We start from the raw sequence: 461,373 nt of genomic DNA, 5'->3' as shown, positions 1-461,373 counted from the left end.
AAGACAGTAATAACCAAAATAGTAACCGCAACGCAAACGCGCGTAACACTGCTGATGACAAAGAAAGCGAAGCATCAGAGGAGCAAGTTCGCACTAAACGTAAATCGCACACCCAGCGCGGCTCACGTGGCAAGCTAGAGCGCGGTGAAACGCTAACAGCTGAAAATGTTAAACAACACAATCAGCAAGCGACGGCAAGCAATAACGGCGGTAGAAACCAAGCCAATACGCGCCGCAATCAGAACCCTAACGAAGTCGTGCTACAAGTCAACGAAGCACCTGCTGCACTTAAGCCATCAGAAGTTGTGCATCTGTCGTTAGATGACAGTAAGTCAACACAGGCAAAACCTCAACCTACTGAAAAGCAAAGTTCAACAAATGACGTTGCGAAAGATGAAGTAGCCAAAGCGCCTAATGCTCAACCGCAGACTAATAGCAGAAGCGCTGATAAAAAAGAGGCTGATATTAAGGTAACGGCTGAAAAAACGACGGACAATAATGCTGTAGAAGTTAGCGAAGCTAAAGTTGATAGCACTGCTAAAGACAATAGCTATGATGTCCAAAATCACGTCGTGAAAGCTGATGCTAACACTGATGTTAAAAAACCTGTTGTAGATGAGCAGGCAGTATCCAAAAGTGATACAGACAGCGCATCTGACACTGTGAAGCCAGTAGTTGCTGAAGCAAGTAGTACGACAGTAGTAGATAAGTCTCAGGAAGCGAATACGCCTGATAAAGCTGCTACTGATGAAGTTGCTATTGATGAAACTACTAAGCGCAGTAATGAGGGTGACAATGCTGAGAAAGCTGCAAGCACTCAGGCTACTAGCCCTAGCGTAGAGGTTAGTAATAGTAGTAGCAATGATAGTGACAGTGCCAAGAGCAGCTCAGCACTTGAACTGACACATGAAGCATTGTTTGCGTCGCGCTACGTGACTGCTGAGAAGTTTGGTCAAGCCAGCAACGATCCACGTGTTGTGCTTAGTCAGCAGGCGCAATCACAGGTTACTTCAGAGCCTCAAGTCAACGAGCAAGCAGTCGTAAGCGTGCCAGCGATTCGCGGTACGGTTGGTGAGTTTATTCGTGCGACATTGCCAGAAGCGCAGACTCGCTTAATAGCAGATGGCGTGATTAACTGCTTTATCGAGACGGTTGCTTTGCACATGGCCCAAGCACAGAGCTCTGATAATAGTGCAACTGTAAGTGCTATTGATAGTAACGAGCTTGCAAATCAGAGCTTTAACTTTAGCAACTATGGCTATCAGCCATTAGCAGCGGACTATCTAGCACGTTTCGAGACGATGACCCAAGCGGTCAGTCAGTTTGCAGCCACGCAAGGTAAAACCGACGTTGAACCTCGTGCTATCGGCAAACGTGCTAGCAATGATCCACGCGGTCAGCACCCTGATTATCAGGAGCCAGCAGTATTAAGTTTACCGACTGAACAAGCGGCTGATACTAGTACCGAACAAGTGGTCTCTGAAAAAGCGGAGAACGAAGTAGATGCTCATAATGTAGAGGCCAATGCGCTAGCCAGTCAGGCTCAAACGGACGACGTCAGTGCTGATAGCGAACAGCTGCTAGAGGCAGATCAAGCCTTATCAGAACCTACCAACCAGCCAGCTGAAGAAAACACGGCTGCTGAAAACGTAGATTCCGAAGAGACTAGCGTCACAAGTGATGAAGCGACGGCTGACACTGCTATCGAACTAGCACCTGAAGCTAAAGTAGAAGAGCCTACTAAAGAAGAAATTCAGGCGGCAAAGTCAAAAACCACGATAGCCAGTTATAAAAACATGATCGAAAATGTGGCTGAGCAACTATTACCTCAGACAGGTATGTTTAACTTAACCACACCTAAAGTCCCAAAAGCTCGCACTCGTAAGCCTAAGACGGATCATAAGAAGCCAACGCAAGCAGAACAGTTGGATAGTGATAACTCAGACAGTTAATAGTCATTGGTTACTCTAAACGTAAAAAGCCCCACATATAATATGCGGGGCTTTTTATTGACTGTTAGCTAGAATCTATAAACTTTAATGAGCAGTAGACTCTTTACCACCGCGCACGTTATTGATGGCAGTGATGATAAATAAAACAATGGCACCAACTACGAATCCAAGAATGCCATGCAACAACATAGTGACCAAACCTTCTAGTACCCCTATCTGATGCACAATACCTTCTAAAAAGTGTTCTAGAGGTGCAATACCATGGGCGATAATACCGCCACCCACTAAGAACATAGCTATCGTGCCAGCAATCGATAAAAACTTCATCAGCTTTGGCGCAGCAGACAGCATAAACTGACCAAGCTTGCGAGTACCATCGCTAGCATCTGGCTTTTCAATCAGATGTAGACCGGCATCATCAATTTTTACAATACCAGCAACCAGACCATAAATGCCAATGGTCACAACAATAGCAACGATAGAAAGTACAATCCCTTTTTCTAAGATACCTGCTCCTGCTGCAGTTATTGCGCCTAAAGAGATAACTAAGATTTCGGCTGACAAAATAAAGTCAGTACGAATAGCCCCTTTAATTTTCTCTTTTTCAAACGCGACCATATCGACATTATCATCCGCATTTGCTACACGTCGTGCTTCATGTACTTCATCATGCGGCAATAGCTTTGGCCAAAACTTATGAATAACTTTTTCAGCCCCTTCATAACTCAAGTATAGACCACCCACCATAAGTAAAGGGGTGATTAACCACGGTATAAAATAACTGATGAGTAGTGCAGCTGGTACTAAGATAAGCTTATTGACGAACGAGCCTTTGGCCACTGCCCAGATGACAGGCAATTCACGACTTGGTCTAACGCCAGTTACTTGCTCAGCGTTGAGTGCTAAATCATCTCCAACCAAACCAGCTGTTTTTTTAGCAGCTACCTTGGTCATGACAGCTACGTCATCCATCAATAGGCTCATGTCATCAAGTAAGAGTAATAAACTGGCGCCTGCCATGTGTGTTCCTTATTATGAATTTTGTGAAGTAAACAACTATAAGCATATTATTATATAGAGTCTGATAAAAACAATGTTAAATACTGCTATGGTTCATCTTATATAAGCCAGATACGGTATCAGGGTCGCTCAACCTACTATTTATGATGCTTGTACTCGCCTTCCTTGTATCTGAGCTAGGGCGTGTCATCAATTAGATTGTGAGGCTTAAAATGAGAAAAATTGTAGATAAACAAGGAAGAAATTGCCGTTAATACGAACATATTGGCAAAATTACTGACGATGTTTAGCAAAATTTAGCCATTTTAAGGCCACTAAATATATTTATGTGCTAATTGATGACACGCCCTAACTTAAACCACCTATATTAATAGCCTAGCGATACAAGCATAGATATTAAATAGTACAAATGTATCTTAGTTTTTGAGTCTATCTTTATCAGTAGCACTATAATCATAGTCTATATATAGTCAAGTCCATATAAATCCGCTACATCGTCATCCTCGCTAAGCATACTAATGTATAACTTGCACTCGGTTTCCTTGTATCGAAATTATATTGAACCGACTATAGACCAATAGCTCGTGGCTGTTATTTACCATAAATATGTTAATATAGACGACATTACCGCTTACCTTACATGACCGATACTTTCCTAAATCTCCTTAATATTCAAAATCTTAAGGGGATTTTCATGCACTATCATATATGTAATTTCATCTTCTTCTTTCTCAAAAAATTTTATGACTAGGCTCGATGCCGATAGGACACCCATATGCCACTTCCCTTTGTAAAAAACACCTTGGCTCGTAAGCGCTTTCCTCAAAGTAACTTATCTCGTTTTATGATGAGCGCATTACTTGTTGTTGTGGCCGCAGGTTGTTCAAACAATGCAGCGGATGCAACCAGCAATACCAGTGTTGTCAACAATACAAAGACCAACGTCAGCACCACTAAAACGTCAACGGGTAACGATGCTACCGTGGTAGATGCGTTGCAAGCGAACTTGAAAGCGTCTGGCATTGAAGAGAAAATTATTTCAGCAGTACCAACTGATATGGACGGGATTTATTGGGTAACCGCAGAAGGGTTACCTCCTTTCTTTGCTGACAAGGCTGGTAAACACATCATTCAAGGGCAAATCATCGCGGTAGGTCAAGGTGCTCCTGTCGATATTAGTGCTACCTTGGTTGCTACTACAGCCCAAGAAGCATTAAAAGCAGTCGATAAAAAAGACATGGTTATCTATCCAGCAAAAGGCGAAACGAAGGCTATCATTTATGCCTTTACCGATGCAGACTGTGGTTATTGCCGTAAATTGCATTCAGAAATAGATGACATCAATGCACGCGGTGTCGAAGTGCGTTATTTAGCATGGCCACGCAGCCAAGAGTCCGTGCCAAAGATGGAAGCGATTTGGTGTAGTGAAGATCGTCACGCCGCCATGAATCAGGCAAAAATAGGTGCCAATATTCAAGCGCCTAGCTGTGTCAATCCTGTGCAAGAGCATATGGCGCTTGGTACCAAACTTGGTGTACGTGGTACTCCAGCTATCTTTACTGAAGCAGGACAACAAATTGGCGGCTATTTACCTGCAGCACAATTGGCAGAAGCTGCTGGCGCTAACTAAAATTTATCAGATGATTTAATGATTTGTGACACTTATCGTTGGTTCGAGATAATTCAGATATAGGCAAGGCGAGTGAAAGTACGACACATAGTGGATGGAACAAACCTAACCACATGTCTGACTTATCTAGAATAGACTGTATAACGATTGCGACATTGTATAGACGTCACAACTGCTTGTCGGTATGATACGATAAAGCGCTATGAAAAATCTGCAGCATACTTTTATTTGAGCATTTTTTATTCAACTATAATGGCGCCGCGATAATACGACTACTGTCAAAATGCGCTGAATACTATTCGCAAATTTGACTCGTAATGGCTTTATACTCGGTTCATTATATTTAACCTCTTGAGGATACTGTGAGCAATTCCATCAAACTAGCGATACTTGGTCTGGGCACCGTCGGAACGGGCGTGATCAATCTAATTAATGACAACTTAGATGAGCTAAAACGCCGTAGCGGACGCAATATTATTATTACCGAAGTCGGTACGCGCCGTCAGCGTGATGATATTGATCCCGATATTATTCAAAATAGTGACTTGATGGCAATTGCTGCGAGCGAAAATGTCGACATCGTGATCGAAGTGATCGGTGGTACGACCTTAGCCAAAGACGTCATCATGCACGCTATTAAAAATGGCAAGCATGTGGTCACTGCAAACAAAGCGCTGTTGGCTGAACATGGTAATGAGATTTTTGCTTTTGCTGAAGCAAATAACGTGCACGTTGCCTATGAAGCAGCCGTGGCAGGTGGTATTCCAATCATCAAAGTGATGCGTGAAGCACTCGCTGCCAATAAAGTCGACTGGCTTGCAGGTATCATCAACGGTACTGGCAACTTTATCATGACTGAAATGCGTGACAAAGGCCGCCCGTTTGCAGACGTACTGAACGAAGCGCAAGAGCTGGGTTATGCTGAAGCAGATCCAACTTTTGATGTTGAAGGGATTGATGCGGCGCACAAATTAGCCCTACTCGCCTCTATCGCTTTTGGTATTCCATTACAGTTTGATAAAGTCTACTGTGAGGGTATCACTGGCATTACTTTACAAGATGTGAACTATGCGGAAGAGCTTGGCTACCGTATCAAGCATTTAGGATTTGCCGTACGCCGTGATGGTCAAGGCGACAATAATGCCGCTGGTATTGAGCTACGTGTACATCCAACGCTTATCCCGCAAGATGCGTTACTCGCCAATGTTAATGGCGTAAAAAATGCCGTATTGGTCAACTCTCACCCACTTGGGCAGACGCTCTATTGTGGTGATGGTGCTGGTGCTGGCGCGACGGCTTCTGCTGTCATGGCCGATGTCATGGATTTGGTTCGCGTATTGGGTAGTACAGACAATGACGACCAAGGTAGCAATAATCAAAACAACCATGGCCATCATGTACCACATTTGGCCTTTATCCCTGAGCAACTATCAGATACACCGATATTACGTGCCGAGCAGATGATCACTGGTTATTATTTGCGTGTGCATGCTAATGACAATCCAGGTGTACTCGCGGATATTACCCGTATCCTAAGCGATGCTGGTATCAATATTGATGCGATTTTGCAAAAGCCTGCGCATAAAGTGGGTCAAGTACCCGTGATTATCTTGACGCTACCTGTGGTCGAGAGCCAGATGAATCTAGCCATTGAAAAAATTGAAAAGCTAGAGACTATTACTGATAAAGTAGTACGCATTCGCTTAGATGAGCTAGCGTAAGAAAATCCAAAACCTGCTAGATTATCAGCGTTTGATCATTAGTAAATGTTTGATTTTACTCAACGTAAGATACTCTCATTTAAAATACGTAAAAAGGAATAATAAAAATGTCAAATGATGCAATTGTAATTCTAAACGGCGCACGTACACCAATGGGCGGCTTCCAAGGCGCGTTGCAAGACATGAGCGCAACTGATCTTGGCGCTGCTGCTATCAAAGCTGCGGTTGAGCGCTCAGGTGTGAGTGTTGATAGTATTGATGAAGTTATCATGGGCTGTATCTTGACCGCAGGTTTAGGACAAGGTCCTGCACGTCAAGCCATGCGTAAAGCTGGTCTGTCTGATGCTACTGGTGCTGTCACTATCAACAAGCTATGCGGCTCAGGTCTAAAAGCAGTGATGCAAGCACATGACGGTATCAAAGCAGGCAGCTTCAATGTTGCCGTTGCTGGTGGCATGGAGTCTATGACCAATGCCCCTTACCTTATGCCAGGATCACGTGGCGGCTATCGTATGGGACACAAAGAAGTCAAAGATCATATGTTCTTAGATGGTCTAGAAGATGCTGAGACTGGTAAGCTCATGGGCAACTTTGCTCAAGAAATGGCAAATGAAAAAGGCTATACACGCGAGCAAATGGATGCGTTTGCTATTGAATCGCTGAATCGTGCGCTAACAGCTATCAAAGATGGTCACTTCGTAGACGAGATCGAAGCCGTTACCTTTAAAACCCGTAAAGGTGAGCAAACCGTTGATACTGATGAGCAACCAGCACTTGCCAATGCTGATCGTATCCCGACTTTACGTCCTGCCTTTGCAAAAGACGGTACTATCACTGCTGCAAACGCCAGCTCAATATCTGATGGTGCTGCTGCCGTTGTCGTCATGAAAGAGTCTCAAGCAAAAGCTGAAGGTTTAGATTACCAAGCGCGTATCATCGCGACTGCTTCTAACTCTCGTCATCCAAGCGAATTCACCATTGCCCCAATTGGTGCGATTGAAAAAGTATTGGCTAGCGCTGGTTGGTCAGTGGCAGATGTCGATCTATGGGAAATCAACGAAGCCTTTGCTATGGTGACCATGGCTACTATGGACGAGCTAAAAATTGAACATGCTAAGGTCAATATCGAAGGTGGTGCTTGTGCGCTGGGTCATCCAGTAGGCTGCTCTGGCGCTCGTATCTTAGTTACGCTTATTAACTCTCTAAAGCGTACAGGCGGCAAAAAAGGCGTTGCTACGCTATGTATTGGTGGCGGTGAAGCCGTTGCTATTGCGATAGAACTTGCCTAGCATTTCAAACTACCTGAAATTTAAGCATGTTAATGACTTAGCAGGTTCAAACTAGGTTGATAACTTTAAATTTTTACTAATTTTCTTAATATTCAAAAACCGCAGCGCTTATTACTCTGCGGTTTTTTTGTGTCTATCAATTCTCAACACGCATAGAACATTACTCTCTGTAAAGTCGCGTTAACTTATACCCCTAGCTATGTTATGCCACTTACAGCCTATTACACGCAATTACTTCAAGTGCACACTTTGCTACCTTGCTCATATATCTCATCAAAAATCATGATGTTAGGATTGTTTCAAGTCAACGTAGAAGCATTTCTTAATGACTTGATACCTGTTTTATTATAAAAATAACTTTTCAAAAATATGATATTTCTACAATAACTGTCAATAATTAACTCATAAAAAAGGAATACAACAATGAGCCAACTAATTCGTTTAAAAGACATCCAAGCAACTCACCATGACCTTATCGGTGACGACTATTACGACCCAACAGGCAAAACTGCCTATGGTGTCAATGAAGAAAAAATCGGTAAAATTGAAGGTGCACTAGTAGAAGATACGACAGGCCGTATCCGTTACTTAATCGTTGATGCGGGCGGTTGGTTCAGCTCAAAAGAAGTGTTAGTACCAGCAGGTTTAGCACGTATCGTTGGAGATGATGTATTTTTCGATAGCTTAACACAAGCACAAGTTGAAGCGATGGAAGTATATGACCATGACTATCAATACAGCTATAAAGATCAGTATCAAAAAGACCGTCAGGCATTTGTCGCTGATACCGTCCCTGTTGCTGAACGTATGGAAATCGAAGACCATGCTTATGACGCACCAAACACGCTAGAGCTACTAGAAGAGCGTTTAACTGTCAATAAAGACCGCATCGTTGCAGGCTTAGTGAAAGTTGGTAAGCATATCGTGACTGAAGAGCGTAATGTTGATGTTGAGCTAGAAGAAGAACACGCCAATATCCAACGTACTAATGTGGATCGTCCAACAGACCGTCGTATCGGTGAAGTAAATGGCAACGAAACTGTGGAAGTTGAGCTACAGGCTGAACGTGCTCGTGTCGGTAAAGAAACTTATGTCACTGAAGAAGTAAATGTTGGCAAGACGACTGAACGCCATACCGAAACTATCGTTGAAACCATTCAGCGTGAAGAGTTGGATGTTGACCGCGACGGTAACGTAGTCGACCGTGAAGGTAACATCATAGACCGTGATGGCATCACTGCAGAAGACGTACGCCGTGCTCGTGGTATGTAATATGCCAAGCCATCGTATCTTTGCTCGGCTCCAGCCAAAAGTGTCTTTAAAGCAAAATACGATAGTAATAAGCAACTAAAGATATTTACTTAATAACTTAAGATCAGAGCATGTCTCTGGTCTTTTTTTGCTAATGAGTCTGACAAAATTAATGATAACGTTAAATCAACCAAACTTCTTAATATTGACGCTCCATTAGCTGTATAACTATAAATACTGCCCACTTATAAGGAAATTATGATGACGATTGATAACAATAATAAATTTCACAAAGACAGCACCCATGATGAGCAAGTCATATTATCTAATCAAGAACGTGATATCAAAAATATCGGTAATGGCGATACGGATGGCTACTTAGAACTATTAGAAGAACGTCCTGTCATCAACAAGGAACGCCTAGATGTAGGCAAAGTAACCGTCACCAAACATGCACGCACCAAAACCATTGATGTACCTATTGAGCTCGTAGAAGAGTATATTACTATTCGTACTGAATACCATGATGCAGACAGTCAGGATCTGTTATCTGGTGATTACGATAAGCAGGACATACTGCGTCATGTTGAGCCATCACTTGATAGTAAAGCCGTCGTCACTGTCAACGGTAAGCAAATTGAAATTGGTGATGAACCTATCGAAATAGTCTTATCTCGCCAAGTAGCCACTATTACCAAAGATACTTATGTTATCCAAGAAGTCGATATCAGCAAGACCACCCATAAGCATACCGACACTATCCAAGTAGCGCTTAAGCATGAAGAGTTAGATGTGACGGAAGAAGGGTTTTTAGAACATGAGTCTGAATCTGGTACTACAAATAAATAATGTCTGACCAATTTCCCAAAAATTAGAGATAAAAAAAGCAACGATAACGTTGCTTTTTTTGACGGCTATCATTGATTCACTTTATACAAGATGATGTATTTCTGGGATACATTTATTAAAACCTTTAGCGATCTTTATATGCAGCAATTGAAGAAAACTTATACTGAAAGTGCATCGTGACAGTCATGATTGTCTTATTTTGCACTACTATGTCTAGTTAACATCACTATCGCTATCTTCATCTACCGAAATAACACTACCCTCTTCGACTTCATCTACAGACGTATCTGATGTATCGATGATTATATTATTAGGTTCAGCAGGTTCGGCAGACATCGGCACCGTTTCTTCAGTATCGGCACCATGCGCCATGTCTACGTCTGTCTCTGATTTTTGCTGACAGGCACTGATAGATAGAACACCTGCAAGCAGTGCGCTCAACACGACTGAGCCACGTAACCGTTTTAATAACTCTACACTCATAACACACTCCCAAATAAACATGTTAAACACTATAGCCTTTCAATAAATTCACGCCTATGCCGAATTTGTAAGCAATCAATACAGCATAACTGAGAATTTTAATAGAGTCAGCTTTACTATCGAAAAATTATAGAATGATACTAGTGGCTACGAAAAAGCCCCTATCCGCTTCAGATAAGGGCATTTCATAATACGCGACTAATACATCACTACTAATGCTCAAATACCCATGTTTGATATGTATTTATGGATAATCGAAACTATATTTTCCCATGACATTGTTTGTACTTGAGGCCTGAACCACAAGGACAAAGTGCATTACGACTGATATTTGAGCCAGCATATGGATTTGGTTCATCATCACCTGCTATAGCACCACTCACACCAGCTGCTGCAACACCGCCACCTAGAGTACTACTTTGGGCTTGAGCCTGACCAGCGGCTCTATTTTCGTTGCTATCTAGGTTATCCACACCATCATGCTCGAACTGCATTTGCATATGAGCGGCATTTTCACGCTGCTGAATCTCTAACGCTTCTAACTCTTCTTTGGTTGGAATATGTACACGTGATAAGTCTTGTACAGTTTCAGACTTAATAGCACCAAGCATCATTTGGAATAACTCAAACGATTCACGCTTATATTCTTGCTCAGGGTTTTTCTGTGCATAGCCACGTAGATGAATACCTTTACGGAGCTGATCCATCTGTGTCAAATGCTCTTTCCAGTGTTTATCTAAACTCTGGAGCATAAAGTGGCGCTCAAGCTGAGCTGCGTCTTGTTCACCCATCTGATCACGACGACCATGATAACGCTCTAACGCTGTTTGGACGATTTTTTCACGCAAACCTTCTTCATCTAAGCGGCGATCTTCATCAAGCCAATCATTAATCGGCATTGAGATTTTGAACTCGTCTTCTAGCTCATCCTCTAACCCGTCGACATTCCATTGGTCATCAATAGATCCCGGCGGAATAAACTGATTGATCATCGCGTTGTAGACTTCACGATGCATCACTTCAAGAGCATCAAGCAAATCCATCTCTGCCAATAAATCATCACGTTGACCATAGATAACTTTACGCTGCTCATTGGCAACATCATCATATTTCAGCAAGTTTTTACGAGCATCAAAATCGCGGCTTTCTACTTTACCCTGCGCGTTCTCAATTGATTTGGACACCATTTTGTGTTCAATGGCTTCATCTTCTTTGAGACCCATCGCACGCATCATATTGACCACGCGATCGCCTGCGAAGATGCGCATGAGATCATCTTCTAATGACAAGAAAAAGCGCGACATACCAGGGTCACCCTGACGACCAGCACGGCCACGTAGCTGATTATCAATACGGCGTGATTCATGACGTTCAGAACCAATGATATGCAAACCACCCGCTGCTACCACTTGGTCATGCTTAACTTGCCACTGGGCTTTTAGGCGCTGCATTTCTTCAGGGCTGACAGAATCAATATCTTCAATAAACGACTGCCAGTTACCACCAAGGATAATATCGGTACCACGACCTGCCATGTTGGTCGCGATAGTGACAGATTTTGGGCTACCTGCCTGTGCGATAATCTCAGCTTCACGCTCATGCTGCTTGGCATTCAAGACGTTATGTTTGACGTTTTCTTGATCCAATAAATAAGACAACTCTTCACTGGCTTCAATCGTCGCCGTACCAACCAATACTGGTGCGCCTTTGGCTTGAATCTCTTTGATTTCGCGGATGATGCCTTTGTATTTCCCTAACTTGGTTAAGAAAATCTGGTCATCCATATCAATACGAGCAATCGGCTCATGCGTTGGAATGACGATGACATCTAGATCATATGTAGACTTAAATTCTGCCGCTTCAGTATCAGCAGTACCCGTCATACCTGATAGCTTTTCATACAGACGGAAGTAGTTCTGGAATGTGGTGGTCGCAAGCGTTTGGTTTTCTGCTTGAATTTCAGCGTTTTCTTTGGCTTCTACCGCTTGATGCAGACCTTCTGACCAGCGACGACCAGGCATCGTACGACCAGTATTTTCATCAACGATGACCACTTCGCCTTCATCGACGATGTAATGAACGTTTTTAACAAACACATGATGGGCACGAATAGCTGCCTGTACGTGAGCCAATAACGGCAGACGGCTTGGGCTATATAAACTTTCATTTTCGCCAAGTTCACCGACTTCGATTAAGAAACGCTCGATTTTTTCATAGCCTTTTTCACTAATCTCAATCTGACGGTTCTTTTCATCAATCCAGAAATCTTCTTCTTCGTTATTCTTATTGGCTTCTTCATCTTTTGAACGAATAAGTACCGGAATAATCGTATTAATTAGCGCATACATACGTGACGAATCTTCGGCTTGGCCTGAAATAATCAACGGCGTACGTGCTTCATCAATTAAGATAGAGTCAATTTCATCAATAATACAGAAGTTTAGCGCGCGCTGTTTTTTCTCTTCTAACTTAAATACCATGTTATCGCGTAGGTAATCAAAACCGTATTCGTTATTGGTACCATAAGTAATATCGGCTTGGTAAGCGGCGATTTTTTCTTGTGGTGGCTGCTGCGAATAAATAACGCCAACCGTCATACCCAAAAATCCAAACAACGGACGGTTTAATTCAGCATCACGCGCAGCCAAGTAATCATTGACCGTGACCAGATGTACACCTTTACCGCTGATGGCGTTTAGGTACATAGCCAAGGTACCCATCAAGGTTTTACCTTCACCAGTCTTCATCTCAGCGATTTTGCCTTCGTGCAAGGTGATACCACCGATCAGCTGCACATCGTAGTGACGCATACCATTGACACGTAGTGATGCTTCGCGGCAGACGGCAAAAGCTTCTGGCAATAATGCATCTAAGCTCTCACCGTTTTGATGACGTGCTTTAAACTCTGCGGTTTTTTGCTGTAATTGCTCATCAGACAGGGCTTGTATTTCGGCCTCTCGTGCGTTGATTTTGCTGACCACTTTACGCATGCGTTTCAATTCACGCTCGTTTTTAGTGCCAACGACACTGCCTATAATCTTTGATAACATAATTTTTTGACCTATGGAAATATTCGATAATTAGTGCGCATTAGCCAACGCTTAGCTCGCTGCCTTGTCATTATCCGGCTAACTATAGTCAAAGAAGTCTAAAACAGCTACAAGACAGCCAACTGCAGATAGTACAAGTCGTACATCTAAGGAGGGTAACGCCGTAGCTATTTAGTGGTTCTCTGACTATACCACTCAATGAAGTATCGCCTAATGAAGTATTGCCCAATTAAGTGTGACGCCATTATATATGGTTATGGTGCTGATGGATACAAGGGCAACGAGTAGATATTTGCCAACATAAAAGCTCAGTAGGACGTGTTAAAATGATGCTTGCACACTCAAATCTATTGAATTTATTAGGGTGTAATTCACCCGTTATGACCCATTATAAACGAAGGCTTTTAGTACGATTCAACCAAAATCATAAGAACTCATTATCTAATACTTTTTTCATTTATTCTTTGATGTAATACCTAGATCTAATATTTAATCCTGCTTATCTAATGCTCATTTACTGAAAATCATCAATAAAAATTCATTTAATGTTTAAGCACCATTTATATTTAAAACTATAAGAGACTCTGCATGACCGTTAAACCATCCGTTCAAAACTCTAATACCTCAAAACTTAATTTATCAACAGATACTGCTTCAAAGAAAGGTGGCTCTAAAGATAATTCTGAGCCATTAACTACTGACCATTTAATGATAGGCGATAGTGTTTATAACTTGGCCGATCATACGCCGATGATGGTGCAATATCTAACCATGAAAGCCAACTATCCACAAGCGCTGCTGCTGTACCGGATGGGTGATTTTTATGAGCTGTTTTTTGATGATGCCAAGCGCGCAGCACATATATTAGATATCACGCTCACTCGCCGTGGTACGGATAAAGCTGGCAACACAATTGCCATGGCAGGTGTGCCGTTCCATGCTGCCGATAGCTATATGGCACGATTAATCGCTGCTGGGCAGACAGTTGTCGTCTGTGAGCAAATTGACGAATCAACCACTGACAGTACGAGTAACAAACCCAATGCCCCTACGATAGGCGATAAGCAAAAGAAAGACAAAAGCAAATCTACTGCTGGCGGTATCATGCGCCGCGAAGTGGTTAAGACTTTGACAGCAGGAACCATTACTGATGATGCATTAATTGCGCCAAATCATACGCCTACTGTCGTCGCCATTGATATTGCCATACCTAGAGCGAATAGCAAACAGCCTCTGCAAGCTGCCATTAGCCAAATGGACTTGGCTGCTGGAACGTTGACCACGCAAACCCTCAGTGCGGATCACGATGATATCGAAGGTTTGCAAACTCAAATGCTGACGGTACTCGCACGCTTTGCTCCTAGTGAATGCATCATTAGTGAAGCACTCAGCGATAGTATTGGCGATACTGATGCAGCGTGGATATTATGGTTACGTCAAAATCTTGACTGCCCTATTATAGAAGTCGCTGCCAATGACTTTCATCCTGAGCATGCCAGCTCGACCTTATGCCAGCAATTTGAGGTACAACGTCTCGATGGATTGGGTATTAGTGATGCAGCACTGGCTCAATCTAGCTGTGCAGCGCTCATTCATTATGCACGGCAAACGCAGCAACGCCATGTACCACAACTCAATCAGTTAATCGTAGAATACAACGACGACTATCTGATTATTGATGCCAATAGCCAACAGAATCTTGAGCTGTTTACGCCTGTTAGCAGCAACGGAACTTCATTGATATCCATATTAAATCATTGCCAGACTCCAATGGGTAGACGATTGCTAGTACAACAAATGAAGCGCCCACTCCGTCAACATGCGCGTATCAATATGCGTTTGGACGCGATAGCATCTCTATTGAATACAGAGGGTCATTCAACCCAACCTGCTCAAAGCTCAAAAGATAGCTCACTGGTGACAAACTTACGCGAGACGCTACATGCCATCGGCGATGTTGAGCGAATCAGTAGTCGCATCGGTCTGATGAGCGCTAAGCCCCGCGATTTACGTAAACTTGCTGATGGCATTGCCAGTAGCAACCAACTGACGACCTTACTCAATGAATCAGGTATTAGCCATGAGCATGCTGGTCTATTACCGATGCTTATGCAACAACTGCCAGCTCAGTTACCTGCCATACAATCCGTAGCAGAGCTGATAGAGCGAGCCATCGTCATAGAACCACCTGCCCATATTCGAGATGGTGGCATGCTCGCCGCTGGCTATGATGAAGAGTTTGATCGCCTGACCCATTTACATGACAATATCCAAGTGACTTTGGATGAAATGGTCGAGCGCGCCCGTCAAGATAGCCAACTGCCCAGTCTAAAAGTTGGCTTTAATAAAGTCAGCGGCTTTTATTTCGAGTTGCCCAAAATGCAGGCGAAAAATGCACCAGCGCACTTTATTCGTCGGCAAACGCTTAAAAGCAGCGAACGCTTTATCACGGATGAATTAAAAGAAGTCGAAACCGAATACCTAAGCGCACAGACGCTAGCATTAACTCGGGAAAAACAGTTGTATCAAGAGCTATTAACCGTCTTGAGCAGTCATTTAGCCGAACTGCAACAGCTTAGCGCCGCCATCGCGCAGATAGATGTGCTGAGTAATTGGGCGCAGCTCGCTTTGGATTATAACTGGCAGCGTCCAGTGATGAGTAACGACTCAGAACACACTATAGCTACTCGCAATCAGACCAGTATCGATATCAAACAAGGTCGTCATGTCGTCGTTGAAGCAGCCTTACAGCCAATGAATAGCGTTACTCAAAGTAAGGCAAAACACGCTACCCAGTTCGTTGCCAATGATTGTATTCTTGGTCAAACAGTAGGCAGCAATGAAAACGCTGAGCGATTACTAATGATTACTGGTCCTAATATGGGTGGCAAGTCTACTTATATGCGCCAAACAGCACTGATTGTTCTACTCGCTCATTGTGGTAGCTTCGTCCCAGCGGCGAGTGCTCATATCGGCGATATCGACCGTATTTTTACCCGTATTGGTTCAGCTGATGACTTGGCGGGCGGTAAGTCGACCTTTATGGTGGAGATGATCGAAACCGCTAATATTCTCAATCAGGCGACAGATAAGTCGTTGGTATTAATGGACGAAGTCGGACGCGGTACGGCCACCACTGACGGTCTGGCCATCGCCCACGCCTGTGTCAATCGCCTAGTCAAGATTGGCTGCCTGACATTATTTGCCACTCATTATTTTGAACTGACGCAATTGGCGCAAAATGCTGAAAAACGTCAAGCTAGCATACGCAATGTCCATGTTGCGGCCAGTGAGATCGATGGTCAGTTACTACTACTCCATCAAATCCGTGAAGGTGCAGCAAGCTCTAGCTTTGGACTGCATGTGGCAAAGATGGCTGGCATCCCCACTCAAGTGCTGAATGATGCTAAACGCTACTTATTAGATAACTTAACGGCAGATAATGTAAAGTTAGATGATCTAAAAGCAGAAAACGAACAACCTATTGATGATAAAAATGACTTAGCTAAGTCAGTAAAGGATAAACGTGAACAACATTACAATAGTATTGATAGTGCTGAAATCGACAAGGTAGACATGCAAACTAAAAACCTAGAAGTTATTTCACAACAAAATCAGTTGTTTAGCTTGCAGGATGAACTGCGCACAATTGATCCTGACAGCCTAACACCCAAGCAAGCACACGATTTACTTTATCATCTAAAGAAAATCATTAGTCATTAAAGGGAATTGTCAATTAGGCGTAAAGGCGTTAAAATACGCTTTATTTTAATCTATTCTATTTAGCCCTAAGCCAATAACAGGTAGACATCACTATGACCTTTGTCGTTACAGATAACTGCATCCTTTGCAAATACACCGACTGTGTAGAAGTCTGTCCTGTGGACTGCTTTTATGAAGGTCCAAACTTCCTCGTCATCGATCCCGATGAGTGCATCGACTGCGCGCTATGCGAGCCTGAATGTCCTGCCAATGCCATCTTTTCAGAGGATGAAGTACCGAAAAGCCAAGAGATGTTTACCCAACTTAATGAAGAGTTGGCACAAAAATGGCCGAATATCACTGAGATGAAAGATCAGTTGCCAGAAGCTGCAAAGTGGGATGGTGTGGAAGGTAAGATTCAGTATTTAGAGAAGTAACTGATTCTTCAAGACAGCTTCATCTGTCTTGAAGAAATAAAAAACCACCTAATGACCCTCAAATAAGAGAGCTGTTAGGTGGTTTTTTATTGGCTTGCTATTTACTTCTTACTAAGGGCGTAAATCTACAATATCTACAATACTATTATCATCTATTAATACGACCATATCCTGCCCATAAGCTTTTAGCGGTAGCCATGCTTTCGCAGATGGATATTTACTAGTTATAGTATCAACACTTACTTTAGAATTAGTTTTATATAAGCTACTAAAGTCGCTTCTCTGACGGTTGATAGTTTCCCATTGATCAGCCATGGGTTCATATAGATTTGGCTGCATACTTGGTGCAACACCTGTTTCGAGCTCTACGAATAATCTATCATTTTTTTGTTCAATATTTTCTATAGGTTTAACCGCTACAAATTTTGGCTTTCCCCATCCTAATGTATTATAAGGAGCTGATGCTTGCTCTATGCTCTCTACAGGGATATGGTTAGCTTGTACCACTTCAAAACGGATAGTATCAAAGGCGATATATACAGGTCTACTAATCGCGATATTATATATGCCATAGATAAATGCAGCGAGCTGCAAGACAATAATGACGGCTAAATCAAACTTTAAGGATTTCTTATCTTTTTTGGCAATAATAAAGGTTAATAGAGGCCCTAAAATGACATCAATACCTAGCATCATAATAAATATATGAGTCACACCTACCGCTTTGGCTAGCGGTGCAGGATGCCATACTATAAATACTAGATATAGACTTACCAAAGCAATCAAGACAGAGGTAACTAAGTGAAGACCAAATACTTTAAAACGAAATTTTAGAGAGGAATTTAACATGATTTATATCGATATTTTGAGCACAAATAATTTAGAAATAGAATCATCATAAATAATTTATGAAGGTTCCAAGCAGATAGGAAATAGTATTAACTGTTTTAATCTTGGCAGCTAACTGGCAGTTTATCTACACCCACTGTACCACTACAAACCCATTTCATAGCTTGTTGATCGTTAGCAGTATTTATTTCAGGCGTCATTACCAATGTTTTACCTGCTACGTTTCCCGCATCAAAGTTGACAGTGATAACACCTGTATCTGCTGTAATACTTACCCCATTTGTCGCGACATACTTTCCATCAAGAGTGTTAGCCTGTTGACCCATATCACCTGTAACGGCAACATCAGCTGCATTGGGGAAACGTTTATGTTCCCACAGATGTAGGCCAATCTCACTACGCAGACTGTCTGATATCATAAAACCCTCGACTACCTGTGCACGTCCTACATGAATCAAATAATTAGGTATCGCAATAGCAGCTAAGATCCCAATGATAGCAATGACAATCATTAGCTCAATTAGAGTATAACCTGTTACATGTGTCATGATGGCCCCTTTATTGAAGAAAGTCTGTTAAAAAAAAGCCCTAGCAATAATGGCTAGGGCTTTTTTTCATTTAGAGTACTAGCAAATTATACTAACTATTACTGACAGCTAGTTGGAAGATACTTAACATCTAAACCACTACAGGTCCAACCAGCAATTTGAGTGTTACCAGCATTTTCATCGGGAGTCAAAATCATAGTATCACCACTATGAACTCCACTATCAAAAGTAACGTTAATAACACCAGTGTCTGGAGTCAAAACTACACCACCTGCAGGAAAGTATTTACCTTCCAGTAATAAGGCTGAAGTTACAGCTGTAGACCCTGCAGCAGGGAATGCTGCATCTTCTGAGTATACCACACCAACTTCTGACCGAGTTCCGGCGGTTGCTGATAACCCTTCTGATGCCTGCGCACGTCCTGTATAATCTTGATATGCAGGGATAGCGATCGCTGCTAGGATACCGATAATAGCGATAACGATCATTAATTCGATTAAGGTAAAACCTTTTTGGATATTAGCGTTCATAGTACGTCCTTTAGAGTAAGGTGATAACAAATCGATTGATACGCTATGCGGTATCACTATCTGCTATCTATTATAGATAATGTGGGTGTCAGTCTAAGTTAGTAACTTATCCTACTGACTGTCTTATTATTATTGTTGCAGGTAATGTGCCAACTTTTTAGTTTGTATTTATCTTTTACTATAGAAATATTGCTACTGATATTAAAATCCATTTACAAATATCGATTACCTATAGCTTGTGATCGCTTAACTTCCAGTGTGCGAAGGTATAATAAACAAAGTGTTAAATGCAATTTACTCTGAGCTTAATATTGTAGGTAGCAGCCATAAAGTGGTATATTAAGCTAGTGACAATTTTTGTCTACTCATTATTGTTACAGTTAAATTGCTGAAATTTGTCAGTTTAATTGATATTTAGTTGTATGAGGTAAGTAAGCATGACGTTTTTTGTCAAAGAGTAAGAGCAAACTTTATATCATTGATGACATAATACAAAAAAGGCTGCCCTAGAAAAAATTTCTAGGGCAGCCCGTAAAGTATCGTAAGTAAAACTTATTTGCATTAGGTAAAATTATTGAAGCTTTGAAGCCAACCATGTGTACGTTACTAACTTATTCGTTCCAACTGTTGTCTGTACCACATTTTGCATCTACACCAATCACACGACATCTGATACCCTGGTTATTTAAATCAAGGCTACCATCGTTAGCCATCTGAGTATTGACTTTTGGAGTAGCAGTGATTAACCATTGGGCTGTTAAAGGATCCGGGTTGATAGTAACATCGTATAGTGCGGTGCCTTGTCTAGGATATTCGATAGCAAAGTCTGTACGGATATCAGCACTAATGGTATTGTAACTGCCTTGAGCCAGTTTACGACTCTCAATCTCTGAGGCGATATTTTGCATCTCACTCATCATATCAGTGCGTTTTGTTTTGATAACATATTGCTGATAACTTGGATAAGCAATGGCAGCTAGCACACCAATGATAGCAACAACTATCATCAGCTCGATCAAAGTAAAGCCTCGCTGCTGTATCAAAGAGTACTTAGATGTTTTATTGACCATAAACATTACCATTTTTCCTCACCAACACCACAGTCAGTCGATGCGCTAGTAACCGTTCTATCTGTGCTTTTGCACTGTACGCCTGTACTCGTAGTCATAATAATTTGAGCATTTGAGTTTTCAAATGCTGCATTTGGCTCTGCCAACATACGCCATGAGTTACCTGCGGTAGAGTAGGCCGTACTCGTAGGTGCCAAACTATTTCCTGTACTACCATCTACGAGGGTAATCCGATAATCAAAGTCTAGATTATCACTGCCTTCTGGGACATATACTATTGTATTAGTAACTGTATCATCATAGCCATGACTGATCGACCCGTCACTTGCCAATTTCCTTGGTTGAAAGCCTTTGTAGGTCAGTGCAGTAGCACGCCAACGGTTTAGTTCTATTTCTAACTGCTGCATACTCGCTTGCGCTTGCGACTCAGCATTTCTCACCACATACTGTCGATAAGACGGAATGGCAATAGCGGCTAAAATAGCCACTATCATAATGACTACCATCAGCTCAATAAGGGTAAATCCAGACTGACTTTTTAATATTTTCATATTCATGCGATGCCCCCTATTAATCTACTTCATACCATGTTTTTGGCTGTAGAGTGAAGCGATCATTGAATATGTACTCACCAGCTGTTCCATCACCGAGGATTTGATCAGAAGCGTTCAGGCTTTGACTTTCATCAATAGGGCTATCACCACCTTTACTCGAATCAGTGCCAAAATCAACTCTATCTTGGGTACGTTCAGTTAATGTCCGCGTACCAATAAGTAAACGCTGATTAGACAATGTTGAACTACGAGGGCCTAGTGTTAACTCTTGGATACCTTGACCTGCTCTAGCGAATCCGCCTGTACCGTTTTCAGACGTGTCATCTATACAGATACCATAAGGCAAGCAGTAAAGTTGTCGCTCTGAGCCACCAACGATTTGTGCTGTACAAGAATCTGTGGTTCCATAACTCATATCTGGATTATATACGGTGGTATATAGGAAGTTACTGATCACTTCTGATTTACCAATACCCTTGGTATATCTAACATTGTTATAACCATCAAAACGGTTAAGTGGATAATACCAACCTTGGCTTGCACCCGCTCTCATCGTATCGATCACTGCATTTTTCTGAGCAGATGTATAACCATCTACTGGCTGAGCACCTATAGCAGATGGCAAAGCAGTTAATGCTGCATCATTTAAATCAACGACATCCTGATTGCCACTTGTCGTCGCAAAATCACCTGCATAGAAGATAGCGTCCGCTTTGGTCACATCATTATCGATGATGCCATATAGTCGATCAGATTTTGTAGTATCACGTATTTTAGATAAAGGTGAGCTGCGATCGCCTGAAATAGCATTCACTAAAGCAAATAATGTATTGTTCACCGAGTTACGATAAAAGCTCACAACAGGACGCTCATAAAAACGATAATTGTATTTTGTATCATTGCCTGTGTATGCACTGGCTAGCACACGGGTAACTCTTGTATTAGTAAACGAGCTCTCAGGTGATGCTGTTCCTGATGTAACAGGCCTAACAAAACCTGCATTGGTAAAGTCTGCACGAAATATTTGACCACCTAAATCTGCAAAATAGAGATGATCCATAAAACCATCATTATCACGGTCTAGGGTAGTAACACCAGCGACGATACTGTTTGTCATACTACTAACTGTTCTTGATGCAGTACTGTCACTAGAAGCAGACCATATCAAATCTCCTGTATTGGCATTGATGATATAAACAGCATTGCCTTTGGCCGAAGATTTATTCGAACAAGTACCTAGTGCTGTATCGATGACGCCAACCTGAAAACTTTCATTTTCGTAACACGTATCATAGCCACCACCAAACACCAATACATCTGTACCAGTATCAGTCTCGCTGGTTTTTATTTTTGCTTCAGTAGGCTTTGACCAAATTTGCCCCATTCGACTAAAGTTAGATGTCGCTGGAGTGATAGAAAACAGCATACTAGGGTTGTCTGGATCATGAAGATCTATGCCATAAAAAGCTTCACCACCTAGACGTAGGCCACCATAAGCAAAAAGGCCTTTATCATTAGTAGTATCAATATCAACTCTTAAGTTGGGGAAATCATATTTATAATCAGCAGTCACTAGCCATGGCGCATCGATACCGAAATTTGGTGACCCTATATCAGTCTTCGTTGCATCTTTAACGAGACCAGCTGATTTGCTTGAGTCTTTTAGTATCTCTCTTGGGATAATAACGAATCTCTCTCTGCCACCATCACCTGTCGCACTATAATCGTCTGCATCTACTAAATGTAGACCACCTTCAGTAGAACCAAATAGTACATAATCATCACGTTGGTCGGTGACTTTGCCATCTGCATCTAAAGTGGCAGAATAGGAGACTGATGCTGGTGTTGAATGTACTGTTGCACCAACAACTTTGATTGGTACTGAAGCATTAGCAGTTGTCAATGTCATGTTTTTGACAAGCGTCGCTGTGCTAGGAAGGGTATCAAATCCTAAAAAGTTAAGTAACTTTCTTAAAGTATCTTCAGAGTAAGTCGCTGAGTCATTAAACGTAGTACTCGACAAAGGCGTATTATCTAAAGTCACTTTCCCTGCATTATTCACACCGAATTTTCTCAATACCGTAGCATCAGCATCGGTAGTATTAACAGTCGTACTTCTCAAATCTTCTACATATAGAGCTCTGACTGTAGAGACGCCCGTCGTTGGTGTATTAAGTCGTGCATAAAACCCACCAGATTCCACACTGTTATTAGCATTAGGGTAATCCCTATCTGACCATAGATCTTGAGTTGCTGGATCTAACTCCCCTGCTACATTTTCGAACAACTTTCTGTTATTTTGACCATACAGCGTACCTTCATTTAAGCTATATTTTTTCATGTTGCCATTCCAGATTACTGAATTTTCAGCGACCTTGGACTGCAAGGTTGGATAATAAGCAACCGCGAGCTGGCTATCAGCACGATATGGATCATCAGGAATGATAATAGTACCTGAAGGAGTAGATGGTAATTCTTGATTCAAGTCACTGACAAAAGCGATAATACTATTGACAATATCATCTGTAGACTGTGCTGAGTAAAACCCACCTTCACCGAAGCCGCCAACACCAGGCAATTCATTATGAGACTTTTCACCCCAGTTACACGCATTTTTTGCATCTATGTTTGTGATATTTTCACAATTATAAAAATCACGATTGGCTGTAACACCAGTTGTTGGGTTAGCATAAGATAGATTGCGAATAACTCGACTTCCTATCGGCTTAGCTGCATCTGTGGTTTTATTAACATCAAACACTGAACCAAAGCCAACGACTGCAGTATAAATCTCTCTATCCGTGCCTAAAGGGTTAATCGTCGGATCACGTAAAGCTTTAGCAAATGCGCCAACTTCAGGCATACCATTACTACTTTGACTGCCACTTGGTAGCGTAGTTGCTGGTATAGTAAATGTAGTAGAACCTAAAGCAGATTTCATCAAAGGTAAAGGATTGGGAGAGCTATTTGGCTCACCATCTGTTAAGAAATATATTCCTCGTCCATCACAACTAGAAGGCGAAGAAAGTGGACTAATATAGTCAGTGATCAATTTTGAATCTGTGGCAGATTTAGCAAAACCGCTATAACCTAACTGTTCTGTAGTTTGTGTATATTCTCTAGATAGGCAGGTAAGAGAGCTATTATTTTGACATGGTGCAACAGTAGAACCAAAAGTAGTTGTTATATAAGAGTTGTTATTGTAATTTGAACAACTTAGACCACTGTTACTCCAACTTGTACACTGGTAGTATCTATTTTGATTGCCGTTAATCTTTACATACTCTTCTCTAAAGGAAACAACCAAAGCAGAAGTATTCTTACCTAGCATATAAGCACCGACCTCTGCATAGGCATTGGCTGTTGGTGTACCATTACTACCGATCAAAGGTGCAACAGCTGCTTTGATCGCATTACGTTGGGTTTGATCGAGCAGTCTTGCTGGTACCAATATCTTTCCACTAGTACCATCAGCACTTGTATAAGTGTTGTTGCTACCACTTTGGCTAGAGAACTGACCAATCCCAATAGATACCTTACTATTATCTATTTGAGTATTATTCATCAATGTAAATAGCGCATCTTTTAGGCGAGTTAATCGGTCATAGAACTTATCTTTATAGTAATACTTGTTACCACTACTAGAAGTTACAAAGCTGTACTCGTCGCCAATATTAGGATTGGCAATTGTTGTACTACAGATAGCGAAATTGTAACCATTATCACCAGAACCATCACTATCTCCGCAACGATACCATTGATTTTCAGGAGCAGGAGATAAGCGATAAAAATACCTATTACTAGTTGAGCAATATCTTCTAGTATAGCTTGGTGAAGTAGAAGAGTTTTCAGTTTGAACACTATTAGAAGAGATTCCTGAAGGCATATCACAAGCACCTGTCGAAACATTGGCAGCCATACTACCTGATGTATCTAGCATCATAGTAATAGTAGTCTTACCACCTTCAGCCGCTTTATATATCTCTAAATCACCGATTTTTTTGCCGGCTACATCTGCCTGTGATACAGGTATCACCATCATAGATGCCATGACGACGACTAAGTACTTTAGTGGTAACTCAAGCTTGTTGGATAATGGCAGTACGTTGTCAAGTCGTTTCATGACTTTTGTCCTTATATATAAGATAGAGCTAATGATTTATCGTACTAAGGTGTGGTTGAGAGCACACATTGAGTATCCAATGATCCTGATCCTGTACCAAATGGAATACATAAAGTAGAAGAAGAAACGTTTTCAACGTCCGCTTGCTCGTATAGCATTTTGCTTGGTGTAGTAGCCGCTAGCATGCAGTCATTTAGTGAGTTTTTTCCTGACGCTACATTAGCGCTAATGCTTGTTTTTGCAAAACAAGAACCCTCTGTATCTACAGGCTCACTATAAGATGGCAAAGCAGAAGTAGCTCGAATATCAAACTGATACTTTTTGCTTGTTCTATCCTCAACTTCTTTACCAAGAACCATATGTCCAAAAGCTTCTGCATCAGCAGCAGTAGGAGTTGTTGTTACACTTATTTGCGTAACAACAGTTTGTCTTGCGCTAGTATATCCATCTGCACTTGTGTAATCACATATACCATTATTTAGGCTACTCCAGTAACCACCCGTAGCTTGTCTCACTGTCGCATTTGCCGTCAGATATTTTTTCGTACGAGGATTAAAGCAATAGATAAACTCATTTTCTGAGTTTTCTTCATTTAATAAGAAGTGACCAAAAACTCCTGCCACACTAGTGACATCTAGGTACTCAGTAGATGTTGAACTACCATTAATCATCGCTTCTAACTTTTGGTTAGCACTATCAGACGACTGTAATAAGACAGTATTAATCTGATCACTGGTAGCAATCTTCAGATCTGTATTACTCTGTCTAACCGCTATAGCCCCTGCCAACATTATAAGAACCAGAAATAGTAGAACCACTACTAGCGTTGCACCTTGCTCAGTACTTCGATATGTCAAGCTAATATCGACATTTTTTGCTTTCAAATTTGATGGATAGTGGTAATGAGTCATTTTTGGTCTCTCTACTCAGGGTGATAAGCTAGTGCTGACATTTACTACACGTGCATTACGTAGTAAGGTCGTAGCCTCATAAGTCGAACGCACTTGTCTCGTACGATTAGCATCTGTCTTTAGATTGTTGTCTTGACCTAATAAAATAAATTCATCTTGGTCAGCACTACCTAATACAGCCGTGCTTCCATGTACAATAATGCCTACCTTAAGAGCTGTTATTGCTGGCCTATCTGTCGTGATAGCTAGATATGCGCTGCTGGGTAGATACATCACCTGTCCGGCATTAGCGCCACTAACTTCTTGTATACCTAATAAAACTTTAAACTGATCAGCATTAACGATGAACTCCTGACCTGCTTGGCCGAAACGACGTGAGTCCGTTGGTGTCGTGTCTATGCCACCAGCTTGATTAACACGTCCTGCATCACAGGCTAAGACTAAGTCTCTAATAATTCCAGTACTGCTCGCACCTGTCGCTTGACGTAAAAAATAACGTTCCACTACAATGTCATTCACCGCAACATCTGATCCTTCACAGTCACTCAAGGTATTGCCTGTAATATTAGTATATTGAATGGTTAGTTGATCACTGCCCACAGTAGTGTTTGAAACGCCTGTCCAACCATTAGTACCACTAGTACTATCACCAGCTCGTCTCGTCAAATAACCAGTATCGTTATAAGTCGCTGCTGTAATACCAAGATTAGCACCTGTTAATACAATGCCACCGTTTACAGTAGTACTATCAATCTGAGTAGAGGGATTGCCAAGATTCGCTAGTCGCATGTGTTTTTCTAGTTGCTGTAGTCCAAATACACTTGCATCCTGTAACTCGCTGCCACTCGCTTGGATACTACTGGTTTTTACATTAATTATATAAACTTGAATAACAGCAGCAGATACTATTAGACCAAGGACTAAGGAGATCATTAGCTCTATTAAAGTAAAACCTGCCTGATTGTAATGGCTATATTCACGGTTATGAGAAAATATCATCAGTAAGCCTCCATAATAAAGCACTCTGCACCATTCTTATAAGTACCATTTGCGTTGGCGCATGCATCTTCTGCAGTATTATCTAACGCAACGGTTGTGTCCCCCCAACTAGCTACAAAACACTGACGTTCTTGGTTACCCGATGTATCGGGGCAACCGCCTGGAACCATACCAACATTAATATCATTTTGGGCTGCATAAGATTTCATCAACAATCCATCACGCGTTGCAAGCTGGTCGATAGTACAACTGTCTGCTGCTACGGGAACAGTATCTGTATTTTTTATGCAGCTGTCCTTAGTTATACTAACACCGTCAATACTTATCGAATCCGAAGAACTATTTATAGCAGTTTTAAAAGCACTAATACCACTTGGATTAAGGCGCATCGTTTCAGCACCACCTCTCATGATGGTCAAAGATCGTGTGCGCATTAGACTCTCGTCTGTTGCTTTTATCGCTGACATTTGCATGGCACTAAATCCTAAAACAGCCACAGCTAGTAACAGTAATGACACCATCACTTCTATTAGTCCTACGCCTGCTTGCGTGCTTTTAGTATTCATCAACAGATCCCAGCATTCATAGTATTAACATTAGCAATTGTAGTGAGTTCTACTTGTTTAGGTGTCTCATCATCAGACCCGCTATCACAGATTGTATATAGGACTGTCGCGCTATTATCTATTGTCTTATTTGGTTTAAAAACAATGTTACTTACAGTAGACGGTGTAATCGTCTGAGTAACCGTACTCCTGTCACTGATATCGTAGCTAGATATATCGACATTATTAGCTTGCAGTGTAATCGTCTGAGGGCTAACAGTGTCATCATATATAACCGTTATATCTTGACGGCGGATAATACTTTCGACCTTAGCTTCTTTTAATGCAGTAAGTAGTGTCGAAGTAGTAGATTTCACACGCTGATTGGCAAACTGAGTATTCATACTAGGCGCCGCAATACTAACAATAATGGCAAGCACGGCAATGGTTACCATCAGCTCAATTAGAGTAAATCCGGAGCTGTTCATTCGTAAACTGATTGGTAGACTATTTGTAGATGCGTTCACATCAAATCCCTATTTATAACGGCCGTTGTCTGTCTGATAGCGATGCTAAACTCCGCTGAAAGCATTAATCATAGACTCATATTTTTATAGTGTTTTCGCTAAACTTTTTATGTTTATAGAACATAAAACCTGCAATTTTTATTCCACAATTTTTAGTTGCTTTCTAATAACGAAGTAATAGCAGATGCGTAAATAGTACAAGCTATCTAGAACTTATCATTTTTATCGTATTATTCAATTCAGCGGTGAGAGAAACGTTTCGTTGATAGCAAACAAATTACTATATACAGTTTTCACAATATAGCGCTAAGGTAACAAATTAGCAACATATTAGTATATTTTGAGTGGATGAAAATCGCTACTAAGGCTGACTTCCATGTGCCAGAGCGTAGGCGGACAGCAGGTAATTGCTATGACTTTGGTTATCTAACGTGGTTGCTTTTGGTACAGACAGTACACGTCCTAATGCCTGTAAGCTGGCACCTGTGGTCGCAACATCGTCGAATAGTAATAAACGTTTGACGGGTGGGTTTTCTATCAATACAAAGGCATTGTCTAAATTACTTAAGCGCTCAGCACGCGTGAGTCCTTGCTGACTGATCGTATTATCAACTCTCATGACGCCGTGCCACAATGGTATCCGCCAATGCTTGGACAGTTGTGCCGATAAGATACTCACTGGATCGAATCCACGTTTGACCAGTCGTTGATTAGTCGTTGGCATTGCAACAATCACGCTATTACCCTGATGACAACCATGCGGTCGCGGTAACTGGCGTATGGCATGCAGCAGTATTGGCAGTTTGGTTATATCTTCGTGATTTTTAAAGGCTCTAATGGCTTGACGAATCGGATAGTCATAATAGGTGGCAGCCTGAATAGACAATGAAGTACCAGCAGAAATATCAACTTCGAAAGGCTTGGGTAACCACGCTATACTATGATGACAGTGAGCACACAGTAGCCCTCTATTTAAGAGGTGATAAGCCTGTTGGATCAACTTAGCAGAGAGGGAGTTATCATTTGATGCTCTAAATACTGTATTGGTATTTAGAGCATCATTACTATGTAGCGTTGATTGGCTTTGCAATAGCTGAGACTGTGGTGAGCTACGATAAACACGGCATAACTGGCAACGTATATCTAGATACTCTGCCAGCCATAATCCAGCTTGGTAAGGCGTTAATCGCCGCATAAATTAACGTAAGTAGACAAGCTATTAAAAACCGCGCCAATCATTCAGCACAATACCGAAACCGATAGAGGTGTTTTCATGATTGTAGTCGATGATAGACTCACCATAACCTTGGAAAAGCTGCACATAACCATTGATATTTTCTGACAATGGATAAATATAATCTAGTTGCGCCGCGCCTTTATTGGTGCCTGGATTATAGCGAAGGGTTCCGCTCAAGCTTTGTTGATCAGGCAAATCATATAAGAACTTGATATCGCCATAGCCCATATAGTCTTCAATATCTGGGTTATCATCTGTACTACTACTCTCGTTATTTACTCGAGCCCATAAGCGCGGTACGATCGATAGCTTGCCCCACTCTGCACCTGCCATCAGATAAGCACGGTTCCATGAACGCGATAAAGGATCGTCTTGTCCATTAGAATGGTGAATGGCACCAGCACCCAACATACGCAGACGCCCGCCAAATGGTAGATTGGCGGCGACAGGTTGAGTTAGGAATATTTCGGGCTGGTAATCAGTCGCACGGAATGGACGTGAGTTATCTTCGTTATAGACCTGCCAATGCGACTCTTGCGTATAACCAAACCACAAGTCAGCATTACTATCGAATAAATCTTCTGCAACTTTAGATTTCAAAGATATCTGGAATTTTAACTCAGACTCTCTGACATCATTAGAAGTGAAAGACTCTGTATCCCGTGTTGGTGTGCTTGGGTTTAAGTTAGGATCAAAAGTATAGAATAGTGGTAATAGATAAGTCGGTCGATACGGTCTTACGGTCCAAGTCCCGCGCTCACTGTTCTTATCCAAATCATAAGATAAACTCAGTGGTGTATATTTTTCGATATCAGTCTGAGTGACACCTATATTTGATAAAATCTGTGCCTCGCTCTTAGTATCATCATCTGTCTCTAAGCTGCTGCTTTTTTCTAAGTTGCTTTTTGCAATTCGCTGATTACTCACTAAAATAGTATCTGCATCTTCAACCGATGTACCACTCATAGCCGTTTCAGCCTCAGCCAATATTACTTGAGGATTGCCTGAAATGGTACTTTGAAAGGTTTTTGCCAAATCTAATGGCTGTTTAGTCGTGGTGTAGCTCGGTGTCTTACCTTGCTCCGCCACTTTATCAAAACAGGCCAAACGTGCCGCACTGGTATGTACTTGGGTACAATCAAAAAACAACTTCGCCTGCTCAGCAATAAACTCTTTGCTCACTACTTTGCGATTTGTTTCAGCTGTATCTGATTTTATTGACGACTCATCCGTACCTTGTGGCATTTCGTAATCTTCATATTCGAATGCTGTCTCTGGTATTGGCAACTCATTGTAAGTTTGCGTATTGTCGGCAGCATTCACTTGCACTGTAAAGCAAGTTAACGCTATTCCGATAGCAATGTTCAGATGATGTTTCTCTGTTTGAAGTAAGATATTTTTTCTCGCTTTGGTAATAGGCATAGATGGGCGCTGTGCAGTGATATGGGGAAACATAAGTATCCTTTGTCTCACTGGCACCATCGCCAGCAAGTATATGAAGTAATGAAGTTGACCATTAGCGTCATCGCTAAAACAGAACAAGACCAATGATATTCGGATATAAATATCCAAAATTGTCATTGGAAATGCGTCTTTAGCATTGTTGCTTTATTGTAATGAAAATATGGATATTATACTAGCGTTATCGCCTCATAATACAAATGTAGATAGGAATAAAAGATGTTAAACCAAGTGCTTAGTCTCATTATGATAGATAATCTTTAAGCACATTAAAAAAGCCAACATACTATTACTATAGTATGTTGGCTCTTTCAGATTAGTAAGCCTTCGCAAAAGACTTGCTCATGTTGTTAAGTAGGATTTATTAATGATAAGTCGCTAAGTATGAGTCGTTAGGTATGAGTCATTAAGTATGAACTATTAGTTATCAGTTACTAAGCATCGTCAGTGTCTGTTCAAACTCTGAACGACCAATTTCACCCACTTGTTGGTTGACCAGTTGACCCTCTTGATAATACAGTAAAGCAGGTGGGCCAAATAATTTATAGCGTGCCAAAATAGCTTTAGAGTCATCAGTCGTCTCAGTGATATCAAGTTTAACCAATTGCCAGTCTTGCATCTGTACAGGACGATTATGGAATAAATTCTTGTCCATAATGCGGCATTCTATGCACCACTCTGCAGTGACATCTACAATGACTTTTGGATTGGCAGCGATAATGACATCTAACTCAGCCAACGTAGTGATGGTCTGATCGGTTACATTATTAGCAGCTGATGGGTTCGTCATCGACTGTGTCATTGGCGCCGCACTCAATGATGCAAGCGGATGTAAACTATCATCGTTACCTAATGCGGCACCTACCATCAAACAAGCCGCCCAAATACCTGCGAGTAAACCGAATGCTTGTGTGAGCATGCGACCTTTACCCAACCAGCTCCACGCCCATGTCGCTACTACCATGAACCATAATGCCCACACCAGTAGCATCACTGGTGATATAAAGACTCGTTCAATTAATAATAACGCTACAGCAAAGAGTAATAAGGCAAAGCCTTGCTTGACCCAATTCATCCACTCGCCAGCTTTTGGCATGATTTTGCCTTGGGTTGCACCGATTAAAATAAGCGGGGCAGACAAACCAAACCCAAGCATAAATAAAGCAGCGAAACCAAGCAAAGGGCTACCAATCGTAGACACGGCAAGTAGCGCACCAAATAATGGTGCAGACACACAAGGCGATACCACTAAAGCGGACAAGAAACCAGCGACCAAACTACCACCTGTACTACCAAGCTTACTATCACCTGCTTGGCTCAACCCCTGCATTTTACTACTGATGCCTCGTGGCAATCGGATACTAAACACGCCTAGCATATAGAGTGCCAGTAAAACGAAGACGATCGCAAAACTGATTAGAATAATAGGGTTTTGTAGCCAACCAATAATACCCAATGACTCACCGAACACCGCAATGACAGCACCCAAAATCCCATATGCTGTCGCCACACCAATAGCGTAACTGGTGGTTAAGATCACACCACGTTTGACCGTTGGTTTTTCCTCACGAGCAACGATATTGGCGACAATAGGCAGCATCGGTAATACACATGGCGTTAAGGCCAAACCCAGACCTGCTAAAAACAGTAAAATAAGTGCTAAGCCAGGATGCGTTCCTAAACCAAAAGGATCGCTATCGACGACACTATTGGCAGACGCTACTGTATCACTTTGCGCAATGTTAGTCGGTGTCTCTCCATCTGCACCAGAAATCGTATTAGTCGCTGTCAGCTCACCGTCTAGCGAGTCTTCATCTAGCAAGGCATAATCGATAACGTCGTCATCTACCTGTGCTTGTCCTGCTTCAACATTATCTGTACTAATGTCATTCTCAGACACCTGAGCATCATCTGCTAGACTAGCGTTAGCTGCTACATCAGTATTAGAAGTATTAGTGCTATTTTCTGCTGCCTGCTGCGGTGTTGCTGCGATATTGATAGTAGTATTAACCTTTTCAGGTGGATAGCACAGTCCTGCTTTAGCACAACCTTGCCAACCAATGACCACTGCGGCGTTATCCACACTTTTACCACTATTACTGGTCAAAGTAGTGGTTGCGACCATATTGATTTGATCGAATACTGGCACTTTTCCAAAGGTAGGGTCATCAATCAAGACAGGCTTCTGACTAAAGGTAAACGGCGCCGCGGACACCCCATCAGGTAGCGTTAGCTTGATTTTATCTTTATAAACATAATGCTGAGGCGTGATATCGAAATTAATGGCTAAGCGTGTACCATTGCCCGTAGCGCTAGTGTCAGTAATGACCTGAAATGCTTGATCGACTGGTAGGAATTTTGGCTTTGCATCACTCTTACTATTGCCAAATAAGTCACCCAATCCGGCCGCTTGCGTGGTCATAGACGTTGCTGTCAATCCAGTAGCTACTAGACCAGTGGGCAACAGTCCTGCAAATAACGAGCTACCGCTTATCGCAAATGCCAGTAGGTAGGACTTCTTAGCAGCGCGGCTTCGCGTTAGCGATGAGGGTTTTTCTTTTGCCTTAATCGACATGAATGGCTACCTATTTATTACCAATATTCTATTTATGACCAAGAGTTAAATCGACTTACTAACTTACCAAGTTACTACCTACCTAACAGCAATGTCGACCGTGGTTTTTACCTTTTCTGGCGGATAGCACAACCCTGCGGTGGCACAGCCTTGCCAGCCAATCACAACTGGCACATTTTTGGCACTTTTGCCATTATTCGTGGTCAGTATCGTAGTGGCCACCATATTTCTTTGCGTAAACACAGGTACCTTACCAAAGGTTGGATCATCAATGGAGACAGGAGACTGATTGAAAGTAAATGGTGTGGCGCTCACCCCTTTAGGGAAATTTAAGGTTAATTTGTTCTTATAAACATAGTGGCCTGGTGTGATATCAAAATTGATCGATAATCGCGTGCCTTTAGAGGTCGCCTTAGTGTTACTAACCACTTGAAAGGCTTCATCAACAGGCAAAAACTTTGATTTAGTACTCTTATTACCAAACAGCTCACCCAAACCAGCTGCCTGCGCACTCATGGATGTCAGTGACAAACTAGCCATTAACGAAGCACTTATCACAGTAAGTGCAAGCACGTAAGATTTTTTAGCCGCACACTTCTCTATTGCAGCTGATGTTGACGTTTGGATTGACATGAATGGCTACCTTTGATTGCTACTCTTAAGGACTATTGGGGAAAGCTAAACCAATAATTGTCTTACTGATCGATTTTGAGTGATAACTCATTTAAATAACCAAGCACACCGTCTATACGTTACTTTTTTCAGAGACTATATACGTTACTCTTAATAAGAGTGAATAGCATGGTGGTTAGTTTTATAAGAACCGCTTTTGGATAATGCTGACTTCTCACACAAAGCTCACTATAGCTTGATGACTGGTTTTACCATAGTAAAAATGTGACTCAGTCAATAATATACAACAGTAAGCAAATATTAAGAAAGCTAAGGTAAGGTTTAGAAAAGCAGCTATAGTAGATATGGGACAATGAAAGAACAGCTCAGGTAATCGATGATAACTCTCGCTCCAACCATTCAAAATCTTTGGCGATATTAGGCAAGATAGAGCCCTGAAGGGCAATACAGCCATACTCAATAATAATATCTAACAATAATAGTATCTAACCAACAATTTGAGAGCATTCAAAAGCTAAAGAAGTGGTGTAGAGTCGCTACTATCTGGCATTAAGCCTTGCAATAGCAAAACATCTAAATGCTGCTGTTGCAGCTTTTTATCGAAATCATTTACCTCTGCAATCAACATCCTCTCGATGCGCTTATCACTGGCAAATACGCTCAATCGCGCACAAATCACTGCCAGTTGATAAATACGTTTTTTACAATAGCCATCTAACCCTTGCAATAGTCTGACCATATGCGGGGTCTCAAGACTGGCATAGTCATAGTCTGCAACGACCGGCTGACTAAGAGCCGTGACACCGTAGCTGATAGACAAATGAGCACAGAAATAACAGCTAAATAAGTAACCAACGACATGCCCAATATAATAGCCGCGGTCATAGGTAAAGCTACTCACACCAAAGTGGCCAAGCACATAACTGTTGAGACTGCCTTGGTCACGGATGGGTTTACCGTACTTTAGCTTACCCACAGTCGCAAAACATAACGGGTTGCGACCATCTTGGGTAGTCAGCTGCCACCCTGCTGGTTGTTGGGCTGGCATGTGACGGATAATATCGGCAATGATATCATCCACCACATGTAACTGCTGCCAAAGGCGCTCTAACCCATCCGTATCCATCAGACCGCGCTTATCGAGCTGCTGAGCGAGTAGATACTGCTGATGTTCTGCAAACTGTAGCTTAAGCGTTTGTACCAGATAAGTCGGACGTGTACTAGCAGAAGCCATATATAACAGTCGAGTACGCTCGTGCTGAGCCTGATAAAGCGCCACTCGCTGTTCAGCAATATTATTCTGGTTATCAGCAGGTTTTTGCGTAGTCGAATGGCTGTGAGAAAGCCCGGTAGACGAAGTTTTAGAGGTTACTTCTGTCTCTGAGCCTTCAGCCATCATTTTTTCTGAATTTGGTAAGGTAAACAGCGCTAGCAATGTCGCCTTATCAAGTGGCTCGGCGATGCTATCTGGTTCCGTACTTTCTACAAGGCATGGGTTACTCTCAACCTTGTCTGTAGCGTTGTTTGTATCCATATTGCTTTGTTTTTCGGCAGACGTAGCAGAGCCTTTTTGGTTATTGGCTTGTGCGTTCAGCTTTGCGGTCGGTTCAGTCATAACATACCATCAGCAGCAAAAATAAATATCATCTAGACCATATGATATTTCTGCCATACAGTGAAATATCATACGCTAAAAATAAGCACGCATGCCTAGATAACTCATTATCCCATAGTACCTTAACACGAGCACATTGTCAGCCATACATCATCAAAATACTGGGAGTTGCGCATATTCAAACGTGGTGCTGGCAGTCAGATAAAAAGTCTCTATCGACATCTCATATAGTCGATCCACTATAAAATAAATACAATGATACTGGGTGCATTTTGCGTAGCCTCTGTCTGCGCAGGCACAGCAAGCAAGGAAAATGTATGCCAGTATCGCATGGTTACATCTGTATCTGTTTTATTTAGGACTGACTATATATCACTGCTAAAAATAAAAAAAGCGCTAAAGGCACAGTAGCACCCTTAACGCTTTTTTTATAGATAAGTGTGTTGAACGCAAGCTAAGCCATTATTCTTTTTTGATACTGTTGACGATATGCTTTAGGGGACACGCCATAAACACGCTTGAATGCCTGGCTAAATGTTGAGTCTGACGCATAGCCAACCAGCTCACTAATACGGCTGATACTGTTTTGCTGTAAGCGCAAATAACGTGCCGCCAAGCGTAGACGATAATCGATTAGATAGGTCAATGGTGGCATTCCAACTGTATCTTTGAAACGTTGTGCAAAGCTTGAGCGTGACATACCCGCTACCTCGGCGAGATTATGAATCGTCCAACTTTGGCTTGGATCTTCATGCATCGCGGCCAATGCTTTGGTCAGAAATGGATCTTTCATCGCCTTTAGCCAATTTTCTGTGGCCTCAGGCAGACTTTCAATATACACACGTAAGCACTCAATCATCATAATACTTGCCCAATGATTGATGACAGCAGTCTTACCCATGCGTTCACGCTCAGCTTCTAGTGTTAAGAGCTTAATCTCGACATCGATAACTTCGAACCTACCTTCAGAGGCATCATTAATTTCAGGCAAAATCGGAGGCAGTACAGATAGCAAAGGACGTATCATTTCTTTGTCATATTTGCATTCAATCAATATCAAAGATGAATTGGGATCACCGTTACCATTGATTTCAAGCGTATTACTTTTACAATTAGGTAGTAAATCATCCAATGACTCTGCACCATCACCATGATGGTTCAACGCGTAGCTGACATGCCTATGCGCGTTAGGAATCATAATCATATCACCAGCATGTGCCTGCCGCAGACCATTACCAACGTCAATGCAAAAACTACCAGACATAACCAAGTAAAACAAAATTGTATCTTGCCGAGTGATGGAATAAGACCAGTTGCCAGTACCATTCAGGCGATAATATTTGGTTTCGAACAAATGCACATTTTGTAGCAGTACACTCAATGCATCCATCAGTTGCCCCTTCGATAATATAAGATTAGTCGCATCATATGGTCCAATATCTATGATATCGCCACGATAGTAGCGTCGCTTGATATACGATATGTACGTAGTATTCTAGACTAATATAGATTTAACCATACTATAAGCAAGCAAAATCTATGTACGGCAGCACTAAGCTTGCTATGACTACGACATGGCTCTAGCTATTTTTATTTGATATAGTCGGTTCAGTATAATTTGGATATAAAGAATGCTAGTGAAAGTACTACAAATAGTAGACTAAGCGAGCCTGACACCGTATCCAATTTATAGAAGATGGACTATAACTGATGTTGTATTGAATAAATCGTCTATACCAACCGTCTTTAAAACTTTATCATGATGCACAACTTAAAAGCTTATCTTTATTGGCTCATATAATAGCTATTAAGGAATAATGAAGAAGGTACAGAGACAGGTCGCTTATACAGAAGACTTGTCATCAAAACAAATCGTATAGACGCAAAAAATCGCCAAAAGTGGCAGAGTCTGATTATTTATAAAGGAGTTTATAATGAGGTAACGCTAGAGATACTAAAAAGAGGTAATGCAGAAAAAATTGGGGCGACTGATGGGACTCGAACCCACGACAACCGAGATCACAACCCGGGGCTCTACCAACTGAGCTACAACCGCCATAACTATTGCCTGATAAGACAAAATTTGCAGGCTAAATGGTGCGCCTGGCAGGATTCGAACCTGCGGCCACCTCCTTAGAAGGGAGATGCTCTATCCAGCTGAGCTACAGGCGCTCTTAGAGGACTTTTATACATTAAAGTCAGTTCTAAATATACCAGAAACTAAACCATTATACATAAAAAAAAGCCTGTAAGGCTCTTAAAAAATAGATGGTCGGAGTGATAGGATTCGAACCTACGACCCTCTGGTCCCAAACCAGATGCGCTACCAAACTGCGCCACACTCCGAAAATTTCTATTATCACGATAGTTTGTTGCTTAACTTGTTATCAGAAATACTGCTAACTCGTTAATGTTCCTCGCTATCGAGGTGCACATATTAAGCGGAAACGGTGGTAGTGTCAACACTTATTTTTGATTAATTTAAAAAATTTCTAAATTATTTCAAAAACACCTACTTTTCATCAAAACAGCTTAAACAAAAAGTCTTTCCTACGACGGCGCTAACCATCGATAGCGCCATTATACTCGATTCAAGGCCGAACACAAGCGCTCGTTTATCGTTCCAGTAAAGACATTAAATGGTATGAGCCATAACTGAGCAGAATTCATATTATTATCAATATCTTGACCATTCAGAGACCGTTGACTAAGTGCTATCGGTTGTCTCTCATCACCTTGTACAGGGTAGACCAACCAGACCTGATCTGCTTGGTAAGCCTGCGCATAACTGGTCAATTGATAAGCGTCACTGGCACTAATGCTCGCTGCATGAGATAAATGCTTCCATTTAATATCGATGACATGACTATAGTTACCTGACACGTTAATGTGAGAAGCTGCTTCTGTATTGTCCTGACCTTGGTGGGTATGGGTATGGGTATGGGTATCGGCATGAGTATCAGTATCAATCGCTGTCTTATATATAAGTAAATCAGGTCGTATAGACAAGCAGGCCTGCCCTTCTGTATCACTCAGCCAGACACTCTGCGATTGATATAGGGGTCTATAATTCGGACTTACTTGGCTAAACATTGAGGCGATACGCTGACTAACCCATTGCTCAAAGGCTTGATTCATATCAATCAATAGGCACAATCGTGGTGATGCTTGTTTATGTTTGGATGCTTTATTGGGATCAATCATGTGACCCGTTTCGGTATTTGACTGTTGCAATAACCAATAAGCCAAGTCCACCAGCTGCTGCATCGTCTGTAATTTTTGCATGTGAAGTGGCAGCACTGCTAGTTGTTGCTTTGCCTGATGATATATCGAGTCGAGCCTCTGCATCTCATGTTGGCTGAGCACAGGTATTGGTTGCCACGCTTGCAAAGATTTAGGGGCCGTTGATTGGCTTAATAGTGGGCTTAATAACATCAGAGCACTTTTAATTAGTCGATTACCCTGCATGTCTTGGCTCAGCACACTGCTCTCACAGACGAACTTATGCGGCTGCATACTGTTATGGCGCAGCTGCTCTTTGATGAGTAGTCGACCTTGTAGCGATGCTTGGTTGTGAGTTTGCGACTGGTAATGCTTGGTCGGTTGCTGCTGTGCCAATCGCTGCAAAAACTGCGTGACCAGCCAATCTGATAAAGGCAATACAGCTATCGGTAATGACGTAAGCTGAGTACTAATCTGGCCTAAATTTTTTGTATGAGGCAGTTTATTGCGGGTTCGATCACTATTACCAATCAAATCAGACATCATGCCTTGCACCCATTGACGGGTTTGTGCGAGATCGCTGTCTTGAATAGATGGATTAAGCTTTGGCAATATCTCTAGTACGATACCACTAGGCAGGAGAATGATACCGATATAGTGCCCGACTTTCAGCTGCCACTGTCCTTGCTGACGTTTGATGCTGAACACCGAGAATTCTTGTGCCATCAACCAATGAAAATCAGCTATCTGTAAAAAACTGTCAACCGTTAGGCGTTGATGCTCAAATACAGTGATAACGTTAGTATCAGGCGCACCCATACCACTACGATTGATATTATTGCTTGTGATACTCTGATTTCTTCCATCGCTATTTATCAATTTTCAATAACCCAATTAATATAAACGCTGGAAAACGGCAGGTTTTATAAACTCGCCTATCTTGGCAATAAGGTCGCTATTGATTCTATAGCTATCTGTATTGACTGACTGATCGAGAAATAAGTGATGCCCTGAAAACATCTGATTTTGTGCAGCTAAATTATTTTTATTATCTATCTGAACATTTGACTCGTTTGTCATCAGTGCTTGGCTATCTTGAATAAACTGTGTGCTCATTGGCTGCTGCTCATCTTTAAAAATATACTGCAGCATAGTAATTTGTCCGCCAGTCGCTTGCGCCAATTGCGGAATAATTTGTTCGATTAATACGTCTTGTAGCTGTTCAAGAGTCGTTACTGAAAATAAGAATGCATGACCCAATTGCGCATCCACCCCTAACGTCTGAATAATGCGATGGTTCAAACCTGTTAATAGTCTGGCCAAATCTATGGTTTCTGCTTCATTATGTTCTGCTGTACTAGACGTTTCTGAGCCTTTACTAAGATTGATAATTGGTAGTAGTTCCGGCTGTGGTGGACAGTCAATAAACCGAAAACGTCGGCGTAGTGCCATGTCTAGCGGTGCTAAAGAGTGATCTTGAGTATTCATAGTCGCATAAATATCGACATTGTCAGGAACACTAAAGGTCCGTCCAGAATATGCCAGATTCACTGTCATGGCATTTGCCATACCCGTACGTTTATCGGGTTCGATCAGACTGAGTAGTTCGCCAAATACTCGTGACACGTTCGCGCGGTTGATTTCATCAATCAGCATGGCATAACGCTGTTTGGGATTGTTTGCCGCGCGCTGACATAGTTTTAAAAATGCCCCATCTTGAATGGCATAACTCATTTGAGACGGACTATTATTAGCATTATTTGACTGACCAGAAGCCACCATCACAGGGCGAATGCCTTCAACGAACTCTTCATAACCATAAGCCTGATGGAAGCTCACCATACTAAAACGCTGCTGACTGAAAGCTTGATTTTGGCTAGTGTCATTGTCTCGCTTTGCCTGCTGAAACTCTTCTAGTTGCTGCGATAAATCCGTTAACAATGCCATGCTTTCTGGTAATAAATACCATGCGCCACTGTTGTCTTTATCAAAGTAAGCTTGGCCAGCACGATTTTTATAACTTACGGTGTCTGAGCTGGTAGGAGTATGCATTTGCAGCACAGACCATGCCGTATTACTTAAGTGTTTCTCTCGCTCATTCTGCGATGCCTTGGCAACAAAAAACTCATGATTGACAATTTCAGGCACCTTGACCAAGTCTTGATTTTTGGATTGTAAATCTAAAAATGCTAGACAGACGACATCTCGCCAGCTGAGCGCTTGCAACAGCTGTGCTAGTAAATCATTAGGATTGGCTCTAGGTAAGTAGTCGGTATATTGCTTAGCAATTTGTAGCAATCGATAAGTCTTACCCGTACCAGCCACACCTGTATAAATAATATTGGTAGGCTTATGAGTTGATGTGTCGGGCATAGCGTCATCCAGCAGATAAGGAGTTCGTGAGAAAAATAAATAAAATGTGCTAAAACGCCGTCATTATAGCGTGACGCTTCACATGGCATCTAACGGCATTATTTTGAACAACACGGCTACGAGCTAAACTATTTCTAGTGTCCAAGACATCACCATATCAGTGTTGTTTTATAAGCGCATCAGTTCATTCTAATAATGGTCGGACAGCGGTAGTTAATGTAACATAGTGAGTATAGCGGCTTGCATAATACTCCGTATTTTTCCGCTATGATGATACACGCTACTACTCAAAATCTCATTCAACGCATCTAAGTTAAGGAATTTTGTATGTCAGGATTATTAAAAAAACTCCCTACCAAGCTGACCAATAAGTTACCAGCCAAAGTATCTGACAACACAAGATTGCCAGTCGAAAAGCCAACCAGCACACTCAAGCCCATCAGCAACCAATTCACCAAACTGTTATCAGTGACTAAATACTTGCCTGCCGGTGCACGATCGAGCATCTTGTCCAAAGCCTTTGGCAAGGTCGTGCCATATGTCGGCACGACAGGCGTCTATTATGAAACGGTCAATCCCAATCAAGTGGTTGTCAGTTTAAATAACACCAAGGCTGTACAGAATCACATTGGTTCCATCCATGCAGTGGCCATTACCTTATTGGCTGAAACGGCCACAGGGTTTATCTTGGGTTTAAACCTACCCTCTGACCGCGTGCTATTAATTAAGTCTTATTCGGTTAACTTTTATCGCCCCATCAAAAAAGGTCAAATTGCTGCGGTGGCCAGTTTATCTGATGAGCAGCGCTTAGATATCTTGAACACTCCAAAAGGTGAAATGGTTATTCCTTGCGTGATTCATGACCGTGAGTCTGACAGCGACCGTGACCCAATCGTCGTTGAGATGACATGGGCTTGGATACCTAAATCTGAGCTAGAGGCCCGTCGTCAAGGCAAAGCGAATGAAAAATCTGCAGCAGTTGCTACAGAGTCTCCGGCAGAAACAGAGCAAGATACTCAACAAGAGGTAAATGACGAAGCCGCTAAATAGCCAGTCCTTCATCTAGAGTTAATGCGACATAATGCGCTGTACGCTTTTTTATATCCGTACAGCGCATCATTTTAGTAGTTGATTAGGGCTAACACTTATATAACCAGCAACAATATTCTCTACTTAGATCCTCTAACGTCTTATCCGCTTCTAGAACATTCTGTAGCCCATATCGAACAACCACTGAAACCTTCTGACATGTACACCCTTCTAACGCCTACTCAACAGTATTACGGCACATAGCCCGTCGCAACGTATGATTCATAAATACCGTTGCTATATGTATCACTGCTATAGATGCCACTACTATAGCTACCTCTGCATATCTTGTCGTATGCCTCGATAAAGTTGATGACAAAAGAGACTGGTTGCTTAAATCGTTAAACTGGGTAAAGATTGTCTGTAAGCGCGCATGAGTTTGTTATAATAACATTTCGTTTTTCGTGAGTAGCAAGGCTCCGATTTTGGATGCTCCCTATCTGGTCTTTACCATCATGATGAGAAGCTGTCGCCTGCCATAGACTACGGCCTACGATGAATAACTTTTACTATTGAACCAAATCTTCGTTTGTCACCTTCGTTCGCCCGCTATTAGGATTATCCTTATGTCACAACAAGCCGCTATTTCTACTACCAGCCCTACACCACTTTCACAAGATACGTTTACTGTAGGCAGTCGTACATTTTCTTCTCGATTGTTGGTTGGCACTGGTAAGTATAAAGACATGACCGAAACTGGCGCTGCTATTGCTGCTTCAGAAGCAGAGATTGTCACGGTTGCTATTCGCCGAGTCAATATCGGTCAGAACAGTAATGAGCCGAACTTGCTGGATGTAATCTCACCTGATAAGTACACCATATTGCCCAACACTGCTGGGTGCTTCGATGCCGAAACTGCCGTTCGTACTTGCAAGCTGGCTCGTGAGCTATTGGGTGGGCATAACTTGGTTAAGCTTGAAGTATTGGGCGACGAAAAAACGCTTTATCCAAACGTAATGGAAACGTTAAAAGCCGCCAAAGTATTGATCGATGATGGCTTTGAGGTGATGGTCTATACGTCAGATGATCCTATCGTTGCACAAGAATTAGAAAGCATGGGCTGTGTCGCTATTATGCCGCTAGGTAGCTTGATTGGTTCGGGTCTTGGTCTGCTCAATCGTCATACGCTTAGCTTGATTATTGAAAACGCTGAAGTACCCGTATTGGTAGATGCAGGCGTCGGCACTGCCTCTGATGCAGCACTTGCGATGGAGCTCGGCTGTGATGGTGTACTGATGAACTCTGCGATTGCTAACGCCCAGAACCCAGTCATGATGGCACATGCCATGAAGCATGCAATGTGGGCTGGTCGCGCAGCATTCCTAGCAGGGCGTATGCCGGTACGCAAAATGGCGACTGCTAGCTCGCCACAGACCGGATACTTTTTTCAGTAAAATGTCTAACAACACACCATTATAAAAGTCAGTGATAAAATAATAAGAAACATGACGTCAGGCGTAAATAAGCATTTAGGATTTGTTGAACATTCTCCTATTGGCAGCGACCCGTGGTAGATGTTCGACATAACCTAATCACTGTTTCATTGAATACCGAGCTTCATTAAATACTTGGCTTAATTGAATACCTACCAATGATAGTTTCTCATTCAACGTATATCAATTCACAATAAAAGTATGACAGCGTTAACCTTACTTGAAGTATTACCTATACACTTATACTTGATCGCCTTGTCCTACTTTTAAATTGAATCAACCACATCGTCATAAAAGGATTTATTATGCGACTTCTCACAGCAGTCGACCAATTATTTTTGCTTCTTGAGTCGCGTAAACAACCTATGCATGTCGGTGGTTTATTTTTATTTGAAGTGCCAGATACAGCTGACAGCGACTTTGTCTATCAGCTGGTCAAGCAGATGCAAGACTCTGATGTACCGCCAAGCTTCCCTTTTAATCAAGTATTGGAGCATATGGCGTTTTGGCAAAAAGACAAAAACTTTGATGTCGAGCATCACCTTCATCATGTCGCACTACCAAAACCTGCACGGGTACGCGAACTGCTCATGTATGTTTCGAGAGAGCATGGACGTCTTTTGGATCGCGCGATGCCTTTGTGGGAATGTCACGTGATTGAAGGCATTCAGCCAGAAAACGAAGGCGATCCTGAGCGTTTTGCTTTGTATTTCAAAATTCATCATTCTTTGGTAGATGGTATTGCTGCCATGCGCCTCGTTCAAAAATCTTTATCGCAGTCACCCACTGAGCCCGTAACTCTGCCAATCTGGTCTTTAATGGCACGTCATCGCAACCACGTCAACGCCATACTCCCTTCGAAAAGATCTATCAGACGCATCATTAAAGAGCAAATATCTACCATCAAGCCTGTGTTTACAGAATTGCTAGACAACCTCAAAAACTCTGGGGATGATGGCTATGTCGGTACTTTTGATGCACCCATGAGTATTTTGAATAAACGTATCTCTGCGTCACGGCGTATCGCAGCGCAGTCTTATGATATTCAGCGCTTTAATGATATTGCCGATAGACTAAAAATTAGTAGAAATGATGTGGTACTGGCAGTTTGCGCTGGTGCCATCCGTCGCTATTTAATATCGATGGATGCGCTGCCTAGTAAGCCATTAATTGCCTTTGTACCGATGTCACTGCGTACAGATAATAGCGTATCGGGTAATCAGCTGTCATTTGTATTGGCCAACCTAGGCACACATTTGGATGATCCATTACGTCGGATACAGCTCATCCATCGTAGTATGAACAGTGGCAAGCGCCGCTTCCGCCGTATGAACCAAGCGCAAGTGATCAACTACAGCGTTATCGCCTATGCTTGGGAAGGTATCAATCTAGCGACAGGTTTATTCCCGAAGAAACAAGCCTTTAACCTCATTATTTCCCACGTACCTGGCTCTGAGAAACCTCTATATTGGAATGGTGCGCGCTTGCAATCTTTATATCCGGCTTCTATCGTATTCAACGGTCAAGCGATGAATATTACCTTAGCCAGTTATTTGGATAAGATTGAATTCGGTATTGCGGCTTGCAGTAAGGCATTGCCTCACGTACAAGACATGCTCGCGCTGATAGAAGAAGAATTGACGCTGTTAGAAACGACCAGTAAGACGCTTGAATTTCAGGGTATAACCGTTGGCAGTGACAGTGATAAAGCAACAAAAAAGCTGGCTCCTTAACGGAACCAGCTTTTTATTATCAATGCTTTTAAGTATTGCTACTTATACAGCCTCGCCCCAACTAGGAACGACTACTTGCATCAATGGCTTTAACAGCTTGATGTTACAAGCAAAGATAGAACCGGAAGTCATTGAGTTGTGCGCGCCTGTATGATCGACAACCACACCACGTGCCTCAGTGACGATAAGCTCACCAGCAGCGATATCCCACGGCTTAATAGACATTTCGAAATAACCATCGAAACGACCAGCAGCTACATAGCATAAATCCAATGCTGCAGACCCTAAACGACGAATTTGACCACCCGCTTCAGAGACTTTCTGTAGGCTTTCAAAATGCTCTTTCGCATAAGAAATCACTTCACCATTGCGCTTACGCTCAAGCGGATGACCCGTAGTAAATAGGCCACCATCAAGCGTTTTTCGTTCGCTCACTTGCATACGGCGATTGTTCAAGCGCGCGCCTTTACCGCGGCTAGCAGAGAACATCTCATCACGGACTGGATCATAGACCACGCCATGTTGCGTAACGCCTTTATGCTGTACAGCAATCGATACGCAGAACTGCGGCACACCATGAACGAAGTTTTTGGTGCCATCGAGCGGATCGATAATCCAGCACCAGTCAGCGTCTTCGCCGCGACCTTCTTGCATACCAAACTCTTCACCCAAAAATGAATGATTCGGATAGCTGGCTTTTAGCGTCTCAATCGTCAGCTCTTCACTGAAACGATCAATACGTGTGACCAATCCATCAAGTCCTTTCGACTCGATATCCAATTCGATTTTGTGGCGGTTTTGATGCGCATATAAAATCTCTTTACCAACTTTTTCAGCAGTACGCGCTGCGATGACGACCATGGGTTCCATAAATAACCTATTTGCTTGATGAATGAATATAAAAAATAAGACTAACTTTGTGCCCACAACATGCCAATTAGACTAGCCGCATCACACCACATCTATGCGATTTAAAAAACGTGTCTTTTATAGATGAAAACTTATAAATGACAATCGCATTATACTAAAATTGTTCGATAAAAACGAAAAAACCATTACGTTCGCCAAACCAGCCCATATTTTGGTGGTCATCACAAACTGCGCAAGTTGTAAAAAAGTCAGCACCTACGGCTAAGTAAGCGTTAGCTCTATCTATCGAGCTTTTATCTGTTCAAACTAACATTATTGATTCTAAATCAATTTCGACCATACTATTTATGACAACGTTGCTTATAACAACATGGCTTATAGCAATACGATTTATAACAACACGACTTATAACAATAACTGCTGAAGCTGCTTACTCACACCGTCGACACTCAAACCGCAATCAGCCAGTTGCTGAGCTTGGGAACCGTGCGCAATGAAGCGATCAGGAATACCCATATTAGCAATAACTGGACGAGTACGCTTAAAAGCAGCTGACTCATTGAGCAAATACTCATTGACCGCACTACCTGCGCCGCCAGTAATTACATGCTCTTCTAGGGTCGCAATATGAGTAATGCCTTTTGCCAATAGCATCTCTAATAGGCTAGTATCTAAAGGTTTTACCCAGCGCATATTCACCACATGCACTTGATACTCTGATTCTGTATTACCATTGACGATAGCTTCTGCTGCGTGCTGAGCCGTGGTCATCATCGTACCAAATACCAATAATGCGAGCTTTTTCGGCGCATTATTAGGGCCTAATACTGACTCCACTACAGCTTCGCCGATTTTATAAATTTGTGCTGGCTGTTCGATAACGGCGCCCGTACCCACACCACGTGGATAGCGTACAGCCGTACATCCTTGATAGTCATAACAAGTATTAAGCAAATGGTAACATTCGTTTTCATCTTTTGGCGCTGCAATCAACATGTTAGGCACGCAACGTAAAAATGCAAAATCAAATACGCCAGCATGGGTTGCGCCATCTTCACCGACTAAACCAGCTCGGTCGATAGCGAACGTTACGTCTAGATTCTGCAACGCAACGTCATGAATCAGCTGATCATAGCCACGTTGCAAAAACGTTGAATAAATCGCGACAATCGGTTTGACACCTTGAGTTGCCATGCCCGCTGCTAACGTGACTGCATGTTGCTCAGCAATCGCTACATCAAAGAAACGCTCTGGAAAATGACGAGCAAAGTCGATCATTCCAGAGCCTTCTTCCATAGCAGGCGTAATGGCAAGCAGTTTGTCGTCTTCAGCGGCTTTATCACACAAAAACTGGCCAAACACTTGAGAATATTTTAACGCTGGCTTATCTACTGATGCCTTTGCTACTGAAGTATCAGCTGCTTTGATCTTCGCTTCGTCATCTTCGACAGGCAATTTGCTAATCGCATGATAACCGACTGGATCTAGTTCAGCTGGCGCAAATCCTTTGCCTTTGGTGGTATAAATATGAACCAATACTGGACCTGATACTTGTTTTGCCAATGACAATACCCGCAACAGCTCAGGGATATTGTGGCCATCAAATGGACCAAAATAGGTAAAACCAATCGCTTTAAATAAGTTGTCTTCTAATTGCGGGACATCACGCATTTCCTTGTGACGCTTACGGCGATCAAATCCTTGCATATCTGGACGATGACATAGAACAGGCTCGCCTGCCTCAGAGATATCGACCTGATATCCTGATTCCCAAAGCATCGCTAAATGCCGCGAAAATCCACCGATAGAGCAAGATATCGACATATCATTGTCGTTCAAGATAACTAGCAAATCAGCGTCTTGCTGTACTGCATCATTCATGGCTTCAAATGCCATGCCGCCTGTCATCGCACCATCGCCAATGATACAGGCCACTGTTTGTGCACGACCTTGATAGCGCAGCGCTAAGCTCATGCCTAGACCCGCTGAGATTGAAGTCGATGAATGCCCAACGCCAAAGGTATCGTATACAGACTCCGCACGCTCAGGAAAGGCCGTCAATCCTTCTTTAGATCTAATAGTACCTAACTGCTCACGACGACCAGTCAACACTTTATGAGCATAGGCTTGATGACCTACGTCCCAAACAATCTGATCTTGCGGTGTATCTAACAAATAATGTAGCGCAATGGTCAATTCAACCACGCCCAAATTGGCACCGAAATGCCCGCCACTCTGACCGGCTGAATACAACAGAAACAGTCGTAATTCATCTGCCAAGGTAATAAGGTGATTGGTGGTAAACGCGTTTAGATCAGACGGCGTATCAATACTATCAAGCAGTGGCGTATTTGGACGCACACGCGGAATGACAGCGTAAGTCTGCTGCAAATTTGACAGCTGGGCAGCGGATTCAATGGCTGACGCAGATACGGACTGAGACTGTGGGGAATGAGGTGACTGCTGCATAAACCGTACGATACCTACCAATCTGCTGACAAGACGTGCTTTAGAGTATAAAGATAACTATAGCTAAGCGACGTCAATAATATCTACATCATTATTGATGTAACTGACCATATAATTATTCATGCAATGCCTACGTATCTATACCTACGCGGCGCCTAACAACAAACACGCCGTCATAATAGACAGCGCTTCCATACTAGGGGTTGATATTATGCCTTATTATTTTGCATCAATATCGAATGTTCGTGACGACATAGTAATGTAAGGGTAAAGACTTGTCACTGTATCCGTCAAAATAGTATGGCATAATAGCATTTTTTTTTAATGGTCGCTTTAATCATCGTGCATCGTCTGTGAACTTTGTGTGTTTTTATAATAAAGACAATCAGCACGCATGTTTTACGAACAGATTATACTGCTATCATCCTAACTATCATAATACAGCTAGGATGACATCGCTGCGTTATTACTGCTAATACAGACCTTACTGCCACAATTACCGGCTTATGCAGGACATTAATGTCATATCAATTTATTACTAGTGCCAAACTACCGACTCGTTATGGCGAGTTTGATATTCATATCTTTGAAAACGAAGACGGTCAAGAGCATGTGATGCTGACCGTCGGACTGCCTGTGGTCGACCCAGATACAGCGACGCCATCAGAGCGACCGGCTCCCTTAATTCGTATTCATTCTGAGTGCTTAACTGGCGATGCTTTTAGCTCATTGAAGTGCGACTGTGGTCCGCAGCTTAATTCGGCGATGCAAGCCATACAAGAGGCTGGCTGTGGTGCGATTTTGTATCTTCGCCAAGAAGGTCGCGGCATTGGTCTCACCAATAAGATTCGCGCTTACGCCCTTCAAGATCAAGGTCATGATACGTTAGATGCCAATCTGATGTTGGGCTTGCCTGCGGATGCACGTATTTATGACATGTGTGGGCCGATGCTCGCTCATATCGGTATTGATGCGGTCAGACTCATTACGAATAACCCTAACAAGATTGCTTATCTCACTGAGCATGGCATCAATGTCGTGGAACGCGTGCCATTATTGGTAGGGGTCAATGATATGAATGCTGAATACCTCGCGACCAAGCGTGACCGTATGGGACATCTATTAGATAAAGATTTCAATACTGCAATACACCTGAATAAATAGATATTTTATGAGTATTCCAAATATAGATAATAAGTCAGACCTGTCAGAGTCAGTGGTAACACCGACCAATAATGACATCACACGAGTGCGTGAGTTTTTAGTCGATTTGCAGGCGCGTATCTGCCAAGCACTAGAAGCGCAAGAGCGCGATGGTGGCGGCAATGCAACCTTCGTCCCTGATGACTGGGAGCGCCCAGAAGGTGGCGGTGGTCGCTCGTGCGTACTAGCAGATGGCGAGGTGATTGAAAAAGCAGGCGTGATGTTTAGCCATATTCATGTACACAACCTGCCAGCGTCAGCAACAGCGCGCCATCCCGATATCGCTGGCCGCAAAGCTCAAGCCATGGGCGTGTCACTGGTTGTGCATCCCAAAAACCCGAACGTCCCTACTAGCCATGCCAATGTTCGTTTGTTCGTTGCTGAAGCTGAGGGCGAAGCGCCGATTTGGTGGTTTGGGGGTGGGTTTGATTTGACACCATTTTACCCAGTACTGGCTGACTGCATCCACTGGCATCAAGTCTGCCACGATCTGTGCGCACCGTTTGGTGATACCGTCTATCCTGACTTTAAGCAATGGTGTGATGAGTACTTTCACCTACGTCATCGCAACGAGCAGCGCGGTATCGGCGGCTTATTCTATGATGATGTCAATACTGAGAGTCGTGGTTGGGACTTTGAGACCTGTTTTAACTTTATGAAGGCAGTGGGTAACGGCTATCTTGACGGTATCACACCTATCTTTGAGCAGCGTAAAGACACGCCTTTTACTGAACAGCAGCGTGAATTTCAGCTGTATCGTCGTGGCCGCTATGTTGAGTACAACTTGGTCTACGATCGCGGCACGCTATTTGGACTACAGAGCAATGGTCGTATCGAGTCTATCTTAGTAAGTATGCCACCACTGGCGAGTTGGCATTATCGTTTTGAGCCTACTGAAGGCTCACCGGAGTTTGAGTTGACTGACGTTTACCTAAAGCCACGTGAGTGGTTGACTCTATAGCTTATGTGAATATAATAAAGGTGAGCAATGTCTACTAGATTATTGTCTAGTGGATTTAAATAAAGGTCAGCTGCTATAGCTGACCTTTATCATATGGGGCTTATCACCTTCACAGCGATATAAACTGCCATTTATTTGAACTCAATATGGTTGATTGAAACCACGATGTATCGCATGTCAGTCAACTCAATGATATGGTTTAGATAATCATCATCACTTTGAATATTACGATGATATAACAACTATTTTAACCATAGCTACGCAAATAATGGTTACAATACAGATTAAATTTCTAAAAAATCACTGATAAGCGGACATACTTTCAGGTAATTATGAGTTGATTTTGACCACAGTATCAAAGCCACCGTCTGCAAATACGCATACTATTAGCCAAATTTAAAGGAGTAATCTATATGGCACAGGTTCATTCTAACAAATCATTGAAATCTATCTTCGGTATCACCTTAATGGCAGCAGCCTTGGGTCTAACCGCCTGTAGCACTTCAACTGAGTCTAGCTCTAGCCCTGATATACAAGCCCGTCAAGACAGCATGAAAAACTGGGGCGACGCAATGGGCGTCATGGGTGATATGGCCAAAGCACCAGATACCTTTGATGCTGATGTTGTTAAAGAACAAGCGGCATTCTTAGCAGAAGATTCTAGTATGCCGTGGAGCCATTTCGAAAACCAAGAAGATATGGGTAATGCGACTGAAGCTGTTTGGTCTAATGCTGATGGTTTCCGTGCAGAAGCTGATAACTTCCAAAAAGTTACTGCTGAACTAAGTGCTGCCGCTCAAACAGCTACTAGCATGGATGACATCAAGCCTGCATTCAGTCAAGTTGGTGCGAGCTGTAAGTCATGCCATACAGACTTTAGAGCAAAAGATGAATAAATCTTTATACTGATAGTCAGTAGATCAGCATGAAAAAACCGCCACATCATTTGATATGGCGGTTTTTTTATTGTGGGAACTAGCGTTTATGTATATTAATGATAGCTTGATTACTCTACTGCTGCTTTTTCCACATTGATGTTTTTTTGCTCATTGAGATTATCGACAATCGTCATCACTGATGAGTCACTCAAGTCTATCGTTCTAATTGGGAATGGAATATTTACGCCTGCTGCATCTAGCGCGAGTTTAATCTCTACAAATACTTGATGAATCGAGGTAACTTTATTGGCTTGCGTGCCATCTTCAATAAACCAACGTACCATCAAATCTATCGTTGAATCTCCAAAACCTGTCGCAATCACGCTCGGCTCAGCTTTCTTTGATACGCTATCTGCCCTATCTAACGCTTTTAAAATCTCAGCTTTTGCCGCTTCGATATCATCTTCATAACCAATACCCACTGCCAGTTGTAACCGGCGCTGCTTATAGGCAGTATTGACCGTCAACGCTGAGGTATATAAGTCAGAGTTTGGAATAACGACTTGCCGACCATCGTAGGTTTTTATGGTGGTTGCACGAATTTTAATGTCTTCAACCGTACCTTCATACTCTCCTGAGACAATCTGATCGCCGATACGAAATGGCTCTGAGATGAGTAGCAAAATACCAGACAGCAAATTTTGAAAAATATCTTTGAACGCAAAACCAATAGCGACAGAACCGATACCGAGTGCACCGATTAGCTTGGCAGGGGTGAACTCCGGCACAGCTATCACCATGGCTATCATAAAGCCTACGAAGATAATTAAAGCACCACCTACTCGCTGAAAGACTTTGACCAAGTTCTGATGCCGTCTGCGACTGCCTAATATTTTATAGACGATTTTTTTGAAGAGTATCGACAGAAACCAAAAAATCAGGACAACGATAATCGAAGCGACAAAATACGGAATACGATCGACAAAACCAATAAATATGCCATTCGCAGAATCAATAATACTTTGATACGTTAGTGCAGCGGTCGTTGGCTCTGTACCTGTTATCGTTTCTGCCTCAGAGGTTGGCATCTAGGTGTCACTCCTTTGGTTGGTCATATTGATCATTAGTTTTACTGATAAGTATTCGCAACGAATACTTATCAAATATTTAAAGCTTTCAAACGCTTAAAACTTAGCCCATCAAGTCAGCTTGTACAATCTCAATCCAGTAGCCATCTACATCTTTGATAAAGGCGATATTTTTCATGCTGCCATCTTCTGGACGCTTCTTGAATTCGACGTTATTTTTATCAAACCAAGCCACCGCTTCATCCAGACTCGGCACGCTAAAGCAAATATGACCAAAACCCTGTGGATCTTGATTACCATCATGATAGCTAAAATCAGCTTTGGTTTCGGTACCGTAGTTATGAGTCAACTCTAAGATACCGCGCTGACGAAATGCAAAGATTTCTAAATCATCACCAGCAGGCAGGTTGTCTCGCTCGCTCTCCGTTAGCTTGGCCAAAAAGTATAAATCAAAACCCATGTCAGGGAATTTTTTTACTGCTAGCAACGTCATTCCAAGGACGCCCGTATAGAACGCTAAGGACTTGGCAGGATCTTTTACCCGTAGCATCGTATGGTTAAACGTAAAGCCAGTCGTCTGACCTGAAATAGGCTGAACACCATCGGTATTTACGCTGCTAGTAGGCTGGGCTATAAGTGATTCGTTATTATTATCGGTGGCTGAGCCATTATTTGATATAGACATGATTATCCTAATATTGACAAAATATAGAGTTAAAAAAACAAGCGCGTAAAGGCTTTTTACCCGCTTGACTCTCTTATCATAATAAAAAATCACGAAAGGATTGAGAGGATTTTGTAATAGTGCTTATTTGATGTGGCCGATTTAGATGATTTATTAGCTGTCTAAGAACCGTACCTTGCCTGTCTCTAAATCATACTCTGCACCAACGACTAGCAACTGACCACTATTGGTCAAGTCTTCTAGTGCACGTGAGCCATGCTTCAGTTGGCTAACCGACATACGTACGTTGGCACGGATAGAGCGATCAACTAGCTCGTCGGCATCGACGTCTTGACCATTAGCAGTCGCCAATTCATGCAGGTTATAAACACTTGGACGGATGCGGTCTACGATGGACTGCAAATTGGGCGAGTAGTTTGTTTCAGGGTTAATGAGGGTTTCTACGCAGGCCGTAACCGCACCGCAATGTGAATGTCCAAGCACGACCACCAGCTTGGTACCGAATTTTTCGGCCGCAAATTCAATCGAACCAATCTGTGATGGTGCTACTACATTACCAGCGACTCGAATCACAAACAAATCACCTAAGCCTTGATCAAATACAATCTCAACCGGTACACGTGCGTCCGAACAACCCAAAATAATAGCCAAAGGGTCTTGGTCTTTGACCAACTCCGGACGCCTTTGCATCATCGGATCAGTATTGCTCAAGCTATCAACGTAGCGTGCATTTCCTTCTTTCAAAAGCTCGAGGGCTTCTTGACCTGTTTTTGGGCGCGTATTGTTCGGCATAAGATATCCTTTATCATCAATAATATTAGAGTTATAAGCTGTTTAAATTGGATCTAGAATTAGGCTCACTCAGTCTACTATCTGTAGTAATTTTGCTCACATCTCTAGTATCCAAGTCATGTTTCACTGGCTATATTCAAACACAAATCGACTAAATAACTGACTAGTCACTATTAGGTACTGACAGGCCAGTTATATTGGTCTATCACAGAGTAATTGTATAGGAATACCACCTAAAAAATGATAAAAAACTTTGTATTAATGTCGCTATATGACGTAATTATTGCTAGCTGCCCCAAATCATAGAAATGAACCCCCTTGCCAAATGTCCTAAATAGGTTTGCCAAAAACTAGAACTGAAAAGCTCATAATAAAAACTCCTTCCTATCCTATAGTTTATTCCATCTGAAAGAGAGTCAAGGCGACCGAGTGCAGATGTATATGTATATGTAATACTTTAAGCGAGATTAACGCTATCACTCTTTTATAGTGGATTGACTATACCTTTGTCTCTCAAGTACTGTCTCTCACGTAACTTATGATTAACTTGCACTAATTTATATCAAGGGTTTGTTATAATACGTGGCAACCAGACTAAGTCTATCCCCATAGCTTACACCCACACCAAATGACTTTGACCACAGTATCCTAAATGAATGGCCATACTGCGATGTTAGATGCTTAGGAAAAATATTATGACCATCCCGCTGCCCGATACGCACAAAACCTCTGCATCACCTAATGATGATAAGGTGCTGCTGCAACTGACTGGTCTAAAAAAAACCTACGATCAAACTGAAGTATTAAAAGACATCAACCTCGATATCCAGCATGGTGAGTTTTTGACACTGCTTGGCCCTTCAGGCTGCGGTAAGACAACCTTGCTACGCTTGATTGCAGGCTTTGAGCAGCCAAACGCTGGTGCCATTCATTTAGATGGTGTACAGATGGCAGGGTTGCCTGCGGATAAGCGTCCGGTCAATACAGTGTTTCAACAGTATGCGTTGTTTCCTCATATGACCGTCGCGCAAAACGTAGCTTACGGTCTTAAGCTCAAAAAAATACCGAAAGATGAGATTAAGACACGGGTACGCGAGATGCTCGCGATGGTACAGCTAGAACATTTGGCCAATCGTAAACCGCAAGATTTATCGGGTGGTCAACAGCAGCGTGTTGCCATTGCACGCGCCGTGATTAATCGTCCTAAACTGCTGTTACTCGATGAGCCATTGTCTGCGCTCGATCATAAACTACGTTTGCAAATGCAGTCTGAGCTTAAGCGCCTACAACGTGAGTTAGGCATCACTTTTGTCTTTGTCACCCACGATCAAGAAGAAGCACTCTCGATGTCGGACCGTATCGCAGTGATGAAAGACGGTACCTTTCAGCAAATCGGCACGCCTATCGAGATTTATGAAACGCCTGCTAATTTGTTCACAGCCAAATTCATCGGTGAGACCAATCTATTTAAAGCAGAAGTAAAAGGGGTCTATCCCAATCAGCCAGATCGTGATGGTAAAGTCACCAATGGGCGTATCGAAGTAGAAGTTTGCGAGGCACAAGCTCAAGATGGTCCAACCAGCTTACGTAATTTACGTCGGCCTAATTTTGCCAATGACGTGCAAGTCGGCGACATCGTAAACTTACTCCTGCGCCCAGAAGACTTAAGAGTTTACGATCCACAAGATAACGAGCATGTTGGACTGTTTGGCCGAGTGATCGAAAGTAACTACAAAGGCAGCACGCTCGACTCGATTATTGAGCTAGCAAACGGCCATATTATTAAAGCCTCTGAATTCTTTGACGAAGATGACCCAAGTTTTGATTATAAGCTAAATGAAGCTGTCAAAGTCTCATGGGTAGACGGCTGGGAATGGGTATTGCCAGAAGACTCTACTGAGCCAAATAAAGGTGGAGACCATACAAGCGTACAAAAGGATGTCAGTTAATGACAGGTCACAGCTTAGGCAGCAAAAGTCCTTTTCGTACCGCAACGCTATGGCTCATTTGGGGTTGGTTACTGATATTCGCGCTACTGCCAAATATTTTGGTCATCGCTGTTAGTTTTTTGACCCGCGATAGCAGTGCGTTTATCAGCTTACCCGTCAGCATCGACAGCTATGCACGCATGATTGATCCGCTCTATTTCGGCGTATTTATCCATTCGTTATGGATGGCAGGCATCACGACCATCATCTGCTTATTACTTGGCTACCCTTTTGCATGGCTCATATCTAGAGCCAAACCCCGTTGGCAACCACTGCTGATGATGCTATTAATACTGCCGTTTTGGACCAACTCTCTGGTGCGTACGTATGCACTCAAGTTGCTGTTTGCGAATAATGGTTTGATTAATAAATCACTGCTTGCGATAGGTGTTATCGATACCCCTATCGATATCCTATATACGCAAGGTGCGGTGATAGCTGGTCTGACGTATTTACTATTTCCATTTATGGTATTGCCGTTATATGCCGTGTTTACTGACTTGCGTCAGGACATGCTACTGGCATCACAAGATTTGGGTGCATCCAAGACACAGACTTTTTGGCATATCGTACTACCATTGACGACACCAGGCATTATCTCAGGGGTGCTCTTAGTCTTGCTGCCAGCAATGGGGATGTTTTACGTTGCTGATATCTTAGGTGGTTCACGCAATTTACTGGTGGGAAATATCATCAAAAACCAGTTTTTGGATGCGCGCGATTGGCCATTTGGGGCTGCAGCCAGCGTATTATTGACCCTCGCTATGGCCGTGCTGTTACTGGCCTATCGTGCCAGTAGTCGCCGCATTGGCAAAACTGATTTCAGTGAGGTGGCCTAATGTCTCATTCGCGTACAACGAAAATTGGCAGTATCGCAGCCAAAGGCTATCTCAGCCTAATTTATACCTTGCTATATCTGCCTATTATTGTTTTGGTAGTAATGTCATTTAACAAATCAAAAATTGGCTACAACTGGGGCGGCTTTAGCTTAAAGTGGTACGAGTCACTGTTTAATAACCAAGCGATGCTAGATGCATTTTGGCATTCTATCGTATTAGGGTTGGTTGCTGCGACCGTCTCAACATTGATAGGTACGCTCACTGCTCTAGCGCTACACCGTTATAATTTCCGTGGTAAAGGCTTGCTAAACGGGCTGCTATTCGTACTGATGATGTCGCCTGAAATTGTATTGGCCATCTCATTATTGGCGTTATTCTTATTAATTGGTCTGCAGTTAGGCTTTGTCTCGCTATTATTAGCACACATTACCTTCTGTCTACCGTTTGTGGTCATCACTGTCTTTGCACGATTAAGCAGTCTAGATGAGAAATTGATGGAGGCGGCACGCGACTTGGGTGCAAATGAGTCAACGATGGTACGTACCGTGCTCATTCCTGTTATCTTACCAGCGGTGATGGCAGGTTGGTTACTCGCCTTTACGTTGTCATTGGATGATGTGGTGGTTTCAACCTTTGTCACAGGTCCAAGCTATGAGATTTTACCGTTACGTATTTACTCTATGGTACGGGTAGGACTCAAACCAGAAGTCAACGCTATCGGTACATTGCTACTGGCTGCTTCTTTAATATTGGTTATCATCTCGCAGCTGCTATTACGTCGGCGCTAGTTTACCGCTGCCAATCTGACATCGCTAGTTTGGCACTGCTTATTATTGGCACTGTTTATTAATAGCAAGCTTTGAATGAAAGTCAGCGCTATATCTATTATAATGAATTTTTCTCACCTTCGCGGTTAGGTTACCTTATGCTAGAGCTCCGTCACCTCAATACTCTAACCGCGCTACGGGCGCATGGTTCACTCGCTGCTGCTGCCGATGAGCTGCATGTTACGGCTTCAGCGGTATCACATCAGTTGAAAGAGCTAGAGAATTACTACGATATCAGCTTGGTCAATCGTCGTACGCGCCCGCTCACTTTTACTCCCGCTGGCAAGACAGTACTGGCGTTGGCAGATAGTATAATGCCACAAGTCACCCGCACTAAATCCAACCTTAAGCGTCTAGCGCATGGTCAAGCGGGCAGATTACGCCTAGCATCAGAGTGTCACAGTTGTTTTGATTGGCTGATGCCGATACTCAATCATTATCGCCGTGAGTGGTCAGATGTCGAGCTAGACTTTGCCACAGGGTTTGAGCCTGAGCCGCATCATCTGCTCATGGAAGGTGATATTGATTTATTGATTACGACCAGTGATTTACCCATAGACGGTATAAGCTATCAGCCGCTGTTTGAGTATGAGAGTCGCTTGGTACTGTCACCCACGCATGATTTGGCAGCGCAAGAATTTATTGAGCCCAATGATCTGACTGAAGAAACCTTAATTGCTTATCCAGTAGAGGCCAAGCGTCTCGATATTATCGCCAACTTTATGACGCCTGCACAGGTGAGCTTTGAGAATGTGCGTACTACAGAGCTGACAGCGATGCTTATTCAGCTGGTCGCTAGTGAGCGCGGAGTTGCTGCATTGCCTGATTGGGTTGTGGCGGAATATGAGAAAAAAGGCTGGGTCGTCTCGCGGAAGTTGGGTGCAGGTGTGCATTGTCAGCTGTATGCAGCGACGCGCACATCAAGTCAAGACACAGCATATATGCAAGGGTTTGCGAATTTATTGGAAGGGATAGTGAAGCCGTTGTAGGTTCATTACTGATTACTTTCTTATAGTTATAAAATATTAGTCACTTTTTCATATCGTAACGAATGTTATGGTAAATGAGTTTAATATGGCTCAAAGCCATTACTCGAAAACTATTCTATTGTGTGATCAGCATCGTTGATCTTATTAAATTCGGTTTTAGTAACAATCTGTCTATGAGCTTTAAAAAACTCTATGACTCGCTCATTATTATCGACAAAACCTTGAATAATCTCGGGGTGATCTAGCACTCGACCATTAACCGCTATGATATTTTGGAAATCTTGTGCAAACTGCGTATTGTAGCCGCTTAGATTAAATCTTTGGTTGTAGTCATCATTCATGATTCTAATTTTATACTGTAGTTTGAAATCATCATCTAATAGGGTTGATAACCGGTAATAGTTATGAAAATTACCTAACCCTCCTTCTCCGTAAGTTGTAAACATTAGCTTCAGTGGACTAGTCTGGTTTGGCATACCATCTATTACTAACATTTCTTGAGTAGAGTCGGCATAAAATCGCTCAATGTTTAACGTTTTTTCTATTAGCGACTCTGGGGGGAAAGTATTATAAAAATAGTCTTTACCCCTAACTACTTTTTCAACGATTTCACCATCAGTTTTATTTGAATCAATCAATCTGTAAAGTGGTCTCAAGTCTGTATAAAAAACCATACCTAGTTTTTCTGAAGGGCAGTGATAACTATTCGAGGGGTTACCTGAGAATGTTTTCGCTTGAAATTTTAGTCTCAAATGTTTTGTCGAAAACTCATTAAAGTCACCAGCATCATTATTATTATTACAACGTGGAAAAGTGGCGACAAATACCTTATCTGATATTTCTGCTGGTATATAAGCGGTAACTAGCTCATTTGGGTTTTTTGGCTCTGTACATCCGGTTACTAAGATTCCTATAGCACTTAGAATGAAAGTACCTATGAATTTCAATGTCGTCATAATCATCTTATTTCGTACAGTTAAGTCTCGTTAAATCCTGATTTGAGTATACCCCAAGGGAACCAGTTATTTTGCCCTTTAAACCTATTAATAAACCACTTAAACTAGACTGCTATCATGGAACCACCTATAACAGACCATTGAACGATTAATATTTATCAACGGCTACAAAACCAACTTAAAGAAATAAAACCCCAGCGCGGTTGCCAGTAATGTTAACCCAACATGTAAACCGATGAGCGCCAATCCTGCCAGCAAACGGCCATCATTGACGAAGGTAAAGACCTCCGCGCTAAAAGTGCTAAATGTCGTCAGTCCGCCCAAAAATCCAGTGATGACGAATAGTCTCACGTTATCAGATAAGCCAGTACCCATCCTTCCGAACCATACTAAAGCTAGCCCTATTAATAGTCCACCCAAGACATTCGCGCCCAATGTACCAAGCGGTATCCAATGATGCAGCGGATTAAAGCGCGCCAGCCACCCTCGCAAACATGCGCCAAATGCGGCGCCCAAACCAATCGCAATCCACTGCATAGCTCATCCTTACTTTAGATAATTGTCATGAGCATCAACATGGACATGAGGCCCCATCAATAGCACCTTTATACCGCAGGCAATTCTGTCATCGGCCAACGTGGCACACAGCTAACAGCCAAATCATCAGACTGCCCAGCTTGCAAGCGTTCAAAACCTGCATAAGCAATCATCGCGCCATTATCGGTACATAGCGCAGGCGGTGCATAGTGAACCGTTGCGTTTATCTTAGCCAGTTCAGCTTCTAACGTCTCGCGCAGATGGGTATTGGCACTGACGCCGCCTGCAATCACTAGGCGACTCATATCTGCTTGCTTGAGTGCTTTGACGCATTTCTTAACTAATGTATCGACCACTGCATGCTGAAAACTGGCGGCGATATCAGCGCGAACTTGCGGATTACTATCAGAGTTATTGCCTGAACCACCCGACAGTGGCGTGTCTTTGATAAGGTTATGCACGGCTGTTTTCATACCGCTAAAGGAGAAGTCCAAACCACGATGTAGCATCGGTCTCGGTAAACTATAAGCGTTTTGATTGCCTGTCTCAGCCAGTTTGGCGATATTAGGGCCACCAGGATAAGGCAGATCTAGCATTTTAGCCGCTTTATCAAAGCACTCACCCGCCGCATCGTCTATCGACTCACCCAATATCTCATATTGCCCAACCCCACGTGCAGCAATGAGCAAAGTATGTCCACCAGAAACGAGCAATGACACAAAAGGAAATGCGGGAGGGTTTGCACCCATCAGCGGTGCCAACAGATGTCCTTCCATATGATGAATGCCAATCGCTGGGATCTCTAAACCATACGCCAAGCTGCGCCCAAATAATGCGCCTGTCATCAACGCACCAATGAGTCCAGGCCCTTTGGTATAAGCAATCGCGTCAATCTCGCTTTTTTTCATATCACACTGATCTAACAGCTCGTTGAGCAAAGGCACCAGTTTGCGAATATGGTCGCGACTGGCAAGCTCAGGCACGACGCCGCCATAAAGGGCGTGCAGCTCAATTTGTGAGTACAGTACTTGCCCGACCAAACCTTGGTTGTCGCTATTTATTTGCTCACTATCAAAAATCGCTAGACCAGTCTCATCACAAGAGGTCTCTAAGCCCAATACTTTCATACGTTTACCTTTATACTTTTGTCTGCGTGTCATCTTTTGCAGCGTTTTTCGCCTTAGCTTATGTGCGAAAAAACGTGCACAAAAAAACCGCCATTGTCAGTCACAATGACGGTCAGTTTAGCAAATTTCAATGGTCAATATCAGCTAACCGCTGCAATCATATAATCTACAGCCGCATAAACCTGTGCTTCACTTACTTTATCAGTGACTTGCGCTGGCATTTTATTAAAGCCTTTCGCAGAGTGCATGTGTAGCGTATCTCTGCCTTTGGTAAGGCGCGCTGTCCATGCGGCTTTATCACCATATTTTGGTGCATCGAGCAAACCTGCAGCATGACAAACATGACAGTTTGATTCATATAGTTTAGCGCCTGCATCCGCAGCCAATACTTCAGGCTCAGCAGCAACTTCTGCTACTGACTCTTCCGTAGTAACAGGCGCCTCAACAGGTTCTAATTCAACCTCTGGTTCAGGCGTAGCAATTTCAGACTCAGTCACTTCAGACTCAGACACTGGTGTGTCAGCGACCGCTACAGTGGTATCAGCAGGTTCATTGGCAGTAGATACCTCTTCTGTACTCGTATCATCACCACTACAAGCACTCAGTGCTAATAATGCGCTAATACCGATAACAGAAAGGGTAAACTTGTTTATGCGCTGTCGTTTATTCATCATGATCACACCTCTATACTATATTTTATATTGGTAGCTGCCTATAAAGCTTATTTACCACTCTTGGCAGCCCAAATGACCATTGAATCAATACTTATTCAGCGGCAGCAGCAGCTTCAGGTTCGGCGCTGTCAGTGGCAGCTGCGTCAGCATCGGTGCTATCCGCTGCAGTCGCTGTTTCTGCCATAGCAGTATCAGCCGTTCCTGCTTCAGCAGTGGCTGTACCATCAGCTTCCGTAGCAGTTGCATCAGTCGCAGGCATCGGTGCTGTTTCTGGAAACTTCATGTCTTCAGCTTCCGGTGCATTTTCAATCGCAAGTGCAGCCGCTTCTTCAACGCGATCTACTGCCATTACTTCTTCATGCTCTTCGCCGCCACTACAAGCGCTAACACCAAAGCTAAAAGCGACGATAAATGCGCTGCTTAACGCTGTATTTAATACTGTCTTTTTCATTCAAACATCCTCAATAAAATACACACAAAACGGTTCATAGGCTTACTATAATATGGGAATTATCATAGCATAAACTCCACCTAAACCGTTATAGACAGTAGGGTTTTTTATTTATAATGATGCTCTCTAGCACACTTATATAGTCACTCTTATTTAACTAAAACCATTAATGCTGTCTAATAAACTGACTCTATATCAACAAAAACTGTGCAACTTAATGATAAATATGGATTAATATAACAAATTCATTGACTTACTTGCTATTTTTTATTAAAATACCTGCCCTTGTGCTCATGTACAAGATTATCCTAGTTTGAGCTGATGTCTGTAATCTTGAGATATTACGACTAAATACTAATACACAGCCAAACTAATGCCTTTATATCTCATCCTAATCGAGGAGTCTTCATGCCTGCAGTTAAGGTTAAAGAAAACGAACCAGTAGATATCGCTATCCGTCGTTTCAAACGTTCATGTGAAAAAGCTGGTGTATTGTCAGACGTACGTAAGCGTGAGTTTTATGAAAAACCAACGCAAGTACGCAAGCGTAAAAAAGCTGCTGCCGTAAAGCGTTATAAAAAGAAGTTACAACGCGAAACTATTCGTACTACTCGTATGTACTAATCCATAATAAGATTAGTTAAGTACAAGTGCTACATTAACGCCACTGTTATCCATTGATATCAGTGGCGTTTTTTATGCTACAATTTTTATTATTGCTCAAAATCTGAATAAATAACTCTTAACGAATAAGGATAATAACAATGAGTCAACTCAAACAAACTTTATCAGACAGCATCAAAGTATCTATGAAAGCGCGTGAGCTTGAGCGCGTTAAAGTATTGCGTAACGTACAAGCAGTCATCAAGCAAATTGAGATTGACCGCCGGATAGAGCTAGATGACGCACAAGTATTAGAGGTATTACAAAAGCAGTTGAAACAGCGTCAAGAATCACTCACTATTTTTACAGAAAACAATCGTGATGACTTAGCAACCAAAGAGCAGTTCGAAATTGATATTATCAATGGGTTTATGCCTAAGCAAATGAACGATGATGAAGTTGCTGCTCTAGTCAATGCTGAAATCGCTGAGCAAGGTGCAACGTCTATGCGTGATATGGGTAGCGTGATGGGTGTACTAAAGAACAAAACGGCAGGCCGTGCAGATCCAGCCCTTATCTCTAAGATGGTAAAAGACGCCCTACAAGGCTAGCACTTACTATTGATTGGTAGGTCTGTCTCTCTGTCTGTAAAAACAACCGCCTAAGGCTTAAAGTCTTTGGCGGTTTTTACTGCTTTGAGTTCTGCATTAATATTGGCTAAAAGCGGCCGAGCACTATTGGCTTGCGGTGTATTCTGCAATTGTTCCGTCAGTTGCTTGGCTTGTGTAAGCGATATGAGTGCACTTTCGTAGCGATTGCTCCATAGCTGATCTTGGCTGCGGTAACGCAATGCATTGATAGTGGCAATATTGGCCAGCTGTGGTGAAGTCGTGGTTTTGGCCAACTTTTCATTGGCCAGTTGTAGACTTTGCCAAGCATAACGATCGCTTGGCTGCTGCTCGGTTAGTGGTTTGAGCAATGCTTGTGCTTGTGTCGGCTGGTTGCTATTGGTGAGTGCTTCCGCTAAGTAAAGTCGTAGATCACGACGCTCAGGATAGATGCGCTGCTGGCTTTCTAAAATTTGTGCAGCTTCTGACCACTTACCTTGTTCTGTTAGCATATAGCTGTGAGTAATTGACAATAAAGGCTCTAATATTTGACGCTGTGTCGCTGATAATGCATCGATTTCAGCCAGTAGCTTGTTAGCATCTGTAAAACGTTGCTGTTCACTATACCAGTGCATCAAAGCCAATTTGGCACCGACGCTATTCTTTGCAGCAGTCGTCAATACGTTCTCAGAAGCATGCTTACCAGTAATCTGTACACGCCAATAGAGCAAATCAAACAATGCCTGATGACGTTGCTGCTGGTTTAATGATAATGAAGGATAACTCTGCGCGCGACTTTGTGAATCACTCAAACGCTCATTACTCAGTGGATGGGACATAATAAAACTTGGCAAAAACTGGTTTTCAACTTTATTGAGCTGACTTCGTTGATTCATGGTGGCAAAAAACCGCGGCATGGCTCTTGGGTCATAACCCGCTTGAGTCATGATTTGCATCCCTATTCGATCAGCCTCTCGCTCATTACTGCGGCTAAATGCCATGCTACTGTTCATCGTAGCGGTTTGACTACCCATCAAAACGGCTGTCGCCGCATCACCATCGATTGCTGATGCAGCAATTGCTGCTAGCATGCCACCTACTTGCATGAGCAATGCTTTTTTTCGATCATCCACACCACTTTCATAATGATGCTGGCTAATGTGTGCCACTTCATGCGCTACCACACTAGCAAGCTCGTCCATACTACTGGCGGCCAATATAGTGCCTGTATTTAGACCGATGACACCGCCTGGTGCTGCAAAAGCATTGATACTCGGATTATCAATAAGCACCAAGCCCATTAACGCTTGCTGCCGTGCTTGAGCATTCAAACGCCACGTCATGTCTTTGAGCGTTTCTTGAATCCAAGGATCATGCTCCATCTTAACGCCACCATTGATATTTCGTAGTGACCATTCGCCTAGCAGCTTATTTTGATACTGCTCAGCGAAGCTCAAGCCCTGACCCCGCAAGTTGGGTAAGTCTAAATCTTCGGAGTCCGTGGATTGCCATGAGTTATAATTGTATTGTGACGTTTGGCTGCTGCTATTACTACTGTTCCACTCACTGCTATTGGCAACCGTTGTGGCCATCAATAATGCTGTTGAAACCCCTAATATAAACATGCTCGATACCGCTATAGACAGAGCGCTCTTTTTTCGCTCGCACAACAGCGACACCCGCCCAAACGAAGGTGTGGCGACCACATATTTATTTGAGTGATTCATGGCTGCGCTATCAAGAATCGACTGTCTATTGGAGTGATACAAATGCTTATCCTATGCAGGTGAGTAATGACAACATCCTCTCGACTATACGAGCTTGTGCATATAAGGTCAATTTTAGTATAGGTTTGACTACCAATAACTAAGCGGCGTGTCACTATTGCGCAACATGACTGTGTAATTCTAATGAACCGAATGTTGAGTTGATTATATTCAACTCAATTGGACCCTAGCTATTTGCTATAATGGCAGTTACAACAATAGGTTTACGTCGCTATCGAGCACAAGGTATTCAATAAAAATTCTTAAAATTAACGATGCTTGAAAGCGAACTATTGACAATACAAATAGTAGTACAAACCACAGTATTGGTATTTATAAGGGTTGTTTTATGTCTGTTGATAGCCAGTCCACCATCATCCATGCACCTGACTTCATAAACTTATCAGAAAAATTTTCTGGTACTGAGCAACAAAATATTAATAACCTATTGGCATTGCTGTCGGTGAACGATGTTGATTCAAATAACGAAGCAGATGCAAAGCAATCCCCTATCAATATTATACGTTTCGTGGATGGACGTGGGCTTGCTTGTCCAATGCCGCTTTTGAAAACCAAAGTGGCATTACGCAATGTTGCAGCTGGTGAATCATTGTATGTGGTCGCAACTGATGCCAATTCACAAGCGGATATCGCTGCTTTCTGTCGACAAAGTAAGCAAACAGACACGACCAATCGACTGCTATTGACCATCAATAGTGTTACCAGTCAACAGACAACAGATAGCACACCATCACAGCGTTTCGATACAATATATCACTTCATCATTACCAAAACTGATAGCAACTAAGCGTCGCTATCCTTTACAATTACAACTATAAATATTTTTATCTTACTATTTGCGTCACTATTTAATCAAGGTCAAGAATATGGCTAACACTGCTAATGATGCTGCAAAAACGAGTAAAAAAGACGATGCAGCACCTGTAAAAAACGAAGCACGTGATGCAGCTTTGAAAGCTGCGGCACAGCGACCACCTTATGATGCGGATGCGCTAGGTGATACCAGTACTCGTGATTTGGTACCAGCAATGCCAACGCATCTATCAGCGCCTGGGGTCAATCTGGGTGCTTATATCAATACCGTCCATCAAATTCCGATCTTGACGCCAGTACAAGAGCAAGAGCTGGCGCATCGCTATTATGATGAAGGTGATGTCGAGGCGGCACGTCTGCTCGTTATGTCACATCTGCGTTTTGTGATTCACATTGCACGCAGCTACTCAGGCTACGGTCTGCCACAAGCCGATTTAATTCAAGAAGGTAATTTGGGGCTAATGAAAGCAGTAAAACGCTTCGATCCCAACAAAGGCGTGCGCTTGGTATCCTTTGCGGTGCATTGGATTAAAGCTGAGATTCACGAGTTTGTGATTCGCAACTGGCGTATCGTGAAGGTTGCAACTACCAAAGCACATCGTAAATTATTCTTTAATTTGCGTAGTCTTAAAAAGACCAACAATCAACTGACGCTAGAAGAAGCAGATGCGATTGCAAATGACTTGAATGTCACGCGCAAGCAAGTGTTAGAGATGGAGTCACGACTTACATCCTATGATGCCTCGTTTGAAGCGCAATCGAGTGATGACGACGATGGACGCTATGCACCGCAATTGTTCTTAGAAGATGGTATTGATCCTGCTGAACAGTTAGAAGAAGCCGACTGGGAAGAAAACAATTCTTCAGCATTAATAGCGGCAATGGGCACACTAGATGATCGCTCACGTGATATCGTTGAGCAACGCTGGCTCTCTGAGCAAAAATCCACCTTGCATGAGTTAGCAGCCGTCTACTCTATCTCAGCAGAACGTGTGCGCCAAATCGAAAAAAATGCCATGGACAAAATCCGTGATGCAATGACTATCGATAGTGTGATTTTGCCAGATGATATTCAATAGCCGTTATTTTATAGTAGCGACCGCTTTTAAATAATACGAGTGTGCCATGTTAAATTGGGTAGGTATTGCGGCGATTAATATGGCTATCGCCGTTGCGCTAGGCGCATTCGGTGCGCATGGCTTGAAAAATATAGCCAGTCCTCAGCAACTCGAATGGTGGCATACGGCAACACTGTACTTGCTAGTACATGCGCTCGGCTTACTGCTAGTAGGACTATTGATACGCCTCAGATATATCACTCAAACGACCGCTTGGCTTTTACAGATTGGCATTATAATATTTGCCGGTAGTCTGTATTCGATGACACTTGGCGCACCACTTTGGTTTGGAGCGATTACGCCTATCGGTGGTGTGCTAATGATCGTAGGCTGGTTGTGTCTGGCGCTATCAGCATTTAAGATAAACAATCAAAAATAGAATAAGCAGCAGGTGTAGTGTGATTGATACTTGTGCTGTCCAAAAGAATTTTACATCATTCAGGAGCATACAATGAGCAACATCAGTGTCAATGGCAAACATCTACAGACCACTCATCAGACGGTACAATTGGTTATTAATGAGCTTGGACTTAGCCAAGGCCGTTATGCCGTAGAAGTCGAAGGTGAGCTTATTCCAAAGAGTGAGTTGAGTCAGCTACGTATCGTTGAGGGCATGAACATCGAAGTAGTACAAGCCGTTGGTGGCGGCTAGTCACTGCACTTTACTTATCGTAGGTTAAATAGACTGAGTGTAATATGCTTAGTTTGTTGAATAGAATCCTGGTTTCATTTGGCTTATAACCAAGCTTTCAAAAAGATTATCAGTAGTTTTGATTAATGAATAGACTTACTGATACTCTCCTTTCTTGATACTAGTACTAGAAAAGGCCTCAACGTATGATACGTTTGAGGCCTTTTTCCTTTTTGTGTATTATGATTTCAGTTCAGTAGAATCAAATATAAATCATATGGCTGTCTATACTATTTATTATTATTTGGTCAGCCAGTACTCATTACCTATCATATCTACAAATATTTATCTACCAAACCTCATCAAATTAAACGGCTGGTGCTACATCATCGACTGTAAAGTCTTCGTAACGTTCATCACGTCCAGCACCCTGAGTCTTTTTGCGCTCTTGACGGGTTTTGTATTTACGCACTTGTCTATCAAGTTTGTCTGCCATTTCGTTGATGGCTTTATACATATCATCTTCACACGCTTGAACAAACATTTCTTGACCTGAGACTCGCATAATCGCTTCAGCTTTATGGCTTTTTTTACCGCCATCACTAGCACCGCTGTTATCTAACGATAATATCACTTTAATACTTTGTATCTGATCGAAGTGACGCTCTACTTTTTCAAGCTTTTCACGAACTGCCTTGTCCATAGCTTCAGTAACGCTGATATGGTGACCACTGATAGAAACATTCATATTATTGTCCTTTTGTTTGTACTTACAGTCAACAGATGAAGTAGCATTCCTGCTTTTATCACCCTGCTTTACCAACAATCGCTCTACTATCTTTTATAGCCAGTACATCCAGTAAAATACCGATATATCCTTTTATCATCTCCTGATTGCTATTGTAAATATGCTAAATCGATACTTAGATTGCGTTGTTGGTATGACTCTAATTTGTCATGAAATTAAGATAGTAGCAAGCCATTAAATTGTAATTAAGTGTAACAATACCTGTTGTTTCTATCATGTTTCTATATAATCAAAAAATTTTATTTTTTATATTCTGTCTGAAATATATTGGTCAACATATAAGCGTGCTTATAACTTATTGAATTACATCATTTAATATTTTTGTTTACGTTGGGTAGACGATCCGATATTCATTGCTTCTCGGTATTTGGCGACAGTCCTTCTGGCAATATCGATGCCTTCAACCAACAAACTGTCTTTGATACGACTGTCTGATAATGGCTTTTTCGGATTTTCATCGGCGATGAGTTGCTTAATCATGGCACTGATAGCGGTCGATGAAACATCACCATCTGTACTGCTAACATGTGATGAAAAGAAATGCTTTAGCGAAAACAGTCCTTGTGGTGTCAGGATAGTTTTGCTGGTGGTCAGACGTGACACCGTGGATTCATGCAAATCAACTTCTTCTGCAATGACCTTTAAGATAAGTGGTTGCATGGCAGTCGCACCATGTTGTAAGAACTCTTGCTGATAACGCACAATACTGGTGGCGACTTTTAGTAGGTTCTGATTGCGCTCTTCGATACTACGAATAAACAAGCGAGCATCAGTGAGGTTTTCACGCAGATATTGATTGTCAGGGCTATCATCACCGCGTTTGACTAAGTTGGCATACTCTTGATTGACTCTTAGCTTCGGCAGCGTGTCAGGATTGAGCCGTACCTGCCAGCCATCCTCTTGCGCATCTTTCCCTGCAGTGGTATTACTACTGTGGCGACGAACAGGCGTGACCAGCACATCAGGAATATCATAACTGTCTGGCTCCCGTGCATAGTCCGGTTGACTACTATGGAATAATAAGCCTGGTGAAGGGTTTAAGCTGCGTAGTAAATTTAATGCAGGTGTGATTTTCTCAGCTGCGAGCCCTGTCTGCTCGGTCAGTGCTTTGATATTATTGCTGACTAAGTATTCACTGGCAGATAGAAGCGCTTGTGCTTCTTTTAGAGACTCGGTATTACTATCAAGTTTGGACAGCTGAATCGCTAGGCATTCACTGAGATTTCGTGCCCCAACACCTAGTGGATCGCAAGATTGAATAATACGCAAGACAGCCATTACCTCATCTTGCTCAACAGACTCATCCCATTGATAGAAGCTCGCCATGGTCTCAAAGCTCTGCAACAACTCATCGATATCAAGCCGAACAAAACCCATATCATCCATAGAGTCCATCAGATAGGTGGCAATCAACATATCTGCTTCTGATAGATGTTTAAAGTTCAGCTGCCAACGCACATGATCTTGGATAGTGGCAGAGGTGCCGCCTTGATAGCTATCAAAGTCATCGTCACCTTTGCTCCCTGAACTGCTAGCCGCCGATGCATAATTGCTACTATCAGCACTATTATCAAAACTACTATAGTCGTCACTATCCATTGCATGATTGTCTATGGCACCATCATCGATATTGGCTTGCTGCAATTTATCAAAGCTATCACCAAGTTCGTTATCATAGTCAGAGGTAGTCGTGTTGCTGTCGGATTTGGCAGTAAATGACTCAGTGCCAGTACTTTGATTCCAGCTATCCAATGTGAGTGAGTCGCTCAGCTCGTCTATAATATCGTCGCCGCCATGCTCGTATTCATCGTCATCATCTTCGATACGTTCAAGCAGTGGATTACTATCCAGCTTGATCTGAACCTCTTGCGCGAGCTCAAGACTAGAGAGCTGCAGCAATTTAATGGCTTGCTGCATCTGCGGGGTCAGTTTCTGTGAGGTGCTTAGCGTGGTCGCCAATCCGAACGACATACTCATGGGCGGCTTATTACACTCCGGTAGTGATAATATTCTACAAATATTTTTGGTCAAACCAGTGGTTTAACGTTATTAGGACATGACGATAGCATTTTTTGGCGCAATTTTGCTATGATAATTTACACTCTAGCCAGATACAATTGTTACGCTTTTCTCATTAAAGCCTATAAATATTAGCATTTCAGCATTAACTGCTAAATAATTAATATCAAAAATCGGTTTATCATCATATAAAATTTATAAGAAAAATCATGAAATACACGACTGCAAAATAACCAAATCGAATTAACCTAAAAATAACTGAGACCGCAACCATGAATAGTACACAGAACAATCAATTGACCACTGCTGCCATCCAAATGAATAGCCAACAGAATATTGAAAAAAACTTAGCCGATATAAAAGCGGCGATTATTGATGCAAGGGCGCAAGGAGCTCAGCTTGTCGTATTACCAGAGAACTGCTGTAGCATGGGCGAGCAGTTTGCTACTGCAGAGCGCTTTGACGATCTATCGATGACGATAGCAGACTATGCCAGCACTTATGGTGTCTACGTACTAGCAGGCTCGCTACCCTGCCCTTATCGACCTGACGGCATTGTGGTCCCTGATGGTAGACTACGCCAAGTCAGTCAGTTGTTTGCACCTGATGGCTCGCGAGTGGCACGTTATGACAAGATTCATCTGTTCACAGCCACTGTGGCGGATAAACACGGTAGCTATAATGAAGCAGCCACTTTTGAGCCAGGAACACAAACTGTAGTTGCACCACTCGAAGCAAATAATACGGTCTATCAATTAGGCATGATGGTTTGCTTTGATTTGCGCTTCCCTGCATTGGCACAGCGTCTACGTCAAGCAGGTGCCGACATATTAAGTGCCCCGTCAGCATTTACCTATCTAACAGGGCAAGCCCATTGGTCGCTGTTGCTACAGGCACGTGCGTTGGACAGCCAGTGTATGGTCATTGGTGCAGCACAAGGTGGCGATCATACTTACAAGAATGGTGATATACGTCAGACGTGGGGACACACGGCGATTACCGCTTATGATGGTACAGTTATCAACCATTACGATGATAGTGGATTGAATGAAGCTACTAATCAGGAAGACAGCAAGCACTACGCCATGGTATTGGCATCATTAGATCAGCACGCCCAACAGCAAGGACGCCAAAAAATGCCTATCTTTGACTGTCATCGTTTAGCGTAAGTTATGATTAAGGTGTGTTGAATATTCGACACACCTTATTTTTGATTTGAGTCATCGTCGCGTTGAGCATGAGTTGCTCTCGGGTGGGCGCGATCATAGACTTGAGTCAATTTGGCAAAATCGACATGGGTATAGATTTGCGTGGTACTGATATCACTATGACCCAACATTTCTTGTACGGCGCGCAAGTCACCACTACCTGACAGCATGTGTGATGCAAAGCAATGGCGCAATAAATGGGGATACATATTTTGCGAGATGCCAGCACGAGTAGCAGCAACTTTTAGACGTTGCTGCACTGCCCGTGTTGATAAGCGCGTACCTAATTTCTCACTGATAAACAATGCCGTGTCCATTTGCTCTACCCACAAATTACGATGCGGTAGATAGCGCGTAATTGCCTCTGCTGCTTTTATCCCTAAGGGTACTAAGCGTGTCTTATTGCCTTTACCTGTTACACGTACACGTAGGTCTGATAGATCTACATCCGCCATATCTAGTGCTACCAATTCACCCACACGCAAGCCGCTACTGTAGAGCAACTCAAACATGGCCTTATCCCGTAACCATAAGCGCGCTTGCTCAGGCGTATCAGGAATCTCTTGGTCAAGCAATTGAGTAAGCAAATCTACGTCTGCGATAGACGGTAAGGGTCTAGGGCTACGCTTAAGCTGGTAGCCAGTGGTAGGATTGATACGTGCTAGCCCTTCTTCAATCAACCATCCATAAAAATGACGAATCGCTGACAGCTCTTGCTGGACGCTGGCAAGTGCAAGCTTGTCTTCATCGATACGCTGACCGATATGCTGAGCTAATTGGCGCTTGTCACAGCGCGTCCATGTCAGCCGTTTGCCACGTAAAAATAGCGCCAGTTGGTTCAAGCCAGCAAAATAAGCCGTTAGTGTATGCGGCGAGTGGTTACGTACCGATAAAGTATTTAACCAACGATGCACTGGTGCTAACAGCTCACGTAACGCTTTGTCCGACTCTATCGTGGCTGCCAGTGTGTCTGACAGCCAAGCTGCTGATTGTACTTCTGAACCCGATGCTGGCTCTATCTGACCTTTTTTATTGGACATAGCCCTATTAAAGATGACCATAGCATTTATCCATTCGCCATCCGAGTTTAGCCTTCAGAATTAGGCTTGATACCCGCTTGCGCCATTAGACCGTCTGGACTAAACACGCCTTCATAAACAAAGGCCGTTGGACCTGTCATCATGACTGAATAACCCGGCTGCCATTTGATAATCATACTGCCGCCATACAGCTGCGCGCGCACTTCTTCGCCTTCATCCAACCAGCCTTCACGTATGCCAACCGCCACTGCAGCACATGCACCCGTACCACAGGCTTGAGTCTCACCAACGCCGCGCTCGAATACCCGTAGACGAATATGACGTTGATTCATCACCTGCATAAAGCCGACATTGACGCGATCTGGAAACGCAGGATGTGATTCGATGGCTTTACCCAAGGTCTCAACCTCAGCATCGAGCACATTATCGACTTTGATAACTGCATGTGGATTGCCCATATTCGCGACATAGAGCTGCACGGGTGTTCCATTAACATCCAAATGGTAGGCGTTTTGGATTTTGGTAGTGGCTCTTGGGCTAAATGGAATCTCATCTGGCTCGAACTTGGGTTTGCCCATATCGACTTCTACCCAGCCATAACGGTCTGTGGTCAGCGTGATAATTCCACTCGCTGTCTCAACACGTAGACGCTGTTTAAATGACAGTTTGCGTGCCTGTACAAAACGAGCGAAACAGCGTGCACCGTTACCGCACTGCTCGACCTCTGTGCCATCGGTATTAAAAATACGATAGCTAAAGTCGACATCCGGACGCATAGGTGGCTCAACTACGAGCAATTGGTCAAAACCAATACCCAAATGACGATCACCCAATAACTGTACCAAATCCTTGGTTAATTCTAAGCGCTGAGTCACCAAATCGATGACCATAAAATCATTGCCCAGACCATGCATCTTAGTAAATTCTATTAGCATACCCTTGATATCCTATCCTATTTTTATGTATGTCTTATCTTAGCACGCTGTCAGATACAATCATAATAATACCAATCCCAAAAAATACGATTAGCGGTGTCAAATTTGTTTAGTCTACAGTGAGTAGTGCTTGTACTGAGTAGTACTTGCACTCGTTTTCCTTGCTACTCTAATTTTTATGAATGGTATTGCTTTCCACTAAAGACATGCCTGCAATTAAGAGACAGCTTTAATTAAAAAACAACTTCCTCAAAATCCAGTCATAAAAAAACCCATTGTCATTATCACAATGGGTTCTCTTCAATCATCAAATCCTGCGACCGTTTTGGCTCGTCTTTAATCGCCTTACTGCGCCTGCCACAATGTTTCATTTTCATATAATGATTCAATCGTTTCACGCGGACGAATCAACTGATGATGGTTATCAGACACCATGACTTCGCTAGCACGTGGACGCGAATTATAGTTGCTACTCATGGTAAAGCCATATGCACCGGCACCAGTGATGGCCAATGTATCTCCTGCTTCCAATGCTAACAAGCGACCTTTTGCCAAGAAATCTCCGGTTTCACAAATTGCACCAACGATATCCCATGGTTGCGTACCATCCGTATCGATACCTTTGCTCGGTAACACACTTGGAATCACTGCCATTTCTGCTTGATACAGTGCAGGACGAATCAAGTCGTTCATGGCTGCATCGACGATAGCGAAATTCTTATGCTCGGTAGGCTTTAACACGTCGACACGCGTTAATAGCACGCCCGCATTGGCAACGATACTGCGGCCCGGCTCAAAGAATACCGTTAATCCAAGCTCGCTTAGTTTTGGTAATAATGCAGCAGCAAACTCGTCCATAGACACTGGCGTCTCATCGATATAGCGCACCCCTAAGCCACCACCTAAATCTATATGGCGCAGCTCAATACCTTTTTCACGAAGGGTATGTATCAACTCAATTACTTTGTCTAGTGCAGCAACGAATGGCTCTACTTCCGTCAACTGTGAGCCAATATGACAATCAATACCGACGATATCGATATGCGACAACGCGGCAGCTTGCTCATAGACAGCGACGGCGTCTTCGTGGGTTATACCGAACTTATTGTCTTTTAAACCGGTTGAGATGTAGGGATGAGTCTTGGCATCGACATTAGGGTTAACTCGTAGAGATATCGGTGCTGATTTATCGAGTTGCTGTGCCACTTCATTAATTAAAGCCAGCTCGCTAATAGACTCAACGTTAAAGCAGCCGATACCTTGGGTAAGTGCATACTCGATATCGCCATAAGTTTTGCCAACACCTGAGAATACAACGCGTGCAGCATCGCCACCTGCAGCTAATACTCGCATCAACTCACCACGTGAGACAATATCAAATCCTGCACCTGCCTGAGCCAAAACACCGAGCACCGCAAGATTAGAGTTAGCTTTAACGGCATAACATACCTGATGTTTTAGACTGGCAAAGCTATCGGTATAAGCCTGATAAACATCCAATATCGCCTGCTTTGAGTAGACATAGCATGGCGTATCATAGCAATCGACCAATTCAGTTATACTGACCTGCTCCATATGTAAGGCATCGTTGCGATAATTCAGCGCAGGCAAATGAGCAGTTAAGGCTTCAGGGTTGATATATAGCCCTTGTTCTGTTTGGGTCGTTACTGTAGTCATTGTGGTTATATCTCTCGTTAAATCAGGTAAATTTATTCGGAATTATTGATGCTCTTATACGATTAATAATCGTTAGAATCTTCGTTCACATCTGATAGTACTTGCTCTAAATAGCGAGCGTTCTGTTTATCATTACTTGCCGATGCTGCATTGTTTGACTCTCCAGCATTAGACAGCATCTCTGACCCTGCCGCCTTTGAGCTATTGGAATCGGCTAGATAGAGGTCGCCCTTTTGCCCACAGCCCGTTAACCCGAACATGACCGCACTACCGATAATCAATGCAGAAATGGCTCGGCAACTGGCGTTAATAGATAAATGAGAATTGCACTCAGTGTTTGAAACACGGCGTATAGTAAGCATAGGGCAAATAACCTTGCAGCAGTGTGAATATGATTGAAAACATGACGTTTACGACTGAAATATTCAAAATATTATAATCTATGTAAGCATAGCATTGTATCAGTAAAGCAGTAAGCCTCTTGAGGGTGATTGACCAATAATTTTGCTAACTTTATGATTTATAAATACGGCTTATGACGATAATAATTGATACGTATTATTTGGTAAATTGTGAAAAACCGACACAATTTATATGGCAATTGTTGTGTGTGAAACACGGTTTTATGGTGCAAAACACGGTTAAACACATTTTGAAAAACTTTCTTACAATTTTTATTGCGGGCAATCTTGCCTTTATAGCACTTACTATTTGATGGCTATATTCGGTGCACAGGTGTAACAATGCTTGACGATGTTCAATCTTAAACCTTATAGTTACTGTGGTATAAGATACTAATTGTGTTACATTATACTCCGAAAATATCGCTTTGATGGATTGCTAGAAGCAACCAAACAAAGTGACGAGTAGGGATTTATTGGTAGACCTGTAAGCGTGATATCGCTTATTTCATTTTTATGAAAGGTCTGCTGATTTTTGTTTGTTCGGCGGAAATTAATCCGCTATGATTCACCCCTTGTCAAAAAACATAATCTAAGGATAGAGCATGAGCGATAGCACCCCCATCTTTAATGATCGTAATACTGGCAGATCAAAACTTATCAACCCTACTTTGGTTCTCAACTGTGGTTCATCTTCTATCAAATATGCGCTAATCAGCGAAGACGAATCCACTCGTATTACCGGTCTTGCCGAAAACTTGGGGCTTGATACCGCTCGTATTAAACATACTACTTTAAACGGCGAAAAACTTGAGATTACCATCCCTGGTGGTCGTCATGAGTTAGCGCTTCAAAAAATCCTAGCACTACTTGAGCAATATCATTTCGTCGCTGTAGGACATCGTGTGGTTCACGGCGGTCGTGAGTACTCAAAAGCCGTCCGTGTTGACCAACATGTACTTGATGAAGTAAAACGCTTAAAAATCCTAGCACCTCTACACAACCCTGCAAACGCTTTGGGTATTGAAGCGGTTGAAGCCATTTATCCTGACATCCCACAAGTGGTCGTTTTTGATACTGCATTTCACCAAACGATGCCGCCAGTTGCCTATCGCTATCCAATTCCAAAAGCACTATACGAAGAAGAAAAAATCCGTCGTTACGGATTCCATGGTACCTCACATGCTTATGTCTCAGAGCGTGCCAGCGAAATTACAGATGCTAAAGGTCCACATGGTTGGCTGACCGCTCATCTAGGCAATGGTTGCTCAGCGACTGCCGTCTATAACGGTGAAAGCTTGGATACCAGTATGGGTCTGACGCCGCTTGAAGGCTTGATGATGGGTACGCGTAGTGGTGACGTCGATCCTAGCTTGCACATTCATCTCAAGCGTAAACTGGGTATGAGCCTAGAAGAAATCGATACCATGCTTAATAGTGAAAGTGGCTTATTGGGTATCTCAGGTCTGTCGAATGATTTGCGTACGATCGAGCAAGCAGCGAATGAAGGCCATAAAGACGCTCAACTCGCCATCGAAATGTTCTGCTATCGTGTTGGTAAATACCTAGCCAGCCTAAGCTGTGCGCTACCTGACTTTACTGGTATCGTCTTTACTGGTGGTATTGGTGAAAACTCAGCAACCACACGTGCTCGCATCTTAGACGTTATGCGCCACTTCGGTATCAAGTTTGATGCTGAAAAGAATAATGATTTAGTCGGCGGTGCAGAAGGCAGCTTCCAAGATGAAGGTAGTAGCATCGAGCTATGGGTTGTCCCAACTGATGAAGAATGCCAAATCGCTAAAGAAACCCGCCAAGCATTAGGTCTAAAATAGAAAATAGCTCGGCTATTACAGTGATGCTTATTTAGGGGCTTATGTCGTATAAATATTTTTATATGACATAAGCCTTTAAGTAACGGCTCTACTGACCAATCACTGCAAGCGAAAGCAGCAGCCATCATTTTAGCCAGTCAGCAACACCTCTCTCACGGATATAATAAAATAAATAGTAGGATATGCTATGCAAACCATTTTACTTGTACCTATTAGTCGCGGTATCGGCCTGACATCAGCAGCGCTAGGTCTCATTCGTGCGCTCGATTATAACGGCGTCAAAGCCGGTTTTATGAAGCCATTTTTGCAAGATGATACGCTCGATAAGCAAAACAGCCTAGACAGCTCAAGCGCATTAACCATGCATGCATTCGGTCTGACACCGCCTAAATCTATCAACCGTCAGCGCGTTGAGCGTATGATTGGTGATGGCAATCTTGATGAATTGATGGAAGAAGTGATCGAAAACTTCCATAGCATCGGTGATGACCAAGACGTCGTGATTTGTGAAGGTTTAGTACCCACTACTGAAGCCTCTTATGCATCACAAATCAACCGTGCTATTGCCCACGCTTTAGATGCCAAAATCATCTTTGTTAGTACGGTCGATACCAAAAACCCAGCCCATTTAGCCGATAAGCTCGATGTGCATGCTCGTGAATTTGGCGGTATCGCGCATGAGCGTACTTTAGGCTGCATCTTGATGCGTGTGCACGATGTGCCAAATACCTTTGACACTCAGCCAGTAGCACCGGGCGAAGCTATGGTCAGCTTGGATGCTGGCTTTATGCAAGAAGTGCAGCGTCTGTCACCGCATTTTGATACCGATCGATTCCGCCTAATCGGCGTGGTACCTTTTAGTGATTCATTGTCAGTACCCCGTACGTGGGATATCGCCGCAGAGCTGGATGCCACTTGGTTAAATGTCGGTGAAGCAAAGACACGCCGTATCAATCATATTAGTTTGACAGCTCGCTCAGTCGCACGCGTTGATGAAGTGTTCAAACGTGGTACGCTCATCGTCGTACCTGGCGATCGTGATGACTTATTACTCGCCGCCGCATTGGCCTGTATTAACGGTATCCCGTTAGCAGGTCTAGTACTGACTGGTGGCGTCTCACCAAATGCAACTGTCGCTGAGCTATGGCAATCTGCACTCAAAACAGGTATTCCTGTCATGAGTGTTGAAACAGATAGCTTTGAGACCGTACAGAGCTTGATGCACATGAGTGCTGAGATTCCAAACGATGATATTGAGCGTGCACAAGAAGTCACACGCTATGTGGCCGCGCACTTAAATCTAAGCTGGATTAAAGAATACTTTAGCCATGACCATCAGCCGCGCCTATCGCCTGCCGCCTTCCGTCATCAAGTGGTCAAAAAAGCACAAGCCGCTAAAAAACGCATCGTATTACCAGAAGGTGCTGAGCCACGTACGGTAGAAGCTGCCTGTATCTGTCAAAGCCGCGGTATCGCTGATTGCGTACTGCTCGCAAAACGCAGCGAAGTGGAACAAGTTGCCAAAAATCGCGATTTAATCTTGCCAGAAGGCATTGAGATTATGGATCCTGACACGCTTGATATGAGCAAATATATCGCTGCTGTCGTTGAACGTCGTAAAGGCAAAACAACCGAATTGGTCGCTGCTGAACAGCTTGAAGATACCGTGTTCTTAGGTACTATCATGCTACAGATGGGTGAAGTGGATGGATTGGTCTCAGGTGCGGTGCACACGACTGCCAACACCGTACGCCCAGCATTCCAGTTGATTAAGACTGCACCACAGTATTCATTGGTATCTTCTATCTTCTTTATGCTGCTACCTGAGCAAGTCGTGGTGTATGGTGATTGCGCCATCAACCCTGATCCAACAGCTGAAGAACTGGCTGAAATTGCTATTCAGTCTGCCCAGTCTGCGGCGGCGTTTGGTATCGAACCGAAAGTAGCAATGATCAGCTACTCTACTGGCTCATCAGGTACAGGCGCAGATGTTGAAAAAGTCATTCGAGCGACCCAAATCGTTCGTGAACGTGAGCCAACGCTTGCCGTTGATGGCCCACTACAGTATGACGCCGCATCGGTCATGAGTGTGGGCAAACAAAAAGCACCTGATTCACCCGTTGCCGGACAAGCCAACGTCTTTATCTTCCCGGATTTAAACACGGGTAACACCACGTATAAAGCGGTACAACGTAGTGCCAACGTCATCAGTGTTGGGCCGATGCTACAAGGTTTGAATAAGCCAGTAAACGATTTGTCACGTGGTGCATTGGTTGACGATATTGTCTACACCATCGCACTGACCGCTATTCAGGCACATAGCGATTTGATTTAATCGTCACACTGTTTATTGATAAGAAATTTGCTGATTAAAATTTTGGTGATTAGCAATATACAACTAAGCCGACTGTCACTATGATAGTCGGCTTTTTATTACCGTTTTAATGACAGAAGCTGACCCGCCCACTACAATAGCGCTATCGTTTCTTTTGAATCCACTATCACGTTTTTCTTACCAGCCATTTGACCTATTTATATCTAATATGACCAACAATTTATGCTTAATATGACTAACCATAAACAGACTCAACACCCTACACCTGCCATCCGTGCTTATCTTGGTGGCTCATTTGATCCTGTGCATAAAGGTCATTTGCAAATAGCCATGTACGTCTATCAGCATTTATTACCGCTAGCGAAGCAGCTAAATCATGAGTTGCATGTGTCACTATTGCCCAATGCTCGCTCGCCTTTTAAACAACAAAGCACCGATCCCAAGCATCGTTTGGCTATGTTAAAACTAGCGACAATCAATACACCCATACAGATAGATGAGCTTGAACTGTGGCAAGCGCCACCTGTCTATACCATCGATAGCGTACGCGCGTTACGGCAGCGCTATCCGCATGACAGTCTGATATTCATCATCGGCATGGACAGTGCGCTGAGTTTAAGCAAATGGAAAGAAGGGCTTGGACTGACTGACTATGTCAATCTGTGGATTTTTAATCGTGATAGCCTGTCTGATGTTGATGTTAAAAATAACAGTTTTGCCGAAAATACGAAAAAATTAGTAGACGAAAACCACATAGCGCAAGACGTGACCAAATTGCAGTCACAACTACCCGCGGAGCTGCAATGTCTAGTAATCGACTCACCGAATGAATTGATAATGCCCAACGCTCAAGCACTGGTAAATAACAGCGCTCTAAAAAATAACTATCAAGGTTACATTTATATAGACCCGCGCCCTGTGACAGCCGTATCCAGCACGCAAGTACGTCAAAAACTTCAGAAAATCCCTCACATATTAAATATAAAGCATACTGCCGAAATGCAAATCGCATCTTTGCAACCAATAAATGATATCATGTGCAATACTGAACTTAATCCATTAGCTAAATGGCTAAATCCTGCTGTTTATCAATATATTATCGCCCATCAGCTATATTCTGCTGCTCAATTCCGTTAAAATCGCCTTATCTTTGTCACTTTGCCTATCCTGTCTGTATATGTGACGGGCGACATCTAGTTCATTCGACAATGCCAACGCATGCAAATTGACGATTTACCTTTTTATTTTTAATATTTACGATTCAAGAGATCAAAATTTATGACCAACACCATGACCGAAGAACGCTTAAAAGAATGCTTAGCCGTTGTTGAAACTGCTCTAGACGACATGAAAGCAAAAAACATCACTGTGATGAATGTAGAAGATTTGACTGACGTAACAGAACGCATCATCATCGCTGATGGTACGTCTAAGCGCCACGTACGCGCGATGGCTGACAGTGTCGGCGCTGAAGCCAAGCAAGCTGGCTTTATGCCACTTGGCCGTGAAGGCGGTATCGACTCTGATTGGACGTTGATCGATTTGGGCGCTGTTGTCGTCCATATGATGACGCCACAAGCTCGTGAGTTCTATGACTTAGAAGGCCTATGGTCATCACCAGAGCAGTTGGCTGAGCTGGTCGCTGTGCCACGTGAAAAGAAAACTGCGGGTCGTCGTAACAAAAACAAATAAGACTGTTGATTACGATATCTGTTCAACATTGAAAAACGTACCACCAAAAAGACCAGATGATTATTCTGGTCTTTTTTTTATGTAAAAATAAGCGGTTCTGTGTCTAGTACACGCACTGATAAATATTCTGAAAATGGTTCAAGATTACGCTAAGATATCAGCAACCAGACAGCATTACTGCCTCAAAAAACAACCAACCATCAGAGCGGCTTATGAGCACAGAACCGATGATATCTACGCTACCAGCAACGGCACAAAGCAAGCCAGATTTTAACCAAGACCTGCCACTACATATCGCCAACTTAACCTGCGTCCGCGCTGGCAAATCTATGCCATTCACCCGTGAGCAACTGAGTGCCATTGACAAAGCGCCAATCAAAGCGCCTGTCGCGGTCAATTTCATGGGTTTGATCACTGATGAGCAAGCCGATCGTAAACATCATGGCGGCCCGCTAAAAGCCGTGCATCAACTGGCGCCTGCGACTTATGAGAGAATCAATACAGAGTTTGGCCTAAAGGTACGCGTCGGTACATTGGGCGAAAACCTTACGACCGAATCTGTCAATGGCCTACCGGAAATGACTGAGTCTACGGTTTGCATTGGTGATGTTTTTCAATATGGTGGACATTTTGAGAACGGTCAAGACAATAGTAATGATGGCGATTGCGTTCAGCTACGTATCGTTCAACCGCGACGCCCCTGCTACAAGATTAACGATCAAATCGGACAGTTTACCAAAGTGCCAAATATCGCAGCATGGGTAAGCAAACAAGGTATCTCTGGCTGGTATTTCCAAGTCGTACGTGACGGTCTGATTGATGCAGGTTTACCAGTTTACTTGATAGAACGCCCCTATCCGTTTGCAACACTTGAGACACTGTGGCAACTGGCCAACTCTAAAGAGAAATACAATGCTGATGTGATCGAGCCATGGCTCGCGATTGAGTGTTTGGAAGAGAGTTGGAAAAAGGTCTTGGCTAAGAAGATTCAAAAAACTTAAAACCTGACCCTGATAAATACGGCCAAGCTTTCATTTTATGAATGATGACAAAATATTATTGATATACAACTGCTAGGGGTTTCATTATTATTTGTATAGAACGTCAACATTATTATGGAGCCATCAGTGTTTAATAGAAAACTATTACTGACCATCCCCATCTTAGCATTAAGCGCCTGTAGCCAAACCGCGATGTCAGACACTGCTAAGGTTAAGGCGAACTCAAATCTACAGGCCTTATCAGCTACCAATAGCTTTCAAGGTACATGGGAAGGTCAAGGTTATCAATATGACATTGAGGAAAGTTGGACTATCAAGATTGCAATAGTCGGCGGTCAATATAAAATTGACTATCCATCATTGCAATGTGGCGGAGTATTGACGCTGTTAAATACAACTGCCAATAAGATGGAGTTCAGGGAAAAGATAACCTATGGCCCATGTGTAGACAATGGCGATACAGTCATTACTAAGACTGGTACCAACACGGTAAGCTTTGCTTGGTATGATAGAGATGGATCGAAAGGTGCAGATGGTACTCTTAGAAGAAGATAAGCCTACGTGTATCGAGCACTTTTTTCATTTAGTGCATCGCTCAAACTACTTAAAATGATTTATCATGGTTTCCGCTCGGATTATAGTCCTAGCGGATTTTTTGTAGCAGATATTGTCAATTCAAAAATCTACTATGATTTAATACCACGCCTTAGTCATCATAATGGCTGATACTAAAATGTATGAAATCATTTATTCTAAGCAAAACATAATATGATAAAAAATACCGTCTTTCTTACTACTGTTCTTGGCATGATATTTTTATCAGGCTGCGTGACCACGACCTTTCCAATAGCGACCACCAAGAGCTACATCGTGGACAGTAAAACCTACCAAGCCACTGGCAAAAGTGAGCGCATCAAAACCATTGTGCTGCACTATACGGTCTCAGACAATGACCGATCTATCAACACACTGACCACAGGCAAGGTCAGCGCCCACTATTTGGTGTTAGATAATGACGATGATAAAATTTATAACCTCGTACCAGAAAATGAACGCGCTTGGCATGCAGGTGATGGCAGTTTTGCAGGACGGACGATATTAAATGATACTTCTATCGGTATAGAAATCGTCAATACAGGAATTGCACCTGAGTATCAAAATGCCCTAAAAGACGGCAAGCTGGCGTATCATCCTTATGACCATTATGTCGCTTTTGACGAGTTGCAGATTAAAAAGGTCGCGGAGCTGGTACAAGATATCACCGCCAGATATGACATCTCACCAAAGAATATCATCGGTCATTCTGATATGGCACCCTCACGTAAGATAGACCCCGGTGCTAAGTTCCCTTGGCAACAGCTGTATAAGCAATATGGTATCGGCGCTTGGTATGATGACGCTGATAAGGTTGCTTTTATGGATACAGACGCATTTGTAGCGGCCACGATACCTGAGCTGAAGCAAGAATTCAGAAATTATGGCTATCAGATCAATAATAGTGACGAGTGGGACAAAGCCAGTCGTGATGTCGTCTATGCGTTTCAGCTACATTTTCGACCTCTGAACCCAACGGGCGAAATAGATTTAGAGACTTATGCTATTTTAAAGGCATTGAATAAGAAGTATGCTGATACCAACGATTTTTATTAGCCATTAACAACCAAGAATCTATCCATAACAACAATGAGAAAGGAAATACTATGAGCACATTGTTTAGCGTAAATTTGAATAAATTGGCTTTAATCCGTAATTCTCGCGGTACTGACTACCCTAACCTGTTGACCTTTGTGAAGAAGCTGATTGACCTAGGGATCAAAGGCTTTACCGTACACCCAAGACCCGATGAGCGTCATATCAGATACCAAGATGTCTATGATATCAGTGCATTCTTAAAAGACTATCCAGAGATTGAGTTCAATATCGAAGGCAACCCAAATGAGCAGTTTTTGAAGATTATCCGTGAAGTAAAGCCGCATCAATGTACGCTCGTGCCAGACAGTGACGATCAGCTGACCTCAGATCATGGCTTTGATATCATCACACATCATGAATTTTTATCAACATTGAGCAAAGAGCTGGAAGCGTTCGGTACACGCTGTGCGGTATTCATCGACCCTGATATCGAACAAATCAAAGCAGTCATCGAGAGCGATGTACAGACGATCGAGATGTATACCGAAGAATGGGCGCGCGCTTACAGTAATGGTAAGAGCGATGACAATATTGATTTCGATGAGGTCAAGCAACGCTTTAGCGATTGTATCAACCTAGCCAATCAAAACGGTATCCGCGTCAATGCGGGTCATGATTTGAATTTAGATAACTTGGCTGATCTGCTTGCGCTGAGTGATATCGCTGAGGTGTCAATTGGTCATGCCTTTACGATTGAATCATTGGAACAAGGCATGGATAATGTCGTGCGTCAGTATTTGGCGATTTGTGGGTAGTCCATACTAATAAGCAAATAGTCTATTCACTTTACACTCGATGCGGTGATGCTGGGATATATTTTATGCAGCCTCTGTCAGCGTAAACACAGCAAGCAAGTAAAATTTATACCAGTAGCACGGCAATATGGGCGTATCAATTTTATTTTAAAATGACTACAGTTTGGTTTTATCAGCAGTCCTAATATCTGCATTATCAATACAAAAGCTAATAATATTAAAAAAGGAATCTTTATGTATCAAGACTTTCAGAAACACCTACAACAAGAAATCAGCGATATCCGTGCGGCAGGCCTGTATAAAAACGAGCGCGTTATCACTTCTCCGCAAGATGCACTCATCAAGATCGCCGATGGTCGTGAGATGCTTAACTTCTGTGCCAATAATTACCTTGGATTGTCTGATCACCCTGAGATTAAAAAGGCGGCTATCGAGGCTATTGAGAACTCAGGTTATGGCATGTCATCGGTGCGGTTTATCTGTGGGACGCAGGATTTGCATAAGCAATTAGAGGCGTCGATTTCTAAGTTTTTTAATACCGAAGATACCATTCTTTATGCGGCCTGTTTCGATGCCAATGGTGGTGCCTTTGAGCCACTACTAACCAGCGAAGATGCCATTATTTCTGATTCGTTAAATCATGCCTCAATCATCGATGGTGTGCGCCTGTGTAAAGCCGCGCGTTATCGCTACGCCAATGCGGATATGCAAGATTTAGAGACGCAATTGCAAGCGGCGCAAGCACAGCGTTTTCGCTTAATTGTCACCGATGGTGTGTTTTCAATGGATGGTAATGTGGCGCCAATGGATGAGATTTATGCGTTGGCACAAAAATATGATGCCATGGTGATGATTGACGAGTCGCATTCAGCAGGCGTGGTCGGTCACACTGGTGGCGGCGTGACGGAATTGTTTGATCTACGTGGTGACATTGAGCTGATCACGGGTACTTTAGGCAAGGCATTTGGCGGTGCTATTGGCGGCTTTACCACGGGTAAAAAAGAAATCGTTGAGATGTTGCGTCAACGCTCACGCCCGTATCTGTTTTCAAACTCCATTCCTCCTATGGTAGCGGCCGCTGGGGTAAAAGCGTTTGAGATGCTGTCGCAAGACAATACCCTACAAGATAAATTGCATGAAAATACCGCCTATTTTGTGAAGAAAATGCAAGACGCGGGCTTCGATATCAAGCCCACCGAATCGGCAATTTGTGCGGTTATGCTTTATGATGCCAATGTCTCGCAACAGATGGCAGACGCACTGCTTGAAGAAGGCATTTATGTGATCGGCTTCTTCTATCCTGTCGTACCCAAAAATGAAGCTCGCATTCGTGTCCAGCTCTCTGCCGCCCATACTCGCGAGCAGCTCGACCAGTGTATCGCCGCTTTCATCAAAGTCGCCAAGCAAATGAAAGTGATTGATTAAGCGTCGTTCGGTATTTGTTCGGTATTCACTCGCTAGATTCAACCATTAAGCACAACACCGTTAAATAAGAGAAAAGTATGAAAGCACTGGTTAAAGCCCATGCCAAAAAAGGCATCTGGATGCAAGACATGCCAGAACCTACGGTTGGCATCAATGACGTCAAAATTAAAATTAAAAAGACCGCCATTTGTGGTACAGATTTGCACATTTATAAGTGGGATGAGTGGTCAGAAAGAACCATCAAGACGCCGATGATCATCGGACATGAATACGTCGGTATCATTAGTGAAATGGGCGATGGTGTGAAGCATTTTGAAGTGGGTGATCGAGTCACTGGCGAAGGACACATCGCTTGCGGGCATTGCCGTAACTGCCGCCGTGGTAAGCTCCATGTGTGCGAGAACACCATCGGTGTGGGCGTCGACCGCGATGGCGCGTTTGCCGAATATTTGGTGATACCTGCCGATAATGTCATCAAACTCGATGAGCGTATCAGCGATGAGATGGCAGCCATTATGGACCCCTTTGGTAATGCCACTCATACTGCCCTTTCATTTCCTGTCCTTGGTGAGGATGTGCTGATTACGGGTGCAGGGCTGATTGGTTCCATGGCAACAGCGATTTGCCGCTTCGCAGGAGCGCGTAATATTGTGGTCAGTGATATCAGTGATTATCGTCTAGAGCTTGCCAAAAAAATGGGCGCGACGATGACGATAAACCCAGCCAAGGGTGAAACCATCGAAGGCGCCATTGCTGAGTTAAAAATGCACGGCTTTGATATTGGGCTTGAGATGTCAGGCTCGCCTCAGGCTTTTGATTCGATGATTAGTAATATGTATAACGGCTCTAAAATCTCTCTCTTGGGTATTTTGCCTAACACTACCACGGTGGATTGGAGCAAGATTATTTTTAAGGCGTTAACCCTAAAAGGTATTTATGGCCGTGAGATGTGGGAGACGTGGTATCAGATGGAGCAAATGCTGATTAGCGGTATTGATTTGTCGCCCATCATTACCCATCGCATGCACATTGATGACTTTCAAGAAGGCTTTGATATCATGGAAAGTGGGCAATGTGGTAAGGTGATTTTAAGCTGGGATTGATAACATGGTGCGTCAGCATTTGAGAAGTCGTGGTTAACTTTTAAATTATCACGACTGATAAAACGGCACTGATTTCAGTGCCGTTTTTTATAGGGTGAAAATCATATGAGGGATAAGCTATGGGTGATTCTGAAGCCGATAAACTTGAAAAGTATTTAGAAGAAAAAGCCAAACAAGATCAGGAAAAAGAGCATGTGTCTGAGCCACTCTCCGCCTATGATGCTTGTGTGCTAAAGGAAAGTGCTAAGATTCATGAGTTGATTGCTGAGGCTAAAAAGCGTTCAAAGGATGAATAGTTGGATGGAAATATTTTTATCCGTTAATCGTGCGTTTACGGTAGAATCAACCTATGTTGATAGGTTATATAAAATCAAACGATTAAGTTTAAAAATAAAAAGGCATCTACCATGAGCGCAGGATTAATCAAACATCTAAGAAAGAAGACTGATGAAGACAGCAATACTAAAATATTGATGTCTCAATGGGAATTTGATGAAAAGCTCGTCGGTAAGTCGCTTGAGAATGTGGGTAGTTATTACCCACATTTTAGTAGTCACAACGAATCACACTCTCAGCAAATACTCGTCAATATCGAACGTCTGTTAGGAAGTAATATCGAAAAGCTGACAGCGACAGACACATGGTTAATTCTAGAAGCGGCTTACTGGCATGATATCGGTATGTTATTTAATGCCGATGAAGTTCAAGATGTAATTGAAAATGATCATTTCAAAGACTACGTTGAAGAGCTTGCTAATAACAATGTTCAAGACTTACATGAGTTTGCCAAGGTTTGGCATAACGACGGTTGGGAAGCTGCCCTTGTTCATTATGATAACCCATATAAAGGCGTTGAAAAATATCGTCAAATGGTTGCCGAATGGTATCGTCGTGACCATCCCACCAACTCCGAAAGAGTTGTTTTAAAACCATTTGAAAAACTGAATATTAGCTCTCCACGTACTGAACTACTTCCAAATCGTATTTATCGCTATCTCGCTCAAATTTGTTTATCTCATGGCAAAAGTTTCAACTACGTCATGAAAGACTTACCTTTTCGCCAAACAGGTATGGGTACGGAAGACTGTCACCCTCGTTTTGTTGCATGCCTATTACGTCTAGGCGACTTATTCGATATAGATGACAACCGCTTTTGTCCAGTCATGGCAAGGCAAGTTGGTAATATGCCGTCGTTTAGTGAAACGCATAAACATAAGCATCAAGCGATTCGTGAGTTTCAGCTAGATAATGAGACAGTTAGTGTTACCGCTGTATGTAGTACTGAGATGGCATATATTGAATGTCGTAACTGGTTTGACTGGATTAAAGAAGAAATTCAAAATCAGATGTCACAATGGAAAAATATCGTCCCTAGTCGTGACTTCGGGTTACTTCCAACCATTAATAAGCTTAATGTTGAGATGACTGACAAAAAAATTCTACTCAATGACAAGCCAATGAAGTTCTCACTTGACGAGCGCAGTGCTATTGAGTTACTGCAAGGTAATAACTTATATAAAGATGATATGAGTATCTACCGTGAGCTGATTCAAAATGCTATTGATGCTACGATGATTCGAGTGTGGTTAGAGCATGGACAAGAACACAGTATTAGGAAATTGCCTGAAAATGCTAATCCTTATGACGCAGAAACTTGTAAATTATTCGCAGATTACCCTATTACCTTAGATTGTAAAAAGATCGCTGATAATAAAGATTCAACTTTATGGGAGTTTAGTATTGAAGATAATGGTGTTGGTATCTCGCGCATAGACCTTGAGTATATGCAGAAAATAGCAGGTTCAAAGAATAACAGGGAAAAGCAAAAAATTATTCGGCAGATGCCGCCGTGGATGCGTCCATCGGGAGAATTCGGAATAGGTATGCATAGTGCCTTTCTTCTTATGAAAGACTTACCCATAGAACAACAGAGAATTACTATTTTTACTAAAAGTCGACTTACTCATGAGAGTTTGAGATTAGAATTACATTCACCTCTATCAGATAAAGCAGGTTACTGCTTCATCACGAAAGTAAACGACTTAAAAACATATGGGACTAAATTAATAATCAATGAAATTTTTGAGAAAGATATTAAAAAATTTTTGAAAGATGAAAATCTTTCATACTCTGGGTATATACAACCAAGTGCACTTTATAGTTATCAGCTTGGAAGCTATAATGCCTTAGAGAAAGTCTCCTCAATATTCGAAAAAATATCAAACCCAGTAGTTAACTTCAATTTGTCAAAGAAAATAGAAACTATTATAGAAAAATCAAATTCTTATTTAAATAAATTCAAACATAACAATAAAATTATAGATTCACCGGTTTTTTGGAATTTGGAAAGTAAATCGGGGCTAAAAATAAAAATATTAAATGAAACAGACTATGAAAATAGTTTCTTTTCTTTCTCTAAACTCCCTTCTAGAAATTTAAAAATATTTTATAAAGGACAATATATAGATTCACTATATACATCAGATAGGGAATCTTCAGATAACTCAAGCCTCTTAAAATATCCATTTATAGAGTATTCTTTAGATATGTATGATATTAATGCCTCTCAAATCCTAACCCTCAGTAGGGATAGTATACATAATAAAGAAACTCTATTAGATAGGTTTGAAAATATGTTGAAGTATTTAGAAGTAGCTATTACTGAAAATAAATTCGATATATCAACTATGATTTCTAATCCTATCCACCTATCTCTATTACTAAATTTATTCAATGAAAATTACTATACTAATTTTCCTGCTACAGATGAATGGAAAAAACTAAATATTTCTGATGATTACACTATAGAGGATATACTACATCTCAGTTCATTTACTATTACCTGGAGCCCAACTACAATAAAACAGTTACCAGATAATATTAACATAAGTAACCATATAGACTCTGAAACAATGAAATTTTTAGTAGATAATTCAGAGTTCTTACAAAAATCCATTAAAGAAAGTGGCTTTCATAGCTATATCTTTAAAGATGCTAGTTATTCGGGAGCATATTCGATAAGAAATACCTTATATTCAAAAAATAAAATAGATAGTAACCTTTTCGAAAATATTATAACTCTATGGGAAGATAGCGAAGAGGACGAGGATGAGAATGAATATATTTTAGATTATATTTTTGACTTAGATGTACATCCGCCATTTTTTCCACATAAAATAGAACCTCTTGTTTCAGCTAGAGAATTCATAGATGCTCTTTTTAATGAACAAAAAAATTCAACTTACGATGGCTTATTCTTTACTAAACATGATGAAGAGATATTTTTATTTCCATATATAGAGAATAATGAAAAGGTTATTGAAATAACGAATACAATGTCATTTAATTTAATAAATTCATTTTTAGAAATAAGTTTTGAAGAATTTGACAAGCAATATAACGAAATCAAAAAACAAATTCTCAATAAAGCTAAAAACAGTTACCCTGAATGGTATAAAGCATATGAGCGTGGACAGAGTTTTAGATCAATAGATTTAAGCTCTTTAGATGAATTACATAAACCCTCTACTTAGATATAATAGTTGTCTTGAGGCGCTGTTTAGCCCCGACTGTAGCGGTATCCTGCTGGTTTGGGCAAATTGCGATGGCTAGGTTTTGGGGTGGCGACGCGAAGTAAGCGACAACCCAAACCGTAGCCATCGCCGCGCCCAGACTGGCAGATACAAGTGGAAGGCGGGAAATAGCTCCCCTAAAATCGTTGGGTGTCGAAAGCTCCACACCAACCTACCCTAAATACTCAAAATTCAATCTTCAAATCCCAAACGCAAAAAAGGTGAGCCGAAGCCCACCTTTTCATTTCAAAAACAACTATCTAAAACTATAAGCAATTGCTAGAGGTTTGAGTAGCGAGGAAAACATGCGCAAGCACTACATGTCGTAGGCTCAGCAAGTTTGACGAAGCTAATCAAGCATCTAGGTTTGCGACTAGCGCAACCAAGCACGGGCGTTACGGAACATACGCATCCACGCGCCGTCCTCATCCCACTCTTCTGGTTTCCAGCTGTGGTTGTAGGCTTTTAGGTTACGCTCAGGATGTGGCATCATAATCGTCACACGACCATCAGTGCTACACAGACCCGTGACACCGCCGACAGAACCGTTTGGATTGAGCGGATACGTCTCAGTTGGATGACCTTGGCTATCGACATAACGCATCGCAAGCTGACCGTGTTTTGCCATACCTTCGATTTCGTTGTTGTCTAGTGTGGCATAGCCTTCACCATGCGCCACAGCGATAGGCAAGATGCTGTCTTGCATGCCTTTGAACAGGATAGACTTGGTACGCTCGATTTTCACATTGACCGTACGCGCTTCAAAACGTGCCGATTGGTTGGCGATGAAGCGTGGGAAGTTATCTGCACCTGGGATGAGGTCTTTTAACTGAGCCATCATCTGACAACCGTTACAGACACCTAATGAGAAGGTATCAGGACGGGCAAAGAAGCGGACAAACTGCATGCGTAGCTCATCATGGAACAAGATAGAGTTCGCCCAACCTGAGCCAGCGCCCAGTACGTCACCATAACTAAAGCCACCACAAGCGACCAGACCGTCGAAGTCACGTAGATTGATGCGGCCATTCAATAGATCGCTCATGTGAACGTCAACTGCTTCAAAGCCAGCTTGGGTAAAGCCTGCTGCCATCTCTGTCTGACCATTGACGCCTTGCTCACGCAAGATAGCGACTCTTGGTTTATTCTCACGACTGGCTAAATATGGTTCTTCAACTTTTTGATTCAAATCAAAGTTTGGCGCAGCGATTAGGCCTTTATGGCTCGTATCAGCAATCAAGTCATACTCTTGCTGTACGCACGCTGGATTATCACGGCGACGCGCGATTTGATAACTGACCTGCGTCCATGCTTGCTGCAATTCAGTACGGCTGAAGCGTAAGGTGTCATCACCCATAAGCGTTGGCGTTTGGATAAGCAGGCTATCTTCTTCAGAGCTTTGACCAACGAGGCTCAGCATATCAACAACGTTAAACTCTTCTGCCAATTGCATTAGAGCAGCGACGTTTTCTGGCAATACTTGGATGACTGCACCCAACTCTTCACTGAACAGTTGACCGAGTAAGTTATCGTCCGTCAATGACAGTTTGATGCCTTGACGGCTAGTGAACTGCATCTCTGCGATAGTTGCCAGCAGACCACCATCACCGATATCGTGATAGGCGCTGATGACGCCTTGCGCGTTACCCGCTTGGACAAAGTTAAAGAAGTCGACCAAGTCGCTTGGCTGTGCTAAATCTGGGCAATCGTTACCCAATTGACTCAGCGTTTGCGCAAGGATTGAACCGCCTAGACGTAGCTTGCCTTTAGACAAATCAATACGGTAAAACGCGCTATCGCCATTGATTAGCTCAGGGGTTAGCGTTTTTGCCACATCAACCACAGGAGCAAAGGCGGTAATCACTAGGCTCATTGGTGATACGACTGATTTATCCGTCTCACCTGCTTCACTGCTGTCAGTCCAGTTGGCACGCATCGATAGCGAATCTTTACCGACTGGAATCGCGATACCTAGTGCTGGGCACAGCTCTTCGCCGACTGTATATACCGCGTCAAACAATGCTGCATCTTCCGCATCATCACCACAGGCAGCCATCCAGTTCGCTGACATCGTAATATCAGACAACTGAGCAATACGCGCACCAGCGATGTTGGTAATCGCTTCACCAATTGCAAGGCGTGCTGAGGCTTGTGGACTGATTAAGGCAACTGGTGTACGCTCACCGATACTCATGGCTTCGCCGCTCATCACCTGACCATCTAGCGCAATCAAGCCTGATGCTGTCACAGCACAATCCGATACAGGCACTTGATAGCGACCCACATACTGATCACGCACGACCATACCAGTGATAGAACGGTCACCAATGCTGATCAAGAATGATTTGCTAGCGACGGTTGGGTGACGCAAGACGTCTTTGATAGACTCAGCTAAATTGACTTCATTTAAATCTAATGCAGGTAAGCTGGTGTCATGACGCTCAAAGCTACGCTTCATCTTCGGCGTGCCACCTAGCAATACTTGCATCGGCATATCGACAGGTTGGTCTTCTAGCAACTCGTCATTAACAACCAATTGACGCACATCCGTGGCTGATCCTAAAATGGCATACGGGCAACGCTCACGCGCACAGATCGCATCGAATTGGGCTTCGCTGTCTGGACGAATCGCGAGGACATAACGCTCTTGCGCTTCGTTTGACCAGATGGCCATTGGTGACATGCCAGCTTCTAACGATGGAATTTTACGCAGATTTAGTACGGCGCCCATCTCGTGGTCATTGACCAGTTCAGGCATTGCATTAGAGATACCGCCCGCGCCCACATCATGCAATGACACGATAGGGTTGCCGTCTTTGCCATTATTGCTGGCATCGACATCATTACCGGCTAGTGCCCAGCAGCGATCCATCACTTCTTGGCAACGACGCTCCATCTCAGCATTGTCACGCTGAACTGAGGCAAAGTCTAAGCCTTCATCAAGTGAACCACTATCAACAGAAGATGCTGCACCACCGCCCAGACCAATCTGCATGGCAGGGCCACCAAGGACGATCAATAAATCACCTTGCTGAATGGCATTTTTTTCAATGAGGTTGCGTTTGATATTGCCGTAACCACCTGCCAGCATGATTGGCTTATGATAGCCGCGCATTTCGCTACCGTCTTTTGCCGCTGAGGTGTCCAGCTGAAAACTACGGAAATAACCACATAGATTAGGACGACCAAACTCGTTTGAGAAGTTGGCTGAACCGAGTGGTGCTTCAGTCATAATCTCAAGACTGGTTGCCATACGATCTGGCGTGCCATAAGCCTGAGTACTCAACTGACCTGACTGCTCCCATTTTTCAGCGAGCTCTGGAATATGTAGGTGTGATACGTGAAAACCCGTCAGACCTGCTTTTGGCTTACCGCCACGACCTGTTGCGCCTTCATCACGAATCTCACCACCAGCACCCGTCGCTGCACCCGCATACGGGGCGATAGCCGTTGGATGGTTATGCGTCTCGACTTTCATCAGAATGTCGATCTCTTCTTGATGGAAGTCATAAGGATGGGCAGAATTTGCATCCATCGCGTCAGTCGGAATCGGGTAAAAACGCATGCCGTCAGACCCTGCCATCACAGCAGCGTTGTCTTTATAGGCAGATAAAATACCTTGTGGATTCGACTGGTAGGTATTCTTAATCATTTGGAACAGTGACTTTGGTGCCACAATGCCATCAACTGTCCACTCAGCATTGAAAATCTTATGACGGCAATGCTCTGAGTTTGCCTGTGCAAACATCATCAGCTCAACGTCAGTTGGATTACGCTTAAGCTCATTAACATAAGCATTCATCAAATAATCAATGTCTTCATTTGATAATGCAAAACCAAACTGGGTATTGGCAGACTCTAGCGCTGACTGACCTTGTCCGATGACATCAATATGATTCAATGATGCTGGCTGCTCGGCATCAAACAATTTGTTCAAATCATTTAAATCATAGACCAAGCTCTGGGTCATACGGTCAAACAATAATTGCTCAGCGTCTACTGGTAGTCTTTCGCCTGCTTCACCATCGATTGTTAGGGTATAAACAACGACGCGCTCAACACGGTTGATCTCAATTTCACAGTTATTAAAAATATCAGTCGCTTTACTTGCCCATGGCGAAATCGTGCCAAAACGTGGACCAACGATAACTTGTAATTGATTGGCCTGTGGGTCGGCAAGGACATTGCTACTATCGACAGCAAGTAAGTCTAGCGCTTTTTTATACTCATCACCTTCGAGCTTGCGTGATAACACATACACTTGCTGGGTATTGATTTGGCTGACATTGAGCTCGGTTTTTTGCTGAAACTGACTGATGAGTTGCTGCGTCTGAAAATCGGTAAGAAACGGTTGTCCGGCGATGGTCATCATAAAGGCATAATCCGTAAGATCAAGGCATCTCTGCCATGCTAAGTAAATGGTCTGCGTATTATAACAAGAAGCCCTGTAATAAGCAGGTCTAAACCAAGATAAATTGCCGAAAAACGCATTTATTGAACTCGCAAACGGTTAGCAAATAATTGCCTTGTTCTTCCCTTTGACCTTCCCCCTGATCTACTCTTTAGGCTTCTATCTGTGACATCGTATTGCATAGCGTTTTTTCAGAGCAGAAAGCTTGAGCGCCTATAGTCGATTCAATTTAAAAGCAGTACAAGGCAACTGAGTGTAGCTGTACATTAAATACCTCAAGCGAAGTTAACGCAGTAACACTTTTATAGTGAAATGAGTATAACGTCACAATTTTTACTTAACCCTTATACTCCTTACAAACTCTCACATCGTATTACTGGCAACCTATATAAATAGACCTCTGGTTATCGGTATTCTAAATACGAATTGTCAAAAAGCTAAAAAGTAATAAATAAAAACCTGACTAACAAAAGCTTCATAATTATTAATCAAATACTATAAAGAAAAGGAAATTTACTATGAGTAGACAAGACCATATCGATAAGGTGCAAGAACTGGTAAAAGACATCAAGTTTGCCATGATGACCACTCGCACTCACGAAGACCATCTACATGCTTGCCCAATGACCACCAGTGAAACCAGCATTGGCGCAAAAGAAATTTGGTTCATCGGTGATAAGACCACTGAAACGGTCAAAGATATCGAAAGAAATCCGCAAGTCAACTTGGCCTACGTCAGTCAAGATGCTAAGAATTATGTCTCTATCAACGGTAAGGCAGAACTGGTCGAAGACCAAGAAAAGCTAGATGAGCTATGGTCGCCGATCTACAATGCGTTTTATGAGCAAGGTAAAGAAGATAAGAATATCCAGTTGATTAAAGTCGTACCACACGGTGCAGAATACTGGCTCAGCGGTAGCTCAGTCGTCAACATGTTCAAAATGACCACCGCTGCCGTAATGGATGGTAAGAAAGCGACTAACTTGGGTGAAAATAACTCAGTGACTTTATAAAAATTAGTAATGTTATAAGAAACCGTTATTTAAAAGCAAGATAGTAGAATACGAAAACGCCAGTGGCTAATGCGACTGGCGTTTTTTATGTTTGGTATTTTGTCTCTTATTTCACAGTAGAATAAAAGTTATAATTACTGTGGTGGTTTCGCATAACCATTATCAGCTGGATAAGCCTGTGGCTGCGCTGGCTTTGGCTTAGTAGGATCATACAGCCCATAAACTGCCGTACCGATTACACCCGTATTATTGATAGAGCCCGAACTGGTATTGGCAGCATAGGCACTCTCCGGCTTGCTAAAAATAAAGGATGCCACTGAGCTCTGGCTCTTACGGAAGCCCTCAATCACCAAATCGTCATTTGGTTCCAATACATATCCGCTGTCATAACGACTGGCAGCACTGCCATTGAGGACATTTATGCCATCGACACTAGCGACGATCTCATAAGTATTGGCGCTGTTATTATGATACACCAAGCGGTATGCCTGACCTGCTTGACCTTGGACATAGTAGTTGCCCGAGTCCCGATAAAGTAATAGTGCACCCGTATCTGTTTCCATCGAAAAATCAACCTTGCCAGCCAATAATGACATGCTATTGACGGCTCGGCCAGTATAGGATTTGTCTGCATAACGAACCTGCATCTGCTCAATAGGCTCAGGATTGGTACGGCGCAAATCAACAGTAGTGACCTCTGAGTTAACATCATCTCCCCATTTGGTCCCCAAGCGTTCCGATTCAGCAGCATCCTGAGTAGAACGATCTGCACTAGAGTCTGTTTGGATAGACTTTTCTTGCTGAATAGCTGAAGTGGATTGCTCTTGCATATTTGAGCCTGAAGAGCACCCTGTCAGCAATGCAACTAACATAACGGCAGCGACTGACTGTTTCTTATGTAATGCCATACCTATTTCCTTATTTGAATGACCTCTTATCATAATTCGGCCAATTCTCTTGTATTTTGTTTACTAATTTTGAGTATATATCAACAATACATACAATCAAAGAGTAAAATAAATCTACCGCCCAGTAGGGGAATACTAGACAATAAAAAACGCCAGTGGCTAATGCGACTGACGTTTTATCTAAATTTTATGATACTACAATCAATAATATGGCTTAACCACTCTGCTTGAGATATGGCCAAGCGGCTCTTAGATAAATCATCATCGACCATAATGTCAGAACAACAGCTGCAACCATCAACACATAGCCAATGGTTTCAAGCGACTCCCAGTTTAGAAGAAGCACCGTAATTGCCACCATCTGAAACGTCGTTTTTAACTTGCCGACATAAGATACTGCCACGCTGGTACTCTTGCCTAGCTCTGCCATCCACTCACGCAACGCAGATACCGCGATTTCACGCGAGATAATCACGATGGCTGCTATCGCCATTATGATATTAGGGTGCCACTGCACTAAGATAATTAGGGCTACAGCGACCATCAGTTTATCAGCGACGGGATCCAAAAATCGTCCAAAGGCTGACATCACATTAAGCTTACGCGCAAAGTAGCCATCTAACCAATCGGTAATCGCAGCGATAATAAAAACGCCCGTCAATAATAAATGACGTACCAAGCTATCGCTAAACTCACTCATGCCTACCCGCGCAATCACATTGTCTGAGATGGCTGGCATGCCGATGCCCATAGAAGGTGGCCAATAAGCAATGGCGACAAATAGCGGAATCATTAATATTCGCGCAATAGTCAGATTATTGGGCAAGTTAAAAATACTCTTAGTATTTTGCGTACTTGGTGGCTCCTGCGTATGCAAATGCGTATTCTCAGTCATGGCAAACCCAGTTTCATATAGACATAATAATGGCAGATAGCTTAGCATTTTTCGGGCAAGTCGTCATGCCATCTCTTTAGCTACTAAGTTACCAATTATATTAAAATCCATCCGTAATCATCATATAACTATGAAGTATTAACATTATTTATTAGTAATGCGCATAAAATCACAAAATCATTCATGTTTATTCGACATTATACTAACGTATATGTTCTATCAAATACCTCCTCTAAATGTCTTTTTAAACGTAATATCATGTAACCAAAACAGCCAAACTGTGACTGTTTACGCTATGATAGCCATTCCAATAAAACACTTGTACACTTAAATAGGTAAGTAACTACATCTGCCTATTGAATTAACCGCTACTACTCTAATCTTAGAGAGCAATAGTAGAAATTTTATAATAACAACAACGCCTAATCACTGCCCTTGTAGTCATCATAGTTATTACTACACGCTCAGTTTCCTCAGCCCACAGTTCCTCCTTTGTGGGCTCTTTTTTGTCTACATTTATTCATCAATAAATATTTCATCATTTATGCTACTACAATGCCCTTTTATACTCACCTGAGCGTTTTAATTGTTAAAACCTTATGAAAGCATTTTTGCTTTAAATTAAAAAACCCACTCAGCGGTGGGTTTTTGATACAGATTGTAAACCTGTTGAGCTAATACAATATAAATTACGACATTTCGAATTTCACATCACTCAAAGTCATTGGCAACACTTTGATTGGCACAGCACATAACCATGCTATACCTGCGGTACAGTAGAATTTTTCATCATCATAAGATACGATTCTCGCTGTAAAATCATTCTCGATTTGATCTCTCATAGCATCTTCATCGCTATTATCATCTACCGCACACCATATCTCCTGACAACCATTTTCGAGCATCACGCGAGTTAAATCACTTCCTATCAGCACTTTATCCACCTCTAGCTTCATACTATTTAATATATTACGAAAAGCAAATATATCGGTTTATTAGAGATTTTAATAGTGTTATTTGTAACTTAAAGTCGATATTTAATACACAAATATTGATTATTTATATGCAAATCAATCTCTCTCGACTTTACACATCATTGATTACTCTTCTACTTTTGTAGAATCGGTTTGAATTAGTTTGTTAACATTTCAGATACATTTTATCATTGATCAGACCCTACGAGATAATGAACGACTCATCTCCCATCAGACAACTTTATGAATATAATAGATAGCCTCGACCGTCTGTTGTGCCATTTGATAGCAGCTTTCGATATTGCCCTGGCCACACCAGTCACCACTGACAATCCACTGATGCGTCTCATCGACTAAAATACCTGACGCACTTTTATCATTGTTGTCATTAACCACCGTTGCAGCATAACGCCAGCGATGACTGTCTATTTGGCTAGGTGCGCTTTCCTCATTCCAGTTCAGTGCTTGCTGTGCGGCTTGTAGCAATTGTGCTTGGACGGTCTCGATATCATCATCGACATGCTGCTCTGACCAATGATTGCTGGCATGAATGGTAACACTGGGTAGCAGGTCATCATGAGCAGGCTTTTGATGCTCAATAAATATTCTATCGAGAATAGAATCACTCAGATAAGCGACATCCCATTCTGGTTGAACATCTTTACTTAGGGCTTTCGGTAATGTGGCAATATCGCTCCACCCCAACATCAATGTATAGCAAGCCTGCATCTGTGGCTCAGCAATTTTTGATTGGGCATCAAAACCACTATCTGCCATCAACTCAACTGCCTGACCATTGGGAGCGGTACAAATTACCCAGTCAAAGTGACCTAGGCTTGCGCAAGTATCGTCAAACAGCTCCGTTTTTTTATCAACCTTTTCTGATATAGCGCTATCATATTGATCTAACGGTGCAACGCGGGTTTTAAATTTTATAGTGGTATGCTGCAATTTATCCGCCAATTCACGTCCCCAGCTGGTCATTTTGGGGGTACTGATATAGCGTGCTTGCGTGGTATTCCATTGCTCTTTGCTTTGGATGTCGGATGACTCAATACTATCGTTTTCTGGCATTAGGTTGACCACTTGTGCACACCATGGTTGCAGTAAACCTGTCTCTAGCCAAGGCGCAATGAACTGCCGAAAACTGGCTGTTTTAGCCGTAAAAAACTGTGCCCCAAATGCCCATTGCCAGTTTTTACCCGTTTGACTGTCGGTACGATAACGAGTAGCTAAACGTCCAACACTGCGCGACTTTTCAAAAATCGTAATATTAAGGACTGGTGTTTTATCATTATCTTGGCTAAAAGCACGCTCTAATAATGTGGCAGTAAATAGTCCTGTCAGACCACCACCGATGATAGCGATTTTAGGTGAAGTAGTATCAGTACGGTTTAAAGGATGATGAGTCATAATGACAATAAGCCTTATAGGGTATGTGGTCAGAAAATAGTATTTATAAAAATAACGGTTTGTTTTAGTCGATACAATTTTAAATAGTATTCAACTTTTAAATAGCATTGAACCTTTAAAACTTACTCATATCAATATCGTCTACGTAAAAAAGCCATGCTATTTCTATAACATGGCTTCTTTTAATTGCCTAACAAGGATAGTGTAGATCTATATGTGATACTTCAAGTGAGGCTAACGCAGTAACACTTTTATAGTGGAGTGACTATTCTCCACGCTCAGCTTTGACTACCTCAACCAATTGATTAATCACAGAACTGTCTGCAAGGGTGGATAAGTCGCCCAAACCGACATATTGCCCTGCCGCTAGATTACGCAAGATACGGCGCATGATTTTACCTGAGCGCGTTTTTGGTAGCACATTGACGATATGGATAGTATCCAAATTGGCAATGGGGCCAATCTCAAAGCGGACGTGTCGATTCAGCTCAGCCTTCAGTGACTCTGTCTCTTTTTCACCTGACTTTAGAATGATAAAGGCACAAATACCCGTCCCTCTAATCTCATGTGGCATACCGACGATAGCAGCCTCAGCCGTCGCAGGATGTGCGACCACGGCACTTTCAATCTCGGCTGTACCCAGACGATGACCCGCGACATTGAGCACATCATCGACACGCCCTGTAATCCAGTAATGTCCGTCCTCGTCGCGCTGTACCCCATCACCAGTGAAATAATAGCCTGGATAATCGCTAAAATAAGTCTCTAAAAAGCGCTCATGGTCATTATAAATGGTCCGCATTTGTCCCGGCCAGCTACTGTTAATTAACAAATTACCTTCAGCAGAGCCTTCTAATATAGTGTCATCTCTATCGACGATTTCTGGTTTTATACCGTATAGAGGATTCATCGCCGCACCGGGTTTAAGTGCAACTGCGCCGGGTATCGGAGCCATTAGAATGCCACCAGTCTCCGTCTGCCACCACGTATCTACGATTGGACACTTACCGTCACCGACCACATGATAGTACCAATCCCATGCTTCGGGATTGATTGGCTCCCCCACGGTTCCGAGCAAGCGCAGGCTAGAACGATTAGACTCACGGACAAAAGCATCTCCCTCCTTCATCATCGCTCGAATAGCGGTCGGCGCGGTATATAAGACCGTCACATTGTGCTTATCAATGATATGGCCAATGCGTGCCCATGTCGGATATTCTGGTACACCCTCGAACATCACTGTCGTCGTCCCATTGGCGAGCGGTGCATAAGTTGAGTAAGTATGACCCGTAATCCAGCCCACATCAGCTGTACACCAGTAGACATCGTCATCTTTGATATCGAAAACATCTCGAAACGTAGAAAGCGCATAAGTGATATAGCCGCCAGTCGTATGCAACACGCCTTTAGGCTTGCCAGTCGAGCCAGATGTATAGAGTAAAAACAGCGGGTCTTCGGCATTCATCACTTCAGGCTCACAATACTGCGATTCACCGTCTATTAAACTATGATACCAAAGGTCGCGGCGACCACTCATCGGGACAGAGTTACCAGTACGATGGACGACGATGACGTTGGTCACGCTGTCAGTGCCATCCATATCGAGCGCGCGATCGACATTCGCCTTGAGCGGCGTACGTTTATTACCACGTAAACCTTCATCAGCAGTGATAACCAGTTTTGAGCGACTGTCTATCAAACGATTGCCCAAGCTCTCAGCAGAAAACCCGCCGAAGACCACTGAATGCACGGCACCGATACGCGTACATGCCAGCATCGCTACCATCGCTTCCGGTATCATCGGCATATATAAGGTGACGCGATCACCTTTTTTGACCCCCAGCTTACGCATGGCGTTACCCAAGCGGCAGACCGATTCGTGCAGTTCTTTAAAGGAGATAATTTTATGTAAGGAAGGATGATCGCCTTCCCAAATAATCGCTGGTTTGTAAGGATTATTTTGCAGGTGTCGGTCTAGGCAATTGACAGAAATATTCAGCTCACCATCTTCGAACCACTTGATTCGAAAATCCTTTAAATCATAATTAACGTCGCTGATTTTGGTTGGTTTTTTTATCCAATCAATCAGCTCGGCACGCTTCGCCCAAAAGGCATCATGAGACTCAGGGGATTCGATAGACTGCTGGTAGTCGGTGCGGTATTGTTCGGCTGTCGTATTGGCAGCAGCGATGAACTCGGCTGCAAGGGGAAATGATTTCTGAGTCATAATAGTCATCCTTTTTAATTATTATGACCTGTACCAATCGTCAATAACGACCGTCTGTACAGGTAATAAGAGCCATCTTCCATAATGCGTGACACGTAAGGTTAGTTTGACAAATAAGCCGGATGGTTGCAAGGCATCAACTGCCATTCATAACAATATCACTGTACAGCTGTATAATTGGTCATACATGATAAAATTTATGGACAAGGCAATAAGCTATTTAATCCTTGTAACCTTAAATAAAATATGGACAATAGCTACTCTAAAGCGAACGCTAAGAGCGACTGACTCTTTTCAAGCACGACTTTATTAAATATAAGCAATCGGCTTTATTTTTACTATTTTATATCTATAGTCAATTCACCCTATTATCGATACAACAAACTGAGTGCCCACGATACGGTTGGATAGTGAGCGAGGTTGATACCTGTAGCGATTTTATAGTGGACAGGCTCTATCATTTTATGAGACCACAATGAGCAATCAACGCAATACATCACAATACGCCCACTACGATGTCATTATTATCGGTGCTGGCGCGTCAGGGTTATACTGTGCGCTCACTGCGGGTCGCCGTGGTCGCCGCGTACTGGTATTGGATCATGCCAATAAAGCGGGCAAAAAAATCCTCATGTCAGGTGGTGGCCGCTGTAACTTTACCAATTACTTCGTCGAGCCTGAGCATTTCCTTGGTGCCAATCAACATTTCTGTAAATCAGCCCTCAGCCGTTATCCCAGTTGGGAGTTTATCGGTATGGTTGAATCGCATAAAATTCCTTACCATGAGCGTGAGCACGGTCAGCTGTTCTGTGATGACTCTGCACAAGATATCTTGAGCATGCTCCTTGATGAGTGTGCAGCAGCAGGCGTACAAGTAAAATTGAATGCTCAAATTGAAAGTGTTCAAAATGTCGAAAATGATAAAAATGCTCGTTTTCAATTATTGACTACCAAGCAACTCAGTAAAAAAGAAAAGCAAGAGAGAAAAGAGGCGGCAAATCTATCCAAGCTGCCACAAACAGGCTATCGCTGTGAGTCGTTAGTCGTCGCCACTGGCGGATTATCTATACCAACGATGGGTGCTAGCGGCTTGGGCTACGAGGTGGCACAGCAGTTTGGGCATACACTCATACCGACTGATGCCAGTCTCGTGCCTTTTACCTTCACTGATAAAACAGGTGAACTGATTCGAGCATTGTCAGGCATTAGCTTGCCAGTCATTGCCAGTAATGAGCGCATTTCCTTTAAGTTACCGCTGCTGTTCACCCATCGTGGACTGTCCGGCCCTTCTATGCTGCAACTATCCAACTATTGGCATACGGGTGAAACCATCAGCATTAACCTGCTACCAGAGACAGATACGACAGCGCTATTATTGGCTCATAAAAAATCACACCCCAAGCAGCTGATTCGTACAGTATTGGCTGACTATACAGACAATGCATTACCCAAAAAGCTGCTGACTGCGCTGCAGACTCACCTGTGGGAAGACATAAAAGATACCGAGCTTGCTAATATTAAAGATGAGCGTTTGGCAGAGCTTGGTGCGAGTCTAAATGGTTGGCAACTGAAGCCCTCTGGTACCGAGGGCTATCGTACCGCTGAAGTCACGCGCGGCGGCGTCAAAACAGATGAAGTATCCTCAAAAACCATGCAGAGTAATTTGCAAGAGGGTCTGTACTTTATCGGTGAGGTGCTCGATGTCACAGGCTGGCTGGGTGGTTATAATTTCCAGTGGGCGTGGGCAAGCGGTTTCGTCAGTGGCGAGATTGTCTAACGATTCATTTTTTAATAACTCATCTGTTTAGCCATTAGTCTATTTAAAAATCAGTCGTGTTCAATGATTTTGATGATGCATTAGGGCGTGTTTTTAGAGCACTCTGAACACGCTATAACCATCTATGTTTAATTTTTTATTCTACTTAAGTTGATTTTTAACTCAATAAAGGTTTGATAACTGCTAGAATAAGAAGCATGACAAAAGTGAAGCTGTTTAGTGTTCACGCTTGAAAAGCAACAATAAAAATTAGAATAATATAGTTGGTTCAATATAATTTGAGTACAAGGAAGCCGAGCGAAAGGGCTACAAGTAGTAGACTCAGCGAGACTGACACCGCATCCAATTTATAGAGGATTGACTATACATCTCATTTTATGGGGGAATACATGCGTCCGATTGAGAACGTTCATAGTAAAAAAGCACCGCATTGGGTCGGTGATGGCTTTTATGTAAAAACCTTCATCAACCATCTCGAAGAAAATGCTGACTTTAACTATGAGCACACTGATCCATTTCTGTTATTCGATTATGGCGAACCGACCACCTTTGAGCCGAACCCTAATTACCAGACGGAACCGCACGGCATCGGTAAGCATCCACACAAAGGTTTTGAGACGGTCACCATCGCCTATTCGGGCGAAATCAGCCATGCAGACTCGACCGGTGGATGCGGTGATATCCTAGAAGGTGATGTGCAGTGGATGACCGCAGGACGCGGCATTATGCATGAGGAGTTCCATTCAGCAGCGTTTGGGCAGCGTGGCGGCGTCTTTAGTATGGTGCAAATGTGGGTCAATCTACCGAGCGCAGACAAACTAACCCATCCAAAATACCAAAGCATCAAACGTGCAGAGATACCTCTCGTTGACTTGATAGATAACAGCGACGACAGTGACGGTAGCAATCAAGCCACTATTGGCAAAGCTGCTATCATCGCTGGCGAATGGCAAGGAGTAACAGGTTCAGCCAGTACCTTTACATCCATTAATATCTGGAATATCGAGCTGTATGCCTCTGGTTCAACGACACTGCAAATACCCAACACGCACAATACACTGCTGCTAGTGCAAGAAGGCGAACTACGGGTAAATGATATGCCTGTGAGTGCAGGAAATCTGATCCAGTTTGAAGCACCCACGCAACATCGTGCTGACATTCAAGATGATCAAGCACTGACTACTGACACCATTGAGCTACACTGCTCTATTATCACCACTGAAGAATCAACACTAAATCCTATCAAACTTTTGTTATTCAGCGGTGAGCCTATTGGTGAGCCAATAGCAGGTTATGGACCGTTTGTCATGAACACACAAGAAGAACTGCGCCAAACGTTTCGAGATTATCAGACAGGTAATTTTATTAAGTAACTCAATTAGCTGAAGTAGTTCAAGTAGCCGAAACCTATGTATCATCATGCATAAAAAAGCCACCAGACGATTATCGTCTGGTGGCTTTCGATTGTCAGTTATATAGAGATAACTATAGTCAAAGAACTCTAAAATGGGTACAAGGCAGCCGACTGTAGATTGTACTAGTACATCTAAGGAGGGTAACGCCGTAGCCGTTTAGTAGTTCACCGACTATATATTACGCTTGGTTTAAAAACGGATAGTCGGTGTAACCTTCAGCACCGCCACCATAAAAGCTGTCAGGATGCTGCTCATTTAGTGCAGCGCCTTCACGGATACGCTCGGCCAAATCAGGATTGGCAATATAATCACGACCAAAAGCAACCGCATCGATGTATCCGGCTTTAACATTTTTCTCTGCTTTTTCGGCAGTATAACCACCAGCAGCTATAATCAAGTTATCAAAAGCAGCGCGGACACGTTGACGGAATCCATCGCTATAAGGAGTGCCACCAGCCCAATCAGGCTCTGACAGATGTAGATACATCAAGCCACGCTTGTTAATCTGCTCGATTAGCCAGATATTCTCATCTTCATTATAGCCAGCTTCTACATTGTTAAATGTTCCAAGCGGTGAGATACGAATACTAACGTGATCAGCATCCCAAGCATCCACACAAGCATCGATAACATCTAATGTTAGACGCGCACGGTTCTCACGGCTACCACCATATTCATCTTCACGCTGGTTGGTTTGCTCAACCCAGAATTGATGCAATAGATAACCATGGGCACCATGAATCTCAACCCCATCAAAGCCCGCTTCTTTGGCGTTTTTGGTCGCTTGTGCAAAGTCAGCGATGACTTGCTTGATTTCATCAAGTGTGGCTGGGCGTGGTGTCGTTGCTTCAACGCGGATGGCTTGGTTATTGCTATCACGCAACGAGGTACGTATACCGACATGGACATCAGAGGCAGAAATTGGTGCTTTGCCATCCGGCTGTACGCTCTCATGCGAGACCAGACCAGTATGCCATAGCTGTACCACAATCTTGCCACCTTTGGCATGGACATTATCAACGATGGCTTTCCATGCGGTGATTTGGTCTTGGGTATGAACGCCAGGTGCACCTGCATAGCCTTTCGCTTGAAAAGAAACCTGCGTCGCTTCGGTTATCACAAGCCCTGAGCTAGCACGCTGTGAATAATACTCGCTAGCAAGTACAGTCGGTACATCACCAGGTTCTACTGAACGCAGACGCGTCAACGGTGCCATAATGATGCGGTTTTTTAGCGTTTGCGTGCCCATTTTTACAGGTTCAAATAAATTATCGTGTGCCATGTTATGCCTTATTATGTTTGTCGTTATAAGTTGGTGTTCTTTATTATGAGGTTCATTACTATTAATTAAAGTGCTCGACTATTCATTAGAGTTCTCAACTATTCATTAAAGCCCTCACAAATAACTGGCTTAGAACTGTGAAAAATTGCGAGCCATTGAATCAATAGTACTGGGTCAATAGAATATATCGTTGCCTATTTGCTAAGCAAAGACGCATATTGAACGACCGTTATCTTTATAGGGAGTGTCCGTTATTATTCAAGTAAACTTTACAAACAGAAACACTGCTTTATATTTATTTAATAAAGGACGATACCTACTATCTCGACACCGAATCTACCGAGCAAGCGTCAAGCTGCAAACCTTCAAATCTAAAAGAGTATTCGCAGTTTGAATGTAACCTCAGCCTTGATTGACACCAGAACGCAAATATTGATATTTATAGCGACAGAGAGGTATACAAAAACGTGTATGAGAATTTAGAAGATTGTGAGCTTGCCCTAGAATAAAATACAAGATGGCTGTTTTATTAGGGTCTGTTAGACTGTTGGAGCTGTCCTACTCACTCTTTCCTGCTACGGGTATAGAAATAAAAAATGAAGTCGTTATCACTTATCCAAAATAAAAAGCTACCGCTCATCATAGGTGCAAGCTTAGTGTTTGCCCTTACCGCTTGCCAGCCTCCCTCAGATAAAGCGACCTCATCAGAAGCACAATCAACAACCTCTCAAAGCACAACGCCTGTCGCAGAAGCAAAGACACCGAAAGAACTCACTAAGGCATTGGTGGAGCTATCGGAAGAAACATTAAAAGAGCGGCTGATTTGTAGTAAGCTTAATGACACGATAAATGCTATCAATAATAAAAATGAAATCGAAGACATTCACGCGGTTCAGCACCAGTTAACCGCTTGCTTACCAGTGGCCAATAACGCTGAAATATTGCAATGGCTAGCAGAGTATCAGGAGATGTATGCACGTTTTCTGAATGTTGATAGCGCTATAGATGACAGCGCATTTTATGACCTGATGAGTAGTATTGAACAAGGTAAAAAGGTTTCGGTGACACAGTTAAAAGCAGTGAACCCTCATGTTCGATATTTGGTTAGTTTAATCATGAGTAGGTCTGACGTCAGTGTGCGCTATTTGGGGGAAGGTGATTATGAGTTTCATCACGACCTAACGGCTATGGCAGATATATTCAGCCCCTATCTACCAGAGGATCAAGCGGCCTTTATCCAGCGAATGGCTCAGGATAACCAAGGAATATTTTGGTTTGATGCAGCGGTAGATTTTTCTTTTGAGGAGTTGGTAGAGCGTACCATCTTCTGGGAAGATTTCATGCACCATTATCCACAGAGTATCTTTTATAACGATGCTAACGTGTTATTCAATATGTATCGTTATCTACTGTTTTTTGGGTCAGAGAATACCCAATGGACAGATGAGGAAATGCGCGAATTCTATGACTCAGATAACGAACAACTGATGGTGCAGCTGACTCAACGCTCTGATAGTAAACTGGCTAAAAATGTGCAAAATTTTTTAATATTTATGGATCAATCCGATACCGAACGTCTTAAGCGATACCCTATACCTGACAAAGATGAAAACGGTCGTGAAATAGATGAGCGAAACATCACACCCTATCAATTGCATAAAGCATTAGACCTATCGTCGCCATGGACCGTCACTCAAAATAGAAATTGTTTGAATGGCATTATTTGTGTGGATAAGAACGCTCAGTAAAGCCAAAATACACACATTATTCCGTACATAATTTACGACTTTATCATTCTAGTAACAGACAATTCTAAAGACAAATACGTCCCAAACAATATCACTACCGAACCGATAATGGCAGGTGTATCCAACGCTTCACCCAGTAATAAATAACCCAAAATAATCGCAAAAATTGGGATCACTAGCGTAATGCTCGTCGCTCTCATAGGGCCGATACTTTTGATTAATTGATTCATAAAAATCAGCGCAATGGCGGTAGAAAACACACCAATACAGATAACAGAAACCCAAGCCTGGGCACTAATACTCTTGCCATAAGGGAACTCATATATTGCAACCGGCAGCATAATCACACTGGCAATAATGAGTGACCCTGCGGTAATCGCCACTGGAGAGACATCATTCAAGTAATTCCTAGTAATGTTCGCCCCTAGCGCATAACCAACACAGGCCAATAACCCATAACCCATCGGCAACAGACTCGAATCCGACGTCGAATCCTGCCCACCAAACAAACTCTCACTCATCAAAATTACCACACCGATAACACCAATGATTAGGCCAAGAATTTGCTTTTTTGACAGCCTGTCTTTAAAGAACGTACTGGCGATAAATCCACTCAGCATCGGTACAGAAGCATTGAGCACTGCCAACACACCAGCGTTTACAGATTGGGCTGAAAAAGAAAACAGCATAAATGGCACGGCAGCGGAGAATAATCCAACAAGCGCCAACACTTTCCAATTTTCGCGGATGCCTTCTCTGTTTTTCTTGCTAATTAATACAAAGATCAGCATGACCAATCCAGCAAATATGACCCGTAAACTGGCGAAGGTCAACGAGCCAAACTCCGGCACGCCCACACGATAAAATATAAAAGACAGCGACCACATAAAGGACAGCGTGATGAAAATAATGAGGTCGCGGTTAGTCATGAAAAAATCCTATCAAGCATGGGACGGCTGTTTCCTATTTATAAAAAATGGTCATTTATGATAAATGTACCGTTATAAAAGGTCCCAGTCGTGAAAAAGGTTAAATCGTAAAAAAAGACCACGATGATAACTTTTTAATCGCTCAAAAGGGATTATTTTTCTATACTCATCACTCACTTTTGTTTACAAATTTACTTTATCTAAAATGAAATCGATATCTTTATCACCGCGCCCTGATAAATTAACCAAAATGGTCTCATCCGCTGACATAGTCTTAGCAACTTTCATCGCATAGGCAATGGCATGTGCAGACTCCAAAGCTGGAATAATACCTTCAAGCCGAGACAATGCCATAAACGCCTCTAGACACTCTGCATCTGTGGCTGACTCATAAGTTGCCAATTTTAAATCTCGTAAATGTGAATGCTGCGGACCAACGCCAGGATAGTCCAAACCAGACGCAATCGAATGCACGGGGGCTGGCTCACCTTTTTCATCGAGCAGTACATAGCATTTAAAACCATGAATCTCACCTTTGACCCCTAACGACATGGTCGCTGCATGATTGGGCGTATCTAAGCCTTCCCCTGCTGGCTCTACGCCTATTTTTTCTACACCTGCATCATCAAAAAACCCGCTAAACATACCGATAGCATTGGAACCACCACCAATACAAGCAACCATTTTATTAGGTAATTTACCTGTCGTAGTCAAGAATTGCGCACGTGCCTCATGCCCGACAACGGATTGGAAATAGCTCACCATTTCTGGATAGGGTGCAGGCCCTAATGCTGAGCCAATGGCAAACATACTGGTATCAAGCTCATTGAGATACGTCTCAAAAGCGCTATCCACTGCTTCCTTTAATGTCCCTGCCCCGCGTGATACAGAAACGATATTGGCTCCTAAAATTCTCATGCGGCTGACATTGGGATGCTCCTTTTCAATATCGACGACACCCATATGAATCTCGCACGCCAGACCCATCAGCGCAGCCGCTGTTGCTAGTGCCACACCGTGTTGCCCCGCACCAGTTTCAGCAATAACTTTGGTTTTGCCTAATTTCTTGGCTAATAATACCTCACCCAAACAGTGATTAATTTTATGCGCGCCCGTATGGTTTAAATCTTCACGCTTAAAATAAATCTGTGCCCCGCCGCAATGTTCGCTTAAGCGCTGCGCATGATAAATAGGACTTGGACGACCCACATATGTCTCACGCAGTCGCTTCATCTCAGCGATAAAGTCATCATCCTTGATAATCTCACGAAAGCCTGTTTCGATTTCCGCCATGGCTTTGGCCAGCTCAGGATGACCAATTTTGCCACCGAACTCTCCATATAGACCATCGTCGTTAGGCAGGATTGATTGATGTAATCCGTAACCAGCTGCTGTATTTTCTGTTTTCATATTTGAACCTTGTTATGTTTAATCACTTATTGATGAGTTTTTAGTTATAAATTTATTGTATTTACGTTCTAGTACATTGAAACAAATTCTAAGGCAACTTCTCTATAAGATCAAGTATTACTATGGAGTTAATTGAGCACAGACTGACCACTTGTGCCGTTTATAAGATATTTAGCATTAGCATTGGACTTGAGAAATACAGTATATCGACTATACGAAAAGGATATTTTGTGCGGTTCCTTATAGTTTGTAAATATGGATTAGATAAAAAAATTTTGATAAGAGTTTCATATCTTATTTTACTTGAGATAAAAAACTCTTAACAAATCCATTAATATATATTCACCTATTCATTCAGAAATTCTAAATGAAGTAATTTCCTTTTAAAGTTATCATCACCCAATTCTATAGACCATCGTTCCTCCATAAACCTCAACATATTCATACCTCTATCCAATATTTCGTTAGAAGTCCACTCATTATATTTAGATACATTTATTTCCGAAAATGATCCATTTGAATATTCTACTGAGTTATTAAAACTGCTATTTCTTTTGCTTTTCTCATCAAAACCTATATTTTGTAGAGAAGAGTTTTTTTGACGCGATAAAGCTAGTAGATTACCTAAAGAATGAGTTAGACACTTTCTCTGGTGAAAGTTGAAAAAACTAAACCGTTCTTGCCAGTAAGGTTCAGTATCAGTCTGAGGATAAATATGTTCTACACTTATGTAATCTGCCTTACGCGTATTAAGATCATCCCAAGATAACTTTTTATCATTAGTTTTACTTTTATCTTTGAGATATTGTTCATATTCATACAAAAAATATCTGATATCGTCCCAGCGATAGAATCCCTCTTTATGGTGAAGGTCGTATTTATCTTGAATATAAGATAGAAATTTTTCTTTACTAAAGTAATCATTAGACCAATTTCTGACATTACTAATAACCGAGTCAATGCTTTTATTTTCTGAAAGAAGCTCACTAGCATTTCTGTAAAACTCTGTATCACCCGTATTAGCACGACGTCTACTCAGAGAAAATGCACAAAAATTGTAGCGCTCTATTTCAGTAAGAAGGTTAGCAATCTTATTAGCTTCTTGATTAGATGTATAAGCTGATAGTATTAAAGGCTTAAAAGCTTTAAATCCTATATTATTGAGTCTTTCTAGAATTTTAGATTGCTCGCTCGTTACCTTAACAGTTTTTGATGGCATTGTTGGGTTATGAATATAGAACCAATATTTTATTGACTCTTGAAGATTATAGATATATTTAACTATCTCTTCTCTTTTTAAAGGATTTTCTTTATCTTTCAAAATTCTCCTTGAAGTAAATGCATCATCTAATAAAAAATCTATATATGCATTCTTTTTGTTACGCGAGTAATTGTAATACATTATCCAATGGTTACGTAAAAACTGATCTTCATTTAAAGGACGATCTTGATTTTTTCCTAAGTACTCATAAACAGTCTTCCATACATTATTTATATCTTCACGCAAACTGCCATTATCATTCTGATTAGAGAATAAAGTTGTTAAGTAGATAAGTCTATTTTTTAGTTTCTCTAAAGTAGTTAATGGCTTCCCTCTATTATTCATTGTTTCGAATGCAACATTGATATCTATATCATCTTCAATTTCATAAATACTGTACTTCATTTTCTGAGTTAACTTAGTGAAAATATTCTCAATATCACTATGCTCTAGCTTAGCTAGCTCACCTAAAAAAAACTTTTTAGCTTTATACAAATTTTTAGTATAAAGAGTTAATTCATGATTGTTAGAAGTGGAATATCTATTAAATATTTTAGTTCTTAAATACTCATCACTTGGGTTATCTTTTTCATATCCAAATATATAACTTTGAAATAACTCATTTTCAGTCTTATGTTGAGTAATAATAAATTTTTCTTCAATATTTGAAATTGAAGAAAAATTTAAGCTAGACTCTTTAGGTACTGATTGTAGAATCGTCTGTATCAATATCAACGCTGTAGTCAATCTTTGTTGGCCATCTACGACATAATACGGTTTAAAACCTCTATTCTTAACTAACCAAATATCTTCTACCCACTTTTCACATTCTTTTTTCTCTAAAGGTTCTAGAGTAATAACTCCTGTATAGTGCATACGCTCTTTATGAAGCTGTAGGATATCTTCCCAAAAATCTTTTATTTGATGCTCACTCCAAGCATATCCTCTTTGATAGTCAGGTATACGAAATATTTTATTTTGAAATAAGCTATCTAGAGTTTGAGTTTGCATTTTATTCCTCTTTATTAATTGAAAATACATCAAAATAGTTTAATGGCTCTAGATATTTTCGCTTGAACTCAAGTAATACTATTGATGAAGGTTTAAATTATTCTCTACATTGATATCAATCTGTAAGTTACACTACTGCCAACTTTATACCAAATTAAACTTCTGTTACAAGTTCAATTGAAAATATAAATACGTAACTTAAGAAGCTACTTCAGCCTGATATAAGAGCAATGAATAAACGGGGTTACAAATTTACCTTCATAAGTATTAGGTCTCGCATATGACCACGTTTCAAGAAGCATTCAAACTACTTACTTGAACTAGAATAAAAATATACCGTCCCTTCTCAGCATTCAAATCTTTAAACATTATGTAACACCACCACACCACATTGAATTTCAACGCTGCATCGGTAAGAATAGCTGTCTCTATTGATAAAACCCTACTTATAAAAGCCACTCGAGAAAAAGGATAAATAATGAAACTGCGCATCCTAAAATCTGCTGTGACCAACCCTTGGTTTAACCTCGCGACCGAGGACTGGATATTTCAAGCACTCGACCCAGACTCGCACACGCTGTTTCTATGGCGTAATTCTGAGACTGTAGTCATCGGACGCTCACAGAATCCATGGGTGGAATGCAAAATCGATAAGATGGAAGCCGACGATGTGTTTTTGGCACGGCGTCAAAGTGGCGGCGGTGCAGTGTTTCATGATTTGGGCAATACCAACTTTACTTTTTTATCACCCAAAGATGACTACGATCAAGCAGCGAACTTTACCATCATCATCAATGCGCTGAAAAAACTAGGCATAGATGCTGATTTATCTGGTCGTAATGACATGCAAGTGGGTGATAAAAAAATCTCAGGTAGCGCCTTTAAACATGCAGCGGATCGCAGCTTTCATCACGGGACATTATTAGTGAATGCCAATATGCAAAAGCTGGGTGACTACCTCAATCCGCACCCACTCAAGCTAAAAGCCAAAGGCATCAAATCCGTGCGTGCGCGCGTCGCTAACTTGGTTGAGTTTAATGAAAAAATCAATCATGACACGCTGTCTGATGCGATTATCGGGGCGTTTTGTGAGTATCATGGAGAGACTGCGCCAGTAGAAGCGTTAGATGAAGCCAGCCTTGCTAAGCAGCCTACTCTAAACACTTATTATCAAAAAATGGCGGATTGGGATTGGCGCTTTGGCAAGACCCCTGAGTTTACTCACCATATTGAGACACGCTTTGATTGGGGCATTATCGATTTGCACCTTGATGTAAAGCAAGCAGTGATTCGTGAAGTCGTTATCTTCTCTGATGCACTAAATGTTGAATTGATTGATCTGTTAAAAGAGACTCTGACTGATAGCAAATACAATCACAGTGACGTAAAAACTAAGCTCGATGAACTAGGCACAGCCCATTCTGATGTAGCAGCGCAAGTGAATGACGTATCTGAGTGGTTGACTAGCGAGATGGAAGGTTAGATTTTGCGACGTCAAATTTAATCTAGCAAGTATTGCAGGGTATGCCGCTTGCACTGCTTGATAAAAAGTTACTGACACAAATGTGCTTTATATAGTTAATGGTATTGATATCATACATACGCCATTTGATATTTTGTATATTAATGATGCATAACAAGCAGCCTACCATTACTCCATTTTTATGAATAATAAATATTAAGGCATTTTTATGAAGTACTTACATGCAATGATTAGAACCAACAAACTAGAAGAAACGTTATCTTTCTATTGTGACCTTATGGGCTTACAACTGCTAAGAAAGAGAGACTCTGAATCAGGCAGATTCAGCTTATATTTTTTAGCAACGCATGAGGGTGTGCCAGAGATCGAGGTGACACACAACTGGGATGAAAAAGAGTATACCAATGGCGATAATTTTGGGCACTTTGCCTTTAGAGTCGACAACATATACACGCTGTGCGACACCTTTATACAGGCAGGGGTCGAGATATTAAGACCACCTAGAGATGGCCATATGGCTTTTGTTAAAGACCCTAATAATATCTCAATTGAGCTGCTACAAAATGGCGAAGACTTAGAACCTATTGAGCCTTGGATTTCGATGGAAAATATTGGCAGTTGGTAGGTGAGTGAGGCTGACTAGGCTGATTTGTTTTTTGCAGAAAGTGATGATGACACGTATATCACAGTTATAGCTTTCTTAAAATACAATCAAGCTCTAAAAAATGAGGGTAATATGAAAAAGTTATGCATCACTACGATCGGTATTTTAGGCACTTGCCTACTTTCCACTTATGCAAATTCAGCAAGTTTTGATTGCAACAAAGCTGCTAGCTGGGTAGAAAAAACCGTTTGTGACAGTCCTGAGCTTTCTAAGCTTGATGACACAATGGCAAAAAAATATAAAAGCAATTTTAGTGCTGCTCCTGACTATGAAGACAGCAAAGCTTTTAAAGATAGGTTCATTGCTAATCAACGCACATGGCTTACGTTTCAGCGTAATACCTGTAAAAGTGAAGAATGTCTGATACGTGAGTATAAAGAGTATATCGAAGAGCAAAGCAGTTACGGTGTGGCTTGGAATTTTTCAGATGAGTTAAGTCCTTCTGATTTACCGAGAAAAAGTGCCTTTGGTAAGTTTTCTCAAACCTCTCAAATCTCAATATATAATTCAGGTACTCAGCGCTGGGAGGATACCGGAGAGGCAAAAAACACGGTATCGATTCATAGTGTCGCTAATAAATCTTATCTTTCCATTATCGATGGCGTTTTGATTTTTACCAATGCTCATACCTGTGACTTGGGAGAGAGTAAAGCCATATGGTCAGAAAATCATTGGGTCATCAATGATGATCAACCAGATAAAAACGTTGAGCTGCGTTTATATCCAGCGACTTATAAAGGCCAGACTCAATTATTATTAAGAGACATGGATGATCAATATAGAAGGCTGCATTGTGGTATGCGAGGGTATTTTGACGGTATTATATTAGAGCGTGATGTGAGTTAGGTTTTCTCATTAAAAAACAGGCTTTGCTGAATACTCCCAAATAGGCAGATTTTTTATACAAAAAAGGCGGCAAGGTAAACAACCTCGCCGCCTTTTTATTTTGATCTAATCTTTAAATCCCAACTGCAACCTCAGCCCCATCACGAATCGCGCGTTTAGCATCCAGCTCAGCTGCGAGCTTAGCGCCGCCGATTAGATGATATTGCGCGTCTGGCGCATCACCAACATTTGGCATCAGCTCTACCACAGACTCTTGACCGGCACAGACGACGACACTATCGACACGTAGTAACTGGCTTTGACCTTGACCATTGGTCACCCAAATACCTTCATTGGTGATTTTGTCATACTGCACGCCAGCGACTTGGATGACGCCATGTGATTTGATATGAGCGCGATGCACCCAACCAGAGGTTTTATTGAGTCCGCTGCCTAAGCGACCTTTACTACGCTGCATGAGATAAACTTGGCGAACAGGCTTAATGGCTTCAGGCTTCACCAGACCGCCATCCGTTTGATAATTGACATCATTGGTCACGCCCCACTCTTCGCGCCACTCACTAATCGACTGGGCTTTTGGACGATAGCTCGGATCTTTCAATGTCTCAGGATCTAGCTCATCAAGTGGCTGACCATGTTTGGCAGTGAGATATTCACTGACATCAAAACCAATACCACCAGCACCGATGACAGCAACTGTATTGCCAACTGATTTCTCACCAGATAGCAGTTCAGCGTAGCTCATCACTTGTGGCAAATCTGCACCTTCAAGCTTACCTGCTAGACTTCTAGGTACGACACCCGTTGCGACGATGACATGGTGGAATTTGGCTTTTTCAAGCATGTCTTTATCGACTTTGGTATTCAGTTGTACGTCGACACCCAAGTGCTCAAGCTCATTGATATAGTAGCGAATGGTTTCAAAGAATTCTTCTTTACCAGGGATGACTTTGGCATAGTTAAACTGACCGCCCAACACGTCTTTGGCTTCAAATAAGGTCACTTCATGACCACGTAGGGCAGCCACATGAGCGGCTGACATACCAGCGACACCGCCACCGATGACGGCGACTTTTTTAGGCTTTTTCGCTTTCTTATAGACCAGTTCAGTCTCGTAGCATGCTTGTGGATTGACCAAACAAGTCGAGCGTTTGTTTTCAAAAGTATGGTCGAGACACGCTTGGTTACAGGCGATACAAGTATTGATACGGTCTGCTTGACCATTTTTGGCTTTATTGACCCAGTGCGCATCAGCCAAGAATGGACGTGCCATCTGAATCATATCTGCTTGACCAGTCGCGACGATTTCTTCTGCTGTTTCTGGCATGTTGATACGGTTGGCTGCCATCATTGGGATACTAATGTGCTTTTTGATTTCAGCGGTGAAATCCACAAAGGCTGCACGTGGCACACTGGTCACGATCGTCGGGACACGCGCTTCATGCCAGCCAATGCCCGTATTCATGATGGTTACGCCCGCTTCTTCTAGCGCTTTTGCCACGGTAATGACTTCATCCATGACGTTACCGTCTTTGACCAAATCGATAACAGATAAGCGGAATAGAATAATGAAGTCTTCACCAGTCGCCTCGCGAACGGCTCTAACCACATCAACGGCGAATTTCATACGAGCGTGAATATCACCACCATAAATGTCTTTACGCTTATTCACATGGCTCGATAAAAACTGGTTGAGTAGATAACCTTCAGAGCCCATGATTTCGACACCATCATAGCCTGCTTGCTTGGCAAGTTTGGCTGAACGAGCATAGTCTTTTACCGTTTGCTCGATGTTTTTAATACTCATCTTGCGCGGTTTAAATGGTGAGATTGGCGATTTAATCGGGCTTGATGACAGTACGAATGGATGATAACCGTAACGACCACTATGCAAGATTTGCATGATGAGTTTACTGTCATGTTTATGCACAGCACGGGTCACGCGTTGGTGATTGATGACGTCGGCCTTTGTATTCATGGTACCGCCCGCAGGGAGCAACCACCCTTCGCGATTGGGCGAGATACCGCCAGTGATCATCATCGCCACGCCGCCTTTGGCACGCTCTTCGAAATATGCCGCCAACTTGCCATAATTATAGAAACGATCTTCAAGACCAGTATGCATAGAGCCCATCACTAGACGGTTTTTGAGCGTAGTAAAACCCAAATCAAGTGGCTCAAATAAATGCGGGTAATGTTCATTGGTAGTGGCAGTTTCAATCGGCGCGGCAGTGCGGCTGGCGGTCATATCATTTTCCTTATGAATGGCTTGCGGGGTTTAACGTTACTGGTATCGTACCACACCGCTATTATCATCAGCTACGCAGACAAACGACTGATGAGTGGACATTTATTAATGACCATACCAAATGGCTTTGCTTAATAGCTGACTTCCTAGTATACGGTTAAACAAACACGACAAAACCAGTCCAATTATCAATGACGACTGTCTATAATAATTAGGTATTAAGACGTAGCATCGACTGGATTAATCGATTAGATTATAAGGGTAAAAATACAAATACTTTCAATTGATGACATGCCCTGATAAAGTCGATCGACTAAAGTATTACCTCAAAGAATCTCAAATATATGATAAAGGATTATCACAATGACAGACTTCCATACTGGTCTTGGCAAGAATGCAGCCAACCACCAGCCGCTTACCCCTATTGATTTTATTATTCGCAGTGCGCAGGTGTACCCTGACAAGACCGCCATCATTTATGACGACCTAAAATATAATAACTTCACCCAAACATGGCAACAGACCTATAATCGTTGCAGGCAGTTAGCTGATGGGCTGCGCAAACTGGGTATTGATAAAAACGATACCGTGGCAGTGATGATGCCGAACACGCCAGCGATGATTGAATGCGCCTTTGGTGTACCGATGTCAGGTGGCGTACTCTGTACATTGAATACCCGACTAGATATCAACGCCCTCACCTTTTGTCTACAACATTCCGAAGCTAAAGTTCTGGTTTTGGACAGTGAATTTGCAGAGTATGCCGAGATTATTGATGAAACCTTTCCTAACCTAATTGTTATTCACTCAACAGATGCGGCACTCAAAGTCGATCGATTTGGGCAAATGAGTTATGAGGAATTGGTTGCCAGTTCAGACAGTTTGGATAACTGGGAAAAACCATCAGACGAATGGGATGCGATTGCACTGAATTATACCTCTGGCACCACAGGCAAACCCAAAGGTGTGGTCTACCACCATCGCGGTGCCACGCTCAATGCTGTGTCCAATATCCTAGATTGGGATCTACCGAAGCACCCTATGTATCTCTGGACGCTGCCGTTATTTCACTGTAACGGTTGGTGCTTTCCATGGACCATCGCTGAGCGTGCCGGTATCAACGTCTGCTTACGTAATATTGATGCAGATTTGATTTTACAGCTGATTGCTAAGTACAAAGTCAGCCATTATTGCTCAGCGCCTGTGGTACACAATATGATTGCAGGCGGTAAGTCTGAATACAAAGAAGCGATTACTCACGAAGTCAATGGTTGGGTCGCTGGTGCGCCGCCATCTGAGACTATGCTAGCCGCCATGGAAGCCATGGGGTTTCACATCTCTCATGTCTATGGTCTCACTGAAGTGTATGGGCCAGTGACTGTCTGTGCCGAGCAAGCAGAATGGGATGAGCTAGATGTCACCGTACGTGCGCAAAAGAAATCACGACAAGGTGTGACTTCACACTTGATGACTGGGTTTGAGGTGTTTAAGCAAGGTACAACTGAACCTGTTGCCGCCGACGGTGAAGAGATGGGCGAGCTGGCATTACGCGGTAATATGGTGATGAAAGGCTATCTCAAAAGTCGTAAGGCCACCGAAGCGGCCTTTGCTGATGGCTGGTTTCGCACGGGTGATTTGGGCGTCAAATACCCTGATGGTTATATTAAAATCATGGACAGGCTTAAAGACATCATCATCTCAGGTGGTGAAAACATCTCTAGTATCGAGGTAGAAAACATCCTATATAAAATGCCTGAGATTCAAAGCTGCGCCGTGGTCGCTGCACCACATGAAAAATGGGGCGAAGTTCCTGTTGCCTTTATCGAGATTCATGCTAGTAGCACCTTGCAGCGCGATACCGTGATGGCGCATTGCAAGCAGCATTTAGCGGGCTTTAAAGTACCCAAATATATTATCTTTGCTGAAATACCAAAGACCAGTACGGGCAAAGTTCAGAAGTTTGAGCTACGACAAGCGGCCAAATCATTGGCACACGAAACCCCAAAAGTCATGGTCAGTGCGAAATAGGCTTTTAAAAGCGTAAAACATTCCTGATAAGTAAAATGTCTTTTATAAAAAGGGTCAGCTTAATTAAATTAGGCTGACCCTTTTTTGAGCGCTAGCCTATTTATACTGTAGTTGATTCAATGTAATTTGGAGACAAGGAAGCCGAGTAAAAGTACTACAAATATAGTCGGTGAACTACTAAACCGCTACGGTGTTACCCTCCTTAGATGTACTACTTGTACAATCTGCAGTCGGCTGCCTTGTACCCATTTTAGAGTTCTGTGACTATAGTAGGCTAAGCGAGACTGATACCGTATCCAATTTATAGAGAGCTAACTATATCAGCCAAGCTTCGGCTCAAGCCATTGATAGACCAACATGCCAACTATCATGGCAGGGATGAATACATATGCTTGCCATTGCCCCGTTCCGAGCAGTACGATTCCTGGTCCTGGGCAAATACCAACCAATCCCCAACCAATACCAAACAGCATCGCGCCGATAAGGAGTTTTTTATTAATAACGGTTTTGCTTGGCATCTCTATTAATGTGCCAATCCAGCTCTTCTGCTGACGCTTGGCCAATTGCACACCTAGGATTGCCACGATTAATCCACCACCCATGACCAATGCCAGGGATATATCCCATGCACCAAAGACATCCAAAAACCCTTGGACTTTTACAGGATCGGTCATACCAGATATCAGCAGTCCAAAGCCAAATAGTAGCCCTGCTAACAAACCAATTATATTTTTTAGCATTTTTTTCTCACACCTAATATGTTAATTCAAGCTGCTATAAATAGTACTCAACGCTGTCTTAGCAACGAGCTGTTTAAATAAAGCCTAAGACATGCCGACCGATATAAACTGTCACAATACCAAAGAACATAAAAGTCGCCGTCGCTGCCATTGAACGCGGAGACAAGCGTGCATTGCCACAGATACCGTGCCCACTGGTACAGCCAGATCCCAAACGCGTCCCAAAACCAACCAATAATCCCGCGCCGACTAATAGCGGCAAAGAAGTGCTGATATCTATATCGGGTAACGGTTTTCCCAGACTGTATAGTACTGGTGAGATGACCAGCCCAACAATGAACAGTATCTGCCACATCTCAACACGCTTTGGCTTCAGCAGGCTTGAAAAGATGCCGCTAATACCCGCAATACGCCCAATACCCAGTAGCAGTATAACGGTCGCCATACCTAGCATTAGGCCGCCCGCTAAGGAGATTGGTGTAAAGGCCTGCCAGTCTATTTGTATACTCATAACGGACTACCCAATTAAGTTTATTAAATACGTGCTTAAGTATTAATTTATAAAAATACATTATATTATAAAATATAATAAAAGGGTAAAAAAATACTGAACCCATATCAAACAGGCTCAGTATTCTTTTAGCTAAGGCGTGTGCTAAATATTATTTAGCCAATACTTTATCAAGTGCTGACTCAAAACGCGTCACTGCGCCATCAACGTCAGTCAATTTATCTAGACCAAATAGACCCAAACGGAAGGTCTTAAAGTTATCAGGTTCACCTACTTTAAGCGGCACACCAGAGGCAATTTGCATACCGGCTTCCGCAAAAGCACTGCCTTTATGCATATCATCACGATCGGTATAAGCTACGACAACGCCTGGGGCTTCAAAACCCTTAGCGGCAACGCTCTCGATACCTTTGTCTGCACATACCTGACGGATACGGTTCCCCAACTCCCACTGCGCATCACACAATGTATCGAAGCCGATTTTTTTAGCCTCTAAAATGGTATCGCGGAACTGACGTAAGCTATCGGTTGGCATGGTCGCATGATAAGCGTGACCGCCATTCTCATAAGCACGCATAATATTTAACCACTGCTTCAAATCTAAGCTAAAGCTGTCAGACTCTGTACTGTCTACTTTTTGGATAGCAGCATCGCTTAGCATGACCAGACCCGCACACGGCGTACTACTCCAACCCTTTTGCGGAGCACTGATAAGAACATCAATTCCCAAATCTTTCATGTCTAACCAAACACAGCCTGAGGCAATACAGTCAATAACCAATAAACCACCAACGCTATGCACGGCAGCGCTCAAAGCTTTAATGTAGTCCGCTGATAGAATGATTCCTGATGAGGTTTCGACATGCGGAGCAAATACCACTGCTGGTTTTTCTGCTTTAATTTTTGCAACTGCCTCATCGATATCGACAGGTGAAAACGGCTTTGGAGAATTACCCTCTTCGCGATGAGCAGTCAAGACCGTAGTCGATTGGGCAATTTTGCCTTTTTCTAGGATTTGCGACCAACGATAGCTAAACCAACCATTACGAATAATGAGGCAATCTTCATCGTTTGCCAATTGACGCGCAACCGCTTCCATACCATAGGTACCAGCACCCGGCACAATCACGACTGCGTCAGCGTTATAGACTGATTTTAGGTCGCTAGATAGGTCATTCATCACTTGTTGAAAGACTTTCGACATGTGATTGAGGGCGCGGTCAGTATAGACCACTGAGTATTCTAATAAGCCGTTTGGATCAATATCTTGACGTAATGCAGTCATAGGGCGCTCCTAGTTTATTGTTAGATGATTTAATAATTCTTAAGCAGTGGCTACAGCAAGCTCCAGACACTAAAATTCCGATACTAGAATCCCGATACTAGAATTTAAGTGCAAAAATCTAAATGCCAACCTAGCCAAATACTATTTATAGTGAAATAGCACTATTGCTAGAGACTATAGTTGATTCAATTTAAAAGTAGTATAAGGCAACCGAGTTTAGATGTATGTTTAATACTTCAAGTGAGGTTAAAGCAGTAATACTTTTATAGTGGAATAACTATACTATAGCTAATATTTATTTGGATATAATATCGAGTAATAATCGAAAGTACGACGCAGGGTTGACGATATAGCGCTTTATCCTAGTGCTATTGCCGTTGATGATTGTGTCTTGCATGCATTGATTTTATTAACTTGAGACGAAATCATACAAAGCATATGCACCGATATAAATGTTACGCAGTGGTAGACTCATTACAGTGGTAGACTCATTACAGTGGTCGCGAATGATGCGTGACATGAATAGATACTGAGCCAGCATAAGTGCGCTAAGGCTTTTATAGAATAATGGCCAGCGTATACCGACAGATTACCATCGCTTAATATGCTTATGACAGCTCGATATTAGCACTGATAATGCAGGTTGACAACGATATGTTCGCGCAATGCGTGCACTGGCGAATCTATGATTTTTTGATAAAGGAATGGCGACTATCGACGGCCGCGATGTGACTCGTTCAAGCCTGTTACCACAAAGTCTAACAGTTCGCTGTCACCTTCACGGGCAGCCTTACGCATTAGCTTCGATGGTGCATGTGTGAGTTTCTGGGTCAGACGGCGTGACAACTCGGTGAGGATATCTTCAGGACTGGCATCACCCTGCTGTAGCTGAGCGATAGATTCATGCAGGAGTTTGTCTACTTGATCCTGAGTACGCGCACGATACTGCTCAATGTCTTTACCGACTTGGCGCACTTGAAAACGACGATCCATCTCAACGACAAGTTGGCTGACCAGTAGCTCCGCATCTACGGCTGCTTGTCTGCGCTGCTCGATGTTACCAGCAATCACGTGCTGCAGATCGTCGACAGAATACAGATAGATATCATCTATACGGCTAATGGTGGAGTCAATATCGCGCGGCACTGCTAAGTCAATCATCAACATTGGCTGATAGCGGCGACGCTTGAGCGCCTGCAACGTCATGGTTTTATCAATCAACAAATCCATACTGCCGCTACAGCTACTGACAATATCAGCCTCTGCCAACACTTGCGGTAGCTCTGGCAGTGTTCTAACTTCCACACGGCGATTAGGGTTGCGCAGCTCAGCCGCCAGTGCTTCTGCCCGTTCAGGATTACGATTGCAAATGATAACCCGCCCGACCCCAAGCCCCGCAATGTGCGTCGCGACCAATCTATTCATCTCGCCTGCTGCCACAACCAATAGAGTTCGGCTAGGCAAATCATCAAATATTTGCGTGACGAGTTTGGCCGCCGCAAAGCTGAGCGATACCGCTTGTGCACCTACTTTGGTCTCATTACGCACACGCTTAGCAGCCGCAAACACTTGATCGACGACCCAACCGAGCTGATTACTCAATACTTTTTGCTCTTGTGCGAGGTGTACAGAGCGCTTAATTTGACCGAGTATCTGCGGCTCACCCAATATCATAGAGTCTAGCCCTGCGGCGACCCTGAGCCAATGAGTTAAAGCATGCGTATCACGATGCACATAGAGATACGAGTCAATCTCAGAGAGTGATAGTTGCTTAAAAGTAGCGAGCCAGCTTTTAATTTTGATAATATGAGCACTGATGGTAGCAGATGAGAGCTTGCTACTACTGGTAAAAGCATTACTAGCCACTTCCTGCCCAGTAGACTCGGCCTTTTGGGATTCTGATAATTGTGAATCTAACGACGATGTTAAATTTGACGACGGTAAGGTTGAATTTTGCGATGCTAAGGTTTGTGGTACAAGGGCGTAAATCTCAGTCCGGTTACAGGTAGAGACAATCACACTACCATCTGTGAATGCTTCTAACTGTTTGAGCGCGACATTCACATCGTCACCTACTAGCGCCAAGCGCTCTCGTAGAGCGACTGGTGCAGTTTTGTGATTGACCCCAATGACCACTAATCTCATTATTGATAGACCATAAAAATGATGCTTATCTGCCAACCGCTCTATCTTATTATTTTTAAAAGACAGTTTTGGACGACAGCGTTAAAAGAAATAATCTGAAAACCGCTTATTATATCATTATTGCCAGCTTTAATTAACACTCGCCTACCGATGATAACTATTTGCTTGTATCTGGGCGCGTATGTCACAAATCAACTACTCATACGATTGGTAAAGCCAATGTTCGAATTTGAGCAAATGTTTAAAAAATGCTTACAAACTATTCGCTTACTTTGCATTAACTTGTTATATTTTCATAATATTCTGACCAATATTGATAGCGAATTATCGGCATAAATAGTCAGAGAATCACGCCTTCCCGCAACAGCTATTGTTAGAATAGTTAATGCCACTGTCCGAGTAACACGGTCACTATTGTTTATACCAGCTATCTACTCTTATAATGTTCGTTATAGGTACTCGTTACCAACATTCAGTTTAAAATAATTAAAACATAGCTTACTTATCTATATAGATAAATAATGGGCAAATACGGTTATCTATGATTTTTTTCGGGTCATTACTTCGATCAAAACTTGCGCATGACGCCCAATCGAATCTTCATGCTTTATGGCATGACATTATTGAACGTCTATGGCAACACTATAAGCTAACATTATCGTTGGCCGTCTGTCTGTGCCTAGGATCTTCTTCTGTATACGCAAACCCTTCCAATATTTTATTACAGACAAACGAACCTAGCGTGTCAGCAGCTATCGCAGATGACAATTCATACAGCAACGACGCATCAAATAACCGCGCGACGAGTCATACTACAACAACTATTCACACAAGCATACAGCCCACAGGAAAGGTTGCCAATATTAATGGCCTAGCCCCAGCAAGCCTATGGCAACCTGAGCTCGAAGAGCCAAGTTTATATGCGCTGCTAGATGCGGAATTTTCAGCAGATCGTGATGACAAAAAGCGCGCGATTACTATCTACAAGCAGCAATCTTTTAAAGAGGATGCAACGGCAGTCTTTGAGCGAGCACTGAGCTTGTCCTTACGTAATGAGCGAGTTGAGGATTCATTACAGTTTGCCAAAACATGGCAAGACCAAAACCCCGATCACGTGCCTGCTTGGTTTTATGTGGCGCATTTGGCGCTACGAGCACACGACTATTTGCTAGCTGGCGAGACATTGAATCGTATCTTGCGTTACGATCCTCGAGCAGACCTAAGCGAAATCCTTATCGGTATTTATCCAAACGATGATGAAGATAAGCGCGAATTACTTGCCGCGCTACAGCCGCTAGATAGCGAGCAAAATGCTTCATTGTCCGTATTAAAAGCAGGCTTGCTTTACCAATTTAATGAGCCTGAAAATGCCATTATCCATATCAACCGTGCTTTAGAACGCCAACCAGACTATGTGCCTTTTATTACGTTAAAGGCCGACATATTGCGCAAAATCGTTACTGCTGAGACAGTAATCAATTATGTCAGCCAAGCACGACTGCGTAATCCAGACAGTAAGAACCTTTACTTGTATGAAATCCGCTATTTGCTGGACTTAAAGCAAAGCCAAAAAGCATGGGAGTTATTGATTGAAGCGCATAAGCATTTCAATGATGATGCTGAGATTACTTTATTAGCAGCATTAGTAAGCTTGGATATCGAAAAATACGATAATGCCGATCAGTTACTCAATATGCTGGCAAAGACACCCGCTTATCTTAATCAGGCTTATTACTACCTCGGTATCAGTGCCGAGCGCCAGCAGAAATTTGAACAAGCCAAATACTATCTCAATGGCGTCATGCAAGAAGACTTAGTGCTAGAAGCTCGTAGAAAAGTCGTCGCATTTGAATTACTCAATAACAATACTAAAGCGGCAATGTCAGTTTTAGAAAAGCTGCGTAAAGACTTTGAAGTATTTGCACCTGACACGTTTGTGATGCAAGCCGATATCTTATGGCAGCAAAACAAACCTGACGAAGCGCTGAGCCTATTAACGAAAGCTGCGCGTAATTATCCTGATAATGAAATGCTCTTGTTTGCACGTGCCCAGCTCCTCGATGACAAAGAAGACTATATCGTAAAACGGCCCCTACTCAACCACTTACAGGCTTTAGATCCTAGCAATCTGTCTTATAAGCTCAGTTATGCACAGCTACTATTGGCCAACGAACGCAGCTCTGAGCAAGGTCTTGCGCTTGCGACAGCGATCATTAAAATTCACTATGATGACCCACGTTACGATAATGAGCTACATCTACAAGCACTCAATATCCTAGCAAGCAATGCGCTGGCTAACAAAAACTACCAGCAAGTTATCGACTACCTACAGACACCTTATGACGTGTTGCCTACGCTACGTTCAGGTGCTTTACTGTTACGTGCGTATCAAGGCCTAGGTAATAATGAAAGAGTCGAGACACTACTTACAGACTTGCAGAAACGCTTTTCATTCGGACAGCATAATATTAATGATCGCATACAGCTGTATTAAATACATGGTCAATAATCCATTTTGATAGTAGGTAAAGCAGTTCAACGATTGCTGAGCACTTAATTACAAGGCACTTATAAGAAGCTAACAGCCACGCATAACTGAGTAACAAATAACACTTAAGCTAATATCTTTGTAAATTTGTTCATTATTGGGGAAACATCATGTCAGTAGTTACTACTTCTTATAAGCTTAATAGAGTCACTCTATTCACGGCCATGGCAGCAGCGCTCGTGATAACATCTGGTTGTCAGTCATTAAAAACAGCGAGTGCGACTACCAACCAACCAACCACAACTATACAAGAGCAACCACAAAAGCTTGAGACCTTTAATATTACTGGCAAAATTGGTGTAACGATGCCTGCTAACGACACCACAGGCGCTCAAGGTGGCAGTGCCTTTTATGCGTGGGGACAACAAGAAGACCGCTTTGCTATCGAGCTGATTGGCGCGCTAGGTATCGGTAAAACCAATATCGAATATGATGGTCAAACCGCCACGCTAGTCAGTGAAAAAACAGGGTCATTGACAGCCAATGATCCTGAGACTCTATTGAAAAAAGCAACCGGCTGGCAGGCTCCTATCTCACAAATGCCTTATTGGATATCTGGTCGTCCAGCACCTTCAGACAGTGCGCCAGAAATGGATGCCCAAAAGCGCTTAATCAGCTCAGTTAACGGTGAGTGGACTGCTAGCTTCACCTATAAGGGCACTGATAAGCTACCGAGTAAAATCAGCGCTGTGCAGCCTCAAGGTAACAAGGTCGTGATGACGATTAATCACTAACCTATCGCTCATTACATCACTCACTAGTTAGAGCAATGACCCATCAAGCCACCGTTGCTTACTAAGCTAGCCGTTTATGGCTGAAAACTTTATGACTGTACATTATGATTGAAAATATAGCCGCATCGTCTGCCTCTACTATCACACGCTTATCCCCTGCAAAGATTAATCTGTTTTTGCATATCACTGGTAAGCGCGCTGACGGCTATCATGATTTACAAACGGTCTTTCGCTTGCTCGATTGGGGTGATTATTTACATTTTTCAATAGACAGTGATGTCGACGCTGATACTAGTGATAACACGTTAGAAGCTACGAATCTTTGCCATCAATTACTATCACTAAATGGCGCAGAAGCGATAACGACCAGCATAGAAGACAATCTCATTTTTAAAGCAGCATACGCATTATTAGCTGCTTCAGTACTATCTGACAAGCTACCTAAGCAGTTAGCATCAGTGAATGTCACTTTAGATAAACATTTACCAATGGGTGCAGGATTGGGTGGTGGCTCCTCTAATGCTGCCACCACCGTATTGGTATTAAATGAGATTTGGCAGCTTGGCTTTACTTGTGATGAGCTTATAAAAATCGGTGCAAAAGTGGGCGCTGATGTGCCCATATTTATCTTTGGGCAAGATGCGATTGCGATGGGTATTGGTGAGGAACTGACCGCCATTGATTTACCAGAACAGCAATATTTGATTCTGACACCTGATGCACACGTCAACACTGCCACACTTTTCGCTCATCCAAAACTAGAGCGAGGCATCACGCCCCTATCGATTGAAACCATTCAAAACCAATACGCTGATTATGTACAAACGCTCACTGCGCCCTATCACAATGTTTTTACGCCAGTGGTGACGAGCCTCGCACCTGCTGTTAAAGAGGCTTTACGTTACTTACAAAGGTTAGAGCAGCACGCGATGGGTACAGCACGAATGACTGGCTCTGGTAGCGCAGTGTTTTTACCTTTGGATGCAAGCGTGACTACTGACAAAGCACTTTTAGCCAAGTGGATTGCGGAAGCACCTTGTAAGGGATACGTGGTTGGGAGTTTATAATTTTTTATTATTACTCCCATACCCTTATAGTTTTAACTGTAATCTAAGAGATTAGAAACATTACCTGTTGTATTCAACTTTAAAAAGTATTTTATTATCCAATAAAAAATCTCAATACTTCAAAATACCATAGGCAATTAGCTTTAATTCAGTGATCAGCTTTAACTTTAGTCTCTCAAACCTACCTCATTACGAATAAAAGCCATAAAAAGGCGCAAATGACTTGCAAAATCTGAAAAATTACTTATAATAGGTCGCCTAAATAGGGGTATAGCCAAGTTGGTAAGGCATCAGGTTTTGATCCTGACATCCGTTGGTTCGAGTCCAGCTACCCCTGCCATTTTTAAGTTCGAAGCGTTTGATATGTATACATTATAAGTGAATTATAAATCGTCACTTATGGTATTACCATTGACAACGCCATCCCAGTTTCGGTATAGTTCGCAATGAACGCCGCTAGGGGAAGTTAGATATTAAACGGTTTATCCGTTTTGTAGTTAACTGAAAGGTCGTAACGCCATTCTAGAAGTAACAATTATTAAAAGTTACTGCTAGAAATCGGACGTACACAGCCTAGACATTACAGGGGTATAGCCAAGTTGGTAAGGCATCAGGTTTTGATCCTGACATCCGTTGGTTCGAGTCCAGCTACCCCTGCCATTTTTTACTGTAATAGTAGTCATCAAAACTTTTCACCACTCTTTTCTGAATTTGAGCAGTTTGACACTGCTTAGCGGTCTCTGCTTGAGTCAATCAATAGGACTTCTGTCATGCCTTATTTGGCGATTTTTACGGGCAATGCCCACCCAGAATTAGCAAAAACCGTAGCCGATCATCTTCACATACCTCTTGGTAAAGCTGACATCACGCGTTTTTCTGATGGCGAAATTGCCGTGGAAATCAAAGAGCACGTGCGCGGTAAAGACGTGTTTATCATGCAGCCTACTTGTGCACCGACCAATGACAACTTGATGGAAATCATGATGATGGCTGACGCCTTGCGTCGCTCTAGTGCTGGTCGCATCACAGCTGTCATGCCTTATTTCGGTTATGCGCGTCAAGATCGTCGTCCACGCTCAGCTCGTGTACCTATCTCTGCTAAAGTCGTCGCTGATATGCTAAACATCGTCAGTATTGACCGCGTAATGACTGTTGATTTGCACTCAGATCAAATTCAAGGCTTCTTCGATATTCCTGTAGACAACATCTACGGCACGCCTGTGCTATTGAATGACCTACAAAAACAAGATTATGACAACATTATGGTTGTTTCACCTGATGTTGGTGGTGTTGTGCGTGCACGCGCCATGGCCAAGCAGTTGGGTGATACCGACATGGCAATTATTGATAAGCGCCGTGCTCGTGCCAACGAATCACAAGTAATGCACATCATCGGCGACGTTCGCGACCGTGATTGCGTGATTGTTGATGATATGGTTGATACTGCAGGTACACTATGTAAAGCCGCTGAAGCATTGAAAGCAAACGGTGCACGTCGCGTGTTAGCTTACATTACTCACCCTGTTCTATCTGGTAATGCATTGAAAAACATCAGCGAATCTGCGTTAGATGAGCTGGTTGTGACTGATACGATTCCATTGTCTGATGCGGCAAAAGCATGTAGCAAAATTCGCCAAGTAAGCATCGCGCCAATGCTGGCTGAAAGTCTACGCCGTATCAATAACGAAGAATCTATTAGTGCAATGTTTGATGGCTAACACTTAACAGTGGTGCTCGTCATAAAAATAGCGTCAAGTTTCATTACTTGGCGCTATTTTTTGCTTAATAATTTTACACAGCCCTTTTTCGTAGGTCTTTATTATTACTACAAAATCACGTATAATGCGCGCCTGTGCCGCCCGTTTGTTTTATTCAATCAGGTTGGTATTATCGAAAGTGCTGATCATGCTGTGAAGTAACGACAACCGTGATAATAATTATCATAAAAATCGTTATGACAAGCAAATGGCTAAGCGTAGAGTTTTTGGTAGTAACTATCACTGACAATGCTTAGCTATCATCACGTATTAGTGGATTGGTCGCAAATCCACTTTTTTATGACCAGACACTTCATCATTCTTTTTATAGGATTATATCCATGAGCATTAACCATTTTGAGCTAAACGCAGTTGATCGTTCTGCTGAACAACAAGGTAAAGGTGCGAGCCGCCGCCTACGTAAGCAGAATCTAGTTCCTGCTATTATCTATGGTGGCAACGAAGAGCCTACCTCTATCTCTATCAAAATCAACGAGTTGGTAAAATCGCTTGAATTTGAAGCGTTCTTCTCACACATCTTGACTATCAATGTTGACGGCGTAGAGCATCAAGCAGTTATCAAAGACTTGCAACGTCATCCAGCTAAAGGCTTTCCAATGCATGCTGATTTCCAGCGCGTTGTGAAAGGTCAAAAAATCACTATGAACGTTCCTGTTCATTTTGCTGGTAAAGAAGAAGCGCCAGGCACAGCAAAAGCTGGTGTTTTGTCAACGCTAGTATCTGATATCGAAATCTCTTGCATTCCATCACTACTACCTGAGTATCTAGAAATAGACGTATCTGGTATGGAAATCGGTGATTTGCTTCGTTTATCAGACATCAAACTTCCTGAAGGCGTTGTTATCAACGAGCTTGAGCTAGAAGACGGCCATGACCGTACTATCGCTAACATGCTACCACCGACAGTTGAAGAAGTTGATGCAGATGCTGAAGAAGTTGACGCAGCTGAAGTACCTGCTACTGAACAGTCTGAAGACAAGAAAGACGGCGAGTAATAACCAAACTCTATATAGCGACCTATCGTTTGTTATATAGTTACTGGTGCGCTTAGTCAAAAAAACAGCAGGTGATGAATATCTCCTGCTGTTTTTGTAAGTACGGTTTGGGTATAAAAGTAATATTCTTTATTCGATACGTCTATAATTCGATACTTTGATACGCAAGCCTTACCACTCATTTATTAAACTCAAGCAGGATGTTTTTATGGCCATAAAGCTTATTGTCGGTCTTGGTAATCCTGGTCAGCAGTATATGTTTACGCGTCATAATGCAGGATTTTGGTTCGTCCATCATTTGGCCCAGCAGTTCAATATTGACCTGAGCCCTGACAAAAAATTCCATGGTGTCACAGGACGCGGGCAAATTCATGGGCATGATGTGCGCTTATTGATGCCTCTCACCTTTATGAATAAGTCTGGTGAGTCGGTTGTGCCGATGGTGAATTTTTATGGCATTGATAATGATCAGTTGCTCATTGCTCATGACGAGCTCGATATTCCTGCTGGCAGCATTAAACTAAAAACAGGTGGTGGCCACGGTGGTCACAATGGCTTGCGTGATATTACGCCGCATATTGGTAGCGATTTTCATCGTCTACGCGTGGGTATTGGTCATCCTGGTCATAAATCTAAAGTTAGTGGACATGTCCTTTCAAAAGCCTCTCCTGATGAGCAAATTGGTATCGATAGCGCCTTAACGGCTGCTTTCGAAGCACTACCATTACTGCTAGATGGCGATATTGAACGCGCGCGTTCTCAGATAAACGGTTTCAAACTACCCGAATAACACGGTATGATACCGCCTATTCTGGCAGATGTATTTTGATCCCAATTCTGTCCAGTTAATCAACAACTTACCCACAACTGTTCATTCAGCTACGGGTTTGGGTAATACTACCTTTTTTTTGGGTAGATTTGCCCCCATTAACTTATCACTTTCATCACGCTAAGGAAGCAATCCATGCTACTTAATATGCTTAAATGCAAATTGCACCGTGCCCGCGTCACACATGCAGAGCTTCATTATGAAGGCTCTTGCGGTATTGATGGCGATTTATTAGACCTTGCAGGTCTGCGCGAAAATGAATCTATCGATATCTATAACGTTACCAATGGCAAACGGTTTCGCACTTATGCGATTCGTGCTGAAGCAGGTTCAGGCATCATCTCATTGAATGGCGCTGCTGCTCATATGGCCGATTTGGGCGATATCGTGATTATTTGTGCCTATGCTCATTTTGATGAGGTTGAAGCCGAAACTTATCAGCCAAAACTGGTCTACTGTAATGAAGACAACACCGTAAAAGACACAGCAAACATCATTCCTGTACAAGTGGCTTAAGAACATTGCTTAAGGAAATTACTTAAAAGCTTGTTACATAAAGTATGAGTAAATACCTAATCATACAGTTGCTGTAGTTGTCAAAATCCCATTAAAATACTTGTACTTATATCGAAGCTGAATCCAGATTGTGATTCAGCTTTTTTTTATGCCATTTTTATATGATGTAAGCTTATTCAAAACCCAATATCTATTTTTATCCCTAACGAAGGAGTTATCTAAATGTGGTTGGCAGTCATTGCAATTTTGATTGGTCTAGCAATTTTGGTTTGGAGCGCTGATGTTTTTATTGATGGCGCAACAGCCTTGGCACAAAAATTTCGAGTACCCAGTTTTTTAATTGGTGTGCTTATTTTGGGTATTGGTACATCAGCACCTGAGATGGTGGTATCGGTACTAGCAGCGTTAGAAGGCAGCCCTGAGTTGGCACTTGGTAATGCTTATGGCTCTAATATTATTAATATTGCGTTGGTACTGGGTGCAACCGTAATAATAAGCCCCATTATCATCCGTAAGGCCATCGTCAAGCGTGACTTGCCTATATTGCTGATGATTACGGCTGTTGCAGCATGGCAGCTGCGTGACGGCTCACTCAGCCAAGCGGATGGTATCGTACTATTGGTATTATTGGTATTAGTATTGGCCACTCAAATCGTATTGAGCGTTCGAGAAGGCAATCATGAACATGATGACGATGTCATAACAGAAGATGATGCGAGTACAAACCATGAAGAACCGAGTGTAATAAGAGGCTTGGGCAGTTTATTTTTGGGCATGTTGATGTTGGTTGCCAGTTCAAGAGCCATTGTTTGGGGCGCAGTTGAGGTCGCAACATTTTGGGGACTGAGTGAGTTGGTCATTGGATTGACGATTGTTGCAGTCGGCACCTCATTACCTGAGCTGGTATCGAGCTTGTCTGCCGCTCGTAAAGGTGAACATGACATGGCACTGGGCAATATTATTGGTTCTAATATTTTTAATACCCTTGCCGTGGTTGGCTTGGCAACCGTCATTGCCCCTATCACCGTGAACCCAGTGATTTTTTCACGTGACGTGATGGCCATGGGCCTGATTACGGTATTACTAGTGGTACTTTGTGGATTTGCTTTTGTCACCAATCGACCATTTGGACGAACCTCTGGTGCCATGTTAATGCTATTTTTTGTGGGCTATACCGGATGGCTGATTCAAACCGTCAATTTATAAAGTGTTGACGTGATTGCTCGCACATATCCATACATAATAAGTCATACGTAGCTATATATATCATGGTTATATATTAAGGTTTATTTTGTGACTGCTTGCGGTTTCTAAAACCACGCCATAACCCTTCGTGTGCGACTTTTGGCATTTTTAGGGTTATGGTATTAGATAACATATCTTGCACTGCTAAGCCGCGACGATTAAACAAACAAAAGGCGTAATTAAAAACCCAGCCTAATAAGGCGCTGGTCAATAATATCGCACGTGACCCACCGATTAAGCTACCAATAATACCAAACAGTAATGGCATCAAACATGCCGCCAAAATACGCTTAAATGACTGTCCCCATGTCAGTAAATGACCTGAGTTATTCACAGTTTTTAATCGCCAAGTCTGCATACCCAATGTCTGCCCACCACGACGCCAAAACAATCCATAGAACGCCACCAACGTCAGTACAAATGATGGCGTCATAATGACGTTCTGATACCAAGTGGGCAACGACTGTGCCTGAGAAGAGTCTGTACCTGTATTCATGGTCAGTAATGTGCCAATCACGGTCAGCATCGTCCCCACTAAGAATAGCAATGCCAGAATCAACATACCATCATAGAGTACCGCCACGACACGTGTGGTAGGCTTAGCGATCGTCGGCTCTTCATCAGGTATTTTCTGCATAGGAGCATTACGTTGCGGCTTTGATTTTGTGGTTGCTTTAGATGTGCGTTTAGATAAACTTTTTGACATGGTACAAGCTCATAGCAAGCAGTGAATAATGTCTCCATTGTACCGTAATTCACGGTTGTATCGTACATTATCCTCAGATGCTATCTGGTCATGCATGCAATCACCGCAGGAAGTATAAAGACAAAAGTAACAGACATAAAAAAACCGCCAAATTGTCATAAGACAGGCGATTATTTTAGGTATTTCTTAAGCTTATATAATAAGCTAGTATGCAAATGGTGCGCCTGGAGAGATTCGAACTCCCGACCCCTTAGTTCGTAGCCAAGTGCTCTATCCAACTGAGCTACAGGCGCGTATTTTGCACATCATCCACTGCGTTGTTAATAACAATTACAGTAAATTAGGTTGGTCATTATATAGATAATATCGCTTGTGTCAACATCTTTATTCATTAAAATATAATTAATTTTTAACTTATAAAGACTAACAACTAATTTTTGCGATGCTACTCTAAAAACAACACTATAAATGGAGGTGAAGGAGGGATTCGAACCCTCGATACGCGCAAACGTATGGTTCCTTAGCAGGGAACTGGTTTCAGCCACTCACCCACTTCACCAAACGACGTAAGACTTTTTAAGTTCTAAAAAATAGTATTATTGCTGATAATACGTCTTATCCCGTGGGCGATGATTATAGCAAAACCAAAAAGAATTGCAAGCATTGTCTAGCTATTTAATGCAATTTTTATGATATTTATTTATTTATATCGTCTTATGCCTTTTTTAACGAGTAAAGTATCTCTAAAAACCAGAAAAAACGAGGTCTGAGCCAATCAATACGCGGTTAATTACTATTTATCAGTACATTTGATCGATGCATTAATTTTCAATATATAGTCCAATCTATATCAATCCGCTACATCTACATCGTCATCCTCGCTAACCATACTAATGTATAGCTTGTACTCGGTTTCCCTGTATCGAAATTACTTGAGCTCAACGATACAATCTCTCACTTACTATGGCTTTTTCAACAGTGGATAGCTATAGTATTTATTATTCATTTTAAAATATATCAAAGGAAGTGTTATGCGACCAGTGGTTCTTTGCTTTTCAGGATTGGATCCCTCAGGTGGTGCTGGATTACAAGCCGATATTGAAGCCGTTGGCCAAGCAGGTGCTCATGCTGCCATTGCCTGTACTGCCATCACCGTACAAAACTCGCAACAAGTATTTGGCTTTGAGGCTTGTGCCGCGAGCTTGGTAAAAGACCAAGCCACAGCAGTGCTCGATGATCTGCCTGTTAGCGTTATCAAATCAGGTATGCTTGGTACGACTGATAATATCGCGATGTTGACCCAGTTGTTTGCTGAGCAAGTTATCGCTGCTGAGACACCTTTTGTATTAGACCCAGTATTGGTTGCCAATAGCGGTGGCAGCCTAGGTGATGAACAAACCTTAGTAACGGCATTTAAGGCGCTTCTCCCCTACGCCACTCTAATCACACCGAATACGCACGAGCTTCGTGCATTAAGCGGTGAGCAGGACTTACACATCGGCGCGCAGAAGCTATGTGCTCAAGGTACTCATGCCGTATTGGTAAAAACGTCACATGATTTCGATAGCGGTGATATTGAGCAGTATCTATATATAAAAGGTGAAATGGTACATCAAAGCATTTTGCCGCGTCTAGCAGGCGAATTTCACGGCTCAGGCTGCTCACTGGCTAGCTTTATCGCTGGGCGTTTAGCGATGGGAGATTTACTTGTTGATGCAGTCAAAGCAGCGGATAGTTGGATTACTCGAACGCTGCGTGCTGCTGATGCGCCGCACCCTGATAATGCTCAAGCCCAATTGATACCCAATCGTTTTATTTGATTTTAACTTGCTGACACCTTTATATACCGATGACTTTTATCAGCGACAAAAAAAGGCGCTCTATGTCTTATAGAGCGCCTCTTTTATACATTGAATTTCAGCAAGTGGTTTTTAGCTTAAGAAACTTGACTTAGCCTAACATCGGCAAGAAGCTCGCTGCCAAACCACCAATAAACATCTCTAGCAGAATAAAAGCAACAAAGGCTATCATCGGTGATAAATCAAGCATACCCATGTTTGGCGTGATACGGCGAAACGGTTCCAAAATTGGCTCCGCAAGATTCATAATGATGCCAATAATCGGATGCTGAGATTGCGTAAACACGACAATCCAGCTGACGATAATTGAACCAATAACCAAGTAGCGACACATACGCAAAAAATCTAAAATCAAACTGACAGTACCAGTGAAAAATAACGGTACAGGTGCAATGCCTTTATGGGTCAGTGCTGCCTTTCCAGAGATATCAATCAGACGAATCAAAAACATCAGTACAATCGCTGCAATACTGATACGACCTTGACCAACCGTTGGAAAAATACGTCCAAAAACATCGACGATATGGGTCGCTTTATAAGCAGGGGCTATCATTGGATTACTCGCATCCATACCTGCAAACTGCAGCATGAAACGAATAAACACCAACATCATCGCAAAGGTGGTGACCAAATCAAAGATTTGAAATAACATGTTGTTCATGAAGTGCTACTCAATGTGACGTTATTAACAGGTTCTAGGATGACGAATGTCATTATCAGATACTTAGTGTAGTCGACCCTCTATAAATTGGATACAGTGTCAGTCTCGCTTAGCCTACTACTTGTAGTACTTTCACTCGCCTTCCTTGTATCCAAATTATATGGAGCCAACTATATTACCAAAAATAAAATGAGCCAGTGATACGAGTGTCAGTACGGCAATTTGTAGATTGCAATAATCTGGACACCGGCAATCGTATTTTTGGGTTTTGTCTAACTATTTGCTCATCTCTTCACTAAGCGCTTGGCTGCGATCAGAGCAAGCTTTCATCGCTTCGCTAATTTGACGGCCGATTTCATTGGCTTGCATAGACTCTACTGCGGCTTGAGTAGTACCTTTTGGCGAGGTGACTTTACGACGCAATTCTGCAGGCGTGTCATCACTGTTCATCGCCATTTTCGCAGCACCTAACATGGTTTGCATCGCTAGTGCTGAGGCTTTTTCTTTGTCCAAACCTAAAGCAACGGCTCCATCAACCATCGATTCGATGAAGTAAAACATATAAGCGGGTGCTGAGCCTGACACGGCTGTAACAGCATGCATATGCGCTTCATCATCAACCCATACGACCAAGCCTGAGGCTTCTACGACTGCGGTTGCTAGCTGCTTTTGTTCAGCTGAAATGGCATCTGTACCATATAGACCAGTCGCACCCATTTGAATCATCGAAGGTGTATTTGGCATTGCACGTACGATGTTGCTATAGCCACCCAACATGTCAGACAACAGATCCGTCGACAGACCTGCTGCCACTGAAATTACCAACTGATTGTCTAGAGCGTCAGCAAACTCGCCAACGACCTGTCTCATTACTTGCGGCTTAACAGCCAGTACGACGATGTCAGCGCCAATCACAGCAGCTTTAGGGTTTTCACTGGCATCAACCGTGTTCATTTGCTGCTTATCATACTGATCACGTGTCTCTTTGCTAGGTGCTGATACGGTAATAAGCTCAGGATTGACGCCAGAGCTCACTAGCCCGCTAATCAAGGCCTGAGCCATATTTCCACCGCCGATAAAGCTGATTTTTTTATTATCTAATACTGACATACTTGTCTCCTACACAAAAATTCAAAGTTATTCAAACTAACATATGCATATACAAAATGACATTTAGTTTACCATACTGCTACCAGCACCGTTTGATAAATTCATGCCGACCACAGTGCCATCAAACTTAGGAGCATCTAGTAAATTACAAGCAATCTGCTCTATTTTTTGCACCTTTTTTGGGACTTAGATTACTTTTAATAAGGTGAGCGAGCTGATGATTGGTAGTGTCAGTTTTCAAATTATCAGCGCTTAATACCCAACGATCAAAAGGTGACAGCAATAAAATAGGCAACGCTATCGGACTTTCATTTTCGGTCATTTTCTCATCTATAACATCCACACTGATCACTACTAAGCTATCACGTAACCATGAAGGTATACCCAAAGTTTGGTAAAGCTTTTTGCCAGACTGTGGGCGTGACGCTAGTGCTGTTTGTACACGCTGCTTGCGACCCAATGGTGCTACCTTTAACATTGCGGTTCTTGATGATTTTAGCAATGCTTCGTGTTGGTCATGGTCTAATAATCCCGCCAATTCATTTGCCAAAATCTGCACCTGCCAAGTGAAGTCATTGTCACTACGTAAGGTAGTCAAGACAGGCTGTTCGTCAGCTGCATTAGATTCATGTGAAAAAGGTTGAGGTAGCATTTCCGTCTGTTCAGTAAGTGGCAGTTTCAGCCAAGTCAGCCACTCATTGCTTAGACGATAAAGCTGCTGCCGATAACGACGAATAGTATAAGACTGCTTACGACCTTGCCAAAATAGTTCCGTCTGATGATCGTGGTCATCACGTTGACTTAGAAGTAGTACGTCATCTACGAGCTGCTTAGCCGGTGGTAATGGCTCATCTTGACCCAACCAGTAATGTAATAATTGACGTTGGCGATACAGTGGTAGATTGTGTAATTCATCAATATTTAGGACTTGCTGTGCAGATAGCAACTGTAATGGAACAACTGCTGTCTGCTGCAAATCTGCAGCTGCTTGTGCACTGACACTTGCCTGTGCGTCACTCAATAGCTGTGCGCTACGAGCAATATTATCAATGACGTTGGGATTATATGATGCCAATACTGGCATGATGTCACGGCGTAACCCACTACGCACGTTATCGCCTGTGTCATTGGTGGGATCGTCAATATACGGCAGCTGTAGACGCTGAGCATAGGCACTAATACGGGCACGCTGAATAGTTAGCCAAGGCCGCCATAGTATATTGTGCTGCTCACCCTGTCTCTGTACGCGCCACGGCTGCATGCCCGATAGACCATTCACGCCAGCGCCTTGAATTAATCGCATCAATACGGTTTCCGCTTGGTCGTCAGCATGATGGCCCAATAGCAAAACATCACCTTGATTGATATGCGCGCGCATTACCTCATAGCGAGCTTGTCGTGCTGCCTGTTCATCATGGCCGTTTACTTGCGCACGTAATATATAACACGGTATTTTTTGCACCGCTGCCCAATCCGCAACATGGGCTGCCCAAGCGTTACTATCCGCTTGCAAACCATGATTCACATGTAAGAGCTGCGGCAAAAATGGCAATCTGCCTTGTCGATAAAGCTGTACACATAACGCTGCTAATGCCAGTGAGTCACGCCCACCACTACATGCCAGCCAAAGACGACGACCATGCAGCTGTTCGCCATACTCAGACATACTACTCAATAATGCTGCAGCCAGCTTATCATCAACTGGCAACTCATCGATTGGCTCAATAGAGTAAGAAAGGATCGCACTGCTGGTCATAGTCAGCCTTATTTATTGAGTAGTCAGATATTGATACGTTAATAGTAACAGCCACAAAAAAACGTGCCATTAAATGACACGTTTTTATTTTAGCACTAAGCTCAACATCTAATATTAAAAGCAACATATTCGTGACGTGTAATATTAGGTTGGCGCAATATGAGCCGACTAGGCAGGCAACATCACTTCAGAGTTAAACGTTTTTAACTTTTCATAGCGTAGCTCGCAACGATCATGCGCATCTAAGTCTTTAAGTTCATCTAACTGTTCAGCAATAAGTGCTTTCAATGCGGTCATGACTGGCTGCGGTTGCACGTGAGCACCTTCGCCCTCTTCAATAACAGCATCGATTAAGCCCATTTGATATAGGTTAATGGCGTTTAATTTCAATGCTTCACTAGCATCTTGTGCTTTTTCAGCGGTTTTCCATAAGATGGACGCACAACCTTCAGGAGAGATGACTGAGTAAATACTGTTTTGCAGCATGTTTACTTTATCACCCACGCCAATGGCTAATGCACCACCTGAACCACCTTCACCGATAATGGTGACAATGATAGGGACTTTTAGGCTAGAGAACACCGCGATACTTTCCGCGATGGCTTGTGCTTGTCCACGTTCTTCAGCACCGATACCAGGATATGCGCCTTGGGTATCGACAAAGGTCATCACAGGAATATTAAAGCGCTCAGCCATTTTGACCAAACGAATCACTTTGCGATAACCTTCAGGATTGGCCATACCAAAGTTATGAGCAATACGCTCGCGAGTACTGCGACCACGATGTTGACCAATTACCATTACTGGCATACCGTCAAAACGAGCCAAGCCACCAAGTATGGCTTTGTCATCGGCATAAGCACGGTCGCCATGCAACTCATCAAATTCGGTAAACAGCTGATTAACATAGTCCATAAATAATGGACGCTTGGCGTGTCGTGCAAGCTGCACACTATCCCAGACAGTGCTCATAGACCTTTCCCTTTAATAATTATATTTAACAATAGCGTCGATATCGGTTTGTAGATAATGGGTTTGTAAATAATAAAAGTACAGTTGTAAACTCAATAGAAGCTATAGTAGCACATCTTAAATCGCATAACATTACCGACAGAGCAGCTTTTGTTACGCGAATTTTTAGCTTAATAATTACAACGGTAATTTCTATAAGCACTAAGCTTCAACCACACTCAGCTTCACGCCCCACTTGGCAAATTGATCCGCTTCCGTCAGGAGATCAGACAATAAGAAAGCATAGTGTTCACTGCTATCAATAACGGTGATTTGCCAACAGTTATCATCCATGACCTTTAATTCTAATTCTGGTAACTCATAATCGCTGCGGCTATGATGCGCCAACACTGCCAGACGTAATAGTAAGCAGAGATAAACGAGCTGATCACCACCGATAGTGCACGTCTGCTCAAGCATATCAGCCTTGAGCTTACGGCGATGATTGAGCATCAACTGCGCCATACGTTTTTGATCGACTTGCGAAAATCCTGGAATATCTGAATATTCGAGCAGGTACGCACTGTGCTTGTGATAGCTGCTATGACTGATCGCAAGCCCTATCTCGTGCAAGAAGGCTGCACGTCTGAGCAAGTCACCATCATCGCTACTGAGCGTAAGCTTATCCATGACCTGTTCAAACAAATGACGGCTGGTCTTGACCACCTGCTTGGCTTGTTTCTTATCGCCTGAATAACGTTTAATCAGTGCCAATACACTGCGGTCACGCACATCTTCACTAGCAAAACGTCCGAGCATGTCATACATAACCCCTTCGCGTAGCGCACCATCTGAATAAGCAATGGTTTCAATGCTCAGTACCTTCATCACCGCACGCAATACGGCAACACCCGCTGGGAATACTGCTTTACGGTGCTCTTTTACACCTTCTAAGTCAATATCATCAACGTTACCAATCTTGAGCAGCAGCTTCTCTAGTTTTTTGACACCTTTATAAGTAATTCGCTCTTGCTCATCAGCCCAGCCTTTTGAGACAAGGACATTACGCACTGCTTTAATCGTACCACTAGAGCCAACCACACTACTCCAGCCAGTCTTTTGATAACGGCCGTTGATTGCGAGCACTTCTTTGCGTGCGCCTGAGATAGCATTATTAAAAGCTTCTTTAGTAATCAATCCATCAGAAAAGTATTTTTGCGTAAAAGCCACGCAACCCATCTGTAGACTCTCAGTCAATAGTGGATCGAACTCTTGACCAATAATGAACTCTGTCGAACCACCACCGATATCCATCACCAAGCGTTTATCGCTACTGGCATTGGTGTGCGAAACACCCAAATAAATCAATCGAGCTTCTTCGCGCCCTGCAATAATCTCAATAGGCTTGGGCAAAATCTTATTGGCACGTGCAATAAAGTCGTTTGCGTTTTTGGCTTGTCGCAACGCATTGGTCGCAACCACACGAATACGCTCTGGAGGCACTGAGTCCAAGCGCGCCACGAACCGACTCAGACAGTCAAGACCACGCTTTTCAGCTGCTGCACTTAGGATCTTATTTTCATCTAATCCGGCGGCCAGCTGCACCTTTTCAGACATAGACACTACTTTTCGCACCTCACCATGATCGAGACGCGCAATGGCTAGGTGAAAGCTGTTGGAGCCAATATCAATGGCTGCCATCATTTCGTCATCAGCAAGCGGTGGGTTCGTAAGGTAGTCAATAGGCATAGGGGAAGTCGTTACCATGTTAGATAAGGGAAAAAGAATACTTATTAAAAATCAGGTAAATAATCTGTACAAAAATTCTGAGTACACAAGATAGCACTATCGACACGAATAGACGCTATTTTTGCCATTAAAGCATTTATGCCAAACACTCGCAAGCGGCACAAAACCACAGCGCACGCGTCATGAAACCATATATACAGTAAACGAGGCACACTCAGCATCTATTGCTTGTGTTAATAATATGGGTTTGCTACATTGAAAGCCACCAATATTATAATAAATAACAGTGACTTGGTGTCAGCTTATAAATAGGCTATCACCTATAATCCACATCTCAATAGAAAGAAATTTACTCACCAGTGTTAAAATCTGCCTTAATTTATATGGCATACACGACACCACTAGCAAGGAAGCTAAAAATGAATGCAACTGCCACACAGAACATGGCCAAAACTGCTGATACACAGATCAATAGCAATGCAAAAAAAGAAATAGTCAAAACCAATACGCCGACTAAGCAGAAATTTTATGATTTCTATTTGGATGAGCATCAAAACATGGCGTGCCGTCGCTTGCACTTCGCAGGTAGTAGTTTTGGATTATTAGGATTGGCCAAGTCTGTCAAAACCCGTTCTCCCAAACCGTTACTCAAAGGTATTGCCGCAGGATATGCTTGTGCGTGGGTGGGTCATTTTTTCTTTGAAAAAAATAAACCTGCCTCTTTTAAGTTTCCGTTAAAAAGCTTTGCTAGCGACTTCCGAATGTATGGCGATGTGGTGCGCGGCAACTTAAGCTTGAGAGATCGCAAGTTTGATAAATCACGATAAAATTCAATCGTTACATACAGCACGCATTAAAAAACTGGGCTGCTTAAAATAGCAGCCCAGTTTTTTATTCGTTTTGAGGATTTTATTCGTGTCATTCCACATTCATTAGTGAAATGACGTATTCATTTATCGCAAAGATTTACGTAATATTTTACCGACTGCTGTCTTCGGTAACTCATCGATAAACACATAAGACTGCGGACGCTTATAGCCAGTCAAACGCTCAATAGCAAAAGTCATCAGTTCATCAGCCGTTAAACTTGGGTCTTTTTTGACCACAAAAGCTTTGGGAACTTCACCGCTGTGTTTGTCTTCGACACCAATGACGGCCACTTCTAGCACTTTTGGATGTTCAGTTAATGCAGCTTCTACTTCATTAGGATAAACATTAAATCCTGAGACCAATATCATGTCTTTTTTACGATCGACGAGTGTCAAAAAACCATCGTGATCCATGACGCCAATATCGCCAGATTTGAAATAACCATCCTCAGTAAAGGTATCTGTATTGTCTTTCTGCCAATAACCTTGCATCACTTGTGGTCCTTTGATGCCGACTTCTCCAGGTGTTCCGATCGCACAGGAGTATCCATTTTCAGCAATAATTTTGATATTCATCATTGCTAACGGCAGACCAACGCTACCATTAAAATTCGTAATCCCGGGTGGATTGAACGAGATAACTGGTGCCGTCTCAGACATTCCATAACCTTCATGAATCATCATGCCTGTCACTTGTTGCCACTGATCAGATACCGCCTTGATGATGGCGGTGCCACCACCGATAGATAAGGCCAGTCGACTAAAATCAAGGCCAGCAAATTTTGGATGGTTGAGCATACCAATAAACAAGGTATTCACAGAAGGAATGACATGCGGACGATGCTGCTCAATAGTATTGACTAGCCCATCGATGTCACGTGGATTGGTAACCAATATATCTTCCCACCCACCATATATCCCGAGCAAACCGCAAACAGTGAATGAAAAAATATGATAGAGCGGTAAAGGATTCAGTATCTTGATCTGCTCGCTACGGCCGGCTTCAATCGCCATGCCAAACATCGCATAGCACTGGCAGATATTGGCCATGACATTATAGTGTGTCAGCATGGCGCCTTTTGGTTTGCCTGTCGTGCCACCTGTATATTGTAATAAGGCCAAATCATCACGTGTAATCGTCACAGCCTGACACTGCTCAGCGTGGTATGTATTCATAATATGCGCAAAGCTGACATTCTGCTCTGAGATATCATTTGCAGCATTATCGGCTTTGGCTTGATTGGTTTGATTGAATTGACGAGTAGTATCAGCTGAGGCTTCAAGTTGGGTAAGTAAGGCAATGTCGTTATCCGCAGGTTCAGCATTCGGATTGACAGAACAATGTACCACCAGTGACAGCTGCGATTTCACTGCATCGTCTAATTGATCGAAAGCGGCGGTCATCCCATCAAGGACAACCAGCACGCTAACTTGAGCATCCGTCAGTTGGTGTGCCAATTCATAATGGGTGTACATTGGATTGACGTTTACCAGTACGGTGCCTGAGCGCAAACAGCCAAGCAACACGACTGCATACTGCAATATATTGGGTAGTTGTACCGCGACACGATCGCCCTTGTTGATTCCTTTTGCTTGTAAAAAAGCAGCAAAGCGGCGACTGGCAATATCCAGTTGTGCAAAGGTAAGCGTAGCGGGCCCCATACTAAAAGCCACAGAATCCCTATGTTGTTCTATCTTGGGTTGCAGTAACTCTAGCAGGTTGTGCTTGCCCTCTAACACATCTAGATTATTTCTTAGTCCGTGTTTCTCATACGAGGCTTGCCATAACGGTGGTGTATTACTGCTAGGCATATCATTGGTGCTGGTAGTCATGAGTTAGCGTCCTTGCTGAGTATATTTTTCTCAGCATAGCATACTCTAATCATGATTTTTTAAGCGGCTGAGTCACTTTATCAGGTCAGTTATTAGTAGTATTTTTGGTTTATATATATCGCTTTTTATGACCAATATACAGAACAAAAACTCAGCTCGACTAGTTTAAAAAATATAGATATAATCGAAAATACACATGTACCAAACCCCTCATAAACTCAAGATATATGCGGAATATAGCTATGCTATGCTAAATGCCATTTCACACAAGTAACGAGATTATATGTTTATCATGAGTCATATTAAAAAAGTCGGCTGTCTTGCCTTACTGTCAACAGGACTATTTGTCAGTGCCCAAGCGTCTGCAGAAAACACCTGCGATAACGCCTATACTCAGACCGATATTAACAAGTGTATTGCAGCTGAGCTGGCCGTAGAAGACAAAAAACTGAACCAGTCTTACCGTGATTTTCAGCGTTTACTTAATAGCTCTGAGAAAAAGCAATTAAAAACGGTGCAATTGGCATGGATTGATTTTAGAGACAAAGCTTGCCAGTTTTCTGCCAGTTCAGTTCGTGGCGGTAGTGCTTACCCAATGGCGCTCAATGGTTGTTTGACCACTTATACACAGCAACGACGTGTACAATTAGATGCCGATATTAAGAACATCAAAAGTAAATAGATGACTGTAGAAAATAAGTAGCCATAAAAAAACCAGCACCTCTTAAGGTACTGGTTTTTTTATGGCTTTGATTGCCTTGATCAATGCTACTTATGACGTTGAGTCAGAATAAATTAAGCACTGGCCATTTCAGCAAATATCTCATCAGCCGCTTTGATTGACGCATCAATGTCTTCATCGCTATGTTTGATTGACATAAAACCTGCTTCATAAGCAGAGGGTGCAAGATAGATACCACGATCTAGCATGCCATGAAAGAAGGTATTAAATACAGTCATGTCGCACTCTGTCACGTCATCAAAGTTCTGAGGCACAGCAGTCTCCTTGTCTCTAACGAAGAACATACCAAACATGCCGCCCAATTTATTGGTACGAAGGTTAATACCATGCTTGTCAGCCGCTGCTTGGAAACCGTCTACTAAACGATCAACTTTCGCTGCTAATTCGTCATAAAAACCGTCTGCCGTTAAGTCTTCAAACATCGCAATACCAGCACGCATCGCGAGTGGGTTGCCTGATAACGTGCCCGCTTGATAGACACCGCCAAGTGGGGCGATGCAAGACATGACTTCTTTTTTACCACCGAAAGCGCCAACAGGTAGACCTGCACCGATGATTTTGCCAAAGCAAGTTAAATCAGGGTCGATACCGAAGTGTGCCTGCGCTCCGCCAAGTCCGACGCGAAAGCCAGTCATGACTTCATCAAAGATTAATACTGCACCATTGGCAGTACACTCTGCACGCAACGTATCATGGAACTCTTGTGTTGGAATGACCATGTTCATATTGCCAGCGATAGGCTCTAAGATAACGCAAGCGACTTCTTCGCCCCATTTCTCAAAACAATCTTTAATCGCTTGCGGATCATTATAAGGAATCGTAATCGTGTGCTTAGCAAAATCAGCAGGTACGCCTTTTGAGGTGGGCTCACCGATATCAAGCATGCCTGAACCTGCTTTTACTAACAGACTGTCTGAATGGCCATGGTAGCAACCTTCAAACTTAACGATTTTGTCACGCTGGGTGTAACCACGTGCTAAGCGAATCGCACTCATGGTTGCTTCGGTACCAGAGCTGGTCATACGAATCATTTCGACGCTAGGCACGATTTCGCAAATTTTATCTGCAACTGTCGTCTCGAACGGTGTTGGGGTACCAAAGCTTAGACCATCATCGGCCGCTTTTTTGACCGCATCGATTACTTTTGGATGCGCATGACCCAAAATCATCGGCCCCCAAGAACCGACATAATCAATATAGGCATTGTCTTCGGTGTCATAAATTTTGCTGCCATTGGCACGGTGCATAAAGATTGGCGTACCACCGACTCCTGCAAAGGCGCGAACAGGTGAATTAACACCACCCGGGATATGTTTGCTGGCTTGTGCAAAGAGCTGTTCGTTTTTAGTACTCATAGTTATTCTCTACTTATAGCGACAATTTTTTGTGATTAAACGTCTGCTTTATATTTGTTTATTATAAAATTTTTCAAGCATATCTGGAACGCTAGGCTTTTTTAACAACAGAAGACTTAAGCTTCATTGGGCCATAGCCATCGAGTTTGCAGTCAATATCATGACCGTCAGTAGCATCTGGCAATAAACGAATACTTTTTGCCTTGGTACCTACTTTGATGACGAGTGAAGAGCCTTTGACTTTTAGGTCTTTGATCACAGTCACCGCATCACCGTCTTGTAGCTCGTTGCCGACAGCATCACGAATAACTGCATCTTGCTCTTCAGCTTGCGCAGCATCGGTCTCAGCCGCCGTCCACTCATGAGCACACATTGGACATACCAGTAACGCACCATCTTCATACGTATATTCAGCATCACATTTAGGGCAATTTGGTAAGCTCATTATTTCCTCGGCAGCCATGACAGATTAGGTTTTTACTAGAGCCAACATTGTACCGTAACTCGACAATTTTAACCAATTTGTACGGTTGAAAACTGGGTACTGAGCCCAATTTAACTGTTAACTCACCACTTAACCACGAGCTTTTTTATGACCGTGTTTTTTGTGGTACTCTTCTTAGCTTCATTTAGTTTAAGGATAATAATAATGACTCAAATTTCAAATGCATCGATATTACCAAAGTTTGCCCAATTAACCATTCAAGGCGAGGATGCCGAAAAATTCTTTCAAGGACAGTTGACCTGTGATGTCACCAAGCTCGGCCTCAGCTATCAAGCTGCTGCCATTGGTAATTTAAAGGGACGCATTGAATTTGGTATTTGGATTAAGAAACAAGCAGAAAAGCAATATGATGTGGTCATTAGTGCTGACTGCGCGGATGCTCTACAAGCCCACCTTAAAAAATATGGTGCATTTTCTAAATTTGAAACCAGCGCGCCGATGCCAATTTATCCTTGTGTCCTTGATAATGTACCGACTTTTAGCCATAAAGACGATCATAATACGACTGAGGATACACAAGCTTGGATGCAATGCAGTATTGCCACTGGTAACTATTGGATCGTAGCTACCACTCAAGGTGAATTCCAACCGCAAGAGCTGCGTCTGCATCAGCGCGGCGGTATGGATTACGACAAAGGCTGCTATCTGGGTCAAGAAGTTATCGCTCGTATTTATTTTAAATCAGCACCCAAAGCATTTTTGCACTATGTAAAAGGCACTGGTGAGGTACCAGCTGCAGGTAACAAGATTGATAAAATCCAAGTGGTCAATGCGATTGCCAATGCCGAAGGTTTTGAAGCATTGGTCATCACTCGTCCAGAATACCTTGTTGATAGCTTACTGACGCCACTAGACTTGCCAGCCGCCCTGCAAGCTGATGTGGCCCGCGCCAAATAAAAACTTGCCCTATAGATGGTGTTAGAAGTTTGACCCATTGCTGTCAGGCCATTAGACAATCACAGTAGAGAACCCTATGACACATGTTGCAGTACTTGGAGCAGGCGTGGTCGGTGTGACCACCGCATGGTATCTTCGTCAAGCAGGCTATGATGTGACTGTGATTGAGCGTGAACCCGCAGCAGGTTTGCAAACCTCATTTGCAAATGGTGGTCAAATATCGGTGTCACATGCCACACCTTGGGCTAATCCTGCAACTCCGATGAAAGCGCTCAAGTGGTTGTTTAAAGAAGACGCACCGCTTCTGTATCGCTTGCGGGCTGACAAAGCTCAGCTCAAATGGGCGATGCAGTTTCTGCAAGAGTGCCGCGCCGATAGAGCCGATGCCAATCTCGTACAAATGGTACGCTTAGGTCTATATTCAAGAGATACCTTACAGCAGCTGCGTGCGGATATCGGCATTGACTACGAACAGCAAACTCGCGGTATCATGCATTTTTATACTAATCAGGCAGAGTTTGATGCAGCTATAGAACCAACCGAACGCATGCAAGCCCTCGGTTGTGAGCGCTACGTGATTGATATCAATAACGCCGTCAATTTAGAGCCATCGCTTTACCCAATTGCTCATAAGCTGACTGGAGCAACCTATACCAGTCGTGACGAGTCTGGCAATGCGCACCTGTTTACCCAACGTTTGGCACAGCGCTGTATTGATGCTGGTGTACAGTTTTTATATGATACCGAGATTTTAGCACTCAATACCGATACAGACTCTGCGCATCCGCACGTGCACAGTATCACCATTCGTCCAGCAGGTGAAAACGCCCAAACCTTTACTGCAGGTACTTATGTATTAGCACTTGGCAGCTATAGCGTGTCATTGCTAAAGCCTTTGGGTATACACGCGCCAATATTTCCGGCAAAAGGCTATTCGGCTACTTATACCGTCAACCCACGAGCGCCGCATTTAGCGCCTTTTGTTAGCTTGATTGATGATGAGTTTAAGCTGGTCACCTCACGATTGGGTGATAAATTACGTGTGGCTGGCACCGCAGAATTTAATGGCTATAACTTAGATCTGAATACCACTCGCTGCGAAGCCATTACTCGACGCGTACAGCAGTTGTTCCCCAAAGGCATTATTGCAAACTCGGTACAATATTGGACAGGACTACGCCCTATGACCCCATCGAACGTGCCTTTGATTGGCCGTGCGCACTGCGGTCAAGTCAAACACGGCAGCCATAATGCCTCAGCTACTTTTGACAACTTATGGCTCAATACTGGGCATGGTACGCTGGGTTGGACGCATTCTTGTGGTTCTGCAAAAGCCCTTAGTTTATTAATCCAAGGCGAAACCCCTAACGTTGATTTTGACTTTGTCGGTATGAGCACTTAATCAAATAAGCGATAGATTAAGATTTTGTGCAAAAAAGAAGGCGCTTACCTATAGTAAGCGCCTTCTTTTTACTTTAAATTTAGGACAATTCTTAAGTGATTACGCTATCTATCAAGGTTTATGATGCGGTAGCCAATGCGTCATCCGTTGCTGATTCAAGCGCTTCCAGTTGTACTGGTACACCATTAACTGCCGCATTGCCACTTAACTGATCAATCAAGGTATCATCGGTCAAATCATTCACGCTCACCCCTGCGTGTGCTTGGGCGATTTTTTGCTTGACCCCTTTACGGCCATGACCAAAGCCATGCGGAATACTCACCACGCCTGGCATCAGCTCGTCGGTCACTTCTGCTGCAATGATCACACTACTGATTCGTGAAGTGACTTTTACAGATTGACCATCAACGATACCATGCTGCGCCGCTGTGTCAGGATGCAGCATCAACGTACAACGAGACTTGCCTTTTACTAATCGATGGCTATTGTGCAACCACGAGTTGTTACTACGCACATGACGGCGGCCGATGAGCAGCGTTTGGCTACTGTCATATTCTTGCACCATTTCTTTGACACGTGCCAAATCTGCCTTATAAAAATCCACATGAAGATGAATCTGTTTGTCTGCATGCTTAATAGCGTCTGGCAACATGCTGTGCAATGGCCCCAAATCGATACCATGCGGGTTTTCCATGAGTACATCTAACGTGACATCTTTATAAGGCCCATACTTTAGACCTTGCTCTAAAACAAATTTCGGCCCAAATGCTTTTATCGCTGCACGTTCTTTTTGAGTTGCTTCTGGCGCATCTTTATCCAAACGATCTGCCAGCTCTAAATAAATCTCCCAATCATGTCTCGTCTCTTCTGATCTCTCAAACAAAGCTGGCGAGTATTTGGCGACATTGTGCACCGCAAATCCATTAAACGTCACATCATAATGGTCACGCTCTAGTGGCGATACAGGCGGCAAGATGATATTGGCATGACGACTAGTCTCGGTCACAAAGTAATCAAGTGACACCATAAACTCTAGTTTTGACAGCGCTTCGTCTAGTTTTTCACCATTTGGGGTACTCAACACAGGGTTACCCGCAACGGTGACGAATCCTTTTAATTGTCCCTCGCCCTCTACCAACATCTCATCCGCCATCGCAACCACAGGATACTCACCATTAAAATCAGGCAAGTTGCTCACGCGGCTGTGGCGTTTACCCAAATATCCTGGGCCAGAGCTGTTCACAACAGCCACCGCAGGGTTGGGGAACATCAATCCGCCCACTTCATCTAAACGACCCGTGACAATATTGATCACCATCGACAGGTACTGGCTCAGTAGGCCGAACTCTTGCACCGATATGCCCATGCGGCCATAACAGACTGAGCTTTCAGCTTCGCAAAATTCTTTGACGATACGTTTGATTTCAGGTGCAGTAATACCTGTAATGGCAGCAACTGATTCTGCCGTGTACTCTTTGGCAAACAGAGCAAGTCGATCAATCTCGGGTGCCAAAGCAGCGACCTTGCTATCTAATTTAGCATAGCCTTGCGCATATATTTCATTCAGCATGGCAAGTAATAGCAATACATCTGTTGCAGGACGAATAAAGTGGTGTTCGCTAGCGATATCGGCCGTTTCTGTGCGTCTTGGGTCAATCACCACCACTTTGCCGTCACGGGCTTTGATGTCTTTTAGTTTTTGGCGCATGTTCGGGGCAGTCATGATACTGCCGTTAGAAGCTAGCGGATTGCCACCGATAATGAGCATGTATTGGGTGTGGTTCACATCAGGAACTGGAATACGTAGCATATGGCCAAATAAGTGCATACTGACGATATGGTGTGGCAATTGATCGATTGAGGTGGCAGAAAAACGACTGCGAGTTTTTAAGCTGGTAAGCAGTTGTTTTATGGTCAGCATACCGCCCATGTTGTGTACGTTGGGGTTACCAAGATAAACCCCCAATGCGTTTTGGCCATATTTTTGCTGTACGGATTGAATACCTGCGGCCACTTTATCCAATGCTTCTGGCCAACTGATGGTTTTCCAGCCATCGGCCGTTCTCTCGACTGGCTGGCGCAAACGGTCAGGGTCTTCGTGCAAATCCTGCAAAGCCGTTGCTTTTGGACAAATATAACCTTGCGAAAAGGGATCGTTTTTATCGCCTTTAATCGACAAGACTTTTTCGCCGTCGTGTTTTATCTCAACACCGCACATCGCCTCGCACAATGTACAAGTTCTAAAATGCGTTTGCTCTTCGCCTAACGTTGGTGTAGCCATGGTTGTGGCCATAATAACTCTCCCTGTTGTGTTTGATTAATCCTAGTTTTTACGATAATAGTTTTCGCTTATTATCGTTATTCACTACTATTGCTTCCGTGCAAAAAATTGGCGAACAGCGCATCAAAGCTGGTACTCAATGTGGCAATCGCTTGCTGCCTTGAGTAGCGCTGCTGATGACAGCCTAATATGAGCTCATGTACTTGTGCAGCAGCAATATCAACACAAAGATTGACAGCGCTGCGTTCACAAGAACGATTGGATAGCTGCAATCCTTGAAGAAATATCTCTGTCCACTCTTCTTGTATCTCGGTAACTAAATTGCCCAATCCGTTGTTTAACGAAGATTGGTTTTCTATATTGGCAGTAAACCGTGGGCGATCCTCTAGCAAATGCTGAAACAGTGCAATATTTTGAAACGCCGAATCAAAAATCATTACCAAACATTGCTGACAGCGCTCATTGAACTGCGCTTTACTTAATACATCATAATCTTTGAGCATATCGACCCACGCCAGTCGCATGGGCGATAAATAATTGTCTTTTAACTGAGCACTCAGTTCATTTTGCAGCGCGTCTAGGCTGTCAAAATGGTTATAAAAGCTTGGCTGCGCAATACCAGCACCTTTGGCCACTTTATTCATACTCATGCCCTGAGCACCCTCTAAACTGTACAGCCTTAATGCACTTTTCAATAATGCACGGCGCGTTTTGGCTTTCGCCATCTCGCGTTTAGATTCTGTTGGTACATCTGAATATTGCGCTAGTACAGTCAATGAAGAAGCATCCTTGTTTATTTACTTATTCGATAAATAATTAAATCGACACACCAGTAATTTACCTTGAGTGCTATTGCGCCGAAAAAATGTGATGATGACGGCCACACGCCGATAGCTATTATTTCAACTATAAGGTTATAGTCATTTAAACCATAAGTCTATAGTGAAACCCATAGTAGAACTCGTGCTTCACAAAATGAAATTTTTAGGTTGCCATCATGACATCATCTGTTTTTTCCCCTTTCACATTGCCTTGTGGCGCCACCCTTTCTAACCGCTTGGCTAAAGCTGCTATGGAAGAAAACATGGCGGATGAAGGCCAAATTCCTGGCCATGCACTTTTGCACTTATATCAGCGCTGGGCTGAAGGTGGCACAGGCCTTCTGATCACTGGTAACGTCATGGTGGATGGTCGTGCGATGACAGGCCCTGGTGGCATCGTATTAGATAAATACAGCGATATCGCTCCTTTTACAGCATGGGCACAGGCTGCAAAACAAAACAACACGCACGTTTGGATGCAGTTAAATCATCCTGGCCGTCAAGTGTATGCTGCCATGGGCGGGGATGTGTTGTCGCCTTCTAATGTGGCCATCGACTTGGGTAAGCACTCTGGTTTATTTAGCCAACCCCGAGCCATGACGCTGCAAGATATTGAACAGCTCATTCAACGCTTCGCAGACACAGCAGTCAGAGCCGAACAGGCGGGATTTGATGGTGTCCAAATTCATGCTGCCCATGGTTATCTCATTTCTCAATTTTTATCACCATTGACCAATAAACGCCAAGATGAATATGGTGGCTCAATTGAGAACCGTATGCGACTATTGATTACCGTTATTAAAGCGGTTCGTGCTGAAGTGTCATCCAATTTTGCCATTGGGGTCAAAATAAATTCAGCAGATTTTCAACGTGGTGGGTTTGATGCAGACGATGCAAAAGTGGTTATTTTAGCCATGACTGAGTTGGCGGTAGATTTGGTTGAGCTGTCTGGTGGTAGTTACGAAAGCCCTGCTATGCAGGGTAATACGGCAGATGGCAGAACGCTACAACGAGAAGCCTATTTTTTAGACTTTGCAAAAGAGATTGCGCAAGTAGCTACCATGCCAGTGATGACCACAGGTGGCGTTAGACGCTTGGCCGTTGCAGAAAATGTACTCGCGCAGGGGATTGATATCGTTGGTATGGGCACTGCTCTCGCCATGAACCCTTCGTTACCCAATGATTGGAAAAAAGATGAAACCATTAGCGCTCATAATCCAGTTGTGCAATGGCGTGATAAAACCTTGAGCGCTGTTGCTACTATGGCAGTGATCAAGCGCCAACTGCAGCGTATGGGTAAAGGCAAGCTACCTAAACCCGATGCTTCACCGATATTCTCACTCATTGCTGATCGCATTCGATTAAAAAATCTGACCAAACGCTATCACACATATTTGGCTACCCTTAAAAACCCCACACAGTAATATCAAAGTTAAAAGTTATTCGTATGATTTAACGCATTGTAGGTGCATTGCTATTTATATTTTTATGCTTATTAAGCGCTCAATATAACAACTTTATAAATTTAAATGGCTTTGAAATCATAATTTTATAAAAATATGCTTGGTGGCTACTACGTATTGCAAACACAAGTGAGCCCGATTTTGACACAATGATGGTATAGGTAACAGACCTATGCCATTCATTATAATTAAGCAACACTATAAACATTGGATGTACAGACACCACTGTCAAAACTGATTATATTTATTACCACAAGGCAGTCAATAACAATAAAAAATAACTGCTTTGGTGATCAAATAATTATAAAAACAACCAATAATAAGAGCAGTTAAAAATAAGACTTACTCAAGCACGTTCAATAAAATAAGGAAGACAACAATGAATGAACATACGCTAAAAGGTGAATGGAATCAGCTAAAAGGCTCAGTAAAGCAAAAATGGGCTGAACTAACTGATGATGATTTAACGCATATCGAGGGTAGCCGTGACAAGTTGGTTGGCCGTGTACAAGAGCGTTATGGCCACGCCAAAGACGACGCCGAGCGCGAAGTAGATGACTGGCGCCGTGAAAATAAATATTAATTTATTTTAATGATAAAAAACAAAAGCCGCATAGAATCTATGCGGCTTTTTATTGGCTAATGATTTCTGTAGAAGCAGATAAATATATTGAGGACAAGCGGACAGATAAAAAATCATTCGTCCTTCAGCTTAATAAAGTTTCTCAACACCCAGACACGATAAAACCGCATAGCAATTAATTGTTATGCGGTTTTATTGTTAACTATCCATGTTACCTATCACGACCGTTTCCTATACATCCTTGCATAGTCTTCAGCATATTGTGATACTGGGCATCCTGCCCTATTTACTACGTCTACAGCATTAACTGCTGCTATCAGCAAAGGTTATGTGTCCTTACCTCACTCATTATTATCATCCTGATGCTAATAAGTCAGTCATTATCCTTAATGCGGTCAACTCAATCCTTGAGTCACATTTCCTAATGCCGTGTGACTATAATGCCCAATTCCTAACCTGATGTTAAGTCGCATAAGCGTCATTGCGTGTAAGCATATGCTTACACGCATTTTAATAATGAGCCAATTTGTCTTGCTTTTGCATGGCTAAATGACCATTTCACCGGCCACGCCGACCAAAAATCCTAGGGATGCACCCAGTGACGTCAGATAATTATTGTCTAATTTACTTTCAGGAATGATGTCTTGAATCAATAAATAGAGAATACCACCACTCGCAAATGTCATTAAGTGTGCAGTAACATTGGGGTGCTGACTCAATAAAAAATGCCCAATAAGTGCTGAGATGACACCAAAAAAGCTCAAACCAAAAAATATGGTCAATGTCTTTCGCACACTAAAACCGCTGCGCACTAAGTCACGAAACGAGTTAAAAGATTCAGGCAGATTTTGCAAACCAATAAAAATAGCCAACAACAATGCCATTTGTGGTTCAATAGCAAAGACAGCACCTAAAGCAATAGACTCTGGCACAAAATCCATCATCATCGCTAGCAACGTTGCCTGCTGACTGCCTGATGATGCTAGCTTTCGGTCTATCAACATAAACAAGATAGCGCCAAATGAAAACGATCCTATCACGCCCCAGACGCCCAACTCATCCATACCTTTGGGTACTAATACCAATGCCAGCGCAGATAAAATAATACCTGCACCAAAAGACATTAATGTATGAACCAGCTGCGCCTTGACCGGACTGTCTTTAATATGATGGTCAAACATATTGGCCAGTAGTCCACCTATAAATACCGTTGCACCTGCAAATCCTGAAAACAAAATAAGTTTGAGTGGCATTTTTTCCCTTATTATTAATTGAGTATTTTATTAGTTGGATGTCTTTGTATTATGTTACTCAACGGCTTGTCTTAGAGACTATGTCTAATGCATGACTGTTTTGTTCATTTACAACTTCTTAACGTAAATGACATCTAACACCAAGCTTTATACCTTATGATTGATAATGTAAGTAAATATTTCATCATTAGTTGGATTATCAGAACGCAGCTGCTGGGCAAGATATTTTCGCCAGTATAGTAGTGAGTACTAATATAGTAGATGTCAAATCCATCAAACTAAGCAAATCAAGTTAAAAATACACAGTCGCTGTGCAATACCAAACAATAGGAAGATTCATTATGAGAACACTACAACGCTCCACCATAAAAACGATTCTTTCATCGGGGCTTGCGGTTGCTTTGTTGGGTACGATGGTCGGCTGTACCACTATTGCCTCCCCTTATGACAATCGCCCTGTGTACCGTGATAGCAATACGAGTAACAATAACGTTAACCGCGTTAGTCAGCAGCTACGTCAAGACTTACGTCGCAAGGGTTATGATGTCAGAGACATTCAAGCTAGCAATTACCGAGGCAGTCAGATACTTACTGCTTATGCCACTAAAGGTAAACAAGCCTATGAGCTTAAGTATACGTATCCTGACCTAAGACTAGTCAGCTCAGACAAGAAATCATGGTCATCTAATGGAAAAGATGATAGATACGAAAAAAACCATGATAAAAAAGACAAATATAAAAATAATGGTAAGCATAAAAACAGTAAGCATCATAAAAACGGTGATGTCGAAGGCAATATTACAAGAGAATCCCGCTACCCAGCCATCAAACAACAAGCCATCAGAAAAGTTAGTGCGATGGGTTACCGTGTAAAAGATATTGAGCTTGAAGAAAAAAATAATCGCGGTGTGTTTGAAATCGAAGCAAGACGTGGCTCACAAGATTATGAAATACTACTTGGCTATCCCAATCTAAATGTCATTAAGGTGAAAAAAGACTAGATTTCAACACAACTACTATTCACAACATTCGTATCTTATAGTATAGATGCGAGTATAAAATTTCGGCATCGCTCACCTCTTGATGCCTACGGTCAAATAAACCAGCCCTTGGTATATTTGACCTTTTTTTTCACTTTATTATGCAAGAACAGAGCATATCTTCAATTCAAATACTAGAAATCTAAGACCTTTATCACATCGTAAGCTGGTGTCTCATATGGATGCGCCTCTTTTAACGCAGCGATAACAGTTTCAATGACCGCTTCATCAACCACCATTTCAACTCGCCATTCATCGACCATTTCTAAGCTATCATGTGTACCAATGTGCGGCGTACTACCTGATAATGGCATAAACTGACCGCTTCCTTGTACTTGCCAACAGCACTGCTCGTAATGTCCAATTTTCCCAGCGCCAGCAGCAAACAAAGCTGATTTTACTTGGTCTAACGCTTCATCAGGAATAAAAATGGTCAATTTATACATAGATTTACCTCATAGAATGGTTTTGAGTATCAATCTGCTATTTCTTAGACAAGGAAGGATGATCGGTCCATATATAACGTAGCAGCCAATCTTTTGCATCACCTGCATAGTCAATACCAATACGTGGGCGTAGTGATATTGGAGGCTGACACCCATCATCTTCTATCCAAACAGCTGACGCTAGGCCAATTACCTTGCCATATAAATCACGATCAATTTGCAATCGTTTGGTTAGCTTCCCAGGGCCAGCAAACTGCTTGGGATGACTAAGCTGTTTGTCTGAGCTAAGCAACTGCTCATCAAATAGACGACCACTATCCTCTGTCAAAAACCCAGCCCGTATCAACACCGACTCCGGCGACTCTGCAGCACCACTGATTAAGTTAAGCATATGATGTACGCCGTAGGTCAAATAGACATAGAACACACCGCCTTGCTCATACATAATTTCAGTACGTGAGGTTCTTGTGCCTGCATGCGAATGACAGGCAGGATCACTTTCACCGATATAAGCTTCGGTCTCTGAGATACGCATTCGCAGTATTTTCGCGGTGCCATCGGTATCTATCAATTTTCTACAGAGCACTTTGCCAACCAAGTCAGCAGCGACTACACAAGTTGGACGCGTAAACCAGTCAGGTGCTAAGACAGTTGACGAGGCAGTAGACATTAGCGAAACCTTTTCTTATTTTGATAATCTAATTGACATGACCAAATACTAATAAACAAGTATTAATAAATTAACATGAAATTAAGATAAGGTATTAAGGGTAATGTTTGTGCTATGTTTGATTTTTTATACGAGTTAAGTTATAAAACTGTGTTCAAAAGGCCAATATTGATAGTGCGTATTAAGCATCAATACTTATGGATAAAGAGGATTTCATCATTAAGTATTACTGATAAACAGATAAAAATCGCAGTCTATTTTGAGTAGTTCCACAAATCTAGTCTATTTTAAGTGGTTTGTTAATAGGTTTGAGGGGCAAAATAACTGGTTCCGTTAGGGTATAGGCTAAATATAGTAAGTTCAAGTCAGCTCAAACGCTGATTACCTAAAACAAATCTGATGTTGATATTCTAAGTACATCAGATTTATTTAGCCAAATACCTTTAGAGCATTTTATACCACTAAGATAATTTTTAAGGTACTCTATAAAACTAAATCCGGTACATTCAAATGTATCGTCACCATCACAGTAATGCCAAACTTGTAGTTCTGGATCTGTCGTATAAATAAAATAATAAGACGTTTCATTCAATCGACTAAAAAAGTAAGGTTTACCATCAAGATCTTTTTGAGTAATAAAACCCTCATCAACTAGTTCTTGTTGCCACCCTAAGTTGATACTCATATGAACTAAAAATGTTGTCTCATCAGAACGATTATTGTATTTATTGAATACAAAAAAGTCATCCATAAAAAGGCCTCCAGAGCATTTACCAAAAGTCCGTAACCAAAGCCTGAAATCCCCTTTGGCTTCTATGTTTAACTTCTCCGTATAAACATCTATTTCTTCATTTTTAAGTCCATCAATAGCATTTATATCTATGTTCCAACAAATATCTTTACTAATGTATGGCATAAACTGGTCGATAAACTCATTCATTTTATAATCCCAATTTTCAATAACCTATGGATTCTTTGATGTTGATTCCTCAAATATCTAAATCGTCATTTTGGATAGCCTGTTTGATTAATCGTTTAGGATTGTACTACCCCCAATACATAGGTCTGCATGACCCATATTACCGATTTCATAGCTACTGAAGTTACAGCTAATACTAGGAGTTCGATGCCTGTATAGCGCACCGATCACGAATAGAATATGTATGGTAAGTACACCATGAAGTACACTGTGACTATTTCAGCGAGTTAAAACGTTGATACCATTAGCCCACAGCCGAAGATTCAAGTCCTCACTAGCGTACCGACATTAATATGATGCCATAAAAAAACTGAGCACATGGCTCAGTCTTTTATTTTATGTTGTCAGAGTTAATTTGCTTAGCTTAATGGTACACCAATACGGTTAGCCACTTCTTCATAAGCTTCAATCACATCGCCTAATGACTGGCGGAAACGGTCTTTATCCAATTTTTTCTTGGTAATTTTATCCCAAATACGGCAGCCATCTGGTGAGAACTCATCACCTAAAACGATGCGGTCATGGAATACACCAAACTCTAGCTTGAAATCAACCAGTATCAAATCGCCTGCATCAAATAGTGCTTTTAGTACATCGTTCACTTGATGAGTCAGCTCTTCCATTCTTGCTAATTGTGCTTCGGTTGCCCAACCAAGAGAAACAGATAGTGACTCATTGACCATTGGATCACCAAGCGCATCGTCTTTATAAAATAGCTCATAAGTAGGCGGCGTCAATGCTTGGCCTTCTTCTAAACCCAAACGACGAACCAAACTACCAGCAGCAAAGTTACGTACTACACACTCAACCGGAATCATATCTAGGCGTTTGACCAACACTTCGTCTTCAGACAATTGCTTTTCAAAATGCGTTTCGATGCCAGCATCGGCCAGCTTTTGCATAATAAAAGCATTGAAACGGTTATTGACCACGCCTTTGCGTGCTAACTGTTCGATACGCTTACCATCAAGCGCTGATGTATCATCACGGAAATGTAAAATCAAAAGATCATTGTCTTCTGTTTCATAGACAGATTTGGCTTTACCTTTATACAGCAGTTGTTGCTTTTGCATTATGAGAATTCCTGTTCGTTCAAGCTTATGTGGTAAAAACGCGCAGCTACCGCTAGTTTTTATATGACGGTATTAATAGTTAAATTAACGAATATAAAAAACCAACGGTAAAAATAAGAAAATAGTTTTAATTCGAAAGACCGCTTACAGCACGCTGAGGCTGTGGTAATTTATACTGGCTACCAGATTCGTTCGCTAGTTTTAGCGTATTTGCACCTGCATCAGGTGTGGCGTATAAGGGTACGAAAGGTGCTGTTTCTGTAGCAGCTGGCAGCTCTATTGGCGCAAGCTTTTTGCTTTGCTGATATTCTAAGCTACCGTTATCACGCTTACCAAGTAAGTTTTTAGTCGCTTGGCAGCCGCTCAATACTAAGGTACTTCCTAGTATCAAGGTCAGCATCGCAGGGAATATTTTTGTGGTCGTTGATGAGCTGTTCATCATATTATCTCTCTGAGTTAGCAATGATTGCTTATTTGGCTTATCGTGTGTATGAGGTCATATAGATATTGCTAAGCCTATCATCAGTGACTGACTTAGCATTTATAGCGCTCAATTTTATAACAAATTCAAACGAATCTATATTAAGTTAGCACGAACCAATGCTTCATCAATAGTCGCATGATGTTGCTCCGCTAGCCAAACCAATGGCAGACGAATGCCCTTATCGATTATGCCCATTTTATGTAAGGCGTACTTAGCTGGGATAGGGCTTGATTCGATGAATAGGTCACGATGTAGGTGTTTAACAATATCATGTACTTTATTAGCAGCGTCAAAGTCACCACGGAGCGCAGCTGTAAACGTCTCGCTCATCGCTTTCGGTGCGACGTTGGCCGTCACCGAAATGTTGCCTTTACCGCCGAATTTCATCAACTCTAGCGCAGTACCGTCATCACCTGACAGCACAACCATTCTATCACCAACGGCTTTAATTAATTGCTCGCCGCGGCTGACAGAGCCGGTCGCATCTTTAATGGCCACAATATTGTCAATATCACATAAACGCTCAACGGTATTTTGGGCGATATCAACGACTGTGCGTCCTGGTACGTTATAGAGCATCTGCGGAATATTTACCGCTTCAGCGATGGCTTTATAATGTTGGAACAAACCTTCTTGAGGTGGTTTATTATAGTAAGGTGCTACGAGCAATGCGCAGTCTGCACCAGCATCGGCTGCATCTTGAGTCAGCTTGATGGCTTCCATTGTATTGTTAGCGCCTGTACCAGCAATGACCGGTACACGACCTTTGACATGCTGTACAAAGTAGCGAATCACATCGCTATGCTCTTGCATAGACAGTGTCGCTGACTCACCAGTGGTACCGACAGCAACTAAGCAATGGGTGCCTTGTTCAATCTGCCAATCTATGAGATCTGCCAAACGTTTATAATCAACCTTGCCGTCAGGATGCATGGGCGTTACCAAAGCTACCATTGAGCCTTGTAGTCGGGTTTTGATCTCGTCGTATGCTGTGCTCATAACCGTGCCTTACTGTATTATCCTAGCTTTTGTCAAAGCTGTCACATGATAGGTCGTTTGCAAGAGCCAATTCTCATGCTTATGGCTGCACATAATATTATGTGCAGCCATAAACGCAATTAGCAATGTCTTGCCTGATGGTAGTGCTAAGTAACTTTCTAAAAAATATACTTTTAAAATAAGTATCTTTCTAAAATAAACATTTTTCTACTGCAAAAGCAGCCGCCACATAAATAATGATGTGCTCAAATCCGTATTGACGTTGCTTTTGCCAATGACTGATAAGGCTTATTCAGCAATAAAAATTAAATAATAAAAACGCCTGCTAGTGTAGCATATTTTAATTTGACCGCTATCAATCAATTGACGGTCAATATGGTTATTATGCAGCAAATAACACGTCGCCTCTCTTGTCCCATAATGCCCAGATAATGCTCAAAAAAGCACATCAATACTGACATTATTACTTAACATTCAGTTTAGCGCAATGGATGAGCACTTATAAGAATTTTGGCACATATTAACGAATTGTCAACACATCGATAGTGGGGCGATACAACCGAAAAGGCAGCCCTCGTGTGCCTATACCGCTACTGACGAATATCTGCGCACTGGCATGTTGATATAAACCTCGCTGCTTACCCAACCGACTGTTATTTGACAAAGTCGATTGCTCATCGCTCTGTTGCACGTCTTGGGTTTTTTGTGCCCACCAACTGTTCTCTTGAGTGGCTTTCGCAGCACCCGTAATCAATAACGGTCGCGGCTGTAAAGATTTGGGCAAGTCTCTGAGACTATCAAACCGTGAAGCCAAAATAATAACAGGGTTGATAGCATTGGCGATTTCAGCACCAAGCGCTACTTTTGCAGCCGTGTTTGAGTCATCAATATCAGCGAGTCTCTGAGGGATATCTTGCCAGCCGCAGAGCGCTGCGACCACTGAGTTGGCATTACTATCTTGCTGTCTAAGAATATCTTGGTTCAATGGTCGGCTATTCACCGCGCCGATATCCATAGTCTTAAGCGGCAACGAGGTACACTGCTGACCGATATAACTGATATCAAGTACATCAAAAGTGCTGGCCAACGTATCTTCCAACAGTGGCTGACCTTGCTTGGTCGTATTAATCGATTGATAGCACAGATCCGACGTACTCATCACCGTATAGACAGGTTTATTGACCGCTTTGAACAGCATGAGCTGCCCAACCAAATCTGCACTTGGATAATACAGCCAGTCACCTGTAATCAATACGGCATCCGCTGACAAAGCATTGATAGTGGCAACAAGCTTACGAATATGGCGCGGCTTACCGCTATATATCCCAATGCGTAAGTCAGCTAGCACAGCGACAGTAAGTGGCTTTGCTAAATTTAAATCAACAGCATGATGCTCTACTCGTAAACAATTAGGCTGCACCACTACAGTATAAAAGTACATGCCCATTGCGAATATAGCTATCAGCAATGATGGTACGGACAACGCTGCCAATACGGGTAGCATATTCTGCGACCAACCTATCACCATTAATACGATCCAAACGGGCATGGTATAGGCTGCGTAATAGAGTACCAGTTTCACCCAGATACGCAAAAATCGCTTGGTAGGATTAGCATTGAACGTTTGTAATATTGACCACAGTACGATGTACGCTAGCAATGCTGCTGACGTAGAGATACCTAGTATATATAAAACATGGTCAGTCATAATTACCTGATGGTTGTGTAACGGTATGAGCCTATCAAACAGCTTATAGTCAATCCTATATTAGAACGCATGGCCTGCTAAATAAATCACTCCATGCGTACGTTTATCATAGGTTGTAATAGTTTATAAGGGCGCGCTTCGATTGTAATAACAACCATAATATGGAGCGTTTAACCCATCAAAATGATTGTTATCGAAACAATCTTCTATCTCGCTAAAGACATACTTTCAATCATGGGATAAAAAATCAGCCATTATAGAGGTCAGCCTCTACGATAGACAAGTACAATTATCGACGCTCACTGTCACAATTTGTTTACTCATACGGTTTTTAATGGTATCTCTCGTATCAATTATTCAATTTAAAAGAAGGTCAAGACAACCTAGTACAGATGTACCTAAGCGACTACAAGCAAAGTTAACGTGACCTTTCTTCCATAAGGAATTGATTATCGCTACCTTACTGATTACTCAATCCGTAACCCTATAATCGCAGGGATACCTTGACGGATAACTTCCATAGTCACCACGCCTTTTTCAGGCAGCGATGAAATAGCATCTGAAAAGTCAGTCACTTCCTTAATCGGTTTTTGATGAAAATTGGTAATGACATCCCCTGCTAATATACCCGAACGTGCAGCAAGCCCAGTGGGGTCAACTGTCGTCACCAAAATGCCTGTTTTATGATCCACGGCGATTTCAGCTTGCTCATCAACAGTCAAATTACGTAGACGTAAGCCCAACTGTACATCGTCATTCTGTTGATCACCGCCTTGTGCTCTCACGTCATCGGGTGCATACGCAAGCTGGCCACTGACCATCATCTGCTTACCATTACGCTGAATCTGCGCACGGAATGCATCACTTGGCTTAGCTCGATTTAGCAGATTCAATAAATCTGAGGCCTGCATAATCTGCACATTGTTATATTGCAAAATAATATCACCAGGTTTTAGACCAGCCTTTTGTGCTGGTGAGTCTGGTGACACACGTGTCAATAACGCACCTTGAGGGCGAGCCAGCTTATAAGCCTCAGCTAGATTACGATCGATATCTTGTGGATAAATACCGAGATAAGCACGCACCACTTCGCCATCTGTTTTTAGCTGCTGATAGATATCCATTGCCGCGTCAATCGGTATCGAGAATGATAGCCCCATATAACCACCGGTACCACTAAAGATACGCGAGTTAATACCAATAACTTCACCGCGCTGGTTAAAGAGTGGCCCACCTGAATTACCTGGGTTCAGTGCCACATCTGTTTGAATAAATGGCACACTGGTCTCACGCGAAAAACTGCGCGACTTGGCACTGACGATACCAGCCGATGCCGAGTAATCAAAACCAAATGGTGAACCAATCGCTAGTACAGGCTCCCCTACTCTCAGCGCATTCGAGTCACCGATAGGTAGAGGTGGGAATTTATTACCCACGACTTTCAACACTGCCACATCTGAACGCTCATCACTACCGATTAATACCGCATCCAGCTCCGTTCTATCATTGAGCGTGACCGTGATTTTATCTGCGCCTTCCACCACGTGATGGTTCGTCAGCATGTAGCCATCAGAGCTGACAAAAAAAGCTGTGCCATAAGCATGCTCAATCGCTGGCATGGTAGCCTGTTCAGGGATACTTAGACGATCGCCAAAAAACTGACGTAGCAGCTCAGCCGTCTGCGCCTTGGCAAGCTCAGCTTCACTAATCGTTTTTGTGACGTTCACACGGGCGACTGCTGGGGTCACTTGTTGTACCAAGTCAGAGAAGTCTGCCGTGCTGACCGCCGCTTGAGCACTGGTCATAGTCGTGGCAGTCATACCAACGACCATCGATGTACTGACAGCAAGCGCCAACGCACTACGCTGTAACCAATGCTGCATATTCAATTTAGATTGTGCTGTAAACATATCTGTACGCATACCATCCTCCATATGAGTGATCATGATTGTTATTATTGTCAATGTTAATAAATTGGTTCTGGTTATTCTCTAGAGCCATTATAAGACAGGTAAAAAATGTGACTTTAGCTTAAGCCATCTTAATATTTTTTAGCTTGTCTGCATGCTATATCTATATTTTATTGCCTTTGCATGACAACCGTTGCTGCAACTCTTTCATAGTGAATTCACGATACAAGCTACATGCACGATAAATGCCGCTCCTGTATGATAAACCATCACGTTATTTTGCTATCATTTCAGTAATTCAGGATAACCCAAGGATTGGTTATTTCATAATGGTTCTATACCCTGTTGTGGTTGCTCAATACTACAATCAACCCACTATAATATCGATACAAGACAGCCGAGTACAAGCAATACCTTTATATAGTTGACGATGTGGCAGTGTCATAGTGGATAAACTGTGTCGTGGTAAGCTCAGCCTTAGTAGGTATGAAATAAAATCATGTTATGATGGCAAGCCTAATAACTTTATAAAAAACGTAGGTTAATAGCCATTATTATTACGGACTATATATTTATAGAATTGGCTATCATCACCCTTATTTTTCATCTTTTGCATGTCTAGAGACGCTTATACCATTTCTAAAAATTTGAATAACAGTAAAACAAGTGCAGGTACTACCGCTCGTAAGCCAAGCCAGTAGCACAAGCAAGGTTGACACTGCTAATTGTATTTCTTGAGATGGGCATTATTTGTCTAGGAATGCGTTTGTCTCTATTACTTTATAGTATATATATCATATCTGGCTCACGTTATGATTCATGATGGTTGTCATTGTTGTCACTTAACCATTATTGTCACTTGGCCATTGTTGTCATTCAGCTTTTGTAAAATGTGCCTCTATAGGTAGGTGCTAAAGAGCGATTGATAGATATAAAATATGACAAGATTATAAAAGGATCAATTTATGGATACCGCCCTATTATTATCTGGCGTGGTTGGGATTGGCATCGCCGCCCAGTGGTTGGCTTGGTATTTAAAGCAACCGTCCATTTTATTTTTATTACTGATTGGTATTATCGTAGGTCCTGTACTGGGTATCTTCGATCCCGACTTGGTATTGGGGGAACTGATGTTTCCCTTCATCTCTTTGGGCGTGGCAATTATTCTCTTTGAAGGCTCGCTGACCTTAGAGTTCGATGAGATTAAGCAGCATGGAACTGTCGTACAGATGTTGGTATCGGTCGGCGTACTTATTACCATCGCTATCGTCGCGTTATCGACCTATCTACTATTTGATGTCGATCCACTGATCGCCTTACTATTCGGTGCGCTGGTTTGCGTGACTGGCCCAACGGTCATTATGCCGTTACTGCGCAGTGTGCGCCCGAATAAGACGATATCTAACATCCTAAAATGGGAAGGTATCATCATCGATCCAATCGGCGCCATTGCGGTGGTATTGGTCTATGAATATATTATCTCTGGCGGCGAAGCTAGCAGTATATTACTGTTTGCTAAAATCGTTGTATTAGCGACTGCAATGGGTATGGCAGGCGCTTGGGTACTGGCGTTCCTTATGCGCCGTCATATGATTCCTGAGTTTTTACGCAATGTCTTTACCCTTGCCTTTGTCTTGGTTCTATTCTCAATATCTAACCATTTAGAGCATGAGTCTGGTCTATTGACCGTTACAGTATTGGGTGTGGCATTAGCAAACTGGCCAAAATTCCCACGTGAGACCATTCTAGAGTTCAACGAGTCTTTAACTATTCTACTGATTTCTGTGCTTTTTATTATTCTCGCTGCACGTGTAGAACTAGCAAGCTTAATGAGTGTGGGCTTTGCAGGATTGGTGCTACTTGCTATCGTGATGTTCGTGGCGCGCCCATTGTCTGTTTGGGCATCAGCTATCGGCTCAAACCTCAAGACCAACGAAAAGCTGATGATCAGTTGGATTGGGCCGCGTGGTATCGTCGCGGCAGCTATCTCTTCGCTGTTTGCCATTCGTTTGCAAGAGTATGATATTCAAGGCGTTGAGCTGCTCGTACCATTAGTATTTATGGTCATCATTGGTACGGTTATGATTCAGGGCTTAGGCTCAAAAGTGGTCGGCAACTTGCTTGGCGTCCGTGAGCCTGAGACCAACGGTATTCTTATCGTCGGTTCAAACCCCATCGCACTACTGATAGCCACGTCTTTAAAAGATCAAGGCTTCGATGTCATCGTTGCGCATAATAACTATACCAATATTGCCCGTGCACGCATGAGTGGTTTGCGTACTTATTTTGGTAATCCTATCTCTGACCATGCGGATCATAACCTTGACCTTATCGGTATTGGTCGTCTATTTGCCATGAGTATGGATAAAGAAATGAACACGTTATCCGAGATTCATTATCGTCATGAATTCGGTGAGCGCAAATTGTATCGTCTCAAGTTCAGTGATGAAAAAGTCAAAAGCGAACGTGAAGACAAGCAGTCAAGCTTTCAGTCACAGTGGCTATTTGGCAAAGATGCGACGTATACCAAGCTTGCCAGCATGCTGTCGAAAAAAGCACGTATCAAAATTACCAACATCACTGATAGCTACAGCTTTGAACAATATAAAGCAGATAACAAGCAATTTGTCCCGCTCTATACCATAGACAAAGAAGGTAAGTTGCACGTCATTACTGATAAGTTCGATGGCATCGTACCACGCGATCGTAAGCTAATCTCACTAGTAGTGGAAGATGAAGTGCAGCCAAAGCCAGTAGATGTAACGCTGAAGCAAGAGCAAGCACGTATGGCGGCAGATGCCAACTTTGAATCTAGCTCAAAAGCACCGGAAAAGCGTAAAGAGAAAGAGCCGAGCGATGAAAGTGCTGATGCAGCTGAGCAAGCGACGGATAGCAACAAAGAAAAAGGCGCTGAGCAGAAAAGCACTGAGCAAAACACTGCTGATAACTCATCAAGTCATTCAAGCAAGGATGCTGAGTCTAAAGACTCTCCAACGTCGCCAGCAACGACTACTGACAAAACTGTCGAACCAAAAGATGAGTCTGCTAATAAAGGGGTAATGTCAGCGAACTCAACCGCTATCTCCAAAACTAAGGCATCTAGCAATAGCAATGCTAACGGTAATGGTAGTGCACCCAAGACCAAAAAAGGCGCGCTTGATCCAAATCGCTTACCTGACTCTGGTCAAGACAATGCCAAAAGTGCTGACATCGAAACTGCTAATGATACCAAGCCAACGAGCTTAGAAAGCAAGGCAGAGAACAAAGAGAAGTAATAGTAAATAGCTAGCAAATAAACAATGAAGACCACTTTTTGAGTGGCTATTTACCTACTATATTAATGGTTTAAAAAACACAAAAGCCCCAACGTAATGTTGGGGCTTTTTATGGCGGTGATTTTGATAATCGTCCTATTATTGAAAGTAGTCAAAATCTGGAAGCTTAGAAGTTCCTTAATCGGACGGCTATTTAATATCTAGATTATCCTGTACCGTCGTCCATATTCGCGCACCTACTTCATCGGCAGTGCCTGACGCATCAATACGCTGGATGCGCTCAGGATATTGGATGGCAAGCGCACCAAAACCTTTATGTACCCACGTAAAAAACTCGGTCGCTTGCTGCTCAAAACGATCTGCAGCGCTGCGCTTGTTAGCGCGTGCCATACCCTCTAATACTGGCAAGTCCAACCACAATGTTAGCTCAGGTAACTGCGGCACAAACTGCTCGATGAGCGCATCAATCTTGGCTCGTACTGCCTCATCACCATGCGCACGACCAAAGCCTTGATAGGCGATGGTTGAGTCAGTAAAACGATCACATATCACCCATGTACCACGTTGTAGCGCAGGTATAATCACTTGCTGTAGATGATCACAGCGCGCGGCAAATAGTAGCAATAGCTCGGTATCATCATTAATATCAGTCGTAGGATCTAATAGTATCTCTCGTAAACGCTCTGCAAATGGACTGCCACCTGGCTCTCGGGTACGCAGATACTGGATGCCACTGTCCTCTAGTCGTAAGCATAACTGTTCAATCGCGGTGGTTTTCCCCACGCCTTCGGTGCCTTCAAAACTGATAAAGCGTCCTTGATTGGGCATGGTGTCATGGATTTCGTTGGATGAGGTTGTTTGAGATAAATGGTCTTGCATAGGTGCTGACATGATATGACCTTATGTCATTGATGAGCGTTATGTAGATAATTGCATAACGCTCAGTAAATGATAGGTTTTAAAAGAGAGACGGACTAATTTACTGTGATGCTGCTTGTGCTTTCTTTTCGCGCATGACTTTTAGATAGTCTTTTACCGCTTGATTGTGCGCAGCTAAGCTATTGGTGAATTTGTGTCCACCGGTGCCAGTCGCGACAAAATATAATGCATCGCTATCTGCAGGATGCAAGGTCGCTTCGATAGAAGCAGCTGATGGCAGTGCGATTGGCGTTGGTGGTAAGCCATCGATTTGATACGTATTATAAGACGTTTTTTCATTGATGTCTTTGCGACGAATATTGCCATCATAGCGGCTGCCCATACCATAGATAATGGTAGGATCAGTTTGCATGCGCATGCCTTGATTCAGACGGTTTCTAAATACCGCCGATACCAATGGACGCTCTTCTGCCACACTGGTTTCTTTTTCGATAATAGACGCCATCACCAACGCCTCATAAGGCGTGCTATAAGGCAAGTTGGGCGCACGGCCTTCCCACGCTTCGGTCAACGCTTGCTGCTGACGCTTATACAAATCCGTCAGTACCTGCTTATCAGTGGTATCCTCACCATAATAATAAGTATCAGGGGCAAACCACCCTTCGAGATTGTGATTGACGATAGGATCACTGTCATTGATAACCGATGCTGGCAAGATGCCATCTAATTCCAACGCTTTGGCAATACTGGCATTGTCGCTATCAGCAGTCAGTACTTCTTTTTTGATACCATCATTATCGCGCAGTGTCTGATATAGGTCTTTAGAGGTTTTACCCTCGATGATTTGCACCTTTACCATCGCTGCTTTTGCACCTTGTGCTAGCACTTGCAACGCTTCGGCAATCGTGGGATTTTCTGGTAGTTGGTAAATGCCCGAATGTAAGGGCGCATCGACTTGCGACTTGATATAAAGCTTGGCCACGCTGGCAGAAAACAGCGGAATCTGCTGCTGCCACTGCGGCAATAGACCATAGTAAGTCTGACCCTGCTCAATTGTGACCTTCTTCGCTGGCTGTTCGATACGTCCAAACAATGTCTGATAGACCATCACCAAGAAAAAAGCAGCAATCAGCCCAAGCACGAGCAATACCTGATAACCACGCTGCATAAAGAACGATTGATTGTCCACTCTATATTGACGCGGCTTGCTCTCTCCGCTGATAAGTGAGACGTTGGTCGCGGGCTTATCCTCCACCTTATCCACTACAGGCTGCGAGTCTGGTAGTGTGGTATCTACACGCTCCTCAACGCTGCTATCTTTTTTATTCGATGGCTCATTATTAGGGCGTTCAGGAGGCGTTTCAGGTGTAGGTGTGCTCATGGCAACTCGCGAGGCAGATGTTTGCTAGAATTTAGCACTGAACCGTGTGATTTTCAATGGTATTTGCTTAGCTTATGAATTATCTTGCTATTGATGCTCATTTATATGGCTTAATACTCAGGCGCTTTTTTCAGTATTCTCAGCTTATCTACCAACAATGAAAATATCTTATGAACCTACATTTTAATCAAAGTCTTGCCAAAAACTATAAATCACCTAGTCAAATAATTCGAGTATTAAGTGAAAACTGGGTCGCAACCAATAGCTACTGCCCTAACTGTAATGCTCAACCATTATCAGAATTTACGAACGGTAAACCTGTTGCGGATTTTTATTGTGCACATTGTAGTGAGCAATATGAGCTAAAAAGTAAAAAGTCCAAATTAAGTAACATCATTAACGATGGTGCTTATAAGACGATGATTGAACGCATCAATAGTGCAGACAATCCCAATTTTTTCTTCCTGACATACTCAAAAGAATATACCGTCAATAACTTTTTGATTATTCCTAAGCAGTTCTTTAAGCCAGATATTATTGTCAAGCGTAAGCCGTTATCAGCGACTGCCAAACGCGCAGGTTGGGTCGGATGCAACATCGACTTGCGCCAAGTACCAGAATCAGGCAAAGTGTTTTTGGTCAAAAATCAGCAAGTCATACCACGCGAAGATGTCAGCCAACAATTTCAAAAAACCTTGTTTTTACGAAAACAGTCTACCGCTTCTCGTGGTTGGACATTAGACATCTGGCAGTGTATCGATAGACTTGATACTCATTTTTCGCTAAAGCAAGTTTATGCTTTTTCTGACGAGCTAAAACTTAAACATCCCGAAAACAACTACATTCCAGATAAAATTCGTCAGCAGCTACAGATACTACGTGATAAAGGCATTATTGAATTTGTGAGCCGTGGCCACTATCGAAAGTTATACTAAACGTTTCTCGTTGTAGCGCTCAGGTCTCGGCTTTCCTTTTCTATCACGGTATACATCGGCAATTAGCTCATCTCTATCATCCCATAGCGGTAATCTTGCAGTGGCAACAAGGCGCTGATGAAACTTATGCGCTGGGTAATTCCAATCAATCTCGTCATTAATTTTGAAAAAATGCTCTTCACGATAATCAACGTAAGCGTGCATTCTATTTTTCACATAATCATTCCACTGCCATAAAAGATTAACCGCATTGCGAGCAGGCTTGGTAAAAGCTTTTAAATTGACTGTCAGTGCACACATCACTAGCTCATCACTAGGAATGACAGAAATACGCTGCTCAATAACCTCCTCTCGCGTGTACGCATACTCGAACATACCACCGAAGGCGACAAATCTTTTAAAGTCTAGTAAATACATCACACCAAATGATAATTGGGTATAAGGTGATAAATGCACAATTTCGTCAGGCTTACTTTTAGCCAGTTGGCAAATTTCATCAAAAACCATCAAGCGACGAATTTGTAGTGGAATTCTAGTTTCTTCATAGACTGAGCGCATGCAATTTTATCCTTTTAAAAAACAGGATCATTGATCGATTTGCTCTAAGACACAAGACCACGTAACAAAAGACGATCACTTCTTTTGAGTGCTTTTGCTAATCTAGTTGGCATTGATGACTGAAGTTATTTGTGAGAAATGGAAGTGAATACGATGAAAAAAGATGAGAAAGCAGTGCAAAAATTTCAAATAGAAATTGTTGAAACGCTGAGTAATATCGTGGAAGTGGTTGCTGAAGATAAGCAAGATGCATTGATAAAAGCGCAAGAGATGTATCGAAACGAGGAAGTTGTTTTATATCCAGATGATTTTATCGACACTAAATTTAATATTGTTGGATAGGAATAGATTATTTTATTTGGCTTATAGGTGAGTGTTATTTAAACCCCACAAACTCACCTGACAGCAACGTCAAACGGCTCATTGGCATGATGCCACGCAGTGCATTACAAAAGAAAATCTGCGTTAGTTTAGGTAAATCTTCATCTTGTAGCGACCTTGTCACAACTGGATATTCCGTACTTGATAGAGCATCGATAATCACTTGCCGCATGACGCCAGCGACACCCGATTGAGCCATAGATGGCGTATACCACTGGCCAGTAGTTAGGTAATTTTCATTATCTTCATAAGCGCTAGAAGTGGTTTCGGATTCTGACAGTGGTGCTTCTGACAATTGATAGAATACGTTGCTCATCGTACCTTCGACCCACTGCCCACTCATATCACGTAACAGACCCTCGCCGATGCTTTGTTCCGTATTAGATTTTGATATTTGAGCTTTGATACCTTGTAACTCGCCACTCGCCAGCACGTTATCAAGACGATTAAGGCTTTTGAGTCCTGCAAGCGGCGGTGGTAGGCAGGAAAGCTGCGAAGATAAGCAAATAGCAGCACTGCTAGGCTGTATAGGAATTGAGCGATCATCAGGTAGACATAGCGGCTCAGCGGTCGCAACAGTCATCGCAGAAGACTTCAGCCAAATGTCACAGGCACTACCAGACGCGCTTGGCGTATAGCCATAACCACGGATATCTTGCGTGCTGCGCGTGATAATCAGCTTGAGCATGCCTTGCTGCAATTGCTTGGCATACGTTTGTAATATAGCCAGTAGTGAATGGCTGTCTAGCTCAATATGCAATGCCTTGCTATGAGTGACAAGGCGCTGATGATGATGATCTAGCCACAATATTTGCCCATCGATGACACCCATAGTGGTAAAGAACCCATCACCATAGGCCAGTCCACGATTGTCCAACGATATGGTGGCCTTTGATGGCTCTATCGTATTGCCTAATGAATCTAGACATATCCAGCCACTTGGCGGTATGGCACTGGCTATTGAATGTGGCATCGACACTTGCCCTATTTAGCTATTATCTGTTTGAGCATCTGCTTTATTGATGACCAACATACAACTATAGAACTCACATTTTGCCAGCTCTACTTTTTGACCACCGATGGTTTTGTTTTTGATGATTTGTACATTGAGCATATCAGCTACGAGGTTACCGCCCTCATCACCCATCAACTTGCGCGCGAGCTGATAGGCCTTTTTGGCATGATTTTGACTCAGTTCTTTCTCTTCATCAGAGTCGGTAGGATTCGCAAAATACCACCCAAGCTCCAGATACTTTTCAGAATCAATAACGTCTAAATAAGGTGCTTCGGTATCCATAAAACGATATTTGGCTGCCGGATTACTGGCATAGTCCAAGCTGTTTTCATCAGTGCTCAAAACCTTACCAAAGGTCGACTGGATACCTTCCAAGTCACCGACGTTGATTGAGTTTACGCTTTCGTTGCCCCATGCCGAGACGTCATACTTTACTTGTGTGCGTTGCTGGGCCTTTCCAGCTTCTACCTCAGTATTCGTTGCAGCGCTATCATCTGCTGAAGCAGTCTCAGCGACTACTTGCTCGCTGGCTCCTGCATCGACGCTTTGGTCATCATCTGTATTGCTATTACAGCCACTCAACGACACACCAACTGCCATTATCGTACTGGCCAAAAGGGTCTGTAGGCTATTATTCCACATGGGCAATTTACTCACACTTTCAGATTGATCTCAAAAGAATATTAGCGCGCAAGCAAATATGCCGCTGCTAATGAATAATGTTTTTTTATGACTTCACATTTTCAAAGTCAATTTTTATAATGTAATAACCACTATAGTCGATTCAATTTAAAAGTAGTACAAGGCAAACGAGTGTAGATGTATATCTGATACGTCAAGCGAGGTTAACGCTGTCATACTTTTATAGTGGAATGACTACATAGGGCGTGTCATATAGTTTACCCAACTGCTTGATACTTGACCACCCTTTACGTTACGGATAACACTCCTAGAGAGTACATATTTGTTAAATACCTAACGCTTAAAAAAATGCTATCTATTCAAGCATTTATTCACGAAAGCATTGGTTTGTCAAACATCACGTTATCCCTTATGATAATAGCGCTTCAATGATTTTTTTATTAACGCTTTTTTGCCTTTTATAGCCCGCGGACCATATATGACTCAGCATTTTATCGTTATTGGCAATCCTATTGCCCACAGTAAATCCCCTGAAATCCATACGCTATTTGCAGAGCAAGCAGCTATTGATATCAGCTATCAGCGCCAGTACTGCCCTGACGATGCTGCCAGTTTTACCGCAGTGGTCGAAGCATTTTTTCATGGTGGCGGCGTTGGTGCAAACGTAACGGTTCCCTTTAAGCAGATCGCTTATGACTGCTGCGTGACGCGTGGTGGTCTATCAGAACATGCCAAAGTCGCAGGCGCAGTCAATACGCTACTGCTAAATACAGCACTATTAGAGAGTGGTGCACCAATCGCTGATGCACTCTATGGTGACAATACTGATGGTCAAGGTCTGGTCAATCATATCACGAGCTTAGGCTGGCCATTAGAAGGTGCGCGTGTGGCACTCATTGGTGCAGGCGGTGCGGCGCGAGGCGTGGTATTGCCATTGATTCAATCTGGTATCGGGGCGCTAACCGTTGCTAATCGTACACTGAGCAAGGCGACCAATTTAGTAGATGAGCTGAGTACCGCGAGTGAGACTATCGGTAAACACAGTATTGAGACTTGTGCGACCAGTGAATTGACCGGACAGTTTGATATCATTATTAATGCCACTTCTATCGGTCTGTCAGGCGATACCTTGCCACTGGATAATGACTTAAACTGCCAATATGCTTACGACATGATGTATGGTCGCACGCTACCATTCTTACAGCATTTTTCGGCACGTGACGCACAGATATCAGAGGGTTATGGCATGTTGATTGGACAAGCGGCCTTAAGCTTTGAGCGTTGGACGGGTCATATCGTTGATGTAACGCAAGCCACAAAGATCTTAAGTGGTCGTTAAGATAAGAGACACAGGCTCTACCAATAAAAAAGGCGTATAAATTCAATTTATACGTCTTTTTCTTATTCAGTTATTATCTAGCTCTTATCCAAAACGTGCCAGTAGCCAGTTTTCCATACGCCGTAATGGCACACGTAAATTGGTAGAGTGCATCACCACGCCGCCAGCCAGAGCCACCATACAGCCGATAGCGGTATCCACCAGACGTACGTAGGTTACATGTTTATACGCCTGCTCCACTAGCGGTACACCACTGCCATATTCGGCAATAAATATGGTCAACGGTGTGATAAATATCACGGCTAAACCATAATGACGGTCAACCAACGATTCAATACACAAAATCATCATCAACACGGAAGCAGCAACGCCCCATACCGACAACCCCCACGACATCATCCAACTGGCTAGCCCTGCACCCACCAAGGTCCCAAGCAAACGATGTACTTGCTTAATCCATATCGTCCGCAGATGTATCCCTTGAATAATAATGAAACAGCTAACTGCCGCCCAATAAGGGTGAGACATATTCAGCATCACCGCAATGACCAAAGACAACGTCACAAACCCTGCTACAATCACACTTTCACTAATGGTATCTGCCTGATAAGTATAGATTGGCGCAGGTTTACACTCACGTGTCAGTAATAAAAACAAAGAGTATGGCAGTGCCATCAGTACTGCAAACGCACTACCCAGCATGATAAGACCAATGGTATGTGGTAGCTGGGCAAGCGTGATAGGCATAAATAACGCGATAGCGCCTGCCATCATAATAAATAGCCCACCCGGTGGTGGCTGCTGATAATAGCGGCCAAACAGAACCACACTCAAAGATATCAGTACAAAGATGGGAAATATCAAAATAGGAATCTGCTGCGCCATCAGACCGAGCGCAAAGCATAGCGACATACCAAAGCCCCAAGCCATCACAGTGACCAAGCGATATGGCAGCTTACCGACTAAGGGTAAATTCAGAATTACCATTGCGCCTAACGAGCTGATGATACCTGCGGATAACGCATCAAAATAAGCGCTGACAAAAACAGGAAAGCTGATGGTGGTCGCAGAAAAAAGTGGAATATGCCACGGCCGACGGCTTTTATTGACTGTCGTTAAATGTGTGAGCTCACTATTGATAAATTTCGTAATAAAAATTTTAAAAATAGCGACCCATCGCCTGAGCGACGACATCGGTTTGGAGGCAACCATAAAACTCTGTCCTTACGAAATAACGTAACGTTATTAACACAATGGCGGTTAATAAGTATGTGATTATATTCTTAGTGCTGATAAATCTGAGTACTGATAAATTTGAGTGTTGGTAATTCTGAACATCTAACAGAATGCTAAATGTATAAATGTGTTGGAAATACTTGATTGGCCCTCAAGAAACCTTTTTATTTATAACTAATTTTTATTAAAAAACATAATATTCATGAATATTAGTTATGAAACATATATTTATTGCTAAAGAAGATTTATAATAAGAAAAATTATACACCACTGCCCATTAATGAATAGAACATATCGGCTAATAACAGCATCAAAGAAACTGCCTTAACCAACCCATTTCTGAACACACTTATATTTAACGCATATCTCACCTATAAATCGACATCAACAAATTAAAGAGAGCAACTATGTTAACTTACAAAGCGCCTTTACGTGATATCAAGTTTTTGATAAATGATGTTTTTGACTTTCAAACGCATTATAAAGATTTGGACAATGGCGAAAATGCTGACCCTGAAACAATCGATATGATTTTACAAGGCATGGCTGACTTTGCCGAAAACGTGCTTGCCCCTCTTTATCAATCGGCTGATGCAGAAGGTTGTCATTTTGATAATGGCGTGGTAACTACGCCTAAAGGTTTTAAAAATGCCTATGACCAGTTTGTAGAAGGCGGTTGGCAAGGTATTTCTTACCCAGAAGAATACGGTGGTATGAATTTACCGACCTCGTTAAACCTAATTAAAGCTGAAATGATTGGTACGGCTAACTGGCCATGGGCAATGTACCCTGGTCTATCAACAGGTTGTATCAACACCATATTGCAGTACGGTACTGATGAGCAAAAAGAAACCTACTTGCATAAATTGGTTGAAGGCTCTTGGGCGGGCACCATGTGCTTGACTGAGCCACAATGTGGTACCGATTTGGGTCAGGTTAAGTCTAAAGCTATTCCGCAAGAAGACGGCACTTATAAGCTTGGCGGCACCAAAATCTTCATCTCAAGCGGTGAGCATGATTTAACAGAAAACATTGTGCATATTGTACTAGCGCGCCTACCAAATGCACCAGAAGGTACTCGCGGTATCTCACTATTTATCGTACCAAAATTCTTGCCAAATGCAGAAGGCGAGATTGGTGAACGTAATGGTGTCACTTGTGGTTCTATTGAACACAAAATGGGTATCAACTCATCAGCAACGTGTGTCCTAAACTTTGATGATGCGGTCGGTTACCTGATTGGTGAGCCGAACAAAGGCCTAAAAGCTATGTTCACCTTTATGAACACGGCACGTATCGGTACTGGTATCCAAGGTTTAGCACATACTGAATTGTCATTCCAAAACGCCCTACCTTATGCCATAGATCGCCGTTCTATGCGTGCGCTATCAGGCACTAAAGAGCCTGAAAAAGTGGCTGATGCCATCATCAATCATGCTGATGTACGCCGCATGCTATTGACTCAAAAAGCCTTTGCCGAAGGTGGCCGCTCAATGATTTATCATTCAGCACGCTATGCGGACAAGATGGCGCAAGGCATCATTAATGGTGATGACGAAGAGTTCGAAAAATGGGATGACAAGCTTGGCTTCTACACGCCAATTCTAAAAGGCTTTTTAACCGAGCTTGGCATTGAAGCAGCCAAACATGGTCAGCAAATTTACGGTGGTCACGGCTATATTAAAGAATGGGGTATGGAGCTGATTGCTCGTGATGCTCGTATTGCCACTATGTATGAAGGCACAACTGGTATTCAGGCGTTAGATTTATTAGGCCGTAAAGTGATTTTGCAGTCAAAAGGTAAAATTATTCGCGACTATACTTCAAGCATCATGAAATGGTGTGGTGAATATGCGCTAGACAAAGATATGCGAAAATTTGTTTGGGCACTAACCAAGCTATGTGCTGAATGGAATACTTTGACTGTACGCTTAATGCTAATGGCACGTAAAGACCGCGAAATTATCTCTGCAGCATCGGACGATTTCTTAATGTACTCAGGCTATGTAATGATGGGCTACCACTGGGCACGTATGGCAGCAGTGGCTCATGACAAACTCAAAAATGGCGGCGTAGAAGCCCCAGAATTCTATAAAGCCAAAATCCAAACGGCAGAATTCTACTTTGATAAGCTATTACCACGTACCTCAGGTCACGCCGAAGGTATGGTTGCACCAAGCGAAAGCATGATGGCAATGCCAATCGAAAGCTTTGCTTTCCTAGATTAAAATTAAGACTAAGATTACAAAGTTAATAGATGACTCACAAAAAAGCGCCTAAATATAGGCGCTTTTTTATGGCTAATGGAAGTCAGCATTCTCGTACTAAAAAACTAATCAATAGCCAATTCCTAACTACCTAGCATTTTTTTGTGATATACGGCACTAAGCTCTTCCACTTCCACGCACACTTGCAGTGCTGCTCGCCCTGACTGCTCTGCGCGTAGCTGCTCTTCTATCGTTGTCATCAATAGCTCAGCAAGTTGATTTCGAGTCGCAATATCACGACCAGCCATCATTTTCAGATTCGCATAAACCATGCCATTTGCTTGTTCATCATCCTCAACACCTACCAAAAAAGTCTCAAGAGGTACGATGCGGGCTTTGATATCCGTTGGTTTACCAAAATGTCCAGTATCCCATAGCGCTTTATTCAAAGACTTAAGCAATGATTCTTCGTGAGGAACACTGACATTAGGGGTCACTTGCAGGGTTAAATGTGGCATGAATATATCCTTATAAAATATAAGTGAAGGTAGGACTTAAATGGTTAGGGTCTGTTGAACATTCAAAAGGATAAACTTATTTGATATCAGCGACAATGCTTTTTAATCATCAGTAATGTTACTAAACAGTGCTGTCAAAGTCGCAGCCAATTGCAGAGGTGGCAGCTCAATCTCTAAACCGCGGCGACCACCACTCACATACATCATTGTATGCGATTCAGCCGAGCTATCTATGATTGTCGCTAAGCGTTTCTTTTGTCCTAGTGGGCTGACACCGCCCAGCACATAACCTGTACTACGCTCTACTTGCTTTGGATCTGCCATTTGTACTTTTTTGCAAGGCAGTATTTTATTAGAGGATAAAGCTTTGGCCATTTTTTTAAAGTTTAAAGTCTTGTCTACTGGCAAAATAGCAACAGCGAGCGTACCCACCTCCGTCGTTACTATCAAGGTTTTGAAAACTTGTGCGACGTCTACACCGAGTTTTTCGGCAGCTTCTAAGCCAAACGAGGCTGCATTACTGTCGTGAGTATATTCATGCAATTGGTAGTCAAGACCACGTTTTTTGGCAAGATTGATTGCTGGAGTCATAATACTTTCATATCATTAAGTGAAGTTATTGAGTAGGAGAAATAGTATTTATCGTATTTTATACCACAATATTATTATGCTAAAGACCTTATTTTTCAAATAATTAAGCATATTCCGTATGCAGCTAGCTCACAAGATAGTAAACAGCCCGTATGAATATTAGTAGTATATACAGACACTATATATCGCTTTGATGGCTTTTATGGCATCATAAGCGCAATATATTTAACTACTTTTGATATCCATTATGATACCCAGTTTCTTAAAGAATAAGTTCCTAAAAAAACGGATTTTTAAAGCGCCCATCACTACTGACAGCGGCTCTAGTACTGACGTCAATCCAATCGCCGCCAAGTCCTACTCGGGTGCTCCGATCAATCAGCTATATCGCAAGCTATCGGGTCACATGCTCGACGTGGCTGTCAAACCCAAGCTGTTAGGTGAGTTACCTGAGTTTGATGCTGACGATCAGACATTAAGATTTTATGTTCTACAAGACTATTCCCGCTCCAACAGTATTTTGATCGATTTGCAGACGCAAGAGCACAATTTACCGCCAGCATTGGTCGGGGTACACGATGCCGAGCATAATATTAAAGAAAATGCAGCTATTATCTTTTTAAATCATCCAGGTGCCAAAGACAGTCAGTTATCACCGCGCTTGTCACGCTTAGTATCGGCTGTATTACAGTATCCAGAGCTAAAAGTGCGTTTGGTCCCTGTCTCTATCCTATGGGGACGTGCGCCAGAAAAAGAAGATTCACTGTTTAAGCTACTAACTACTGATAACTGGGAAGATCCAAGCATTACTAAGCAGTTATTTAATATTGGGGTCATGGGACGCGATACCTTTGTACAGTTTCATCCACCACAAGATTTGCGCACCCTTATCGATAATAGCCTCAAAGGCGATGTAGAAGGGCCTTCTATTTTTGAGTCGCTAGCCACTGACATACAAGATAGCTCTGTCAAAGAAGCCTCTATAAAGGAAGATACTGACGATGCGCCAAGTTACGCGTTGGTAGCGACTGCCGATAGCAATCGCGAACTGGTGCGTATGTTGCAGCAACAGCTTTCGATTTATTTAGACAAACAACGTGCCAGCATGCTCGGCCCTGATTTGTCAGACAGACGCAATTTGGTAGACAAACTGGTGTACTCGCCCGCTATCAAGCATGCGATAGAAGCAGAAGCTGCAGAAAAAGGTACGACTACCCGTGAGGCACGAAGCCTAGCAAAAGGCTATGCCAACGAGATGGTAAATGATTACTCTTATCCTATCATTCGAGTATTCGACCGCTTCTTAACGTGGTTGTGGACGCAGTTGTATGATGGCGTAGAAGTACACCATTTTGAACGAGTACGAGAGCTAGCAACCGACTACGAAATTATCTATGTGCCGTGCCATCGTAGCCACGTTGACTACCTATTACTATCTTATGTCATCTACAAACGTGGTTTGAGTATTCCTTATGTCGCTGCGGGTGATAACCTTGATGTGCCAGTATTAGGCCCTATGCTACGCGGTGCCGTGGCATTCTTTATCCGTCGTAGTTTCCGTGGTAATGCCCTATACACCTCTGTATTACGCGAATACATGCACACGTTAATCACACGCAATACACCCATCGAATACTTTATCGAGGGTGGTCGCTCTCGCTCAGGTCGCCTGCTACCACCGAAAATGGGTATGCTGGCGATGACGGTACACAGTCAACTGCGCAAAACCAATAAGCCTGTGGTGTTTATTCCGACTTATATCGGCTACGAGCGTATTATGGAGGGCGGCACTTATGTTGGCGAACTTAAAGGCAAACCAAAAGAGTCTGAGTCTTTGCTTGGACTGCTCAAAGTAGGCCGCAAAATTGAGCGTATCTTTGGTAACGTACATCTAAGCTTTGGTACACCACTACACCTCACCGAATTTATGAAAAAGTTTGATGTACCTGCAGACAGCTTGCCTTCTGACCGTACTGACACACCACTTGATGACAAAGCCAGCGCGATGGTCGACAACATCGGTGTAAAAATCATGCAGCACATTAATAAAGCTGCTGTTGTCACACCCGTATCGCTGTTGTCACTGGTGTTATTGTCAGCGCCTAAAGCAGCACTGGATGAAAATAGCTGCCGAGAGCAAATTGAGCTTTATCAAGGTTTGGCCAAGCAGCTTGCTTATTCAGATGATACTGTCATCACGGATATGACCCCGCAGCAAATCATTGATTATGGTATTAAGCTCAAGCTTATCGAGCGTACCCCTCATATTTTGGGTGATATCATTCAGGTGGCAGGTAAGCAAGACGCCTTGCTCAGCTACTTCCGCAATAACATTTTGCATGTTTTTATCCTGCTGTCTTTCTTATCAGCGTTAGTCGCACGTAATGGCCGTATCAAACGCAGTCGTTTGGATAGTATCGCTGAGCAGCTGTATCCGTTCCTGCAAAGCGAGCTATTCTTATATTATCCAGCGCATGGCTTGGCTGATACCCTCAATAAAAAAGTCGATAGCCTACTCTCTCACGGACTAATCGTTGAATTAGGCGATGGCATACTCAGTGTGCCTGAGTCAAATAGCAAGTGCTATCAACAGTTACAAGTGCTCGCAACGCCAGTTGGGCAAAGCCTTGAACGTTACTTCATGACGCTTGCCCTACTCGCTCAACAAGGCTCAGGTAATCTGACTGAAAATGAAGTCGTTGATCTGTGTCATTTGCTTGGTCAGCGATTATCTGTGCTATATGCTGATGATATTCCTGACTTTTTTGATCGTGCCTTGTTTACCAGCTTTATCGGTGCCTTGACTCGTCTCGATTATTTACAAAAAGACAGTGAAACAGGTGTGCTGACGTTTGATCAGCGTATCAATGACATCGCTCATCATGCTAAATATGTGCTGACACCTGACATGATGCAAATCTTGCAACAGGTCGCCAGTTTAGATGACGCTGAAATTACCCATGCGATTACTGAGATTAGCAACAAAAAACAGCGTAAATTCGGGCGTAAGCGTTAGGCTTTGAATAGAACTAACTATCTAATTACTTGAACAAATAAAATTAAGCAATAAAAAAGACCTCTAATAGTTAGAGGTCTTTTTTATTGCGTTTGAATAGTCTAAACAGCCGTATTAGTTGGTGATTTTCTTATACTTGGCGCGTTTAGGACTAGCGTCATCACCCATGGTCTTTTTACGATAGGTTTCAAACTCAGAGTAGTTGCCGTCGAACCAAACTGGACCTTCTTCTTCGAATGCCAAGATGTGGGTAGCGATACGATCAAGGAACCAGCGATCATGCGATACAACCATTACTGTGCCTGGGAATACTTGAATCGCATCCTCTAGCGCACGTAATGTCTCGATATCCAAATCGTTTGATGGTTCATCGAGTAGTAGTACGTTCGCGCCCTGCTTTAGCGTCTTCGCCAATTGTAAGCGGTTACGTTCACCACCTGATAACTGACCAACGCGTTTTTGCTGATCTGAGCCTTTAAAGTTAAAGCGGCCAATATAAGCACGGCTTGGCGTGGTGTACTCACCAACCGTAATAATGTCAAGGCCGTCAGATACTTCTTCCCAAACCGTTTTTTCGTCATCTAAGTGATCACGTACCTGACCGACATAAGCCACTTTGACACTTTCGCCCAAATCAACTGAACCAGTATCTGGCGTATCACGTTCCGTAATCATGTTGAATAGCGTGGTTTTACCCGCACCATTTGGACCGATGATACCAACAATGGCACCAGCTGGCACGTTAAAGCTTAGGTTTTCATAGAGCAAGCGATCACCAAACGATTTAGCAATATCGTTTATCTCGATTACTTTATTACCTAGACGTGGACCAGGCGGAATATAAATCTCAGCCGTTTCGTTACGCTGTTGGAACTCTGTTGAGTTCAACTCTTCAAAACGCTGTACGCGAGATTTAGACTTGGCTTGTTGGCCTTTCTGGTTTTTACGAATCCACTCAAGCTCTTTTTTCAGCGCTTTAGCAAATGACTCTTCTTGTTTATTTTGCTGCTCTAGACGCGTGTTCTTTTGCTCTAGCCACTCAGTATAGTTGCCTTCATACGGATAGCCATGGCCACGGTCAAGCTCTAAGATCCATTGAGCGACATTGTCTAAGAAATATCTATCATGGGTAATAGCAACGATAGTACCGCTGTAGTTCTGCAAGAACTGCTCTAGCCATGCAACAGACTCGGCGTCCAAATGGTTGGTCGGTTCGTCAAGTAATAGCATGTCCGGACGTGACAGTAGTAGACGACATAGTGCCACACGGCGTTTTTCACCACCAGATAGCTTACTAACGTCCGCATCCCATGGTGGCAGACGTAGCGCATCGGCTGCTTTTTCGAGCTGATTGTTTAGGTTGTGCGCATCCCACGATTGGATGATGTCTTCCATCTTGCCCTGCTCTTCAGCAAGCTTGTCAAAATCAGCATCAGGCTCAGCATATTCAGCATAGATGGCGTCTAGACGTGCTAGCGCATCTAATGCTTCACGCATGCCATCTTCGACATTACCACGAACGTCTTTGCTGTCATCAAGCTGTGGTTCCTGCGGCAAATAACCGACTTTGGTACCGGCTTGTGCACGTGCTTCACCGCTGAATTCAGTGTCGACGCCTGCCATGATACGTAGCAAGGTAGATTTACCTGAACCATTGATACCCAATACACCAATCTTGGCACCTGGGAAAAACGATAGGTTAATATTTTTTAGAATTTCACGCTTAGGTGGAACAAGTTTTGACACGTTGTTCATCGTGTAGATATATTGAGCCATTAACACTCCGATAGACTGCATAGAAGAGGCTAGCAAATCATACTTGGCAGTGATGCCAAGTGTGCCGCACCTCAAAATCAGGGTTACAAATTATAAGCCATTATCGCATTGTGGCGCATACCCTGCAAGCCAACAGATTGTTTTAGCGTTTGTTTTACTGTTTTTGTCAAAGAGCGCCCTGCTTTCTGTCGAAAAGCGACAACGAAACCTACCATCAAACTGCCGCACTTAACATTTTGATTCATTACTGTTTTATAAAGACCACAAAAAACAGCATCAAACCTTATGAAAATTTAATCAATAACCTTTAAAATATTAGCTTATCTTAACAAGATAACCTGACTTAGTTTATGTTATACCAAATGAGTTACACTCAATAAGACAGCTCAATAGTATCGGAAGAGGTAATGCGTTTATGGCTACTGGCTACCGCCCTGAAATTATCCAACGTGCGTTTGTTGATTTTGTTGGGTCACGCTTGCATCCATTTTGGTCGTTGACCCGTCCTAAATTACGGTTGATTGCACGGCAGACTCTCAATGACGATTTGACTGCGGTTCAGTTCGAAGGCAATCATGCTTTTAGACGACAAGTATTTGATCGACAGAATGGCTGGCATGGTGGTCAATACATTGGTTTAACGGTCGTGATTGACGGCGTTCATCATCAGCGTCATTACTCATTGGTCGGTTTACCTAAGCAACCGTTATATTTGCAATCGGATATCGACAATAGTGATAGTAGTGAGAATAAGCAGTTACAGTCGAATATAATTACCATTGCCATCAAACCTCAAGGATTGGTCTCCAACTATCTAACACAGCAAGCACCACTGGGCACCATATTCGATAGTAGTTTGCCCAGTGGCGACTTCACCTTGGCACAGGCAAAGCTTGGTACACAAAGTGCTAACCAATTACCACCTGCACCGCAATCACTACTGTTTATTTCAGGAGGCAGCGGCATTACTCCAATGCTAGGTCTTATCACACAAGCCTTATCGCAAGGCCATACGGTCACATTGTTGTATTACAGTCGCATGCCACTGGCAGAGACGCCTTTTTTGAAGCACTGGAAGCAATTAAAAGACAGTTATCCAAACTTTACTTATCACTTTATCAATACAGAAGACCCTGATAGTTATTTGGCAGGTACGCGACATCTAAGCGCGGAAAGCTTGTTGGCACTTAATTTGCCGTTAGTAGATACGCAGATATTTGTTTGTGGATCGCAGGCATTATTAGCCGGACTATATGATGCTGTTCAAGCAATTACATCATTAGATATGGACTCACTGAAAGACAAACGCTCGTTGCACGACAATCTTATATTCGAGCGTTTTGGCAGTCTGTCACATGAGCTTGCTATCAATGGCAATAGTCATAATACAGACAACGAGAAAGATGATATAGCAACGCAAACGGTCTATTTGCGCGGTCGACAGCGACAATTTAATACCAATACCACGTTACTCATCGGTGCCGAGCAAGCAGGTATAACTCTCAGTTATGGGTGTAGGCAAGGTATCTGTCAGCTGTGTCGCTGTAACAAAGCCAGCGGCGTGGTCAAAAATATTGAGACGGGAAAAATAAGTAGCGATGGCTATGAATCGATTCAAACCTGCATCAATATTGCCATGACAGATGTGGTGTTAGATATATAAGATGATTGAAACTATGAGTCAAATTATCCAATAAAATCTAGACACCTGATGAAACCAACCCTATGACATTCGATATTAATAGCCTTAGTTAAGGAGTTTCTATGCGTTTATTACCGCCTATGTTTACTGCACAGTCTGCCGTATCTGCATTTTCGACAGATACGAATATACAATCGAAACAAAATCTATATCCAACATTGACGGGTGCGCAATTACCAAAAGACCAAAGTGACGCGCTAGCCGATGAGTTAAACACGCTCTACCAAAGCGTCATGGATTCACTGGGTAGCGATGATGCGCGTTATATTCAACGTGTACATGCTACTGTGGTCTATAGCGAAATTATCTCTCGTAGTTTACTTGCAGTGGCTGGGCGTATGCCATCGAAACGAGGTATAGTCACTACTTGGCTACTCGGCACTTCTCTATTGAGCTTCAGCAAAATTCTGAATAATATGGAGCTTGGGCATAACGTCATGCACGGGCAATATGACTGGATGCAGCATCCGTATCTTAACAGTCAAAAATTTGATTGGGACATCGTTTGTCCTGCACCGCTATGGCAGCATTCGCACAATTACTTGCATCACACGTTTACCAATATCGTTGGCCGTGACCATGACGTCGGCTATCATTTAATTCGCGTGACTGACGAGCAGCCTTGGACACCAAGCGACTGTTATAACCTGTTCAGTACCATGGTATTGGCCTTGGGGTTTGAGTGGGCAGTCGCCTTTCATGATATTCAAATTAGTGCTGATGAATATGCTGATTCGCCGCAGCTCACAGAGATAATGCGACCCAAATCTCGTGGTTTATTTGCCAAAATTGCAAGGCAGGTCGGCAAAGACCATATCGCATTTCCTACGATAGCAGGGCTGGCGTTAGGTCGACGTAGTGCGATGACCACCCTGAGCGGTAACATCACTGCCAACATGGCGCGCAATTTGTGGACATGGGCAGTGATATTTTGTGGGCATTTCACAGACCAAGCACATATTTATACTGAGCTTGATACCAATGAAAGTAAAGGTGATTGGTATATACGCCAAGTTCTCGGCTCGAGCAACATTCAAGGTAGCAAGTTATTCCATATTTTAACGGGCAATTTATCACATCAGATTGAGCATCATATTTTTCCTGATATGCCAGCCAACCACTACGCTCGCATATCACCGCAAGTACAGGACATATGCCGCAAGTATAACCTGCCCTACAATACTGGCCGTTTTGGTCGCCAGCTGCGTCAGGTCATCGGTCGTATACGTCACTTTAGCAAACCGAGCGCTGAGGAATGGCAGGCGTATTTACAGTCGCAAGCCTCAGAATCGACTCATGCTGCTAAAGAAGAGCAAGATGATGCTCCAGTCATCCGTGGGTTAGGAAAATACCTTCCCCCCGTCATGCGCCAAGCATTGTTTTATTTGTAGGGCATCGCCAACATAGACATAGTCAGTCGTTCCAACGACTCTTAACATTTGGCCTATCTACTCTTACGGTAAAGAGCTATAGATTAGATGACAAAATACGCATAATAAGAAGTAGAAATATAGACACAAACGATAACTGACAATAATGACACTTAATAATAATGGAGAGTAGCTATGAGTAATCAAACTGCTGAACAACCTATGAAAATTAGCCACGACATAGAAGCCAAACGATTTGAAACCGCTATCGACGGTCATATTGGCTATATCAGCTATCAAGAGCGCGATGGCAAACTGATCTACGACCACACTATCGTACCGCAAGCTTTAGGCGGACGCGGTGTCGGATCAACATTGGTCAAACACGCACTCAATTATGCACGTGAGAATGATAAGAAAGTGGTGTCACAATGTTCATTTGTATCGTCATACATCAATAAACATCCAGAATATAAAGACTTGCTGTAATCCAATACTAGCAAATATATTCTAAGTAAGAACTTAGCCTTACCTTCTTTTTTATTTGTTGTCTGCGCTCGTATATTTATCTTTAAATATATGGCAAGATGACAAATACAGGAGCGATTTATGTCTTATAATAATTTATAGAATAAGGCATTTTTACATTTATTCTGTATCGTTAGTCGCACTGTATTAGATGTTATCTAATATAATTTTTAATAAACCAAGTCAGCATAACAATAAAGGTTATTAATATGAGTAGTCTATCTGATAAACAAGTGGATTTGCAGCTAGAAGAGTTGCCAGGCTGGCAGCGTGATGGTAATGCTATCGTGAAAACATATCACTTTAGCGATTTTATTGAAGCTATGAGCTTCATGAATCAAGCAGCATTTTATGCTGAAGCACTTGAGCATCATCCTGAGTGGCGTAATACCTATAACGTGGTGGAAGTGCGACTCACCACTGATGATACAGGCGGCATCACCAGTCATGATATTCGTCTAGCCAAACGTATGGAATATATTATTCAGCCCAAACGCCTATAGTGATATGTGAATACTTTGATATTTAAATAAACAGTTCAAAAAAATTAGCCATAAAAAAGTCCTCATAATGATATGAGGACTTTTTTATTTAACGATTTATTTTTGTTTAATAGTCTATGATCAGTTATTACATCTTGCGGCTTACGAATGCGACGATGAATAAAATGACAGCAACAGCTAAGAAAATGTATGCTAAATTAGCAGACAGTCCAGCGACACCGCCAAAACCTAGGAAACTTGCCAACAATGCGATTACAGCAAAAATAATAGCCCAACGAAACATAATCTTCTCCTTAAATAGTTATTGAGAAATCAGACATAAGACTCATAAAATAAGTATCAATTAAAGCTGGAAAGTACTGACCAGTATAATGAATAGCTATTATCCATATTCGTCCTGTTATATCTGACGTCTCCTTTTTTGTTTTTAGTATTAATGATATTTTTAGTATTAGTAATAACTGCTTACGACCTTAGATTAGCAATATTCATCTTCAAAAAACGTTCACTTTGGTAATAAAATCGGCAAGTTATGTAATCTTTGTAGCAAATCTTAGATTTCTGGCATTTTTCTCTAGTTTTATAGGACTTGTGTATAGAGAGAGTGAGTTGGTTTTTATTGGCTATCATTTTCACCATATAATCTGATATAAACAGTAAGTAGCAAATACCTTTTATTTATCATTATTACCTTCAAAGACAGTTTTTTTAAAAAAACAAATGCCAATTATGATAGCCGTAGTCAGATAAATATTTCACTCGTATAGATAATTTGGCTTAGTCTTAGTTGTGCTAAGTCATTCATCAAGAAACCATTCATTTTAAAGTGACTCATTCAATAACCTATTAAGGATAATAAATATGGATACCAATACGGAAACCTCCAACAACACACTACAAAGCAGTAGTAAAAACCGTCCTTACGCGGTTGTTCTATACGGTGCAACCAGCTTCGTTGGAAAAATTACGGCACATTATCTAACAGAGTTTTTGTCCAATGCCAAAGACGCAAATGGTGCTAATGTCACGTGGGCCATAGCAGGTCGTGACGAAGCAAAACTGAATGAGCTACAGTCAGAGCTAACAAGCAAAGTAGATATCATTATTGCTAACAGTCATGATTCGGCGAGCCTCGATGAGATGACCAAACAAACCCAAGTCATCATCTCTACCGTTGGCCCCTACCTTAAGTATGGTGAACCGCTAATTAAATCTTGCAGTACTAATGGTACGGATTATGTCGACCTCACTGGTGAAGCCATCTTTATCAAAGACATGATGGATAAATATCAAGATGCGGCAAAACAAAGTGGTGCTCGCATCGTCAACTCATGCGGATTTGACTCTATTCCATCAGACTTGGGTGTGTACTTTACGCAAATAAAAGCAGAAGAAAAGTTCGGTGACGCGTGCGATGTGATTCACATGCGTGTAAAAGCGGCAAAAGGTGGTCTGTCGGGCGGTACCATTGCCTCTATGGCGACTATTTTTGAAGAAGTCGGAAAAGACAAATCACGTCGTAAGCAGGTAGCAAACCCTTATTTACTCAACGATGATACAGATGCGCCAAACGTGCGCCAAGATAATGTCAGCAAGCCAGAATACGATAGTGAGCATAAGCGCTGGCTTGCACCTTTTGTGATGGCAAGTATCAATACTCGTATCGTACATCGTAGCAATCAGCTGCTCGGCTATGAATATGGTCGTGGCTTTAAATATGACGAAGCGATGTGGATGAAAGATGGGTTGCAGGGTCAGCTATCAAGCTATGCCTTGAGCGCAGGTTTGTTTGGATTTGCCACGGCTATGATGATTACACCGAGCCGTGAATTATTATCCAAACACGTATTGCCCAAATCAGGTTCTGGCCCTTCTAAAGAAGAGCAGAAAAACGGCTATTTTGATATTCGGCTCTTTGGACAGACCACCAAGAAAGACACGATTAATACCAAAGTCACAGGTGATAAAGATCCTGGCTACGGCAGCACCTCGCGCATGCTGGCTCAAGCGGCACTGTGTTTGGCACAAGATGTCAGTAAAGAGACTGTTGGCGGTGGTTTTTGGACACCAGCATCTGCGATGGGTGATCAGTTACTTACACGCTTAGAAGAGCATGCAGGCTTGAGTTTCGAAGTCGTCGACCATTAATGTCGTTAACCCTATATAAAAGAGATATAGCATGAAGTTTGCTCAAATTAGTAGCTGTAGCAATTTCACCTAGTCTCTTTGTCTTACAACTCTCTTGGAATAACGATAGCTAATAAGAAATTTGATTTTTAGTACTTTTCTAACCGTATCTTGATATCAAGGTACGGTTTCTTAATATCGGGATTTCATAACGATTTTAAGGAAGAGAAAAATACATCGCAACTACCAATATATGCTCCATTACAACAACAAAAATACAGTCATTGCACGATGTCACATGAAAACATCAAGCTGTGAGACTATTAATTTATGTACTACTGAATTAATGTGAGCTTAGTTGGTATTCTCCTCTACAGAGTTTATGACTGGTCAATAGTCAGTTAATAATATCATCTTACTCAATCATGATAGCCAACGTAGCGGTTATCATGATTTTATTTTACCTATATATTATTTGTTAACTATACTAAATATATATATTTAAAATTATAAACAGCTCTATGTTATACGGAACAAGTTGTACGAAATAATATTGAACACTGGTTAGTTTAAGAGTTTTTAATAAGACTACTTTGAACTGGCACATTAAATTTGTAATTCAAGGAATTAATCCATGCAAAAACGTACTTTACCTCTATCGCTACTTATTGGTGCAGCGCTGACTCTTCCAAGTTTGGCAATGGCAGCACCTGCAAATATGAAACCAGTAGACATGCAAAAAGCAGCTGCTGATAGCGCGATGCAAGCTAACGTTGAAAGTGCAGAGGGTGAGATCGCTTCTGCTGAATCCAGCCCATTTCAAATCAGTGAGACTCAAACGATTTCTATTGCGCGAACCAATAGCAATGCAGGCATGGCTACGCAAGTAGAAGATATGCAACAGCCAGACATGCAACAGCCAGATATGCAACAGCCAGACATGCAACAGCCAAATATGCAACAGCCAAATATGCAGCAACCAAATATGCAGCAACCAAATATGCAGCAACCAAATATGCAGCAACCAGACATGCAGCAACCAGACATGCAGCAACCAGACATGCAGCAACCAGATATGCAACAACCAAATATGCAGCAACCAAATATGCAACAACCAGATATGCAACAACCAGATATGCAACAACCAGATATGCAACAACCAGATATGCAACAACCAGATATGCAACAACCAGATATGCAACAACCAGATATGCAACAACCAGATATGCAACAACCAGATATGCAACAACCAGATATGCAGCAACCAGATATGCAACAACCTATCATCAGATAGTTAAGCAATATCGAATTACGTAAAGCCGTAATCTCATGTTGTGCTTCCAAAAATAAAGGGCAGTGGTGAAGTATTAATGACCACTCACCTAACCAATCTTAAGATACTTTATTTTTTGCGAATGACATAAATGATAGACAAAAAAAGGCAGCCTAATGGCTGCCTTTTTTTGTCTTATAAAACTTAATTGCCCATTAGGCTATTTCTTAGTTTTGGTTACACCCGCTTCTTGCAACAGTGCACCGAGGGTACCCATCTTGCTAGGCGCTTCAGTTTTCTCAGCTCTTGGCGCTTTGCTACGATTACTGCTAGCATTGCCTTTGTCCTGACGATCACCACGTGGCTTGCTTGGTCGCTTGTCAGCAGCTGGACGGCTGCTATTTGGGCGATTGCTACGTGGACGACTAACTTTCTCATCAGAGCTAGTTTCTTTAACAGTAGGTTTTGCTGCTGAACGTGCTGGTTTTTCAGACTCAGGCTTCATGCTGAAACCAATACGACCACGCTTTTCATCAATAGAGATGACACGTACTGACACAATATCACCTGGCTTGACGCGGTTCATGGGATCAGCGACGAAATCATTGGCCATCTGTGAAATATGAACCAAACCGTCTTGATGAACACCGACATCGACGAAACAACCGAAAGCTGTCACGTTAGTCACGACACCTTCAAGCTGCATGCCTTCTTCTAAATCTTTGATGCTATTTACATCATCACGGAAATTGGCCGTCTTAAACTCAGGACGTGGATCACGTGCTGGTTTAGCCAGTTCGTCTAAGATTGCTTTTATGCTGATATTGTCATCATTAGCAGCAATTGCAGTGGTATCGATAGTATTTAGTATGCCATCATTACCGATGATTTCTGGCAAGGCTTTGCCCGTTTGCGCAAGTAAGCTATCGACCAATGCATAACTTTCTGGATGCACACCGGTGGCGTCAAGTGGATTACTACCATCATGGATACGCAAGAAGCCTGCTGCTTGTTCAAACGTCTTAGCACCCAAGCGTGGGACATTCTTCAATGACTCACGACTGTCGAATGCACCGTGTTCTTTACGATAGGTGACGATTTGTTGAGCGACATTGCGATTGAGACCAGCGATGTGCGCCAAAATAGCAGGGCTAGCAGTGTTCACATCGACACCAACTGCGTTTACGCTATCTTGAGTTACTTTGTCTAAACTATCTGCTAGCTGAGTCTGATTGACGTCATGCTGATATTGACCCACACCAATGGCTTTTGGATCAACTTTAACGAGCTCTGACAACGGATCTTGCAAGCGACGAGCGATAGATACTGCACCACGTACAGAGACGTCCATATTGCCAAGCTCATCACTGGCCAGCTCACTGGCTGAGTAGACTGATGCGCCTGACTCATTGACGATAACAGCTTTGGCTTTTAGCTCAGCATTGGCTGCCAAAATCTCTTTAATCATCGCATCTGTTTCGCGACTTGCCGTACCATTCCCGATAGCCACTAGATCGACGTTATAAGTGCTTAACAATTCATCGATGACTTTTTTGGCTTCACCCATTTTATTATCAGGGGCAAACGGATAAACGGTTGAAACAACAGGCTTGTCTTCGCTATCTAGCATGACATGGCCTTGAGCATCGACAATCGACATTTTGACACCATGGCGAATGCCAGGATCGACACCTAAAATAACTTTGCGGCCGGCAGGTGCTGACATTAACAAGTGCTGCAGGTTATTTGCAAATACATCAATCGCATCTGCTTCAGCAGTCAGACGTTTTTCAGTCAATAAACGATGTTCAATATGCGGACGCCATTTGTCTTTCCATAGGCTGCTAGCCGCTTCTGTTAAGAACTCACGGCGAGCGGCTGGTGCAGTAGCATCAACATTGAAATGGCTAATAGCTTTTTCGATAAACGGTGCGTCTTCGCCTTCAATTTTCAGACCCAAAACGTTTTCTTGACGACCACGTAGCATTGCTAATAGGCGATGATTTGGTAGACGAGCTAGGCTTTCACTGTGCTCAAAATAGTCTTTGAATTTCTCACCAACTTCACGTTTTTCATCACTAGCAACGCTCGACACGATACTGGCCGTCTTGGCAAAACCACTGCGCAAGTTGTCTAGCAAATCTAGTGCTTGCGTCCATTCGTCAACGATGATGGCTTGTACACCAGCCAATTGCTTTTCGATATCGCTGAAATCAACGTCAATCTCATTACCACTATCATCGGTAATGCTAGACTGTACTTGATAGTCCGCTAGTGCCTCTGTTGGGGTAATCTCTTGTGTTAGCACCGCTTGGGCAGCAACATCGAGACCAGCAGCACGTGCTTTAGCAGCAGGTGAACGGCGACGCGGACGATATGGTAGGTAGATGTCTTCTAGCTCAAGTTTAGACGTCGCATTATCGATACGTGCCTGTAGCTCGTCAGTTAAATTACCTTGCGTGCTGAGCAGCTCAGTAATTTTTAGGCGACGGGTGGCCATGTCACGCTCGTAATTGAGAGACTTCTCTAACGCTCGTAATTGCGCATCATCAAGATCCTGAGTCTTCTCTTTGCGGTAACGGGCAATAAACGGAACAGTCGCGCCTTCATCGTAAAGTTTGACAAACGCATTGACTTGAGCAGTCTTAATGCCAAGCGCGCGAGCAAGCTTGTCGTGAATATTCGCGTGTGTGGTTGCATCCAAAACCTTTGCATTTGTCGAGGTTTGAGATGGCGTTAAGGTATCAGTGCTACTCATATACGTATCAATCGTTGAGAAATGTAGTTTTGCATTATAGCAAAAGCTGCATGAATAAAAATCCTTTTTATCTTTTCGTTATTTATCGCGTGTTTTATATCAAAAATCGCCGAATATCATAGGTTCTGTCGCCTTGTTAAACAAACGCATACAGCATTTGTCCTTATGAGTGATGCAATTAGTTGTGCAATCTTATACACTAAAGTATCAATAACTAAAATATCGGTATGTTCTGATACATTGAACAATAGTTTTCAATTATGTGAAGATATTGCTTCTGACCAGTAATTAGATAATGATACTGTTTTTATTCATAATTTTTCACACGTGTTTTACACATGTTGTTATGTATATTTTCTGCTAATAATAATTTTTATAAGAGGATGCCTGTATGCCTGATAATACCAGCCCCGATACTTTGACTCAGCGTATTTTAGTCGTCGATGACGATGCACGTCTGCGCTCGTTGTTACAACGCTTTCTGGAAGACGACGGTTTTGTCGTTCGTACTGCTCATGATGGCAGTCAGATGGACAAGTTAATGCAGCGCGAACTGTTTTCTTTAGTCGTACTAGATTTGATGCTACCAGGCGAAGACGGTATTAGTATCTGCCAACGTCTGCGCGAAGACAATGGCGACATCCCTATCATTATGCTGACTGCTAAAGGTGGCGATGCAGATCGCATTGCAGGACTCGAAGCGGGTGCTGATGATTATCTGCCTAAGCCATTTAATCCAAAAGAGCTATTGGCCCGTATCAAAGCTGTATTGCGTCGCCAAAACCGCGAGCTACCTGGTGCACCTAGCCATCAGCTTGAAGTGGTTGAATTTGGGCCGTGGACATTAGACCTATCGACTCGTACGCTCAAACGTGACGGCAACGTTGTTACTTTAACGACAGGTGAGTTTTCGGTATTAAAGGCTTTAGTACAGCATCCACGTGAGCCATTGACCCGTGACAAACTGATGAACCTTGCGCGTGGTCGTGAATGGGGTGCGATGGAACGTTCTATCGATGTACAGGTGTCACGTTTACGTCGCTTGATCGAAGATAACCCTTCTCAAGCACGCTACATCCAGACTGTTTGGGGTGTGGGCTATGTATTCGTCCCTGACGAAGCTGAAGTAGAAGTCATTAAGGGTGAATAACCTTTGGCTGATGTCATTTCTTTTAATATAGGCCGTGTTTGGTTGTTCACAAACACGTGCCAATATGATGAGTATCTCTGTGAAAAACCCTATTATCTTTCAAAACATACCCTGCACCTTAGTGACAGGGTTTTTGGGTGCTGGCAAAACCACTGTCATTAATCAGCTGCTTGCAACAAAACCAACTGATGAACGCTGGGCATTACTGATTAATGAATTTGGTCGTATTGGTATTGATGGTGCATTACTAGCCAGCTCACAAGACAACTCGAGTGAGCAAAAGAACATTGCGATTCGTGAGGTCAGCGGTGGCTGTATTTGCTGTACCAGTCAGCTACCTTTACAAATAGCTATCAGCCGACTACTCAGTGAGCACCATCCCCAGCGCCTGCTCATTGAGCCGACAGGGCTTGCTCATCCACGTGAGCTGATCATGCAACTCAGTGCTCCGCATTGGCAGACAGCGCTTAAAATGCAAGCGGTGATAACCGTACTTAGTGGTGCGCAATGGCAACAAGATAAATATCGCAATAATGATGGGTTTCAAGCGCATGTCCGCGATGCTGATGTGTTGGTGATTAACCGCTATACCCAACTAAGTGATAGCGAAAAACAGGCACTACAAACGTGGATAATCAAATTAAATCCGCAGGTAAACATCATTTGGACAATGTCTGAGCAGCTATCTCATGAGACGAGTGACTCATCCAATATCCATCTATCAAAATCAAGCCTATCAGAGTTAAGCATTCAACTCACCAAGCCGAGTCAGACGATCTCAAAACAACGCACGATAAATATCGCTCGCCCTAACAAGTCAGTGATTGGCTTACAACCTCGGGTTGGCGCTATATCAGCTGCTTCGTTATCTTCCCCATCGTCCAACGTTCTAGTAGACAATGATGATGAGATCATTACCGATACAGAGCAGCCTTACCGCTATCATGAAACGCAGCAAGACATACTATTGGCAGGATGGCGACTGCCAGCACACTATGTATTGAAAGCTGATGAATTACAGAGTTGGCTATTAAGGCTACCAAGCTGGCAACGCATCAAAGGCGTGGTACGTACGTCTGATGGCTGGCTACAAATTAATTTTACCCCTGACAGCTTGACCACGAGCACGGTCAGTCCTCAGGTTGATAGTCGGTTGGAAATCATCTTGCAGTTGGATGAAGTTAGTCATGATGACAACGATTCAGCGGTAGAAAGCGATGGTTCAGAAGAAAGAGATAAGACAGCGCTTTCTTATTCTATAGACTGGGAAGCATACGATACTGAGCTAATGGCATTGGTTCTATAGTAATAGACAAAAAAAGGGCGGACATTGCGATATAAAATAGCAATGTCCGCCCTTTTACTTTTTAGCGTAGTTGACTGTCCTTACTACCCCGACGATTGAACAATTCGGCAGCGCGTGCCTCTTGTTCAAGTTCTGTCTGACAACCTACGCAGTGTTGAATACCTGGTACGGCTAAACGCCTTGCCTCTGGAATGGGATTGCCACATTCATCACACAGCTCAGCACTATCGCCCGTTGGCAGCGAACGTCGTGCCCGTTCCAGTGCATCATTAACGGTCGCATCCATTTGCTCGTGCTCAGCACCATCTCTTGACCAACCACCTGCCATAATTCCATCCTATTTATTATCATTAGTTATTACAAATCACTTTAATAACAGATAGATGGGGTTTTTTATAACTGATTACAACCTACTGCTAGGTGCAAAAGATATGTATGAAAGTGATAAATAACCACATTCCCTAGCAAATAATCACACCATCAATCTTTTGGTTGCAGCTCGACCACTTGCCCGCGTACACCGATGCTGTCATCACTCATCAGACAAACATAGCCTGCCATGATATCTTCAGGTGTTTTTAGGCTCATAGGATTTTCGCCTGGGTATGCATGGGCGCGCATGTTGGTACGAGTACCACCAGGATTGACACAGTTAAAACGCAAATTAGTGGTGCTCTGCGTCTCCTGAGTAAAGATATCACTCATACCCTCTACCGCTTGCTTTGAGAGCGCATAAGCCCCCCAAAATGCACGAGGATGTGTACCAACTGTACTAGACGTAAAGACAATAGAGCCATTATCCGCATCTTTAAGTAGTGGTAGCAACGCTTGGGTGAGCATAAACGTCGAGGTAAAGTTAACTTTCATCACTTGAGAAAAGGTATCAACGTCATACATCTCAAGCGGCGTCAGCTGTCCAAGCAGACCTGCATTGTGCAAAATACCATCCAGTTTACCGACTTCTTTGCCAATCAATCCTTCGAGCTGCTGCATTTCAGCATACGTTGCGCCTTCTAGATTCATCGGTAACATCGCTGGTTGATTACCACCAAAGCTCTCTATCTCATCATACACATATTCCAGCTTGCTACTGGTACGTCCAAGCAGCAGAACCGTCGCACCATAGCGAGCGTAGGTTAATGCAGCGACTCGACCAATACCATCACCGGCACCCGTCACCAAAATAGTCTTACCATCTAAACAATTATCAGATGGCACAAAACGACGAATATCATCATGAGTTAAAGGTTGCTTGGTGTTTTGAATATCTTGTTGGTCAGCCGATTGGTCAATATTTGCGCTCATGTAATTGCTCACTGCTTATCGTTTAATAGGTTGGGATGTTTTCTTACATTGTCTGATTCAGAGTTATTCATTGGATATCATTTATATCCATACTTTTGCTCTATGTTTTATAAATAATCAAATTTACCAGATGTCAGCAGCAATTTACTTAATTGCTCAGGTGTCTCGGTAATGTAGTCTGCGCCCCACTTCTTTAGGTTTTTTTGATCTTGCGGCGGGATATAACCATATGCTGCCAAAATCGTCGGCATGCCAGCTGCATTACCAGATTCGATATCGCGTATATGATCGCCAACATAAATCACACAGCCAGCTGCACCACGAGGTATACCTAGCTTTTCGAGTGCCATATACATAGGCTCTGGATCAGGTTTTGGGCGAGACACGTCATCAGGACAGACCAACACCGCACAGCGTTCGTCCAACTGCATTGTGTTTAATAGTTTCTCTGCCAAATAACGCGGCTTGTTAGTCACAATACCCCATGGCACTCTTTTCGCTTCGAGGTCTGTAAGCACTTCCTCTAATTCAGCGAATACACAGCTATCGACACATATATCTGCCTCATAATCATCCAAAAACTGCTGACGAAAATCAAGCAAGGTTTCTTCACTGACATCGAGTTGCTCGTTATGTCGTAACATCAACTGTACCATCGCTGAGGCCCCGGCAGAAACCTGCTCACGTATCTCCGACTCAGGTGGTGCTTGCCAATTGTTTTCGAGGCTCATCTTACCGATGATACGGACGAAGTCAGCAGCAGTATCAATTAAGGTCCCATCGAGGTCAAACAACACTGCTTTTACAAATTGGGCCATAGCAAATACTCTCAAGGTGAATAACAAGATTAATAAAATATGATGTCACAAAAGCAACCGAACACAGTATCAGATTTTTAAGCCATTGGTTTTTGTACAGCAATCATATAATTGACATCGACATTCTGTGCCAGCCAATAACGCTTGGTCAATGGATTATAATGCAACCCAATGATGTCTTTACGCACAAATCCAGCATTGCCTGCCATTTTATCTAATTCGGCTGGGGTAATAAACTTGGCATAATCATGCGTACCACGATCCAGTAAGCGCAGTACGTATTCTGCTCCAACAATGGCAAACAAATATGATTTGGGGTTACGGTTAATGGTCGAAAGTACACAAACGCCACCTGGTGCTAGTAGATCAAAACAAGCCTGCACAATTGAACTCGGATCAGGAACATGCTCAAGCATTTCCATACAACTCACCACATCGAACTGACCTGCATGCGTCTGTGCTAAGCTCTCTACTGGAATATGTTGATAGCGCAAAGTATCCTCTAAACCACTCTGCTCTGCATGTAACGCTGCTGCTTTTAGATTTTCAGTACCTAAATCAACCCCCGTCACATCAGCGCCACGACGTGCCATTGATTCTGACAATATACCGCCGCCACAACCGACATCCAGCACTTTTTTACCCGCTAATCCAGTCTCAGCTGACTTGCTAGAGTCGTGGCTTTGATAACTGCGCTTAACGTTTTCTTCTATCCAATTTAAGCGTAATGGATTGATTTCATGTAAGGTTGCAAACGCGCCCGTATTGCTCCACCACTCACTGGCCAAGTTGTTAAACTTTTCAACTTCGCTAGGATCGACATTGATAGCATTAGCATGGGTATCATTGACGGTGGTATTCATTTGCTCATTCAAAGAAGGCTGGGAAGATAGAGCTGAACTCATAGCGTTTTTCCTTTATTGTCATTATCATATACAGTACGCAATTATGCGTTTAATATTAGCATGCGAGCAGCCATTTTGTTGTGAGGACATCGTCACCGATTGTGAAGTGTGATAACAAACTCTAGCCAATCATCACTTTGAATCATTTGGGCCGCCACCCTTGGTAATAAGCTCAAGCAGCATACCATTCAGACGACCAAACTCTAAAAACAATATCAAAAGCCATAAAAACTAATAATAATGAGTGTCTAGAACAATAAGCAATATACCTTAAATAATAGCTCACAGCTTTACAACCATTGGTTAAGAATCAGATTCACAAGTACACACATTTTACATTATCATAGTCGATACGCTATTATAGTTAGATTATACTCGACGCTATACCGTTTATACACTCAAAACTATTGCTATAGAAGCCTCCTAACACACCCTAAATCTCTACATCTCAAGGATAAAGTATGAAACGTGTCATCACACTGACTGGTCTAGCCATGGCTATTGGTCTTGCCACTACAGGCGCACAAGCCGCTGATTATGTCGCTGGAAAAGACTATCGCGTGCTAGACAATCCAGAAAAAATTAGCGGTGATGCTATCATTGTTCGTGAGTTTTTTTGGTACGGTTGTCCGCATTGTAACGCGTTGAATCCACATATGGAAAAATGGGCAAAGAATAAAGATAAAGACGTTGCCTTCTTCAAAACGCCAGCAGCAATGAATAATGTTTGGGAAACCAATGCTCGTGGTTTCTATGCAGCGCAGTTATTAGGATTCGAAAGCAAAACACATGATGCCATGTTTGATGCAATCCACAAAGATGGTAAAAAACTGTTTGACCAACAGTCAATAAGCAAATGGTATGGTTCACAAGGTGTTGACGAGAAAAAATTCAACAGCCTTTATAATTCATTCGCTGTTGGTACAAAAATTGGTCGCTCACAAGCTGGCGCCAAACGCTATCAAGTATCAGGTGTACCAACGGTTGTGGTACAAGGTAAATATGTCATCAGTGGTCAAGACGCTACTGTGCCTAAGATCGTTGACTTTTTAGTCGATAAAGTTCGTGCTGAAAAGAAAAAATAGTATAGCTTCTATTTATTATATATAGATAAGAGATATATTAAGCCATACAAAAAGCCAATCATATAATGATTGGCTTTTTTGTGTTTCAGTACTGCTGTTTGAACATTTTGGCTAGCCTGTAGGTCTATAAACACTATGTGCCTATAAACTGTGGTTTCTATAAACTAAGCCTGGCTATCAAGTTTATACGTTCATTATTTTTTTAGCTGTGACAGTATAGCTACTTCACGAATATAACTGGCCAAATCTGCTTTTGACTCTGACATTAGCTCATCATCATTTGTATGCTTAGCATACTCAATCCAAAGCAATAGCTGATACATACTATGGTGCTCAGAAGCTTTATATTGTTTAACAAACTGCTTGAGCGTACCTTCATCATTGATATTGAGACGCTCATACCAGCTCTCTATCTTAGAAACTTGCTCTTTAGGAAAGTATGAATCAAATAGTGCCTTGATCAGCTCATGACGATTTTCTTCAATCATAAGCTTGCCAACACGTTTGGTCTGACGATTACGCGCATTGGCGCTAGTAATATCGGCAAGTGCCATCAGCTCTGCCATAAAGTAATCACTGGCAGGCAAGGCTTTCAGCTGTTTTTTTGACAAACTCGCAAGCGGTATCGATAACTGCTGTAAGCGCTCATGGGCTTTTTTGAGTTCTGTGCGCGAGACGCGCATATCCTGTTCTTTCCAGTCGATCATAAAAGCTTTCCAAAATAATAAATAATAAAATGAATAGTGTCTGCTGCTATTACCAGCGACTTTTTTCGCGATGTTTAGCCAGCACTTTTACGCCTTTCGGCATAACATCAGCAAGACGACGCTGTAAATTATCGGTGATGAATACGGAACGGTGCTTACCACCAGTACAGCCAATCGCCACTGTCACCGTATGGCGGTTATTGTGTAAAAAATCTGGTAGCCAACGTGTTAAGAACTTTTCGAGATCATCGGTCATCTCGGCGACTTCTGGATAATCGGCAAAGAAGGCTGCCACTTCAGTATCTAAACCTGTCGACGTACGTAGTTCAGGGTTCCAATGTGGATTGGGCAAAATTCTCACATCGAATACAAAATCAGCATCAATAGGACTGCCGTATTTAAAACCGAAAGACAGCAAATTAATGACTATCTGATTATCGACACCAGTATGCTCGCGCAAACTGTCTTTTAATTGATGGATATTCAGCGTGCTGGTATCAATTCTAATATCGGCATGACCCGCAATTGGTTCTAATAGCTCAACTTCTTTTTTAATAGCCGCTGGTAAATTAAAAGCAATATGCTTTGCATTATCACTATCAATATCCTGCGACATCAAAGGATGTACGCGGCGAGTTGCATTAAAACGTGCTATCAATGTGCTTTCTTGTGCAGTCACATAGAGCACTTGAACAGCATTTGCGCCATACGTTTTTTTGAGCAGATCATGTGTTTGTGCAAAGTTAGATAAATCAGCACGCGGCGTACGAATATCGACACCAAGCGCAATACGATGAATACCACTTTCGTTGACCAATTTATGCGCTGCATCGGGTAACAAGGACAGTGGCAGATTATCGATAGAGTAATATCCCAAATCTTCTAAGATATTCAATACTGAAGTTTTGCCTGATCCTGAACGGCCCGATACAACGAGAATACTAAGTGTATCAGAGGTTGCTTTACGTGCTGCCGGCTCAGACTGATCGTTGTTTTCGCCTTGATTTATATCCATGCTCTACCCACCCTAGTCCATTGCACTTAACAAATCGCCATGTATATATAGTCAATCCTCTATAAAAGAGTGACAGCGTTAACCTCGCTTGAAGTATGACATATACATCTGCACTCGGTTGCCTTGACTCTCTTTTAAACTGAACCAACTATAACTAACAGTAGCTAATCTACTATCACTAATTGATTGTCCAATAAACGCGCACGTCCTAGCCAAGCAGCAACCAGAATAATCAAGTTTTTATTTTCTACGTTAAAATTATCAGTCTCACTAACGACCGAGTCTAGCGTATCAGTTTTTATTTCTAAATAATCAATCGTGAAACCAGCATCATTAATACGCAACTGGGTTTCTGATAGTAATGATTGAACGACTTGTGGACTCTGCTCGCCACTCTCTAACCGTTCTGCTAAATACTGCAATGCTTGATGTAATACCGGTGCTATGTGACGCTCAGTAGCGCTCAAGTATTGGTTACGCGATGATAATGCCAAGCCATCAGCAGCACGGACAATGGGTGCACCAATAATATTAATAGGATAGCTTAGGTCACGTACCAACTGCTGAATAATCGCTAACTGCTGGTAGTCTTTTTGTCCAAAAACAGCAATATCAGGTTGTACGATATTAAACAATTTAGAAACGACAATACCAACACCATCAAAATGTCCTGGGCGCGACTGACCGCACAATTGAGTCGTAATATTACCAGCAAGAACAAAGGTCGGTGGCGGTAATACTGGGTACATCTCATCAATACTAGGCGCAAAGACATAATCTGTATCAACCGTGGCTAGCTTTGCAACATCTTCATCAAGTGTGCGAGGATAGCTCTCAAAATCCTCTCCTTCTCCAAACTGGGTAGGATTGACAAAAATACTAACCACTACAATATCAGCATGTTGCTTAGCAATTTTCACTAATTCAAGATGGCCATCATGCAGGTTGCCCATCGTGGGTACTAACGCAATACGTGGTTGGCTGCTCTGATTCTCATTTTTTTGACCACGATAAGGCTGTAAAGCGGCACGTAGTGCTGAGATATGATGATGAATAATAGGCATGATTAAATATTCTTCTATCTATAATCGTAAAACTAACTATTAATTGAATTGATGCTGTTCAGTAGGGAAGCTGCCTCCACGTACTGACTGCTGATAGAGGGCAAATGCCCCTTCAATACTGTGCGCAGTATTACGCTCATCTGTCAGAAAATCATGAACAAAGCGTGGCACACGGCCGTGAGCCATGCCTAACATGTCATGCATAACCAAGACTTGACCATCAGTATCTGCACCAGCACCAATGCCAATGACTGGCACTGCGACGGCTTCCGTAACGGCTTTTGCAAGTTCAGCAGGCACACATTCTAATACTAGTAGTGCAGCACCTGCAGCGACAACTGCTTTGGCATCAGCAAGCAGTTTGTCCGCTGCTTCATCACCGCGACCTTGAATTTTATAGCCACCAAAGACATTGACTGATTGCGGTGTCAGACCGAGATGTACACAAGTGGGTGTACCTGCCTGTGCTAATGTCGTGACCAACTCACAGAGCTCACTACCGCCCTCAATTTTGATCACGTGCGCGCCTGCTTGCATAAGCTTACGGCTATTAGCAATCGCTTCTGGCAGTGTCACATAGCTCATAAACGGCAGATCAGATAAAATGAGTGCACGGCTGTTACTACGGGCGATATTGGCAGTATGATAAGCCATATCATCGACCGTCACGGGCAGCGTTGAGTCATGACCTTGCACGACCATGCCCAAACTATCACCGATTAAGATGGTATCAATCTCTGCCTTGTCCATCATCCGTGCAAACATCGAGTCATAGCACGTCAAGCAAGTGAACTTAGTACCTTCTTTTTTAAATTTATTTAACGTAGATAGCGTCGTCATATGACCCTCAATTATTCTGCTGTGCAGCTACTCATTAATATTTTTTATCAGTCATTAACAATGCTAACAACGACTATTCTAACATTTGAAAATCATGCGTCGTTTGCCAGTAACTTCAAACCTGTCCAATCTGCACTCTGTAGATAATCACCGATCGGCGTACCTTTGATTATCAAGTTTGGCGCCAATTCCCGAAGCGGTATCAGTACAAAGTTACGCTCAGTCAATCCAACATGCGGTATGCTTAATTGTGGCTCTGCAATGCGTACTTCACCATACAATAAAATATCGACATCGAGACTACGCTCTCCCCAATGTCGTATACGAGCACGCATGGCTTGCGACTCTAACTGCTGGCAAAATGCAAGCAGCTCAAGCGCGGGTAACGTCGTCTCAAAACCAACAACCGCATTGACAAAATCAGGCTGATCTTGCGGCCCCATAGGAGCTGATGCGTAAAATGAGGATACTTGAACATCACATACCTGCTCATGCTCTCGCATCGTTGCAATTGCTTGCTGCAAATGCTCTGCTGGTGAGCCCAGCTCATTAGCGAGATTGCTACCCAAACCTACATAGCAGGTAACCCAACCAGTATCATCCGTATTGTTATCCATATTAGGCATTTTCAATACTTGGCTGACGACGGCGACGCTTCGATGGCACAGGGCCCTTATTGTCACTCACGTTATTAGCAGTAACCTTGCTATGAGCCGCTTGACTGGTTTTAGCAGCTTTGCTTTCTACCGCTTTTGCTGATTTTTTAGCTGTTGCAGGAGCAGCAACTTTCGCTACTGGCTTATGCTCTGTCGGCTTCTTGGCTTTAGTATCTGCTTTATCAGCGGACTGAACTGCCGACTTAGGTACTTTTTTCGTATACTTAGCACTAGCAGTAGCTTGCTCGTTATTAGCCGCTATTTCTATCTGAGGCGTTGCATTGTCTACCGTAGTAGGCTCACGACGACGGCGCTTATGCGGTATCGGCTCATTGTTCATACTTACTAGTGCAGGCGATCTGGCCACCGAACGAGTAATATGTGTTGTAGATACAGGCTGAGTCTCTGATGGTTTAGCTCTAGATGATGGAACACTATTTGAACGAGCCGGACGTGTACCTTCTACTCGCTCCGCCTTCTTAGACGACGTGTTCTGAGTTGCTGCTTTTTGCTGCACAGGTTCATTAGAACGTTTAGACTTATCATTACCTGACAGTTGCTTTTGTAATGGTGGCACGACTTTCTCATGCTCTATAACAAATAACGGCGCAGGCTTAGAATGATGACGTTTATTTGCCGTTTGGCTGCTAGTATTGGCAAGAGACAACTGCTGCAATTGGGCAAGCTCATTACTGTCTTGCTTTGCTTGCTGAAACTCATGGCTATTGCTTTTGTTGCTACCAGACTGCTTAGCAGGAGCTGATTGACTAGCAGCGCGGCGACGGCGTGCTGGAATATTTGACGCATCATTTACCATTGTCTGCTCATTCCTACCCTGCTCGGCACTGTTACTCGCTTTGCTTTGCTTGGTGTTTTTTTGATGAGAGACTGTGTTATCACCACTGTTTGACTCTGGCTTTTGACGATTGCGTCCACGACCACGCTGTCCCTGCTGCTTATAGGCACCACGGCGAATATTTTCGTCAAACTCATCAACAGCCTGCTCTTGGTCTTGCTCGGACAGTGTCTGATACGTCTGCCACCAGTCACCCATACCATTGGTAGACTCTGATAGCGGATGCTCAGCGTCACCGCATTGCTCACGTAATAACAAAAAGTCAAAACCCGCACGGAAGCGTGGATGCTCAGAGAGCTGGACGATTTGTTTGCTACGTGGGGCTGCAAGTTTTGGCTGTAATACCCAAATATCACGGATAAACTGCTCTGCAAACTTAGGAATCGCGGTCTTAATACGTTGACGATCGATCACTTTACCAGCAGCGTGCATTTGTGCTTCAGCAAATGGCATATTACGTTTTTTAGCTTTTGCCAATTGATGGAGGTAGTTTTCCCACAATAGCGCGGCATAAAAGAACGCAGGATTGATACTTTTTCCCGCTGCAATACGTTTGTCCGTATTGATAGCCACTTGTTTGACTAGCGCACTTGGCTCAGACGGCGGATAAATAATTAAGCTGTCAATCGCACCTGATTCAAACAATAACGGCAGCAGTGGTACTAAATAGCCACCCGTAAACATCTTCTGCGTTTCATCATAAAGGCGATGCGGTGATATTTGCTCAAGTAGCGCCCAATTACCATCATGAAACTGATCAGACAATGCCTCATCAAATTCAAAACCAAGCTTGGCCTTGAAACGCAAAGCACGTAACAAGCGCACGGGATCTTCTTCAATACGCACTGGCGCATGGCCAAGCAGTCGAATGATTTTGTTATCAATATCTTCAAGCGCACCACAAAAATCATGAACCACACCTTTAAGCGGTTGATAATAGAGTGCATTGATAGAAAAATCACGACGGGAGAAATCTTGTTTGATATCGCCCCAAACATTGTCGCGCAGGATCATACCGTCTTGATTGGTATTAGCATCACTGGTTGGTGGGCCACGGAAAGTAGCAACTTCTATCAACTCGCGACCTGAATACACATGCGCTAATTGGAAGCGACGACCGATAATGCGGCAGCGCTTACCAAAGACGTCTTTAATCTCATGCGGCTTGGCATCGGTGACGGCATCAAAGTCTTTCGGGCGCAGACCTAATAAAGTATCGCGCACACCACCGCCGACGATATATGCGTCAAACCCAGCTCGGGTTAAAGTGGCAATTACTTCAGTAATGGAATTGGGTAATTCAGATTTATTCAGTTCTAACTGCTTGGCGGCACGCTCGGCCATGCATCTACTCCTCGCCGGTATTCTTTGACCACCCCTGATGAACACAGCGTTTATCAGGCGGATGTACCCACTAGTTTAACAAATTTTGGACGCAGTAGGTGTGTTATGACATTTACTTACGTGCTATTTTGTCAATATCGGGGTTAATTAAAGCAAAATAATGCCCTTAATCTTGTACGCTCAAACGACTTCGATTTTTCTCAACGGTTTTTGCACCGATACCTTTGACCTTTGCTAACTCATCAACTGTCTTAAAATTACCAAACATCTCACGATATAAAATAATCGCTTGGGCCTTGCTGCTGCCGATACCATTGAGTGAAACCAACTCACCTTCGCTGGTACGATTGATATTCACAGTATATTGCTCACGCGCTTGAGTTTTGGCATTTTCTTGTGACAACAGGTACTCATAGGCACGCTGAGGATCATCAAAACAGGGCGCTGCATTAGCATTGTTAAGTATCAAGATAGCCAAAACACAACCTAAAATAGCTGTCTTGGCTACGCTAGCAAACGAGACTTTAGGATGAGCGTTCATGTTGTTTCGCCGCTTCCCACAGTGCATCCATTTCTGTTATATCACTATCTTCTAATCGCTTGCCAGCTACATCTAATTGCTCTTCAATGTAGCCAAAGCGTGACTTAAATTTATGCACACACGTCAGCGTTGCTGTTTCTGCATCAAGGTTTAACTTGCGAGCGACATTGACTAGGGCAAACATACAATCACCCAGTTCTTTTTCGACTTCTCTGATATTGGCTGTGCTTATGTCGTATTTAGCAGCTTCTTTAGACTTATCCGTCAACTCATTTTTTAGTTCGGCAATCTCTTCATCTAGCTTATCCACTGCCCCTGCAATACCTTCCCAATCAAACCCCAACTTTGAGGCTTGCTTTTGCACATCTTGTGCTTGCATGAGCGCACTGCCTACTTTGGTATTATCCAGACGTCGCTTTGGTTTACCGCGTGCCTCACGTGCGTGCTGCTCTTCCGCTTTAATCTCATCCCAACGTACTTTTACCGCTGCATCGTCTGTTAGGGTTTCGGCCTCAAACACATGCGGATGACGACGAATCAGCTTCTCTTGTAAGGTGGTAATAACGTCACTCATATCAAAGCGCCCTTGCTCAGCATACATCTGACAATGAAACACCACTTGCAGTAGCACATCACCCAACTCGCCTTTGATATCTTCATCATCATCGCTTTGTACCGCTTCGCCTAGCTCATAAGCCTCTTCGATGGCATAAGGAATGAGGCTATGATTGCTTTGCTTCTTATCCCATGGACAATCAACTCGCAGCCGCGCCATCAATGCTAAAAGATCATCAAGCTGGCCTGTGGCTTCTGGTGTTCCTTGTACTGGTACAGGCACTGTGATTTTATTGTCGAGAGTATTCATAAGGGAGGCTCTTATCGTTTTGTTTGTTATTTTATTCGGTGGCTTAGTATAAAGTTAATCAATAACTATTGGCGCGTGTTTGATGCATCATTGAGTGGTTAGTGTATCATTGAACTCTGATTGGCCTATAATTGTGCTATCTGCTTTATTATTTTACCACTGCTCACGCGCAAGGAATTTTTACCATTATGTCTACTTCTGCGACCATTAGCTATCAGCCAAAGACTGAATTCAATCCTATTACGATCAGCTCATTCAAAGCTTACGATATACGTGGTGAGCTTGGCGTTAATCTGAATGAAGAGATTGCTTACCGTATTGGGCGCGCCTTTGCGCAGATTCTATATCAGCGTCATAGTACAGTAGGTGAGACTCATGACAATGATATGACAAATCTAAAACCTGCCATTGTCATCGGTAGCGACATTCGCCATTCTAGTGAACAGCTTAAACAGGCTACCATAGCAGGTATTATTGATGCTGGTATTGATGTGATTGATTTGGGTATGACTGGTACTGAGGAGGTATATTTTGCCACCAGTCATTATCAGGCATTGGGTGGTATCGAAGTGACTGCCAGTCACAACCCTATCAATTATAATGGCCTAAAACTGGTCAAAGAACATTCAAAACCAATCAGTGCTGATGATGGTTTGGCAGAGATTCAGGCACTTGCAGAATCTGGCAAATTCACGACTGACAATCCATCAGGAAAACTAAAATTATTGACCGATAAAAGTGCTTATGTCGATCATGTCATGACCTTTATCGATACGGATAAACTAAAGCCACTCAAGCTGGTCATTAACTCAGGCAATGGCAGCGCTGGCCCAGTGGTTGATTTATTAATTGAGAAGCTAGCACAAGTGGATGCACCGATTGAAGTGATTAAATTACATCATGCCCCTGATGGCAGCTTTCCTAACGGCATTCCCAACCCTATGATCGAAGCCAATAGAGTGGCTACCCAGCAAGCCGTTTTGGAAAACAATGCTGATCTTGGCATTGCTTTTGATGGTGACTTTGATCGCTGTTTCCTATTCGATGAACGTGGCGAATTTATCGATGGTAGCTACATCGTTGGTATGCTTGCGCAAGCCTTTTTGAATAAATATCCAAGTGAATCAATCGTCTATGATCCGCGAGTGATCTATAATACCGAAGCGGTGATAGAAGAACACGATGGTAAGGCCGTCATCAGTAAATCTGGACACTCATTTATTAAGCAAGTCATGCGTGACTCTGGCGCGGTATACGGGGGTGAAATGTCTGCCCATCACTATTTCCGTGACTTCTTCTATTGTGATAGCGGCATGATTCCTTGGCTATTAACCATTGAGCTATTGTCCATCACAGGTAAAACCTTATCCGAATTGGTCACAGGCTATATTGCCGCCTATCCCAGCTCAGGCGAATTAAACTTTCACCTCACCACTCACGATGCATCGACGATTATTAGCGCTATTGAAACCAAATTCAGTAGCGAGCAACCAATTAAATCGACGCTTGATGGCCTCAGTCTAAACTTTGGCGAGTGGCGCTTTAATCTGCGTGCTTCAAATACTGAGCCGCTTATCAGATTAAACATTGAAAGTCGCGGCAATCAAAAATTGTTAGCCAATAAGGTACAAGAAATAAAGGAATGGTTAGCAGTACAAGGTGCTGTATCAGCGTAAATTCATACTGTTCAATAAGAATAGCTTTGTTTAAAAATCAAAAAAGGCTCGCTAATAATAATTAGTGAGCCTTTTTCATAAAAAATATTTTTAAGAAACTTACTTAGTGCGACCAATGCCCATATAGTCACCAACTAAGCTATTGATTTGCATTCTGGTCAACGCATTTTGCGCATCAAATACTGGCATGGCTTGCTGATTCATTTTTGCGATATCTAATTGATCTCGTGGCGACCAACTTACGATAAAAATTGCCTGAGCCTCATGAAGTTGCTCGTAAGGAGTGTCAATTAACTCAAGTAAGGGTTGCTGCTCATAGAGCACAGCAAGTTCGGCCTGCGCTTTGTCACTATAGACTATCGTACGAATATTATAAGACCACAACAAAGCCAATAATGGATGAATAGCTGAGCCAGCAGTACGTCCAGATCCTGCTTTATAGCTGCCACCCCAAACCATCACAGTTTTATTATCAATAAAGCCATCAAAATACTGCCAGAACTTACGGAATATCAGCTCTTTTTGGTCTTCGTTGATGTGCATAACTGACTGCAACAGCGGCATATTCAAACTGTGCGTTTGGCTTGACTGCTGTAATTTAGACAATTCAGTCGGGAGTGTATTACCACCGAAGCCCCAACCTGCTTGTAAGTAGCTGCTACCAACGCGTTCGTCCAGCCCCATAATACGACTAACTTGCTTGATATCGACCTGTTGGCTATCCGCCAAGCGTGACATCTCATTCATAAAACTCACTCGCGTCGCGAGCATCGCCATAATACTACTACGGGCAAATTCTATCGTCGCAATATCAGCGTGATGGGCGGCACGCGCGTGCTGCATTAAAGGTTTTAATACTTCTAGATGTTGACTACTGTTGGCGGTTTTTTCACCGAGTAACCATAATGAAGGATTTAACATCGAGCTATAAGCATCGCCGTCTTGCAAAAAGACAAATGGCAGATAGTATATCCAAGCACGCTGTAACTGCTGAGCCAGTGCTGAGACTTTCCCTAACTGCTCAATACCGCTCATAACTACAGGTAGCACCTGCTGATGGCTATGATTGAATGCCGTAATCCAGCTGGCTTCCGTCCATACTAATTTGATGCTATCTAAAAACAACCAGTAAAATGCTACAGTGCTTTGATTATCAACTTCGCCATGATTTGCCGATTCATAGCACTTTATTAACGTATCGGCACTATCGGGCAACGCTTTGCTGGTAATAACCTGCTGCTGCTCATACATCTGCCACAGCGCTTGTAAATGATGCTCAAAGCCATATTGCTGTATCTGCTGAGTTAATAAATCCATATCCGCATACAAATGGATGCGTTGACCTAAGCTTGCCAGCACCACGGCACTGGTAATGGCTTCAATACTATGACCAATAAGCACACAAACTTGATTGCTATCAGTACCTTGTGGTTTAGATATATTCATATACTTGGGAGTATTATCATTTATAGAATCAGCGCTCATAAGCTTACCTTTTCACTTTATTAATGTATCGGCAGCAGAATTAAGACAGCTGTCTAATGCGTTGTAGCAGCTGGTCAGTAGAGGTGTCGAATTGTCCTTGAGACTCTTGCTGCGTGTGTTGCATCGCTTGATGTACGGACTCTGCCATTTGCTTACCCATCTCCACGCCCCATTGATCAAACGGGTTGATATCCCAAATACTGGCCATGACGTAGACCTTATGTTCATAAAGCGCAATCAGCGCTCCCAAACTATGCGGCGTCAGCTCATCGATCAAAAGCGTGGTTGATGGCTGATTGCCACGGTAGTATTTATACTTGTCCGCAGCAGAAGCTACTTGAACCTCAGACTCTTGGAGCGCAGCATTGCCAAACGCCAGTACCCGACTTTGCGCCAAACAATTGGCTAAAGACAGTTCATGCTGCTGTTGTAATGAGGCGTTTTTCACTTCGCCACTATAGCGCCGCACGCAAGCGATAAAATCACAAGAGACTTGCTGTGTTCCTTGATGTAGCAATTGGTAAAACGCATGCTGAGCATTGGAGCCAATCTCACCCCATAGAATCGGGCACGTGTCATAGTCAATATGATCGCCATGCTGGGTAACCGACTTACCATTACTTTCCATCTCTAGTTGAGTCAAATAGCTGGGCAAATAGCTGAGACGACCATCATAAGGTAGTACTGTATGTGCATTCACCTGTAAAAAAGTACTGTTCCAAACGGCAAGCAGCCCTAATAATACCGGTAGGTTCTCCGAAAAATCAGCCTGTGCAAAGTGCTCGTCCATACTGTGCGCACCAGCCAATAACTCTTTAAAACCAGACATACCAATACGAATAGCAATGGCCAATCCAATCGCCGACCATAAAGAGAACCGACCACCGACCCATTCCCAAAGTTGTAGCTGATGCTCAGGATGAATCCCCCAAGCACTCATTTTCTTACTATTGGCTGATATTCCAATAAAGTGGCGGCGTAACACACTGTCTTCAGTGCCTGCACGCAGCTTAGCAGTGGCAAGCAACCAGGATAATGCTGTCTTAGCATTGGATAGGGTATCAACGGTACCAAAGGATTTGGATGAGATAATAAATAAGGTTGTCTCAGGATTTAGATGTTTGAGCAAGTTATCAAGCTGAGTACCATCCATGTTGGACACAAAATGAACTTCAATCTCGGTGTCTGCCCATTCATCAAGCGCAGTCGTTGCCATGAGTGGTCCAAGATCAGAACCACCAACGCCAATATTGACCACATCAGTGATAGCCTTACCTGAAAAACCACGCCATGTACCACTACGAACCCGCTCAGATAGTCTCGCTACCTGCGCTAAACTGTGATGTACATCAGCAACGATATTTTGATTTTCAACTTGTAAAGTCGCTGTTTCTGGCAGACGTAGCGCCGTGTGTAGCGCTGCACGCTCTTCACTGGTATTTACCAAGGCGCCCTGCATAAGCGCGTCAATACGTGTCGATAATTCACAGCTCTCTGCTAGCTGAAATAGAGTTGATAGTATCTGCTCATCAATACATTGCTTGCTATAGTCCATGTACAGCGCGCCAGCTTGCATGCTAAAGCGTGCAGCACGACTGTCATCCTGTGCAAACAGCTGTGCAAGCGACCATGGCTGCTTAGCAAGCATCTGTAGTTGCTGCCAGTATTTAGAACGGCGAGCACTGTGATAGATTATGTCGTCTTTGATATCAACCATCAGCTATTTATCTTCTGCTAGTTGCTGCTCGGCGAAATAGATAAATGCCTGCACATATGAGCGCATATCGCCTGCATCATAGCTATTTCCACGCATCGTCGTGACATTCACTCCGTATTCACTAATCAATGCATCAATAGCATCCGTCAGCTGAATCTCACCACCGACTGAGGCTTTAGTGTTAGCCAAATAATCAAATATTTTATTGCTAAAAACATAACGACCAACGACTGCTAATTTAGAAGGTGCATCGGCTAAGTTGGGCTTTTCTACAAACCCTGCGACTTTAAAGCTAGTGTTAATGTCTGATTGCTCATCAATATTACTAGCATCGCTCAGTTTAGCAATACCGTATTTATGCACATCTTCATCGGCAACATTATCGACCAATATCTGTGAATGGTTGTCTGCGCCAAAAGCATCCATCATAAACGCTAAGTTATCGGCAGACATATCACCAGTAAATGGGTCGAGCACGACATCTGGAAGCAAAACGGCAAAGTCATGCTCTCCGATAATGGGTCGAGCAGCGAGTACCGCATGCCCCAACCCTAAAGCTTTACCCTGACGTATCATCGATACTGTCACATCCTCTGGTAGCCAGTTTAAGCTATCAGCTAGCACTTCTTTGCCTTTCGCTCTAAGCTGGCTGTCAAGCTCGGCATTGATATCGAAGTAGTTTTCAATCGCACTTTTTTGCGCATGACCGACCAAGACGATATGCTTGATACCCGCAGCGATTGCCTCTTCGACGACGTAATGAATAGCAGGACGATTGCCAAGCGGTAGTAGCTCTTTTGGCACGGATTTAGACAATGGCAGCATACGAGTGCCAAAGCCTGCGACAGGTATAACGGCGTGGGTGATGTTAGGTCCAATCATATAAACAAAGCACCTTATTAAGGAAAAATTTTATCTTTTGAGAGAATATCATTATTTCAAAAGTAAAAAATAGTAATAATTAGAATAGGCTATGATAGAGCTCTTGCATGAATCATCGCTAGTCCTTGTGCCTCCATTGGTGGAAGTCAGTGGACTGGTACTTTCGCAAGAGGTTTAATAAAATATAGTTTGAAATTTATACTTCTTAGCCTTCAAGGTTAGAATGAGTAGCTCTCTCAGCCAATAACTTCTTAATAACGTCTTCTACTTCAACTTTTTCATTCTTATCAAAATCAAAATACTTAGGATACAGAATATAGGCAGCAGCAAGAATCTCTTCTACAGTTCGCTTTACTTTACGCCGAGAGTTTGGCTGACGAGCATCCGTAACTCCCCAGCCAGAATAAAAAGGACAACCAAGAGTTGTTACTGGTATATTCCTGAGTAATGCTTCAAATCCTGCTTGGGAAGTTATCGTATATACATGATCGATTGTTTCTAGTGACTGAGCAAGTGGGATGTCATCGACTAATACTTTACAGATGTTTGCCACTTCTTTTGGATCTGAAAGCATTCTACGCTTTTGAAGTAAAACATCTGGATGAGGTTTATAAATTACTTGGGAAGTAGGATTTTCACGTACGGCCAAGCGCACTAAATCATTATTAGTGATAGGAACAGAACAACCATACTTGATAGAGGCATCATCTTCAACTTGCCCAATCACTAAAACTCGGTTTTTAGTTTTTTCTCCGTAAATGCCATTAATATCAACATCCGAATTATGGTTGTATTTGCTTATCCCAGTATCAAGTAAAATATTCTTTAGTCGTATAGCACGGGCCATTAACTCTGAGTTTGAGGCAAAGTCGTAAGTATTAAGAGTATCTTCTAGAGTAGATGCTTGTTGTGCATTGAAATAAACCGTTTTAGAATCAAAATTTAGTGACATAGGTGGAGTATGTTCAGAACCCAAACCTATTGAACGTATAAAACCATCTTCGACATACGTAACTTTTGCACTACTGTCTTTAATGACTTTAGGTAAAGTCATACCCCAAACTAAAACCTCAATATTATTATCGATAATATGAGGCAGATACTTTCTTTTAAGTAAAGATTCATTCAGGTTTATAGGGATATATACAATTTTTTTATTTGGATAAAAGCTCTCTAAGTAAGGTTTTTTCCACTCTTTGATATTAAAGGCAAAAATAGTTCTTTGTGGATCAATTTTGAGATTTTTTCGGTTGTTGAAAAAATCCAGGAAAAACTGTTTAGGATTTAATACTAATTTTCTGGTTAAGCGATATAATACCATTGAAAACCTATTAAGTAATTTCTATAAATAAAACTTGAAAACTCGTAAAATATCTACAGTCATACATTTAGAAATAGTTAAACCTTTAACTTACCCTCAAAATTCAGGCCAGCAAAAGCTGACCTGACAATATAACGTTATAAAAACATTAATTAAATATAGTTCTGCATGAAACGGACACCTGATCGCTGTGCATATTTTCGAACTAGATCAGCAGCTTGATTTAATGCTCTATTTTCACTTGTTGCAACCCGAGAAATCTTCCGCTCTGTTTCAGGCCAAGGTCTGCCAAATAGTGAATTGGTATATTGAACCTGTGCCATCAAACGATGATTACTGATCGGGTTAGCCCCTTTGTGTAGAGCACTTGTGTCTACTAAAAAAACTGTTCCTGCTGGACCAACAATATTAACTTCATTATCCATTAGCCCTGACTTGATTACTGCGCCATCTGTATGCCGACCATCTGACCACATTTCTGAGGGTCTATTACGGTGTGTACCCGGAATCAATGTATGTGGACCAGACTCCATATCAACATCTGTAAGGTATATGAAAAGTTTCACAAACTGCAAGCGATGCATATCATGGTGGTAGAGCTGTGCCGTATCTGAAAGTTCTCTTTGTGATTTAACTTTTCGTGCTGAATTTAAGAAAGCGACAGGAGTGTTAAAAATTGGTGGTACACCCATATACTCTTGAACCATTGCTAACAATATAGGGTCACTTGAAATTTCATACAGTTCTTCAAACGTAGTTAATGGGCCGTGCTTTCCTTTAATCTGTAAAGGAGCATCGTCCGTTCCAAAAATAGCCTTTCCAACATCACTTCCATGATCAGCTTCCATGCTATTCAAAACTTTGTTTTTCAGTCTCTCAACAATTTCAGCAGGCACTTGAAGTTTAGTTTTGTAAAAGCCATGATGCTTTAGATGGTAAAGTCCTGTCTTAACAGTATTAATGGCATCGATATCTTCACCAAAAATAGTCTGTGAAAAATCATATTCTGTCTTACCGATATGATCAGCCATCACATTACTGAATACACGATTGCTACGCCCTTCAGTTTCACTAAAAGCTTCTCGAAAGCGCATATAAGTCAGTTCATCATTGATACCTGTTTTAGCATAGCGCTCATAGCCTTCAAGCACCTTGCGTACTGTCCAAGAAGGGCTGAGATAATTATCAAGATTCATGGATAAATCTTGGGCAGCGCTTGCCTCAAGTCGAACACTATAGTCCCGAGCTTCAATCAGTAGCTTGTCAATCGGCTGATACATCAGTAATCCTTGTAATTGAATCGATCAGTTTGAGTCTGCATGCGTTTCAACAAATGCGTCAACAATTCGTTTAACAACCCAGTCTGAAACATGACGCCCATCATCTTCACGGAAACTCTCAGGAGCGTTGTGCATGACAATCTCATATGATGGAAAGTATGAAACCTGTTCGTATTCTCTAGCAATTTGTCCAATTGCTGCTCGAAGTATTCCTTTACCTTCAGAGTTTGCAACTAAAATATCGTTATCAGAAAAAGTACGAGCTAAACTAACCGGAGATAATGTAAAAACAATTTGGGCATTTGGTCTAACCGTTTTAATAATTTCAGTAATTCTTTTCAAGTTATCATAATTTTCAGAAAACGTAGACATATGAAATTCTGTTTCAGCTTCTCCGGCACCACCTGAATAGCCAGGCTTTTGACAAGCGATTTTTCCACTAGATAGATTTCGGAAAACTTCTGCCATACCAAAGGTTATGATAAACAAGTCAGCCTCTCTGATTCCCTTATCGATAGCAGTGTTGCAATGAGATACTGCTTCTTGAAGGTCTTCCGGTGTACGTCCTATCACCATACGGCGGTAAGGATCCTGATATACCTTATTGCCACCCCAATAAGGATCTTTATTAATAGTCCAGTAATCATCTTCCGATTGCTTCCACTCTCCAATATGCCGCTCAAATTCTTGGCGAACAGTGAAACTATTAAAGTAATCCATATGAGGCCGACTTGGAAGACGATCAATTTTGAAACGTTCAGTATCCATTACAATGTTTTGCATTGGTGGACCAACTTCAAAACCTTGACCGTTCAGTGCTGTACGTATTCGTTCTGCAAAACAACTACCAACAGCAAAGATCTTATCATCTTTTTTAAAAATTGGCTTTGTAGTTGTCGTTAGTAGATTATTTTTGAAGTGTGTACTCCATCGTGGGTTTGGCTTCTCTCTAGCCTGTATTTTATTAAGCCTGACTATATGACTATCAGAAATATCAATCTCTGGTATTTTACTCATTTTAAGTATTTCCCTTTATCAAGTTATTAATATTGAAAGTAATGCTTACATTGTATGAATGATGCAGAATAAGGTTGATGAAGTCAAGATAATGTATTTTAACTAATAACGACAAGGTTACAGTTTACTAGGAATTTATAATCTTACATTCACATAGTAAGACTCCTAATTTAGACAATACGGATATTTGCATATCAGCTGCTATTTTGAATCTATAAATGTAAAAAACTACTTTAGTTTATGACGCAACTTTAAATATCTCTTCTCGAATTTTTCATTCTTGTTATTTAGTGAAAATGCTAGCTTAAACGACTCTAAAGCCTTTAACTCATTACCTTCTTCTATTTGCATATTACCTCTAGCATAATAAGCTCTAGCATAGTTCGGGAATTTTTGAATCAAAGTATCTAAAATATGTAGACTGCTCTTCTTATCATCTAGCATCCTGAGAGCATGTGAGTACTTGAATAAATAATCTGCATTATTAGGAGCTACTATGATAGCTCTCGCTAAATAACTCATCGCTAATTGATACTCTTCTTTTTGTAGATAACTGTCTCCAACCATATATAAAGCACTTTCGAAAGCAGGAAACGTAATGAGTATTCTTTTGGCGTAAAAAATAGCCTTGTCAAAATTAGCAGAACCAAAATTTTGGTGTGCTTTAGCAAGGTCAGCAAACAACTCGTCATCGTATAGATTGAAATTTCCTAAGTTTGAAAACAGCTCTTTTTCAATCATACCCGTAGAGACAAACTTCATCAACAATGTATATAGTTTACTAGAACGTGAAATTACAGAAGGTACGTAATGATCAGTTCCTAATAATGAGTAAACTTTAACGTTTTCAAAACCCCTTATATAACCTGCATTGATCAAATCTTTAGGCGTAGACTCACCTATTATCATATGTATCGTTTTATCAAAATTCTCTATTTTTTCCAACAGAAACTCTTTCTTTACTATATCTCGTTCTAAATTCTGAATACTTCTAGAATGCTGCTCTCTTAATATAATCTCAGCTGGAAATGATAGTATATTCGCATTTAGTTCTATGCCATAGTGAATGGCTGCATGACCACCCATGCTAGTTCCGACAGTGTATATCTCTTCAACCTCTAAATGGTCTATCCAATTTTTGAGACACACCATTGTCTTATCCAAGCTTGTTCCTAAGCTTGGTATGCCATTTAGATACCATTGATTGGAAGGATCGTTTACAAAAATCACATTCTCATCAATTTCTCTTCCTAGTTGCCAAAAATTAAACTGATTTTCTTTCATATTAATTGCAGAAAAGAAAATAACTAACTTTGACGAACCCGATCTGATAAATATAGAATGATTATCACCTTTCAAAGGTGTTGGAAATGCACTGTTACTCATCATTCAACAACTTATCGAGTATTCTTTCATAGCCATGCTCATCAATAATTGTCTTTAGATTTTGTCTATGTGATTCAATTAGGCTAGGCTCACTCAAGAAACTTCTTAGATTCTCTGCAAACTTAGCATCATCAAGTTCATCAAAGTTTGAGACATACATCATCCCGCCTAACTCATCCCAACCTATGCATTGATTTATTTGATTATCAGCAATAGGTATTAACAGTGCTGGAATACCAAGATAGGCAGCTTCAAATATAGTAGTACCACCACCCAAAATTGCAAAACTACATGTAGACATTATCTCTGCCATATTTTCAGGGCTGACCATAAGCTCAATATCTTTAGAGCTATTTGATCTTATCCAATTAGATATCTCTCCAATATTTTCATTTTTATCACTAACTACTATCGTTAGCTTCCAATTCTTGTCTGCAATAATTTGATAGAATTTTCTTAAAATGTAGAGAATAGCACCTCTATCACTACCGCCACCAAAAGTCATCAAGATTCTTTTTTGCTTATAGCATTTTTTGAGCTCAGAATTAAAAAATATTGGTCGCAATATACAATATTGAGGGCCTAATAAAAACTCTACATCATTATATAAAACATCTTTTTTATAGAATTCCGCTCTTTCATGTGGGCTACCGTTTACTACCAGATTAGCCGCAAAATTTTGCTTTTTACTGGCGTCATATTGCTGAACGATTCTTACGTTTTCTTCGCGCAATCTTTTCTGATGTTCTCCATCAGATCTATAATCATCGATGATAATATATTTTGAGTTATACTTTTCCAAAATACTAAGATGAAAATCGGCTTCACTTTCAGAGCTTAACCAACTCTCTCGAGAAATCCATTCGAAAAAATTGGTTTCGTCAGCTTTATCTTTTAAGCTAAGAGGTGGTCCAATCATAATAACGCCATATCCTCTTTTACGTAGCTCTGCAGCAAGCACTCTACACCTAACCAAATGGCCAAATCCAACGTTAGCACTTGCTGAACATCTTATAACGACTATATCCAATTTATAATCCTATTCAATAATTTCTAATGCAAGTTTTCTTACATTCTGATCGCCTTTAGTTAAATAATGATTTACATCTTTATTAAACCAATATGGAGGGTACAGTACTTTATTAGTAACGGGTCTTGAATGATATCTATAGTCTGTCGTAAACAAACTACTTCCCATATAAAAAAGCCATAATGCTGACTTGTATTTTAACTCATCATCAAATTCAAGCTCAACCTCACCTTTTAACATTTGTTCAAAATGTAGCCTATTACTTGGCGAAGGGTGCCCGACTGGATAATCAACTGTTCCGAAATGTCCACATAAAATAGCGGGAATATCCATCACACCTAGCTCAATACTAGACGTACCGTTATAAACGATTGCAAAGTCTATTAAATCCTTCAAATCATGCATTTTGAACCAATTATGGTCTAGAAATATTATATTTGGGTTTTCTTTCTCAATAATATCTCTAAATACCGCATTACCAAATGTTGAAATTTGCTGGTTCAACTCGTGTGGATGAGGTTTAATAAGTAGTAAAGTATCTGTGCCATCAACGGTTTCAATCGAATGATTAATCCAGTCTTTCATATTTGAATGTGCAGCTCCTCCATCAAACGGAACTCCTGAATCATAGACAACCTTGCCAAATGCACAGACTACCTTTTTACCAGATGCTCTCCAGTTATTGATATACTGAATGGTAGCCCTCTTCTCAACAGAGTCATCATCATAAGAGACAGATCTCTTTACATTGGTAACACCACTTACTGTCTCTAAAATATCTTGAGCACGATATTTGTTTTCTCTATAGAAAACTTCAAACTCTTCTGGCAATGGGAAGCTAGCTGACCTTGTATGAGGATATTTTGTCATATTTCTAACAACACACTTAGACGATATATTAGTAGAGAAGTTAGAAAAATAGTTCTGATAGCCGTTTGCAGAGTGTATACAAAAGAAATCCTTGGGATCTCCATATTGCTCACAATAAAAACGATAAAGCGCATCTGGTAATCTTGCATTAAACTGTACAATAAACCCAATTCTTAGCCCAATATCATCTTTCAGTTTATGAATATTGTCTAAAACAGTCGCTGCCGATTTTGTTGTAGTGTAAATATTTTCTAAGTAAATATTTAATGCCGGGCAAGTGTAATCTACGTCATAAATACGTTTGTTGATAGCTGACTCTTCCCATAAAACATGGGATAGATCAATATCTTTCCACTGCATTTTACCTTGATTCAAACTCATATCGAATTCTGTATCAAGTTCAAGCTTAGAGTCCCTCTTTATTTCTCGATTCATCGTTATGACATCGATGAACTCATTAATGTATACATTGTTCGTTTTTTCTGTCGGCAAAAGACCTTCTGATAAAGGTATGACGGCCCAACCAAGTCTTTTAAGTTCCATGAGAAGAACGATAGGTGTTTTTCTCAACTGCTCTATAGATCTTGGAGTAATAAAAATTACTCCCTGTGGATTCTTGGGCTGTGGAATACTTTGATACAGTATGGCTGTATCCTTCAAAAATTTAAGCTCGCCTGACCGTTTGACCAATGACCAACTAGTATACGGACATAAATTATGACTCCGAGATAAGAGAGAAATGTGAACTCCTCTAGTTATCTCTTCTGCTTCTTCAAACTTTTTAAGTCTATGAAGAATTTTTACATAAGAAAGAGCACTCTTTGACTCTTTTACCTTTCTTGGCTGCTTAGAGAAGAACTTATAAGCTAATTGATACTCTTCTGCCAATATGGCCCAATCCAAGAAATGCTGGATATCGGATGCGTGCTGAGGCTCTTTATCACCCAAGCTCAATATTTTTTTGGATATTTCGTAATTCTCTTTATCATCTTCCATAAGTGCAAAGGCAGCAGTCCATACTGTTGACTGACCTGTATCTGACATTGCGATCTGAATAATTGCCTCTTTCGCAGGTCTATATATATCATACTGGCCCAAAGACCTTCCGACATTCATAACTGCTCTTAGAGTTTTTACATTTTTCAAGGTTGGATCTAACAAAGATTGACTAACAAACTCGTTAATTTCATCTTCTAATGAGATATACAACGATATCGCTATCTCATAATTCCTATGATAACTCGGAAGACGCCTAATACCCTCTCGTCTAAAGGCATAAATGACTTTTAGCTTTTTATCTAGCGTTTTGGATTTGTCAAATGCTAACTGACATATATTTAGATAATCATGATGAAGCTTACCCTGTAAATACGGCTCGGCATAGAACAGAATAAGGTCAGAGGTTAACTCAGGATCTTCTAAGTCATGATCAGACAACAAAAACTCTAACTCATCGTAGTTTTTACTTTTTAAATTATCACCATCTGCCCATTTCATATTTTCTCTTGCTATAAGATCGAGAACTCTCCAAATCTTTAGCAAGGCAACTAATTGCTTATCTCTGACTTTAATATTTTTAGCTTTATTTAACTTTAGTTTTACAACTTTGTTTGAAATAAGATCAGATGCTTCTTCAAATCTTTCTTGCTTAGCCAAAGAGACAACTGTCAAATATATCAGTAAAATACTATCGGGATTGATGTCTAAGAATCTTTTTGCAACTGCACCCAAGTCTTTTAAACTTTCTTCTGAGTTTAGTAGCTCTTCAAGATGTAAACCGTATTTTCTTTGAGAAGTAACCCGTAGCTGCTCATTGCTTACCAGCTCTTGCAATGTTTCTTCTATATCCTGACTATGACTCTGATTCACCTTAGTGATTAAAAAGTCTTTTGCCTTGAAAAACTCTAATTCTTTAGCTTTTAAGAACTCTTTTGCTTTTGAGAACTCTTTAGAATCCAAGAGTTCTTTTACTTTTGCAAACTCTTTCTTCTCTAAAAAACTGTTCGTCTCCAAGATTTCTTTCGCTTTAGAAAACTCTTTAGAGTTTAAAAGACTTTTTTTTGCTTTCTTGAGCCAGTAATGAGTCATAATCAATTCTCTAAGTTATTCCAATCTAACGGTGTGCCTATACTCATATCTGATGCAGCCCTTTTGCCAATTACTTCATCAAAATATTTCGGTGATAAACCATGTCCCGGTCTTATTCTTCTTACATTTTCAGTTGTAATCAATTCACCAGCTTTAATATCATTAACAACATAAATAGATCTTCTATTTTTTCTTGCTAATGTATCAGCATCACTTACTCCGTAAGATACGCAGCCCATAGCTTCAGCAGCAGTTTTACATTCAATAACAAGCTGCTTAAACTGACTCGGTGTTAATGAAAATGCTGCATCAATGCTACCCTCATCATCTTCTAGCTTAAAATGTTTTTCAATAACAGTTGCACCCAATGTTGTAGCAGCTATAGCGGCTCCTATCCCTAACGTATGATCAGACAAGCCTACCTGGCAACCAAATAGCTCTTTCATATGAGGAATTGTTCTTAAATTTGCTTCTGATGCAGGAGCTGGATAACTACTAGTACACTGTAAAAGCGTCAGCTGAGAGCAGCCATTTTTCAGAGCTGTATTCACAGCTAAGTCTATTTCAGAAATAGAGGCCATACCAGTAGAGATAATCATTGGTTTCTTGGTTTGAGCAACATATCTAATCAAAGGAATATCGACACATTCAAAAGAAGCAATTTTATAAGCCGGAACACTTAACGATTCCAGAAGGTCTACTGCCTCTTCATCGAAAGGAGTACTAAAACATAAGACATTTTTTTCACGTGCTCTGTCAAATATAGCCTTGTGCCATTCATATTTTGTTTGGGCTTCTTCATATAAGTCGTAAAGTCTTCTGCCGTACCACAATGACTTTTTATTAGTTACCTTGAAATGATCGTGATCTAAATTTAAGGTCATCGATTCTGGTGTGAAGGTTTGCAACTTCAGAGCATCTACACCTGTTTGTGAAGCATGATCGACGATCTTTAGTGCCTGTTCTAATGAGGCCCCATGGTTCCCTGACATTTCTGCAATGATAAATGGAGTTGGATCATTTTCTTTAGAGTCACCTTTATATAGAACTTCCTTTAATGTATTCATTTCAACTCCTTATTTGCATTATAAGTATTTCTCATATCAACTAAAGCCTCTTTTAAGTTGAAATTAGGCGTCCAATTTAATTGAATCTCTATTTTTTGAGTTGATAAAAAATTATCCTCGTTTTTAATTTTTATACTTGAGATGATTTCAATATTACCAGTATTATCAAAAACTTCATTTACTGTTTCTGCCATTTCTAAAATAGAATATGCTTTACCACCACCAATATTAAAAGTACCTTCTGCTTTTTTAGTGATGGACAATATTATTGCTTCGACAACATCTTTAACATAAACTTCATCCAAGTAAAATTCGTTGTCTTGGGCGGTAAGCTTTTCTTTTTCTCTAGCTAGCTTTATAAACCTCATTAAGACTGGAGAGTCCTTTTCTCCCACACCAAAACACTGAGACAGTCTAAATATAGTACTTTTGACATTATTTTTTCGACAGTAATAGGCGACCAGCTGCTCCCCCATCAACTTTGACAATCCATATATAGTATTAGGATGTGTAACAGTATCTTCTAAGTATGGCGTTTTATCTATTTCGGAATATATTCCAATGGTAGAAGTCAGAACAACCTGCCTGATTTTTGCCGCACATGCTGCTAAAAGCAAGTTTTCAGTCATCTTTACATTGGAGTCAATAAAGCCACTTAGCTTAGGTTCTTCTTCACTTCTGGTTAATCTTTGACCAGCCAAGTGAACTAGCACATCATCTTCTTGGAAAATATTTACTAGACTATTTAGCTCATAGTCTGTCTGAACAAAACTTACGCTTTGATTCTCACTGTTTTTCTCATTACTTCTCGTCAAGCAGATAATTTCAAAATGCTGCTGAGCGGATTCAACTAGATACCTACCAATAAAACCTGTCGCACCTGTGACTATGAGTCTCATTCATCTTCCCACTTATCTTTCTGAAATTCAGAAATATAGTAACCTACTACTTCTTTTTTGCCATTGATAATATTAATCGCTTCTCCATTAGAGTATCTATATTCATGATATAGAGCACCTACTGGAATAGGGAAGCATTTATCTTCAAATGTTTGATTCGGCTTTGAATGTTGAAAAATCAATTCGTAGTATTTGTTGTCTTTCAGCTGCACACGCTGCATACTTTGATGCTTATTTAATAGCGCCTCAATTGTTTCTACTAGAAAACTTCTATTGGTAGCATGCTGAATAAGTCTCCACATGTGACAGCCATCCAATCTCGGAGCTATTTCGATAATTTTGACTCCGTTTGTAGTCGCTTTCATTTGAAAATATAAAGGTCCGTTTTCAATTTTTAATGCTTTTACTACATTAGAAACCAATTCAACAGCTTCTTTCTTAGTATCTTCGTCAATGTTTACGCAAGGAATTAGATGTCCTTTGGGTATACCAAAGTATTCATCGTTATAAGTTAGACGTTCAGATAGTATGTCAAATACAATTTGGCCATTTGAAACTAGCACATTACATGATATCTCCACTCCATCTAGAAAGTCTTCGATCACTGCAGTATTGTTTGACGAAAATTGTTTAGCCTCTATGACTGAGTTCTTTAGTTCATAAGCACTGTTAACTTTTTTTACGCCTCGCTGACCTTGCGCATTAGATGGCTTTACAATACATGGGAACGTATTCCATTTGTTGCTGTCATCCACGTCATCAACTTCTACATAGTTAACAATACTGAGCTTCATGTTATTTAAAAAACTTCTCAAATCTTGCTTATTATCAAGTAATCGGATTAGCTCTTCTGAATAAAAAGTAGGCAAGTTGAGTTTGCTAGACACCTGCACTACTGATTTAATCGCTGTATCTGATGATACTGAATATACTAAGTTAACATCATTATCTGCTGCTATCTTTGAGACTGCTTCAATATCACGAATGTCAACTTCATAGAATTTGTCTGTGTATTTAACTCCCACTTCATCAGATCTATTTGAACAACCAATAACATACCAACCCAACTCTTTCATTGTTTTGATTAAATCAAGCTGCCCTGAGTTTGTACCCAGAATTAATATTGTATTATTCATTGTTTATCCTATCTATTGATTAGCTGATACATATATTCGGCTCTTTCCCAATCTTCTAATGTATCAATATCTTGTACGAAATGTCTTGGTATCACTATCCCAGCACTATCAGAGCCAAACATATTTTTTGTAGAGGTGGTTTGTAGATTTCTCCAGTAGAACTGACCTGCATCTTGATAAGCCTCTTCCAAATCTTGGCTACGGCTATTAAAATTTTCTGGCCAAAACATTTCGCATCGATCATCACGCCCTAACTTAAAAGTTCTTTGTATAGGAAATGGCATCGTTGTACAGCTAAATACATTTACAGCATCTGAGCTCTTTAATTTGTCATAACCTTCCACAAGATATCTTTCTTGGAGAAGTGGTGCTGTAGCATAGATTGTACAGAGATAGTCATAGTCAAAATCATTTTCTTTCAGATACTCTAGAAAATGATTGATAACATCCTTAGTGGTTGCAAAGTCATTACTGATGTCTTCAGGCCTTAAAAAAGGAACTTCAGCCCCATACTCTTTTGCTACAGATGCAATCTCTTCGTCGTCTGTAGATACGATCACTTTGTCAAAGCAGCCACTTTTCAAAGCTGCTTCGATAGAATAAGCAATAATCGGCTTTCCAGAAAAGTTTTTTATATTCTTCCGAGGAATACGTTTGCTTCCGCCACGAGCAGGAATCAAAGCTACACTACTCATATGAGAATACTCCTTAGCGTTTTTACTACATACTCTTGCTCTTGTTCTGAAAGGTCAGGATACATAGGTAAGCTAATTGCCTGTGCATAGTATGACTCTGCCTCAGGAAAATCCCCTACCGTAAACCCTAGGTTTTGTTGATAGTAAGGCTGTAAATGCACCGGGATATAATGAAGGTTTACACCAATATTTGCAGCCCGTAAATCATCGAACACTTCTTTATGGGTTCTTCGAACCTGCTTAGTTTCAATACGTATCACGTAAAGGTGTAATCCCGAATATCCGTCTGAATGTTGATAAGGAGTTATTACAGGTAGATCAGCCAATAAGCTATCGTATTTTCTAGCAAGTTGATGACGTTTTTCAGTAATAGTACTAAGACGTTTAATCTGAGAGGCACCTAACGCAGCTTGCATTTCAGTCATTCGATAATTAAAACCAAGCGTAATTTGTTGATAGTACCAAGAGCCATCTGGTTCATGGGTCATTAAATCAGTGTCACGAGTAATACCATGACTACGTAACAACTCCATTCTTTGTGCTAGCTCTTCACTTTTCGTGGTCGCTAAGCCGCCTTCAGCAGTCGTAATTATTTTGACTGGATGAAAGCTAAAAATCGTAATATCCGAATATTGGCAGTTACCTATTGGCTCGTTTTTATATTTACCACCTATAGCATGTGAAGCATCTTCGATAATAGAAAAGCCATACTCTTTAGAAAGTTGATATATACTATCCATATCACAAGGCTGACCACATAAATGCACAGGAATCACTACCTTCGGTAATTTACCTTGCTCTTTAGCAGTTTTAAGCTTATGTTTTAGAGACTGAATAGATAAATTATAGGTTCTTGGATCAATATCCACGAAATCAACTGTAGCACCACAATACAAAGCACAGTTTGCAGATGCTACAAACGTAATAGGTGTCGTCCAGACAATGTCATCCTTGCCCACGTCTAAAGCCAAACACGCAACGTGGAGGGCCGAAGTAGCACTGTTCATTGCCAGAGCATATTCAACATTACAATGCTTTTTGATTGCATTTTCGAACTCTGGTACTTTAGGGCCTTGCGTTAGATAATCAGACTTGAGGACATTGACGACTGCGTCAATGTCCTCCTCTGTAATATTTTGGCGACCATAGGGAATAAAATTCATTAGATTTTACCAATATTATCTTTGTTCTTTTGTATCCAAGATTCTAGCTCTTCTCTTGGCATCCATTCAGTATTATTATCACTTGAATAGACAAAACCTTCTGGAACTAATTTACCATCTTTTACTCTTTCAGGTGAATGACCCCAATTGTTGATAGTGGGTAAGATTTTAAAGTGTTCAGGGTACTCATAAGTATAATAAGAATCTTCAGCGCCAATCATTTGCTCATGTAGTTTTTCACCAGGTCTAATACCAACCACCTTAGTGGTAGCTTCTGGCGCTACAGCTTTTGCTACATCCATAATATTCATTGATGGAATTTTTTTAACGTAAATCTCACCACCTTCCATATCTTCAAAAGCATGCCATACAAGCTCAACACCTTCTTCCAAAGTAATCATAAAACGTGTCATACGATCATCAGTAATAGGTAGCTCGCCTCTTTCTTTAATTGACAAGAAGAAAGGAATTACTGATCCACGTGATCCCATCACATTACCATATCTTACGACAGAGAATTTGGTCACGTGCTGTCCGCTATAAGCATTTCCTGCTACAAATAATTTATCAGAAGTGAGTTTAGTAGCACCATATAGATTTATAGGACTACTTGCTTTATCAGTTGATAACGCAACTACGCCCTTAACACCTTTATCTATGCATGCATCAATTAGGTTCATTGCCCCATGTACATTTGTTTTTACACATTCAAAAGGATTATATTCTGCCGTAGGTACGATTTTAGTTGCTGCTGCATGAACAACGTAATCTACTCCATCTAAAGCACGATATAAACGTTCTTTATCACGAACATCACCAATAAAGAACCTTACTCGATCATCACCTTCAAATAGCTTAGCCATTTCCCATTGCTTCATTTCATCTCTTGAGAAAATGATTATTTTCTTAGGATTATACTTTTCGAGCGTCATAGGGATAAATTTATGGCCGAATGAGCCAGTTCCACCTGTTACTAATATAGTTGAATTACGAAGCATGTTATTTTTCCTCAAGTATTTATATATAAATTTTAGTAAAAACACTCTTATTTTATGAGTGCCAGTATATCCTTTCAGTATAGTTCTCGCAGTTACCCTGCATACCTATATCTTAGAAAACATTATAAAAAATCTTAAATTAGAATTTAAAAAAATATGATAAATCTATACCAATTATTATAAAAAATGAAAATCTATCTATTATCAAATATCATTAAGATTTTTAGTTATAGCCATTAGGATTAGCTATCTGCCAGCGCCATGTATCTTGGCACATATCGGTAATGGACAGTTTAGCTTCCCACCCTAATAAATCTTTTGCACTACTGGCACTAGCATAGCAGCTGGCAATATCTCCTGCACGGCGATCCGTAAATTGATAAGGTATAGATTTCCCAGAGACCTCAGAAAATGTATCTACCAACTCTAATACAGAAGTACCTTTTCCTGTTCCTAGGTTAATAGGCAGAAAACCTACTGCACCTGCAATATCTAAACAGCTTCCTGAGTTAAGTTGGTGCTCTAAATAACTAAGTGCAGCTACATGACCTTGCGCCAAATCAGTAACATGTATAAAGTCCCGTACACCTGTTCCATCTATAGTAAGATAGTCATTTCCAAATATATCGAGTTTAGCAAGCTTACCGACTGCTACTTGTGAAATATAAGGCATCAAATTATTGGGGGTATCATTTGGGTCTTCCCCAATCTGTCCTGATGGATGGGCACCAACTGGATTAAAGTATCTAAGAGGAATTAAACTCCACGTAGCATCTGATAAGGCTAGGTCTTCTAATATATGTTCCACTGTAAGCTTACTTTGTCCGTAAGGGTTGGTACAGGATCGCTTCGATTTCTCATCAATAGGTAGAGTTTCAGGATCACCATAGACAGTTGCGGATGATGAGAAAATAAAATTCTTAACGTTATACTCCGTCATAACTTCTAATAATGTAACAGTACCGCTGACATTGTTACTATAGTATAGCAGTGGCTTGATAACTGACTCTCCAACCGCTTTTAGCCCTGCTAAATGAATTACGCCAAAAAAATTATGAGATGCAAATACTTTTTTGAGCAACTCAGTGTCTCTAACATCACCTTCGATAAACTCAATATGTTGGTTAATTAGAGTAGCAACACGACGAATTGCTTCATAGCTACTATTAGATAAATCATCATATACTACAATATCATAGCCTGCTTCATACAGTGCAATACAAGTGTGAGAGCCAATATATCCAGCACCACCAGTAACTAATATCTTATGTTTCATAATATCGTTTTTAAATAAAAAGACACCCCATTGTAGGGGTGTCTTTACTTTTTTTCAATGTAGTTTCAGTAGTGAAACTGTAGACTTATGCCTATCTTGCTTACCAGCCAGTAACTTCTTTCAGTTTTTCGCCAAGCTTAGATGGGTCACGCGTATACGCGATGCCAGCATCTTCAAACGCTTTGAATTTCTCTTCAGCAGTCCCTTGACCGCCAGAGATGATAGCGCCAGCATGACCCATACGCTTGCCTTCTGGAGCCGTAACACCAGCGATATAACCAACAACTGGCTTAGTTACATGGTCTTTGATGTAAGCAGCAGCTTCTTCTTCAGCAGTACCACCGATCTCACCGATTAGGATGATAGCTTCAGTTTGTGGATCAGCTTCGAACAATTTCAATGCGTCAATCTGGTTCATACCAGGGATAGGATCACCACCGATACCGATACAAGTTGACTGACCAAAACCAAGCTTAGTTGTCTGAGCTACGGCTTCATAAGTCAAAGTACCAGAGCGTGAGATGATACCCACTTTACCTGGCTGATGGATATGGCCTGGCATGATGCCGATTTTGCACTGACCTGGAGTGATAACGCCTGGGCAGTTAGGACCAACTAGACGCACATCGCCCGCTTCTTCAAGATAGCGTTTTGCTTTTAGCATATCGATAGTCGGTACGCCTTCAGTGATCACAACGATCAACTTAACGCCAGCATCGATTGCTTCAACGATAGAATCTAGTACGAATGGTGCAGGTACGTAGATAACAGAAGCGTCAGCTTGAGTCGCTTCCATGGCTTCTGCCATTGTATTAAATACTGGTAGGCCTAGGTGCGTTTGACCGCCTTTACCTGGCGTTACGCCACCGACTACTTTAGTACCGTATTCGATCGCTTGCTCAGAGTGGAACGTACCATTTTTACCAGTGAAACCTTGTACCAATACTTTGGTATCTTTATCGATTAATACACTCATTATTTATTCCTTGTATTCGGTTGTCTTGTAATAGCGACTCTCAACACCATTTTTATTCAATATTAATGGTTAGTTTTTATATGAAAGCCACTATCACGCGTTGACTACTATGCTTAAACAATTATATTTGAAGGACTATGCCTTAAATATATTAAGCTTTTACAGCATCGACAATTTTTTGAGCGGCATCTGCTAAGCCTTGAGCTGTAGTCAGCTTAAGACCAGACTCTTCTAGAATTTGTAAGCCTTTTTCAGCATTATTACCTTCTAGACGTACAACCACAGGTACTTGTACATCGACTTCTTTAACAGCAGCGATAATCGCTTCTGCAATCATGTCACAACGTACGATACCACCGAAGATGTTGATTAGAACACCTTCAACGCTGCTGTCTTCAAGAATGATCTTGAATGCTTCAACAACGCGATCTTTAGTTGCGCCGCCGCCAACGTCCAAGAAGTTAGCAGGCTTGCCGCCATACAATTTGATGATATCCATCGTTGCCATTGCAAGACCAGCACCGTTAACCATACAACCGATGTTACCTTCTAGGGCAACGTAGTTTAGGTCAAACTCAGCAGCTTTAAGCTCACGCTCGTTTTCTTGAGTTTTGTCTTGTAGTGCTGCAATTTTAGGCAGACGATATAGTGCGTTTGAATCGATACCGATTTTGCCATCAACACAAACAATTTCGCCATTTTCACGAACAGCCAATGGGTTAATTTCCATTAGCGCAAAGTCGTTTTCAACAAATGCTTTATAAGCACCAGTCATCAATTTAACGAACTGGTTGATTTGCTTGCCTTCTAGACCAAGTTTGAACGCAACATCGCGCGCTTGGAAAGGCATTAAACCAACTAAAGGATCAACATGTACTTTGAAGATTTTTTCTGGCGTCTCGTTTGCTACTTCTTCGATATCAACACCACCTTCGGTTGATGCCATGAAAGTCACACGACGAGTCGCACGATCAACAACTGCACCGAGATATAGCTCAGTTTGTACTGGATACATATCTTCTGCAACCAATACGAAGTTAACTGGTTGACCATCAGCGTCAGTTTGGAAAGTAACCAAGTTGGTACCGATAAGCTCTTCAGTTACTTGCTTGGCTTCTTCACGAGTTTTAACTAGCTTTACACCACCAGCTTTACCGCGACCACCAGCATGTACTTGCGCTTTAATAACCGCAATGTCAGTTGGCGTTTTATCAAAAGCAGCAGCAGCTTCGTCGCCACTATAGGCAATGATGCCTTCTTGAATCGGCAAACCATAGCTTTTTAACAGCTCTTTTGCTTGATACTCATGTAAATTCATTGATTGTATCCTTTATTTTTTACAATTAATAAAAAGTGAAAATGAGTGCGCATATATATTAGACATCCGTCTGGCGCACTCGTGACTGTAGCGATAGCTTTAACAGCGACACTACAGTCAGGTTATAAGTCAGTACTTATCAAACTAACTACTTATTTCTTACGCTTTTTGCGCTGAATGGCGTGAATAGCACGGCCATCAGCAGACAGAGCAGCTTCATGCACAGCTTCTGAAATAGTTGGATGCGCAAATGTCATCAATTGCAGATCTTCAATACTAGAGACAAACTCCATCGCGATCATACCTTGATGGACGATATCGCCAGCACCAGCAGCGATAGCATGCATACCTAACAAGCGATCTGTTTTTGCATCAGCAACAACTTTCACAGAGCCTTCCGCTTCACTTTGAGCAAGTGCACGGCCGTTAGCTGCTAGGTTGAATGAACCGGTTTTAACTTCATAGCCAGCTGCTTCAGCTTCTTGCTCAGTTAAACCAACCCATGCGATTTCTGGATGCGTGTAAATTACGTTGATGATAGTATCATAATTAACCTGAGCTTTTTCGCCATGAATACGCTCAACAGCCATCATGCCTTCTTCCATTGCTTTATGCGCAAGCATAGGGCCACGGACTAAGTCACCGATAGCATAGACGCCATCAAGGTTGGTTTTACACTGATCGTTTACGTCGATAAGACCACGTTCAGTCAATGTGATACCACTGTCATCGCCAAGCAATTTTTCAGAGTATGCGCGGCGGCCTACACAAACGATAAGTTTGTCGAAGCTTTCTTCACTTGACTCGCCTTTAGTATCGCTAGTGACAACAACTTGATCGCCTTTAACTTCAGCATTGGTTACTTTGGTATCGACACGGATGTCAAGACCTTGCTTCTTCAGCATTTTACCAGCTTCTTTTGCGATGTCTTTATCAGCGGCTGCTAGGAAACTTGGAAGGGCTTCATAAACAACCACTTCAGCACCTAGACGACGCCATACTGAACCAAGCTCAAGACCGATAACACCAGCACCGATAACGCCTAAACGCTTAGGGACTTCAGTGAAATCAAGTGCACCAGTAGAGTCAACGATACGATCGCCGTCAGTTTTGGCCACAGGGATATCGATAGGGACAGAACCTGCCGCTAAGATGACATTTTTTGCAGTGATGGTGGTTTCGCTTTCGTCTGCCAGTGCAGTAAATTTGATTTGCTTGTCAGCGCCTTTACCATCAACCAATGTGCCCCAGCCTTGCAGCCAATCAACACCATTGCCTTTTAGCAAAGCGGCAACACCACCAGTCAATTGCTTAACGATGCCTTCTTTACGAGCAATCATTTTTTCGATATCGATGGCTACATCGCTAGTGCTGATACCATGCTCAGCAAGATCGTGCTTGGTCGCTTCATAGCGATGTGAGCTATCAAGCAATGCTTTTGATGGGATACAACCAACGTTCAAGCAAGTACCGCCAAGCGCTGGCTCACCTTTATAAACACGTTTTTCGATACAAGCAACGCTCATACCTAACTGACCTGCACGGATAGCGGCTTCATAACCACCAGGACCGCCGCCGATGACGACTAAATCATAATTGTCTTTCATAGTACGTTCCTATTTTTAATTATCATTCTAATTGTAAATATCATTTAAACTGAGGATTATCTCGTTAATAAATAAGCGATGTTTTTGCTCAGTATGCCTGTGCTTAATGGTCAATACACCATGTCAGCAAGACACCTTTATTTATCAATAAACAGCTAATACCACTGTCTAGACTAAAGTTAAAAAGCTTGTATCAGCGGTTGCCAATACAAGCTTAGAAGCTTATAGGTCTAGTAGAAGCATGGCTGGATCTTCAACCAATTCTTTGATGGTTACTAAGAACTGTACTGCTTCTTTACCATCAATCATACGATGGTCATAAGATAGGGCTAGGTACATCATTGGTAAGATTTCAACTTTTCCATCAACTGCCATTGGGCGGTCATTGATAGCATGCATACCTAGGATAGCAGTTTGTGGTGGGTTCAAAATAGGTGTAGACATCAATGAACCAAATACACCACCGTTTGAGATAGTGAAAGTACCGCCAGTCATGTCATTCAGACCAAGTTTACCTTTTTGAGCAAGGCCACCAAGCTCACGAATACGGCTTTCGACATCAGCCATGCTCATGCGATCGGTATCACGTAATACTGGAACAACCAAGCCACGATCTGAAGAGACTGCTACACCGATATCATAATAACCATGATAAACGATATCATCGCCATCTAATGAAGCGTTTACAGCTGGGAAGCGTTTGAGTGCTTCTGTTGCAGCTTTCACAAACAATGACATAAAGCCCAAACGTACGCCATGACGTTTTTCGAACTGCTCTTTATACTTAGCACGCATGTCCATCAACGGCTTCATATTCACTTCGTTAAACGTCGTTAGCATCGCAGTATCTTGTGATGCTGACAATAGACGATTCGCTACTGTTTTACGTAGACGCGTCATTGGAACACGTTTTTCAGTACGCTCACCCGTTGATTCAGCAACTGGACGACCGCTGTCAGATTTGATGCTGCTGTCAGATTTTAGTGTTGGGTTAGCCATGTCAGTTTTGGTCACACGACCGCCACGACCACTGCCTTCAACTTCTTTAGGATCTACGCCACTTTCTTTCGCAGCTTTGCGAACTGCTGGGCTTTGGTCTTTATGATCTGCATCATTGCTGTCGTTTTGAGCCGCTGCTTGTACTGGCTCGCCGCAGGCTGCTGCTTGTGCTGGCGCTGCTGCTTCTGTAGCAGTGTCTGCACTGGCGCTTGCACCCGCTTCAAATTGAGCGATAAGCTCATCAGACAAAACAGTATCATCAACTTGCTTGACGATTTTGGTCACAACACCGTTGTCAGGCGCTACAACTTCTAATACGACTTTATCAGTTTCGATTTCAGCCAATAGGTCATCACGGTTAACTTGCTGACCTTCAGTAACATGCCACTCAACGATTGTACCGTCGGCAACCGATTCTGGAAAAACGGGGGCTTTGATATCAGCCATCGATATACTCCTTAGATTTGGATATTCATATTTGTTATTAAGTCGTGATAAACAGTCAGTGCCATCTTGGATAGCGATCTTAGGTAATACTATCTAGATTTTATTACAGCATACTGACTGTTATCGCCTGATTCATTTGCATTCAATAATATGTTACTTAGACAACTCATCAACACTGATACCAAGACCGCCAGCGATTAACGCTTGCTGCTGTTGAGCGTGTAGTTTTGGTGAACCTGTTGCAGGTGCTGCACTAGCAGGACGTGCCACCGGCTCCATGACTTTCGCCTTGGTTGGGTGCGGTACGACAATACGGTACATATGCGGTGCTAAGTAATACCAAGCGCCTTGGTTAAGTGGCTCTTCTTGCGTCCATACGATCTCAGCCAAGTTGCTATACTTTTCAATCTCAGCCTTCAAACGCTGCTCTGGCAACGGATAAAGCTGTTCGATACGAACGATAGCTACATGCTCTAGACCTAGTGCACGGCGCTGTTCAAGCAAGTCATAATAAACCTTGCCGCCACATAGCACCATACGAGTCACTTTGTCTGCGTTGTGATCGTCCATCTCTGAAATGACGGTTTCAAACTTACCATTGGCAAGCTCTTCCAGATTTGAAGTTGCTAATTTATGACGTAGCAAGCTCTTCGGTGACATAACGATCAATGGCTTACGAATAGGACGTACCGCTTGACGACGTAGTGCATGATAAATCTGTGCCGGAGTCGTCGGCGTGATAACTTGCATGTTGTCTTCAGCACATAGCTGTAAGAAACGTTCAAGACGCGCAGATGAATGCTCAGGGCCTTGACCTTCAAAGCCATGCGGTAACAGCATCGTTAGACCACAAACACGCTGCCACTTAGTTTCGCCACTTGAAATAAATTGGTCGATAACAACCTGTGCACCGTTGACGAAATCACCAAACTGCGCTTCCCAGACGACCAATGCGTTAGGGACAGTCGTTGCATAACCATATTCAAAAGCTAGCACTGCTTCTTCTGATAGCAACGAGTTATAAGTAGCAAAACGAGCTTGGTCTTCACTCATATGAGCCAATGGCACATACATGCTGCCGTCATTGATATTGTATATTTCACTATGACGATGTGAGAACGTACCACGGCCTACATCTTCACCAGTAATACGTACCAATACCTTATCGTTATCGACCAATGAAGCATAAGCCAATGTCTCAGCTGCACCCCAGTTCAATGGCTCTTCGCCAGTTTGCATAGCTAGGCGCTGCTCGACTACTTTTTGAACTTGGCGTTGTAGCTTGTAGCCTTCTGGCATTTCGGCCATACGGCGTCCGTAACCTTTTAGGACTTCAATATCAACGCTGGTATCCCACTCATCGACCAAATCATGACCCAAATAAGGAGTCCAATCTACAAATAAGCCCTCATTCGGCTCATTGACCAATGAGTTGGCAACATAGTCACCACGATCTAAAGACTCACGATACTCATCTTCATACTGCTTTTCTTGATCGGCATTCAGGATGCCTTCTTTGATAAGCTGCTGTGCATAAAGCGTACGAGTGGTTGGTAACTTTTTGATGACAGCATACATAAGTGGCTGCGTCGCTGATGGTTCATCAGCTTCGTTATGACCATTACGACGATAGCAGAACAGATCAATAATGATGTCTTTCTCAAACTCATGACGATAATCTAATGCCAATTGAGCTGCGAATACGACTGACTCTGGATCATCACCGTTCACGTGTAAGATAGGCGCATGTACCATTTTTGCCACGTCAGTACAATATTCAGTTGAACGAACATCTTCTTGACGGCTAGTGGTAAAGCCTACTTGGTTGTTGATAACGATATGTACGGTACCACCAGTGGTATAAGCACGGGTTTGTGACATCTGGAAGGTTTCTTGAACCACGCCCTGACCAGCAAAAGCAGCATCACCATGAATGACGATTGGTAGTACTGAATTACCGCCTTTATTGTCTAAAAGAGGTTGGTCATTACGACGCACCTGACGGGCACGTACTGAACCTTGCAATACTGGCGCAACGATTTCAAGATGTGACGGGTTAAAGGCCAAAGCCAAATGAGCTTCGCCACCTGGCGTCATCACATTAGATGAGAAACCATTATGATATTTAACATCACCTGAGCCTTTTTCTGGCTGTACCTTACCATCGAACTCGTCAAACAAGTCCGCAGGGTTTTTACCTAAGATATTTACTAACAGGTTTAGGCGGCCACGGTGAGCCATACCAATGACCATCTCTTTGGTGCCATAACCGCCAGCACGTTGGATGATTTCATTGATAGCAGGAATAAAGCTTTCACCACCTTCTAGACCGAAACGTTTCACACCCGTATATTTACGTGCTAAATACTTTTCTAAGCCTTCAGCAGCTGTAAGACGTTTAAGAATAGAGATACGTTTTTCTGTATCAAATTTGATATGACCTAAGTTGCTTTCTAGATACTTTTCCATCCAGCGTTTTTCTACGCTGGTGGTTACGTGCATGTATTCGACACCAATGTGGCGGCAATAAACACGTTCCATGATCTCAATTATTTCACGTAAAGGTGCTGAATCTTTAGCGATACTTAGATCATTGGTAGGGAATACGGTATCAAGGTCAGCTTCTGAAAGGTTATGGTAAGCGAGGGTTAAATCTTCTACTTCTGCACGTACTTCAAGGTTTAACGGATCGAGACTAGCACGGCGATGACCACGGCGGCGATAGGCTGAAATCAGCTGCTGTACACCCATTTTCTTTGGGTTACCACCATCTACTAAAGCACTAGGCGCTGAGCTGGTCGCTTGATCGCTACTTTTGCCTGCAGTCTGATTGCGGGCAAGCAATAAGAACTGGTCTTTAATAGCATTATGCGGTGCATCATTTGGCGATTTGTATTGTGCAAAATACGTTTGCCACTCAGTATCAACACTACTCGGGTCATTCAGATACTGCTCATAAAGAGCTTCGATATACTGGGCGTTATCAGCGGCCAGTTCTGTATGTCCTGAGCCTTTTGCTTCTTTAGTTATACTATTCATAATAATCGTCTATTTGATAGATAAATGAATGGAATCGTGCTTATTATTGTGTCATCTGTCGTACGTTAAGTGCTGTCGCCTGCAATATCTATATTAGCAATACAATTATTTGTGAACGTCCAGTTTTGTTATCCGGCTCGTTTCACAAAATTAATTTATATATACTACTGTTAGCCATAACCAATTAATTGGTAAAAAGTTATCGTTAAACTATCAACGTTTTAACTGATAATTTTCACTACAATTTTTTATTATTTCTAACATATTACAACTTTTCAGCCAAACATACACTGCTGTATAGAGTAGCACGCCTGTATTTTAGGCCATAGTTTGTTTGTTCAATACTAGGTATTTAGGTAATGAATAACTATTCTCACCTTAGGTACTGCATATTGACCCTATTCTGTCTCGATATGATATCTTGTTGGTATATTACCAGTAACACAAACTATCGCTAACTGATATTTACTCATCACAACATCCTACCAGTACAACTATGCGCTATTCTAACATTTAACGTAGCCAATATCTCTTGATGAATGCTTTTTACTGTTGCCAATTATATAGATTGCTTGTGCATATATCATGTTTTCTTACACACGGCCAACGTATTGTTAGCACAGCCTTACCTTTGATCGTCGGTCGTTTTCCTTATCGCTACAGCTTATTTGCATTTAAAGAAAAAGCCAAACTCTCTCAGAGTCTAAATCATAAAAAACACCACCTAATATATTAGGTGGTGTTTTTCGTATTATATCTGCAAAAAAACCATGCAATTATAAACGATTAACCTGCTTGGTCAATCAACATATTACGCAGATGACCAATTGCTTTGGTTGGATTTAGGCCTTTTGGACAAACTGACACACAGTTCATGATACCGCGGCAGCGGAACAAGCTAAATGGATCATCTAGACGAGCCAAACGTGCTTGAGTATCACCATCACGGCTATCAGCGACAAAGCGATAGGCGTGCAGTAATGCTGATGGACCTAGGAACTTATCAGGGTTCCACCAGAATGATGGGCAGCTGGTTGAACAGCAAGCACATAGGATACATTCGTATAGACCGTTTAGCTTCTCACGCTGTTCAGGCGATTGTAGACGCTCTGTTGGCGGTGCTGGTTGGTCATTGATTAAGTACGGATGTACTTTTTCATATTGCTCGTAGAATTGGTTCATATCGACGACCAAATCACGAACAACTGGAAGACCAGGCAACGGACGTACCGTTACTTTTTCTGGCAAAGTATTCATGTTGATTAGACATGCTAGACCATTTTTGCCGTTGATGTTCATGCCATCAGAGCCACAGATGCCTTCACGGCAAGAGCGACGGAAGGTCAGTGTTTCATCTTCCTTTTTTAGGCGTAATAACACGTCAAGCAACATACGATCTGAGTCTAACAACTCAATGGTATACGTTTGCATGCGTGGCGCTGCGTCCAGATCAGGATCGTAGCGATAGATTTCGATGGTGCGAGTACCTCGGCTCATAATGCTAAACTCCACACGTAGGTGATGGCGGGCATACAAAGATTGCAACAGGATGACGCTAACTATTAATCTGTACTGATAAACGATATCAAATACCGATTAATAGTGTGCTAGCGCTGGCAAGTGCATGTAGCTGGCGGTCACCTTTTTAATAAATTAATAAAGGATAAAACATTAACGCTGCTGCTGTATATCAGGCGCAACATCTAAGATTAATAGACGCGAACTTTTGGCTCGATATAATCAACTGTCAATGGGACTTTGCGAACTGGCTTATAAATAATTTTATTGCCTTCAGAATACCATAAGGTATGCTTCATCCAGTTTTTGTCATCGCGGCCATTTGGTGCATGCTCATCATCTTCTGGACGATCATAATCAGATACACTATGGGCACCACGGCTTTCATGGCGCATAGCCGCTGATATCATTGTCGCTTTGGCCACTTCGTACAAGTTGGCAACTTCAAAAGCTTCAATACGCGCAGTATTAAAGACTTGTGATTTATCAGCCAAATGAATTTGGTCGATTTTGTCGCCTAGCGCTAAAATTTTCTCAACGCCTTCGTCCATCATTGCTTGAGTACGGAATACACTGGCATGTAATTGCATGGTGCTGCGAATCTCGTCAGCCACTTCTTGAGCATTGTACCCTTCAGTAGACTGTTGCAGCTTGTCCAAACGACGCATAGTGTAATCAAGTACACGAGGATCAAGTGGCTTGTAATTATGGTCAGCATGATGGAATTCATCAACGATATGCTTACCAGCAGCACGGCCAAATACCAATAGATCAAGTAGTGAGTTCGTACCTAGACGATTGGCACCATGAACACTCACACAAGCACATTCGCCGATGGCATAAAGACCTTTAACGACGTTGCCTTGTGTGTATTGACCTTCTTCGTCCGTACCTGCTTCTAAATCAGGTGTCACCACTTGACCATGAATAGTGGTTGGAATACCGCCCATCATATAATGAATGGTTGGGATAACTGGAATAGGCTCTTTAGTGATATCTACGTTGGCAAAGTTTTTACCAATCTCAAATACTGATGGTAGACGCTTCATAATGGTTTCAACACCTAGATGCGTCATATCCATTACGATATGGTCAGCATTAGGACCACAACCACGGCCTTCTTTGATTTCTTGGTCCATAGAGCGTGATACGAGATCACGTGGTGCCAAGTCTTTTACGGTTGGCGCGTAACGCTCCATGAATGCTTCGCCATCTTTGTTACGTAAGATAGCGCCCTCTCCACGGCAACCTTCGGTCAATAGTACGCCTGCACCATGAACGCCCGTTGGGTGGAACTGCCAGAACTCCATGTCTTGTAATGGAATACCTGCACGTACCGCCATACCAATACCGTCACCAGTATTGATATAAGCATTGGTGGAAGCCGCAAAGATACGGCCTGCACCACCTGTCGCTAGGACAGTAATCGGCGACTGGAATACGGCAATAGTACCGGTTTCTTGCTCAAGTGCGATGACGCCGTTGATGTTGCCAGCTTCATCTTTAATCAAATCAAGTGCAATCCACTCGATGAAGAACTCAGTACCTTGCTCAAGGTTTTTCTGATATAGCGTATGTAGCAGTGCGTGACCTGTACGGTCAGCAGCAGCACAAGCACGTTGAACGGCTTTTTCGCCATAGTTAGAGGTATGACCACCAAACGGACGCTGATAAATCGTGCCATCTTCGTTACGGTCAAACGGCATGCCCATGTGCTCAAGCTCATAGACGACTTTTGGCGCTTCACGGCACATATATTCGATAGCGTCTTGATCACCTAACCAATCTGACCCTTTAACGGTGTCATAAAAGTGAAAGTGCCAGTTATCGTTACTCATGTTACCCAAGCTTGCACCGATACCGCCCTGAGCCGCAACCGTGTGCGAACGCGTTGGGAATACTTTGGTAAGAACTGCAACCTTCATACCTGCTTCAGCCAAATGTAGTGAAGCACGCATACCTGAGCCGCCACCACCGACGATGACTGCATCGTAGTTTAGGGTCTTAATATTACTAATGGTATTATCTTGTCTAGTTGCCATTACGGTTTTCCTAATGCCTGTTAATGCTTAGAATTAAATAAAAAAGCTGTATCAAGCGTCATCTCATTGCAGGGCCAAATGTCATATTTATTCGGCCATTGAACACAATTATTTAAGACGGTGACGCGAACAACCTTTAACCACTTAATTTGCATATCTATCGTTATATTGGGCTAATTTCGTTTACTTTCAATTTGACTCAGTTATCTTTAAATGACTGCTCAAGTCAGAAATTGCCCAATGCTATGACTATTATCGGCTATAACGGACGGCTTTGGAGTCATTCAGCAGCCAATAATGCTGCTGAGTGCATCCGTTATTATTTATAGATAGTAAAGGTATAAATTATTGGTTAAACGGCAACAACACTGAAGCCACTACCCCAAAAAATCATGATACCCCAAAATAGAAATACTAAAATAGCGATAATCATCAATGACTGTAGGACTAAACGTAAACCTGCTGCGCTTGAGCCTAGTTTGCCAGTAGTAATATAGTCAGTAAAGACTGTCCACATTCCAACCCAAGCATGACCTGCTAGCGCAAGTACTGCTACTAAGCTAAACAAGCGCATAGGCAGGCTAGTCATAAATGATGACCACTCAAGATAAGTGACGTCGCCATGGGTCAAAAAGAAACCCAGCAACACCACACTATAAACGGCTAAAACAACAGCGCTGATACGCTGGATAATCCAATCACGTGAGCCTGAGCCGGTCAGACCAGTAGCACTTTTTATTCCTGAATCGTTTTTAATCATTAGAACATCACCCATACAAATGACGCGACAATTAGAATCGCTGCGATCACAAAACTGACCTTAGAAGCGGCACGTCCAGATTTTAGCTCTTCGTTCATGCCCATATCAGCAAATAAGTGCTTGATGCCCATCACAAAGTGATAAGCGATCGCGGCAACAAATATCCATGCCAAAAAGCGCACGAGTACGTTGTCAAATACGGTTGCAAAACTCTCAGGCGATGCCAAAGAATTCTGTAACAACCACAACATGACAGGAATAAGTAAGAATAAAATAATGCCAGATATACGATGCAAAATTGAGGCAATTGCAATCGGTGAGCGATTAACGCTAATCACTTGGCTTAAAGGCAGATCAATAGGTCGGTTGCTTTTCACAGCGGGCATCCTTTTTGCGGTTATACTCCTGTATCTGCTATCCACGCTTTGTATAAATGCTATACAGCAGCGACGAGCAACACATGAGACGAATAAAGTAAGGAAGGGCTAGCTGACGTAGTTTAATTTGCGCTAAAGTTAAAAGGCGAATATGTCTTATACGATCATTATAGACGGTCGAACCTGACTCGTTGAACTGATACACCCTTTTATTAACGAGCCTTCTACTTAAGTTATGACAATAAGTACGAAGCATGGGATCAATCGATTAACTATTCTATTTTTACTGATTCCCATTAACAAAAAAAGATAACGCCATTGTGTCATCTCTATACGATCAATTTATTAAGGTAAACTTCACTGTTGGCTATCTAAAAATAGAACAGTTAACAAGAATATTCAAACGATAAGCTAGGTTTTGGTCTATAAACTGGTCGTCCAATCGTAACAAAATATGAGTAAAGCAAAGCTTCACTGATTATTCCATTAAGATGATCGCTCAATATGCGCAAAGCTAGTGCCAGTTAAATCCCTCTAATTATAAAATGACTGGGCGCTAATTACAAATTTATCCCCTAAATATTGGTTATTAGAGATTAATTAACAAAAAGCTGGCTATTTGCAATATTAATTCATTAGTATTACCCACCCCTAACGAACCATAAATCTAAACCAAATGGTCGTTTGTTCATACTCTGTCTGTTTTATAGTTAATATGACTAAACCGTTAAACTTATAATATTGCTAAAAACACTTTAATATTATAATGTTAATGATAATCATTACTTTCTATAAAGAAGCGGTTTAAAAGACAAATAGCTTACCAGACATATTTTGATACAAAAATTACAGTGAATAAACACGTCAAAACCATACTAATTGGCAGTGTTGACAGTAAAAGTCTTTTCAAATCATAGGGAATTGCTGCTAATATACTCTGCGTATTAAACGAGTTAGATGTATTTTGAGCATTTGACTGATGATGGCGCAAGGGTATGTGCCTGTAATAATCGACGACGCGAGGGTATGCGTCTGCAATAATTTTATTCTAACAAGCTAAAACAATGGAGAGCAATTTATGGCTGACACTAATGCCAAATTAACCGTAAATGGTAAAGAGTACGAATTTCCTATCATCGAAGGTACTTTAGGGCGCCCAGTTATCGATATTGCTGCTCTACAAGACTCAGGCTTTTGGTCTTATGACCCTGGTTTTAAAGTAACAGCCCCTGTGGAATCAAAGATTACTTATATTGATGGTGGCAAAGGCGAGTTATTACACCGCGGCTACCCTATCGATCAGTTAGCAAACAACGCTGAATACTTAGAAGTTGCTTATGCACTGATTCATGGTGACCTACCAAACGCTGAGCAAAAAGCAGACTTCTTTGAAAAAATCCGTAAACATACGGGTGTTCATGACCAATTACGTAAGTTCTTTGAAGGTTTCCGCCGTGACGCGCATCCGATGGCCATTATGGTCGGTGTCGTTGGTGCGTTATCAGCGTTCTATCATGAAAATCTAGACGTCAGTAACGAAGACCATCGTGAAATCACTGCTATCCGTTTGATTGCTAAAATGCCAACGCTTGCTGCAATGAGTTATAAATACTCACAAGGCGAACCGTTCATGTATCCGCGTAATGACTTTAACTACGCAGAAAACTTCTTGTACATGATGTTTGCGACGCCTGCTGATGTTGATTATAAAACCAACGACGTCATCACTCGCGCAATGGACAAAATCTTTACTTTGCATGCTGACCATGAGCAAAACGCTTCAACGTCTACTGTACGTTTGGCTGGCTCTACTGGTGCAAACCCTTATGCGTGTATCGCTGCTGGTATCGCCGCCCTTTGGGGTCCATCACATGGCGGCGCGAACGAAGCTGTTCTTGAGATGCTAGACGAAATCGGTTCAGTTGAAAACGTACCTGCATTCATGGAAAAAGTGAAGAGCCGTGAAGTGAAGCTAATGGGCTTTGGTCACCGTGTTTACAAAAACTTTGACCCACGCGCACAAGTAATGAAAGAAACTTGTGACGAAGTACTTGCTGCACTTGGCATCAACGATCCTAAGCTTGAATTGGCAATGGCGCTTGAAAAGATTGCTTTAGAAGACCCGTTCTTCGTTGAGCGTAACCTGTATCCAAACGTTGATTTTTACTCTGGTATTATCTTAAAAGCCATCGGTATCCCAACGTCAATGTTTACCGTAATCTTTGCATTGGCTCGTACTTCAGGTTGGATCAGCCATTGGTTAGAGATGCACAGCGCACCGTTCAAAATCGGTCGTCCACGTCAGTTATACACTGGCGAGTCGCATCGCGATTTTGTTAAAGTTGAAGATCGTAAATAAGTAGCAATAATCTTTGCTCAATAAAAAATCCCGCCATTGTGCGGGATTTTTTATTGCTTAGAAATTGTCTTAATTGCTGAAAACATTTATTTAAACGATTCTAATGTCTGCTCGTACTTGGCAATCTGTTCATCGTATCCTTCAATTGTCTCGTTAAACTTAGACATGAGCGACTCAAACTCTTTTTGTTGATCAATTTTCATCTGTTGCATATCAATGACTTGCTGGGCTTCTATTTGCTCCCAAACTTGATGTTGGATTATCAACCGTGCCAGCGCTGGACTCTTGGCACTGACTCTCCCAGCAATTTCTGCGCTTTCAAACAATTGTGGTGCCAACGTCGCTATATTAATTAAAGTATTGATATCTTCTGCATTAAGCGGAGACGTCACAGGTTGGTAAAGGGCATCCATCGCTTGTTGATAGCTGTCAATGATTTGATCTTCGGTCATCATAGTAGGTTTACGTGGCTCAAGACTGATACGTTTTAAGACAGTTAAATCTCGCTCACCTACTTCTGTACTGGTATTGATATCAGCCGTAGCATCAACATCGCTATCTACAGCGGTAGTATCTACCGAATTAGTAGGTACGGTGGCTGAAGACGTAAGATCAGCTACATTTTTATCACTACTATCAATGATATCGTTAGTATTATCGGTCTTGATATTAGTATTGAGTAGCGAGTCTGCATTTTCTGAGGTATCAGCAACTTCCAGTGATTCATACTCTGCTTGTAAGCGGCGTTGTAACCCTTGCATCTGTGTGACGTAAATGGGCTGGAACTGCTTTATACGAGCAGCGGCCGCATCGCTTTGTGCCATTGGCTCACTGTCTTGAGCGTTTTCTGGATCACTGGTCTGACTGGCGTCGACTACATCTGACTGCTGCTGACAACCTGTCAATAAAATTATGCCGGTCAGTGTTGCTGCTAGCAGTGTTGGGGACGAGCGCCGTGGCTGAACACTCTCATTAAGAGAATTATCATAAGCCGAACGGTTATTCGCTTTATGGCTGGCACTCAGAGCGAGCTTTACTGGCAAAAATTTAAACATGAGTGTAAATATCCTTGTTAAAGCACAAATATTAAAAGCTATAGTTATCGTAGCAATCCTTTGCTAATTTACTTTTCTCAGAGTTATCGTGACCTTGTAAAGCATAAAGCATGCTTTATACTAATTCTTATCATATAGTCATTCCACCATAAAAGTATCACTGCTTTAACCCTTCTTGAAGTATTACACATACATCTATACTCGGTTGCCTTGTACTACTTTTAAATTGGATCAGCTATAGTCACTATTTATCTCTATAAGAAAATTAAATTATAAACGAGCTATCTGTATTTTTTGTTTCGTCGATAGAGCTTGTGACCAAAAATGGAATACAGGCTTCCAAAGCTTGGCAGTCTTGCCCGCGCCGATGACGAATAAAGTAATCCTGTACCATGCGTGCTTGCTGCTCTATACCATACTTAAAAAAGGGTTTCCCTACCTCAATCACATAATCATAACGACGATCGATAACTGCACCACGCACGACCTTTAAACCTTGCTGCAACTGCCAGACATGGGTCAGCTCATGTATCAACCAGCTTTGCTTGCCTAAAGGAGCGTCGCTAAAATCTGTAATCCAATCTGCAGGATTAAAGTAAATATTGCCATTAGGGCTAACGGCATAATTTTTTAGCACCCACCAAGCAGTCTTAAGCTGAACGCCATCAAGGTCAATGCTGTCACCGAATACTGAACGTGCTAGCGTCACCTCGCTCACAGTGAGTAAGCGTGATTTTTGCTGTGCGCTGCGATATAAACATCGATTCAACAAACGCTTAAATATCGATTGAGACTTCATCACTGTAATACCCTATGCTTGATAGACAACTTCTAATAAATTATGCTTGGTTAATCATGCATATTGATACTGCTCATCAATATGACTGAACCGTTAATAGGGATAAAGTCTGAAAACCAAAGTAGCTGGGACATAAGCGATACACTTAGCGAGCTTTCATTAACATAAGATTGCGTTAGCCTGTCGTGTAGACACATAGCAAATATAGTCGATTCAATTAGCCTTTTTTTATTGCTAATATCTAATTTTCATTTAAGCTCTGATATTCGTCAATGCGAAAATCATGCCAAGCAGGTAGAAAGGTTTAGCTTCGATAAAAATGATAAATATAGCGTGGTGTGTAGCGGTTTAGATGCACCCATAAAAATTTATCCACCATTGCTGTGACAGACAAATTGATCGCCGTTTAAATTGATAATAGAGAAGCCCTATGCCACCTAGTTTTCATGCTGATACTCCGCTTGCTCAGCGTATGCGCCCAAGCACACTTAATGCCATTATCGGTCAAGAGCATTTACTGGCAGCAGGTGCACCTCTGCGGAGGTTAGTAGAACAAGGGCACCTGCCATCGATTATTTTGCATGGGGAAGCAGGTATCGGCAAAACAACCATTGCTATGCTACTGGCTGATGCGGTTAATCGACCCTTTCACGCACTCTCTGCATTGAATACTGGAGTCAAACAGTTACGCGAAGTATTAGACAATAAGGACTCACTGGTATTCGAGTCGCCTGTGGTGTTCATCGATGAGATTCACCGATTTAATAAGGCACAGCAAGATGCACTACTGGGCGCGGTAGAGTCTGGCGATATCACTTTGATTGGTGCTACGACTGAAAACCCCTCATTTAGTGTCAACAATGCCCTACTCTCACGTTGCCAAGTGTATCGTCTAGAACCTCTGACACCAGAGCAAATCAGTGTGGTATTACAGCGAGCGCTGTCAGAAGACAACGTGCTAAAAGAACTGACTGTCGACTTGCAAGCAAAAGACACTATCAGCCAACTGGCACATGGTGATGCTAGAAAAGCATTAAATTTATTAGAGCTTGCTATTCAAACGGCTGACTCTAAGCAATCACCGATTATCGTCGATGATGCATTGGTCAGTCGGGTAGCACAGACTGCACTGATCCGCTACGATAAAGATGGTGAGCAGCATTACGATATCGTCTCAGCAATGATAAAGTCAGTGCGGGGCTCTGACCCTGATGCAGCACTGTATTGGATGGCTCGGATGCTAGTGGGCGGTGAGCCTGCGGACTTCATCGCGCGCCGATTGGTCATCTTAGCCAGCGAAGATATCGGCAATGCCAACCCCAATGCTTTACTCCTAGCTGATGCAGCATTGCGTAGTGTGCAATCTATTGGTATGCCAGAAGCACGTATTATTTTGGGTCAAGTGGTGGTTTATCTGGCGACCAGTGCCAAAAGTAATAGCACGTATAAAGGGATCAATGCTGCGATGGCGTTGGCAGAAAAAGATGCCTCCCCAGTGCCGCTACATCTACGCAATGGTGTGACCAAACTGATGCGCAGTCAGGGATACGGTCAAGGTTACGCCTACCCGCACGATTATCCCAACCATTATTATCCGCAGTCTTATTTACCAGAAAATTTAATCGGCACACGCTTTTATGAATTTGCAGACAATCAGCGCGAACAACACAGCAAGCAATTTATGGACTGGCTAAAAACCCAAGCAGCAAGTAATGACTAACCCTGCATGACACGGCTCGGTTCATTATCTAATGTACGCTTTAATGCATAAATAGTAGCAGTCATTGATAATACTTATAACGATTTTTGACATACTGAACGATATAGTGGGAAGATGACACAGCACATTGCGCTGAAAAGCGTTAAAATAACCTCATAATGAACTATACAAGCAATTAAGTAAGTCACCTTTATATAAAATGATATTGCTTATAGCGCGCTTTGCTTGACCGTAACAGCGCTTTGCTTGACCGTAACAGCGCTTTGTATCATCTGCTGCTACAATAGGCAGATAATGATCTATATTCCAAATCACACCTATCTATAAATAATAAAATATTGAGATTTACTATGAGTTTAAATACGATCCCTGAGATTATCGAAGACATTCGTGCTGGTAAAATGGTCGTCTTGATGGATGATGAAGACCGTGAAAACGAAGGTGATATCATCATGGCAGCGACCCATGTGCGCCCTGAAGATATTAACTTTATGATTACCCATGCGCGTGGCTTAGTCTGTTTGACTATCTCACAAGCTCGTGCACATCAGCTGTCTTTACCACTGATGTCTGAGCGCAACGAAGCGAAATTCAGCACCAACTTTACTGTATCAATCGAAGCGGCTGAAGGCGTTACGACTGGTATTTCTGCTGCCGATCGCGCCCGTACTATTCAAGCAGCGGTGTCTGCTACTGCTAAAGCTGAAGATATTGTACAGCCTGGCCATATCTTTCCTATCATTGCGCAAGATGGTGGCGTATTGCATCGCGCTGGTCATACCGAAGCAGGTTGTGATTTATCACGCTTAGCAGGTCTTGAGCCAGCATCTGTGCTGGTCGAAATCATCAATGCTGATGGTACGATGGCACGTCGTGATGATCTAGAAATATTTGCAAAAGAACATGATCTAAAAATAGGTACGATTGCTGATCTTATCAACTATCGTATTGCGAATGAACAGACAGTAGAAGAAGTAGAATCATATCCTTTTGAGACTGAACATGGTACGTTCACCTTGCATCGCTTCCGTGAATTTGGTGCTGATGAAACTCATTTAGCGTTAGTCAAAGGCGATGTCAGCGAAGGCGTTAGTACGGTACGTGTTCATGGTTTCCATCCATTACGTGATTTGTTTGCGGCTAAAAATGACATGACTGGCCGTAGTGGCTGGAGCGTACAAGCGGCATTAAAAGAAATTAGCGCCTCAGATCGCGGTGTATTGGTTTGGATTGGTAGTAACCAACCTGTTGATTTAGGGGATGCGTTAGATAAAGCCGCAGACAATGAATCGCAATCAACGCTCACTCAACAGCCGTATCGTAGCGTTGGTGTTGGCGCACAAATATTACGTCACTTAGGTGTCCGTGATATGCGTCTATTGTCATCACCGATGAAGTTTTATGCGCTATCGGGTTTTGAATTAAACGTGGTCGACTTCGTTCAAGCACCGCAACAAGACTAATATTTGTTTGTATTATTGAGTCGAAAAGTTAAGCTTAAAAAAGGCACGCTACTCCAATGTTAGCGTGCCTTTTTTATGTTTGATGATTTTACTTACTCTTTCAACTCATTCACTTATATAGAATAATTCTTTGAGTTTTAGTACTCAGGCGTATGGCCAAATTTTGCCTCTAGTGCTAATAGCCGTTCACGCTCCTCGATTGTCCATGGTAATTTATCCTTTCCACTACTATCTAGACGCACCACAACTGCCTCAGCCGTCGCAACGACTGCCTGTTGTGCCGTACTGTAGTAACTGTACTCTATTACGATGCTGGTCCTACCCAAGCGCTGACAGCGCACACCCAATAATAAAGTATCTGGATAAATCACAGGACGTAAATACTGACAGCTGGATTGCGCCAATACGGTGATCATGCTGCCATCAAACATCCCTAATGCCTGCAAATACCCAATACGCGCTGATTCAGCATAGCGATAATAAACGACATTGTTTAAATGATTAAAGGCATCCATTTCACCCCAATGAATGGGTTGATGATGAATCACTGGATAGTGAGACAATTCGTCAGGATTATGGTTTTCTGCGATAGTAGAGGCCAAATGTGATTCTTGGTTCAAACTGTCCATAATGTCATTTCTCTTATTCTTTGTATTAATAAATTTTTGGCACAATAGGGTCTGTTGAACATTAACGTTTTGGTTGATCTAAAATCTGTGTCGTCAACAATGGTGTTGGTTTTGGTGCATTGGCAATTAATCGATCTAACCAATCTATAACTTCTGGAATATTCGCAGGTGATGATTTGGTCTGTACATTGGTCTCGTTGACCGCTTTTTTTGTACTTGCCAATGCTGGCTTGTCTGAATTTTTTGGCTCTAGACTTTGGGGTACTAGACTCTGCAATTGCTTTCGCGCTTGCGTCAAATAGCTGATAAATTGATCTTGCTCACGCATATTACTGGCTTGATTTGCTAGATTCAATGTCATGATGACTTCATGAATCACGAGCTGTCTACGTGTTAGACCTGCATTATTATCGGTGGTTTTCGTCGGAGTCGCCGTACTAGTCGCACGCTCATGACTGTGCAAAAAATCTTGAATGTTTTGGATGGCTAAGTTTTGTAGCTGCCAAGGACTGGGTTGCGAGCTTCTGGCTTGTAGACGCTCGATATCTTTCATCAAGCTTTGTTTAATAACGATGGTCAGCGCTGGTGCAACCTCATTACTACTTTGTGAAAGCTGCCAATGTAACCCTCTCAGCAACTCAATCGCTGCATTATCATTATTATCTACCAATAACCTATCAGCGGCTTGTATTTGAATACGTAATAAGTCTAGCTGGTTTTGAGCTTGACTGCTAACAGTCGCACTAGGTTTCGGTAATGTCTGTTGACTCATCGAAAATAAGCGATCATCCATCTCGTTAAGACGACTGGTAATTTGCTCATTGCTTTGTAAGCGATCATTGACGTTATTTTGAAAACGCTGTTGACTGATATAAAGCCAAAACAACGCAGCAACCAGCAACAAAATAACGAACCATTGCAGTCGCACCAACAACATATTTGCTTGCCGGCGTTGTTGAACAGCCGAAGGTTCCTTAGGTAACGATTCAGAATTAATTGACATAAGGCAACGCCGTTATTGGTAGATTTAAATATAGTTAGAATAAAGAATGCAAAAAATTAATGTTTAGATCTGATCGCAGCGAGGATAGTTTCTGGCGCCAAGTCTTCCACACGCCAATAATATAGTTGCTGCTCTGCAACCATATTAGCTAAGCGCTCGCCTAGTACCACATACGCAAAATCTGCTAGCTCAAGTGGTCGAAGAACTGTATCCGCAGCTGGTTCTAGGCCCTTCTCTGCCACAGCGGTAACGATAGTTTCCCAATGCTCAAAAGCAGCACCACTGCTGACTACTACAATTGGCTTTAGCTGCTCTAATCGAGATATATCTTGTACAGAATGCTCTGTTAGAAAACCTTGTAGCCACTGCTCATATTGCGCGCTTGCCTCTACAGGCATTTTTCGCTCATACCAAGCAATGCTATCGACATGGACACCGCGCGCCTGTAATGCATCAACTAATAGTCGTCGTCCACCTAGTCCACGCCATACCAGCAGCTTATCACCTGCCTGCAAACTCTCAATCTCAAGCATCGCCAACATACCTTCGTTATTGGCAACTTCAGGCTGTCGCACCTGATACTCTAACTCATGAGCAAGGCTATTACTTAAGACAGCCGCCGTCGCCTCACCAACAGCAATGATATGGCTTGGTGCTTTTAAAGGTGCATCTATTTGATCATTCTCGTCATATTGTACTTGATTCTCATGCTCCAGCATTTGCCAGACAGCTAACCCTGCAGCGGCCGCCGTTGGGCTAACGATAACAAGTGCCTTATAAGCCCCTGCTAGCCATTTCTGCATCAATATCATGTCATCATTAGTCATTGGGCGCGACTGTAGCGCCAACATTGGCATCTCAACCACACTCAACCCTGCCGCTTGTAAGTGCTGCGTCAGTGGTGTCGACCGCTCTACTGGGCGAGTATTGATGACGACTTGTGCTAGCAACAGATGGGCATCCGTTGCCTGACCTTTATGCACAGATTTGGCGTAAATTGACGATGACATAGACGTACCATGACAAAAGACTGATAAAGATGGCTTAACCATCCATCAAAATAAACAGTAAAGGTGTTATGGCTAAGCCAATAAAAATACTGACGTATTATTCAGGATGATAAATCGCTGATAAGATATCACCAGCGCCATCAGCAAGCAGTAATTTTGCTACATCAATACCAAGTTGATTGGCCTGTATTTCTTGCTCTTCTTGCGTACCGACTAATGTGACACGCTTTTCTGCCTTTAATAACTGGCTACCATCGGCTTGACCTACTCGACCACGGAGCCACAACACATTGCCATTGTCGTTATTACCGTTATCGCCATTATCATCGTTATTGCCATCTGTTTCACTAGCCATTTGCAAGACAGCATAGGCCGCAATCGGCACTTGGCAACCACCCTCTAGATGACGGTTTAGCGCTCGCTCTGCGATAAGGCGAATACGGGCTTTATCATCATTAAGCGGTGCTAGTAGCTTTAATACTTCATCGTCACCTTCACGGCATTCAATTGCTAGCGCACCTTGTCCAACTGCAGGTAAGCAAGCATCAATTTCAAGCTCACCGCGTATACGCTCATCCAGCTCAATGCGCTGCAAGCCACTGGTCGCTAAAATAATCGCATCATACTCGCCCGCGTCTAGCTTACCCAAACGAGTACCAACATTACCGCGCAAAGTCTTGATCTGTAAGTCTGAGCGATAAGCTTTGATCTGACACTGACGACGCAAGCTAGACGTTCCCACTACTGCGCCTTTTGGCAACTCATCAATACTATTATAAGTATTAGAAACAAAAGCATCCGTAGGTGAAGCACGTTTACAATAGACACCTAGCGTCAACCCTTCAGGCAGCTGCATCGGCACATCCTTTAATGAATGGACTGCAATATCCGCTTGCTTGTCATACAACGCTTGCTCAAGCTCTTTGACAAATAATCCTTTGCCGCCAATTTTGGCCAACGGTGTGTCTAATATCTTGTCACCCTTAGTGACAATTTTGAGCAAGTTAATCGTTAATTCAGGATACATCTCTAATAACCGAGCACGAATATGCTCAGCTTGCCATAGTGCTAAAGGACTCTGACGTGTGGCTATGTTTAAAGTGGTCAATGCAGTTTGCTGCGAATTGCTCATAAAAGGCCTCAATAAGTTCGGTATTATTATGTTGGTGCTGTAATGTTGGGCTGTGCTGTCAGTGCTGCTCGTATCTGTACGGCATAATATCTTTGTAGTATGACACCCGTACTAAACAATGTGGAAACTTGCCTCAGAAAACGAGCGCTATACACCTGTTATAGTGAATACTGACGCAAAAAAATACCCCTATTTAAGCATAAATAAGGGTTTGATGATATGGGATGATTATTTCGCTATTAAAACAGCAAGTTACATTTTTTAAGTCACATGTTTTAAGTTACATACTTTGAATTTTGTCACGTAGTGCGGGCAAGTGGCGACGACTAACGGCTAGCGTCTCATCAATACCCTTGAAACGTATCTGATACTGCCCTGCATCTAACGTTTCTAAGTAATCTAAAAAGCTGAGATTGATAATTGCGTTACGATGCACACGAAACAGCCGATCTTCAAACTCTTGCTCAAGCTCTTTTAGCGTTTCATCAATCAGTACAATGCCATCTTTGTGGCGTACTTTGACATACTTTTGATCGGCCGTAAAATAGTAAATATCTTTAAGCTTAATAAGCTCTACACCTCGATGAGTACGAGCAGCAATATGTTCGCGTACTGGCCGTGCGGTGGGATCTTCTAGCTTACGAATTTCATTCAACTGAGCAGCATTTAGATTTTTAGCTTTATTCAGCGCTTCTACTAGTTCATCTTTATTAGCAGGCTTCAATAAGTAGCCAATCGCATTGGCTTTTAAAGCAGCAATTGCATAATGATCATAAGCCGTGACAAATATAATCGCTGGTGGGTGATCAAGTTGCGAAAGCTCTTGAGCACAGCGTACACCATCCATTTCAGGCATACGGATATCTAACAATATGATATCTGGCTGCTGCGTTTTAACAGCCATAATGGCTTCTTTACCTGTTGTTGCTTGAGCGACCACTTGATGACCTGACTCTTGTACAATTCGGACCAAACGCTCACGCGCTAGCGGTTCATCATCACAAACTACAATACGCATGCAAACTCCCATCCCTGGACAAACTTAATACTTTCAATAGACATTACAAACATACTATCACTCATTACCATTCGCTTAGCATAAAAATATTTAATAAAACCACAAATAAAAAATTCTATAATAACCGATAAATCAGGGCTAATAATAAATTTAATACGAGGCTATTTTTTGTATCTCGTTTTTCATGTTTATTTATTCACCATCAATAATAATGATTCTTAATCACTACTAAATACAAAGTAAAACAATAATATAGATATACGATGCAATATGTATGCCACGGTTATTTATAAGAAAAATAAAAAATAAGTAATGAAAAAATCATCATAGACTGACGTCTTGTAGCGGATAGTCAATAACAGTAATAATTTGGGTGTTGGTCACTGTGCTTTTAATATCAGCACTTTGACCGAAATAGGAACGTAAACGCTCAGCTTGAACATAAAAACTCATGTTTTGGCGTAAATCATGATTAATGATTAAGGTTCTTTTGGGAAGGTCGACACCAATTACAATCATAACCTGATGCTGCTGCCACGTTACTTTAATATTGATACAAATAATTTCAGTGGTCATCTCAACCACATTTAGCAGCATTCGTTCCAATATACTCTGCAGGGTTAAGGCATTGATAACCATGTCATACATAATGTCTTCGTCAGGTAGATCCCATGTCACCTCAAGCTTATCTGCCAAACGGCTAGCTTCAATCGCCAAATAATGCTCACATAGAGCGATCTCTTCTTCGAAGCTAATCTCGCGCGCCCCATTAAAGCTAGCACGGAATAGTGCGGAAACGTTCTGTAGCAAGGCAGCAGCTCGTGGTGGGTTGGATTCGATAAGTGACACAAGCGTGTTAATGGTATTAAAGAAAAAATGCGGGGAAAGACGCGCTTTGATGATATCGTTTTGGGCACTCAACTTGTGCTCAAATGACTGCTTAAGCGCATTCATCTCACGATAGCGGCGTAAGAAATACAGCAAAAATATCAAGGCAAAACCACCGGCACTCACGGTATCAATTAATATATCTGGAATGAACGTCTGATGATTGTACTCGACCCAACCCATATTAATCATAATAAGACTGATTAGCGTCATTGAAATGGCATAGGTAGTCATTAGTATACTGACTACATATACTGTAACTTTAGGGATGCTCATACTTTTAAAGATATGGCGCAGATAGTCAATGATATACAGCGATGGCATGATGCTCAAAATATTTTGGAGTAACCTGCTCGAGAGTTGCATCAAAAAATCTGCCCAAGTGGCGATCTCGTAACGATGCGTCACCGTTACGAATATCGACCAAAAAAAGACATACAACAGCCACTGCCAAACTTTCATGACATCCATGAGCTTGGGCATAAAAAACTCTAAGCGCTCCGCTAGCAAGGCTACCTCATCCTTTGCTATACTCGAGTTCTTATTCTCTTGACTTGTCTTGTACCGATATGAACGCCAATTCTTCAAACCTTAGTAATCCCGAATCAAATGTAACCGCATCTGTCTCTGATTCTAGCACAGATGCCTCTACAACAAGTAATAGCCCTGCAAGCGGTCAGGGTCAGCAAATGTGGGGCGGTCGCTTTAGTGAAGCGACAGACAGCTTCGTTGCTGCCTTTACCGCATCTGTTGGCTTTGACCAACGTTTTGCACGTCACGATATCCAAGGCTCGATCGCTCATGCGACCATGCTCAAAGAATGTGACATTCTGACTGCTGACGAAGTGGCCACTATCATCGATGGCCTGCAGCAAGTGTTGCGCGAGATTGAAGCCGGTGAATTTAACTGGTCAATCGCGCTCGAAGACGTACACATGAACGTCGAATCACGTCTGACTGACATTATAGGTGCGGTTGGTAAAAAACTCCATACTGGTCGTAGCCGTAACGATCAGGTAGCTACCGATATTCGTCTTTGGTTGCGTGAAGAGACGGATAACATCATAGCCCTATTGGTACGTTTGCAAAGTGGCTTGCTGGATTTGGCTGATCAACATACCGATACCATCATGCCAGGCTTTACCCATTTGCAAACGGCACAGCCCGTCAGCTTTGGCCATCACGTGATGGCATGGTTTGAGATGTTGTATCGCGATACTGAACGTTTGGTCGACGCGCGCCGCCGTATTAATCAGATGCCACTTGGTAGTGCGGCTCTAGCTGGTACAACGTTCCCAATCGATCGTACGATTACTGCTGAACTGCTTGGTTTCGAAGGTATCTGCCAAAACTCACTAGATGCCGTTTCTGACCGTGATTTTGCTATTGAGTTTACCTCTGCCGCCTCTATCCTTATGATGCACATGTCACGTATGAGTGAAGAGATTATTCTGTGGATGTCAGCGCAGTTTAACTTCGTGCAGATTCCAGATCGCTTCTGTACTGGCTCATCTATCATGCCGCAAAAGAAAAACCCTGATGTGCCTGAATTGGTACGCGGTAAAGCAGCACGTGTCTTTGGTCAACTGATGACCCTGCTTAGCCTGATGAAGAGTCAGCCACTGGCCTATAACAAAGACAATCAAGAAGACAAAGAGCCACTCTTTGATTGCGTCGATACCCTTACCGGCTGTTTATTGGCCTTCGGTGATATGCTACCTAACATCACGCCTAATAAAGAGAACATGCGTGCTGCCACGATGAAAGGCTACGCGACTGCCACTGACCTTGCAGATTATCTGGTACGCCAAGGTGTTGCGTTCCGTGACGCCCATGAAGTGGTTGGTAATGCGGTTGCTTTGGGTATCAAAGAAGGCGTTGATTTGAGCGATTTATCATTGGCACAGCTACAGCAGTTTAGCGATGCTATCGGTGATGATGTATTTGATTATCTCACGCTAGAAGGCTCATTAGCAGCCCGTGACCATTTAGGTGGTACTGCACCCAATCAAGTGAAAAAGGCTGTAATCAATGGTCGTGCTCGTTTGAAAGTTTTTGCCTAAAAGCGACTTTATAACCAAGTAGTTTATTACTCTAATAATTGAAAAACACCCGCTACTTAGGCGGGTGTTTTTGTTACCATAAGCAGGTAACGTCATGTAAAATATATTTATAAAGACCCATACATAATAAGGAACGCCTTATGACTGAGACTTTTAACCCTCAAGCCAATACTGTATTTTGCCGTAAATATAAGCAAGATTTGCCAAAGATGCCACACCCACCTTTCCCTAATAAGAAAGGTCAAGAGCTGCAAGAAACGGTATCTGATAAAGCTTGGAAAGAATGGATCGAACACCAAACCATGCTGATCAACGAAAACCATTTAAGCATGATGGATCCTGCCGCCAAAAAGTTCTTAACCGAACAACGTGATAAGTTTTTAGACAATGAAGACTATGAACGTGCGCAAGGTTGGACACCTGAAAGCTAGCCTTACCTTGCTTTCTGGTGTCAATCAAAAACGCGCTATTTTATATAGCGCGTTTTTGATTGACTCAAATACCAACTGAATAGTTTTTACTACTCATCATCACTGTCTGACGCACCGAAATCAGAAGCTGCCATTGTGGCTGATGTTACATTGACTTGGCGCGCCGCCATGCGGTCATTGGCTTCTTGTACGGCTTTTTCGACCAGTGCATAGTCAGAATGACGAACATCTTGACCACTACTATAGTTAATCACCAGCTCGGCGACATTCTGTGCATGATCGCCAATACGCTCAAGTGCACGCAAGACCCACATAATATTGATTACTTTTGAGACATGGCGTGAATCTTCCATAATATAGGTCATTAGTGCGCGAATAGCCGATTGATACTCATCGTTGACCACATTGTCATTACGCATGACCTCAAATGCTTGCTCGGCATTCGACTGACTAAAAGCCTCTAACGCATTATGGAGCATGAGGCGAACTTGATTACTTAGGTGCTGTACTTCTGAGTAGCCGTACGACAATTTACCTTGCGCGGCGATTTTATTTGCCATTTGGGCAATTTTTACGGCTTCATCACCAATACGTTCTAAATCAACCACGCCTTTACTGATGGACATGACCAAACGTAAATCACTGGCGGCAGGCTGGCGTTTTGCGACCAATAACAAAATATGCTCATCCAACTCTACTTCCATTCGATTTATCTCAAAATCTAAATCGATGACCTCTTGTGCCAACGTCTCATTTTTATCGATGAGCGCATGAATGGCTTGGGCCACTTGGTCCGCGGCCCTATCACCCATGTATAGAAACAACCGAATGGCTTCGTCAAGATCTTGGTCAAAACTTTTAGAGATATGCTTATCACTTTGCATAAGAGGTATTCCCTGAAATACATATATTAGTAACGCGATGAGATTTTTAGGTTAAATGAATTAGCTCACAAAACCTTATCAAACGTATCGAGCATTTTTCACTTATTAATGCTCAGTGTTAGCCATAACGACCTGTAATATAGTCTTCTGTCGCTTTTTGAACAGGCTTAGTAAATACTTGATCAGTCTCACCCATCTCAATCATATCGCCTAAATACATATAGACCGTATAGTCTGACACCCGCGCCGCTTGTTGCATGTTGTGAGTGACGATAGCAATGGTATAGTCATTTTTTAGGTCTTCGATCAAATCTTCGATCGCACCCGTCGAGATAGGATCTAACGCGGATGTCGGCTCATCGAGTAGTAATACTTCAGGCTTGGTCGCGACACTTCGTGCGATACATAAGCGCTGCTGCTGTCCGCCTGATAAAGACAATCCAGAAGCCTTTAGTTTGTCTTTTACTTCTGGCCATAATGCAGATTTCTTGAGTGCCCATTCCACGCGATTGTCTAGCTCAGCCTTGCTTAACTTTTCGTAGAGGCGTACACCAAAGGCCACATTGTCATAAATCGACATTGGGAATGGGGTTGGTTTTTGAAAGACCATGCCGACTTGGGCGCGTAGCAAATTCACATCGACGTCTTTACCCAATATATTATTGCCATCAAGGTTGATACTGCCTTCGGCACGCATACCTGGATACAAGTCGTACATACGATTAAAGGTACGTAATAGCGTGGATTTGCCACAACCTGATGGACCAATAAAAGCGGTTACTTTTTTATCAGGGATATCGATATTGATATTTTTTAGTGCTTGGAAATCACCATAATAAAAATTTAAATCACGAATCTGCATTTTTGCCGGCGGCATATTTTGCGGGAGATCATGAAGGGTTTGTTTGGTCAGGCTGGCAATATCGGGTTGCTGCATTTGTGTGCTCGTAGACATGGATCGATTCAATAAATTGCCAGTTGTCGTATTGAATGTATCAACCGTGCTTTTGGTGCGTGTTTTGCTTGCGACATCATTCATAATATTATCCAACCTAGCTTAATTGATTTCGTATAAGTGTGAGTAAATGCTTGGTATCTTGGTATCTTCGTGCTGTGTCATCTGACATCAGGCTTTATTTGACCTGACCTCTACTACCAATAAATCTCGCCAAAATATTGAGTACCAAGACAGAAGTAGTAATAAGGAGCGCCGCTGCCCACGCTAAAGTATGCCAGTTGTCATAAGGACTCATCGCAAACTGGTAGATCGTATTTGGTAAGTTGGCAAGAGGTTGACCCATATCAGTGCTGAAATACTGGTTGTTCAGCGCGGTAAATAGCAATGGTGCCGTCTCACCTGTGATTCTCGCAAAGGCCAATAACACCCCAGTCGTAAGTCCGGCTCTAGCAGCCTTGATCGTTACTTGCGTCACCATCTTCCACTTGGGTGTGCCCAATGCATAGGCTGCCTCACGAATGCTATTAGGAACCAGATTCAGCATATTCTCAGTCGTACGCACGACCACAGGGATGACAATCAATGCCAATGCCAATGCGCCCGCCCAACCAGAGAAACTTTGACCTTTTACCATGAGCGCATAAATAAACAGACCAATGACAATAGACGGTGCCGATAACAAAATATCATTTAAGAATCGCGTGACTTTACCAAGCATGCTACCTTGAGAAAACTCAGATAAATAAATACCTGTCATCAGTCCGATAGGTGCCCCGATAAACAATCCTGAAAACGCTAACATGACTGAACCGACAATCGCGTTGCGTAACCCGCCAGCACTCATCGGTGGCGGTGTATCAGCAGTAAAGATAGGCAGTTGCACCATGCCCTGAAAGCCTTCCACTAAAAGCGTAAGCAAAATCCAAAACAGCCAAAATAAACCGAAAACCATCGCCGCCATAGCAAACCCTAGACCCACTTTATTGGCCCAGCGGCGCTTATTATATAAGCTTCTGTTATAACGCCCTTCAAAACCTGTGTTCAGCGGTGACGGTGCATTGATTGCGTTGGTAGCATTGTTAGAAGGCATAAAATGTGTTTCCCGTATTTTTATCAATACCAATAACCATCGACACTTAACTGATTGATTCACTCGAACTGACTCAATCAAACTAAGGCAATCTAGCAACTAGCGATTACCTGCTTTTTTATCCATACTCATGAGCATCAGCTTAGCGAGCGATAGCACGATGAAGGTAATGACAAACAAGATTAAGCCCAGATGTAGTAAGGAAGCCAAATGTAGCTCACTCGACGCTTCTGCAAATTCATTCGCCAAGGCTGACGTAATCGTCACGCCTGACGTAAAGAGACTTGGACTGATGTTGAAGGCGTTACCAATCAAGAAAGTGACTGCCATCGTCTCGCCCAATGCACGACCCAATCCCAAAATGACGCCACCTACCACACCTGCTTTGGTATAAGGCAGGATAATCTTGAACATGACTTCCCAAGTGGTCGCACCCATTCCATAAGCCGACTCTTTCAACAGGTCTGGTACAACCGAAAAAACATCACGCATGGTGGCTGCGATAAACGGAATAATCATGATGGCAAGTACAAGGGATGCTGTGAACATACCTAGTCCCATTGGCGCACCTGCAAATAGTTTACCGATGATAGGCAGTGGGCCAATGTGCTCAATGAACCATGGCTGAATGTGATCACCAAAGAAAGGCGCAAAGACAAACAATCCCCACATACCGTAAATGATAGAAGGGATACCAGCCAATAGCTCAATAGCGATACCAAGGGGCTTTTTTAAGAACTTTGGGCACATCTCAGTTAAAAATATGGCAATACCAAAGCTGACTGGAACCGCAATTAAGATAGCAATAAACGATGTCACTAACGTGCCGTAAATAGGCGCTAATGCACCATACTCATTGGCAACTGTATCCCAGTTATTACTGGTATAAAAACCCAAACCAAATGCTTGAATGCTCGGCCATGCGCCGACTATCAATGAGATTAAAATACCACCTAAAGACATTAGAACAAGAATGGCAAAAGCTTTGGTTGCATTAACAAACAAAAAATCGTAACGTTTTTGTTTAGCCAATTGGGACCTTAAATCATTCATAAGTGTCTCAGCATTGAATAGGGTTGAGTCAAAATATTAGAAATCTTTATTGGGTTTTATCACAGCAAGCTTAGGCTCAAACTTACTGTGATAAAACCTCTCAAATAACTACCGGAGAATAATTACTCGAGAGGGTAACTCGTAACGTGCTAAAGCCGATTTAGCAGATACCAGTTACTGAGCTGGCTTGTAGACTGGTTGTCCATCGCTACCTTTTACGTCATTCCATTTGGCTTTGAATAAGGCAACAGCCGTATCAGAGAATGGAACGTAATCTAGTGCCATGGCATCATCGTCACCTTGGGTATAAGCCCAATCAAAGAAGTTCAGTACGCCAGCCACTTGCTGAGGATTCTCTGGTTGTTTATGTACTAAAATAAAGGTCGCAGCAGCGATAGGCCATGCTTGCTCAGTCTCAGAGTTGGTAATAACTTTATAAAAGCCTTCTTGCTGTGACCAGTCGATATCACCAGCCGCTGCAAAGGTTTCTGCAGAAGGTTGTACGAAGTTACCTGCGGCATTTTTCAGCGCTGTGTGTGACATTTTATTTTGCTTAGCGTAGGCATACTCAACGTAGCCGATAGAGTTTTTCATACGGTTTACGTAGCTTGATACGCCTTCGTTACCTTTACCGCCCGCACCGGTAGCAGAGGTTGGCCATTTCACAGTCTTATCAACGCCGACGCTGTCTTTCCAGTCCGTTGACACTTTTGCTAAATAATCAGTGAAGTTAAAGGTTGTACCTGAACCGTCTGAGCGGAATACGGTAGTAATAGCAGCATCAGGCAAGGTCAAATCTGGGTTCATTGCTTTGATAGCCGGATCATTCCAGTTGCTAATTTTGCCCAAATAGATGTCTGCTAACGTTGTACCGTCTAACTGTAATTGACCAGGCTCAACACCATCGATGTTTACGATAGGTACAACACCACCGATAACGGTTGGAAACTGAATCAAGCCTGCTTCGTCTAACTCTTCAGGCGTCATCGGTGCATCAGAAGCGCCGAAATCGACAGTTTTTGATTGAATTTGTTTGATACCACCAGATGAGCCAATTGATTGATAATTGACTTGACCACCAGTCGCACCATTGTAGTCATAAGACCATTTGGCATAGATAGGCTGCGGGAACGATGCGCCTGCACCCGTGATGTTCATTGCGATATTCTCAGCAGATTTAAAACCTGCTGTAGAAGAAGATGCTGTCTGAGTGGTTGCCTCAGTGCTGACAGCGCTACTATCAGCAGCTGACTCTGTCGTTTCAGTCGATTTATTACATGCCGTAAGCACTAATGTACAACTAACGGCCACTGCTAATAACGAATAACGCATGTAAGACTCCTAAAGTTTAACAACGATACAAAAAAGCATTGTTTGTGACATGCGTGCTATCTTGACAAGTTTTTATGACAGTTTAATGACAACCTTATGAATCTTTCATTTGCTGTAATAAATGTGCAATTTGAAAAGTCTTAGAAGAATAAAGATGCGCCTACTTATTACAGCGCATTTATTAAGTAATAATTAAAGAGCGCTTATCGAAGGGAGTTCATGTTCTGTGCTTATCACAGATTTGAAATCTGCTATGTAGATGGAACACCTATGGCCAAATACCATTAGCCCTCATAGCAGAATTTTGTTAGTATGAAGGTGATTCACAACACTGACAGACTCGGGGTGCGGTGTATTATTGGCTAGCTTTACTAAACTTGCTTTATTAAAGTCATCGCCTTGATACATTCGCTGAGAGATCACCCGCCGAACCTGATGCGGTTAGTACCGACGCAGGGAAGTCTTAAGCACTTTGTTATTTATAGCAAGGGACGTGCAGAAATGCCTTTTCATCTTCATTACTATCTTAGTGTGTGTGATGTACTACTAAATAGTGAAGAATGATACAAAGCTGCGTCCAACGTTTGATGAGTATCACTCACGACTATATCACTCAGTTTTAGTCGCGAATGATGCTCATGAACTGAATTTGCCAAAATTACAAATGCTACCCCCGCAGCTACTGGCGGTGTTGATTTTATTCAAAAACCAACACGCTAGGACAGCATATGACGACTTCTAATGTACAAGCAGCAAAGACCCATATCCCAGCTGACAATACTCTTCTGACTTCAGAGCCAGCTCAAACGACCAACAGTAAAGCCGATAAAAAAGCAGACGCGCTAAAAACGCCTGCTCATCGCACAGCAAGTGATGCTCGCTTCGAAGAAGATGCCCGCGATTTGCACCGGATACTTCCCGCCTCTCGTAAAGTTTATATCGAAGGCTCACGCCCTGATATTCAAGTGCCCATGCGCGAAATCACCCTTGACCCTACTCCTATACAGGGCGTTTCTGAAGGTGAGTGGGAGCAGAACCCACCATTTTATGTCTATGACACATCAGGTGTTTATACCGATCCCAATGTCGAGATTGATTTGACAAAAGGCTTGCCGAAACTACGTGAAGGCTGGATTGCTGAGCGTGGGGATACCGAACAATTAAGCGGATTGTCTAGTTCATACGGACTGGCACGCGCCCGCGATATCAGTACTGCCAACCTTAGATTTGCTCATATTGATAAACCTCGCCGTGCCAAAGAGGTCGATGGCAAAGCTGGCAACGTCACGCAAATGTACTACGCACGTCGCGGTATTATCACCCCAGAGATGGAGTACATCGCCATTCGCGAAACACAAAAACAGCATGAGCTGACCGATATGCGTCAGCACGATGGTGAGAACTTTGGTGCTAACACGCCGACGGTTATCACCCCTGAATTTGTGCGTAGCGAAGTAGCGGCAGGTCGCGCGATTATTCCAAACAACATCAACCATCCAGAATCTGAACCGATGATTATCGGACGCAATTTTTTGGTGAAAATCAACGCCAATATCGGTAATTCAGCACTAGGTTCTTCTATCGATGAAGAAGTGTCTAAAATGACATGGGCCACGCGTTGGGGTGCGGATAACATCATGGATTTATCTACTGGCAACCATATTCACGAAACCCGTGAATGGTTGATTCGTAACTCGCCAGTACCGATTGGCACCGTACCAATTTATCAAGCATTAGAAAAAGTCGACGGCGTGGCAGAAGACCTGACGTGGGAAATCTTCCGTGATACGTTGATCGAGCAAGCTGAGCAAGGGGTGGATTACTTCACCATTCATGCAGGTGTGCTGTTAGATTATGTGCCAATGACTGCCGGACGTCTAACAGGCATTGTATCGCGCGGCGGCTCTATCATGGCGCAGTGGTGCATGGTGCATCAACAAGAAAGCTTCTTGTACACGCACTTTGAAGACATCTGCGAGATTATGAAAGCCTATGATGTGGCCTTTAGTTTGGGTGATGGTCTGCGCCCAGGTTGCTTGCAAGATGCCAATGACGAAGCGCAATTTAGCGAACTCAGAACCTTGGGTGAGCTGACCAAAGTGGCATGGGAGCATGATGTGCAGGTGATGGTTGAAGGACCTGGGCATGTGGCAATGAACCGTATTAAAGAAAATATGGATTTGCAACTTGAGCTGTGTGCTGACGCGCCATTTTATACTTTGGGGCCATTAACGACAGATATCGCGCCGGGCTATGACCATATCACCAGTGCTATAGGGGCTGCGATGATTGGCTGGTTTGGTACAGCCATGCTCTGCTATGTCACACCAAAAGAGCATTTGGGTCTACCCAATAAAAAGGATGTTAAAGACGGCATCATTACTTACAAAATCGCGGCTCACGCTGCTGATCTTGCTAAAGGTCATCCAGGTGCGCAATCTCGTGATAATGCATTATCTAAAGCCCGTTTTGAATTCCGCTGGGACGATCAATTTAATCTAGCGCTTGACCCAGATACGGCACGTGAGTTCCATGACGAAACGTTGCCAAAAGACGCTCACAAAGTTGCCCACTTTTGCTCGATGTGTGGCCCTAAGTTTTGCTCGATGAAAATCACTCAAAACGTACGGGATTATGCGGCGGGGCTGAATAAAGATGCCACTAATCAAAAAGTCACGTCTTAAACGGGTAACTTTACGGATGCTCTTCATCTGATTTAAGACGTGGATACTGAGCTGGTTCATCAAGTTGGTGAAGCCAGTGCTGAGGAAATTCGTCAAGGCATGGCGGAGATGACCGAAAAGTATAATAGTGAAGGACGTCAGTTGTATAAAGAGGTGTAGCGCTTTACTTACTAGAAACTGATTAACTTAAAAAGCTTGAATCCAACCACTGGGTTCAAGCTTTTTTTATATTCTTCCTTTTAATCTCTATAAATGCCACAAAGCTAATCACCAGATAGATAGGTGTCAACACCATATAACCTAATGGCAGGACCCAAATAGAGAATAAAGCTCGACTTTCTCCCGTTGCACCTTTACCAATGACTATGTCCGTTACCAGTAGAAAGATATAGTAGGCTATCAAACTAAGAAAAGGGACTAGGAATCCGCCGGTCAGTATAACGACCCAACGATTCTCAGGCTGAGTTTCTTCACGTCGACTCATCATGAGTAAATGTAATATACCTAGCGCAAACAACGCAATGAAAGCTATAAATGGCGAGGCTGCCGTTAAAACATTAGCCAATGGACTCAGTGGTTTCTGAATAATAAAATCAGTCTCTTTCGCAAGATTATCGTTGAAATATAATGGTTGATTCACCGATAATGCCGCTTCTTCATTATCGATATTGACAGTGACATGGTCAGTATCACCATCAAAATTTAGAGTGACCGTTGAACCTTGAAATAGCTGGCTCTGTGTATCACTCTGCTGCATAGGCTTTAAGCTATATGAATAGATATGTCTTGCCGTCCAATCACTACCATAATAGTGTGGATGGGCATCATAAGTAGCTATGACAGTGTGCAACCCTTGTGATAAATCTACGTTGATATATTTAGACTCTGCTCTAAACGTTTGACCGTCTGTATCTGTAGGCGAGTAATAAAAGTCAGCCGTATCAAGCACCGTATCATCTTCGGCAAGTACCTCAACAGGCACTGATTGACCATCTATAGAGATTTCGAAATCACCACTTTGCTCAAACTATCCAAACCATCGAACACCTCAAACACTAATGGGAATTGCAGACCTTCACGATTGTTATATAGCTCATAGGTTACCGTATAACTATCATTATTAGTATCTTCTATAACGTCGATGTCGACCGACTCTGATATGACATCAATACTCTTATTGAAATAAGCAGCACTTGCCCAAGTTCCTGAATAGGTGACTGGTTCCATAGCTTGGCTAGAAACAGTCCAACTTAGTAACAACAACCCTATGATAGTAAGTCGAAACACAATATCTCCAAGCTTTATTAAAAATAAACACAAGTTTACTATTCATTGATAATAAAAACTATAAAAAAATCCCAGTAAACATGACATTTACTGGGATTACAAATTCGCTTTCAATCTTTAACTTTAACCCTTCGACGCCTCATAAATCTCTTCGATTGACGCATCAATGACACTGGTAAATGCTTCATCACTCTGTTGCTTACTCAAACCTTCAGTAAAGGCACGTGAAAAGCTCGCAATCATACCTGGGTTTTGCTTAAGCTTATTACAAGCATCGGTACGGCTATAACCACCCGACAATGCCACGACTTTCAATACTTTTGGATGATCAATCAGTTCTTGATAAAAACCAGATTCCTCTGGTAATGTCAGTTTGAGCATGACTTTCTGCTCATCGTTCAAACGCTCCAGATTATGCAAAATACTAGTCTTCAATATAACTTCGCACTCATGCTTTTTGCTACTATTGATATCTACTTCAGGCTCAACAATGGGCATCAAACCTTTTGAGATGATCTGCTTTGCGACATCAAATTGCTGCTGCACGACTAGCTCGATACCATCGACATTTGGCTCATAGATTACTGAGCGCATTTTAGTACCAAAGACGGGATAATTTTTTGCTTTGTCTAATAATAGGTCTAAGTTCGGCATTGGCTTCATAACTTGCACACCATTCATTTGCTCAGCCAACCCTTTATCCACTTTTAAAAATGGCACGATATTCTTATCTTCCCATAGATAGTTAGCCGTTGATTTGCCATTGACCTCACGCTCCATGGTATCTTCAAATAAAATCGCGCCAAGGACACGCTCGTTATCAAAAGCGGTGCAAGTCATCATACGGGCACGCATCTCATGGACTAAGTCGAACATAGCTTCGTCATTGTCATAATCATCACTTGTGACACCATAGTTTTCTAGCGCCTTTGGTGTGCTACCGCCACTTTGGTCAAGTGCTGCGATGAAACCTGAACTGGTTTTTACGCGCTGTAATTGTTTTTCGTATTCCATTAAGAGTGCATCCTATTTTTATTGATTGAGGTCAAGTGTCACAAAACCAACTGCTTTTTGTCAACTTATATCAGCCTTGCTGTTTGTAGACAACCTTAACATAGGACGCTCTTTACGCCTATATCTGATCGGTTAACGCTTTCATAAAGTCGTCATCACACTCACGTCTTTAGAATAACTTTTTATGCTAAAAACAGTAGCGCCACACAACAAATCGCTAATAATAAACCTAATACATTAATACGATTAAGATGCTCTTTAAAAACCCCAACACCAATCAAAGTGGCGACTGCGATAACGCCAACATTCATACCAGTAAAGACGATACTGGGAGAGTCATGCATTACTTGATGGGCCCGTACATAGGCATAGATATTACCCATATTAAGCGTACCTAATAACAGTCCTGCCGCAAGCGCATTTCCTTGCCAGCGCACGCGAGTAACCAGTAAATAAATCAGCAGTAATAAACCTGCTAACCCAAAACTGACAAATAGCGTGAGTGGAAAAGCAGTGCCTTGTTTGGCAACCTGCTTGAATAAGATATCAATGATGCCATAGCCCGCCCATACGCCAAACAACCAAAGTGGAGTACGTTTAGCGTGCTGACTAATCTCAGCATGCTGTGGACGATAGACCAAAGCTGCTAATGCCAGAAATCCTAACGCCAATCCCAATATATGCGTACCCGTGATCAGCTCACCAAACAATAAGAAAGAGGCCACGATAGGAATAATTAATGATAGACGCTGTGCTGCATCGGTCGCGACCATACCCACTGCTTCGATTGTCCGACCAAGGATAATGAACACAGCAGGTAGCATTATACCGAGAGCGCCAATCACACCCCATGCGCTACCAAGGGTACTCATCCCGCTTATATCTGGTTTTAGCAAAAGCCAAGTTAATAAACAAGCCACTGGATAACCAGCAACGATGGTCTGACGTATATCTATGTTTTTTTGCCGTAAAATCTTTAATAACACTGAAACAGCGACGCTACAAAACACCGCTATCGTTAAATACACCATGAGTTTTTACCTTGTTAAACGACTATTTTTGCGTGATGACTTTTCAAAAAATCAGAAAGTTCAAAAAAATAGCAAATTCAAAAACCAGAAAGTTTGCATATGAAATTTGAGCTGCCGAAAAGAGTAGAATAATAACATGTAACAAAATATTTTTGCGTAGCTATCAATTGAATTGAGGACAAGACCTAATAACTAGGGCGTGTCCTCATTTTAAAAATGGGGATGAAAATGAGATAAATCGCAGTCAAACAAGGAAAATAGCGCAGATAATATCGAGATATTAGTCAGCTATTTGACGCTGTTTGGCAAGATTTAGCCATTTTTAACCCATTTAGATGACTATCGATTGAATTGAGGACACGCCCTAATTGACCTATACCGTTCAAATTACAATTAGCATGCAGGTCTAATTGTGAAGTTTGCTAAAATAGCGAGCAATCCTAATAACTAAAGTAACGATTCAAAACAACGAGTGATACCGTTGATTTTGGCGTACTGCTATTGATGTTTTATGACTACCTATGAATACTCTATTTCGCTTTTTTGAAACTCGCCTGCCTGCCTTCCCTGATTCCCCTATGCCGCTACCCTCACCTCGTGATGGCATGCTTAAATTTCTGTGGGTGTGTACCAAAGGTCTACGCGGTTGGCTACTGCTATTTATGCTGTTGTCAGCAGGTATTGGTATCTATGAAGCGATGCTGTTTGCTTGGATTGGTAATATCGTCGACTGGCTTGGCGTATATACACCGCAGAATTTATGGTTAGAAAAAGGCGATATGCTGCTGATGATGCTAGCAGTCATGATAGTCAGCCCATTATGGATTGCCTTATCATCGTTCATTCATTTTCAGACCTTGCAAGGCGTGTTCCCAATGCAAATGCGCTGGCGTTTTCATCAGCGTATGCTTGGGCAGTCAATGCAGTTTTATCAGGATGAATTTTCAGGGCGTGTCTCAGCTAAAGTAATGCAAACGGCACTAGCCGTGCGTGATACCGTGATGACCGTTACCGACATGTTTATGTATGTCTCTGTCTACTTTATTACCTCGGGTATTATTTTATTCAACTTAGACAGCTTACTATTAATTCCATTTATCATCTGGTTCGTCTTGGTTGCCCTGAGCATTTGGTACTTTATTCCTAAATTAAAACACACTGCCATTGTTCAGGCAGATGCCCGTGCATTGATGGTTGGACGGATCACTGATGCTTATGCCAATATCATGACCGTCAAGCTATTTAGTCATTCACGCCGGGAGCTAGGTTATGCTAAGAATGCCATGGGGCAGTTTCTAGGCACTGTCCATGCACAGATGCGCTGGGTCAGCTATCTAGAAGTCTCGACTCATCTTATCAGTGTTATTTTGGTCAGTAGTACTGCTGGTATTGGTCTATATCTATGGCAGCAAGGAGACGTCGGTGTGGGCGCATTTGCTGCTGCAACGGCGATGGCACTACGTTTGAATGGTCTGACACGTTGGATTATGTGGCAAACTGCCAGTTTATTTGAAAGTATCGGTACGGTACAAGATGGCATGCGCACATTATCAGCCCCACAAACCATTGTCGATCAGCCAAGCGCGCCCGCCCTAGATATATCTAAAGGTCGTATCGTGTTCGATGACGTAGATTTTAGCTATGAAAGTAATAACAGTGCCGATAATATCGAAAGCCAAAATATAGACGAAGCAAAGTTACCAGCAACCTCTACTATCAAACTTCTCGATAACTTTTATTTGGACATCGCGCCAGGTGAAAAGATAGGTTTGGTTGGCCGCTCTGGTGCAGGTAAATCAACGTTGGTAAATTTACTATTACGCTTTTTTGATGTTGATAGCGGTAAAATCCTGATCGATGGTCAGGCGATTGATGCGGTTACTCAAGAGTCTCTACGCCAACAAATCGGCATGGTCACCCAAGACACCTCTTTATTACATCGTACCGTACGCGAAAACATCGCTTACGGCCGTCCTGATGCAACCGATGAAGAAATCATTACGGCTACCAAGCAAGCCCAAGCTTGGGACTTCATCAAAGACTTATATGATGATAAAGGCAATGTTGGTCTTGATACCCAAGTCGGTGAACGTGGTGTCAAACTCTCTGGCGGACAACGTCAACGTATTGCCATCTCACGTGTTATGCTAAAAAACGCGCCGATTTTACTATTGGACGAAGCAACCAGTGCACTTGACTCTGAGATTGAATTTGCCATTACCGAAAGCCTGAATGACATTATGACTGGCAAAACAGTCATTGCCATTGCTCATCGTCTCTCTACCATTGCCGCACTTGATCGACTGGTCGTCATGGATAAAGGTCGAATTATCGAGCAAGGCAGTCATGATGAGCTATTGGCTCTACACGGTGTCTATGCACGGTTATGGCATCGTCAAAGTGGTGGCTTCTTAGGTGAAGACAGCTAGGGCGTGTCTTCAATTCACTCGATAGTCATCTCAATAGGCTAAAAGTGGTTAATTCTCATTAAAAATCAGACACAAGGAGGTGTTTACCTTATGAAAGCATTTGCAAAAAGTATTAATATTAGTGGAAAACAAGCGCGCTACTATAATCTTAGTCGGCTTGCTCCGTCGGTACCATCAAACACTGCCTCACGTGTACCGGCACACTTTTATGGTGGCAATAGCTTCACTGTTGGCACCTATCTACCACTACTAGGTGCTTTGGCAACTAACTTTGACATCAAATCCCTAGCCTTACGCGGCTACTGGTACGACAAACCGCAACGTCGTCGTCTAACGCGCGAACAAGATGCCGAGATACTTATTGAATTCCTAGAAAGAACACAAGACAAGCCTGTCGTTGGTATTGGCCATTCGCAAGGAGCAACTTCCACTGCAATCGCGGCGGCCAAACGCCCGGAACTGTTTTCACAGCTATATTTAATAGAGCCTGTGACGTTTACTAAAAGACAAGCCAGACTATATAACCTATTGCCACGTAAGCTTCTGCTGAACCGTGAGCCTTTTAAGAGCACGCTAGTCAAACAATCTATCTGGTCAAATATCGATGATTATTATGAGAGTTTACGCGAGCAACGTGCCTATCGACGTATCAGTGATGCACACTTACGGATATTCGCTGAGCAAAGCTTAATCAAAAATCCTGATGGCAGCTATACCTTGATATTCGCGCCCGAGCAAGAGCTCGCCAATTATTTTGGCGCCCCTCATATTGATAGCGCACTCAAGCAGCTTAAATGTCCTTATACGTTGATTACTGGCAAGCCCACTTTGTTTATCAATGACAAAGTGCGTAAGCAGTGGCGCAAATTCGTACCGGACAACCGTATAATATCCCTATCAGAATATGGTCATCTGTTGCCGATGGAAGCACCTGAATTATGTGCTCAAATCATCAATGAGAACTATCAAAGTAGCAAGTAAGCGTATTTATGACTGACCTCTTCTCCCCTGCACCGACTGACAATCTATTGCCTTATAATGGTAATGTGAACGACTTCGGTGTTGTTGTTGAGAACTGCGACACTTTGTATGATCGCTTATTAAATGAGTTACCTTGGCAATCTGATATCGTGACATTGTTTGGACAGACTCATATCACCACACGTCAAATCGTTTGGATGGGTGAAAGCAATACTACTTACCACTACTCTGGACAATCACGCTATGCCACTCCATGGACAGACTCTGTGTTTCACGTGAAACAATACATCGAGCAACAGCTATCAAGTATTGGCATCGATACTACTTTTAATTCTTGTTTACTCAATTATTATCCGTCTGGTACTGATGGTATGGGCTATCATGCAGATGATGAAAAGGAATTGGGTGCTCAGCCAATTATTGCTTCACTCTCTCTTGGTGCCACACGCAAATTTATCTTAAAGCATAAAAAAACCCAAGATAAAGTCGAGCTTCATCTTGAGTCAGGTCAGTTAATCGTCATGCATGGTGATACGCAAAAATTTTGGAAACACACCATTACAAAAACCAAAACCGTTGCAGCGGGACGTATCAGCCTAACGTTTCGACAAATACTCTCTCATTAGATTAAATATAGTCTAGAGCGTGTCTTAGCTTACTTTCAAAACAATCTTGCCGAAAGCATCGCCTTTTTGTAGCTCATGGTGAGCCGCAACCACGTCAGACAATGGATAAGTTTGCTGAATACGTAACGTCAACGCACCATCTGCAACAAGCTGTAAAACTCGAGCCATGTCCTCACCACTACGCTGCGACTTATAACCTGCCACATTTAAGTTCTTTTGGCTGCCTGCTTCTTTAAGCTTATCAACCCAAATCGTTGGTAATACATAGACATCACCTTCAGACTTCATGACATCAAGCGCTCGCATACCTGCTTCATTACCGACTAAATCTAGTAGCACATCCGCTTGCAGCTCAGGGAATGCCTCATCCTCAGTATAATCAATCCAGCCAGTCAGCTTAGATACATCTATCAATTCATCAAGCTGGGCGTATTTTTCTGGTGAGCAAATTACCGTCACCTTGATATTATCTTGCGCCACTTTATTCATTAGTAATTGAATCAATAAATGTCCGACGCCGCCTGCTGGAGCATTGATCACCACATGCTCACCGTCTTTAATATCTGCAAACTCTACAAACTGTATCGCCGTCTGTCCGATACAAGGCAATGCACCTGCTTGCTCCAATGTCACTGATTCTGGCACTTTTGCCAGTAGCTGGGCATCGACTGCGACATACTCAGCATAACCACCACCATTGAAAGTCAGCGCAGCAACTTGATCGCCAATACTGAAATGCTCGCTATTACTATCGACCACCACACCTGATACATCGAAACCTAAAATAGCTGACTCATTATTATCGAATTTTTCTTTTTGGATAGCGGCAGCACCCCAACCTTTTCCTTGACGTGTTTTATAATCGACAGGGTTGATACCAGCATAAGCGACTTTGACTAATACTTGGTTATTTTCTAATACAGGCACAGCGACATTGTCTTGGTAAATCATCACTTCAGGTGTACCGAACTCATTGATGAGTACAGCATGTTGGGTCGTTAGTAGTTGGCTATTAGACATCGTTATATATCCTTATATATTATCGGGCGTTTTTTGCACCCACTATTTTGATTGGTATTGTTTTAATAAAACGTTAATTTCAAAACATACTGACGACTACTTTATAACGGATTTAGATGTATTTTACAACAGCGACAACTCTGCACTGATTGGCAGATGATCCGACAGCGTCGACCAAGGCTTACCAGTGTGTACCCACGCATCCTTTATCTTTAGATTTCGCACATAAATGCGATCTAGACTGAGTACAGGTAACTTGGCTGGGAATGTTGGCAACAGCTTACCATGGCAGTGTTTAAAGGCTTCCGTCATCCCTAGACTAGTGGCCAGCTTATCGCAGGACATTTTTTTCCAATCATTAAAATCACCTGCCAAAATCAGGGGCTGATCATCAGAAATTTCATGACATATATAGTTAGTAATGGCTTCGTATTGCTTGATACGATCACGCTCAAACAAGTTCAAATGCGCGCACAGCACCACAACCGGTCTCTCCCAACCTATCGGCTGTACTTCACAATGCAACACGCCGCGCTGCTCTAGCTTATTGACGGTAATATTAACATTGTGTTTTGGATCTAAAGGAAAACGGCTCAATACGGCATTGCCATGATGACCATTCTCGTACTCTGAGTTTTTGCCATAGCTATTCTGTAGCTGTAAATACTCACCGAACCACTCATGCTGTGATTGATCAGGATATTCATTGTATTGCAGGTTTCGCTTCAGGTTTTGACCTTGCACTTCTTGCAGACATAGTATGTCGGAACCAACGATATCAAGTGCTTGGGCAATACCTTGCATTTTGACTTGTCGATTTAATGGCGACATACCTTTATGAATGTTATAGCTGGTTAGAACAAAAGAGGTCGTAGTTTTCATTTTATTAGTCATAGACTTAGTATTTATAAAGTAAGGATTGATAGTGCTTCTTCAAAATTTATCGCAAAAATATTTAGTAATGTGGGGTCAAACACACATCAACATAAAAAAGCATTGATTCGTATAGAACCAATGCTTCCATGTTATACCTATCCGCCATCAATGGCTAATTCATACATAACTCTCATTGATGGAGTGTCTTAGCAAATCAGTAACGGGTTACCAAAGCAATCGGTTGATCTGCACCCATGATTTCTTCTGGTAAGAATACCGCTTTACCACCATTGTGAATGACATGCTCAATGATTTCGCCTACTGCATCATCAGTGACACCTTCGGTGGTAGCATCATCTACGATACTCAATGTTTGCGCTTGCTCATCAATTTTAGCAGACTGGATATATCGGCGGCGCACGTAAAGTGTCTCACCCACCCCTTGGAACGCGCTACGATAGATTTCTTGTAGGTCAGTTTGTAACATATTGGCACCGCGAGCTTTATCAATCTCACCCATGGCTGCTTGATGTAGCGACGTACGATAGCCTTCTACTGCTTCTTGTACACTGTCGATGATATGCTGGGCATGGCCATCTTCTAAGTTGGTTGCATTTGATACTGTGGCAATGATGTTATCTGGACGGTCGCATACTTCTTTATAATAGCCGATATTTTTGGCATCGCCCACGACCACGAGCGGCATTTTATGCTCGCCCCATAGCTCTTGCACACTCTTATCTACTTGGTTAAAGAACTCTTTTAAATAGCTGCTCTCATTGTTCGACGAGCGATCTGTGCCGCCATCTCCTGTTGTATACAGGCCATTATTTTCGATTGGGAACGGGATATTATCCATATTGTTTTGCACATCGTCGTCTTTACCTAACTCTCTAATGACTCGATCATTAGATGCTTCGATTAAACGTGCACCATCACGGGTTAGCACTACCGTATAATAATGAACCGCACTTGCCATATCACGCACCAAATCTCGAGTCGCAAAACGATGTGAAATCATAACGCGCTCAGTGGTATCGATCGGCATACGAATCACTTGCACATCTTCAGTACTGGCAAAAATAGCTAAAGTATCGAGATTTAAGTTATGATTTAGCTCTTTGGTTTTGGCATGAATATTATCTAGAATCGTGGTCGCTATACGCTTGTCGTATTCATTGGTTAAGCGTTCTTCGACTACTTTTAATTGGTTTTTTAGGGCGATTGGATCTTGATCATTGGCAGGATGCTCACGATGAGTCTTGACAAAAATACTGACCGCAGGATTAGCATTGGTCTCGCGTAAGCTTTTGAGAGTTGCTTTCATATATTGCTCCTTGTTTTATTATCATTTACTCTTAACGTTGTAGATTTTCTAGGTGTCAGTTATTAATAACTAACCACTTATGCAATGTACGCTTTTAAAACTGATAAAAAATCGAGGCCTTATAAATGCCTGCTTTCATGTGTCAGGAAATTTAATCATATCCTCTTTGATTAGGGCGTGTCCTCAATTCAATCGATAGTTATTTAAATGGGTTAAAAATGGCTAAATCTTGCCAAATGGCGTCAAATAGCTGGTCAATATCTCGATATTATCTGCGCCATTTTCCTTGTTTGACGGCAATTTATCTCATTTTTATCACCATTTTTAAAATGAAGACACGCCCTAATGTTCTATTACTTTTCTTTCGAGGCCGTACATACTTTCATATCAGTCTATGTAGTCGATATTTAATACATAGAATCTTAATACCTTACATAGAACCTTAATACCTTGGGTATCAACGCATTAACGATTATTTTTTTGTGCTATTACTTTGATGCTAACAGTAAGGTCACCCTATCTATACGACTAATTTGCAATCAAATGATGGTTCTTTGTAAATAGAAAGATTTCTATCACCATAGACATTGAGGCTTTTTGTTCCATATCCTCTGTATATCAACGACGACATTCCTTTACCCTCTATATTATGAGTACTCAGGTTGTATTTCTATCAATCGAACCCATCTTTTATATAACCTACCTATAAAACTGTAAGATACTAAAAAGCCAACGCACTGCATTTTTGGTTAATTAATATTTTTATCACATCACACTTAATTAATAATAATTCATTCACTAATATCGGATACCTTTATGACATCTATTTCTTCAGACTTACGGCTTGTCGATTTTGCTACTGCTACGCCGAGTATGTTACAAAGCCAAGTTATCGATGCTATCGATAATGCCAATGCATTTTTAGATGCGATGACAGATACCATAGATAATAGTACTTCCGCCCTAGAGGATGTGATGACTTTTGATCATATCAATCTCGCGCTAGATCGCAGTTGGGGTATCCTATCGCATCTTAACAGTGTGATGAGTAATGATGAAATTCGTCATGTACATCATGAACTACTGCCTAAACTATCAGCTTATGGCACTCGTGTAGGACAACATCAGCCACTATTTAATCGTTATCAAACGATCGTGAATGACACAGTATTTTTTGCGACGCTTGAGCCTGCGAGATCACGTGCCATTGAGCTTGCTCTAAGAAGCTTTGAGTTATCAGGAGTTGCACTACCTAAAGCTGAACAAGAAAAGTTTGCGGCCATTCAAAGCAAACTATCCACCTTATCGGCAACCTTCTCTGACCATGTTTTAGATGCCACACAAGCATTTGCACTGCCTTTACAAAAAGAACAGTTAGCAGGTTTGACCGAAAGTGGTTTGGCATTATTGGCAGATGCAGGTGAGCAATACAAAGCCCGTCAGCTTGCCAGCGATGTGCTCACGCAAGCTGATATTGAGACGCTACCAACGCCTTATTATGTGGCAAGTTTAAACATTCCTGTCTATCTCGCTATCATGACCCATGCTGATAATCGCGATTTGCGTGAGACTATGTACCGTGCTTACGTTACCCGTGCATCTGAATTTGATAAGCATACCAATGCTAAAGGTGAGTCGCTAAACAATGCTGATATCATGAGTCAAATTCTAAGCTTGCGTGAGCAAAAAGCAAAACTACTAGGTTTCGATAATTATGCAGAAGTCTCACTATCGACCAAAATGGCTGACAACGTAGCGGAAGTTGAAGCCTTCTTACGTGACCTAGCAGAGCAAGCAACGCCTACTGCTAAGCAGGACTTAGCACAACTACAGAAATACGCGAAGAACCATAGTATCGATGACCTGCAATCATGGGACAGCGCCTATATCGCTGAAAAAGTAAAGCAAAGCGAATTTAGCTTGTCACAAGAGGAAATACGACCTTACTTCCCATTACCAAAAGTGATTGATGGTTTATTTGCCATTGTTGAGCGCTTGTACGGCATAAAAGTTCAAGAGAAAAGTGAATCTGTGTCACGCTGGCATGAAGATGTGCGTTTTTATCAGTTGTTTGATGCTGACGACCATTTACTTGGCGGCTTCTACTTCGATTTATTTGCACGCAGTGGTAAGCGAGGCGGTGCTTGGATGAGTGGTTTCCAGTCGCGTTATACTTATGATGAGCAAGATCACCAACAGCTGCCTATTTGCTTTATGGTCGGCAATTTCACGCCTGCACTTGCGGGCAAGCCAAGCTTATTGACTCATGACGAAGTATTGACATTATTCCATGAGTTCGGTCACGGCTTACATCATCTACTAACCCAAGTGACTGTCGGTGATGTCGCTGGTGTCAATGGCGTCGAGTGGGATGCAGTTGAACTACCAAGCCAGTTTATGGAAAACTGGGCATGGGATGCGGAAGGTATCGCACTGATTAGCAGTCATGTTGAGACCGGAGAGCCGTTGCCTAAAGACAAACTCGATGCACTATTGGCTGTCAAAAACTTCCAAAGCGGCATGCAAACACTGCGTCAAATCGAATTCGCCCTGTTTGATTTATTGATTCATGGGCATTCGCCAGCACTTGATTATGATGGTGTTTTAGCAACGCTAAACAAAGTACGTAGCGATATCTCTATCATGCAAACGCCTGATTATAACCGCTTTGCTAACGGATTCAGCCATATCTTCGCAGGTGGTTATGCGGCTGGCTATTACTCTTATAAATGGGCTGAGCTGTTATCTGCAGATGCCTTTAGTAAGTTTGAGGAAGACGGTATTTTTAACTCAGCCACAGGTAAATCTTTCCGCGAGTCTATCCTGTCCGTTGGTGGCAGTTTTCCAGCCAAAACCAATTTTGAGAACTTCCGTGGTCGTAGTGCCAGCATCGATGCTTTATTACGTCATAGTGGTTTTGATAGCTCTAAAAATATCAACGCTGCCAATGCTCAAACGACTCACGAGGCGATTTAAATGCGTTACCAATCATCAAGCCCTAAACGTCGGTTTTTAGCAGGCGTTCGCTGTCCAAAATGCCAAGCGATAGACGCGGTAGTACAGGTGAATATCGTGACTCCAGCACCTGATGAATACATCGAGTGTACTTTGTGTGGGCACGCAGAGCATCGCCCTGACCCTGATGCGATCAGTGCCAAAAACCATCTCGAGGATCAACTGGCTCGTGATGCAATGGTCACGGGTACAAGTGGTACAGTGAAGTTCAAATCCTAATTATCTGATATTACGCGTCAAGTCCTAATCGCTACTGGCCTATCTATCAATAGATAGGCTTTTTATTTTGAGTTTGCTATAGTATGGCTATCTATATTTCTAACATAAATCGACTACAATATGAAAAGCCAAAATATGCGTCCTTTATCAACTAAACTATCAGAAGAAAATTCTACTAAATCTTGGAAAAAATGGTTGCTAGCATTGATATTAGCAACGCTATTTATTGGTTACTTGATTTGGAAAAGTGCTTTGTCTGATACAAGCACATCTCTACCAGTCACAAAACAAATTGAAGCGACAGAGTCTATTTCTACGCCACTTAATAGTGTGACGAGCGATTTGGAAGATACAGATGTACCTGTATCTTCAAATAATCAATCGCTTGATCCTGATGCTATTTTGAGCGCGCCTTTACCAGAAACGGACAGTTTGGCCAAAGAAGAGAGCGATCGTCTCAATGACGAAACCAACCGCTTAGTTGAGCAAGAGAAGTTACTGGCTGAACAACTTGCTATGAATAAGCAGTTGGCTGACATGAAAGCAGAGCAAATTACATTGGTTGAGCAACAGATAGCTCAACTAGAAGCGAGTGGTACTGTTAAGACTGAGGTCAAATAAATTTATATTTATTATAAAGGGGCTGGCAATGGCGACTCTACAATTAACCCAGGCCCCTATTCTCACGAGTAGCGCACAACTACTTATTCTGCCAGTTAATACGGCAGGTATTCTTCTAGATCCTGTACTCACAAAATCTAAAACTTTATTTCCTGATAATTATCAACGTTACTATCGCGCGTGCCGTGATGGTAGTTTAAATGTGGGTAGTTGTATGCTCCATAAGCGTGCACTTGAGCAAGCTGGACTGGGCATAAGCAGTAATGGCAATCAACCAAGCTATATCGCCAACCTTGTTATATCAGATCATCCTTATCACCCGGTACGCATGCGTTGGTTGACAGAAGCAGTAACAGACTGTCAACAGCAGCTCATACCTTTGATACGCTATCAAGGTATCCGTAGAATTGCCCTACTTGCACGTCCGCTTATACATAATAGTGTACGGAATAACGACCCTGAAACACGAAGTTCAGGGCAATCACTTCCTTTAGATTGGGATGCTGATATTTTGCCGTTACTGATTGAGAAATTACAAGATCTGCCTAAGTTACGTATCGACGTACATGTGCCTAAAAATATTGAAGTTTGAAATGGAATAGGCCGAAGTGGTTAAGACAATATAGCACCGAGAAGTACCATTATTAGCAGCGGTTGGCCCCAGTGAGTGTAGAGCTAATATCTAATCGTTTAGCGTCATAACCTCGTCCAATATTATATAATCTAAGAATAATGCCCATAAAAAAACCGCCTTGAATACTCATGACGAGTAGCTCAAAGCGGTTCTTTTGTACTAAATTAAACAAAACCAATTGTTAAAAATTAGTTCTGCTCAATACCTTTCATAGTCAGCTTAATGCGACCACGGTTATCAACGTCTTGAACGAAGACCTTAACGATCTGACCTTCTTTCAAGTAATCTGATACATTTTCTACGCGCTCTTCTGCGATTTGTGAGATATGTACTAGACCATCAGTGTTTGGCAATACGTTAACGAATGCACCGAAGTCAACAATACGAGCAACTGTACCTTCATAAGTTTTACCGACTTCAACTTCAGCAGTCAATGCTTCGATTTTACCAATAGCTGCTTTAGTCGCTGCTTTGTTTTCACCAAAGATACGAATCGTGCCACCGTCATCAATATCGATAACTGCGCCAGTTTCTTCAGTTAGCTGACGAATCATCGCGCCGCCTTTACCGATTACATCACGGATTTTGTCCGGATTGATTTCGATAACCGCATAGTTAGGCGCATGAGCATTGATTTCAGTACGGCTCTCTGGCAATACTTTATTCATCGCATCTAGGATATGGATACGACCAGCATGGGCCTGCTTAAGCGCTTGCTCCATAATATCAGGCGTAATACCTTCGATTTTGATATCCATCTGAAGCGCAGTAATACCATCTTTAGAACCAGCAACTTTAAAGTCCATATCGCCAAGATGATCTTCATCACCTAAGATGTCTGATAGTACAGCGAAACGCTCGCCTTCTTTGACCAGACCCATCGCGATACCAGCAACTGGTGCTTTTAATGGTACGCCTGCATCCATCAATGCCAAACTTGCACCACAAACAGACGCCATAGAAGATGAACCGTTTGATTCAGTAATCTCTGATACCACACGGATGACATATGGGAAGCGTTCGCTATCTGGAAGCATTGCTTGTACACCGCGACGTGCTAAACGGCCATGACCAATTTCGCGACGCTTTGGAATACCTTCACGACCCGTTTCACCTACTGAGAAATGCGGGAAGTTGTAATGCAGCATGAAATGGTCACGGATAGTGCCACCTAGCGAGTCAATCATGTTGACGTCACGACTGTTACCCAATGTGGTCGTAACCAATGCTTGCGTCTCACCACGAGTGAATAGTGCTGAACCATGCGTGAATGGCAATACACCAACTTGTACGTCAAGCGCGCGAACGGTCTCAAGATCACGACCATCGATACGTGGCTTACCTGACAAGATATTGTCACGAACCGTGCGATACTTAAGGTCGTTATAGATTTCTTTAAGCTCAGTTACGGTATCAGCATAACTTTCTGACTCAGCATCACCAGCAAGCGAATCAATAATTGACTGCTTGATTTCGTCAAGCTTAGCGTAACGTTCTTGCTTGTCTGTGGTAGTGTAAGCATCTGCAACTTGCTCACCGAACTGCTCTTTCATGCTGCTTGTAAGCGCTTGATCGCGTTCAGGAGCACTATACTGTTGTTTAGCAGTACCGATCTCTTCTGCCATTGATGCAATATTATCAATAACGATTTGCTGTTGCTGATGACCGTATAATACCGCGCCTAGCATCTGATCTTCTGAAAGCTCTGCCGCTTCAGATTCAACCATCAATACTGCAGACTTAGTACCAGCCACAACCAAATCAAGATCGCTCTCTTTGAGCTGCTCAATGGTTGGGTTCAGTACGTATTCACCGTTGATAAAACCAACACGTGCTGCTGCAACTGGACCATTGAATGGCGCATCAGAAATAGCCAATGCCGCTGAAGCACCGATTAGTGCAGCGATATCAGCTGATTGAGTTTTATCTGATGAAACGACTGTCGCTGTGATCTGAATTTCGTTAACATAGCCTTCAGGAAATAGCGGACGAATCGGACGATCGATTAAGCGCGAAGTTAAAGTCTCAAACTCGCTCGCACGGCCTTCACGTTTGCCATAAGCACCCGGAATTTTACCCGCTGCATACATTTTTTCTTGATAATTAACGGTTAGCGGAAAGAAGTTTTGACCTGCTTTGGCTTCTGATTTTACGACCGCAGCAACTAGGACGGTAACGCCGCCCATGTGAACTAAAATAGAGTTTGCCTGACGTGCTACGCGACCAGTTTCGATAACAACTTGCTGGTTACCGTATTGGAATTCACGCTTAATAGTGTTAAACATTGTCATATAATATTCCTAATGTTGACTGACAAAAATAATATCAGCGCTATAAAAATCTGATATCTGTCATTAAAATTCTTTGTATATAGCCGTTTATTGACAAGGCTCCTGTTGTAGGATGATGTCAATTAGGGTCAATATCGCTACCTATTTATCTCATATATATGTCTATGATAGACATCGTACGCTTACGTATATTTGGTCGTTCAAATTTGGTTGTACTATAAATACTATCAAAGACCTTCATACAAAAGGCATCAGTGATCAAAACTACCATACATGATATTTTCTGTGTTCTTTAAGTATTTATATTTATAGTGGCTAGACTATAGCCAATCACTCTGTAAATAATCGCTATATAACTAGCAGCCATATGATAAAACTTACTAGGCATTATTTTACAGTGATTTATAGTCATTGACCAATGAATTGCAAAATGGAGCATATCCTGCAAGTTCGCATTTCAATTCTGATTAAACCATCAATGTTATCGCTAATCAGCTATTTATTACTTACTTTCAGATGGCTATATCAGTTAAGACAACAACTCTTAATAGCCCATACTGATAAGCATAAAAAAACGGCGTGAAACTATTCCACACCGTTTTTAGAAAAATCTATTTTATCGATATTAGCGAGCAAATGCTAAGCGGCTTAGCAAAACCTTTAAAATAATGCCACATACGGGCACTTTTTAATTTGGTAGCCACTCGCACTGTTGTCGCTAGATTAACGACGTAGACCTAACTGGCTAATAAGGGTGGTATAACGACCAAGATCTTTACCTTTTAGGTAATCAAGCAATTTACGACGGGTGTTAACCATACGGATAAGACCGCGACGGCTATGATGATCCGCTTTATGCGCTTTAAAATGGTTCTGTAGATCGTTGATACGAGCACTTAACAAAGCTACTTGAACTTCTGGTGAACCAGTGTCGCTTTCGCCACGTTGGTATTGAGCAATGATTTGTTCGCGATCAGTATTAGTTAGCATAAATATCTCCGGCAATGCTAAAAGCTTAAAAATACACTCGAATTTGAGTCGTTTTAAAAGCAGTAGAATAGTAAATAAAGTAACTTGCACGTCATTCAGGACAACCCTGCATTACTAGAGTTGACCTAGTGTACGACAAGCTCAATTAATTATAACGATCATTTATATGAAGCTGCTATGAGACAGTATCTAATATAGCCATCCGTTTTGAATAGTCTACTGGATACAATATCCCATCTAAACTAAATTTAAATGTGACGCTGATTATAACAAAAAACTGCTGAACTCGCAGCAGTTTTTCACATTAGTTTTACGGCTAAATTAGCTTCTATCGAAAACATCAAACCTAGTCATTTACAAACTCTAGTCATTTACAAACTGAGCCATCTGATAGTGCTATTTATTTTTTGATATCGCTCTCAGTAGCATTACCACCAAGCTGGTCATCTCCGAGCGGTGCCGCTGTAGTGACTTCCGCTAAGCTAGCTGGAGTACTATGTTCGCTAGGATTAATCTCTTCTGCAAGCTTTTCAATCTCTTTTTCTTGCTCGTCCATACTGTTTGATGAATTACTCATATTAGCTCCTGAATTATTATTTTTTTGGACTAACTGCGATTGCACTCATTGATACTGAAACGTGCAAACTATAAATACATTAGTATGGCTCTACTCTGGAAAACACATTGGACAAATTATTTGCTTTCTTTCGTACTTTCTACATTATCAGCAATACGGTCTGCAGCTGCTTCAGTATCTGCTGCATGATTGTTTTCAGTCTGGTCTTTGAGCGCTGCAGTCGCTGCATCAGAACGTTGTTGCTCAAGCTTAGTATCGTTTGGGTTAGAATTTGACATAATATTTTCCTTAGTTATGGTTATGAATGATTAAAGTATTTTGATGCTTGTTTGACGATTAGATAGCAAGAACTCTAAAATAGTGCTTTATCTATAGCATCAACAAAATTGGTTATATCATCTGGATTACGCGAGGTGATAAGATTGCCATCAACTTGTACTGTTTTATCTACATAATTTGCGCCAGCATTTTCTAAATCTGTCTGGAGCGTAGGATAAGCAGTCAATGTTTTACCCTTAGCGATACCTGTGTTAATGAGTATCCAAGGTGCATGACAGATAACAGCCAACGGCTTATTCGCATCATTGATAGCATTAATTATTCTATGAGCTTCTTTATTGCCTCGGATGGTATCTGCATTCACAGTACCGCCTGGTAGCACTAATGCATCATACTCAGTAACACTGGCTTCATTTGTAAAGATATCAGCAGTGAAAGTATCACCTTTATCGACATCTTGCTTCATCGCTTGGACTTCTTTATCTTCGTTAGTAGTAATAAGAACTGTCTTGTAACCTTTGTCTTTCAGTTGGTTATTAACCTCTTCGTACTCTGCTTGTTCAAAGTTATTGTGTAGTAAAAAAGCAATAGTTTTCATAATACTTCCTATCTTTATATTTGTGATTTTATATAAGAAAATTTATTATTGATTTGCCTATTTTTCTTGTTATTAGTGCCTTTTGTTTTTATTGAGCGTCGAGCCTTGGGCCGTAAAACCTTCCTTGTTAGAACTATTCCATACTAGTTTTTTATTATTGTAAGTTTTTATTATTAGCCTGCTTTTTGTTTTTCTTACTTTTTTTTGTCATTTTATTATATTAATTATTTCGTCTGGCTTTCCCTAGCTGACATATCTAATGTACAAAAAAAACAGGTTCCACCATAGGTGAAACCTGCAATAAAATGTGAGGATATGTGATTAATGTAAACCGTTAGTAAGCCAAAAAGGCTTTATCGCGACTTATTTAACAAGAATAAAACTAACGCTGAATTAATTTTTTTGGCTGTAATCGACCATTCAGACTGACTGCACCTAAACCTAAAAACTGACCGTCTTCGTTTATCAAGCGAATATCCACAGGTATTTCATGCTTTAATGGCTTCGTATCAGTAAGCTGCTCGCTATCATCTGTTTCAGAAATAAATTGCTGATTAACATTAACAGCTACTTCGTTATTTTCCAATGATTCGCTGTCAATATTGCCTGCTATATACGTTCTGATATCATCTGTCAGTTGCTCAAACACATTTAGACGTTGCCCCATATGTATACGAGTACACTGTTCAGTCGTCAATATCATTTCGGCGTCAATATTGACACAAGCATCCACTGGCATCAGCTGCCCTTGTCGACTATCCAACGCTAGCGCTTCTAAATCCGGCAAGGCAATCGCATTATCAATGTTAAAATCACCCACTTGCGTACGTCGCAATGCTGTCAGATGACCTAATGTACCTAGTGCTTTAGCAATATCTTCACCAAGAACACGTACATACGTACCTTTAGTACAAGTCACTGTCAATTGGATTTGCTCGTGATCAATTGCTTTTAAATCAATCGCCTTAATCACAATATCTCTAGAGGCTCGCTCTACTTCTATACCAGCACGGGCATATTCATAGAGTTTTTTACCGTCTTTTTTTAGTGCAGAATACATTGGAGGTATCTGCTGCTGAGCGCCTGAAAATTGCTGAGCAACTTGCTCTAATAGTGCAGTACCGAAAGTTGGAATAGCTGCTTGCTCAACGATTTTGCCATCTGCATCGCCAGTATCGGTCTGACCACCAAGCAAAATAACGGCTTCATAGGATTTGTCAGCATCAAGCTGATAATGACTGAACTTCGTTGCTTCACCCATGCATATCGGCAATAGACCCGTTGCCATTGGATCAAGCGTACCCGTATGCCCCGCTTTTTTGCTGTCATGATTCGGTGATTTAAATAAATATTTCACCTTTGACACCACTTGCTGTGAGGTCATACCTTTGGGTTTATCTACTAAGATAACCCCTGAGACTTTTATTTTATCGCATTGCTTGGATGATATAGACATAATATAAAATTACTCGTCATTCTCATTTTGTTCTGTCTTAGTGACGGCCTGGCTAATCAGATCCATCATATAATTACCACGAGCGGTCACTTCATCATAATGAAAACGCAAGCGCGGTGTAGTACGTGTCTTTAAACTATGACTGAGCTCAGTACGTAAGAAACCCGCTGCGTTGTTCAGTACGGTAACGCTCTCTTCGTGATTCGTCTTGGTCATTGCATCATTAAGCCCAGGCTCCATGATAGTGACATAGACATCGGCATATCCTAGATCTGGGCTAACCTTGACACTAGAAATAGTGACAAAACCAGTCAAACGCGGGTCATTAACTTCATCGCGAATAAGAACAGCAAGCTCACGCTGAATTTGATCGGATAAGCGTTGTAAACGTTGGTTCATTTTATTACCTTAATTTGGTAGGGCTCATTTTCATTGATTAGCCCATTTGCTTATTAATACATCTAAGGGCTGATATTTGTTAAAAAAGGCCTAGCAGGATGTACCTGTTAGGCCTAAGTACAGCTAGATATGAAAGGTATACTAATATGCTCAGCGAATTAAGCGTATTGCATTATTAGAGACCTTTATATCGAACAGCGACTTTAGATAGTACGTGCGAACTCTTGGATTTCGAAGACTTCGATCTTATCACCAGCTTCGACATCGTAACCACGTACCGCTAGGCCACATTCCATACCAGTACGTACTTCATTGACGTCTTCTTTGTAACGACGCAATGATTGCAATTGACCAGTAAAGATAACTTGGTCAGCACGCAATACGCGGATAGGCTTGTTGCGATAGATTGTACCTTCAACGACCATACAACCAGCAGCCGCACCGAACTTACTAGAGCGGAATACTTCGCGAACATCTGCAACACCAAGGATTTTCTCACGATGTTCAGGGGCCAACATACCGCTCATTGCTGCTTTTACATCGTCAATCAAGCCATAGATGACACTATAGTAGCGAATATCCATGTTGGCAGAATCTGATTTACGACGTGCAGTAGCATCCGCACGAACGTTGAAACCTAGTAGTACTGCTTCGCTAGACTCTGCAAGTGTTACGTCAGACTCAGAGATAGGACCAACGCCTGAACTAATCACTCTGACTTTAACTTCGTCAGTTGACAACTCATTTAGTGCAGAAAGCAATGCTTCAAGTGAACCACGAACATCAGTTTTCAATACGATATTCAAGAATGACACATCGCCTTGTTCCATCTGATCGAACATGCTTTCAAGACGCATAGCGTTTTGACGTTCAAGTTGACGCTCACGCTCACGATTGGTTCTAAAGTCAGCAACTTCACGAGCTTTTTTCTCATCAGTTACTACTAAGAATTCACTACCAGCAGCTGGCGTTTCAGGCAGACCCAAAATCTCTACAGGGATAGAAGGACCGGCTGATTGGATACGTTGACCATGCTCATCTGTTAGCGCACGGACTTTACCATAATGCTCACCAGCTAGAACCAAGTCGCCTTGCTTCAATGTACCTTTTTTAACTAGGACACTAACAACAGGACCACGACCTTTTTCAAGTCTTGATTCAATGACGACACCCTGTGCAGCGCCATCTACAGGGGCTTCTAGTTCCATTAGCTCAGCTTGTAAGCTAATGAATTCTAGCAAGTTGTCGATACCTTCGCCTGTTTTGGCTGAGATACGTGCCATTGGTGTATCACCACCCCATTCTTCTGATACGACTTCTTTCGTCGTCAATTCATTAAGAACGCGGTCAGGATCAGCGCCTGGCTTATCCATTTTGTTGATAGCAACAATAATCGGCGTACCAGCAGCACGAGCATGATCAATGGCTTCTGCCGTTTGTGGCATCATACCATCGTCAGCTGCGACAACAAGTACCACAATATCAGTCGCTTGAGCACCACGTGAACGCATTGCGCTAAAGGCTGCGTGACCTGGTGTGTCAAGGAAAGTAATAACACCGCGCTCGGTTTTTACATGGTAAGCACCGATATGCTGTGTAATACCGCCAGCTTCGCCATTCGCAACTTTCGTTTCACGAATTTTATCTAGTAGTGACGTCTTACCATGGTCAACGTGACCCATGATAGTTACGACTGGTGGACGCGTTTGCACGTTGCTACTACGTTCATCAACCGCATACTGTAAGTCATCTTCAACTTTAGTATCACTGACTGGAACTGGGTTGTGACCCATTTCTTCAACAAGTAGACTTGCTGTCGCTTGGTCAATAGTGTCTGACTCACGAGCCATTTCACCCATTTTCATGAGCAGTTTGGTCACTTCACGAGCTTTAACCGCCATACGTTGAGCAAGGTCGGCTACTGTAATTTGCTCACTGATCTCAACGTCATAAACGATTTTTTCGACAGGTTTTTCAAATTTATGCTGTGATGCTTGCGTTGAGCGCAAACCGTTTTTACGGTTTTTGATCTCACGCTCATCTTGATTCTTACGACGACGACCACGAGCACCAGTGCTGCTTGCACCGCGCTTGATTTCGCGACGTTCTTTTTCAAATGACTCTTCTAATGCGTCACCGACTAGACCTTCAGCCAATGGCTCATCTTTACGAACTTCAGCAGCAGGCTGATCCGTGTATTTACCAGCCATTTTACGCATTTGCTCAAGTGTGCGCTTTTGCGCTTCTTCAGCTTGAACACGGCGTGTTTCTGTTTCGATTTCACGTAAACGTGCTTCTTCTTTTTCACGTGCTTCACGAGCTTTACGCTCTACTGCTGTTTCAACTTTTGGTTTCGTAGCAGCGACTTTTTTCTTCGGTTGTTCTTTAGGCTTGACTTCAACAGTCGTTTTTCCGCCTTTCTTAACAACAACTGACGTTGAAATATCGTCGTTCTTGTCATCAGATTTTTTGCTAGAGCCCAAGCTTGCACGCATCGCGGCCAAGGTTGCTGCTTGACGTTCTTCAGATTTTTTCTTAGTAGCAGCACGCTCTTCAGCGTCCTTAGCAGCACGTTCTTGCGACTCAATCATCGCTTGCTCACGCGCAGCCAATTCTTCAGCCATTTTTTCTGGATCAGGCTTTTCGAATACTTTCTTTTTACGCACTTCAACATTGACACTCTTAGATTTACCTGAAGAGCCAGTCACACGCGCAGTGCTAGTCGTTTTAGACTTGAGACTAATACGACGCTTCTCTTGCTGACCGTGACTTTGCTTTAAATACGTCACCAACTTCTCTTGCTCAACTTCTGAGACTAGGTCATCCTCTGCACGAGCAGGTAGTCCAGCATCTACTAATTGCTGTTTTACAGCACTTGCAGTTTTGCCTACCATATCTGCCAGTTCTTTGACGGTCTTATCTGCCATTTATTATCACCTACTGTCTATTATTTGCTATATGTTCAATTCAGTTGTTGGCTACAAATGATTGGGGTAAGGCTGGTATTTGTGTTGCAGTCATACCAGCACTTTATTATCGATAGCATATCACCAAAAGACAGCGATATGCAGTTACCGCTTATTCATTGAACCAAGATTCCCGAGCTTTCATGATGAGTTTTCCTGCGGTTTCAGAGTCTAAACCTTCGATATCTTCGAGATCGAAGACTGCTTGTTCTGCCAAATCATCAACGGTAATGATGTCTTGTTGTGCCATTTTATAAGCCCAACTAACTGTCATACCTTCAAGCTCTTGTAGCTCTTGACTTGGCTCTTTCATGTTCTGTTGTTTGACCAGTTCATCAGCAATGACCACTTCTTTAGCACGCTCTTGAATCATCTCAATCGCGTCATCGTCTAGACCTTCGATATCATAAAAGGTTTCAACTGGTACGTAGGCCACTTCTTCAATACTTGTGAAGCCGATATCGACAAGCGCTTGGGCTAAGTCTTTATCCACTTCTAGACGTTCATAGAATAATTCGATAAACGCTTTAGATTCGTTTTGTTGACGTTGCTGATACTCTTCTTCTAGCATCATATTAAGCTTATAGCCCGTCAATTCAGATGCCAAACGTACGTTTTGACCTTGTGAGCCAATAGCACGTGCTAACTGATCGTTGGTGCTAAAGATAATATCAGCAGTCTGAGTATCTTCATCTAAAATAATGCTGCTAACGTCAGCAGGCTCTAAAGAGCTAATGATAAATTGGGCAGGATCATCTGACCAAACCACCACATCAATACGCTCACCATCAAGCTCTTGCTGTACTGCTTGGATACGCGTACCACGCATACCAATACAAGCACCTACAGGGTCGATACGATGATCATTGGTCTTCACTGCTATTTTAGCACGAGTACCTGGCAAACGCGCGACGTTACGAATTTCAATAATTTGTTCAGCAATCTCAGGTACTTCTTTTTGCATCAATGCTGAAAGCATTTCAGGATGAGTACGAGAGAGTAATAACTGTGCACCGCGGTTTTCACGGTTTACATGATATAAAATTGCGTTGATACGTGACTTGGCACGTAGCTGCTCACGTGGCAACATCTGATCGCGTGACAAGTAACCTTCGGCATTGTCGCCCAAATCGATGATATAACCATCGCGAGTCTGTTTTTTGACTTCGCCATACATCATCTCACCAATACGTGGCTCAAAAGCATCAGCGACTAGCGCGCGCTCAGCTTCACGGATTTTTTGGATAATAACCTGTTTGGCTTGCGTGGCAGCGATACGACCGAACTCAATCGATTCAATCTGCTCTTCTTTTATATCGCCGATTGACCATTCTTCTTGATCAAGATCGGTAATGGCTAGCTGACATGCAGGCATTTCATGGTCTTCATCTGCAACCACTGTCCAATAACGATAAGTATCATAATCGCCCGTTGCACGATCGATGGCAACCCGTACCTCCACTTCTGGCTGTTCGGTGTATACTTTTTTCTTGGTAGATACCACTAAAGCGTCTTCAATCGCTTCAAAGATATCTTCAGGATTTAAGCCCTTTTCATTACTGACAGTTTCTACTACCGTTAAGATTTCACGACTCATGCTATACCTGTCCTATCATTTTTTAATTGACTTAAATTTTATAATTTATGTACTGATATTATATTTTCACCATTAGCTATAAGGCTATTTGGAGATTCAAATCTTGATTTATAATAAGCTGCTCATTAGATCAAAATAGATACATTCATAAGATGAACACTCTAGCTGATTACGCGTCTTCATAAATCAAATTGGCTTTGTCTATATTACTCAGTGCAATCTCAAACTGCTGACCATCACTTGATGTCAATTTTAGCGAGGTTGCATCGATACTGTCTAAAGTACCTGTCGCTTTACGACGCTTTTGATCACCTTCACCAATCGCTTGTATCAAACGCAAGCTGACGGTTTGACCAACATAGCCATGCATCTGCTCATCTGAGAAGAATGCGCGATCAAAACCTGGTGAAGAGACTTCTAAGATAAACTCACCGGCAATCGGGTCATGAACCTCAAGAATACCGCTTACCTGATGATTCACTGCAGCACAGTTTTCAATCGTTACTTGCTTATCTTGGGCTTGCTCTTCTGGCAATGCCTCAATATAAATACGTAACAATGAACGGTTGCCTTGTGGTGCAAACTCGATACCCCATAGTGCCACATCGCAAGCAGCGACGGCAGGGGCAATAATGTTGGTCAGTTCTGTAACTTTGGTCGAAAGCTTCATAATCTATTTATCTTTTCCTATTCGCGTATCTATCATACTTAGTAAACCGTATTGAATTTTTCATTCATCTCTTACTTATTAGTAATATGCACTTATATAGTAGGAGACACGGTCATAATATTGTTTTAAATCACAAGCATATTGTTTATGCGCTATGCCTTTATATAGGGATGAGCATAAAAAACATCAAGCTCAGCCAGACAATGCTTTTATTATTCATAAAGCAATACTATCGATAAAAGAGTGAGGAGTATAAAGATAGTGTGCTTAAGGAGCATCACTCTAATAACGGTGAGTCACGACAAGCTACAGTAGATGTTATCGTACTCTATAGAGCTAGAGCTTAACATAAGTAGAATAAAGACCGCGATAATGCTGATAGCCAGATACAAAAAAACCCACAAGCATAATGGTGGGCTAATCGCTACTGACAAATTTAGTGTACAAAACATCAGTATAAAAAGTGGTAGCGGGGGCTGGATTTGAACCAACGACCTTCGGGTTATGAGCCCGACGAGCTACCAGACTGCTCCACCCCGCATCAATCTAGAACGCACATTATAGATAGGTTTGATAGAAGTGTCAACGTTTATTTTAAACTAATTTCAAATAAAACAATTGATGACTATAAAACATAACCTTACGCTGTGCTGCGTAATAAAACTTGGTGCGATTGGGGGGACTTGAACCCCCACAGCTTGCGCCACCACCCCCTCAAGATGGCGTGTCTACCATTCCACCACAATCGCATTTTACTACTCTGTTCCATCATATCCAGTCTACTATAAAAGATACTTAAGGTAGGCATCCATAGAGTGGTACTTCTGAAAACAGAAACGCATTGTAAATCTAACGCATCAAAATAGCAAGGGCTGCATGTTTAAAAGATACTTACTGAGGATCTTGAGTCAAAGGACGCGGTGTTTGTGGTACTGAAACGGGCGCATCTAGACGAAACTGATCTTCAGCTTGCTTACGGGCATGAACAGCAAGCGTCATACTAGTGATAAAAAATATCACCGTCAACACAGCGGTAGCGCGCGTCAAAAAGTTGGCAGTGCCCGCTGCACCAAATACGGTACCTGACGAGCCAGCACCAAAAGAAGCTCCTGCGTCTGCCCCTTTACCATGCTGTATCAAAATCAAGCCGATCATGGCAATCGCCACAATAATGTGCAGGGCTAATATAAACGTAAACATGGTGGCCTCTTTTGCCGCATAATGACGACTGATAACGGTAAATAAATCTTAAGTTTAGTAGGACGTATAATCACGCCAAATCGATTATATAAATAAGGCGCATTGTACACGATTGCAAGGGCACTGTTAAACCTACTTTTGCCAACTGATAAAGACACTTTACATACAGATAGTGAACTTTATCTCTAAGTGTTACATTAAGGTCTAAGTGCTAGCATGACTGAATGCATTGGCAATCGCCAAAAAACTCTCTGCCTTTAATGAAGCACCGCCAACCAATGCACCATTAATCATAGAGTCGGCAGCAAAGCTATCCGCATTATCGGCATTGACACTACCGCCATATAAAACAGTCATCTCATTCAAACTATCCGCAAAACCTGCAACCGTCTGCTTTATATGCTGATGGGTTTTACTGACCTCCGTCACGGTCGGTACTTTACCCGTACCAATCGCCCAGACAGGCTCGTAAGCAATAATCAGACGATCAGATAATGAAGCAGCTATATCTGGTTGCTGAACCAATAGGTCCTTGATCACGGATAACTGAGTATCAATGATTTCTAGTGTTTGATTTGCATCATATTGCGTTTGGGTTTCACCGATACACAGTACCACACCTAAGTCTTGCGTTAATGCGTGAGTCATTTTTTGCAATAAGCACTCATTAGACTCTTGATGATACTGACGGCGCTCAGAATGACCAAGTAACGTCCACATGGCACCCGTGTCAGCCACTTGCTGCGCAGAGCAATCGCCTGTATAGGCACCTGTACTCGCACTATGAGCACTAATGTTTTGTGCAGCACACAATATAGGCGTACCTTTTAAACGAGTACTGACAGCTGCTAAGTGAATACAGCTTGGTGCCACCATTAAGTTGCAATGATTATTTGAAAGCTCAGTACCAGCATTTGCTCCATCATCTATTGCTGTCAATAAGCTTTCTAACAACGTATCGACGTCTTGACTCGCGGCTGGATTCTGTTTCCAATTACCTATTACCCAAGCTTTCATACTCATCTACCCTGTCTCATGTATTCCTGCCAATTCGGCTAATATGCGCGCCAGTATAACAAATAATTCACCAGTGCTATAGTATGCTGCTATTCGCAAATAAACAGGCTATTAAGATACATACTAAAACGACACTATTATAAGTGACGTTTTTTACGGGCTAGTCGCTTAATACTCTATATAAAGTTTTTAAACTAAAGTAAAGTTCTATACTATTGCATCTACATATAAAAAACTATGATTAGTCACCTGATGTATTAAGCCAATGGTGACATATACTATTAATAACAACTATCTATTGAACCTCTTACAAAAACACCTTTTCATCAATTTTCATTAGCAACAGTCCAAGCGGCAATGATGACTGATAAAATGTGTCTGTCAAAGACTATAAATAGTATCTAAATTTCAGGCAAATCTACAGAATACTTGGTATCAAGGAGAGGTCGTAATGTCTATCACATCTAATAAGTATGGTGGTTTAGCACATCAGCTAATCAGCGAAGGTATTGTTAGCGAAGCAAACATGAAAACTGCACAGTCTGAGTCGCAACAGCAACAAATAGGACTCGTATCTTATTTAGTAGATCACAAACTTGCCGATGCTTATCATCTTGCTAAGATGCTATCACAAGCATTTGGCGACCCTCTCTTCGACCTTGATGCTTTGAGCAATGATGTCGTTCCAAAAGATTTAGTAGACGAAAAAATCGTTCGCAAATTTAATGCGCTGCCACTATTTAAACGAGGTCAACGATTATTTGTCGCGTTGAGTGATCCCACTCGCGTTGATGCTATCGATGCCATTGCTTTTAATTCACGGCTGTCTATTGAAACCATCGTCGTTGAAGAAGATAAGCTAAAGAAGCGTATTGAAAGTCTTTACGCTGATACCATGCAAAGTTTTGATAGCTTCAATGACAGTGATTTGAACGTTGGATTTGACGATGGTGAAGATGACGACAGTGAAGGAGAAACCAAGCTTACTGATAGTGTGGATGAAGCGCCTGTTGTAAAGTTTGTCAATAAAATGCTGGTTGACGCGATTCGTATGGGTGCCTCCGACTTACATTTTGAGCCATATGAAAAGACATATCGTGTGCGATTTCGTGTCGATGGTGTGATGCAAAGCATGGCTAACCCTCCCGTGCAGCTGGCAGGTAAGATTGCAGCACGCTTAAAAGTGATGTCGCAAATGGACATCTCAGAGCGACGTATACCGCAAGACGGACGTATCAAACTGAAATTGTCTAAAAACAAGGCCATTGATTTCCGAGTGAACTCTTTACCAACCTTATTTGGCGAAAAAATTGTCTTACGTATCTTAGATCCTTCATCTGCCATGCTCGGTATTGAAGCTTTAGGTTATGAGCCCGACCAAAAAGAGATGTTTTTGGAAGCACTAAATAAACCACAAGGCATGCTACTTATCACGGGGCCGACTGGCTCTGGTAAAACGGTCTCACTCTATACAGGTATTAATATTTTAAACACTGGGGCGACCAACATCTCCACTGCAGAAGATCCAGTTGAAATTAATCTAGAAGGTATTAATCAGGTCAACGTTAATCCTAAAGTAGGCTTAACTTTTGCCAATGCGCTTAAATCTTTTTTACGCCAAGATCCGGATATTGTAATGGTTGGTGAGATTCGTGACCTTGAAACGGCTGAGATTGCTATAAAGGCTGCGCAAACAGGTCATATGGTTCTCTCAACACTTCACACCAACTCTGCTCCCGAAACGCTCACCCGCTTAAAAAACATGGGGGTTGCGTCATTCAACATTGCCACCTCAGTCAACTTAGTCATTGCCCAGCGATTGGCACGTCGCTTATGTAAAAACTGTAAAAAACCTATCAATATTCCGCGGCAGAGCCTGCTCGAGCTCGGTTTTACTGATACAGATTTAGACAATCCGGATAGCATCATTTATGAGCCAGTTGGCTGTAATGAATGTCGTGAAGGTTATAAAGGCCGTGTGGGTGTTTATGAGGTAATGAAAGTTAGCCCAGATATTTCACGAATTATCATGGAAGATGGCAATGCGATAGACATTAAAGATGCTGCTCTTAAAAATGGTTTTCGAGACTTACGCCGCTCTGGTATTTTGAAAGTACTACAAGGCGTAACCAGTATCCAAGAGATGATGCGCGTGACCTCGGAGTAGCTATCTTTAGCACATAAATACTTTATTTATTATAAGTCTTTGCTTCATTAGCTCAGACTTTTAGAAACTAGCAATATTACCTACCAGATATACTTAAATATAAAACAGATATATACTGGTTTTTTGCGTTAAAATAAAGTATGCCACTCTTACTTAGTGAGTCAGGCATCGTTATACATCTTTGCAATATCTATATTAGACAATATTTGAGGGTAGTATCATGGCAAAAGCGAAGACCGACATGCTGTTAGACTTTGTCTATGACGGGGTGAACCGACGCGGACAAAAAGTAAAAGGCGAAACGACTAGTCGTAGTTTAGAGCTTGCGAAAGCAACTTTGCGTAAGCAGGGCATCTCTGTTAAAGGCATTAAGAAGAAGCCTAAGCCTCTTTATACCTTCAAAAAGTCTATTAAGGCCATCGACATTGCCATTTTTGCTCGGCAGTTAGCAACGATGATGAAAGCAGGTGTACCACTGACACAATCTTTTGAGATTGTCGCTGACTCACTTGATAACCCCAGTATGAAAGAATTGGTCTTACAGATAAAATCTGATATCGAAGCGGGTGGTACTTTTGCCTCTGCACTACGTAACCATCCACGCTACTTTGATGACCTATTTTGCTCTCTTGTCGACTCTGGTGAGCAATCAGGTTCTCTTGAAACCATGCTCGAACGCGTTGCAACTTATAAAGAAAAGAGTGAATTACTCAAAGCTAAAATCAAAAAAGCCATGAAATATCCAATTGCAGTAGTCGTAGTCGCTATTATTGTTACTATGATACTACTGATTAAAGTAGTCCCAGTATTTGCTGACTTGTTCAGTTCTTTCGGTGCCGATTTACCAGCATTTACGCAAATGGTGGTAGGAATGTCGGAGTGGATGCAGGCGTGGTGGTTTGTACTGATTATCGTTATTGGCGGTGCCATCATTGGCTTTTCAGAAGCTAAAAAGCGCTCTAAGAAATTTAGAGACTTTTTAGACCGTGCCGTACTAAAGGCACCGATATTTGGCAACATTGCTTATCAAGCGATTATCGCGCGTTTTTCACGCACGCTATCGACTACCTTTGCTGCTGGTGTACCACTTATTGATGCTCTGGACTCTACTGCTGGTGCCACCAACAATGTCGTATTCTATAACGCCACTCAGCAAATCAAAAATGACGTTTCCACTGGTCAACAATTACAATTTTCAATACGTTCAACTAACCTTTTCCCAAGCTTAGCCATTCAAATGGTCGGTATCGGTGAAGAGTCTGGAAGTTTAGAAGAGATGCTCGACAAGGTAGCTGTCTATTACGAAAACGAAGTTGATAATGCAGTTGATGGATTAACTAGCCTAATGGAACCAATGATTATGGCCGTATTAGGTGTATTGGTTGGTGGCTTAGTTATTGCAATGTACTTGCCAATCTTCCAAATGGGCGCAGTGGTAGGTTAAAAGTAAATTAAAGGACTGCTACTTCATGCAATTTATACAGTTACTGCAAGATAATACGGCTATGGCTTTAGTCGTATTTGGTTTATTGGGTCTTTGTGTTGGCAGCTTTTTGAATGTGGTGATTCACCGTATTCCACTAATGATGCTTTATGGTTGGCGACAAGAATGCAGCCAGTTTATGTCCGAGCAAGTAGACTTGCCGCATGAGCATACTATACCTCTAACAAATATCGTAGCCGCTGACCAACCTATTACGTTGAGTCGACCCGCTTCACGCTGCCCTCATTGTAGCCATAAAATCAAGTGGTATGAAAACGTACCTCTGATAAGCTGGTTGGTACTACGCGGACATTGCTCAGACTGCGAAGCTTCTATCGGTCTGCGTTATCCTATCATTGAGTTGGTCACTGCGCTACTGTCAGTGTTAGTGATTTATAAGTTTGGGGTTAGTGCCGCTGGATTGTCAGCGTTACTGTTAGTATGGACGCTCATTGCCTTAACAGGAATTGACTTTGATACTCAGCTACTACCAGATCGCTTAACCTTTCCTTTAGCAGGTTTAGGATTGGCCGTAAATTCACAAGGCTGGTTTGTCTCTCCCACTCAGTCAATTTGGGGGTTGCTACTTGGATTTTTATCACTCTGGATAGTGGTTAAGGTATTTTTTCTTATCACTAAGAAACATGGTATGGGACAAGGAGACTTTAAGCTTTTAGCAGTATTAGGGGCTTGGCTCGGGCCTATGATGTTGCCATTGATTATCTTACTATCTTCTTTGCTAGGGTCAATTGTCGGAATTATCCTAATGAAAAAACAAGGTGAGAGTAAACCGTTCGCCTTTGGTCCTTACATCGCTATTGCAGGTATCGTTGCTTTGTTATACGGCTCAGAGATTGTCAGCTGGTATCTCGGTATGTATCCTTAATCGTTTATGACAATAAAAACAGGCTAGGGCAGCAAACTATCAATCTTTAATGGTCCTACTTGAAAGCTATATTTTTCAATTGGCAACTGCTACTATTATCATACCAATCAGATAAGTCATCATTATGTCAAAATACACAACCAATTCTTCACCCTACTCGCATCAATCGCAAAGCCCACAAATTAAAAGTAAGACGCTAGTAGTCGGTTTGACAGGTGGTATCGGCAGTGGAAAGTCTGCTGCTAGTGCTTGGTTTGCTGAGCAAGGTATTGATATTATTGATGCTGATGTCATTGCCCATGAAGTCGTCGCTAAAGGCAGTTCGACCTTGCGAAAAATTCAGAATAAATTTGGTGATTGGGTATTGAATGGTGATGGATCAATGGATCGAGCGGCTGTAAGAACGCACGTATTCACACATCCTGATGCATTAATTGAGTTAGAAGCAATCACTCATCCTGCGATACGCGAGACAGCAAAAGCTCAGTTAGCGGCTAGTACCACACCTTATATAGTATTGTCGGCACCCCTGCTCATCGAAGCTGCGGAAGCAGGACTGGCAAATCTATGTCAACGTATTCTCGTAATGGATGCCACTGAGGACACGCAGCTTGCACGTGCCAGTCAGCGTGACGAGCAAAGCGTGCAAAAGATTAAAGCCATCATGCTCAATCAACTAAGCCGCGAAGAGCGCAATCGCTATGCTGATGATGTGGTGCTAAATGAAAGTAATCTTGCAGATCTATACTCACAATTAGAACCACTACATCAAGAATATCTTATACTGGCCCAGCAGCTAAAGTTCGCTGCCGATTAACTTCGTATAACGCCATACCAGTGGCAACGCTCACATTTAAACTCTGTAGGTTGCCATACTCATTCCCTGACATCGGAATATAAACCAGCTCATCGCAGCTCTCCATCGTCAGGCGGCGCATGCCTTCCCCTTCTGAACCCATGATAATAGCTGTCTTACCTGTTAAATCAGCAGCATGTATCGGCTTCGCATCAGAATTGAGCGCGGTCCCAAAAACAAATACGCCTGCACTCTTTATCTGTGACAGTGTACGAGCCAGATTGGTTACACTGATGATCGGCATCATCTCAGCTGCGCCAACAGATACTTTGGAAACCGTTGGTGTTAGGCTTGCCGCATGATGCTTTGGACAAACCACAGCATCTACGCCCATTGCTACAGCAGTACGCAAGCAAGCACCGAAATTATGCGCATCAGTGATTTGGTCTAAGACTAATAGTAAGCACTGATCACGTCCAACGATAGTATCAAGCAACCCTTCGTTAGCGAAGCCTAATGGACGAGCATTTAGCACAACACCTTGATGTTGTGGACTACCACATAGTTGCGTGAGATTGTCTTTTTGCGTCGGTTGGATACTGATACCATTTGCGCTTGCCTGTGCCATAATCGCTTGTACATGGCTATCAGTCTCGCGGCCTTGCTGTACAAACAAGCTAAGCCCGTCAAGAGGACGATGTTCGAGTAAGGCATCAATTGCATGAATACCATAGAAGTAAATAGGTTTTGCCATAGTAGGCCTACTAGTTATGAAGTGATTGTTTGTAAGATGGTTAACGCCTAATTCGATAAAACAGAAAAAGAATAGAGAGATGATTGTAGCAAGTCATTGTGAATAAAGGGGTGTGACAATTGAAAAAGAAATAAACAATGCCAATTCAGTATTGTTTATTTCTTTTGAATGAGAAGTGCTTGGCATGGTAAATGATAGGCCACTAAACTATGATTGTAAGCGGCTGATTTCGATCAAAACCTGCCAATCAAATTAGCCTTCTAGGTGACAAACATACTGTACGATTTCTTCGGTACGTAAGTTAAAACCACTATTGCCTTCAACCACGAATGACTGACCTGCACGATAGTAACTGAACTCTTCTTCACCATTTGTTTTGACTTCACACTCACCGCTGATGATTTCGATACGCTCAGAGGTATTGGTGCTAAAGTGATAGTGCTCGACCAAGTTATCACAAGGCAAGATAACGCCCAATGTCTTATGTCGACCATCTTCGAACATAATAGTGTGGCTAGAACAACGACCATCATAAGATATCGTTGCTTGAGCATTGACTGTTACATTAGTAAATTGCGCCGCTGTCATAGTGGCTTCCTTATCAAATAATTATTGCAAAACTAAAAAATAAGTAACTGGGTAGAGTACCGTGAAAGTGTATATTTTAGAAAATATAGATTCTAATTTGTGTTTTCTATTGTTCTAGAACCTGTGCTCTAGCTGTGGGCGCATGCTTTACAAAGACGATATAGACTCATAGCTGAGATTCTTACCTTTAGCACTATACCCGCTTAATTTGAAAGTATTGTGACTCGTTGTCATGTAACATGAGGCATGAAAGCTAGCCAGTAAGAGTTTATCATTATGTTAGATTATGCTACCACATTATATCTATAAAGTTTGTTAAAGCGGTTAGGAAAATTTTATCTAATGCCCATTCTAGAATGTCTTTGCAGCTGAATATTTAATGCTAATATATCACTGGAATTTGATTAACTTATTCAATTTATAGCTAATATTGGTCATCGAATAACAACGACGAACCATTAGCTTTTACAAGTTTTTTAATAATATTTTTCCTTCAATTTATTGTATTCATTACTATTAAAATTTGTATTTGACCACATTTAACACCATAATATTTGCTAATTATCGTTATATAGCTAGGGCGTGTCTTCAATTCACTCGATATTCATCTAAATGGGCTAAAAATGGCTAAATCTTGCCAAACTACGTCAAATAGCTAGTTAGTATCCCGATATTATCGGCACTATTTTTCTTGTTTGACAGCAATTTATCTCACTTTTATCACCATTTTTAAAATGAAGATACGCCCTAGTGTTAGTACCTGAACGATTTCACTTTCTTATTAATCCTATTTTAGATATGGCTTTACTGTTTTATAAGTGAAGCTCATTGTCTATCATGAGAGGCGTTGATGCTAGTATCATTAACTTTACATCAGTTTGCGTTGATCGCTCAGCATGAGCTGAGTGTGGCTGAAGGCTTCAATGTCATCACTGGCGAGACTGGAGCTGGCAAGTCGCTCTTACTTGATGCGTTATCACTGTGTGCTGGTGAGCGTGCAGACAGTGCCATGGTCAGACATGGTGCTGCACATGCAGATATTTATGCGCAGTTTGATGTAGAAGGCAATAACGTCATTGCTGACTGGTTCGCTAAAAACGATAGAGCACTAGAAGAGCCGGAAGTATTGATTCGCCGTCAGCTAAGTAACAACGGCCGCTCAAAGGCATGGTTAAATGGTGTACCAGTCAGTTTGGCCGAGCTGAAAAGCCTCGGTACGTTATTGGTCAATATCCATAGTCAACATGCTCAGCAAGCATTGCTTAAACCACAGTTTGTGGTGAAATGGTTGGACGAGATGGCGCAAATCACACCTCTAGCCTTACAAACAGCCAGCAGCTATCAAACCTATCAGCAGCTCAAACGCCGCGCTGATGATATCGCTAGTCGTGAAGCTCAACGTCAAGACCGTATTCAACTTTTGCAAAGCCAACTAGCAGACATTGCCCCATTACTAGCCGTCGATTATGCAGAGGTCGAAGCAGAGCATGAAGAGCTGTCTAATATAGAAGCACTGATGCAAGAGGCCAGCCACGGTTTACATTTGCTCGATAATGATACGGATGAGCCAGATGTTATGACCTTGCTTGGGCAAGCTATTAAGCTCTGTGACAATCAAATGAGCGTCAGCCAAACCTTTGAGCAAGCGTCTGAACAGCTACATTTAGCGCAGCAGCAAATCACCGAAGTAACTGGCTTATTATCAGATTATGCAGAGCAACAACTGCCTGATCCTGAGCGCTTGCAGACGCTAGACAGTCTCATCAGCTTAGGGCATCGTTTATCGCGTAAGCATAGCTTGCCAGCCAGCGATTTAATCGAGGAAGCAAAAGGCTGGGAAAATCAATTAGAACAATTAGAAAATGAGCCAAGTAGCGATGCGATGGCGGCACAAATTGAGACAGCTTGGCAAGACTATCTAACGCTAGCAACCAAGCTAAATAAAGAACGCACTAAAGCTGCACCAATTGTCAGTAAGCAATTGATCAAGCAATTACAACCGCTTGCGCTACCCAATGCCCGCTGCGAATTTGTCTTTACCAAAAAAGCAGATCCTAGCCAATATAGTGCGCAAGGCTGCTTCGATATTGATCTGTTATTCAGCGCCAACGTCGGTATGCCAATGCAGCCACTGCATAAGATTGCATCAGGTGGTGAGCTGTCACGAATGGCATTGGTCATGCAAGTACTGCAAGCAACCAATGCGGACAACAACGCTGCCAAGCCAATGCTCGTGTTTGATGAAGTCGATGTCGGTATCAGTGGTGGCACAGCACAAGTCGTCGGTGAGCTATTGCGTGAGCTTGGCCGTACACAGCAGTTATTGGCCATTACGCACCAAGCACAAGTAGCGGCGCAAGCGCATCAGCATATCTTGGTACAAAAGCATCATCAGGAGCAGACTGAGAGTGAGCTACTGATATTGACCGATAGTGCACAGGTCGATGAGCTGGCACGTATGTCCGGTGGTGTGATTATTACTGACGTTACCCGTGATCATGCTCGTAGTTTATTGACAGATGTTAAATAAACATTCAGGGTTCATCATTAGCACCATCTCATGGCTAAATATTTGCTTTAGTTGATTTTTTACTCACTATCGCCATATAGTGGTCTTTCACCTTTATTATTAGGTTTTGCTTGTCTCTATGTCTAAAACCAATTTGACTCATCATTTCTTAATCGCGGCGCCAGAGCTGTCAGACCCAAGGTTTGAGCAGGCGCTCATCTATATCTGCCGTCATGATAAGCATGGTGCACTCGGCCTGGTCATCAATCGCCCACTAGAGCAATCACACGTGGGTAAGTTGCTAGAAGACTTAGATATTGAGGTCACTGATCCACAGGTGATGGAAGACTTGGCATTAGAAGGCGGCCCTATGTATCCTGAGGTTGGCTTTGTGCTGCATACTGGTCAGCCAGAATGGGCGTCATCTTTTGCTATCTCAGAGAATGTCTGCATCACGACCAGTCAAGATATCCTTAAGCGTATCGCTGCAGGTCAAGGCGTGGGTCATTATCAGCTGTGCTTGGGTCATGCCAGCTGGGGCAAAAAACAACTGGATCAAGAATTGAATAATGGAGATTGGTTAGTGTGTCCTGCAGATCTAAACTTATTGTTCGATACGCCATTTGAAGAGCGCTGGCAAATAGCCGCTGATAAAATCGGGATCAACTTTGATTACCTAAGCAGTGATATCGGTCACGCTTAACCTCGTATGCTTCATGAATGCAGAAATAAAAATTTAAAACAGGATACATCCATTACTATGGTAGATAGCACTCTCATAACCGATAGCATCAATGCAATAGAGACTGAAACTGGCGTTGCTGAAGCGATCGTTAAGCCACATCTTGTCTTAGCCTTGGACTATGGCGTCAAAAAAATGGGTATGGCGCTTGGTAATACCATTACTGAGACAGCGCGTGCCTTTGATATTTTAGCGATGAATAATGGTCAACCTGACTGGGATAATTTACTAGGTATTATCAAGGTGTGGGGCGTGTCAAAGGTGGTCGTCGGCCTACCGCTTAATATGGATGGTAGTAGCTCGATGCTGTCTAAGCGTGCGCATAAATTTGCTCGTCGCCTAGCACATAGAGTCATGGAGCAGCATCTGCCCGTGGTCGTGTCACTCTGTGATGAACGCCTGACCTCAGTCGCAGCACGAGAAATCGCTTGGGACAACGGTTGGATTAAAAACGAGCGCGACCCTATTGATGATATCTCTGCGTGTATCCTGATGTCGACTTACTTTGCTGATCCGAATAGTAGTATTGCCATCGATGCAATCAAAGCAGATTAGCTTAGCAACCAGCTTGTCACTCCTATGCCAATAATTTCTGCTATATAGTGGATTGACCATATCATCCAAACGGATAAATGACTGATTATTATGACTACTGTTTCAGACCAATCCACGCAAAATAAATCGCAACATGGTTTTTCTCCGCTCGCTATTGCTCGTATCAAAGGCGCACAACGGATAAACCAAGTAGCCATTTATCTCATTTATGCTGCTATCTTTGCATTCATGGTCTTTGGCACCATTGCTAGTATTAAAGCCTTTCATGGCAATCAGCTACTTTACCAACTGTTCTACAACCTGCCCTATGCCTTGGTTGCGCTCACGATTCCCATTACGCTTTATGACGCCTTAGTCGTTTATCGTTATCGTTTGAACCAACCCTCAATGATTGCAATGAGTATTGGCGTATCGACCATCATATTGATTGGTGGATTATTATTCGCTGACACGGCATGGCTGGGATTGTCCTGTTGGCTGGGTGTGGCCTTTTTATTCAAAGTGAGCTTTAAGCGCTTTTTTAACTTTTTAGAAGTGGCTGATTTGCCTGATACTGACGAAGCGCTAGAAACAGATATTGTAGAAAACTCAGAAAGCACTTCCTGACTCCTGACAGACGCGTAAACAAACTATCCATTATCAAACTTATTTCTTAGATTAATTAAGCATAATTATGACAACTTCAATAACAGATACCTCTATCAGCCATCATCTAGACACGCAAGGGCTTATTTGCCCTGAGCCTGTGATGATGTTACATCGAGTCATTCGCAAAGCAGACAGTGGTGAGGTGATTGAAATACTGGCCACTGATCCTGCTACCACTCGTGATATTCCTAATTTCTGTCGTCATTTGGGTCACGAACTGTTGGCTCAAGAGACGCTGGCTGAGAACGTGAGCTTAGATACTGACCCTGATGAAATCAAGGTCGATAGTGATGATACTGCACCTATGAGCGTGACGCTTTATCGCTATTTGGTTAAGAAAAAAAGCGCTTAAAAACGTTCAACAACTTTAGAACATTAATAATATAAAGATATCTTTGATTTGAGATATATCTTTCACAAAAGGTAGGCTACTACGTGTTACAAACAGAAAAGCAGTATGTACAATGGCAAGAAAACGAAACTCTACGTAATGCTCTTTGGTTGTCTGAAAGCAATCATATGCCACCTGCGCGCGTTGTATTGGTTGATGATACAACGACCGCAGATGACGCTTACCGTTTGGCTTGCGAAGGCACATCACTGCTATGGCGCGGTGACTTCCATAATGCACGGCAATTGCTACAAGCACTTGGTCGTCGCATAGATCGCACGAATGAACGATCTGAACAACGTAAGATCAAAAAAGCTGCGAATAAACCTAACACAGCAAAGGTTAAAGGCATTCCCAACTTATTTCATCAGCAGCGTCAATTGCAAGCTCAGCGCTCACGCATATTGAGCCGTTTACTGTTAGAGCTTGATGTCAATTATGTAAGCCAACTACGCCGCGCCCCTGATGTGAGTGCGGCCTGCACAGCAGCTTTTGGCCCGTTAGATAAAGCGGTGGATGAGTCTTGCGTGCTGTCATTCCGTGACTTGCAAGGCGCACTTGGCGCGGCAGGATGGCGCGAAAAAGGCGTCCCAATAGACAGCTTAGGGTTATCGATTTTCCCGCATTATGGTGTATTTGCGCCAACCCGTCATGAGTATGTGCAGCTGTTGCTCGATGCACCGCTACCAGCGACTCATGATGTCGCCTATGACATCGGTACTGGCACGGGTTTATTGGCCATTATCTTAGCGCAGCGCGGCATCCCACAAGTGATAGCAACGGATTTGAATCCGCGTTCTTTGGCCTGTGCTAGCGAGAACTTTGCGCGTTTGACGTTATCTAACGTACAGTTACAGCAAGCGGATTTGTATCCAACTGATGCGCCACTTGCTAACCTCATTGTCTGCAATCCTCCTTGGTTACCTACTAAGCCAAGCTCACCGCTCGAATATGCAGTCTATGATGCCAATAGCGCGATGTTGCGTGGGGTGTTGCAGGGCGCTAAACAGCATTTAGCTGAGCACGGAGAGCTTTGGTTGATAATGTCGGACTTAGCTGAGCACCTGCAACTGCGCACCCGTGATGAGTTATTAAACTTGTTTGCCGATGCTGGATTGGCAGTAAAATATCGTCTCGATACAAAACCGAAGCATGGTCGCAGTCAAGATGATACCGACCCGCTACATGTCGCGCGCAGTGCTGAAGTTACCTCGTTATGGTGTTTAACGCTTATCTAACAGTCAACCATCGAGTATTGAGTTATGAGTCGTGATCGTGCCGTGCAACAGCGCCAACCTAAGGCGCTGGCAGTAGATGACGAACCCAGTTATATGACTGAGTTTCGTCAAGCCATGCTGGCACGTGGTCTAGCGACGCGTACTCGTAATGCGTATGTCCGCGACCTGCGCTCCTGCGAGCTGACCAATCCTATCGCCCTGACACGCTGGCAGCCTGATGATGTGCTGCACTGCTTATCAACTCTCACTCAAGAAGGCAAAACCCCACGTACCCAAGCACGCATGCTCTCAAGCTTGCGTCAGTTTTATCTGTGGATGATTGCCAGTAATCTGCGTGAAGACAATCCTTGCGAGCGTATCAAAAGCCCAAAGCTAGGTCGTCCACTACCGAAAGATTTGGCCGAGGCTGATGTCGATAATCTACTTGCCTCGCCTGATACTAGCACTGCGCTAGGACTCCGTGATAAAGCCATGTTAGAGGTGCTATATGCCTGCGGTCTACGAGTGAGCGAGTTGATTAATCTCTCACTAGAGCAAGTGAATTTAAATTCTGGCTGGCTACAAATTACGGGGAAAGGCAATAAAACACGATTGGTGCCACTCGGCGAATATGCAAACGATGCGCTAGAAAATTATCTAACGCATGCTCGTGGTGATTTGATTGCGCATTTGAAATCAGGAAATTGCCAAGCGGTGTTTTTAACGGCGCAAGGTGGCTATATGACGCGGCAGAACTTTTGGTATTTGCTCAAAAAGTACGCCAAAGTCGCCAGTATCGATAAAGAGTTATCACCACATACCCTTCGCCACGCTTTTGCCACACATTTGCTGAATCATGGCGCAGACTTACGTAGCGTGCAGTTATTGCTTGGACACAGTGATTTATCAACCACGCAAATTTATACCCACGTGGCAACGGCAAGATTGCAGAAATTGCATGCTGAGCATCATCCTAGAGGTTAAGTGAAATTAAATCTAATATAGGCTGTGTACTATTTTTTTCTTAAGGAAATATTCAGCTCATTTACTAAATCTATTCATAAGCTTTTTTTATCGGATTGAACTTTACAACCTTACTGTAATTGACATGCTCAATACGCTCATCATCATTGGTAGGCATTTCACCTTTGTAAGTCAACATAATGGGATAGTAAGTGGTATTGTTAGGCAATACTTTTAAAGTCCCTTCATAACCATAATACAAAGGCGAGTCTTCATCGTAACGCTCATTACTTGAGCCAGCATCACCGACATAATAAACATTAATAAAATCATTCTCAGGTAGGTGTAAGGCTTTCCACCATTCATCCCTTGCACCTTGACCCATATAAAAATTCGTAAATAAACTTCCTACTAGGTTTTTCCCTAACGGCTGTAAACCATTTTTAATATCTTCAGCATAAAGTCCTGTACTTCCATTGCTACCCGATTCCTCTACGTTCTTTGGTGTTTGACTCACTAACTGAAACAATCCGTTATTTAGTTTTTTAAAGCTGTATAAATCCGCTGTTGCCTTACAGATATGACAAGAGTCAATTTCTCCATCAGTAACCTGAGTCTTTTCAATGATAATTAGATAACGATCTTCACCTGCTGTATTTTTATATTGAATAATAGGGCGCATTAAGGCGATAGTTGCTCTGCCAGTATCATCATACTTCCCTAAGCCGATATATGGTGTATCTTCCATATAATCCACATGAATATCGAACATCTGACCATTATAAAACTTACGCATAACTTCTTTGAAGCTTAAGTCTTTGATTTTAACCTGAGTTATTTTACTGGCAGAGAAAGCTGGTACGGCAGCAATGACAGGGGTCGCTGATAGAACACTTAAACTGAGCGCCAAACTAAGTAAAAGATTTTTCATGCGACATTCCATTTGATTATAATGTTCTAAAAGAGTCTATCAATGAGTAGAGTATATGCAGCCATAATGTAACATACAAATTATAAAAGTATAAAATCTAAAGAACCATAGCTGCAAACTACCTCTTTTCTCGCTACAATACGCGTATGATGTGCACGCTGTATAACTGAGCAACGCACCGCCTTTTACTTATCCATTATCTGAGAATCTCATGAGCCATAGACCACCTGCTGACCTACTAAAAAGTGCCCAACACTGGCGCGAAGACATTAACTTTCGCCAAGATGTACTGGGAAAGCCGTTTGATTTTTCGACCACGTGGGGCATTTTTTCACCACAAAAGCTTGATGATGGTAGCTTGATGCTGCTTGATTATATTGATTTTGAAGCTGACGATGATTCGATCGATTTGGGTTGTGGCTATGGCGTACTTGGTATGACAGCAGCACGTGAATGTCCGAACGGGCTGCATACGTTAATTGATAAAGACTTTATGGCAGTAGAATATGCGCGCCGTAACTGTGAGAAAAACGGTCTGAAAAATGTCGATGTGCATTTATCAAATGGCTTTAACCATGTGGCAAAAGACAAAGACTTTAGCCTTGTGATGTCGAACTTGCCAGCCAAAGTAGGTAAAGAGCAGCATTATCTGTATTTCCTCGATGCTTATGCACGCATGCGTAAAGGCGGCCGTTTTTATGTAGTGACTATCAATGGTTTGCGCCAGTTTGTGAAGCGCTCGTTTACCGAAGTGTTTGGCAATAGCGATAAGGTCAAACAAGGTAAAACATATACCATTACCATGGCAACCAAAGACTAATACCAACCGCCAAAAATACGATTAGCTGTATCAAAATCGTTTAGCCTAAAATGCGTATAATCAGAGAACTACTAAACGGCTACGGCGTTACCCTCCTTAGATGTACTACTTGTACAATCTGCAGTCGGCTGCCTTGTACTCGTTTTAGAGTTCTTTGACTATAGTGCTTGCGCTCTTTTTCCTTGCTACTCTAATTTTTGTGAATGGTATAAATTTTTGAAAGTGATACAAATAAGAAGCCCGCTAAAACATAGTGTTTTAGCGGGCTTCTTTATAGCAAATGATATCTGGCTACATCTGCCGTTTGAGCAAATAGCCACCCAGTATCGCACTAGCGATGATCGGTAGTAGCACCATCAATAATGGCGAAAACCCAGTCGCGAGCGAGACAAAGCCAACCAAATCTTGCACGTAACTAAACAACAGGCCAAACAATAACGCCACCACAATACGCAAGCCTAGGCTATGCGTACGCAATGAGCCAAAGACGAATGAGCAGGCGACGATCACCAATGACAGAATAGACAACGGCGATAGCAACTTTTGCCAAAATGCCAGCTCATGACTTAAAGAGCGTGTGCCTTGCTGGCCCATAAACTGACGATGTTCATACAATTGAGTCAGAGATAAATCCTCTGCCTTACGAGTGAGCAAATATACCGACTCAGGAGCAAACGGCAGACTTAAAGTATCTGACGGTGAGATGGCTTGACTGCTATCAAAACCCTGACTGATATTCAGTTTGGTCATATTATTCAACTGCCACTCGTAACGATACTGCTCGCTTGGCTCATCAGTAGTGGTGTCAAGTGGTTCGCGACCAATATATTTTCCATCTTCAGCATGAACAGCCGTTTGCAAGCTACCATTATTATCCAAATGCCAGCGCTTTACCTCACCGATATTACCTTGTACATCAGCATAATCAATATACAGAACGTCGCTACCATCAGGTGTCGTGCCGCCATCCTCTGCGCGCGCAAACCGTGGCTGCACTGTCCAGTAGCCACGTACCGAAGTGACCAACGAACGGCTATCTGCATCGTTGATCTCTTTTGCCAATTGATTAGAAGAAGGTAAGACAAACTGATTGATCGCCAATGCAATTAACACAAAAATCATTGCAGGCTGTAGCACCCAACCGACAATGCGATATACACTCACCCCAGCGGCACGCATCACTACCAGCTCGCTTTTGTTGGCGAGTAAGCCCAAGCCTACTACGGCACCAAGTAACGCACCCGTTGGAATAAACTGCTCTAAGAAGTAAGGCGAGCGATAAAAAATATATTTAATCGCCTGACCCATCGTGTAACTGTCATCTAGTGAATCAAGCTCTGACAAATAAGAGAATACCAGCTGCAACGCCCACAGACCTAAAACTGCTCCGATAATCGCGAGCAACGCATTGAGTTTGACGTAGCGACTAAGGACTTTTAGATTGGCAGGTCTTTTCGCAAACTTAGCTTTAGGGTTTTGAGAGCCAGTGTTTGGAGACTTAGTATTTTGAGACTTAGTATTTTGAGACTTAGCATCCTGAGATTTAGAGAATAAAGCACTCATTAAGATTGCCCTCCTTGTGAGCCATTGCTCTGACTGTCGATAACCGTTAGTGGCTCACTCTCTTGTTTGCGAAAGCGTAATCGATGCTGCACGCGGCTGCCCCAGTTCATATAAAGCGCTAGTGCCATAAACCCAAGCACCAACCACGCATTAGCCCACACACTCACACTGCCTTTACTCACGGCATTTTTGAGTGAAATAATACCCAGTGCACAGCTGACGAATAATAAAATAGAGGGGAACAGACGTAGCCAGCGACCTTGACGCGGACGTACTTGCGCAAGTGGTACAGCTAGCATAGGCGCGATAATCATCAACCACGGCAAGGCAAAACGATACCCAAGCTCACCTTGTGCTGCTCGTAGTGCATTGGTATTGCCCACTTGACTACCAGTCGCCGCCTGCCATAGTGGTCCTATCGCTTGCGTTTCGATATTGTCTTCGGTTACCGCTTCTTTGGATGATTCAGTCAATGTGATGCGATAACGATCAAAGCCCACTTGATTGTATTTTAGACTGCCTGCACCAACTTCATAACGGCGACCTTGGAATAAATCCAACTGGGTCACGCCGCTATCTCCCGTGTCTACTTGCTCAGCACGATTGGCGAGTGTGATGGTGTCTTTGCTAATATTAGAATTAATAACAGCGGCTGGTAGGTCTGGTATATCTAATGATTCTGCCGTTTCTGGGTCGATACTGTTACTGGTATCAACCGCTGCCTTTTTAGCCGCGCTACCCTTTGCTTCAGGTTCAGACTGAATAAGTATCACATTCTGTAATTGTTTTTTATCATCACTCAAGCTGCCCACATACAAATGATAATTGCCACTACTGATAAATTCATTTGGACGTATCAAATCAAAAGCACTGGTCAACGCTTGCTGCTGCCAAACACTCTCAGAAGAGCGTACGCCCCACGGTTTTCCGACAATTGAAAGCGCGGCTTCACCGACGAACAGTGCTAATATCAAGGGTGTTATCAAGCGGGCAAGCTTACCGCGCGAGACGCCACTGGCATTGATGACGGCCATTTCTTGATCGACGTACAAGCGTCCAAACACTAGCATGAGCGCGATAAAAAACGCTAAAGGTAGAATCAACTCTAAAAAATACGGCAAATTATAACCAATGATGGTAAATAATAAGCTTATGTCCAGGTTACCTTCTGCTGCAATGCCAAAGTAACGTATCAAACGACCACCGAGCATCATCACCACTAAAAACCCCAATACCAGAGCAGTGGTTGAGGCAACTTGTTGGGTCATGTAGCGGCGTAATATCACAATAGGCACTCTTAAAAGGGTTGGTATTCGCACTCATTAATTACACAATTATTGACAGAGTACTGACAAATTCAAGCGCGATAATTGAGTATTATAGGGACAGCACCGCTCAGTGAAAGACTTAAGCAGGTATAAAGATAACAGCGTCACTTGTTAGCGACACCCTATAAATACTGGCGATAAAGATAACCGCTAATGCTAGCATGTTTTGCCTAAAAATGGCGGTGAAATGTGTTTGGAAACATTACATTCCTATTGCTGACAGCCCATCTCCATTCAGCAGATGATAGACCATAAAGCAGTAAATGAAATACATATTCGTTATTAGTTATATTAACAGTGAGGCTTGTAGCAACGTTTAAGTTATCCGCGCTTCTGTTGTGACGTTTTGCTTTATTTTTTTAAAAAGGTTTGTTTGTCATTCGTATCATGTCACGCGGATGACTAAGATTAATTGCTAGACTGAATGACATCTGTTGAATATTCAAAAAATATGTTTATACCATACGGAGAAACACAACTAATGAATAAAACCACGTCTATACCCTCTACCCTACTTGAGCTCGCTGGTGGCTCATTCGATACGCTTAATTGGTCCAATTGCGCTATCGTCCTTATCGATTATCAAAACGAATATGTCGATGGCGCCATGCCATTAGGGCAAGCTGGCACCAAGGCCATCGCAAACGCGCGCTTACTGCTGGATAAAGCCCGTCAGCAAGATATGCCTGTCTTTCACATCATGCATCATGGTCCAGAGAATGGTAATGTTTTCGATCCTTTATCACCCAACATCGAGATTGTCGAGCTATTAAAGCCGCATGATGGCGAAACAGTGATTACCAAAAAGCATCCCAATTCTTTTCACGACACACAGCTTCAAGCACTTATTACAGCGGCACAGAAAAAGCAAATTATCTTTGCTGGTTTTATGAGCCATATGTGTGTCAGCTCAACCGCCCGCGCCGCATTTGATTTGGGTTTTCAAAACTTTGTGTGCCATGACGCCTGTGCCACTCGTGACCTACCTAGCGCCACAAAAGAAACGATAAGCGCCGACATCATGCATGACACCGCCATGGCAGCACTACAAGATAGATTTGCCGCGATGGTAACGACTGATGAGCTGGTTAATGGTTAGGGCATATCCTCAATTCAAGCGATAGTCATCTAACTGGGTTAAAAATGGCTAAATCTTGCCAAACAGCGTCAAATAGTTGGTTAATATCTCGATATTATCTCCATTTTTGAAATGAGGACACACCCTAGTTAACTATTTTACCCAATATGACTTACCATAAACCATTAATACAGTATTAAATGATTGTGTAAATTGGTACAGCAGAATGGTTCAAACTCATTACCCAAGACTTGCTAACTGCGCACTGTCATCGCAATATGCTACACTATTGTGGTTGCTCGATAGACCAAATAATCTAATAATCTGACAGGTATAAGCAATCACATAAATCCTGCAATTTTCATAACTCTAATAAGGATAACTATATGAATATTAAATTGTCTCAGCACTTACCAAAGACTCATACACAAAAAATTCTAAAAAAAGAAGCAAAGAGCAAAGATGAAGCTTGCCTAGTTGTTTTAGTCGATGACAAAAAAAACATCTTGGCTGAATCTGCTCTGACTGATTACACTGCACGTATTGAGCAATTGATTGACGTGTCACACTTTAAAGGTAAGGCTGGTGAAACGGTTGTCGATTATGCATTGGCAGGCGACAAAAAAACCACCAAGCAAAACCCTGTACAACTATTACTAGTCGGTGTAGGCAATACGGATAAGTTTAACAACACTGTTCTACAAAAAATTGCCAACACTATTTATAGCAGTACGCAAAAGCGTGTGTCTTCTATCACTGTCGCATTGGGTGATGCTCTAGAAGAAAATCACTTCGGTCAATTTGCGCTTAATCTGTTGGCAGCGAGCTACCGCTTTGATAAATATAAATCTGAGCAAGCGACGCCTGTATTAACTGATATCTATCTAGTTGCTGATGCTGCATTACAGCCTGCGCTAGCATTTGCACAGTCAGTATTTGCAGGTCAAAGCCTGACTCGCGATGTAGCCAATGAACCAGGTAACATTTGCTTCCCAGCTTACATGGCAGAAAAAGCCCAAGAACTTGCAGCGACCTATCCTGACCTACTAACCGTTAAGGTACTGGGCGAAGATGAAATGTCAGCGCTAGGCATGCATTGCTTCTTAGCAGTCGCGCAAGGCTCTACCAAAGAAGGTAAGCTCGTACTCATGGAGTACCGCGGTAAGTCTAACTTCAGTAGTGATGCTAGCTCTACCAAAGCAACGACTAGCAGTGCAAAAGTCAGCGGTGGTCTAAAAGCCTTGGCTGATAAATTGCCAACCAAAAAAGCGGCTAAAACCAACGATGCGAATGTGCAAGCAGCAAATGACGATGCTCCTATCGTATTGGTCGGTAAAGGCGTAACATTTGACTCAGGCGGTATCTCTATCAAGCCCGGTGCGGCAATGGACGAGATGAAGTTTGATATGGGCGGCTCAGCCTCAGTACTTGGCACAATCAAAGCATTGTGTGAAGCGCGTCTACCAATCAACGTAGTCGGCGCACTAGCCTGCGCTGAAAACATGCCATCAGGTGATGCTACTCGCCCTGGCGATATCGTCAAAGCGATGAACGGCCTATCGGTTGAAATCTTGAATACAGATGCTGAAGGTCGCTTAGTCTTGGCAGATACCTTATGCTACGTAAAACGCTATCAACCAAAAGCCATCATTGATGTTGCAACCTTGACTGGTGCTTGTGTGGTTGCACTAGGTCATGTACGTTCAGCCGTCTTCAGTAATGACGAAGACGTATTGTTTGACTTAGAAAATGCCAGTAACTTATCAGGCGATCTCATCTGGCATATGCCGTTAGATGACGAATATCAAGCACAGATTGACTCACCTATCGCTGATATGCAAAACATCGGTGGTAAAGGTGCAGGTGCCGTGACTGCTGCTTGCTTCCTGTCTCGCTTCGTCGAAGAAGGTCAAGCATGGGCGCATTTAGACATCGCTGGCACGGCATGGAACTCAGGTAAAGACAAAGCGGCAACGGGTCGTCCTGTACCGCTATTTATGCAATATCTAAAAAATAGCGCAGACAGAGTATAAGCGTTCTATGAAGATTAGCTTTTATGTTTTAAGCGAGAGTAAAGCCCAAGATTTCTTGGGCTTTATTTGTCAATTGACCCAAACGGCGCTCAATAAAAGCACTCAGTCACTGCTGATTCTTATCGAAGATGATGCGTTACTGTCGTCGCTTGACGAGGCTCTATGGGCACAAGAGGCCACAAGCTTTATACCACATCAATGCCTTTTGGATGCTTCTAAAAACACTGATGTGGATACTGCTACTGACAACATTGCCAATACTACCAACACTGATAACCAATCGCTAGCACCTGTGCTACTTGGCAATCACATGCCAGCCGATTTCAAAGGAATCGTGCTCAATACCACGATAAGTCCTGTGAATACCTTTATGGCAGCGACCAGTAATGCCCAACCAACTCGAGTGCTTGAGCTGATAAAACCCGATGCGAACAGTGTTCAAGAAGGTCGTAATAAGTATAAAGCCTACCAACAATTAGGCTATGAGCTGACTCATTTTAAAGTTTAAGTGGCAGCCTGCACCATAACATCTCCTCATTGCTCATAAAAAACGCAACTTCTCATCAGAGAATACGTGCCAATTTTTTTCATATAAAGTCTCTAACTTCACCTTACCCACCTATGTCGGTTCGTGGTAAAGGTAGGCGCTTATCCCAAAAAATGCTACCATCCTTCGATTAATTTTCTATTTTCACTATAAACGTCTTATTTACAGTCGAATTATTTCAAAATGGCGACAAAGCAACCGAGCGGACAATGCGTATTTTACGCAAGGTTAACGCGGTAGCCATTTATAAATAATTTGGAATATTGACCAAATCGAGGATGTATAGATGCGTTCACTAATTGCGATGTACCAGCGTATAGGGCTAGTGCCGCTCATTATTATTGGTTTAATTTTAGGAGTATTGATTGGTTGGCAAGCACCAGACATCGGTATTGCATTAGGGTTATTGGGTACGCTGTTTGTGGGTGCACTGAAAGCCGTTGCTCCGATACTGGTATTTGTTTTGGTCATGGCTGCTATCAGCCAACACCGTAGCGGCAACAAAGTTTATGTCAAACCCGTACTCATTATGTATATGTTCGGCACTTTTTTGGCGGCACTGACCGCGGTAGGTGCAAGCTTTTTATTCCCGACTAACTTAGTCCTGATAAATGCGACGATTGAGCAAGTACCACCAGCCAACTTAGAAGCCGTATTGACCAACTTGCTGATGAACTTAGTTGCTAACCCTATCAATGCCATTGCTGAAGCCAATTATATTGGTATTCTGGCATGGGCTATCATCATCGGTTTTGCGCTACGTCAAGCCAGTGATACTGCGCGAACAGTGGTAGGCGACTTTTCTGATGCTATCTCGCAAGTGGTCAAATGGATCATTGCTCTAGCACCTTTCGGTATCTTAGGCTTAGTCGCAAATACCGTCGCTGAAACAGGCTTTGCCTCTTTGGCAGGTTATGCACGTATCTTGATGGTACTCATCGGCTGTATGCTATTTATCGCATTGGTCGCAAACCCTCTTATCGTACTGGTCAAAACAGGCAAAAATCCTTATCCGCTCGTATTTAGATGCCTGCGTGAATCAGGGATTACGGCGTTCTTCACTCGCAGCTCAGCAGCCAACATTCCAGTGAACATGAACCTTGCTCGTAAACTGGGTCTGCATGAAGACACTTATTCTGTGACCATTCCACTAGGTGCCACTATCAATATGGCAGGTGCAGCGATTACGATTAACGTCTTAACGCTTGCAGCGGCACATACTTTAGGTATCGAGGTGAGCTTTGCATCAGCGCTGCTACTCAGTATAGTCGCAACAGTCAGTGCCTGCGGAGCTTCTGGTGTCGCTGGTGGTTCATTGCTACTGATTCCGCTTGCCGCTAGCCTATTCAACATTCCAAACGATATCGCCATGCAAGTGGTTGCGATTGGCTTTATCATCGGTGTGATACAGGATTCGGCAGAAACCGCGCTGAATTCGTCAACTGACGTACTATTCACAGCAGCCGCTGATCCGACGTATTCTCGTTAATTTATAGAAAGTTAAACGCTATAAATAGAGAAACTGAAAACAATAAAGGGCCCAATTTATCATTGAGGCCCTTTTTTATTGTCTGCTTTTTAGTATTCATTGACTTACTTTATATGATCAATATCCACTTCTATCACGGGTGTTTGCATGTCTAGCTGACGCTTTAATTGACGTAGCTGTTCCACTTCATCTAACAGCTCAAGTATCAAACCGATAGCAGGCACACTGGCTTCAAAATCACGGCTGAGGCGTGAAGCACGGCGCACAGTCGTCAGCTGATAGCCTGTGAACTGCTGGTACTCTGGCACATCGTATTCAATGATATTTTCTTCAATCAGTTCGATGACCCATTGGCGCTCTTGGCCACAGGCAGATACCAGTTCATCTAAGCTCATGATAATATCGGTAAATTCAGGCGAGTGTTTCATAGCGGTTATCCTCATTTTCTTTTTATTTCATCGGTATCGTATGCATCTCTATTATGGTGATAAATGACGGTTATCAAGGATTTGAGTTAACGGTCAATACTGACATCAGCAAAAGCTTGTTTTAGTTGCTCATACGCGCTAGTTGCGGCTTCACTATTAATATCAGGATTGACAATGTTTAGAGTCAAATATAAATCGCCCACTTGCTTGGCTGGAATACCCTTACCTTTGAGTCGTAGATTACTACCAGACTTACTGTTTTTAGGAACCGTCACACCCAGCGTACCTGCTGGTGTTGTGATATTGATTTTTTCACCCAATGCCGCCTCCCATGGTGCGATATTGACAGTTTGATAGACATCAGCACCTTCGACACGGATATTGTCTGCATGGCGAATTTTAACTTTTAAAAATAAATCGCCGTTTTTACCACTGCCGCTGCCCGCTGCACCTTGCCCAGCTAAACGAATTTGTTTGCCATCAGTGATGCCTTTAGGAATTTTAATTTTAAGGGTTTTGTTGTCATAATCGACACTGCCGTTAGGTTGGCGAACGGGGACGTTTAACTTAATGCTGTAGTCGTCACCATTATAAACCGAGGCCAAATCAACCGTAATCTCTGCATGCTGATCTTGACCTTTGCTATTTTGCGTGCCAAAACCACCACGTTGCGATTGGCTACCCGCCTGCCCATTCGTTGAGCCACGTGCACCATGACCAAATGCTGAAAAAATATCATCAAAGCGAAAGCCACCATCACCGTAGGCTTCGCCATCACCAAACTGATCCTTGACGTCCTCCCAACGGAATCCGCCCTGACCTCCGCCTGCAGATTGACCACCAAATCCACCAGCACCACCTTGACCAGCAAAAGGATTGTCTAGCATGGCGTCATACTCAGCACGTTTTTCTTTATCTCTAATGGTTTCGTAGGCATTGTTAATCTCCGCAATCTTATTATCAGCATCTGGATGATCGCTGACATCAGGATGATACTGACGAACGAGCTTACGGTATTTCTTTTTAATATCGGCGTCTGAGGCGTCTTTTTTGACCCCTAAAATGTCATAGTAGTTTTTCTCTGCCATGTTATTTTTCCTCAAAATAAAAGCATGTTGATAATACTGGTATGCCAATTTTCAACGATATGATATGGATTTTTTTTGACCACCACATAACAACTCGTGGCTATAACTCAATAATAGCAATAAAAACTCAATGCCATTGTATAAACATACTCAGTTCAATGTACCTGATCTACAGGAAAGCCAAATGAAAGTGCTATAAATCGTAGACTAAGTAAGGCTAATACCATATCCAATATATAGAGAACTGACGATGCTACTACTATTAATGATACTACCAATAATGATGCCAAGCTATGGCCGCATTTAGTTTATCTGCATCGCTTACGACAGTATTATTGTCAGCCGTTACTGTGTCAGAGTATGTCACTATCAGTCTGGCATCGTTATTCTTTGATAACTGTTGACGTACTGTGAGTTTGGTCAGATTAATGGCATTTCGCCCTTCTCGTTTGGAGGCAATGTAAGATAACTCGGCACTTCGACTATCGCGTTTTGCTCGTAAACCAAGCTCAATACCAATATCTGCGTGTTTGTCTTGATCATGGACAGTCGCATTGACCATACCATAGCCAAGTAAATGCTTGCCAAATTTGGCACCTGCACCAATGCCAGCTTGCGCATAAGGGCTATGGTGGTTACCCGTAAACCAATCGGTACGAGCGCCTGTTTTTAATTGCCAAGACAGTTTAGGTTCACCTGATAACGGTTGTCTAAGATCCTCAATCTGCTGCATATCTAAGAACACAAAATCCGTCAATGTCCATTGACTCTCATCAAAATTATAGCCCAGTGAAGCCTGTACTGCTTCAAAACGTTTATCAATATCCGTATGAGCATTGAGCGGGTCTTTCACAAATAGTGATAAACCCACCTCTACGCTATCATCAGATAAAATAACTTTGGTTTGCGTGGTTTTATTACTCAATGCTGGTGACGCTTTATTCGGTACAGTCAGCTGAGCCAAACCATTACTGGCTGGTAGCATAAAACGCTGACTGAGCAATGCATTTTTGAAGGCTTGCTGCTTCGGCGTGTTGTCTTGTGATATTTTATAAGTACGATGCAAAATTAAGAAATCCAGCGCCAGTGCTTTATCTTCTGTATTTAAACTGGCAAGTGGCGTGATGTCTTCTGTACGAATCACTGAATTAATAATATTTTGTATGGGCTTAGATAATTGACCAAACTTCTCTCGCAGCTGAGTTTGCTCTGATGGTAAATAACGTACCGACGCCACCAATGACTCAGACTCGCCTTCATGCTCTAACAATTGGTCGAACACATAGTCTGGCGCATACCAAGGGCCTATTCGCTCCGTTGTTTTTACATCGCTTATCAGCTCAAGTATCTCTCCTGAACGATAACCACAGTTTTGCTTGATAAAATAATAATCAAAGCGAGCTGACTTTGCTTCATACAAATGATAATTCAGTAATTGGGTTTCATACTCCTCGAGATTTAGCACATACTCCCACATATCTCGTTGTTCGTTTTTAGAATATACCGCATCTTGTTTAAAAAACTCTGTTTCTGAAAATCCAGCATCATAAAGGCCAAATAGCCCTTTAACAGCATACATTGCACCATTATCGTTTGCAGGAATACTCGCTCCAAAGTTATACGAGTTGTTCAGCAAGTCCTCGCTTGAGAGCTCTCTGACTTCTTTAGCACCGTCATCATTACTATCTATTGGCGCACCAGTTTTGACCAATACGTGCCCAAATGAAGAGGCTGGATTTTTTAGATAGCTACTCACCAAAATCAGGCTTATTTCTTGATTTGGGTCTGGCAATTGTGCGCAGTTTTTGAAATCGACATTTAATTCAGGTAGATGGTGATTGAGCCATAAATATCTGGCTGGATATTTGCATACGACGCTTTCATCGCCTATTTTCTCTATCGTCGCCAGGAGCTCTGCATAAGGATCAAAGTTACGTTTTGAGCGTAGCTTTGGGTTGGTTAAATAAAAATCTGGCGAGATAACTTCAGCTTTACCATTTTTATAAAACAATAAATGCTGCCATTGAGGATGCTTCGCCAATGACTTTAGTACTATAGGGTCGATAACCATATTTTTATTAGTATTTGGTTTTTGCTCTTGTACTTGCTCTTCTGCCAGTGGTTGTATGCTCTGCTCAAGACTTGGCAAACTATGAAGTTCGCTGATAGCTAAATGCGCTTCAATAGCCGTATCAGTGTTAGAAGCAATCTTATCTTCTTTGTCCATCATTACTGGCTTTGGCGTATAAGCATTTGATTCATCAAACGCTGCCGCACCAGCAGTCGTTGCCGCAAAACAAGCTACCCATAACAATATTTTTTGCATTTTATCCAGACACCCTAAATACATGAGCAATAAAAAACACGTAAGCGCTAGGCTTACGTGTTTTCATCATAAAATAATCAAAAGCTTCCGCATTCAAATAACAGCTGAATACCTAATACTTTTAATCTTTAGATAGCACAGTTTTGCTTAACGATACCAAATAGCGCTTCTGCATTTTGATCTTGCGTAGCAGTACGATAGGCAGAAGTTTGAGCATACTGACCATATTGTGCGCGTACGCTAGCAGCTGAATCACAGTTAGCAACACTCTGTAGAGCTGATAAATGAGCGCCTTGGCCTGAAGCTAGGTCTTTTTCTACACTTGGGAATGCTTCTTTGATCAATACAGCAGCTCTAACATTACCACCTTGGCAAGTGGCAGGAGACATAGAATCAGAAGTAGCCGCTGTTGTACCCAAATCCCAAGTCACGTTAGAGATAATAGCAAGGATAGGGCTTGAATTACCGAACAAAGCACCACCGATACCACATTGCTTATAAATCTGTTCGATAGTACGGCCGGTATCTGCTGTCTTAAAGTTAGAACCAAGGTCAGCATTCGCTGTGCTAAACGGAATCATTGCGGCGACAACTGAAGCAAATACAATTTTTTTCAACATAAAACTTCCTTAAAGGATGATAAAAGATAGGATATTCGGTAATACAATCAAATTTATTTTGAGTATTTTTGATAGATATTCCAGAACATTGTTTAACCTTTCGCATTGTACAAAATAGTAAGAATATAGCAAGGTTTTTTTACATTAGTTTCGATATTTTTGATTGGGCTTATTGGACGTTAATTGTACTATATGAACAGTTTCAGCCTTTATATATTACCTATCTATGTCGTGTTACGAGCTCTCCAGTATTTTGTTGAGCTCTTTATAAGAATCAATCTCTATAAGACCATTTTTAGAACTCATTATCTTATTACTTATTCCGAAAAATGTATTTTTCCCTTAAAAAACAGGTATTTGACCCTATGAGTTTTTTTACATGACAGTAATAATATGACAAGCTCCTTCTTGTAAAATCTCCCTATTATTCATACTCATAGGGAGTATAGATAACGTAGGCAAGGGTATCTGTCTATCTTATAAATTGCTTAAAGGTATTAAATGTCTTATTTAATCAAGTCTTTAGTTATCACTTTATCACTACTGCTTAGTACCACTGTTTTCGCTGGCAACACCAGCTATTATGGCAGCAAGTTTCATGGGAAACGTACGGCTAGTGGTAGTATCTTCAACATGAACTCATTGACCGCTGCGCATCGCACGTTACCGTTCGGCACGAAGGTACAAGTAACCAACCAAAAGACAAAGCAGAGCGTAATCGTAAAAATCACTGATAGAGGACCTTTTATTCGAGGCCGTATTCTTGATTTATCAAAAGCCGCTGCTGGTCAAATAAACTGTCAATTGTGCACGACGACAATGGAAATACTCTCTTATGGTGATGGTAAATACCGTAAGGAATAATGTAATAAAAAGGGAGAGCATTAGCTCTCCCTTTTTTATGCCTGCTTATATAATCTAAAAACTGCTGAACAAACACTAAAACCTTCTAGTTGCAGCTCTCTATATACAACCCCCTCTACTTGGCAGCAGATTCTATTTCCTCTAACGTCGTCATTGATAGCAATAGTTTCTCTTCGTTATTACTATGCTGCTGTTGTAGTGCTGTTTGCTCATTGAGTAATACGAGCAGATCAGACTTACGACTCTCTTCATACAATGTAGTATCAGCAAGCTTCTCTTCTAGCGTCACAAGCTGCTTATCAATCTTAGCCAATAGCTTTTCTGTGTCTTCTATCTCACGGCGAATAGGAGCAGTAAGTTTGCGTTGTTCAGCAGCTAACTTACGCTGCTCTTCTTTACTTAGTACAGGCTCAGTAGCTTTGCTTTTTGATGAAGCATCAGATGCTTGACTGGTATTTGTTTCACGTGAAACGAATTTTTTGCTCTCTTTTTTACTTTTTTTCTTACCAGTGTTTTTATCTGACGAATTCTCTTGCTTGCGTTTTTCTGCCAACCATTTGCCATAGTCGCTGATGTCGCCATCGAACTCTTCGATAATACCGTCATGTACCAAATACAACTCATCGCAAACGTTAGCAATCAATTCACGATCATGCGAGACCAAGACCACTGCCCCTTCGAAGCCTTGTAGTGCGATGGTCAATGCTTGACGCATCTGTAAGTCTAAATGGTTGGTTGGCTCATCTAGAACCAAAACGTTCGGGCGTTGCCAGACAATTAATGCTAGCGTCAAACGTGCTCGTTCGCCACCTGAGAACAGCTCGCTTGGGGTATCAATACGATCACCACGGAAGTCAAAGCTGCCTAAGAATGAGCGTAGCATCGCATCAGACGTCTTGCCAGCTAAACGACGCAGCATCTCTATCGGTGTTGCCTTGGCATCTAAGATGTCCATTTGATGCTGGTTAAAATAGCCCAGTTTCAGCGTATCAGACATACGATACGTGCCTGTTAATACACCAAGCTCACCAACCAACGCCTTAATCAGTGTTGATTTACCTGCACCATTCATACCTAGCAAGCCAAGACGTGTATCTGGCGTCACCTGTACATTGGCATTGTGCAGCAGTGGTACGTCGCTATAACCAATATCCGCTTTTGTCAGCTCAATCAGCGGTGAGCTCATATTGGCTGGTTCATAAAAACGGAACGAGAACGGGTTGTCCGCCATCATTGGCGACAGCTCCGCCATACGCTCAAGTTGCTTGATACGGCTCTGAGCCTGTTTGGCTTTACTGGCTTTGGCACGAAAACGACGAATAAAGTCATCCAAATGTGCTTTGGTCGCTTCTTGCTTCTCAAACGCTTGCTGCTGCTGCGCCATACGCTCATGACGCGTGCGAATGAACTGCTGATAGTTACCCGTATAAAGGGTGATTTTTTGTTGTTCTACATGCAAAATATGACCGACAGTCGCATCCAAAAATGCTTGGTCATGCGAGATGACAATCACGAGACCCATAAAAGCATTGATCCACGTTTCTAACCAAAGGATCGCATCCAAATCCAAATGGTTGGTTGGCTCATCGAGTAACATAAGATCAGCACGGCTCATCAGTGTTTTGGCGAGGTTAAGACGCATACGCCAACCACCCGAAAAACCTTCTACTGGTAGCTCATGCTGATTGGTATTGAAACCCAAGCCCGCCATAATTTGCGCTGCTTTGGTTGGCGTACGATAGCCGTCAATTTCATCAAACTGCTGATGCAATATGCCAATCTGCTCATCACTGACGCTGCTCAAATCATTCAATGAAGCATTAATCTCATACCACTGCTCATCACCACTTAATACATAATCAATGGCCGTCTGCTTAGTCGCGCCCACTTCCTGCGCCATATGTGCCACATGCCAGCTATCAGGAATGCTCACTTCGCCCTTATCAAGGGTAACTTCCGTATCGCCCTTACCCATTCGCGTTAGTAACAAAGCGAACAAAGTAGATTTGCCTGTGCCGTTATTGCCTGTTAAGCCAACCTTGTGACCCGGATGTAGCTGGAAGCTTGCACCTGCAAACAATTCACGACCATCACGGCGAACACCAACGTCTTTAAATTCGATCATATAATTTCTTCATCTCAACAGTAATATAAAAATAAGGCAATAAAAACACACATCTGGCATGCTAACTGGCGGCTATTATTTCAAACGCTTGCCCGATAGGCAAACGATTAAATAACTATTTCAAAACTAAGTATTTATTGAGGTAAAAAGCCTTTCGCCTTATAAGCAATTATCAGGGTCACAAAGGCTTATATTGAATGCGATAAATTCGATTAGCAGCGTCACTCTTGACAAACGATTCGCGACCCCCATTATGATATACTGCTAAAAGATAAGTGCCGACTGTATGCCCAAGCGTTTGGATGGCACAAACAGCTTATATTGCTCCAATAGCTTTATCCTAATAACAGCACCCAATTAAATCAAACGCCGTGCGTATCTTTATTTGCAACCATTTCATTGCAAACCCAAACAGGACGACGACCGCATTTGATCCTAGCAACTGAGGTAGATATGAACGAATCAGCCAACCAATTTAGTCCAAGCTCGAGCCAGCCAGTAGATCCTACGGTACTAAGCCTAACCGATAGTGCTGCACAAAAAGTACGTCGCCTACGTGAAGAAGAAGGTGATAGCGACCTTATGCTACGCGTCTATGTGACTGGCGGTGGCTGCTCAGGTTTCTCTTATGGCTTTAATTTTGCCAATGAGTTGAATGAAGATGATGCTAACTTTGACAATGAAGATGTGACCTTAGTGGTAGACTCACTAAGCTACCAGTATTTGCAAGGTTCTACTGTTGACTACACTGAAGGGTTAGAAGGCGCACGCTTTATCGTGACCAACCCGAACGCAACGACTACTTGTGGCTGTGGCTCTTCATTCTCAATCTAAATTAGCGGTATCCGTGAGTGTTCATTCAGATGCCCTAGTTATTGGCTATAGCGATGATAAGTAGCTTGACGTCATCTATTAAAAGCATCTATCTGCTAGGTAGGTGCTTTTTATTCACTTGGTTTTATAGTGCATAAATGACACGTTATTCAAAAACCAGTGTGGCTTAAATATCCGCTGACATTCAGACAGATAAGCCATTGTAAAGCTTATCGTATTTGTAATCGTCCGTGGTTTTCAAGGCAGCTTTGAGCTAAACTGACGGAATTCTTAATCCAATATTTACCTCTTTTATGGTCGAACGCTAGTCGTGTTTTGATCCTCCATAATAAATAACAATAGATGACTATTATGAGTAATTTTGCGAGTAGCTTTGTGAACTTTGAAATCCCTAACTGGTTTGACAGCAAACATTTAGCGGGCATGTTACGCGGTATCGAAAAAGAAGGTCTGCGCGTTAGACCTGACGGATATCTGGCTCAAACACCACACCCAGCCAAACTTGGATCAAAACTCACCCATCCATTTATCACTACTGACTATTCAGAAAGCCTACTTGAGCTCATTACTGACCCTAAGACCTCGCCAAAAGAAACGCTAAACATGCTGCGTCAGTTGCATGTATTGGTATATCAAGCCATGCCTGAGGGTGAGCTGATGTGGCCACTATCGATGCCTTGCATGCTGTCATCAAAAGATGAAGACATCCCATTAGCTGATTATGGTAGCTCTAATACTGGTAAGCTCAAGACGTTATATCGTAGTGGTTTGGGCATTCGTTATGGTCGCCGTATGCAGACGATTGCTGGTTTGCATTATAACTTGTCTTTCGGTGACGGACTCTTTGACGTTTGGCAAGCGCAAACACCTACCGCGCAAGACCAAACGCCCACAGAGTTCAAAAATGAAAAATACCTTGGGCTTATCCGTAACTTCAAGCGACTAACCAGTCTGGTTCTCTATCTATTGGGTGCCAGTCCAAGCGTTTGTCCTTGTTTCTTAGCGGGTCGCGAGCATGATTTAGAACTGCTAAACAACTCAACCTATTATAAGCCGACCGCCACTAGCCTGCGTATGGGCAAGCTTGGCTATACCAATAGTGTGCAAGAGCAGCTCGATATTCGTTATAACTATTTGCCAGAATATGTCGAAGGATTGCGCCGTGCGATTCAAACGCCACACGAGAGCTTCGCCAAGCTTGGATTAGAAGATGCGGATGGCAATCCTATCCAAATCAACAATCATATCCTCCAGATAGAAAATGAATATTACAGCCCTATTCGTCCCAAACAAATTGCGATGAGTGGTGAGACACCGACCGAAGCACTTGAACGTCGCGGTATTGCATATGTTGAATTCCGTGCTATCGATCTCGACCCTTATAGTGATGTCGGTATTCGTCTGTCTAGTGCTTGCTTCTTAGAAGTCATGGCGCTGTATTGCCTGTTCAACGACTCTCCTGATTTACTACCTGAAGAAGAAGAAGCACTGGCTATCAACCTTGAACGTGTAGTAAACGAGGGTCGCCGTGATGGTCTACACATCATCAATAACGGCGAGGAGCAATTGCTTGAGAGCTGGATGCTGACACACCTAGAGCGCATGCAGCCACTTGCCGCGTTGCTTGATGCTCATTATGGCGGCAATGATTACCGTGCAGCAGTTGCGTTAATGCAAGGCAAAGCAGGACACTCTGAGTCAACCATCTCAGCACAAGTCAATTCTGATAGTCAGCGTTTGGGCAGCCTATGGCAGCTTGGCTTTACTTTGGCGCAGCAGCATCGCAATTCGTTATTGCAGCAAACGCTTAGTCCAAACACTCAAGCTAAGTATGAAGTGCTGGCAGAAAAATCGATACTGCAGCAAGCAGATATCGAAAAAGCAGAAACAGAAGATTTTATGGAATTTTTGCAACAGTACCGCTAAGTTCTGATTACCATTTAACATTTAACATTTATAGCTGACTATTTTATAAGAGTAACTGCCCAATGCTAAAGCTAGCCACCTACCGCTCTTTGCAAGTGTTTTTGGTCATTATGACCGTAATCGGTATGAGTTTTGCGCTGTTTTTTCTACAGCGTCATTTGGGGCTTTTACCGTGCCCACTTTGTATTTTTCAACGTGTTGGCCTGATTGTCATGGGCAGTTTTGCTCTGATATCGGCAGTATTTAATCCCAAGTCTAAAGGCATGAGACTGCTATTGTGGCTCGGTAGCTTGATAGGCATTGGCTGGTCTACGGCAGTCGCAGTACGCCATGTATGGTTACAGCACTTACCTGCCGATTTAGTTCCATCTTGTGGCCCAGGTCTAAATTATTGGATAGACACCCTACCTGTGTTGCAAGTGTTCAAAGAAGTTTTCGCCGGCTCTGGTGAATGTGCTGAAATTGCTTGGACCTTTATAGGATTAAGTATCCCTGAACAGTCTTTGATTCTATTTAGCGTGCTGTTATTGCTACATGTGCTGATATTATGGCGTATCTTACGACCTGTCACCCCCTAGCCACACCGCTTAATAACTGCTTAACAAATATGTAAATCCCATACTTTTTACGCTACCATCCTTCATCTAGATAGATATAAATGCGATATGACTTGATATCTATTTAGATGAAAACTGCTTTACTACTAAGCGCTGCTGACCTGATAACCACCTCTGCTACGCCGTCTTGTCCAAAGCTCTCATTGCTTAAACAACACTCCCCTTCAAGCAATCCATAACAAAAATTCTACAGAGATATCTTCAATCTTTGGTATCTTGACCCTGCTTATTTTGTTTTCTCATTGGTTGATATGACTGAGATAGCTTTTACTCTGACGTTTGTTTTTGGCTAATGTTCCGTCTGCTTCGTATCATATCTTTTGGCAACAAAACCTCAAATAATGCCCTTTCAACGCTTATATTTCCCACTATCCTGCATTTCTGACGATAGAATCACATTGCTCATAGTATGGGTAGTCTGCAGAAATATTATTTAAAAACTGTTTTTGGTGTGACCATGATATATTTTGCGCCTGTTTGCTCTATTACTTTGACTGTCATCAGACGCTATGGCCGTTTTTTGCTGGCATTACCTTTTTGCGTAGTCCTTATCAGCTGTGACAATGCTTCGTCTAATACTGATCAGGGTATGGTAAATGAAGTTATCCCTGTTGATGGCTCAGCGTCAGCTGACCTTACAAATAGCTTGTCAGATAATAGTGACGGGTTACAAGGCTCTGATAGTGAGCAAGATAACGCAGAAGGCCAATCACTTATTGCTGCTGCGCAACCAAGTAATGAGTCGAACACCTACCAAACACAGACAGATTCAAAGTCACATAGCAGCGCATTACAAGCGACGTTAATGGGCGATTATGGTGGTATGGTGCCTTGTTCGTCTTGTGATAATATCGATGTCACACTGAACTTATTCGCTGATGGCTCAGTACTCAAGACCAGTATTTACAATAGTCCTGAGACGCCACGTTCACCGCTTTTTGAGTCTGGCATCTATCGTCAAGATAATAATAAGATTACGATTGTCTACCAACAAAAACAGATTGAGACCTATAGTATTCAAGACAATCATCTTATATTGATGGACGAAAATAAGAGTCCTAATAATGACTATACCTTGTCACGTAAATAAGACTGTAGGCAGACCGTCAGATATCAACAAGTTCGAATAAATAAACACCTAAGCCAATACACCAAACAACGCCTACTTTTAAGGCGTTTTTTATTGGTCATCTAATAGTGTTTACTTTACAATGAGTGGCTGTTTACCCTGTTGATACTTTGATGACTGCTTGCTCATTCTGCAATAAAGGTCCTTGGTACGGGTAATATGTAGGCGGGGTTCGACCTATAATAATCAGCTGTTTATTCTGCTGATATTACAAACGACTTTACGTTTTCATTCTTTCAATTTATGCTCATACGGAACGTCTATGCACATTCATATTCTTGGTATTTGTGGTACTTTTATGGGCTCGTTGGCCTTACTAGCGCGAGAACTTGGGCACACCGTAACTGGCTCTGATGCCAATGTGTATCCGCCTATGTCCACCCAATTAGAAAATGCAGGCGTCACTATTGAAGCAGGCTACCTGATAGAACATTTGCAGCCAGCACCAGACTTGGTCGTTGTCGGTAATGCGATGAAGCGCGGCATGGACGTGATCGAATATATGTTGGACACAGGACTACGCTATACGTCAGGGCCACAGTTTTTATCTGAGGAAGTGTTGCAATCGCGCCACGTGATAGCCGTAGCAGGTACTCATGGCAAGACCACAACGACGACCATGCTCGCTTGGATATTGCACTATGCGGGTATCGATACTGGGTTTTTGATCGGTGGTGTACCATTAGTCGATACAACGGATGAGCGTCTACAACAAGTCTTTGCGCACAGCAGTTATTTAGGTGCAGAAAAAGCGAGTGATGATAGCTCAGATACTGGCTATTTTGTCATTGAAGCCGATGAGTATGACTCTGCATTTTTTGATAAGCGTTCAAAGTTTGTGCATTATCGCCCGCGTACCGCCATTCTAAATAATCTTGAATTTGATCATGCTGATATCTTTGCAGATCTCAACGCAATTCAGACTCAATTTCATCATATGGTGCGTATGATTCCAAGCACTGGCAAAATCATCATGCCAGCAGCGACCGCCAGTTTAGAAGACACGTTGGCAAAAGGCGTTTGGACACCTGTTTGGCGTACATCAGTGGTTGATAAGAGCGCCGCTGACAACCTTGTAAATGATAGCGACTGGCAAGCTGAGCTTATTAGCGAAGATGGTAGCCAATTTAAAGTAAGATTCAGCGAAGACCTTGATTCTGCCGCCACCGTCAATTGGGCAATGAGCGGCATCCATAATGTTAATAATGCATTAGTTGCGGTATCCGCAGCTTACAATGTGGGTGTCAGCGTCTCTACTGCTTGTGCCGCTTTGTCTGCTTTTGCTGGTATCAAACGCCGTATGGAGCTGATCGGTGATGTAAATGATATCTTGGTCTTCGATGATTTTGCCCACCATCCAACCGCTATTACCACGACGTTAGATGGTGCCAAAAAGAAGCTGTCTGACAGACGTATTTGGGCTATTATCGAACCACGTAGCAATACAATGAAAATGGGCATTCATCAAGATAGTCTAGCCGAATCTGCTGCACTCGCTGACCATACACTGTGGTATGAGCCTACAGGTCTTGAATGGGGTTTAAGAGAAGTCATCGAACGCGCTAATGCTGCAAATCCGAATATGGGCAACCAACAAGTACTGTCTAGTACTGACGCTATCATTGAATATATCGGCACACATGCACAATCAGGTGATGCGATTGTCATCATGTCTAATGGCGGCTTTGAAGGGATTCATCAGCGTCTATTAACGGCTCTACATAGTAAATAACTGAGCTGAATATAGTTTTATTAAAGTGAAAGCGTGGCATTGTTATCGACGAGCCACGTTTTTTTTGGTTTTAATAAGCATCAATCACGACCAACGTTTGCGACTTTACTACCTTTGTAACCTTTCATTTACTTATCCTATCTTCATATTAGCAAATCAATGGATTTCCTCACATAGCTCATACACTGGTAACATTTCGCGCTTACCTTTACTTCGACGCAGTGCTTACAATGTACCTATCAAAACGAGAAAATTACTATAAATGATAATAAGTTAGGAGAATACTATGGGTTTTATTTGGATGATTATTGTAGGACTGGTCGCAGGTTTATTGGCACGAGCTATTAAGCCAGGCAGTGACCCTATGGGTTGGATAATGACTATCGTATTGGGTATCGTCGGTGCTTTAGTTGGTGGTTTACTGGCTAACCTAGTCGGTATCAATGCTGACGGCGGTTTCACTGGTCTAATATTCTCAGTTATCGGTGCAATCATACTGCTGTTTGCATATGAGATGATTACCAACAAACGCGGTGTATAGTCAATCGCAGTATTGATTGTAATGCAGTAATAACGATATAAAGAGAAGGCCTTGCTGATTGCGAGGCCTTTTCGTTTGTCATACGATAAGCCCTCACCTTCGTTATCTGGTATCAGGAAGAGGTGATAGTTGCGGGAAAGTATTGATAAACATTACTTTTGCCCCCATTTATCTTATAATATCAACCCTATTTTATCCTTATCATTGAGGTAAGCGTTATGGCTTTACTCCCTATCTTAAATTATCCAGATCCACGCCTGCGCACACTTGCCAAGCCTGTCAAAGAAGTGACTGCTGAAATAAAAACCTTAATCGCGGACATGATCGAAACGATGTATGACGCCCAAGGTATTGGTTTGGCTGCCAGCCAAGTGGATCGCCATATTCAACTTATCGTCATGGATTTATCAGAAGATAAAGATAGCCCTAGAGTTTTTATTAACCCAAAAGTGACGCCACTGGTAGAAGAGAAGCAGCCGTATGAAGAAGGTTGTTTGTCGGTTCCTGAGGTTTATGATAGCGTTGAACGTCCAAACAAAGTACGTATTGAAGCCTTGGATGAGAATGGCGAAAAAATCGACGAAGAAGTAGAAGGCTTACTCGCGGTATGTATCCAACACGAAATGGATCACCTAAATGGCGTCATATTCGTCGATTATTTATCGCGTCTAAAACAGACTCGTGCTCGCGATAAAGTACGTAAAGTCGTCAAAATACGTGAAAAACAAGGCGAACAAACTGCTGAGCCACATCCTACCAACTCTTAATGATTCATCATATAAATTGATTGTCATATAAACTAATTGTCACATCAGCTAAGTGTTACTAATGGCTCGATGGCAATATTATGATACTCGTTTTACCCTATAACATGTGCTGTCTATACTAAAGGTTCCCTACCATGACCATGATCAAAATTGACCAATATTTTGACCCTGCCAACTGGCAGAAATTCACCAAAGCTGCTGAAGGTCGTGAGACACCGTTTTTGATGGTGGACCTTAGCCGTATTAAGACCAAGTATCATGAGATGGTTGGGTTTTTTCCTAATGCTAAAATTCATTATGCCATGAAGGCCAGTCCTGCTGTTCAGGTCATCAATCTATTGGCTGAGCTGGGTTCAAACTTTGACTGTGCGTCAATTTATGAGCTTGACCGTGTGCTTGATTGCGGTGTTGAGCCATCACGTATCTCTTATGGCAATACGATTAAAAAAGCGGATCATGTCAAATATGCCTTTGAAAAAGGCGTTGATCTATATGCGACTGACTCAGAAGCCGATTTAAAAAATATCGCGAAGCATGCGCCTGGCTCTAAAGTATTCGTTCGTATTTTGGTTCAGGGTTCAGAGACTGCTGAGTGGCCGCTATCACGTAAATTTGGCTGTCACCCTAATATGGCGATTGAGCTATTGATTCAAGCCCGAGATTTAGGCTTGGTACCTTACGGTATCTCGTTCCATGTTGGCAGTCAGCAAAAAGACGTTGCCGCTTGGGACGATGCATTGGCCAAGGTCAAATATATGTTTGACTGGATGAAAAATGAAGAAGACATCAAGCTACAAATGATTAATTTGGGCGGTGGTTTCCCAGCCAACTATATCAGCGAAGTAAACCCTATCAAAGTTTACGCGGAAGAGATTACACGTTATCTAACAGATGACTATAACGAAGAGGACATGCCTGAGATTATTCTTGAGCCAGGCCGTTCATTGGTCGGTGGTTCAGGCGTTCTAGTCAGCGACATCGTTTTGATTTCTCGTAAATCTCATACCGATTTAACACGTTGGGTTTATACGGACGTGGGTCTATTCCAAGGCTTAATTGAAACCTTAGGTGAAGCCATCAAATACCCTATCTATACGCCTAAGATGGAAACATCAACCAGCGAAGGTACTGTAGTATTGGCCGGTCCAACGTGTGACTCAACTGATATCATGTACGAAGAAGCGGGTTATCAGTTACCAGAAGAGTTAGAGATTGGCGATAAAATCTATTGGCTAACCACCGGTGCTTACACTAATTCTTACTCATCAGTTGAATTCAATGGTTTCCCACCATTAGAAGTCATTTATATTGATTAGCTTTATATATATATAAATCGTCATCCATAAAAAAGCGCGGTACTGTTAATCACAGTATCGCGCTTTTTTGTGTTTGTTTGGCAGTATCATTGATAACTGGCTACTGTACCAAGAGTGAAATAGGCACACTATTACTACTACTGATTGTCTGATTACCACCATAGCTGGTACTTTGATTTTGACTGTTTTGAGAAATTTCTCCGATAGTCACCCACTGTCCGCGAGGCACGATAATCGTACTGTTCAGACTTTGACCTTGAATAGCATTATTAACAGAACCGCTGCGGTTATAAGGTGAATTGGATCGCACCAGTTTTTCTTCTACTTGAGACAGCTGTACTTCGACTTGGCCAGTAGGCAGCAGTCTTGGTGTTACTGAAATTCCCTGTATCGTTGGTAGCAGTACTTGCTGCTGAATAATAATCTGTGGCCTTAGATTATAGTTATTTGCATAGCGATTGCTATTATAAGCCTGAGTTAGAGAGTAGAGCGTGCCAGTACTGATACTTGCTGCACTGCCAGATAAGGTTTTTATTTGGTATGAATTACTGCCCTGCTGCTGACTGTTACTTTGATTAATGATACCTGACCCTTGGATACCACGATTGGTAATAATAACCTGCCCTTGCTGGATATTATTCTGAGCGCTGCTATTACTGCCAACTCGCACAGCAACGGTTAACGCTTGTGGTTGGCCATCTATTTGAGTCAAGAGCTGCTGTACTGCCTGATAATTAGCCGCTGTGGTGTTCAGTACTAATTTGTCTTGATAAGTTGTGACTGTACCGCCGTCACGGCTGCTGTCTAACTGCTGACGCACTGCAGGTAGTAGTGTGTCACCGCCATAAGTGTGAATGACATAGGTATGATAAGTGGCAGCTTGAACAACGACAGGCAGAGCCACCAGACTGATTGCCAAGACTGTTTGACCTATGTAGCCAATATTCTTACTAGCAGTAACAGCACTGCTAAGCACCGTTATCAAACTCCGTCTAAACGTATTCATGTTTGGCTCCTAGCAGTGACTTATCATTTATTAAGATTTAGAGCATGTTGAAGACATGCCCTAGTCATTTAGTCCTAACACGTCTTGCATATTGTACTGCCCTACTTCTTGCTGAATAATCCAAGTCGCAGCGCGTACAGCACCAGCGGCAAAAGTCATGCGCGCACGGGCACGATGGGTAATCTCGACTACCTCACCGTCAGCGATAAACATCACAGTATGATCGCCGATGATTTCACCACCACGAATCGCATGGATACCAATCGTACCTGCTTCACGTTCGCCTGTTTGTCCTTCGCGGCCATAAACAGCGACGTCTTTTAGATTCTGTCCACGAGCTTCTGCGACTGCTTCTGCCATCATATAAGCTGTACCTGATGGTGCATCAATCTTGTGCTTATGATGTGCCTCGATGACTTCTACATCCGCGTCATTACCAAATGCTTTTGCTGCCATCCCTAGTAGCTTCAATGACAGATTCACTCCCGTTGAGTAGTTACCTGCATAAACAATCGCAATCTGCTCACTCGCTTTTGCCAATACTTGCTCTTGCTGCTCATTGAATCCTGTCGTGCCAATGACCATCGCAACATTGTGCTCAGCACAAATTTGCATATTTTTTTCAGTCGCATCAGGTAAGCTAAAATCAATCAGTACGTCGATGTCGCCTACAACTGCCTTTAGATCATCGACAATCTGCACATCTAAGCGCCCGATAGCAGCCACTTCACCCGCATCAGCCCCTACTAGGCTCGATCCTTGACGTTCAATCGCTGCGCTTAATGTCGTTTGAGTATTATCTTTTACTGCTTCGATAAGCATACGGCCCATACGACCTCCCGCACCAATGACACCGACTTTGATGGCTTGTTCTTTTACTTGTTGACTCATATCTTTGTCCTAAATGCTTTGTTTTAGTAAAGGCGTTTTTAAATACTATTTATCGTAAGTTTAGCAAATATCCCTACCCGAGTGGCTTTTTATACACTCAGCAAAAAGCCCAATAGTTTCACGTGAAACTATTGGGCTCAAAACAATGACGTTGTTCAGTTAAGCAAAACTATCAGTCAAATAATTCGCCAATCTTTTTGAAGAATGACTTTTTATGTGGTGACTGTTGATGCTTGCTGTCACCATCTAATGTATCTTGGAATTGACGTAACAAGTCTTTTTGCTCACGAGTTAGATTGACTGGTGTCTCGATGACGACACGGCAAATCAAATCACCTTTCATGGTCGTACGAACTGGCGTCACGCCTTTACCGCGGACACGTAGCAACTTACCACTTTGAGTGCCTTCGGCAACCTTGATTTTTACTTTACCATCTAACGTTGGGATTTCAACTTCTTTACCCAATGCCGCATCAGTGATACTCACTGGCACATCCATATAGAGATCGGCACCTTGACGAGTAAAGACATTGTGCTGTTTGACGCGTACTTCGACGTATAGGTCGCCATTTTGGACACCAGCACCGCCAGCTTCACCTTCGCCTGCTAGACGAACGCGGTCACCATCATCGACACCCGCTGGGATAGACACTTCAAGCGTACGTGATTTGTCTTTGACGCCATTACCATGACAGTCAGAGCATGGGTTTTTGATTTGCTTACCAGTGCCGCCGCAATGTGGGCAAGCTTGCTGAACAGCAAAGAAACCCTGCTGCATACGGACTTGACCTTGGCCATGACACGTCTGACAAGTCACAACGTCAGAGGCATTTTTTGCGCCTTTGCCATCACAAGTGTCGCAAGGTGCAGGTGCGGTAAAGCTGATTTCTTTTTTACAGCCACGTACCGCTTCTTCTAGCGTCAGCTCAATGACGTAACGCAAATCAGAACCACGACGTGAACGCCCGCCACCGCCGCCGCCACGCTGCTGACCGAAGATATCGCCGAAGTTGCCGAAGATATCACCAAAGATATCTTGGAAATTACCGCCACCACCGCCGCCAAAGCCACCGCCGCCCATGCCGTTTTCAAACGCTGAATGACCCATGCGATCGTAGGCTGAGCGTTTTTCTTCGCTGCTCAGTACTTCATACGCCATTGATGCTTCTTTGAACTTGTCTTCTGCATCAGGGTCGTCAGAGTTACGATCTGGATGGTATTTCATGGCCAGCTTGCGGTAAGCTCGCTTAATTTCCTTGCTATCAGCGGTCTTACTGACACCTAATATTTCATAAAAATCACGCTTACTCATGGGCTCTCCTATCGTCTTTACAGTCCACCGGCCGGTCGATTCAGTAACCCTTATCAATCATTATATTATTGCTACTCATTTTCTCACTTAAAGGTTTCACATGAAACATAATGAACAGTGAAGAAAAAGAGATGATAATGTTAAAAATCTTACAAGCGAATACGGCGGGATGCTGCTTAGCCAAATCAATTATTAAAAGTTTGCGCTATTTATGGAGATGGCATAGTGATTTATCAAGCTCTCAGGGATGGAAAGTATCGTTTAAGAGCGTTTCGTCACTACAAAAAGGTTTTATTAAGGAACGAACAAAGGTTTTCATACCTTAATACAATTAAGCCGTGCTAGTATTTATCGCCAAGTTTATAGTCATTTATCTTAAAATTACATAGCCATTTATCTTAAAATTACTAAGTTTGCGACAAGGTATCGTTTTTTATGAAGAAGCTGATTGTTTTATTAATCATCATCGTAGTCGCCGTCTATGCAGGCTCGCCTTATTACAGTGCATATCAGCTCAAAAATGCCTACGATGACAAAGACGGTGCCACTATTGCAGCGGCCATTGACTATGACCAAGTACGGCCTAGTGTCCAAAATCAATTGACCAGTCAGTTTACCGCGACGATGACTCAATACCCATTAGTGTCTCAGCTAGGCGGTGAGCCTTTGACCGAGGCTGCCAATAGTTTTATCGCAAAAGCTGTTGATGGCGCTATCACTCCGCAGAATATCGAAAAAGTTATTAACACTCAGGGTCAGGCCAATACAGCGACCAAAGAATTGGCAGCGGCATGGGCTATCGCGAGCAATCAGGTCAATCTAAAAAACTTGATTCAAAACCTCATTATCCAGCGCGGTGATGTCGATGCAGTGGTCAAAAGCCAAATGCAGGAAATCATGATAAAACAAGCCGCTGAACTTGAGAAACAAGTGGCTCAAGGCTCTGATAGTGACAAACCTAAGCTGAGCTATTGCGGCATCAATTGCTTCACTATCAGCGGACAAGTTAAAGGCTATCCACTCACGATAGAGATGCAACGTGAGGGTCTGATTGACTGGAAAATCGTCGATATCGTGTTGCCGTAATACAAGACGCTGCGGTTGCGGCTTTTGCGCTATCGCTAATTATCTATAAAAAAAGCACCTATCATAATCTATTATAAAACAGTCACAGCGCGAACCTCGCTAGGAGTATCACCTATATTCTTAGCAAGATTGCCTTGGCTGTTTTTTGAATCAACGAAGGCGTGTCATCAATTAGATTGTGGGCTTAAAATGAGAAAAATTTAGCCATTTTAAGTTTACTAAATGTATTAATGTGCTAATTGATGATACGCCCTACATCAAACCAATTTATAAGTGAGCGTACGATGCACACTCAAACAACCTCTCCAATGACAGATACAGTAACAGCGACTCAGCCTAATGACTCGCTTACCACGCCAGCGCCTAACTCTCTACCACCAATCACGATACTAGATGGCGGTATGGGACGTGAACTTGAGCGACGCGGCGCTCCTTTTCGCCAACCTGAATGGTCAGCACTGTCATTGAGCCTAGCGCCAGATAGTGTTCGTGATGTCCATGTGGACTACATAAAAGCGGGTGCGACAGTGATCACAGTCAACAGCTATGCAGTCACCCCTTATCATTTGGGAGACAGCTTTTTTAGTGAGGGTGAGCATCTCATCAGAACTGCGGCGCAGCTCGCATTTGAAGCCGTACAAGAAAGTGAAAAGCCAGTAGACAATCAGCAAGCAAGCGAAAAGCAGAATAGCTCAGTAAGCGTACAAATCGCTGGCTGTTTACCGCCACTGTTTGGCTCTTACCGTCCAGATTTGTTCGATTCTAAGCAAGCCCCTACGATTGCGCGTCCATTATTGTCTGCACAGATAGATTATGTGGATATGTGGCTGGTAGAAACGCAAAGTAGTATCGTTGAAGCACAAACGTGGCATCAGCTAATTACTGAATTTACAGTGACTCAAAAAGAAGCTATATTTAAAAATGCAATCGCATCTCAAAAAGAGACTATATCTAAACCCATTTGGATATCATTCACGCTAGATGATAGTCAGTTAGATATCGACGACGATGACTCTGATAGCAGTGCTGAACCTAACCACGCTGTGAGCGCACCGATGTTACGCTCTGGTGAATCAGTAGCCGAGGCCGTACAGGAAATGATGGCATTGAATGTCGATGCCGTACTGTTTAACTGTAGTCAGCCTGAGGTCATGAATGCAGCATTGCAAACTGCGAAAGATCTGATTGATAAAGCAGTACACCCTATGCAACTGGGTGTTTATGCCAATGCTTTTGTCTCAGAGCAAGTCCATAAACAAGCCAATGCACAACTGCGCGATATGCGTGAGGACACCACACCTGAGCACTACCTAATGTGGGCTGAGCTTTGGCAAGCCTCGGGTGCAAATATCATTGGCGGTTGCTGCGGGATTGGTGTTGAGCATATCGAACGACTCGCGCAGCATCTAACCGATAGATAACGATATCTTAGTAGCATCGCTAGTGGCGTGGTTTACTCTACGCCCAAAAACTCTAAGAATTCAGGGCTCTCAAAGCTGGCTTGATAGAGTACGCCATCCTCACGGTAAATAGCAGGCGTCGCCATCACAGCCAGACCCGCTGCTTTTTCACGGTTCGGCGTTATATGATCGGTGCTACAGCTCGCTGGTGCAGGTGTCATTTGACCCGCTAGCATTGCTTTATCAAAAGCTTTGCGACGACTACTTTCATCAGCTTGACACCAGATACCACGCATTTGCGCAGGTGATGCCTCATATATTGGATAGCCGATAACGTTGACGGTGACACCTTTTGTATTGAGCATTGGTATCTGTTGATGCAATCGGCGGCAGTACGGACAATTCACATCATCAGCCACATAGATGACAGCGCGCTCTTTGCTAGTCGCAGGATAGGTAATCAGTTGGCTCTTATCCAACGTCGCAAATACAGACTGGTTTTTCAGTGATTCAAACGCTTCGTCAAGCCCAATAAACTGGCCATTTTCAATGACAGATATCTCACCATCTGTGATGTACTGCGCATCATCTGACAACAAGAAAGGCACGCCTTCTAACGTCGCCCCCCAAATCACACCAGGTACGGCAGTATAGAAAAATGGTGTTTTGGCACTCATGTTTTTCAGCGCTGCCATATTTGCTAGCATGTCAGATTTGACGCTAGCACTGACAGGTTTGCCTACCTGCGCACTCGTGCTGCGTACCGGTGTTTTGGTCACTACCCGCTTGCTTGGATTCTTTTGTAGCTCACCTTGGATGACATATCTACCATCTTCAGTGATATGCAAAGGCAACTGCCCAGCCAAATTGACTTGATACATATTGGGTAAGTTGGAAGGCACAATAGAGGTGATTTGCGTTTTGATACCTGCCTGAGTTAGCAATTGGCGTAAGCGACTGTCAACAGATTTACTTACTGTGCCAGTACCTTGAGGGCTTTGAGCACTTTGACTGACATTCTTACTGGTAGCATCATTGGCACTAGGCTCAGCACATGCAGTCGTTGCCAACAGTATGGTACTGATTAGACCAGCAGATTTTAATACGGATAATTTCACAGAGACAGTCCTATCTGATTTGTAGTAATGACAGTATTTAATAACGATAGTGTTTAATAGCGATGGTTTTTAATAACCACATTGTTCATGCTAGCCACGTGGCATAACAAGTACCATTCCATGTAAATATAGAGATTAAAGAGGTGAGAAGACTTTAGCACAAGGACAATGGTTGCAAAGTACTAAAGACTCAATTTTGCAAAATTGCTACCTAGCTTTAAGAGATAGGCAACACATACTGCCCTGAAAATGAACGAAAAAAAGCAGCACACTGTTTAGTGGCTGCTCTTTCTGAAAATATACTTATGCGTTATTTTAAAGCGAAATCATCTTAAAACGAAAGAAAGTAACGATTTAGAATTTAGCAACTTCTTCTGGTGTTAAGAAACGACTGTCGCCTTTCTCCAACCCTTCTAAATTGATATGCCCAATACTGGCACGATGTAGCTCAGTCACTCGATTGCCAAAGTAGCCCATCATACGTTTAACTTGATGGTATTTGCCTTGCTCTAACGTCAGGCGAGCATGTGTTGCGTCGATGAACTCAAGAACCGCAGGCTTGGTTTCTTCGTGATCACCTTCTAACAAGATACCTTCCGCTACTTCTTTGACTGCATTGGCTTGAGCATCACTATCCATTGCATCAGCTAAGGTCAGCTCATATGTTTTTGCATGCTCGTGCTTAGGACTGGTCACACGATGTAGCCAACCACCATCATCACTGATCAGCAGCGCACCCGTGGTATCGACATCGAGGCGACCAGCAATACGCAAGCTACCAAGCTCTGGAACTGAAATCAGCTCAGTAACGATAGGGTATTCTTTGGCCTTTAACGTACATTCAAAACCTTCAGGTTTATGAAGTAAAATATAACGATTGCCCGCTGCTACCGAGAGTGGTTCGCCGCCCCACATCACTTCGTCATTGACGATATCGACATGCAAACCAGGATCTTTGACGACCTGCTCGTTCACCATAATCTCACCAGCGTGCATGATTTTTTTGGATTCTTTACGTGACAGCTCAGTGGCTTTACTAATAAATTTATCTAGACGCATACTATTTACTACCATCCATTTTATGATACCTACTCTACCTCGGTATATTCAGTTCTATCTAAATTAGAGAGGATGTCAGGCTAGTGTCGTCTACTGTTTGTAGTCCTTTCACTAGTCGTCCTTGTCTCTAAATTATCTTGAACCGACTATAGCAGCAACGCAGGCACTCACATTGAGCTTGCATCGCTATCTTCACGGGTAAGAAGTGGTACTATAATAAAAATTAAATAAACACTGCGCCAAATACGGACGACAGTGAAAGTAAGACAAGTTTACCATATCCAACCTAGACCTGATGAAATATGAGCTATCAAACGCTAAAACGTACCGTCACTGCTCGCTTAGAAATTAAGAAATCTGAGTTTATTGCTTACGCTTATCCCGTGGCCTCACGCGAGGACGCAATGTTTCACGTGGAACAACTACGTACGCAATATCCCGATGCTCGTCACCACTGCTGGGCTTATATCATTGGCGATCCAAATAATACCACCAGTGCTGGCTTCGATGATGATGGTGAGCCAAATGGCACGGCAGGACGCCCGATATTAAATGTATTGCAGCACAAATCTATCGGCAATGTCATTATCATCGTGGTGCGTTATTTCGGTGGTATCAAGCTAGGCGCAGGTGGTCTGACCCGTGCGTATGCAGGTTCAGCGCAAGCAGCCGTTGACCAGATGACATTAAACCCTTATGTCCCAATGGCACAAGTACAGATATTGGCAGAGTTTGCCACCGAAGCCCAATGTCGTTACGTCGTCGATAGTCTGAACGGCAGCATCGATGACGTCGCTTATAGTAAGCAAGTGACACTGACCGTGACGCTAGCTGAGGCCGATATCGATAATTTAAAAGAACGCTTGGCAATGGATGGGCGGGTGTTGGATAAGCCCTAAATGATACATGATGCTAATTGACCGCTTCTCAGCATTTACTTTTGAATGACTGTTTTTAAGCGTCTACTTTGCAGTGGTTGTTTTAAGTAACGGTTTTAAGTAGCTGTTTTGAGTATATGACATTGAGGAACTGATATTCAGTAACCATGCGTTCACTGAAAAGCATTGGTTTTGGCCATTGCCATCGGTATGATAAGCCATTGCTTTTTAACAATAATTAAATAAGAGCCGTTTATGTCTGTTTCCAAATCAAACAAGCCATTCTCTCCAGCCCCTTTTAAACCGCCATTTTGGTTGACCAATCCTCATCTACAAAGCATCTTGCCCAAGTTCTTTGCACCCAAAGCGCCAACCTATCGCCGCGTGATAATGCAAGATTCCTTAAGTGAAACCGATATTGCTTACGACTTTTATGATGCGCATTCTGTGGAGGCATCAAAAGCTGGTGAGCTTGAGCAAACGCCATTGATTGTGCTATTTCATGGTATGGAAGGCAGCAGCGATAGCCATTATGCTCGCGCGCTGGCATATCAAATGCATGCGCAAGGCTGGCATTTCGTGGTGGTGCACTTTCGTAGTTGTGGCGGTATTCCAGCTAATGGTCGAGTTTTTTATAATGCGGGTGATACTGCCGAGGTGCATCACGCGCTACAGAACTTACGTGCGCAGTATGCCAATATATATGCGGCTGGCGTGTCACTAGGCGGTAATGCACTAGCGAAGTACATGGGCGAGTATGGTGACGAAGCCGTCTGCAAAGGCGCTGCGGTCATCTCTGCTCCCGTCGATATGTCGTCAGCGGCCATTACCATGCACAGCTTTTTGAGTCATCGTATCTATACGCCTTATTTGCTCAATCCAATTATCAAAAAAGCGTTGGCGAACGATATTACCAAAGAAGAAATTGATGCTATAAAAGCTGTCAATCGTATCAGCGACTTTGATGATATCTTTACCGCCCCGCGTCATGGCTACCGCTCTAACAATCACTATTATCAATCTTCTTCTGCCCTACCTTATTTGATCAACGTAACCAAGCCTCTGCTACTGATTAGTGCAAAGGACGATCCTTTTATTGGCTTTACTGCCACGCCAAACGATGTTTCTGATAGCGTCACTATCTTGGATACGGAACACGGTGGTCATATCGGTTATTTGCGTTATCGCTCAGACAATCATTCAGAAAATAGCGCAGACAGTTCTTCAGTAAACGGTCAATCTACTGATAATAAATCTAACGTTAATCAATCTGGAACCAATGGTAAAAAAGCAAAAATCTCAAAGTTCGATATCAACTGGATACCAGAAACTGTCAGTGCTTATTTTAATCATATTGGCGTGGCTTCTATTAAAGAACCTTATCAAGATGCAGTCTCTGACAACAAATAATCATTGCCATAGATGACAAAATAATAACACCAACGTTTATAAACTTTTGAGAGTGTTCTATGTACCCATTTATCCGCTACGCCAGCACCATCGCTCATGCCGCCCTAAAAGCAAAACGAGGCGATACATTGACGTTTAAGGACACCAGTGAGATTACCTTTCGCTGCCGTCTATCTGATATCGATAACTTTTTGGAGATGAATAACGGCCGCGTATTCACGCTGTATGATTTGGGGCGCATGGACTTTGCGGTACGGACTGGGCTTGGCAAGCAACTGTTAAAACAGCGTTGGGGTTTGGTCATCGCTGGCAGTACCATCCAATATCGTAAGCGTATTCGCGCCTTTCAAAAAGTCACGCTAAAGACCAAAATCGTCGGTATCGATGCGCGTTGGCTCTATATCGAGCAATCAATGTGGGTCAAGGGCAAGCCCTGCTCCTCTGCGCTACTGCGTACGGGTGTGACAAAGGGTGGCAGAGTGATCGACACGGCACAAGTACTGGCAGCATTGGGGCAGTCTGAGTGGGATCTACCGCTAACTGGCTACGTCGCCGAATGGATAGAGAGTGATGCTGATCGTCCGTGGCCACCAACAGAGTAGTGGCTAGAAATTTTAACTTAAAACAACTCTTGATAAGCGTTTATTGAAAGCACGTCACAAACAAGCCACCTTATGGCTACTATTGCATAACAATACATTATACAAATAAATATATTAAATGTTAGGATGGTAGTGAGTTTGACACTCAACCAAATACTATCTAATTAAAAATAGTCTCATAAGGAAAATAATATGATTAATAATACGGATTACGTCGGTACGCTATTCGACAATAGCGAATCAAACCCAAGCAAAATCACCTTGGCTTTTACCATGGCAGGTGTGGCACTCAAAAAAGGACACTCTGCCTCAGTGATATTGATGGTAGATGCCGTACATTTGGCATTGCCCAACGCGTTGGCAAAAGTGGATATCGGTGCGCCGTTTGAACCTGCTGGCGAGTTACTAGAAGCCTTTATCGAAAAAGGCGGCCAAGTATTGGTCTGTAGTGCTTGCATGAAACATAACGGTATCGGAGAGTCAGCCATCGATAAGCGCTTCACGGTTATCAGTGGTGATGATGTGGTTGAGCTGCTGATGAATGCGAAAGGCTCTTTGCAGTTGAGTTAAACAGTAAGCAAAGTTAGTTAATAAAGTTATAAAAGTGGGTCAGTTTTCTTAGTCATCGTTTTGATGGCTTGGGAGCTGGCTCTTTTTTCGTTAATTTTTATATTTCAAATCTAAAAATTAATCTTAATAGAAAATATATTAATCATAACTCTAATTAATATTCTAAAATCAAACCACTCTATAAGCCAAGCATCAATGTGAGACGGTGCTAAGAAATCTTAGCTAACCGCTGCTATTAGTTAATAAATATGAATTATTAATGAGAACTCTCACTTTGAATATGTCAAAGCAAGGTTTTCGATCTCGATAAAAATTGTTGATATAGTCTAATCTCATCATCACTAATGCATTAAATTAGGTCGGCAAAATCTATATCATTTTTCTCTGATTTTTCGATGAAATATTTTGTCTTTCTGATCTCATCAAGCAGTACATCTTTGTATGAGATAGCTATATTAAGTGCATCATCATATATCATGTGAATAAAATGGTTTGGGATTTCCTCTATTAGGGACACCTCCCAGTATTTTACACCATCTATCTCGCTAGCTACATGCCATTCTTTCTTATCAATACTTTTGATAGCTTTAATAATAATACTGTGTAACTTAATTAGATAATCCTCTTTAAAAGAAGATAACTTACCAAAATCATCACTAAACTCTATTCCTGCTCCTATACCCATAAAATCAGAAGTTTCTGTGACTTTTGGAAATGAACTCTTAATAAATGACAAATAAAGACTCTTATCATTTGAAAAATCTAAAAGATTTTCAATCTTAATTAACAAAGGTAAGTAGTAAAGTTTATTAAAGTTCAATTCATCCATCTCTTCCAATAAAGATAAAAAGTTTTCTGATTCAAAAAATATTTGATTTTTATCAAGTCTATTAAGTATTTTATTATATACTATTTCTTTACTTTCTAAAGTCATTTGTTTAACAAATAATGAGACAAAATACTCTTGTAAGGAGCGATGCGCAAAAGAATACAACCCGTTATCTTCAATCCACAATGCAACAGCTGAGCTTAAGTCTTTTAAGACCTTCTGGTTTTCAAATTTAATTTCACTTTTATTTCTTATAATTTTAAATTTTTCAAATATGTAGTCAGAGTCCCAATTAAATTTGCTGTCGAAATATGATAAATAGCAGAATAGCTGTAGCACTATTTCAAACTCTTCTTGAACTAAACCAGACTGTTTTTGCCGAATATAACCTACCTTAGTTTGACTATCATGTTCTGAAAATAGCGCTTGAATAACTCTCCTATAAAAAATATGTTTTTTAGCAGGTATATCTGCATTAGACTTAAATGTTAGGATGTATAGAGACAGCAATAAAGGGTTAGTTAGAAAGCCATTAATATGCATACTACTATTATTAATTATAGATTCATTAATTTTATTTCTAAGCTCAACCTCATCTCGTAATTGTGCATCCACAAAGCCTGAGATTTCACCGTCTTCCATAGAAAGCTCTTTCACATAGTAATTGTGAAATCGCTGTAGTTGCTCAATACCTGAGTAAGGTCTAGTGGTTAATATGAACTTATTTTCAGGATATTTATTGCTAAACTCACTTAAGCTTTGAACGATATCAGACTTAACTTCCACGTTTAGTTCATCATAACCATCTAAGAAAAATATAAACTTACCCTTTTCAAAGATTCTTTCTAAAATATTAGGGTTTTCAGCGATACAGTCTTCTAATACTTTGGTTTTAATATATTCTTGTAGACTATTTTCATTGTTATTTAAATATCGTAATTCTACAAGTACAGGAATCGCATACCCTGTTTTAATTGAGTTAAGGAATAAATGCTTTATAAGTGTGCTTTTGCCACTGCCTGCGTCACCTATAATAGTTACAGCATTAGATTTTTTAAATATATTAGCTACAATATTAGTTTCTATCACTTCATGGTCATTTTTTAATTTAACAGGATAGTAAATATTATAAATATAAACTGGTGTATTACCTCTTAAAAGGGTCTTAAGTTCAGAATATTGATCAAACTTTTTGTTTAAATATTTTTTTAAACCAATTTCAAAAAACTGTCTAGTTTGGTCGTTCATATTTTCAACAGCAGGTCTTATCTCATCAAGTATTTTTTTAATCAAGGCTGGAATAGTAGCTTTTAAGACAAGTGGAGTTACCGGATCTGACATTAAAATTCCTTACATTAATATCGGTGTTAAAATCGTATAGTTAGCTATAGTATTACACTATTTCCTTTACCCTTCCAACAAAATTCTAGTTAAAATCTACTTGTTCAACTACAAAACTGTAACCAAAACCCACCCCTCCTATTTCCTAACTAAATAAACACTATCTCACATACTCTGTGCTCAGCTCTGTTAAAGTAAGTCATGCAAACACCCTACTAAAAAGGCAGTCAGTCATGACCTTACTTAATACCCTAAACTTAACCTACCCTATCGTCCAAGCACCCATGGCAGGTGCAACCACACCCGAACTAGCGGCGACAGTGAGTAACTTTGGCGGACTGGGCTCATTAGGGTCTGGCATGACTGCTCCAGATGTTTTGACCAGCCAAATTGATACCATTCAATCGCTCACCGACCGATCTTTTATGATAAACCTGATGGTGCTATCTGAGCAGGACTCTACGACCTTTGATACCGCAATGCCTGCTTGGCTAAGTCAATATTATCAAGACAACAATATCGAATTTGCACTACCTGAACGCCCAGCGCTAAGCTTTTTAGAGCAGTTACAAGTGCTCTATGACAATCCCGTTCCTGTCGCCAGTTTTACCTTTGGTATTATCAGTGCCGAGCAAGTTCAGCATCTGCAAGGTCTCGGCACGCGCGTCATCGGCACTGCCAATCATCCATTAGAAGCTAAAGCATGGGCAGATATTGGTGCTGATGCGGTATGTGTACAAGGGGTCGAAGCTGGCGGACATCGCGGTGGTTGGCTACCGCAAAGTGAAAGCGATCCATTGGGGTTATTGACACTGATTAGCCAAACGCGTGCCTGTACTGATATTCCGTTGATCGCAGCAGGTGGCATCATGAACGGCCAAGCCATTAAAGCTGTTCAGGCAGCTGGTGCCGAGTTGGCACAAATAGGGACAGCGTTTTTGACCACCGATACATGCGGTATCAATGACATTTATAAACAAGCATTACTCGATGCCAGTCAAGATAAGCGCAGCTCAGAAACGCGACTAACTCGATTATTCTCAGGTAAGCTCGCTCGTGGTTTGTTGAATGATTATTTGCGTGATTTTGCCAAATTTGAAAGCGCTAATGAGCTACCGCCCTATCCGCAATTAAACGCCATGACCAAGTTTATGCGAGCTAATGCGTCTCAGAACAGAGATGCAGAACATCAATCCCTTTGGGCAGGACAAGGGGTAGCTTTGGTCAAACAAGAGAGCACGCTTGAACTGCTTGAGCGATTAGTAAAAGCGTTATAAATTCACTCACCTTTTAATGTTGCCCGAAATTTTCTATAATCCTCGGCGGTCTCTTTTACCGCTTCTATCATCGGTACGTGACCGACTTCTGGCATCATAATAACTGTCGACTGCGGGATAATTTCTTTAATCAACGCAGTCGTTTCAGGCTTGATGACTTGGTCTTTTTCGCCCCAAACGACTAATGTCGGAATCTGATAGTTCGCAATGATTTTGGCACGCTCTTCGACATTGTCTGTGACGATCTGCTCTAGTATTTTGGACTCAAGCGCTTTATTAGCAATACGCTCTTGCGCAAACACCGCTTTTATCGATTTGGGTAAATAAGGCGGCTTGTACATGACAAAGTCATACATATCGTAAATATCTTCCGTCTTATTGACCAATAGCGGATTGTTCTCAAGCGTGGCATTTTCCAATGATTTAGGAATGCCTACTGACCAAAACCCTGCACTATCGATGAGCCATAGACTTTTGACATCGTCTGGATACTTTGCCGCATAAGCCACACTGATGGCCCCGCCCATCGAATTACCACCGATATGGATATTGGATGCCAAGCCTTTCGCTTGCATTAACTCATGCAGACGCTGCGCTTGAGCATCAGCGCGATAATCCGCAGTATCAGGTTTACTCGAATCCCCAAACCCTAATAAGTCTGGAATAACAAGGTGATAGTCATCCAGCTTGTCAGCGATACGAGTGAAATTGTCTTTATTACCGCCAAAACCATGAATCAATAATAGAGATTCAGCATTGATCGTATTATTTTCGGTATAAGTGAGTTGTTCACCAGAAGCGAGTATGAATACTTTACTGGTAAGGTCTGATTTAGCACGTTCGTGTTGGATGATTTTTTGAGTTGTATTTACGGCTAGCGTATTGGGTGCGGTGGTGCAACCGACGACTGACAAGCTGAGTACAGTCGCGAGGCTTAGGCGTTTTAATATCATCGAAACTTCCCTATTAAGAAACAGTAACAGACTGATGTGCAAGATGCGGCTAGTGCTGCGTATAGTCAATCTACTACAACTCGCCACCAAACAATAAAATTTATACACTAACTGCTTTCCATTAACCCTTACCTAATCATTTTTACCTAACAGAAAATTAACCGCTGCGGCAGCATGAATAGCCGTGGTATCAAATACTGGAATCGGGCTATCGGCTTGACTGATAAGTAAGCCTATCTCGGTACAGCCCAATATCACGCCCTCTGCCCCCTCATTGGCTAAATCTGTAATGACTTGACGATAATACTGACGTGAGCTATCGAGTATCTGTCCTTGGCACAGCTCATCATAGATAATACGATGCACCTCTGCGCGAGCGTCAGTTTCAGGAATTAATACTTGTAATCCTGCATCGATAAGGCGCTGCTTATAAAAGTCTTGGGTCATGGTGAACTGTGTACCGAGTAGCGCGATCTTGGTCAGACCTTGCAGCTTAATCGCCTCGGCAGTAGCATCTGCAATATGAATAATCGGTAATCCGGCCGCGGCTTTAACGTCACTGACCACTTTATGCATGGTATTGGTCGCAATTAATAACCCCTGTGCACCAGCCGCCTGTAATCGCTCGCCACTATTTGCCATCATTGCGCCAAGCTCAGTCCATGCTCCTTGTGCTTGCAACGCGCCAATCGGTGCAAAGTCGACACTATGAATCAGCAAATCTGCTGAGTGTAAGTTACCCAACTCAACTTTGATGCCGTCATTGATTAAGCGATAATAGACCTGAGTACTCTCCCAACTCATACCACCAATGATACCTAATGTGCGCTGCTTTTGAGCTACCATTTCATTGTCCTATATGTTTATTGTGATCGACTTTATCGTAGCAAAATTAATCAGATTCAGTGCGCTATTTCTTTATACTGTACTCCTGTAAAAACTATCCTGTTGTAAAAATGGCTATAGTTTAACCATAACAAATATCAGCATTTATAATAACCATTTTATTCATTGGTCAGCACGCGATATGATAGTACTCAATGGCAAATTTTAACGGCCCCTACCACCATTTATTATATAAAATTGACACTTACCTCATCAGTGAAGTGTCTTTAGCACCACTCAGGACACTCTAAAGCTATGGCAAATTTTCCTACCATCAGAATACGCACACGGCGCAAATACTACCGCCTTATCTTCACAGGTATCATGGCAATGATGATGTCACTGATTATCTCGACGGCCTTATTGGTGGTAAAACAAGGCTTTATCGACGGCTTTTTTATGGAGTTGATGCATTCGTGGGGACTGGCCTTTATGTTTGCGTGGCCAAGTGCTTATATTTGTGCTTATCTGGTACAAGAGCATGTGCTTAGTCGTATTGAATTTTATTAAACAGTATCGATAGCTATCATCATTCTGAGTCATCATCAGTCTAAGATAGTTTAGATGTAAGGCAGGCCAGTCAAGGTTCTACAGAGAATAGACTGAACTGGCCTGATGCCGTATCCCATGTATATGGGCTTGGCTATCTAACGCTAGAAAATATTACTGATGTAAGCCAAGCTTTCTATAATAAAATCCCGTTAGCGCAAATGTATCCAACGTCTAGACGACCAGTCTATTTTTAAGTATAGTGTCTTTGTTAGCCGATAACCTATAAGCATCATTATCATGGTATCGTTTCTACTAGAAGAAAAAATACATTGGTGAATGACCTTGATAACATGATATTTATAGTCGGTTATTCGTACTCTTAATACACTTATAAATAAACCAAATCATAAATAAAGGAATTATTATGCGTAGTGCTATTCATAACAGCTTTGGCAAACCTTCTGACGTATTGAGCGTGGGCGACAGTCCTATGCCGCAGCCTGCTGCCAACGAAGTCCGTATCAAAACCATCCTCTCACCTATTCACAACCATGACCTGCTGACCGTGAGTGGACAATATGGCTATAAGCCTGAGATGCCAGCCATCGGTGGTAGTGAGGCGCTAGGTATTATCGATGCGGTAGGCGATGATGTGACAGACTTTAGTGTGGGTCAACGTGTGGCGTGTGCCAGTGTGCACGAAACGTGGGCAGAGTATTTTGTCGCCCCTGCCAGTATGGTGTTTAACATGCCTGATAGTATCGAAGACGAGTTGGCTGCCCAGCTGATTGCTATGCCGCTGTCTGCCTTAATGCTATTAGAATTCTTAGAAGTGAATAGCGGTCAATGGATCATCCACAATGCGGCAAACGGTGCAGTGGGTAAAACCCTTGCCATGCTCGCAGCAGCACGCGGCGTGAATACGATTAACCTCGTACGTAGTAAAGACGCGATAGAAGAGCTGACCTCACTCGGTATCAAAAACAATGTCGTCACAGCTGACGATGACTGGAAAGACCAAGTCCGCGCCATCATCGGTGATGACAAGATCACAGCAGCCGTTGACTCAGTCGGTGGTGAGTCGAGCAATGAGCTACTATCACTACTGGGTAGCAAAGGAACGCTGGTCTCATTTGGTATCATGTCAGGCAAGCCCATGGCACTGGACGCTGGTAGCTTGATCTTTAAGCAAGCCACTGTGAAAGGATTCTGGGGCAGCAAAACCAGCCAAGAAATGGATCTAGACAACAAACAGCGTCTGATCACTGAATTGCTAGAACGTGCATCGAATGGTGATTTGAAGCTACCAATCGAAGCCGTATATAGTCTGGACGATATCGCAACCGCGGTCTCTGGAAAAGTACAATCAAGTAAAAAAGGCAAAGTTCTTTTAAAACCTTAATTCCTACACTCGCCTCCTAATTTCGTAATAAGGGCAAAAACCAGCGGTATTAGCAAATATAAGAAAGCCCATGTGTATTAGCGATAAGATACGGTGGGCTTTTTTAACCATTCTGCTGTAATAGTATCGCTAAGCCAATCAGCGTAAATAATAAGATTTAATAAGGATATAACCATGTCAAACGATACAACATTCAAAGCATTAGTCGTTGAAGAAACCAGCGATGGTGAATTCAAAAAAAGCATTCAAGAATGCAAAGTTAGTGACTTGCCAGAGAATGACTTACTTATCGAAGTGCATTATTCATCGTTAAACTTTAAAGATGCGATGTCAGCATCGGGTAATAAAAGAATTACCAAACAGTACCCACATACTCCCGGTATCGACGCAGCTGGCGTGGTCGTCAGTGACAAATCAGGCACGTTTACCGTAGGGCAAGAAGTATTGGTATTCGGCTATGATCTCGGTATGGATACCGATGGTGGTCTCGGTCAAATGATCTCAATCCCAGCAGAGTGGGCACTGGCTTGTCCAGAAACGCTGACACTAAAAGAAGCGATGACCTATGGTACAGGCGGCTTAACCGCAGCGCTAAGTGTCCAAAAGCTAGAAAAAATGGGCGCAAAACCAAGTGATGGCCCAGTTGCTGTGACTGGTGCAACAGGTGGCGTCGGTACGATCAGTATCGCTATCTTAAAGCAGCTCGGCTATGAGGTGATTGCATTCTCAGGTAAGCCTGAGCAAAGCGAGCATTTAAAGGCATTGGGCGCAAGCGAAGTACGTCATCGCGATACCATCAATGAAATCGGTAACAAACCTGTCGGCCGTGAGCTATGGGCAAACGCTATTGATACCATCGGCGGCGACTACTTACCCAACCTGCTAAAGCAAACCAAATCTGGCGGTGCAGTGACCAGTTGCGGCCTAGCCAGTGGCGCTGATTTTTCGATGTCGGTGATACCTTTTATCACCCGCGCGGTGTCGCTATTGGGTATCGACTCGGTCTACATTCCACTGGCTGATAAAGAAGCCATTTGGAAACGTGTCGCCACTGATATGAAACTGCCTAATCTTGAGAGCTATGGTGAAGAAATTACGCTAGAGCAAACGCCTGAATACTTAGATCGCTTTATGTCTAGCAAAGTGGTTGGACGTTATGTGGTGAATGTGAAGGGCTAAGTTTTTAAGAGTTAGTGTTATAAGTAAAAGGCAGCATCTCTTTTGAGGTGCTGCCTTTTTTAGGTTTCAGAAACAGCCTTATTCATACTTAAATTATTTAAAATAAGTTGTATAACGTCTTAGAACCCAACCTTGCTCTAATTCACCATTAATTTCGACTTCTACAAGAAGCCACGAGCGTTCAGATTTGTTTAAAACCCTTACAGTAGTACCAATCGGTAAAGAATCAATCACGTTAGAATTCATACTAGGTCTATCGCGAAAATTAAGTAAATTAACCATAACAAATCGATGACCTTTTAATGCTTTACGGTCAAACGTAGTATGTGAAGATCTTGTAAATGATCTTATTTCCTGCTTAGTTTCCATTACTTTTAACTCTTCTTTAGCCTGAATAATATTCGACATATTTAAAAATAAATAGCCAAAAAATAATGGTAGTAGATAATAATGGTAAATATAAGATAAATATTTCTTATCCTGATCTGAATATAAACTAAAACCCTTTCCTGATTTGATTTCATCACTTAAATCAGACTCAATTTCAGATATCGGTTTTTCTGTAAATCTCGTTATATCTCCTTGCGTTAAATTAGTGCTTACAACTTCTTCAAACTGAAAATTATTTAGTTCAAATATTGATTGAAAATACTCAAGATTGCGTAACGACTCAAACTGCTCAAAAAAATCCGAGTGTTTTGATAATGTGGAAGTAGCTAAAACTACTTGCGATTGTAGCTCTCTTGCAAGTTTAAAAGATTCACTTGCTTCAAATGAGGTACGCACTGCATCAAAAGTGCTTCTATATGGTTCTAACGAATCCCTGATTAGATTTACTGATGACATCATATTTTCATATACACTAGTTCCTCCTGTACTTTGTATCAGGCTCTCTCTCACAGACATGAGACTATTATTGTAGGCACCCATCCCCTTTTTCATTTCAAGAAAACTATCTTGCACGGCCATTGCTTCTGGAACTCTCAACTGAGCATTCATTGCTACTGCAATATGGTCTACAACACTGCTGGAAGCCAAATCTACTGGTTGAACAGCTTTTCTTACAATATTTACAGCTGGGTTAAGATGCTCATACTGGTTTGCTATCCCTTGTATACTGTTTAATTTTTCGAGCTGGTAGGATAACGGGTTCATTTGACTCTGAACTTTATCAAACATTTCTAACATCGATGGTAGTTTGTATTCTTTTCTAGGTTCTTCATCCATTTTCAAATTCCTTTTATTGAACCGTTTTTAATTGTCCAAAATCAATTTTAAAGATAGCATAATAGTTAGTGAGACAGAGCACTAACCTTTACTTGTCTTCTACTTCTTTGGATAATAAAAAAAACACCCAAACAAGTTGAGTGCTTTTTATTTCAGCTAAAGGCTAAGTAGAGAGAAAAACCGACTACACCAACCAATACCAATCAGGCGCAAAAAAGTAGGACATACCCATTGATAGCAACACCGCCAATATACTACCCACAATTGCGCCAACCCATGATGTACCACCTTTTTCCGTTAATGCTTGTTTAAGCGTAGCTGGATCTGATGTGCCACTCATGGCTGTTTTAATATTTTTAACGCTATGACTAAAGTAAAAATAATTACCTAACATACCTGTCAATACTGCCCATGCGATAAAAAAACTGGTTTGACCAAGAGAGTTATACGTTTCCATACCGAGCATATACATTAAAATCAAATCGACCGTATTTATACCAACTACAACACATAGGGCTACTAAGTACATCTTGCGATAACACAACCAAGATGTTCCCAAGAGAAGTCCGACAATATTAAAACTGTGAATGCTCGAACCATCGTTATTAACTTCTAGGCGTGGCTCACTATCTTTAAACCATTTATCACGGTAAAAACTGTCATACTTGTCACCGACGAAGGCGGCCAATAAACTATCCGCTGTCTCAGAGTCAGAAGATAATGTATTTTGTGAGCTTTGCGCATCTTTTGAAATATTTACGGCAGTGAGCGGTGGTGGTGTTTGTGCTTGAGTATTAGATAGCTGATACCCACATTTTGAGCAAAATCCTGCATCACTTGAGTTTTCTTGATCACAATTATTACAAAGCATCTTATCCCTTAGTTTTACTAAATACTGAACGGTTAGTTGTCTTATCTCGACTTCAATAATCAACAGCCAATTAAAGTTGACTACATTATAGATAATAAAGACAAATGTTCAATAAAAAACTAAAGCCTTCTTAGTTGCCTGTTTATTCAAACCAAAAAAAACACCCAACCAAGTTGAGTGTTTTTTTATTGACGACAAGCTGTATATCAATTCAAAAAACTGAGTTGAAAAGCTACTTAGATAAGTTTATGTAGTCTAAGATGGTAACAAGGCAACAGAGCGCAGATAATACGTGTTTGTATATCTAGCGAGGTTAACACCGTTACCGTTTAGAATACTTAAACGAATTACTCCCACTCAATCGTTGCAGGTGGCTTACTCGAAACATCATAAGTCACACGTGATACTTCAGCGATTTCATTCATAATGCGATTCGATACCGTCTCAATCAAATCATACGGCAGATGCGCAAAGCGTGCCGTCATAAAGTCTACGGTCTCAACTGCACGTAGCGCGATTACCCACGCATAGCGGCGACCATCGCCGACCACGCCGACTGATTTGATTGGTTGGAATACGGCAAATGCTTGTGCAGTCTTATCGTACCAACCTGATTTTTCTAGCTCTGCCATAAAGATAGCATCAGCCAAACGCAGGATATCAGCATATTCTTTTTTGACTTCACCAAGGATACGCACGCCCAAACCTGGACCTGGGAACGGATGACGATAGATCATTTTGGCTGGTAGGCCCAAGGTAATACCAAGCTTGCGTACTTCGTCTTTGAACAAATCACGTAACGGCTCAATCAGCTTAAATGCCAAGTCATCTGGCAAACCACCAACGTTATGATGGCTCTTAATCACGTGTGCTTTGCCTTGATGCGACTTAGCAGATTCAATGACGTCTGGGTAAATTGTACCCTGTGCCAAGAATTCAACGACTTTTCCATCGCTTTGCTCACTCACTTGACGCGCGCTATCAGCGAATACGTCGATGAACGTTTTACCGATAATTTTACGTTTTTTCTCTGGATCAGACTCGCCAGCTAGTGCATTTAAGAATAAATCTTCTGCATCAACACGGATGACTTTTACGCCCATGTTTTCTGCAAAGATTTGCATCACTTGGTCGCCTTCGTTCAAACGAAGTAAGCCGTTGTCTACAAATACGCAAGTCAGCTGATCGCCAATGGCTTTGTGCAATAACGCTGCTACCACTGAGCTATCGACACCGCCTGACAAACCTAGCAATACTTGCTTGTCACCGATTTGCTCTTTTAACTGTGCGATACGCATCTCAGCGATGTTGTCTGGCGTCCAATCGCCTGCGCACTCACATATTTCATGAACGAAACGACCTAGCAACGCCTGACCTTGTAAGGTATGCGTCACTTCTGGATGGAACTGTAGACCGTAATATTGCTTGTCATCATTGGCCATAATCGCAATCGGACAGCTTGGCGTACTAGCAACGATATCGAAGCCAGCTGGTGCATCTACCACTTTGTCACCATGACTCATCCAGACATTGAGCGTGCCAGCAGCATCTTCGATACCATCGAGCAAGGCGCAAGTACCGTTTACATTGATCACAGCAGCGCCAAATTCATGCACATCACTGGCTTGAACTTTGCCACCGAAACGATCTGCCATCGCTTGCATACCGTAGCAAATACCCAATACTGGTACGCCCAAATCGAATACAGCGTCGTTGATACGTGGGCTGTTTTCAGCATGGACGCTCTCAGGGCCACCCGATAGGATGACACCTTTTGCGCCAAAATCGATGATGCGCTGAGCGTCGATGTCATAAGGGAACATCTCACAAAACACCCCAGAATCGCGCACACGGCGGGCGATCAGCTGGCTATATTGCGAGCCAAAATCGAGGATTAAGATGCGGTCTTCTTTAATGGTAGGAGTGGCAGCAGTTGTGGTCATAAATCGATGTCCATCAATAGATAAATTGGTGCCCTATTTTAACAAGTTTACGCACTCTATTGGCTATTAGATGATGAATTATTCGCGATTATTATTAGAGCGTGCCTTCAATTCACTCGATAGTCGTCTAAATAGGCTAAAAATAAGAACAGAAGAGACAGTAAGCCCAATCATAAGCCCAGTGACAAACAAGCTATCTGCCCCTCTATTCATCAGCCATTTACTAGGCTTACTGCACTTACTACGTAGCATCACCCAACGCTGCATGCATACGAGTCAACCCTTCTAATAGCAATGCTCTAGGGCAAGCGACGTTAATACGCATTTTAAGATGCCCTTCTTCACCATATTTAAATCCCGCACTCAATTCAACCTTGGCAGCGCGAAGGGTGTCATACAGTGCTTGATCGTCTTCAGCATACGCTGAGCAATCTACCCAAATTAAATACGAGGCTTCTGGGCGCATGACCTTAATCTTCGGCAAATGCGCTTCTAAAAACTGCACCGTTAAATCAATATTGGCTTCGATATAATTCAGCGCCTGCGTCAACCACTCGTCGCCTTGCTCATAAGCCACACGCATGGCCGTATAAGCAAATAAATTCAGCTCATATTCATCATTTAGGTTTTGCTGCTGGCTAATTTTTTTGACCAATGCCTCATCTGTTGCAAATATCATCGAGCCTTTGATACCGGCGATGTTAAAGGTTTTGGTCATCGACGTCAGGCTTACGACATTGTGCTCATAGCCTTTTGCTAATGTTAAAAACGGTATAAATGTGTGACCAGTCAAGGTCAAATCTTGATGAATCTCATCACTGACAATCGCCACATTGTGCTTTTTGCAAATCGCAAGCACCGCTTCAAGCTCAGCAGTCGTCCATACTCGCCCGCCCGGATTGTGCGGATTGCAAAGTAGATACAGCTTAACGTCATGCTCGATGATTTTGGCTTCGATATCGGCCAAATCCAGATGATATTTACCCTCGCCTTCTTGTAATGCAGAGAGCACAAGCTTACGACCATTTTGCTCAACTTTGCTCATAAACGGTGTATAAATAGGATCATTCACCAATACTGCTTCACCTACTTCGGTAAAGACATTCATCATCAGCGCCAAGCTTGGCACGACACCGGGTGAGAACAGTATATTCTCTTTGGTTAGCTGCAAACCATAACGACTGCCATGCCACTGAATAATCGAGTCATACAAGCTATCTGTAGGTTTGGTATAACCCAATATGCCGTGCTGCACTGCTTGCTCAACCGAATCTAATATTGGCTGCGCAGCCTTAAAATCCATATCCGCCACCCATAACGGAATCGTGTCATCGCTATAGTGCCATTTGAGTGACCCCGTATTACGTCTGTCGATTACTTCATCAAAGTCGTATTGCATTGGCATTCTTCTTAATTATAAAAATAGTGGTTTAGGGTACAACATGAAGGGCGTCATCGCCAATGGCTTTATGGTTGTTATATGGATAGACGAATGGTTAGCGTGTGTTAGAGCATGACTGTTTGTTCAGCTGTTTAATTACTGTTTACTCATTCGCTTAACCACTTTTTGAAGAGATAGTTGATTCAGTTTAAAAGAGGGTCAAGGCAACCGAGCGCAGATGTATATCTGATACCTCAAGTGAGGTTAACGCTGTCACTCTTTTATAGAGGATTGACTATATAGAATATTGATTGCTTGAACGGTCACTATAAGTTAATGTAAAAGTCGTATATAGTCGGTTCAATATCATTTGGATACAAGGAAGGCGAGTGAAAGTACTACAAATCGTAGACTAAGCGAGACTGACACCGTATCCAATGTATAGGGGATTGACTAGAGTTAAGCTTACCTACCGACTGGAACTAATGTCATCATAGTATGTCAACACTATATACCTGATGGCTTTGATCCATCCAAACTACCTACTAAGCCGTTAAGGCTATCAAAAAGGAATTAAGAATGAAAATGGACTTTCTACCGAATTCAGTGCTAAAAATCAGCGCGCTCACGTTAGCCATCACCGCAACCACGGCATGCACGACGATGGCAACAGGCGCTGAGCATCAAATGTCAGACGCTCCAACCACTGCAACTGCGACTAGCAGTACTGCCATCACGCTTGGCAACGCTGCCACGACTAGCGGCACTAATGATACCGTCGCTATCGGCAGTCAGGCCAATGCAGGTCTGAACTCGGCAACGGCTGTCGGCGGTCAAGCCAATGCAGCAGGTCTAGGCTCAACGTCTATCGGTTGGCAATCAAAAGCAACAGCTGAACGCGCGCAAGCATTTGGTCATCTAGCCAATGCTAGCGGTGTACGCTCTACCGCAGTTGGTGAAGCAGCCATGGCTGGTGGTACTAATGATACGGTCGCTGTCGGTAACAAAGCCAATGCAGGTCTGAATTCCGCAACGGCTGTCGGCGGCGAAGCCAACGCTGCTGGTCTAGGCTCAACGTCTATCGGCTGGAAATCCAAAGCCACAAGCGAGCGCGCACAAGCATTCGGTCATTTAGCTGACGCTAGTGGTGTTCGCGCTACGGCAGTCGGTGAAGCAGCAGCAGCACAAGGTGCAAACTCAGTCGCAGTCGGTAATAAATCTATGGCAGCTGGCATGAATAGCATCGCTATCGGTAACGAGGCAAAGGCAGCTAAAAACAACCAAGTCGTCTTAGGTAATGCCGGACAAGTGCAGTCGAGTACCGCAGCCCAATCAGGTACGGTCAGAATCGTCACTATCGATGACAATGGCACGCTAGGTACGATGATGGTTGATTACTACCAAAAAGCGAAATAGCTAAATAGCTAAATAGCTAAATAGCTAAATAGCTAAATAGCTAAATAGCTATAATTGAATGGTCAACACTGACGCTGTTTTAGTTATAGCCAGTCATACTAGATAAAACAAAAAACCTCGCAATTGCGAGGTTTTTTTGGTTTGTGTGGTTAGTTTGCTTGATAGTATTTTGAAGTGCTGCGTTAGATTTCTTGGTTATCAAAGTTATTATGAAGTAGGAGCCAATCCTGCCATCCGCTATTATCTGCTTATCTAGGCGTGGCGCGGCCACGGTTTGGGGTATTCCTGTTTGGTGACGAGACTGCCCCAAAACCTAGCCTTCGCAACACGTCTATTCAAGCAGGATAGCCGCTACTGTCAGGGCTAAACCGCGTCACAAGGCAACTATTATTCATCAGAAAGCACACGGGTTTGTAATCTTGTAGAGAGCACTTTTTTACCAGCTAAACTACCCTTTGGTCTTGTTGGCTTAGGGATTCTCATTACTATTTGGGCTATATTCAATGCTCTTAGTAAAGTATAGTTTTCATCAGTATTTTCGAACTCAACCTCTTGACCATTAGCTAGTTTTTGATAAGGCTCATCTAATAGTTTCAGTATTTTTAAGACTTCCTGTTTATCTAAATACCTGATTTGTTTTAGCAATAACTTTTTTAGTTCCTCAGAGTCAGCATATTTAAGAAGCTGGTCATAAACAGGCAAAGACACTCTCTCACTTTCATATATTTCAATAATTTTCTTACGAACAGTCTCATTACTTTCTATAAGGTTAATAGCTTTAGACTCAGCTAAAACCTGCTTGTGTTCGTTACTAATTTCATCAGAACAAAATAAGGCTTCGATATCTTCTGGACGAAGCTCGACGGAATCCAAATCATGTATTACTGTTTGATGATATTTAACTAAAAAATCCAAGACAACTTCTTTTGATGCATATTCTTTGACTTGTTCCCAGTTCTCAGAAGTTAAACTTAACTTCCCAAGACGTATTAAAATCTTAGTTTTTTCTTGATTAAGATCCTCTAATTTTGAGTTATCCCAGTTGTTGTTAGTTGTACGTATTAGATTTTCGTATGCTTCATCACTCAATTCACTACATACAAAAAGGTGTTTATCAAACTCAGCTTTAGTGTTTTCCCAGTCTTCAATGCCTAAGATATCTGATTCTGTATAACTAACCATTTGTAAATAACTTCGTCCACTTTCCAGGAATTTGACAAGTGAACCATCTATCTCCCGATAAGCACCTTGATCATCCTGATCTTCATAAGATTCCGAAAAATACTTAAAAACATTTGACCATGAACATTGGACTTTCAAGCTACCGATAAGATAGTTTTGAATTTGATAATTTTTGACTTCACTTATATCTTTAATCTTGGTAGAAGTGAGGTCAATAAATCTTTCTATTATTGAATTTCGACTACCAAACACATTTAATGCTTTTATATAGATATCTTCATCTTCAGAATATGAGGTGTTTTCATCTGCATCTAGTAAAATAACTCTTATATATTCTAATAGGTTTTCAGACCAAATATTTTTAGCTAGATAGTCAATACCAGAGTTAGCCATAAGAGTGACTGGCTTGACCTCTAAGTCAGCGAGAACAGTATCAGGGTCTTCTAAATTATTTACTAAAACTTGTTTTATCATATGTTTATTGATAGCTAGATATCTGTTCTTACCTAGCCAGTTAAGCTCTCTGACCTGAACTTCTGAAAAAGTAGAATGTTCAAGTACTGGCTTAAGAGCATCTGTAAACTCTTGAAATTTATCAAAATTACTATCAAAACAATCCAAAATAAAACTAACATAATCTCTTAGAATATTTAGCTCACCTTTAACATGTTCAGTTAGGTACGGTAATTCTTCATATGACTTCAAAGGTAGATACCTAATAAACCTTTGTAGATTAAATCTCGCTTCTTCCGTATTGTTGTAGATATTTATTTCATCGATAATACTCTCTCTAATACCTACTATTATTGGTATCAACAAGGAGAGATTCTTATCTCTTTTGAAATAGCGCTTTAGAAATTCTATAGATGTGCTAGAGCCATCACAGACAACTTTAACATACTGCTCAAGATATATATTTTTACTATTTTCGGCCAGTAGAAAATCTAACATACTGAAATTTAGAGCACTATGAGTTGATAACTTATCAAGACCTAAATAATTTTCAACTAATTCATCATATTTTTTCAACTCAATCTCAAAGTTTGGTTCGCCAAAAGAATTAACTAAAAGAGCATAATTTTTATCATTCAAACTAATAGATTCTTCAAAGAAATATGAAATATAGCTTTGATATGTTTCATCTATATATCCATTACTGATAAAATATTTCAATAAAGGTTTATCGATAATAATGTCAGTCTGATTCAGTAGTTCTGTTAGCATCATTCTTTTAGTATTTTGGATCTCACTTTTTGTATTAAACTCTTCGTTTGACAGCCTTTCTAACTCACCACTTTCTTTATCTTCGGTATTAGCTAACCTGTATAAATAAGATTTATTTGCATTAACTTCATTTTCAATATCGTTAAAATTGAAACTCACTGTAAAATCTGTGTTAGTCACTTCAAGAGTAATAGCTTGATGCTTTTCCATTTCCTTAAGTACTGTTGTACTAGCAATATCACTTGTATTGTATTTTTCAGAACCAACAACAATATTAATTTTTGACTGGCCTCGGTAATACGCATATTGCATTACACTATCCAACTTTCTTAAAATTGTATAAGAATAAATACTATTTAACTCTTTAATTGAGTTTAGACCATCATTCAAAATCTTATCTTTTTTAATTTCTAATTCAGCGATAGCTTGGTATTTTTCCATTGTTAACATATTAACTATTTTTGGCTTTTCTTTATAGAAAATATCATAGATTTCACCTGAGTTTGAGTTTAGTTTGGCAAACTCGTTTGGATGATAGTTTTTATAAACCACCATTGCAAAAAGCTTATTTTATCTATATCTAAGACTTTAAGTTGATCAAAGTAAACCTCATACTCATTTAAAATGTTTTTTAAAAGTCTCATATCGCTAAAATACAAACAAGTGTTCAACAAAAATTTATTATCAAGTTCGTTTGCTATATTACTATACTCTTTTATGACTATATCATAGGCAGTCGTTGGGTTAACTATAGGTATCACTGGAATGATGTAATCAAAGAATTTACTTCTTTCACTATCCTCAAAAATATCATCGCGAATGGCATATATAAATATAACTCGGTGTGGGCAAGATTTATTTATAATTGAGTTTAGCTCTCTAAGTCTGATAAATATCTCAGTATCATTAAACCTGTCTAAATCTTCAATAATAACAACGTTCTTTCCAGTAGTTTCAAAAAAATATAGTATCTCGTCTAAATGATCATTAAGAATAGATTTCTCTTGCTCGTTCTTGATATTAAATTCAGCGTTGTGAAGGTTGAATTTTATCTCTGTGAGACCGAATCCATAACTGTATATCTTATTAATAATAAATAGCGTGCAAAAAACCAAAATAATTGAATTTAAATATAGATACCACTCTGCAAAACCCACCAACTCAGTTATAAATTTCGCTTGATCAAAAGCATAGATATAACTCCATAGAGTTAATATAAATACCCATAGCGTTACTCTATAAGTTTCTTTCGAGTTTTCCGTAATACGTTTAAATCTTGAGAGTGGAATATCATTTTGAGGTACAGCATAAAAAAATTGCTGTAATATACTTCTTTCAATTAGCTGTATTTTATCTGGTGTTAAATTTTTAATTTCCTTATCAGTAGATGGTGAACTACTATCCGAATCTTCAGCATCATCACTTTCAATATTTTTTTCTACTTTAAATGTTGAAAGTGATACTTCCAAAAACTTCCATTCACCGTTGTCTTTATAGGTCTTTTTAAAGGTATTTAGAATACTACTTTTACCTGAGCCATATATCCCAGTAAGAGCTATATTTGACACAAGCTTATGTCTTAATGCTGCAGCTAATCTCTTTTCATAGCTTTTGTAGCTTGCACTACTCTCAAGACTATCTGAAGGCGAAAGCACCGTTATTTTAAAATCATTACTATTACTTTCTTCAGTTTCTAATCTTTGAGCTGATGAGCTTTGATTCATATTATCTCTTCTGATCTAAATAGGTATGTCTTAGTCTATAGTGTTTAACATCCCTTAAACTCAGCCTCACGTCTCTCAACCATCGCCATCACGCCTTCTTTCGCATCTTCTGAATGAAACAGCGGCGGCAGATAGCTATGGATATTAGCCAATGCAGTCGCGGCCCCATTACGACTGGCATCTTGCGCTGAAGACAATGCACCTCTCACACCCAAAGGCGCGGCTTTGCAGATTTCTTGTGCCAGCGTCAATGCTCGCTCATATTCAGACCCATTTGCCACCACTTCGCTGACCAAATTCAGCCTATCAGCCGTTTGCGCATCGAATGCTTTACCAGTGAGTAGATATGGCATGGCTTTTTGCCAGCCAGCAGCGGCTACAAAGCGTACCGTTGCCCCGCCAAATGGCATGATGCCGCGCTGGACTTCCATCTGTGCAAAGTTGCAGTTGTCACTAGCGATGACCACATCACTATTGAGCATCAGCTCGATAGCCACAGTGAAGCATGTGCCTTTGACCGCCACGACCACAGGTTTGGTGCGCAGTTTTCCACTGATACCCCATGGGTCAATTTGGTTACCATCAAACTCAAACACGCCATCATTTAGCTTGTCTTGCAGCTCGACCAAATCCAGCCCAGCGGTAAAGTGATCACCATGCGCAAATATCAACGCACAGCGTAAGTTGTCGTCTTGCTCGTAGCGAGTCATCGCGTCAGACAGCTGACCAATCATATGACTGTCAAAGGCGTTACGTTTATTGGCACGATTGAGCCCGACCAGGCAAACATGGCCTTGCGTGTTATAAGTGATGCGGTTTTCTGTTGCGTTGCTGTCCGTAGTCATAGTTCTATCCTTGTTGAAATAATCATTATTATGTAATGGGTGGTTATGTCCTTGCGCATCGATAATTTAGATATATCATCAGTCGCAGCAATCGGCTATCTTCAATGTAGTTCTGACCAATACAGGTCTTGCCAATGAAGATGATAATTCGGTAATAGACTCATAGAAATTTGTCGATAAACCCACTTTTAATATAGACACCCTCGCGCGATAACACAAGCAGTAGAACTGCTACGAATAAAGCTCATATCAATATCAGTTGACCCCATTCACGTTAAGTGTAACCATGAGGAAAATATAGACATTACTCAGAGCACTTTATGGAATTTTGGCACGGTTTTTTGCTGATTACTACAGTCCACTTATTGGCTGCAGCCTCCCCGGGGCCTGATTTTGTCTTGGTATCACAGCAGACATTGGCAAAAGGTCGACGCACTGGTTTGATCTGTAGTCTCGGTATTACTATGGGGCTTGCCGTACATATTATATATTCGGTGTTGGGACTGGCGACGGTCATCGCACATTCGCAGCCATTATTGACTACTATCAAATGGTTGGGCGGTGGTTATCTGATTTATCTTGGTTGGCAGGGCATCCAAGCCAAGCCTAAAAAGCCAGCAGGTTTAGCCAACTTAACAAATGCAGCAGACTCAGAAGTAAGTTCAAGCGCTCACGTTTCACAGGATGCGATTATTAGCCAAACTACATCCCCAGCTAAAAATATCTCTACCAAAAAGTTACCTAGCAATAGCGAATCCACTTTTGCTACCTTGCGCCGTGGCTTTTTTTGCAATGTCTTTAATCCAAAAGCGCCCGTGTATTTCGTCGCGATATTCACACTCGTATTGTCACCTGACATACCGCTGTGGCAATTGGCCATTTATGGCGTATGGATGATGGTCTTACAGATGGCTTGGTTCAGTACAGTCGTGATGCTGCTTTCTATCCCTGCGATTCATCGCCGCTTTCAGCGTTTTGAACATTGGATAGATCGCGTATTGGGTACAGCGATGATAGTATTGGGATTAAATCTGATTTTACGTAGTCGATAAGACATTCGTTACTCGTGAAATCTGCTAAAATGGTCGATTATATTCAAACATCAAAGCCACACACTATGACCCGTATTCCAGCAAATAGTACACACAGAAACAGATCGCCGGCGACCGCCAAAAAACTCGGTCAGCTACATCCGCGCAACCCACATCAAGGTCGTTATGATTTTGCGGTATTGACTCGCGCGTTGCCTGAGCTTGCCAAGCATACTATTACCAACCCTAAAGGCGAGCCGACGATTAACTTCTCGGATCACCAAGCGGTACGTGTCCTCAATCAGGCGCTACTGGCCCATTATTATGGCGTGAAGTTTTGGGACATTCCAGAAGGCTATTTGTGCCCACCTATCCCAGGACGTGCTGATTATATTCACTATATTGCGGACTTGCTTGCGCAGACCACTCATGTGAATGCGGATAATACACCGCCAACAGGTAAAGAAATCCACGCTTTAGATATTGGAACGGGTGCCAGTGCCATCTATCCAATCATCGGTAGCCAGAGCTATGGTTGGCGCTTTACCGCCAGCGATATCGATCCAATTTCGGTCAATACTGCTGCGCTGATTTGCGATGCCAATCCTAAGCTTAAAGGTGCTGTAAAAGTCAAACTGCAAACCAATCCTAAGCATATGTTTGCAGGCATCATCGGTCGCCAAGACTACTTTGATGTGGTGGTCTGTAACCCTCCATTCCATGCCTCATTAGAGGAAGCGATGGAATCGAACAGCCGCAAGCAACATAATTTGCAAAGACATCGCGGCAAAAATGAAAACGAGCAAATAAGCCGCAGTTCGACGAAGGCTGGTAATGCGGCACAAAACCTAAACTTCGGTGGTCAGCATAAAGAGCTATGGAGTGAAGGTGGCGAGATTGCCTTTTTGACCAAGATGGCAAAAGAGAGCCAAGATTTTGCAGAGCATGTTGGTTGGTTTACGACACTAGTATCAAAATCTGAAAACGTGAAACCATTACAGCTATTGCTAAAGCAACTTGATGTCGCTCAAATGCGTATTATCGAGATGAGTCAAGGTCAAAAGAGCACCCGTGTATTAGCATGGCGCTTTGGCACTGACGAAGAGTAGCCGTTAGAAGTTTATCTATTTAAGTTTCACGTGAAACAAAAAAGCACCGCTCTACAGTTTAGAGCGGTGCTTTTTATTGAGAATAATAAATTTGGAAAACAACTGATAGTCGAAGAAATCTAAAATAGATACAAGGCAGCCGACTGCAGATAGTACAATTCGTACATCTAAGGAGGGTAACGCCGTAGCAATTTAGTAATTCTTTGACTATATTAACTAAAAAACATCACCTTTAACCCAATTAAAATAAGCACCAGCCCACCTAGCGCTTCTGCTTTATCCTCTAACCACGTACCAGATCGCCACCCCAAATAAACACCAAACAGGCCAAATATAGCAGTGATTAACGCGATGATTAAACAAGCTAACCATGCATTTAGCTCTAACAGATTAAGTGTGAATCCTGCTGCCATCGCATCAATACTCGTCGCAATCGCTAGCGTAAATAAGGTGCGGTGATTGATAGTTTTATGGCCATTATGAATAACTGTCATTGCTTCGCTATCAGCATTTATAGCGTTACCCTTTGTGTGAAGCGCACTATCCACAGCATCTTCTTCATCCGCAGTAAATACTTCGTAAAGCATCTTTCCACCGAGAGCGATAAGAATAAATCCACCAATCCAAGGTGCAGCTGCTGCCAACCAACCTAATAATGCTGCCCCTAATAGATAACCAATAAGTGGCATCACGCCCTGTGCAATGCCAAAATATAAGGCAGCATAAATAGCCAATCGCAGCAGATAAGACTTACTCTGTTTTTGTGACTTAGCACCCAGTCCAATGGCGACAGCGAATGCATCCATTGCTAATGCGATAGCGAGTAATACGACTTCAATCATTTTATTTTTCTCGTACAATGGTCAATTATTTGTTCCACGTGAAACAAAAATACCGCTTTGGATGCCAAAGCGGTATTTTTATATCTTATTAACAGCCAACTCTAAATTTAGATATCTAGGTTAGAAACAGTCAACGCATTCTCTTCGATGAAGATACGACGCGGCTCAACATGATCGCCCATTAGGCACGTAAACATATGGTCAGCGGCGATAGCATCTTCGATAGTGACACGTAGCATACGACGGTTTTCAGGATCCATCGTTGTGTCCCAAAGCTGATCAGCGTTCATCTCCCCTAGCCCTTTATAGCGCTGGATGGCTAGACCTCGGCGTGCATCAACCATCATTTGCTGCCAGAGATAATCGAAGTCACGTACTGGGATATCTTTCGTCGTACCCGCTGTTGCTTCACGGCGGATAAAGGCATCACTTTCAAGCAATGTGTTCCATTCAGCAGATAAGCGCAACAGTTTGCTGTATTCACCCGAACTAATGAAACTCGCATCCAGCAGATAATGATGTGCCAACTGATGCACATAGACAGTGATACGTGGTAACCACTGTGCTTTGGTAGATAGCGCCTCACCGTCGATAGTTTCTTCAGCGACTAATTCTGGCTTCATACCCAATAAATCAGCTGCTGCCGCATCCATATTTTTTGGCTGAGGCGCATGGATATTGATCAGCTCAATCTCAGGACTTAGATCACTACCGAAATGGTCCAGCTGCGTTTGCATGGCGTCTTTCCATGCTTGCATAGCAGACTTATCGTTAGTCATATCCGTGGTCAACTTTGATGTATGCGTCAACGCATCCAAAAGCACCGCCGGGAAACGAATCTGCAAACGTGCTTTGATCAGCTGCGTTTGGTTATAGTCGTTCAGTAGAGTCTCTAACGCTTGGCCAGTGATCGCAGGCGCAGCAGCACTGATATGTAGCTTGGTATTGTCAATTGTCGATGACAGTAGATACGCTTTAAGTGCTTCATCATCTTTTAGATACAGCTCTTGACGACCTTTTTTGACTTTGTATAGCGGTGGCTGAGCGATATAAACATAACCACGTTCGATTAATTCAGGGGTTTGACGGAAGAAGAAAGTCAACAGCAACGTACGAATGTGTGATCCATCAACATCAGCATCGGTCATGATGATGATTTTATGATAGCGTACTTTGTCAGGATTGTACTCATCAGGGCCAATGCCACAACCAAGTGCTGTAATTAAGTTACCTACTTCAGCAGAAGACAGCATTTTATCAAAACGGGCACGCTCAACGTTCAAGATTTTACCTTTTAATGGCAAAATGGCTTGGGTTTTACGGCTACGACCCTGTTTGGCTGAACCACCTGCAGAGTCACCCTCCACAATATATAGCTCTGACAGTACTGGGTCTTTTTCTTGGCAATCAGCCAATTTACCCGGCAAGCCTGCGATATCCAAAGTCGTCTTGCGACGCGTCATCTCACGCGCTTTACGAGCAGCATCACGTGCACGTGCCGCATCAATAATCTTACTCGCAATCGCTTTACCCGCGCTTGGGTTCTCTAGTAGATAGTCATTAAACTTATCATGCATCGCTGATTCAACAGCTGATTTTACTTCGCTTGATACCAGCTTATCTTTGGTCTGACTCGAGAATTTTGGATCCGGAACTTTTACAGAGACGATAGCGGTGAGACCTTCACGGGCATCATCACCCGTTGCAGCTACTTTTTCTTTTTTGAATAATTTTTCACGATCCATATAACTGTTCAGGCAGCGCGTCAATGCTGAACGGAAACCTGATAAGTGAGTACCACCATCTTTTTGAGGTATGTTGTTGGTGAAACATAGTACTTTTTCGTTATAAGTATCTGTCCACTGAAGTGCAACCTCTACACTGATACCGTCATCTTGTTGACTGGTAAAATGGAAGACTTCGTTGACACCGTCTTTGCCAGCATTGATATAGCTAACGAACTCGAGCAATCCACCTTTGTGTTCAAACTCATGACGCTTATCAATGCGCTCATCAGTCAATACAATACGCACACCAGAGTTCAAAAATGATAGCTCACGTAAGCGTTTTGCCAAGATGTCATATTCAAAAATAGTACCGGTAAACACATCACTACTAGGGTAAAAACGGATTTGCGTGCCCGTCTGATTCGTGGCTTCCATCTGCTGAATATCAGCATCAGGTACACCATCGGTATAAGTCTGATTATAGTGATAGCCTTCACGCCAGATATTCATCTCTAGCTTTTTAGATAAAGCATTGACCACCGAGATGCCTACGCCATGCAGACCACCTGACACCTTGTAGCTATTGTCATCGAACTTACCACCAGCATGCAGTACCGTCATGATGACCTGTGCTGCAGATACACCCTCTTCTGGATGGATATCGACAGGCACACCGCGACCGTTGTCCATCACACTGACAGATTCGTCTTCATGGATAATGATGTCAATCTGATCACAATGACCCGCAAGCGCTTCGTCAATAGAGTTATCCACTACCTCAAAGACCATGTGGTGGAGGCCTGTACCATCATCGGTATCACCGATATACATACCAGGACGTACACGTACCGCCTCTAACCCACGTAATACGCGAATATCTTTAGAGCTATAATCAGAGGGTAATACTTCAGGCGCCACAGCTGGCACTGTCGTTGCAGCAATGCTGTCTGATGTTAGTTGCTCGGTAGGTAATGAATCACTCATGTGTCTTCCTTAATCTAGCCATAATCAGCCGTTTGCTATGGACTCACCACTACGATGATGCCTCATAACGTTATTTTAGACTCAACTGTTGTAGTAAAAATCTTCGATACGCATCATTGGCTAAAACATAATTAACCAAGATTTCGTCAGAGATGATATTGACTCAAAGAACACAAAGTCAGTGCTTTATCGCTTCACAATCAGCTTCTTTTTTTTAAACATTATTAAAGCCAGTAGAATAAATTAAACACATACTTATCAAACACTTAGAAACCTGTAAATAATAAAAAATATCTACATAACACTATTAAACAACTTGCTGAAAACAGGATAAAAATAAAGCCTAATTTTAGCATTTTTTTGCTTCTAAGTCACTGTTTACTGACAGTTTTCTTAGTATTGATGACTCTCAAAAAATAAACGATATTGTAGGAAAATAATGGTAGGTATAGAGGATTTATGAGGTTGTAAATCAGGATGAAATAGACAGTATAAGGAAGTTATTAAAGAGGTTGGATATTGCCTTGTTTCACATGAAACATATTAGGATTTGACCATAAATCTTGGATCATTGGCACGATATCATCAGTCAAACTGCTCATAAATACCTGACAGGGCAACTGCGATAAAGTCGATAATAAAATCTCTATTGCCCTACCATCAAGCTCTGCCGTTATATCGTCTAGCAATACGACTGGCGTGGCTCTAGTATTAAATCCGTCTCTCTGTGAGTCAATATTCTGTTCAGCATTGAGCAATAGTGGTAACTGAGACAGCCTTAATGCCGTGATTAACAGCTTCTTTTCCCCACGAGATAGTACATTAGCTGCTTGCTCTTTTAGAGTAGGCAATTTAGCACTGACATCATTTTTTAGCGCTGCACTTGCATACTCACCATTCATCTCTACTGAATCATCAGAATGCCAGTGTACATGGACATCAGCTCGATGGTTACCGATACGAGTGTATCCCAGCTGCAGATCCTGCTCTAATCGCTCGTTAAGCTGCACATCTAACGTAATACTCGTATCATAGCCAGCATTGTAGCTTAAGCTCAATTGTTCGGCATAAGATGGTAATAACTGCTCAATGCTCTCAGCAAAATAAGGCTGCCATTCGGTAAATATCCGCTCGCGGTAATGATGAATGAGTGCTGCATGGCTACTCAATCCTTTATCCCATGATTTCAACTCAGAAAGCTGCACTTGGGTCAAATGTCGCGATTTTTTTAGTAAACTATTGCGCTGTTTTAGCAGTCGTTGATAAGCCACCCACTGCGGATGAAAGCCTTGTTTCATGTGAAACACTAGCCAATCCAATAGCTGTCTACGACTGGCACTACCCTGCTCTAGCATATCCATCGTTGATGGATCTATCAGTAGTGTTGGCAGTTGCTCAGTTAAGATGCTTTGGTTGTAGACAGTAGTCTGATTAAGACGCAAGAGTGTTGTAGCATCAGCTTGTTTTTGGATAGCTAAGGTACTGCTATCATTAAGCTTAGCATGTACAGTGACCATATTTTGATGATGTTGAATATAGCGCTTGGGCTGGTGATGCCGGAAACTTTTGCCTCTGGACAGCAAAAATATAGCTTCAAGTAAGGATGTTTTTCCACTACCGTTCGCGCCGATAATGACGTTACACGCAGCGGACTGTAGATTGACTTGTGTTAGATTTCGAAGGTGTGATATTTGCAGACGTTCAATCATAATACTGATAACCGCCTATTAAAATAGCATATAAAAAGTAGGCATAAGTCGAATAAATAATATAAGTATAAAAGATTAAACTCTAAAAATGCAAATCCACTCTAAGAGTAAATTTGCACTTAAATACAGCTCAAAACTCAACTCTGCCACTCTTATAAAACGAATATCACTATATTCGCATGGGCATAATGACATACTGATGGAATTCATCATTCAGCTGATTAACCAACACAGAAGCATTTGATTGGCTCATATGCATTTGCAAATCACCTTGAATAACGCCCAATACATCTTGTAAATAAGCAGCATTAAACGATAGCTCCATTGGCTCACCTTGATACTTAGCTTGTATCATTTCCACCGCTTCGTCTTGCTCAGCATTATTAGCACGTACTTCTACCATACCGTCACTGGCAAAATTAAATACCACACCGCGAGATTTTTCATTACTCAAAATTGCAACACGACGTAATACATCAGTCATTTTTTCTTGGTTGAACAAAGCCAATTTATCCGTATTACTCGGCATAACACGGCGATAATCTGGGAACTTACCATCGATCAGACGTGCTGTAAACGTGACCATTAAATTATCGCTCACCTGCCCTGCACTATCAACATCACCAAACGGTAAGCTGACTTGCAGAAACTCACGACCAAAACTTAAGGTCACTGGATTATCTTTATCTCCGAGCATTTTACCAAGCTCAGACGCCAAGCGCTCAAGCTCAATGACAGCTTTGCGTGGCAAGATAGCCTGCATATTCAGATCAGCACTCACATCGATGACACTACGCGCTAAAGCCAATCTATGCCCATCAGTGGCAACCGTGGTTAGCTGCTGCTGTGATACATCAAACAACATGCCAGTTAGATAATAACGCACATCTTGAATGGCCATCGCAAACTGAGTTTTGTGAATCAAATCAGTAAGGCGGCTACGGCTGATGATTAATGGTGTGATGTTTTCTGGATTACCCAAGCTTGGATAGTCTTCGGCTGGCAATGTGCCTAATGTAAAACGACTCTTACCGCTAGTCAGTAGGCAACGTTCATTCTCTTGAGTTGCCAGGTTGACTTGCGCTTGTGCTGGTAATGATTTGCAAATATCTTTCAGCTTCGTCGCAGGTAACGTTGTTGTCCCAGCTTCAACACAAGCACCTGCAGGCAATTTCAACGTCGAGGTCAACTCTACTTCTAAATCAGAAGCTGTCAAAACAAGCGCTGACTCAGACAGCTGTAGCTTAATATTACCTAAAATAACCATATTATGGCGTTTATCAGCAGCCTTGGCGATCAAGTTAATGGCTTTTAGTAACGACTCTCGATTAATCGATAATTGCATGCTTAGTTACTCTTATTTAAATGACTGTATTTTTATCAATTCAGAACAATAGCTTAGGCTTAATAATACCTTGTCTACTGACTATAATCCATTAGCTATCTGTGTGCATATACCGTCAATATTATAAACCATATCATCCTACTAAAACATAGTGATACTGTGGCCTACTAACCTGCTTGCAACATTAGCGCTAGGGTCTTGTAATCCTTATCAAACGCAGGATCTGCGGCTCGTAGTTCATTAACTTTATCACAAGCATGCATCACCGTTGTGTGATCACGTCCACCAAATGACTGACCAATCTCAGGAAAACTATCCCCCGTCAATTCACGTGATAGAGCCATCGCAATTTGGCGAGGTCTAGCAATACTGCGCGTGCGCTTACGACCCATCATATCTTTGATAGTCACATCATAGTATTCAGCGACTACTTTACGAATATTATCCATATTAACGGCTTGCACACGCATCGCGACGATATCTTTTAGCGCATATTGCACCATTTCAAGCGTTATCTGTGCACCTGTTAAATTCGCATTGGCAAACACTTGATTTAGCGCACCTTCTAATCGCCTAACATTCGACACCACATTTTGTGCGATAAATAGTGCGCATTCCTTAGGTAACACCATTCCATATGATGCTGCTTTTTTCTGCAAAATTTGAACACGAGTATCAATCTCAGGTGGATCAACTGCTACGGTCAAACCCCAAGAGAATCTTGATCTAAAGCGCTCGTCAAACTCAGTCATTTGTGATGGATGACGATCAGAGGCCAAAATGAGTTGTTTATCACCACTGGTAAAATCTGCAAACAATGTTAAAAATTCATTACTACTTTTGGTCTTTCCAGCTAATACATGAATATCATCTACAATTAATAAATCTACTTTTTTAATTTTCTTTTTAAAATCTTCTATTTTATTGTTTCTTAATGAATAAACTAATTGATTAATAAATTTTTCAGAAGTGAAATAATAAAAACTTTGATTATTTTTTAAATAGCGATGTGCTACAGAATGCATTAAATGGGTTTTTCCCAAACCAGAAGGGCCATATATAAATAGAGGATTGTGACGATTTTTCGACTGACGTTTACCAAGCTCATAACAAGCTTTGTAAGCAAGGTTATTAGACTTACCCGTCACGAAGGTTTCAAAAGTAAACTCAGGATTAAGATAACTAAGTGACTTAGCATCAGCAGAATCAACTAGTTCTGCATGACGCATGTTGGCATCAATGTCCGCTTTCGCATTATTGTGATGGATCGTCTCAAAATTATGTTCTGCTGGGGGAGGGGAGGGCTTATCTTCTGCAAATAAAGACCCTGACTGTGGTTGGTTATCGTCGATATCACGACCTGCATTATCAACACGTACGATAACCTCTTCAATACTTCCTTGGCTATGCTTGGCGACCAATTGCTGGATATCTTGCAAATGGTTCTTTTTAATATAAGTGACAAAATAATCGTTAGGGGCAAGTATTATAAGGGTTTGAGCCTCTTGATGTGCTGATAATGGTCTCAACCACATAGTAAATACATTGTCTTTTACGTTATAGCGTAAATCGTTTAAACATTTATCCCAAATATTTGCTGTGTCTATCATGAAAAGTACTAACCCTATAATTTGAAATAACAGATATCTCAACGGTATAAATCGCTATTAGAGCACTAATGCAGTGCCTACTTGCTAGACCGAAGATAGTCACTGTAAACCGAGTAAAACTACACGTCGAGTAGGTAGCTAATTTAACACAGTTACCCTGTGGATAAAACCTTGTTTTTTGGGGATAAGACTGTGGATAGTTTTGTGGACAACTTCCAACCTTGAGTTATCCATATTTAACCCACAGGTTATCCACAGGTTTGCCCATAGCCTAGTATTTTGATTATAAAAAGAAAATTAGAGTTAACCACAGATAATAAGGCTCCCAATAACAACAATACTTATATATATTAATAGTTAATTATTATAGAGTTTGAGACAAACTGTGGATAACTTTTAAATATTAGTTTCACAAACTAGGTTTACTGAACAGTTAAACTAATGCTAGTTATTTCTACTTATCAAAAATCAGCTACTAAAAACTTGCTTCTAACAATAGTAATTTTTACCTGTATAAATACTGATTAAATTAGTTTATTGACCAAGACAGTATCTGGTGGTATAATCCTCCGTTATTACGAATTTAGTCCATTATTTTGATAGGTGAGTTATGAAACGTACATTCCAACCAAGCGTGATCAAGCGTAAACGTACTCACGGTTTCCGTGCTCGTATGGCAACTAAAAAAGGCCGTCAGGTCTTAGCTCGTCGCCGCGCTAAAGGACGTCATCGCCTTACTGTATAATCAGTAGATTGCGATAAGCATGGCTAATTGTGCTTGTTGTGTCTCTATTATTCATAGATTGCGATAGTCAATCATCACAACTGACACTTAGCCATATATTAAAAGCGCCCAAATAGGCGCTTTTTTTGTCTCTATATTTTACTATTATTTCCAATCTTGCTATTAGCTCTTATACTAGGTCTTAATATGCCAAATACTGTTTCAGCTACACCTACCGCACATTTCACTAAAGAGCAGCGACTGCTAACACCAGCGGCCTTTCGTGAGGTGTTTGATGCGCCTGAACGTAAGATTCACCAAAGTCATTTGATGGCCTTTGTACGTACTAATACTCATGATAAACCGAGAGTTGGTATGGCTATTACAAAGCGCAAAGTACCTACTGCAGTCGCTCGAAATCTAATTAAACGTCAAATACGTGAACAGTTCCGATCAAAGGCTTTTAGAATAGAAAGTAAAGACATTGTTTTTATTGTTAAGAAATCAATAAAAGACATAGATAAAAAAGAATTAAAAAATCAAATAAATAATATTTTTAAAAAAGTAGAAATAAAATAAAATGAATTTTTTTATAAAAATTAATAAAGTTATTTTTTATAAATTTTTATTAAATATAATTAATTTTTATCAAAAAATAATTAGCCCAATGATACCTGCTCGTTGTAGATATTATCCAACTTGTTCAAATTACGGTAAACAGGCTTTGATGTGGCACGGTGTCCGATCTGGCAGCTGGCTACTGTTAAAACGTATTGGCAGATGTCACCCTCTAGGTGGGCATGGCATTGATTTCGTGCCACTACCTTTAGCTTCTTACCAATATAGTTACGTATCTTTTGCTTGCTTACCACATATAAACGTTCAAGGATTGGGTGTTTATCGAGATAGCAAAAGCTATGTTTCACGCCTTAATCATTTAATGACGTTAGGATCGAAGTGAATATCGATTGGCTTTGATATAAAGACCAAAGAGTTACCCACAAGTTATCCACACTCTTGGTATCATTTAAGGCTGATTTTTAGTAAAATAATGCACATTTTATGTAAATGACTCGCAATACTGTTGTTAAACATCAGGACAGCCGTGCTGTACAGTCATGACACATGCCCTAATTTTTCATTCCCTAATTTTTTAATCTAGGAAAGGTTTATGCAAAAGATATTTCGGGTGATGATCATCATTGCGATGCTAATCACCGCTTATCTGCTGATTTTGGCATGGCGAGATGATTATGCCGATGCACCAGCGGTAGATGTGCTGCCAGAAACGACCACTTCAGTGGGTGCTGACATTCCATCTTCGACCGGTGCAGCAGGTGATATTCCGGCACAGACACAACCTGTCGATAGCGACACAGTGACTGCGACCCCTACTCCTGCTAAAGACACAGGTCTAATCACGGTTACGACCGATCGCTATGATATAAAAATCAATCCAGAAGGCGGCGATATTGTTTATGCTGCTCTTAAGCAATATAACGCGAAGCTCGATAGCGATAAGCCTTTCGTATTGCTAGAAAATAATAGCAATCGTGTATACGTGGCTCAGTCTGGTTTAATTGGTCAAGATGGTATTGATACGGCAGAAGGTCGTGCCAATTACAGTCATACTGCCAATAATTATGTAATGGAAGAAGGGCAGCAAACACTGTCTGTACCGCTAACTTACAAAAAAGATGGCGTGACAATTACCAAGACCTTCACCTTTACTGAAAGTAAGTATCCGATTGATATTAGCTATCAAATTCAGAATACCTCTACCAATGCTTGGCAAGGTCAGATGTTTGCGCAGTTAAAGCGTGATGATAGTAAAGACCCTGGTACGTCTGACAAAGGCGCATTGAGCATGGCTACTTATTTGGGCGGTGCTTGGGGTACTCCTGACGATCCTTATAATAAGCTGAAGTTTGGTGACTTTAGTGATGGCGAGTTGACGACGACCAGTGATAAAGGTTGGGTTGGTATCGTGCAGCATTACTTTGTATCTGCATGGACGCCTGAAAACTTTACCGGTAATTTCTTTAGCCGCGAAACGGGTGATGATTACTTTATTGGTTTTAATAGTCAGCCTATTAATGTAGCACCAAACAAGCAGTTGACGTTGAATGCCACATTATATGCTGGTCCAAAAGTACAGTCTGAACTCAAAGAAGTTTCGGTAGGCCTCAACAAAACGGTCGATTATGGTCTGTTATGGCCAATATCTAAGATCTTGTTTGCTATCTTGGATGGTATTCACAAAATCATCGGTAACTGGGGTTGGTCAATTATTCTATTGACGGTGCTAGTTAAAGTTGCCTTGATGTGGTTCTCTAACAAGAGCTACTACTCAATGGCGAAAATGCGAGCTATCGGACCGAAACTCAAAGCGCTCAAAGAAGAGCATGGCGATGATCGTATGAAGATGTCGCAAGAGATGATGGCCATTTATAAAGAAGAGAAAGTCAATCCAATGGCGGGTTGTTTGCCTATTCTGATGCAAATGCCGATTTTCTTAGCGTTATATTGGGTACTGGTTGAAAGTGTTGAGCTGCGTCATGCCCCTTGGATCTTGTGGATTCAGGATCTATCATCGATGGATCCATGGTTTATTTTGCCACTACTAATGGGCGCGTCCATGTTTATTCAGCAACAGCTTAATCCGCAGCCAGCTGATCCAATGCAAGCAAAGGTTATGAAGTTCTTACCGATTATCTTTACTGCATTCATGCTGTTCTTTCCAGCGGGTCTGGTTCTATACTGGACTGTGAACAACTTGTTTAGTATGACTCAGCAATATATCGTCAATAAAAAAGTTGAAGAAGAGCAAAAGCGCCGTACTGTGAAAGTACTGGACTAACTAGCTCTAGCTTATGAATTGATAGAAAACCATCGCTACGGCGGTGGTTTTTTTATGCGTGGCACATATCTATTGCCTTTAACTTATTCTCAATAAAAAATAAAAGAAACGTGCCACATGCTCAAAGTATCACTATGTAAAGTTTGCTTTGTCAGTCAGTGCTGAGGCGTCTATAATGGGGTTTTTAGTTATTGAGAGTTATAGTGGATTCCCTAGAAAACGCGTCAACCTCGCCTCATTCATCTGATAAACCTAGCTCGGCTGGATTGGCTACGATTGCAGCCATTGCAACACCGCTTGGCCGTGGTGGTGTCGGCGTTATACGTTTGTCAGGTGCGCGTGCGTATGATATGGCCTGTGCCTTAACAGGTAAGTCTGCCTTTACGCCACGTATGGCCAGTTTTTGCCGATTTTATCAGGCTGATGGCACAGTGATTGATGAAGGTTTGGTGCTGTATTTCAAAGGTCCACATTCATTCACCGGTGAAGATGTGATTGAGCTGCAAGGGCATGGTGGCATGATTTTGCAAAATCAGTTGCTAGCTCGTGTGTTTGAGTTGGGTGCAAAACAAGCCAGTGCAGGGGAGTTCTCTTATAGAGCTTTTGATAATGACAAATTAGATTTGGTTCAAGCAGAGGCGATTGCTGATGCGATCGATGCGACCAGTGCGGCGGCAGCTAGTAGTGCTATTCGCTCTCTCAGTGGTGAGTTTTCACAAAAAATTAATCAACTGTTAGAGCAACTTATTCATCTGCGCTTGCACGTTGAAGCGGCTATTGATTTTCCTGATGAAGAGGACGTCGACTTTTTATCTGATGGTGTGATACAAAATAAGCTTGAGCAAACACAGGAAAAAATACAACAAGTACTAGCAACGGCAAAACAAGGCCAGCTGCTACGTGATGGCATTCATGTGGTACTAGCAGGTAGACCAAATGCAGGGAAATCAAGCCTGCTCAATCGTCTAGCGGGTCAGGAGAGAGCTATCGTTACTGACGTAGCAGGGACTACCCGTGATACGCTGCAAGAGACAGTAGTTCTCAATGGGCTCACACTTCATTTGACTGATACGGCAGGTCTACGTGATACAGAAGACACGGTAGAGCGTATTGGTATTGAGCGTGCACGCACGGCTATTACTCAGGCTGATATGCTGCTGATGGTCTACGATGTTACTCGTGATGTCGAAGAAGAGAGTACACCGTTGCAACTCGCTGAGCAGTTATTTGGTGAGCTACCAGAGGCTAAACGCTTACTAATCATTGCCAATAAAAGCGATTTATTGAGCGATAATAGTAGTGAAAAATCTGCTTCTATGACCCGAGCTGAAATCACAGATAGAGGCTACGAACAAGTTAATGTTTCATGTGAAACAGGTGTTGGTATCGATAATCTGGTCGAAACATTGTGTGCTAAAGTGGGTTTTCATCCACCAGAAAACAGCCTCATTGCTCGTACAAGACATTTGGATGCTCTTAGACGGACTGCTAACTTTTTGGCAGAGGCTCATGAGCAGTTAACGGTCTTTCAAGCCGGAGAGTTAGTTGCTGAAAGCTTACGTCAAGCACAGCGCAGTCTGGGCGAGATTACAGGTGAGTTTAGTGCGGATGACTTACTAGGTAAGATTTTTGGTAGCTTTTGTATTGGTAAATAATAAAGTACTAATATTATTTACTTTTCTAGCACAGGTCTCATAAATAAAGACTTCGACTCTCAATATTAAAACAAGGAAAATGTGATGCACTGTCCGTATTGTAATGCGTCAGAGACTAAGGTTATTGACTCGCGTCTTGCTGCGGAAGGTGCACAAGTTCGCCGCCGCCGTTCATGCAATAGCTGCCAAGAGCGGTTTACTACCTTTGAGATGGTCGAAGTCGTGATGCCAAGAATTATCAAATCAAGTGGCAAGATTGAGCCTTATGATAATGAAAAGTTGCGTCGCTCTATTTTATTGCCTTTGCAAAAGCGTCCTATCACAATTGATGAGCAAGAGGCGATGATTAGCCGAATTGAGAAGCGTGTTAGACAAATGGGTGAGCGTGAGATTAGTAGTAAAGTCTTAGGTGAAATAATCATGAGTGAACTCAAAACACTAGATGATGTCGCTTATGTGCGCTTTGCTAGTGTCTATCGGGACTTTCAAGATATTGATGCTTTTCATCAAGAAATTGCGAATATCCGCCCAAATGAAAAACAATCGAACGAAACTGATAAATAAGTCATAGTTACTCTATTAATCAGGTCTCAAACACTTACTTTCTTATATAGAACCCTCAATTATTGATTAAGTTTACTGCTATGTCTATTCAAAACCATGCTCAAAATGCACAAGATCGCTACTTTATGATGCTTGCTATTGAGCAGGCAAAGCAAGGTTTGTATACCACAAGGCCCAATCCTGCAGTGGGCTGTGTCATTGTCCAAGCAGGAGAAGTAGTCGGACAAGGATTTCATCCCAAAGCAGGTGAGCCTCACGCAGAAGTATTTGCGATCAAAGAAGCAGGTATGAAGGCAGTAGGAGCCACAGCTTATGTAACTTTAGAGCCTTGTAGTCATACAGGGCGTACACCACCTTGCGCATCGGGTCTCATTAATGCGGGCATAAAGCGTGTTGTAATAGCAGGCCTCGACCCTAATCCACAAGTTGCTGGACGCGGCATAACGTTGTTAGAGCAGGCTGGTATTGAAGTTATAGTTGCTGTACTGACAGAGCAAGCAGAAGCCTTAAATCGCGGGTTTCTAAAGGCGATGCGTACTCAGATGCCTTATGTACGTCTAAAAATTGCTACCAGTCTGGACGGTCGTACAGCGATGGCATCCGGTGAGTCAAAATGGATTACGTCAACAGCTGCCCGTGAAGACGTGCAGAAACTGCGGGCTCAAAGTGGCGCGATTATTACGGGTAGTGAAACGGTTATTGCAGACGATCCACAGCTTAATATACGTTCTAGCCAATTAGGTGTGCCACCTGAGCAAGTGCCGCCACCTCTCGTAGTAGTGCTCGATAGACGTCAACGGCTAGAGAATAATCTAGAGTCTAGTCATCAGTTATGTCGTCGTCCAAATACACTATATTGGCGTACAGATGATCTGACTACACTATTAAAAACATTAGTGAGTGAGTATCAATGTTATGACGTGTTAGTAGAGGCTGGTGCTAGCGTCGCTGGTAGCTTTTTAAGCCAACAGTTAGTGGATGAATTAATCGTCTATCAAGCACCCTGTTTATTGGGCGCACAGGCCAAACCGATGGTCGAGTTCAATCCGCTGTCTTTAGCAGAGCAGCTACGTTTTAGTGTTAGTAGCCATGAACGGGTAGGCTCTGATCTTAAGTTAACGTTGTTACCTCTATAAGCCATTGAGTGTAAAGGGTTTATCTATAATTTATATCTGGTGTGGGCTAAATGTGGATAAGTAATGTTATATAACCTAGGTTTCACATGAAACTGTGTATAACTTTGTTTCACATGAAACTTATATTATACGTCTACATACAATAATATCAATAAAAACAATTAAATCAATAACTTAAACTTAATTTACAAGTAGCTTGTTCTATTCTTGAATTTTATTTTCCTGTGGATAACTTGTTATTATCGAGGGTTTTTGGCTTACTAAAGGTTGATTTATCATTACTTATCCACAAGTTATCTCATAATGAGCATAGAATTAGCTTAGGTTTCACTAAAAATTTAGTTTGGACAAACACTACCAAAATACGAATGAATTAAAATATATTGTCGATAACGGCAGTATTACAAAGAGATGAGGCCAATATGTTTACTGGAATTATAGAGAGTGTGGGAAAAGTAAAATCTATGCAGCCTACGGGCGGTGATATACGTTTGACAATAGAATCTAATGATTTAGATTTCAGTGATGTGAAACTGGGAGATTCGATTGCCTCAAATGGCATTTGTTTGACGGTGGTAGAGTTCGGCAGCAATCATTATTCTGTTGATGTTTCACGTGAGACAATTGCTCGTACAGCGTTAGAGACATTAAAACCCGGTCATATTGTCAATCTAGAAAAAGCCATGCTACCAACAACACGTTTCGGTGGTCACATTGTGGCTGGTCACGTGGATGGCGTTGGGGTAGTAAGCAAGATACAACAAGATGCACGCTCTATCTATATTGAAATCGAAATACCACAAGAGCTGGCACATTACACAGCGACTAAAGGCTCTATTACGATTGATGGCATTAGCCTGACAACCAACCTTGTACGTGACAATATTGTTTCTTTAAATATTATTCCACATACGGCGCAAGTTACCAATATCGCTAAACATTGGCTGGTTGGAAACAAAGTTAATATCGAAGTGGACATCGTTGCACGCTATTTAGAGCGTTTATTGAATAAGTCGCAAACGGGCGGTATGAATGCGCCAAGTCCACAAAGTCAGATTACGGAAGCTTTCTTAGCAGATAATGGCTTTATGAAGTAATCGCTAACCATATAAAAATAAGTATTTGAGCAATTGAGTAGCTGCCTAATAACATACTACTCAGTTGCAATTAGCGTGATTTTTATGCTTCTATTAAGCGTTCTAATACGGCCTCTAATTCTTTCTTGTTAATCGGTTTAGATAGAAAATCATCCATTCCTACGTGCATACAAGCATCACGATCTTCTTGTGCATTGTTTGCCGTCAGCGCCACGATAGGAATATCGTCATCTTGCGCACGGATAGCACGAGTAGCCTGCAACCCATCCATGACAGGCATTCTACAATCCATCAAGATAAGGGAAATATCCTGACGCTGCTCTTTCAGTTTGTGTAATGCTTGCTGACCATCTTCTGCGACAACACTACGATAGCCCAGTTTACTCAATATTTTGCAGGTTATTTTCTGATTGGTTGGACTGTCTTCTGCTACCAAAATAAGTGGTGATAGAGTTTCGTCTTTTGGTTTAGCTGTGTCTATTGGTTGTTGGTTACTCTCTTTTTCACAGCTGATAGGTGCTGTAAGCTTTTTCCTAGCTGATATCGTTAAGCGCAGCAATTCAGAAACCAGTAAGTTAGCATCTAGTGGTTTGGTTAAAAAGCCATCATATTTGTCTAACAATACAGATGGAATATGACGTTCAGGCTTCATGCTAAATAATAGTTTTGGTAATAAAGGCGTCGCTAGCAAGTCGTTCAAAGCCTGAAGCTTATCGCTATTATTGAGTGTTTTATATTTCCAATCTATTTGCTTCTCTACTATATCTGTTTGTATATTTTGAGAGTTGTTATCATTATCAGTTAAAGTGATGGTTTTGTAGTACTCGTAATCCAATAATAGGATAGGCGTGAGCATCTGCTCGTTCTGTATTAATGTATTTGTTAATTGCCTCAAGGTGACTAAGTCTACTGCGGTATGAATAGTCATCGGGATGGCTAAGTGTTTGCACAAGCGCTGTAAATTTTCAGCAACAAGAGGTTGCTCGATGACAGCGATGAGGTGGATGCCACTTAAATGTTGATTCTGATGATATACCGGCTGATAGTTAGGACGGCGGCAAGGGAGGTAAACATTAAATATGCTCTCCTTGCCTATCGTACTTTTCAACTCGATAAAACCACCTAATAATTGTGCAAAGCTATTGGCATTATCTAACCCTGTGCCTGCTTGCTCAGTAGCTTGAGTTGGTTTGTTATTATCTAGATTGGTTTTTTGATTAAAAACAGTGATGAGCTGATTTTTTTTATCAGCATCAATGCCAACCCCTGTATCTTTTATACTGAAATGAACCCAGTGGGAAGCCTGAGTAGGTACCATCGTATTATGGGTAGGAAGTATACGATCGCTATTTATGCGTTTGATTTGCTCTTCTGTGACGCGATCTATCGTGAGTGCGACATAGCCTGAAGTTGTAAATTTTATGGCATTTTTTAATAAGTCTAATAGGATGTGACGTAGACGAACGTCATCAGTATCAATGTAACGTGGGCAGTCTGGGGCAAAGAAGTAAATTAACTCCAATCCCTGCTGTTTTATGTCATTGATGACTAGACTATTAACTTCCTTAGTCAGTTGATAAATATCAACAGGTTCAATACTCAGTCGACTTTTTCTAACTTCAATATTGCCAATATGCAGCGTATCGTTGAGTACGGTTAGCATGTTTTGGCTGGTTTTTATCAGAGTATCTAACGTCTTATTCTGCCTAGCATCCAGTCTCTTGGGATCGATAGGCTCAAGAGTATCGATCATTGCCTCTATCGGTACACGCAGCTTATGACCGATAACAAGGCGAAGCTTATAGAATTCGTCAAGCTTAGATTTCAGCTGTTTGTTTTTTTGCTGCAATTGCTCGTTTTGCTTAACGATTTCATTGATGTTGTTAAAAATCACTGTAAAGCCATGAACTTGTCCGTGTTCACCGAACCATGGTGTGATATTTAATTGGTAAGCTTGTCCATCCTCTAATCCATAAACATTCAATGTGCGAGTGACACGTAGATTAGACAGTGATTGTAATAGCAGCTGGGTAGACTCATCCTTACCTGCGACGAAGTCTATTAGCTCATAGTTTTTATTACTCTCAGGAGGACAAGTAAATACTTGGTCAAAACGTTGATTACAAAAGCTAATCTGACCGTGACGCATAATCATAATCATCGGCAGTGGTGCTTGGTTTACCAAACGTTCAAGACGGTGTGTTAGGGTTTTTATACGGCGATAGTTACTGTGTAGTTGGTAGCTGACACGGCTCAGCGCATGACCTAAACGCAAGAACTCAGGCGTGGATTTTTTATATAGAAAAGGTGGTGTGCTATAAACTTCTTGTTTATGACTGTTTAGGCTGTCGGTATAACTTATTAGCTGTTCCCAATTGATACGACGGTTGAACATGTAAAGTAAAGCGATGATAAAAAGTACAATCGCTGTCATTAGCGGCAACCAATAGCGGTAAGATATCCAGTCAATGATAAGCGGTTTATGACGTAATATAATATAAATTTGATGACCACTTTTGAGCTTGATTGTGCCTGTCAGGTTACGGCTGTTAAGCTTATAGGCGCTATGACTACTGTTATCAGGAGGTGACGATGTAATAGTGGGAAAGCTGACAGTAGGGAAAGCACGCTCATCTGGACGGGTATAGCGGTGAATATAAGTCTGACCAGATGGCATCATAAACACCAACTGATAGCTGATACCTTCAAAGGCAAGCTGCTTCAAAAATCTGTCAATTTCAGGGTTTAGTGGGCCTGCATGCTCAGTGATTTCATGTTGTAATGAGTAAAAGGTATTGATACTTTGTTGTTCACTGTTTGTCTTTATTTCGTGAAAAAGCGTAAAGTAATACAGTACTAGCATCACTAGCAACGTCAGTGCATAAAATATAAGTAAGCGCTTTAAGGACTGAAATTGTTGCATGAAAACGTGGTCCTATATCGACACGAAAAAACATAGTGAGTGAATCGTAAGTTTGAATCAGTAGGTAGCTTGCTTAATTCCTTATGGTTTTAAGTTCTTTAACTATTATAAAGATAAACGGCGTCATTAGTAACGCCGCATTGCTACAGTTACAATCATGGCACAACGTTGTAAACTCACCTATAATGAGCAACTTAACCCTATATAATGCATGATTATGACTACAATTGCTTCTACCTCAGATATATCTACGCTATCTATTCCCCATAATCCTCTATCTACTGGCCGATTGAGGGTGGTATTTGCGGGGACGCCTGAGTTTGCAGCGATTAGTCTGGAGTCACTAATCAGTCAGCAAGATGTACTGGATATAGAGATTGTGGCGGTGTACACACAGCCTGATCGCAAAGCAGGTCGTGGCCAAAAGCTGGCGGCTTCTGCGGTCAAAGAGGTTGCACTCGCGAACGATATCCCTGTAGAGCAACCACTCACTTTTAAAAAATCCAGTACAGAAGGGTTGGCTGCTAGGCAGACTCTGCGCAGTTACCAGCCTGATGTCATGATTGTCGCCGCTTACGGGTTGATTTTACCTGTCGGCGTATTAGAGATGCCTATTCATGGTTGCTTAAATATCCATGCCTCACTATTACCGCGTTGGCGCGGTGCGGCACCGATACACCGTGCACTCTTAGCCGGAGATGATGAGACGGGTATTACCATTATGCAGATGGACAAAGGCTTGGATACAGGCGACATGATTTATAAAGTCAGCGCTAGTATTGATCTTATTGATACTGCTGCCAGTCTACACGATAAAATGGCTGCGCTTGGTGCGACAGCCATCAGTACGGTGCTAAAAGACTTATCTACTTATCAAGCGCAAGCTATCGCTCAAGATGATAGTCAAGCCAACTATGCTGAAAAGCTGGTCAAAACGGAAGGCGAAGTTGACTGGTCACAGCCTGCTGCTGCTATTGAACGCCAAATCCGAGGGCTGACCCCATGGCCAGGTGCTTATACTTTTCTTGCAGGACAACGTGTCAAAGTGTTGGCGAGTTTGCCTGTGAATGCCTCTCAGCAAACTAATGAACCTGCTGGAACTGTTATCAGTGTCGGACGAAAAGCGATTTTAGTGGCTTGTGGCAAAGACAGTGATACCGAGTCATCGGCCACGACTTTAGCCATAACTCACTTGCAGTTTGCAGGTGGTAAGCCCATGACGGCCGAACAAGTTTGCCACGGCAACCAATTAAATGACGGCGATCAATTTACGACAGAATCAAAATAACTGAACCTAACTTAATGATAGTTAACCCTATCTGCACAAGACGCTATCAATGATACGTCAAGGAAATGAAATTTAATGAGACAAAACAGTACTGCGCCTAGAAACAATAAGCTCAAACCATCAAGCAACCTTATTATGAATGGTAGCGTACGCGTACGTGTGATTCGTACCTTACTGGCCATTCAAAACGGTCAGTCGCTCTCAAGCGTCCTTGATCCACTGCTAAACAGTCTACACGATGGTGACAAAGGTTTTGCACATGCGCTACTGCTTACGACATTGCGTCAATGGCACGCGCTGGCACGGTTGCTCGATAGCTTAGCGGACAACCCTATTGATGAAGTTGAGGTTCGTACGACCATTCAAGTAGGCTTAGTGCAGTTACTGTATTTAGAAGTGGCTGACCATGCTGCAATTCACGAAACCGTTGAAGCTGCAAAAGAAATTGAGTTTGCTCATTCGACTGGTTTGGTGAATGCTATTTTGCGTAAAGTCGCGAAGAATCCAAGTAAATTCCGTAAGAAATGCGATAAAAAGCATAGCCTACCGAATTGGCTCGCTTATCAACTTAAGCAAGACTGGAGCGAGCAGTATGATGAACTGACACAAGGTTTGCGTCAGCCAGCACCGATGTTTTTACGAGTGAATTCGGCGGTTACTTCAGTAGAAGATTATCAGCATGCATTGGACGGGGCAGAAATTGATGCAGATATCGTTGAGCTAACGACTGGCTTTAAGGTAGCGAATTCGTCAGAGTCTGCCGCTGCTACTACTACGCTATCAACCAAAGGTCTTAGACTGCATCAAAGCACTGCCGTCAACGCTTTACCTGATTTTGCTGTAGGGACTGCTAGCGTTCAAGACATGCATGCCCAGCTAGCTGCACCGATTATTAATAAAGCATTGATGGCTAAGCTCATTGCTGAAAGTGCGAATACTGACAGCGACAGTGATGAAAGTAATAATGAGATACACATTTTAGATGCTTGTGCGGCACCTGGTGGTAAATTGGCTCACTGGTTAGAGCTCATAAGCGCTAATGACGAATCATCGTTGTTTCACGTGAAACAAGATAATGCTGAAACGTCACCTGCAATTACTGATATCAAGGTAACAGCTATTGATAATGAAGCACCTCGTATCGAGCGTATTCGTGAGAATTTACAGCGCCTAAATTTGAGTCAGCATGATTTGCAGCAAGCAGATAACAGCATTGCATTGAATATTGTCTGTGCAGATGCGACCAGATGGCAGCATGGGAAAAACAAAAAAGCGGCGACCAATGAACCCGTATTTGATGCGATATTATTGGATTCTCCTTGTACCGCGACTGGCGTGATTCGTCGTCATCCTGATATCAGTATCCTGCGTACCGAAGAAGACATCGAGCAAACGGCACTGTTGCAAGCAGATATCTTGCATAATCTATGGCCACAACTCAAATCTGGTGGTTATCTGCTGTATGTGACGTGCTCTATCTTAAAGCAAGAGAATGTCGAGCAAATGCAGGACTTTATCACTCATCATAATGATGCGGTAGCGATTGAGTTTACCGAAGAATGCAGTTGGGGTATCGAACAAGCGATTGGTCGTCAGTGCTTACCGATTGATAGCGCGAGTGGCGATGGTTTCTATTATGCATTGTTGATGAAGAGTTAAAGTAATAGCATGAACAACCTTTCTATGATTAATATTCAGCAAGGATATAACCCTGAAGTATTTTATTCAGAGCTTATAGTTGATGGTGTATTACTTAGTGAGTGGCTTGCTGAATATATAGATAAAAGTACTCAGTTAAAAAGATTAGGTGTCAAAGAGCTAGGGTTGAGTTTGAATCTAGATTTATATTCCGATACTAAGATTGTTTGGTACTATTTAGGGCAGTTAGGTGATGGTAATGTTAGCTATGTACCATTATTAGTCTGCCCTGAAGATAATGATTTGTCTTGTACCACCATTATCACTGAGCAATATATTATCGATGATAAAGTGGTATGGAAGCGTTTTGGACTGCTTACAGGTTCAATCGAAAAGCAAAACCCAGATGCTATAGATTGGTTTGATACTGTACCTGAATTAACGTTTGCTAAAGATAATTTTGAAAAGGTGTTCAGTCAGTTTATGAGGGATTTTACTGAAGCTTATCAACACCGAGATGAATTTGTAGATATTGATTTTCCAACGAATTTTCGTATTAAATGATACTTATACTGACTGAAGTCACATAAAACTAAGCTTATATAGGATAAACCATGAAATATATCAGTACCCGTGGTCAGACAGCGCCAATGGATTTTAGTGATGTGCTTTTGATGGGTCTTGCCCCAGATGGTGGTTTGATGCTGCCTGAGCATTATCCAAACATCGATAGCACAACGCTTGATGAATGGCGTACGCTCAGCTATCCAAAGCTTGCGATGGCGATTATGCAGCGTTTTGCGACAGATATTCCTGTGGCTGATTTGCAAGATATCATTGAGCGCACTTATACCGCTGATGTATTTGGTAGTGAAGAGATTGTTCCTGTTCGCAAGCTCGAAGATAGTTTATATATTCTAGGATTATCAAACGGTCCGACATTGGCATTTAAAGATGTCGCCATGCAGTTTTTGGGTAACGCATTTGAGTATGTGCTTAAGAAAAAAGACGCGCGTATTACGATCATTGGTGCGACCAGTGGTGACACGGGTAGTGCAGCAGAGTATGCGCTGCGCGGCAAAGAAAATATCGAAGTCTTCATGTTGTCACCACATGGCAAGATGAGTGAGTTCCAGCGTGCGCAGATGTATAGTTTGACGGATGCTAATATTCACAATATCGCTATCGATGGTATGTTTGATGATTGTCAGGACATCGTTAAAGCACTTCAGCAAGATGCTGAGTTTAAAGCGGCTTATAACCTAGGTACGGTAAACTCTATCAACTGGGGTCGTATCCTAGCTCAGATTGTTTATTACTTTAAAGCTTACTTTGCGGTCACGACGAGCAACGATGAAAAAGTTAGCTTTAGCATACCATCAGGTAACTTCGGTAATATTTGTGCTGGTCATATCGCTCGTGAAATGGGTCTGCCAATCGACCGTTTGATTGTCGCAACCAATGAAAATGACGTGTTGAATGACTTTTTTAATCAAGGCGCTTATCAGCCGCGTCCGACTGAAAAAACCTATATCACCTCAAGCCCGTCGATGGATATCTCAAAAGCCTCTAACTTTGAGCGTTTTGTTTATCTATTATTAGAGAAAAACAGTGCACGCGTCCATGAGTTATTTGAAGGGGTGAAGTCTGGTCAAGGTTTCGATCTATCTGAGCTAATGGAAGCAGTTAATACTCGCTATGGTTTCGCTGCTGGTAAATCTACCCACAGCGATCGCTTGCAGACCATCAAAGCACTGTATGAGCAACATGGTGAACTGATTGATCCACACACAGCTGACGGTATCAAGGTCGCTAAAGAGTTGCAAAAAGAGGGCGAAATTATTGTTTGTGCAGAGACGGCGCTACCTGTTAAGTTTGCGGATACCATCGTTGAGGCTATCGGTCAGATAGATATCGCTCGCCCAGCTCATACCGAAGGATTGGAGAGTTTGCCGCAGCATGTGGTCGTGCTTGATAACAATGCTGAATTGGTCGCTGAGCAAATTCGCCAGCATATCACCCCAAACCCTGCATAAACCACTGCTAATGGTGAGCTTATATTCAATAGAAAACCTAAAGAAAATATCCACATAAAGGTTACACTATTGTAATAAAGTGTTTATGATTGTGTTATGGTAGATATAATTGTAATATTAGGAACAGCGTCAGCGAGTCATCATTGTGCTAGGCGCTTTTTTAGGAATAAAACCAGTCAACTACACTGAACAGCTGCCCTCTAGGCGTCACAATAAATGCAACTTTAAGTCTATATTTTTTTTGGATCTTGATGCTGGCTTATTTGCTTAAGTATCGAACAAAGAGCTTCTAGAAAAATAGACTTAAGTGCGATTTTAATGGCGATAATAGCGGTACATATTGTGGATATAACAATGAAGATGAGCTTAAACAAGATAGCAAAAGCACTGTTACTGACGACATTTAGCAGTGCGATGCTGATGAGCACTGCCCACGCTAACAATCCACCACCCACTCTTAAAGCAGATGCACCCAACCGCTACACTGTCAAAAAAGGTGATACGTTGTGGGATATCTCAGGGCGCTATCTGGATAGTCCATGGCGCTGGAAAGAGATTTGGGCGACCAATAAGCAAATCAAAAACCCCAACCTTATCTATCCTAACGATATTCTTATCTTGTGTGTGATTAAAGGTCAGACGCTCATTGGTGTGGATACAGGTGAAGGTTGTGCTGGGGTTGAAAAGCAACTTACAGGCAACGTGGTTGCTAATAAGGTAACGGTTACGTCAACTGCCAACAGTATTCCTTCTATTCCTCGGTCTGCTATTCAACATTGGCTAGATAAAACAGTCATTGTTAATCCACAAGATTTTAATACGACTCCTTATATACTGGCCTCTAAAAAAGGTAACTTAATCACTGCAACTGGTGACAAGATATATGCTAAAGGTGTGCCGCTTATCATCGGACAGCGCTACGGTATCTATCGTGAAGGCGAGTTATATACTGATCCCACTACAAAAAATATTATTGGCTTAGAAGTCACGCAAGTAGCAACGGGTTTAGTCACATCTACCGAAACCAATGGTGTTACTAGCTTGCAGCTTACCGACAGTTATGGCAAAGAAGTACGTGAAGGCGACCGCGTATTTGTTGAATTGAATAACTCTATTCCACCTGTGTTTTACCCAACGCCTGCTAGTACCAGTCGTGGTGGTATGATTGTACGTGTGATGGATTCAATTAGTTCAGCAGCGAAGGGTAGTGTGGTCGCTATTAACCTAGGTAGTACCGAAGGTGCTAAGCCTGGTGATGTCCTGACAGTCTATCAAAAAGGTGCTTTGGTACGTGATATCAAAGATGAAGATACGCCTGTACGCCTGCCAAATGAACAAACTGGTATGGTAATGGTCTTTAATACCTTTGACCATATTAGCTATGCTTATGTGCTTAGTTCTGAGCTACCGCTTAATGTCGGTGACCAGTTACTACCACCTCCTTATTTGTAAGGAAGCAACAGGATTATTGGAAGGCTGACCATTCCAAATCCACCTATAAGAGATAAAGGACTATGACAGCAGTCACTTCTTCTTTAACAGACGATCAGCGCGCTGTACTGGCGCTGTGGTACGAAGTGAATGCGTCATTATCTGCTTATCATAAGCTACTTACTTCCTTTGGAAATGCAGAACTTGCTTGGCAAGCCAAAGTAGAAGCATGGCGGCAATTGGGTATTCACCATACTCATCTCAAACGTCATGAACAGCCAGAGCAAACACTCACCAATATCGATAAAATCCAGCAAGCATTGATTGATAGACGCTATGGTCTACTATTTGCTGATGAGTCTGACTATCCCGCCCAACTCTTACAAATCTATGATCCACCGCCACTACTATTTTATCGTGGCAATCATGCGCGTCTACATCAAGCACAAATTGCTATCGTCGGTAGCTGAAAACCCACCGCACATGCACAGAAGATCACGTTTGATATCGCTCAGTATTTGGCGCAGGCAGGCTATATTATTACCAGTGGTTTAGCTATGGGTGTGGATAAACGAGCGCATTTAGGTGCGTTGGCTCAGACAGATACTGACTATCATGGTCGAACAATTGGGGTGATGGGTACGGGTATTGATGTTAATTATCCCAACCATCACGATAAGTTGTTCGCTCAAATTATCGATCAAGGTGGCTGTATTATCAGTGAGTTATTGCCTCATACTCAGCCGCACAAACATACTTTTCCACGTCGCAACCGTTTGGTCGCTGGACTTGGGCTAGCGACTATCGTGACAGAAGCTACTATTCAGAGTGGTTCGCTCATTACTGCACGCCTAACCTCTGAGCAGGGCAAGCAAGTCTTTGCGATCCCAAGTCATATTGATAATAGCAATGCTGAAGGCTGTCATTACTTAATACGTGAAGGCGCCACTTTGATTTATCATCCTCAGCAAGTCTTAGAAGATGTCAGCGGTCAGTTGAACTATGACCGTGGTTTTTATAAAACAACAAGTGTATCGCAATCGAATGACAGTTCATCTCAAAAAACGATAAGTGTGGATAGAAGTGAAGTCGCAGCTAGCCATGTTACTTCGTCACCCTCTAACATCAAAACTCCTCCTAGCGCTATCGTAGTACCTGAGCATTTAACCCCTGTTTATGAGCAGCTTGATTGGCATGGACAGGATTTAGACGCGCTTATCGTAGCAACTGCGCTTGCACCACCGCAATTGATTGGGCAGCTAATGGAACTTGAATTAATGGGTATTATTAGTGTACAGGGCGGACGTTATTTACGCGTCTAATGTTACACTTACCTACCTTTAAACGTTTCTGTTTTTCAGTCTCTAACTCATTTAACATAGTAAAAAATTGGCAGCTTTTGAAATTTGTTGTCTGAGCCCAACTTTCTCCTGTGTTATGATTAGCGCCTAATTTTCTATTATCCTAAACAATTTCAGCCATGAACCATCTCACACCTTTCATCACTGATTCTACTCTACAAGCAGCTCAGAGCCTCAAAGAAGGGCAGTTGCTCGCGTACCCGACTGAAAGCGTTTGGGGTATTGGCTGCGACCCTTATGATAAAGCAGCCGTTCAACGTATTCTAGATATTAAGCAGCGTCCACAAACCAAAGGCATGATTGTCATTACGGACAGCGCAGAACGTTTGGCTCCTTTGCTATCGTCTTTAACGGATGAACAGCGTGACCCTATTCTAAAGAGTTGGCAGATAGATAGTGGCCATAATAACGATGATGGTTTGCAATATAAGCAAGCGCATACTTGGTTGTTGCCTATTCCTCAGACACTGGCTACTACTATTCCTTCTTGGATAACGGGGCAGCATCAGACAGTCGCAGTAAGGGTCATTGCTCATCCTATTATTCGTCAGTTGTGCCAGCAATTGGTCAGCGCACACAATCCATTTGGACTGTTGGTCTCTACCAGCTGCAATCCATCAGGACAGCAGCCTGCCATGACCTTCGACGATGCTTATGCCTATTTTGGCGAGCACATCAGTTACTTACAAGCTGATACGTTGGGCTATACCTTGCCTAGTCAAATTCGCGATGCAACCACTGGCTTAATCATTCGTTAGAGAGTAGCAGTCATTTAAATATAATGAGTTAAGCGTCGTCATACAAATGATAGGTATTGTTTTTTATTTCACTATTGACAGAAATAAAAGAATGGCGCAAGATAAGTCAAGAAGTACAACAATCAAGAAATAAGCCATATTGCAAAAAAATAAGTGAATAGCCATTATGAAACTAAATCCTGTGACCGAAAAATTTATCTTACATTGGGGTGAGATGGGCTCGCAGTGGGGTGTTAATCGCACCATGTCACAGATTCATGCATTGTTATTCATCATCGGTAAGCCGCTAAATGCTGAAGAAATTACCGACACACTTGGTGTTGCTCGCTCTAACGTCTCAAACAGTATCAAAGAGTTGCAGCATTGGGGCTTGGTACAAAAAGTCTCCATATTGGGTGATCGTCGAGATCATTTTACGACCAATATCGACGTTTGGGAGTTAGCACGCATTATTGTGGTTGAACGACAAAAGCGCGAGTTAGAGCCTACGGTGCAATTCTTACAAGAGCTGATGGACAGTCCTGAATTCGAACACGAAAACAGCGATGTAAAAGCACGTATCCGTGACACCCAAGAGTTCGTTAGTACGCTCACCACTTGGTCTGCTGAGATGCTCAAGCTACCTACCAGTATTCTCAAAAAAGTCCTTAAACTGGGTGCGAGTATTAAAAAAATCCTACGTTGATAGTGATATGTGTTATCTAAAATAAAAAATTTGAGTAACGGTTTCTGTTTAGACAGAAATTTATGTAAAAAGTATAAAGGCTAGCCAAGTTTAAGTGATACGAGTTTCGATAAAAATAGCAGCAAGAAACAGCAACGACAAATGGATGTGTAAAATGAACGCAAATAAGACACACGCTAATAAAGAGCTAGCTATTAAATATGCAATGGCTTCAGTTGAGTGGCAGGATTTGCGCCAACTAACGCGCGCTCAAATTGCTTATAACCTCATTCTGCCTTATCCATTTTTACTGTTGTCTTGGTGGTTCGCCAGTCAGTCTTGGTATGTGATGGCATGTAGCGCTTCTTATTTATTTTTCGCTGCTGCTTTTCGCCAAGCGCATGACGGTTATCACCATAGCTTGGGCGTGAGCAAACGTACCGTTACCGGCATACTATTATTTCTCAGCGTACTATTGATGACCAGTTTGCATAGTATCCGAGCCACACACATGGAACATCACCGTAACCCATTGGGTGACAGTGATATTGAAGGCCGTTTGGCAAAAGGCTCATGGTGGCAAGCGTTGCTTGGCGGGATAACGTATCGATTGGATATTTATCGCCAAGGACTGCGTCTCAGCAGCCGTCGTAATCAACGTATTGCTTGGTTGGAGTTTGGCTTGATTGCCTTGGTTGTCACGACCGCTATCGTATTGACCGTATTGACTATTCCTGTGCTGTCCCTGCTTACGAAAGTATTGATGTATCACATAGTGACGATGATGTTGGCCAATGCTAGTGTCGGCATCATCGCCGTATGGGGTGTGCATCATGATTGTGATGAGACAGTTGCTCGCACCGAGCGTAACCCAGTGGTCAATTTTCTAACTTTTAACCTGTTATATCACGTAGAGCATCATCTCTTTCCTGCTGTGCCATCGAATCATTTACCTGAGCTTGCTAACCGTTTGGATGCGACAGCGCCATACTTGACCAAAGCACATGTATTACCAAGTATGGCGACTGTGATGGAATTTATAAATCATTATGCGAATAAATTAAAAGACAGAAATCAAAGAAATAATGATAGTGAGTGTCCTATTCGTAAGCGTTTTGTTTAGTAGGATGGGTAGGCACGTCAGCCTTACCTACGTTAGAAGAATATGTTGAAAGCTTGAGCTAATCGACTGGAAAAATAGCTAAAAAACTGTCTCTAAGGATATCGTCATGGGTTCAGGTATTGATAAAAGTCATGAAAATTATTCAAAAGCAAATGTCATAGCATCCTATTTATTTTTTGGTGGAGTGATTGGTGGCAGCTTAATAGGATTAATAATAGCTATGCTGATGGTCTTAGAAGCTATCTTGCAAAATGATGTCTGGCAGAATATCGTTAGATCAATAGTGCTAGCTGTATTAGCAGTACCTATCTGTGCATTCTTTGGTTTCATGATAGGTCTGATCCCTGCAACATTGACTGGTTGTTTAGTCGCGAGTTTGAAGCGATACCGCAATCATAAAGGTTTATCGTATTCAGCTATCATCGGTACAATATCGACGGTTATCTGTACTTTTCTACTCATGGTTTTTAACGATATCCCTTTTTCATTTGCTGCTTGTATCTTTGCTGCCTTGATTGGAAGTTCTAGTGGATATTTCACAGGGTTATTTGTCTTACCAAAAGTATGATTCACAGAGATAAGTTACGCTATCCATTAATTCTCCACAGTAATTTCATGGGCTTTGCCAACGCCATATTTATACTAAATTAACGACGAATGTTAATGGGATAAATAGAATGAAAACGAATAATGAGCTAGGTGCGTACCCTTATCTACAAGTGGTTGTTCTGTTTGCAGGAGTTGGTAGCTTGGTTGGTGGGCTGGTAGCGCAGCTGTTCTTGCTGTTTATCTTTAGGGATGCTGATTTTGCTCAAATAGGTTATCAGCCGCTACTATACGTCGGTTTGCTTGGTTTTATTCCTGCTTTATTAACGGGCATGATCGTTGCTAGTCAACAGATATGGCGCGGTGATCGTAAGAGTCTACGTACGATATTTTTAGTTGGGTTCATAACATCAGCATGTTATATGGGCGCAATCGTTTTATATTTAGGCATAAACTCATTGATAGAGATTGGCGTGCTGTTGGCATTTATGTTTGCTATAGGGGTGTTTGGTGCGACCAACTCAGCGATCGCTAGCTGCATTGCTTTACCAAAAGTATGTAAAAGTCGTTTTGATATAAAGGCTAAAAAAGAAGACGATAACTATAACGGGTTACGTTTTACTGAAAAATAATACACATAGGAGTAGAGCATGAATATTCTAATCAGTGGCGGTTCAGGGTTTTTGGGCAGTGCGTTCAGTGAAGAGATTCAGAAGCGTTATCAACAGGCTGATAGAGACCTACATGTTACTTGGCTGACACGTGATGATAGCCAAGCACATCCCAGTAATATTGAAATGATGACTTATGACGAGCTATCAAAAACAGAAAACACCTTTGATGTTATTTTAAACCTAGCAGGCGCAGGCATTGCCGACTCGCGTTGGAGTGATGAGCGCAAAGAGCAACTGCTCGCCAGTCGTATTAAACCGACCGAATCAATACTGGCATTTATCGCCCGCACCAGTATCAAACCTAAGTTATTAGTCAGCGGATCAGCGATTGGCTGGTATGGTGTACAAGGTGATAAACCATTAACCGAAAGCAGTGGTTTTGAGACCGATTTTTCACATCAGTTATGTGAGCAATGGGAGCAGCTAGCTTTAACAGCAACAGATTATGCTGTACCTGTGGCTATCGTGCGAACTGGTGTGGTGATTCATCCTGAGGGCGGAATGGTCGGCAAGCTTTTGATACCGTTTAAAATGGGTGTCGGTGGTCAGTTGGGTAATAGTCAGCAGATAATGAGCTGGATCAGCCGTGAAGATTGGGTAGGAGCCGTGATATTTATCCTTGAGCAGCATCTTGCTAGTAAGGGCGATAGTGATGCTAACACTACACATGATAATGCATTGCAGACTACTAATGATACACCAGCGTTTGTGTATAACTTAACATCGCCAAACCCAGTAAGTAATCATACTTTTACCAAAACGCTTGGAGCATGGCTGCATCGTCCGACCTTTTTCACCTTACCAAATTTTTTACTCAAGCTGATGTTTGGTGAGATGTCGACACTATTGATTGATGGTCAAAAAGTATTACCACAAGCATTACAGGACGCAGGTTATGAGTTCCAGCAGCCAACGCTCAAGCAAGCGTTAGCAGGGCAGAAGCTTTGAATAGCTTAAGGTAGGTTTCATGTGAAACAAGGAGGTTAATATATTCTTTAAGATTATACTTTCGTAATGCATGATATTCCGGTCACCTCACAGTATTAAGATAGTAAAAATATGGTTTCTAAAAGCGATGAAAATTCAAATTTAATGTTAAAAAAGAAAAGCATTAAGAAATCTTACCCTTGGTTAAAAGTGCTTATAGGCTTCGGTTTACTCGGTGGATGGGTAGGGGCTAACGGCATAACTTTCACGCTCTTCTTATTTGAGAGCTTCGTACCAAGACCGTGGCAAGGTTTTGATTTTCAGTACTTTATAGAAAATATATTTGAAGGTCTGGCTTTTAAAATGATAGTAGGTTTACCTCCTGCATTGATAACTGCAGGTATTGTTATTTATATAAAACTGTACCTTAGAACGTTTAAAAACTGGCTTGCCTTAGGCTTACTTGGTTTTATTGTAACTATTCCATTTAGCTTGATCGCTATGACAATGGCTGAATCAATAGATTTTGAACTATTTCTCTTAGCTATGTTAGTGGGCTTGTCGGGATTATTTAGCGCTATTATCATAGGTGGATTAACTATTCCTAAGTCTTAAGTTAGCTAGGTTTTCATTAAAAATAAGAAATTTATTTATAAATAGAATTGTTTCATGTGAAACTTATGTAGAGGTATTTATGAACGAACTTAGGAGTAGCGCTACAATTACTGTCTCAAACTATCCAAAAGGTAAAGTAATAGGACTCTATGGATTGCTAGGTGGTGCGATAGGAGGTTTAATTGCTACTTCTTCTATAATTGTATTTTCTGTAATTGAGGGAAGTATTTCTCTGCAAGAAATACCAGACTTTATAAAAATACTAGCAGTTGGTACGGTTTTTGGTTTCCCTTTGGGTTTGTTTCCTGCATTATTGACTGGCTATAGCGCATACAAACTTGAGATTTATTTTGATTCTATGAGAAAGGTACTGCCTTTATTTACTGTTGGTTTTATGAGCACGTTTCTATGTATAGTTTGGTTTATGTTAAAGTCGGATTCGATAGATTCCGTAGTAAATATCATGCTAATTTGCTGTGTTGGTGGCGCAAGTGCCATAGTCACGGGTCTGATCGCATTACCTAAACATCAATAAAATTTGTCTTTTTATTTCACTTTTGACAGAAATAAAATAAATAATACTAAGCCAATTAAATTAAGCGGTCGCGCCAGTAAGACAGCTACTGCTTATCACTAAGTAAGGAGAACATCATGCGTCATCCTTCGTTAGCCAGTATTGAATGGCAAGATTTGCGCCAGCTTAGTCTGAGCGAGACTGTTTATAATATTTTTTTATCATTACCTTTTCTATTACTGTCATGGTGGAGCGCGTGGCAAGGGTGGTGGTTACTTGGGCTTACTGCGACTTTTTTCTTTTTTACCGCTGCACTGAGGCAAGCACATGATTGTTATCATCGAACGTTGGGAGTAGGGAGGCTTGCCACTGAGCTCATGCTGTTTTTTCTCAGTATTACGATGCTCTGTAGCACGCATGCTATTCGGCACACACATCTCAATCATCATCGAGATCCGCTGGGAGACAGTGACGTTGAGGGTAACTGGGCACGCTTGCCGTGGTATCAGGCAATATTGGGAGGCGGGATTTTTTCGATTGCGATTCAGTGGTTTGGCCTGACGCATGGTAGCCGTCGCAATCGTATTCTCGTTGCCTGTGATATGTTGCTCATTTTCGCAGTGATTGCCGCTGCTTTTATCACGATGCATCCAGTATTAATCTATCACGTATTGGTGATGATATTGGCCAATACGATGGTGGGATTCTTTGCGGTATGGAGTGTACATCATGGTTGTGATGACGTGGTATATGCCCGTAGCGAGCGCCATCCGCCGATTAATCTACTGACTTTTAACTTGCTCTATCACATCGAGCATCATCTATTTCCAGCGGTGCCGACCAATCACTTACCGATACTGGCTAAGCGCTTAGATGCCGGCGCACCGCAGTGGACGCAGCAGCCCGTCATTCCTTTTTTAGTACCAGTTTTAACACCAGTCAATAATTATCAAGAATCTAGCGTGATTAATAAAACGAATAGCCTCGATGCTGAGGTATCACTCATAAAGGAGTCGTAACATGATTATCCAAAACCATATCAACAGCTATAGAGAGCAAGCGAATTTGTCTGTTACCATGTACTACGATGATGCGTGCGTGATATGTAGCACCGAGGCGCATAATATGAAAAAACGTCAACCGGAAAAGATACGCTTAGTTCCTGTAGATGAAGGGCTAGATGAGTTGTCTATTGCAGGATTTAGCCGTGAGGATGCGATGACGTATATGTGTATGAAAGACAGCTATGGCAATTGGTACACACACATGGATGCTGTACGTCTGCTCTACAGGACAGGTGGCGTTAAATGGTCACCGTTGTTGTTTTTGCCAGTGATCAAACAACTGGGTAACTTTGTTTATCCGTATGTCGCTCGCAATCGTTATCGAATTCCAAACTGGGTGACCAAGATGGTGTATGGCACAGCAGTCCTGCAAGCGTGTGAAAATGGCGTTTGCAAAATAGCGCCAGACAAACGTTAAGGCAGTTCTATCAAAAACAATTAAGACAGTTCTATGGAAAGCATTTTTACGACATGTCATTTGTCGTAATAGCATGTGCTTTCTTATTTGATACCAAAAGAATAATAAGACTGATAACCCCGACGCATAATGACAATAAAGCACCAGTTATTAACGTCATGGCAAAACTTGATAAGAAGGGTTGGTGAAAATCCAACCCTAGAAGTTCAACGATATAGATAGCCGCTACCCCTGCCAAAATCTCAGGTGATATAAAAGGGAAAATAGGTGTAACTAGATTCAGAATCTGTAATCCTGCCTTTATATAGATGCCTTTCTTTAATGCTGCTATAAACCGATGCCACTGATTTTTACGTGCCAAATCATCAAGCAACGTATAAAAGACAATAAAGCAGCCAATTCCTGACCCCATGCCAGCTATAGATAACCAAGAATTATCATTTAATGCAACTCCCCATACAAAACCAGCTATTGCACTAATACAAACCCAAAGTATCCAAAAACCCCAGCGTTTATTCATCTTTTCACCTTTGTTATCTGTACGACTCTTACGATAAATCATACGATTTTATCTTATAAAGCTTTATGTGAAAAATATGGAATATAGTCTAAGTGCCAATAGTAAGCTGTTTTTAACGTAATATAATCTCATTTTTATCTGAGTAGATTTTACTATGTGGCTTTTTATTGGTTTCACGCAACTGCTCTCTATCATGACTTGTCTGTTGCTTTGGTGGTTTATCAAACCAAAACGCCAGAGTGTAAAAATGAGTTTGGTACTCAGTGTTTTTATCGTTAATTATGGCTTTTTACTTTACGGTCTAAGCGATTTTTGGGGTGATCGTTTTAACGTTTATCTGGTCATTGGTATCTTACAAGGCTTTATGTTCTATGCAGGTATCGCCACTACTGTCTTAGCACTCTTTTTTAATAAGTTGTTAAAATTTCAGCCGCGCCCTAAATGGTTACGCGTGTTTGCCTTGACTACTTATGCGTTTATTGTCAGCTTAGCCGTATTTAATGCCTATTCGCCTGTGGTACACCGTTTAACGGTTACGACAGATAAGCCGCTCAATAAGCCTATGAGCATAGCATTAGTGTCTGATACTCATTGGGGTAGATGGTTTGGAAACCACCAGATAGATAAGTTGGTGGATTTGGTCGATGCCCAACATCCTGATGTGGTCGTCATAGCAGGAGATATCATGCATGACACGACGATTCCTTATGACAATACCAATATGCATGAGCATTTATCAAAGCTAAAGGCGCCCCTTGGGGTTTATGCTACTTTAGGCAATCATGACTATCGAGGTTACGATGAAGAGATCGCTCAGGCTGTTGAAGCAGCAGGAATCAAAGCGCTTGATAATGAGAGTGTGCTGCTCAATGATTCAGTGTGGTTGATTGGGCGTTCAGATGATGTCGACCAGACTAGGTTGTCAGCGGATGAGTTATTGACTCAGATTGATACTGATAAGCCTGTGGTGTTTTTAGAGCATCGTCCTTCTATGATGGAAGAGATAAAAGAGTTGCCAGTGGATTTGCACCTGTCTGGTCATACCCATGGCGGACAAATATTTCCATTAACGATACTGATGAATTGGTTCTCGCCGCTAAACTATGGCACCAAAACAATAGAGAATACGCAGTTTTTGGTGACGTCAGGTTATGGTATAGGAGCAGTGCCTTTTAGATTAGGCACGCGTTCGGAGGTTTGGATGATTACGTTGCAGGCAGCAAAGTAAGAATTATTACTTTATTGGTTTTATGAACATAGTAATAAGGAGGTAGTGCCCCAAAACAGAAGCTATAAAAACAGCGGCTATGAAGACAATGATTCTAGCTTTAGTATTATTGTAAAACCTCCGCATAATAATATTGTGTATCAAGCCAGTACACTATAATAAGATAAAACAAAAGAGGAACGCCCATGCGCTACGTATTTTTTGCAGTCATCACTGGTTTACTGCAACTATTTAGCTTGGGCGCCGCATTAAGCCTACAGTGGTGGTTACAGCCCTGGACAACCTCCGCATTACAAACAGCGGTTATGATAACGGTTTTTATAATCAGTAATGGTTTACTGCTGCTAAGCGTCAGCAAATTGCTGGCAAATAGCTACCGATGGGTGAGTGGTTGGATGCTAGTGATGCATTTTATAATACTTACCGCTGGATTTACCGGTGCGGTATATGGCAGTTATTTATTAAGCACAATGGTGTTTGGTGGCACGACTGATCTGCTCATTATGCTGCAGCCACAAACCATTGCTTTTGGCCTTCGTGTATTTGCCTTTGCTTTATTTATTGGGCTGTTTTTTTACGCCTTACATAGTGCTTATGTGCCAGTGGTAAGGAAGCGCACCATTCATATCAATAAGTCTATGCAGGGACAATTGCGTATTGCGGTGGCCAGTGATTTACATTTGGGTCGCTTATTTGGAAACCGTGCGATTGACAGGTTAAGTCATCTGCTTGTTGAGCAGCGCGCTGATATGTTGTTGATGCCGGGCGATATCATGGATGACAATACACACGCTTATACAGCATATGATATGCAGACCAACCTGACCAAACTGTGTGATCAATTGCCTTTGGGTGTTTATGCCACGCTAGGCAACCATGACTTATACGGTCATGAGCGACCGATTAGTGACTCGTTACGCAGTGCTGGCGTGCATTTATTAAATGATGACGTGTTGTGTATTAATCATCAAGACCAACCAGTTTGGCTGATCGGGCGTTTTGATAATCATAAGCGTGAGCGAGTAGCCACTACAGATCTGTTATCACAAGTCGATACCACTGTACCCGTGATACTGCTAGACCATAGACCGAGTGATATTGTAGAACACAGCAAGTTGCCTATCGATTTACAGGTATCAGGTCACACACATGATGGGCAAATATTTCCCGCCAATTTTATTGTGCGAGCCATCAACCGTTTGGGTTACGGTTATGAGGCAATTGGGCTTGGACATTTTGTGGTGTCATCAGGCTATGGCTTTTGGGGCATTCCTTTTCGATTGGGTTCACGCTCTGAGGTATGGCTTATCACTGTTCAATCAGCCGTCTGACAAAGCGTGTGTACCCATTTAGCAAAATCACTAATAATGTAATTAACCTCGTGGTCCAAGCCACTATGAATGCTCATCAAATGAATAAAGCCATGCGGTGCACCCAGTACTGTATGGACTTTAACCGGATATCCTTTGGCTTTTAACTGCTCGGCATAATCGAGCGCTTCATCGCGCAAAATATCAAGCTCTGCGGCCACGATATAGCTTGGGCACATGTTTGTGCTATCACCACGTGCCACCGAGACAAAGCCATGCTCTGGAGGGATGGTACTATGCCCCACATAAGCGGCGTCAAACACTTCAGCATCATTATGGTCTAAAAACAGCCCGTCACCGTACAGTGCCCAACTAGGGTGTTCGGCGGTAATGTCGATCACAGGATAAAGCGGCAGCTGCGCCAATGGCGGCGGCAAGCGCTGGATGGTTTGCATGTCAGTTGCGCCATATATCTTCAATTGTCGCCACTGCGCTTCGTCAGGTGAAATCACTTGTTGCGCCACTAATATTGCAAGGCAACCACCTGCACTGTCTCCCGATAAAACAATACGAGAGGGTGAAGCACCCATCTTATGACAATGAACTGATAGCCATAAATAAGCGGCTAAACAATCTCTGAGGGCTGTTGGAGCAGTATGTTCAGGCGCCAATCGATAGTCAACGCTCGCAACTGCCCAACCAGTTTGCTGGCAGACGGTATGGCAAAATTCATGATGCGTATCGATATCACCGATACAAAACCCACCACCATGAATAAATAGCATTACGACTTTATCGGGATTGCTCTTTTGCCCTGCCTCATAGCAGCGTATCTGCATGTTTTCGCCATCGGCATTGGCAATCGTTTTGTCTTGCCAATGTACTTGTTGGCTGGTTGTTTTCTTAGCTTGCAGGCTTTTAGCTTGCACCCGTGTGCTATTTGGTTGCGTCTGCCAGACGTTTGGTGATTGCATGGATACCGCATCTACAGCAAAATTTTTGCGCATCTGCGTGAGCTGAGATACGGTTAACGAGCGCTTCATTTTTCTATTGGCACCGATGATTGCACGCAAATGTCCATCAGCATGTGGATACTGTGTCGCAGTGGGTGCATTTAGAGACTGGTTTAAGCGCTCTAGCAAAGGAACAGGTAAGTAGCCCAAGCTCTTTAACGCATAGTGCAAGGCGTGTCTACGGTAGCGTGATATAGGTAGCTTTAGCATAGGCATAAGGGTTCTCACAGGGTTAAAGAAGTAGCTAGAATTACTATCAACGGCCAAGTTATATGTCAAAAATATTAGCACTACTGCTTGTTTAATACCATCTAGAATGCCATTAATAGTTTATGAGTTAGGGCGCTAAAAATGCTTATTAAAGGTAATAGTTAGTAATTCTTTACTCTAAAGTAAAAAATCCTTGGTTTTAGGCTTGAAATTTATGCTCATCACCTTTATCAAGCAGCTAGTAAAGCGCATTAATAAAAACAATGAGCAAAATATTTTAAGTATCTAATAAGGTCGCAGTATGACTGGCGATTAGCCTATCTATTGTGCCCTATATGAATCGTCATTATTACATTCTAAGGAGCTATCATGAGCGAGCAAAATACCAACCACGAATCTGCTGAGCAAAATATGGCGAATGACAATGTCAGCCATACTGACAGTATTTTAGACGAAACGATGAAAGAGTTTGATCCACAAAATAATTCAGGCGAAGAGATGACTATCGAAAACGATATCGATCTTGATACTTTTAAGGCGCGCATCGCTGAGTTAGAAGGCGAAGTTAAGCAAGCCAAAGAAACCACTGCCCGTGCCAATGCAGAAGCTTACAATGCGCAAAAACGCATGGAGCAAGAAGCGGAAAAGAGCAAAAAATTTGCTCTACAAAAATTCGCTAAAGAGCTATTAGATATTGTTGATAACTTAGAGCGTGCCATGGAAAATGCTGATGCCAATGATCCAGTAGCTGAAGGCGTGCAATTGACGCACAAAGCGCTCTTGGCGCTATTAACCAAAAACGGCGTAGAAGCGGTTGATCCACAAGGCGAAAAGTTCAACGCGGATCTTCATGAAGCTGTCGGTATTGATGCAGACGCTGAAGCTGATACCGTTGGAACCGTACTACAAAAAGGCTATAGCTTGAATGGTCGTCTGTTGCGCCCAGCAATGGTACGTGTCGGTCAATAGTATTTAAGCCAATATTGCTTGAGACAGTGGCGTTTGAAGTCATCGCCTTATTATATAAGCAGTGAACAATCAGTTTTTAATTGTGCTAAACCTCATTATTAGTAAGGGTTTTCACAAAAAGTCACACAAAAGGCAATTTTTGCGTGGCTTTTGACTTGAAAAAATTAATAAGTAAACCGATATATAGCAACAAGTGACCGACTATGGTCTGAACATATAAGTATTTATATTGAAAATAAATTAGGAGCATTTGATTATGGGTAAAGTAATTGGTATTGATTTAGGTACAACGAACTCATGTGTAGCAGTAATGGAAGGTGACAAAGTTAAAGTCATCGAAAATGCTGAAGGCACTCGCACAACACCATCGATCGTCGCTTATAAAGATGACGAAATCCTCGTTGGTCAGTCAGCTAAGCGTCAAGCGGTAACTAACCCAAACAACACGTTGTTTGCAATCAAGCGTTTGATCGGTCGTCGTTTTGATGACAAAGTCGTGCAAAAAGACATCGGTATGGTGCCTTACAAAATCGCTAAAGCAGATAACGGCGATGCATGGGTAGAAATCAACGGCAAGAAATTAGCGCCACCACAGGTTTCTGCTGAAATCTTGAAAAAAATGAAAAAAACAGCAGAAGACTATCTTGGTGAAAGCGTAACTGAAGCAGTTGTAACTGTACCTGCTTACTTCAATGACTCACAGCGTCAAGCAACTAAAGATGCGGGTAAAATCGCTGGTCTTGATGTAAAACGTATCATCAACGAGCCAACTGCTGCTGCTCTTGCCTACGGTATGGACAAGAAGCAAGGCGATAGCACTGTTGCTGTATATGACTTGGGTGGTGGTACTTTTGACGTATCAATCATCGAAATTGCTGACGTTGATGGCGAGCAGCAATTTGAAGTACTTGCAACCAACGGTGATACTTTCCTTGGTGGCGAAGACTTTGACTCAGCATTGATTGACTTCTTAGTAGACGAATTCAAAAAAGACCAAGACGTTAACCTAAAAGGTGACTCTCTTGCGATGCAGCGTCTAAAAGAAGCAGCAGAAAAAGCAAAAATCGAGCTATCAAGTGCTCAAAGCACTGAAGTGAACCTGCCTTATATTACTGCTGACAGCAGTGGTCCTAAGCATTTGGTTGTTACTATCAGCCGCTCAAAACTAGAAAGCTTAACGGAAGAATTAGTACAGCGTACTATGGGCCCTTGTAAAATTGCTCTTGAAGATGCTGGCCTAAAAATTGGCGATATCGATGACGTTATCCTAGTTGGTGGTCAGACTCGTATGCCACTAGTACAGCAAAAAGTACAAGAATTCTTCGGTCAAGAGCCACGTAAAGACGTGAACCCTGATGAAGCCGTAGCCGCTGGTGCAGCTATTCAAGGTGCCGTATTGTCTGGTGACAAAACTGACGTATTGCTACTTGATGTGACGCCACTGACACTAGGTATCGAAACGATGGGTGGTGTAATGACGCCAGTTATCGAGAAAAACACGATGATTCCTACCAAGAAATCACAGGTATTCTCAACGGCTGAAGACAACCAGCCAGCAGTAACGATTCAGGTATATCAAGGTGAGCGTAAAATCGCTAACCAAAACAAACAGCTTGGTCGTTTTGATTTGACTGATATTCCACCAGCACCACGTGGTTTGCCACAGATCGAAGTAACTTTTGACATCAATGCTGACGGTATCATGAACATCTCAGCAACTGATAAAGGTACTGGTAAAGCACAAAGCATCCAAATTAAAGCGGATTCTGGCTTGTCGGACGAAGAAGTTGAACAAATGGTTCGTGATGCAGAAGCCAATGCTGCTGAAGATGAGAAATTCGCTAACCTAGCGCAAGTTCGTAACGAAGCAGATGGTCGTATTCATGCCGTGCAAAAAGCACTAAAAGAAGCAGCAGATAAAGTGTCTGATGAAGAAAAATCTTCAGTTGAGACTGCTATCACTGAGCTTGAAGCAGCAGCTAAAGAAGATGATCATGATGACATCAAAGCCAAGCTTGAAGCGTTAGATAATGCTTTCTTACCAGTTAGCCAGAAGATTTATGCTGATGCAGGCGCTGGTGCAGAAGGTATGGATCCAAGCCAGTTCCAACAAGGTGCTGACGGTGCAGCAGATAGCAGCCAAGCCGATGATGACGTTGTTGATGCTGAGTTTACTGAAGTAGACGAAGACAAAAAATAATACCAAATCCAAAAACGCGATTAGCTGCGTCAAACTCGCTTAGTCTACTTAATGTAGTACTTACGCTCGTTTTCCTTGCTACTCAAGTTTTTGAAAATGGTATAGTCGATACAAATCGATAAGTAGTTGAATTAAAAAACGCATCCTTCGGGATGCGTTTTTTTGTGGCTGTTATTTCTACTAGCTATTTTTTTTAATATAAATTGCGTGATTAAAGTTTAAATGCACTCACTGTCAGCACTTCATACGTTAAGTTGACACAAGGCTGTCCTTCCTCGTCTTGCGCTGAGAAGTGTTGCCAATAGTCTGACTCAAACTGCTGTAGGCGCGACTTTGTCCACATAAAGGTCTGGGTATTATCTGATTTTACTTGTGTCTGATTGGTCGATACGCCAGTCAGCTTCATATGTTTTAGAATAGCGTAGGGGGTAGGGAACGGTAAATCAAAGCGCTGAGTTGAGAGTTCGATATTCTCAAAACCTGCATTAACTAATGCAGATTGCCATTCGTCGATATCTGGATAGTAGAGCCCTTGACCAGTGAGATTCTTAATTTGCAAAAAGTTATTTGGGGTAAAGGTACTAAAGACCAGTTGGCCTCCAGCTTGTAGACGGCTTGCAGACTGCGTGACGAAACTCAATGGATTATCAAACCACTGCACTGCATTGGCACTGACGATTAAACTATGATTTGCCTCCAAATCTATGGTTTCAGCATCACCAATAACGATGTCAGCAGTTGGCAATATGGATTGCAATGTAGCAGCTTGCTCACTACATAATTCATTAATGACCCAGTGTTCGCTCTTTATATGCTCAGCGAGCAGTCGTGTCATTTGACCTGTGCCCGCACCGACTTCTAATACACTATTTTGTTTGGTTTGAGCAATATTGGCGATTAAGTGCTGACAGACCTGCTGCTGAATACTGGCATGTTGGTCATAGTCACCAGCACTCTCAAAATGACGAGCGATGGTTTGCTTTCTAGCACTGAGGTCATCAGGTGTGTCGAGTTTTTTCATAGAGTGTATTACATCCAATTGAGCCAGTTATCAATCGATATAGTCATTCCACTATAAAAATATTACTGCGTTAACCTCGCTTGAAGTATTAAATATACATCTACGTACGGTTACCTTGTACTACTTTTAAATTGAATCGACTATAGTGGGACCATTGTCCCTGCTAGATAGTGGAATTATAACTGTTGTATTAGCCGTTCGCAGTCTTCATTGGTCAGTTTGGCATTCATGACTAAACGAATACGAGCAGTGTTTTCAGGAACGGTGGGTGGTCTAATAGGCAATGCGTAGAACCCTGCTGCCTGTAACTGGTTCGCTTTAGTAAGCGCACGCGCATTATCGCCCAATATATAAGGAATGATAGGAGAGTCATAACTGATATGTTGAGCAGTAGGTGATACACGGTATTGTGGGTCGATAGCCTGACTAAGTGTGATAGACAATTGCGCTAAATGCGTACGTTGATCAGTTAACTGCGGCATTTTGGCTAAGATAAAGCGTGTCCAAGCATGATTGATAGGGGGTAATGCCGTACTAAAAATCAGTGGGCGCATCGTATTAATCAGCCATTGTTTGACGGCCTCATCACACATGATATAAGCGCCAACTGAAGCGAAGGCTTTCCCAAATGTCCCCACCAAATAATCAATATCGGGCAACGTATTTGTTTCTTCTGCCAACCCCAAGCCTGTATCACCCAATATCCCGACAGCATGAGCCTCATCGACATACAGCTCGATACGGGCATCTTTGGCTTTTAACTGCACTAGCCGAGGTAAATCAGCACGGTCGCCATCCATACTAAAAATACTCTCAGTGACAATAATGATGCGCTCAACCGTTTCATCTGCTTGCTCAATAAATCTGGCCAAATGCTCGTAATCGTTGTGACGGTAACGACGATAGGTGACCAGTTTGCTTTGGCTCAGACGCAACCCATCGATAATACTGGCATGTACCAACTTGTCAGCCAGAATAAGTGTTTTGACTGGTAAAGTCGTCAATGCTGGCAAGATACCCAGATTAGCATGATAGCCACTGTTCAATACCAACACTGATTTTGAAGCAGATGTATTTTGCTTATCGATGGCATTTTGATACCAGCTTTGCAATTCAGCTTCTAATGCTTGCAGCTGTATATCGTTGCCTGTGAGGAGCCGTGAGGAAGTGGCACTCATTTTAGGTGTCTGTGCAGTGGGTAGCTGTTTTATTTGATTGAGAAACTCAGTTTGCAGCTCGATATCACCGCCCAAGCCGAGATAGTCATTACTTGCAATGTTGAGCAAAGCTTTACCCTCGCTCATAACGTACTGCCCCTTATGTTGCAGGTTTGGCAGTTGACGATATTGTTGATTTGCTTTGAGGTCTTCGAGCGCTACTTGTAGACGATCAGTGATGAGATTGGTCATTCTTTCTTCCTTCATTTTTGTTATTTGACAGTATTTAAGGCATTTAAATCTTGGTTTTTAGTAGGAAGAGCGTGAAATGAGTAGGGATTATTGCATAAATAGGTTGGTTGTAACAAAAGGTTTCATATCTTGGCCTTTGTAACCCACTCGCTGATGAAAACTTGCAAATCTTAACTCTCATACTATTAAACACTGACAGAGTGTCTGAAATAGTTTGTTACTATTACATTCATCGTAGCAAGCAAGACGATAGGGCTATAAGAGCCAGTATAAATAAATAGATAACTTGTTTGTTTAAATGGATGTTAAGGAGCTAATAATGAAAATTCTACAAAAAACTCTAATCACGCTAGCAGCGGGTTCTTTATTAAGCATGGGCGCACAAGCCGCAACGTCCTATAGCAACGGCTACACTGGTCAACCGTATATCGGTGCCAAAGTCGGTCAGTTTGATTTAGACATTGATAACGCAGATGATCCTACCGCTTATGGTGTCTATGGTGGTTACAACTTCGATTCTACTTTCGGTGTTGAAGCTGAATATGTCGGCTCAGATGACGCTGATTATAGAAATGGCGACCTGGATGCCAAAACTTATGGCGCATACGGTACCGCACGTTATCAGTTTCCAAATACTGGCTTGTACGCCAAAGGTAAGCTAGGTGTGGCTAAGACTGAAGTAGAAGGTGACTATACCAACGGTTTGGTTAAAGTCTCAAACTCTAGCAGTGATACTGGTATTGCTGGTGGTGTAGGTCTTGGTTATTCAGTCAATCCTAATTTTGGTGTCGAAGCTGAATACTCAATGATGGACAGCGATGTAGATGCCAAACTCTTGACCATTGGTGCTCAATTAAAATTCTAAATATTTTTTCTCACCCTTTTTATTGAAGGCTTATCTGATGGGCTTTTCTCATACAGATAATATATAACCAATCAAAAATGTAATTTTAAGGAAATAAAATGAAAACTCTACAAAAAACTCTAATGGCAGTAGTAGCAGGTTCTTTATTAAGCATGGGCGCACAAGCTGCTGGTTCTTATGGTAATGGCTATACTGGCCAGCCGTATGTTGGTGCTAAAGTCGGTCAATTTGATTTAGATACCAATAACGCTGATGATCCAACGGCTTATGGTGTTTATGCTGGTTATAACTTTGATCCTAACTTTGGTCTTGAAGCTGAATATGTAGGCTCAGATGATGCTGATTACCGTGGTGGTGATATCGATGCCAAATCTTACGGTGCTTATGGTACTTATCGCCATGCGTTCGCGGATACCGGTCTATATGCAAAAGGTAAGCTAGGTGTAGCAAGAACTGAAATCGAAGCTACTAACACAGACCTTGGTGGATTTTACGATGGCGAAGATAACGATACTAGCTTAGCTGGTGGTGTAGGTCTTGGTTATTCAGTAACGCCTAACTTCAACGTAGAAGCAGAATACGACATGTTGGGTAGCGATACAGATCTTATGACTGTTGGTGCAAACATCAAGTTCTAAACGTTTGACTAGCTGTACAATGAATAAAAAACGCATCCTTTGGGGTGCGTTTTTTTATTCGTGAAATACAAAACAGTTGTATGCTTTAAGGTTAGAAATTGCTAATATACCGCCGTCAGTTATGGATATGCGATATTTCTACTGACAAAATTCTATCTAAAAGTTAATTGTTAACTGAAATAGCCTTGGAAAATACAATGAGAACGATGCAAAAAACACTATTAACTTTAGTAACTGGTGCTGTGTTAAGTGTAAGTGCACAAGCGGCTGTTAATTATGCAGGTCAGCCATACGCTGGTATAAAAGTGGGTCAGTATAATGCAGAAGATGCTGATGACGAAGCAGTATCGTATGGCGTTTACGGCGGTTACAAATTCACGCCAGAGTTTGGTGTGGAAGCTGAGTATTTAACTACAGGCGATGCCGACGCATTCAATGACAGATTTGAGAAAGCAGAATATAGCGCCGATGTTTATGGCCTATATGCAACATATGATTATGCTTTTCCAAATACAGCAGTATATGCCAAAGGTCGCTTGGGTATTGCAAAAAACGAGATCGATATAGATTACACTGATAAAACTGATTCTTATTATAACGAGAGTTTCAGTGTGTCTGATACAGGTATTGCTGGCAGTTTAGGTCTGGGTTATAACATTACACCTATGGCCTCTATTGAGGCCTTGTATAACGTATATCCTAAAGCTGAAGACATAGATGTTGATAGCATTACTTTAGGTGCTCACTTTAAGTTCTAATCAAATAAAGAATAAATAAAAAACGCATCCTTTTGGGTGCGTTTTTTTTGCGTTGTATTTTTATACTTTCTCTCATGTTTATTAAGCTGTGAACATCATAGATTGATGATTTTTAAGAAGTTATGAATACTAAAAGTGTGTTACATTGAAAGTTAGAATATCAAAAATAAGAGGTATTGCAGCGATGGACATACTTTGGATGATTGAACCTTGGCATTGGCTCGTTTTAGGCTTCATATTGCTGATTGTTGAGATGTTTGTGCCCACATTTGCAAGCCTATGGTTTGGTGCTGCTGCTATCATTGTTGCAGCCCTTTCATGGTTATTGCCGATTTCAGTCTTTGTTCAAGTGATTATTTGGTTGGTGTTATCAGCTATATTTCTGTTGGCATGGTTCAAATTCATTAAGCCGTTATCGATAGACCGTACCAAAGCAGGTTTGGGTGGCAGCGTCATCGTTGGTGAAACAGGTATGATAATCGTACAGCCGCAGCCTAATCATGCGGGTACGGTAAGGTTTAGTGTTCCTATTGTTGGTGCGGCTGAATGGATGTGTCGTACGACAGGAGAGCAGGTAGCAGTCGGTGATCGGGTCGTGGTGACAGACATCGTCGGCAACGAGTTGATTGTGAGCAGTATGAAATCGCAGGCAGCGATTAATAAAAATACGCAAGTATAATAATAGGGGTGGGTTATGGGAAGCTTTAGTATTGTCATGTTAGTCTTGGTGGCACTGGTCGTATTTACCGTGTTTAAGGGTGTTCGTATCGTCCCACAAGGCTACAAATGGGTGGTGCAGCGCTTGGGGAAATATAGCCAAACGCTACAGCCTGGGCTTAATCTTATTATTCCTTTCGTTGATGATGTGGCCTATAAAGTGACCACCAAAGACATCGTGCTTGATATTCCGTCACAAGAAGTGATTACCCGAGATAACGTGGTTATCATTGCCAATGCAGTTGCTTATATCAATATTGTACGCCCTGACAAGGCTGTCTATGGCATCGAAGATTATGAGTATGGTATTCGCAATTTAGTGCAGACATCTTTGCGCTCGATCATCGGTGAAATGGATCTGGATAGTGCCTTGTCTAGCCGTGACGAAATCAAAACCAAGCTAAAGCATGCAATCTCAGAAGATATCGCTGATTGGGGTATTACCCTAAAGACGGTAGAGATTCAAGACATTAACCCATCGCAAACCATGCAAGCGTCAATGGAAGAGCAGGCAGCGGCAGAGCGTCTACGCCGTGCCACAGTGACTCGTGCTGATGGTCAAAAGCAAGCCGCTATCCTAGAAGCAGATGGGCGTCTAGAGGCCTCACGCCGTGATGCTGAAGCGCAAGTAGTACTAGCGAGAGGCTCTGAAGAGTCGATTCGTTTGATCACCAATGCGATGGGCACGGAAGAGATGCCGATTGTATACTTGCTCGGTGAGCAGTATATCAAGGCAATCCGTGAACTGGCTGAATCTGATAACTCAAAAATGGTGGTGTTACCTGCTGATATTTTAAGTACTGTAAAAGGTATGGTGGGTGATAAGTTAAAAGTGTAGTAGATATAGTCAGCGAATTACTAAAAGGCTACGGCGTTACCCTCCTTGGATGTACTATTTGTAGTCAGCTGCCTTGTAGTCGCTTTAGAATTATTTGACTAGGGCTATTGTTTCATACCAAAAAAGACCTCTATTGAGGTCTTTTTTTGGTTTATTCAAAATCATTTTAAATAACTTTTGAAAAACGATCTTTATGTTTTGTCTCAAGGTATTCATCAAATACCATCGCAACGTTTCGGCCTAATAGGCGTCCACGTGGTAGGACACGAATACCAGCCGCATCCATATCGATGAGTCTATCGTCTTGCATGGCACCGAGCTGTGTTATTTCATCGATGAAGTAGGTAATCGCATCGATACCGAATTTCTGGTTTACGTCTTTAAAGTCAACATAGTCATGACAGAGTAAGTTCATAATCACGTATTCACGCAAGCGATCTTTGATTGATGTCTTGATGACTTTTACCGCTGGCATGACAGTAGGATTGATTTTCGCCATATCAATACTGGCTTGGTAAGCTTGTAAATCCGTATCGTTTTGCAATATATAACGTGTATTGGCATTGGATATTTGACTGATCGATGAGACACCAAAGCCTATCAAATCACAGTCACCCATGATGGTGTAACCTTGGAAGTTACGATGTAATTTGCCCTCGCGCTGTGCGACAGCTAGCTCATCATCAGGCTTGGCAAAGTGGTCAATACCGATATACTGATAGCCCGCATCGCTTAGGGTGTTGATAGTATGACCAAGCATCGTAAGCTTCGCTGCTGGATTAGGTAAGTCTTCATCTTTGATTTGTCGTTGCGCTTTAAAGCGCTCTGGCAAGTGCGCGTAGTTAAACACCGACAAACGATCTGGTGACATCTCGATGATACGCTGTACGGTTTTGTCCAATGTATCTGGCGTTTGATGTGGCAGACCATAAATCAGGTCAATATTGATAGAATGAAAGCCGAGTTCGCGCGCCTCATTTAGCACGTTTTCAATCAATTCTGCTGAATGCACACGATTAACGGCGATTTGTACCGTTTCATCTAAATCTTGCACGCCTAAGCTAATACGATTGAAGCCAAGACCACGCAACACTTTTAGCGTATCTTCACTCAGCTCACGTGGGTCAATCTCAATAGAGTAATCACCTTCGTCCTCGGGCAAAAATTCAAACTGCGTCTGTAAAAACTCCCACAGCTGAACCATCTCTTCATCACGCAAAAACGTAGGCGTACCACCGCCCAAATGTAGCTGCTTGACCAATGGTTTGCTGCTACCTTCTGGTGCCGATAATAAGCGACGCTTTTGCTTAATCTCAGCGATTAAATACTGCAAATAGTCACCTGAATCGCTATTTTTTTTAGTGATAATTTTATTACAAGCGCAGTAGTAGCAAAGATGACGACAGAATGGAATATGGAAATATAGAGACAGTGGTGCACGTGCTTCACGGTTTTGCAGAATTTTTGCCTCAAGACCGTCAGCGATTGGTGCAAACTCTAAAGCAGTCGGGTAGGAAGTATACCGTGGCCCTGAGCGATTGTATTTATGGATAATCGCTTCATCAAAGGCGGGTAGATGTTTGCTCGTAATACTACCGCGCGTACTGGCATAAGGATTGTCTGGTTGCATGACAGGTCGCGTCGTAGTCGGCTGTTCTCCCGCACGATTGTAAGGCTGTTGGATATGATCAGCACTGTTAGGATTGTTTTGTTCTGAATGTTCTGTCATGCGATATTCCTCGTTTTGACCATATCTATTACTGGGTTTTCTCTGGTTCACCGATAGTGATCTCAATCGTTTATTTATAACCATTTTTACAGCAATATTTATGTCTAAATAGACAGTGGCTAGTATAACAAATCCCTGTTAATAGTGGGGTGAATGGCGAGGGCATGTCCTCAATCTGAACAATAAATATTAAATGGATTAAAAATGGCTAAATATTTGCCAAACTGCGTCAAGTAGCTTGCTAATATCTCGATATTATCTGCACTACTTTCCTTGTTTGACTGCAATTTATCTCATTTTTATCTCCATTTTCAAAATGAGGGCACACCCTAGTGCTTTTAGACAAAACGTATAGGTATCGCTAGATAATAACTGGCTCATTAAGTATTGGCGCTCACGATCCAAAACATGTTATTTGCGTACCTATGTGTAATCCTCTATTATCGAGAGAGCCTCTTTATAGGAAACACTCATGTCGTTTGCTCAAGTCTATACCCGTTCAGTCGTCGGTCTGCACGCACCAAAGGTCATTATTGAGGTGCACTTGTCGCAAGGTTTGCCTGCATTGACCATTGTTGGTCTGCCTGAGGCTGCCGTACGTGAGAGTAAAGACAGAGTGCGTTCTGCGATATTGAATTCTGGATTTCAGTTTCCCAATCGCCGTCTCACTATCAATTTGGCCCCTGCTGATTTGCCCAAAGATGGCGCAAGGCTAGATTTACCGATTGCTATCGGTATCTTGGCAGCCAGTGATCAGCTCGATCCAGAAGTGTTATCAGGGTTTGAGTTCATCGGTGAACTAGCGCTAAACGGAAATCTGCGGCAAGTGACGGGTAGTCTGGCAGTGGCACGAGCGATCAAAGCGGAAGGGTTGGCGACAACGTCATCGAATAGTAATGAGCGACGACTAGATGAGCAGCAGGCAGTAGAAGCAGTAACACCAGTCAAATTAATCGTGCCAATGGATAATGGAGCAGAAGCCAGCCGTGTCGAGGGAGTAGAGGTATTAGGTGCGCAAAGTCTCAAAGCTGTTTGTGACCACTTACAGTCGCTAGCAAATCCAAGCATACCCAATGAGTCTTTGGCAGTTGTTACCCCTAGTCCAGCACCGCAGCATGTAGGTTATCAAGTGGACTTGGCCGATGTCAAAGGTCAGCATCATGCAAGGCGTGCACTAGAGATTGCAGCAGCAGGTGGTCACTCGATATTATTTACAGGTCCGCCCGGTTCGGGGAAGACTCTGATGGCATCGCGTCTACCGACTATTTTGCCAGACCTCAGTGACGAAGATGCGTTAGAAGTAGCCAGTACTTATTCAGTCGCAGACAGCGATTATGACTATGGCACACGACCGTTCAGGCAAGTTCATCATACGATATCAGCCGTGGCATTGGTTGGTGGCGGCTCACGTCCGAAACCTGGTGAGATTACCCTTGCCAATAAAGGCGTATTGTTCCTTGATGAATTGCCAGAGTTTGATCGTACGGTGCTAGAGGTGTTGCGGCAGCCATTAGAGGCCAAACAGATAACCATCAGCCGTGCCAATTCACAGATGACTTTTCCCGCAAATTTTCAATTGGTCGCGGCGATGAATCCTTGCCCATGTGGCTATGATGGCGATACATCAGGGCGTTGCCGCTGTCGGCCCGAGCAAATTAAACGCTATCAAGACAAACTGTCAGGACCGCTATTAGATCGCATTGACTTGCATATCACCGTGCCTGCTTTGCCCATTGCTGACTTGCAAAATGCTCAGGCTGGAGAAACCTCTGAACAAGTCCGTGTTCGAGTCATTGCCGCGCATAAAAATCAGATGCAGCGACAACAAAAGGTCAATAATGAGCTGAGTCCTAGCGAGATTGATAAATATATCCAACTAGGAGAGAGCGAGCAGCAGCTATTACAACTCGCTCAGCAGCGTCTGAATTTATCCGCGCGTGGCTACCATCGAGTATTGCGAGTAGCGCGTACTATCGCAGACCTTTCTGATAGTGTAGATATCACAAGCGTCCATGTATCTGAGGCACTGAGCTATCGTAGCAAGTGACTTTATTCCCACAAGATGAGCCACACATTCCTACAAGATAAGTCCCACAAGGTAAGCCACACGAAATGCGACTAACCTTGTGGAAATTTTTGCGATTATAATTATTTAAGCAGATGATCTTGCAGCGCCTGAAAGCTATCAAACGCTTCGGTAGGGTTTAACTCACGGATATCTTGCCCATAGTTATAGCCATAAGACAATCCAAGCGTATCCATATTGGCATTTTGTCCGGCTAAGATATCGTTTCTAGAATCACCAATCATAACGGCTTGTTCTGGAGAAATGTTTAACGCTTCACAGACATGTAATAGCGGTGCTGGATCAGGCTTTTTAGTCGAGAGACTATCACCGCCTAATACCTCACTGAATAAGTCCTGCCAGCCAAATGACTGTAATATCTTCGGTACAAAACGAATGGGCTTATTGGTTACTAACGCCAGTGTATAACCTGCGTCCTTTAGTTTCTTTAGTCCGCTATCGACATCTGGATAAGCGACGGTTTTGCTGCCACTAAGATTTTTATAAGCCTCAAAAAATATTTGCTCTGCGTGATCAGCTTCCTCGACCGTTAACTCATTTTCTAGCACTTCTACCTTACCCACTAGCGCGCGCTCGACCAATAATCTTGAGCCATTGCCTATCCAGTTGCGTATCGTCTCGATAGGGTAGGTCTCTTTGCCCAACGTGGTTAGCATAGCATTAGTCGCATCAGCCAAATCGGGCACACTATCAATGAGTGTTCCGTCGAAATCAAAAATCAAAAGTTGCTTATCCATTATTCCTCGCTATTTGAGATAATTATATTTGTTATGTGGGTTGCATCGCGCTTTGTGCCATACCTTAGCATAGTCGTGTTTCAAGGCTAAAGAATTCCCTTACTCAATGTTCAACAGACTCTAATGGACAGAAGCAATCATTCGACATCTTTATAACGTTCGCGATGCTCTTTTTTCATTCTTAGATAATCTTCGTTTTCACGACACTCATCCCATTTTTGTTTAAATATGCGCGCTGACTCTGCTTTGATAGGATCCTCGACTTGCCGTGGTAGCTCTTCTCGCCCATGCGCACCGCTTTGGCCTTTTTTATCATCGGGTACGGCACCTTTATATTTTTTGCCGCCTTTATGATTGGCATAGCGGCGCGCACGGGTATAGCCCATTTGAATAAACTTGCGCGCCATATCCGCACCGACAAAGTCATCGTCAGCCAAATAATCTAAGAACATCTGATAAATAATATCACTACTCTCGGTCGCAATGTCAGGATCGGCAAAGCGCCAGTGTGGTAATATTTCTGATTTGTATGGCTCTACGAGCAGTACTCCTTGCTCGCCACGCCCAACACGATACAGCTCGGGCTGCGCGCGCAAGTCTAGGTTTTTGTAGTCTAAGTCGTAATCAAACTCTCTCATAACGTTACCTGCTAAGCATATCGATATTTAACACGTCCTAGTATACTGAGCCGAACTGTTGAAAAAACAGCCTATAAATGTTGTTCAGCTGTGACTGTCAGCGTTATAGTTTGCCTACTACAAAACTGCTTCAATACTGTCGCGGGTTGAAGATATTACTTATCAGGAAGCCAATCATCATGAATAAAATAACGACTACGTATTCACGTTTTATGCGGTTATCACAAAATATTTTTATGATGTCAGCCGTACTGATAAGCATGCTAATCTCTAGTGCAGCTCATAGCGCTTGGTTTGAGGGTTTGATTCCGAAAGGGGAGACATACACGGTACGCGAGATAGATCGTGATGTGGCATTTGTGATTGATGGGTTTATTTATGATGCGCGCACATCTTGTTTCTTAGCCGTGGGCGATCGGGTGATATTTTTTGAAGGGCGTCATGGTATTGACTACCGTGCGACGGTTTATGATTTAGACGCGAATGAACGATGTGAGTTGCTATTAAGAAAGCGCTTATAGTCATTTCGCTATAAAAATATTACTGCGTTAACCTTGCTGGAAGTATTTAATATACATCTACACTCGGTTGCCTTGTACTACTTTTAAATTGAATCGGCTATACAACAGTGATCTTAAATACATCTAAGCATGCTACCTAAACATAAAAATCCAAACATAAAAAAAGCCCCAAACATAAATGTTTGGGGCTTTTTAGAATTCTTAAACGAGATGGTGGCTCGAGGCAGGTTCGAACTGCCGACACACGGATTTTCAATCCGTTGCTCTACCGACTGAGCTATCGAGCCGTCTTCGTTGAGGTCGCTATTAAACTAAATATACGCTCTTCTGTCAAGCAGTTTTTGCATTATATGTAATAAAAAAGCATAAATAATCAAATATGGGCAAAATTCAACGTTTTTACTCGAGATTTAGTCTTTAACCTCAACACTTAATCTTTAACACGCAGCAGCTCATACTCGCTCATAATACGATGAATGTCAGTATCTACAGGAACAAACTCGCGTACGCCTTTTTTTACTTCGGCATCATAGACCAGTTTAATGAACTTGGCATCAATGGCGCGTCCACGATTTTGCGCATGCACCGTTAAATACTGCAAACGCTTGGCATTGGTCTGACCATCATCAAAACAGGCAACCGCAGCGATTGGCTTGTCATTGAACATACCGACATATAGAATTTGCCCACGTTTAAAGCCTTGCTCAACGAGACTGAGTACATCAGCGCCACTGGGCTGAGTATCATCGGTATCATACAAAGCCTGCAGGCGTTCTGCTAGCTCGTTTTCGCGTGCAGGTTTTTTAATCAGTGGTGCATCCAAACTATTGATGGCGATCGCTTCTAAAGGCATAGCAGTTCCTATAAACAGAGGGTTTCTATGATGTGAGGCATCATAATGTCATAGAGTATGGTGTCGCAAATTGTCGTGTTATAGCATTAGCGTGCGTCATGATTGATAATACTGAACACACTATTTTAGCAGAATGGCGTAAATTTGTGCGTGGTTTACGGCTTGGACATAGCAGTAAATGTTAGGGTTTGCTATGATGAAGGCAGACAATGCCCACGGCATGTCCTCAATTCAATCGATAGTCATTTAAATGGGTTAAAAATGTCTAAATCTTGCCAAACGGCGTCAAATAGCTGACTAATATCTTGATATTATCTGCGCTATTTTCCTTGTTTGATTGCAATTTATCTCATTTTTATCACCATTTTTAAAGTGAGGGCACGCCCTAGTAGGAATAAATCCTAATATTATTCGTATCATACGTAAACATTGATAGATTTTTTAAATTTTTCATTATTCACTTAATTATTCACTTATTTAAAGACTCGGGCGTGTTTTCGTCCTATCTTATTGACCGCTTTTCACTGATAAAAAACTGATAGAGAGTAGCCATGACAGCCAATGCAACTGAGCAAAACCCATCACAGAACCCGAACCTACATGGTCGTCCAGCACGTATCGCCACGGTTGAGCGTATCACTGCAGAGACGCAAGTGAAGTGCACTGTCAACCTTGATGGGACTGGTCAAGGCACTGTAGACACTGGCGTGCCTTTTTTGGATCATATGATTGATCAAATCAAGCGTCACGGTTTGTTTGACTTGGAAATCAAATGTAACGGCGATACTTTTATTGATGATCACCATAGCGTCGAAGACACGGGTATTACCCTTGGCCAAGCATTTAACAAAGCATTGGGCGACAAAAAAGGCATTCGTCGCTACGGGCATTTTTATGCGCCGCTCGATGAAGCATTGACCCGTGCGGTTGTCGATCTCTCAGGACGTCCTGGCCTGCACATGGATATCCCGTTTACCCGCTCGCACGTGGGCCGTTTCGATGTTGATTTGTTCAGTGAGTTTTTCTACGGCTTCGTCAATCACTCATGGATGACCGTGCATTTAGACAATCTTAAAGGCAAAAACAGCCATCACCAAATCGAGTCTACCTTTAAAGCTTTTGCCCGTGCCCTGCGCATGGCTTGCGAATATGACGAACGTGCGTTGAATACGCTACCTTCTACCAAAGAGGCGTTTTAATGGCTAAAGTAACCAAAGTAGCGCTACTAGATTATGGTATGGGTAATTTGCATTCCGCCAGTAAAGCCTTGTCAGCGGTAGGGGCAGAGGTCTCTATCACTAATGATCCCAAAGTTGTCGCTGCGGCAGACAAGATTGTCTTCCCCGGTGTCGGTGCTATGCGCGACTGTATCGCTGGCATGCATGAGGCAGGGATTGATGAGGTCATACGTCAGGCGATATTCAACAAGCCCGTCATGGCCATCTGTGTGGGTATGCAAGCGTTGTTTGAGCAGTCAGCGGAAAATGGTGGTACAGACTGTCTTGGCATCTTAAAGGGCAGTGTAGAGGCGTTTGACCCTACGTGGAAAGATCAGCAAGGCGCGACCATCAAAGTGCCACACATGGGCTGGAATACCATCAGTGGCATGGATTTTGACCATCCATTGTGGACAGGTATCGAAGATAACGCTCATTTTTACTTTGTGCACAGTTATTACTGCGAGCCTGCCGATAGCTCACAAGTGGCTGCCGTCTGTGATTATGGTCAGCCGTTTTGTGCCAGTGTTATCCAAGATAACTTATTTGCAACCCAGTTCCATCCAGAAAAGAGCCATACTGCTGGCTTGCAGTTGTTAAAGAACTTCGTCGAGTGGAATGTGTAGACAGTCGGTAAATGTGAATTAAATATTTAATTCAACAGTAAGGCAGATTATCCATTGTATAATCTGCCTTTTTTGTTCTCAGCTATCAATTTTTTAGCGACCACTTTTTAACCATCATTGTTTAGTGATACGCTCAGTTGTTTTCTACTGGCTTATATTTGGAATACATAGTGGATTTTACCGCCTTTAAAATGAATGTTATCGAAACAACAGGCCTTGCCAAAGATGCCCTACATATTTATGTTGGTATCGGTGTCTATTTGCTGTGCTTAATGCTGCTGCGTCCGATTTTTAAAAAGCAAGGTATCAGGTCTTTTGTCGCCTTAGTAATAGTGACTTGCATTGCTTTATTGGGTGAGTATTTGGACAATCGAGAGACGATTGAATCGCTAGGCCTAATGGGTTTAAGCCGTGAACAGATTACCGCCAGCATCCGTGATTTGATCAATACCTGCATGCTGTCTTATGTGTTTTATGGGCTTATGACGTGGACGAAAATCTTTCATGCGTCCAACCCCTCAACTAAGCTACTAAAGCAACGCTAATATTTCGAAGTGATTTTAATTCAGATATTAATAAAGTGAACTTAAGTAGGATTTTATGGTGTAAAATTCATAATATAAAATATATAGCAGTCCCTATTATGCCTTCATTTAAAATACCTACTTACATTTTTTCTTCTATCATTCTATGCCTAACGACGTTTAGCTATCATTCAGCAATGGCAAATCAAAACGTCATCATTGACCTAAATAAACCCATATCGGCAGCACTTTTGGCACAGTACAATCGTGATGGTATCGAGATTGACTACGATGATACGACTGTATTGAAGCAAGTATATGTGACTGCCAAAGACGGTATAGTGGCGCGTCAACTGCCAAGTGGTGCTGCTAGAAGCGTTAAGAGCTATGCGTTTGGTGAGAAATTAGAAGTCATTGAAGAGCAAAAAGATTGGTATGCGGTGCAAGACAGAATTCGTAGAGAATATGATGGCATTGTAGAGACTCATATTGTCAAATGGGAAAAGGTCTTTGTGAAAAAAGAGCAAACGGGTTCTACTATGCCTGCCTCGCTAACGTCCAAAGATTTAAACATACTAGCGTATCTATCCGTCGGCGAAGAGTACGAGTCTTTTGAAGATGGGAAAGCACTTAACGACTACCTGAAAATAGAGCTAATTGACAAGGCTTTTTTTGAGAAAAAACGCCCACTTGCCGTTGATTTTTTATCAAAAGATGAAAGTATTAAAAAGAGAAATGGTGTGATATCCATTCCAACTGCAAAAAAACCAGTGAAGTTTGTTGATAAAGATAATGGTGATGACGGCGATGAGCGTTTTGATTACATCGGTAGTATCGATTTTTTAAACCAATATGTAATAGAAGGAAACTACTGGGAAAGCTCGAACTACAAGATGATTGATAAAAATTCAGGTGAGATGACGCAGACGTTTATAGATTACCCTCATATCTCTCCTAATAAAAAATATATCATCTCAGCCTATACCAACCCATATGAGCAATACACTGATCTAGAGCTGTATAAAATTGAGGGAACAGACATCATCCAGATTATGGGTGCAGGCTTTATGCATTGGATGTCTACTGTTGAACCAGAAAATATATTTTGGGCGAGAGACGGCTATCTATACCTAGCGGTTAATCATAGCGCTGCCTTTTGGAAAGAAGACGGGCATATCAATGATGAGTTTCAATATATTAGGATAAAGGTGGCTCTATAGAGACGCCACCAAGACCTTTAGAAACCTATTTTTGATTATACAACTCACGCACCACTTCACCAATCGCTGCAATACCATCGGTCAGCGTCTGCTCGTCAGCCGCGATACTCATACGAATACATTCATGCGCATGCTGATAATCGCTAACATCGACACCAGGGAAGAAGTATTCGCTTGGCACTATCAGCGTGCCTTTTTCTTTGAGACGCTCGTATAGCTCAAGGGTGCTAATCGGCAAGTCTTTAAACCACAACCATAAGAAAATCGCGCCTTCAGGCTTATGGATCATCAGTGGATAATCACCCAATGCTTCCTTTAGCAGCTTCACGGCAAGGGTCGCCTGCTTTTGATAAAACGGCTTAATCTCATTATCGGCTAACTGCTTAATACGGTCATTTTCTACCAAAGGTGTGGCAATGGCTGCACCAAAGCGTGTTGGCGCTAGATTCACCACCGCATTCATCGCGCTGACCGCTTCGATTACTTTCGCATCGGCTACGATAATACCCGTACGCATACCGGGCAGGCCAATTTTAGACAGGCTAAAGCACAGGATCGTATTATCATCCCACGTCAAATGCGCGTCTGAATAAATGATATTAGGGAAGGGCATACCGTAGGCATTATCGATGATAAGCGGTATGTCATAACGTTTGGCAATCTCGGCCAAATGCGCCATTTCTTCATCGGTCAGCACGTTGCCCGTCGGGTTGGTCGGGCGTGAACAGCAAATCGCACCGATACGACCTTCTTTCAGCGCTGGCAAGTTCTCTAATGCGTCAAAATCTACACGGTATTTAAAGAAGCCGTCCACACCATCATGAGTCACTTCATCGATATGTGGCAATACCGCTGCGAAATGCTGACCTTCGACATGCACGTCGCTATAGCCGATATACTCAGGGGTCAATGGCAGTAGAATGGATTTGTCGATAGATTCGTTGTTCTCATCAAGCTTATTATCACTGAAAGCACCGCCAAACAGATTAAATAGATAGAAAAACGCATTCTGTGAGCCATTGGTCAGGGCGATATTTTCTGAGGTTAGATTCCAATCGTAATGACGATTAAAGAAGCCAACCAAGGCATCGATAAAGGCGGCATCACCTTGCGGATTAGAGTAATTCGCCATGCTGATAATCGCGCTACTATTGGCCTCACCTGCATCATTGTCATTACCCAACGCTTTATACGTCTCCAAAAACAACTCATTGACGGCATCAATTTTGGCAGGGTTACCACCGCCCAGCATGTTGACTGGCTGATCGCTTTTTAGCGCATCGCCCAAATCGTCCATCAATTGTGAGATGCCAGTGGGCTGAGTAAATTTTTGACCGAACTTTGAGAATTTCATAAGACTACCATGCTGTTTTGGAGGATGTTGTAATAAGGAATTTGATTAATAAAAGTTAGGCTAGTATAGCAAATGAGGGTTAGGTAATCCTCTCAATAAATAAGCAAACTGCATGGCTGATATTGGTTTATATTCTTGTACGTTGAGCGAATCAAAAAATGCCTTCTAGGTGAATAGAGGGTGTTTTGGTTTGAGGTTTTAGAGATTAGGTGTTTGGTAGCTAATTCTGCTTTACGCTTGTAGTTGGGAGTCTGTGGCGTACAGCACCTAAACACAGTAGCGTTCCAACGTTCGAGCGACCACTTCTCTGCAAGGTGCTGTAAGCGCCACACTTTACCAAGCTACTGCTTCAATCAGGGCTAAACTGCTCTTCAAGGTGACTATTTTTATCTAAATAAAGCTTTGCTAAGACTTAGGTCTAGCGTAGGTTAGGCTTTACAAATTTTTTTAAAGAATGAAGGCAGACAAGACGTAACCCATTGGATAAGTTTATCCTTGGTATAATGTCGAGTCATCTGAATTAAATCTGGTAGGTTACGCTATACTGACCAACCCTACGCTTACTCATTTATTCTTAAAGGAGTAATTTATATTTCAGCTTGTCTAAAACAGAACATTTTGCTGATTGCATATCTCGTGATATAGTATTATATAATTTTAAAAATTAAATTGACAAATATATAAAAATAGTGTATTTTAATGGTCAGCCTAAAAATTAGGTTGACCAAGTCAATCAAATTACATATCGTTACCCAAACTTCTTTAGTATCCTAGCATTATTCACATATAACCCATATATTGTTAATTACTACTTCCAAAAAGTAGTTCAAACAGATTTCGTTAAAAATCCATAAGATTTGACATAAGGAGAATTGAATATGTTAACTTTAAAATTACATAAAGTTGCCCGCGAAGGATGGGATGGATAAATCAAACCGTAAATTAATGTTGAACAAAATAACCCCTGTTACAGGTATAGTAATAGGGGTTATTGTATTATTGGTAGTAATTCTTTCAATATATTACTATTATAATATCAACTATTTAAGTATGACAACTATAACCCCAGAGGGGGTTATAGTACAAAACTTACAAAGCAGTATGTTTAAAATCTTGGTAGGCATGTTGCCGAGTGCGGCGTTATCTATTACAGCATTAATCGGGGTATATTTAACCTATCATTCTATTCAAAGTAGTAAGTCTTCTAGTAGAAAACAACTGACTATACAGCTTGTTACAGATGTTAATGAAAACAAGAGGCTGCAAGACACTAAAAATTTAATTTTCTTAAAAGGTAACGAGCTTCCACAGTATTATAGTCAATTGAATGATCATACACATAAACAGCAGCTAGAAGATGATATTGAAAGAGATGTAAGAAACAATAAAGATATGTTTGTAGGCAATAGCTTAATTAGATTAAATATCGGATTCCTGAGAAACAGTAAAAAACTAGAGAATGACGTAAAAGAAGCTAAAGAGCGTATAAAAGATAGTATTTTGAAAGATGAGATGCTCAAAGACGATATTCACTATGTCCTAAACTATTATGAGCAGATTTCTTTAGGGATTCGTATAGAAGCGTTTGAAGAGGATTTGTTTAAGAATCTTCACTATTCTAGCTTTATGAAATTATGGAAATGCGCTCACCCTTTAATTCTTCAAATTCGAACAATAAGTGGTAAAGATACAATATATCAAGAAATAGAAATTTTAGCAGCGAAATGGAAGAATGAACCAATTAAAAGCCATTTTCCAATGAAATGATAATAGAACTGCTCAAGCTCTTCACAGAAGATAAATACATGATACAACTTACTTGAGCGTATAAAAAAACCCCAATTAAGGGGTTTTTTCGTTTAAAAGTAAAATCTAATACGCCTAAACCATCGCTCTTACCCGTGCCATAATCCCGCGACCAATCACCAATCTCACATAAATAATAGCAATGGCAAACAGCAAGACAACTAACGCAATACCGCCAAGTCCTAAGTTTGCCCACGGCACACTAAAGCGCAGATTGAACCATTGAGTGACCGCCAGCCACGCACCACCAGTGGCGATAATCACCGCAAATGTCGCTGCACTAATCCCAAGCACACCCAGCTCTAAGATATTGAGCATATACAAGTCACGCTTTTGCATACCGAGTAGTCTAAACGAAGCACTCTCTTTCATACGATCTTGTGACGTAGAGAGTAGCGAACTGATGAGCACCATGATGCCCGTAAGCAAGGCCAGCAAAGTAAAGATATACACCAAGCGGCTCATCTGCGCGACCAACCCTTGGACTTGCTCCGCGATAATCGTACCGTCAATACTGGTCACCGCTGGGAATTCGCGTACCAGCTCACCTTGCAGCTCAGGAATATCATCGGCAGAGACATGCGCCGTCGCAAATTGAATTTGTGGTGCGCTCGCCAGTATCTCAGGCTCAAATAAGAAGTAGAAAAACGGACTCGGGCCACGCTCGAAACGCGAGCGAATACTGGTAATCTCGCCAACCAACTCGATCCCTTGAATATTAAAGCTGATCTGATCGCCCATGCCGACGTTTAGCATCTCGGCTGCCGTGTCCAAAATAGACAACGGCTGTACTTGCGAAATCGCAGAGGCACTCGCATCCTGATTTTCAATCGGCGTATAAAGCGCATCGTCCGTCAGCGACTCAGTAATGAACTCTGTGTCCATGACCGTATCGGAATAACTTAAATTGAACACCCGAGTCGGATCATCTTCGCCCTCAGGCGCGTCGATATCTTTGGGTTCCACACCGTTAGCCGTACCGATACGTGCTCGAATCACTGGATAATACGTGACAGGCTCTTTGAGAATACTGTCTATCTTATCGTGCTGCTCGGTTTGCACATCCAATAAAAACAGATTCGGCGCATCTTCAGGATACGCATTGATAAACTGCTCATTGATACTGTGATTGATCGACGTGATAAGGGTCAACACCGCAACGGATAATGACAATGTCACGAAGAACAATGCCGACTGATTGCCTTTACGCGCCAAGTTATGAATGGCAATACGCTGCATCCAGCTGATTTTTTTACCTGTGGCAATACGAGCCAGCAACCATAGCCAACCACGTGCCAATGCCCAAAATATCGCGATGAATACAATCAATCCGACCAGTATCTGTGCGCCCAACGCTAAAGATTGCACTTCATAGGCAAGGAAAGCATACAGTCCGATGAATAGTAAACCATAGCGTAAGAATGGTATGCGCTGCTGCCAAGGCAAACGTTTCGATGATTGACCCGTACTTTGATTAAGCAATGCCGCAGGTTTCGTACCATCAAGCGCACGCAGACTGCGCTGGGTAATCAGGAGTGTCATGACAAGCGCGATGACAATCGTTTTGAAGATACTAATCGGGTTAATCGCCAATCCTAAATCCGACGGTAAAATAGCTGTCAGATACGGTTGACCAATTTTGAGTAACACAAGGCTGAGCGATACGGCAGCGATGCAGGCCAAGACAGACATGATTAATAGCAGCCAATAATAGCTACGCTTAATCGAACGATTGGTCTCACCTAGCGCCATGCGTATGGCGTCGTTGGATTGCTGCTTGGTTACAAACGCAGTGATGACCCCATACATGGCAACCGCAGATAATAATAGAACGGCGATGACCAGCAATTTCAAGAACATCAATACATTATCAGAGATGCGAGAGACAGACGTCTCCTCTGAGGTAGGGTCAGACATCTCTATATCAGGATAATTGACCAGCATCTGCGTCAACTGCTCACGCTGAGTAGCAATAACGTCTGGCGTGCCTGCCATCTCGATTTGGTAACTGACTCGGCTGCGCTGACCGATTAGATTGGTCGATTCTAAGGCGTCTTGCTGCATCATCACGCGACCACCAAAACCAAAGGTGGTTAGCGGGCGATCTGGCTCTTTGACGAGCTCATCACTGATGGTGAATTTCCCCTCACCAATATTGATACTGTCACCAATCGCGACATTCAGACTTCTGAGGACTTCAGGCGCGACCACCACGTTGGTTGCACTTAGCTGCTCGGACAAGGGTTTGCCTGACGCCAGTTCAACCTCACCGTATAAAGGATAAGCAGCCGTGACGCCTTTGATACGAGCCAACAGCGTTTGGTCTGCTGCAACCAACATGGCGTTGAACTGATAATCATAAACCGTTTGGTCATCAGGCAACGTCTGGACTTGTGCTAAGACTTCCTCAGGCCATGCTTGATTGCTTTCTAATATTAAATCACCACCGACGAGTGCCAGTTGATTGTCATTGACGTAGGTATTCACTGACTGTTGGATAGAGTCCAACGTCAGATAGGTGGCAAGCGATAGCATCAGTGTTAGCAAAAAGAGCAGCGGATATACCCAGCGTCGCCACCAGCTGCGAGACAAAGCCTGTGCGCCTAAAGTGCGGGCAGTAAAGGGATTGCTACTTTTGCTTTGATTCATATCGGCAGCGTTACTATGGGTGTCTATAGAAGGCTTATCCATTGGCCACTAATCCATCTATCATGCCATCATGCATGGTGATGACTCGATCTGCCATGTCCGCCAGTGCAGGGTCATGGGTCACGACGACCAATGCCGAACCGACTTGCTGTCTTAAATCTAACAGTAGCTGCATGACTTGGTCGGCGTTTTGCTCATCCAAGTTACCCGTAGGTTCATCAGCGAATACGATTTTTGGATGCGACACCAATGCGCGAGCGACAGCAGTACGTTGCTGCTCACCACCTGATAATTGATTGGGCAAGCTATCACGTCTATGACCAAGTCCAACGGCTTCGATTAACTCATCAACTCGTGCAGGGTTTGGCTGCCGTGCAATATCTAGCGGAAAGGCAATATTTTCTGCCACGGTCAGCGTCGGCAGTAGATGAAATGACTGAAACACAAAGCCCATATCACGCTGACGGATAGCTGCCAATGCATCTTCATCAAGGCTACTGAGCATTTGACCTGCCAACTCAACGGTTCCACTGTCAGGGTAGTCGAGTGCGGCCAGTAATCCCAATAATGTCGATTTACCAGAGCCAGACTTGCCCATGATGACCACAAACTCGCCCGCATTAATATGAACGTTCACGTCTTTAATAATAGATAGGGTCTGCTCACCAACTTGCACGGTTTTGTTTAGATGCGAGGCGGTCAGTAATGCTGTAGCGGTAGGCGTCGTCACTGTGTCAGCTGAAGGTGATGATGTCATTGCGTGGTCTCAGTTGGCGTGTTGTTTGTCGTATTGTTTAGCGCTGTCGTATTAGTGCTATTACTGGCTTTCAATTTTTCAATCTCAGGCTTTAAGATAGGCAAAATATTATCTTTGACGATAATCTGATAGCCTTCCTTGGTTGGATGAATCGCATCGGCTTGATTCAGCTCAGGGTCACCGCCCACGCCTTCTAAAAAGAAAGGTATCAGAGGCACATTCATGTCTTTTGCCACACGAGGATAGATGTCTGAAAATGCGGAAACATAGTCATTACCTAGATTGTCATAGATCGACATACCACCTAAGATAACGTGACTACCATTGTCTTGTAGAGTCTTAACCGCAGTACGGATGTTTTTTTCAATGGTAACCACATCTAAGCCGCGCATCGCGTCATTGGCACCAATCGTCAAAATGGTAATGTCAGGTTTTGTCTGCGCTACCCAGTCCAAACGATTCACTAAGCCAGTACTAGTTTCACCACTTAGTCCTGAGTTGATTACTTTGGCATTGGTATAGCCCAACTCTTTTAAGCTAGCTTCTAATTGCGCAGGATAGTTGGCATCACTATCAACACCAAGACCTTCCGTCAATGAATCGCCAAGCGCTAATATCGTCAGTGGCGAATTGATTTGCTGGTCGGCGGATGCTGTCGAGTTAGCCTTGACTTGGCTGGTATTGGTTTGAGCGTTTGTTTGAGTATTGGCGGTTGACGCATCAGTGTTTTGCGAGCTGGTATTTTGCGAATCAGTCGCGTCAGTTGGTTCAGCGTCTTTTTGGCAACCACTGATAGCCACGGCGATGGTCAGCACTGCCATTGCTGGCAAGCGTCGAGAGAAATGAGAAAATACTTTCATAATAATTATTCTGTCCTATATGCAATCGAACCAGTGTAGCAAAATAAGACGAATACCAATATTATCCGAAGGTTACTTTATCTAATCGTAACTATTAAAACTTTTTACCATCGACCATAACAGGACGACTGACCAGCCACGCAATCACCACGTTCATCACCATTAACACTAAGATAAGTAGCAGGGGTAAATCCCAGCTACCCGTCGCTTCATGTAGCCAACCAGTACCCAACGGACCAAAAAACGCAATCAAATAACCGACGGCTTGTGCCATCCCAGACAGCTCACTTGATTGATTGGTGGTATAAGTCCGTAACGAGAATAGCATCATACTCAAGGTAAAAATCGCTGAGCAACCAATGCCCATCATACCTGACCATAGCCAAGCCAAATTCGGTGATAAGTAACTGACGCCTAATACTCCGATGACATTTAATACCGACGCAAACACCGCTAGCGCTTGAATAGGACGACCACGGTTGATCAGCCACGTTAGGCTTAAGATAGATATCGGTGCCATAAATTGGAACACCGAAGCCATATGTCCTGCCCGAACAGCGGATAACCCTTTATCAATCCAAATGGATGGTAAGAAGCTGGCGACGGTATAGAATAGCAATGATTGCAAACCCATAAAGATGGCGATTTGCCAAGCAAAAGACAGACGCCATATAGATTTGCTAGATGTGTCGGAAGAAGCTGACGTGGGTAGGACGGCTGTTTGATGGCTAGATGACCCTAAACGCAAGCGCAAAAAAATCCAGAAAATAATCGCAAAGATACCCAAAATTGCCCAGCCACCCAGTGCCCATTGCCAGCCTACTTGCTCGGACAAGGGTAATACTACGCCCGAGACAATGCCTGCGGTCGCCGTCATAGTCAGACTAAACAGTCCTGTTATCAATGGGATATGTTTGGGTGTACGCTGTTTGATGATAGGTGCTGCTAAGGTATTGGCAAAACCGATAGCCAATGTCAGTAATAACGTACCAACCAAAAACCAATTCCAAGTCGGCACAATACTGCGAATAATCATACCAGCGGTTAATAGCGCAATCATCGCAATCAGTGTGTTTTCTAGACCGAATCGCTTACCAATGGCTGGTGAGATCAATGCACCAATGGCAAACCCTAGCATCGGCACTGCCCCTAGCCAGCCAATTTGCGTCTCGGAGATATTGAGTGCGTCTTTTACGACTGGCGCAATAGAGCCTAGTGCTACGATAGGCGCTCGCATATTGCTGGCAAGTAAAATCATGGCACATAATATGAGCCAAAACGTGAAACGCGAAGAAGGCAGCTTCAATGGCGAGGCGCTATCTACATGAGACTGTGATGGCAAATTCGGCTGAGAGTGAGAAGAGGTAGGCATAACAGGACGACTATTATTAGAATAAGGAAAAGAACACGTTGTTAAACCGCGCCGAAGAATCGTCGCGGTTTAACAACACCAAAGAAAATGCACTTAGAGAGTGACTAATATGGCAAATCAGAATAGTAAAACAGAATCGCAAATTAAAAATAGAAATACGTGCAGAGTACAAAATATGAGTCGTGACTTTGAAAAGAACTATATGACTTAAGCGATATAACCTGAGCAACATGATTTGAGTAATATAATAAAAATAGCGCCAGTCCTTTTCAAAGAACTAGCGCTATTATAAGAACAGATGTCAGGCAAATACTACCAGCGTATGGTAACAAACGCGGTGTATATAAGGATTAAGTCTATACCGACTTGCCTAATTGAGCGGCTTTAAGCGCGTTCTCTTGCTGTTCAGCGATGATAGAATCGCACTTATTGGGATCATCGCCGCAGTATGAGCATTTTTCGTTGCCCATAAGTTTAGCAACACCGCCACAAGACCCTCTAAGTGGTGTCTTTTTTACCATATAACCGATACCCATAAAAACAAAAAATAGGACAAATACAGTAAAAGTAATAGCGAGCATGGGAAGCAATTGGCTAAGCATAGTGGGCACCTCAGTTCTCAAAATAGGGTAGTTATCTTTATGATAACGATATATCTTCAACATTATCTACATAATAGTATAGCAAATTTTTGTTTCGCTCGTTTATACCTATCGTGTTAGTTCATGTATTATTAGGGCGTGTTGAGCATTCACAGATAGGCACTGCTGATCGCTAAAACAGTTCCAGACAAGGCGTAAAACGACGGTAATGCTCATGCCTTAACGAGATTTACAACGCAGTATGGGGCCGTTTTAGCATCAGCTCCAATACCAACAGAAGGAGACAGGACTATTTTTCGCCATTTCATTGTTAAAATATAGACGCTTAGAATGACTAAACTTACTATTTTTAACGTCGAACTGTCTAAAAAATAGTCTCTGTCAGTGCTATGGTTGAGTGCTCAACACGCCCTAGCACCTAAGACTTTTTATCAGCGCGTAGAGCTTGCATGGCAGGTGTTTCTATCACTTGCCAATCATCGATGCTATCGTCGGTATTGTTTGTTTTTGCATTGTCAGTCAAGACGACAAACATAGCAGCTAGGTTTTGTTCTTTAGCAGTTTCTAAGGCCTTCTGATAAGGCATCGCAGTGAGTGCGGTGGCCCATGCATCAGCCAGTGCAACTGAGTCAGCGGCCACGGTGACAGAAGGTGCGCCACCAGCGATAGGCTCTCCAGTGGTGGGATCAATCGTATGGCTATAACGTTTACCATCAAAGATGACGGAATTACGATAATTGCCAGACGTCGCTAAATGCATTTTATTGTGTGTATTGATTGGTTGGCGAATGACCGATATCGTCTCGCGCTCGCTCACTGTGCTACCTTCAATAGGCGCATCTATTGCAATTTGCCATGGCTGCTTTTGATTATTGACACCAGCGGTCGAAATCTCACCCCCAATCTCGACCATATAATTGCGAATCTTATAATCTTCTCTCAACACGTCAGCGATGACATCGACGCCATAGCCTTTTGCCACTGCTGAAAAATCAAGTTCGACACCCTCTTTGGTTTTATAGATGGTTTTATCTTTGTGTATGATACTGTCAAAATCTACTAACGCTTTAGCTTGGGCAATCTCTAAGGCCGTCGGTGGGCTCTGTAACCGATCAACGGTCATAGTACTACCAAAGCCCCATGTTTCTACCAATGGCATCACAGTCGGATCAAATGCTCCGCCAGATTGTTCGTACACGATACGTGAGACGTCGAGCACGTGACTAAAATCTGCATCGATAATGATGGATGTCTCTTTGCCCAATTGATTAAATTTAGAGATAGTCGAGTCTGCTTGATAGGTAGACATACTGTCATTGATTTGCTTCAGGCGTTTATCGATTGATGCTTGTATGGTCGCTTCATCGACATCATCAGGCAGCTGATAGCTAATGTGATAGCTCGTGCCCATCGTCTCCCCAGCCAAATAGTCGTAATCTGGTGTTTGCTGGCAAGCGGTGAGGCTAAGCGCACTGACAAGAGCGATGATGCTGTAGCCTGTACGAGTTGTTTTAGTAGAAAGTATTATCGTTTTCATAAGCTTTTTGCTATAGCAGAGGAGTGAGAGGTGTAAAATAAACTGTGCTTATTTTACACCTCTTGCTACCGATAACGCCAATTGCTTTGAGCGTAAACAACATTTTTGCTAGTAATATTAGACACTAATATCACTATGTATTCATAGCTAATGCTAGAGGGTTGCACCTTGCTTAGGTCACTTTTGACTCACGAATGAGTTTGTACAGTTTGGGCGGAGATATGCGATTGACCTTGGTTGCGAACTTCTCTTTTGGACCAGAAATAACAATATATTCTTCTTCTTTTAATAGCGCTTTGACGGCTTGCTTAGCAAATACTGCGGCAGTCAACCCTTTCTTAGTGGCATAATCCATCGTACCCTGCGTGCTACCATCTCCAGTCAACGCATTGATAGATACATTGGTTTGGATAAACCCTGGGAATATAGTGGCGACTTCTATACCTTGATCATGTAATTCAGCACGCAAACTGTTCGCCCACATATGAATAGCGGCTTTGGCAGCACTGTAAGCACCGCGATACTGAGTACCTAGTAGACCTGCGATACTCGATATCATGACTATTTTACCGCCACCTTGTGCGATCATCTTTGGTAATACCAGTCTGGTCAGACGTGTTTGTGCAAAGTAATCTATTTCCATCAATTGCCGTTCGACGTCTTCTGTGGTGTCCATGATTAATGAGCGTTGACTGATGCCAGCATTATTAATCAGCCAATCAATTTTACCTGCCTGCTGAATAGCGGACTCATACGCTATTTTTGTCTGACTGGTATCACCAATATCGAATGGGATGACAATATGGTTTTTGCTACCTTTACAGTTTTTTCTGACCGCTTCTAGTTTCTCTTGATCACGGCCACTCAGTATAATTCTGGCGCCTCGCTTGGCGAAAGAGATAGCGAGTGCTTGACCAATACCGCTAGAGGCACCAGTAATCCAAATGGTTGATTTTTTAATATTGGTTTTCATAAGATTCCTTTCTTAACATGTGAATAGTTCATGATATAGGATGATAAGTGCTCGCGACTAGTTAAATTTGTAGCCTTACACTACATCCAAAAAATACGATTATCAGAAACAAAAAAAGAGCCTCAATTGAGACTCTTTTTTATAGTATTAACTTAATCGTACTTCCTAACCAGTAGGTTTAACCACCAAAGTCATCAAGCATGATGTTTTCATCTTCAACACCCATGCTATGTAGCATGTCGATGACCGCAGCATTCATCATCGGTGGCCCACACATGTAATATTCACAGTCTTCTGGGTTTGGATGACCTTTCAGATACTCTTCTAATAAGACGTTATGGATAAAGCCGGTGTAGCCTGTCCAGTTGTCTTCAGGAAGTGGATCTGATAGTGCCACATGCCACTCAAAGTTAGAAAAATCTTCTTGAAGTTGATCATAGTCTTCAACGTAGAACATCTCGCGAATAGAGCGTGCACCATACCAAAAGCTGATTTTACGGTCTGTATTCAAACGCTTAAGCTGATCGAAAATGTGCGAGCGCATTGGTGCCATACCTGCACCACCGCCGACGAAGATCATTTCAGCTTCGGTTTTCTTAGCAAAGAACTCACCGTAAGGACCCGATACCGTTACTTTATCGCCAGGTTTTAAGCTAAATGTCCAAGAAGACATCTTACCTGGAGGGATACCGTCTGGACCACGTGGTGGTGGACTTGCGATACGGATGTTGAACTTGATAAGACCTTTTTCTTCAGGATAGTTGGCCATTGAATAAGCACGAATAACTGGCTCATCAACTTTTGACACATAATTAAAGATGCCAAATTTATCCCAATCTTCGCGGTATTCTTCTGCAACATCAAAGTCTTTATAGTGCACTTCATGCGGTGGCGCTTCTAGCTGTACATAACCACCAGCGCGGAAGTTAACTTCTTCGCCTTCAGGAATTTTTAGTACCAGCTCTTTAATGAAAGTGGCAACGTTATCGTTAGAGACAACCTCACACTCCCATTTTTGTACATCAAAAAACTCAGGGTCAATCTCGATTTTCATGTCTTGCTTAACAGCTACCTGACAAGCTAAGCGCATGTGATTGCGGATTTCGCCTTGAGTAAAATAGCCTTCTTCAGTCGGCAAGATCGAACCGCCGCCTTCAATAACGCGGCAACGACACTGCGCACAGGTACCACCGCCACCACATGCTGAAGATAAGAAAATACCTTCGCTCGCAAGTGTTTGCAGTAGTTTACCGCCCGCTGGTGTCACGACGTCATTATCGGAATTATCATTGATATGGATGGTAACATCGCCTGAACTGACCAGTCTTGAGCGCGCCGCCAAAATAATGGCGACAAGGCCCATGATGATCAAGGTAAACATAGCAACGCCACCAATCGCCGTAGCGTAATCCATGGTAGGTATCCTTAATCTATGGAGTAGGGGAGCGAAAGAACGTCATAACGTTTTTCTGAACCCCTACCGAATAAATGAATTAAATAGGTCAAATCGCTAAATAAGTGTTTAAGCTTAGCGGTCTAAATTGACATACCGCCGAAAGACATAAAGCCAAGTGACATCAGACCAACGGTGATAAACGTTATACCAAGACCACGCAGAGGTGCTGGGATATCTGAGTATTTCAGTTTTTCACGGATACCAGCCAATGCGGTAATCGCTAATGCCCAACCAAAACCTGCACCCACACCATAAACGACTGATTCGCCGAAGTTATAGTCACGCTCAACCATAAATAGTACACCACCTAAGATAGCGCAGTTTACAGTGATGAGTGGTAAGAAAACACCAAGGGCGTTGTATAGACTAGGAACGAACTTATCCAAGAACATCTCTAGAATCTGTACGGTAGCGGCAATAAGACCAATATAACTAAGCAAACCTAAGAAGCTTAAATCGATATCAGGGAAACCTGCCCATGCCAGTGCACCATCTTTTAGGATGAACTGGAATAGTAAGTTGTTTAATGGAACCGTAATCGCCATGACGACGACGACGGCAACACCAAGACCAATAGCGGTTGAAACCTTCTTCGATACTGCCAAGAAAGTACACATACCTAGGAAGTAGGCAAGCGCCATATTCTCAATAAAGACTGAGGTTATAAATAAACTAACATAATGTCCCATTAGTGACCGCCTCCATGTGCCATGCCTTTAGACTGCGGCTTCATTACAAATTCAGCTTCTTCAACCTGTTCTGGTTTCCAAATACGGACGATGACAATGAACAAAGCAATGATAAAGAATGCTGACGGTGGCAACAATAATAGGCCGTTTGGTATGTACCAGCCGCCGTCAGTCACTGGTTGTAAGATAGTGATACCGAACCAAGTGCCTGCGCCTAGTAGCTCACGGATAGTGGCAACGAACAGTAGTACCGCAGAGTAACCAAGACCATTACCAATACCATCTAAAAAGCTTGGTACTGGTGGGTTGCTCATGGCAAACGCTTCAGCACGACCCATCACGATACAGTTAGTGATAATCAGACCAACGAAAACTGACAAGCCTTTACTCACATCATAAGCGACAGCTTTTAGTACCTGATCGACCAAGATAACCAATGAAGCAATGATGGTCATCTGCACGATGATACGAATACTTGATGGAATTTGTTTACGAATAATCGAGATAAAGAAGCTCGAAAATGCCGTTACCAGTGTCAATGCTACACACATAACCATGGCGTTGGCCATGCTCGTGGTGACCGCTAGTGCCGAACAGATACCTAAGATCTGTAGGGCAATAGGGTTATTATCAAAGACAGGCGAGGTTAAAATACTTTTAGTGTCAGCCATGTTAAGCCTCCTTGCCGTTTGCTACTGGTAGTTTTGCTGCCAGTTCGGTTTTAGGTTGAGCGGTTTTCTTTGATTGATTTGCTTGTGTTTCTGCAGTATCAACTGTCTGACCACCCTCTTTGCGCAGCATATCTAGATAAGGCTTATAACCTTGCTCGCCTAACCAAAACTGAATCATGTTACTGACACCGCGGCTAGTCAATGTCGCACCACTGATACCATCAACCCAGTTGTCTTTTGGATTACCTGCTTTGGTTACACCAGTGGCAACGTCACCATTCTCATCATAAGATTGGATACCAGTCCACTTGGCACGCCACTCTGGCTCTTCGATACGAGCACCCAAACCTGGGGTTTCTTTATGCTCATAGAAGCTGATACCTTTGATAGTATTCATGTCGCTCTCTAGCGTCAAGAAACCATAGATAGTACCCCATAGTCCGTAACCTTGAATAGGCAGTACGACTACTTCAGGTTGACCAGCATCGTCTTTTTTGACATAGACTTTGGCATATTTAGGCTTACGACCGATACCCGCAGGATCATCGTTACCTAGGTCGTCACTCAATGCTTGATTTTTAGTCGCTTGAGTAGCGTCATAAGCATTACGATCAGGGATACCCGCGTCTGCTAGCGTTGCATCATCGACATAATTGCCTTTACTTAAGTCAATAATTTCGACATCAAAGTCTTTGAATCGTTCGGCAACATCATCTTGTGTGTCAGACTCAGCATCGTACATGTCGGCCGCGACTAAGATGTTTTTGTTACGGTCTAAACGCGCGTTTTCAAGCTGTGCTGGCTTTAGGCCAACCGCAACGGCTGAGACCAATACTGAACACACCAAGCATAGCGTTAATGCCACACTGATGGTTTTCGCATTATTACTTTTGGGCTTGGACATAACGAACCCTCCGAGCTGTTTGGCGTTTGATGTTTGCTTGGGTCACAAAATAATCAAACAATGGCGCAAATAAGTTGGCGAATAGAATGGCCAGCATGATGCCTTCTGGGAAAGCTGGGTTGATGACACGAATCAATACCGTCATAAAACCAATCAAGATACCATAAGCCCAACGGCCTTTATTGGTATGTGCAGCTGAGACTGGATCGGTTGCCATAAACACCGCACCGAAGGCAAAACCACCGATGACTAAGTGCCAATAGAATGGCAAGTTCATCATCATGTTGTCTTTAGAGCCAATCATGTTGAAGATAAGCGAGGTAGCCACAAGACCAACCACACAACCTGTCATGATGCGCCATGAGGCAATACGCGTCCATAGTAGAACAACGGCACCCATTAAGATTGCTAGTGTTGATACTTCACCGATACTGCCTTGCATGTTACCGAAGAATGCATCACTCCACGTGATCGCATTACCATAGACATCGACGAAATCTTGAGGAGAGACACCAAGTGCCGCAAGACCGAGAGGCGTTGCTCCTGAGAAACCATCAACCGCTGTCCATACAGAGTCACCAGACATATAGGCTGGATAAGCAAAGTATAGGAATGCACGACCCGATAGGGCAGGGTTAAGGAAGTTTTTACCTGTACCACCGAATACTTCTTTGGCTACGACCACACCAAAGATAATACCCAAGGCAACTTGCCATAAAGGAATATCTGGTGGTAGACATAGTGCAAATAGTACCGAGGTCACAAAGAAGCCCTCGTTGACTTCATGCCCGCGCACGACGGCAAAGATAATCTCACAGAGAATACCAACGGCAAATGTCACAAGGTAAATAGGTAGGAACTGCATCGCACCGTAGACAAAACTTGCCCAGACACTGTCTGGGTTATAGCCTGCCATGCTAGTGATAACAGTGCGCCAGCCTTCAGGCTGCAAGCCAAGCTGAGCAACCGCAGTTAGCGCTTGATGACCGATATTGTACATACCCCAAAACATCGCTGGGAAAGTACATAGCCATACAGTAATCATAATGCGCTTTAGATCAATCCCGTCGCGTACATGTGATGACGCGTATGTGGTTGAGTCTGGTTGACGCAAAAACGTATCAAACATCTCAAAGATGGCATAGTATTTTTCGTGTTTGCCGCCTTTGGTAAAAGATGGCTCCATACGATCGAACATATTGTGTAAAAATTTCATCGTGGTTAGCCCTCCAGTTCGATGCGCGTTAAGTTATCACGCAAGATATCACCGAATTCATATTTGCCAGGAGATACAAAGGTGCATAGTGCCAAATCTTCTTCATCCAATTCAAGTACGCCTAAATCTACAGCGACCAACATGTCTTCGACAATCAATGCGCGTAGCAGTTGGGTTGGCAGATAGTCTTGAGGCATGACTTCTTCATAGACACCAATTGGCACCATCGCTCGCGGTGAGCCATTACTCGTGGTGGTGAAGTTGTACTTTTTGCCACCAAAAAACTGAGAGATATAGATAGGCAGCTTTGAGAAGCGGTTTTTACCTGGCGTAAAGAAGTGGAACGCTGGGCGCTCATGACCTTCCGTTAGCACACTGATCTGATTGTGAAAACGACCAATATAGGCAATATTGCTAAACACTTTGCGACCAGATAATACCGAACCTGAAATGATACGGTTCTCGCCAGCTGCTAGCTGACCTTTGGTCAAGGCAGTAATATCAGCGCCGCGCTCAGTCATAACCAAGTGTGGTTTACTGACAGAAGGGCCTGCTAAGCTAATCAAGCGAGGCGTATATAGACGGCCGGTGGTAAATAGCTTACCAATTGCAATCACATCTTGATAGCCAATCGTCCAGACGCTCACGCCACGCATGATTGGATGCAAGAAATGAATATGCGTACCTGCCAGACCAGCTGGATGCTTACCAGCAAAGCCATGATACTCAGTGACGTTATTCGCAGCAGTTTTTGCGACTGGTGTCAGCTGGGCATTACCATGATGGCAGACAAACGTCTTTGGGCTGAGTGTCGACAACACAGCAAGACCATCATTGAACGCTTGTAGCTGCTCATTGATCAGCAACATCGGATCAAACGCTAGGGGACTGGTATCTATAGCAGTGACAAAGATGGCATGAGGACGGGCACCGATTTCTGGCGTACGGCTAAAGGGGCGCGTGCGAAACGCAGTCCATTCGCCAGAGGCAAGTAATTGGGTTTCGACAACTTCAGAGTCTAGGTCAGCCAGTTGCTGGGAGTCATAGCGCTCGAAGTCTACTTCTTCACCTTTTGGGTCGACCGCAATAACGAGGCTCTCAAACACACGACGGTCACCGCGTTTAATCGCGACAACTTTACCAGCAGCAGGGGCAGTGTAGATAACGCCTGCACGTTTTTTATCTTCAAAAACGGGCTGACCTTTTGCTACGATGTCACCTTCTTTGACATTCATCGTGGGCTTCATACCGATATAATCATAGCCAATAAGGGCTACGTGTGTCGGTTGGTGCTCAGATATCTCGCGGGAGGGTTCGCCGGTGATGGGCAAATCCAAACCTTTTTTGATGGTAATCATAAGCGAAAACTTAGTCCATAGTCTAAAACGATACCAGACTTCCTGTTTGGTACATCGGTAGCATGAAGATATGCATCATTTAATAAAGCACTCACTCACCTATTCCTATAATAGGATGGTGATAGAGTTTTCTAAAAATAAAGCACGATCATAACTACTATTAAGAGTATTAACGCTGACCTTAGACTCCTTAACAACACGTTAATGTCTTATTCGAATTACCAAAGTGGCGACTGGCTACCAAGGTGTATATTAAAACCATCCAATTAAAAACCATCGCTAAAGCAGTTAGCTAAAAGTGACAGTTCTTAAGATAAACAACTTTATCATACGTTTCATTGAAAATTAAAATTCTTAATACCAGTATTGTAGACCCTACTTATGAGTTCAGTATCCTAGAAAAGATACTTAATTGAATAAGTATGTAGCCAAATAACGATCTATTGAGATAGATGATAAACTGGTAAAAAGACAAACTGGCTAAGCAATTAACAAGCAGTGTGCACTTATCGTATAATATTGCTATAAAGCCAATAATAGCTATTTTAGTGTCGTTGACCAGTGATAAAGACAATATGAAAACGTTAGGAAAGGTATTTAATTAGAGTGTGTAATACTGCAGGGTAATCTGTTTCGATCGACCAGTTGAGATTTCTAATATAACCTTTCTTAGCAAGAAGTCAGCCAATATCATGTAAATGTATTTAGCTCTTACTCGATTCATCCTGACCGCTAATCTTTTTTTAGTCGTGATTGACCTAATAAAAATATAACGTATGGTTACTATCACATAGAAACAAATAAAATTTACCTAGGATTATACGCTAAATTGACCTAAAATTGCCAGTCAGGAATTCAATTTACCTAATGTTTTCAATGGCTGTAATTATAAAAACTTATAGTTATCACTTTTAGTTTTAATGTCATGAATACAGTTTTGAGCAATATTTTTTATCATTATTTAGCGTGTGTTGAGAAATCAATACACCATAATATTCAAAGTTTAGTTTTTCAAATTTATTCAATATTTTGTTTTATAAGGAATGCGATATGTGTGCTGTGCCTGTCATTATCCCGGCGATTGATTTAAAAGATGGTAAATGTGTACGCTTAAAACAAGGCCGTATGGAAGATGATACGGTATTCTCTGATGATCCAGTGGCGATGGCAGCACGCTGGGTAGAGGAAGGTGCACGCCGACTGCATTTGGTCGATTTGAATGGTGCTTTTGATGGTGTACCTGTTCATAGACAAGTAGTCAACGATATCACCAAAGCTTATCCGAATTTGCCTATTCAACTGGGCGGCGGTGTGCGTAATATGAACACCATTGAACAATATATCACTGCAGGTTTAACTTATATTATTATCGGTACAAAAGCAGTTGAAAACCCTGAGTTTGTCGCAGAAGCTTGCCGCGAATTTCCGGGTCATATCATTGTAGGTATCGATGCAAAAGACGGCATGGTCGCAACCCATGGTTGGGCGAACGTTACTGATACCAAAGCGACTGAGCTTGCCAAGCGTTTTGCTGATGTAGGTGTCTCTTCAATTGTCTATACCGATATTGCCCGTGATGGCATGATGCAAGGCGTCAATGTCGAGCAAACGGTTAACTTGGCTCGTGAAGGCGGTTTACCAGTGATTGCGTCAGGTGGCGTGACCGATATGAAAGATATTGAGCTATTGAAGCCTTATGGTGACTGTATCGAGGGCATCATTACTGGCCGTGCTATTTATGAGGGAACGCTAAGCCTAAGTGAAGCGCAGATTTACCTAGATCGTAAATAAGACACAATGTAGTAGTGAAACTTAGCAATAAAAATCAGTAAAGCTAGCAAAGGATGCTTATGGCAACTCGTTTAGACCTTCCAAGGATACGCAGTTGTCCAAGAGCGTGGTGTCAGATATGGTTGCTATTAAGCCTCCTTTGCTCTTTTCCAGTTTATGCTGTTGGTGAAGAAACCATTGATATCACCAAAGTATCAGAAATAGAGCGTGCAGAAAGCATTGTATCAAATGATATTGCGGAACCAGAAGCTGACATTGTTGAGCTTCCTACGCAGTCATCTGAACCTGAGCCAACTCCATCGCCGGTAATCGTCAGCGAAAGTACCAATAACGCCCAAATTGAAACCACGCCGACCCCGCAAAAAGACAATGACATTCGTCAACGTATCGAAGGTATTTTTTCTGAAATTGATGGGTTACAAGCTGTCAATGTTGTTGTCGCCCAAGGTGTTGTTACCTTAACGGGAGAGACGCCAAACGAAAAGAAAGCACAGCAGGCCATTAATTTAACCAATCGTTTGACAGATGTGGTCACCGTCTCGGATCAGATTGATCGTACACTAGATGTGCAAGATAACGTCACTACTGTCTATCAAGGTCTCAAAGTACAAGCCAAAAATTTAGTCAAAGCCTTACCACTAGTATTGGTCGGTATCATTCTGTTTATATTGGTGAGCTGGTTTGGTAGTTGGTTGTCTAATCGCAAAAGAATGTGGCAACGGTTGACACCTAATCCATTTGTCGCTGAACTACTGTCACAAACCGTCAAAGTCATCTTTATTATATTTGGCCTGATCCTAGCGCTCAGCTTAATAGGAGCAGAGACCATCTTAAGCACATTGCTTGGTGGTGCTGGTGTTATCGGTATTGCGGTTGGTTTTGCGGTCAAAGATACGATTGAAAATTATATCGCATCTTTAATGCTAAGTATTCGCCAACCCTTTCGTGCACGTGATCATATTGTGATTAATGGGCAAGAAGGGATAGTGGTGCGCTTGACTTCACGCGCAACGATATTGATGACACTAGATGGCAATCAGTTACGGATTCCTAATTCTGAAGTTTTCAAAGGTACTATCCTCAATTACACCAAAAATCCTGAACGTCGATTTACCTTTGAGTTGGGCGTCGATGCCAATGATGATCCATTAGCTGCTATCAAGGTTGGATTGGACGCAATACATAGTTTGGCATTCGTATTAGATGAGCCAAAAGCAATTGCTGTCATTAGTAATGTTGGCGACTCTAACATCGTCTTAGAATTTCAAGTTTGGGTAGATCAGTCAGAGACGGACTTTTCAAAAGCACGCAGTATTGCCATTCGTGAGACCAAACACGCACTAGAGGATGAGGGTTTCAGCCTACCTGAACCTATTTATCGATTACGTTTTAATCGTGATTTGGAAAAAGCTTTTGAGCATATGCAAAGCAATCCTTTAAACCATACATCTAACGTGACGGTTACATCGACTGTGCCCGATAGCGTTATAAATGGTGATAGTAGTAATACTGATAATAAGGACAAAAAACAAGCGAAAGCACGTGCCAAGCTTATTTTGCAAGATGACAATGCTAGTGATGTTCTCAGTGCGCGTTCTGATGACAAACTAATGAAAAAGGTTGAGCAAGAGATTGCAGAACGTTCAGATGAGACTGATTTATTAAACAATAATAGCCCGCAAGAGTAACATATAGTCCATCCTCTATAATTGGATACGGTGTCAGGCTCGCTTAGTCTACTATTTGTAGTACTTTCATTCGTCTTCCTTGTATCCAAACCATATTGAATCAACTATATATAGACCAGTTTTAAAATAGGCATAGAAAATGCAACGAAACGTATATCTGATAATTATTCAAATACGAGACATTTTCTATGCAAATGAAACATCTGATTATATTCGCGCTAGTTGGCATGGTAGCCTTACTTGGCTTTAATCTTATTAATGGTAGTCAACGTGATAAAAATAGAGAAGCGCTCGTCAGTAGCGTAACATCTGAGCATAGTGATATCAGCGCAGAAATACCTGAGACTCACATCGAAGCAAGCAGCTCTGATGCTATCACTAGCAAGCCATTGGGTGAGCAGCCTAAAGCCATCCTTGACAGTGCCACGACTCAAATAGATCAAGCTCAACAAACAGAACAGAAAAACCTAGAAGAGATGGATAACACTACACAGTAGCCAGTCTGCATTAGGTAAGTACCACGCATTTATATGAATAGTGAGACATAAAAAAAGGCTAACGATGACGTTAGCCTTTTTTATATTTTGAGCGTCTAACCAAAACTAGCCTTTCTTATTAGCGCCTTTACTACGACTGCTACTTCTCTTGGCTGGGCTCTTTTTAGCAGGTGCTTTTTTCGTCTGATTCATTTCACTAGATTGCAGTTTGGCTTTTAAATCAAAGTCAATTTGCAATAGATCCATGTTCACGCCAGCAACTTTAACCTTGACCGAATCACCAAGTCCAAACAAAGTGCCTTTGTCTTTACCAATCAGTTGTTGCTGCTGCTCATCATAGACAAAGAAGTCATCGCCGACATTTGAGATATGAACCAAACCATCGATATATAAGTCGGTCAATGTCACAAATAGACCGAAGCTAGTAACGGTAGTCACCACACCTTCGAACTCTTCGCCGACATGGTCTTTCATGTAATGACATTTGAGCCAAGACTCTACATAGCGAGAGGCTTTTTCTGCACGGCGTTCTGTATCTGACGTTTGCGTACCAGCACCTTCAAGAGAAAAGTCCATGGCAGGCTGTTGGCTATTAGTCACTTTTGCTTTAATAGCACGATGCAGCATCAGATCAGGATAACGACGAATAGGGGACGTAAAGTGGCTATATTCGTCATATGCCAGACCAAAGTGACCGATATTGTCAGGTGCATAGTTAGCTTGCATCATCGAACGCAATAGCATGCTATGGATACTAATCGCATCGGGTCTGTCTTTAGTCGCTTCAATGATGCGCTGATAATCCGCTTGCGTTGGATTCTCTTCTGGGAAAGATAGGCCAAAGTTCTTTGCGTATTCATGAATACGCATTGATTTTTCACCATCAGGCTTATCATGGTTACGATACAAGACAGGTAGTTCATGCTTGAGCGCAAAGTTCGCTGCACAAGTATTAGCAAGTAACATACATTCTTCGATAAGCTTCTGAGAATCACCACGAGTACGTGGCAGGATAGCCTCGATGCCGCCTTTTTCGTTAAACTTGATATACGTTTCAACGGTTTCAAATTCCATCGCATGACGTTCTTCACGTTTTTTAAGCAGTAGCTCATAAAGCTGATGTAACGTGTCGACAGATTTTTTAACGTCTTTATTACCTGTTAATGATTCAGGCAAGCGCTTATCAGTAGGATTTACCAGATAATCATTTACTTGATTATAGGTTAAACGTGCTTGTGAATGCATGACCGCAGGATAAAACTCATACCCAGTAACCTTGCCTGCGCGTGATATCTTAATATCAGCAACCATACACAGACGATCAAGATTAGGATTCAATGAACACAGACCGTTAGAGAGTACTTCTGGCAACATCGGAATCACGCGATGCGGGAAGTATACTGAGGTACCGCGCTCATAAGCATCTTGGTCAAGTGCTGAATTTGGTGTTACGTAATAGCTCACATCAGCAATCGCTACTAAAACGCGATAGTTACCACCAGATCGTTTTTCAGCAAATACGGCATCATCAAAATCACGTGCATCTTCACCATCAATTGTGACGAGTGGTAAATGACGTAAGTCTGTGCGACCTTTGATGTCTTTTTCAGTCGGCTCTTGATAGCCATCAGCTTGTTTGAGTGTGGCTTCACTGAAGTCTGAAGGGATGTCATAGTTGAGTAGCGTGGTTTCAATAATCAGTTCACGATCATTGTCATCAGACAGGAGTTCCGTGATTTTACCAGTAGCAAACTCATGCTGGTTTGGCCAATCGATGATATCGACTTTGACAGGAGAGCCTTGCTTGGCATTAAACGCTTGTACGTTGTCTTCAGTAACCGTAATCGGCTGATGGTTATTTGGACTGCCAAGCTCGACACAGTAGCCATCATCATCACGAGCTAGTGTACCAATGAAGTTGTTTTGGCGACGTTCAACAACATCGACAATACGCCCTTCGGTACGGCCACGATTGTCTGTTGAAGTACCGACCGCTTCGACAGTGTCGCCATTGAATACCCAACGCATTTGCTTTTCATGCAAAAACAAATCTGGCATATCACTCAAAAGCACAAAACCAAAACCTTTAGGATGCGCAGACACTGTACCAGTGACGACATCTTGCTGAGTCACTGTGCGATAGCGATAAGGACGACCGTCGCGGTTTACTTGTCCATCACGCGCCATTGCTTTTAAGCGATTGCCCAAAGCATCAAACTGGTCTGGATCATCAATGTTAAAGGCTTTTGCCAATTGCTGATGAGTGACTTCGCCATGCTCAGTAATCGTGCTAAGTATTAGCTCACGACTAGGGATGGGATTGTCATATCTTTTTGCCTCGCTTGAGGCGTTTGGATCATTCCAACTCATAAATTACCGTATCTATTTTTAAAATTATTAATAGGGGCTATCTTAACACGAACAACGTGGCAATATCTTGCGTCAATTGTCTTATGTGTGTTCAGTAGCAAGGAGTCGTTACCTTCAATTGGTAACAATTATTGTGATAAATCAAATATCAACATCGACCTTACTTGATTTATTGGTTATCTTTTTACTGTCAATTTCTTTCGAGACTTCTAGCACGGTTGTTTGATTAGACTTGTCGAGATATTTCTGTGCTTTATCGACTTCGCTGGTCAAGGTGTTGACCGTTAGCTTCATGTTTTCTAGCGCTTCAATCTTATAATTGCTAATCATATCCATCGTGTCATAGACATTGTTAAAGGCGTTTTGCAGTTTATCAAGCTCGATACTGCTGCTAGTGGCTTGTTCATGAATTTCACCTGATTGACGTTTTAGCATCGTTGAAGTTGATTCAATTAAGCTACTGGTGGTTTTATTCAACGCAGTGATTTGATCAAGTACCAGTTTCTGATTGGTCATTGCTTGAGCAACAACGACAGCCGTACGTAATGCTGACACAGTAGTTGTTGTAGCACGATCGACGCCTTTGATTAGCTCTAAATTATTACGACGAATAGTATCAAGCGCCAAATAACCTTGTACATTAACAGCTAATTGGGTCAAAAAATCCGTATTCTTTTGACGCACATAAAACAGCATTTCTTCTTTGATAATGCGAGCTTTTTCAGGATCAGTTGCCTCGATTGCATAGATTTTGTGTTCCAACTGCTCATCAATTTTTTTGCCGACATAGACATACTGACGAATAGACTGCATCAGCTCCCACATATTGACTTTTTCTTGCTCAATCATCGCATTGTCTTTGAGCAGCTCGTCTTTACCATTATAAAGACTGGTCACCACAGCATTGATATGTGATTGTGCTGATTCATATTGGCGAAAGTAGTCTTGCACTTTGTTGCCAAATGGAATGAGACCGAATAGCTTGCGTGAGCTGGTCAGCTCCTTTTTACTCGGATCTAAATCTTCTACGATACCGCGCAATTCAGTCAATGACTTGGCAATAGGGGAGTTGTCAAACAAGCTATCATTGAGACTTTTCGCTGGCAAATCCAACATACGGTTAGATACTTGTGCCGATTCACGAATCTCTTTCGTACCCAAGTTATGAATAGATTGCACGTTCTGTCTAAACTCATCGCTATGCACAGAGTTAGTGATAACGTGATCTACGAAAGCGTCAACTTTGGCATCGAGCTCTGGAATCTGGCTTTCATCCAACTTGACCATCTGATCTGCTTCACTTTTCTGTATTTCTTTCACAGGTTCAGGCGGCGTCAAAGAAATACTTGGAGTTGTTGCGTTTTCTGGTGGAGTCAATTCTTGCATGAAGTTTCCTATAATATCTGAAATGGACAGTATTTTTGGTCAATAGCTACAAAAGACGGTAATCGTAAAACACGTTAACAGTAAATGGATGTTTTTATACACTCGATTATAATTATTCGAATGATATAAATGTGGTAAAGCAGACCTTTAGATTAACTGGTAATGAAAAGGTTGAGAAGATAGATTTTGTAAAGTAGCGTCGACTTATTATATTAAAAAAAGACTATTTACAGGCCTAAATATTAAAAAACCATCAATATCCCGCAGCATATTGATGGTTAAGATTACAAGTATCTACATCGACTAACAGCCACAACTAAAGCAATCTGAAAAACAGATTATTTTTTCTTAGTTGGTCCAAGCAGCATACCCATTTGACGACCTTCCATCTTAGGGTACTGCTCGACGTTTGAGATATCAGCGGTATCTTCAATAATACGATCAAGTTGTTTGCGACCGATATCTTGGTGCGCCATTTCACGTCCGCGGAAACGGATGCTAATTTTAACTTTGTCTTGATCTTCCAAGAAGCTAACGATTTTTCTCAGTTTAACCTGATAATCGGCTTCTTCGGTACTTGGACGTAGCTTCATCTCTTTGAGCTGAGTCTGTTTTTGGTTTTTCTTAGCTTCTTTTGCCTTTTGCTTTTGATCATAGAGGAAATGCTTATAATCCATGATTTTGCATACTGGCGGTTTAGCTTCAGGAACTAATTCAACCAAATCTAGACTGTCTTCACGTGCCGCTTTCATCGCGGTGTCGATATCGACCACGCCCATTTGTTCGCCGTCTTCTTTAACCAGACGGACTTCTTTGGCACTGATATCTTCGTTGATGTTCAAACGGTTCGACTGTTTAATAGGTATTACTCCTCATCTGTTTTTGGGGTCTGTCGGCCTTTCTCAGCGACAGCGGTCTGTACTAATGTAATAAATTCAGAAACACTCATCACGCCAAGGTTTTCACCTTCACGCGTTCGGACGTTGACACTGCCCGATTCGACTTCTTTATCCCCTAATACTAGCATATAGGGAATACGTTCTAATGTTTTCTCTCGTATCTTAAATCCAATCTTTTCGTTACGCAAGTCACTAATAGCTCGCAAACCTGCATTTTTTAGTTCACTGACGACGTTTTCACAAGCTTCGCCTTGTTTATCGGTGATATTCATGACAACTACTTGCTGTGGTGCTAGCCATACTGGCATCCAACCGGCATAGTTTTCAATCAATATACCGATGAAACGTTCGAATGAACCCAATATAGCACGGTGCAACATAACAGGTACTTCGCGCTCATTCTGCTCATTGACGAATTCAGCATCTAAACGCTCAGGCATGTTTGGATCAACCTGAATGGTACCGCACTGCCATACACGACCTAATGAGTCTTTTAGACTGAATTCAATCTTTGGACCATAGAATGCACCTTCGCCTGGTAAATAATCCCAGTCAAGGCCTGAGCTATCGAGCGCATCTGACAAGGCTTTTTCTGCAAAATCCCATGACTCATCACTACCAACACGTTTTTCAGGACGAGTTGAGAGTTTCATAATAATGCTATCGAAACCAAAATCTTCATAGACGGCAAGCGTCAGCTTAATAAAGTCAGCCACTTCTTGTTGAATTTGTGCTTGAGTACAGAAGATATGTGCATCATCTTGAGTAAAGCCACGAACACGCATCAAACCATGTAATGAACCTGATGGCTCGTTACGATGACAAGAACCAAATTCTGCCATACGCAAAGGTAGGTCACGGTAAGACTTTAGGCCTTGGTTAAACACTTGCACATGGCAAGGACAGTTCATCGGTTTTACGGCATAATCACGGTTTTCACTAGAGGTCGTAAACATATTGGTGGCATAGTTACCCCAATGTCCAGAACGCTCCCACAAACTACGATCCACGATTTGTGGGGTTTTAATTTCTTCATAGCCATTATCATGTTGCACTTTACGCATATATTGCTCAAGCACTTGATAAATTGTCCAACCATTTGCATGCCAAAACACCATACCAGGTGCTTGCTCTTGCATATGAAACAGATTTAATGCTTTACCAATTTTACGATGGTCACGTTTTTCTGCTTCTTCAATACGCTGAATATAAGCTTTTAGCTGTTTCTTATCTGCCCAAGCAGTACCATAAATACGCTGCAACTGCTCATTTTTCGCATCACCGCGCCAATAAGCGCCAGACATTTTAGTCAGTTTAAATACTTTTAGGAATCGTGTGTTTGGCACGTGTGGGCCACGGCACATATCCACATATTCTTGATGATGATAAAGACCGAAGGCTTCTTCACCTGGCATATCATTGATTAACTTGAGCTTATAATCTTCGTTACGTGACTCAAATATCTCAATTGCTTCTGCACGTGGTGTCATCTTTTTAACGACGTCATAATCTTGCTTGATCAGCTGCATCATGCGCTTTTCAATCGCTTCCATATGCTCAGGGGTAAAAGGCGTCTCACTATAGATGTCATAATAAAAGCCGTCTTCGATTACTGGGCCGATAACCATCTTCACATCAGGGTACAGCTGCTTGACCGCGTGACCTAACAAATGCGCACATGAGTGACGAATGATATCGACACCGTCATCGTCTTTTGGCGTCACGATTTCGACTTTAGCATCAGCAATGATAGGATCATGCGCATCTACCAATTGCCCATCTACACGTCCGGCAACTGTTGCTTTCGCCAGTCCTGTTCCTATACTTTGCGCCACTTCCATGACCGTAGTATTGCCTTCGAAGTTTTTTACGCTACCATCGGGTAAAGTAATCGCTACCATAATCTATTCACCTTTTTGGGTCCGTTGGCAGTGATGATTGCAACAATCAATCATATAACCGTGAGACCACGTCAATTATATCTAACTACTATGATATGTTGTAAGAGATAAGCACGACTTAATAGCACTGTCTTTTACCTTATATAGTATGATGATTAAGCGCCATTTAACAGGCTATAATTAACGCTATATAAGGCAAAACGAACTGCCTTCTCATAAGATGAAGGAGAATGGCTATTAAGCAATGTCATAAAAGCAGCTATTGTAGCAAAAACCGCCTATTAACACTAGATAGGAAGGGGTTAGGTCTGCTTCTATATATAGGTGCACTTTGTACCAATATCAATAGTGATGAATATAGGTAGCGTTAATAGCATATCAATAACCATGATAAGTCTGTAGTGAGAGGTTAAATAGTGGAGATGAGCCTTCTAGTTAATGATATACAGAGGTAAGAGGCTTCCTTAAGGTATAGTTTAAGTATCTACTTAGCTAACCCATTGAAAATTATCGGTTATTCAAAATAGCCTTAAATTAGTTAAAAAACCTCTATAAAAGGCATTGACACAGCACTGGAACTCTATATAATATGCCCCTCATTAGGGAGAACTAGGATTAGGCAGTGTGTATTTACACTGAAAC

At 42.3% G+C, this 461,373-nt stretch carries 380 protein-coding genes, 10 tRNA genes, 1 pseudogene and 1 riboswitch (1 of these 392 running past the window's edge); of the genes and pseudogenes, 173 read left to right on the top strand and 218 right to left on the bottom strand.

The annotated features are described in order from the left end of the window. Positions 1-1,952, top strand: partial view of an Rne/Rng family ribonuclease gene (locus I6E84_RS01975; protein WP_197215776.1) — the final stretch only. It extends 2,314 nt beyond the left edge of the window; only the last 1,952 of its 4,266 coding nucleotides appear in the window; its start codon lies beyond the left edge, outside the window; the stop codon is at positions 1,950-1,952. An 84-nt stretch (positions 1,953-2,036) separates the two neighbouring features. Here the strand turns inward: I6E84_RS01975 and I6E84_RS01970 are convergent, their stop codons facing one another. After that, complete coding sequence (locus I6E84_RS01970; RefSeq protein WP_197215774.1) at positions 2,037-2,972, bottom strand: DUF808 domain-containing protein; 936 nt, start codon at positions 2,970-2,972, stop codon at positions 2,037-2,039. Positions 2,973-3,747: 775 nt separating this feature from the next. On the opposite strand from I6E84_RS01970, the gene I6E84_RS01965 reads away from it, so the two are divergent. From I6E84_RS01965 to I6E84_RS01945, 5 genes are all read left to right on the top strand, one after another. Next, positions 3,748-4,602, top strand: a complete 855-nt coding sequence (locus I6E84_RS01965; RefSeq protein WP_197215771.1) for a DsbC family protein — start codon at positions 3,748-3,750, stop codon at positions 4,600-4,602. Positions 4,603-4,964: 362 nt separating this feature from the next. Continuing rightward, positions 4,965-6,323, top strand: coding sequence for a homoserine dehydrogenase (locus tag I6E84_RS01960; RefSeq protein WP_197215769.1), 1,359 nt, complete (start codon positions 4,965-4,967; stop codon positions 6,321-6,323). 107 nt (positions 6,324-6,430) lie between these two features. After that, a complete protein-coding gene (locus I6E84_RS01955; RefSeq protein WP_197215767.1) occupies positions 6,431-7,612 on the top strand; it encodes a thiolase family protein in 1,182 nt (393 codons plus the stop codon). A 423-nt stretch (positions 7,613-8,035) separates the two neighbouring features. Further along, entirely contained in the window at positions 8,036-8,884 is an 849-nt protein-coding gene (locus I6E84_RS01950) for a DUF2382 domain-containing protein (protein WP_197215765.1), read from the top strand. Between the two features lie 237 nt (positions 8,885-9,121). Beyond that, positions 9,122-9,712 (top strand): YsnF/AvaK domain-containing protein, encoded by a 591-nt coding sequence (locus tag I6E84_RS01945; protein WP_197215763.1) that lies wholly within the window; start codon positions 9,122-9,124, stop codon positions 9,710-9,712. 213 nt (positions 9,713-9,925) lie between these two features. On the opposite strand, the gene I6E84_RS01940 is transcribed toward I6E84_RS01945, so the two are convergent. Then, positions 9,926-10,195: a hypothetical protein gene (locus tag I6E84_RS01940; protein ID WP_197215761.1), complete on the bottom strand. Its 270-nt coding sequence runs from the start codon at positions 10,193-10,195 to the stop codon at positions 9,926-9,928. Positions 10,196-10,455: 260 nt separating this feature from the next. Beyond that, a complete protein-coding gene (gene secA, locus I6E84_RS01935) occupies positions 10,456-13,245 on the bottom strand; it encodes a preprotein translocase subunit SecA (protein ID WP_197215760.1) in 2,790 nt (929 codons plus the stop codon). A 588-nt stretch (positions 13,246-13,833) separates the two neighbouring features. Here secA and mutS point away from each other — a divergent pair. Both mutS and fdxA read left to right on the top strand, forming a co-directional pair. Continuing rightward, positions 13,834-16,968: a DNA mismatch repair protein MutS gene (gene mutS, locus I6E84_RS01930; RefSeq protein ID WP_197215759.1), complete on the top strand. Its 3,135-nt coding sequence runs from the start codon at positions 13,834-13,836 to the stop codon at positions 16,966-16,968. A gap of 92 nt (positions 16,969-17,060) precedes the next feature. Beyond that, entirely contained in the window at positions 17,061-17,384 is a 324-nt protein-coding gene (gene fdxA, locus I6E84_RS01925; protein ID WP_110921842.1) for a ferredoxin FdxA, read from the top strand. 111 nt (positions 17,385-17,495) lie between these two features. On the opposite strand, the gene tfpZ is transcribed toward fdxA, so the two are convergent. The 21 genes from tfpZ to I6E84_RS01820 all read right to left on the bottom strand — a co-directional run bounded on the left by tfpZ (position 17,496) and on the right by I6E84_RS01820 (position 41,156). Continuing rightward, on the bottom strand, positions 17,496-18,233 hold the full coding sequence (gene tfpZ, locus I6E84_RS01920) for a TfpX/TfpZ family type IV pilin accessory protein (protein WP_197215758.1): 738 nt from the start codon (positions 18,231-18,233) through the stop codon (positions 17,496-17,498). Between the two features lie 98 nt (positions 18,234-18,331). Next, entirely contained in the window at positions 18,332-18,781 is a 450-nt protein-coding gene (locus I6E84_RS01915; RefSeq protein WP_197215757.1) for a pilin, read from the bottom strand. Between the two features lie 98 nt (positions 18,782-18,879). Continuing rightward, complete coding sequence (locus I6E84_RS01910) at positions 18,880-19,311, bottom strand: pilin (protein WP_197215756.1); 432 nt, start codon at positions 19,309-19,311, stop codon at positions 18,880-18,882. A gap of 611 nt (positions 19,312-19,922) precedes the next feature. Next, a complete protein-coding gene (locus I6E84_RS01905) occupies positions 19,923-20,387 on the bottom strand; it encodes a type IV pilin protein (protein ID WP_320158616.1) in 465 nt (154 codons plus the stop codon). Continuing rightward, the gene (locus I6E84_RS01900; protein WP_320158615.1) at positions 20,387-20,938 is read right to left on the bottom strand and encodes a type IV pilin protein; all 552 of its coding nucleotides are present in this window, start codon (positions 20,936-20,938) and stop codon (positions 20,387-20,389) included. Before I6E84_RS01900 ends, I6E84_RS01905 begins: the two co-directional genes overlap by 1 nt. A gap of 13 nt (positions 20,939-20,951) precedes the next feature. Beyond that, positions 20,952-25,058 carry a PilC/PilY family type IV pilus protein gene (locus I6E84_RS01895; protein ID WP_227681265.1) on the bottom strand — a complete coding sequence of 1,369 codons (4,107 nt, stop codon included), beginning with the start codon at positions 25,056-25,058 and terminating at the stop codon, positions 20,952-20,954. A gap of 44 nt (positions 25,059-25,102) precedes the next feature. Beyond that, positions 25,103-25,969 carry a pilus assembly protein PilX gene (locus I6E84_RS01890; protein ID WP_197215755.1) on the bottom strand — a complete coding sequence of 289 codons (867 nt, stop codon included), beginning with the start codon at positions 25,967-25,969 and terminating at the stop codon, positions 25,103-25,105. A 15-nt stretch (positions 25,970-25,984) separates the two neighbouring features. Further along, positions 25,985-26,968: a PilW family protein gene (locus I6E84_RS01885; RefSeq protein ID WP_197215753.1), complete on the bottom strand. Its 984-nt coding sequence runs from the start codon at positions 26,966-26,968 to the stop codon at positions 25,985-25,987. Next, on the bottom strand, positions 26,968-27,534 hold the full coding sequence (locus I6E84_RS01880; protein WP_197099751.1) for a prepilin-type N-terminal cleavage/methylation domain-containing protein: 567 nt from the start codon (positions 27,532-27,534) through the stop codon (positions 26,968-26,970). Before I6E84_RS01880 ends, I6E84_RS01885 begins: the two co-directional genes overlap by 1 nt. Further along, positions 27,534-28,040 (bottom strand): Tfp pilus assembly protein FimT/FimU, encoded by a 507-nt coding sequence (locus I6E84_RS01875; RefSeq protein WP_320158614.1) that lies wholly within the window; start codon positions 28,038-28,040, stop codon positions 27,534-27,536. Before I6E84_RS01875 ends, I6E84_RS01880 begins: the two co-directional genes overlap by 1 nt. Before the next feature lie 361 nt (positions 28,041-28,401). Further along, positions 28,402-29,235: a ComF family protein gene (locus I6E84_RS01870; RefSeq protein WP_227681264.1), complete on the bottom strand. Its 834-nt coding sequence runs from the start codon at positions 29,233-29,235 to the stop codon at positions 28,402-28,404. Between the two features lie 24 nt (positions 29,236-29,259). Further along, entirely contained in the window at positions 29,260-30,732 is a 1,473-nt protein-coding gene (locus tag I6E84_RS01865) for a phospholipase A (protein ID WP_197215751.1), read from the bottom strand. Between the two features lie 433 nt (positions 30,733-31,165). Further along, on the bottom strand, positions 31,166-33,313 hold the full coding sequence (gene dsbD, locus I6E84_RS01860; RefSeq protein WP_197215750.1) for a protein-disulfide reductase DsbD: 2,148 nt from the start codon (positions 33,311-33,313) through the stop codon (positions 31,166-31,168). A gap of 78 nt (positions 33,314-33,391) precedes the next feature. Continuing rightward, complete coding sequence (locus tag I6E84_RS01855) at positions 33,392-33,946, bottom strand: protein-disulfide reductase DsbD N-terminal domain-containing protein (RefSeq protein ID WP_197215749.1); 555 nt, start codon at positions 33,944-33,946, stop codon at positions 33,392-33,394. Positions 33,947-34,460: 514 nt separating this feature from the next. After that, positions 34,461-35,561 (bottom strand): hypothetical protein, encoded by a 1,101-nt coding sequence (locus tag I6E84_RS01850; RefSeq protein ID WP_197215748.1) that lies wholly within the window; start codon positions 35,559-35,561, stop codon positions 34,461-34,463. Between the two features lie 454 nt (positions 35,562-36,015). Then, positions 36,016-36,951 carry an AraC family transcriptional regulator gene (locus I6E84_RS01845; RefSeq protein ID WP_197215747.1) on the bottom strand — a complete coding sequence of 312 codons (936 nt, stop codon included), beginning with the start codon at positions 36,949-36,951 and terminating at the stop codon, positions 36,016-36,018. 590 nt (positions 36,952-37,541) lie between these two features. After that, positions 37,542-37,617: transfer RNA gene (locus I6E84_RS01840), tRNA-His, on the bottom strand. A 39-nt stretch (positions 37,618-37,656) separates the two neighbouring features. Then, a tRNA-Arg gene (locus tag I6E84_RS01835) sits at positions 37,657-37,733 on the bottom strand. A 97-nt stretch (positions 37,734-37,830) separates the two neighbouring features. Then, positions 37,831-37,907: transfer RNA gene (locus tag I6E84_RS01830), tRNA-Pro, on the bottom strand. Positions 37,908-38,141: 234 nt separating this feature from the next. Further along, the gene (locus I6E84_RS01825) at positions 38,142-39,662 is read right to left on the bottom strand and encodes an McrC family protein (protein WP_227681263.1); all 1,521 of its coding nucleotides are present in this window, start codon (positions 39,660-39,662) and stop codon (positions 38,142-38,144) included. Between the two features lie 15 nt (positions 39,663-39,677). After that, the gene (locus I6E84_RS01820) at positions 39,678-41,156 is read right to left on the bottom strand and encodes an McrB family protein (RefSeq protein WP_197215746.1); all 1,479 of its coding nucleotides are present in this window, start codon (positions 41,154-41,156) and stop codon (positions 39,678-39,680) included. Between the two features lie 327 nt (positions 41,157-41,483). On the opposite strand from I6E84_RS01820, the gene I6E84_RS01815 reads away from it, so the two are divergent. From I6E84_RS01815 to I6E84_RS01805, 3 genes are all read left to right on the top strand, one after another. Then, a complete protein-coding gene (locus I6E84_RS01815; RefSeq protein WP_197215745.1) occupies positions 41,484-42,206 on the top strand; it encodes a DUF4442 domain-containing protein in 723 nt (240 codons plus the stop codon). 605 nt (positions 42,207-42,811) lie between these two features. Continuing rightward, the gene (locus I6E84_RS01810) at positions 42,812-43,639 is read left to right on the top strand and encodes a thiazole synthase (RefSeq protein WP_197215743.1); all 828 of its coding nucleotides are present in this window, start codon (positions 42,812-42,814) and stop codon (positions 43,637-43,639) included. Positions 43,640-43,983: 344 nt separating this feature from the next. Further along, on the top strand, positions 43,984-45,411 hold the full coding sequence (locus I6E84_RS01805) for a WS/DGAT/MGAT family O-acyltransferase (protein WP_197215742.1): 1,428 nt from the start codon (positions 43,984-43,986) through the stop codon (positions 45,409-45,411). Between the two features lie 42 nt (positions 45,412-45,453). Here the strand turns inward: I6E84_RS01805 and I6E84_RS01800 are convergent, their stop codons facing one another. Together I6E84_RS01800 and dxs are read right to left on the bottom strand one after the other, a co-directional pair. Next, the gene (locus tag I6E84_RS01800; protein ID WP_110921870.1) at positions 45,454-46,281 is read right to left on the bottom strand and encodes an inositol monophosphatase family protein; all 828 of its coding nucleotides are present in this window, start codon (positions 46,279-46,281) and stop codon (positions 45,454-45,456) included. 405 nt (positions 46,282-46,686) lie between these two features. After that, on the bottom strand, positions 46,687-48,750 hold the full coding sequence (dxs, locus tag I6E84_RS01795) for a 1-deoxy-D-xylulose-5-phosphate synthase (protein WP_197215741.1): 2,064 nt from the start codon (positions 48,748-48,750) through the stop codon (positions 46,687-46,689). A 519-nt stretch (positions 48,751-49,269) separates the two neighbouring features. Here dxs and ribA point away from each other — a divergent pair. The 3 genes from ribA (at position 49,270) to I6E84_RS01780 (ending at position 51,810) form a co-directional block, all read left to right on the top strand. Continuing rightward, positions 49,270-49,914, top strand: coding sequence for a GTP cyclohydrolase II (ribA, locus tag I6E84_RS01790; RefSeq protein WP_197215740.1), 645 nt, complete (start codon positions 49,270-49,272; stop codon positions 49,912-49,914). Between the two features lie 7 nt (positions 49,915-49,921). Next, a complete protein-coding gene (hemF, locus tag I6E84_RS01785) occupies positions 49,922-50,914 on the top strand; it encodes an oxygen-dependent coproporphyrinogen oxidase (protein WP_227681262.1) in 993 nt (330 codons plus the stop codon). Between the two features lie 413 nt (positions 50,915-51,327). Then, entirely contained in the window at positions 51,328-51,810 is a 483-nt protein-coding gene (locus I6E84_RS01780) for a c-type cytochrome (RefSeq protein ID WP_197215739.1), read from the top strand. Positions 51,811-51,920: 110 nt separating this feature from the next. Here I6E84_RS01780 and I6E84_RS01775 read toward each other — a convergent pair whose 3' ends face one another. The 3 genes from I6E84_RS01775 to I6E84_RS01765 all read right to left on the bottom strand — a co-directional run bounded on the left by I6E84_RS01775 (position 51,921) and on the right by I6E84_RS01765 (position 54,357). After that, the gene (locus I6E84_RS01775; protein ID WP_197215738.1) at positions 51,921-52,880 is read right to left on the bottom strand and encodes a mechanosensitive ion channel family protein; all 960 of its coding nucleotides are present in this window, start codon (positions 52,878-52,880) and stop codon (positions 51,921-51,923) included. A 103-nt stretch (positions 52,881-52,983) separates the two neighbouring features. After that, entirely contained in the window at positions 52,984-53,565 is a 582-nt protein-coding gene (gene gloA, locus I6E84_RS01770; RefSeq protein WP_197215736.1) for a lactoylglutathione lyase, read from the bottom strand. A gap of 153 nt (positions 53,566-53,718) precedes the next feature. After that, positions 53,719-54,357, bottom strand: a complete 639-nt coding sequence (locus I6E84_RS01765; protein WP_110921876.1) for a carbonic anhydrase — start codon at positions 54,355-54,357, stop codon at positions 53,719-53,721. 695 nt (positions 54,358-55,052) lie between these two features. Between I6E84_RS01765 and potA the strand changes: the two genes are divergently transcribed. The 4 genes from potA (at position 55,053) to I6E84_RS01745 (ending at position 59,000) form a co-directional block, all read left to right on the top strand. Next, a complete protein-coding gene (gene potA / locus I6E84_RS01760) occupies positions 55,053-56,306 on the top strand; it encodes a spermidine/putrescine ABC transporter ATP-binding protein PotA (protein WP_197215733.1) in 1,254 nt (417 codons plus the stop codon). After that, positions 56,306-57,184: a spermidine/putrescine ABC transporter permease PotB gene (potB, locus tag I6E84_RS01755; protein WP_197215731.1), complete on the top strand. Its 879-nt coding sequence runs from the start codon at positions 56,306-56,308 to the stop codon at positions 57,182-57,184. Before potA ends, potB begins: the two co-directional genes overlap by 1 nt. After that, complete coding sequence (gene potC / locus I6E84_RS01750) at positions 57,184-57,972, top strand: spermidine/putrescine ABC transporter permease PotC (protein ID WP_197215729.1); 789 nt, start codon at positions 57,184-57,186, stop codon at positions 57,970-57,972. Before potB ends, potC begins: the two co-directional genes overlap by 1 nt. 137 nt (positions 57,973-58,109) lie before the next feature. Then, positions 58,110-59,000 (top strand): LysR family transcriptional regulator, encoded by an 891-nt coding sequence (locus I6E84_RS01745; RefSeq protein WP_197215728.1) that lies wholly within the window; start codon positions 58,110-58,112, stop codon positions 58,998-59,000. A gap of 110 nt (positions 59,001-59,110) precedes the next feature. On the opposite strand, the gene I6E84_RS01740 is transcribed toward I6E84_RS01745, so the two are convergent. The 5 genes from I6E84_RS01740 to I6E84_RS01720 form a co-directional block, all read right to left on the bottom strand. Next, positions 59,111-59,956, bottom strand: coding sequence for a hypothetical protein (locus I6E84_RS01740; protein ID WP_197215727.1), 846 nt, complete (start codon positions 59,954-59,956; stop codon positions 59,111-59,113). 165 nt (positions 59,957-60,121) lie between these two features. After that, positions 60,122-60,493, bottom strand: a complete 372-nt coding sequence (locus I6E84_RS01735; RefSeq protein ID WP_025651934.1) for a CrcB family protein — start codon at positions 60,491-60,493, stop codon at positions 60,122-60,124. Between the two features lie 68 nt (positions 60,494-60,561). Then, entirely contained in the window at positions 60,562-61,620 is a 1,059-nt protein-coding gene (gene tsaD / locus I6E84_RS01730; RefSeq protein WP_197215726.1) for a tRNA (adenosine(37)-N6)-threonylcarbamoyltransferase complex transferase subunit TsaD, read from the bottom strand. A 140-nt stretch (positions 61,621-61,760) separates the two neighbouring features. Next, a complete protein-coding gene (locus tag I6E84_RS01725) occupies positions 61,761-62,294 on the bottom strand; it encodes a c-type cytochrome (RefSeq protein ID WP_197215725.1) in 534 nt (177 codons plus the stop codon). A gap of 91 nt (positions 62,295-62,385) precedes the next feature. Further along, a complete protein-coding gene (locus I6E84_RS01720) occupies positions 62,386-62,745 on the bottom strand; it encodes a hypothetical protein (RefSeq protein ID WP_197215724.1) in 360 nt (119 codons plus the stop codon). A gap of 408 nt (positions 62,746-63,153) precedes the next feature. Between I6E84_RS01720 and rpsU the strand changes: the two genes are divergently transcribed. Together rpsU and I6E84_RS01710 are read left to right on the top strand one after the other, a co-directional pair. After that, on the top strand, positions 63,154-63,369 hold the full coding sequence (gene rpsU, locus I6E84_RS01715; RefSeq protein WP_110921885.1) for a 30S ribosomal protein S21: 216 nt from the start codon (positions 63,154-63,156) through the stop codon (positions 63,367-63,369). A gap of 140 nt (positions 63,370-63,509) precedes the next feature. Beyond that, entirely contained in the window at positions 63,510-63,959 is a 450-nt protein-coding gene (locus I6E84_RS01710) for a GatB/YqeY domain-containing protein (protein WP_197215723.1), read from the top strand. Between the two features lie 50 nt (positions 63,960-64,009). Here I6E84_RS01710 and I6E84_RS01705 read toward each other — a convergent pair whose 3' ends face one another. Next, a complete protein-coding gene (locus I6E84_RS01705; protein ID WP_197215721.1) occupies positions 64,010-65,683 on the bottom strand; it encodes a M48 family metalloprotease in 1,674 nt (557 codons plus the stop codon). Positions 65,684-66,071: 388 nt separating this feature from the next. On the opposite strand from I6E84_RS01705, the gene I6E84_RS01700 reads away from it, so the two are divergent. From I6E84_RS01700 to thiS, 4 genes are all read left to right on the top strand, one after another. Next, entirely contained in the window at positions 66,072-66,530 is a 459-nt protein-coding gene (locus tag I6E84_RS01700) for a sulfurtransferase TusA family protein (RefSeq protein ID WP_197215719.1), read from the top strand. A 241-nt stretch (positions 66,531-66,771) separates the two neighbouring features. Then, on the top strand, positions 66,772-67,635 hold the full coding sequence (gene rpoH, locus I6E84_RS01695) for an RNA polymerase sigma factor RpoH (protein WP_197099889.1): 864 nt from the start codon (positions 66,772-66,774) through the stop codon (positions 67,633-67,635). A gap of 46 nt (positions 67,636-67,681) precedes the next feature. Next, positions 67,682-68,053, top strand: coding sequence for a DUF423 domain-containing protein (locus I6E84_RS01690; protein ID WP_197215717.1), 372 nt, complete (start codon positions 67,682-67,684; stop codon positions 68,051-68,053). 72 nt (positions 68,054-68,125) lie between these two features. Next, complete coding sequence (gene thiS / locus I6E84_RS01685; protein WP_110921891.1) at positions 68,126-68,326, top strand: sulfur carrier protein ThiS; 201 nt, start codon at positions 68,126-68,128, stop codon at positions 68,324-68,326. Positions 68,327-68,672: 346 nt separating this feature from the next. Here the strand turns inward: thiS and hpf are convergent, their stop codons facing one another. Together hpf and I6E84_RS01675 are read right to left on the bottom strand one after the other, a co-directional pair. Next, positions 68,673-69,053: a ribosome hibernation-promoting factor, HPF/YfiA family gene (hpf, locus tag I6E84_RS01680; protein WP_197099730.1), complete on the bottom strand. Its 381-nt coding sequence runs from the start codon at positions 69,051-69,053 to the stop codon at positions 68,673-68,675. Positions 69,054-69,425: 372 nt separating this feature from the next. Beyond that, entirely contained in the window at positions 69,426-71,090 is a 1,665-nt protein-coding gene (locus I6E84_RS01675) for an RNA polymerase factor sigma-54 (RefSeq protein ID WP_197215715.1), read from the bottom strand. Between the two features lie 314 nt (positions 71,091-71,404). On the opposite strand from I6E84_RS01675, the gene I6E84_RS01670 reads away from it, so the two are divergent. Further along, on the top strand, positions 71,405-72,301 hold the full coding sequence (locus tag I6E84_RS01670) for a nitrilase-related carbon-nitrogen hydrolase (RefSeq protein WP_197215713.1): 897 nt from the start codon (positions 71,405-71,407) through the stop codon (positions 72,299-72,301). A 35-nt stretch (positions 72,302-72,336) separates the two neighbouring features. Here the strand turns inward: I6E84_RS01670 and I6E84_RS01665 are convergent, their stop codons facing one another. From I6E84_RS01665 to lptM, 4 genes are all read right to left on the bottom strand, one after another. Next, positions 72,337-73,380, bottom strand: coding sequence for a tyrosine recombinase XerC (locus I6E84_RS01665; RefSeq protein WP_197215711.1), 1,044 nt, complete (start codon positions 73,378-73,380; stop codon positions 72,337-72,339). A 47-nt stretch (positions 73,381-73,427) separates the two neighbouring features. Beyond that, on the bottom strand, positions 73,428-74,315 hold the full coding sequence (dapF, locus tag I6E84_RS01660) for a diaminopimelate epimerase (protein WP_110921895.1): 888 nt from the start codon (positions 74,313-74,315) through the stop codon (positions 73,428-73,430). A 345-nt stretch (positions 74,316-74,660) separates the two neighbouring features. Then, positions 74,661-75,992 carry a diaminopimelate decarboxylase gene (gene lysA / locus I6E84_RS01655; RefSeq protein ID WP_197215709.1) on the bottom strand — a complete coding sequence of 444 codons (1,332 nt, stop codon included), beginning with the start codon at positions 75,990-75,992 and terminating at the stop codon, positions 74,661-74,663. 62 nt (positions 75,993-76,054) lie between these two features. Beyond that, positions 76,055-76,354: an LPS translocon maturation chaperone LptM gene (gene lptM / locus I6E84_RS01650; RefSeq protein ID WP_197215707.1), complete on the bottom strand. Its 300-nt coding sequence runs from the start codon at positions 76,352-76,354 to the stop codon at positions 76,055-76,057. A 644-nt stretch (positions 76,355-76,998) separates the two neighbouring features. Here lptM and I6E84_RS01645 point away from each other — a divergent pair. From I6E84_RS01645 to I6E84_RS01590, 12 genes are all read left to right on the top strand, one after another. Beyond that, positions 76,999-78,228: an acetate/propionate family kinase gene (locus I6E84_RS01645; protein ID WP_197215705.1), complete on the top strand. Its 1,230-nt coding sequence runs from the start codon at positions 76,999-77,001 to the stop codon at positions 78,226-78,228. 187 nt (positions 78,229-78,415) lie between these two features. Then, positions 78,416-80,563 carry a phosphate acetyltransferase gene (gene pta / locus I6E84_RS01640; protein ID WP_110921899.1) on the top strand — a complete coding sequence of 716 codons (2,148 nt, stop codon included), beginning with the start codon at positions 78,416-78,418 and terminating at the stop codon, positions 80,561-80,563. Between the two features lie 231 nt (positions 80,564-80,794). Next, the gene (locus I6E84_RS01635) at positions 80,795-81,700 is read left to right on the top strand and encodes a nicotinate-nicotinamide nucleotide adenylyltransferase (RefSeq protein ID WP_227681261.1); all 906 of its coding nucleotides are present in this window, start codon (positions 80,795-80,797) and stop codon (positions 81,698-81,700) included. Positions 81,701-81,841: 141 nt separating this feature from the next. Further along, positions 81,842-82,255: a ribosome silencing factor gene (rsfS, locus tag I6E84_RS01630; protein ID WP_110921901.1), complete on the top strand. Its 414-nt coding sequence runs from the start codon at positions 81,842-81,844 to the stop codon at positions 82,253-82,255. Between the two features lie 227 nt (positions 82,256-82,482). Beyond that, the gene (locus tag I6E84_RS01625) at positions 82,483-83,256 is read left to right on the top strand and encodes an MOSC domain-containing protein (RefSeq protein WP_110921902.1); all 774 of its coding nucleotides are present in this window, start codon (positions 82,483-82,485) and stop codon (positions 83,254-83,256) included. A gap of 126 nt (positions 83,257-83,382) precedes the next feature. Beyond that, the gene (locus I6E84_RS01620) at positions 83,383-83,811 is read left to right on the top strand and encodes a hypothetical protein (RefSeq protein WP_197215701.1); all 429 of its coding nucleotides are present in this window, start codon (positions 83,383-83,385) and stop codon (positions 83,809-83,811) included. Positions 83,812-84,024: 213 nt separating this feature from the next. Further along, positions 84,025-84,906 carry an N-acetylmuramoyl-L-alanine amidase gene (locus tag I6E84_RS01615; protein ID WP_197215699.1) on the top strand — a complete coding sequence of 294 codons (882 nt, stop codon included), beginning with the start codon at positions 84,025-84,027 and terminating at the stop codon, positions 84,904-84,906. Between the two features lie 50 nt (positions 84,907-84,956). Beyond that, a complete protein-coding gene (locus I6E84_RS01610; RefSeq protein ID WP_197215697.1) occupies positions 84,957-85,703 on the top strand; it encodes a pyridoxine 5'-phosphate synthase in 747 nt (248 codons plus the stop codon). Positions 85,704-85,937: 234 nt separating this feature from the next. Next, the gene (gene kbl / locus I6E84_RS01605; protein WP_197215695.1) at positions 85,938-87,128 is read left to right on the top strand and encodes a glycine C-acetyltransferase; all 1,191 of its coding nucleotides are present in this window, start codon (positions 85,938-85,940) and stop codon (positions 87,126-87,128) included. 77 nt (positions 87,129-87,205) lie between these two features. After that, positions 87,206-88,231, top strand: coding sequence for an L-threonine 3-dehydrogenase (gene tdh / locus I6E84_RS01600; protein ID WP_197215693.1), 1,026 nt, complete (start codon positions 87,206-87,208; stop codon positions 88,229-88,231). A 119-nt stretch (positions 88,232-88,350) separates the two neighbouring features. Then, positions 88,351-88,527, top strand: coding sequence for a hypothetical protein (locus I6E84_RS01595; RefSeq protein WP_197215691.1), 177 nt, complete (start codon positions 88,351-88,353; stop codon positions 88,525-88,527). A gap of 111 nt (positions 88,528-88,638) precedes the next feature. Next, the gene (locus tag I6E84_RS01590) at positions 88,639-91,764 is read left to right on the top strand and encodes an ATP-binding protein (protein WP_197215689.1); all 3,126 of its coding nucleotides are present in this window, start codon (positions 88,639-88,641) and stop codon (positions 91,762-91,764) included. Between the two features lie 412 nt (positions 91,765-92,176). Here the strand turns inward: I6E84_RS01590 and purL are convergent, their stop codons facing one another. After that, complete coding sequence (gene purL, locus I6E84_RS01585) at positions 92,177-96,175, bottom strand: phosphoribosylformylglycinamidine synthase (protein WP_197215687.1); 3,999 nt, start codon at positions 96,173-96,175, stop codon at positions 92,177-92,179. 557 nt (positions 96,176-96,732) lie between these two features. Here purL and I6E84_RS01580 point away from each other — a divergent pair. Continuing rightward, on the top strand, positions 96,733-97,227 hold the full coding sequence (locus I6E84_RS01580; RefSeq protein WP_197215685.1) for a pyridoxamine 5'-phosphate oxidase family protein: 495 nt from the start codon (positions 96,733-96,735) through the stop codon (positions 97,225-97,227). A gap of 134 nt (positions 97,228-97,361) precedes the next feature. On the opposite strand, the gene I6E84_RS01575 is transcribed toward I6E84_RS01580, so the two are convergent. From I6E84_RS01575 to acs, 5 genes are all read right to left on the bottom strand, one after another. Next, a complete protein-coding gene (locus tag I6E84_RS01575) occupies positions 97,362-98,135 on the bottom strand; it encodes a hypothetical protein (RefSeq protein ID WP_197215684.1) in 774 nt (257 codons plus the stop codon). Between the two features lie 214 nt (positions 98,136-98,349). Continuing rightward, positions 98,350-99,030, bottom strand: a complete 681-nt coding sequence (gene pgsA, locus I6E84_RS01570; RefSeq protein WP_197215683.1) for a CDP-diacylglycerol--glycerol-3-phosphate 3-phosphatidyltransferase — start codon at positions 99,028-99,030, stop codon at positions 98,350-98,352. Between the two features lie 689 nt (positions 99,031-99,719). Next, positions 99,720-99,974 carry a hypothetical protein gene (locus tag I6E84_RS01565; protein ID WP_110921916.1) on the bottom strand — a complete coding sequence of 85 codons (255 nt, stop codon included), beginning with the start codon at positions 99,972-99,974 and terminating at the stop codon, positions 99,720-99,722. 261 nt (positions 99,975-100,235) lie between these two features. Continuing rightward, entirely contained in the window at positions 100,236-101,417 is a 1,182-nt protein-coding gene (locus tag I6E84_RS01560) for an NAD(P)/FAD-dependent oxidoreductase (protein ID WP_197215682.1), read from the bottom strand. Positions 101,418-101,682: 265 nt separating this feature from the next. Beyond that, positions 101,683-103,644 carry an acetate--CoA ligase gene (gene acs / locus I6E84_RS01555; RefSeq protein WP_197215681.1) on the bottom strand — a complete coding sequence of 654 codons (1,962 nt, stop codon included), beginning with the start codon at positions 103,642-103,644 and terminating at the stop codon, positions 101,683-101,685. Between the two features lie 475 nt (positions 103,645-104,119). On the opposite strand from acs, the gene I6E84_RS01550 reads away from it, so the two are divergent. Together I6E84_RS01550 and I6E84_RS01545 are read left to right on the top strand one after the other, a co-directional pair. Continuing rightward, a complete protein-coding gene (locus I6E84_RS01550; protein WP_197215680.1) occupies positions 104,120-105,421 on the top strand; it encodes an NAD(P)/FAD-dependent oxidoreductase in 1,302 nt (433 codons plus the stop codon). A gap of 389 nt (positions 105,422-105,810) precedes the next feature. Next, entirely contained in the window at positions 105,811-106,794 is a 984-nt protein-coding gene (locus I6E84_RS01545) for a pirin family protein (RefSeq protein WP_197215679.1), read from the top strand. A gap of 220 nt (positions 106,795-107,014) precedes the next feature. Here I6E84_RS01545 and I6E84_RS01540 read toward each other — a convergent pair whose 3' ends face one another. Further along, complete coding sequence (locus I6E84_RS01540) at positions 107,015-108,118, bottom strand: alkene reductase (RefSeq protein ID WP_197215678.1); 1,104 nt, start codon at positions 108,116-108,118, stop codon at positions 107,015-107,017. A 596-nt stretch (positions 108,119-108,714) separates the two neighbouring features. On the opposite strand from I6E84_RS01540, the gene I6E84_RS01535 reads away from it, so the two are divergent. Then, positions 108,715-109,866 carry a hypothetical protein gene (locus I6E84_RS01535; protein WP_197215676.1) on the top strand — a complete coding sequence of 384 codons (1,152 nt, stop codon included), beginning with the start codon at positions 108,715-108,717 and terminating at the stop codon, positions 109,864-109,866. 32 nt (positions 109,867-109,898) lie between these two features. Here I6E84_RS01535 and I6E84_RS01530 read toward each other — a convergent pair whose 3' ends face one another. The 3 genes from I6E84_RS01530 to I6E84_RS01520 form a co-directional block, all read right to left on the bottom strand. Continuing rightward, the gene (locus tag I6E84_RS01530) at positions 109,899-110,795 is read right to left on the bottom strand and encodes a DMT family transporter (RefSeq protein ID WP_197215674.1); all 897 of its coding nucleotides are present in this window, start codon (positions 110,793-110,795) and stop codon (positions 109,899-109,901) included. A gap of 183 nt (positions 110,796-110,978) precedes the next feature. After that, a complete protein-coding gene (trpB, locus tag I6E84_RS01525; RefSeq protein WP_197215672.1) occupies positions 110,979-112,205 on the bottom strand; it encodes a tryptophan synthase subunit beta in 1,227 nt (408 codons plus the stop codon). Positions 112,206-112,551: 346 nt separating this feature from the next. Further along, positions 112,552-114,477, bottom strand: a complete 1,926-nt coding sequence (locus tag I6E84_RS01520; RefSeq protein WP_197215670.1) for a DUF262 domain-containing protein — start codon at positions 114,475-114,477, stop codon at positions 112,552-112,554. Positions 114,478-114,955: 478 nt separating this feature from the next. Between I6E84_RS01520 and I6E84_RS01515 the strand changes: the two genes are divergently transcribed. The 3 genes from I6E84_RS01515 to I6E84_RS01505 all read left to right on the top strand — a co-directional run bounded on the left by I6E84_RS01515 (position 114,956) and on the right by I6E84_RS01505 (position 117,470). Further along, a complete protein-coding gene (locus tag I6E84_RS01515) occupies positions 114,956-115,960 on the top strand; it encodes a lipoate--protein ligase (protein WP_197215667.1) in 1,005 nt (334 codons plus the stop codon). Positions 115,961-116,168: 208 nt separating this feature from the next. Then, the gene (locus tag I6E84_RS01510; protein WP_197215665.1) at positions 116,169-116,585 is read left to right on the top strand and encodes a VOC family protein; all 417 of its coding nucleotides are present in this window, start codon (positions 116,169-116,171) and stop codon (positions 116,583-116,585) included. A gap of 111 nt (positions 116,586-116,696) precedes the next feature. Beyond that, positions 116,697-117,470, top strand: a complete 774-nt coding sequence (locus I6E84_RS01505; protein WP_197215663.1) for a lysozyme inhibitor LprI family protein — start codon at positions 116,697-116,699, stop codon at positions 117,468-117,470. A gap of 112 nt (positions 117,471-117,582) precedes the next feature. On the opposite strand, the gene I6E84_RS01500 is transcribed toward I6E84_RS01505, so the two are convergent. Further along, entirely contained in the window at positions 117,583-119,718 is a 2,136-nt protein-coding gene (locus tag I6E84_RS01500; protein WP_197215661.1) for an NADPH-dependent 2,4-dienoyl-CoA reductase, read from the bottom strand. Between the two features lie 363 nt (positions 119,719-120,081). On the opposite strand from I6E84_RS01500, the gene I6E84_RS01495 reads away from it, so the two are divergent. After that, entirely contained in the window at positions 120,082-121,746 is a 1,665-nt protein-coding gene (locus I6E84_RS01495; protein ID WP_197215659.1) for an AMP-binding protein, read from the top strand. 320 nt (positions 121,747-122,066) lie between these two features. On the opposite strand, the gene I6E84_RS01490 is transcribed toward I6E84_RS01495, so the two are convergent. From I6E84_RS01490 to hemA, 4 genes are all read right to left on the bottom strand, one after another. Then, positions 122,067-122,486, bottom strand: coding sequence for a DUF6691 family protein (locus tag I6E84_RS01490; RefSeq protein ID WP_197215657.1), 420 nt, complete (start codon positions 122,484-122,486; stop codon positions 122,067-122,069). A 73-nt stretch (positions 122,487-122,559) separates the two neighbouring features. Further along, positions 122,560-122,997 (bottom strand): YeeE/YedE family protein, encoded by a 438-nt coding sequence (locus I6E84_RS01485; protein ID WP_197215655.1) that lies wholly within the window; start codon positions 122,995-122,997, stop codon positions 122,560-122,562. 151 nt (positions 122,998-123,148) lie between these two features. Continuing rightward, a complete protein-coding gene (locus I6E84_RS01480) occupies positions 123,149-124,282 on the bottom strand; it encodes an aminotransferase class V-fold PLP-dependent enzyme (protein WP_197215653.1) in 1,134 nt (377 codons plus the stop codon). Between the two features lie 711 nt (positions 124,283-124,993). Beyond that, positions 124,994-126,427, bottom strand: coding sequence for a glutamyl-tRNA reductase (hemA, locus tag I6E84_RS01475; protein WP_197215651.1), 1,434 nt, complete (start codon positions 126,425-126,427; stop codon positions 124,994-124,996). A 742-nt stretch (positions 126,428-127,169) separates the two neighbouring features. On the opposite strand from hemA, the gene I6E84_RS01470 reads away from it, so the two are divergent. From I6E84_RS01470 to I6E84_RS01425, 10 genes are all read left to right on the top strand, one after another. Further along, positions 127,170-128,921: a tetratricopeptide repeat protein gene (locus tag I6E84_RS01470; protein ID WP_320158613.1), complete on the top strand. Its 1,752-nt coding sequence runs from the start codon at positions 127,170-127,172 to the stop codon at positions 128,919-128,921. A 164-nt stretch (positions 128,922-129,085) separates the two neighbouring features. Beyond that, positions 129,086-129,709 (top strand): lipoprotein insertase outer membrane protein LolB, encoded by a 624-nt coding sequence (lolB, locus tag I6E84_RS01465; RefSeq protein WP_197215647.1) that lies wholly within the window; start codon positions 129,086-129,088, stop codon positions 129,707-129,709. Positions 129,710-129,813: 104 nt separating this feature from the next. Continuing rightward, positions 129,814-130,776, top strand: coding sequence for a 4-(cytidine 5'-diphospho)-2-C-methyl-D-erythritol kinase (gene ispE, locus I6E84_RS01460; RefSeq protein WP_197215645.1), 963 nt, complete (start codon positions 129,814-129,816; stop codon positions 130,774-130,776). 264 nt (positions 130,777-131,040) lie between these two features. Next, positions 131,041-131,116 (top strand) — tRNA-Gln (locus I6E84_RS01455). 244 nt (positions 131,117-131,360) lie between these two features. Continuing rightward, positions 131,361-131,436: transfer RNA gene (locus I6E84_RS01450), tRNA-Gln, on the top strand. Between the two features lie 110 nt (positions 131,437-131,546). After that, positions 131,547-132,494: a ribose-phosphate pyrophosphokinase gene (locus I6E84_RS01445; RefSeq protein WP_110921948.1), complete on the top strand. Its 948-nt coding sequence runs from the start codon at positions 131,547-131,549 to the stop codon at positions 132,492-132,494. 380 nt (positions 132,495-132,874) lie between these two features. Further along, entirely contained in the window at positions 132,875-133,549 is a 675-nt protein-coding gene (locus tag I6E84_RS01440) for a 50S ribosomal protein L25/general stress protein Ctc (protein WP_110921950.1), read from the top strand. A 208-nt stretch (positions 133,550-133,757) separates the two neighbouring features. Beyond that, positions 133,758-134,339: an aminoacyl-tRNA hydrolase gene (pth, locus tag I6E84_RS01435; RefSeq protein WP_110921951.1), complete on the top strand. Its 582-nt coding sequence runs from the start codon at positions 133,758-133,760 to the stop codon at positions 134,337-134,339. 174 nt (positions 134,340-134,513) lie between these two features. Beyond that, positions 134,514-134,894 carry an aspartate 1-decarboxylase gene (gene panD / locus I6E84_RS01430; protein ID WP_025651868.1) on the top strand — a complete coding sequence of 127 codons (381 nt, stop codon included), beginning with the start codon at positions 134,514-134,516 and terminating at the stop codon, positions 134,892-134,894. Positions 134,895-135,116: 222 nt separating this feature from the next. Next, complete coding sequence (locus I6E84_RS01425; RefSeq protein WP_197215644.1) at positions 135,117-136,100, top strand: calcium/sodium antiporter; 984 nt, start codon at positions 135,117-135,119, stop codon at positions 136,098-136,100. A 73-nt stretch (positions 136,101-136,173) separates the two neighbouring features. On the opposite strand, the gene I6E84_RS01420 is transcribed toward I6E84_RS01425, so the two are convergent. From I6E84_RS01420 to I6E84_RS01410, 3 genes are all read right to left on the bottom strand, one after another. Beyond that, entirely contained in the window at positions 136,174-136,845 is a 672-nt protein-coding gene (locus tag I6E84_RS01420; protein ID WP_197215643.1) for an RDD family protein, read from the bottom strand. 216 nt (positions 136,846-137,061) lie between these two features. Continuing rightward, positions 137,062-137,138: transfer RNA gene (locus I6E84_RS01415), tRNA-Arg, on the bottom strand. Positions 137,139-137,314: 176 nt separating this feature from the next. Continuing rightward, positions 137,315-137,404: transfer RNA gene (locus I6E84_RS01410), tRNA-Ser, on the bottom strand. 472 nt (positions 137,405-137,876) lie between these two features. Here I6E84_RS01410 and I6E84_RS01405 point away from each other — a divergent pair. Continuing rightward, on the top strand, positions 137,877-138,665 hold the full coding sequence (locus tag I6E84_RS01405) for a hydroxymethylpyrimidine/phosphomethylpyrimidine kinase (RefSeq protein WP_197215642.1): 789 nt from the start codon (positions 137,877-137,879) through the stop codon (positions 138,663-138,665). Between the two features lie 130 nt (positions 138,666-138,795). Here the strand turns inward: I6E84_RS01405 and I6E84_RS01400 are convergent, their stop codons facing one another. The 5 genes from I6E84_RS01400 to ppx all read right to left on the bottom strand — a co-directional run bounded on the left by I6E84_RS01400 (position 138,796) and on the right by ppx (position 144,931). Then, on the bottom strand, positions 138,796-139,365 hold the full coding sequence (locus I6E84_RS01400; RefSeq protein WP_110921955.1) for a YggT family protein: 570 nt from the start codon (positions 139,363-139,365) through the stop codon (positions 138,796-138,798). A 276-nt stretch (positions 139,366-139,641) separates the two neighbouring features. Next, positions 139,642-140,475, bottom strand: a complete 834-nt coding sequence (proC, locus tag I6E84_RS01395) for a pyrroline-5-carboxylate reductase (RefSeq protein ID WP_197215641.1) — start codon at positions 140,473-140,475, stop codon at positions 139,642-139,644. Between the two features lie 145 nt (positions 140,476-140,620). After that, positions 140,621-142,231, bottom strand: coding sequence for a tRNA lysidine(34) synthetase TilS (tilS, locus tag I6E84_RS01390; RefSeq protein ID WP_197215640.1), 1,611 nt, complete (start codon positions 142,229-142,231; stop codon positions 140,621-140,623). A 168-nt stretch (positions 142,232-142,399) separates the two neighbouring features. After that, the gene (locus I6E84_RS01385) at positions 142,400-143,203 is read right to left on the bottom strand and encodes an acetyl-CoA carboxylase carboxyltransferase subunit alpha (RefSeq protein WP_197215639.1); all 804 of its coding nucleotides are present in this window, start codon (positions 143,201-143,203) and stop codon (positions 142,400-142,402) included. 201 nt (positions 143,204-143,404) lie between these two features. Beyond that, positions 143,405-144,931, bottom strand: a complete 1,527-nt coding sequence (gene ppx, locus I6E84_RS01380; RefSeq protein ID WP_197215637.1) for an exopolyphosphatase — start codon at positions 144,929-144,931, stop codon at positions 143,405-143,407. A gap of 419 nt (positions 144,932-145,350) precedes the next feature. On the opposite strand from ppx, the gene I6E84_RS01375 reads away from it, so the two are divergent. Continuing rightward, positions 145,351-145,758 carry a DUF962 domain-containing protein gene (locus I6E84_RS01375; RefSeq protein WP_197215636.1) on the top strand — a complete coding sequence of 136 codons (408 nt, stop codon included), beginning with the start codon at positions 145,351-145,353 and terminating at the stop codon, positions 145,756-145,758. Between the two features lie 126 nt (positions 145,759-145,884). On the opposite strand, the gene I6E84_RS01370 is transcribed toward I6E84_RS01375, so the two are convergent. Next, entirely contained in the window at positions 145,885-147,633 is a 1,749-nt protein-coding gene (locus I6E84_RS01370; RefSeq protein WP_197215635.1) for an AMP-binding protein, read from the bottom strand. A gap of 283 nt (positions 147,634-147,916) precedes the next feature. Between I6E84_RS01370 and I6E84_RS01365 the strand changes: the two genes are divergently transcribed. Further along, positions 147,917-148,315: a lysozyme inhibitor LprI family protein gene (locus tag I6E84_RS01365; RefSeq protein ID WP_197215634.1), complete on the top strand. Its 399-nt coding sequence runs from the start codon at positions 147,917-147,919 to the stop codon at positions 148,313-148,315. 113 nt (positions 148,316-148,428) lie between these two features. On the opposite strand, the gene hemL is transcribed toward I6E84_RS01365, so the two are convergent. Both hemL and I6E84_RS01355 read right to left on the bottom strand, forming a co-directional pair. Continuing rightward, the gene (hemL, locus tag I6E84_RS01360; RefSeq protein ID WP_197215633.1) at positions 148,429-149,730 is read right to left on the bottom strand and encodes a glutamate-1-semialdehyde 2,1-aminomutase; all 1,302 of its coding nucleotides are present in this window, start codon (positions 149,728-149,730) and stop codon (positions 148,429-148,431) included. A gap of 91 nt (positions 149,731-149,821) precedes the next feature. Then, the gene (locus I6E84_RS01355) at positions 149,822-150,175 is read right to left on the bottom strand and encodes a zinc ribbon domain-containing protein YjdM (protein ID WP_058025320.1); all 354 of its coding nucleotides are present in this window, start codon (positions 150,173-150,175) and stop codon (positions 149,822-149,824) included. Between the two features lie 204 nt (positions 150,176-150,379). Between I6E84_RS01355 and I6E84_RS01350 the strand changes: the two genes are divergently transcribed. Then, positions 150,380-151,132 (top strand): YgfZ/GcvT domain-containing protein, encoded by a 753-nt coding sequence (locus I6E84_RS01350; RefSeq protein ID WP_197215632.1) that lies wholly within the window; start codon positions 150,380-150,382, stop codon positions 151,130-151,132. Positions 151,133-151,208: 76 nt separating this feature from the next. Then, complete coding sequence (locus I6E84_RS01345) at positions 151,209-152,534, top strand: D-amino acid dehydrogenase (protein ID WP_197215630.1); 1,326 nt, start codon at positions 151,209-151,211, stop codon at positions 152,532-152,534. A 118-nt stretch (positions 152,535-152,652) separates the two neighbouring features. Here the strand turns inward: I6E84_RS01345 and I6E84_RS01340 are convergent, their stop codons facing one another. Together I6E84_RS01340 and I6E84_RS01335 are read right to left on the bottom strand one after the other, a co-directional pair. After that, entirely contained in the window at positions 152,653-154,827 is a 2,175-nt protein-coding gene (locus I6E84_RS01340) for a molybdopterin oxidoreductase family protein (protein ID WP_227681260.1), read from the bottom strand. A gap of 65 nt (positions 154,828-154,892) precedes the next feature. Further along, positions 154,893-155,591 (bottom strand): TetR/AcrR family transcriptional regulator, encoded by a 699-nt coding sequence (locus I6E84_RS01335; RefSeq protein ID WP_197215628.1) that lies wholly within the window; start codon positions 155,589-155,591, stop codon positions 154,893-154,895. Between the two features lie 221 nt (positions 155,592-155,812). On the opposite strand from I6E84_RS01335, the gene I6E84_RS01330 reads away from it, so the two are divergent. Continuing rightward, the gene (locus I6E84_RS01330) at positions 155,813-157,060 is read left to right on the top strand and encodes an NADH:flavin oxidoreductase/NADH oxidase family protein (RefSeq protein WP_197215626.1); all 1,248 of its coding nucleotides are present in this window, start codon (positions 155,813-155,815) and stop codon (positions 157,058-157,060) included. A gap of 418 nt (positions 157,061-157,478) precedes the next feature. Further along, positions 157,479-157,682: a CsbD family protein gene (locus tag I6E84_RS01325; RefSeq protein WP_110921969.1), complete on the top strand. Its 204-nt coding sequence runs from the start codon at positions 157,479-157,481 to the stop codon at positions 157,680-157,682. 545 nt (positions 157,683-158,227) lie between these two features. On the opposite strand, the gene I6E84_RS01320 is transcribed toward I6E84_RS01325, so the two are convergent. Continuing rightward, on the bottom strand, positions 158,228-158,935 hold the full coding sequence (locus tag I6E84_RS01320) for a ZIP family metal transporter (protein WP_197215624.1): 708 nt from the start codon (positions 158,933-158,935) through the stop codon (positions 158,228-158,230). A gap of 341 nt (positions 158,936-159,276) precedes the next feature. Between I6E84_RS01320 and I6E84_RS01315 the strand changes: the two genes are divergently transcribed. Then, on the top strand, positions 159,277-159,936 hold the full coding sequence (locus tag I6E84_RS01315; RefSeq protein WP_197215622.1) for a hypothetical protein: 660 nt from the start codon (positions 159,277-159,279) through the stop codon (positions 159,934-159,936). A gap of 173 nt (positions 159,937-160,109) precedes the next feature. On the opposite strand, the gene I6E84_RS01310 is transcribed toward I6E84_RS01315, so the two are convergent. From I6E84_RS01310 to I6E84_RS01275, 8 genes are all read right to left on the bottom strand, one after another. Continuing rightward, on the bottom strand, positions 160,110-160,421 hold the full coding sequence (locus I6E84_RS01310) for an NGG1p interacting factor NIF3 (protein WP_197215620.1): 312 nt from the start codon (positions 160,419-160,421) through the stop codon (positions 160,110-160,112). A 37-nt stretch (positions 160,422-160,458) separates the two neighbouring features. Continuing rightward, positions 160,459-161,091, bottom strand: a complete 633-nt coding sequence (locus tag I6E84_RS01305; protein ID WP_197215619.1) for a DNA-3-methyladenine glycosylase — start codon at positions 161,089-161,091, stop codon at positions 160,459-160,461. 385 nt (positions 161,092-161,476) lie between these two features. Then, positions 161,477-162,031 carry a hypothetical protein gene (locus I6E84_RS01300; RefSeq protein WP_197215618.1) on the bottom strand — a complete coding sequence of 185 codons (555 nt, stop codon included), beginning with the start codon at positions 162,029-162,031 and terminating at the stop codon, positions 161,477-161,479. A gap of 398 nt (positions 162,032-162,429) precedes the next feature. Beyond that, positions 162,430-163,143 (bottom strand): phosphoribosylaminoimidazolesuccinocarboxamide synthase, encoded by a 714-nt coding sequence (gene purC, locus I6E84_RS01295; protein ID WP_110921975.1) that lies wholly within the window; start codon positions 163,141-163,143, stop codon positions 162,430-162,432. A gap of 127 nt (positions 163,144-163,270) precedes the next feature. Then, positions 163,271-163,585: a hypothetical protein gene (locus I6E84_RS01290; RefSeq protein ID WP_227681259.1), complete on the bottom strand. Its 315-nt coding sequence runs from the start codon at positions 163,583-163,585 to the stop codon at positions 163,271-163,273. A gap of 135 nt (positions 163,586-163,720) precedes the next feature. Then, positions 163,721-164,626 (bottom strand): 4-hydroxy-tetrahydrodipicolinate synthase, encoded by a 906-nt coding sequence (dapA, locus tag I6E84_RS01285; RefSeq protein ID WP_110921977.1) that lies wholly within the window; start codon positions 164,624-164,626, stop codon positions 163,721-163,723. A gap of 520 nt (positions 164,627-165,146) precedes the next feature. Next, a complete protein-coding gene (locus I6E84_RS01280) occupies positions 165,147-166,334 on the bottom strand; it encodes a hypothetical protein (RefSeq protein ID WP_197215616.1) in 1,188 nt (395 codons plus the stop codon). A gap of 467 nt (positions 166,335-166,801) precedes the next feature. Continuing rightward, the gene (locus I6E84_RS01275; RefSeq protein ID WP_413786929.1) at positions 166,802-168,217 is read right to left on the bottom strand and encodes a Do family serine endopeptidase; all 1,416 of its coding nucleotides are present in this window, start codon (positions 168,215-168,217) and stop codon (positions 166,802-166,804) included. 992 nt (positions 168,218-169,209) lie between these two features. Here I6E84_RS01275 and I6E84_RS01270 point away from each other — a divergent pair. Beyond that, complete coding sequence (locus tag I6E84_RS01270) at positions 169,210-171,519, top strand: cation:proton antiporter (protein ID WP_227681258.1); 2,310 nt, start codon at positions 169,210-169,212, stop codon at positions 171,517-171,519. A 189-nt stretch (positions 171,520-171,708) separates the two neighbouring features. On the opposite strand, the gene tmk is transcribed toward I6E84_RS01270, so the two are convergent. Together tmk and mltG are read right to left on the bottom strand one after the other, a co-directional pair. After that, a complete protein-coding gene (gene tmk, locus I6E84_RS01265) occupies positions 171,709-172,410 on the bottom strand; it encodes a dTMP kinase (protein ID WP_197215614.1) in 702 nt (233 codons plus the stop codon). Positions 172,411-172,498: 88 nt separating this feature from the next. Further along, positions 172,499-173,779, bottom strand: coding sequence for an endolytic transglycosylase MltG (gene mltG / locus I6E84_RS01260; RefSeq protein WP_197215613.1), 1,281 nt, complete (start codon positions 173,777-173,779; stop codon positions 172,499-172,501). 170 nt (positions 173,780-173,949) lie between these two features. On the opposite strand from mltG, the gene I6E84_RS01255 reads away from it, so the two are divergent. Further along, entirely contained in the window at positions 173,950-174,714 is a 765-nt protein-coding gene (locus I6E84_RS01255) for a DpnI domain-containing protein (RefSeq protein ID WP_197215612.1), read from the top strand. Here I6E84_RS01255 and I6E84_RS01250 read toward each other — a convergent pair. After that, positions 174,706-175,272 (bottom strand): hypothetical protein, encoded by a 567-nt coding sequence (locus I6E84_RS01250; RefSeq protein WP_197215611.1) that lies wholly within the window; start codon positions 175,270-175,272, stop codon positions 174,706-174,708. The genes I6E84_RS01255 and I6E84_RS01250 overlap by 9 nt on opposite strands. A 153-nt stretch (positions 175,273-175,425) precedes the next feature. Here I6E84_RS01250 and I6E84_RS01245 point away from each other — a divergent pair, with 153 nt between their 5' ends. Beyond that, positions 175,426-175,614: a DpnD/PcfM family protein gene (locus I6E84_RS01245; RefSeq protein ID WP_197215610.1), complete on the top strand. Its 189-nt coding sequence runs from the start codon at positions 175,426-175,428 to the stop codon at positions 175,612-175,614. Between the two features lie 34 nt (positions 175,615-175,648). On the opposite strand, the gene I6E84_RS01240 is transcribed toward I6E84_RS01245, so the two are convergent. Together I6E84_RS01240 and I6E84_RS01235 are read right to left on the bottom strand one after the other, a co-directional pair. Continuing rightward, a complete protein-coding gene (locus I6E84_RS01240; RefSeq protein WP_197215609.1) occupies positions 175,649-176,626 on the bottom strand; it encodes an aminotransferase class IV in 978 nt (325 codons plus the stop codon). Between the two features lie 15 nt (positions 176,627-176,641). Next, positions 176,642-177,310: a hypothetical protein gene (locus I6E84_RS01235; protein ID WP_197215608.1), complete on the bottom strand. Its 669-nt coding sequence runs from the start codon at positions 177,308-177,310 to the stop codon at positions 176,642-176,644. A 478-nt stretch (positions 177,311-177,788) separates the two neighbouring features. Between I6E84_RS01235 and aroE the strand changes: the two genes are divergently transcribed. Next, positions 177,789-178,649 (top strand): shikimate dehydrogenase, encoded by an 861-nt coding sequence (aroE, locus tag I6E84_RS01230; protein WP_197215607.1) that lies wholly within the window; start codon positions 177,789-177,791, stop codon positions 178,647-178,649. 84 nt (positions 178,650-178,733) lie between these two features. Here aroE and I6E84_RS01225 read toward each other — a convergent pair whose 3' ends face one another. Beyond that, entirely contained in the window at positions 178,734-179,861 is a 1,128-nt protein-coding gene (locus I6E84_RS01225) for an FUSC family protein (RefSeq protein WP_197215606.1), read from the bottom strand. A 431-nt stretch (positions 179,862-180,292) separates the two neighbouring features. On the opposite strand from I6E84_RS01225, the gene I6E84_RS01220 reads away from it, so the two are divergent. Beyond that, positions 180,293-182,113, top strand: coding sequence for an acyl-CoA dehydrogenase C-terminal domain-containing protein (locus I6E84_RS01220; protein WP_197215605.1), 1,821 nt, complete (start codon positions 180,293-180,295; stop codon positions 182,111-182,113). Between the two features lie 122 nt (positions 182,114-182,235). Here I6E84_RS01220 and I6E84_RS01215 read toward each other — a convergent pair whose 3' ends face one another. Both I6E84_RS01215 and ybaK read right to left on the bottom strand, forming a co-directional pair. Beyond that, entirely contained in the window at positions 182,236-182,610 is a 375-nt protein-coding gene (locus tag I6E84_RS01215) for a 5-carboxymethyl-2-hydroxymuconate Delta-isomerase (protein ID WP_197215604.1), read from the bottom strand. Between the two features lie 102 nt (positions 182,611-182,712). Then, positions 182,713-183,201: a Cys-tRNA(Pro) deacylase gene (ybaK, locus tag I6E84_RS01210; RefSeq protein WP_197215603.1), complete on the bottom strand. Its 489-nt coding sequence runs from the start codon at positions 183,199-183,201 to the stop codon at positions 182,713-182,715. Between the two features lie 406 nt (positions 183,202-183,607). Here ybaK and plsB point away from each other — a divergent pair, with 406 nt between their 5' ends. After that, entirely contained in the window at positions 183,608-186,217 is a 2,610-nt protein-coding gene (gene plsB / locus I6E84_RS01205; RefSeq protein WP_413786928.1) for a glycerol-3-phosphate 1-O-acyltransferase PlsB, read from the top strand. A gap of 114 nt (positions 186,218-186,331) precedes the next feature. Here plsB and ettA read toward each other — a convergent pair whose 3' ends face one another. Then, entirely contained in the window at positions 186,332-187,993 is a 1,662-nt protein-coding gene (gene ettA, locus I6E84_RS01200; RefSeq protein WP_197215600.1) for an energy-dependent translational throttle protein EttA, read from the bottom strand. A gap of 415 nt (positions 187,994-188,408) precedes the next feature. On the opposite strand from ettA, the gene I6E84_RS01195 reads away from it, so the two are divergent. The 4 genes from I6E84_RS01195 to I6E84_RS01180 all read left to right on the top strand — a co-directional run bounded on the left by I6E84_RS01195 (position 188,409) and on the right by I6E84_RS01180 (position 192,096). Continuing rightward, positions 188,409-189,656, top strand: a complete 1,248-nt coding sequence (locus I6E84_RS01195) for a flavin reductase family protein (protein ID WP_197215599.1) — start codon at positions 188,409-188,411, stop codon at positions 189,654-189,656. 101 nt (positions 189,657-189,757) lie between these two features. Then, positions 189,758-191,086 carry a fatty acid desaturase family protein gene (locus tag I6E84_RS01190; RefSeq protein WP_197215598.1) on the top strand — a complete coding sequence of 443 codons (1,329 nt, stop codon included), beginning with the start codon at positions 189,758-189,760 and terminating at the stop codon, positions 191,084-191,086. A 174-nt stretch (positions 191,087-191,260) separates the two neighbouring features. Beyond that, positions 191,261-191,554: a GNAT family N-acetyltransferase gene (locus I6E84_RS01185; protein WP_197215597.1), complete on the top strand. Its 294-nt coding sequence runs from the start codon at positions 191,261-191,263 to the stop codon at positions 191,552-191,554. A gap of 248 nt (positions 191,555-191,802) precedes the next feature. After that, positions 191,803-192,096 carry a 4a-hydroxytetrahydrobiopterin dehydratase gene (locus I6E84_RS01180; RefSeq protein ID WP_197215596.1) on the top strand — a complete coding sequence of 98 codons (294 nt, stop codon included), beginning with the start codon at positions 191,803-191,805 and terminating at the stop codon, positions 192,094-192,096. A gap of 127 nt (positions 192,097-192,223) precedes the next feature. Here the strand turns inward: I6E84_RS01180 and I6E84_RS01175 are convergent, their stop codons facing one another. Further along, positions 192,224-192,379, bottom strand: a complete 156-nt coding sequence (locus tag I6E84_RS01175) for a DUF1328 domain-containing protein (RefSeq protein ID WP_082624527.1) — start codon at positions 192,377-192,379, stop codon at positions 192,224-192,226. A 578-nt stretch (positions 192,380-192,957) separates the two neighbouring features. On the opposite strand from I6E84_RS01175, the gene I6E84_RS01170 reads away from it, so the two are divergent. Together I6E84_RS01170 and I6E84_RS01165 are read left to right on the top strand one after the other, a co-directional pair. After that, complete coding sequence (locus tag I6E84_RS01170) at positions 192,958-194,244, top strand: saccharopine dehydrogenase family protein (RefSeq protein ID WP_197215595.1); 1,287 nt, start codon at positions 192,958-192,960, stop codon at positions 194,242-194,244. A 613-nt stretch (positions 194,245-194,857) separates the two neighbouring features. After that, on the top strand, positions 194,858-195,517 hold the full coding sequence (locus tag I6E84_RS01165) for a hypothetical protein (protein WP_197215594.1): 660 nt from the start codon (positions 194,858-194,860) through the stop codon (positions 195,515-195,517). Positions 195,518-195,716: 199 nt separating this feature from the next. On the opposite strand, the gene I6E84_RS01160 is transcribed toward I6E84_RS01165, so the two are convergent. After that, positions 195,717-198,254, bottom strand: a complete 2,538-nt coding sequence (locus I6E84_RS01160) for a Tex family protein (protein WP_197215592.1) — start codon at positions 198,252-198,254, stop codon at positions 195,717-195,719. Between the two features lie 391 nt (positions 198,255-198,645). Between I6E84_RS01160 and ompR the strand changes: the two genes are divergently transcribed. Then, complete coding sequence (gene ompR / locus I6E84_RS01155) at positions 198,646-199,404, top strand: two-component system response regulator OmpR (RefSeq protein WP_197215590.1); 759 nt, start codon at positions 198,646-198,648, stop codon at positions 199,402-199,404. Positions 199,405-199,468: 64 nt separating this feature from the next. After that, positions 199,469-200,710 carry a CobW family GTP-binding protein gene (locus I6E84_RS01150; RefSeq protein WP_227681257.1) on the top strand — a complete coding sequence of 414 codons (1,242 nt, stop codon included), beginning with the start codon at positions 199,469-199,471 and terminating at the stop codon, positions 200,708-200,710. A gap of 61 nt (positions 200,711-200,771) precedes the next feature. On the opposite strand, the gene I6E84_RS01145 is transcribed toward I6E84_RS01150, so the two are convergent. The 4 genes from I6E84_RS01145 to ubiG form a co-directional block, all read right to left on the bottom strand. Further along, on the bottom strand, positions 200,772-201,038 hold the full coding sequence (locus I6E84_RS01145; protein WP_110922005.1) for a DksA/TraR family C4-type zinc finger protein: 267 nt from the start codon (positions 201,036-201,038) through the stop codon (positions 200,772-200,774). A gap of 152 nt (positions 201,039-201,190) precedes the next feature. Further along, positions 201,191-202,015: a YciK family oxidoreductase gene (locus I6E84_RS01140; protein WP_227681256.1), complete on the bottom strand. Its 825-nt coding sequence runs from the start codon at positions 202,013-202,015 to the stop codon at positions 201,191-201,193. Between the two features lie 107 nt (positions 202,016-202,122). Then, the gene (locus I6E84_RS01135; RefSeq protein ID WP_197215583.1) at positions 202,123-202,833 is read right to left on the bottom strand and encodes an HAD family hydrolase; all 711 of its coding nucleotides are present in this window, start codon (positions 202,831-202,833) and stop codon (positions 202,123-202,125) included. A gap of 77 nt (positions 202,834-202,910) precedes the next feature. Next, positions 202,911-203,738, bottom strand: coding sequence for a bifunctional 2-polyprenyl-6-hydroxyphenol methylase/3-demethylubiquinol 3-O-methyltransferase UbiG (gene ubiG / locus I6E84_RS01130; RefSeq protein WP_110922007.1), 828 nt, complete (start codon positions 203,736-203,738; stop codon positions 202,911-202,913). A gap of 461 nt (positions 203,739-204,199) precedes the next feature. Here ubiG and I6E84_RS01125 point away from each other — a divergent pair, with 461 nt between their 5' ends. Further along, positions 204,200-204,823, top strand: a complete 624-nt coding sequence (locus I6E84_RS01125) for a thiol:disulfide interchange protein DsbA/DsbL (protein ID WP_197215582.1) — start codon at positions 204,200-204,202, stop codon at positions 204,821-204,823. 194 nt (positions 204,824-205,017) lie between these two features. Here I6E84_RS01125 and yjgA read toward each other — a convergent pair whose 3' ends face one another. The 8 genes from yjgA to mazG form a co-directional block, all read right to left on the bottom strand. Continuing rightward, entirely contained in the window at positions 205,018-205,530 is a 513-nt protein-coding gene (gene yjgA, locus I6E84_RS01120) for a ribosome biogenesis factor YjgA (RefSeq protein ID WP_110922009.1), read from the bottom strand. Positions 205,531-205,579: 49 nt separating this feature from the next. Beyond that, a complete protein-coding gene (rapZ, locus tag I6E84_RS01115; RefSeq protein WP_197099642.1) occupies positions 205,580-206,545 on the bottom strand; it encodes an RNase adapter RapZ in 966 nt (321 codons plus the stop codon). 164 nt (positions 206,546-206,709) lie between these two features. After that, positions 206,710-207,609 (bottom strand): pantoate--beta-alanine ligase, encoded by a 900-nt coding sequence (panC, locus tag I6E84_RS01110; RefSeq protein WP_197215581.1) that lies wholly within the window; start codon positions 207,607-207,609, stop codon positions 206,710-206,712. 39 nt (positions 207,610-207,648) lie between these two features. After that, complete coding sequence (panB, locus tag I6E84_RS01105) at positions 207,649-208,449, bottom strand: 3-methyl-2-oxobutanoate hydroxymethyltransferase (protein ID WP_197215580.1); 801 nt, start codon at positions 208,447-208,449, stop codon at positions 207,649-207,651. 92 nt (positions 208,450-208,541) lie between these two features. Further along, entirely contained in the window at positions 208,542-209,066 is a 525-nt protein-coding gene (gene folK / locus I6E84_RS01100; RefSeq protein WP_413786924.1) for a 2-amino-4-hydroxy-6-hydroxymethyldihydropteridine diphosphokinase, read from the bottom strand. Position 209,067: 1 nt separating this feature from the next. Beyond that, positions 209,068-211,305 carry a polynucleotide adenylyltransferase PcnB gene (gene pcnB / locus I6E84_RS01095; RefSeq protein ID WP_197215578.1) on the bottom strand — a complete coding sequence of 746 codons (2,238 nt, stop codon included), beginning with the start codon at positions 211,303-211,305 and terminating at the stop codon, positions 209,068-209,070. A 166-nt stretch (positions 211,306-211,471) separates the two neighbouring features. Continuing rightward, complete coding sequence (locus I6E84_RS01090; protein WP_197215576.1) at positions 211,472-211,846, bottom strand: ComEA family DNA-binding protein; 375 nt, start codon at positions 211,844-211,846, stop codon at positions 211,472-211,474. Further along, complete coding sequence (gene mazG / locus I6E84_RS01085; protein ID WP_197215574.1) at positions 211,830-212,711, bottom strand: nucleoside triphosphate pyrophosphohydrolase; 882 nt, start codon at positions 212,709-212,711, stop codon at positions 211,830-211,832. The genes I6E84_RS01090 and mazG overlap by 17 nt, the downstream gene beginning before the upstream one ends. A gap of 188 nt (positions 212,712-212,899) precedes the next feature. Here mazG and I6E84_RS01080 point away from each other — a divergent pair, with 188 nt between their 5' ends. Next, entirely contained in the window at positions 212,900-214,387 is a 1,488-nt protein-coding gene (locus tag I6E84_RS01080) for a phosphomannomutase CpsG (protein WP_197099635.1), read from the top strand. Between the two features lie 99 nt (positions 214,388-214,486). On the opposite strand, the gene I6E84_RS01075 is transcribed toward I6E84_RS01080, so the two are convergent. The 25 genes from I6E84_RS01075 to sdhC form a co-directional block, all read right to left on the bottom strand. Then, positions 214,487-215,833 carry a UDP-glucose/GDP-mannose dehydrogenase family protein gene (locus I6E84_RS01075; RefSeq protein ID WP_413786927.1) on the bottom strand — a complete coding sequence of 449 codons (1,347 nt, stop codon included), beginning with the start codon at positions 215,831-215,833 and terminating at the stop codon, positions 214,487-214,489. Between the two features lie 79 nt (positions 215,834-215,912). Next, on the bottom strand, positions 215,913-217,589 hold the full coding sequence (pgi, locus tag I6E84_RS01070; RefSeq protein ID WP_197099633.1) for a glucose-6-phosphate isomerase: 1,677 nt from the start codon (positions 217,587-217,589) through the stop codon (positions 215,913-215,915). Positions 217,590-217,592: 3 nt separating this feature from the next. Beyond that, the gene (locus tag I6E84_RS01065; protein ID WP_197215571.1) at positions 217,593-218,471 is read right to left on the bottom strand and encodes a UTP--glucose-1-phosphate uridylyltransferase; all 879 of its coding nucleotides are present in this window, start codon (positions 218,469-218,471) and stop codon (positions 217,593-217,595) included. A 205-nt stretch (positions 218,472-218,676) separates the two neighbouring features. Next, the gene (locus I6E84_RS01060) at positions 218,677-219,792 is read right to left on the bottom strand and encodes a hypothetical protein (protein ID WP_197215569.1); all 1,116 of its coding nucleotides are present in this window, start codon (positions 219,790-219,792) and stop codon (positions 218,677-218,679) included. 152 nt (positions 219,793-219,944) lie between these two features. Further along, positions 219,945-221,072 (bottom strand): phytanoyl-CoA dioxygenase family protein, encoded by a 1,128-nt coding sequence (locus I6E84_RS01055; protein WP_197099630.1) that lies wholly within the window; start codon positions 221,070-221,072, stop codon positions 219,945-219,947. Positions 221,073-221,096: 24 nt separating this feature from the next. After that, the gene (locus I6E84_RS01050; protein WP_197099629.1) at positions 221,097-222,089 is read right to left on the bottom strand and encodes a GSCFA domain-containing protein; all 993 of its coding nucleotides are present in this window, start codon (positions 222,087-222,089) and stop codon (positions 221,097-221,099) included. Positions 222,090-222,317: 228 nt separating this feature from the next. Then, complete coding sequence (locus I6E84_RS01045; protein ID WP_197215567.1) at positions 222,318-223,475, bottom strand: tetratricopeptide repeat protein; 1,158 nt, start codon at positions 223,473-223,475, stop codon at positions 222,318-222,320. Then, positions 223,468-224,436, bottom strand: coding sequence for a glycosyltransferase (locus tag I6E84_RS01040; protein WP_197215565.1), 969 nt, complete (start codon positions 224,434-224,436; stop codon positions 223,468-223,470). The genes I6E84_RS01045 and I6E84_RS01040 overlap by 8 nt, the downstream gene beginning before the upstream one ends. Positions 224,437-224,514: 78 nt before the next feature. Continuing rightward, positions 224,515-227,463 carry a hypothetical protein gene (locus I6E84_RS01035; RefSeq protein WP_197099626.1) on the bottom strand — a complete coding sequence of 983 codons (2,949 nt, stop codon included), beginning with the start codon at positions 227,461-227,463 and terminating at the stop codon, positions 224,515-224,517. 2 nt (positions 227,464-227,465) lie between these two features. After that, the gene (gene pseI / locus I6E84_RS01030; protein WP_197099625.1) at positions 227,466-228,530 is read right to left on the bottom strand and encodes a pseudaminic acid synthase; all 1,065 of its coding nucleotides are present in this window, start codon (positions 228,528-228,530) and stop codon (positions 227,466-227,468) included. After that, positions 228,527-229,429, bottom strand: coding sequence for an NAD-dependent epimerase/dehydratase family protein (locus I6E84_RS01025; RefSeq protein WP_197215563.1), 903 nt, complete (start codon positions 229,427-229,429; stop codon positions 228,527-228,529). Before I6E84_RS01025 ends, pseI begins: the two co-directional genes overlap by 4 nt. After that, positions 229,426-230,565, bottom strand: coding sequence for an ATP-grasp domain-containing protein (locus I6E84_RS01020; protein ID WP_197099623.1), 1,140 nt, complete (start codon positions 230,563-230,565; stop codon positions 229,426-229,428). The genes I6E84_RS01025 and I6E84_RS01020 overlap by 4 nt, the downstream gene beginning before the upstream one ends. A gap of 8 nt (positions 230,566-230,573) precedes the next feature. Then, positions 230,574-231,260 carry a pseudaminic acid cytidylyltransferase gene (gene pseF / locus I6E84_RS01015; protein WP_197215561.1) on the bottom strand — a complete coding sequence of 229 codons (687 nt, stop codon included), beginning with the start codon at positions 231,258-231,260 and terminating at the stop codon, positions 230,574-230,576. Further along, positions 231,257-232,423 carry a UDP-4-amino-4,6-dideoxy-N-acetyl-beta-L-altrosamine transaminase gene (gene pseC / locus I6E84_RS01010; RefSeq protein ID WP_197215560.1) on the bottom strand — a complete coding sequence of 389 codons (1,167 nt, stop codon included), beginning with the start codon at positions 232,421-232,423 and terminating at the stop codon, positions 231,257-231,259. Before pseC ends, pseF begins: the two co-directional genes overlap by 4 nt. Next, positions 232,423-233,421 (bottom strand): UDP-N-acetylglucosamine 4,6-dehydratase (inverting), encoded by a 999-nt coding sequence (gene pseB, locus I6E84_RS01005; protein WP_197215559.1) that lies wholly within the window; start codon positions 233,419-233,421, stop codon positions 232,423-232,425. Before pseB ends, pseC begins: the two co-directional genes overlap by 1 nt. A 223-nt stretch (positions 233,422-233,644) precedes the next feature. Next, a complete protein-coding gene (galE, locus tag I6E84_RS01000; RefSeq protein ID WP_197215558.1) occupies positions 233,645-234,697 on the bottom strand; it encodes a UDP-glucose 4-epimerase GalE in 1,053 nt (350 codons plus the stop codon). 100 nt (positions 234,698-234,797) lie between these two features. After that, entirely contained in the window at positions 234,798-235,673 is an 876-nt protein-coding gene (gene sucD / locus I6E84_RS00995; RefSeq protein WP_110922029.1) for a succinate--CoA ligase subunit alpha, read from the bottom strand. 151 nt (positions 235,674-235,824) lie between these two features. After that, positions 235,825-236,991 carry an ADP-forming succinate--CoA ligase subunit beta gene (gene sucC, locus I6E84_RS00990; RefSeq protein WP_110922030.1) on the bottom strand — a complete coding sequence of 389 codons (1,167 nt, stop codon included), beginning with the start codon at positions 236,989-236,991 and terminating at the stop codon, positions 235,825-235,827. Positions 236,992-237,143: 152 nt separating this feature from the next. Beyond that, positions 237,144-238,598, bottom strand: a complete 1,455-nt coding sequence (gene lpdA / locus I6E84_RS00985; protein ID WP_197215557.1) for a dihydrolipoyl dehydrogenase — start codon at positions 238,596-238,598, stop codon at positions 237,144-237,146. 222 nt (positions 238,599-238,820) lie between these two features. After that, entirely contained in the window at positions 238,821-240,044 is a 1,224-nt protein-coding gene (gene odhB, locus I6E84_RS00980) for a 2-oxoglutarate dehydrogenase complex dihydrolipoyllysine-residue succinyltransferase (RefSeq protein ID WP_197215556.1), read from the bottom strand. A 153-nt stretch (positions 240,045-240,197) separates the two neighbouring features. Then, positions 240,198-243,083: a 2-oxoglutarate dehydrogenase E1 component gene (locus I6E84_RS00975; RefSeq protein WP_197215555.1), complete on the bottom strand. Its 2,886-nt coding sequence runs from the start codon at positions 243,081-243,083 to the stop codon at positions 240,198-240,200. Positions 243,084-243,869: 786 nt separating this feature from the next. Beyond that, positions 243,870-244,580 (bottom strand): succinate dehydrogenase iron-sulfur subunit, encoded by a 711-nt coding sequence (locus tag I6E84_RS00970; protein ID WP_055123743.1) that lies wholly within the window; start codon positions 244,578-244,580, stop codon positions 243,870-243,872. Between the two features lie 212 nt (positions 244,581-244,792). Beyond that, positions 244,793-246,643: a succinate dehydrogenase flavoprotein subunit gene (gene sdhA, locus I6E84_RS00965; RefSeq protein WP_110922034.1), complete on the bottom strand. Its 1,851-nt coding sequence runs from the start codon at positions 246,641-246,643 to the stop codon at positions 244,793-244,795. 352 nt (positions 246,644-246,995) lie between these two features. After that, on the bottom strand, positions 246,996-247,382 hold the full coding sequence (sdhD, locus tag I6E84_RS00960; RefSeq protein ID WP_227686587.1) for a succinate dehydrogenase, hydrophobic membrane anchor protein: 387 nt from the start codon (positions 247,380-247,382) through the stop codon (positions 246,996-246,998). Between the two features lie 20 nt (positions 247,383-247,402). Next, positions 247,403-247,789, bottom strand: coding sequence for a succinate dehydrogenase, cytochrome b556 subunit (gene sdhC / locus I6E84_RS00955; RefSeq protein WP_110922035.1), 387 nt, complete (start codon positions 247,787-247,789; stop codon positions 247,403-247,405). Between the two features lie 1,069 nt (positions 247,790-248,858). Here sdhC and gltA point away from each other — a divergent pair. Continuing rightward, positions 248,859-250,139 (top strand): citrate synthase, encoded by a 1,281-nt coding sequence (gltA, locus tag I6E84_RS00950; protein ID WP_197215553.1) that lies wholly within the window; start codon positions 248,859-248,861, stop codon positions 250,137-250,139. An 86-nt stretch (positions 250,140-250,225) separates the two neighbouring features. On the opposite strand, the gene I6E84_RS00945 is transcribed toward gltA, so the two are convergent. Further along, positions 250,226-251,194 carry a hypothetical protein gene (locus tag I6E84_RS00945; RefSeq protein WP_227681255.1) on the bottom strand — a complete coding sequence of 323 codons (969 nt, stop codon included), beginning with the start codon at positions 251,192-251,194 and terminating at the stop codon, positions 250,226-250,228. A gap of 265 nt (positions 251,195-251,459) precedes the next feature. After that, positions 251,460-251,993 (bottom strand): type IV secretion protein Rhs, encoded by a 534-nt coding sequence (locus I6E84_RS00940; protein ID WP_227681277.1) that lies wholly within the window; start codon positions 251,991-251,993, stop codon positions 251,460-251,462. A 430-nt stretch (positions 251,994-252,423) separates the two neighbouring features. Here I6E84_RS00940 and I6E84_RS00935 point away from each other — a divergent pair, with 430 nt between their 5' ends. Together I6E84_RS00935 and ribBA are read left to right on the top strand one after the other, a co-directional pair. After that, positions 252,424-253,713, top strand: coding sequence for a replication-associated recombination protein A (locus tag I6E84_RS00935; RefSeq protein WP_197215551.1), 1,290 nt, complete (start codon positions 252,424-252,426; stop codon positions 253,711-253,713). 350 nt (positions 253,714-254,063) lie between these two features. Further along, positions 254,064-255,176: a bifunctional 3,4-dihydroxy-2-butanone-4-phosphate synthase/GTP cyclohydrolase II gene (gene ribBA, locus I6E84_RS00930; RefSeq protein ID WP_110922039.1), complete on the top strand. Its 1,113-nt coding sequence runs from the start codon at positions 254,064-254,066 to the stop codon at positions 255,174-255,176. A gap of 137 nt (positions 255,177-255,313) precedes the next feature. Here the strand turns inward: ribBA and I6E84_RS00925 are convergent, their stop codons facing one another. From I6E84_RS00925 to I6E84_RS00900, 6 genes are all read right to left on the bottom strand, one after another. Further along, the gene (locus tag I6E84_RS00925) at positions 255,314-255,805 is read right to left on the bottom strand and encodes an acyl-CoA thioesterase (protein WP_197215549.1); all 492 of its coding nucleotides are present in this window, start codon (positions 255,803-255,805) and stop codon (positions 255,314-255,316) included. 61 nt (positions 255,806-255,866) lie between these two features. Continuing rightward, entirely contained in the window at positions 255,867-256,808 is a 942-nt protein-coding gene (locus tag I6E84_RS00920; RefSeq protein ID WP_197215547.1) for a hypothetical protein, read from the bottom strand. A gap of 56 nt (positions 256,809-256,864) precedes the next feature. Next, the gene (locus I6E84_RS00915) at positions 256,865-257,818 is read right to left on the bottom strand and encodes a uroporphyrinogen-III synthase (RefSeq protein ID WP_197215545.1); all 954 of its coding nucleotides are present in this window, start codon (positions 257,816-257,818) and stop codon (positions 256,865-256,867) included. Between the two features lie 97 nt (positions 257,819-257,915). Continuing rightward, positions 257,916-258,950 carry a hydroxymethylbilane synthase gene (gene hemC / locus I6E84_RS00910; RefSeq protein WP_197215543.1) on the bottom strand — a complete coding sequence of 345 codons (1,035 nt, stop codon included), beginning with the start codon at positions 258,948-258,950 and terminating at the stop codon, positions 257,916-257,918. Between the two features lie 280 nt (positions 258,951-259,230). Next, entirely contained in the window at positions 259,231-259,968 is a 738-nt protein-coding gene (locus I6E84_RS00905; RefSeq protein WP_110922044.1) for a LytR/AlgR family response regulator transcription factor, read from the bottom strand. 324 nt (positions 259,969-260,292) lie between these two features. Further along, positions 260,293-261,339: a histidine kinase gene (locus I6E84_RS00900; protein WP_227681254.1), complete on the bottom strand. Its 1,047-nt coding sequence runs from the start codon at positions 261,337-261,339 to the stop codon at positions 260,293-260,295. 206 nt (positions 261,340-261,545) lie between these two features. Between I6E84_RS00900 and argH the strand changes: the two genes are divergently transcribed. Beyond that, on the top strand, positions 261,546-262,919 hold the full coding sequence (gene argH / locus I6E84_RS00895; RefSeq protein ID WP_197215956.1) for an argininosuccinate lyase: 1,374 nt from the start codon (positions 261,546-261,548) through the stop codon (positions 262,917-262,919). A gap of 140 nt (positions 262,920-263,059) precedes the next feature. Then, on the top strand, positions 263,060-263,350 hold the full coding sequence (locus I6E84_RS00890; RefSeq protein WP_110922046.1) for an oxidative damage protection protein: 291 nt from the start codon (positions 263,060-263,062) through the stop codon (positions 263,348-263,350). 89 nt (positions 263,351-263,439) lie between these two features. Here I6E84_RS00890 and phoU read toward each other — a convergent pair whose 3' ends face one another. The 5 genes from phoU to pstS form a co-directional block, all read right to left on the bottom strand. Continuing rightward, positions 263,440-264,234 carry a phosphate signaling complex protein PhoU gene (phoU, locus tag I6E84_RS00885; protein WP_197215539.1) on the bottom strand — a complete coding sequence of 265 codons (795 nt, stop codon included), beginning with the start codon at positions 264,232-264,234 and terminating at the stop codon, positions 263,440-263,442. A gap of 118 nt (positions 264,235-264,352) precedes the next feature. Next, on the bottom strand, positions 264,353-265,111 hold the full coding sequence (gene pstB, locus I6E84_RS00880) for a phosphate ABC transporter ATP-binding protein PstB (RefSeq protein WP_227681276.1): 759 nt from the start codon (positions 265,109-265,111) through the stop codon (positions 264,353-264,355). Positions 265,112-265,367: 256 nt separating this feature from the next. Then, positions 265,368-266,282 (bottom strand): phosphate ABC transporter permease PstA, encoded by a 915-nt coding sequence (pstA, locus tag I6E84_RS00875; protein ID WP_197215534.1) that lies wholly within the window; start codon positions 266,280-266,282, stop codon positions 265,368-265,370. 99 nt (positions 266,283-266,381) lie between these two features. Then, positions 266,382-267,335 carry a phosphate ABC transporter permease subunit PstC gene (gene pstC / locus I6E84_RS00870; RefSeq protein WP_197215532.1) on the bottom strand — a complete coding sequence of 318 codons (954 nt, stop codon included), beginning with the start codon at positions 267,333-267,335 and terminating at the stop codon, positions 266,382-266,384. Positions 267,336-267,509: 174 nt separating this feature from the next. Further along, positions 267,510-268,667 (bottom strand): phosphate ABC transporter substrate-binding protein PstS, encoded by a 1,158-nt coding sequence (gene pstS, locus I6E84_RS00865; protein WP_197215530.1) that lies wholly within the window; start codon positions 268,665-268,667, stop codon positions 267,510-267,512. 331 nt (positions 268,668-268,998) lie between these two features. After that, positions 268,999-269,143: riboswitch (TPP riboswitch) on the top strand. Positions 269,144-269,395: 252 nt separating this feature from the next. On the opposite strand from pstS, the gene thiC reads away from it, so the two are divergent. Further along, positions 269,396-271,351, top strand: a complete 1,956-nt coding sequence (thiC, locus tag I6E84_RS00860) for a phosphomethylpyrimidine synthase ThiC (RefSeq protein ID WP_227681253.1) — start codon at positions 269,396-269,398, stop codon at positions 271,349-271,351. 214 nt (positions 271,352-271,565) lie between these two features. On the opposite strand, the gene I6E84_RS00855 is transcribed toward thiC, so the two are convergent. From I6E84_RS00855 to I6E84_RS00840, 4 genes are all read right to left on the bottom strand, one after another. Further along, positions 271,566-272,333 (bottom strand): hypothetical protein, encoded by a 768-nt coding sequence (locus I6E84_RS00855; RefSeq protein WP_197215528.1) that lies wholly within the window; start codon positions 272,331-272,333, stop codon positions 271,566-271,568. A gap of 11 nt (positions 272,334-272,344) precedes the next feature. Next, positions 272,345-272,638: a hypothetical protein gene (locus tag I6E84_RS00850; protein ID WP_197215526.1), complete on the bottom strand. Its 294-nt coding sequence runs from the start codon at positions 272,636-272,638 to the stop codon at positions 272,345-272,347. Between the two features lie 123 nt (positions 272,639-272,761). Continuing rightward, positions 272,762-273,652 carry a fructose bisphosphate aldolase gene (locus I6E84_RS00845; RefSeq protein WP_197215524.1) on the bottom strand — a complete coding sequence of 297 codons (891 nt, stop codon included), beginning with the start codon at positions 273,650-273,652 and terminating at the stop codon, positions 272,762-272,764. Positions 273,653-273,834: 182 nt separating this feature from the next. Further along, positions 273,835-274,683, bottom strand: coding sequence for an EamA/RhaT family transporter (locus I6E84_RS00840; RefSeq protein WP_197099601.1), 849 nt, complete (start codon positions 274,681-274,683; stop codon positions 273,835-273,837). A 521-nt stretch (positions 274,684-275,204) separates the two neighbouring features. On the opposite strand from I6E84_RS00840, the gene I6E84_RS00835 reads away from it, so the two are divergent. From I6E84_RS00835 to I6E84_RS00825, 3 genes are all read left to right on the top strand, one after another. Continuing rightward, positions 275,205-277,112: an ABC transporter ATP-binding protein gene (locus I6E84_RS00835; protein WP_197215522.1), complete on the top strand. Its 1,908-nt coding sequence runs from the start codon at positions 275,205-275,207 to the stop codon at positions 277,110-277,112. 90 nt (positions 277,113-277,202) lie between these two features. Then, positions 277,203-278,093 carry an alpha/beta fold hydrolase gene (locus I6E84_RS00830; protein WP_197215520.1) on the top strand — a complete coding sequence of 297 codons (891 nt, stop codon included), beginning with the start codon at positions 277,203-277,205 and terminating at the stop codon, positions 278,091-278,093. An 8-nt stretch (positions 278,094-278,101) separates the two neighbouring features. Then, positions 278,102-278,719, top strand: coding sequence for an alpha-ketoglutarate-dependent dioxygenase AlkB family protein (locus I6E84_RS00825; protein WP_197215518.1), 618 nt, complete (start codon positions 278,102-278,104; stop codon positions 278,717-278,719). 24 nt (positions 278,720-278,743) lie between these two features. On the opposite strand, the gene I6E84_RS00820 is transcribed toward I6E84_RS00825, so the two are convergent. From I6E84_RS00820 to I6E84_RS00810, 3 genes are all read right to left on the bottom strand, one after another. After that, positions 278,744-279,739 carry an NADP-dependent oxidoreductase gene (locus tag I6E84_RS00820; protein ID WP_197215516.1) on the bottom strand — a complete coding sequence of 332 codons (996 nt, stop codon included), beginning with the start codon at positions 279,737-279,739 and terminating at the stop codon, positions 278,744-278,746. 123 nt (positions 279,740-279,862) lie between these two features. Beyond that, a complete protein-coding gene (locus tag I6E84_RS00815) occupies positions 279,863-280,621 on the bottom strand; it encodes an endonuclease/exonuclease/phosphatase family protein (RefSeq protein ID WP_197099595.1) in 759 nt (252 codons plus the stop codon). A gap of 208 nt (positions 280,622-280,829) precedes the next feature. Further along, positions 280,830-281,942: a hypothetical protein gene (locus tag I6E84_RS00810; RefSeq protein ID WP_197099593.1), complete on the bottom strand. Its 1,113-nt coding sequence runs from the start codon at positions 281,940-281,942 to the stop codon at positions 280,830-280,832. Positions 281,943-282,758: 816 nt separating this feature from the next. Between I6E84_RS00810 and I6E84_RS00805 the strand changes: the two genes are divergently transcribed. From I6E84_RS00805 to I6E84_RS00790, 4 genes are all read left to right on the top strand, one after another. Continuing rightward, positions 282,759-284,918, top strand: coding sequence for a M3 family metallopeptidase (locus tag I6E84_RS00805; protein WP_197215514.1), 2,160 nt, complete (start codon positions 282,759-282,761; stop codon positions 284,916-284,918). Then, positions 284,919-285,176, top strand: a complete 258-nt coding sequence (locus I6E84_RS00800) for a YheV family putative metal-binding protein (RefSeq protein ID WP_110922062.1) — start codon at positions 284,919-284,921, stop codon at positions 285,174-285,176. Between the two features lie 120 nt (positions 285,177-285,296). After that, the gene (locus I6E84_RS00795; RefSeq protein WP_197215512.1) at positions 285,297-285,797 is read left to right on the top strand and encodes a hypothetical protein; all 501 of its coding nucleotides are present in this window, start codon (positions 285,297-285,299) and stop codon (positions 285,795-285,797) included. Between the two features lie 28 nt (positions 285,798-285,825). Continuing rightward, complete coding sequence (locus I6E84_RS00790; protein WP_197215510.1) at positions 285,826-286,389, top strand: hypothetical protein; 564 nt, start codon at positions 285,826-285,828, stop codon at positions 286,387-286,389. A gap of 230 nt (positions 286,390-286,619) precedes the next feature. Here I6E84_RS00790 and pnp read toward each other — a convergent pair whose 3' ends face one another. The 14 genes from pnp to tpiA form a co-directional block, all read right to left on the bottom strand. Then, positions 286,620-288,722, bottom strand: a complete 2,103-nt coding sequence (pnp, locus tag I6E84_RS00785; RefSeq protein ID WP_197215508.1) for a polyribonucleotide nucleotidyltransferase — start codon at positions 288,720-288,722, stop codon at positions 286,620-286,622. A gap of 723 nt (positions 288,723-289,445) precedes the next feature. Beyond that, the gene (gene rpsO / locus I6E84_RS00780; protein ID WP_110922066.1) at positions 289,446-289,712 is read right to left on the bottom strand and encodes a 30S ribosomal protein S15; all 267 of its coding nucleotides are present in this window, start codon (positions 289,710-289,712) and stop codon (positions 289,446-289,448) included. Between the two features lie 400 nt (positions 289,713-290,112). Next, positions 290,113-290,289: a hypothetical protein gene (locus I6E84_RS00775; RefSeq protein ID WP_197215506.1), complete on the bottom strand. Its 177-nt coding sequence runs from the start codon at positions 290,287-290,289 to the stop codon at positions 290,113-290,115. Positions 290,290-290,405: 116 nt separating this feature from the next. After that, a complete protein-coding gene (locus I6E84_RS00770) occupies positions 290,406-290,567 on the bottom strand; it encodes a hypothetical protein (protein ID WP_197215504.1) in 162 nt (53 codons plus the stop codon). Between the two features lie 74 nt (positions 290,568-290,641). After that, complete coding sequence (locus I6E84_RS00765) at positions 290,642-291,166, bottom strand: type 1 glutamine amidotransferase domain-containing protein (RefSeq protein ID WP_197215503.1); 525 nt, start codon at positions 291,164-291,166, stop codon at positions 290,642-290,644. Positions 291,167-291,548: 382 nt separating this feature from the next. Continuing rightward, positions 291,549-292,622, bottom strand: a complete 1,074-nt coding sequence (truB, locus tag I6E84_RS00760) for a tRNA pseudouridine(55) synthase TruB (RefSeq protein WP_197215502.1) — start codon at positions 292,620-292,622, stop codon at positions 291,549-291,551. Between the two features lie 9 nt (positions 292,623-292,631). Further along, positions 292,632-293,021, bottom strand: coding sequence for a ribosome-binding factor A (locus I6E84_RS00755; RefSeq protein ID WP_197215501.1), 390 nt, complete (start codon positions 293,019-293,021; stop codon positions 292,632-292,634). A 203-nt stretch (positions 293,022-293,224) separates the two neighbouring features. Next, positions 293,225-295,948, bottom strand: a complete 2,724-nt coding sequence (gene infB, locus I6E84_RS00750; protein ID WP_194196209.1) for a translation initiation factor IF-2 — start codon at positions 295,946-295,948, stop codon at positions 293,225-293,227. A 151-nt stretch (positions 295,949-296,099) separates the two neighbouring features. Continuing rightward, positions 296,100-297,584 (bottom strand): transcription termination factor NusA, encoded by a 1,485-nt coding sequence (gene nusA, locus I6E84_RS00745; protein ID WP_110922071.1) that lies wholly within the window; start codon positions 297,582-297,584, stop codon positions 296,100-296,102. Between the two features lie 169 nt (positions 297,585-297,753). Beyond that, positions 297,754-298,254: a ribosome maturation factor RimP gene (gene rimP, locus I6E84_RS00740; protein ID WP_110922072.1), complete on the bottom strand. Its 501-nt coding sequence runs from the start codon at positions 298,252-298,254 to the stop codon at positions 297,754-297,756. A 464-nt stretch (positions 298,255-298,718) separates the two neighbouring features. Continuing rightward, positions 298,719-298,795: transfer RNA gene (locus I6E84_RS00735), tRNA-Met, on the bottom strand. Between the two features lie 124 nt (positions 298,796-298,919). Beyond that, positions 298,920-299,003 (bottom strand) — tRNA-Leu (locus tag I6E84_RS00730). Between the two features lie 142 nt (positions 299,004-299,145). Continuing rightward, the gene (gene secG, locus I6E84_RS00725) at positions 299,146-299,454 is read right to left on the bottom strand and encodes a preprotein translocase subunit SecG (RefSeq protein WP_110922073.1); all 309 of its coding nucleotides are present in this window, start codon (positions 299,452-299,454) and stop codon (positions 299,146-299,148) included. A gap of 204 nt (positions 299,455-299,658) precedes the next feature. Beyond that, complete coding sequence (gene tpiA / locus I6E84_RS00720; RefSeq protein WP_197215500.1) at positions 299,659-300,471, bottom strand: triose-phosphate isomerase; 813 nt, start codon at positions 300,469-300,471, stop codon at positions 299,659-299,661. Between the two features lie 451 nt (positions 300,472-300,922). Here tpiA and pilB point away from each other — a divergent pair, with 451 nt between their 5' ends. From pilB to coaE, 4 genes are all read left to right on the top strand, one after another. Beyond that, positions 300,923-302,638, top strand: a complete 1,716-nt coding sequence (gene pilB, locus I6E84_RS00715; RefSeq protein ID WP_197215499.1) for a type IV-A pilus assembly ATPase PilB — start codon at positions 300,923-300,925, stop codon at positions 302,636-302,638. Positions 302,639-302,858: 220 nt separating this feature from the next. Next, entirely contained in the window at positions 302,859-304,082 is a 1,224-nt protein-coding gene (locus I6E84_RS00710) for a type II secretion system F family protein (RefSeq protein ID WP_197215498.1), read from the top strand. Positions 304,083-304,107: 25 nt separating this feature from the next. Further along, on the top strand, positions 304,108-305,007 hold the full coding sequence (locus I6E84_RS00705) for a prepilin peptidase (RefSeq protein WP_197215496.1): 900 nt from the start codon (positions 304,108-304,110) through the stop codon (positions 305,005-305,007). A gap of 124 nt (positions 305,008-305,131) precedes the next feature. Next, positions 305,132-305,824 (top strand): dephospho-CoA kinase, encoded by a 693-nt coding sequence (gene coaE, locus I6E84_RS00700; RefSeq protein WP_197215495.1) that lies wholly within the window; start codon positions 305,132-305,134, stop codon positions 305,822-305,824. Here the strand turns inward: coaE and rlmB are convergent. Together rlmB and I6E84_RS00690 are read right to left on the bottom strand one after the other, a co-directional pair. Beyond that, positions 305,787-306,557, bottom strand: a complete 771-nt coding sequence (rlmB, locus tag I6E84_RS00695) for a 23S rRNA (guanosine(2251)-2'-O)-methyltransferase RlmB (RefSeq protein ID WP_197099560.1) — start codon at positions 306,555-306,557, stop codon at positions 305,787-305,789. The genes coaE and rlmB overlap by 38 nt on opposite strands. A 252-nt stretch (positions 306,558-306,809) precedes the next feature. Further along, a complete protein-coding gene (locus I6E84_RS00690; RefSeq protein ID WP_197099558.1) occupies positions 306,810-307,145 on the bottom strand; it encodes a pyrimidine/purine nucleoside phosphorylase in 336 nt (111 codons plus the stop codon). A gap of 850 nt (positions 307,146-307,995) precedes the next feature. Between I6E84_RS00690 and recN the strand changes: the two genes are divergently transcribed. The 7 genes from recN (at position 307,996) to xerD (ending at position 314,191) form a co-directional block, all read left to right on the top strand. Beyond that, positions 307,996-309,675, top strand: coding sequence for a DNA repair protein RecN (gene recN, locus I6E84_RS00685; protein ID WP_197215494.1), 1,680 nt, complete (start codon positions 307,996-307,998; stop codon positions 309,673-309,675). A gap of 118 nt (positions 309,676-309,793) precedes the next feature. Continuing rightward, positions 309,794-310,357 (top strand): YqgE/AlgH family protein, encoded by a 564-nt coding sequence (locus tag I6E84_RS00680; protein WP_194196217.1) that lies wholly within the window; start codon positions 309,794-309,796, stop codon positions 310,355-310,357. Between the two features lie 57 nt (positions 310,358-310,414). Next, complete coding sequence (gene ruvX / locus I6E84_RS00675) at positions 310,415-310,951, top strand: Holliday junction resolvase RuvX (RefSeq protein WP_197215493.1); 537 nt, start codon at positions 310,415-310,417, stop codon at positions 310,949-310,951. A gap of 90 nt (positions 310,952-311,041) precedes the next feature. Then, positions 311,042-311,557, top strand: coding sequence for a hypothetical protein (locus I6E84_RS00670; protein ID WP_197215492.1), 516 nt, complete (start codon positions 311,042-311,044; stop codon positions 311,555-311,557). Between the two features lie 67 nt (positions 311,558-311,624). Beyond that, positions 311,625-311,951, top strand: a complete 327-nt coding sequence (tusA, locus tag I6E84_RS00665; RefSeq protein ID WP_197215491.1) for a sulfurtransferase TusA — start codon at positions 311,625-311,627, stop codon at positions 311,949-311,951. Positions 311,952-312,034: 83 nt separating this feature from the next. Continuing rightward, the gene (locus I6E84_RS00660; RefSeq protein WP_110922086.1) at positions 312,035-313,228 is read left to right on the top strand and encodes a methyltransferase; all 1,194 of its coding nucleotides are present in this window, start codon (positions 312,035-312,037) and stop codon (positions 313,226-313,228) included. A gap of 24 nt (positions 313,229-313,252) precedes the next feature. Then, a complete protein-coding gene (gene xerD, locus I6E84_RS00655) occupies positions 313,253-314,191 on the top strand; it encodes a site-specific tyrosine recombinase XerD (protein ID WP_110922087.1) in 939 nt (312 codons plus the stop codon). A gap of 70 nt (positions 314,192-314,261) precedes the next feature. On the opposite strand, the gene I6E84_RS00650 is transcribed toward xerD, so the two are convergent. After that, a complete protein-coding gene (locus I6E84_RS00650; RefSeq protein ID WP_197215490.1) occupies positions 314,262-315,101 on the bottom strand; it encodes a hypothetical protein in 840 nt (279 codons plus the stop codon). A gap of 211 nt (positions 315,102-315,312) precedes the next feature. On the opposite strand from I6E84_RS00650, the gene I6E84_RS00645 reads away from it, so the two are divergent. Then, positions 315,313-315,921: a class I SAM-dependent methyltransferase gene (locus I6E84_RS00645; protein WP_110922089.1), complete on the top strand. Its 609-nt coding sequence runs from the start codon at positions 315,313-315,315 to the stop codon at positions 315,919-315,921. A gap of 291 nt (positions 315,922-316,212) precedes the next feature. Here I6E84_RS00645 and lptG read toward each other — a convergent pair whose 3' ends face one another. Together lptG and I6E84_RS00635 are read right to left on the bottom strand one after the other, a co-directional pair. Continuing rightward, a complete protein-coding gene (gene lptG / locus I6E84_RS00640) occupies positions 316,213-317,484 on the bottom strand; it encodes an LPS export ABC transporter permease LptG (protein ID WP_197215489.1) in 1,272 nt (423 codons plus the stop codon). Then, positions 317,484-318,752: an LPS export ABC transporter permease LptF gene (locus I6E84_RS00635; RefSeq protein ID WP_197215488.1), complete on the bottom strand. Its 1,269-nt coding sequence runs from the start codon at positions 318,750-318,752 to the stop codon at positions 317,484-317,486. The genes lptG and I6E84_RS00635 overlap by 1 nt, the downstream gene beginning before the upstream one ends. A gap of 541 nt (positions 318,753-319,293) precedes the next feature. Between I6E84_RS00635 and I6E84_RS00630 the strand changes: the two genes are divergently transcribed. The 4 genes from I6E84_RS00630 to sstT all read left to right on the top strand — a co-directional run bounded on the left by I6E84_RS00630 (position 319,294) and on the right by sstT (position 323,959). Beyond that, entirely contained in the window at positions 319,294-319,911 is a 618-nt protein-coding gene (locus I6E84_RS00630) for a cysteine hydrolase family protein (protein ID WP_197215487.1), read from the top strand. 365 nt (positions 319,912-320,276) lie between these two features. Then, positions 320,277-321,923, top strand: a complete 1,647-nt coding sequence (locus I6E84_RS00625; protein ID WP_197215486.1) for a leucyl aminopeptidase — start codon at positions 320,277-320,279, stop codon at positions 321,921-321,923. A 7-nt stretch (positions 321,924-321,930) separates the two neighbouring features. After that, entirely contained in the window at positions 321,931-322,431 is a 501-nt protein-coding gene (locus I6E84_RS00620; RefSeq protein ID WP_197215485.1) for a DNA polymerase III subunit chi, read from the top strand. 325 nt (positions 322,432-322,756) lie between these two features. Beyond that, positions 322,757-323,959 carry a serine/threonine transporter SstT gene (sstT, locus tag I6E84_RS00615; protein WP_197215484.1) on the top strand — a complete coding sequence of 401 codons (1,203 nt, stop codon included), beginning with the start codon at positions 322,757-322,759 and terminating at the stop codon, positions 323,957-323,959. Between the two features lie 104 nt (positions 323,960-324,063). Here sstT and I6E84_RS00610 read toward each other — a convergent pair whose 3' ends face one another. The 4 genes from I6E84_RS00610 to I6E84_RS00595 form a co-directional block, all read right to left on the bottom strand. Beyond that, positions 324,064-324,387 carry a chaperone modulator CbpM gene (locus I6E84_RS00610; RefSeq protein ID WP_197215483.1) on the bottom strand — a complete coding sequence of 108 codons (324 nt, stop codon included), beginning with the start codon at positions 324,385-324,387 and terminating at the stop codon, positions 324,064-324,066. Positions 324,388-324,473: 86 nt separating this feature from the next. Continuing rightward, positions 324,474-325,475, bottom strand: a complete 1,002-nt coding sequence (locus I6E84_RS00605) for a DnaJ C-terminal domain-containing protein (protein ID WP_197215482.1) — start codon at positions 325,473-325,475, stop codon at positions 324,474-324,476. 271 nt (positions 325,476-325,746) lie between these two features. Then, positions 325,747-327,801 (bottom strand): DUF4105 domain-containing protein, encoded by a 2,055-nt coding sequence (locus I6E84_RS00600; protein WP_197215481.1) that lies wholly within the window; start codon positions 327,799-327,801, stop codon positions 325,747-325,749. Between the two features lie 128 nt (positions 327,802-327,929). Beyond that, positions 327,930-328,421, bottom strand: a complete 492-nt coding sequence (locus I6E84_RS00595) for a DUF3015 family protein (protein WP_110922099.1) — start codon at positions 328,419-328,421, stop codon at positions 327,930-327,932. Between the two features lie 501 nt (positions 328,422-328,922). On the opposite strand from I6E84_RS00595, the gene I6E84_RS00590 reads away from it, so the two are divergent. Next, complete coding sequence (locus I6E84_RS00590; RefSeq protein ID WP_110922100.1) at positions 328,923-329,285, top strand: septal ring lytic transglycosylase RlpA family protein; 363 nt, start codon at positions 328,923-328,925, stop codon at positions 329,283-329,285. A gap of 115 nt (positions 329,286-329,400) precedes the next feature. Here I6E84_RS00590 and I6E84_RS00585 read toward each other — a convergent pair whose 3' ends face one another. Next, positions 329,401-331,410, bottom strand: a complete 2,010-nt coding sequence (locus I6E84_RS00585) for an ATP-binding cassette domain-containing protein (RefSeq protein WP_197215480.1) — start codon at positions 331,408-331,410, stop codon at positions 329,401-329,403. A 453-nt stretch (positions 331,411-331,863) separates the two neighbouring features. On the opposite strand from I6E84_RS00585, the gene erpA reads away from it, so the two are divergent. From erpA to I6E84_RS00545, 8 genes are all read left to right on the top strand, one after another. Then, positions 331,864-332,244, top strand: a complete 381-nt coding sequence (gene erpA / locus I6E84_RS00580; RefSeq protein ID WP_110922102.1) for an iron-sulfur cluster insertion protein ErpA — start codon at positions 331,864-331,866, stop codon at positions 332,242-332,244. 351 nt (positions 332,245-332,595) lie between these two features. Then, positions 332,596-334,170 (top strand): glutamate--cysteine ligase, encoded by a 1,575-nt coding sequence (gene gshA, locus I6E84_RS00575; RefSeq protein ID WP_197215478.1) that lies wholly within the window; start codon positions 332,596-332,598, stop codon positions 334,168-334,170. A gap of 62 nt (positions 334,171-334,232) precedes the next feature. After that, positions 334,233-334,748, top strand: coding sequence for a disulfide bond formation protein B (locus tag I6E84_RS00570; RefSeq protein ID WP_197215476.1), 516 nt, complete (start codon positions 334,233-334,235; stop codon positions 334,746-334,748). A gap of 496 nt (positions 334,749-335,244) precedes the next feature. Further along, a complete protein-coding gene (locus I6E84_RS00565) occupies positions 335,245-335,877 on the top strand; it encodes a copper resistance protein NlpE N-terminal domain-containing protein (RefSeq protein WP_197215474.1) in 633 nt (210 codons plus the stop codon). 301 nt (positions 335,878-336,178) lie between these two features. Further along, positions 336,179-337,648 (top strand): UDP-N-acetylmuramate:L-alanyl-gamma-D-glutamyl-meso-diaminopimelate ligase, encoded by a 1,470-nt coding sequence (gene mpl / locus I6E84_RS00560; protein ID WP_197215472.1) that lies wholly within the window; start codon positions 336,179-336,181, stop codon positions 337,646-337,648. 286 nt (positions 337,649-337,934) lie between these two features. Beyond that, complete coding sequence (locus I6E84_RS00555) at positions 337,935-338,189, top strand: GlsB/YeaQ/YmgE family stress response membrane protein (RefSeq protein WP_110922106.1); 255 nt, start codon at positions 337,935-337,937, stop codon at positions 338,187-338,189. A 218-nt stretch (positions 338,190-338,407) separates the two neighbouring features. Further along, a complete protein-coding gene (def, locus tag I6E84_RS00550; RefSeq protein WP_197215470.1) occupies positions 338,408-338,956 on the top strand; it encodes a peptide deformylase in 549 nt (182 codons plus the stop codon). Positions 338,957-339,096: 140 nt separating this feature from the next. Further along, complete coding sequence (locus I6E84_RS00545; protein ID WP_197129420.1) at positions 339,097-340,272, top strand: type III PLP-dependent enzyme; 1,176 nt, start codon at positions 339,097-339,099, stop codon at positions 340,270-340,272. A 100-nt stretch (positions 340,273-340,372) separates the two neighbouring features. Here I6E84_RS00545 and I6E84_RS00540 read toward each other — a convergent pair whose 3' ends face one another. The 3 genes from I6E84_RS00540 to dnaJ form a co-directional block, all read right to left on the bottom strand. Next, complete coding sequence (locus tag I6E84_RS00540) at positions 340,373-341,278, bottom strand: hypothetical protein (protein ID WP_197215468.1); 906 nt, start codon at positions 341,276-341,278, stop codon at positions 340,373-340,375. A 60-nt stretch (positions 341,279-341,338) separates the two neighbouring features. Then, on the bottom strand, positions 341,339-342,169 hold the full coding sequence (dapB, locus tag I6E84_RS00535; protein WP_197215466.1) for a 4-hydroxy-tetrahydrodipicolinate reductase: 831 nt from the start codon (positions 342,167-342,169) through the stop codon (positions 341,339-341,341). Between the two features lie 172 nt (positions 342,170-342,341). After that, positions 342,342-343,481: a molecular chaperone DnaJ gene (gene dnaJ, locus I6E84_RS00530; protein WP_197215464.1), complete on the bottom strand. Its 1,140-nt coding sequence runs from the start codon at positions 343,479-343,481 to the stop codon at positions 342,342-342,344. A gap of 435 nt (positions 343,482-343,916) precedes the next feature. Between dnaJ and I6E84_RS00525 the strand changes: the two genes are divergently transcribed. Together I6E84_RS00525 and I6E84_RS00520 are read left to right on the top strand one after the other, a co-directional pair. Then, positions 343,917-344,567: a DUF2939 domain-containing protein gene (locus tag I6E84_RS00525; protein WP_197215462.1), complete on the top strand. Its 651-nt coding sequence runs from the start codon at positions 343,917-343,919 to the stop codon at positions 344,565-344,567. Positions 344,568-344,851: 284 nt separating this feature from the next. Beyond that, positions 344,852-345,988 carry a homocysteine S-methyltransferase family protein gene (locus I6E84_RS00520; RefSeq protein WP_265090842.1) on the top strand — a complete coding sequence of 379 codons (1,137 nt, stop codon included), beginning with the start codon at positions 344,852-344,854 and terminating at the stop codon, positions 345,986-345,988. Between the two features lie 32 nt (positions 345,989-346,020). Here I6E84_RS00520 and I6E84_RS00515 read toward each other — a convergent pair whose 3' ends face one another. Beyond that, on the bottom strand, positions 346,021-347,085 hold the full coding sequence (locus I6E84_RS00515) for a disulfide isomerase DsbC N-terminal domain-containing protein (protein ID WP_197215460.1): 1,065 nt from the start codon (positions 347,083-347,085) through the stop codon (positions 346,021-346,023). A gap of 354 nt (positions 347,086-347,439) precedes the next feature. Next, positions 347,440-348,144, bottom strand: a complete 705-nt coding sequence (locus I6E84_RS00510) for a pseudouridine synthase (protein ID WP_197099524.1) — start codon at positions 348,142-348,144, stop codon at positions 347,440-347,442. Between the two features lie 302 nt (positions 348,145-348,446). Here I6E84_RS00510 and I6E84_RS00505 point away from each other — a divergent pair, with 302 nt between their 5' ends. The 4 genes from I6E84_RS00505 to I6E84_RS00490 all read left to right on the top strand — a co-directional run bounded on the left by I6E84_RS00505 (position 348,447) and on the right by I6E84_RS00490 (position 351,604). Continuing rightward, entirely contained in the window at positions 348,447-349,043 is a 597-nt protein-coding gene (locus tag I6E84_RS00505; protein WP_197099523.1) for a YigZ family protein, read from the top strand. A gap of 234 nt (positions 349,044-349,277) precedes the next feature. After that, positions 349,278-350,432, top strand: a complete 1,155-nt coding sequence (locus I6E84_RS00500; RefSeq protein ID WP_197215458.1) for a YheT family hydrolase — start codon at positions 349,278-349,280, stop codon at positions 350,430-350,432. 59 nt (positions 350,433-350,491) lie between these two features. Next, positions 350,492-351,034, top strand: a complete 543-nt coding sequence (locus I6E84_RS00495) for an acyl-CoA thioesterase (protein WP_197215456.1) — start codon at positions 350,492-350,494, stop codon at positions 351,032-351,034. 192 nt (positions 351,035-351,226) lie between these two features. Then, on the top strand, positions 351,227-351,604 hold the full coding sequence (locus I6E84_RS00490) for a DsrE family protein (protein ID WP_197099517.1): 378 nt from the start codon (positions 351,227-351,229) through the stop codon (positions 351,602-351,604). A gap of 349 nt (positions 351,605-351,953) precedes the next feature. Here I6E84_RS00490 and I6E84_RS00485 read toward each other — a convergent pair whose 3' ends face one another. Then, positions 351,954-353,774 carry an NACHT domain-containing protein gene (locus I6E84_RS00485; protein ID WP_197215454.1) on the bottom strand — a complete coding sequence of 607 codons (1,821 nt, stop codon included), beginning with the start codon at positions 353,772-353,774 and terminating at the stop codon, positions 351,954-351,956. Between the two features lie 233 nt (positions 353,775-354,007). Here I6E84_RS00485 and I6E84_RS00480 point away from each other — a divergent pair, with 233 nt between their 5' ends. After that, positions 354,008-355,051 carry an NAD(P)H-dependent flavin oxidoreductase gene (locus I6E84_RS00480; protein ID WP_197215451.1) on the top strand — a complete coding sequence of 348 codons (1,044 nt, stop codon included), beginning with the start codon at positions 354,008-354,010 and terminating at the stop codon, positions 355,049-355,051. Between the two features lie 2 nt (positions 355,052-355,053). Here I6E84_RS00480 and I6E84_RS00475 read toward each other — a convergent pair whose 3' ends face one another. Beyond that, the gene (locus tag I6E84_RS00475; protein WP_197215449.1) at positions 355,054-356,004 is read right to left on the bottom strand and encodes an alpha/beta hydrolase; all 951 of its coding nucleotides are present in this window, start codon (positions 356,002-356,004) and stop codon (positions 355,054-355,056) included. 132 nt (positions 356,005-356,136) lie between these two features. After that, a complete protein-coding gene (locus I6E84_RS00470; protein WP_197215447.1) occupies positions 356,137-356,850 on the bottom strand; it encodes an aspartate/glutamate racemase family protein in 714 nt (237 codons plus the stop codon). A gap of 294 nt (positions 356,851-357,144) precedes the next feature. Between I6E84_RS00470 and I6E84_RS00465 the strand changes: the two genes are divergently transcribed. The 3 genes from I6E84_RS00465 to I6E84_RS00455 all read left to right on the top strand — a co-directional run bounded on the left by I6E84_RS00465 (position 357,145) and on the right by I6E84_RS00455 (position 359,962). After that, positions 357,145-357,399: a DUF2798 domain-containing protein gene (locus tag I6E84_RS00465; RefSeq protein WP_110922124.1), complete on the top strand. Its 255-nt coding sequence runs from the start codon at positions 357,145-357,147 to the stop codon at positions 357,397-357,399. A gap of 406 nt (positions 357,400-357,805) precedes the next feature. Continuing rightward, complete coding sequence (locus I6E84_RS00460) at positions 357,806-358,783, top strand: zinc-binding dehydrogenase (protein WP_197215445.1); 978 nt, start codon at positions 357,806-357,808, stop codon at positions 358,781-358,783. Positions 358,784-358,957: 174 nt separating this feature from the next. Continuing rightward, positions 358,958-359,962 (top strand): YhdH/YhfP family quinone oxidoreductase, encoded by a 1,005-nt coding sequence (locus tag I6E84_RS00455; protein WP_197215443.1) that lies wholly within the window; start codon positions 358,958-358,960, stop codon positions 359,960-359,962. A gap of 93 nt (positions 359,963-360,055) precedes the next feature. On the opposite strand, the gene I6E84_RS00450 is transcribed toward I6E84_RS00455, so the two are convergent. The 4 genes from I6E84_RS00450 to I6E84_RS00435 form a co-directional block, all read right to left on the bottom strand. Next, positions 360,056-361,189, bottom strand: coding sequence for an SH3 domain-containing protein (locus I6E84_RS00450; protein WP_197215441.1), 1,134 nt, complete (start codon positions 361,187-361,189; stop codon positions 360,056-360,058). Positions 361,190-361,373: 184 nt separating this feature from the next. Further along, positions 361,374-362,060, bottom strand: a complete 687-nt coding sequence (locus I6E84_RS00445; RefSeq protein WP_197215439.1) for a zinc ribbon domain-containing protein — start codon at positions 362,058-362,060, stop codon at positions 361,374-361,376. Between the two features lie 347 nt (positions 362,061-362,407). Beyond that, on the bottom strand, positions 362,408-364,003 hold the full coding sequence (gene guaA / locus I6E84_RS00440) for a glutamine-hydrolyzing GMP synthase (protein ID WP_197215437.1): 1,596 nt from the start codon (positions 364,001-364,003) through the stop codon (positions 362,408-362,410). A gap of 241 nt (positions 364,004-364,244) precedes the next feature. After that, positions 364,245-365,402, bottom strand: a complete 1,158-nt coding sequence (locus tag I6E84_RS00435) for a MalY/PatB family protein (protein WP_197215436.1) — start codon at positions 365,400-365,402, stop codon at positions 364,245-364,247. A gap of 561 nt (positions 365,403-365,963) precedes the next feature. On the opposite strand from I6E84_RS00435, the gene I6E84_RS00430 reads away from it, so the two are divergent. Next, the gene (locus I6E84_RS00430; protein WP_197215435.1) at positions 365,964-366,800 is read left to right on the top strand and encodes a hypothetical protein; all 837 of its coding nucleotides are present in this window, start codon (positions 365,964-365,966) and stop codon (positions 366,798-366,800) included. A 387-nt stretch (positions 366,801-367,187) separates the two neighbouring features. Here I6E84_RS00430 and I6E84_RS00425 read toward each other — a convergent pair whose 3' ends face one another. The 3 genes from I6E84_RS00425 to I6E84_RS00415 are packed head-to-tail and all read right to left on the bottom strand — an operon-like array spanning position 367,188 to position 371,775. Next, complete coding sequence (locus I6E84_RS00425; RefSeq protein ID WP_197215434.1) at positions 367,188-369,761, bottom strand: hypothetical protein; 2,574 nt, start codon at positions 369,759-369,761, stop codon at positions 367,188-367,190. Continuing rightward, positions 369,716-370,930, bottom strand: a complete 1,215-nt coding sequence (locus I6E84_RS00420; protein WP_197215433.1) for a P-loop NTPase fold protein — start codon at positions 370,928-370,930, stop codon at positions 369,716-369,718. The genes I6E84_RS00425 and I6E84_RS00420 overlap by 46 nt, the downstream gene beginning before the upstream one ends. Positions 370,931-370,974: 44 nt before the next feature. Then, the gene (locus I6E84_RS00415) at positions 370,975-371,775 is read right to left on the bottom strand and encodes a crotonase/enoyl-CoA hydratase family protein (RefSeq protein ID WP_197215432.1); all 801 of its coding nucleotides are present in this window, start codon (positions 371,773-371,775) and stop codon (positions 370,975-370,977) included. A gap of 320 nt (positions 371,776-372,095) precedes the next feature. Here I6E84_RS00415 and I6E84_RS00410 point away from each other — a divergent pair, with 320 nt between their 5' ends. Next, a complete protein-coding gene (locus I6E84_RS00410) occupies positions 372,096-372,827 on the top strand; it encodes a LysE family translocator (protein WP_197215431.1) in 732 nt (243 codons plus the stop codon). A 29-nt stretch (positions 372,828-372,856) separates the two neighbouring features. Beyond that, the gene (rlmF, locus tag I6E84_RS00405; protein ID WP_197215951.1) at positions 372,857-373,915 is read left to right on the top strand and encodes a 23S rRNA (adenine(1618)-N(6))-methyltransferase RlmF; all 1,059 of its coding nucleotides are present in this window, start codon (positions 372,857-372,859) and stop codon (positions 373,913-373,915) included. 212 nt (positions 373,916-374,127) lie between these two features. Here rlmF and I6E84_RS00400 read toward each other — a convergent pair whose 3' ends face one another. The 5 genes from I6E84_RS00400 to dnaA form a co-directional block, all read right to left on the bottom strand. Then, on the bottom strand, positions 374,128-374,757 hold the full coding sequence (locus tag I6E84_RS00400) for a manganese efflux pump MntP family protein (RefSeq protein WP_197215429.1): 630 nt from the start codon (positions 374,755-374,757) through the stop codon (positions 374,128-374,130). A 107-nt stretch (positions 374,758-374,864) separates the two neighbouring features. Beyond that, entirely contained in the window at positions 374,865-377,468 is a 2,604-nt protein-coding gene (gyrB, locus tag I6E84_RS00395) for a DNA topoisomerase (ATP-hydrolyzing) subunit B (protein WP_227681252.1), read from the bottom strand. 503 nt (positions 377,469-377,971) lie between these two features. After that, complete coding sequence (gene recF / locus I6E84_RS00390; protein WP_197215427.1) at positions 377,972-379,177, bottom strand: DNA replication/repair protein RecF; 1,206 nt, start codon at positions 379,175-379,177, stop codon at positions 377,972-377,974. A gap of 169 nt (positions 379,178-379,346) precedes the next feature. Then, positions 379,347-380,522: a DNA polymerase III subunit beta gene (gene dnaN / locus I6E84_RS00385; RefSeq protein WP_110922142.1), complete on the bottom strand. Its 1,176-nt coding sequence runs from the start codon at positions 380,520-380,522 to the stop codon at positions 379,347-379,349. A 167-nt stretch (positions 380,523-380,689) separates the two neighbouring features. After that, positions 380,690-382,132 carry a chromosomal replication initiator protein DnaA gene (gene dnaA, locus I6E84_RS00380; RefSeq protein ID WP_197215425.1) on the bottom strand — a complete coding sequence of 481 codons (1,443 nt, stop codon included), beginning with the start codon at positions 382,130-382,132 and terminating at the stop codon, positions 380,690-380,692. A gap of 610 nt (positions 382,133-382,742) precedes the next feature. Between dnaA and rpmH the strand changes: the two genes are divergently transcribed. From rpmH to I6E84_RS00340, 8 genes are all read left to right on the top strand, one after another. Beyond that, a complete protein-coding gene (gene rpmH / locus I6E84_RS00375) occupies positions 382,743-382,877 on the top strand; it encodes a 50S ribosomal protein L34 (RefSeq protein WP_007394757.1) in 135 nt (44 codons plus the stop codon). A gap of 186 nt (positions 382,878-383,063) precedes the next feature. Further along, positions 383,064-383,435: a ribonuclease P protein component gene (gene rnpA, locus I6E84_RS00370; protein WP_197215423.1), complete on the top strand. Its 372-nt coding sequence runs from the start codon at positions 383,064-383,066 to the stop codon at positions 383,433-383,435. Between the two features lies 1 nt (position 383,436). After that, positions 383,437-383,817 (top strand): membrane protein insertion efficiency factor YidD, encoded by a 381-nt coding sequence (yidD, locus tag I6E84_RS00365; protein WP_197215421.1) that lies wholly within the window; start codon positions 383,437-383,439, stop codon positions 383,815-383,817. 210 nt (positions 383,818-384,027) lie between these two features. Beyond that, on the top strand, positions 384,028-385,716 hold the full coding sequence (yidC, locus tag I6E84_RS00360) for a membrane protein insertase YidC (protein WP_197215419.1): 1,689 nt from the start codon (positions 384,028-384,030) through the stop codon (positions 385,714-385,716). Positions 385,717-385,982: 266 nt separating this feature from the next. After that, on the top strand, positions 385,983-387,371 hold the full coding sequence (gene mnmE, locus I6E84_RS00355) for a tRNA uridine-5-carboxymethylaminomethyl(34) synthesis GTPase MnmE (RefSeq protein ID WP_197215949.1): 1,389 nt from the start codon (positions 385,983-385,985) through the stop codon (positions 387,369-387,371). An 84-nt stretch (positions 387,372-387,455) separates the two neighbouring features. Beyond that, positions 387,456-387,935 carry a transcriptional regulator NrdR gene (gene nrdR, locus I6E84_RS00350; protein WP_110922147.1) on the top strand — a complete coding sequence of 160 codons (480 nt, stop codon included), beginning with the start codon at positions 387,456-387,458 and terminating at the stop codon, positions 387,933-387,935. An 80-nt stretch (positions 387,936-388,015) separates the two neighbouring features. Beyond that, positions 388,016-389,071: a bifunctional diaminohydroxyphosphoribosylaminopyrimidine deaminase/5-amino-6-(5-phosphoribosylamino)uracil reductase RibD gene (gene ribD / locus I6E84_RS00345; protein WP_197215418.1), complete on the top strand. Its 1,056-nt coding sequence runs from the start codon at positions 388,016-388,018 to the stop codon at positions 389,069-389,071. Between the two features lie 422 nt (positions 389,072-389,493). Beyond that, positions 389,494-390,168: a riboflavin synthase gene (locus I6E84_RS00340; protein ID WP_110922149.1), complete on the top strand. Its 675-nt coding sequence runs from the start codon at positions 389,494-389,496 to the stop codon at positions 390,166-390,168. A gap of 82 nt (positions 390,169-390,250) precedes the next feature. Here the strand turns inward: I6E84_RS00340 and I6E84_RS00335 are convergent, their stop codons facing one another. Then, positions 390,251-393,091: a response regulator gene (locus tag I6E84_RS00335; protein ID WP_197215416.1), complete on the bottom strand. Its 2,841-nt coding sequence runs from the start codon at positions 393,089-393,091 to the stop codon at positions 390,251-390,253. 217 nt (positions 393,092-393,308) lie between these two features. Here I6E84_RS00335 and fmt point away from each other — a divergent pair, with 217 nt between their 5' ends. The 16 genes and pseudogenes from fmt to I6E84_RS00255 all read left to right on the top strand — a co-directional run bounded on the left by fmt (position 393,309) and on the right by I6E84_RS00255 (position 408,148). Then, a complete protein-coding gene (fmt, locus tag I6E84_RS00330) occupies positions 393,309-394,379 on the top strand; it encodes a methionyl-tRNA formyltransferase (protein ID WP_110922229.1) in 1,071 nt (356 codons plus the stop codon). Between the two features lie 75 nt (positions 394,380-394,454). Continuing rightward, positions 394,455-396,038: a transcription antitermination factor NusB gene (locus I6E84_RS00325; protein WP_197215414.1), complete on the top strand. Its 1,584-nt coding sequence runs from the start codon at positions 394,455-394,457 to the stop codon at positions 396,036-396,038. A gap of 9 nt (positions 396,039-396,047) precedes the next feature. Beyond that, entirely contained in the window at positions 396,048-396,581 is a 534-nt protein-coding gene (locus I6E84_RS00320) for a hypothetical protein (protein WP_181416219.1), read from the top strand. 50 nt (positions 396,582-396,631) lie between these two features. After that, on the top strand, positions 396,632-398,053 hold the full coding sequence (thrC, locus tag I6E84_RS00315; RefSeq protein ID WP_197215412.1) for a threonine synthase: 1,422 nt from the start codon (positions 396,632-396,634) through the stop codon (positions 398,051-398,053). Positions 398,054-398,407: 354 nt separating this feature from the next. Then, on the top strand, positions 398,408-399,505 hold the full coding sequence (locus I6E84_RS00310) for a LysM peptidoglycan-binding domain-containing protein (protein WP_227680754.1): 1,098 nt from the start codon (positions 398,408-398,410) through the stop codon (positions 399,503-399,505). A gap of 62 nt (positions 399,506-399,567) precedes the next feature. Then, positions 399,568-400,806: pseudogene (dprA, locus tag I6E84_RS00305) on the top strand (DNA-processing protein DprA). Positions 400,807-400,964: 158 nt separating this feature from the next. Then, positions 400,965-401,603, top strand: a complete 639-nt coding sequence (locus I6E84_RS00300) for an L-threonylcarbamoyladenylate synthase (RefSeq protein WP_197215411.1) — start codon at positions 400,965-400,967, stop codon at positions 401,601-401,603. Between the two features lie 166 nt (positions 401,604-401,769). Then, positions 401,770-402,288, top strand: coding sequence for a GbsR/MarR family transcriptional regulator (locus I6E84_RS00295; RefSeq protein ID WP_197215409.1), 519 nt, complete (start codon positions 401,770-401,772; stop codon positions 402,286-402,288). A 154-nt stretch (positions 402,289-402,442) separates the two neighbouring features. Further along, a complete protein-coding gene (locus I6E84_RS00290) occupies positions 402,443-403,390 on the top strand; it encodes a fatty acid desaturase family protein (RefSeq protein ID WP_197215407.1) in 948 nt (315 codons plus the stop codon). A 106-nt stretch (positions 403,391-403,496) separates the two neighbouring features. After that, entirely contained in the window at positions 403,497-403,958 is a 462-nt protein-coding gene (locus tag I6E84_RS00285) for a hypothetical protein (protein ID WP_197215405.1), read from the top strand. 109 nt (positions 403,959-404,067) lie between these two features. Then, entirely contained in the window at positions 404,068-404,568 is a 501-nt protein-coding gene (locus tag I6E84_RS00280; protein WP_197215403.1) for a hypothetical protein, read from the top strand. Positions 404,569-404,586: 18 nt separating this feature from the next. Then, on the top strand, positions 404,587-405,558 hold the full coding sequence (locus I6E84_RS00275) for an epimerase (protein WP_197215402.1): 972 nt from the start codon (positions 404,587-404,589) through the stop codon (positions 405,556-405,558). A 111-nt stretch (positions 405,559-405,669) separates the two neighbouring features. After that, positions 405,670-406,152 carry a hypothetical protein gene (locus I6E84_RS00270; protein WP_197215401.1) on the top strand — a complete coding sequence of 161 codons (483 nt, stop codon included), beginning with the start codon at positions 405,670-405,672 and terminating at the stop codon, positions 406,150-406,152. Positions 406,153-406,231: 79 nt separating this feature from the next. After that, positions 406,232-406,687 (top strand): hypothetical protein, encoded by a 456-nt coding sequence (locus I6E84_RS00265; RefSeq protein ID WP_197215400.1) that lies wholly within the window; start codon positions 406,232-406,234, stop codon positions 406,685-406,687. 116 nt (positions 406,688-406,803) lie between these two features. Further along, positions 406,804-407,685: a fatty acid desaturase family protein gene (locus I6E84_RS00260; protein ID WP_197215399.1), complete on the top strand. Its 882-nt coding sequence runs from the start codon at positions 406,804-406,806 to the stop codon at positions 407,683-407,685. Position 407,686: 1 nt separating this feature from the next. Beyond that, positions 407,687-408,148, top strand: a complete 462-nt coding sequence (locus I6E84_RS00255) for a thiol-disulfide oxidoreductase DCC family protein (RefSeq protein WP_197215398.1) — start codon at positions 407,687-407,689, stop codon at positions 408,146-408,148. A 46-nt stretch (positions 408,149-408,194) separates the two neighbouring features. Here I6E84_RS00255 and I6E84_RS00250 read toward each other — a convergent pair whose 3' ends face one another. Further along, positions 408,195-408,668 carry a hypothetical protein gene (locus tag I6E84_RS00250; protein WP_197215397.1) on the bottom strand — a complete coding sequence of 158 codons (474 nt, stop codon included), beginning with the start codon at positions 408,666-408,668 and terminating at the stop codon, positions 408,195-408,197. A 154-nt stretch (positions 408,669-408,822) separates the two neighbouring features. On the opposite strand from I6E84_RS00250, the gene I6E84_RS00245 reads away from it, so the two are divergent. Both I6E84_RS00245 and I6E84_RS00240 read left to right on the top strand, forming a co-directional pair. Further along, on the top strand, positions 408,823-409,896 hold the full coding sequence (locus I6E84_RS00245) for a metallophosphoesterase (protein ID WP_197215396.1): 1,074 nt from the start codon (positions 408,823-408,825) through the stop codon (positions 409,894-409,896). Between the two features lie 185 nt (positions 409,897-410,081). Then, complete coding sequence (locus I6E84_RS00240) at positions 410,082-411,227, top strand: metallophosphoesterase (protein WP_197215394.1); 1,146 nt, start codon at positions 410,082-410,084, stop codon at positions 411,225-411,227. On the opposite strand, the gene I6E84_RS00235 is transcribed toward I6E84_RS00240, so the two are convergent. After that, positions 411,212-412,435: an alpha/beta hydrolase gene (locus tag I6E84_RS00235; protein WP_197215392.1), complete on the bottom strand. Its 1,224-nt coding sequence runs from the start codon at positions 412,433-412,435 to the stop codon at positions 411,212-411,214. The genes I6E84_RS00240 and I6E84_RS00235 overlap by 16 nt on opposite strands. Positions 412,436-412,798: 363 nt before the next feature. Between I6E84_RS00235 and grpE the strand changes: the two genes are divergently transcribed. Together grpE and dnaK are read left to right on the top strand one after the other, a co-directional pair. Beyond that, positions 412,799-413,398 carry a nucleotide exchange factor GrpE gene (gene grpE, locus I6E84_RS00230; RefSeq protein WP_197215390.1) on the top strand — a complete coding sequence of 200 codons (600 nt, stop codon included), beginning with the start codon at positions 412,799-412,801 and terminating at the stop codon, positions 413,396-413,398. Between the two features lie 256 nt (positions 413,399-413,654). After that, positions 413,655-415,598: a molecular chaperone DnaK gene (gene dnaK / locus I6E84_RS00225; protein WP_110922170.1), complete on the top strand. Its 1,944-nt coding sequence runs from the start codon at positions 413,655-413,657 to the stop codon at positions 415,596-415,598. A 211-nt stretch (positions 415,599-415,809) separates the two neighbouring features. On the opposite strand, the gene I6E84_RS00220 is transcribed toward dnaK, so the two are convergent. Then, the gene (locus I6E84_RS00220) at positions 415,810-416,619 is read right to left on the bottom strand and encodes a methyltransferase domain-containing protein (RefSeq protein WP_197215388.1); all 810 of its coding nucleotides are present in this window, start codon (positions 416,617-416,619) and stop codon (positions 415,810-415,812) included. A 176-nt stretch (positions 416,620-416,795) separates the two neighbouring features. Further along, complete coding sequence (locus I6E84_RS00215; RefSeq protein ID WP_197215386.1) at positions 416,796-418,028, bottom strand: 8-amino-7-oxononanoate synthase; 1,233 nt, start codon at positions 418,026-418,028, stop codon at positions 416,796-416,798. A gap of 319 nt (positions 418,029-418,347) precedes the next feature. On the opposite strand from I6E84_RS00215, the gene I6E84_RS00210 reads away from it, so the two are divergent. The 5 genes from I6E84_RS00210 (at position 418,348) to I6E84_RS00190 (ending at position 421,844) form a co-directional block, all read left to right on the top strand. Beyond that, positions 418,348-418,893: a porin family protein gene (locus tag I6E84_RS00210; protein WP_197215384.1), complete on the top strand. Its 546-nt coding sequence runs from the start codon at positions 418,348-418,350 to the stop codon at positions 418,891-418,893. A gap of 98 nt (positions 418,894-418,991) precedes the next feature. After that, on the top strand, positions 418,992-419,531 hold the full coding sequence (locus I6E84_RS00205) for a porin family protein (RefSeq protein WP_110922174.1): 540 nt from the start codon (positions 418,992-418,994) through the stop codon (positions 419,529-419,531). Positions 419,532-419,728: 197 nt separating this feature from the next. Next, positions 419,729-420,289, top strand: a complete 561-nt coding sequence (locus I6E84_RS00200; protein ID WP_110922175.1) for a porin family protein — start codon at positions 419,729-419,731, stop codon at positions 420,287-420,289. A 184-nt stretch (positions 420,290-420,473) separates the two neighbouring features. After that, positions 420,474-420,968 (top strand): NfeD family protein, encoded by a 495-nt coding sequence (locus tag I6E84_RS00195; RefSeq protein ID WP_227681251.1) that lies wholly within the window; start codon positions 420,474-420,476, stop codon positions 420,966-420,968. 15 nt (positions 420,969-420,983) lie between these two features. After that, positions 420,984-421,844, top strand: coding sequence for an SPFH domain-containing protein (locus I6E84_RS00190; protein ID WP_197215382.1), 861 nt, complete (start codon positions 420,984-420,986; stop codon positions 421,842-421,844). 166 nt (positions 421,845-422,010) lie between these two features. On the opposite strand, the gene hemN is transcribed toward I6E84_RS00190, so the two are convergent. Continuing rightward, positions 422,011-423,474, bottom strand: coding sequence for an oxygen-independent coproporphyrinogen III oxidase (gene hemN / locus I6E84_RS00185; protein ID WP_227681272.1), 1,464 nt, complete (start codon positions 423,472-423,474; stop codon positions 422,011-422,013). 571 nt (positions 423,475-424,045) lie between these two features. Between hemN and I6E84_RS00180 the strand changes: the two genes are divergently transcribed. After that, positions 424,046-425,620 carry a YifB family Mg chelatase-like AAA ATPase gene (locus I6E84_RS00180; protein WP_197215378.1) on the top strand — a complete coding sequence of 525 codons (1,575 nt, stop codon included), beginning with the start codon at positions 424,046-424,048 and terminating at the stop codon, positions 425,618-425,620. A gap of 101 nt (positions 425,621-425,721) precedes the next feature. Here I6E84_RS00180 and I6E84_RS00175 read toward each other — a convergent pair whose 3' ends face one another. Together I6E84_RS00175 and I6E84_RS00170 are read right to left on the bottom strand one after the other, a co-directional pair. Further along, positions 425,722-426,396 (bottom strand): phosphoglycolate phosphatase, encoded by a 675-nt coding sequence (locus I6E84_RS00175; RefSeq protein WP_197215377.1) that lies wholly within the window; start codon positions 426,394-426,396, stop codon positions 425,722-425,724. 137 nt (positions 426,397-426,533) lie between these two features. Then, positions 426,534-427,034, bottom strand: a complete 501-nt coding sequence (locus I6E84_RS00170; RefSeq protein WP_197215376.1) for a DUF4385 domain-containing protein — start codon at positions 427,032-427,034, stop codon at positions 426,534-426,536. A 179-nt stretch (positions 427,035-427,213) separates the two neighbouring features. Between I6E84_RS00170 and I6E84_RS00165 the strand changes: the two genes are divergently transcribed. After that, positions 427,214-427,555 carry a hypothetical protein gene (locus tag I6E84_RS00165; RefSeq protein ID WP_197215375.1) on the top strand — a complete coding sequence of 114 codons (342 nt, stop codon included), beginning with the start codon at positions 427,214-427,216 and terminating at the stop codon, positions 427,553-427,555. A 211-nt stretch (positions 427,556-427,766) separates the two neighbouring features. Here I6E84_RS00165 and I6E84_RS00160 read toward each other — a convergent pair. Together I6E84_RS00160 and I6E84_RS00155 are read right to left on the bottom strand one after the other, a co-directional pair. After that, positions 427,767-427,842: transfer RNA gene (locus I6E84_RS00160), tRNA-Phe, on the bottom strand. A 143-nt stretch (positions 427,843-427,985) separates the two neighbouring features. Beyond that, on the bottom strand, positions 427,986-428,408 hold the full coding sequence (locus I6E84_RS00155) for a hypothetical protein (protein WP_197215374.1): 423 nt from the start codon (positions 428,406-428,408) through the stop codon (positions 427,986-427,988). A 551-nt stretch (positions 428,409-428,959) separates the two neighbouring features. On the opposite strand from I6E84_RS00155, the gene hisB reads away from it, so the two are divergent. The 4 genes from hisB (at position 428,960) to I6E84_RS00135 (ending at position 431,995) form a co-directional block, all read left to right on the top strand. After that, positions 428,960-429,607, top strand: coding sequence for an imidazoleglycerol-phosphate dehydratase HisB (gene hisB / locus I6E84_RS00150; RefSeq protein WP_227681250.1), 648 nt, complete (start codon positions 428,960-428,962; stop codon positions 429,605-429,607). After that, positions 429,607-430,251: an imidazole glycerol phosphate synthase subunit HisH gene (gene hisH, locus I6E84_RS00145; RefSeq protein WP_197215373.1), complete on the top strand. Its 645-nt coding sequence runs from the start codon at positions 429,607-429,609 to the stop codon at positions 430,249-430,251. The genes hisB and hisH overlap by 1 nt, the downstream gene beginning before the upstream one ends. Positions 430,252-430,421: 170 nt before the next feature. Beyond that, positions 430,422-430,796: a hypothetical protein gene (locus I6E84_RS00140; protein WP_197215372.1), complete on the top strand. Its 375-nt coding sequence runs from the start codon at positions 430,422-430,424 to the stop codon at positions 430,794-430,796. Positions 430,797-430,894: 98 nt separating this feature from the next. After that, a complete protein-coding gene (locus tag I6E84_RS00135) occupies positions 430,895-431,995 on the top strand; it encodes a hypothetical protein (protein ID WP_197215370.1) in 1,101 nt (366 codons plus the stop codon). A 25-nt stretch (positions 431,996-432,020) separates the two neighbouring features. Here I6E84_RS00135 and I6E84_RS00130 read toward each other — a convergent pair whose 3' ends face one another. Next, positions 432,021-433,349, bottom strand: a complete 1,329-nt coding sequence (locus I6E84_RS00130; RefSeq protein WP_197215367.1) for a valine--pyruvate transaminase — start codon at positions 433,347-433,349, stop codon at positions 432,021-432,023. A gap of 921 nt (positions 433,350-434,270) precedes the next feature. On the opposite strand from I6E84_RS00130, the gene I6E84_RS00125 reads away from it, so the two are divergent. Then, positions 434,271-435,116, top strand: coding sequence for a DUF4760 domain-containing protein (locus tag I6E84_RS00125; protein WP_197215365.1), 846 nt, complete (start codon positions 434,271-434,273; stop codon positions 435,114-435,116). Positions 435,117-435,230: 114 nt separating this feature from the next. Here I6E84_RS00125 and I6E84_RS00120 read toward each other — a convergent pair whose 3' ends face one another. From I6E84_RS00120 to I6E84_RS00060, 13 genes are all read right to left on the bottom strand, one after another. Then, positions 435,231-437,804, bottom strand: a complete 2,574-nt coding sequence (locus tag I6E84_RS00120) for an ABC transporter permease (RefSeq protein WP_197215946.1) — start codon at positions 437,802-437,804, stop codon at positions 435,231-435,233. A 34-nt stretch (positions 437,805-437,838) separates the two neighbouring features. After that, a complete protein-coding gene (locus I6E84_RS00115; protein WP_197215363.1) occupies positions 437,839-438,561 on the bottom strand; it encodes an ABC transporter ATP-binding protein in 723 nt (240 codons plus the stop codon). Then, a complete protein-coding gene (locus I6E84_RS00110; protein WP_197215361.1) occupies positions 438,558-439,421 on the bottom strand; it encodes an arylesterase in 864 nt (287 codons plus the stop codon). The genes I6E84_RS00115 and I6E84_RS00110 overlap by 4 nt, the downstream gene beginning before the upstream one ends. Before the next feature lie 94 nt (positions 439,422-439,515). Next, complete coding sequence (locus tag I6E84_RS00105; protein WP_197215359.1) at positions 439,516-440,793, bottom strand: CynX/NimT family MFS transporter; 1,278 nt, start codon at positions 440,791-440,793, stop codon at positions 439,516-439,518. A 356-nt stretch (positions 440,794-441,149) separates the two neighbouring features. Beyond that, entirely contained in the window at positions 441,150-441,395 is a 246-nt protein-coding gene (nqrM, locus tag I6E84_RS00100; protein WP_110924429.1) for a (Na+)-NQR maturation NqrM, read from the bottom strand. Between the two features lie 418 nt (positions 441,396-441,813). Continuing rightward, a complete protein-coding gene (locus I6E84_RS00095; protein ID WP_197215357.1) occupies positions 441,814-442,932 on the bottom strand; it encodes an FAD:protein FMN transferase in 1,119 nt (372 codons plus the stop codon). A gap of 172 nt (positions 442,933-443,104) precedes the next feature. After that, entirely contained in the window at positions 443,105-443,905 is an 801-nt protein-coding gene (locus I6E84_RS00090) for an SDR family NAD(P)-dependent oxidoreductase (protein ID WP_197099429.1), read from the bottom strand. A gap of 178 nt (positions 443,906-444,083) precedes the next feature. Further along, the gene (gene nqrF, locus I6E84_RS00085; RefSeq protein WP_110924426.1) at positions 444,084-445,319 is read right to left on the bottom strand and encodes an NADH:ubiquinone reductase (Na(+)-transporting) subunit F; all 1,236 of its coding nucleotides are present in this window, start codon (positions 445,317-445,319) and stop codon (positions 444,084-444,086) included. A 122-nt stretch (positions 445,320-445,441) separates the two neighbouring features. Continuing rightward, the gene (nqrE, locus tag I6E84_RS00080) at positions 445,442-446,050 is read right to left on the bottom strand and encodes an NADH:ubiquinone reductase (Na(+)-transporting) subunit E (RefSeq protein ID WP_011281361.1); all 609 of its coding nucleotides are present in this window, start codon (positions 446,048-446,050) and stop codon (positions 445,442-445,444) included. Further along, positions 446,050-446,721 carry an NADH:ubiquinone reductase (Na(+)-transporting) subunit D gene (locus tag I6E84_RS00075; RefSeq protein WP_110924425.1) on the bottom strand — a complete coding sequence of 224 codons (672 nt, stop codon included), beginning with the start codon at positions 446,719-446,721 and terminating at the stop codon, positions 446,050-446,052. The genes nqrE and I6E84_RS00075 overlap by 1 nt, the downstream gene beginning before the upstream one ends. A 1-nt stretch (position 446,722) precedes the next feature. Further along, a complete protein-coding gene (locus I6E84_RS00070; RefSeq protein ID WP_110924424.1) occupies positions 446,723-447,625 on the bottom strand; it encodes a Na(+)-translocating NADH-quinone reductase subunit C in 903 nt (300 codons plus the stop codon). Beyond that, positions 447,606-448,841 carry an NADH:ubiquinone reductase (Na(+)-transporting) subunit B gene (locus I6E84_RS00065; protein ID WP_197215355.1) on the bottom strand — a complete coding sequence of 412 codons (1,236 nt, stop codon included), beginning with the start codon at positions 448,839-448,841 and terminating at the stop codon, positions 447,606-447,608. The genes I6E84_RS00070 and I6E84_RS00065 overlap by 20 nt, the downstream gene beginning before the upstream one ends. Positions 448,842-448,846: 5 nt before the next feature. Beyond that, positions 448,847-450,199 (bottom strand): Na(+)-translocating NADH-quinone reductase subunit A, encoded by a 1,353-nt coding sequence (locus tag I6E84_RS00060; RefSeq protein ID WP_197215353.1) that lies wholly within the window; start codon positions 450,197-450,199, stop codon positions 448,847-448,849. Between the two features lie 1,050 nt (positions 450,200-451,249). Between I6E84_RS00060 and hisA the strand changes: the two genes are divergently transcribed. The 3 genes from hisA (at position 451,250) to I6E84_RS00045 (ending at position 454,175) form a co-directional block, all read left to right on the top strand. After that, positions 451,250-451,990, top strand: coding sequence for a 1-(5-phosphoribosyl)-5-[(5-phosphoribosylamino)methylideneamino]imidazole-4-carboxamide isomerase (gene hisA / locus I6E84_RS00055; RefSeq protein ID WP_197099428.1), 741 nt, complete (start codon positions 451,250-451,252; stop codon positions 451,988-451,990). A gap of 59 nt (positions 451,991-452,049) precedes the next feature. After that, the gene (locus tag I6E84_RS00050) at positions 452,050-453,678 is read left to right on the top strand and encodes a mechanosensitive ion channel family protein (protein ID WP_197215351.1); all 1,629 of its coding nucleotides are present in this window, start codon (positions 452,050-452,052) and stop codon (positions 453,676-453,678) included. Between the two features lie 188 nt (positions 453,679-453,866). Continuing rightward, positions 453,867-454,175, top strand: coding sequence for a hypothetical protein (locus tag I6E84_RS00045; RefSeq protein WP_197215349.1), 309 nt, complete (start codon positions 453,867-453,869; stop codon positions 454,173-454,175). A 105-nt stretch (positions 454,176-454,280) separates the two neighbouring features. Here I6E84_RS00045 and rnr read toward each other — a convergent pair whose 3' ends face one another. The 4 genes from rnr to thrS all read right to left on the bottom strand — a co-directional run bounded on the left by rnr (position 454,281) and on the right by thrS (position 460,731). Then, a complete protein-coding gene (gene rnr, locus I6E84_RS00040; protein ID WP_110924418.1) occupies positions 454,281-456,545 on the bottom strand; it encodes a ribonuclease R in 2,265 nt (754 codons plus the stop codon). 141 nt (positions 456,546-456,686) lie between these two features. Further along, positions 456,687-457,931 (bottom strand): toxic anion resistance protein, encoded by a 1,245-nt coding sequence (locus tag I6E84_RS00035; RefSeq protein ID WP_197215347.1) that lies wholly within the window; start codon positions 457,929-457,931, stop codon positions 456,687-456,689. Between the two features lie 338 nt (positions 457,932-458,269). Further along, a complete protein-coding gene (infC, locus tag I6E84_RS00030; RefSeq protein ID WP_010197324.1) occupies positions 458,270-458,773 on the bottom strand; it encodes a translation initiation factor IF-3 in 504 nt (167 codons plus the stop codon). A 23-nt stretch (positions 458,774-458,796) separates the two neighbouring features. Then, complete coding sequence (gene thrS / locus I6E84_RS00025) at positions 458,797-460,731, bottom strand: threonine--tRNA ligase (protein WP_110924416.1); 1,935 nt, start codon at positions 460,729-460,731, stop codon at positions 458,797-458,799. Positions 460,732-461,373 lie beyond the last annotated feature (642 nt).

It is taken from the genome of Psychrobacter sp. SCQQ22, from assembly GCF_015864605.1.
Taxonomy (GTDB): domain Bacteria; phylum Pseudomonadota; class Gammaproteobacteria; order Pseudomonadales; family Moraxellaceae; genus Psychrobacter; species Psychrobacter fozii.
This window is presented reverse-complemented; position numbering and strand designations above follow the sequence as displayed.

Excerpts from the sequence above, each read along its gene's own strand:
- I6E84_RS01970 (WP_197215774.1), bottom strand. The coding sequence starts at position 2,972 with ATGGCAGGCGCCAGTTTATTACTCTTACTTGATGACATGAGCCTATTG.
- I6E84_RS01965 (WP_197215771.1), top strand. The coding sequence starts at position 3,748 with ATGCCACTTCCCTTTGTAAAAAACACCTTGGCTCGTAAGCGCTTTCCT.
- I6E84_RS01955 (WP_197215767.1), top strand. The coding sequence starts at position 6,431 with ATGTCAAATGATGCAATTGTAATTCTAAACGGCGCACGTACACCAATG.
- I6E84_RS01950 (WP_197215765.1), top strand. The coding sequence starts at position 8,036 with ATGAGCCAACTAATTCGTTTAAAAGACATCCAAGCAACTCACCATGAC.
- I6E84_RS01945 (WP_197215763.1), top strand. The coding sequence starts at position 9,122 with ATGATGACGATTGATAACAATAATAAATTTCACAAAGACAGCACCCAT.
- I6E84_RS01940 (WP_197215761.1), bottom strand. The coding sequence starts at position 10,195 with ATGAGTGTAGAGTTATTAAAACGGTTACGTGGCTCAGTCGTGTTGAGC.
- secA (WP_197215760.1), bottom strand. The coding sequence starts at position 13,245 with ATGTTATCAAAGATTATAGGCAGTGTCGTTGGCACTAAAAACGAGCGT.
- mutS (WP_197215759.1), top strand. The coding sequence starts at position 13,834 with ATGACCGTTAAACCATCCGTTCAAAACTCTAATACCTCAAAACTTAAT.
- fdxA (WP_110921842.1), top strand. The coding sequence starts at position 17,061 with ATGACCTTTGTCGTTACAGATAACTGCATCCTTTGCAAATACACCGAC.
- tfpZ (WP_197215758.1), bottom strand. The coding sequence starts at position 18,233 with ATGTTAAATTCCTCTCTAAAATTTCGTTTTAAAGTATTTGGTCTTCAC.
- I6E84_RS01915 (WP_197215757.1), bottom strand. The coding sequence starts at position 18,781 with ATGACACATGTAACAGGTTATACTCTAATTGAGCTAATGATTGTCATT.
- I6E84_RS01910 (WP_197215756.1), bottom strand. The coding sequence starts at position 19,311 with ATGAACGCTAATATCCAAAAAGGTTTTACCTTAATCGAATTAATGATC.
- I6E84_RS01905 (WP_320158616.1), bottom strand. The coding sequence starts at position 20,387 with ATGTTTATGGTCAATAAAACATCTAAGTACTCTTTGATACAGCAGCGA.
- I6E84_RS01900 (WP_320158615.1), bottom strand. The coding sequence starts at position 20,938 with ATGAATATGAAAATATTAAAAAGTCAGTCTGGATTTACCCTTATTGAG.
- I6E84_RS01895 (WP_227681265.1), bottom strand. The coding sequence starts at position 25,058 with ATGAAACGACTTGACAACGTACTGCCATTATCCAACAAGCTTGAGTTA.
- I6E84_RS01890 (WP_197215755.1), bottom strand. The coding sequence starts at position 25,969 with ATGACTCATTACCACTATCCATCAAATTTGAAAGCAAAAAATGTCGAT.
- I6E84_RS01885 (WP_197215753.1), bottom strand. The coding sequence starts at position 26,968 with ATGATATTTTCTCATAACCGTGAATATAGCCATTACAATCAGGCAGGT.
- I6E84_RS01880 (WP_197099751.1), bottom strand. The coding sequence starts at position 27,534 with ATGAATACTAAAAGCACGCAAGCAGGCGTAGGACTAATAGAAGTGATG.
- I6E84_RS01870 (WP_227681264.1), bottom strand. The coding sequence starts at position 29,235 with ATGCGGCGATTAACGCCTTACCAAGCTGGATTATGGCTGGCAGAGTAT.
- I6E84_RS01865 (WP_197215751.1), bottom strand. The coding sequence starts at position 30,732 with ATGTTTCCCCATATCACTGCACAGCGCCCATCTATGCCTATTACCAAA.
- dsbD (WP_197215750.1), bottom strand. The coding sequence starts at position 33,313 with ATGTCGATTAAGGCAAAAGAAAAACCCTCATCGCTAACGCGAAGCCGC.
- I6E84_RS01855 (WP_197215749.1), bottom strand. The coding sequence starts at position 33,946 with ATGTCAATCCAAACGTCAACATCAGCTGCAATAGAGAAGTGTGCGGCT.
- I6E84_RS01850 (WP_197215748.1), bottom strand. The coding sequence starts at position 35,561 with ATGACTGAACCGACCGCAAAGCTGAACGCACAAGCCAATAACCAAAAA.
- I6E84_RS01845 (WP_197215747.1), bottom strand. The coding sequence starts at position 36,951 with ATGGATGCATTGAGTGTACTGCTACAAAATGTGCATTTGTTCGAAACC.
- I6E84_RS01820 (WP_197215746.1), bottom strand. The coding sequence starts at position 41,156 with ATGCCCGACACATCAACTCATAAGCCTACCAATATTATTTATACAGGT.
- I6E84_RS01815 (WP_197215745.1), top strand. The coding sequence starts at position 41,484 with ATGTCAGGATTATTAAAAAAACTCCCTACCAAGCTGACCAATAAGTTA.
- I6E84_RS01810 (WP_197215743.1), top strand. The coding sequence starts at position 42,812 with ATGTCACAACAAGCCGCTATTTCTACTACCAGCCCTACACCACTTTCA.
- I6E84_RS01805 (WP_197215742.1), top strand. The coding sequence starts at position 43,984 with ATGCGACTTCTCACAGCAGTCGACCAATTATTTTTGCTTCTTGAGTCG.
- I6E84_RS01800 (WP_110921870.1), bottom strand. The coding sequence starts at position 46,281 with ATGGAACCCATGGTCGTCATCGCAGCGCGTACTGCTGAAAAAGTTGGT.
- dxs (WP_197215741.1), bottom strand. The coding sequence starts at position 48,750 with ATGCAGCAGTCACCTCATTCCCCACAGTCTCAGTCCGTATCTGCGTCA.
- ribA (WP_197215740.1), top strand. The coding sequence starts at position 49,270 with ATGTCATATCAATTTATTACTAGTGCCAAACTACCGACTCGTTATGGC.
- hemF (WP_227681262.1), top strand. The coding sequence starts at position 49,922 with ATGAGTATTCCAAATATAGATAATAAGTCAGACCTGTCAGAGTCAGTG.
- I6E84_RS01780 (WP_197215739.1), top strand. The coding sequence starts at position 51,328 with ATGGCACAGGTTCATTCTAACAAATCATTGAAATCTATCTTCGGTATC.
- I6E84_RS01775 (WP_197215738.1), bottom strand. The coding sequence starts at position 52,880 with ATGCCAACCTCTGAGGCAGAAACGATAACAGGTACAGAGCCAACGACC.
- gloA (WP_197215736.1), bottom strand. The coding sequence starts at position 53,565 with ATGTCTATATCAAATAATGGCTCAGCCACCGATAATAATAACGAATCA.
- I6E84_RS01765 (WP_110921876.1), bottom strand. The coding sequence starts at position 54,357 with ATGCCGAACAATACGCGCCCAAAAACAGGTCAAGAAGCCCTCGAGCTT.
- potA (WP_197215733.1), top strand. The coding sequence starts at position 55,053 with ATGACCATCCCGCTGCCCGATACGCACAAAACCTCTGCATCACCTAAT.
- potB (WP_197215731.1), top strand. The coding sequence starts at position 56,306 with ATGACAGGTCACAGCTTAGGCAGCAAAAGTCCTTTTCGTACCGCAACG.
- potC (WP_197215729.1), top strand. The coding sequence starts at position 57,184 with ATGTCTCATTCGCGTACAACGAAAATTGGCAGTATCGCAGCCAAAGGC.
- I6E84_RS01745 (WP_197215728.1), top strand. The coding sequence starts at position 58,110 with ATGCTAGAGCTCCGTCACCTCAATACTCTAACCGCGCTACGGGCGCAT.
- I6E84_RS01740 (WP_197215727.1), bottom strand. The coding sequence starts at position 59,956 with ATGACGACATTGAAATTCATAGGTACTTTCATTCTAAGTGCTATAGGA.
- I6E84_RS01735 (WP_025651934.1), bottom strand. The coding sequence starts at position 60,493 with ATGCAGTGGATTGCGATTGGTTTGGGCGCCGCATTTGGCGCATGTTTG.
- tsaD (WP_197215726.1), bottom strand. The coding sequence starts at position 61,620 with ATGAAAGTATTGGGCTTAGAGACCTCTTGTGATGAGACTGGTCTAGCG.
- I6E84_RS01725 (WP_197215725.1), bottom strand. The coding sequence starts at position 62,294 with ATGATGAATAAACGACAGCGCATAAACAAGTTTACCCTTTCTGTTATC.
- I6E84_RS01720 (WP_197215724.1), bottom strand. The coding sequence starts at position 62,745 with ATGAAAAAGACAGTATTAAATACAGCGTTAAGCAGCGCATTTATCGTC.
- rpsU (WP_110921885.1), top strand. The coding sequence starts at position 63,154 with ATGCCTGCAGTTAAGGTTAAAGAAAACGAACCAGTAGATATCGCTATC.
- I6E84_RS01710 (WP_197215723.1), top strand. The coding sequence starts at position 63,510 with ATGAGTCAACTCAAACAAACTTTATCAGACAGCATCAAAGTATCTATG.
- I6E84_RS01705 (WP_197215721.1), bottom strand. The coding sequence starts at position 65,683 with ATGAATCACTCAAATAAATATGTGGTCGCCACACCTTCGTTTGGGCGG.
- I6E84_RS01700 (WP_197215719.1), top strand. The coding sequence starts at position 66,072 with ATGTCTGTTGATAGCCAGTCCACCATCATCCATGCACCTGACTTCATA.
- rpoH (WP_197099889.1), top strand. The coding sequence starts at position 66,772 with ATGCCAACGCATCTATCAGCGCCTGGGGTCAATCTGGGTGCTTATATC.
- I6E84_RS01690 (WP_197215717.1), top strand. The coding sequence starts at position 67,682 with ATGTTAAATTGGGTAGGTATTGCGGCGATTAATATGGCTATCGCCGTT.
- thiS (WP_110921891.1), top strand. The coding sequence starts at position 68,126 with ATGAGCAACATCAGTGTCAATGGCAAACATCTACAGACCACTCATCAG.
- hpf (WP_197099730.1), bottom strand. The coding sequence starts at position 69,053 with ATGAATGTTTCTATCAGTGGTCACCATATCAGCGTTACTGAAGCTATG.
- I6E84_RS01675 (WP_197215715.1), bottom strand. The coding sequence starts at position 71,090 with ATGAGTATGTCGTTCGGATTGGCGACCACGCTAAGCACCTCACAGAAA.
- I6E84_RS01670 (WP_197215713.1), top strand. The coding sequence starts at position 71,405 with ATGAATAGTACACAGAACAATCAATTGACCACTGCTGCCATCCAAATG.
- I6E84_RS01665 (WP_197215711.1), bottom strand. The coding sequence starts at position 73,380 with ATGTCCAATAAAAAAGGTCAGATAGAGCCAGCATCGGGTTCAGAAGTA.
- dapF (WP_110921895.1), bottom strand. The coding sequence starts at position 74,315 with ATGCTAATAGAATTTACTAAGATGCATGGTCTGGGCAATGATTTTATG.
- lysA (WP_197215709.1), bottom strand. The coding sequence starts at position 75,992 with ATGACTACAGTAACGACCCAAACAGAACAAGGGCTATATATCAACCCT.
- lptM (WP_197215707.1), bottom strand. The coding sequence starts at position 76,354 with ATGCTTACTATACGCCGTGTTTCAAACACTGAGTGCAATTCTCATTTA.
- I6E84_RS01645 (WP_197215705.1), top strand. The coding sequence starts at position 76,999 with ATGAGCGATAGCACCCCCATCTTTAATGATCGTAATACTGGCAGATCA.
- pta (WP_110921899.1), top strand. The coding sequence starts at position 78,416 with ATGCAAACCATTTTACTTGTACCTATTAGTCGCGGTATCGGCCTGACA.
- I6E84_RS01635 (WP_227681261.1), top strand. The coding sequence starts at position 80,795 with ATGACTAACCATAAACAGACTCAACACCCTACACCTGCCATCCGTGCT.
- rsfS (WP_110921901.1), top strand. The coding sequence starts at position 81,842 with ATGACCAACACCATGACCGAAGAACGCTTAAAAGAATGCTTAGCCGTT.
- I6E84_RS01625 (WP_110921902.1), top strand. The coding sequence starts at position 82,483 with ATGATATCTACGCTACCAGCAACGGCACAAAGCAAGCCAGATTTTAAC.
- I6E84_RS01615 (WP_197215699.1), top strand. The coding sequence starts at position 84,025 with ATGATAAAAAATACCGTCTTTCTTACTACTGTTCTTGGCATGATATTT.
- I6E84_RS01610 (WP_197215697.1), top strand. The coding sequence starts at position 84,957 with ATGAGCACATTGTTTAGCGTAAATTTGAATAAATTGGCTTTAATCCGT.
- kbl (WP_197215695.1), top strand. The coding sequence starts at position 85,938 with ATGTATCAAGACTTTCAGAAACACCTACAACAAGAAATCAGCGATATC.
- tdh (WP_197215693.1), top strand. The coding sequence starts at position 87,206 with ATGAAAGCACTGGTTAAAGCCCATGCCAAAAAAGGCATCTGGATGCAA.
- I6E84_RS01595 (WP_197215691.1), top strand. The coding sequence starts at position 88,351 with ATGGGTGATTCTGAAGCCGATAAACTTGAAAAGTATTTAGAAGAAAAA.
- I6E84_RS01590 (WP_197215689.1), top strand. The coding sequence starts at position 88,639 with ATGAGCGCAGGATTAATCAAACATCTAAGAAAGAAGACTGATGAAGAC.
- purL (WP_197215687.1), bottom strand. The coding sequence starts at position 96,175 with ATGATGACCATCGCCGGACAACCGTTTCTTACCGATTTTCAGACGCAG.
- I6E84_RS01580 (WP_197215685.1), top strand. The coding sequence starts at position 96,733 with ATGAGTAGACAAGACCATATCGATAAGGTGCAAGAACTGGTAAAAGAC.
- I6E84_RS01575 (WP_197215684.1), bottom strand. The coding sequence starts at position 98,135 with ATGGCATTACATAAGAAACAGTCAGTCGCTGCCGTTATGTTAGTTGCA.
- pgsA (WP_197215683.1), bottom strand. The coding sequence starts at position 99,030 with ATGACTGAGAATACGCATTTGCATACGCAGGAGCCACCAAGTACGCAA.
- I6E84_RS01560 (WP_197215682.1), bottom strand. The coding sequence starts at position 101,417 with ATGACTCATCATCCTTTAAACCGTACTGATACTACTTCACCTAAAATC.
- acs (WP_197215681.1), bottom strand. The coding sequence starts at position 103,644 with ATGACTCAGAAATCATTTCCCCTTGCAGCCGAGTTCATCGCTGCTGCC.
- I6E84_RS01550 (WP_197215680.1), top strand. The coding sequence starts at position 104,120 with ATGAGCAATCAACGCAATACATCACAATACGCCCACTACGATGTCATT.
- I6E84_RS01545 (WP_197215679.1), top strand. The coding sequence starts at position 105,811 with ATGCGTCCGATTGAGAACGTTCATAGTAAAAAAGCACCGCATTGGGTC.
- I6E84_RS01540 (WP_197215678.1), bottom strand. The coding sequence starts at position 108,118 with ATGGCACACGATAATTTATTTGAACCTGTAAAAATGGGCACGCAAACG.
- I6E84_RS01535 (WP_197215676.1), top strand. The coding sequence starts at position 108,715 with ATGAAGTCGTTATCACTTATCCAAAATAAAAAGCTACCGCTCATCATA.
- I6E84_RS01530 (WP_197215674.1), bottom strand. The coding sequence starts at position 110,795 with ATGACTAACCGCGACCTCATTATTTTCATCACGCTGTCCTTTATGTGG.
- trpB (WP_197215672.1), bottom strand. The coding sequence starts at position 112,205 with ATGAAAACAGAAAATACAGCAGCTGGTTACGGATTACATCAATCAATC.
- I6E84_RS01520 (WP_197215670.1), bottom strand. The coding sequence starts at position 114,477 with ATGCAAACTCAAACTCTAGATAGCTTATTTCAAAATAAAATATTTCGT.
- I6E84_RS01515 (WP_197215667.1), top strand. The coding sequence starts at position 114,956 with ATGAAACTGCGCATCCTAAAATCTGCTGTGACCAACCCTTGGTTTAAC.
- I6E84_RS01510 (WP_197215665.1), top strand. The coding sequence starts at position 116,169 with ATGAAGTACTTACATGCAATGATTAGAACCAACAAACTAGAAGAAACG.
- I6E84_RS01505 (WP_197215663.1), top strand. The coding sequence starts at position 116,697 with ATGAAAAAGTTATGCATCACTACGATCGGTATTTTAGGCACTTGCCTA.
- I6E84_RS01500 (WP_197215661.1), bottom strand. The coding sequence starts at position 119,718 with ATGACCGCCAGCCGCACTGCCGCGCCGATTGAAACTGCCACTACCAAT.
- I6E84_RS01495 (WP_197215659.1), top strand. The coding sequence starts at position 120,082 with ATGACAGACTTCCATACTGGTCTTGGCAAGAATGCAGCCAACCACCAG.
- I6E84_RS01490 (WP_197215657.1), bottom strand. The coding sequence starts at position 122,486 with ATGCTAAAAAATATAATTGGTTTGTTAGCAGGGCTACTATTTGGCTTT.
- I6E84_RS01485 (WP_197215655.1), bottom strand. The coding sequence starts at position 122,997 with ATGAGTATACAAATAGACTGGCAGGCCTTTACACCAATCTCCTTAGCG.
- I6E84_RS01480 (WP_197215653.1), bottom strand. The coding sequence starts at position 124,282 with ATGACTGCATTACGTCAAGATATTGATCCAAACGGCTTATTAGAATAC.
- hemA (WP_197215651.1), bottom strand. The coding sequence starts at position 126,427 with ATGAGATTAGTGGTCATTGGGGTCAATCACAAAACTGCACCAGTCGCT.
- lolB (WP_197215647.1), top strand. The coding sequence starts at position 129,086 with ATGTCAGTAGTTACTACTTCTTATAAGCTTAATAGAGTCACTCTATTC.
- ispE (WP_197215645.1), top strand. The coding sequence starts at position 129,814 with ATGATTGAAAATATAGCCGCATCGTCTGCCTCTACTATCACACGCTTA.
- I6E84_RS01445 (WP_110921948.1), top strand. The coding sequence starts at position 131,547 with ATGCCTTATTTGGCGATTTTTACGGGCAATGCCCACCCAGAATTAGCA.
- I6E84_RS01440 (WP_110921950.1), top strand. The coding sequence starts at position 132,875 with ATGAGCATTAACCATTTTGAGCTAAACGCAGTTGATCGTTCTGCTGAA.
- pth (WP_110921951.1), top strand. The coding sequence starts at position 133,758 with ATGGCCATAAAGCTTATTGTCGGTCTTGGTAATCCTGGTCAGCAGTAT.
- panD (WP_025651868.1), top strand. The coding sequence starts at position 134,514 with ATGCTACTTAATATGCTTAAATGCAAATTGCACCGTGCCCGCGTCACA.
- I6E84_RS01425 (WP_197215644.1), top strand. The coding sequence starts at position 135,117 with ATGTGGTTGGCAGTCATTGCAATTTTGATTGGTCTAGCAATTTTGGTT.
- I6E84_RS01420 (WP_197215643.1), bottom strand. The coding sequence starts at position 136,845 with ATGTCAAAAAGTTTATCTAAACGCACATCTAAAGCAACCACAAAATCA.
- I6E84_RS01405 (WP_197215642.1), top strand. The coding sequence starts at position 137,877 with ATGCGACCAGTGGTTCTTTGCTTTTCAGGATTGGATCCCTCAGGTGGT.
- I6E84_RS01400 (WP_110921955.1), bottom strand. The coding sequence starts at position 139,365 with ATGAACAACATGTTATTTCAAATCTTTGATTTGGTCACCACCTTTGCG.
- proC (WP_197215641.1), bottom strand. The coding sequence starts at position 140,475 with ATGTCAGTATTAGATAATAAAAAAATCAGCTTTATCGGCGGTGGAAAT.
- tilS (WP_197215640.1), bottom strand. The coding sequence starts at position 142,231 with ATGACCAGCAGTGCGATCCTTTCTTACTCTATTGAGCCAATCGATGAG.
- I6E84_RS01385 (WP_197215639.1), bottom strand. The coding sequence starts at position 143,203 with ATGAGCACTGTCTGGGATAGTGTGCAGCTTGCACGACACGCCAAGCGT.
- ppx (WP_197215637.1), bottom strand. The coding sequence starts at position 144,931 with ATGCCTATTGACTACCTTACGAACCCACCGCTTGCTGATGACGAAATG.
- I6E84_RS01375 (WP_197215636.1), top strand. The coding sequence starts at position 145,351 with ATGAATGCAACTGCCACACAGAACATGGCCAAAACTGCTGATACACAG.
- I6E84_RS01370 (WP_197215635.1), bottom strand. The coding sequence starts at position 147,633 with ATGACTACCAGCACCAATGATATGCCTAGCAGTAATACACCACCGTTA.
- I6E84_RS01365 (WP_197215634.1), top strand. The coding sequence starts at position 147,917 with ATGTTTATCATGAGTCATATTAAAAAAGTCGGCTGTCTTGCCTTACTG.
- hemL (WP_197215633.1), bottom strand. The coding sequence starts at position 149,730 with ATGAGTACTAAAAACGAACAGCTCTTTGCACAAGCCAGCAAACATATC.
- I6E84_RS01355 (WP_058025320.1), bottom strand. The coding sequence starts at position 150,175 with ATGAGCTTACCAAATTGCCCTAAATGTGATGCTGAATATACGTATGAA.
- I6E84_RS01350 (WP_197215632.1), top strand. The coding sequence starts at position 150,380 with ATGACTCAAATTTCAAATGCATCGATATTACCAAAGTTTGCCCAATTA.
- I6E84_RS01345 (WP_197215630.1), top strand. The coding sequence starts at position 151,209 with ATGACACATGTTGCAGTACTTGGAGCAGGCGTGGTCGGTGTGACCACC.
- I6E84_RS01340 (WP_227681260.1), bottom strand. The coding sequence starts at position 154,827 with ATGGCCACAACCATGGCTACACCAACGTTAGGCGAAGAGCAAACGCAT.
- I6E84_RS01330 (WP_197215626.1), top strand. The coding sequence starts at position 155,813 with ATGACATCATCTGTTTTTTCCCCTTTCACATTGCCTTGTGGCGCCACC.
- I6E84_RS01325 (WP_110921969.1), top strand. The coding sequence starts at position 157,479 with ATGAATGAACATACGCTAAAAGGTGAATGGAATCAGCTAAAAGGCTCA.
- I6E84_RS01320 (WP_197215624.1), bottom strand. The coding sequence starts at position 158,935 with ATGCCACTCAAACTTATTTTGTTTTCAGGATTTGCAGGTGCAACGGTA.
- I6E84_RS01315 (WP_197215622.1), top strand. The coding sequence starts at position 159,277 with ATGAGAACACTACAACGCTCCACCATAAAAACGATTCTTTCATCGGGG.
- I6E84_RS01310 (WP_197215620.1), bottom strand. The coding sequence starts at position 160,421 with ATGTATAAATTGACCATTTTTATTCCTGATGAAGCGTTAGACCAAGTA.
- I6E84_RS01305 (WP_197215619.1), bottom strand. The coding sequence starts at position 161,091 with ATGTCTACTGCCTCGTCAACTGTCTTAGCACCTGACTGGTTTACGCGT.
- I6E84_RS01300 (WP_197215618.1), bottom strand. The coding sequence starts at position 162,031 with ATGAATGAGTTTATCGACCAGTTTATGCCATACATTAGTAAAGATATT.
- purC (WP_110921975.1), bottom strand. The coding sequence starts at position 163,143 with ATGCAAAAGCAACAACTGCTGTATAAAGGTAAAGCCAAATCTGTCTAT.
- I6E84_RS01290 (WP_227681259.1), bottom strand. The coding sequence starts at position 163,585 with ATGATGAACAGCTCATCAACGACCACAAAAATATTCCCTGCGATGCTG.
- dapA (WP_110921977.1), bottom strand. The coding sequence starts at position 164,626 with ATGAGCACAGCATACGACGAGATCAAAACCCGACTACAAGGCTCAATG.
- I6E84_RS01280 (WP_197215616.1), bottom strand. The coding sequence starts at position 166,334 with ATGACTGACCATGTTTTATATATACTAGGTATCTCTACGTCAGCAGCA.
- I6E84_RS01275 (WP_413786929.1), bottom strand. The coding sequence starts at position 168,217 with ATGCAGCATTGGTTACAGCGTAGTGCGTTGGCGCTTGCTGTCAGTACA.
- I6E84_RS01270 (WP_227681258.1), top strand. The coding sequence starts at position 169,210 with ATGGATACCGCCCTATTATTATCTGGCGTGGTTGGGATTGGCATCGCC.
- tmk (WP_197215614.1), bottom strand. The coding sequence starts at position 172,410 with ATGTCAGCACCTATGCAAGACCATTTATCTCAAACAACCTCATCCAAC.
- mltG (WP_197215613.1), bottom strand. The coding sequence starts at position 173,779 with ATGAGCACACCTACACCTGAAACGCCTCCTGAACGCCCTAATAATGAG.
- I6E84_RS01255 (WP_197215612.1), top strand. The coding sequence starts at position 173,950 with ATGAACCTACATTTTAATCAAAGTCTTGCCAAAAACTATAAATCACCT.
- I6E84_RS01250 (WP_197215611.1), bottom strand. The coding sequence starts at position 175,272 with ATGCGCTCAGTCTATGAAGAAACTAGAATTCCACTACAAATTCGTCGC.
- I6E84_RS01245 (WP_197215610.1), top strand. The coding sequence starts at position 175,426 with ATGAAAAAAGATGAGAAAGCAGTGCAAAAATTTCAAATAGAAATTGTT.
- I6E84_RS01240 (WP_197215609.1), bottom strand. The coding sequence starts at position 176,626 with ATGCCACATTCAATAGCCAGTGCCATACCGCCAAGTGGCTGGATATGT.
- I6E84_RS01235 (WP_197215608.1), bottom strand. The coding sequence starts at position 177,310 with ATGTGGAATAATAGCCTACAGACCCTTTTGGCCAGTACGATAATGGCA.
- aroE (WP_197215607.1), top strand. The coding sequence starts at position 177,789 with ATGACTCAGCATTTTATCGTTATTGGCAATCCTATTGCCCACAGTAAA.
- I6E84_RS01225 (WP_197215606.1), bottom strand. The coding sequence starts at position 179,861 with ATGGTTGCCTCCAAACCGATGTCGTCGCTCAGGCGATGGGTCGCTATT.
- I6E84_RS01220 (WP_197215605.1), top strand. The coding sequence starts at position 180,293 with ATGTTAACTTACAAAGCGCCTTTACGTGATATCAAGTTTTTGATAAAT.
- I6E84_RS01215 (WP_197215604.1), bottom strand. The coding sequence starts at position 182,610 with ATGCCACATTTAACCCTGCAAGTGACCCCTAATGTCAGTGTTCCTCAC.
- ybaK (WP_197215603.1), bottom strand. The coding sequence starts at position 183,201 with ATGACTCCAGCAATCAATCTTGCCAAAAAACGTGGTCTTGACTACCAA.
- plsB (WP_413786928.1), top strand. The coding sequence starts at position 183,608 with ATGCTCGACGTGGCTGTCAAACCCAAGCTGTTAGGTGAGTTACCTGAG.
- ettA (WP_197215600.1), bottom strand. The coding sequence starts at position 187,993 with ATGGCTCAATATATCTACACGATGAACAACGTGTCAAAACTTGTTCCA.
- I6E84_RS01195 (WP_197215599.1), top strand. The coding sequence starts at position 188,409 with ATGGCTACTGGCTACCGCCCTGAAATTATCCAACGTGCGTTTGTTGAT.
- I6E84_RS01190 (WP_197215598.1), top strand. The coding sequence starts at position 189,758 with ATGCGTTTATTACCGCCTATGTTTACTGCACAGTCTGCCGTATCTGCA.
- I6E84_RS01185 (WP_197215597.1), top strand. The coding sequence starts at position 191,261 with ATGAGTAATCAAACTGCTGAACAACCTATGAAAATTAGCCACGACATA.
- I6E84_RS01180 (WP_197215596.1), top strand. The coding sequence starts at position 191,803 with ATGAGTAGTCTATCTGATAAACAAGTGGATTTGCAGCTAGAAGAGTTG.
- I6E84_RS01175 (WP_082624527.1), bottom strand. The coding sequence starts at position 192,379 with ATGTTTCGTTGGGCTATTATTTTTGCTGTAATCGCATTGTTGGCAAGT.
- I6E84_RS01170 (WP_197215595.1), top strand. The coding sequence starts at position 192,958 with ATGGATACCAATACGGAAACCTCCAACAACACACTACAAAGCAGTAGT.
- I6E84_RS01165 (WP_197215594.1), top strand. The coding sequence starts at position 194,858 with ATGCAAAAACGTACTTTACCTCTATCGCTACTTATTGGTGCAGCGCTG.
- I6E84_RS01160 (WP_197215592.1), bottom strand. The coding sequence starts at position 198,254 with ATGAGTAGCACTGATACCTTAACGCCATCTCAAACCTCGACAAATGCA.
- ompR (WP_197215590.1), top strand. The coding sequence starts at position 198,646 with ATGCCTGATAATACCAGCCCCGATACTTTGACTCAGCGTATTTTAGTC.
- I6E84_RS01150 (WP_227681257.1), top strand. The coding sequence starts at position 199,469 with ATGATGAGTATCTCTGTGAAAAACCCTATTATCTTTCAAAACATACCC.
- I6E84_RS01145 (WP_110922005.1), bottom strand. The coding sequence starts at position 201,038 with ATGGCAGGTGGTTGGTCAAGAGATGGTGCTGAGCACGAGCAAATGGAT.
- I6E84_RS01140 (WP_227681256.1), bottom strand. The coding sequence starts at position 202,015 with ATGAGCGCAAATATTGACCAATCGGCTGACCAACAAGATATTCAAAAC.
- I6E84_RS01135 (WP_197215583.1), bottom strand. The coding sequence starts at position 202,833 with ATGGCCCAATTTGTAAAAGCAGTGTTGTTTGACCTCGATGGGACCTTA.
- ubiG (WP_110922007.1), bottom strand. The coding sequence starts at position 203,738 with ATGAGTTCAGCTCTATCTTCCCAGCCTTCTTTGAATGAGCAAATGAAT.
- I6E84_RS01125 (WP_197215582.1), top strand. The coding sequence starts at position 204,200 with ATGAAACGTGTCATCACACTGACTGGTCTAGCCATGGCTATTGGTCTT.
- yjgA (WP_110922009.1), bottom strand. The coding sequence starts at position 205,530 with ATGATCGACTGGAAAGAACAGGATATGCGCGTCTCGCGCACAGAACTC.
- rapZ (WP_197099642.1), bottom strand. The coding sequence starts at position 206,545 with ATGGATATAAATCAAGGCGAAAACAACGATCAGTCTGAGCCGGCAGCA.
- panC (WP_197215581.1), bottom strand. The coding sequence starts at position 207,609 with ATGCCTATTATTCATCATCATATCTCAGCACTACGTGCCGCTTTACAG.
- panB (WP_197215580.1), bottom strand. The coding sequence starts at position 208,449 with ATGACGACGCTATCTACGTTAAATAAATTTAAAAAAGAAGGTACTAAG.
- folK (WP_413786924.1), bottom strand. The coding sequence starts at position 209,066 with ATGGATAACAATACGGATGATACTGGTTGGGTTACCTGCTATGTAGGT.
- pcnB (WP_197215578.1), bottom strand. The coding sequence starts at position 211,305 with ATGGCCGAGCGTGCCGCCAAGCAGTTAGAACTGAATAAATCTGAATTA.
- I6E84_RS01090 (WP_197215576.1), bottom strand. The coding sequence starts at position 211,846 with ATGAACGCTCATCCTAAAGTCTCGTTTGCTAGCGTAGCCAAGACAGCT.
- mazG (WP_197215574.1), bottom strand. The coding sequence starts at position 212,711 with ATGAATACTCTCGACAATAAAATCACAGTGCCTGTACCAGTACAAGGA.
- I6E84_RS01080 (WP_197099635.1), top strand. The coding sequence starts at position 212,900 with ATGTCTACTTCTGCGACCATTAGCTATCAGCCAAAGACTGAATTCAAT.
- I6E84_RS01075 (WP_413786927.1), bottom strand. The coding sequence starts at position 215,833 with ATGAATATATCTAAACCACAAGGTACTGATAGCAATCAAGTTTGTGTG.
- pgi (WP_197099633.1), bottom strand. The coding sequence starts at position 217,589 with ATGGTTGATATCAAAGACGACATAATCTATCACAGTGCTCGCCGTTCT.
- I6E84_RS01065 (WP_197215571.1), bottom strand. The coding sequence starts at position 218,471 with ATGATTGGACCTAACATCACCCACGCCGTTATACCTGTCGCAGGCTTT.
- I6E84_RS01060 (WP_197215569.1), bottom strand. The coding sequence starts at position 219,792 with ATGGTATTATATCGCTTAACCAGAAAATTAGTATTAAATCCTAAACAG.
- I6E84_RS01055 (WP_197099630.1), bottom strand. The coding sequence starts at position 221,072 with ATGTATCAGCCGATTGACAAGCTACTGATTGAAGCTCGGGACTATAGT.
- I6E84_RS01050 (WP_197099629.1), bottom strand. The coding sequence starts at position 222,089 with ATGAGTAAAATACCAGAGATTGATATTTCTGATAGTCATATAGTCAGG.
- I6E84_RS01045 (WP_197215567.1), bottom strand. The coding sequence starts at position 223,475 with ATGAGTAACAGTGCATTTCCAACACCTTTGAAAGGTGATAATCATTCT.
- I6E84_RS01035 (WP_197099626.1), bottom strand. The coding sequence starts at position 227,463 with ATGACTCATTACTGGCTCAAGAAAGCAAAAAAAAGTCTTTTAAACTCT.
- pseI (WP_197099625.1), bottom strand. The coding sequence starts at position 228,530 with ATGAATACATTAAAGGAAGTTCTATATAAAGGTGACTCTAAAGAAAAT.
- I6E84_RS01025 (WP_197215563.1), bottom strand. The coding sequence starts at position 229,429 with ATGAGACTCATAGTCACAGGTGCGACAGGTTTTATTGGTAGGTATCTA.
- I6E84_RS01020 (WP_197099623.1), bottom strand. The coding sequence starts at position 230,565 with ATGAATAATACAATATTAATTCTGGGTACAAACTCAGGGCAGCTTGAT.
- pseF (WP_197215561.1), bottom strand. The coding sequence starts at position 231,260 with ATGAGTAGTGTAGCTTTGATTCCTGCTCGTGGCGGAAGCAAACGTATT.
- pseC (WP_197215560.1), bottom strand. The coding sequence starts at position 232,423 with ATGAATTTTATTCCCTATGGTCGCCAAAATATTACAGAGGAGGACATT.
- pseB (WP_197215559.1), bottom strand. The coding sequence starts at position 233,421 with ATGCTTCGTAATTCAACTATATTAGTAACAGGTGGAACTGGCTCATTC.
- galE (WP_197215558.1), bottom strand. The coding sequence starts at position 234,697 with ATGAAACATAAGATATTAGTTACTGGTGGTGCTGGATATATTGGCTCT.
- sucD (WP_110922029.1), bottom strand. The coding sequence starts at position 235,673 with ATGAGTGTATTAATCGATAAAGATACCAAAGTATTGGTACAAGGTTTC.
- sucC (WP_110922030.1), bottom strand. The coding sequence starts at position 236,991 with ATGAATTTACATGAGTATCAAGCAAAAGAGCTGTTAAAAAGCTATGGT.
- lpdA (WP_197215557.1), bottom strand. The coding sequence starts at position 238,598 with ATGAAAGACAATTATGATTTAGTCGTCATCGGCGGCGGTCCTGGTGGT.
- odhB (WP_197215556.1), bottom strand. The coding sequence starts at position 240,044 with ATGGCTGATATCAAAGCCCCCGTTTTTCCAGAATCGGTTGCCGACGGT.
- I6E84_RS00975 (WP_197215555.1), bottom strand. The coding sequence starts at position 243,083 with ATGAATAGTATAACTAAAGAAGCAAAAGGCTCAGGACATACAGAACTG.
- I6E84_RS00970 (WP_055123743.1), bottom strand. The coding sequence starts at position 244,580 with ATGAGCCGAGGTACTCGCACCATCGAAATCTATCGCTACGATCCTGAT.
- sdhA (WP_110922034.1), bottom strand. The coding sequence starts at position 246,643 with ATGGCAACTAGACAAGATAATACCATTAGTAATATTAAGACCCTAAAC.
- sdhC (WP_110922035.1), bottom strand. The coding sequence starts at position 247,789 with ATGCCCGCTGTGAAAAGCAACCGACCTATTGATCTGCCTTTAAGCCAA.
- gltA (WP_197215553.1), top strand. The coding sequence starts at position 248,859 with ATGGCTGACACTAATGCCAAATTAACCGTAAATGGTAAAGAGTACGAA.
- I6E84_RS00945 (WP_227681255.1), bottom strand. The coding sequence starts at position 251,194 with ATGTTTAAATTTTTGCCAGTAAAGCTCGCTCTGAGTGCCAGCCATAAA.
- I6E84_RS00940 (WP_227681277.1), bottom strand. The coding sequence starts at position 251,993 with ATGAAGTCTCAATCGATATTTAAGCGTTTGTTGAATCGATGTTTATAT.
- I6E84_RS00935 (WP_197215551.1), top strand. The coding sequence starts at position 252,424 with ATGCCACCTAGTTTTCATGCTGATACTCCGCTTGCTCAGCGTATGCGC.
- ribBA (WP_110922039.1), top strand. The coding sequence starts at position 254,064 with ATGAGTTTAAATACGATCCCTGAGATTATCGAAGACATTCGTGCTGGT.
- I6E84_RS00925 (WP_197215549.1), bottom strand. The coding sequence starts at position 255,805 with ATGGACAGTTTGAACCAAGAATCACATTTGGCCTCTACTATCGCAGAA.
- I6E84_RS00920 (WP_197215547.1), bottom strand. The coding sequence starts at position 256,808 with ATGTCAATTAATTCTGAATCGTTACCTAAGGAACCTTCGGCTGTTCAA.
- I6E84_RS00915 (WP_197215545.1), bottom strand. The coding sequence starts at position 257,818 with ATGTCATCGTCAATTTACGCCAAATCTGTGCATAAAGGTCAGGCAACG.
- hemC (WP_197215543.1), bottom strand. The coding sequence starts at position 258,950 with ATGAGCAATTCGCAGCAAACTGCATTGACCACTTTAAACATAGCCACA.
- I6E84_RS00905 (WP_110922044.1), bottom strand. The coding sequence starts at position 259,968 with ATGCGTATTGTAGTTTGTGATGATGAACCGCTAGCGCGTGAGCGTTTG.
- I6E84_RS00900 (WP_227681254.1), bottom strand. The coding sequence starts at position 261,339 with ATGCCCAAGCTCATGGATGTCATGAAAGTTTGGCAGTGGCTGTTGTAT.
- argH (WP_197215956.1), top strand. The coding sequence starts at position 261,546 with ATGTGGGGCGGTCGCTTTAGTGAAGCGACAGACAGCTTCGTTGCTGCC.
- I6E84_RS00890 (WP_110922046.1), top strand. The coding sequence starts at position 263,060 with ATGACTGAGACTTTTAACCCTCAAGCCAATACTGTATTTTGCCGTAAA.
- phoU (WP_197215539.1), bottom strand. The coding sequence starts at position 264,234 with ATGCAAAGTGATAAGCATATCTCTAAAAGTTTTGACCAAGATCTTGAC.
- pstB (WP_227681276.1), bottom strand. The coding sequence starts at position 265,111 with ATGCCGCCGGCAAAAATGCAGATTCGTGATTTAAATTTTTATTATGGT.
- pstA (WP_197215534.1), bottom strand. The coding sequence starts at position 266,282 with ATGCCTTCTAACAATGCTACCAACGCAATCAATGCACCGTCACCGCTG.
- pstC (WP_197215532.1), bottom strand. The coding sequence starts at position 267,335 with ATGAATGATTTAAGGTCCCAATTGGCTAAACAAAAACGTTACGATTTT.
- pstS (WP_197215530.1), bottom strand. The coding sequence starts at position 268,667 with ATGCGTTATTCGTTATTAGCAGTGGCCGTTAGTTGTACATTAGTGCTT.
- thiC (WP_227681253.1), top strand. The coding sequence starts at position 269,396 with ATGACGACTTCTAATGTACAAGCAGCAAAGACCCATATCCCAGCTGAC.
- I6E84_RS00845 (WP_197215524.1), bottom strand. The coding sequence starts at position 273,652 with ATGGAATACGAAAAACAATTACAGCGCGTAAAAACCAGTTCAGGTTTC.
- I6E84_RS00840 (WP_197099601.1), bottom strand. The coding sequence starts at position 274,683 with ATGGTGTATTTAACGATAGCGGTGTTTTGTAGCGTCGCTGTTTCAGTG.
- I6E84_RS00835 (WP_197215522.1), top strand. The coding sequence starts at position 275,205 with ATGAATACTCTATTTCGCTTTTTTGAAACTCGCCTGCCTGCCTTCCCT.
- I6E84_RS00830 (WP_197215520.1), top strand. The coding sequence starts at position 277,203 with ATGAAAGCATTTGCAAAAAGTATTAATATTAGTGGAAAACAAGCGCGC.
- I6E84_RS00825 (WP_197215518.1), top strand. The coding sequence starts at position 278,102 with ATGACTGACCTCTTCTCCCCTGCACCGACTGACAATCTATTGCCTTAT.
- I6E84_RS00820 (WP_197215516.1), bottom strand. The coding sequence starts at position 279,739 with ATGTCTAATAGCCAACTACTAACGACCCAACATGCTGTACTCATCAAT.
- I6E84_RS00815 (WP_197099595.1), bottom strand. The coding sequence starts at position 280,621 with ATGAAAACTACGACCTCTTTTGTTCTAACCAGCTATAACATTCATAAA.
- I6E84_RS00810 (WP_197099593.1), bottom strand. The coding sequence starts at position 281,942 with ATGAAAGCAACTCTCAAAAGCTTACGCGAGACCAATGCTAATCCTGCG.
- I6E84_RS00805 (WP_197215514.1), top strand. The coding sequence starts at position 282,759 with ATGACATCTATTTCTTCAGACTTACGGCTTGTCGATTTTGCTACTGCT.
- I6E84_RS00800 (WP_110922062.1), top strand. The coding sequence starts at position 284,919 with ATGCGTTACCAATCATCAAGCCCTAAACGTCGGTTTTTAGCAGGCGTT.
- I6E84_RS00795 (WP_197215512.1), top strand. The coding sequence starts at position 285,297 with ATGAAAAGCCAAAATATGCGTCCTTTATCAACTAAACTATCAGAAGAA.
- I6E84_RS00790 (WP_197215510.1), top strand. The coding sequence starts at position 285,826 with ATGGCGACTCTACAATTAACCCAGGCCCCTATTCTCACGAGTAGCGCA.
- pnp (WP_197215508.1), bottom strand. The coding sequence starts at position 288,722 with ATGACAATGTTTAACACTATTAAGCGTGAATTCCAATACGGTAACCAG.
- rpsO (WP_110922066.1), bottom strand. The coding sequence starts at position 289,712 with ATGCTAACTAATACTGATCGCGAACAAATCATTGCTCAATACCAACGT.
- I6E84_RS00775 (WP_197215506.1), bottom strand. The coding sequence starts at position 290,289 with ATGAGTAATTCATCAAACAGTATGGACGAGCAAGAAAAAGAGATTGAA.
- I6E84_RS00770 (WP_197215504.1), bottom strand. The coding sequence starts at position 290,567 with ATGTCAAATTCTAACCCAAACGATACTAAGCTTGAGCAACAACGTTCT.
- I6E84_RS00765 (WP_197215503.1), bottom strand. The coding sequence starts at position 291,166 with ATGAAAACTATTGCTTTTTTACTACACAATAACTTTGAACAAGCAGAG.
- truB (WP_197215502.1), bottom strand. The coding sequence starts at position 292,622 with ATGTCTATATCATCCAAGCAATGCGATAAAATAAAAGTCTCAGGGGTT.
- I6E84_RS00755 (WP_197215501.1), bottom strand. The coding sequence starts at position 293,021 with ATGAACCAACGTTTACAACGCTTATCCGATCAAATTCAGCGTGAGCTT.
- infB (WP_194196209.1), bottom strand. The coding sequence starts at position 295,948 with ATGGCAGATAAGACCGTCAAAGAACTGGCAGATATGGTAGGCAAAACT.
- nusA (WP_110922071.1), bottom strand. The coding sequence starts at position 297,584 with ATGAGTCGTGAAATCTTAACGGTAGTAGAAACTGTCAGTAATGAAAAG.
- rimP (WP_110922072.1), bottom strand. The coding sequence starts at position 298,254 with ATGAAGCTTTCGACCAAAGTTACAGAACTGACCAACATTATTGCCCCT.
- secG (WP_110922073.1), bottom strand. The coding sequence starts at position 299,454 with ATGTTTACGTTTATATTAGCCCTGCACATTATTGTGGCGATTGCCATG.
- tpiA (WP_197215500.1), bottom strand. The coding sequence starts at position 300,471 with ATGAAAGCTTGGGTAATAGGTAATTGGAAACAGAATCCAGCCGCGAGT.
- pilB (WP_197215499.1), top strand. The coding sequence starts at position 300,923 with ATGTCTATCACATCTAATAAGTATGGTGGTTTAGCACATCAGCTAATC.
- I6E84_RS00710 (WP_197215498.1), top strand. The coding sequence starts at position 302,859 with ATGGCAAAAGCGAAGACCGACATGCTGTTAGACTTTGTCTATGACGGG.
- I6E84_RS00705 (WP_197215496.1), top strand. The coding sequence starts at position 304,108 with ATGCAATTTATACAGTTACTGCAAGATAATACGGCTATGGCTTTAGTC.
- coaE (WP_197215495.1), top strand. The coding sequence starts at position 305,132 with ATGTCAAAATACACAACCAATTCTTCACCCTACTCGCATCAATCGCAA.
- rlmB (WP_197099560.1), bottom strand. The coding sequence starts at position 306,557 with ATGGCAAAACCTATTTACTTCTATGGTATTCATGCAATTGATGCCTTA.
- I6E84_RS00690 (WP_197099558.1), bottom strand. The coding sequence starts at position 307,145 with ATGACAGCGGCGCAATTTACTAATGTAACAGTCAATGCTCAAGCAACG.
- recN (WP_197215494.1), top strand. The coding sequence starts at position 307,996 with ATGCTAGTATCATTAACTTTACATCAGTTTGCGTTGATCGCTCAGCAT.
- I6E84_RS00680 (WP_194196217.1), top strand. The coding sequence starts at position 309,794 with ATGTCTAAAACCAATTTGACTCATCATTTCTTAATCGCGGCGCCAGAG.
- ruvX (WP_197215493.1), top strand. The coding sequence starts at position 310,415 with ATGGTAGATAGCACTCTCATAACCGATAGCATCAATGCAATAGAGACT.
- I6E84_RS00670 (WP_197215492.1), top strand. The coding sequence starts at position 311,042 with ATGACTACTGTTTCAGACCAATCCACGCAAAATAAATCGCAACATGGT.
- tusA (WP_197215491.1), top strand. The coding sequence starts at position 311,625 with ATGACAACTTCAATAACAGATACCTCTATCAGCCATCATCTAGACACG.
- xerD (WP_110922087.1), top strand. The coding sequence starts at position 313,253 with ATGAGTCGTGATCGTGCCGTGCAACAGCGCCAACCTAAGGCGCTGGCA.
- I6E84_RS00650 (WP_197215490.1), bottom strand. The coding sequence starts at position 315,101 with ATGAAAAATCTTTTACTTAGTTTGGCGCTCAGTTTAAGTGTTCTATCA.
- I6E84_RS00645 (WP_110922089.1), top strand. The coding sequence starts at position 315,313 with ATGAGCCATAGACCACCTGCTGACCTACTAAAAAGTGCCCAACACTGG.
- lptG (WP_197215489.1), bottom strand. The coding sequence starts at position 317,484 with ATGAGTGCTTTATTCTCTAAATCTCAGGATGCTAAGTCTCAAAATACT.
- I6E84_RS00635 (WP_197215488.1), bottom strand. The coding sequence starts at position 318,752 with ATGACCCAACAAGTTGCCTCAACCACTGCTCTGGTATTGGGGTTTTTA.
- I6E84_RS00630 (WP_197215487.1), top strand. The coding sequence starts at position 319,294 with ATGAATAAAACCACGTCTATACCCTCTACCCTACTTGAGCTCGCTGGT.
- I6E84_RS00625 (WP_197215486.1), top strand. The coding sequence starts at position 320,277 with ATGAATATTAAATTGTCTCAGCACTTACCAAAGACTCATACACAAAAA.
- I6E84_RS00620 (WP_197215485.1), top strand. The coding sequence starts at position 321,931 with ATGAAGATTAGCTTTTATGTTTTAAGCGAGAGTAAAGCCCAAGATTTC.
- sstT (WP_197215484.1), top strand. The coding sequence starts at position 322,757 with ATGCGTTCACTAATTGCGATGTACCAGCGTATAGGGCTAGTGCCGCTC.
- I6E84_RS00610 (WP_197215483.1), bottom strand. The coding sequence starts at position 324,387 with ATGAAACACTCGCCTGAATTTACCGATATTATCATGAGCTTAGATGAA.
- I6E84_RS00605 (WP_197215482.1), bottom strand. The coding sequence starts at position 325,475 with ATGGCAGAGAAAAACTACTATGACATTTTAGGGGTCAAAAAAGACGCC.
- I6E84_RS00600 (WP_197215481.1), bottom strand. The coding sequence starts at position 327,801 with ATGCAAAAAATATTGTTATGGGTAGCTTGTTTTGCGGCAACGACTGCT.
- I6E84_RS00595 (WP_110922099.1), bottom strand. The coding sequence starts at position 328,421 with ATGTTGAAAAAAATTGTATTTGCTTCAGTTGTCGCCGCAATGATTCCG.
- I6E84_RS00590 (WP_110922100.1), top strand. The coding sequence starts at position 328,923 with ATGTCTTATTTAATCAAGTCTTTAGTTATCACTTTATCACTACTGCTT.
- I6E84_RS00585 (WP_197215480.1), bottom strand. The coding sequence starts at position 331,410 with ATGATCGAATTTAAAGACGTTGGTGTTCGCCGTGATGGTCGTGAATTG.
- erpA (WP_110922102.1), top strand. The coding sequence starts at position 331,864 with ATGAACGAATCAGCCAACCAATTTAGTCCAAGCTCGAGCCAGCCAGTA.
- gshA (WP_197215478.1), top strand. The coding sequence starts at position 332,596 with ATGAGTAATTTTGCGAGTAGCTTTGTGAACTTTGAAATCCCTAACTGG.
- I6E84_RS00570 (WP_197215476.1), top strand. The coding sequence starts at position 334,233 with ATGCTAAAGCTAGCCACCTACCGCTCTTTGCAAGTGTTTTTGGTCATT.
- I6E84_RS00565 (WP_197215474.1), top strand. The coding sequence starts at position 335,245 with ATGATATATTTTGCGCCTGTTTGCTCTATTACTTTGACTGTCATCAGA.
- mpl (WP_197215472.1), top strand. The coding sequence starts at position 336,179 with ATGCACATTCATATTCTTGGTATTTGTGGTACTTTTATGGGCTCGTTG.
- I6E84_RS00555 (WP_110922106.1), top strand. The coding sequence starts at position 337,935 with ATGGGTTTTATTTGGATGATTATTGTAGGACTGGTCGCAGGTTTATTG.
- def (WP_197215470.1), top strand. The coding sequence starts at position 338,408 with ATGGCTTTACTCCCTATCTTAAATTATCCAGATCCACGCCTGCGCACA.
- I6E84_RS00545 (WP_197129420.1), top strand. The coding sequence starts at position 339,097 with ATGATCAAAATTGACCAATATTTTGACCCTGCCAACTGGCAGAAATTC.
- I6E84_RS00540 (WP_197215468.1), bottom strand. The coding sequence starts at position 341,278 with ATGAATACGTTTAGACGGAGTTTGATAACGGTGCTTAGCAGTGCTGTT.
- dapB (WP_197215466.1), bottom strand. The coding sequence starts at position 342,169 with ATGAGTCAACAAGTAAAAGAACAAGCCATCAAAGTCGGTGTCATTGGT.
- dnaJ (WP_197215464.1), bottom strand. The coding sequence starts at position 343,481 with ATGAGTAAGCGTGATTTTTATGAAATATTAGGTGTCAGTAAGACCGCT.
- I6E84_RS00525 (WP_197215462.1), top strand. The coding sequence starts at position 343,917 with ATGAAGAAGCTGATTGTTTTATTAATCATCATCGTAGTCGCCGTCTAT.
- I6E84_RS00520 (WP_265090842.1), top strand. The coding sequence starts at position 344,852 with ATGCACACTCAAACAACCTCTCCAATGACAGATACAGTAACAGCGACT.
- I6E84_RS00510 (WP_197099524.1), bottom strand. The coding sequence starts at position 348,144 with ATGCGTCTAGATAAATTTATTAGTAAAGCCACTGAGCTGTCACGTAAA.
- I6E84_RS00505 (WP_197099523.1), top strand. The coding sequence starts at position 348,447 with ATGAGCTATCAAACGCTAAAACGTACCGTCACTGCTCGCTTAGAAATT.
- I6E84_RS00500 (WP_197215458.1), top strand. The coding sequence starts at position 349,278 with ATGTCTGTTTCCAAATCAAACAAGCCATTCTCTCCAGCCCCTTTTAAA.
- I6E84_RS00495 (WP_197215456.1), top strand. The coding sequence starts at position 350,492 with ATGTACCCATTTATCCGCTACGCCAGCACCATCGCTCATGCCGCCCTA.
- I6E84_RS00490 (WP_197099517.1), top strand. The coding sequence starts at position 351,227 with ATGATTAATAATACGGATTACGTCGGTACGCTATTCGACAATAGCGAA.
- I6E84_RS00485 (WP_197215454.1), bottom strand. The coding sequence starts at position 353,774 with ATGTCAGATCCGGTAACTCCACTTGTCTTAAAAGCTACTATTCCAGCC.
- I6E84_RS00480 (WP_197215451.1), top strand. The coding sequence starts at position 354,008 with ATGACCTTACTTAATACCCTAAACTTAACCTACCCTATCGTCCAAGCA.
- I6E84_RS00475 (WP_197215449.1), bottom strand. The coding sequence starts at position 356,004 with ATGATATTAAAACGCCTAAGCCTCGCGACTGTACTCAGCTTGTCAGTC.
- I6E84_RS00470 (WP_197215447.1), bottom strand. The coding sequence starts at position 356,850 with ATGGTAGCTCAAAAGCAGCGCACATTAGGTATCATTGGTGGTATGAGT.
- I6E84_RS00465 (WP_110922124.1), top strand. The coding sequence starts at position 357,145 with ATGGCAAATTTTCCTACCATCAGAATACGCACACGGCGCAAATACTAC.
- I6E84_RS00460 (WP_197215445.1), top strand. The coding sequence starts at position 357,806 with ATGCGTAGTGCTATTCATAACAGCTTTGGCAAACCTTCTGACGTATTG.
- I6E84_RS00455 (WP_197215443.1), top strand. The coding sequence starts at position 358,958 with ATGTCAAACGATACAACATTCAAAGCATTAGTCGTTGAAGAAACCAGC.
- I6E84_RS00450 (WP_197215441.1), bottom strand. The coding sequence starts at position 361,189 with ATGGATGAAGAACCTAGAAAAGAATACAAACTACCATCGATGTTAGAA.
- I6E84_RS00445 (WP_197215439.1), bottom strand. The coding sequence starts at position 362,060 with ATGCTTTGTAATAATTGTGATCAAGAAAACTCAAGTGATGCAGGATTT.
- guaA (WP_197215437.1), bottom strand. The coding sequence starts at position 364,003 with ATGACCACAACTGCTGCCACTCCTACCATTAAAGAAGACCGCATCTTA.
- I6E84_RS00435 (WP_197215436.1), bottom strand. The coding sequence starts at position 365,402 with ATGCAATACGACTTTGATGAAGTAATCGACAGACGTAATACGGGGTCA.
- I6E84_RS00430 (WP_197215435.1), top strand. The coding sequence starts at position 365,964 with ATGAAAATGGACTTTCTACCGAATTCAGTGCTAAAAATCAGCGCGCTC.
- I6E84_RS00425 (WP_197215434.1), bottom strand. The coding sequence starts at position 369,761 with ATGGTGGTTTATAAAAACTATCATCCAAACGAGTTTGCCAAACTAAAC.
- I6E84_RS00420 (WP_197215433.1), bottom strand. The coding sequence starts at position 370,930 with ATGAATCAAAGCTCATCAGCTCAAAGATTAGAAACTGAAGAAAGTAAT.
- I6E84_RS00415 (WP_197215432.1), bottom strand. The coding sequence starts at position 371,775 with ATGACTACGGACAGCAACGCAACAGAAAACCGCATCACTTATAACACG.
- I6E84_RS00410 (WP_197215431.1), top strand. The coding sequence starts at position 372,096 with ATGGAATTTTGGCACGGTTTTTTGCTGATTACTACAGTCCACTTATTG.
- rlmF (WP_197215951.1), top strand. The coding sequence starts at position 372,857 with ATGGTCGATTATATTCAAACATCAAAGCCACACACTATGACCCGTATT.
- I6E84_RS00400 (WP_197215429.1), bottom strand. The coding sequence starts at position 374,757 with ATGATTGAAGTCGTATTACTCGCTATCGCATTAGCAATGGATGCATTC.
- gyrB (WP_227681252.1), bottom strand. The coding sequence starts at position 377,468 with ATGAGTGATTCATTACCTACCGAGCAACTAACATCAGACAGCATTGCT.
- recF (WP_197215427.1), bottom strand. The coding sequence starts at position 379,177 with ATGATTGAACGTCTGCAAATATCACACCTTCGAAATCTAACACAAGTC.
- dnaN (WP_110922142.1), bottom strand. The coding sequence starts at position 380,522 with ATGCAATTATCGATTAATCGAGAGTCGTTACTAAAAGCCATTAACTTG.
- dnaA (WP_197215425.1), bottom strand. The coding sequence starts at position 382,132 with ATGATAGACACAGCAAATATTTGGGATAAATGTTTAAACGATTTACGC.
- rpmH (WP_007394757.1), top strand. The coding sequence starts at position 382,743 with ATGAAACGTACATTCCAACCAAGCGTGATCAAGCGTAAACGTACTCAC.
- rnpA (WP_197215423.1), top strand. The coding sequence starts at position 383,064 with ATGCCAAATACTGTTTCAGCTACACCTACCGCACATTTCACTAAAGAG.
- yidD (WP_197215421.1), top strand. The coding sequence starts at position 383,437 with ATGAATTTTTTTATAAAAATTAATAAAGTTATTTTTTATAAATTTTTA.
- yidC (WP_197215419.1), top strand. The coding sequence starts at position 384,028 with ATGCAAAAGATATTTCGGGTGATGATCATCATTGCGATGCTAATCACC.
- nrdR (WP_110922147.1), top strand. The coding sequence starts at position 387,456 with ATGCACTGTCCGTATTGTAATGCGTCAGAGACTAAGGTTATTGACTCG.
- ribD (WP_197215418.1), top strand. The coding sequence starts at position 388,016 with ATGTCTATTCAAAACCATGCTCAAAATGCACAAGATCGCTACTTTATG.
- I6E84_RS00340 (WP_110922149.1), top strand. The coding sequence starts at position 389,494 with ATGTTTACTGGAATTATAGAGAGTGTGGGAAAAGTAAAATCTATGCAG.
- I6E84_RS00335 (WP_197215416.1), bottom strand. The coding sequence starts at position 393,091 with ATGCAACAATTTCAGTCCTTAAAGCGCTTACTTATATTTTATGCACTG.
- fmt (WP_110922229.1), top strand. The coding sequence starts at position 393,309 with ATGACTACAATTGCTTCTACCTCAGATATATCTACGCTATCTATTCCC.
- I6E84_RS00325 (WP_197215414.1), top strand. The coding sequence starts at position 394,455 with ATGAGACAAAACAGTACTGCGCCTAGAAACAATAAGCTCAAACCATCA.
- I6E84_RS00320 (WP_181416219.1), top strand. The coding sequence starts at position 396,048 with ATGAACAACCTTTCTATGATTAATATTCAGCAAGGATATAACCCTGAA.
- thrC (WP_197215412.1), top strand. The coding sequence starts at position 396,632 with ATGAAATATATCAGTACCCGTGGTCAGACAGCGCCAATGGATTTTAGT.
- I6E84_RS00310 (WP_227680754.1), top strand. The coding sequence starts at position 398,408 with ATGAAGATGAGCTTAAACAAGATAGCAAAAGCACTGTTACTGACGACA.
- I6E84_RS00300 (WP_197215411.1), top strand. The coding sequence starts at position 400,965 with ATGAACCATCTCACACCTTTCATCACTGATTCTACTCTACAAGCAGCT.
- I6E84_RS00295 (WP_197215409.1), top strand. The coding sequence starts at position 401,770 with ATGAAACTAAATCCTGTGACCGAAAAATTTATCTTACATTGGGGTGAG.
- I6E84_RS00290 (WP_197215407.1), top strand. The coding sequence starts at position 402,443 with ATGAACGCAAATAAGACACACGCTAATAAAGAGCTAGCTATTAAATAT.
- I6E84_RS00285 (WP_197215405.1), top strand. The coding sequence starts at position 403,497 with ATGGGTTCAGGTATTGATAAAAGTCATGAAAATTATTCAAAAGCAAAT.
- I6E84_RS00280 (WP_197215403.1), top strand. The coding sequence starts at position 404,068 with ATGAAAACGAATAATGAGCTAGGTGCGTACCCTTATCTACAAGTGGTT.
- I6E84_RS00275 (WP_197215402.1), top strand. The coding sequence starts at position 404,587 with ATGAATATTCTAATCAGTGGCGGTTCAGGGTTTTTGGGCAGTGCGTTC.
- I6E84_RS00270 (WP_197215401.1), top strand. The coding sequence starts at position 405,670 with ATGGTTTCTAAAAGCGATGAAAATTCAAATTTAATGTTAAAAAAGAAA.
- I6E84_RS00265 (WP_197215400.1), top strand. The coding sequence starts at position 406,232 with ATGAACGAACTTAGGAGTAGCGCTACAATTACTGTCTCAAACTATCCA.
- I6E84_RS00260 (WP_197215399.1), top strand. The coding sequence starts at position 406,804 with ATGCGTCATCCTTCGTTAGCCAGTATTGAATGGCAAGATTTGCGCCAG.
- I6E84_RS00255 (WP_197215398.1), top strand. The coding sequence starts at position 407,687 with ATGATTATCCAAAACCATATCAACAGCTATAGAGAGCAAGCGAATTTG.
- I6E84_RS00250 (WP_197215397.1), bottom strand. The coding sequence starts at position 408,668 with ATGAATAAACGCTGGGGTTTTTGGATACTTTGGGTTTGTATTAGTGCA.
- I6E84_RS00245 (WP_197215396.1), top strand. The coding sequence starts at position 408,823 with ATGTGGCTTTTTATTGGTTTCACGCAACTGCTCTCTATCATGACTTGT.
- I6E84_RS00240 (WP_197215394.1), top strand. The coding sequence starts at position 410,082 with ATGCGCTACGTATTTTTTGCAGTCATCACTGGTTTACTGCAACTATTT.
- I6E84_RS00235 (WP_197215392.1), bottom strand. The coding sequence starts at position 412,435 with ATGCCTATGCTAAAGCTACCTATATCACGCTACCGTAGACACGCCTTG.
- grpE (WP_197215390.1), top strand. The coding sequence starts at position 412,799 with ATGAGCGAGCAAAATACCAACCACGAATCTGCTGAGCAAAATATGGCG.
- dnaK (WP_110922170.1), top strand. The coding sequence starts at position 413,655 with ATGGGTAAAGTAATTGGTATTGATTTAGGTACAACGAACTCATGTGTA.
- I6E84_RS00220 (WP_197215388.1), bottom strand. The coding sequence starts at position 416,619 with ATGAAAAAACTCGACACACCTGATGACCTCAGTGCTAGAAAGCAAACC.
- I6E84_RS00215 (WP_197215386.1), bottom strand. The coding sequence starts at position 418,028 with ATGACCAATCTCATCACTGATCGTCTACAAGTAGCGCTCGAAGACCTC.
- I6E84_RS00210 (WP_197215384.1), top strand. The coding sequence starts at position 418,348 with ATGAAAATTCTACAAAAAACTCTAATCACGCTAGCAGCGGGTTCTTTA.
- I6E84_RS00205 (WP_110922174.1), top strand. The coding sequence starts at position 418,992 with ATGAAAACTCTACAAAAAACTCTAATGGCAGTAGTAGCAGGTTCTTTA.
- I6E84_RS00200 (WP_110922175.1), top strand. The coding sequence starts at position 419,729 with ATGAGAACGATGCAAAAAACACTATTAACTTTAGTAACTGGTGCTGTG.
- I6E84_RS00195 (WP_227681251.1), top strand. The coding sequence starts at position 420,474 with ATGGACATACTTTGGATGATTGAACCTTGGCATTGGCTCGTTTTAGGC.
- I6E84_RS00190 (WP_197215382.1), top strand. The coding sequence starts at position 420,984 with ATGGGAAGCTTTAGTATTGTCATGTTAGTCTTGGTGGCACTGGTCGTA.
- hemN (WP_227681272.1), bottom strand. The coding sequence starts at position 423,474 with ATGCAACCAGACAATCCTTATGCCAGTACGCGCGGTAGTATTACGAGC.
- I6E84_RS00180 (WP_197215378.1), top strand. The coding sequence starts at position 424,046 with ATGTCGTTTGCTCAAGTCTATACCCGTTCAGTCGTCGGTCTGCACGCA.
- I6E84_RS00175 (WP_197215377.1), bottom strand. The coding sequence starts at position 426,396 with ATGGATAAGCAACTTTTGATTTTTGATTTCGACGGAACACTCATTGAT.
- I6E84_RS00170 (WP_197215376.1), bottom strand. The coding sequence starts at position 427,034 with ATGAGAGAGTTTGATTACGACTTAGACTACAAAAACCTAGACTTGCGC.
- I6E84_RS00165 (WP_197215375.1), top strand. The coding sequence starts at position 427,214 with ATGAATAAAATAACGACTACGTATTCACGTTTTATGCGGTTATCACAA.
- I6E84_RS00155 (WP_197215374.1), bottom strand. The coding sequence starts at position 428,408 with ATGCCTTTAGAAGCGATCGCCATCAATAGTTTGGATGCACCACTGATT.
- hisB (WP_227681250.1), top strand. The coding sequence starts at position 428,960 with ATGACAGCCAATGCAACTGAGCAAAACCCATCACAGAACCCGAACCTA.
- hisH (WP_197215373.1), top strand. The coding sequence starts at position 429,607 with ATGGCTAAAGTAACCAAAGTAGCGCTACTAGATTATGGTATGGGTAAT.
- I6E84_RS00135 (WP_197215370.1), top strand. The coding sequence starts at position 430,895 with ATGCCTTCATTTAAAATACCTACTTACATTTTTTCTTCTATCATTCTA.
- I6E84_RS00130 (WP_197215367.1), bottom strand. The coding sequence starts at position 433,349 with ATGAAATTCTCAAAGTTCGGTCAAAAATTTACTCAGCCCACTGGCATC.
- I6E84_RS00125 (WP_197215365.1), top strand. The coding sequence starts at position 434,271 with ATGGATAAATCAAACCGTAAATTAATGTTGAACAAAATAACCCCTGTT.
- I6E84_RS00120 (WP_197215946.1), bottom strand. The coding sequence starts at position 437,804 with ATGAATCAAAGCAAAAGTAGCAATCCCTTTACTGCCCGCACTTTAGGC.
- I6E84_RS00115 (WP_197215363.1), bottom strand. The coding sequence starts at position 438,561 with ATGACATCATCACCTTCAGCTGACACAGTGACGACGCCTACCGCTACA.
- I6E84_RS00110 (WP_197215361.1), bottom strand. The coding sequence starts at position 439,421 with ATGAAAGTATTTTCTCATTTCTCTCGACGCTTGCCAGCAATGGCAGTG.
- I6E84_RS00105 (WP_197215359.1), bottom strand. The coding sequence starts at position 440,793 with ATGCCTACCTCTTCTCACTCTCAGCCGAATTTGCCATCACAGTCTCAT.
- nqrM (WP_110924429.1), bottom strand. The coding sequence starts at position 441,395 with ATGCTTAGCCAATTGCTTCCCATGCTCGCTATTACTTTTACTGTATTT.
- I6E84_RS00095 (WP_197215357.1), bottom strand. The coding sequence starts at position 442,932 with ATGAAAACGATAATACTTTCTACTAAAACAACTCGTACAGGCTACAGC.
- I6E84_RS00090 (WP_197099429.1), bottom strand. The coding sequence starts at position 443,905 with ATGAAAACCAATATTAAAAAATCAACCATTTGGATTACTGGTGCCTCT.
- nqrF (WP_110924426.1), bottom strand. The coding sequence starts at position 445,319 with ATGGATTACGCTACGGCGATTGGTGGCGTTGCTATGTTTACCTTGATC.
- nqrE (WP_011281361.1), bottom strand. The coding sequence starts at position 446,050 with ATGGGACATTATGTTAGTTTATTTATAACCTCAGTCTTTATTGAGAAT.
- I6E84_RS00075 (WP_110924425.1), bottom strand. The coding sequence starts at position 446,721 with ATGGCTGACACTAAAAGTATTTTAACCTCGCCTGTCTTTGATAATAAC.
- I6E84_RS00070 (WP_110924424.1), bottom strand. The coding sequence starts at position 447,625 with ATGTCCAAGCCCAAAAGTAATAATGCGAAAACCATCAGTGTGGCATTA.
- I6E84_RS00065 (WP_197215355.1), bottom strand. The coding sequence starts at position 448,841 with ATGAAATTTTTACACAATATGTTCGATCGTATGGAGCCATCTTTTACC.
- I6E84_RS00060 (WP_197215353.1), bottom strand. The coding sequence starts at position 450,199 with ATGATTACCATCAAAAAAGGTTTGGATTTGCCCATCACCGGCGAACCC.
- hisA (WP_197099428.1), top strand. The coding sequence starts at position 451,250 with ATGTGTGCTGTGCCTGTCATTATCCCGGCGATTGATTTAAAAGATGGT.
- I6E84_RS00050 (WP_197215351.1), top strand. The coding sequence starts at position 452,050 with ATGGCAACTCGTTTAGACCTTCCAAGGATACGCAGTTGTCCAAGAGCG.
- I6E84_RS00045 (WP_197215349.1), top strand. The coding sequence starts at position 453,867 with ATGCAAATGAAACATCTGATTATATTCGCGCTAGTTGGCATGGTAGCC.
- rnr (WP_110924418.1), bottom strand. The coding sequence starts at position 456,545 with ATGAGTTGGAATGATCCAAACGCCTCAAGCGAGGCAAAAAGATATGAC.
- I6E84_RS00035 (WP_197215347.1), bottom strand. The coding sequence starts at position 457,931 with ATGCAAGAATTGACTCCACCAGAAAACGCAACAACTCCAAGTATTTCT.
- thrS (WP_110924416.1), bottom strand. The coding sequence starts at position 460,731 with ATGGTAGCGATTACTTTACCCGATGGTAGCGTAAAAAACTTCGAAGGC.